We start from the raw sequence: 461373 nt of genomic DNA on the forward strand, positions 1-461373 counted from the left end.
ACTGGTTCGGCCTTAAAATAAAGTCCTCTAAAATAATCTGAAAAGTTATTTTGGCTGCTAAGAACGGCATCTCCTTCTCGATTTATTATTTTATTTTGCCAGTATGTACGATCCAATAAAACTCTTATTCCAGGTGAAAGCCTTTCAGAAATTTCTAGCTCGCCATCTTCATTTTCTTCTTTAAGAACATGACCATCCTCACTTATTTCAACTTCATTGCTTATTATTTCAAATTGGTCTGTAGTACGGTTAAACTTAACGAAGCTTAATTCTTCACCTTCTAGTGGTGAAACGGACTCGCTACCACTAGCAGTCATATCAGAATAGTAAGCTTGACTTTCATCAAAATCTGCTGCAGGGTCAAAATCTCTAATAAAATATTCATTTTCAAAGATTCTCAATCTGATATTGTCTCTGCCTATAACTGAATCAATCTCATAAGTTACGTTACCATCATCATCTACATCTGTAACAAGGCTGTAATAAGGTAATCTAAGAACTACAGAATCTATTTGCTGAAAATCATCACCTCCAAAATCTGGATCAAATGAACTGGTAGTTAACTGAGTGACAAAGCTAGCTGTGGTTCTGCCATAAACGTCATCATATATTCCTAACGTATTAATTCCAGAGCCATTATTGGTTTGTACTGGTCCAACCACATCTGTATACGCAATAACTTCAGAAAATTCAGGGTAATTTTCTTTTAGTGATAGAATATCAAAGTTTGTAGCATTGTCACTATTAATGATATCCGATTCTATATTTGAAAAGTCTTTGTCACAAGCTATAAAACTTGATATAAGTAAGCCAAGAGCGATAAACTGTAGGGCAATTTTTTTATTTCTCATAAATAGTATTAACTGTTAAGTACAGCATTATTATAAAAATCAGTATAAGGATCAGCAAATTCTTCAATAGAAAAGTAGTCTAATACTGGTTTATTTAAATCATTTAAATAAGTGTCTAGTTCGTCTGGTAAATGTTCTGAACCTCTTATGATAGCATCTGAATTATCTATAGCAACTTTCATTAAATTCACATAATCTGGCTTTTCTAAGGGTTTTGTCATCTCTTCATCTAAACCATCAAAACTTATTTTTTTAAGCATGTCTTTATCTAACGTGCCATCGAAACTTTGATTGTATACAGAGGTAACAATTTTACTTTCAGTGAACAAAGGTTCGGTTTTGTAGTATTCTTTTAAGTATAAAGGTAATAAAGAAGCTAGCCAGCCATTGACATGAATAATGTCGGGTGCCCAGTTGAGTTTTTTCACGGTTTCAATAACACCTTTAGCAAAGAATATAGCGCGCTCATCATTGTCTGGGAAAAGTGCCCCGTTTTCATCGGTTAAGGTTGCTTTTCTTTTGAAATATTCTTCATTATCAATGAAATAAACCTGAATGCGTTCTTTAGGAATAGAAGCTACCTTAATAATCAAAGGCATGTCTAAGTCATTAATCACAAGGTTAATACCAGAAAGTCTAATTACTTCGTGTAGCTGATGTCTTCTTTCATTAATATTTCCAAAGCGAGGCATAAATATTCGAATCTGCCCTCCTTGTTTGTTCACCATTCTTGGAGCTTCAAATGACATTGAAGAGATCTCTGTTTCTGGTAAATATGGAACAACTTCCGAGGACACATACAATATTCGTTTATCTTTCATAAAATCTGCTGCTTTTTGAAAATTAATAGTAAAAACATGCAAAATTACAAAAATTTGTGCAGTTTGCCAGTAAAATATTATGTTTGCACGCGTTAATTTTTTGTTATTACATTGAAACAATTTCAAAATAAAACAGAATTATCACGTCATTTAAACACTCTAAAAGGCGTAAATAAGTCTGTAGGATTTGTCCCAACCATGGGTGCTCTGCACCAAGGGCATTTGTCTTTGGTAAATAGAGGATTAGACGAAAATGATATCGTTGTGGTGAGCATTTTTGTTAATCCAACCCAGTTTGATAATCAAGAAGACTTGGTAAAATATCCGAGAACTCTCAAAACCGATGTCGATTTACTTAAAACTGTAAGTGAAGATAGGATTGTGGTTTATGCGCCAACTGTAGAAGATATTTACGGAGATCATGTAGAGTCACAGTCTTTCAAGTTTGATGGCCTTGAGAATGAAATGGAGGGTGCTTATAGAGACGGTCACTTTGACGGTGTTGGTACAGTGGTTAAACGACTGTTTGAAATTGTAGAGCCTCAGAAAGCTTATTTTGGAGAGAAAGATTTTCAGCAGTTACAAATTATTAGAAAACTTGTTGAGTTACACAAGTTACCTGTAAATATCGTTGGCTGTAACATCAGTAGAGCCTCTGACGGATTAGCCATGAGTTCTAGAAATAAAAGACTGACTAAAGCACATAGAAATGTTGCTCCTCTTATCTTTAAAATCCTAAAAACTGCCAAAGCAAAGTTTGGCACAAAAAGTGCTAAAAAAGTTGCGGAATGGGTTGAAAAGCAATTTCAAAAAGAACCACTTTTAGAGTTGGAATATTTTACAATTGCAGATGTAACAACCTTAAAACCAGTAAAAAGAAAATCAAAAAACAAAACATATAGAGCATTTATTGCGGTATATGCAGGCGATATAAGACTTATAGATAATATCGCTTTAAATTAATTATCTTTGCCTCATGCAAATTCAAGTAGTAAAATCAAAGATTCATCGTGTAAAGTGTACAGGAGCAGACCTTAACTATATAGGCAGTATTACTATTGATGAAGATCTTATGGACGCTGCAAATATCATTCAGGGTGAAAAAGTTCAGATTGTAAATAATAACAATGGTGAACGTTTAGAAACCTATTGTATACCTGGTCCACGAAACAGTGGTGAAATAACCTTAAATGGTGCGGCAGCTAGAAAAGTAGCAGTGGGTGATGTTTTAATTCTTATCACTTATGCTTTTATGGATATTGAAGAAGCTAAAACTTTTAAGCCTTCTTTAGTTTTTCCAGACGAATCAAACAACCTTCTAAAATAAAATATTGAGTCGGGCGAAATCAATCCTAAAAATAGCATTGCCTTTAATTTTAGGTATTGCTTTGGTCTGGTATTCTTTATCAAAAATTACGTTATCTACATTAATTCAGTATTTTAAATTAGCTGATTATAAATGGATAGGTATCGGAATTGTGTTTGGTATACTTAGTCATCTTTCAAGAGCTTATAGGTGGCTATACATGGCAGAGCCTTTAGGTTATAAACCCAAGTTGCCTAATAGTATTATGGCTGTGTATTCGGCATACCTTATCAATTTCACTATTCCCAGAGCAGGTGAGATCGCTAGAGCTACAATTTTAAGTAATTATGAAAATATACCTTTTCAAAAAGGTTTTGGTACTATTGTGGCCGAACGTGTAGCTGATGCCATAATGCTAATGCTTATAGTTGCTTTAGCCTTCTTTTTAGAGTTCGAATTCATATATAATTTTTTTATAGACAAATTCAATATACCGACTCTGATTATCGGAGGTATTATACTCTTAGCTTTGGGTTTTGGTCTATTATTATTTATAAAAAAGAGTGAATCTGCAATAGCAATAAAGATTAAAGACTTTGTGTCAGGTTTGGTTGAGGGTGCCATGAGTATTTTTAAAATGAAAAGAAAATGGGCTTTTATTTTTCATACACTGTTCATTTGGATTATGTATGTTTTAATGTTCTATGTAACTACTTTTGCACTGCCAGAACTTCAGAATATTTCTATACAAGCTGTTTTAATCGGGTTCATTTTAGCAAGTTTCAGTATCGCAGCAACTAATGGAGGTATAGGTTCTTTTCCCGAAGCAGTTGTTATTGCCTTTGCAATATTTGGTATTGCAGAAGAACCTAGTAGAGCTTATGGTTGGATAATGTGGTCGTCCCAAACACTAACAATAATTATTATTGGTGGTCTATCATTAATTTTTCTTCCTATCTATAACAGAAAGAAAGCGACGTTATAGAAATATTTTTTAACTTGCTTTAATTAATCAGTTGACCATCAATATGAAGAATTTATACACGCTTTTTATCTTTTGTTTTGTTGCTTTGGGGCTTGAAGCTCAGACAATTTATAAAACAATAAATTCTAATAAGCTTGGCGGTGATCGTGAGCTTAAAATTCAACTTCCAAGAAACTACAATCCAGAAAGTGAACGAAAGTATCCTTTAATTGTGGTTTTAGATGGTGACTATTTATTTGAGCCAGTAGGTGGAAACATAGATTACCAAGCTTATTGGGGTGATATTCCTGATTGTATAGTTGTTGGTGTCAATCAAAATGATACTAGGAATGAAGATTTTTATTACAGTGATGATAATTATTTTCCTAAAGATACAGGCGCAAATTTTTATGAATTTATTGCTGCAGAGTTAATACCGTATGTTGAAGACAACTATCAAGCTTCAAGTTTCCGTGTGATATTTGGGCACGATCTTAGCGCAAATTTTATAAATTATTACCTCTTTAAAGATAATCCTTTATTTAGAGCATATGTAGCGCTTAGTCCAGATTTTGCTCCCGAAATGGTAAGTAGGTTGCAACAAAGATTATCAATTTTAAAAGAAGAAACGTTTTACTATATGGCAACTGCAGATGCTGATGTAAAGGATTTAAGATCCTCTATAGTTGAAGCAGACTCTCTTTTTAAAGGTGTTGAAAACAAAAACTTACATTATAAGTTTGAGGAGTTTCAAGATGGTAATCATTATTCTTTAGTTGGGAGAGGTATTCCTAAATCTTTAAATGAAATTTTTGAACTTTATAAACCTATAGATCGTAAAGAATATGATGAAGAAATTCTTACTTATGAAGGCTCACCTTACGATTACTTAATTACTAAATATGAGAAGATTGAGCGTTTTTATGGTTTTGAGAAAGAGTTGATAGAAAATGATATAAGAGCTATTTCAACAGCCTGTTTAAAGAAAGATGATTTAGATGCATTGGAAAATTTATCAAAATTAATCAATAAAGAATTTCCCGATTCAATGTTAAGCGCATACTATTCAGGTATGTACTATGAAAAAATTGGAAATTCAAAAAAGGCTTTGTTAAGATATAAAGCAGGTCTACTTTTACAGCCTTCACAATACATAGACAAAGAATTAATGCTTGAAAAAGTTTACGATTTGCAAGAAGGAATGAACGACTAAATGCATTTCGTCGAAAAAAATATATAATTTAACGATATTTTAGTATGTTTGGAATCCCAAACCAAACCTACTAGTTATGAGAAAAACTATTATTATAGTTGTTGCTTGTCTCGTTTACTGTACATCTTTTTCCCAAACGATTTACAAAGAGTTTTCTTCAGAAAGGTTAAGTGCAACTAGAAAGTTAAAGATAAAACTTCCAAAGAATTACGATCCAGAGTCTGATTTAAAGTATCCTTTAATAGTAGTTTTTGATGCTGATTACTTATTTGAACCAGTAGCAGGTCAAGTCGATTTTCAAACTTATTTTGATGATATGCCAGGTTCAATTGTCGTTGGTATAATTCAGGGAGAAGAACGTACCTACGATTCTTACTACGACGAAACAACAGGTTTGCCAACAGATTCAGGTTATAGATTTCATCAGTTTGTTTTAAATGAGCTGATTCCTTATATGGATAGAAATTATAACACTAGTAAATTTAGAGTTGCTGTTGGGCATGATGTTATGGGAAATTTTATTAATTCTTATTTGCTTAAAGAAGTGCCAGATTTTCAGGCATACGTATGTATAAGTCCAGATTTTTTGGGTTCTATAAATAGTTATATCTCCCAATATTTAGAATCTACTAAAAAAGAGATTTTTTATTATATGGCAACATCAGATAAGGATATACCTTTTTTGAGGAAAAATATTCTTAATACTCACAATAAAATTGAAAGTATAGAAAATCCTAACGTGATGTATTATTTTGATGATTTTGAGAGTGAGAACCATTATACGTTGGTTAATGGAGCTATTGCAAAGTCATTTGATAAAATTTTCGAATTATACAATCCGCTTAGAGAAAAAGAGTTAGAGGAAAAAGTATTACCGTACGAAGGGACTTTAGATAATTACTTGGTTGATAGGTACGATAGAATTGAAGAACTCTTCGGAATTACAAAAGACATAAGTGAGAAAGAGTTGGAGAAAGTGGCGCAAGTTGCAGAACAACGTGAAGATTATGAGTCTTTAGAAAAGCTAGGGAAATTAGCAAATAAACTTTTTCCAGAAACTTTATTAGGCACGTATTATCAAGCTAAATCTTTTGAAAAGTTGGGTAAAACTAAAAAAGCAAAAAAGCTTTACGAGTCAGCTTTAATTTTAGAAGATGCCACTAATATAAATAAGGAATATATTTCTGCTAAACTTAAGGAGTTAGTTACGGTAGCAGAGGTAGAAACTGAAGATATTCAAGAAGAATTAGGAGAGGTTGAGAATGGCGAGAATTAAAAGAAAACTGTCAACAGATTACTTTTTTGAGGCAATTTTCAAGAAAGTAAAGCACTATTTGATGTCTAATGATATCTCGTTTAGAAAAGTTGCCTTAAGAGTTGTACTTCTGGTAAGTTGGCTTAAGGACGTCAGCTAAAATTATCTTAATTTAGCCATATAAAAAACTTAAAGGTTTCTATAGATATCTAAATTATGGCTAAGGTAAAAACAACTTTTTTTTGTCAAAACTGTGGTGCTCAATATGCTAAATGGCAAGGACAGTGTACATCTTGTAAAGAATGGAATACCATTGCAGAAGAGGTTATTCAAAAGCCAGAAAAAAGTAGTTGGAAAACACAAAGTTCAACTTCAAAGCGTGTTTCAAAGCCTTTAAAAATTAATGAAATTGACACATCTCAAGAAGCGCGTCTTAATATGCAAGACGAAGAGCTCAATCGTGTGTTAGGGGGTGGTATGGTTAATGGATCACTAACTCTATTAGGTGGTGAACCAGGTATAGGGAAGAGTACCTTGTTACTTCAAATAGCTTTAAAGTTACCTTATAAAACACTATATGTTTCAGGTGAAGAAAGCCAAAAGCAAATAAAGATGCGTGCTCAACGTATCAATCCAAATGGTGAAAACTGCTATATTCTTACAGAGACCAAAACCCAAAATATCTTCAAGCAAATTGAAAGTGTAGAGCCAGATATCGTTATAATAGATTCTATTCAAACTTTACATAGCGATTATATTGAATCTTCTGCAGGAAGTATATCACAAATTAAAGAGTGTACAACTGAGCTTATAAAGTTTGCAAAAGAAACTTCTACACCTGTTCTTCTAATTGGTCACATTACTAAAGATGGTCACATAGCTGGTCCAAAAATTCTAGAACATATGGTAGATACGGTACTTCAGTTTGAAGGAGATCGGAACCATGTTTTCAGAATTCTAAGAGCAAATAAAAATCGTTTTGGATCTACTAATGAGTTAGGTATCTATGAAATGCAAGGATCCGGATTAAGAGAAGTCTCTAATCCTTCTGAAATTTTAATATCAGAAAAGGATGGTGAACTCTCAGGAAATGCTATTGCAGCTACTATTGAAGGTATGCGTCCACTAATGATTGAAGTACAGGCTTTAGTAAGTACAGCGGTTTACGGCACTCCTCAGCGTTCTGCGACTGGTTTTAATGCAAAGCGATTAAATATGTTATTGGCCGTTTTAGAGAAAAGAGCAGGATTTCGTTTAGGTGCTAAAGATGTCTTTTTAAATATAACAGGTGGAATAACTGTCGATGATCCAGCTATTGATTTAGCGGTAGTTGCGGCTATTTTATCTTCAAATGAAGATGTTGATTTACCAAGAGACTATTGTTTTGCTGCTGAAGTTGGTTTATCTGGTGAAATAAGACCAGTGCAACGTGTTGAACAAAGGATATTAGAGGCAGAAAAGCTAGGCTTCTCTACTATATTTGTTTCTAAGTATAATAAAATCAGTTTGTTAAAGTCGAATATAAAGATTCAATTAATATCAAGAATAGAAGATTTAACAAGTTTTATTATATGATTTTAAGATTATTTTACGATTTATTTTCTTACAATTATCACTCTTTGTCGGATTAAATTATCACTTTATCGATAAAAAATGATGTTTTTATTAGATTATTAGATTATTTATTCATATAATTGCTTCGTTATTAAAAAACAGTTTTAATTTTTGTTGATTTAAAGGACGGTTCTGCCCCTCAAAGTTTTGTCCTTGACGCTATTATCTTAACCTATGAAAACTTCAAAAACGCTTTTAGTTCGTTTCTTGCTTTTATTTTGTGCTTTGTCTTTTTTAGACTTAAATGCTCAATATTGTACACCAGCTAATATTAATAGCTTTAATACCAATTATATATCTAAAGTTTCTTTAGGAAGTATTAATCAAGGTAGTGGAGGACCCACAGGGTCTTATACCTATCAGTCTGGTGTTGCGCCTACAGATATAACTGCTGGTCAAACTCTTACGGGAAGTGTAAGGGTTAGAATAGATGGTTGGAATACAAATGCTAACACAGTTGTGGTTTGGTTAAATTTTAACAAAGACGATGATGATGATTTTGAGGATAGTGGCGAACGTTTTTTATTTACTTTCCAAGATAATAATAACAGTGGTGGTAAGAAAAATGTAACCGTTCCTATAAGTATTCCGATACCCTCAACTGTTCAAAACGGGTTATCAAGAATGCGTATTGGTATGAGGACTGGTACTAGTACATCATTTACCTCATGTGATTATGATTGGCAGGCTGGCGAAGTAGAAGATTATGATGTGAATTTTGTTGGTGGTTCAGGAGTTGGCTCACCTACTGATCCAGTACCTGTATTTTGTGACCCAATAAACATCAATAACTATAACACCCTTTACATTTCAAATGTTTCAATAGCTGGAATAGATAACAGCAGCTCAGGAACTACAGGTGGATTTACGTATTATTCTGGTGTTACTGCTGGTAATGTTCCTGTAGGAGAAACTTTAACAGGAAATATAACTGTAAGGTTAAACGGCTGGAATACCAATCAAAATACAGTAGCTATTTGGTTGAATTTTAATGAGAATTCTGATGATGATTTTGATGATACAGGGGAACAATTTTTATTTACATTTCAAGATAACAATAATGTCAGTGGAATAAAAACAGTAACTGTTCCTGTTAGTATTCCAATACCAGGTACAGCTGACGAAGCCTTATCGAAAATACGTATTGGAGTTAGAGATACAACTGAAACCGATTTTTCGGCCTGTGATTATAACTACAATACTGGTGAAGTAGAGGATTATCTTATCAATATTGGTGAGGGAATTCCTGATAGCACAGACTTGGATAGTGATAATGATGGAATCCTAGATGTAGATGAAGGAGCTGCATGTAATGAGATTACGCAAAGTCTGTCTTATGAGTTTTATGATATTAATGTTTCGCCAAGTGTAGATAATATTCCAACAACGGGAGCTACATCAACAGGAAGTGTATCTGAGATAGATGTAGATGCACTTTGGTCTACAATTACACCTGGTGATCATGAAAATTTTGCAATCAGATATAGTGGTTTTATTACTATTAATACAGAAGAAACATATACTTTTTATACCAGTTCTGATGATGGTTCAAAGTTATTTATAAATGGTAATCTGGTTGTTGATAATGATGGAAATCATTCTATGCAAGAGATATCAGGAAATATTGCGTTATCTCCAGGTGTATACCCAATAGAAATATTATTTTATGAAAGAACAGGAGATGAAGGCTTAACAGCTTCATACTCAACTTCAACTATTTCTAAAACATTAATTCCTTTTACTATGTTGTCGGAAATCAACTGTATGGATATAGATAATGATGGAATTCCAAACTACTTAGATTTAGATTCGGACAACGATGGTATTTACGATATCGATGAAGCTGGTAATGGAAGTTTAGATACTAACAATGATGGAATGATTGATAATAACGATGCTTCATATAATGATAATAATAATAACGGAGTAGACGATACAGCAGAAGCTACTTCACCTATTGATACTTCTGGGGATGGTATATTTGACTTTTTAAATATAGATAGTGATGGTGACGGCTGTAATGATGTAATAGAAGCTGGTCATTTAGATAGTAATTCAGACGGACAGGTAGATGGTACAGGAGTTGATGCTAATGGTCTAGTTGCTGGTGCTTCAACATCTTATACAGGTACAAATGCCAACGTCACTACAGCAGTAGAAGTTACTGTAAATGCTACAGGTTTAGGGGATCAATTAGTTGCAATTGGTGCAGGTACAAGTTTTACTATAACAAGTGCAATAGCAAAAAGTACAACGACATTTACCACAGATGGTGAACCAGATTATTCAAGTAACTATACAGATGTAAGTGCAGGTTTGAGTTACCAATGGCAATTAAATGGCACAAACCTAGTAAATGGTGGTGTTTATACTGGTGTTACATCTGCTAGTTTAAATATTTCGGATGTTACTGGATTGGATGGTAGTGCTTATACTTTAGTAGTAACACATGTTGATAATTCATGTATTCAAATTGAAAACAGCGCTACCCTATATTTAGATTCCGATACGGATGGTGATGGCGTTGGAGATTCTACAGATTTAGATATTGATAATGATGGCATATTAAATGTAGATGAAGGTGCTGGGTGTAATCAAGTTACCCAAAGTCTATCATATGAGTTTTACGATATGAATGTTATGCCAAGTGTAGACAATATTCCAACTTCAGGTGCCACAGCAACAGGTAGTATATCTGAATTCGACGTCGACGCACTTTGGCAGATGATAACACCTGGAGACGATAATACTTTTGCCATTAGATATACTGGATTTATTAAAATAAATACAACAGAGACGTATACGTTTTACACTACTTCTGATGATGGTTCAAAATTGTTTATTAATGGAGAAGAAGTAGTTGACAATGATGGAGAACATTCATCACAAGAAAGGTTTGGAACTATTGATTTAACTCCGGGTTATCATTCAATCACTATACTGTTTTATGAGAATGGTGGTTATGAATCTTTAAGTGTGTCATATTCTAGCTCAACTATTTCTAAAACATTACTTCCTTTTTCTATATTGACGGAATACAATTGTACAGATACAGATAATGATGGCGTAGCAGATATTTATGATTTAGACAACGATAATGATGGTATTCCGAATGTGGTTGAATTAGGTTTGATTGATGATAATTTAGACGGAACCGTATATGGTGATTCTACAAACCCTTGGGTCGATGCCAATGGAAATGGAGTACATGACGCCTACGAAAGTGTTGTGCCTATTGATACAGATGGAGATGGTGTGCCAGATTATTTAGATTTAGATAGTGACAACGACGGTATTTTTGATAGTGTTGAGTATGATGGGTATGGTGACATAGATATTACCGGAAATGGTGTTGGTGATGGTCAAGACTATGAAGACGGATTAAGTGGTACAGCAGGTAATAATCAAGATGGTGATGGAATTTTACCTTTATTAGATGATTATGATGGCCATGGAACATTAAGTTATACACTTCCTGTTGACACAGATGGTGATGGTATACCAGATTACTTGGATTTATTTAGTAATGATTCAACAAATGATATTGCTAATGGAAGTGATATTGGTAACACAATTTACGCACATCTAGATACTAATAACGATGGAGTGATTACTGGATCTGCAGACACAGATGGTGATGGTATAGTAGACGAATTTGATACAGATAATTCTGTTTTTGGATCGCCTAGAGATTTAGTTAATGGCTCTTACAGTATACTTTTTGATGGGAGGAATGATTATATAGAAGAACCTTCAAATGTTATCGAAGGGTTATCTAAGGTAACAATGATGGCTTGGGTTAAAATAGATGCTGATTTTGACTCAACTGGAGCAATTATGGGACAGGAAAATTCATGGGTAAGAATTAGTTCAGGCGGGAGAGTTAGATTTTATGATAGCAATAGTACATTTATACAAGCTCCAAGTTCTACAAACTTAGAATATAATAAATGGGCACACATAGCTGTGGTTTATAATGGTACAGCTTCTGAAGAAACATCGAAAATATATATTAATGGAGAAGAAGTAGCCTCGGGAGATACAGCATCAGGAAGTATTCCTTTTTCATCTGACCCAAAATTTAGAATAGGAAGAAAGCCATTTGATTCAGGCTCTGAACTTTATTTCAAAGGAGAAATAGATGAGGTAAGAGTATTCAATACCAATTTATCTGAAGAGGAAATACAAAGGATTGTATATCAGGAATTAGATGAGAATGAAAATTTCAACCAAGGAAAAATAATACCTAAAGAGATTTCTGAGAATAATATTGGAAATAACTTGATTAGATATTACAAGATGGATTCATTTAAAAATGATATTCTTGATAATAAAGTAACATCATCAATAGACGAAACCGCAGGTGCTACGATTTATAATGTAAAAAATCTACGTTTTCAAACAGCACCTTTACCATATAGATCTATCCAAGATGGTAATTGGACTTCAGAGAGTACTTGGGAACATGGTGATGTATGGGATATCAATGATATTAACAACAATAAATATTGGAATATCGTCGAAATAGATAATGAAGTTTCTTTATCAGAGTCATATTCTAGTACAGGATTATTAATTGATTCCAACGGTACCTTGAATGTTGAAGATGGTAACGTAATAAATAATTCTTGGTACATAAAATTAGATGGTACCATAGACTTAAAAGGAGACTCACAGTTAGTTCAAGGAAGTAAAAGTGATTTGGTTACCTCGGCAACGGGTAAATTAAAGCGCAGACAAGAAGGTTCTTCAAGTTTTTACTGGTATAACTATTGGGCTTCACCTGTAGGTTCTGTAGGTGCTACAAGTCTTACGGATAACAATTCATCTGTAAACAACTCTAATAATTCAACGTTCAGTTTAAACATGTTGAAAAAGAACGATGGCTCTAGTTTTGAATTTACCAATTCATACAATCAAGCAGGAAAAATAAGTAGATACTGGTTATATAACTACATGAACGGAGTTACCTACTATGACTGGCAGTCTATAGATGAAAACGATCCAATTAGTGCAGGAATAGGGTATTCTCAAAAAGGTACAGGAGTTTCTGGATCAGAACAACAATATCTTTTTGAAGGAAAACCTAATAACGGAACTATACTTGTCAATGTTAGTGATGTTGGCGGAAGTGGTTCTGTGCCAGCAGTATCACAAACGCAATACCTTTTAGGAAACCCATATCCTTCAGCATTAGATTTACATGAGTTTATTGATGATAATGTAGGTATAATTGAAGGAACTGTTTACTTATGGCAACAGTGGAGTGGAAGTTCTCATGCACTGAATGATGCCAATGGTGGTTACGCTCAAGTTAATAAACTTGGTTCGGTAAGAGCATATCAATTTGTTGGTATCGAAGGAGCAAATAATGGTAGCCAAGATGGTACAAAAACACCTTCAAAATATATACCAGTAGGGCAAGGCTTTATGGTAGAAATTATTTCAGATGGTAACATTATCTTCCAAAATAGCCAAAGAGTATTTATTAAAGAAAGTGATGCTGATGGATCATATAATAACGGTTCTGTATTTTTTAGAGGAGCTAATTCTGGCTATGCAAAATCATTGGATTCTGAGGAAACAGAAGATAATATCATGAGAAAAATCCGTTTAGAGTTCAATTCTGTAAATGGTCCAGCAGCCAAAAGAGAGTTGTTATTAGGATTCAGTAATACAACTTCAGACGATTTTGATTATGGATACGATGCAAAAAACACTAATGGTTACACGGATGATCTATTTTCAACCTTAAATGGTGAGCCAATGACTATGCAAGCCTTTGGTGAAATAACAAATGATAAGGTTGTACCGTTGATTTTAAAATCATCTGGAAATTACAACTACACAATCAAACTCACAGAGATAGAAAACGTAGATGATAGTCAAGACATTTTTATAAAAGATAACTTAACAAATGAATATTATGATCTAAGGAGTGAGCAACCTTTTGAGTTTGCTACAGAAACCGGTGAGTTTGCAAATCGTTTTGAGATTGTTTTTCAAGATGATTCAAGCACCTTGTCTCAAATAGATCAAGACATAGAATCTATCAACTTTTATTATGCAAATGCAAGACAAAGACTTGTGATTCTGAATCCTAATTACGAAAAGATAAAAGGAGTTAATGTTGTTGATATGCTAGGCAAAACTGTCAATTCAATTTCATACGAGTTTAATAGCTCTTACAATGAGTTTAGTTTATCAAACTTAAGTACAGGAGTATATATAGTGCAAGTAGTTACAGAAGGTAACGGTTCTGTAAGTAAGAAGATTATAGTAGAATAATCTAGTTAGTTTAGTTAAGTACAAGGTCGTTTCCAAAACTATGGGAACGGCCTTTTGTTTTTACAGCAGTTGCGATATAGAATTTCACCAAAAATTCTGTAATTTCGCACCTCGAAAAGAAACCATGAATAATGAGTACAAAGTTTCCTGAATATAAAGGACTTAACTTACCAAAAGTTGCAGAAGAGATAAGCAACTATTGGGAGGCTGAAAATATCTTTGAAAAAAGTGTAACTACACGTGAAGGCAAAGAACCTTTTGTGTTTTTTGAAGGACCACCTTCTGCAAACGGTTTACCTGGTGTACACCACGTCTTGGCACGTGCCATAAAAGACATCTTTCCTCGTTACAAAACCATGAAAGGTTTCCAAGTAAAGCGTAAAGCAGGTTGGGATACACACGGTTTACCAGTAGAGCTTGGTGTTGAAAAAGAATTAGGTATTACCAAAGAAGATATTGGTGCAAAAATTACGGTTGAAGAGTATAACGAGGCTTGTAAAAAAGCCGTAATGCGTTATACTGATATCTGGAACGACCTTACCAAAAAAATGGGGTATTGGGTAGATATGGACGATCCGTACATTACCTATAAATCCAAATACATGGAGAGCGTTTGGTGGTTGCTAAAGCAGATCTATGACAAGAATTTGCTTTACAAAGGCTATACCATCCAGCCATATTCGCCAAAAGCAGGTACAGGTTTAAGTTCGCACGAGCTAAATCAACCAGGAACTTACCAAGATGTTACAGACACAACGATTGTAGCGCAGTTTAAAGCCATAGCAGAAACGTTACCAGATTTCCTTCAAGATGAAGGAGATATTCATTTCTTAGCTTGGACAACCACACCTTGGACCTTACCAAGTAACACAGCATTAACGGTCGGACCAAAGATTGATTATGTTTTAGTTGAAACGTATAACCAATATACATTCAAACCAATGAATGTGGTATTGGCAAAAAGCCTTGTTGGTAAACAGTTTGATGGAAAATACAAGCAAGTAGAAACTAAGCCAGAACTTATTGAATTCAAGGAAGGCGATAAAAAGATTCCGTTCTATGTCGTTAAAGAATTCAAAGGAAAAGATTTAGTTGGTATCAAGTACGAACAACTGCTAGATTATGCGTTGCCAAACGATAATCCTGAAAATGCTTTTAGAGTTATTTCTGGAGATTTCGTTACTACTGAGGATGGTACAGGTATCGTACACACAGCGCCAACCTTTGGTGCAGATGATGCCTTGGTGGCAAAACAAGCGACACCAGAAATTCCGCCAATGTTGGTAAAGGATGATAATGGTAATTTAGTACCACTTGTAGACTTACAAGGTCGCTTTAGACCAGAAATGGGCGAGTTTGCAGGTAAGTACGTAAAGAACGAATATTACAATGAAGGCGAAGCACCAGAGAAATCTGTAGATGTAGAACTTGCCATTAAATTGAAGATAGAAAACAAAGCCTTTAAGGTTGAAAAATATAAGCACAGCTACCCAAATTGTTGGCGAACAGATAAACCAATTCTATACTATCCGTTAGATTCTTGGTTCATCAAAGTCACTGATGTAAAAGGTAGAATGCACGAGTTAAATACCACAATTAACTGGAAACCTAAATCAACAGGTGAAGGTCGTTTTGGTAATTGGTTGGCTAATGCTAACGATTGGAACTTATCTCGTTCACGTTTTTGGGGAATTCCATTACCAATTTGGAGAACGGAAGATGGTAAAGAACAGTTATGCATAGGTTCTGTTGAAGAGTTAAAAAGTGAAATAGCAAAAGCTGTTGAAGCGGGAGTAATGTCTGAAGATATTTTTGCAGACTTTGAAGTCGGTAATATGTCTGAAGCCAATTACGAAAAAATAGATCTTCATAAAAATGTAGTAGACAAAATCGTTTTAGTATCGCCTTCAGGAAAACCGATGAAGCGCGAAAGCGATTTAATAGATGTTTGGTTCGATTCTGGTTCTATGCCTTATGCACAATGGCATTACCCTTTTGAGAATAAGAATCTCATAGATAATAAAGAAGCTTATCCAGCAGATTTTATTGCAGAAGGTGTGGATCAAACACGTGGTTGGTTCTATACATTGCATGCTATCGGAACAATGGTTTTTGATTCTGTGGCATACAAAAATGTAGTGTCTAACGGATTGGTTTTAGATAAGAATGGTCAGAAAATGTCTAAGCGTTTAGGTAATGCTGTAGATCCATTTGAAACTTTGGCCAATCACGGAGCCGATGCAACGCGTTGGTACATGATAAGCAATGCCAACCCTTGGGACAACTTAAAGTTTGATATTGAAGGTGTAGAGGAAGTAAAACGTAAGTTCTTCGGAACGCTTTACAATACCTATTCATTCTTCAGTTTATATACCAATTTAGATGGTTTTAAATACGAAGAAGCAGATATTCCTCTAAATGAACGACCAGAATTAGACCGCTGGATTTTATCTGAATTAAATACTTTGATTCAAAAAGTAGACGAATATTATGCCGATTATGAGCCTACAAAGGCAGCAAGAGCAATTTCGGACTTTACACAAGATTATCTAAGTAACTGGTATGTGCGTTTAAGTAGAAGACGTTTCTGGAAAGGTGATTACCAAGCGGATAAAATTTCGGCATACCAAACGCTTTATACGTGTATGGAAACCATCGCTAAGCTTGGCGCACCAATTGCACCATTCTTTATGGATCGTTTATATTTAGATCTTAATGCAGTAACACAAAAAGAAGGTTTTGAAAGTGTACATTTAGCTGAATTTCCTAAAGTAGATGAGAGTGCGATTGATAAAGTGCTTGAACGAAAAATGGAGAATGCACAGACAATATCTTCATTAGTTTTATCGTTGAGAGCTAAAGAGAAAATCAAAGTTCGTCAACCACTTGAAAAAATCATGATTCCTATTGATAATCAACAACAAAAGGAAGAAATAAAAGCTGTAGAAGATTTAATAAAGCATGAAGTTAATATCAAAAATATTGAGCTTTTAGAAGATGCTTCAGACATTTTAGTTAAGCAAATAAAACCGAATTTTAAGGTGTTAGGACCTCGATTTGGAAAGGATATGAAATTGATTGCTAACGCGATAAATGCTTTTTCTGCTGATGATATCAAAAAAATTGAACAAAATGGCAGTTTAGATGTTGAAGTTAATGGAAAAAACATTAATTTGGGACTTGATGATGTTGAGATTATGTCTCAAGATATTGAAGGATGGCTAGTTGCAAATGAAGGTGCCCTAACCGTAGCTTTAGATGTTACAATTAGTGATGAATTGCGTAAAGAAGGTATTGCACGTGAGCTCGTAAACCGCATACAGAATTTACGTAAAGATTCAGGTTTTGAAGTTACAGACAGAATTGATGTAAAACTTCAAAAAGATGCCCAAATCGAAGCGGCTATTTCTTCAAATGAGACCTACATTAAATCTGAGACATTGACTGAGGAATTAGAAATTATTGAAAACCTAGACAATGGTATAGAGATTGCTTTTGATGATGTAAATACCAAATTGTTTATTCAAAAACATTAAAATTATGGCAACAGACACAAAAAATAGATATTCAGATAAGGATTTAGAAGAATTCAGAGTTTTAATTCAAGAAAAAATTGATAAAGCTGAGCACGATTTAGAATTGATAAAAAGTGCTTATATGAATGATCACAACAATGGTACAGATGATACGTCACCAACATTCAAAGCTTTTGAAGAAGGAAGTGAAACAATGAGTAAAGAAGCAAATTCTGCTTTAGCAATCCGTCAAGAAAAGTTTATTCGTGACTTAAAGAATGCTATCATTCGTATCGAGAATAAAACTTATGGTGTTTGTCGTGTAACGGGTAAATTAATCAATAAAGAACGATTAAAATTAGTACCACACGCAACCCTTAGTATTGAAGCTAAGAATATGCAGAAGTAACAAATTCCTGCGAAAGCAGGAATCTTATGATAAGCATTGAAAAACATATATACAGACCTCGCAAGTTTCAAGACCTTATGAGGTCTTTTTGTTTTATACTATTTTTTGTGCTTTCTTTTTGGGCTAATTCCCAAAGCGTTCTAGTAAAAGAAATAGATGCGGATAACCTTTCAACTATTATGGTCGATGGTAACCAGATTTTTAATATTTCAGTATGTACATCATCAGTCGATAGGATAAAAATGAAGTCTAGAGTAGATGGTGAATATCAAAATCAATTTCAGATAATTTCTAAACTTCAAAATGATAGTCTTTTTGTGGATTTAGAACAGTTTTCTTTCACTGATATTGCCGATGACAAACGTAATGCCCATAAGATGGTAGCAGTGACTTTAGAGCTTGAAATTCCAGAATATTTAAACCTAAATATTTTTAGTGATGTGGGTTCAGTAAACTTAAATGGTGATTTTAATTCCATTTTTATTGAATTATCCCAAGGCTATTGTAATGTTAGAGGAAGCACAAAAGAAGCTGTAATAAATACTATTGATGGTAATATTAATGTTAAAACAAATAACTCCCTTATTGAAGCGTCTTCCAATCATGGTGAAGTAAGTATAGATAAATTTAATAATGGTACCTCTATTTGGAAATTACAAAGTATAAATGGTAACATAGCTGTTGCAAAGCTAGAATAATCGTTTACTTTTGTTCAAAAGTCACAGATGTCTCTAAAAAAAGCGTCGTTAATCATTCTTCTTATTCTACTGATAGATCAAATCAGTAAAATTTACATTAAAACACATTTTGTAATCGGTGAAGATGTCACTGTATTTTCATGGTTTAAAATTGCTTTTGTAGAGAATGATGGTATGGCTTGGGGAACTAAACTGAGCGATTTTTTTACTTTCATTTCCGATAAATCAGCAAAACTTATCCTTACTCTTTTTAGAATCTTTGCTGTAACAGGAATTGGGTTTTGGTTAGTAGATGTTGTAAAAAAGAAAAGATCTAAAACTTTAATTTTTGCTATCGCTATTATTTTTGCTGGTGCTTTGGGAAATATTTTAGACTCGGTTTTTTATGGTGTCTTATTTAGTGATAGCCATATGCAAGTAGCTACATTTCTACCAGAAGAAGGCGGTTACGCAGGTGTGTTTTATGGTGATGTTGTAGATATGTTACATTTCCCTATTTGGAGTGGACAATTACCAGAATGGTTGCCTTTTGTTGGTGGAAAAACATTCTCCTTTTTTGATCCTGTTTTTAACATAGCTGATGTTGCCATTAGCACAGGTATTGGGATATTGATTGTTTTTAACAGAAAGGCCTTTAAAGAAGAAGAGACTAAAACTGAAATACCTGATTTGGAGTCACACAATAATCTAGTTTAATATCATTTTCTGAAGTTTCAAAAATATCCTCTTCTACTTCAAAAAATGATAACCCAATTTTAATAGTTTCAGGTTTGCAATTTGCTAAAAATCGATCGTAAAAGCCTTTGCCATAACCAATACGATGCCCTTCTTTATCAAAAGTTAAAAGTGGAATAAAGACAACTTCTAACTGAGAAGATTTTATTTCTATACCATCAACTGGTTCTGGGATATTGTAGTCACTTTTTATAATTTTTGTTCCATCTGTAAGCAAATAATGCGTCATAGAGTAATCTCTAAAATTACTCTTAGAAATTACAATGTTCTTATCCTTTCCAGCTAAAATATTTAAGATATATTCTGTGTTTATCTCCTTTTGTTCTTCAATAGTTAGAAACAAATGATAAAAGGAATAGTTCCAAATATCTAGTTTTAGCAATTGGTTTGCAATGGCTAAACTAAAATCTTCAATTTGATCATTTGAAAGCTCTTGTCTTAGAGCTTTGTATTTTTGGCGTAGGTCTGGTTTTTTCAAGGTTTTAATTTGGTTGAAATATGAAAAATAGCATCACCTTGATAGATAATTGGTGATTCGTTTACATTAAAAATATAACCATTATTAGGCGCTTTTACAAAATGATTAAAGCTGCCATAAGGGTCGGTAATATGACCTAAAACGTCTCCTTTCTTCACTTCAGAATTGATGCTTACCACAGCCTTAAACATTCCAGAATGACTAGCACGAATCCATTTGCTTCCCTGAATTTTTATACAGTTTTTCTTTGGCTTAGAGACGGTGAATTTTCTGTTTAAAATGCCTAAGTGATGAAGGATTCTCTTTATACCATTAACTCCGGTATTGGTAATATTATTATCTATGTTAAAAGATTTTCCACCTTCAAAAAGTAAAATAGGAATACCCATTTTGGAAGAAGCACTTCGGAACGATTTTTTAATATTTTTTGAATAGTAAATAAATGGAGCTCCAAAGATCTGAGCTAACTCGTCGAGTTTAGGATCGTTTTTAACGATACGAATTTGTGGAGCGTTAAAACGACCAGCACCACCTGTGTGGAAATCCAAAATCAAATCTGCATGAGGCACGATTTCGGTAATTAATTTATGAGCCACTCTGCTGGCAAGAGATCCTATTTTGCTACCAGGAAAAACACGGTTGAGATCACGACCATCAGGAAATTCCCTATCCATATGTATAAAGCCAAACACATTAATCACGGGAATACATATTATAGTGCCTTTTTTTGGCTTATTAATGCCTTTGGCAATGATTTGGCGTACAATTTCTACACCATTAACTTCATCACCATGAATACCTGCTGTAATTAAAACTGTTGGTCCTGGTTTTTTTGAGCGTTCGATAATTACAGGGACATCAATAGTATTTTGCGTGTGCAGTTTAGCAACATTAAAGCTTACTTTAGCACTTTGTCCAAGCGCTACTTTTTTACCTAGAATATGTAATATATCCTTATCGCTCATCTATTTTCTATTGCGTTCTATATATGTAATAATAGCTTTGGCAATATTCTTTTTTGTTGCTCCTTCTATGCCTTCTAGGCCAGGTGTAGAGTTAACCTCCATAATTAAAGGGCCTCTTGCCGATTGTAGCATATCTACACCACAAACAGGTAGTTTTAATGCACGAGCAGCCTTAGTAGCTAACTTTAATTCCTCGTCACTAAGCTTTATTAAGTTAGCGCTTCCTCCACGATGAAGGTTGGATCTAAACTCGCCTTCCTTACCTTGACGCTTCATAGCACCAACGACTTGTCCGTCCACTATTAAAGCTCTTAAATCAGCACCTTTGGCTTCTTTAATAAACTCTTGTACCAAAGCTCTTGCTTGTAAACCGTTAAAGGCTTCCAAAACCGATTCGGCAGCATTTTTGGTTTCTGCTAAAACCACACCCAAACCTTGTGTGCCTTCGAGCAGTTTTATAATTACTGGTGGTCCGCCAACATGTTGTAATACTTCCTCAACATCCCTTGAATAATTAGTGAAAACAGTTTTTGGCATCCCAATTCCAGCTTTAGATAAACGCTGGAAACTTCTTAATTTATCTCTTGAACGTAATATAGCATCAGACGATGCGGTTGTAAAAACATTCATCATTTCAAACTGTCTAACAACAGCACAACCAAAGAATGTTACGGACGCTCCAATTCTAGGAATTATGGCATCCACATAATCTAAATACCGGTCTTTATAATAGATGGTAGGTTTTTCTTGTTCTATGATGATATCGCACTTCAAAGGGTCGATAATTTCAACCTCATGACCTCTGTTTTCAGCTTCTTCAATCAAACGAGCTGTAGAATACAAGTGAGGATTACGCGATAAAATGACTATGTTCATTGGTTTATTGATTAAATGATTGATTTTCTAAATCAACGTCAACTAAGAATTTATGTCTCAAAAACTGACGGCCGATTAGTACAGGAAACTTCATGTCTTCCCTAGTGCTTAAAGTTAAGTTAATCTTATATTTTTTACCAAAGAATATCACAGATGTTTTGATTTTGTATCGATTTTCTCTGTGACCGTTACTACTTTTAACATCAGTATAGGAATACTCATCAAAAACAACTTCGTCACTTTTAAAATTTGGATGCCCTTTACTTTCAAAGATACAGTAAAGCTTTTGGCCTTCTTCTCTGATTTTTGAACAGTGTATGGCTGAGGTGTAAGCTCCAGTATCAATTTTAACGTCTATTGTATTAAGATTTAAATCAGGAAAGTCGACTTTGTCAACACGTCCCAGAACCTTTTTAGTCATAATTTCATTTTTAAAAAAGTGGCGCAAGATAGTGATAAAGTTCATTCAAAATACAGGTATTGAAATCTTATTATTACCTTTGATATAATGCCAGAAACAACCCTAGATATACAAATAAAAACGCTGCCACATCAGCCTGGAGTTTACCAATATTTTGATATTAACAATAAGCTTATTTACGTTGGTAAAGCCAAAGATATTAAAAAGCGGGTAGGTAGTTATTTTACTAAACAACACGATTATGGAAAAACTCGAGTTTTAGTAAAAAATATAGCATCGATTAAACATATTGTTGTTGAAACCGAAAATGACGCTTTACTGTTAGAAAATAACCTTATAAAAAAATATCAGCCTAAGTATAATGTGATGCTTAAGGATGATAAATCGTATCCTTGGATTTGTGTAAAAAAAGAACGTTTTCCTAGGATTTTTCCAACCCGAAGAGTTATAAAAGATGGGTCTGAATATTTTGGTCCATATACCAGTATGAAAACTGTGAAAACACTCTTGGGTTTAATAAAAGGGGTATATCAATTGCGTACTTGTAATTATGATTTATCTGAAGCTAAAATTGAAGCCGGTAAATACAAAGTGTGTTTAGAGTATCATTTGGGCAATTGTAAAGGGCCTTGTGAAGGTTATGAATCGGAGGAAGAGTACCAAGCTAATATCATTGCTATTCGAGAGATATTAAAGGGGAATTTTAAGGATTCATTACAGCAATTTAGGACTCAAATGAGGCAGTATGCGGAAGCGATGCAATTTGAAAATGCACAGAAAATAAAAGAAAAACTAGAGGTTTTAGAAAATTATCAGGCTAAGTCTACCATTGTAAATCCTAAGATTAGCAACGTTGATGTGTTTTCAATCGTTAGTGACGAAACTTATGCTTACATCAACTTTTTACAGTTGAGTTATGGCTCTATTATAAGGTCTCACACTTTAGAATTAAAAAAGAAACTTCAAGAATCTGACCAAGAACTTTTAGAATTGGCGATTACAGAAATAAGACAACGATTCAACTCAAATTCAAGAGAGATTTATGTGCCTTTTAAAGTCGACCTTGGTGAAAATATTAAAGTTACAATTCCAAAATTAGGCGATAAAAAAAGCATTTTAGATTTGTCTGAGCGTAATGCTAAGTATTACCGAATGGATAAGTTGAAGCAGATAAAAATTGTAGATCCAGATCGTCATACCAATAGAATTATGGCACAGATGAAAGCGGATTTGCGTTTGTCTGAAGAACCAAGACATATTGAATGTTTCGATAACTCCAACATACAAGGTACTAACCCTGTTGCAGCTTGTGTAGTTTTCAAAAACGGAAAGCCAAGTAAAAAAGACTATCGTCATTTTAATATAAAAACGGTTGAAGGTCCAGATGATTTTGCTTCTATGGAAGAAGTGGTTCATAGGCGCTATAAGCGATTATTGGAAGAAGATGAACCGTTGCCACAACTCATAATTATTGATGGAGGAAAAGGCCAATTATCATCCGCTTTAAAGAGTTTGGATGTTTTAGGGTTAAGAGGAAAAATAGCTATTATCGGAATTGCAAAACGTTTAGAAGAATTATTCTATCCAAATGATCCAATTCCCTTATATTTAGATAAAAAAAGCGAAACTCTAAAAATCATACAGCAATTACGTAACGAAGCTCACCGTTTTGGTATAGAACACCATAGAAATAGACGAAGTAAGGGTGCTTTAAAAACAGAGTTGGAAAATATTTCAGGTGTAGGTGAACAAACCATTGTAGATTTAATGAAACAGTTTAAAACTGTAAAGCGAATCGCTAATGCCAAATTAGATGAACTGGAAGCTGTTGTAGGAGTATCAAGAGCCAATAAAATTTATAACTATTATCATAAAGAGTAGGTGAAACAATCCCAAATATATCATCAAAGAATAGCTAAAAGATTTTTATTGCTAGTTGCAGTAATGTTTTCTGGTTTGCTATCATTCACATTGCTGGCTCAAGACAAAAATGAACCTAAAGTTGGTTTGGTTCTCAGTGGTGGCGGAGCCAAAGGTTTTGCACATATAGGTGCTTTAAAAGTTATTGATAGTTTAGGTATAAAAATAGATTATGTAGCAGGTACGAGTATGGGTGCCATTATTGGATCATTATATGCCACAGGATATACAGGTAAGCAATTAGAAGAAATGTTTGAACAACAGGATTTTGATGAGCTTATAAACGATAAGTTTCCAAGATCTTCTAAACCATTTTATGAAAGAGAGAATGTTGAAAAATATGCGGTAAGTCTGCCTTTTGATGGGTTTAAAATTAATTTACCTTCAGGTTTGTCTAGAGGTCAAAATGTCTATAACTTACTATATCAATTAATGCTTCCGGTTAATGATGTTAGAGATTTTGACGAACTACCTATACCTTTCTTTTGTATTGCAACAGATATAGAAACAGGAGAGTCTGTAGTTATGGACAAAGGTAGATTACCAGAAGCTGTTGCGGCAAGTGGTGCGTTGCCATCTTTGTTTCAACCAGTAGTTATAGGTGATAGAATTTTAATCGATGGTGGAGTTACAAATAACTTTCCTGTTGAAGAGCTTAGAGCTAAAGGGATGGATGTTATTATTGGAGTAGATGTTCAAGATGGTTTAAAGGACAGAGAATCTTTAAATTCCGCACCAGATATTTTGCTGCAAATTAATAATTTCAGGACCATAAACGCTATGAAAAACAAAGCGCCTTTAACCGATATTTATATCAAGCCAGATATTGAAAATTTTTCGGTTATTTCATTCAGTGAAGGTCATGATATTATTGCAAGTGGTGAAGCGGCGGCAAGAGTAAATATCTCTCAATTATTGAAAATAAAAGACAAACAAATTGATAAAAATTATACAAGATCACAATTAAAACAACCTGATAGTTTAATAATAAATAATATAAATGTAACAGGTAATGATCGTTATACTAGATCTTATATTTTAGGTAAACTAAGGCTTAAAGGTGGTGAGAAACTTTGTCAAGATGATTTTAAAGAGAACATTAACAACCTAATAGCTACTAATAATTTTGACACTTTTAGATACCGATTAGTTCCAATTGATAATAGTGAAGAGTATAGTCTTACTGGTACAATTACAGAGAGTAAAGCTTCTACTTTTTTAAGATTTGGTTTGCATTATGATGGTTTGTATAAAAGCGCCTTGATAGCTAATCTTACTAAAAAAAGATTATTATTTAATAACGATGTTGCATCCTTAGATGTAGTTTTAGGTGACAATTCACGTTATAATTTCGATTACTTTATAGATAAAGGGTTTTACATCAGTATAGGGTTAAAATCGCGTTATAATAAATTTGAACGTAATATTAATCCTTTCGTGGCTATATCAGACACCCTTTTGGCTGGGCTTAATAAGATCAGTATAGAGTATCAGGATTTTACAAATCAATTGTACTTACAGACAATTTTCAGGAAAGATTTTGCACTTAGGGCAGGTGTAGAACACAAGCGTTTAAAGATAACTTCAGAGACACTGTTGTCAGAAGATCAAAATGATGATATTGTTTTTGAAAACACGGATTACTTTAGTCTTTTTGGAAATTTAAAGTTTGACAGCTATAGCGATTCTAATTTTGCTAAAAGAGGATTCTATTTTAATGGTGATTTCCATTTGTATCTGAATGCTTCAGGTTTTAATCAAGATTTTGAAGAATTCTCTATAGCTAAAGCAGATATTGGTTATGCGTTTAGTGTAAGTGATAAAATGGCTGTAAGGTTAGAATCTAGAGGAGGTTTTACTGTTGGTGATAAATCTACAACTTCACTTAATTTTGCATTAGGAGGTTATGGCAAAAATTTCATCAATAATATCTATTCGTTTTACGGTTATGACTATGTAGATGTTATAGCGAATAGTTTTGTAAAAACCAATCTTACTTTAGATTATGAACTTTTCAAAAAACACCACATTATTCTTGCTGCTAATATTGCTAATGTAGAAGACGAACTTTTTGAAACAGGCAATTGGTTCTCTTCACCAGATTATACAGGTTATGCTTTGGGCTATTCTTTGGAAACGTTTTTAGGGCCAATAGAAGGAAAGTACACCTATTCTCCAGAGACCGGTAATAGTTATTGGTTCTTTAATCTAGGATTTTGGTTTTGATATGAAATGAAGTGTCATACTGAACTTGTTTCTCTAATTCATAAAGAAAATGCCCTTACCTTCAAAAAGGTAATTATTTAGAAAATTATCAAATATACTAGACAACAAAACCTCTTTACTGTTAACAGTATTTGTTATACCATTATCCAAAGGTTTACAGCCTCTTAAATTTTGTGTGTAATCATAATAGGTGTTTTCTACAATGCTAATGTTTGAAAACAACTTGGTGTTTAAAGCTTCGGAATTAAATTCAAGGCTAGGATATTTTAAATCATAAATTAGCAAGGGATTAGTGTCAACTTCGATTTTATAATTCTGTTCGTATACATCTGAAGAGAAAGTCATGTAACTGCTTAACTTTACTGTAGAAAAAGCATATTTCTTATTGGTGTGTTCTTGACTATTTAAGTGAAGAGTAGAAATGAAAATAATGATGAGTAGACTTAAATTTTTCATAAATAAAAGATTACTTTTTTAAATTTAAGAAAAATCTTTTAAGAGTTTTAATTCTTTAATTACAATCTCAAAATAATTAATCAGTGCTTTTTTGATGCTATATTATCTAAACTGATGATTATAAAATTATAAGATAGATTATTCCTTTTTAAGTCAAGTATAAGTTTATCTAAATTTTTTGACAACTTTCCTAATTTATAAGAATATGTGTAAACGATCAAATCTTTACTAAAGTCTAATTCAACTTTATCCCCATCTAAGTTATAATAAGAAAAATCTGAAAGAGGACTACTTTGATAAACGCCAGATGAGGAGCTACCAATACTTTTATTAATTACACTAGAGATTGATCCAAAGCAGCTATTTTTATCCTTTAAATCTGAACCGTTAGCTACAAGTCTATCATTATCAAAAATACCATAATAGTAAACAACTCTTCTTTTCATAACATCGAATATTAAATCGTTGTAGTCTTGCTCTTTTACAACTAATATTTTTTCTAAATCAAGTGAGGTTGTTTTATTAATGAAATCTTTATAATCATTTAAACTAGTAAATTCTATTTCTTTATTTATACCATTTACTCCTTTATAAATTGGCTTGCATGAATAGGAGTAGATAATAATAAGAACAACTAAAATATTTGAACATCTCATCATTTTTCAGAACTAACAGATAAATAATTTTCATATTACAAAATTTTTCGATATTTGTAACACTATGAAACCATTCTGGCCAAACTTAAAACTTCATTTACACTTCCTTATCAAAAGGAATCCAGAATAATTGTGCTGTTAGCTGAGATAAATTAAGAATCTCATCTACCATATTAAATTTCAATTTTTGTACCTTTAAAACGTTTAGTCTTTTGCTTCAAGTAAACGAATAAACAATTCAACAATTAAACAATTTTGCAATGCCATTTTATCATAAATTAGGGGAGATTCCACCAAAACGTCATACACAGTTTAAAAAGTCTAATGGTGACTTTTACTATGAGCAATTGTTTGGTACTATTGGTTTCGATGGTATGTCTACCAATAGTTATCATGAACAACGACCAACACAAGTAAAAGAAATAAGGAAGCAGTACAGTGTAGCGCCAAAGGTTGCAAAGGCAAATAATATGCAATCTTACCGTTTTCACGGATTTAAAGTAAAACCAGAAAATGATTATTTAGACAGTCGTAAAATTGTATTGACTAATAGTGATTGTAATATCATCTTGGCAGCACCAAAACAATCCACGAAAGATTATTTTTATAAAAACACAGATGCCGATGAGCTAATCTTCATCCATAAAGGCTCAGGAAAATTAAGAACGCATTTAGGGAATTTAGATTTTAAATATGGTGATTATCTTTTGGTGCCAAGAGGTATAATCTACAAGTTAGATTTTGATACTGAAGACAACAGATTGTTTATTGTAGAATCTTATCGTCCAATATACACACCAAAACGTTATCGTAATTGGTTCGGACAATTATTAGAGCATTCGCCGTTTTGTGAACGTGATTTAAGACAGCCTCAAGAATTGGAAACTTATAATGAATCTGGTGAGTTTCTCATCAAAATAAAAAAACAAGACGAAATTTTCGATATGGTTTATGCCTCGCATCCTTTTGATGTTGTAGGGTATGATGGTTATAACTATCCATACGCCTTTTCAATTCACGATTTCGAACCCATAACTGGTCGTGTGCATCAACCACCTCCAGTGCACCAAACTTTTGAGACCGATGCTTTTGTAGTCTGTAGTTTTGTGCCACGTTTGTATGATTATCATCCATTAGCAGTGCCAGCGCCTTATAATCATAGTAATATAGATAGTGATGAGGTGTTGTATTATGTAGATGGTGATTTTATGAGTAGAAATGATATTGCTGCAGGACATATCTCGTTACATCCTGCAGGTATTCCTCATGGACCGCATCCAGGAGCCATGGAACGCAGTATCGGAAAAGTAAAAACAGATGAGTTGGCTGTAATGGTAGATACATTTAAGCCTCTTAAAGTTACAGAAGAAGCTTTAGAAATAGCAGACGAAGATTACTTCAAATCTTGGTTAGAATAATTATAGAAATATTTAATGAACCAAAAAAAATTACCAGCAGATTCTGGGGCAATGACCTTAGGGATAATATCACTATCAATAGTATTGATAGGGTTTTGTTGTGGCTTGTTAGCTGTAGCTGCTTTAGTATTAAGTATTATAGGACTTGTAAAAGCTAATAAAAGTATAGCGCTGTATAGAGAAAATGAAGAATTGTATTTAGAGCAGAGCTATAAGAATGTTAATACAGGAAGAATTTTAAATATCATAGCTATCCCAATTAGTGGTATAGTATCCTTGATTATGATTGGGTATTATTTTCTTTATGGTGCAGCTGTATTATCATTTTTAACCCTTTTTGGTTCTATGGCTTCAGAAATGGAGAGGCAATCAACCTATCCTGATTATGAGTATTATGAAGAAACAACCGACTCTACAGATACTTGGGGAGACGATGATTATATTATAGAAGAAGAAATAGACTCTATTAACCTAGATTCAATTCAAGAATAAAAACTAAAATATTATGGCAAAAGAAATAGAAAGTGTAAACTACGGTTTGGAAAAAATATTTGACGGAGCTCAAGATTTTCTTCCTCTTTTAGGAACCGATTATGTAGAATTTTATGTGGGTAATGCAAAACAAGCTGCACATTTCTACAAAACGGCATTTGGTTTCCAATCCTATGCTTATAAAGGATTAGAAACTGGTTCAAAGGAAACAGTAAGTTATGTGCTAAAGCAAGATAAAATAAGATTAGTGCTTACCACACCTTTAAACTCTAAACATCCTATAAACAATCATATTGTTAAACACGGAGACGGAGTTAAAGTTGTGGCACTTTGGGTAGAAGATGCCAGAAGTGCTTACGAAGAAACGACCAAGCGTGGTGCAAAATCTTTTATGGAACCTATGGTTGAAGAAGATGAATACGGAGAAGTGGTCAGAGCTGGAATTTATACCTATGGTGAGACGGTTCATATGTTTGTAGAGCGTAAAAACTACAACGGAGTATTTATGCCTAAGTTTGAAAAATGGGAATCAGATTATAATCCAGAACCAGTAGGTCTAAAATATATAGACCACATGGTTGGTAATGTTGGTTGGGGTGAAATGAATACTTGGGTAAAATGGTATGAAGATGTTATGGGATTTGTGAATTTCTTATCCTTTGATGATAAGCAAATACATACCGAATACTCAGCTTTAATGAGTAAAGTAATGAGTAACGGAAATGGTCGTATCAAATTTCCGATTAATGAACCTGCAGAAGGAAAAAAACGTTCACAGATTGAAGAGTATTTAGATTTTTATGAAGGAGCAGGTGTGCAACACATAGCTGTGGCAACTGATGATATTATAAAAACCGTTTCGGACTTACGAAGTAGAGGTGTTGAGTTTTTATCCATTCCACCAGAAGAATATTATAGAGCTGTTCCTGGACGTTTAGAAGAATTTAGTCATGAACTTCGTGAAGATATAGAGACCCTAAAAAGTCTGGGTATTATGATAGATGCGGATGAAGAAGGGTATTTGCTTCAGATTTTTACGAAGCCAGTTGAAGATAGACCAACGTTGTTCTTCGAAATTATTCAGCGAATGGGAGCTCGTGGTTTTGGTGCAGGTAACTTTAAAGCGTTGTTTGAGTCTATTGAAAGAGAGCAAGAAAAAAGAGGAACATTATAAAAAAATAGCGCGTTTAACTCCTTAACTGTTAAACGCGCTGACAAAAAACCAACTCTATTCTCACATATAATTTATATGTTTTGATTAGCTCTACTATAACATCGTTAAAGTTTAAAAATGTGAGCATTAACAGAAATAATTATAAATTAATCTAAGGTTTTTGGATTGTAATTCAAGCTTTTAATACATTTGGAACAGTAATTGTATTTGTGATATTGGTAACACAGCAAATGTGTGCAATTGATTAAATTTACAAACTAGAAATTATGAAACATTTATTTACAATTATATTATTATTTGTAGGGTTTCACGCTCCAAGTTCACAAAAAGAATCTGCTTTCCAAGAAGGGGAATGGTTTAAGTTCGAAATGAGCTATAGTGGCTTTTTAAAAGCCGGAAATGCGACCTTAACTTTAAAGGATACAACTTTAGATGGTAAGCAAGTTTATCATGTTGTTGGTAAAGGTTGGACCACAGGTGCTATAAAGTGGTTTTTCAAAGTAAAAGATAGGTACGAAAGTTACTTCGATAAAGAAACTGGTGTGCCTTATAAGTTTATCAGAAAGATAGATGAAGGAGGTCATACTAAAGATATAGAAATAGATTTCGACCATAAAGCGCGAAAAGCTACAGTTAATAATAAGAAAAAGAAACAGGTTGAAACTTTCGCTACTGAGAAAGATGTTCAAGACATGGTATCCATGTACTATTACCTTAGGAATAGTATTGATATAGATAACCTGAAGCATGGTGATGAAATTCAAACTAACATGTTTTTCGATGAGGAAAACTTTGGTTTTAAACTAAAGTATTTAGGTAGGGAAACAATAAAGACAGAATTTGGTAAAGTAAAAACTCTAAAATTTAGACCATACGTAATGGCAGGTAGGGTTTTTAAGGAAGAAGAAAGTTTAACTTTATGGGTAAGTGCTGATAAAAATAAAATACCTTTGAAGATTAAAGCGGATTTAGCTGTAGGTTCTTTAAGAGCAGATTTAGTAGCTTTTAAAGGCTTAAAACATTCTTTCAACATAGAATTTGATTAATATAATATATGCACGATTTACATAAATTTGATGATATTGTAAAAGAGCTTCAAAAAAAGTACACTGCAATAGATCAAGATACTGATGACCACTTATACGGCTTGCTTTATAGCAAGCCGATTACATATTGGGATTATATACAAACTGATGCGCTTTTAAGTCTTCAGAACCAGCGCACTACACTTCCTGATGAAATGGTTTTTATAGCCTATCATCAAATCAATGAGCTTATTTTTAAGATGATACTTTGGGAAATTCATCAAGTAGCAGAAAGAGAAAATTTAGATGCTACTTTTTTCGAAAGTAAAATAATGCGTATCAGTCGCTATTTTGATATGCTCACAACCTCTTTCAACATTATGAGAGAAGGTATGGAAGTGGAGCAATATATGAAGTTTAGATACACTTTAACACCTGCAAGTGGATTCCAAAGTGCACAATACAGACTTATAGAATTTGCTTCTACAGAACTTATTAATCTAATTGATTACAGATTTAGAGCAAATATAGACCGAAACACTCCTTATACTCATGCCTTTGAGCACTTGTATTGGCAAGCGGCAGGAAAAGATCATAAAACTGGGAAAAAATCAACACTTTTAGTTAATTTTGAAAAACGATACAAAGACGAGTTTTTAAGATTTATGGAAACTTATAATACCAAAAATCTTTGGACACGTTTTAAAGAGTTGCCGCCAGAAGATCAAAAAGATGAAGATTTGGTGAAAGCGATGCGTCATTACGATTATACAGTCAATGTAACGTGGGTAATGGCTCATTATAATACAGCTGTTCATTATATAGAAAGTGGTCTTGGTGATGGAGAGGCAACAGGAGGTAGTGATTGGAAAAAGTATATGCATCCAAAATATCAGAAGCGTATATTCTTTCCAGAATTATGGAGTAAAGAAGAATTAGACAACTGGGGAAATAACTTATAATTAATGCATTTAAAAAAATATGTGGCAATAGTTTTTATTGCTGTGAGCATTTGGGCATGTAAAGATGATAATTCTGCTGAAAAAGTAGAAGAAAAGGAACTTGCCGAAATCGTTGAAGAGGAGAAAATATTAGAATTTGGTTTTAATCTTAAGGATTATGAGGTTAAACGAGACACCATTAGAAAAGGAGATACTTTTGGTGAAATTATGGGTCGTCATAATATAGGGTACCCTCAAATTTTTCAAATTGCAGAAAGGACTAAGGACTCTTTTGATGTTACTAAGGTTATACCAGGAAAACCTTTTACACTTTTATACTCTAAGGAATCTGTAAACGATAGTTTACCAAGCCCTGAAACATTTATCTATCAACCTAATCAAGAGCAATACGTAGTTATCAATCTTAAAGATTCTATTCATGCGTATACAAGCAGAAAACCAATAACTTATATTGAAAAAACAGCAACTGGAGTTATTGAAAATAACATATCACAAACTTTAGAAGAAAAAGGTCTAAGTCAAAGATTAGCCTATAAAATGGCAGATGATATCTATGCCTGGACCATAGATTTTAGAAGGCTTCAAAAAGGTGATCGTTTCAAAGTTATTTATACAGACAAATACATAGATGATACTATTTATGCAGGTGTTCATAATGTGAAAGCTGCTTATTTTGAGCATAATGGAGACTCTTTATATGCGTTTCAGTTTGAAACAGATTCTATTAAAGGAATTAGAGACTACTTTAATGAAGATGCTAAGAACTTAAGACGAGCGTTTTTGAAAGCACCAGTACAGTTTAGTAGAATTTCATCGCGTTACAACCTAAAACGCCGTATAGCTTATTATGGCTATAAAATTCGTCCGCATAAAGGAACTGATTTCGCAGCTCCTGTAGGAACACCAATCATGGCTACAGCAAATGGAACTGTGACAGAGTCTACAAGAAGAGGAGGTAATGGTAAATATGTAAAAATTAGACATAATGCAACTTACTCTACCCAATACCTCCATATGAAAGCCCAAAACGTGAAAAAAGGTCAGTTTGTAAAACAAGGTGATATAATAGGTTGGGTTGGAATGACAGGTAATACTGGTGGTCCGCATGTGTGTTATCGCTTTTGGAAAAATGGAAAACAGGTAGATCCTTTTAAACAGAAATTGCCAGAGGCAGAGCCTATTTCAGATAGTTTAAAAATTAAATATTTAGACTATATAGCACCGATAAAACAACGATTGGACAACATCTTTTTCTTAGAAGCAGAACCAAAAGAAAAAGAAAACTCAATTTCAGAAAACCCAATATCATAAATCAAAAATGGCATTAAAATCAACCAACCCAACTACTACAAACGCATGGAGTAAACTTCAAGCACATTTTGAAGATATAAAGACCGAGCATTTGAGAGATTTATTTAGCTCAAATGAAAAAAGAGCTGATGAGTTAACAATAAAATGGGATGATTTTTATGCAGATTTTTCAAAAAATAGAATTACCAAAGAAACTTTAAACCTTCTTGTAGAGCTAGCTAACGAAGTAGATTTAAAAGATGCGATTTCAAAATATTTCGAAGGTGAAATTATAAACGCCACAGAAGGAAGAGCAGTTTTGCATACAGCGTTAAGAGCTCCAAAAAAGGCTAAAGTTTTGGTAGGTGGCGAAGATGTTATTCCTGAAGTACATGCTGTAAAGAAAAAAATTGAAGACTTTACTAATGCTGTAGTTAATGGAATACACAAAGGGTATACTGGTAAAAACATTACAGATATTGTAAATATTGGTATTGGAGGTTCAGATCTTGGACCAGCAATGGTTGTAGATTCACTACAGTTTTACAAAAATCATCTCAATACGCATTTTGTAAGTAATGTAGATGGTGATCATCACAAAGAAATTATAAAGAATTTAAATCCTGAAACTACATTGTTTGTAATTGTTTCAAAGACATTTACAACTCAAGAAACACTTTCTAATGCCAATTCAATAAGAGCATGGTTTTTAGAATCTCAACCAGAAGAAGCGGTTTCTAATCATTTTGTGGCTGTTTCCACAAATGTTGATAGCGTAAAAGCATTCGGAATTGCTGAAGAGAATATCTTCCCTATGAAAGACTGGGTTGGTGGACGTTTTTCACTTTGGAGTGCTGTAGGCTTATCCATAAGTCTTGCCTTAGGTTATCAGAATTTTGAAAGTTTATTAGAAGGTGCTTATAAAATGGATGAGCATTTTAAAACTGCAGACTTTAATGCCAATATCCCTGTAACTTCTGCATTGTTAACAGTTTGGTACAATAACTTTTTTAAAGTAGAAAGCGAAGCAGTTATTCCGTATACACAATATTTAAATCAGTTTGCTACTTACCTTCAGCAAGGTATTATGGAAAGCAATGGTAAGAGTGTAGATAGGTCAGGGAATAAGGTAGACTATCAAACTGGAACTATTATTTGGGGCGAACCAGGAACAAACTCTCAACACGCTTTCTTTCAATTAATCCATCAAGGAACCAAGTTAATTCCAGCGGATTTTATAGGCTTTATAGAATCTTTATATGGAAATAAAGATCATCATGATAAGTTAATGTCTAACTACTTTGCACAGACAGAAGCTCTCATGAATGGTAAAACAGAAACTGAAGTTTTACAAGAGTTAAATTCTCAGAATCTTTCTCAAGAAGAAATAGACGTACTCCTACCTTTCAAAATATTCGATGGTAACAAACCAACAACTTCTTTATTGATTAAAAAGTTATCTCCAGAAAGTTTAGGTAAACTTATTGCTATGTACGAGCACAAAATATTTGTACAGGGTATTATCTGGAACATATACAGTTACGATCAATTTGGTGTGGAATTAGGTAAGCAATTAGCAAAATCTATACTTAAAGAACTTCAAAATGATGCTATTTCTTCACATCATGATGCTTCTACTCAAAATTTAGTCGACTTTTATAAGAAGAATTGTTAAAATTTGTTAAAAAGTTTTAATAAATTTTAATTGTGCGTGCATAATATTGGCGATTCTATAATTAACTTCGCGTCGACTAATTGTTAACATTAAGTTAATGTTACAGCTAGGTTAATGCGTAATTTTGCGCTGATGAAAAACCAATTAACTTAAATTTTATAATGAAAAAATTTAATCAATTTTTATGTATTGCTGTTTTGACATTGTTCTCAACAGTTATGTATGCACAAACCACTATCACAGGTAAAGTGATAGATGGTGATTTTAATTCACCTTTACCTGGTGCCAATGTAATAATTAAAGGTACTACAACTGGCGCTACTACTGATTTTGATGGTAATTTCACAATTACTACAGATTCAGGTTCTGGTGAGGTTGTGATTTCGTATGTAGGTTACATATCTCAAACATTTACTTTTGATGGTAATACCGATTTAGGAAGTATTACATTAATGTCTAGTGAAGTTGGTCTTGATGAAATTATGATTGTTGCTTCTGTTGCTGTTGATAGAAAGACTCCTGTAGCGGTTTCTACGATTAGAGCAGAAGAGATTTCTTTAAAATTAAGTACTCAAGAATTTCCTGAAATTTTAAAATCAACACCAGGTGTTTATGCTACTAGAGCAGGTGGTGGTTATGGTGATGGTAGAATCAACTTAAGAGGTTTTGATTCAGAAAATGTTGCTGTAATGATTAACGGTGTACCTGTTAATGACATGGAAAATGGTGCTGTATATTGGAGTAACTGGGCTGGGTTAGGTGATGTAACATCTCAAATGCAAGTTCAGAGAGGTCTTGGGGCTTCTAAAGTAGCGGTATCTTCTGTTGGTGGTACTATAAATATTATTACAAAAACTACTGATGCTGTAAAAGGAGGAAGTATAATGTCTAGCATAGGTAATAATGGTTATTTAAAGTATGGAATGACTTATTCCACAGGTCTTTCTGACAAAGGATTTGCAGCTACGGTTAGTGCTTCAAAAATTGGAGGTGATGGCTATGTAGACGGAACAGAATTCTCAGGATATAATTATTTTATTAGCTTGTCTCAGCAAATAAATGATGCTCATAGATTATCGTTCACTGCATTTGGAGCACAGCAAGAACATGGTCAGCGTTACAATCGCTCAACAATCGCAGAACTTCAGGCTACTGATTCTGGTCCAAGAAGAGCTAATAAGGATTGGGGATATAAAAACGGGGAAGTTTACCACCAATCATTTAACTTTTACCATAAGCCACAAATGTCTATAAATCATTTATGGAATATAAATGACAAATCAGCTCTTTCTACTGCATTATATGCATCTTTTGGTTCAGGTGGTGGTAGAAGAGATGAAGGTACTAAGATTGGTTCTAGCGAATATAGAATTGGTTCAGCAGGTTTACAGCCAATTGATTTTGATAGAATCGTTGAAGAGAATAGAGCAAATGGTGTAAATGGTTCTACAGATATTATTTCATCTTCTAGAAACTCTCATGAGTGGTATGGAATCTTATCTTCTTATAAAAATAGAGTTAATGATGCATTAACTATTTCTGGTGGTTTTGATGGTCGTTATTACATTGGTTCTCACTGGTACCAAGTGGATGATTTATTAGGAGGTCAGTTCTTCTTAGATAATGAAACAGACACATTTGCTTTTGGAAAACCGTTAAAGGTTGGAGATAAATACAATAAAGACTACGATGGTATTGTTGTAAGATATGGACTGTTCGGTCAAGCAGAATATCAAGTTACAGATGCTTTCAATATCTTTGTAGCGGCCGATGTTTCTAACAGTAGTTACAAGCAAAAAGAATATATGAATAATACTATAACAGGTAGCAGATCATCAGATGCTGTTAACTTTGTAGGATATGGTTTCAAAGGTGGTGGAAACTATAATTTAGATTCAAATAACAATGTATTTCTTAATGTAGGTTATTTCTCTAGACCTCCATTTTTAGATTCTGTATTTTTAGATGAAGATGGTATTGATGCTAACGAAGATGCAGTTAATGAAAAGGTATTTAGTGCGGAATTAGGATATGGTTTCCGTGGTGAGAAATTAAGTGCTAATGTTAATATTTACTATACTAACTGGTTAGATAAGTCTTACTCAGGATCAATAGGAACAGGTGATGATATCTTCTTTTACAACGTTTTAGGTATAGATGCATTACACCAAGGTATAGAATTAGATTTTAGATATAAAGCAACTGATGAGTTAACTGTTACTGGTATGGCTTCATTAGGTGACTGGAAATGGAAAAGTAATGTTTCTGCAATTGTAAGAGATCAAGCAGGAGAGCAAGTTGGTGATCCTATTGAGGTTTATGCTGATGGAATTAAAGTAGGTGATGCTGCGCAAACCACGTTTGCTTTAGGAGCTGATTATCAATTAGCACCAAAGTCTAATATTTATTTTGATTATAACTTTGCAGGAGACAATTACGCTTCTTATGATGTGACTAACAGAAGTAGTAGTAATACAAATGATGTTTGGCAACTTCCTGATTTTGGCTTATTCGATTTAGGTATGAGACATACATTCCAAATGGGATCATTTGAAGCTACTTTAACAGGTAAAATAAACAACGTTTTTAATACTGAATATGTTTCAGATGCTAACGATATAGATGGTACTGCTTCAACAGCGCAGGTTTATTTCGGTCCAGGAAGAACTTACAGTGTAGGTCTTAGAGTTAACTTTTAAAAAAAAACAATTAAAATGAAAAGAATAATTTATTGCTTAGCAATTTTTGGAACAATCTTCGTAGGTTGTAATCCAATGGAAGACATCTATGATGGCTTAGATACTAGTGCTGATCCAATTATTGGTACTGATAGTTATACATTAACTAGTGATGATTACGATGCCTTAAGCTTAGGTTTTGGAAGTTTTGATTCTGAACAACAAGCTAAGGATTCTATACCTCAATTATTAGAGGAGATGTATCCATTTTGGGGTGAAGGATCTCAGGTATTAGTAGGTTATGAACTATACATAGGTTCTGCAGAAGGTGTGAGTGATTATACAAACGCTGACATATATGAGTTTACAAATTCTGATTATGCAACAGCAGGAAGTGATGCTTTTGGGTTCTATCCAGATGTAGATGCGACTGATGAAATACCAGCAATTCTTGATGCACAAGTTGCAAGTCCAGTAGAGGGACAAATAGTTTTGGCTAAATATGATCAATATACTGAAGAACCAGAAGTTGGGTTAGCAGATTTGGTATCTTATAACTTTGCAGGAAGTTTTGAGGGTTGGACTGTCGCTGAAGAATTTGGTGGTGATGATGTTTGGACTTCTCAATCAGGTTACGTTCAGGGTAATAGTTACTTTGGTGGTCAAGTTGCAAATACAGAGTGGTTGGTGTCTCCAACAATTGACTTGACAGGGGAAAGCGATCTTAAATTTCAAATTACTCAAGAGTTAGATTATGCTGGTGATGCATCTTTATTAAAGATATATGTGTCTACAGATTATTCAGGTGATGTTTTAACTGCTACTTGGGATGAAATTATCCTAGCAAATCCTGCAACTGGTGATATGGCGTCTTCAGAAGATTATGATTTTTCTGCTTATGATGGGGAAGTTATCAATGTTGCTTTCAGATACGAATCATCAGATTCTGATGCTGCTAGATGGAGAATTGAAAGTTTGAAAATTAAGACATTAGGTGCTACAGGTGAAACTAACTCTAAAGGTGAGTACTTTATGTATTCAGGTGGTGCTTGGGAAGCAGTTGAAGGTGTTTATTACTTAAGCTCTATGGATTTTGACTCAATGGGTGAAGGATCAGGTCAACCAGGACAATATGATAATTTTGGTAGCTCAATACCACCAGACAATTATTTACCAACATTCTTAGAGTTAACATTCCCTTATGCTCAAGAAGAAGATGAATTATTAGTAATTTATGATTATTATTCAAGTTCAAGCGGAGCTCAAATAAGAGGTAATTCTTATACATATATGAATGGTGTATGGTCAGGTCATGAGAGTGTAATTTCTACGACTTTACAATTTGGATTTGAGGATGGTGTTTGGGTACCAGACAATACTATTAGATATACTATGGGTCCTGATGATTATGCAGCTATAGTTGCTGCATTAAGCTCTATTTATCCTGAAGCTACAACTAGTATGGATAATTATGGTAACATGGACAGAAGATCTGGGAATCCAGCAGAATGGACAAATCCTATGGTTCTTGATGCTATTAATATTGTATTAGATGAATTAGATCCTTCTGCTGAGGAAGAGCAAAAATATATTGTTACTATAGATATATATAATGGTAGTAATGGTACTGAAGATTTTGCTGTTATAAAAATGGGAGGTGAATGGGTTTATCAAGAATAAACTTTCACAAATACTAATAAAAAAGCCTATCAATTTTGATAGGCTTTTTTTTATTTATAGAAATTAAATTTCTTCCATTCTAAGCTTTCCATAATATGCTTAATATCCTTCTTAAGGTATTCAGAAGCAGGAAAAATAGAGTCATAATTAGGCTTGGCGTAAAAGTATAAAGAGCCACTTAAAAAGTGTTTTAAACTATCTGTAACGTAAAACTGAGATTGCGATGCGGCATCACCACCAACTTCGTAAAGCATGCCGTAAACCTTTTTCTTTTCGTTTTCAAAAACACTGCTCGATATTTCATCGGCTTTCATTGTATGTTTTTGGGTGAGGTTTTGCGCATCACGTAATAAGCTGTCTAGATTATTCTCGTTAACTTCTTTATATGTAAGATAAATGGTAGCTTTTAGGTTAGGATATTTAACATCCACACCTTTGGCATTGCTTGTTGATTTAACGGCTTTAATCGGATCTGATAATGTATTCTTTTCAAACGAAAATGGTAAAGGAATATTGGTCTTTTTATAACTAGCCTTTGGATATTCTAGCCTTAGATATCCTTTTGGCCTAGGTAGAGGGTCGTCACCACAACCCATTAAAAAAAGACTTAATATTGGTATTACAATTCGTTTCATTACTTAGTTATTAAGTATAGTTAGTTTTATCTGCTTAATCCGTTTTTTCTCCAAAGCTTCAATAGTAAAAACGTAATTTTTGAAATTTATTTTACTCCCGACTCTTGGGAAACCTCCTGAAATCTCTAAAACAAAACCGGCTAAAGTTTCGGCTTCGCCTTTAACGGTTTCAAAATCATTTTCACCTTCAATGCTCAATATCTTATATAGATCTTTTAAAGCGGTCTTACCTTCAAAGCTATAATTGTTATCGTCTAATTTTGTAAAGATAAGATCTTCATCGTCATATTCATCACTAATATCACCTACGATTTCTTCAATAATATCTTCTAAAGATACGAGGCCTGAGGTGCCACCATATTCGTCTACAACAACAGCTAAATGCACTTTTTTGGTTTGGAATTCTACCATTAAATCATCAAGCTTTTTATTTTCAGGAACAAAGAAAGGTTCTCTAAGAATCGATGTCCAATCGAAAGTTTTCTTATTAAGATGAGGTAATAAATCTTTAACGTAAAGTACGCCTTTTACGTTATCTATATTTTCTTCAAAAACAGGAATCCTTGAATAACCATTTTCTACAATTTCTTTAATGATGGTTTCAAATGGAGTAGCAATATTTAAAGCGAACAGATCCATTCGTGGTCGCATGACTTGCTTGGTGTCCGTGTTACCGAAAGAAACAATACCTTGTAACAGTTTCTGTTCTTCTTGAGTAGTGTCTTGATCGTTTGTAAGCTCTAGCGCTTGGGATAGCTGGTCTACACTAAGATTGGAGCGTTGTTTCCCAAAGGTATTCTGAATTTTTATAGTTACAAATCGCATCGGTAAACTAATAGGTGAAAAAATGACATCTAAGACCCTTAGAGGTCTTGCCATAAATGAAGAGAACTTTACGCTATTTCTACTCGCATAAATTTTAGGAACAATTTCACCAAATAATAAAATCAGAAAGGTGGCAGAAACAACCTCTAATAAAAACCGAATTATAGTATGTGTCACATTTTTAAATAGTGTTTCACCGATAAATGCAAACAACAATACAATAGCAATATTTATAAAATTATTAGCGACTAGTATAGTTGCTAACAGTTTTTTGGGACGCTCCAGTAGATTAGCGATAATCTGCATGTTTACAGATTTGTTTTCTAGACCTTCATCAATATTAGATTTGGTTAAAGAAAACAAGGCCACTTCAGCTCCAGAAATTAGGGCCGAACAAATAAGCAGAATAATAAGTAATACAATGCTCGTTATAAACGAGGTATTAGTGACTAATAAATTTGAAATTAAAACCGTGGGTTCTGGATCCAAGATAAATCAGGTTAAATTAATTAGAATGGCAAATCGTCATCTTCGTTGTCTGGCATATTAATAGCAGCAGAAGGCTGTTGAGGTTGAGCCATACTTTGCGAAGGGTTAGACTGCGGATTATTTTGCTGTTCGTTTTTGTTACTCAAAAAAGTAAAGTCTGTACATTGTATTTCTGTAGAATAACGCTCCATACCTTTGTCGTCTGTCCATTTTCTCGTTTTTATTCTACCTTCAATATAGACTTTATCGCCTTTGGTTAAGTATTTTTCACAAATTTCAGCAGCTTTATTTCTTACAACAATATTGTGCCACTCTGTGTTAGATACACGTTCGTTGGTTTGTTTGTTTGTATAGGTTTCATTTGTTGCCAATGGAAAACGACCAACACAATTCTTATCATCAAAATAATGCATTTTTACTTCATCACCCAAATGCCCAATTAGCATCACTTTATTCAATGTTCCCGACATAGTTATATTTTTTGTAAAATTAGTGTTTTTGAAAGTACTCCATTAAAAGTAATAAAAAAAATATGATTTCTTTAAGACTCAAAACTTGAACGCTTCAATGAATTCACTAATGAGAACAGGTGTTGGGTATTTCGTTATGTCTTTTATAGGAATAGCATTATCAGGTAGGTTTGCCATTTCAAGAATCCAAAATTTAGTGTGCAGATGTTGATGAGACAATTTATGAACCTTATCCATATCATTATATAGTGAGTAATCCACAACACTACTTTTTAACTGAACAGATTTTAAGTCTAAAAGATGAAATTCTTCAGCAGCTAAACTTTTTTTAGATTCTATAAGAGGAAATTGATAAAGATTTTGCCAAATACCTTTATTCGTTCGTTTTTCGAATAAGACATTTTTATCATTATCCAAACACACCAAAAAATTGAAATATTTAGTGGTAACTTTAGTTTTTTTCAATTTCACAGGAAGCTGGTCCACCATGTTTTTTTGAAGTGCAATACAGCTATCACTCAAAGGACATGTATCACAATCAGGATTCTTAGGTTTACACTGTAATGCGCCAAACTCCATAATAGCTTGGTTGTAGATAGCGGGTTCGTCCTTGTTAATTAATGAAACGGCTAGTTTTTTAAATTCCTTAATACCATTAGTAGAGTTTATAGGAGTTTCAATACCAAAATATCGAGAAAGTACACGGTACACATTGCCATCTACAACAGCAGCAGGTTCATTATAAGCAATTGAAGCAATAGCACTAGCGGTATAATCACCTACACCTTTTAATTTCAAAAGATCCTTATAGTTGTCTGGAAATTCACCTTTCAAATTAAAAGCAATATGTTTAGAAGCAGTATGAAGGTTTCTGGCTCTAGAATAATAACCCAAGCCTTGCCATAGTTTTAAGACGGCTTCTTCTGTAGCATTTGCTAGGTCAAAAACGGTTGGATATTGTTTAACAAATGCTTCATAATAAGGTAATCCTTGCTTTACTTGCGTTTGTTGTAAAATTATTTCTGATAGCCAAATATGATATGGATTCTGCGTTTCTCTCCACGGTAAATCACGCTTATTATTTGAATACCAGAAGGTTAAAATCTTGTTAAAATTCATGTAGCTTTTTAATGGTGCGACAAAATTAAAAGTTTATCATGTTAAATTTTAATTAATTAGGGTTGAAATATTGAAATTAAATTACCTATATTTGCAACCCTTAAGAATTTTATAGTAACCCCTAAAACTAGTAACAATGACAAAAGCCGATTTGGTAGCAAAAATATCTGACAAGTTAGGTATTGAAAAAGGAGATGTTCAAGCAACAGTAGAAACTTTCATGGAAGAAGTAAAATCTTCTTTAGAAGGTGGAGACAATGTTTATTTAAGAGGTTTTGGAAGCTTTATTATTAAAACTAGAGCTGAAAAAACTGGTCGTAACATCTCAAAAAATACTACCATCAAGATTCCAGCTCACAACATCCCAGCTTTTAAACCAGCTAAAGTATTTTTAGAAGGTGTAAAAACTAATGTTGAAGTGAACTAAAACATTAAAACAAAATATTAATTAAAAGCATTATTTATTATGCCAAGTGGTAAAAAAAGAAAAAGACACAAGGTAGCGACGCATAAGCGTAAAAAACGTAGACGCGCTAATCGTCACAAAAAGAAATAAGCTGAAAAAAAGTAGTTTAAGGACTACTTTTTTCAGTTTTAAACGTTCTTTGATATAGAAATTTAGAAAACATTTAATAGAGTGTTTCTAAGTTTGCTGGAAATCCCGATTACTCTCGGGAAACCTGTGTCAAAATAATTTAGTAATATCCATCTAACTCAATGAAGAGCTAGATATAAATTAACATTATGAACAAAGAATTAATCGTAAGATCGAGTTCAGATATTGTTGATTTTGCCTTATTAAAAGATGGAAAACTTATTGAATTACATAAAGATGAAGAAGATAACAATTTTGAGGTAGGTGATATTTTTATCGCTAAAATTCGCAAAGTTGTTTCTGGTCTTAATGCTGCATTTGTTAATGTAGGATACGAAAAAGATGGTTTTTTACACTATCATGATCTTGGACCACAATTACCTTCACTTTTAAAATTCATTAAGCGTGTAAGCACAGGAAAATTAAGAGATTATACGCTCAAGAACTTTCCTATGGAAAAGGATCTAGATAAGCACGGCAGTATAGCTAATGCTATCAAATCCAACCAGTCAATACTAGTACAAGTAGTAAAAGAACCTATTTCCACTAAAGGGCCTCGCATTAGTTCAGAATTGTCTATTGCAGGTAGGTACATTGTCTTGGTGCCTTTTTCTAACAGAATTTCTATTTCTCAGAAAATTGAATCGCAGGAAGAAAAAGACCGTTTAAAAAGACTTGTAAAGAGTATAACACCAAAAGGATTTGGAGTTATTATTCGTACTGTGGCCGAAGGGAAAAAAGTTGCTGAGCTAGATTCTGATTTACAAAATTTGCTGGATAGATGGACAGCAATGTGTAAAAAGTTGTACAAAGCGCACCATCCTACAAAAGTTTTGGGTGAAATGAACAAAGCCTCTTCTATTCTAAGAGATATTTTTAATGATTCATTTTCTGCCATTGTTGTAGATGACGAAGAATTGTACATCCAAGTAAAAGATTACGTGCAACAAATTGCACCGAAAAAAGAGTCTATAGTTAAGTACTATAAAAATGGAGTCCCTATTTTTGAAAAATTTGGTATCGAACGCCAAATTAAAACGTCATTCGGACGAACCGTTTCTATGGCAAAAGGAGCTTACCTTGTTATAGAACACACCGAAGCACTCCATGTTATAGATGTTAACAGTGGTAACCGCTCTAATAAAGAGAAAAACCAAGAAGACACTGCTTTAGAAGTAAATTTAATTTCTGCTACAGAAATTGCTCGCCAATTACGTTTACGTGATATGGGAGGCATTATTGTAGTCGATTTTATTGATATGGGCAAAGCAGAAAACAGAAGAAAACTTTACAATCATCTTCGTGACGAAATGAAAGATGATAAAGCAAAGCATAAGATATTGCCGCCGAGTAAGTTTGGTTTAGTGCAAATAACCAGACAGCGCGTTAGGCCAGAACGCAATATTAAAACAAAAGAAGAAAATCCTAATTTGGTAGGTGAAGAAATTGAAGCTCCAATTAAAGTAGTAGAGCGCATCAAACAAGACCTCGAAAGGATTTTTAAAAGAGACTATAAAAAGGTAACCTTAAATGCACATCCTTTTATAGCAGCCTTTTTAACTAAAGGTGTTCCATCAATCCGTTCAAAATGGTTTTTTGAACACAAAAAATGGGTAAAAGTTTTACCTAGAGATGCTTACACATATCTTGAATATCATTTTTATGACAAAGATGGTAACAAAATCAAATAATATCTATTAGAAAAGCCCAACTGAAATTTCAGTTGGGCTTTTTTTATTTGTAAGTTTTAAAAGTGTTAATCTCTAGACATAAAGATTCTTAGAATATACCAGAATAGTAACATAAGTGCAGCAAATAGACCTAAAGCAGCTGGCACATATTGGTCTTCAGAGTACTTATTAACTAGGTTAGAGGTTTGATATAATATACTTCCTCCTGCCAATAAACACATTGCTACAGAAAACCATAAACCAAGATTAAAACCGAATAATGTTCCAGCAATAATAAGCCCTATTGCTATAAAGAAACCAATGGTTAATCCAGTTTTTAAGAATGAAAAGTCTTTTTTAGTTAGTAATACAGCAGCAGAGAGTCCTGTAAATAAAGCTAAAGTCACTATGGCTGCTTGGTTCAATATTTCTGGTCCAGAATCCATATAAAATGCAGCTATTGCAATCATAGGAACGAAAATTAAAGCTTCAAAAAATATGTAAATACCATAGGCTAAATATTGCATATTTCTATCTGTGGTTTTTAGAGCCATGCCTTCAGCATAATTTGTAGCTAACATAAAACCTCCTAATAATAATAGCCATTTGTAGCCTTCGGTCATAGAGAACATAAACTCTACAACAGTATCACTTTGTAATAATAAATATTCGAAAAGAATAAAGACTAAGACTCCACCAGCAACATGTGCATAGGTTTTTCTATAAAAGGCAGCACGATCTACTTCAGATAGGCTACTTACCATAACACGTTCTGGTAATTGATTTGGCATTTGATTTTCCATAAATGATTGGTTTTGTTTATTGCAATGTAAGTATTTATTTACTAGACTAATAAAAAAAGCCCTGATTTCTCAGAGCTTTTGATTTTTTGTTTAAAATATGTTCTTTTTAATCTCTTCCGCCAAACACTTGAAGTGCCCAGTATAATAAAGAAGCTAAAGCACCAATTGCTGCTACCAGATAAGTTCTTGCTGCCCATTTTAAAGCATCTTCAGAACCTTTGTATTCTTCTGGTGTTACAATGTTTTTTGCTTTAAGCCAAGCTAAAGCTCTGTTACTAGCGTCATATTCTACAGGAAGTGTTATAAAGCTAAATAGTGTTGCAAATGCCATAAAGACTAAACCTGCAACGGCAATCCAGTAACCCAATCCAACTCCTGCAGCAGCTCCAAGAATTAGTCCACCAATCACTAGCCATTGAGACATACCTGAAGTCACGCTTACTATAGGTACCAACGCTGATCGCATGCCTAAAGCGCTATAAGCTTGTGCATGTTGTACAGCATGGCCACATTCATGAGCAGCAACAGCTGCAGCTGCAGCGTTACGCTGATTGTAAACAGCTTCACTTAAATTTACTGTTTTGTTTTTTGGGTTGTAATGATCTGTAAGTTGACCAGGTGTTGAAATCACTTCAACATCATAAATACCATTATCTGCTAACATTTTTTCAGCAATCTCACGACCACTCATACCGTTGCGCAATTGCACTTTGGAATATTTAGCAAACTTTCGTTTTAATTGATTACTTACTAACCAACTTACCAGTGCTATCGCACCAATCAATATATAATATCCTAACATAATTTCTAATTTTAACTATTGTAAATTTACTAAATGAATAGCAAAGAGTAAGCCAAATTTGAGTTAAGAAATTTTGTCAGTCTGGTTATTACATAGCATCAACAGACCAGTTGAAAGCTTCAGCAATTTCTTCATAAACAATTTTTCCTTTAACGACATTAAGACCTTTTTCAAGAGTAGAATCTTTTTTACATGCTTTTTCCCAACCTTCATTAGCCAATCGGATGACGTAAGGTAAAGTAACATTGGTTAATGCTAATGTAGACGTATAAGGTACTGCTCCAGGCATATTAGCTACACAATAATGTACAACATCATCAATGATATATGTTGGATCTTCATGCGTTGTTGGTTTTGTAGTTTCTACACAGCCTCCTTGGTCTACTGCAACGTCAACAATAACGGTTCCAGGTCGCATTTCCTTTAACATGTCTCTGGTAATTAAATTAGGAGCTTTGGCACCTTTGAGAAGTACACCACCAACAATTAAATCGTGATCTTTTATGCGTTTTCTAATATTATATTCACTTGAAAATTCAGTAACAACATGGTTAGGCATAACATCATTGACATAACGTAATTGTTTCATGTTTATATCCATGATGGTTACATGCGCACCAAGACCAGCTGCCATTTTAGCGGCTTGAATACCAACAACACCTGCTCCTAAAACCAAAACACGTCCAGGAGGTACACCAGGAACTCCGCCTAATAAAACACCACGACCTTTAATTGGTTTTTCAAGGTATTTAGCACCTTGCTGAATAGCCATACGTCCTGCAACTTCAGACATCGGAGTTAATAATGGTAATGAGCCATCTTTGTCCTCAACGGTTTCGTAAGCAATACATACCGCCTTGCTTTTTAGCATAGCCTTGGTTAAGGTTTCGCTAGAAGCAAAGTGAAAATAAGTAAATACGACATGATGCGGTTTAATTAGTGGGTACTCTTCAGCAATAGGCTCTTTTACTTTTACAATCATCTCTGAAGACGCATAAACTTCTTCAATTGTATCTAAGACAATAGCACCAACATCAATGTAATCTAAATCAAAAAAGCCGCTTCCAAAGCCGGCTTCTTTTTGCACATAAACGGTATGACCGTTTTTTATAAGTTCGTAAACTCCGGCTGGTGTCATACCAACGCGGTTTTCGTTGTTTTTAATTTCTTTTGGAACTCCGATTTTCATATCAAGTAGATTTTGAGATTAACAGCTATGTGAAGTACTATTAAAAAATTAAGCTATGCAAATTTCGATATGAAGCTGAAGTCATTTTTTCGGAATTATTATTATGGAAAGCTTTTTTTGAAAAAAACTCAATAAAATGCTCATTTTTAGAAAAATACGTTATTAGACTAATGTCTTATTGCTTCGATGAAGTGAATAGTTATAAATAGCATTTTGGTTCTCGATACAAAATCGCTTATGGCGATTTCACTCGAACTGACGTGAACCGAAAATATCCAGTACGTCACATCGAGTGTTTTGTGAAGCATGAACAAAATGTATCGAGATGCTAAACAGTATTAAGACCTAGTATGCTAAGAAATCTTATATTTAAAAATGAAATTATCGTATGTCTACATTCTTAAGTGCTCTGATAACAGCTATTATATTGGTATTACTTCTAATCTAGAACAAAGAATAGTGGAACATCGTCTAGTTAGATATGTAGAGAGTTACACATATTCTAGAAGGCCTATTGAGCTGGTTTTTTATTCTGAATTTACGGATATCAATCTTGCTATTCAAACAGAAAAGCAAATTAAAAAATGGTCGAGAGCTAAAAAAGAAGCTTTAATTAGTAATGAGTTTGAAAAACTACAAAATCTAGCTAAAAAGAAGTTTAAATAAGTTCTCGATACAAAATCGCTTATGGCGATTTCACTCGAACTGACGTAAACCGAAAACATTTAGCACGTCACATCGTATGTTTTGAGAGGTACGAGCATAATGTATCGAGATGTAATATGTTCTATAGCATCTAAGATTTAAGCTCAAATTGTAATAAGTCAGTTTTTAAAAATTAATAAAACACTTACTCTATTGCCAAAGACACCAAAATAACGGTATCTTCAAAAAACTCAACTAATAACTGATCTTCTTGCTGTTCATTAAAACTTGGTGCTCTTCCAATGTTGTAGAGGATAATGTCTCTCTTGTTTTGTAGTATTGAATTTGGCTCTCCTAAAATTTCTAGAACTTCGAATTTTGATTTTCCTAATAACACATGAGATTCAATAAGATCATCAATCATTTTGTGTCTTGAAGTTGGATTAGCTTTCCAGTCTTCTGCTGAGAAACGCTTTTCAAATTGAAAGATGAGGGATATACTAATAATAAAGGCTAAAAAGAAAATTAAACCAATGGTGTTTTTTCTATTTAGCCTTAATTTCATTAGAAGTAATTTTCTATCCTACTATATTTACAATCTTACCAGGTACCACAATGACCTTTTTAGGAGTACGACCTTGTAATTGTTCTTGTGTTTTATCGTGAGCTAAAACTGTTTTTTCAATCTCGTCTTTACTCATATCTAATGGTAATTCTAGCGTAAAACGCATTTTGCCATTAAAAGAAATAGGGTAATCTTTAGAACTTTCTACCAAATGCTTTTCTTCAAATTTAGGGAATGAAGCTGTAGAAATAGATGCTGTATGTCCTAGTTGTTCCCATAATTCTTCAGCGATATGTGGAGCATAAGGTGAAATTAAAACTAATAACGGTTCTAAGATTTCTTTGCTTGTACACTTTTGTGCTGTAAGCTCGTTAACCGCAATCATAAATGTCGATACAGACGTATTGAACGAGAAATTCTCGATGTCTTCCTCCACCTTTTTAATGGTTTTATGGAGGGTTTTAAGAGAAGCCCCATCTAACTTCCCCGAAGGGGGAGAACTCTCACTCGTGACGTAAAATGTTCCATTTTCTCCTTGGTGGAATAATCTCCACAGCTTCTTTAAAAACCCGTGAACACCAGTAATACCAGCTGTGTTCCAAGGTTTGTATTGCTCTAATGGACCAAGGAACATTTCGTAAAGACGTAAACTGTCTGCTCCGTATTCTTTACAAATGTTATCTGGATTAACAACGTTGAACCAACGTTTTGACATTTTTTCAACCTCTCTTCCTACTATATATTTACCGTCTTCTAATATGAATTCAGCATCTTTAAATTGTGGTTGCCAAGCTCTTAATCTATCTAAATCAACTTCATCAGATGAATTAACAATATTAACATCAATTCTTATTGGTGCAATTTGTACTTCTGAGATCTCAACATCTGAATCTATTGATAGATCTCTTTTAAGATACTTAATAAGTTCTTTTAAAAGTGGATTATTATCATTTTTATGAACCCTTTTGTAGCTAGACCCTTCTCTTAAACTTTCTATAATGCTTAATGATACATAAACGTTAGACCCTACCTCTAATTGTAAAGTACCATTGTGGTTTGTACCAGAATAGTGTAATCTGTAGGCAATTGCACTAGTCCCAAGTATCATTCCTTGGTTAATCAGTTTTTTTGCAAATTCATCAACAGGTACTAAACCTTTATCGAACATAAATTTTTGCCAAAAACGTGAGTAGAGTAGGTGACCAGTAGCATGTTCACTTCCACCAATATACAAGTCTACTTGTTGCCAATAATTCACCGCTTCTTGAGAAAAAATAGCTTCATCATTATGCGGATCCATATAGCGGTTAAAGTATTGCGAACTTCCTGCCCAACCTGGCATAGTGTTTAACTCTAGTGGAAAAACCGTTTTGCTATCAATCTTATCATTATCTACAACGGCATTAGTTGCGGTATCCCAAGCCCATGTTGTAGCATTTCCTAATGGTGGTTCTCCAGTTTCGGTTGGTAGATATTTTTCAACTTCAGGAAGGGTTAATGGCAAATGCTTGGCATCAATCATTTGTGGCATGCCATCTTTGTAATATACAGGGAATGGTTCGCCCCAATAACGCTGACGACTAAATACAGCATCGCGCAATCTATAGTTGGTTTTGCCTTCACCTTGCCCAATTTGTTCCAATTCAAAAATGGCGCGCTTGGTGGCTTTTTTATAGTTCATGCCATTAAGGAAATCACTATTGGCAATTTTTACGTTGTCTTTTGATGCGTACGCTTCTTCAGCAATATCTACACCTTCAAAAATATTTGGAATAGCAATATCAAAATGCTTGGCAAAATCATAGTCGCGTTGGTCTCCACAAGGTACAGCCATTACAGCACCAGTACCATAGCTTGCCAATACATAGTCTCCAATCCAAATTGGAATTGGTTCTTTAGTAAATGGGTGCTCAGCATAAGCTCCTGTAAACACACCAGAAATGGTTTTTACATCTGCCATACGGTCGCGCTCACTACGTTTTGCTGTAGCTTCAACATACGCGTTAACAGCTTCTTTTTGTTCTGGGGTTGTAATTTTTGATACCAAATCGTGCTCCGGTGCTAAAGTCATAAAACTAACTCCAAAAATGGTATCAGGACGTGTGGTGAATACTTCGATAGTTTCATCATGATTATTCACATTGAAAGTCACTGACGCACCAACCGATTTTCCAATCCAGTTACGTTGGCTTTCTTTTAGTGAATCTGTCCAATCTATAGTTTCTAACCCTTGAAGTAAACGTTCCGCATAAGCAGTAATACGCATACTCCATTGTGTCATTTTCTTTCTTATTACAGGATGACCTCCACGCTCAGAAACACCATTTACAATTTCATCATTGGCTAAAACGGTTCCTAAAGCAGGACACCAATTCACTTCGGTTTCTGCCAAATAAGTCAATCTGTATTTTAAAAGGATATCTTGTTTTTCAACTTCTGAAAAGTCTTGCCATTCTGCAGCAGAGAAGTTTGGTGTGTCTTCATCGCAAGCAGCATTTACATTGGTATTACCTTCAGTTTCAAAAATCTTGATAAGATCAGCAATATCATCTGCTTTATTAGACTCATTATTATACCAAGAGTTGAACAGTTGAATGAAAATCCACTGTGTCCACTTGTAATATTTAGGATCTGAGGTACGGACTTCGCGAGACCAATCGAATGAAAATCCGATTTGGTCTAACTGACGACGGTAGGTTGTTATATTTTCTTCAGTGGTAATGCGTGGGTGCTGACCCGTTTGTATCGCATACTGTTCTGCAGGCAAACCAAAAGAGTCATAGCCTTGAGGATGCAATACGTTAAACCCTTTATGACGCTTGTAACGTGCATAAATATCGCTGGCAATGTAACCTAACGGATGCCCAACATGCAAACCAGCTCCACTTGGGTAAGGAAACATATCTAGTACGTAGTACTTTGGTTTGTCCGAGTTGTTTTCGGCTTTAAATGTTTGGTTTTTTGCCCAGTGATCTTGCCACTTTTTTTCTATGTCGTTGAAATTGTATTTCATCAGTTTTAGTTCCTTGTAATAAAGGCACAAATTTAGTGGTATTACAACAGAATTAAAAACTAAACGTTGTAATGTTCAACTAAAGAAATTTCTTTATTATTTTTACATCTTAAATCCGAATTAATCCATGGCATCATCTTTTGATAAGTACCAAAAGCGAAAATTAATATCTTCATATGTATCTGTAGTTATCAGTATTGCATTGGTCTTGTTTCTTTTGGGATGTTTGGGCTTGTTGGTTATCAATTCTAAAAAAGTAGCTGATCATTTTAGAGAGCAAGTGGTAATGACGATTTACCTGAATGATACGGCCAAGGATGTTGAAGTCAATCAGTTAAAGAAAAGCTTGGCTATGGCTGAGTATACCAAAGAAGCTGAATATGTTTCTAAGGAAGCAGCCGCCGAACTTATGAAAGCTGAAACAGGTGAGGATTTTATGGATTTTGTAGGCTATAATCCGTTGAAGAATTCCATTGATGTGTACTTAAAGGCCGATTACGTAACGACTGAAAAACTTACTGAAATTACCGAGAGTCTTTCTAACAAAAGCTTTATTGAAGAAATACGATACGATAACGATTTGGTAGAATTGATGAATGATAACGTGAAAAAAATCACAGTTTGGGTTCTTATTATAAGTGCTGTATTTACGTTGATTGCAGTATTGCTGATTAACAGTTCTATACGTTTAGCCGTATATTCTAAACGATTTATCATTAAAACCATGCAAATGGTTGGTGCAACAAAGAGTTTTATCCGCAGACCATTTGTTTGGAAAAGTGTTCAATTAGGAATTATTGGTGCTATTGTTGCTTTAATTGGTATGGGAATAGTATTGTATTATTTGGATATAACATTCCCAGAATTAGAATTGCTCAGAAACATGGTGTTAATCGTGGTGCTCTTTGTTGGGATATTCCTTTTAGGAATCGTCATCACTTGGATTAGTACCTTTATCGCGACGCAACGTTTCTTGAATTTGAAAACGGATCAGTTGTATTATTAAATTTAGATTCTCTTAACGCAGAACTTTTAAATAAAACTGTTACTTTGCAATAACAAACTAAACTAGTATGGGCGAACAAAAACGTAAAGAAGCTACAAAGTCTGATTTTATCTTCGGGAAAAAGAACTACAAATTTATGCTGATAGGTTTAGCGATTATTATACTTGGTTTTATTTTAATGTCTGGTGGTGGTAGTGACGATCCTAATGTTTGGAATCCTGATGTTTTTAGTTGGAGACGTATTCGATTGGCACCAACACTTGTGCTTATTGGTTTTGGTATTGAAGTTTATGCTATTCTTTTAAATCCGAATAAAAAATAATAAGTTACCTTTTCGTTTTAGTTGCAAAATCTTTGGCAATTTCGGATAAATATTGCTTTGTGTTTGTTAAGGCATCTTCAAGATTTCTTGCTCTATCGATAACTGATGCACTGTAATCGATTCCCATATTAAGAAGCTCTTTAGGGCTTAAATCTACGCTACCACAAAATGTTGCCACTTTAATCCCTTTTGGTTTTACAGATTTTAAAATACCATCTATTGCTTTTCCTGAAAGTGTTTGGCTATCTAGTTTGCCTTCGCCAGTAATAATCCAATCTGCGTTGTCTATTTTTGTGTTAAAATTAGCTATTTGCTTTACTAATTCTATTCCAGGTGATAGTGTTCCGTTTAAAAAAGTAACGCAACCTGCACCCATTCCGCCAGCTGCTCCTGCTCCAGCAATGTCTTGAACATTTGTATTGAAATGAGCATCTAAAACTTTTGAAAAACTTTGAAGACCTTGATCTAAATATTCAATATCACTTTTTGAAGCACCTTTTTGTTTTGCGTAGACATGTGCCGCACCATTTGTACCGAAAAGCGGATTAGTGACATCGCATGCTATTTGTATGCTAACTGATTTTAATTGTGAATCTACATGCGTATCATCAATAGATTTAATATTAATTAGCTCGCTACCAATTGGCTTCACTTGGTTAGTAGTTTCATCTAAAAAACGGTAACCTAAAGCGGTTGCCATACCAATTCCGCAATCGTTTGTAGCACTTCCGCCAATTCCTAAAATGATATGTTTTGCGCCTTTATTAATCGCATCGAGAATTAATTGTCCGGTACCAAAGGTTGTGGTATTCATACAATTTTGCTCTTCTTGTTTTAAAAGCTTTAAACCTGATGCTTCAGCCATTTCTATAAAAGCTGTTTTAGACTCTTCGGCATATAGATAGGTTGCCTTTATCTTATTAAATAACGGATTATTAACTTCAACTTGTATTGTGTATCCGTTAAGGTAATAATTAACAACTTCAATAGTACCATCACCTCCATCTGCTAATGGTACGTTAATGACTTCTGCATTGACGGTTTGCTTTAAAATTGGTGCTACGATGTTACAAAACTCTAAGCCTGTTAATGAGCCTTTATACTTGTCTGGTGCTAATACAATTTTCATTTTTTAGCTTAAAATGTTAGGTAAAAATGAACTTATTATAAGTATAAAAACAAAGAATGAAATTAGTATAATACTTTCCTTTTTAAATAGGTCTTTAAAGCTAACTTTATAGTCCATCTCTATTTGTTTTGCAGGTACTTTATGGGTTAATTTACTCACTAAAATGGCAACTAAAATTGCTATTATAAATCCTGTAAGATTGTACCAAATCCAAAAAATATCTGGCACATTATTATATCCTAAATCTGCTAATACTAAATGAATAGAATCTTGACCCGAATAAAACTGACCTTGTGTAAAAAAGTAGACTAACTCTGGTAAATATTTAAAAATAAGGTTTACTGCTACCGATGTTATAATAGCAGCATTCATACCAATATGATTAACTTTTTTTAAGAATATTGCAATAACAAAAGCGGCTAATATTGGCCCATAAAACAAGGATGTAATAGCATTAATAAGCTCGATAACTGTGCTTTGGCTATTACCAAAAAGATATGCTGCAAGTATACAAACTACACCCCAAAAAACAACAAGTCCTTTAGACAACACCATATAGCGTTTTTCGGACAGCTTGTTTTTTCCGCTATTAAAAAAATCTTCGATAGTTACAGCACTTAACGAATTAATGGTAGAACTTAACGAAGACATTGCTGCGGATAAGATACCAACCATTAAAATACCGATTAGTCCGTTTGGCAAATATTTGGTAATAAATACAGGCATCATTAAATCTGGTTTTATACCAGAAGCTGCATATTCTGCAGGATAATGCACACGCGTTGTTTCTTGTATGCTTTGGTAAAACTCTGGAATATTACTAACTAAATAGCCAATAATTAATCCCATAATACAGTATACCAATACTACAGGAAATCTTAGCAAACCGTTAGCCATTAAAAGTTTTCTAATTGTACCTTCATCTTTTGCAGATAACAAACGTTGTGCTTGGGTTTGGTCTGTACCGTAGTACGATAAATACAAAAACAAACCACCTAAAAGCATTGGCCAAAAACCATATTCTTCACCTTGGAAAATTCCTAAATTAGACAGGTCTATCACCTGTAATCTTTCGGTATTAAAACCTGTAAATGTTCCGGTATTTTTCATTAAGGAATAACCAACAATAAGGCAAATTATTAATCCTGAAAACAGAATTATCATTTGTATTGCGTCGCCCCAAACAACAGCTTTCATACCACCTTGATACGAATAGATAAGTGTTACAATACTTATAATAATTAATGTCCAATGGAAACTTATACCTACTACAGCTTGTATAATTAACGCCATAGTAAATACCATTACACCTGTTCCTAAAGCTCTACTAATTTGAAAAACAACACTAATTAATTTTCGAGTAGATTTAGAAAATCGACACTCTAAATACTCATAAATACTAACAATACCAGATTTGTATAAAGGTGGAATTATGAAAAACATTATGCCAATCATTGCTAAAGGAACACCAAACTCAAAAGTTAACCATTTTAAACCACCGTCTGCTTTTAAGCCTACAAAGGCAGGTGCTGATATAAAGCTTATAGCAGATAATTGGGTCGCCATAGTTGATAAGCTAAGTGGGAACCAACCTAAACTCTTTCCTCCAAGAAAATAATCTTTAGAATCTTTATTTTCTTTAAAGAAATAACCCATAGCTATAAACCCTATGAGATAAACAATTATAATTGTATAATCTAACCAATTCATTAAGGCAATTTATTTAGCGTTCTTAATCTTTTAATAAATCTAGCAACAAAGCTGCACTCCAAGAAAAATTGTTGCCACCATAACCAGCATTTTCTGTAATAGATTTTCTTGCATCAAAATACTCATAAAAACCATAGCGTTTTATAAGCGTAATAGAATCTTCTTTTACGGTCTCTGCTAAATTTTTGTATTTGTAGTTGTTTAAGCCTTTGTAGAGAAGCCAATTTAAGTTGATCCAGATTGGTCCTCTCCAATATTTTTTAGGATTAAATCTATCGCTATCAGGATCAAAAGAAGAGCAAAGGAATTTATCGTTTCCTTTAAATTTGTTGGTTAAGTTTTTCATTAATCTTTCAGCTCTAGCATTATCTGGTATTTGAGCAAAAAGTGGTGTGAATGAAGATGATGATAAAAATTCAATTTGTTTTTCGTTTCTTAAATCGTAATGTACATAACCACCTAATTTTTCATTATAAAGTTTCTCATTAAATCTAGTTATTGCTTTTTCTTGCCATGCTTTTAAAATGTCGATTTTTTCTTTAGAATCTCCTATAATTTCATATAATTCTATTAAAGCTGCATTAGATTTAATAAGTATTGCGTTAAATAAAGGATCTTGGACTAGAAAAGGTGATAACTCAGTAATCTTAGCATCATCGTAATTATATTCTTTGGCAATCTCTATAAGGTTTAGGTAGTAATCATATTCTCTGTTTGTTGGTCTCTGTGCAGCATCTACATGAGTGGTATCCATTCTTTCAAATGTGTAATTAGGAGGGGTAAAAGTATCCCAAATATCATCCCAAATAGGTGAGTTGTCGGTACCCGATTCCCAGTTATGATAAATATAAACTAAGCCTTCTTTGTTTGGGTCTCTGTGAGTATAAAAATGCGCATGGTTATGAAAAACTTTGTCAATATTGTGTTTTATAAAGCTTATCATATCTGCTTTATCCTCAACGATGTCGTAGATCTCCTTTAATACAAACCCTAAAACAGGAGGTTGCGTCATACCAGTTGTCTTATGGGTTTTTGAAGCTAGTGGATGTAAACTGGATTGATGAAAGTCTGCTCCAGGGAAATAGGTGTCGCTATCGTTATGAAAAACAATGTGAGGTAGAAATCCATTTTCCCATTGTGCACTTAATAGCGCTTCTATTTCTCGTTTTGCTTTATTTACATCATAGTGCGCGTAGCCTATAGCTATAAAACCAGAATCCCAGTTCCATTGAAAAGGATATAAACCTTCGCAAGGAATGGTAAATCCTTTATCTTCATTAAAGTTTGCATTAAGCACTTTTTTTGCTTGTTCTTTTAAATCTTTTTGTGTCATAATTATGGTAGAAGTGAAAATTGTATATAAAGAAAGCATTGACACTAATGAGAGGTCAATGCTTTCAGAATCAATCAATCAATCTTAAAAATTAAATGTAGTGGTTAAGAAAAATCTTCGTGGTAAAATAGGGCGCCCATAAAAGAAATCTCCATCGGCAGATTGCCCTGCAATACCTGCTCTAGGATTTCCTTCGGTAAGCCCAATGCTATCAAATAAGTTAAATACAGAGAAACCAACTCTTAAGCTATTATTCCCTTTTGTTTCAAAAGTATAGCCAGCACCTAATCTTGCTATAGTTATAGCATCTAATTCTACATTGTTAGTATCGTCAGTAAACTTTGCTCCTGTATGGTTAAGAGAAAACAGTGCATCAAGTTTTTGGTTATCATAATTTAATCCAAAGGATCCTAAAAAGTTTGGTTGTCTTCCGATTTCATTTCCTTCGTTAATCGTTGTAATGCCACCATTTACTAAATCTTCTGTTTGGTTGGTAGTAATTTCATGATTTTGATAAGTTAGCGTTGCAGATGCAGAGAGTGCATTTGTAAATCTGTAGTTTGCTGTAGCTTCTAAACCTAAAGTTTTTGTAGATTGTTCGCTACGACCTTGATCTACTAACTCGCCGTTTACTATTGCTTGATCTATACGAATACGATCACTTAGACCTACATAGTATGCCGCAACAGAACCAGAGAATTTAGACGTACCAAACTTAGCACCTAACTCACCTTGTATAATAGTTTCTGCATCATAATTAGTATTTCTAATTCCTGGTGTTGGTGCAAAACCACGTTGCTGAGGAAAAAAGAAGCCTCTAGAAAAGTTGGCATATAAGTTTGTGGATTCTGTTAATTCATATAGACCTGCTAAGGATAAAGCCCAGTCCGTTGCTTCAATTTCACCAGTTGTATAAGTACCATCTGTAAATCTTACATTTTGCAAGTCACTAGTTAATTCGGTATCTGTATACACTTGGCTCTCTACCAAATTACCTTTTCTAAATGTCCCTTTAGTTGATTCGATTCTTAGACCTACATCAAAGCGCCATTTATCAAATACCATTTCATCTGTAATATAAAATGCTGTTCTGCTTTGCTCTAAAAAGTTATTGGCTGTCATACCAATTCTATTGTATAAACCGCCTTGAGAATAAATTACATTAGCACCTCCTGCATCAGTATAACTTAAGTTTACTAAACGAGGGTTGTTATTGAATTCCGAAAGTACTCTGTATTGGTAGTTAACATCTTCAGCTTCAGTACGTGCTAAAAATGTACCTACAGTATAGGTATGTATACCATTGTCTGAGTTTAAAATAAGATTTGCCTCACCAGAATAATCTGTCATTGGTCTTAATCTGTCGATATGTAAGTTTTCAATTACCATATCATTACCATTTATTTGAGCACCAGAACCACCTTGGTAATTAGCTATGTAATTAGTGTTTTCTGGAGCAACCGCTTCTACATAGTCTGATAATGCAATTGGGTTTCCATAATTTCCGTTTCCACCAACATAAAGTGCAAAATTGTGCTTATAGTTAGCATATTTTACCTTTGATTTGAATTTTAAATTGTCATCTAAATTGTAATTAAAGTCAGCCAATAAGTAACCACCTTTAGTATAAACTCCATCACCAATAGGACTTTCGTAAACGCCACCTGGTGTTAAAAATGAAGTATTAGCAAGCTCACCAGATAATAATGATTCTACATCATCACCATCGTTCCCAGCAAGTCTATCTCTAGAGCCACCTTGTAATGGTAAAGGCATAAAGAATTGTGCTCTATCATTTATAAATTGACCGTGAATTGTAAGTGAACCATTTTCAAATTTTTGTTTAATATTTGCTCTTAATTGAAACCCACGAGTGTCTAAGCCAGTATCAATAGGACCTTCATCTTTTCTTAAAAAACCAGTAATTGCGTAATAAGTGTTTGAGTCTTCACTACCGAGTTGTCCTCCTGAATAAAACTCTGTTTTCAATCTACCGTCGGTACCATATTCTAAGTTTAGGACATTTTCATCATTAGTGTCACCAGTTTTACTTGTGTAGTTAATTATACCTGCAACAGAACCAGCGCCATATAAAACAGCAGCGCCACCTCTTACAAATTCTACACCTTTAAACCCAATATCTGGTCTTGCATATACATCGTGAGCAGAAGAATTAAGACCAAACGTGCTCATTAATGGCATGCCATCGTACTGTAAAGGGTTAAATACATACTGACCGCCAGAAGGTAATCCTCTTACAAAAAGGTTTGTAGCAGTTTCTCCACCACCACCTTCGGCTGTGATACCAGGTATGCTTCTTAATACATCAGCTTGACTGTTAGCAGAGAGCTTAGTTATATCCTTCTGCTTAAGGGAGCTAATAGACATAGGCGTGTCTTTTTGTGATCTAAAGGTAGATGATGCTGTTAGTACCACTGTGTCTAAAGTGTTGCCACCTTCTTTAAGAACCACATTAATAGTAACGATTTCATCATTACAATTAATTTTTTCTTCAAAAGTTTCAAAACCGATGTACGAAACAATAAGTGTTTGTTCTCCGGTTAAACTAGTGTTGAAACTAAAATTTCCATCAAAATCAGTTACAGCTCCCGATGTACTGCCTTTAATGATAACGTTAGCACCAATAATTGGCATATTGGATGCATCTGTAATTTTACCTTTGATTTCTGTTTGCGAAAAAACGGCAAATGCACAGAAAAAAAGTGCATAAGTGAGTAGTGATTTTTTCATTGATTATATATTTTTGTTTTTATTTCGGTAAAAATATTGTTAAATCTTTAATATTAAGATGAAAAAAATATAGAATATTCACTCAAACGTTTGCGGAAACGATTGCATAAATTTTTAATTTTGAAAAAAAGAATTATAACTTTAAAGGAGATAGCAAAAAAATTAAACCTGTCTATTTCTACGGTTTCTAGAGCACTAAATAACCATCCAGATATAAGTGAGGAGACAAAAAAAAAGGTCAATGATTTAGCTACGTCTCTTAATTATATTCCCAATATTTTTGCTAAAGGCTTCAGATCTCATAAGAGTAATATTATAGGCGTTATTGTGCCCAACATAACACATTACTTTACTACTACACTTATAAGAGGTATTATTGAGGAGGCCTCACTGCAAGGGTATAGGGTTATTGTATCTGAGTCTAATAATGATGTAAACAAGCAAACAGAAATGCTTAACACAATGCTGCAATTTGGGGTAGATGGTGTACTAATGTCTATTTCAAAGATGACAAGAGACGTAGACGATATACTTAAAGTACTAAACACAATACCTTTAATTCTTTTTGATAAAGCTTCTAATAAAATTCCTTGCACTCAAGTGGTTATTAATGAAGAAGAAGCCGCATATAATGTGGTTGAACATTTAATAAATACAGGCAAGAAAAGAATAGCTATAATTAAAGAATCTGAATATTCTTATAATTCAGAGAAGAGATATGAAGGATATTTACGAGCTCTAAAAGAAAATAGCATTGAAATTGACGATAAGATTATTTTAAGTGTAGATGACATATCTATGCGTCAAGGTAAAAGAATGACAAATGTATTATTGACTTTAAAAGAAAAGCCAGATGCAATTTTTGCAATAACAGATACGGCAGCAATTGGTGTTATAAAAACCTTAAAAAAAATAAATATAAAAATCCCTGAAGATATTGCAGTAGTGGGTTTTAGTAACTCTCTAAACTCATTAATAATAGAGCCTAAACTAACTACAGTAGACCAGCCAGGACAGAAAATAGGGTCAACAGCAGTAAAATATTTGATAGAGGAAATTAATAATCCTAACGAAATTCAGGTAAACAAAACTATAGAGATTAAAACCAACTTAATTATTAGAGATTCGAGCTTTAAAATATAACATTCATTTTAGTTACTTTTGTTCACTTTCAATAACTATAAGTTATTTTATCTCATGGAAACTATAGATGCAATTGTTTTAGGAATTATACAAGGCCTAACTGAGTTTTTACCTGTGTCATCAAGTGGTCATTTAGAATTGGGAAAAGCAATTCTTGGTGATAATTCCCTTCCAAAAGAAAGTCTTTTATTTACCGTTGTGCTACACTTTGCAACTGCATTAAGTACTATTGTAATTTTTAGAAAAGATATTCTCGAAATCATAAAAGATGTTCTAAAATTCCAATGGAACGAAAATCTTCAATTTGTAGTTAAGATTATTGTTTCTATGATACCTGCAGCAATTGTGGGTGTATTTTTTGAAGAACAACTAGAACAGCTATTTGGAGGTAATATTGTGTTGGTCGGTTTTATGCTTATCATCACTGCCATTCTACTATTTTTAGCTGATAAAGCTAAGGACACCAATAAAAAAGTATCATATAAAAATGCTTTTGTTATTGGTATTGCTCAAGCGATTGCTATGTTACCAGGTATTTCGAGATCTGGTGCTACAATCTCAACTTCAGTGTTATTGGGTAATGATAAATCGAAAGCTGCTAGGTTCTCATTTTTAATGGTTGTTCCACTAATCTTCGGTAAAATTGCTAAAGATATTTTAGGAGGTGAGCTAACCTATGATAGTGCTAATTTTTCAACCTTGGGTATTGGTTTTATTGCCGCTTTTGTATCTGGTTTGTTTGCTTGTACTTGGATGATAAAACTCGTAAAACAAAGCAAATTATCTTACTTTGCTATCTATTGTATTTTGGTAGGAATTACTGCTGTAATTTGGTCATTTCTATAAATGAAAACACTCGAAGATTATAAAGAAGGCCAAGTTTTGCTTATAGACAAACCATTGCATTGGACATCTTTTCAGGCAGTTAATAAACTACGTTGGGAAATCCGTCAAGCTTTCAACATTAAAAAAATAAAAGTGGGTCATGCAGGTACTTTAGATCCTTTAGCAACAGGTCTTTTAGTAATTTGTACTGGTAAAATGACCAAACAAATCAATACGTTTCAAGGTCAGGAAAAAGAATACACAGGAACATTTGTTTTAGGTAGTACCACACCATCGTATGATTTAGAAACTGAAATCGATAATACCTATCCTACAGGTCATATTACCGAGACGCTTATTCACGATACTACAAAGCAATTTATAGGTAAGATAGAACAATTTCCACCAGTGTTTTCAGCCATAAAAAAAGATGGTAAACGCCTTTACGAATTTGCTAGAGCAGGAGAGGAGGTTGAGATAAAGTCTAGACAAGTTGAAATCACTGAGTTTGAAATTACCCAAATAAGTAATCTTGAACTTCAATTTAGAGTGGTTTGTAGTAAAGGAACTTACATTCGTTCTTTAGCTCACGATTTTGGAAAAGCGTTAAATTCTGGTGCACATTTATCAGAATTGAGACGAACCAGAATAGGTGATTTTACAGTTGAAAATGCCCTAACACCAGAAGAATTTATAAAGAATCTTCCCGAAAAACTGTGATTTAACAACGGTTTAAGAGGGTCTTTTAATCTATTTCCTTATTATAGACGTATATAGTAATAGACTCTAAACGAATTGAATTGAATTTTATTGACCAACATAAAGCCGCAATTATCACATTTCTACTTACAGGAATTGTGGTATTAGCTCTGTTTAGTTTTCAATTAAAACAAAAAAGCAAACTCATAGCAGAAAGTTATTACGAGTTAGAATCTGCGGAACCAGAAGAACAAGAAATTAAGGAGGAAGAACTTGAAAAACTTGATGAATTATTAGGTGAAACTTCAGATAAAGCTTTTAATCAAGATCAAGAGTACAAGGAAATGATGCGTAATTTTAAAACCGTTAGCTCAAACGATTTTGAACGTACTACCACAGCCCTTGAAGAAGAAAAGCTTAATGAAGAAGAGATTCTCCAAGAGGAAACAAGCATAAATAAGTCTTACATTAATAGCAATGCTTATGCACTCAAATCTGAAGAAACAGAGTCTTATAAAAAGTTACAGGAAGAATTAAATAAACGTAAAGAAAATAAGAAAATAGCAGACGAACATGCTAAATCCCAAAGTACGCTAACCTATTCTTTAAAAGGTAGAGCATTAGAATATTACAAAACGCCACGTTATCTATGTGAATTTGGTGGAAGAATTGTTGTAAACATTAAGGTTAATGGTTCAGGCAATGTTTACGATACCAGTATTAACGGGTCTTCTAGTTCCAAAAATCAATGTCTTATTGATTATGCCATAGAATATGCAGAATCTGTTCAATTTGATGCTTCTACAAATAATAGCCAAATAGGAACAATTACGTTTTTATTTAAAGGAAAGAATTAATCCAAAAGCTTAATTAAATCTTCAATCGTTGATTGCCCCTTATCTTTATTGTACCAACGTTGCAGATCTTCTTTAAACTCTGGAGTTAATTTGCCGTGCTCGGCTTTATAGTCTGTAACCATTTTAGTAGCTACGGTTGGTCTTGGACCAAAAGTGTTAATAACCTCATTGGTTGTATTATCAATCATTATCAATTTAGGAATTGACTTTCCACCATTGGTCAAAAACTGATTCATTAGCGCGTCATTGTCATCTCGGAGTACAATTTTATAATCGATATTATCATTAAGTTCTGCAACTTTATTAATAACAGGCGTTATATGTGCTGCATCTCCACACCAACTTTCAGAAATAACCAACCAAGTTACTTTTTTATTGAAGTTTTTAATCTTGCTTTTCGCTACTTCAGAAACTTTAATGGTTTTATCCCAGCGTTTCATGCGTCGGTCATTTAGTAAAGTATATTCCGCTAAAGCTTCAGTTTTTTCGTTTCCTGTGGTTGATTTTTGTTCAACTAAATCGTTAACAAGGTTGCGGTATGCTGTGTAAGACATGCTGTTTTTCAAGCTATCTGAAATGATATTATTTATCATGTTTAATTCTAATGTTTCCATATAGCAAAAATAGGATTCTAATACGTTTTATTGTGAAACAGTTGTTACATTAGTAGTGCAAAATTAAAATCCTTACAGTATGGAAAAACATAGATGTGGTTGGTGCGTTGGAGATCCGCTTTATGAAGCGTATCATGATGAAGAATGGGGAGTTCCGGTATATGATGATGATACCTTATTTGAATTTTTAATTCTTGAAACTTTTCAAGCAGGTTTAAGTTGGATTACCGTACTTAGGAAGCGTGAAAATTTCAGAAAAGCTTTTGATAAATTTGACTATAAAAAAATAGCTAATTACAAGGAGGATAAAATAGAAGCTTTGTTACAAGATGAAGGTATTATCAGAAATAAATTAAAAGTAAATGCTACTGTAACTAATGCGAAAGCCTTTATGGAAATTCAAGACGAATTTGGATCTTTTTCAAAATATATTTGGGGTTTTGTAGATGGAAAACCTATAAAAAATAGCATTACTGATTATAAAGAAGCTCCAGGTAATACTCCTTTAAGCGACGCTATAAGTAAAGATTTGAAAAAACGAGGTTTTAAGTTTGTGGGTACTACTGTAATCTATGCGCATATGCAAGCTACAGGTATGGTAAATGACCATGAAGTTTCGTGCTTCAGGTATGATGAGGTTTAAAGATATTCAACAAATTCCGTCCTAGAAATATTTCTAGCTCCCAGGCTTTCTAAATGGTTGGTATGCAACTGGCAGTCTATCAATCTATAATTAGAGTTTTGAACAAAAGTTATAAAACCAACTTTACTAGCATTACTTACTTTAGTAAACATACTTTCTCCACAAAACACATTGTTGCCTAGGTCTATACCATAAAGTCCGCCAACCAATTGGTCGTTTTGCCAAACTTCGATAGATTTTGCATAGCCTAGTTGGTGTAGTCTTAAGTAAGCATCAATCATATCTTGTGTTATCCATGTATCATCTTGCCCTACACGTTTGGTTTTAGAGCAACGTTCTATAACACTTTTAAAATCCTTATTTATTGTGACTTCAAAATGGTTCTTTTTCAAGAGTTGTTTCATGGTTTTTGATACATGAAGCTCTTCTGGAAACAAAACAAATCTTGGATCTGGTGACCACCAAAGAATAGGTTCGTCATCCGAGAACCATGGGAAAATACCTTTCTTATATGCGCTTAGCAGCCGTTTGGTAGACAAGTTGCCACCAATGGCTAATAAGCCTTCAAAAGTGGCCTGAGAAACATCAGGGAAATCTGTATTTTCATTAAGAATAATCATAATTACCAACAATTATAACATTTTTTACAGTTAAATAAACTAATGTGTTTTGTTTGTATGAGATTTTTGTAGATATTTGACTAGACCTTTGTGTGATAAATTTTTTTGTTCATCATTGCTTTTTTTTTAAGTTTATTACTAGAGGTCAAACCTAAAACCACAATATTAAGTCCTGATTTAACTATCGGGACTTTTTTGTTATAAAGCAAAAAAAGACCTGTTTAAAAAAACAGGCCTTTTTTAATGTTGTGATATCTTAATTAAAAAGGTAAATCATCATGATCGTCCTCATTAACATCATTTACAGGTTCAAAAGCTTCTGTTGGTGGTACAGGAGGCATATCTCCGTTACCTGCTTCAGCTTGTAATGCTTCTATTCTCCAACCTTGGATAGAGTTAAAATATTTTGTTTCTCCTTGTGGGTTTACCCATTCTCTACCTCTAAGGTTAATATTTATTTTTACTGGTTGACCAACTTGGTAGCTGTTAAGTAAATCTGTTTTATCTTGAACAAACTCAACCATAATGTGCTGCGGATATTGTTCTTCTGTAGTTACAACCACTTCTCTTTTTCTAAAACCATTGTTTCCAAAGGTTTGAGTCTCACCAATCACCTTAATTCGTCCTTGTACTTCCATTTTCGCTTAATCTATTTTATTTTAAATAATCTAATTTTTTGAGGCTACGAAAGTAATAACTTCCAAGCACTTTCTACGTCTCCAAAGCTTAAATAATTTTTTGCTAATTTATGCTTTTCTCTATGCGAAGCATTTTTAATATTAGGATAACGCTCGCTTATTTCATTAATAAATTTATCTACATCTTCTTGATTTGGTAATTTTTCTACATTACCAAGCATACCTAAATTATTTCCTGTTAAAATCATACTGTTTTTAACATCTTCGGGCATGTTATCTACACCAATTCCTAAAGTTTGTATAGGTTTAGGAATTTCGAAAAAGCCTTTTTTAGCTCTACTGTAGTAACTACCACCAGCTCTAGCCACTAAATCTAAAGCTTCTTGATTTACCGTTTCATCATCATTCATGATGTCTTTAGACAGGTGTAGTTTTACAACTTCACAAATCACCAAATTACCAGCACCACCTTCGTTGCCTAGTTTTATAATATCATTGACTTTACATTCTAATTGAATAGGCGATTCCAAAACTCTAAAAGGCTTCACTTCATCTGACTCTAGCATAGTTAAACCAGCTTTGTCAAATTCATTAACACCTTCACCGTACTCAGTACTAGATAATGAGGCTTGCTGAACAAGGTCATAATTCACTACATTAATAACGACTTCCTTTGTAGCTTCTACATTATTAAGGGTATGCTTTGTGGTATTATTCCTAACACGTCTTGCTGGAGAAAATATGAGAATTGGCGGATTAGCACTAAAAACATTAAAGAAACTAAAAGGTGATAAATTGGGATTACCTTCTGTATCTATAGTGCTTGCAAATGCTATTGGTCTTGGTGCAACAGCGCTTAATAAATAGCTGTGCAACTTACCTGTAGTAAGGTCTTTAGGATGTAATGAAATCATTTAGTCAACGGATATTTAACAAAAATAATAATATTCAATTGGTATTAAAAGTATTTTGCAGTCAGTTAAGAACAATAATATCAACATATTTACATTATATTTAAAAAATGTAATTGCACTTACCGATGACCTTGAGTTTTAATAGAAATGTAGTCCGTTGGATTATTATTATTTCTTCATTTATCATTATTTCCCTTATTCTTTGGAATACCTATATCTTCTTTCAAAACTTTAAAGCTGAAGAGCGTAGCAAAATGAGAAATTGGTCTTTTGCTCAGAAAGAGATAAGCATTACAAAAAACCTAAATGATGACTTTGGAGAGTTACCACTTGAAATTATTACAAGTAATACCACTACTCCTATGATAAAAGTTAATGACGATGGAAGCATTGACTATAATAATATAGATGAAGAAAAGGCCAAAGATTCATTGTATTTAGTTGGATTAATAGAGAAATTTAAAAAAGAAAATAGGCCTATTGAAATCAAATATAAAAATAAGGTACTCTCAATGCTTTATTATGGCAATTCACCTTTACTCAATAAGCTAAAATACTACCCATTAGCATTACTTTTAATAATTATTCTGTTTGCAGCTGTAGTGTATTTCTTTTACCGTAGTGCTAAAACGGCTGACCAAAATAAACTTTGGACAGGTATGGCTAAAGAAACAGCACATCAAATAGGAACACCTTTGTCTTCGCTTGTGGGTTGGACAGAAATCTTAAAAACAGAGCAGGTAAATCCAGATTATATTCAAGAAATTGAAAAGGATATCGATAGGTTAAAAACCATAACCGAACGTTTTAGCAAAATAGGTTCTGCACCAACTCTTGAAAAAATGGATATTGTAGAAGCTACAATAGATTCGTATGATTATTTAAAATCAAGATCTTCAAAACTTATAAATTTTGAAATAATTATTCCTGAGCATCAAATTTTTGTTGATTTGAACGAACAGCTTTACAGCTGGACCATTGAAAACTTAGTTAAAAATGCTATCGATGCTATGAAAGGAAAAGGAGATTTAAAAGTAGAACTTTTTCAAGTCGAAAAACAGGTTTTTATAAAAATTACAGATACGGGAAAAGGCATACACAAAAATCAATTTACCAAAATATTTGAACCCGGATTTACTACAAAGAAGCGTGGTTGGGGACTTGGACTCTCGTTAGCTAAACGGATAATTGAAGATTACCATAACGGAAAAATTAAAGTTTTAGAGTCCGAAATTGGTAAAGGCACAACAATTCAAATTACTTTAAAAGTTTTGTCTTAAATTTGTAACATGCTATCGACCAATGATTTTACTTTAAAAGAAGCACGTTTGAGTAACAATTGTCCTGAATGTTACTCTAACGATAGTATGGAAATTGTCTTTAAGCAAAAGCAAAAAGAAAATGTTTTCTACAAGTTTGTATCACCAGAAATCTTTAGTGAAATAACATGCTATAATTGTAATACCAAGATTTTTCCTGTGATGTGGACAGACGATATTGAAAATGTTGTTAGTTATCACAAAAGAGGCATACAGCCACAATCAAAATCTATAAAATTAAAACCCTTTGCCTGGGCTTTTATCATCTTTGATATTCTTTTGGTAACAGGTATTGTTTTATACGTTTCAGGTGTGTTTTCTAAGTAGAAAAACGGATTATATAAAGTTGCTCGAAATTTTTTGAGCTATAGCCTCAAACTCGTCTTTTTCTAATTTTTCTTTATATGTAAAACGCGCATTTTCCATAGTATGAAGTGGAATTAAATGTACGTGAACATGAGGTACTTCTAAACCAATTACAGACATACCAACGCGTTCACATGGAATTGACTTTTCAACGGCAAGTGCTACTCGTCTTGAAAAATTCATTAATCCCATGTAAGTGTCTTCATCAAGATCAAAAATTTTATCCACTTCCTTTTTGGGAATACAAAGTGTATGACCTTTGGAGTTAGGGTTAATATCTAAAAAGGCAAAAAAGTCTTCTGTTTCTGCAATTTTATATGAAGGAATTTCGCCATTTATGATTTTAGTGAAGATTGTAGCCATTGGTATTATTAATTATATTATAAAGATAAAAAAAGATTCCTGTTTCAACTGAAATGACATCAGTATAAAACAGGAATCTCTATTCGTTTTTCTTTTTTCTACTGAAGTTATCTTGATATTTCTAAAATATCAAACTTAATGGTGCCATTAGGTACTTTAATTTCCGCAATATCACCAACGGATTTACCTAACAAACCTTTGCCTATAGGTGAGTTTACAGAGATTTTACCATTTGCTAAATCTGCTTCACTTTCAGCCACCAAAGTGTAGGTCATTTCCATACCGTTCGTCTGGTTTTTTATTTTCACTTTAGATAATGCCAATACTTTTGAAGTGTCTAACTGAGACTCATCAATAACACGAGCATTTGCTAAAGTTTCTTCCATTTTAGAAATTTTCATCTCTAGCATGCCTTGAGCTTCTTTAGCAGCATCATATTCTGCATTTTCACTTAAATCACCTTTATCTCTCGCCTCTGCAATAGCTTGTGAAGCTTTAGGACGTTCAACATCTTTAAGATGGTTTAGTTCTTCTCTTAATTTTTTTAATCCTTCAGCAGTGTAGTAAGATACTTTACTCATAATTCATACGTTTAATAGTTGTAATCTCTAGCGCTATTTCAAAAAAGATCCCGAAATAAATTCGGGATTAAATAAAAAATCCCGTGCTAACGAGATTAGAACACAAATATACAAATATTTACTGTATAGTTGAAATAATTGTAACTTGCGAACTAAAAATTTTTAATGAAAAGATTAGCCCTAATACTCTGTCTTACTGTAGTTATTAGCTGTAGTAAAAGTGATAATACTAACAACTGTAACTTCTTATTTAATACTAATGTGGATTTAACGGTTAATACCAATTTGCCACAATTTAATCAGTTAAATTTTACAGGAAGTAGTGTTTATGTTGCTGGTTATGGAAATGGAGGCATTTGGTTACATCGTTTAAATTCTAGTACGTTATACGCTTGGGATGCATCAGATCCTAACCATGAGCCTGTTTCTTGCTCAACTCTGGGCTCTCTTGATGGTGAGGTAGTAACTTGTGGCTGTGTAGACGAAAACAGGTATAGTTTATCTACTGGTTACGAGTATGCAGAAGAAATAACACAACCCTGTACACTTAAGCCATACAGGGTTGAGGATATAGGGAACAATACATTTTTAGTTACTGGTAACTAAAATTTTAATGTAGCTCCTAATAAAAAGTTAGTTGTAGCTTGTGGGTAAAAACCAGCACCTTCAATTGTGGTTACAGCATTTGGGTCTGACCACGTATCATCATAAGTGTAGTAATAGCCATTTGAGATATATTTTTCATTGAAAATATTATTCACTAAACCTGTGAATACAATAGAATCAAAAACGGGTTGAGACTCACCGTCGCTTTGGAATGACAAAGTATAACTAATATTAAAATCATTTATAAAATAACTATCTAACTTGGATCTTTCAGCTTCAGTGTTACCCATATATTGGTCTCCAACATATTTGCTTAATAAAGCCATTTGTAAATCTTTTACAGGTTGAAACACTATAGCATTGGCAGCGATTAATTCTGGTGAGAATGAAATATCTGTTTTTCCCAAATTTTGTAGTTCACCATCATATGAAATTACTGTTTCCTTGTTTTTATTAGAGCTTAAGGTCATATTAGGTTGCAATGTTAACATTGGAGTCACAGGTATGATAGCTTCTAACTCTAAACCTAATCTATAACTTTTTCCGCTATTGATTCGTATTGGGTTACCAACATCATCAAGTCTACCAGAAAGTACTAACTGCTCATTATATAGCATGTAATAAGCATTGGCATTAAATGAGAAGTTTCCTTTTTTATGTCTCCAGCCTAATTCAAAGTCATTAAGCTGTTCTGGTTTAATATCATTATTCTCTTCAAACTCTGTTCTGTTAGGTTCTCTATTAGCTCTAGCATAAGAAAAATAGAAGCTGTTTGAGTTGTTTAAATCGTAAGTGACACCTGCTTTTGGATTAAAAAATGTGAAATTCTTATCCACTTCAAAATCTACCAAATCAGATGTATTACCAAATGTTTTATAAGTGACGTTGCGTAACTGTAAATCACCGTATAGACTGAATTTTTCACTAAGTCTGTAATTTGCTTTTGCAAAACTAGATATATCGTTTTTTAAACTATTACCATCATAATAACGATCTCTAATTTCGGTCTGACTTGCATATCGTGCCCAAATGATTTCACCAAAATGGTCACCATCATAATGACTTAATGATCCACCAAAAAGGAGATTTAAATTGTCATTTTTATAGTTAGCATTGGCATTGATTACATAATAGTCATTGTCTAACCAACGTCTACGGATTAAGTCTGTAGTATTTACGGTTCCATCACCAATAGTAATATCATTTAAACCATAATCTGAAAAATCTTCGTCTTCTCTGTATTGTTCAAAAAAGCCACGTCCGTAGGTGTAATTTAAACTAACCGTTGTAGACCAATTATTGTTATAGCGTTGGTTCCAGTGTAATTGATAATGATCTTGGCTGTAATCATCAACTTCGTTATCGTAAAATTGAAGTTCATTATTTTCATCAAAATAGGCGCCAGCCGTATTGAATTGTCTGTTTTCGTCAATATTTGGGTTTGCGCCAAGTGATTCAATTTCTGCAGGATCAAAGCCATTCCAAGATTGATAAGTCACCTCATTGCCTCCAAAAATCACAGCTTTGATTAAAGTGTTATCATTAACATAAGAGCCTTGTAAAAAATAGGATTTTAAGTCAGACGATGCTCTGTCTATATAACCATCGGAAACAATGTTGGAAAGACGACCAGCAATTTCAAAGTGATCATTCATTAATCCTGTACTATACTTCAAGGTATGTTTCCTAGTGTTGTAGCTACCAAATGAATTTGAAATTTCACCAGAAGCTTCTTTTGAAGCGGCATCGGTAAGTACATTTATACTGGCGCCAAAAGCCCCAGAACCATTGGTAGAAGTCCCGACTCCTCTTTGTAACTGTAAACTTTCTACAGAAGAAGCAAAATCACCAAGGTTGACCCAGAAAGTTCCTAAGGACTCAGCATCATTATACGGAATACCGTTAATGGTAACGTTTGTAGATTGAGAACTTATACCACGAACTCTAATACCTGTATACCCTACACCTGCACCAGCATCTGTAGTGGTAACAACAGAAGGTAAATAATTAAGTAAAATAGGAATATCTTGTCCTAGATTACGCTTTTCAATGTCTTTTTTAGTGACATTGGAATGCGTGATGGGAGATTTAGCATCTACTCGAACTGCTTTTACTAAAACTTCGTCTAGCTTTTCGGTTTTTGTAGAGTCTTGTTGTTTTTCTTGTCCATAAGTAGAACAAATTCCAAATAAAATGATGAAAAAAGTTAATCTCTGTCGTTTTGTTTTAGAGAGATTGTTGAATAAGTTTTTCATTACGACTATAATTTTATAATCGAATAAAAAGAGGTAATTATTCTTGGTTAATAATTAATTATCAGCGTGCTAATACAATTTTGAAATTATTGATTTTCTTATGAATCTTGCGCGCATAACTTAGGTATAGTCATAGATTCAGAAGTAAAACCAATTGATAACCTAATTGCACTCGCTAAAATATCCATCGGATATTTTGTCGCTCGTCCCTAAACAGCATTATCTGTTCTAGGTTCAATGGGTATGATCTCAGCCACTTATTGGCACCCCTTTTTTGAGAACGCTGCAAAGATAAGAACAATTAATGACTAGCAGTATGTATAAGAGGAAACTTTTTTAATCAATATCAGGCGGTTTTCTATTTGCCTTTTTCTCAGCATTTTTACGCTTGTTGACTAATCTTTTTTTCTTAACAGCTTTTGGTATTTTAGTAGGAATTCGTTCTTTTTCCTCCTTTAAACCATCTTCAATCAACTCTAAAAAGCGTTGTGTTACAAGCGCTTTATTCCTAAATTGACTTCTACTTTCGTCACAGGCTAGTATGAGAATATCTTCTTTATTGAGTCTGTTGGATAAGGCTTCTTTTAACTTTTGTTTTTTTGCATCATCAAGAGCTTGAGAGTTATTAAGATCAAAATAGAGTTCTGCTTTTGAAGCTACTTTATTTACATTTTGGCCACCACTGCCAGAGCTTCTTACATACTTATAACTCAATTCTGATTTTAAAGCCTCAATATCCACTAGTCTTTAATTTGATGTGGCCCTTTTAGTAAGTCGTTAACGGTTTTTACAGGGTTGAAAGTAATGATTGGTACTTCAACAAAAACAGTGTTCCAATACGCCATACTTCCGTTCCAAAGACCAGGTAGTTCAAGTGCTTTTAGCTCTTTTCCTGCTTTTGTTTTATTAGTAATAAAAGCTGCTTTAGGATCTACATAATCTTCTAAATTAAATTTATCTCCTTTATAATTCTTAACACCTAAGACTAAATCTACAGGATTAAAGTGAGTCGAATTTTTTAGAATATTTTTCTGTGATTTGTCTTTTAAATTGATTTGAGCAGACTCAACAATTTGTAATGACTCATTCCAGTTTTGATCTTTTACCCAAAATGGACCACCTCCAGGTTCACCTTCATTTTTTACCATACCACAAACTCTTATAGGGCGGTTTAATTTTTCTTGTAGGTATTCAATTTTATATTTATTAGAGTACTTTTCGAATTCGTGAGAAATCTTAACACTTAGTTCTCTGGTTAAAAATTCAGCAATTTCTATTAGTTCGTCTTCAGATATATCATCATTCTCTAATTGTCTAAGATGCTTGAATGTTTTTTCTTGAAGCTCTAAAAGAATACCAGCTAGGACTTTTTTATATTTTGCTACTTCGTCTTTGTACTTGTAGACAACAACGTTATCAATATTTTTAACGAAAATGATATCAGCATCTAATTGGTTGAGGTTTTTAATCAAAGCACCATGACCAGAAGGTCTGAATAGTATGCTGCCATCTTCGTTTCTAAAAGGTTTATCTTTTGGAGTTACCGCAATTGTATCTGTAGACTCTTGCTGATAAGAAAACGAGATTTCAAACTGTACACCAGTTTTGCTTTCAACTTTTTCTTCTATGCGCTTAAATTCCTCTTCAAATGTATCTTTATGCTGTTCGGAAATTGTAAAGTGTAATTTCGCGGTATTGTTTTTAGATCCATATAATGCACTTTCAAATAAATGTTCTTCAAAGGCTGTTGAAATCACATCGTTCTTATATTCGTGAAAAGGTAATAATCCTTTTGGCTGGTCACCAAAATTCAATTGCTCTGGATCTAACATGGTATTGATAAAGTGCCAAGCTTTTTCACTAGTTGTAAGCTCGTTATACTTTATATATTTTGAAGATAATTGCGCAATGACTTGCTTGTAAAAAGGAAATTTTTCTAAACCGACTAAAAACAAAGACATGTCTTTTAGCTTATGTTTGTTTATGTATGAGTTTATCGATTCCTCTTTAGGATCGTATTCTTCAATAAATTGAAAAAGAAATTTGAACATTCTAGTGGCAGCGCCAGAAGCGGGAACAAATTTTAATAACGATATATCTTCTTTTTTATCCTCAAAATAGGATATAGATTGATTGATTAGTGTTTCGTTGAGTTTTGTAATGCCATTACCAATGGTTGCGGCTTCAGAAATATTAGTAAAAGGAATACCTGTTTTAAAGGTGTTAATTTGAGACTTAACATCTTTAATGGTTAAACCTTTTTTTTCAATTTGTTTTTTGTCTTTTTCTGTAAAACTCATGTATTTTTTTCTAATAATTTATCAATATGTTTAACTGCCAATTCTAGCCGTTCTTTCTTACTTCCTTTTAATAAAACATAAGGTCTTTTATATTTTATTAGAGCATCTTCAAAGGCTTTGAACATACGTTCTCTTTCATTGGGTTTGTCACGCAAATCGTCTGGTTCCCAAGGCGTGTCAATATAGGTTAAAAAATAGAGATCGTAGGTGTTTTTTAGAGCATGTGCTTCTAAAATCGGGTCACAGGTTCCTGAATAATATGCTTCGCTATAGACTTTAGTTTCAAGGATGTCTGTATCGCAAATTAAAACAGAATCTGTTTTTTTGGCTAACTCATTTTCTAATTTTATTTGTCCGATTGCTATAGGAAGAAGATCTTTTGGTTCGCAGGTTTTGCGTTCATTGTTCCACTTGTTTTGAAGATATTCTCTAGCGTATTCTGGTACCCAAACCGAGTTGTAATGTCTTGCTAATTGTCTAGAAAGTGTAGTTTTTCCTGTGGATTCAGGGCCAAATAAAACGACTTTTATGCAGTTTGCAGGTTGTTGTTTAAGCTTTTCTTCCATGCTATGTAACCAAATATTGCTATCACAGTAAATCCTAAGTACTGGAAGCTAGTAAATGTAAATCCTTTATAGAAATATAAAGGTAAAGAGATAATATCACCTATAATCCAAAAGGTCCAGTTTTCTAATTTTCGACGTGCCATAAGCCACATACCAACAAAGAAAATAGCAGTAGTAATAGTGTCTACATAAGCTACCCAACCGTTCCATTTATCAAAGGTTTTGTACACTAAAAATACAAAAGCAATTGTAGCTAAAAATATCCCAGCAGATAATTTTTTTTCTTTTGAAGTAGTTTTAGAAATAGGAGTAACGTGGGTTTCATCAACTTTACGAGTCCAAACATACCAACCATAAACGCTCATAGCAAAATAATAGGCGTTTATCATCATGTCACCTAGAAGTTCCCATTTGAGCAACAGATAAACAAAAATTAATGTACTAATCATTCCTGTTGGAAATACAAGAATTTTATTTTGTTTGGAATACCAAACGGATAGAAATCCGAATATTACCGCAACGATTTCTAAAATAATATCAATTGTTGCATATTCTGAATATTGCGAAAAAAAGAAATCAAAAATGTGGTTCATAATCGCTTCGGTTTGTTTTTACTATTTTCATAGTAAGTAAACTGATATCTGCATTTTCAAAAGAAGCTTTAATAGCGTCGTTAAGAAATGGCATCACTTCGTCAAACTCACCATAGACTTGTGTACTTAATGGATTTTCCAAAATTGTAAATTTTGAAGCGCGTAATGTTTTAATAAAATCTATGATATGTGCTTCGTAATCGTCTTGTAATGGTGATAAGGTTAAGTCTACTGATATTTGCATAATTTAGGATATTAAATGTTCGAAAAAATGGTCATCTTCTTCAAAGGCGGTTCCAATGACCACAAGGTCTGCACCTGCTAAAAAAGCATTTTCTATTTGAGTTTTGTTTCTGATACCTCCACCTACAATTAATGGGATATTTATAGTGTTTTTTACTGAAGAAATTACTTCTAAAGGGATTTCATATTGCGCTCCACTTCCAGCTTCTAAATAGATTAATTTATTACCGAGCAACTCGCCAGCTTTAGCTGTATGTTTTATTTTTTCAGTATCTGTTCTGTCTATTGGTAATGTTTTTGTAATGCGTTGTACTGCGGTTTCTTTTCCAGATTCAATTAAGATATAACCTGTAGAAATCACTTCTAAATTGGTGTTTTCTAACAAAGGTACTGCTTGCACTTGCTTTTCAATTAAGTAGTCGGCATTTCTTCCTGATAAAAGTGATAAAAATAAGATGGCATCAGCATCCTTAGAAATCTGAGTTATATCGCCAGGAAATAAAACTACAGGCAATTCTGTGAGCATTTTTACTACTTCAACCAATTCCTGTGTTTTATTTTTGTTTACTGTACTTCCTCCTACAAAAATATGTGTAATAATAGATGTGTTGACCTTTTTTATAAATTGAAGAGCATTTTTAAGTTCAAATTTATCAGGATCAATAAGTACAGCTAATAATTTATGTCCATCAGCTTTAGCTTGTAATATATGGTTATAAATGTTCATTATTCTGTAACGTATGCACAAGTAAAACCTTCAAATTCTAGAAAAGCAGTATTGTATCTGTGTTTTTTATTGTTGTAGTCTATCCAAGCAACCGTATTACCATCATTCAGCATAAAAGGAATCACTAAAAAATGTTCTTTAAATAACATACCTGGAGTTGCAAAAAGCTTATACAAAGATTCCTTAATTCCCCAAATTACAGTGAGTTTATTAATGTAGTCGTCAGCAGATTTAGCTAGATAATTAAACTCATAGTCCACAAATTTATGCGCGATAACTGCAATTTTATCGCGCTGCATTTCAATATCTATACCGACTTCCTTATCACTAACAATAACACCAGAGAACGTAAAACTGTGTGTTATAGAAATATGGTTACCATCTTTAAGATGTGGTTTTCCATTATCGTCATAAAACAAATCTTGGTCTGTATAACCAAACTCACGAAGCAAATGCCTGACACTTAAAAAACCACGTTGGTGCAATTCACTTTTCATGCCTAAAACACGATCCAAGCTTTGAGGTTTTAAATCTAAAGGTTCAAATAGCTCATCATAAGATTCTTCAATCTTCCAGATTTTAACAGTAGTTTGTGAATTTACACTAATGGATTTATAGAGTGGCATTTAATATTCTAAAAGCTATTGATTATCTTTGCATCGCCTAAGGCAGATTTAGCATTTGTTTGTGGACGAATTTAACCAATTCAAGGCTAAACCCAAAGGCAAACAATTTAAAAAAGAAAGAAAAGAAATGAGTACAAAAACAGTTGCTTACGTACCAAATAAGGTAAAAGACATGTCGCTTGCGGCTTGGGGAAGAAAAGAAATTGAATTAGCCGAAGCAGAAATGCCAGGTTTAATGAGCTTACGTGAAGAATATAAAGACGAACAACCTTTAAAAGGTGCACGTATTGCTGGTTGTTTACACATGACCATTCAAACTGCAGTTTTAATTGAAACATTACAAGCTTTAGGTGCAGAAGTAACTTGGAGTAGTTGTAATATTTTCTCAACGCAAGATCAAGCTGCTGCTGCAATTGCTGCTGCTGGAACAGCTGTTTATGCTTGGAAAGATATGACAGAAGAAGAGTTTGACTGGTGTATCGAGCAAACTTTATTTTTTGGAGAAGATCGTAAACCATTAAACATGATTCTTGATGATGGTGGAGATTTAACTAATATGGTTTTAGATAAATACCCAGAATTAGCTTCTGGTATTAAAGGTTTATCTGAAGAAACTACAACTGGTGTACACCGTTTATACGAGCGTGTTAAAAACGGAACATTGCCAATGCCTGCTATTAACGTAAACGACTCGGTAACAAAATCTAAATTTGATAATAAATACGGTTGTCGCGAAAGTGCTGTAGATGCTATACGTCGTGCAACAGACGTGATGTTAGCTGGAAAGCGTGTTGTAGTTTGTGGTTACGGAGATGTTGGTAAAGGTACCGCTGCTTCTTTTAAAGGTGCAGGAAGTATCGTAACAGTAACTGAAATAGACCCAATTTGTGCGTTACAAGCTGCAATGGACGGTTTTGAAGTTAAAAAATTAGAAACTGTTGTTGGTAATGCAGATATCGTAATTACTACAACTGGAAACAAAGACATTGTACGTGCAGAGCACTTTAAAGCAATGAAAGATAAAACCATAGTATGTAACATTGGTCATTTTGATAACGAAATACAAATGGCTTGGTTAAATGAAAACTACGGTAATACTAAGAATACTATAAAACCACAAGTAGACAAATATACTATTGATAGTAATGACATTATAGTTTTAGCAGAAGGACGTTTAGTAAACTTAGGTTGTGCTACTGGTCACCCAAGTTTTGTAATGAGTAACTCTTTTACAAACCAAACGTTAGCCCAAATAGAACTTTGGAATCATTCTGATAAGTATGAAAACGAAGTATATATGCTTCCTAAACATTTAGATGAAAAAGTAGCTGCATTACACTTAGAAAAAATTGGTGTAGAGCTTACAGAGCTTAAACCAGATCAAGCTAAATATATCGGTGTAGAAGTTGAAGGCCCTTTTAAACCTGAGCATTACAGATATTAATATCATTTTGTCATGCTGAACTTGTTTCAGCATCTCATATAAAACTAAATCCCAAACAGAAATGTTTGGGATTTTTTATTCGTCACTTCGAGTGATTTCTTAGGCACGAGCAAATTGTATCGAAAAGTTAAAAACCAGTAACCAATAATCTCCTGGCTCCTTTAATTCCACACTTTTGATATTTATGATAAGCTTGCGCAGCTCGTTCAGCTATTTGAGCATCTGATTCCTTTAAAATCCATCCATCAATAGAAGCTTTAAGTGTATAAGCCTCTGGTGCCATCAACCCTGTCGTCCACACCAAAGGATTCACTTTAGTTTTTTTAAAATAGGTTTTATAATAAGATTTGCTAGCACATGCTAATACTATAGCGTCACGTTTAGCTTTGTTGATAGGTGAAAAATTACCTTCAACATTAAAATCCATCAGTCCATCATGACCAACATAAGCCAATAGTTCTGAGCCTCCACCAAAATTAAGTTTGCTTGAGTTATAGGTTATTGAAAAGCTGTTTCTGCCAGCAGTTGCTTCAATATAATCTATTGTGGTTTGCTTAATGTGTTTTCCATCATAAGCATCTGCTAATAAGTAAGTATTGGATGATTTATGTTTGAATAACAACCGTTCTAATATTTTTTGATTATCGCTTTTTATAGATTTAACATAGGTCCAATCTTTAGAGTTTTTAAAATAAGTTTTAACTCCGTAAAGCGCTCCCCAATACAAATTGTTTTTTGGGTCTTGACCATTTCCTAACTTACTTGGAACAGGAACAATACCTTGGTTTTCATTATCGCATAGAGCAACATATACATGAATAGTTTTTGTATTTTTTTCTCTTTTAGAAAAACCAACGATTAGAAAAGAAAATAAAAATAATAGTATCGTTTTTTTCATAAAAGCAAAACGAAATACTTTAAGATTTAGTATATTTCAATCTATGCAACACCAATCCAAACTACCCAATGTAGGCACTACCATTTTTACGGTAATGAGCGCCTTGGCTAAAGAAAACAATGCTATTAATTTGTCACAAGGGTTTCCAAATTATCCTAGTTCAGAAAAGTTAAATAGTTTAGTGTTTGAAGCTATGAAAAATGGCTACAATCAGTATGCTCCTATGGCTGGAAATTTAGATTTACGATTAGCTATAACCAATAAATACAATCTACTTTATAAGTCAACCTATCATCCAGACACGGAAATTACGGTTACTGCGGGCGCAACACAAGCGATTTATACTATTATTTCAGCATTTGTAAAGCAAAATGATGAAGTCATCATTTTTAAGCCAGCTTATGATTGTTACCAACCAGCTATTGAAGTCAATGGAGGGAAAACTATTTCGATACAACTTTCAGCTCCTAATTATAGTGTAAATTGGGACGAAGTCGCTTCAAAAATATCATTAAAAACCAAGATGATCATCATCAACACTCCACACAATCCAAGTGGAACGGTTTGGTCTAAAGCCGATATGTTACAACTTCAAAAATTAACTAAAGACACTAATATTATTGTATTGAGTGATGAAGTTTATGAACATATCATTTTTGATGGTGAATCGCACAATAGTATATGTATGTTTTCAGATTTAAAATCCCGAAGTTTTATTACAGCTTCATTTGGTAAAACATTTCATAATACAGGCTGGAAGATAGGCTACTGCTGCGCTCCAGAAGATTTAATGAACGAGTTTAGAAAAGTGCATCAGTTCAATGTGTTTTCTGTAAACCATCCCATGCAAAAAGGTATTGCCGATTACATGAAAGATGCTGAGACATATTTAGGTTTGAATGATTTTTTTCAACAAAAACGCGATTTGTTTCTTAGTCTAATCTCAGAATCTCGATTTAAATTTACACCTTCAAAAGGTACTTATTTTCAGGTGCTAGATTATTCTGAAATTACGGACGAACATGATGTGGATTTTGCTAAGCGTTTAACCAAAGAATTCAAAATCGCTTCAATTCCGATGTCGGTATTTAATGAGCAAGGAAAAGACGATAAGGTGTTACGCTTTTGTTTTGCTAAAACTGATGAAACTTTAGTCAAAGCTTCCGAAATTTTATGCAAAATTTAAGTTACTTTTTGTACATTCCTGTGTCTGACTAAATGAATACAAAACTACAATTATGAAATTTCACATTATAATCCTATTGCTAGGATTTTCACTTACATCATTCGCACAAAAAATAGAAAAAGATGGTAAAACCTATGAAGTTAAAAAGGAAAAGGTTTTTGTTGATGGAAAAGAAGTTACCGGAACTTTAAAACCAGAAGAGAAGACGGCTATTTTAAAAGAAGCATCTGAAAAATTAAAAGAGGAGGCGAAGGTAAGAGAAGCAGAAAAGCTAGAAAGAGCTAATAAAAAAGCAGAAAAAGCATTAAAGAAGGCCGAACAAGCAAGAAAAAAAGCTGAAAAGAAATTGAAGAAACAAGCGAAACTTCAAAAAGCTTTAGACAAATCTCAGTCCGATTTAAAGAAGTCTCAATCAAAATACGAGAAGTTAAAAGGTAAGGGTAAGTTGTCACCAAAAGATGAAGAAAAGTGGCTTGAAAAAATTGAAAAGCTAAAAGAAAAAGTAGAAAAGGCAAAAAAGAAAGTGAAAAAGGGCTAGTCTATGAGTGATATCTTAACGGTTGCATTGATACAAACAGACTTGGTTTGGGAAAACCCACAAGCTAATAGAAAACATATAGAGCAAATGGTCAGTTCAGTAACGGCTGACCTTTTTGTTTTGCCAGAAATGTTTACTTCTGGTTTTACTATGAACGCTTCTCATGTGGCTGAATCTATGAGTGGTGAAAGTATTCATTGGCTAAAATCTATGGCTAAAGAAAAACAAGCGGCATTTATTGGTAGCTTGGTCATTGAGGAAAATAACAATTTTTATAATCGATTGGTCTGTGTGGAGCCTTCAGGTGAAATATTACATTATGACAAGCGGCATACTTTTACCTTAGCTGGCGAACATAAAGTTTATACAGCAGGAAATGAAAAAGTAATTTTCAATTACAAAGGTTGGAAAATTTGTCCTTTAGTTTGTTATGATTTGCGTTTTCCTGTTTGGGCTAGAAATGCTGAAGACTATGATGTGCTTATCTATGTAGCTAATTGGCCAATGATTCGTGTTGCTGCTTGGGATGCTTTGTTAAAAGCTAGAGCCATCGAAAATATGGCGTTTTGTATTGGTGTAAACAGAGTTGGTTTAGATGGAAATGATTATGAATATTCAGGACATTCATCAGCTTTTGATGTTCTTGGTAATAGACTAGATACAATACCAGAGCGTAAAGAAACTGTTGAGGTTCTTACTTTAGAAAAAAGTCATATCAGTAAGTATAGAGAAAAGCTTGGTTTTTTGAAGGACAAAGATAATTTTGACTTATTCTTTTAATAACTCAAACTCTATAATAAAATCAAAATTAGAGCGTACTTCTTCTATCGGAGGTGAATAACTCACACGTTCTGGCTGTATTCCCAATAAATAATTTCCTGTGTCGTATTTACCATTCCCATTGGTGTCATGTATAACACGTAACTTATAAAGTTTTGGAGGTAAGTTGGTGAAATCTACAACAGGAGACTCGGCAGTATATTTTTCGTAGAATACTTCACCTTTATCATTAGTTAACTGAACGATTAATGGAAAGGTAGCATTTCTAAGATTAACTCTAATATTGCCATATTCTGATTTCATTTTAGTCTTAAAACTAAAATTTAAAGTGTCTTTGTTTACTCCGTCGTAGAAGTCCTTAAAAGTCTCAGGTAGCATGGTAACTTTATATTGTTGCCCTTCTTGTTTTTCTACAGGAAACTTATATCTGTTAGATATGGAATCATACAGTACTTTATAAGGTACATTTAATGAATCTTTGTCTATAATACTAATCTTTGTTGTGTCGATACTAGAAAGTGGAGTAGTCGCTGATAGTGTAAAATCTTGGTCATAGTTTACATTCCCAGAAGTAATTGATTTAATTTCTAAGGAATCTGCTTCAAGAGCTCTAAAACGATGATTAAAAGTATCTACTTGTGTTTTATTAGTGACTAAGAATAGTGTGGAATCTAATTCAAATTTTGGTTTGTACCAATAGTATAAAGTGTCGGTTTTATCATCTTTTACAATACGAGTGGCATAACCTTCAGGTTTTTGGCCTAAAACTTTAATCCGTATAGATTCGTAATCACCCTCGTAAGGAAAGATAATCTTAGTTTCTCCTGCTTGCTTTGGTTTTACAGCTTTATAGTTTACTTCTTCTTTAAAAAGAGTCAGTTTATATAATGAATCATTTGGTACATCGATATAGTCTTCTTTAAAACCAATCTTGTCATCCTTTTGGTCAAATTTATAATTGCTGTTTTTGTCTTTTAAAGCTACAAGTTTGTATTTCCCAGCTTTGATATTCTCAATGCTAAACGTAGTTAAACTATCTAGTGTATTAGTAATATATCTTGGTTTTTCTTTATAAACTATAGAATCTTTGTAGGTAGAATCTACTTCGTATAACATTACAGAAACAAAAGGATCTGCTTGTTCCTGCAAAGCATCAACTACATAACCTTGCACTGATAACGAATCTATAGTGTTGCCTGTAGAAAATACATAGCGATAGTAAGGATATGGATTTTCCTCATTATTGTCAACTATACTTTCACCAAAATTAAAGGCATATGTTGTGTTGTCTATAAGTGTATCTTCTATTTTTATGGTAATGTACTTGCTAGCCGTACTCATTGGAGTAATTATGGGAGCCGTATCCATAGGAGGCGAGATAATAAGTTGCTTTTGAGCATCCTTTATCTTTACATATTCGTCAAAATAAATTCGTATTTCGTTGCCTTTAAAATTAGTTGAGAAATTTTCTGGTACAGCTCTGACAATAACAGGTGGATCAGTATCTTTTTCTCCGCCAGTAGGAGTACCACGATTAGCACAACTAGCAATAGTTATTGCTATAGTTACTAGGCTAAGTAATCGTACTAAAGATAAACGCATTGACTTTATATTATTTTGCACAAAGAAACGATATTAAAATTTAGAAACGAAAAAATCAATCTGCAATTGCCATGGTTGCGAGACTTAACGAAATATTATCAATTTTTAACAAAACGGAAGCGCAAGCTTCTACGGTTGCACCAGTGGTAATAATATCATCAACCAGAAGAATATGTTTTCCTTTGAGTGATTCTTTTTCTGAAATATCAAATATGGCATCGTCATTATTCCATCTCGATAATCTCCCTTTAAAAACTTGTGTTTTGGTAGATTTTGTTTTTATCAAAACAGAATCATTGTATGCGGCATCAAGAGCTTCTGATAGTGCTTTACCAAATTTAGCAACTTGATTATAACCACGTTTTCGCAATCTGCTTTTATACAGCGGAACAGGTACAACAACATCAATGTGTTTATAAGCATCAAGAGTTTTTAATTCAGCCCCTAACCATTCACCAAGAAATGGACTAATTTGCTCATGGCCTCTGTACTTTAGATTATGAAGTAATTGCTGAACTATACCTTTTTTAGAGAAGTGTAGTAATGCCGTTGCGTGTTGTAGTTTAACACGTCCATAAAGGATTTTCTTTACGTCGTCAGAATTATCAAAATGAAAATTTGTTGTAGGCAACTGATGTCTGCAGCCAGTGCAGATTACAGCTTCATTATCATTCAATATTTCACTACAAGCTTCGCATACTGTAGGAAAAAACAATTTTAACAAATTTATTATCATTTAATCGATTAAAATTAAGGAATACTGTCAATACATCTAATTTCGCATCAAATTAAGAAATTAATTATGATAGTTAGTCCCCACATATTTAACTATAGGATAATTATCGGTTCCTTATTAGTCGTCTTAACAGGTCTTGGGCTTTATAGTTTTTCGAATTATAAATCTATAAAATCTTATGAGGATTTTTTAAAGCAAGAAAAAGTTCTGATAGAAACAGAATTATCAGAAATGCTAGAAAGTTATGATGAATTAAGTGAGGATCACGGATTAATGACTGCGCAATTAAATGATGCCAGATTAGAGGCTAAAAATGCACTTGATTCACTTAAACTTCTAAAAAGTGATTTATCAATAATTTCAAAATTCAAAGATCATTTCTTGGTGCTAAAAGATAAAAGTAAAGTTCTTTTAGGTACCATAGATTCTTTAAATACAGCAAATCTTAAGCTAGAGCAAGAAAAGTCATTAGCGCTAAGTACCATTAAGAAAAACTCTAAAACTATTAGTAAACTCGAAGAGACCAATGCATCGTTAAACAAAACCATTGATGCTGCTTCTATTTTAAAAGCTAATAGTGTTGCTGTTAAGGCATACAGACTCAAGTCGGGCAAAAAAAGAACCACTGAAAAAGCACGTCGTACTAATGCAATGAATGTGTGTATAAATTTATCGGAAAACCCATTGACTCCAAAAGGTAAGAAAGATTTATACGTTCAAATTGTAGGTCCTGAAGGAAATGTAGTGTCAGATCAAGGTGAGATGTTTTTTGGGGATTATTCTTTGTTGTACAGCAAAAAAGAAATTGTGAATTACGAAAATAAAGATTTACAGGTTTGTACTGATGTAGTTGCAGATGACGATGATGAACCGTTCAAAAAAGGACACTATTTTATAAGTATCTTTCACGATGATTTAAGATTAGGAGCTACCAGTATAGAATTAAAATAAAACAAAGCATATTTTTTTAAATAAAACCGCTCTATTAATTTGAGCGGTTTTTTATTTTTGTGGCATGGCAAACAACGACGATCAATTTAAAAAAGTAATCTCTCACGCAAAAGAGTATGGTTACGTGTTCCAAAGTAGCGAAATTTACGATGGACTAAGCGCAGTTTACGACTACGCACAAAACGGTGTAGAATTAAAGAAAAACATACGCGACTATTGGTGGCGCGCAATGGTGCAAATGCACGATAATATTGTAGGATTAGATGCTGCAATTTTTATGCATCCAACCACTTGGAAAGCGTCTGGACACGTAGATGCCTTTAATGATCCGTTAATTGATAACAAAGACTCAAAAAAGCGCTATCGTGCAGATGTTTTAGTTGAAGATTATTGCGCAAAAATTGAAGCTAAAATTGATAAAGAAGTTAAAAAAGCCGAAAAACGTTTTGGTGAAGCTTTTAATAAAGAAGAGTTTTTAAGCACAAACGGTCGTGTTTTAGGCTATCAAGAAAAAATTGATACCATCCTAAAACGTCTTGGTAAATCTTTAGAAAATGAAGATTTAGCAGATGTAAAAGCCTTAATTGAAGAATTAGAAATTGCAGACCCTTTAACAGGAAGTAAAAACTGGACAGACGTTAAGCAGTTCAACTTAATGTTTGGCACCAAATTAGGGGCAAGTGCTGAAAGCGCAATGGATTTATACTTACGTCCAGAAACAGCACAAGGTATTTTTGTAAACTTCCTTAATGTGCAAAAAACAGGACGTATGAAAATACCTTTTGGTATTGCACAAACAGGAAAAGCCTTTAGAAACGAAATTGTTGCAAGACAATTTATCTTTAGAATGCGCGAGTTTGAACAAATGGAAATGCAATACTTTATCAAACCAGGTACACAAAAAGAATGGTTTGATTACTGGAAAGAAACACGTCTTAAATGGCATAAATCGCTAGGTTTAGGCGAAGATAACTACCGTTTCCATGATCACGAAAAATTAGCACATTACGCAGATGCAGCTACAGATATCGAGTTTAAATTCCCATTCGGATTTAAAGAATTAGAAGGAATTCACTCACGTACAGATTTCGATTTAAAACAACACGAAGAGTATTCTGGAAAAAAACTTCAGTATTTCGATCACGAAGAAAATACGAGCTATACACCTTATGTTTTAGAAACCTCAATTGGTTTAGATCGTATGTTTTTAGCAGTATTCTCTAATAGTTTACAAGATGAAACTTTAGAAGACGGAAGCGAAAGAACTGTTTTAAAATTACCAGCAGTTTTAGCACCAACAAAAGCAGCTATTTTACCATTAGTTAGAAAAGATGAAGGTCTAACTAAAATGGCAAAAGATATTGTAGATGATTTAAAATGGGATTTTAACGTTACTTATGATGAAAAAGATGCAGTTGGTAGACGTTACCGTCGTCAAGATGCAGCTGGTACACCATTTTGTATCACAGTAGATGGCGAAAGTCTAGAAGATAACACCGTAACGATACGTCATAGAGATACTATGGAACAAAAGCGTGTTAAAATTGAAGAATTACGTGACATCATTAAAAAAGAAGTTGATGTAAAAGAATGGTTAATGAAGATGTAAAATTCCTGTAAAAGCAGCAATTTATAAATAAAAAAACGCCCAAAACGAATAGTTTTGGGCGTTTTATGTTTAATCATCTTATCTATTAGTTTTCGCCACCTTCTTCCAGTAGCATTCCGATACCTTTAACTAATATTTGTTTGTTTTGTAAAACTTCAGGATTTAAAATTTCTGTAGCATTTTCGTCTTGTTGTCCTGTATTAACTTTTAGCTTTTTAAATTGATAGCCATCAGTAGTTGTTTCATCTAAAACAAGCACATAATTATTTTTGTCTTCACTTACAATAGCTTCGTTTGGCAAGCCAACACCTTTTTTACTGTCTGTAATAATGTTAGCTTCTACAAACATACCAACAATAAAATTAGCTAAGTCTTTATCTACATGTCCGTGAACTTTAACACGTCTTGTAGTTTCATCGATGGTAGTACCTACTAAATGTACGTCTGCTTCAAAAGTTTTTTCTGAAGCTTCAGGAATTTTAAACTGTATTTTTTGACCTTTTTTGATGTGCATGATGTCTTTTTCAAATACAGATAATTCCAAATGAATATGATCAATATCTACAATTTCTAATATCACATCGTTTGGCGCAACATAAGCACCATTACTTATATTTACTTTAGTGACGTTTCCGTTAATTGGTGCGTAAAGACTAATGGTTGAGGTGATATTTCCTTGTTCTACAGCAGCTGGACTAATATTCATCATTTGTAGTTTTTTCTTTAGTCCGTTGTAAGTAGCTAAACTACTTTTGTAAGTACTTTGCGCTTTTAGGAAGTTTTTTTCTGAAGTTATTTCTTCATCAAACAACGTTTTTTGTCTGTTAAATTCAGCTTTTAAGTAATTAAGTTGCTCTGCGATTTCTAGATAGTTTTGCTGAATTTCAACATACTCAGGATTTTTTAAGCTTACTAAAAGTTGTCCTTTTTTAACTTCATCACCAACTAAAAGCGGTGTGTTTGTAATATATCCACCAATAAATGTCGTGATACTCGATTTGTTTTTTGGTGGTACGTCTATCATTCCGGTAACGGCAATTCCTGTTGAAAAATCAAGTGTTTTCAAAGTATCTAAAACCATTTGCTCACTTTCAAATTGAGCTTTAGTTACTGTTATTACATTGCTTTTGGTTGGTGTGTTTTCAACCATTTCTGTGTTGTTTTCTTTGTTTCCGCAGGCTAAAAATAAAAGCGAAAAAAGAAGTATATATATGTTTTTCATTTTAATTGATATTTAGAGTAAGGTGGTTAATTTGTATTACGGTTTGATTGTAAGCGTTTAAATTTTCTAGGTACGATAATTCAATTTCGCTAGCGGTTTCAAGGCTTTGTATGTATTGAAAAAAGTCAATTTCACCTTCTTTAAACGTACGAGTTGCTGTTTTTATAATTTGATTTTTAAGGTCTTCACCTTCATTATTATAGTAATTTACAGCTTCTTCGTATTGCGCTAAAGTCGCAAAAAGTGCATTGTACTTAGTGTTTAACTTGGTTTTGTAATCTTGTTGTTGCTCTGTAATAATGTCTTTAGCAATTTTTGAAGCTTTTATTTTTGAAGCATTGCCAGAAAACAACAACGGAATTTTCAACCCTAATTGATACCCTTTTATATTGGTGTTTAATTGGTCGTTTGTACCTTGAAAATACTCTACACTAATATCTGGTAACAAGTTTTGTTTTTCTTGTTGATAGATGGCGTTTTGATAGTTTTTAGCTTGTTCAAAGTATTGAAAACCAACATTATTTTGTGTTGAAATCGTTTCAATTTGTAATTGTTCAAGCGGTTGGTCAACAATCTCTAAACTATCAACTTGTACAACACTTTTGAGTTGTTCTTTAGAAAACGCAACTTCTTTAAGTGCCTGTTTGTACAAGGTTTCTAACTGTTTTTGTTTGGATTTGGCGGTAATCATTTCTAAATAATTGGTTTCGCCAACTTCAAAACGACGTTCAGATTTATTTGCAAAATCTTGATACAGACTATCTAAATATTTATAGGTTTTCGCCTTGTTTTTAGCATAACTCAATTGATAATAGTTGGCGTAAACCGCTTGCTGTAATTGCTCAAACTTGAGATTGTAATGTGTTTCTTCTAGACTAGCTTTCGCTTTATTGGTTTTCTTTTCCGCAAAATATACCGTCGGAAACTTAAAATCTTGAGCAATACCAAACACTTTTAGCGGTTGATTGTTTATAGCTAAATTATTTTCATCATAACTGTAATAAATTGACGTTTTATCAAAACTAAAAGCGCTTCCTATTAAAGCATTGCTTTCGTCTACCTTAAGATTTGAAGCTTTTAAACTAGCGTTATTTTCTATAGCTAACGCTAAGGTTTCTTCAATGGTTAATGGATTTTGAGCGTTAGCATTCATCATAAAAAAGAAACCGAGAATGGTAACGATTGCAGTTTTATTCATTTTAATTTCTTTTTTAGTTTCAAACCACGCGTATAAAACAGGTAACACAATTAGGGTTAATACGGTTGCAGTGACTAAACCGCCAACGACTACGGTTGCTAAAGGACGCTGAACTTCGGCACCAGCATTGGTGGAAACCGCCATAGGTAAAAATCCTAAAGCTGCTGCTGCTGCGGTTAGTAAAACAGGTCGCAAACGCTCTGAGGTACCACGTTTTATGCGTTCTTCTATATCATCCATACCGTGTTCTTTTAGTTCTTTAAAATGTTCTATAAGTACGATACCATTAAGTACGGCAATTCCAAAAAGCGCAATAAAACCAACACCTGCAGAGATGCTAAACGGTAAATCGCGTAACCATAAAAGCAATACGCCACCAACAGCAGATAATGGAATAGCAGAGTATACTAATAAGGCTTCTTTTGCTGAGCCAAATGCAAAATACAGCAGTAAGAAAATTAAGGCTAAAGCAATTGGAACCGCAATCATTAAACGTGCTTTGGCACTTTGTAAGTTTTCAAATTGTCCACCATAAGTTACGTTGTAGCCAACAGGTAATTTTAGTTGTTGGTCTAGAATAGCTCTTACGTCATCTACTACCGATTGTAAATCGCGGTTACGCACGTTAATACCAACAACAATACGACGCTTGGTGTCGTCTCTTGAAATTTTTGCAGGTCCAGTGGTGTATGTGATTTCTGCTAATTCGCTAAGCGGAATTTTTGTACCACTTGGTGTATCGACATATAAATTTTGAAGACTGGCTAGGTTTTTTCTGTTGTTTTGGTCTAAACGCATCACTAAATCAAAGCGCTTTTCGCCTTCAAACACTTGCCCAACAGTTCCGCCAGCAAATCCCATTGAAATCACTTGATTAACATCAGAAATATTCAATCCGTAACGCGCAATTTTACTTCGGTTAAAAGACACGCTCATTTGAGGTAAGCCTTCTACTTTTTCAATAATAATATCTGAAGCGCCTTCAACATTTTTAATTAATTCTTTCACTTCGTCTGCTTTATTGGCTAAAATGGATAAGTCTTCACCAAAAATTTTAATAGCAACATCGGCTCTAACACCAGTAATTAGCTCGTTAAAACGCATTTCGATAGGTTGTGTAAATTCCACTTCCATACCAGGAATGATACTTAATGCGTCTTTAAATTTATCGGCTAATTCGTCTTTACTTTCTGCGCTTACCCATTCGTCTTTTGGTTTTAGTTTTATGATGACATCACTTTCTTCCATAGACATTGGATCTGTTGGGACTTCGGCAGCACCAATACGACTTACTACTTGATCAACTTCTGGAAAATTTTCTAAAAGAATGTTTTCGATTTTGGTTGTGATTTCAATGGTTTTTCCAAGTGATGTTCCTGTTTTTAAAACAGGTTGAATTACGAAGTCGCCTTCATCTAAAGTTGGTACAAATTCACCACCCATTTTACTAAATAAAAAGATGCTGATAGCTAGTAAAATTCCGGCTAAACTCACCACAATTTTTTTGTGTTGTAAGGCCCAATGTATTGATGGTTTGTACCAAGAGTTAAGCGCTTTCATTAACCTAACGGAAATATTTCTTTCGCTTGGCTTTTTCGGTTTCAAAAATAAAGATGATACTACAGGAACGTAAGTCAAACACAGTAACATAGCACCAATTAATGCAAAACTAAACGTCAATGCCATAGGCTTAAACATTTTGCCTTCTACACCGCTTAATGATAAAATTGGAATGAATACAATTAAGATGATTAATTGGCCAAAAATGGCAGAATTCATCATTTTTGATGCGCTTTTTAACGTAATTTGATCAATTTCTGACTGTTTTGCTTCTTTTGTGAGTAATTTTAGTTTTTCACTTTCGGTAATAATTCTAAAAGCAATAAACTCGACAATAATTACAGCACCATCAATAATAATCCCAAAATCTATTGCACCAAGACTCATTAAATTGGCATCTACACCAAAAATGTTCATTAGTGAAATGGCGAATAACAGACTCAACGGAATAACAGACGCAACGACCAAACCTGAGCGTAAATTACCAAGTAATAAAACCACAACAAAAATGACGATTAAAGATCCTAAAATTAGGTTTTCAGACACGGTAAAGGTCGTTTTGCCAATCAGTTCGCTACGTTCTAAAAATCCGTTGATGTAAACACCTTCTGGTAGGCTTTTTTGTATGTCTTTTACGCGTTCTTTTACGGCGTCGATAATGGCTTTAGAGTTACCATCTTTAAGCATCATAATTTGCCCAAGTACTTTTTCGCCTTCACCGTTACCAGTAATGGCACCAAAACGTGTAGCGCTTCCAAAACCTACCTTAGCAACGTCTTTAATATAAATTGGCGCGCCTTCATTTTTCACTACGATTTGCTCTATATCTTCAAGGTTTTTAACCAAACCTTCACCACGAATAAAATAGGCTTCGTTGGTTTTTTCGATATATCCACCACCAGCAACACTATTGTTTTTTTCTAATGCGTCGTAAATTTCGGACACCGAAATATTCATAGCATTTAGCTTATTTGGGTTAATGGCAACTTCGTATTGCTTTAAATATCCGCCCCAAGTATTGACTTCAACAACACCAGGAATACCTGATAGTTGACGCCTTACTATCCAATCTTGAATGGTACGCAGTTCGGTTGTGGTGTATTGGTCTTCGTAACCAGGTTTAACATCAAGAATGTATTGGTAAATTTCACCCAAACCAGTGGTGATTGGTCCCATTTCTGGCGAGCCAAAACCATCTGGGATAACTTCTGAAGCTGACTTGATTTTTTCGGCAATTAATTGTCTTGGTAGGTATGTGCCCATTTTGTCTTCAAAAACAATCGTTACCACAGAAAGACCAAATTTTGAAACTGATCTTATCTCTTCTACGCCTGGTAAATTTGCCATTTCTAGCTCGACAGGATAGGTAATAAATTGCTCAACATCTTGGGTTGATAAGTTGCGTGATGTGGTAATCACTTGGACTTGATTATTGGTAATATCTGGTACAGCGCCAATAGGAATTTGGGTCAAAGAGAAAATTCCGAAACCAATAATAAATGCTGTAAAAAGGAAAATAATAAGCTTATTATTTAAGCTTGATTTTATGATTTTTTCTAACATAATTCATGATAATAAAATTGAAACTAGCCTGTTTATTACTTTAAACAGGTTGGATTTTAAAATGAATTATGCGTGTTTTGGTGGTTGAAAAATAGAAGGTTTTTCAAATGAAGTAAAAGATTCTTTGTAAACGAAATTGAAAGGAATTTCTATGAATTCTTCGTTACTTATTATGATAGAAATAGTTGGATTAATAAAAGATAAATTAATATGTGTACACATATGATGACCGTCTTTGAAAGGTAAATCCTCATGTTCTTTATGGTCGCTTTTATGGTCGTCTTTAGCATCTCCATAATGTTCAGCTATGAACTGAAAAAATGAATCACCATACATTTCTTTATGAAACTGAGCATGGTCAATTAAGGCATTAATCTTAGAAAAGTCTTCTAAGTTAATGTTGAAACTTTGAATAAGTATCAAAATCGAATATGTTAATGCCAAAATTTTACTCATACCAAAGCAAATTTACAAAACTTTGTGTATTCGTTGGTGACTTAAGTTACTTTGTGTAGCTAATATAGAACAGTTATAATTTAGGGTTTATTTTTTTAATATCTTGTTCGCTAAATATTTAGCGTCTTTTTTAATGCCTCCTAAAGTTGCAGAACCACGTGTATGTAACCATGGTAAACCTATAAAATAGAGTCCTTTTGTGCTGCTAATACCACGATGATGTTTAGGGTAGCCGTTTTGCGTTAATTCAATAGTTTCTATCCATTCAAAATTAGGTTTATAGCCTGTTGCCCAAACTATATTTTTTACATCTTCTAATTCTTTTATGGTTGTTTTTACTGTATTATTTTCGGCATTTATAGTGTATCCTACTGGGATAACATTATCACGTTTAATAATAGATTTTACATCTATACCTATAATGGGTTGTTTAGATTTGCTAATCTTTTTTCCAACCCAAGAGTCTTTACTAAAGCTTAAAAATCCTATTATGGTAAACCACCACCAAAGCGTTTTTCCTAATATTTCTTGAGGTAAAGTTTTGATGTCTGTATTTCCTGAGAAGTATGTTTTTCTATTAGTTTTTTCTGAAATTTCATCTAGAATTTGAAATCCGCTATCACCTCCACCAACAACCAAGGTTGCACCATCTTTTAGTTGCTTTGGATTTTTGTAATAGTTACTGTGTATTTGAAAAATATCTTCAGAAAGATTATTATGAAACTTTGGCGTGTAAGGAATATGAAACGGTCCCGTAGCTACAATAACTTCTTTACAGTTTAAATCGCCTTTATTAGTTTTTACAACAAAATGGTTGTCTTCTTTTTCAATGCGTTCTGCAAGCGTGTTTAATTGCACAGGAAAGTTAAATTTCTCTACATAAGCTTTAAAATAATTGGCGACTTCGTATTTATCTGGATAATGTCCTTTAGGTGCTGGAAAAGGCATGCCTTCAAGATGGTTAAATTCTGTTGGTGTAAAGAGTTTTAATGAATTCCATCGATTAAGCCAAGAGGCACCAATTTCATCCTCTTTATCAATTATTAAAAAATCTTTTTGATTTTTCTTTAAATGATAAGCCATAGATAACCCAGCTTGTGCAGCACCAATAATTATAAAATCTTTCATTAAAACGTATTGAGGTTTTGCTGGGAGTATACAGTTTTTAATGATTTTACACAAATAGAATTAGAAGTAAGCTTTCAATTGAATCGTCCCTGTGTGAATCGTTCTTGAAGTTTCTGTTTTTCTTCCGAAATAATTAAGGTTTAAATCTAGAAATTTGGTAAGCTTTTTTTGTGCCAATAAACTCCAAGTAAAGTTTTTTCCTTGTTGAAGACCTCCGAGTATTTGATAAGTTACATGTTTATTTTTCTTGGAGTAGATTCGTTTCATCAAAAAATACAAAAAACAATCTCTTATTTTTTTACTATTTCTGATTTTTTGTTGAATTAAATAAAAGAAATAAAACATATTACTAGTAAATAAAACATAGTTTTTTTAACTATATAAAAATGTTCAACTTCTTTGATTGTAATTTTATTACCATTAGTTTCATCTTTATCTATCAAAAAATATGTTTCGAATTTATAAGTAATTGAAAAACTCTATTAAAACCCTTAAGTCGCATGTTAGCATTTGTCTTTTTCAGGAACAGAAAATACGTATTCACCATATATATATATTCATTATCAGGTCTTGTTTTGTGTTTTTCAAACTTTTACTCTTCAAATACAATAAAGATTGTTTTTTTATGATTATGATCTTGAGAAATAATTTTAAGAGGTAATATTAAAACACATAATATTCTTAATAAATTGAATTTATTCATTACATTTTTTAAAAAATATTAATACAAACTTGAATTTGAAAAACCAATCTTAAATTTAACAATATTACTCTTCTCCAATTTCAAAAAGCCTCACTTCTTTAAGCCTTACTTTTTGTTTACCAATATTTTCTATAAGAATAATTTTTTTAGCCTTTTGTAGAATTGTTATGGTGTTATTTATTCCTATTTTATTATTTATCGCTTCCCTATTTAAGATTATTGACTTATTTTTTTTTAAAAAACTTTTATTGATAACTATATTGAGTACAGGTTTTTCTTTTTCCAATTCATCAAAATCATCAAATCTTGAGTAGACCAGTATAAATGATTTTTTTAATTTATTATGATCTAAATTGTTTTTGTTTTTTTTCAAAAAAGTGAATTTATACCAACAACTTTTCATTGTATTTTTATTATTACAGTTATATTTCTTTAGTAAAGGATCGGTCTCATCAAAAAATACAAAAACAACCTCTTGGTTCTTTATTAGTTCTATTTTTTGTGAGAATGAAACAAAAGAGGTAAGACATATTGCTACTAATAAAATATTCTTTTTCATTGTATTCTTTTTTAATTATTACATTCGTCAGAAAATTGCTCAATACCAGTATCAATATAACTTGAAAAATTTTCATAGTACGGACTGGTAGGGTTTTCTATATCACCATATGTTAATATAAAGGCAGAACTATTTTGCAAACCTGCTAAGCTTAGATACTTAAAGAAATCATCCCAATTCCATGGTGTATCAAGAACATATTCGCCGCTGGGATAGGTTGTTGGATTGTCTTCATTGATAAATAGCTGTGATTCAGCACCAGTTTGATGATTTTCAGGTATCAAATCATTCTTAATGTCTGCTAATATTTCACCCATAGTTGGTATCATAAAATTAAACATAAACTCATGCTGACCTTGAAGGGGAGCGCACTCAAGAAAGTACTCATTTAGTATTTCACCAAGGTCTGAATCATTCCATTCTTCAAAAGGTGTGCCTTGATTACATCCGTATTGTTTCACCATTAAATAAGCATGGATAGATTCATGAAGGATAGTTTTTGCAACTGCAATTGCTGAAGCATTTTCCATATAGCTTTTTTGTATAAGTATGTCAATATTGGCATTTGTAATCTGCCCATTCAGTGGATCATGTAGGATATTGGGTGAGCATAATCCATTTGAGGTAAGGGTGTCAGATATCTTAAAAGTTACATTTAATTGTTCATTTTCGCCAAAAGTATCTGTAAATAAATCTTTGAATTTAGGTGATAATGTTAATTTGGTATAGATGCATAAGAATTTTTGATTTTCAACAACTTGAGTTGTGTCAATTGATTCGCAGGGATTTACTTCACTTAAATCAACATTAAAGGGAGAAAGGAAACTATACTGTGAATTAAGACTATTTAAGGAAGCCTCACAATCATTATCTCTAGGCATAACTTCTATACAATTCCCTTCAGTATCTATAATACCTACATAGGTCTGTCCGTTTATAATTCTCTCGCAGGGCTCGTTTGGCTCAGGGTTAGTATTTACTGCTGAGTTACCACCACCTCCACCACCGCCAGATGGTCCTGGGTCTATGCTTGCATCTTCTTCTTCCGTACAAGTAGTGGTACAAGACTCATAAGTATATGCCCATTGGTCTATACTTATAGTTGAGTCACAAGCTTGACCTGGCGCATGATCGCCACTTGCAGAGCAATTAACTGATATAGTTTCACAAGTTCTTCTGCAACCGCTCTTAGATAAGATTGTAGATACGGTACCAGAGTCCAAATCCGTAATTATTGCCTTAGACTCTTCGCCCACATAAGAACCACTGTAAATATCCAAGAATTCCTGCTGGTTAATGTCGTATTGTACAAGATATTCATCATAGCTCTCTGTATCAACATTATAGTGCAAAACAATATTCTCTATATAATATTGTGGGTTTGTCCTTAAAAGTTTAAAGGTATAAGTATGTGTTTGCGCATAGGTCATGTATAGAATTTCATCAGTGCGTATGGTTACACTATCTATATCTAAACTTTTCTGAAGTACTTCACCTTTTGTATTAAGCTTAATCCTAAGCTTGTTTATTTTATCATCAACCTTTGTAAAATGAGGTATCACTTCAAACGGTAGTCTTCGACTAATAACATCTTGAATCTCTGTGGAAGATTCAGTACTTTCTGAGTTGTCTTCTTTTTGACAAGATTGATTGATGAAGAGTAATCCTATATACAAGAATCGCTAGAAGAAATCTGTTTTTCATTTCAGTATAACGTTTATGATTTAATTTTTCATTTTAACGTTATTAATTGTAAGGGCAAATAATAGGATGCTTAAAACTACAATTTATTTTTTAATATGAATGAATAATCTTAAAAATAAGCTTTCAATTGAATCGTTCCTGTGTGTATAGTTCTTGAAGTTTCGGTTTTTCTTCCGAAATAATTAAGGTTTAAATCTAGAAATTTGGTAAGCTTTTTTTGTGCCAATAAACTCCAAGTAAAGTTTTTTCCAGGTTGAAGACCCTCAAGCATTTGGTAAGCTACAGGCGTGTTAGAGTCACCATCAAATTCATTTTGAAAGAAATTGAATTCACCTGTCAAACCAATTTTTTGCGCATTATTGTAGGTAAATGACAGACCGTAATTATTTTGGCTAAGAGCTTCTGAGTTTCCGTTGGTGTTTTCTTTTGTAGTGTATTGATAAAACACATTGAATTGGGCATTTTCATTAAAAATATAAGATAGTTTAGGCTGAAATTGTGTTTCGTCAATTTTGTAATTTCTACTTGTATAATTTTCACTGATACTTTCATCCGTGCCTAAACTTCCAAGAAGATTTATAAGCCAACTTGTAGCAAATTTATGATTAAAATTTAGTTGGTGACTGTTCAGCTGATTTTCTTGAAACCCGATAGATAATAAGTTTCGGCTTGTGTTACTCAAAAAGGTATAAGAGGTTGTGTAATTTTGCTTTCCTCTATTGAAAAACAACACATTTCTAATACTATTGTTAAGTCCGAGTTGATTTTCTTCATCCTCTTTAAAAGGATTTAGGTTAAAATTATTGCCTTCTCTCCGTACTTTTCTATCGATTAAAAATGAGGTTTGATTGTAAAAATGAGAGAAAAATTTGTTCCACTTATTTTCAGAATTACTCAATTGTTGAAAATTGAGTGTTAGAGTTTGACTCAATCTGTTTTGATGTGTACGAATAAAAACTTGGTTAGGAAGCAACACACGAATATAATTGCCTTGGTCTTGAAATTGTGCGATTTCAAACTCGTCCAATTCTTGAATACCATTGTTGTTATAATCTATCCATGTGTAAGCTCCTTGTCCGGCTTCAACTTCAACATAAGTAAAATCTTGTTGTGGCAATGTACCCGAATTGGTTTCAAAATTGGTATTCCAAATAACGATATTTTTAAATAACTTTTGGTTGAAACTTAAACGGCTATTAAGACTCTGCTCACTTTCAATGGTTTCGTCCTCGGATTTTAAATCTCGGTAATTAACAAAAAGTTGAAGGTTGGTGCTTTTATTCTGAATCAATATAGACTTTAAATAATAGGTGTTAGAGCTGTTTACTCTAGTTATACTATTGTTTCTAAGACTATCATTAAAACGTTTAATATACCCAACTTCTGCATAAACTTTGGTGCTATCTCCAATACCAACAAAGGCTTCGTATGCTCTGAATTTTTGACTCAACGGTGTTAGGGAATCCGTAGCCATAACAACTTGTTCGTTGTCTTCAGTAGAAAATTTAGTGCCAACCCATTTATTTTTTTTGCCGTAAACTAATCTGTTATAGGATCTTAAAAATGTAGAACGGTTAATAGTGCTTTCATTATTTAAAAAACTAGAATTTGTGAAAAATCTAAAATTCCCTAAACGTAAATTCGCGTTGATATTATGGCGATTACCATTAAAATTATCAGCATAACTTAAATGCTCAAAATTGTATTGAGCGATTCCTTTTTTGGAATGTGATAACTGTAAACCTGAAGTAAATAATAATTGGTTACCATAATTTAAATAACTCGAATTATTTTCGGAATCATCTAAGTTCCAATCTCGGTTAAATTCTGGTCTGTACAAACGCTGAATTGTCCTGAAATTTTCCTGTATAAAATCTGTGTCTATGATGGCATCTAAATTCCATAGACTGTCAGTTTTTATAAGATTTTGTTTCAATTTGAATTTTCCAGCAAAACCATCATTGTCATCATCATCTAAACTTGAAAATAAGTTTAAATCATTTTTACTTCCTGCCAATTCAAAAAAGACATCAGTTCGTTCTGAAGGTTTGTAATTACCATTTAAAACAGCAATCTGTAAACGCTCAGGAGCGATAAGTCTAGAAATAGGTTCGTAATTCCCTTGAGGTACTCCACCAATCGGAGCTATATATTCATAAATATTGCTTACTGCATTATCGTTGCTAAGAATGTAGTTGCCTTGATTAGCGCCAACCAAAGTAAACCTTACACTGTATAATTCGTCTTCAGGATTATTGGAAAACACAAAGATTTCCTCACCGCCAACAAGCTCTTTTCGGTATAAGATTCTATTTTCAGAATAGCTTTCAAGCGAAGCGGAAGGAGCAACCATTAAATCTGTATTGTCGCCAGCATCAGCTAAAATTTGAGTTTGCTCAGTAGATAAATTTTGTTGAAGCGGTTGATTTTTAGCATCACTTTCAGAATATACAGATACATTTAGGTTAAGCTTTTCGCTATTGTAACTTCCACCTCCAAAAACAGTAAATCTGGAATAATTACGTTCACTAAACTGATAATCTACGGTGATTCGCATTTCGGAAGTAATCGGAAATGTGGAGTTAAAAATAATTTCACCAGCATTATAATCAATAATGTAATCGTTATTTTCGCCGCGTTCTAGAGGCACTCCATTTACATAAACGGTTTCACTTCCTGAAACTACAAGTACATAGAGTTCGTTGTTTTCACCTCTAAGTTTGTATGGCCCTTGGTTACCTTCTTGAGCCGTAAATTGCGTAGTGGTGAATTGTCCTCTAACCAAGGCGCCAGAAGCAAAAACAGAAGTCTTATCGCTAATGTTGGCACTTACCAAAAGCCCTTGTACACGTTTAGAAAAGTTAGCAAAATAGCTGTTGGTGTTTACTAAATCAATATCACCAGCTCTAATATTCCAATCATCACTAAAAAGTTCAATAAAAACTTGGTCAAACTCGTCTAAACGTTGCGAATAGCCACTTTCCTGCAACGGAATATTTGCATCTTGAATAGAAGCACGCAATGAGACTTTATCACTTAACTTCCCTGAAATCTGAAGATCTAATTCACTGTTTAAAACCGAATTTTGATTGTTACCAATAGTCACTCCTCGAGAGATACTTCCAGAAGTAGTAAGGCCATCAAAAGGCGTGAACAAATTCTGCTTGTTACTGTTTTCTAATCTGTATAGTTTTTTTAGGCTGTTTGAAGAGCGTTCTACTATAACATCATCATCCAATTGCTTGTATACTTTTGTTAAAAACTCGGGATAACGTAAGTATTCAACTTGTATAGTATCAAATTCTACAGGCTGCTTAAATTTTAAGATTGACTTTGCAAAGTCAATATTGTAAAGCGAGGTATCTATAATTTTATTCTGCTTTGTTTTCAGTGCAAATCGTGTGGGATTTATACTAACAGAATCAATAATTATGGAGTCTTTTACAGCGATGCGCTTTACCTTAAAATTAGGATCCTTCTTCTGAGCAAAAGCACCAAAAGAAATGATAAAAAATAATAAGGAAAAAGCGGTTTTCATCTAAAGATATAACTTCTTAAAACAGTAAATATTTTATCGTTAAAATAGACGTAAAATAATAGTGTAAAAGTACTCTATTATTTATTTTAGCAGAATACCGAAAAATTTTATAAAAATTAGCAATTAGAAAGCGATATGAAGATAGCATCTTACAACGTTAATGGGATAAGAGCGGCAATAAATAAAGGTTTTATAGATTGGATGAAAGCCACAAATGCAGATGTGGTTTGCCTTCAGGAAATTAAAGCTATGGAAGATCAACTCGATTTAGACTTGTTTACAGAGGCAGGTTACGAATATAATTATTGGTTTAGCGCGCAGAAAAAAGGTTACAGTGGAGTGGCCATTTTGTGTAAAAGTAAACCGAATCATGTAGAGTTTGGGACAGGTATAGAGTCTATGGATTTTGAAGGTAGAAATATCAGAGTAGACTTTGATGAGGTTTCGGTTATGAGTATGTATTTACCATCCGGAACTAATGATGCCAGGTTATCACATAAGTTTGAATATATGAATTTGATTCAGGAATACCTTAATGAACTTCAAAAAGAAAAGCACAACCTTGTGGTTTGTGGAGATTATAATATCTGTCATGAAGAAATTGATATCCACAATCCTAAAATGAAAGGAGTGTCAGGATTTTTACCAGAAGAAAGAGAGTGGCTCGGAGAATTTATAGACAGTGGATTTATAGATAGTTACCGATATCTTCATCCTGAAAAACAAGAATTTTCTTGGTGGAGTTACCGAGCCAATGCCAGAGCAAATAATAAAGGTTGGAGGTTAGATTATGCTATGGTGAGTGAACCTTTACAAGAAAAAATTAAACGTAGCGTTATACTAACAGAGGCGGTTCATAGTGATCATTGCCCTATTTTATTAGAATTAGACATTTAATATAACTTAACCTAAAAATAAAATGATTAAAAAACTTTCAGTCTTAGCAGTGTCCATGGCACTTTTTTCTTCATGTGTGTCCAAAAAAATATACACAGATCTCGAGGATAAATATGCTAATCTTAAAAAGGAAAACCGAAGCTTAACAGATGAAGTTGAAACATTATCTGCAGATAATACTAAGCTTAACAATGATTTGGATAAACTCCAAGCGGCTTATGATGAAGCTGTAGCTGAGCGCGATAGACTTCAGAGCGAATACACTGCGACAAAATCAAATTTAGATAATTTAAAAGCATCGTATGAAGCCTTAGAAAAAAACAGTTCAGCTGAAATCGCTAAAAACTCAAAGAAAAACAGAGAGCTTTTAGCGCAACTTGAAGCTAAAGAACAAGCCTTGGCGGCAGAAAACGAACGTTTAGAAAAGTTAAAGAAAGAATTAGAGAGTCGTTCGCAACGTGTTGCCGAATTAGAAAATGTTATCGCAGCCAAAGATGCTAATATGAGAGCACTTAAGGATGCTATCTCTAAAGCTTTAACCAATTTTGAAGGTAAAGGGCTTACGGTAGAACAGCGTAATGGAAAAGTTTATGTGTCTATGGAAAACAAATTGCTTTTTGAATCTGGTAGCTGGTATGTTGGTGCTCAAGGAAAACAAGCTGTAAAACAATTGGGAAGTGTGCTTGCTGAAAACCCAGATATTGCAATTTTAATAGAAGGACACACGGATAATGTGCCATATAAAGGAAATGCACAATTAAGTGGAAACTGGGATTTATCAACTAAGCGTGCAACGGCTATTGTGAACATTCTAAGAGAAAATAACTCTATTAATCCTGAGAACTTAACAGCAGCAGGTCGTGGTGAATACGCTCCGATTGCATCAAACGATACATCGGAAGGTAGAGCAAAAAACCGTAGAATAGAGGTGATACTAACACCAAAATTAGACGAGATTTCTAAGTTATTGAATGATATTTAATAAAAATAAATGTGGTTTTTAGAAGTCCGGAATTTATAATTAATGGAATTAAAGTTCCAGAATTTCAATTAGAAAAAGGTAGTTTAATTAGGATTTATGTTCCTAACTTTGATTATTTGGGAAAACCATTGGATTTCGATTTGACATTATATTTAATTGAAAGATTTCAGAAGCAAATAAAGGATTTGACTTGGGCTAAGAATTATCACCCAAACGAAATAATTGAATTTTTATCACCTTTAAGTGTTAAAGGATACTTAGTTGGAAAAAAGAAAATCAAATTAAAAGTAGCAAGACGTATTGCTGAAGAATTGATGATTAATTTAACAGATAAGTATAATCAATTAGACTTTGAGAAGAGAAAAGCTTTAATTATTAAAGCTGCATTTGAAAATAGTGATTTTATACTCTTGGATTATTATGCTTGTAGTGCTCTTGCAATAGATTATTTGGAAGGTGTTGTTAATTCAGAAATAGAAAAGAATAAGTCTGCTATTGCATTTGATGTACTTCAATATGCTCATGAAAAGGAGCCGTTTCGAAACATAAAGCCCATAAAATTAGTTTTCGATTAAATAATTAGGTTATAAAATAACATACGGTTGTCATTACGCCTCAGGCAGAAATCTAATTCTTTAAAAAAGCTTAACATAGATTTAGACCTTTGATTTTAAAATTAAATCAAAGGTCTTTTTACTTTTGCTTTTTGAAAGTGTTTTGTCTCACTGAGCGCAGTCGAAGTGTAGATACAAATACTTAATGAGATCCTGAAACGAGTTCAGGATGACAAAACTTGACTAGACATGAAATACACAACACTACCAAACACAGATATAAAAGTGAGTAAAATTTGCCTCGGTACAATGACTTGGGGCAATCAAAACACGCAAGAAGAGGGTTTTGCTCAAATGGATTTGGCTTTAGATAAAGGCATTAATTTTTTTGATACCGCTGAACTTTATCCTGTACCAGCAGAGGCGAGAACTTATGCAGAAACCGAAAGAATTATAGGAAATTGGTTTGCTAAAACAGGTAATAGAGACAAAGTTGTTTTGGCTTCCAAGATTACTGGCCCAGGTGATTATACAGCACATATTAGAACAACAGGTTTTAGTAAAGAAGCGCTCAATGAAGCGGTTGATAATAGTCTTAAGCGCTTACAGACGGATTATATTGACTTGTACCAATTACACTGGCCAGAACGCCCAACCAATACTTTTGGGATTAGAGATTACAAACATAATCCAAATGATGCATGGGAAGATAATTTTAATGAGGTCTTAAATACTTTAGATGACATCATTAAATCTGGAAAAGTAAAACACATAGGATTATCAAATGAAAAAGCTTGGGGAACCATGCGTTACCTTGAAGAATCTAAACATGGTGATTTACCGAAAATGATTACCATTCAAAATGCATACTCTTTATTGAATAGAACATTTGAAGGTGATTTAGCTGAAATTTCTCACAGAGAGAAGATAGGTCTTTTAGCCTATTCTCCAATGGCTTTTGGTGTGTTATCAGGAAAGTATGTTAAAGGTTTAGACGATGAAAACTCACGTTTAAATTTGTTTCCAAGATTTGCAAGATACAGCAGCGCACAATGTGCAGAAGCAACAAAGCGATATTTGCAAATAGCAGAAGACAATGGAATGACGCTAGCACAAATGTCTCTTGCTTTTGTAAATCAAAGACCATTTGTAACTAGTAATATTATTGGCGCCACTAATATTGCGCAACTTGAAGAGAATATAGATAGTATTAACGTTGAGTTGTCAGAAGATATTCTAAAAGCTATTGATGAAGTACATGCTGTAATTCCAAATCCAACAACATAGAAGTAGGAATTGAATCAAAATAAAGCCCTTCAAATTTCTGAAGGGCTTTATTTATATTTTAATTTGTCTATTGATTTGCTGTTGCAAAGAAATAAATGTTTCAGTTCTTGAAACACCCTTTATACTTTGAATTTCAGAATTTAAAACATGCATTAAATGTTCGTTGTCTTTTGAAAGAATTTTAATAAAAATACTCCAATGACCAGTGGTATAATGACATTCTATAACCTCAGGAATTTTCTGTAACTGTTTTACAGCTTCAGGATTGCTAACCGCTTTATCTAGATAGATACCAACAAAAGCCATTGTGGTGTAACCTAATACTTTTGGATTAATGATAAACTTAGAACCAGCAAGTAAACCAGATTTTTCAAGTTTCTTAAGCCTTTGATGTATGGCAGCACCAGAAATACCAACATTTCTTGCTATTTCAAGTACTGGAGTTCTGGCATCTTCCATCAATGCTCTAAGAATCTTTTTATCGATACCGTCTATGTAAATACCTTTATCATTAACTTTCATATGAAGCTTTGGTTTAAAAAATGAAAGTTAAAAATAGTAATTTACTTTAAAATTATAGGCTTAGAATATGTGTAATGTAAAAATCTATAGGTTCAATGGGTTATAGCCCAAATAAGGAACTTCAGTTTCTTTAAACATTACTCCGTGATTTTTCAATTCTTCCAAAATAGGTTCGTAAACCTCTTTTGAAATAGGTATTTGTACACCAGGAGTTTTTATAGTTCCGTTTAAAATGGCTAAGGTTGCTATCGCTACTGGTAAACCAACAGTTTTAGACATCGCTGTATAGGTTTGATCTTCACCAAGGGTAACCATGGTAGAATCGATTTGATATTTATTTCCGTCTAGTTCGTATCCAAACTTGTGATACATCACAATCATATCTTTATCCTCTTCACTAAGCGTCCAGCTATCCATTAATATTTTTTGAAGGATTTGAGCCGGAGTTGCCTTTTCTAATTCAACCATTTTTTTAGGATTAAAAAGGTCTAATTCTAAAAATTTATCCCAAACAATATCATCTTGGTCAATTTTTAAGGCATGTCTAAATTTAAGCTCAACAGAATCTGTTGGGCTGTATGGTAAAAAGGCATTAACAAAATCACGATAACTCATATTAGCGCTATCGTCTATTGTGTAACTATCGTCCGTCATCCCAAGTTGAACAAAAACATTCCAGGCTCTGCTAAACCCAACGCGTCTCATGGTACCTCTGTAAAGCGTTTTTACATGTTCTAAACCGTATACATCCTGATATTTTAATGAATCTCTATTGGCATAAGCTTCAAATCTCCCATAACCATCAACATCTAAGAATTCAGTTCGTCTAAATAATCTGTGATAAGGAATATATTTAAATTGATCTTCTTGAAGAAATTTGGCAGCGCCACCTTGTCCAGCAACCACTACATTTCTAGGATTCCATGTGAATTTATAATTCCAGAGGTTATTGTCACTTTCAGGTGCAACAAGTCCACCAGTAAATGATTCAAACAATATCATTTTTCCGCCTTCATCTCTTATGTTATCAATAACTTTCATGGCACTCATATGATCGATACCTGGATCTACTCCGATTTCATTCATAAATACCAAATTGTTCGCTTTAGCTTCAGTATCGAGTTCTTGCATTTCGTTACTCACGTAGGAAGCAGTAACCATATGCTTTTTGTATGTAATACAATCTTTTGCTGCCTCAATATGAAAACGAGCAGGAAGCATGGAAACTACAATATCAGCATTTTTTATGGCCTTAGATCTGCTTTCAGAATCGAAAACATCTAAGTGTATAACATCGGTTTTAGGGTGGTCGCCAATAAGTTTTTTAGCTTGTTCTACATTGAGATCTCCAATCGTAATATGAAGTTTTTCTGTATTCGATTTTTCTAATAGATATTTTATGAGGTATGATGTGGATTTTCCAGCACCAATGACTAAAATTTTTCGCATTATAATTATTTTTGCAATGCACGAATGTAATAAATACAAAAGGGAAATTAAACCCAAAAACTATTTTTACTTATGAACAAGAAGTTATTGATTACAGGGTCTATTTTTGGTATATTAGGCATTATTCTTGGAGCTTTTGCGGCTCATGGCTTACAGAAATTAGTAGATGCAGAGGCTATAAAAACTTTTGAAACAGGAGTACGCTACCAAATATATCATGCTTTTTTTCTTTTGATTTTGGGCGCTACTAACTTTCTTAATTCAAAATCTAAAAAGATAGTTTTTTGGCTTACAATTTTAGGTGTCATTTTCTTTTCTGGATCCATCTACGGACTGGCAACTAACGAACTCTCAAGTTTTGATTTTAAGACAATTGCTATGATTACTCCTATAGGAGGATTGCTTTTAATTTTAGCTTGGGTGGTGATGTTAATCGGGATTATGAGAAATAAGGTCGATTAATGTAGTACTTAACGTCGGTTTTAAAATAAAGTTTTACTTTTATAGTCTAAAAACAACACAAAAATTATGGTAAACCATACTCAATCAACGAAAACGATTTCGTTAAACCAATATGGCATCCAAAATGCCAAAGTCAATTATCAATTATCATCAGACCAATTACATGCCGAAACAATTTCTAAAGGATTAGGTAAAGAAGCCTCATCTGGAGCTTTAGCTGTTAATACAGGCGAGTTTACAGGTCGCTCTCCTATGGACAGGTTTATTGTAAAGGACGATATAACTAAAGATAAAGTTTGGTGGGGAAACATAAACATTCCTTTTGATAGTGATAAATTTCAAAAACTATATGATAAAGTTGTAGACTACCTTTCTGGAAAAGAAATATTTGTAAGAGATAGTTATGCTTGTGCTGATGAAAACTATAAATTGAATATTCGAGTTATAAACGAATATCCATGGAGCAACATGTTTGCCTATAATATGTTTTTACGTCCTACAGAAGAAGAATTAAAGGATTTTTCACCTGAATGGACAGTGGTAAATGCACCAGGTTTTATGGCAGATCCTGAGGTAGATGGTACACGTCAACACAATTTTGCCATTTTAGATTTTACACGTAAAATTGCTTTAATAGGCGGAACGGGTTATACAGGTGAGATAAAAAAGGGAATTTTCTCTGCACTTAACTTTATTTTACCAGTATTCAAAGAAACTTTACCAATGCACTGTAGTGCTAATGTGGGTAAAGATGGTGATACAGCTATTTTCTTTGGACTTTCAGGAACAGGAAAAACTACCTTATCAACTGATGCTAATAGAAGTTTAATAGGTGATGACGAGCATGGTTGGACTAAAGAAAACACCGTTTTTAACTTTGAAGGTGGTTGTTATGCTAAAGTCATAAATCTATCGGAAGAGCAAGAACCAGAAATTTTTGGTGCGATTAAAAAAGGGGCTATTCTCGAAAATGTAATAATGAATGATAAAGGCGAAGTTGATTTTGCTGATACTTCAATCACACAAAATACACGTGTGAGTTACCCAATTTATCATATTGAAAATATTAAACAACCGTCTATTGGTAAAAATCCAAAGAACATATTCTTCTTAACAGCAGATGCTTTTGGTGTTTTGCCTCCTATTTCTAAATTAACTCCTGCGCAAGCAGCATACCATTTTATTTCTGGTTATACAGCTAAGGTTGCCGGAACTGAGGCTGGTGTTGTAGAACCACAGCCGTCTTTCTCTGCGTGTTTTGGCGCACCATTTATGCCATTACATCCTACGGAATATGCAGAAATGCTAAGTAAAAAAATGTTAGAAGCAGGTGTAAATGTTTGGCTTGTTAACACAGGTTGGACAGGTGGTCCTTATGGAGTAGGAACACGTATGAAGTTAAAATACACACGTGCTATGATTAATGCAGCACTTAATGGTGATCTTGGCTTATACGATTACGATCATTACCATATTCATTCAGTATTTGGTGTAGCACAACCGAGAACATGTCCAGGTGTACCAACAGAAGTGTTGAGTCCTAGAACAACTTGGAATGATGATGAAGCTTACTATAAAATGGCATTTAAGCTGTCTAACGCATTTAGAGAAAACTTTAAAAAGTTTGAATCTTATGCTTCTGAAGAAGTAAGAAGAGGAGGGCCTCAGCGTTACAATTTTTAAGGTTTAATATAAATATATTAAAACAAAAAAGCGAGTCTAGGTTTAGACTCGCTTTTTTTATCTAGAAATTTGAATGCATGTAATTTTTTGAATCATGAAATCTATTTTATAAAATTAGCTACAAAAAGATGACTTTTTAAGTTTAACATTTAAGATGTGTTATTTTAAAATGTTGTGACTATATTTGGATTATCCTCCTAAGAATGATTAGTAACAATTAAACTAATCATTTATATGAAACATAAAATTTTACTTGTTGTACTTGGTCTAGTTTTGTTGACTTTGTATTTAGGTTGCCAGAAAGATGACGGTTCAGAAAGTACTGAATCTTCCACAGACATTCAAGATGTTATTAGTCGAAGACTACCGTTTGAAGTGATACCTCATTTTACAAAGGTTGATGATAAAATAAACAAGCTTAGGATTAAGCTTAATACAAAAGGTGAAGTACTTCAGAAAAGTTTAGATATAGATAGTGTAACCATACGCACTGATGAAATTCTATACATGACCTATGCGCAAACGCATACTTATACCTTTAAACTTTTAAGGACAAACCCACAATATTATATAGAGAATATTGTTTTGCACTATAATGTTGATACAGAGAGCTATGATGAATATCTTGTACAATACGACATTAACCAGCAGGAATTCTTGGATATTTACAGTGGTTCTTATGTGGGCGAAGAGTCTAAGGCAATAATTACGGATTTAGACTCTGGTACCGTATCTACAATCTTATCTAAGAGCGGTTGCAGAAGAACTTGTGAAACTATATCAGTTAATTGCTCTGCAAGTGGCAATCATGCGCCAGGTCAAGCTTGTAACACAGGTGTAAGTATAGACCAATGGGCATATACTTATGAGTCTTGTACCACTACTTGTACGGAAGAAGAAGATGCAAGCATAGACCCAGGACCATCTGGCGGTGGTGGAGGTGGTGGTAACTCAGCAGTAAATACTAACCCTGAGCCAAACGAGCCTTGCGAGAGAATTATAAACGGACAGACCTATGTAGGTATTATAGATACTGAAGGAAATTGTATTACCGTTGATGATGAAGATGAAAATGAAGGGCAATTGATTACCTCGGTAGATCAGAAAAACTGTGAGGAGCTCAACAAGCTTATTGAAATACCAAATTACCCCATTACACCGCCATCAATTTCACCAAGACAAGCCATTATTAATTTAAAAAATGAAATTAGTAATACTATAGATCCTAACAATAATTTAGAGCAAGGATATAACCTTTTACATAATGCCAATCTACAAGGTTATGCAAATCCTGTTAGCAATCCTTCTAGTAGAAGCATACGTTATAAGTTTATAATAAATAATTATGGTGGGCTGCACTTACACCCAAATGATGGTGACGGACACCCCTTCTTTTCACCCGAGGACATTTTAAACCTTTGGAAGTTTTATGACACTTATGATACTGGCAATATTACAGACCCTTCGTTGTTTGTGCACGTATTAGTATCTACTAAAGGGGTATATGCTATTAAGATAGACAATCCCTTACTCTTGTCTCAATTGGGATCAATTTATAATGATTATCTTGATGCTAATGAGGATGGTACAGATGAGGTCAAAGAGTTTGGTCGTCCTCTTAAAAATGCTTACAGAGATTTTAAAGACTTTGCTTCTGGACATCCTACCGGTTCAGATAGTGATTACCAACATGCTTTTTTAAAGTTTATGAACAACTTTAACAATGGTGGTGGTATAGGTATATCTCTATATAAAGCTAGTGAAGATTTAACTAATTGGACAAAGCTAACATTAAACGATTCTGATATAATTGAACCAAATCCATGTAATTAAAATAACAATAATTATGAAATATATACTTTTAACACTAATAATATTCAGCTTTTTATCCTGTAAAGCACAGAGCCCTATAATTCCATTAGGAGATTACGGAACGGAGATTACCGAAGGCTCATACCAAAAAGATGTAGACAACCTATTGAACCCATTTGAAGGCACTTGGAAATATGAGAACGGTAACACATCTCTTACCATTTCCTTAAGAAAAATAACAATGTATTATAATGGTAGAGACTACAGAGACGACTTAATTGGAGATTACAGGTATGTTGAGGATGGGGTAGAGCTTGCAAATTATTTACCTGAATTTAACAATACTAATGATGCTAAGCATACAGTTAAAGGTAATGCGTTGATTCAAAAAAATTGGTTCCCAAGATGCCCAGAGTGTGATGATGGAGAACCTCGATTTGTGTTAAGTTTTTTAGATCCAGAACGCAAATATCTTTCAAGTGAAATAGCTGTTAGGCAATATACCGAGGATGGTGTAGAGAAATTAAAAGTATGGTTATATGATGCAGGTTCAGCAGTATTACCATACGAGGGTGCACCAGAGAGTATAAGAGTTCCTTATGGAGAATATGTGCTGGTAAAGCAATAGTATTATAGGATTGGGTTTAGTTGAAACCATAATATATGAAACAAATTTTATTATTAATCTTGTTTTGTTCAGGAATAATATCTTGCAAAGCGCAAATTATTGAAGAGCCAATTTATAGTTCAGAAAATTATGGTGAAGATGGTTATTATTTTAAAGATACTAATAATGATTTTAATCGATTTGAAGGTACTTGGGTATATACCAATGGTACAACAAGCTTAGAAATACAGTTTGTAAAAAAAACCAATATTCACATACAGGATTTAGGAGATAACTTTTATACAGATGCCCTAGTGGGCGAATACAAGTACATTCAATTTGGCTCAACCGTTGTAAATACTTTAATGAATTTAAGTGCAAACCATAGCAATCCTTATGAATATAATATTATTGGGGACTATATTAGTAAATATGGTGATCCATTATGTGGTGATCTATGTAATCCAAATGATATTGTAATTACAGGAGGATGGGGTGATCCTGAACGTGATATAGAAGGATCTAGTCCTGAATTTTATATGCGTCATTATGAAGAAGATGGTGTAGAGAAAATATACATAAGATTTAAGGACGTAGGAAACATTACTATAAATAACGGCGAGCCACAAGAGCATACTACATATAGGTTGCCTTTGGGTGTATATACGTTAACCAAACAATAATGAGATATTTACTAAATATTGTTTTGATATTAACAGTGTCTTATTGTAAGGCTCAATCCGTAATAAAACCTTTACAAAGTAGTGAAACATGTCCGCCTGAAGATACTAACTGTTATGAAAAAGACTTAAATAACGAATTTGAGAAATTTATAGGCACATGGAAGTTTCAAAATAATAATACAGAAATTACTTTTAAACTTAAAAAAGAAGAACATTATCAAACATCACCTAATTCTAACTATCAAGATCTATTAGTTGGTGAATATCAATATATCGAAAACGGTATAGAAGAGGTAAATACTTTAGCAGATTTTGATAGTAGTACTATTTCAGGTTTTCAGCATAATCTAAGCGGTGGTGTTTTTACATATAATTTACCTACATATTGCGATGACAACAGTACTTCATCCGAGATAAAAATCACTTTAAGTATAGAAGATCCTAATGACCAATATACTTCAGGAAAGGTTATTTTGCGACATATAAATGATGATGGCATAGAAAAATTAGAAACGTGTATTTATGATTATACTAATGATGGCGATGATCCCAATGCACGTATTTCTATACCTGATGGAAATTATGTTTTTGTGAAACAATAATTATGAAATATATACTTTTAATACTAATAATATTCAGCTTTTTATCCTGTAAAGCTCAGAGCCCTATAATTCCATTAGGAGATTACCGAAGGTTCATACCAAAAAGATGTAGACAACCTATTGAACCCATTTGAAGGCACTTGGAAATATGAGAACGGTAACGCATCTCTTACCATTTCCTTAAGAAAAATAACAATGTATTATAATGGTAGAGACTACAGGGACAACTTAATTGGAGATTACAGGTATGTTGAGGATGGGGTAGAGCTTGCAAATTATTTACCTGAATTTAACAATACTAATGATGCTAAGCATACAGTTAAAGGTAATGCGTTGATTCAAAAAAATTGGTTCCCAAGATGCCCAGAGTGTGATGATGGAGAACCTCGATTTGTGTTAAGTTTTTTAGATCCAGAACGTAAATATCTTTCAAGCGAAATAGCTGTTAGGCAATATACCGAGGATGGTGTAGAGAAATTAAAAGTACGGTTATATGATTCAGGTTCAGCAGTATTACCATACGAGGGTGCACCAGAAAGTATAAGAGTTCCTTATGGAGAATATGTGCTGGTAAAGCAATAGTATTATAGGATTGGGTTTAGTTAAAACCATAATATATGAAACAAATTTTATTATTAATCTTGTTTTGTACAGGAATAATATCTTGCAAAGCGCAAACGATAATTGTACCATTAGGTAGCGAGCAGGATTATGAATTCACATCTGACTATTATAAGAAAGATGTTAATAACGAATTAGAAAAGTTTACCGGTACTTGGAAATACACTAATGGTTCAACGGAGGTTGTTTTTAAACTTAAAAAAGAAGAACAATATCAAACAACTAATAATTATTACATAGATTTATTAGTCGGTGAATATCAATATATAGAAAACGGTATAGAAGAGGTAAATACTTTAGCAGATTTTGATAGTAGTACTATTTCAGGTTTTCAGCATAATCTAAGTGGTGGTGTTTTTACCTATAATTTACCAACATATTGCGATGACAACAGTACTTCATCCGAGATAAAAATCACTTTAAGTATAGAAGATCCTAACGACCAATATACTTCAGGAAAGGTTATTTTACGATATATAAATAATGATGGCATAGAAAAATTAGAAACCTGCATCTATGATTACACCAGTGATGGAGATGATCCCAATGCACGTATTTCTATACCTGATGGAAATTATGTTTTTGTAAAACAATCATGAATTATATAATTTGAAAAATTACAGTATTAGGTGTTTTATCTTGTATGAAATGAATAAAAAAAGCGAGTCTAAATTTAGACTCGCTTTTTTATTCTATAAGTTTTCTTCCTATTTACCTTTGTTTACAGAATCAATATATTTCTGTAGTGCCATGGTCATAGAAGGTGTTTCAGGTGTTGGTGCAGCAATATCTACACGTAGTCCTTTTTCTTTTACAGCCTTAACAGTTGTGTTTCCAAATACAGCGATTCTTGTATTGTTTTGCTTAAAATCTGGGAAATTGTGAAATAATGATTCAATTCCAGAAGGGCTAAAGAATACTAAGATGTCGTAATACACATCAGCCAAATCCGATAAGTCACTGATTACAGTTTTGTAAAAAGTAGCTTGTTTCCAGTTTACACCTAAGTTATCCAATGTTTCAGGAATAACAGGTTTTACCTTGTCTGTTGTTGGTAATAAGAAGGTTTCATCCTTATACTTTTTGATTAAAGGAGACAATTCCTCAAAAGTACGTTTACCAACATAAATTTTGCGTTTTCTGTAAACAACATATTTTTGTAGGTAGTAAGCAACAGCTTCAGACTGGCAGAAATATTTCATAGAATCAGGAACTTTAAAGCGCATTTCGTCCGCAACTCTAAAGAAGTGATCTACAGAATTTCTACTTGTAAGAATGATTGCTGAAAATTTACTAAGGTCAACTTTTTGTTGTCTAATGTCCTTAGCAGAAACTCCTTCAACATGAATGAAGGGTCTAAAGTCTACTTTTACTTTTTGCTTTTCTTGCAAATCAAAGTACGGAGAGTTCTCTATTTTAGGCTCTGGTTGTGATACTAAAATTGTTTTCACTTTCATATGTAAACCTTTTGTTGTTTAAGTGTTATACTCCCTAATTACCTTATATAAAAGTACATAAGGCCCAATTTCGAGAGCGCAAAGATACAACAAAAAATAGAAAAAATTGGGATTTATTAATTTTTGATAGTTTTTAAATGAAGTTAAAAATCCAATGAGGTTTATTATAAAAACAATAACCAAAGTTGAGATTATGATAATTTTTGATGAGATGTCAGTGTACAGTAAAAATAAATTTGAGGCTAAAAACACTAAACCAGAGTAATTTACAAATGTTGTTTTCTCAAATAAATAGTCATCGATGAGGTTGTCAATTTCAAAAAGACTTCCTATTAATCGTTCTACAAGTGTTTTTATAATGACTACTGCAGCAACGGCAATGATTATTTTTAAGAATGATGCTAATTCAAATTCAAAAGGAGTAACAAACGTTGAATAGGCGAAGCATACAAAAATACTCAGTGATAAGGTTAGGTTTATAAATAGCAGACTGTCAAACAGGTCAACAAACTTCTGATCTTTAGAATATATTTTAAGGTATTTAGAATTTCCTACAACGTATAAGAAGTCGTTAAATCTTAAAGTATTTATAAACTTAGCGGCTACAATTGCAAACAATCCTATTATTGTGGCAATGGTAAACCATTCATATGTAATGAAATTTCGCATTGTGCTAAATTAATAGAAAAAAGCTTATCACAATATGCCAAAAACTTTACTTTTGCTTAATTGTTTACCCTACTAACTTATAGTTTTTAACAGCTAGCTGATGTCGGATGCTATTGTAATTATACCAACTTATAATGAGATTGAAAATATAGAATCAATCCTAAAGGCGGTATTTTCACAATCAAAAGACTTTGATGTTTTGGTGGTAGATGATAATTCGCCAGATAAAACTGGTGATAAGGTTCTAGAATTACAAAGTGACTATAAGGATCGGTTATTCTTGCTAAAGCGTAAAGAAAAAAGTGGATTAGGTTCGGCCTATATTTCAGGTTTTAAATGGTCTTTAGAAAGATCTTATAATTACATTTTTGAAATGGATGCTGATTTTTCACATAATCCAGATGATTTAGAACGCTTGTACAGTGCTTGTGCAACCGAAAACGCAGATGTTGCAGTAGGTTCTAGATATGTTAAAGGCATTACGGTAGTGAATTGGCCGTTGTCTAGAATTTTACTATCCTACGGAGCTTCAAGATATGTTAGGTCCATTACAGGAATGAAAGTGAAAGATTCTACAGCCGGTTTTATTTGTTATAAAAGAGCTGTTTTAGAGAAAATTAACCTTGATAGAATAAAATTTGTAGGTTATGCGTTTCAGATAGAAATGAAATTTAAAGCTTACAAAAAAGGTTTTAAAATTGTGGAAATACCTGTTATCTTTAAGGATAGAACCAAAGGAAAATCAAAAATGAGCGGAAGTATCATATATGAAGCTATTTTTGGTGTAATTAGTTTAAAATTAAAAAGTTTGTTTGCGAAATCATAAGATTATGAAGCAAAATACCCTCATAAAAAATGCTAAAATCGTCAACGAAGGAAAGATTGTTGAAGGTGATATTCTTATTGAAGACGATATTATAAAAGAAATAGATACATCTATTAGTGTAAAGTCTGCAGATGTAAAAGTTATTGATGTTGAAGGTAACTATGTTTTACCAGGCATGATTGATGACCAAGTACATTTTAGAGAACCTGGCTTAACACATAAAGCAACTATAGAGACAGAATCTAAAGCAGCTATTGCTGGTGGTATAACGTCTTTTATAGAAATGCCAAATACCAATCCACAAACGACAACTATTGAAAAGTTAGAAGAAAAGTTTGCTATTGCTGCTGATACTGCATATGCAAACTACTCTTTTATGTTTGGTGGTACCAATGATAACTTGGATGAAATCTTAAAAGTAGATAAGAAATCTGTAGCTGGTTTAAAGTTGTTTTTGGGCTCGTCGACAGGAAATATGTTGGTGGACAACCCAGAAGTATTAGAAAAAATATTTTCTAGTACTGATATGGTAATCTCTGTGCATTGCGAAGATGAAGCTACAATAAGAGAGAATTTAGCAAAATATAAGGCGCAATATGGTGATGATATTCCTATGGAAATGCATCCTATAATACGCAATGAAGAAGCGTGTTATATATCATCTTCAAAGGCTATAGAATTGGCTAAGAAAACAGGAGCAAGATTACACGTTTTCCATTTATCTACAGGAAAGGAAACAAGTCTATTTTCTAATAAGGTACCGTTAAAAGATAAAAAGATTACTGCAGAGGTTTGTATTCACCATCTTTGGTTTTCTGATGAGGATTATGCCAAAAAAGGAAGTCATATTAAGTGGAATCCAGCTGTAAAAACGGCCAAGGATAGAGAACAATTATGGAAAGCTTTATTGGATAATAGAATAGATGTTATAGCAACAGATCATGCGCCACATACATTAGAGGAAAAAAATAATCCTTATACAAGTGCTCCTTCTGGTGGACCTTTGGTTCAACATGCTTTAGTAGCGCTTTTAGAAGCGCATCATCAAGGTAAAATTCCTATTGAGAAAATTGTCGAAAAAGCGTGTCATAATCCAGCAATACTCTTTGATGTAGAAAAGCGAGGTTATATTAAGGAAGGCTATTATGCAGATTTGGTTATTGCAGATATCAATAGTCCATGGACAGTAAATAAAAGTAACATTTTATACAAATGTGGATGGTCTCCTTTTGAAGGAAATACTTTTAAAAGCAGGATAACCCACACTTTTGTCAATGGGAAGTTGGTATATGAAAACTTCAAAGTTTTAGGTGTTAAGGCTGGTCAAAGATTAACTTTTAATAGGTAATATGCTCAGAAAAATATTTGTCATAACAATTTCTTTGCTAATCTTGGGTTGTGATGGTTTGCAAAAACCAGAAAAACCAAAAGACTTAATTTCAAAGGATAAAATGTCCGATATTTTGTACGATATGTATATTATCAATGCAGCTAAAGGTGTTAATCGGAAGCTTTTAGAGAAGGAAGGTGTTGTTCCAGAAACTTATATTCTTACAAGGCATAATATTGATAGTACACAATTTGCTAATAGCAATAATTACTATTCTTATGATACCGATGTTTACAAATCTATTGTAGAGAAGGTTAAAACCAAATTGGAAGCAGATAAGAAAAAGTATGAAGAGATTCGTGATAGGGAAAATGAAGAGGCAAAGGAGCGTAGAGACTCTATCACAGAAGTAAACAGCAAGATTAAAAGTAAAGTATTAAAGCCCATTAAAGAAGATACTTTGATTCTTAAGAAAAGTCTTCAGAAAACAATTGAGAGACCTGAGAGATAGTTTTATCTATGCCTTTAAAATTATAGTTTAAGGCTTTCTTTACTTTAGTATTGTCGTATTTAGTTACGCTTATAGCAGATTTAGCAGTTTGTTTAGCTAATTGTCTTCGTTTTCCAAAAAGTTTAAAACTTAACCAATCTAACCTCCATGCCATATTAAGCAACCATGGTTTAGCTTCTTTTGTAGGAGGTTTTACATTCAGGGCTTTTGCTGTTTTAGAAAGAAACTCTTTAAAACTTAGATTTTCTGAAATCAGAATGAACTTCTCATTCTTTATATCACTTTCCATCAATTGGTGCATAATATCAACGACATCAAATACATCAACATATCCAGTAGTTCCGTGAGTGTAATAGGCTATGCCATTATATACTTTCTTGAATAAACTTCCGCTTCCACCAGTATTCCAAAAACCAGCACCTAAAATAATTCCAGGATTTACAATTACAGCGTCAAGACCTTCTTGTGTACCACGCCATACTTCTAATTCGGCACCATATTTTGTAATAGCATAAACACTATTGTCATCTTCTGGGTTCCAAGCCGTCTTTTCGTCAATTAATTTATCAGAATTATTGTGATGACCAACTGCAGCAATAGAGCTAACATAGCAGAGTTTTTCAACATTATTGCTAATAGCTAAGTTTACTATATTGGCAGTACCATTAATATTTATTCTTCTTAAGGTTTTATACCTATCAGGTTCAAAGGATACAAAAGCAGCACAGTGGTAAACTTTAGAAATACCATCAAAAGCATCTTGAAGTTGAGGAATGTTATTTAAATCGGCCTCAATCCATTCAATCGACTCAAATAGGCTTTCAGCATTATCAGAATAGTATGAAAAGACATGCTTTGTGCGATTCAAAGTTTCTTTTCTTCTATAAATTGCTCGTACAGTATTACCTTCATTTACGAGTTTAAAAAGTAAATGAGAGCCAACCAATCCTGTTCCTCCTGTAACTAAAATCATACTGCGAATTTACGCTTTTTTAAAATTGTCTTTTGTCTTTTAATGTGGAAACATATCTTTGCTGGAAATTAAATTGAAACGACATAAAAATGGCTAATAAATTTGTTGAAGAATTACGTTGGAGAGGAATGGTACACAATATCATGCCAGGTACAGAAGAGCAATTAGATAAGGAAATGACAACCGCTTATATTGGTTTCGATCCGACTTCAGATTCGTTGCATATAGGTAGTTTGGTACCGATTATTTTATTGGTTCATTTAGAAAAAGCAGGTCACAAACCTATAGCTTTAGTAGGTGGAGCAACAGGTATGATTGGGGATCCTTCAGGTAAAAGTGACGAGCGTAATTTGTTGGATGAAACTACGTTAAATCATAATGTTGCAGGTATTAAAAATGTGCTGTCTCGCTTTTTAGATTTTAATTCTACTAAAGAAAACGCACCTGTTTTAGTGAATAACTATGACTGGATGAAGAATTTTAGTTTTATAGATTTTGCTCGTGATGTTGGTAAGCGAATTACGGTGAACTACATGATGGCTAAAGATTCTGTAAAAAAGCGTTTGAGTGGTGATGAAGGTAGTGTAGGGATGAGTTTTACTGAGTTTACTTACCAGTTAATTCAAGGTTACGATTTCTATCATTTGCACAAAAATATGGGTTGCAAACTACAAATGGGAGGTAGCGATCAATGGGGAAATATTACAACTGGAACTGAGCTTGTAAGACGTATGAATGTTGGTGATGATACCGCAAAAGCTTACGCTATGACTTGTCCGTTAATTACAAAAGCAGATGGTTCTAAATTTGGTAAAAGTGAAGGTGGAAATGTTTGGTTAGATGCTGAGAAGACAAGTGTTTACAAATTCTACCAATTTTGGTTAAATAGTACTGACGAAGATGCTGAAAAGTATATCAAAATTTTCACATTCTTAGATAAAGAAACTATTGAAAATTTGATTGCTGAGCATAATGAAAACCCTGGACGTAGAACATTGCAAAAGCGTTTGGCAGAAGAAGTAACAACATTTGTTCATAATAGAGGTGAATACGAAAATGCTGTAAAAGCATCTCAAATTTTGTTTAGTAAAGATTTTAAAAACGACATTAAACAATTAAACGAGAATTTGTTTCTAGATGTTTTTGAAGGTGTAAAACAAGCTGAAATTTCTAAAGCAGAGTTCGATGAAGGTATTGATATGATTGGAGCTTTAGCGGCTAAAACAAATTTCTTGAGTTCTAATGGTGAAGCCAGACGTGCTTTAAAAGAAAACGCTATTTCCGTTAATAAAGAAAAAGTAAAAGAAGATTATAAATTAACTTCAGAAGACTTAATAAACGACCGATACATTATTTTAAGTAGAGGAAAGAAAACAGATTTTATTCTTAAGGTGGTATAAAAAGTAGTGCCCGAAAGAAATTTCGGGCACTTCTAACCAATCAATCAACTAATGAAAAATCTTTCTTTTCCTTAGCGATTATTTAGTCGTAATAAAGTTGATAACCTTACAAAGCCATTAAATTACATCCTCTAATGTCAGAGTTGTCAAAACGACCGATGATTTCAAAAGCCTCATTTTTATAGACTTTACCTAAGTCTTGAGTGGCAATAAAAGCGCAAGAATTGAGATTGGCGAGGTCTATAATATTGATACCTCCAGTTTGATTGGGCTGTTGTATAGAGAGTGCATCTTCAGTATCTCTGGTTAATATTTTCATCCATGGCGGACATTCAAAAACACCATTGCCTTTAGAATAAGCTTGACTTAATAATTCCGTCATGCCATACTCGCTATGAATGCTGTCAATGCTAAAACCAGATTTCAAGATTTCGTGTAGTTCTTGTCTTATAATTTCTTTTCGTCTGCCTTTCATACCTCCTGTTTCCATAACTATAGTGTGGTTTAGATTTAACTGAAATTCTTCAACTAAATCTAGTAAAGCAAAGGATACACCTATAAGTAAAGTTTTTTGTTTTTTGTTTTCTAAACGGTTTAATGTTGTTGCTAATTCACCAAGATTATTTAAATAAAAACCACTTTCAGGATGTTTAGATTTTTTAATGAGATCGTCCACCATGTAAATCAATGAAGAACCATCACGCTCTAAATAAGAAGGTAATAATGCTAAAACCACATAGTCTTCAATATTACCGTAAAAATGATGAAACCCTTTTCTGAAACTTTCTTCATATAAATTAATATCGTTAACAAAGTGTTTGCTCGTTATACTTCCTGTTGTTCCAGAACTGGCAAATGTTTTTTCAATTCCACTTTTAGAACTTAAAACCTCGTGAGATTTAAAAAATTGAATCGGTAAGAAAGGTATGTCTTTAATTGAAGTTATGTCTGATGGATTCTTGTAAAGCAAGTCGCAAAATGAGCGATAGACCGAATTGTTTTCAAACTGAAATATGAATGTTTTAAGAGCTAATTCTTCAAACTCTTGGGATGTTTTTATATTAAAAATTTCAGTATTGCTAATCATGCTGCAAAAGTATAGAAAATAAAAAAGCGTTGCTCGAAAATTTCAAGCAACGCTTTTTATAAGTTAAGAATTATGCTTATTTAATTACTAATTTCTTAGTTACAGAAGCATTATTCTGAGTGATTTTTACAATGTAAATACCAGACTTTAAGCTAGATAGATTTAAAGTGTTGTTTGTTAAAGTTTGGTTTTTAACACGCTTACCTAATATATCATAAACTTCTACCAACATATCACCAGTATTGTTAGAAGTAATATTTACAGAACCAGTATTAGTTGGGTTTGGATAAAGACTAAAAGCGTTAGAGTTAACATTATCAAGACTAAGAGGATCTATAATATCACTAGCATATCTTGGGAAAATCTGATAATCAGCATTAAACTGACCACCTAAACCAGTTATGTTTACAGGATTTGTAGGTATTGTTTCGCCTATCAGATCTTCATCACCAAAAGCAACTCTACAAATAGTTACGTCTGTTCCGTCAGCAACATTGTAGTTTGTGTTATCTGCAAAAACACCAGAATCTTGAAAAGTTACGTTATTTAGAGTAATTAATCTACTTTCATACGTCTCTCCATTTGTAATTAGTTCAGCTGCACTAATAGATATTGGAGTTAAACTGTTACCAGTAGAAGAAGCACTTGCAACATTTACGCTAGGTACAAATTGAAGTGTTCCAGCATACTCAGTTAGTTGACCTTGTAATCCTGTGATACCATCACCGATATTAAAAGAAGTACTCAATGTACCAGCAGTATCATCAATTAAGATTCCTGCATCTACATCTTGGATATACTTTTGATTTCTTGTGCCTTCAGTTACAATATAAGAAATTATAGCTTCACCAGTCAATTCATAAAATTCACCAAGAGTACCTGCTCTAAGAGCAGTAATGTTAGCAACTTGCGTAATCGTTGTAACATCAAAGCTTACAGATGCTGTCGCAGGATTGGTTAAGGATGCTCCACCGTTATCAACTAATTCTAATTCTACAGTGTGAGAACCATCTACAAGGCTAGATAGACTTATAGGTGCGCTATCAAACTTATCTATAGAAGCACCACCATCAACAGAATAAACAATATATCCATCACCAGAGCCACCACTAGCAACATTAAAGTTTTGAACACTAATTTCTATATCTACATCACTTGAAGGTATCGTGCTACCATCTGCTGGTGAAGTTACTGCAATACTCGGCTCTACTGCTGCAACTATTTGTAAATTATCAATGTAGAACAATGATGCACTAACCCAATTAGAAGAAAGATCATAAAAACGGATACCAAATTCAAAATCTTCATCACTAGCAGGTGTGTACTCGAAAGATAGAGTTTGCCATTGATTTAATAGGGTTTCATCAGAATAAACAGCAGGACTAAAGCCATTACCATTAAAAATTCTAGCTCTAGCTTCATTATTTGTTGCATAAACATCTAAACTCATAGTATAAGTTACACCTCCTGTTAGTGATACGGTTTGTCTCATGTCTGTATCACCTTGAGTTTGTGTTAGCACATTTACGCTAGCTGAACTTGTACCTTCAGAAATAAAAGTAGCATTAGTGTTTTCGGTTAGATCCGCTGTGCTGAAATCAATAGTTGTCCATAAATCAGGTACACCAGCTGTCCAAGACTCAAAACCACCATTAGCAGCAAGGTTTTGACCAAAAGAGACTAAGCTAATTAAAGTAAAAAATAAAAAGTAAATTTTTTTCATAATCGATTTTTAAAAAATTAGACTGTAAATATACTAACAAATACTGACTATGGAGAAATGAAAATGTTAATAAGTTTCTTCTTTACAATTAGTTAACATCTTTGTTTGTAGACTATAGTAATTTACAGTATCTTAGAAATTAATGTTAGCGAATTGTTATCAATTGCAATCACTATACCAATGAACTATTTAAATTTTATCTTTACGCAACCTTAAAATTACCTTAACAGTGAAAAAAAAGGATATCAAAATTCTGCTGGTTGACGATGAGCCAGATATTTTAGAAATCGTTGGCTATAACTTATCTGCGGAAGGTTATCAAGTTATAACTGGTGAAAATGGCATAGAAGCTGTTGAAAAAGCCAAAAAGCATAAACCACATCTTATTATTTTAGATGTTATGATGCCAGAAATGGATGGTATTGAAGCTTGTGAACGCATAAGAGAGCAGTCCGAATTAAGTGACACTATCATTACTTTCTTAACGGCAAGAGGTGAAGACTATTCTCAAGTCGCTGGTTTTGATGCTGGTGCAGACGATTATATTGCAAAACCTATTAAGCCAAAAGTTTTAGTAAGTAAAGTAAAAGCATTGCTTAGAAGACTTAAGGATACCGAAAGCGCAACAGATGCTGTTGTGAAAATAGGTGATTTAATTATTTATAAGGAGGAATATAAGATTACTAATAATGGTGAAGAGATTACTTTGCCTAGAAAAGAGTTTGAATTATTATCTTTGTTGGCAACCAAGCCTGGTAAAGTGTTTAAGCGCGAAGAAATCTTAGATAAAGTCTGGGGAAATGAAGTTGTTGTCGGAGGAAGAACAATCGATGTGCATATCCGAAAACTTAGAGAAAAGATAGGTGATAAATCCTTTAAAACCGTAAAAGGCGTTGGTTACAAGTTTGTAGACTAATGCGTAATAGAAATCTAAAAAAGACTTATAAGTTTGCCATAAGAACATCGTTTTACATTACGATGTTTTCAACACTCCTTGTGGGTGTTTTTTTATATCAATATCACGATTTAAGCTGGCACATTATATTTTACGCTTTAATTTGTTATCCGTTATCCTTTCTGATTATTCAATATAGGGTAGAAAGGTTTATTTATAGGCGTGTAAAAAAAATATACGATGATTTAACGTTGTTAGAATCTACTAGCTTAAGGAGGCAGCCTATTACAACAGATATGGGTACCTTAACTAAGGAGATTGATAAGTATGCAAAAGATAAAAAGCTAGAAATAGAAACCCTAAAAGTTAGAGAGGAGTATAGAAAGGAATTTATGGGTAATGTATCTCATGAGCTTAAAACACCTCTGTTTACGGTACAAGGTTATATCCTTACACTTTTAGATGGTGCTATGGAAGATGAAAAGCTTAGAAAAAAATACTTATCCAGAGCCAGTAAAGGTGTAGAACGTCTTATATATATCATTAGAGATTTAGATATGATTACCAAACTCGAAGTTGGTGATCTCAGCCTGAAAAAAGAAAGTTTTGATATCGTTGAAGTTGTGAGTGGTGTTTTTGATTTGTTTGAAATGAAAGCATCCAAGAAAAAAATCACTTTGACATTTGATATGGATTATAACCAGCCTATTATGGTCTTTGGTGATAAAGAACGCATACAGCAGGTTTTAATAAATCTTGTGGTGAATTCCATAAAATACGGTAGAGAAAAAGGTACAACTGAAGTAAGTATAGAGAATCTTATAAAGAATAAAGCCATTATCAGAGTTACGGATAACGGTGAAGGTATAGCAAAAGAAAATTTACCACGTTTATTTGAGCGTTTTTACCGTGTTGATAAAAGCGGTTCTCGCAAAGAAGGCGGCTCTGGTCTTGGACTTTCAATAGTGAAACACATTATTGAAGCTCATGAAGAAAAAATCTATGTAGAAAGCGAACTAGGCGTTGGTAGTGAGTTCTCCTTTACTTTGGAAAAGGCAGAATAACTTACTGTAATTTACTTGATATTCTTCATTTTTAAATCCTGAAAAATCTTTCGAAGTTTCTAGTATTTCAATTTTGAAATCATCTTGCTTACAACAAGGAATAACGTTTTCCTTATGCAGTTTTTTAGCTAAATATTCTTGCTCAAATTGTCCGGGTGTAGGGATGAAAAAAGCTTTCTTTTCTAGTTTTGCTAAATCCATAATTGTTGTGTAACCAGAGCGGCTTAAAATCATCTTACTTTCATTTAATGCAATTTCAAGTTCCTTACTGGTCATAAAATTGTAGATAGTAATATGATTTTTAACTTCTATTTTCTGCTCAGCTTCTATCTGCCCTTTTACAAAAAGGACCTTACCTCTATAATTTTCAAGCTCCTTTAATAACTTAATTTCTAAAAACGTACGTTGTGGTTCTGGGCCAGATAACAATGCAAAAACATCGTATTTAGGCTCTAAATCCAACTTTTTGAATCGTGTTAAAGGTCCAAGATATTTTATAAAAGAAGTAGAACCTTCAATATGTCCCAAATCTCCACTTAAATTATTGGTGCCAATATGATCTGGAACCCAACATTCATCGAATTTTGAAATTATTTTTTGATGCAGTTTACTGCTCAACCATGTTGTGCTACCACTTAAAACGCGTAATTGATGTGTAATGAATACAGAAGGAACGGACTTGTGTCTTACACCAAATCGATTATCTGAAATAATCCCAGAAATGTTTTCATCTTCTATAATAGATTCAATAGCACTTTTCTCCTTTTTTATGGTTTTCAAAAGATGAGGTGAATCTTTTATAAGTTTTAACTTAAAACTATTTGCCTTTTTTGAATAGGTAATGTTGTAAGAAGGTAATTCAATAGCCTTTAAATCTGGGAATTCTTTCTTTAGTAATTCAAGTGCTAAACCATCACTAGCAATTATTGGCTCAAAACCATGAGCGATTAGTGCGTTTATAATTGGAATGCATCTTGTAGAATGTCCCAAACCCCAATTCAAAGGCGCTACCAATATCCTTTTTTTCTGCTGAACTCGTTCCAGTGTATTTTTATTCAAGAGTTAAATAAGAAAACAAAGATAAACCTAAAATGTTTCCTTAATTTTACCGAATTATTAATAATACCATTCAAACAGAATACAACAGTGGGAAGCAAAAACAAACTAAAGCGTTTTAAAGAAAACGAAACTTTTGACAATGTGTTTCAGCCAAAACGAGACGAATTGATTAGTGGAAACTATAGTTTAAAAGGCAAATGGAGACAAGAGGTTTTTAAAAATGAAAACCCTTTAGTTCTAGAATTAGGTTGTGGAAAAGGTGAATATACGGTTGGTTTGGCAAAACGTTATCCCGAAAAAAACTTTATAGGTATTGATATCAAAGGAGCACGCTTTTGGAGAGGAGCTAAAACGGCCGTTGAAGAAAATATTGCCAATGCCGCTTTTGTAAGAACACAAATAGAACTTATAGAATATGTGTTTGATGAAAATGAAGTTGATGAAATTTGGATTACTTTCCCAGATCCTCAAATAAAATATAAGCGTACCAAACATAGAATGACAAACACGCAGTTTTTAGAGCGTTATAAAAAAGTACTAAAACCAGACGGTTTGATGCACTTAAAAACCGATAGCGAGTTTATGCATGGTTATACTTTAGGTTTGCTTCATGGTTTAGGTCATGAGGTTTTATATGCTAATCACAATGTCTACAAATTGGAAGGCAGTCCAGAGGAGGTTACCGAAATTCAAACCTTCTACGAAAACCAATATTTAGAAAAAGACAAAGCAATTACGTATATTAGATTCAAAATCAACTAAGCTTTGAGTATTACGGTCGTTTTCTTTTTAGGGCTATTCGTAGCACTAATCGGTGTCATTCCGCCAGGTTTGCTAAATATGACAGCTGCGAGAATAAGCCTAAAAGAAGGTGCTGGTAGAGGTATAATGTTCTCTACAGGCGTTTCAATAATTGTATTTATTCAAACATATATTGCTGCGATTTTTGCTAGGTATTTATCAAATAGACCAGATATTGTTGAAATATTACAGCGTGTAGCATTTGTAATTTTCGTCCTAATAACCATTTATTTTTTAGTCTTAGCATCTAAACAGGGAGAGAAAAAAATTGATAAGGAAGTAAGGAGTAAGCACGGTAGGTTGCTTCACGGCATGTTGTTATCAGCACTTAATGTTTTTCCTATTCCTTACCAAGCATACATGACAATAACCTTATCGTCTTTTGGTTGGATGAATTTTGAAAAAACAAGTATAGTAACCTATGTTACTGGTGCATCAATGGGAACTTTTGTAATGCTATACTTTTATATTTTCTTTTTCGATAAGATAAAAGACAAGAAAATCACTTCGCAAAAAAGTATGAATTACAGTATCGGTATCATAACCGGAATTGTTGCTTTGGTCACTCTAATTAATATTTTAAAGGAGCTTTAATGAAACCAGAAACACTTGGTTTTTTTGAAAAAGTATATGAAGTTGCTAAGCTCATACCTTATGGTAGGGTGACGAGTTATGGTGCTATTGCCAAATATTTAGGAGCAGCCAAAAGTGCTAGAATTGTTGGTTATGCTATGAACGGTTCTACAGGAAAAGATGTGCCTGCGCATCGTGTGGTAAATAGAAAAGGACTGTTAACTGGCAAACATCATTTTGGAGGTACTAACCTTATGCAACAATTATTAGAAAATGAAGATGTAAAAGTTATGGACAATCAAATTCAAAATTTTGAAGCTTTGTTTTGGGATCCTTCAAAGGAACTATAAATTGTCATTCTTAACTGTCGCACTGAGCTAGGTGAAGAATTGTTTCAGAATCTTGATGATTTATTTCTTTACTTTTTTTAAAATTCAAGGCAAGAATTACAAGCTATTTATTCCATCAATCAAAGCATAAATAACTTCTAACGACTTGCTTTATTCTTCTTTGATTAATGTATATCTTTGCATTTAGATTAAATCTAGATAAAAACGTGAAGCTTAACAAGAAAGATATACTCGAGGCCTTAAAAACTATAACTGCTCCAGGTGAAGGAGAAAATATGGTAGACAGTGGTGCTGTAACTAATGTAGTAACTTTTGGAGATGAAGTTATTGTAGATATAACCATAAAAAACCCAAGTCTTCAGGCTAAGAAGAAAACTGAAGTTGAAATCTTGCAAACGATTCATAAAGAAGTTTATGAAAAAGCTAAGATAAAAGTCAATGTGAAGGTTGAGGCACCAGCCAAGCCTAAAACAAACGAGATAAAGGGAGCTCCAATTCCTGGTATCCAAAATATAATTGCGGTAGCCTCTGGTAAAGGTGGTGTTGGTAAGTCTACTGTAACAGCAAATTTAGCAGTGACCTTAGCCAAGATGGGTTTTAAAATAGGTGTTTTAGATGCTGATATTTATGGGCCTTCAATTCCTATTATGTTCGATGTGGCTAATGAAAGACCATTATCTGTAAATATCGACGGTAAATCTAAAATGAAACCTATTGAAAGTTACGGAGTAAAAATCTTATCCATTGGATTTTTTACAAAACCAGATCAAGCGGTAATATGGAGAGGTCCTATGGCTTCAAAAGCATTAAATCAAATGATTTTTGATGCTGCTTGGGAAGAGTTAGATTTTCTTCTACTCGATTTACCTCCAGGAACAGGTGATATTCATTTAAGCATTATGCAAGCTTTACCAATAACAGGTTCTGTAGTAGTTAGTACTCCACAGAATGTTGCTTTAGCAGATGCTAAGAAAGGTGTAGCGATGTTTCAACAAGATAGTATCAATGTGCCAGTTTTAGGTATTATAGAAAATATGGCTTATTTTACTCCTGCTGAATTGCCTGAGAACAAATATTATATTTTCGGTAAAGAAGGGGCTAAGCATTTAGCTGAAGATTTAAATGTGCCTTTCTTAGGTGAAATTCCACTAGTTCAAAGTATAAGAGAAGCTGGTGATATAGGTAGACCAGCGGCAATGCAAACAGCTACACCAATTGAAGAAGCTTTTGAAGAAATAACCAAAAATGTGGTTCAGGAAGTTGTTGATAGAAATGAAAACCTACCTGCAACAGAAGCAATAAAAATTACAACAATGGCAGGTTGTTCTGCTGTAAATAAAAAATAGATGAGCTCAGAAGAACTTAAAAATAATGTAGAAAAAGCATTGGATGAAATTCGTCCTTTTTTACAGAGCGATGGTGGTGATATTAACTTATTATCTATTGATGATGGTAAATTAGTTAAGGTGCAACTTACAGGAGCATGTACCTCTTGCTCAGTAAACCAGATGACTTTAAAGTCTGGTGTTGAAATGACGATTAAAAAATACGCTCCTCAAATAGAACAGGTTATTAATGTTGAATAAGAAATGTGACATTTGTCACATTCTCTATACCAAAGCATTAGTAGATTTGTCTCAAAGTCTATATAAATGATTACAACAGATATACTTATAATTGGTGCTGGACCAACAGGACTCTTTACTGTTTTTGAAGCCGGCCTTTTAAAATTAAAATGTCATCTTATCGATGCACTTCCTCAACCAGGCGGACAATGTTCCGAGATATATCCTAAAAAACCTATTTATGATATTCCTGCTTACCCAGAAATCTTAGCTGGTGATCTTACTGAAAAGCTGCTAGAACAAGGTAAACAGTTTGAGCCAGGTTTTACCTTGGGTGAACGTGCTGAAACTATTGAAAAACAAGAAGACGGTTCGTTTATTGTTACCACAAACAAAGGGACAAAACATAAAGCTCCTGTAGTAGCTATTGCGGGTGGTTTGGGAAGTTTTGAGCCTCGTAAACCAATTATTGATAATATCGCAGACTACGAAGATAAGGGAGTTGAATACATGATTAAGAACCCTGAAATGTATCGTGATAAACGTGTGGTTGTAGCAGGTGGAGGAGACTCAGCTTTAGACTGGAGCATATTTCTAAGCGATGTGGCTTCTGAAGTGACATTAATTCATAGAAGAAATGAATTTAGAGGTCACTTAGATTCTGTTGAAAAAGTACAGGAGCTAAAATCTGCTGGAAAAATCAATTTAATAACTCCTGCTGAAGTTGTCGGCTTAGAAGGTGATGGTAAAATTGAAAGCGTTACTGTAAAGCAAGAAACTAAAGTTTTTCAGAAAGAGTGTGATCATTTTATTCCGCTTTTTGGATTATCTCCTAAGTTAGGACCAATTGCAAATTGGGGACTTGAGATTGAGAAAAATGCGATTAAAGTGAATAATGCATTAGACTACCAAACTAATATTCCAGGTATTTTTGCCATAGGTGATGTTAATACTTATCCAGGAAAATTAAAACTAATATTATGTGGTTTCCACGAAGCGACTCTAATGTGTCAGGCGGCTTATCAAATCATTAATCCAGGGAAACGTTATGTTTTAAAATATACAACTGTAAGTGGAGTAGATGGTTTTGATGGAACCCGTAAAGAAGCGCCAAAAGCGGTTGTTAAAGCTATTGATTAACTCTTAATTATTGCACTGCATTTAAACATGGATCAGGATATTAATATTACAATTATAGATCGTGACGGTGAGAAGCACGAAATTCAAGCACCAACCGATATGGCAATGAATCTTATGGAAGTTGTAAGATCTTACGAGCTAGCTCCAGAAGGTACAATAGGTGTTTGTGGTGGTATGGCTATGTGTGCATCGTGTCAATGCTATGTGCTTAGTGATACCGAGTTACCTGAAATGCAAGATGATGAAGAGGCTATGCTTTCTGAAGCATTTTATGTAAAGGAAAACTCTAGACTAGGTTGTCAAATTCCAATTACACCAGAGTTAGAAGGTTTAGAAGTGGAGTTGGCACCTGAGAGTTAATTTTTCTGTTTTCTAAAGTATTAGTCAAGTTTTTCGAAAGCATAAGGTATTATGCGCTCTACAAATTTTGAATAAGCTAATTCTGAAGGATGTAAGCCATCCGATGCTACCAGTTCTGGTTGTTCTAAACCAAGTCTTGTAATGTCTGTAATATAAACATAAGTTATACCTTCAGTATTACAATAGTTTTCAGCATAAGTATTGTACTGGTCTATCTCAGTAGATATCGTCTCATAAGATGAGCTCTGTTGTCCAAAAGGGGTATAGGCATAATCAGGAATTGACACAACAATAAGTTTGTCTTTATCTCCATTTACAGCATTAATTGCCATTTGAACTAGTTGTGGAAATTCGGATTCATATAGTGAAAAATCCTTATGTTGATATTGATTATTTACACCAATAAGTAGTGTTACTAAATCATAATTATGTTTGAGGTTCTCTGTGTTTATAGCATCAATAAGGTTAGTAGTTGTCCAACCTGTTTGTGCTATAACGTTTAAATCAAAAGTATCAGAATCAAGAGAATTTATCAAAGTATCTTTTAATTGTTCAGGAAATCTACATGTGCTACAAACACTTTCTCCAATAGTGTAGCTATCACCTAAACTTAAAATGGATATACTATCATTAGTCTCAGTAATTGGGTCATTATTATTAGGATTATTATAACTGTATTGATAATCATCATTTCTGGAACAAGAAAATAGAATAGCGATGTAGCTAGTAATAAGTAGTATTAGATTTTTCATAGTATAAAATATACGAAAATATAACGGTTTAGGTTTGGTGGTTTATGGAAATAAAAAAGCCTCATTTTAAATGAGGCTTTTCGTGTATAAAGGTTTAATTTTTTATTTAAAAGCATTTAGACCTGTAATATCTAGCCCTGTAATTAACAAATGAATGTCATGTGTACCTTCATAAGTAATTACACTTTCTAAGTTCATAGAATGGCGCATAATGCTATATTCACCAGTGATTCCCATACCTCCAAGCATTTGTCTAGCTTCACGAGCAATATTTATTGCCATGTCCACATTATTACGTTTAGCCATAGAAATTTGTGCAGAGGTTGCTTTACCGTTATTACGTAAAACACCAAGTCTCCAAGTTAATAATTGTGCTTTGGTGATTTCTGTAATCATTTCGGCTAATTTCTTCTGTTGTAATTGAAACTGTCCAATTGGCTTACCAAACTGAATACGCTCTTTACTGTATCTTAAAGCAGTATCGTAGCAGTCCATTGCAGCACCAATGGCTCCCCAAGCAATACCGTAACGAGCAGAGTCTAAACACCCAAGTGGAGCTCCTAATCCAGATTTGTTAGGTAATAGATTTTCTTTCGGAACTTTAACGTTGTCAAAAATTAATTCTCCAGTAGCAGAAGCTCTAAGCGACCATTTGTTGTGCGTTTCTGGTGTAGAGAAACCTTCCATGCCGCGTTCTACTATCAGTCCATGAATACGACCTTCTTCATTCTTTGCCCACACAACTGCAACTTGTGCAAAAGGTGCATTTGAAATCCACATTTTAGCACCATTTAAAAGATAGTGGTCTCCCATATCTTTAAAATTTGTAACCATTCCACCAGGATTACTTCCGTGATCTGGTTCAGTAAGACCAAAACAACCCATCCATTCACCAGAGGCTAATTTAGGTAAGTATTTTTGACGTTGCTCTTCATTACCATATTTCCAGATAGGATACATTACTAAAGACGATTGTACAGATGCTGTACTACGTACTCCAGAATCTCCACGTTCTATTTCTTGCATGATAAGACCATAAGAAATTTGGTCTAAACCTGCTCCTCCATACTCTTCAGGAATATATGGCCCGAAAGCGCCAATTTCAGCCAAACCACCAATAATAGATTTTGGAAATTCTGCTTTTTGAGCTGCTTCTTCAATAATTGGGGAAACGTCTCGTTTTACCCATTCTCTGGCTGCATCACGCACCAATTTGTGTTCTTCTGAAAGTAATTCGTCTAAGTTATAATAATCAGGAGCTTCGAATAAATCTGGTTTCATTATTGATTGTTGTTTTCAGTTTTTTATGGACAACAAAAGTAACGAAAACGTTTTCAGGGTGCAAAGACTAGTTTACATTTTCAAATAAAAATCTTTGGTGAGATTAATGTAATCTTCAGTATAGTTATGACGGTCAGTTTCAATAATTAATTCTGAGATTTCAACCTCATTTTCCATATAACTAAACTCAATTAAGCTGCGTTTTACGTCAGCATCAGGATTTCCTTTAACATGAAGCATACGTTGGGCGTGAAGTCCAATAGTAGAAGCTAATTCAATAAACTCGCTTTCTTCTTTTTTAGGAATAATGATTGAAAAAATCCCATCTTCAGCAAGTAAATGTGCAACGGCATATATTATGTGCTTAAACGGCATAGCGTCATTAAAACGCGCTAAATCCCTTGATTTTTTTTCGGTTTTATAATCTTCAGAATAGAAGGGTGGATTACAAATAATTAAATCGAAAGCGTCTTCAACCTCTTCAACAAATTCTAAAAGTGAAGCGTGGTGGCAAAACAAACGGTCGTTCCAAGGGGAGTTTTCGAAATTCTCAGCACATTGCTCATAGGCATCATCATCTATTTCAATGGCTTCAATTTGTTCAGCATGACTTTTTTGAGCTATCATAAGACTCAAGATACCTGTACCAGCACCTATATCTAAAACACTAAAGGGATTATGTTTTACAGAAGTCCACGCACCTAATAAAACTCCATCTGTGCCAATTTTCATGGCGCAACGATCTTGTTTTACTGTAAACTGTTTGAATTTAAAGGGCTTACTCATTTTTGTTGTTATACTGAATTTATTTCAGCATCTAGAAAGAATAGTTTTACAAAGATTCGAAAACAAGTTCAGAACTATAGCTAGTTTTCTAAGTATAAATCAATCAACCCAGCAGGAGTATCAACCTCAATGGTTTTGTTTGCTCGGTCAACTTTTACAATAAATTCATCGTTCATTGGTATTAAAATTTCTGTACCATCTCTATCAACCTCAAAAAGGGCTTGAGCAGTAGAATCGTTTACAGCATTAATTATACCAACCTTGCCAAAGGTTTTATCTTTTATGGTAAAACCTATGACTTCGTGAAAGTAAAATTTATTGCCTTCAAGCTTTGGTAAAAACTCTAATGGAAGATAAAGTTCGGTTTTTATGAGCGCATCAGCATCAGCTTCATCATCTACATCTTCAAATTTTAGACGCAACAAATCTGATTTGTGTAATTGAGAATGTTCTATAAAAAAAGGCACTAGGTTTCCTCTTAAATCTAAGAATATAGCATCTAAATTCTCATATAGTTCTGGTTCATCAGTGTCTAGTTTTGCCAAAAGTTCTCCTTTAAAGCTGTACTTTTTTACAATTCTACCCAAATAAAAGCATTCTTCTTTCTTCATAAAATTTGATATAAAAAAACCCTGACTGTAAATGTCAGGGTTTAAAAGTATAAAATTAAATTTTTTACTCTTCTTCGTTAGATGCTGTTGTTTCCTCAGTTGCAACTTCTTCAGCTACTTCTTCTTCAACAACTGGAGCAGCTGCAGCTATACGAGCTTCATTTACTGCTTTTTCAGCTTCTAATGCTTTTGCTTTAGCATCTGCGTCTGCTTTAGACAAACCATCTGCTTTTGCTTGAATTTTAGCTGCTTTTTCCTCTAACCAAGCGTTGAATTTTTCTTCAGCTTGCTCTTCAGTTAAAGCGCCTTTTCTAACACCACCAGCTAAGTGATTTTTTAGCATAGCACCTTTATAAGATAAAATTGCTTTTGCAGTGTCAGTTGGTTGAGCACCATTTTGTAACCACTTTACAGCACCATCGATATCTAAATCTATAGTTGCAGGGTTAGTGTTTGGGTTGTAAGCACCTAATTTTTCTAGGTATTTACCATCTCTTTTAGCGCGAGAATCCGCTGCTACGATCCAGTAATAAGGTTTTCCTTTTTTACCGTGTCTTTGTAATCTGATTTTTACAGGCATAATAATTAATTAGTGAGGTACACGACCTCTGTTATTAATGAGGGCGCAAAGATAATACATTTTTTTAATTTACAGTGCTTTATTTCACTTTAACTAAAAGAATTCCTTTTTAACCGAAACACTTATAAAGATAGTGTAAGTATTAAAAATTATTATACTTTTGGGACTCTTGTTTCGTTATATTTGAAACATTGATAAATTTTCCCTGTTATAAGATGAAAAAATTACTACTCTTATCCCTAGTTTTTTTAACACTATTTAGTTGTGGCGACGAAGTACAATTTAATACACCAGCTTTTCAAGGAGACCGCGAATATGAGCTTTGGAGAGCAAATAGCTTTTCTGCAAGTATTGGAGCTGATGGTTATTTAACTATTACTGGAACTAATAATTATGAAACTGTAAACTTAGTAGTGCCATCAGTTATAGAGGCAGATTTTGTTGTTGGAGATGTTGAAGCAACTTATGCTGAATATATTGATGCTTTTGGAACTAGATATTCTACCTCTAATGATCCGGACGAGGATGTTTCCATTTATCCAGAACTTGGTGAAATAACAATAGATGAGATAGATTATGCAAATGCAACTTTTACAGGTACATTTAGATTTTTAGGTTTTGATGCTTCTGGTATGAATTCAATAGGATTCAATAATGGTATTTTTTATAAAGTGCCATTAGCTTTTGGTTCTATACCTACGAACCCAATCGTGTGTGCTGATACAGAATTGGACGCTGAAACTGCCTTGGTAGCGTATCAAGCAACTTATAGTCAGTCTTTAGAGTTTATTGATGATGAAGTTTTTGCTATAGCGTGTAATGCCTACAGGGAAGCTTTGATATTACAGCAAAATTATTGTGGAGATTTGGATGGATCAATACAAGAAGAAATAGATAGCTTAGGAGATTGTCAGATAACATGCGAAATGGCGACGTCTAACAGAGCAGAGGCAGAATCACAATATGTAACTGCTACAATTGGAAATTACATTGAAAAGTGCGCTCAATATCATTTTTATCTACAAGCTCAAATTGAAATTTGTGGAGATGATGATGGTAGTATTCAAGCAGAAATAGATACATTAGATTGTAATGATTCCGATAGTGATGGTATTCCTGATGTGTTTGAGGATTTTAATGGAGATGGAGATTTAACTAATGATGATATTGATGGAGATGGTGTCCCAAATTACTTGGATGATGATGATGATGGAGATGGTGTGCCAACATTAGATGAAGCTGTTGATGAAAATGGAAATCCTATTGATACAGATGGTGATGGTGATGTAGATTATTTAGATAACGATGACGATGGTGATGGGATTTTAACCATCTATGAAATTGGAGAAGGCGATACTGATGGAGATGGTGTTCCAAATTATTTAGATAATGATGATGATGGTGATGGAATACTTACTATAGATGAAAATGCAGATCCAAACGGAGATGGAAATCCTGATGATGCTCTTGATACAGATGGCGATGGAGTGCCAGATTATCTTCAAGCGTAAATCACTAAAAAATATTTACATATTAAAAAGCGTTACTTAATTTTAAGTAATGCTTTTTTTGTTGATATGTGTTTATAACTTCATTTCAGAAAAGTACAAATTCTGTGTAATTTTATATGCTATTTTATTTTGTTGTTGAGAACTGTCAGACTGAGCTTGTCGAAGTCTTGATTTAGCATTTCAACATATAAATAGACCCTGAAAAGAGTTCAGGGTGATAATCTTCGAAAAAGAAATTAAAAGGGGCTTTTATGTACTTAATCTTCGATACAGAAACTACCGGTTTACCAAAGCGATGGGATGCACCAATTACGGATACCGATAACTGGCCAAGAGCTATTCAGATTGCTTGGCAGTTGCATGATGAGATGGGTAATTGTGTAGATCATCAAGATTATCTTATTCAACCTGATGGCTTCAATATCCCTTATGATGCAGAAAAAATTCATGGGATTTCTACCGAACTAGCCCAAGAACAGGGTGTACCGCTTTTAGAGGTTTTAGAAAAGTTTAATGTTGCACTTTCCAAAACAAAGTTTGTTGTTGGGCAAAATGTAGGGTTCGATTTAAATATCATGGGAGCTGAATTTGTAAGAGAAGACATCGCAAATCAACTTCAAGAGTTACCAGTTTTAGATACTTGTACCGAGCATACCGCAGAACTGTGTAAAATACCTGGTGGTAGAGGTGGGAAATTCAAATTACCGACATTAACGGAATTACACGAGTTTTTATTTAATGAGCCTTTTGCTGAAGCCCATAACGCAACAGCCGATGTGGAGGCAACAACACGTTGTTTTTTAGAATTAGTAAGACGACAAGAATATACTAAGGAACAACTCGATGTTCAGCCAGACTACTTTCAGGAATTTTCAAAAGAAAATCCAGCTGAAATTCAACTTATAGGTCTAAAGCATGTTAATCTAAAGCGAGAAAGTGCAAAGATTAACGAAAGACTTCAAAAAGAACAAATCTCTTCGGTTCCGACCAAAACAAATAAAGAAGCTGCAGCAAAACTTTCAGATGCCGATTTTGTGCATTTGCATAACCATTCGCAGTTTTCTATCCTTCAATCTACTATCAGCATTAAGGATTTAGTTGCTGCTGCCGCCAAAGAAGATATGCCTGCAGTTGCTCTTACGGATCATGGTAATATGATGGGAGCTTTTCATTTTGTAAGTGCAGTTTCAGCTCATAATAGAACTGTAAAGGCTCAGCATGATGAAGCTGAAGAAAAGGGAGAAGAGAAAAAAGGGAAAATTATAAAACCAATTGTTGGATGTGAATTCTTTGTTTGTGAAGATCATTTAGACAAAACCCGAAAAGACAATGGTTATCAAATTGTACTTTTAGCAAAGAATAAAAAAGGCTATCATAATTTAGCTAAACTGTCTTCTGCTGCTTTTACTGATGGGTTTTATTATGTTCCTAGAATAGATAAAAAATTAATAGAACAATATAAAGAAGATCTTATTTGTTTAACTGGGAACCTTTATGGAGAAGTTCCGAGCAAGGTTTTAAATGTTGGTGAAAATCAAGCTGAAGAAGCCTTAATATGGTGGAAAGATACGTTTGGTGACGATTTGTATATCGAATTGATGCGCCATAACCAAGAAGATGAAAATAGGGTAAATGAAGTTTTAATTCAGTTTGCGCATAAACACAATGTAAAATTAATTGCTACAAACAACACCTATTATGTTGAGCAAGAAAATGCCAACGCACACGATATTTTACTTTGTGTAAAAGATGGCGAAAAACAAGCTACACCAATAGGTAGAGGTAGAGGTTACCGTTATGGTTTGCCAAATAAGGAATATTACTTTAAGTCTACTGAAGAAATGAAAGCGCTCTTCAGAGACATTCCTGAAGCAATAGTCAATATTCAAGATGTTGTAGATAAAATTGAACCTTTTGAATTAGCTAGGGATGTATTACTTCCAAAATTTGATATTCCAGATGAATTCAAACATCCTGATGACGAAAAAGATGGTGGTAAACGAGGTGAAAATGCATTTTTAAAACACCTTACCTATAAAGGTGCAGAAAAGCGCTATGGTGAAATCACACCAGAAATAAAAGAGCGCTTAGACTTTGAGCTTAGTGTGATTGAAAACACAGGTTATCCAGGTTACTTCTTAATTGTAGAAGATTTCATTCGTGAAGCACGAAAAATGGATGTGTCGGTTGGTCCTGGTCGTGGTTCGGCAGCAGGTTCGGTAGTAGCATACTGTTTATGGATTACCAATATAGACCCAATAAAGTACGATTTACTTTTTGAGCGTTTCTTAAATCCAGATCGTGTGAGTATGCCTGATATCGATATCGATTTTGATGATGAAGGTCGAGGTAGAGTTATGCAATACGTAATTGATAAATATGGCGCTAATCAAGTAGCACAGATTATTACTTACGGCACTATGGCGGCCAAATCTTCAATTAGAGATACGGCTAGGGTATTGGATTTGCCTTTAAATGAAGCTGATCATATTGCCAAGTTAATTCCAAATATGTCTAAGCTTGGAAAAATATTCGGGCTTAGCGAAAAAGAATTAGGTAGTAAGTTTAGAGCGGAAGAATTAGAGAAAGTTAATCAACTTCTCAATATATCAGATGGGCAAGATCTACAGGCTGAAACGGTTAATCAGGCTAGGGTTTTAGAAGGTTCGGTTCGTAATACGGGAATTCATGCTTGTGGAGTAATCATTACACCAGGTGATATTACTAACTATGTGCCAGTTTCCGTGGCTAAGGATTCAGATTTATATGTTACTCAGTTTGATAACTCGGTTGTAGAAAGTGCTGGTCTTCTAAAAATGGATTTCCTTGGATTAAAAACATTAACGTTAATCAAGGATACGGTAAAAATTGTAAAAGCAAAGCATGGTATTGAACTCGACCCTGAAAACTTCCCATTAGATGATGAAGAAACCTATGCACTTTTCCAACGTGGAGAAACAGTAGGGATTTTTCAATATGAATCTCCTGGAATGCAAAAGCATATGAAACATCTTAAGCCAACGGTTTTTGATGATTTAATTGCCATGAACGCATTATATCGTCCAGGTCCTATGGAATATATTCCAAGTTTCATTAGTCGTAAACATGGAGATGAAGAAATAGTTTACGATTTACCTGAAACTGAAGAATATTTAGCAGAAACTTATGGCATTACGGTTTACCAAGAGCAAGTAATGTTATTATCTCAGAAATTGGCAGATTTCACTAAAGGTGAAGCCGATGTCTTGAGAAAAGCTATGGGTAAAAAACAGAAAGCGGTTCTAGATAAAATGAAGCCTAAATTCATTGAGCAAGCTGCTGCAAAAGGTATGGATAAGGCAAAACTTGAAAAAATCTGGAAAGATTGGGAAGCTTTTGCGAGTTACGCCTTCAATAAATCGCATTCCACTTGTTATGCATGGATTGCTTATCAAACGGCTTATTTAAAAGCACATTATCCTGCAGAATATATGGCTGCTGTGCTTTCTAATAACATGAACGATATTAAGTCCGTAACCTTTTTTATGGAAGAGTGTAAGCGTATGCGACTTCCTGTTTTAGGACCTAGTGTCAACGAAAGTTATTACAAGTTTTCTGTAAACCAAGACAATGCTGTTCGTTTTGGAATGGGAGCAATAAAAGGTGTTGGCCATGGTGCAGTGAAAACCATTGTAGAAGGTAGAAGAGAAGGTGGTAATTACAAATCTATTTTCGATTTAGCTAAGCGAATAGATTTAAGAGCGGCCAATAAAAAAGCATTTGAAGGTTTAGCAAATGCTGGAGGTTTTGATTGTTTTGAAGGCACCCATCGCGCACAATATTTTGCAGATGATGGTGATGGTATTACCTTTTTAGAAAAAGCAGTGAAATATGGAGCTAAGCATCAAGAAAATGAAAATTCAGCTCAGGTGAGTTTGTTTGGTGAAGCTAGCGATGTGCAAATTGCCGAGCCTCAAGTGCCACCTTGTGAAGATTGGGGAACAATGGAGAAATTATCACGTGAAAAAGAAGTGGTTGGAATTTATATTTCTGGTCATCCGCTTGATGATTTCAAAATAGAGATGAAAACCTTTTGTAATGGCACTATTTCAGCTTTTAAAGATTTAAATGCTGTTGTAAACAGAGAAATTACTTTTGGAGGTGTAGTAACCGATGTACAGCATCGTGTAAGCAAACAAGGAAAAGGTTGGGCTTTATTTACCATAGAAGATTATTCAGATAGTTTTGAATTCAGAATTTTTGGTGAAGACTATTTAAAATTTAGACACTTTTTTGTGGTCAATTCCTTTGTTTATGTTAGAGCATTTGTAAGAGAAGGTTGGGTGAATAGAGATACAGGTAAAAAAGGGGAACCAAGAATTCAGTTTAATAACTTCCAATTGTTGCACGACGTTATGGAAACCTATGCAAAGAAACTTTCTATACAATTAGATATCAATGATTTTGATGAGCAGAAAGTTATAGAGCTTCAGGAATTATTAAGGATTCATCCAGGCACAAATAACTTAAACTTTATAGTTTACGACACTAAGGAAAAAATAAAAGTAACTATGCCTAGTAGAGTTCAAAAAGTAAAAATTTCTCAGGAGCTATTACATGGTTTAACTAGTTATGATGTGCGCTATAAGCTAAACTAATATAAATCAAAACAATAAAGTTATAGTCAAATCAAATATAACCAGTGTAAGGTTTGGTAAATTTTTTGACTAATTTTGTGTATTAAAAAGAAGTAAAACTAATTTAAGATAAATATTATGGCATTAGAAATAACAGATGCAAATTTTGAAGAAACTGTATTAAAGAGTGATAAGCCTGTAATGGTAGATTTTTGGGCTGCATGGTGTGGACCTTGCCGTATGGTAGGACCAATCATTGACGAGATCAGTACAGAGTACGAAGGTAAAGCAGTAGTTGGTAAGGTAGATGTAGATGCAAATCAAGAATTTGCTGCAAAATATGGAGTTAGAAACATCCCAACAGTATTGGTTTTTCAAAATGGAGAAGTAGTAGGTCGTCAAGTAGGTGTAGCACCAAAAAACGCTTACGCAGATGCAATTGATGCATTATTGTAAAAAAAATCTTCTAAAAGAAATAATAAAAGGTTTGTCTATACGGCAAACCTTTTTTAGTTTAGATTCTATTAGTTTTTTTTGCGTTACACGCTTTCAGCCTGTCGCGCTTTCCACTATATCTTTATTGTTTTTTTAAAAACAATAAAGGATGCCGTTGCAATCGCTAACGCACCAGCCAATAGTCGTTTCAAAAACTAAAATTTATACAAACCAGTAGTAGTTTCTTCCTTTTTGGAAGGTCAGGATAGGCTTATGGACTTACAATTAGAACTTAATAAAACAGGTGGATTTAAAAACCTAGAGCTTTTAGCAAAACAAGTTGTTGAAGGTTTTATTGCTGGGATGCATAAAAGTCCTTTTCACGGTTTTTCGGCAGAATTTGCTGAGCATAAAATTTATAATCAAGGTGAAAGTACCAAACATATAGATTGGAAGTTGTTTGCAAAAACAGATCGTTTGTATACCAAACGTTATGATGAAGAAACAAATCTAAGATGTCATCTCATTGTAGACAATAGTACCTCAATGCACTATCCTAAATCTGCGGGTACAACAATAGATAATCTTAACAAAGTAGCGTTTTCAGCATTAGCTTCAGCCTCTCTAATGCATATTCTAAAAAAGCAACGTGATGCTGTAGGTTTAAGTATTTATAGTGATAATTATGATTTTTATGCACCAGAAAAAGGAAGTGAGAGACATCATCAAATGTTGTTGAGTAAATTAAATGAAGCAGTAGTTTCTAAACCAGAAACTAAGACCACAGAAACTTATAAATATTTGCATCAGATTGCTGAAAAAATTCATAGACGTTCATTAATTTTTGTTTTTACCGATATGTTTCAAACTGCAGAAGATGATGAAAAATTATTTGAAGCGTTAAGACATTTAAAGCATAATAAACATGAAGTGGTATTATTTCATGTTTTTGATAAAGAAAAAGAGCTAACCTTTAATTTTGACAATAGGCCTAAGCGTTTTATAGATATTGAAACAGGTGATTTCATTAATTTATATCCAGATAATATAAAAGATAACTATGAAAAATCTGTAAATGAGTATTTTAAAAACTTGAAGTTAAAATGTGGGCAATACAAAATTAAGTATGTTGAGGCAGATATCAAGGCTGGTTTTAATAGTATATTGACGACTTACATGCTAGAGCGACAAAAATTTGTTTAGATATTTAGCTATTTTTTTTGATTTTTGTTTGTGGAATTAAAAATGCAGTGTATATTTGCCCTCGCAATTACGCAACGGTCTGGTAGTTCAGTTGGTTAGAATGTCGCCCTGTCACGGCGAAGGTCGCGGGTTCGAGTCCCGTCCAGACCGCAAAAATTGCTAAAGCTTCAAGAAATTGAGGCTTTTTTTTGCGATTAAAAGATGTTGTGTTGTGCTCATCCTTAAAAGAGGATGAGACGTAGTAGAAACCTAAGTATTTAGGGATTTACCAATGAAAGGCTTTCCTTTTTTCTTTATAGAAAATAGGGATGCTTTTTGTTTTGTGATGTTTGTAAAGTTTTGAAAATCTAAAAGATACGTAACTTTACGTATATTATTCTATTGTTTGTTGTTGTACTTTTAAAATGTTATTAATTAAAAAAAATTACAATGCCAAATGTTATAGCTGTAGGAAATGTAAAGTCTGATGGGACTATTTATAACGCCACGCCTGGTATATCGATTAGTACTATGGGTGTTTATTCGGAAAATATGTATAAGGTTGAACTTCCATGTGGTTTAGTTCTTCATGATGATTATATTATTCAATTGACTCAAGAACTGGTTGATGATGGAGATCAAGATCATTATTTTACTTCAATAGGTTATTTGTTTAGAACAAAAAAAGGTTTTCAAGTTGGTATAATAAAAGGTGATAATGGACAATTTATAAAAGGATCTTGGAGTTTTACTATTCTTGATTTGTAGGATAGCTTTAGGGTATTGTTTTATCTTTTAAAGTGATAGTATAAAAGCTGTTGTAAGTGGCTTTTCTTAAATGGTTTGGTAAGGTAATTGTCCATTCCTGTACTAACAGATTGATTAATGGCGTCTGTTGTTACATTGGCTGAGATACCAAAAATTATAACATCTTTATTATTTTTTCTTATTTCTCTTGTAGCTTCCCAGCCATCCATTTCAGGCATGTGAATATCCATAAAAATAAGGTGATAGTCATTTTTCCTTGACATATCTAAAGCTACTTTGCCATTATGGGCAACATCTGCTAAGATGCCTAAATCACTCAAGAATTTCTTTAGAACAATAATGTTTACTTTATTGTCATCAACAATGAGGGTATTTAGTTTTGAGTAGTCTATTATATTATCATTATCACTAGGTTTTATGGATGTTTGATTTTGTGCAAGAGGAAAAACTACATGGAATTGAAATTCTGAACCAGAGTTAAGTTTGCTATCCACAGAAATATCACCATCCATTAAATTGATAAAAATTTTACTTATGGCAAGCCCTAATCCGCTACCTTCATATTGTTTTTTTATACTGTTTTCGATTTGAGTAAAACGTTCAAAGATTGAATCTAGTTTGTCTTTTGGGATACCAATACCGGTATCTTTAATGCTTATAGTAACTTTGAGACTATTGTTTTCTTCTAACGACTCAGAGTAGGTTACGGTTACTCCACCCGAATCTGTAAATTTCAATGCGTTTTTTAAAATGTTATTTGTGACTTGGAGAAATTTACTCTCGTCACCTACAACATTTAAGTTTTTTGTGTTTTTAAAATTAGAATTAAGAAAAAGACCTTTTTGTGAAAAAATATGTTGGTTAACATTAATTAGCTCTTTTATTTTTAATGAAGGATTAAAGATGTCTTTAGATAATTCAATTTTTCCAGATTCAATCTTTTCAAAATCAAGAATGTCGTTAACAATAGTGAGTAGGTTATTGGATGACATCTCCATTAAATGAAGGTATTCTAAGTTAGTCTTGTTGAGCTTGCTAGTTTTTTTAAAGTTCAATAAATCCTACTATGGCATGAAGTGGAGTTCTAATCTCATGACTCATATTGGATAAGAAATCGGTTTTGGCTTGAGATGCTTTTTCGGCTCGTACTCTTTCAGAATTTAAAGTTTCGTTCGCTTTTTTTAAAGCTAAGTTGGTAAGTCTAGCTAACCTTGTGCTTTTTTTAGCTCTTAGGTAAAAGTAGGTTAATAAAGAAGTGAATAATGAAAGAATAATGCCGATAATCAGTGCAATGTTATTAACCCTTCTACTTTTAGCTAAAATCAATTTATTTGATGGAAAAACTTTTATAATCCACTCACGGTTACCGACATCGGTTAAAGTCAATTTGTTTTTATATTCAATATTCCTGGAGCTTTTTAATTTTATGTCAGTATTAGTTTTGAAAAATAAGCTTCCTTTGTTATCATATAATTCAACTGAATATTGATCTTCAAGATAATCTACAAGGTGATTAAAACTGTCTTCAAAGTTCATTCCTGCTGTAATGGTTCCCTGAAAATTATGATTGTAGTAAACAGGAACATCCACTAAAAATGAGCGACCACTTTGTGTGAGCTTTAGCCAAGAGGTCATATTTATTTTATTTAGCTTGGTATTAGTAATCCAATCGTCGCGTCGGTAGTCTAATTTTGAAATATCTAGATTTAAAGCGGCTTCATTACCTTTTTTAGGGACGATTTTTTTAATAATCATTGAGCTGTCAATCCACTCAATAAACTTAAATGATGAATTTTGGTCTATGATTAAATAAGCGTCATTTTCCCATCTAGAAAAATAATCTCCATTTGATTTTTCAAGTCTATCTCTAAGGTTTTTAAGTCTGTCAATATCAGACTTTATAATGTTTTTGAATTCTTTAGATAATAGTCTTCCTGTATCTGTTAATTGTTGCTCAATTACAGAGTAATGTTCCTTAACAGATGAGAGGTACAAAATGTATACTACTGTAGTTAGTACAATGAATGTAGATAGTGGTACAATTAACTCTAAATATCTTCTTTTAATCATAAAATTAACTATATATAAAAATAAGAATTTTTGCTTGAATACATGAATTTTATAAACAAGATATTAACAGTGTTTTTGCGTTTTGACGACAAATATAGTTATTTAATCGATATTTTCTTTGCTTGCAGTAAAATATGTTATATGTTTGTAGTCCTTTTTAAGCCCCTCAAATTCTCTTATTAAGGAATTTTTTAATCCATTTTTCTAAAAATTACTAGACTTTCGTCTAGAAGATTCCCTTGTTTTTATTTTAGTACGTTTTAGGTTTTACCTAAATAGTTAATTATCCATTCCCTTCCCTCAAATTCAACACTTTGTGTTGTGCTGAACATGTAACTATATATTAAATCCTAAATTAATACTTATGAAAACCCTAAAAATTACTTTAAGCTTAATCGCTGTTTTATTACTTACTGTTTCTGGAGTTCAATCTGAAGATACGCTTGTAGTTTCAGATGAAAATGAAATAAAGCAACCTACAAAAATAGATTTGTTAGCCCATGAGGGAAAGAAAGAAATTAAACTACCAGGACAAGGTTAGAATTAAAAAAATAAAAATAAAAATCAAGGCTCATATCTATAGATATGAGCCTTGATTTTTTAATAAAATTTATTCTAAATTTGATAGATCTTTTAAATACACTCTTCTTGAAGAATTTATTGTTTGTTTTTTTTGTTTTTCTTTTCGCTAATCTGAATGGGCAATCTATTAAAGGATTATATGATTCTGTAAGCTATTATAGAGATTTGTTTTCTAACAAATCTTTATCTTCTGATAGAAGACTCGATTATGCCAAGAGAGCTAACGATTTAGCAATAAAAATTAAAGATGACTCTATCTCTCTTGCAACTAGTAGGGATCTTGCTTATTCGTATTTGATTAATGGTGATTTTGAAACTTTTAAAAATGTTAGTTTAGTTAATCTAGAACTGGCGAACAAATTAGAAGATTCATCTGCGATTGCGTTTACGAATAAAAACTTAGGATGGTATTATTATCAAATAGAAGATGACAATATAAGTGCTTATCCTCATTTTTTAAAAGCATTACAGTATTTTGATGATTTAAAAATTATAAAAGAAAAAGCTGAGATCCTTTATAGTATTGCTGTTATTCAAGATAATGAAAAAGATTATTTAGGGAGTGAACAAAATGCAGTAGAAGCGTTGAGGATCTTCAATAGAATTTATGAAAATGAAAATACTCTTGATAAATATTTGGTATTAAATCTTTTAGGTAGTGTGTCAAATCAATTAGAGAATTTTGACAAATCAATTGAATATCATAAAGAAGCATTAAAAATATCAAAGGAATTAAAAGATGATTATAGTCGCTATTTAGGGTCTATGAATAATTTAGCCTTACCTTATAGAGGAAAAGGAGATTATTCTACAGCCCTAAAAATATATGACGAATTACTAAATGAGCCAAGGTTAAAAAAGAACGATATAGTCTTATATTCTTTAATTGTTGATAACAATGCATTTACAAAGTTTCTTCAAGGTAATTATGATTTTGAAAGTTTAGAAAAAGATTTTAAGAAAGCTTTAAATATATCAGATAGTATTCAGGACCCTTATATTAAGTTAGCCTCAAGCATAGACCTTGCAAAATTTTATAAGGAAAATAATAAAATTGATTCTTCATTAAAATATGCAAAGACAAGTTATAAAATATCAAAGGAAATACCTATTAATGATTTGTATCTAGAGTCTATGCTTCTTCTAGCCGATTTGACATCAGGTGAAGAAAGTAATACGTATTTAGAAGAGCATATAAAACTTAGTGATAGTCTTCTCAAAAAAGAACGCAATGTTAGAAATAAATTTGCGAGAATAGAATTTGAAACCGATCAGCTTGAAGCTGAGAACGAGCAAATATCTAAAGAGAATCTTTATCTGCTGATTTTATCCATAGGATTGCTTTTAACGGCTATTCTCGTTTATATTGTTATATCTCAAAGAGCTAAAAATAGAAAGCTTAAACTAATACAGGTTCAGCAAAAAGCCAATGAAGATATTTATAATCTTATGCTAGGTCAGCAAGATAAAGTAGATGAGGCAAGAGCAAAAGAAAAGATAAGAGTTTCTAAAGAACTGCATGATGGTGTACTAGGTCGTCTTTTTGGTACTAGACTTAGTTTAGATAGTATCAATTTTAAGGACGGTAAAGAAGCTATGATGACAAGAGCTAACTATATAAGCCAATTAAAAACTATTGAAGACGATATTCGTAAAATATCACATGAGCTTAATACAGATTTTGTTTCGGGTTCTGGGTTTATGGATATTGTTACAGAACTTGTAGAAAATCAAGCCCAAGCTTATAGTTTAGAACAAGAATTCAATTATTGCGACGATATAAATTGGGATGTTGTACCAAATAAAACTAAAATCAACATTTATAGGATTATACAAGAATCCATGCAAAATATCTATAAACATGCCAATGCTAAATCTATTAAAATTAGTATATCATTAGAAAATGATGTAATTTGCTTGGATATCATTGATGACGGAGAAGGATTTGATGCCTCAAAAAATAAAAAAGGTATAGGTCTCAAAAATATGACCTCTCGAGCAGAGGATATTAACGGAAATATCACCTTTAATTCTCAATCAGGAAATGGTACAATTGTTAATGTTAAGATTCCCTACACAAACCAATCAACATGAAACATATTAACATTTTAATGGTAGACGACCACCCAATAATCATAGAAGGCTACCAAAATGTTTTAATGGCAACAAAAGAAGACGACCAAACCCTACTTATAGATACGGCAAATAACTGCGACACAGCTGCAATAATGATAAACAGAGCTTCAAAAAATACGCACTATGATGTATGTTTTTTTGATATAAGCTTGCCTGCATCTGAAGACGGAAGGTATACTTCTGGTGAGGATTTGGCTTTATTGGCCAAAAAAACAATGCCAAACGCAAAGATTATTATTTTAACGATGTTTAATGAGTCTTTCAGAATTCATAACATTATTAAAGAAATAGATCCAGATGGCTTTTTGATTAAAAGCGATTTGACGTCTATGGAATTAGCAGATGCTTTTCAGCATATACTGAAATCACCTCCATATTATAGTAGTACGGTGAATAATTATGTAAAGAAGACATTTACAAGTGAAATCTACGTCGATGACATCAATAGAAAAATACTCCATTTATTATCTCAAGGGATAAAAACTAAAAGTCTTAATGAGTATATTCCGTTGTCTACAAGCGCGTTAGAAAAAAGAAAAAAACAGCTTAAATTATTGTTTTCTGTTTCGGACGGAAAGGACGAAACTTTACTTCAAGAAGCTAGAGAAAAGGGGTATTTATAAAATATTATGTTAAATCTTACATTTTTGTAGTGGTAAAAATGAGCTTGAAACCTTTGCTATTGCTAAGAATTACGGTTTTTCCACATCAATTTTGCGGTTTTACCGCAACAGATTCTTAATTCAGAAATATATATTTACCACAGTCAACAAGAATTAATTAATCCCTTTTTTAAGTAATTGTTGAGTTAATAGCAAGAAAACGAAACCTAGTTATGGAGATAACTAGGTTTTGTATTTTATAGGTTTTTGTTAATACCAATGACCATTATAGTTTGATAATTTTACAACAAAAAAGCCAAAGTAAATTACAGCTACAATAAATTTTAAAAATGTTGAAGCTATAAATCCTAAAAACGAACCAAAGGCTGCTTTTAATGCCTTATTCATATCATTTCGGTGGATCATCTCTCCAATCAAAGCACCAAAAAAAGGCCCAACAATAATCCCAAAAGGTATTGGTGTTAATAATCCTACAATAAGTCCGAGGGTAGTTCCAATCATTCCTGCTCTACTACCTCCAAATCGTTTAGTGCCAATTGCTGGAATTATGTAATCTAGTATGTAAATAAAAATAGCGAATAGAAGTGTACCAATTAAAAATGTTTGACTAAGTTCTATACCATCTGCAAAATGTAAAATCAATAATCCAACCCAACTCGTCAGAGGTCCTGGTAAAATTGGTAAAAAACTACCAACAATACCTAATATCATAAAGGCTAAGGAGAGTATAACTAAAAAAATATCCATTCGTAAAATTTAATTCACCTATAAGACGTCATACTAGATTTAAAGTTACATTTTCAACTAAAAAATTAGTTTAAACTAATTTTTTAGTTATATTTACAGTGTTCGTAATTTTAATTTTTTTGAAACATGAAACAGTTAACCAAGGCAGAGGAAGAGATAATGCAAGCTTTATGGGAATTAAAAAGAGCCAATGTTAAAGCGATAATTAATATGCTTCCTGAGCCGAAACCCGCTTATAATACTGTGTCTACAATTGTTAGGATTTTAGAAAGTAAAGGGTTTGTAGATTATGAGAAGAAAGGTAAAGGACATGTTTATTTTCCTGTAGTTGCAAAGGAATCCTACAGTAATCAATCTATTAATAAGTTGGTTGATAATTATTTTCAAGGTTCTTTTAAGAGTATGGTCTCTTTCTTCGTTCAGAAAAATGATGTTGATGTTAAAGACATTGAAAACCTACTAGAGGAAATCAATAAAAACAAATAGTTATGCTTTACACAATTTTACAAATAATAGCATTTCAAGCTCTGTTTTTATTGGTTTATGATTTGTTTTTAAAACGAGAAACTTTTTTTAACTGCAACAGGATTTATTTGTTAATTACAGCGTTATTGTCTTTTACTTTACCGTTTCTAAAGTTTCCTGAATTAAAGAAAATAACCAGTGAAGATGTTGTGATTCATTTACCAGAAGTCTTCATCGGTACAAAAACTCCATCAGTTAACGACGTTAAAATCGCCGAGTATACAGGAATAGCTTTAGAACAGCCACAAACACCAATTTGGTCATACGTATTTTGGATTGGTGTAGGCTTAGCAACTTTGTTGTTTGTTTTTAAAATCTCAAAATTATATTGGTTAAAACATAAAAACCCAAAACGATGGAATGGCAATGTGCTTATCGTTAGGCTAATAAAAAGCTCTGCTGCTTTTTCATTTTTTAATACTGTCTTTCTTGGTGAAAAAATCCCAGAAAATGAAAGGCAAACTATTTATGAGCACGAGTTAGTGCATATAAAACAACTACATACTTTGGATTTAATGGTTTTTGAACTTATGCGAATTGTATTTTGGTTCAATCCATTAATTTATATCTATCAAAGTAGAGTAAAGGAATTGCATGAATACATTGCAGATGCTAAAGCTGTAAAACAACATGGTAAAGCTAATTATTACCAAAGTTTGCTTAATCAAATATTCGATGTCAATAATGTGTCGTTTACTAATACATTTTTTAAAAAATCATTAATCAAAAAACGAATAGCGATGTTACAGAAATCAAAATCAAAACAGGTGAATCTCTTTAAGTATGCCTTTTTAATTCCATTGGTATTTGGGATGTTAATTTATTCTTCAATAGAAGTGAGTGCACAGCAAAAGATTGTGTTAACTAGTGATGTGGAAGAACAAGAATTGACGGATGAAGAATTAATAGCATATTATTATGAGCAAATATCAAAGCTTTTAAGTGATGATAAACTGTCAATATTTGATAAGGAAATCTCAAGCAAATATGATTACACGCAAGAGAAGTACATTCCAACTAAAGACGAATATCTAAAATATGTTGCTTTTAGAAGACAAATGGGTGAGCATTTCAAAAGGATGTCTGAAAATCATGGTAATACCACTGAAAGACAAAAAAAAATGTTTAATGAAATGATTTCGTTCAATCAATCTTATGATGAATATTTAGCTTACTTAAAAAGTGATGAAGCAAAAAAATACAGAGATAATGCAGATTATAACAGAACATTACGTGTGATTTCAAAAGATATAGATAATCTAACTGAAGCAGAGCACACAGATGCCTACGAAAAAACTAAAGATGTTTTAAAGGGAAGTTTGTACCGAAAACTGATAATTAGTGATGACAATGAATCTGAAGAAATAACAAAAAATAATTACAATGCATTAGTGCGGTTTTTTTCAGTGGAAGAAATAAAGATTTTATTGTCTAAAGTTGAGGTCGTTGAAATTGAGGAAGTCGATAAAAATATAGAAGTTCCTTTTTCAGTCATTGAAGAAGTTCCAACAACAAAAAAATGTAAAGATCTATTAAGTAGTGCTGAAAGAAAAGAGTGTATGACAAGTTTTGTAAACAAGCATGTTAATACTAATTTCAACCTTAATGTTACAGAAGGTATGGCACCTGGTAAGAAAAGAATCTTTGTACAGTTTAAAATTGATACAATAGGTTATGTTAAAGATGTTAAAGCTAGAGGACCAAGTAAAATTTTAGAAGAAGAAGCTATAAGAGTTGTAAATACTTTGCCTCAATTTGTTCCAGGAAAACAAAAGGGTAAGGTGGTCACAGTGCCTTATTCGTTACCTATTGTTTTTCAGGTGGCTGATAAAAGTTCAATTTCTTTAGAAGAGCGATTGAAAGAGTTAATTACACAAAGAGATAGGGTTTTGCAAAATTCTAGCGAAAAAAATCCAGTAGTTATACAGTTAAATGAACAGATAAACTCTTTAAAGAAAGAAATGCAGAAGAATGAAAACCCTAACGAGAATTAGTATAGTCTATGAAGTTTAGTACCTGTGTTTTTTCAGTATTATTTTGTTTTTTAAGTTTTCATGCCCAAAATAGTCATATAGATCAGGCAGACGATTTATATTCTAGTGGAAATTATACCAAAGCTATTGAGGCTTATAAAAATTTAGAAAATAAAGACCAGATTTATGATAAAATAGCAAAAGCTTATATGGCTTTAGGTAATTATGGTGAAGCTTTAAAATTTTATAAAAAAAGTACTGAAGCAAATCCAGAGAGTAAGCTTATACAGTATGAGTTAGCTAAACTACTTTCTAAAGTAAAAAAATACAATGAAGCTAAAGATTTATTTAATGCATTGATTTTAAAGGATAGTCTCAACCCAAATTATCATTATGAATTAGGCATAGTTTTAGAAAAGGAGAAAAATCCCGTTGCTCTAGAAAAATTTAAAACAACATTTAATTTAGATCCAACACATCAAAAAGCCATATTTAAAATAGCTAAACACTATATTTTTAAGCGCAAATTTGAGTTGGCTCATCAAATAATAGATATTGGTTTAGATAGTTATTCTGAAAATATAGAATTAATAAGTCTCAAAGCGCAAGCTTACTATTATCAAGAATATTATACGCATTCTGTAGTCTGGTTTAAAAAACTAATAGACTTAGGGGAGGAGTCAGAATTCATTCATGAAAAATTGAGTATTAGTTATGCTGAAAATTATGAGTATGAAAACGCTATTTATCATAGAAAGCAGGTTTTAAGATTTAACCCTAATGATGCCAATACACTTTTTGTTATAGGTTCTTATTATGAAAAGTTAAGTGATTTTGATAAAGCTGCAGAATACATGGAGAAATCACTCTCGTTACAAGACCAGCCTCTGGATAATGAGTATGCTATGTTAGCCAGAGTTTATAATAGTCAAAAAAAATATAAATTGGCTATCGAAGCGTTTCAGAAAGCACTGAAAGAAAATCCATCAAATTTAGCAACTGAATTCTTTCTTATTAGAACAAAAGAAGAGTATTATGCAGACCTTGATACTAAAATAAATCTGTACGAAAACTATATAAAAAAATATAAAGACGTTGGTACCCCTTATGCGGATTTTGCTAAAGTGAGGCTCAAAGATCTCAAAGAAGAAAAATTCCTAAAAACAGAAGAGTAAAAGGTCGCTCATGTTTTAAATAAAATATTGTACTTTTCGGTATCATAACACAATAAATGAATCGAATCGTTTTCCTTTTTGTTTTTCTATTGGTCATTTCCTGTGACTATTTTGAAAAGAAAAAAGTCTATCCTGAAGATTTGCTTGAGGAAGAACTTCGAACATTTAATTGGAACGAAGTAGATACTTATCCAACCTTTTCAAGTTGTGATTCTGTAACAGGAAAAGAACAAAGCAAGCAATGCTTTCAAAATACTATAACAAACAGTGTTAATTCTTTTTTAGAAGGACAGAATATTATAGTTTCAGAAGATGTAAATGATACTATTAGGCTGAAAATTATTATAAATAATAAAGGGGGTTTACAGTTAGAATCTATAGAAAGAAATCCTGAAACAGTGGAGCAAATTCCTGAAATAGATAGTTTGCTTAGACAAAGTTTAAAAAGTGTTCCTGAAATTTATCCAGCGATAAAACGTGGGCAACAAGTTACTACAGCTTTTGAATTACCCGTAATTGTTAAGATAAACTAGTTGGCTATAAATTGAACTTGTAACCAAGCATTATGTCTGATGAGAAATCACCTTGATTATTCAAAAATACAGCAAATAATTCCCCGTAAATAATAGAGATATAACTGTTGTTTCCAACTTTAATATCTGAGCCAATCCCAAAAATTAATGGAGCTTCAAAAGAAGTGTTTTTATTATTAACTTCTCTGTCGTTTTCGTTCGTGTAAGTTAAACTTGAAAAATTAAGCGTAGCCAATTTAACTTGTCCAAAAATAGAAAACGCAGACTTATTGATTATGCGGTAGCGATAACCAAGAGCAAGTTCATTGGTGCTGTAATTAAAATCATCAGCATCAAAAGTATGTCTAGCTTGCAGAAAACCAGAATGTCTAGGTAATGCACTACCTTCAAAAATTTCGAGCTCTCCAGCTATCAAGGGAACGATAGTATTATCAGGATTTTTAATAAAAGGATGATTGGTAAAACCACCAAAAATGCCTAATCTAAAACCTAATTTAGGATCAGCAACAGTTGAAACATACGACTGGTTTTGAGAGCTATTATAGTCACTGATATAACGTTTCAAACCGTATAATGTAAACCTTAAATTTTCTGTAGATTTTCCATCGGTAAGATTGCTCAGTGTGGTTTTGTATTCAGCTAGGTAATTACCTTTAGAAGCCTCTGTGTTTTTTAATTCTGTTATAGTACCATCTTCGGTTCTAACAAAATAGCGATAAGTTTTATTGTCTACAGTCCAAAGTAAATCTAAAGTTCCTTCTATTTCTGTGGTTAAAGTGAGCTCTTCGTTTTCTATTGAATACTGTTCTTGACTATAATTTGCTTGAAAGACTAAGCAAAGAAGAATGAATACTAAAGTTTTTTTCATTTTACAGGGCTTTTTAAGTAAAACTATGAAAAATAGCTGATTTTACATTATTTCTTCGATATTCTACCTTTCCAACGGTATGATTTAAAGAATGATAATATGGCTATAGCTACATTAAAAAAAGGATAAACTATACTAGAAAATAGGTATGAAAACAAAAGGTGTTCTTGTTTAAAAAATCGTATAGTTTTAAAAAGCAACAGAAAATCAATACTGAATTTTATAACAAATAAAGCCATAGCAGTTTTTAAAGCCATATAGTCCATAAAGTCAGCAGGAATAAAGATTAAGCAAGTGTAGTTGCTCAACAATACAATTAGCCCAACTGCTTTAGCAAAAGTGTTATTGTATTTACTGGTTTTTGAAGCCCATCTTAAACGTTGATGAATTAAATCAGCAATCGTCTTAACAGGAAGTGTTTTTACTATGGCATTTTCACATTTAAGATAGTTTACTTTTTTAGCATCATATGTTACCATTTTTTCCAAAATGAAAATATCATCACCACTTGAAATATTAGTGTTACCCTTAAAACCTTCAACAGTATTAAAAACAGATTTCTTATAGGCCAAGTTGGCTCCGTTACCCATAAAAGGTTTGTTGATACCAAAACCGCCTATAGTTGCCCCTTGTAAGCTCAGAAAGTCTAAAGTTTGAAATCGGTTGAAGTATGAATTTCTATTTAAATATGTTACTGGTGCAACAATACAATTAGGGTTATTGGTTTGAATAAATTCATCAAAACTATCTAACCAATATTTGGGCAAAACACAATCGGTATCTGTAGTAAGAATCCACTCATATTGTGCGGTTTTTATAGCAGCCGTTATAGCGTCTTTTTTTGGTGAGTTCGATGTTCTCTTATTCTGAATAACTTTTATATTAACATGATTGTTGGGGAAAGTTTTCTTTTTAATGAAATTTTTTATGACCTCAACCGAATTATCTTCAGAATCATCATCTACTAAAATCACTTCAAATAAAGATCTCGGATAATTCAATTCTAAAATAGAATGTAATAATTGTGATAAATTTTCGGCTTCATTTCTAAAAGGTATAACTATCGAAAACTTTGTTTTTGAGGGTAAGTCTTTTAGTTTGAAATCTTCAACTTTATCAAAACCATAAGTTAACGTTCCTATCAATATTAGGTAGCTAATTATAATTGTTATAGCGATTATTGTAATCATGAAGTTTCTGGTTGAGGTAGTTTAAAATTAAGCACAAAATAGCTACCAAATAGACTTGGTAGAACAAAATTTAGGAGCCACATTATGGTTGATACAGATAATACAATAAGCTCATTGACTTCGGCATAACTGAATAAAAATACAGCAACACTTCCTTTTATAACAACATCAAAAATTGAGATTGAAGGGACAACTGATGCTAGTAAATACATGCTTGTAATTATAATCATTGCTTCAATGTAGCTCATGCTGGCTCCAAATAAGGTAAGCAAATAGCAAAACTGAAAAGAGAAAATGAGATATCGAAGTACAGAAAAACTAAGGTTTAAAAGATGAATCTTTGAAGGTGTGTTTTTAATAAACTTCGTGATTTTGTATAGCGAATAACCTTTTATATTAAAGCGTTTATGCTTCATTATGAATATGGTTAAAATAACCAATATCAAAAGAATAATACCGAGTTTCAACGCTATGTCATAACCAACTTCAATTTTATAAATTTTCACAAAATAAATAAGTCCAACAATTCCAAAAACAGATGTGGTAGCCATTTGAGCCATGTTGCCAAGAAGATTCATCAGTACTATACGTTTTCTAAAAGGTTTGGTATAATACATTGCTTTTGCTCCATAATCGCCTAATCGGTTTGGGGTAATAAATGACGCAGTTAAGCCACCAAGAGATTGTTCTAATGCCGATTTAAAAGAGATTTTCTTAATAGGAATCACTAAGTATTGCCATTTCAAAATTTCAAAAAACCAATTAAAACTGGTTAAAATGAGTAAAAAAATGATGTTTTTGACTGAAAAAGAGTCGTTTTCTTTTAAAAATGTTATAAAATCATTGAAATGAAGATTTTCATTTTTAATTAATTTGTAATAAATAAAATAAAATGCGCCAACAACTATACTTAACTTAATAAGTACAAAGAAGAATTGTTTAGTTTTGTAAGACATAGCGTAACGCATAGTACAAATAAAACCAAAAACTCAGAGATGCAGCAAAATTTAAAACAATACCTTTTTCTTTTAATGGTTGTGGTTATGGTTAACCTTGGTAATGCCCAATTTAAAGCTACAAGTAAATGGAAAGCACTTTTTGCTGTTGGTCTCAATAGCCCTTCTTCAAGTGGTTTTGTAGAAAATGCAGCAGCGCAAACTGTAAATTTTCCTACTGTGAATTTAGGTATTCAGCACATGTTTAAGAGTCTTTATGGAGTAAAGTTAGATTATGGTTTTAACCGATTTAAAAATGAAAGTGATTCTCCTGAATTTAAAGTAAACTATTCGCGTATTAATGCTCAGTTTGTTTTTGATCCTACTGCGTATATAAATTTCTTGCCGACTAGAATGAGTACTGTTTTACATGCTGGTCCTGGAATTAGTTTTGTAAAACCATTGGGTAATTTAGGAGATAACAAACAAACCTATATGAATCTTTTGGGTGGTTTAGAGTTGCATTATGCCATTAATGATAAAGTGGCAATTTATACTGATTTGGCTTATATCTATGGTTTAACTTCCTTGGATGATTACAATCCTGAGATAAGCGGACTTGGAGCTTTTAATGGTAGTGTGATTAACCTAACGTTTGGTATTGCTGTGTCACTTAGTGGTTGCCAATTTTGTGATTGATAGAATGAGTAAAGAAAAAATTATATTAGGTATTGATCCTGGAACAACAATTATGGGTTTTGGGTTAATAAAAGTCGTGGGCAAACAGATGCAGTTTATGCAATTAAATGAGTTGCATCTCAAAAAATACGACGATCACTACCTAAAACTGAAACTCATTTTTGAGCGTACAATAGAACTTATTGATACCTATCACCCTGATGAAATTGCCATTGAGGCACCATTCTTTGGAAAGAACGTTCAAAGTATGCTTAAGTTAGGAAGAGCTCAGGGAGTTGCAATGGCAGCAGGTTTATCTCGTGAAGTTCCTATAACCGAATATTCCCCAAAAAAAATAAAAATGGCCATTACAGGCAATGGTAATGCTAGTAAGGAGCAAGTCGCTAAGATGTTACAAAGTACATTGAAATTAAAAGAATTGCCAAAAAATCTCGATTCTACAGATGGTTTAGCGGCAGCGGTTTGTCATTTTTATAACCAAGGTCGAGTAGAAGTTGGTAAAAGTTATACAGGCTGGGCTGCTTTTGTGAAACAAAATGAGGATAGGGTAAAAAAATAGTTTAATAGTTATTTTCATTCCGTACTTAATGCGGAATCTATTTTATCATGCGGAATCTATTTTATGTGTTTATTTTTTTAGTTATGATTGGGTGTAAAGACAATCATAAAAACACTATACATCCTATTGAAGAAAATAAAGTTTTAAATGAAAAAATTAATACAGACGAATGTGAAGGTGTTGATTTAAAACTAGAAGCCACTTATCATAGGTCTGAATTAATGGAATTGTTTGCTAGAGAAGATTTTTTAAACCCAATTAACAAATTGCCTTTAGAAGAAAAAATAGATTCTTTGTTGAAGAATAAGGATGAAGTTTTTCATTTAAAATTAAATAATGAAGGTCTAAAAGAATTACCAAAAGAGATATTTCAGTTTAAAAACTTAGTTCTTCTTGATATTTCAGGTAATGACTTTACTGACAAAGAGAAATTAATAGAAGATTTAAGTAAATTACCTAATCTAAAAGTTTTGAAATTTATATGGTCTAAGCTTACCAAGCTTCCAGAAAATATAGAACTATTATCAAATTTAGAGGTGTTGTCATTAGCGAGTAATAATATTAAGCTTATAGATGAAGATTTAGGGAAATTGACTAAGTTGAAATTATTAAGTTTAAGTAATAATAGAACTCTAAAGGAATTACCAGAATCAATTAAAAATTTAAAATGTCTTCAGCTCTTAGACGTTTCAGGAACCGGTTTAAAAAGGTTAAGAGAAGAAATATCTGAAAATACTGAATTGGTAATTATCAACGCTAATGCTTCTAAATTGGAAACCTTACCTAAAAACATAGGAAACTTAAAAAAATTGGTTACTCTTAATGTAGCGTCCAATAGACTAAGAGAATTGCCAGAATCGATAGGTGAATTACAAAACTTACAAGACTTAAGCTTAGCTTCTAATGATTTAGAGAGTCTACCTGATGGGATTTCAAGACTAAAAAAAGTACAATTTATCTCCTTAGAGTTTAATAGGTTTAAGATATTCCCAAAGGAAGTTCTCGGTTTAGATAGTTGCTATAATTTATGGATGCACAATAACTCTTTTCCATCCATACCAGAAGAGGTTGGAAAGATGAAATCATTAACTCATCTGTTGGTAGATCACGAAATTATAACTGATGACAATATAGAAGCCATTAAAGCTATAAATCCAGAATTAAGAGTAATCAGAGAAGATACACGTAAGTACGTTAAAGGTTCAAAACGTAAAAACTAAATGGCAGGCATCTACATCCATATTCCATTTTGCAAGCAAGCTTGTCATTATTGCGATTTTCATTTTTCTACATCTTTAAAAAAGAAAGATGATTTGGTTAAAGCTTTGGTTAAGGAAATTGAATTGCGCAAAGCCGAATTCAATAACACCAAAGTTCAAACTATTTATTTTGGTGGTGGCACTCCGTCATTATTGACGAATGAAGAGTTACAGCTATTGATAGACTCAGTTTATAAAAATTATGAGGTTATTGAACATCCTGAAATTACGCTAGAAGCCAATCCAGATGATTTGTCAAAAGACCGAATAGTTGAGTTATCCCAAAGTCCTATAAATCGGTTGTCTATTGGTGTGCAATCTTTTTTTGAAGCCGATTTAAAGCTTATGAATCGCGCTCATAATGCCGAAGAAGCAAAAGCTTGTATTGAAGAAGCAATAAAGTATTTTGATAACATTACGTTAGATTTAATTTATGGTATTCCAGGAGCATCAAATCAGCAATGGATTGAAAATATAGAATTAGCTCTGGGTTATGGTGTACCTCATGTTTCTAGTTATGCACTAACGGTTGAACCAAAAACAGCTTTAGCATCGTTCATTAAAAAAGGTGTTATTGACGATGTTGATGATGAGCAAGCCCATGAGCAGTTTCATATTTTAAAAGACAAATTAGAAGCTTCAGGTTTTGTTCATTATGAGCTGTCTAACTTTGGTAAAGAAGGTTTCTTTAGTAAAAATAATTCCGCCTATTGGCAAGGAAAATCATATATAGGTATAGGACCTTCAGCGCATTCTTTTAACGGTAAACAACGTGGTTGGAATGTCAGTAATAATTCAAAATATATTAAGTCTATTCAACAAGACCAATTACCAATAGAAAAAGAAACATTGTCATTGACAGATCGTTACAATGAGTACGTTATGACAGGTTTAAGAACCATTTGGGGAGTGTCTCTAGATAAGGTGGAAAGCGATTTTGGTTTGAGCTACAAAGAATACCTAAAAGAGCAGTCTAAAACTTTTATAAATCAACATTTATTGTATATTGATGATGAGCATATACGTGTCACTAAAAAAGGTCAGTTTTTAAGTGATGGTATAGCATCAGAACTTTTTAAAATAAACTTACATTGATAGCAACCATACAATACAATTCAAGAAAATTAAAAATAGATTTAACAAAGCCGTTAGATATTTCAGTGCCTTTAAGAGGTGATGAAACTAATGTTAATGCTTGGTATATAGAGCCACCAAAAATTGAACCTCAAGTTATGGATGGCGAGCCAATTAGTGTAGCTGATGGTGCTGTAGTCAATTTTAATACTATTACCTTCAACCCTCATGCACATGGCACACATACGGAAACTGTAGGTCATATTACGGAAAAAGTATATTCTATAAATAAGTACTTAAAACAGTTTTTCTTCCTAGCTGAGGTAGTCACAGTAGCACCTGAGAAATTGGATGAAGATTATGTCATTTCAAAAAAGCAATTAAAATTTGCACTTGGGAATAAAAAGCGTGAGGCTATAGTTATTAGAACATTGCCTAATATGAGTGAGAAAAAATCTAAGCAATACTCTAATACTAATCCGACTTATCTTTTAGAGGATGCAGCCAATTATTTGAAAGCTAAAGGTGTAAAGCACTTATTAATAGATTTGCCGAGTGTAGATAAAGAGAAAGATGGTGGAGAGCTTTTGTCTCATAATGCCTTTTGGAATACCAAAGGAAAATTACGTTTAGATGCTACGATTACCGAGTTCATTTATGTACCAAATAAGGTGAAAGATGGAAAGTATATGCTGAATCTTCAGATTGCATCTTTTGAAAACGATGCTTCGCCTAGTAAGCCTATATTGTATAAAATTATAGAATAACATGAAAACAACATTAAAGCTCGAGGAACTAGGAATGTTTATTTTGGGTATTTTCCTATTTAATCAGTTAAGCTATGCTTGGTGGTGGTTTTTGGCATTAATACTTCTTCCTGACATTGGGATGTTAGGTTATTTAGTAAGTACAAAAATAGGAGCTTTAACCTATAATATTTTTCATCATAAAGGTTTGGCAATAGCAACTTATTTCGTTGGCATATATTTTGAAATAGAACTTTTGCAGCTTGTGGGTGTTGTATTATTCTCACATGCATCATTAGATAGAATTTTTGGCTACGGATTAAAGTATAAAGACAATTTTAAAAGTACACATCTCGGCCAGATAGGAAATAACTAATTATGGAAACATTTTTTATAATTATTATCAGCATATTGGTAACCTTAGGTTTGGTTACCGTTTTTAGACAATGGAAAATAAAAAAGAAGACTAATGAGCAATCCATTATTCTTTTAGATAAAATTAAACGCGTTTGTAAGTTTATAACCGTTGAAGGTGATTTTGCTGAGATTTACCATTATGAAGACGTTAAGGAGAAATTTCTGAAGTTAATTTCAAGCAGAAAAAAAGCATTGGTGGTAATTAATGCTAAGGCTCATGTGGGTTTCGATTTAAGTAAAATTCAGTTACATTCAAATTCAAAAACTAAAACCGTAACCTTATCTCATTTTCCTCAACCAGAAGTCTTATCCATAGAAAGCAATATTAATTACTATGATAAGAGAGATGGTATGTTTAATAGGTTTGAAGCTTCTGATTTAACCGATTTGCATACTAAGGCTAAAGAACATATTATGGATAAGATTCCTGAAAGTGGCTTGTACAATATAGCAAAACAAGAAGCCTTAGAAGCTATTCACCTCATTGAAAATCTTGTTGAAACTATAGGTTGGACATTAGATTATTCTGCTTTAAAAATTGAAGAAAGTGATAAGAAACTTTTAAAATGAATATAGAAGACTACAGAAATTATTGCATGTCTAAAAAACAAGTAACAGAGCATTTTCCTTTTGATAATGATACGTTGGTTTTTAAAGTTTGTAATAAAATGTTTGCTCTAGCATCTTTAAAACGTTGGGAGGAAGGTGAGGCTTTTATAAATTTAAAGTGTGATCCTGACTATGCGCAAGAATTGCGTGCAGCGTATGAAAGTATAAAACCAGGTTATCACATGCACAAACAACAATGGAATAGTGTTTATGTTCTTACAGGCGAATTATCTCAAAAACTTATAAAAGAGTTAATAGATCATTCCTATGAGATGGTCGTCAAAGGTTTACCAAAAAAGTTGAGGGAAACACTTAATTAATATTATTTTTGCGCCATAATTTTTCAATATGTTATCAGAAAAAGAATTACAACAGCGAAGTAACTCCAAGTGTGAGTTATGTGGCAACGAAGAAAATTTAGCCGTTTATAATGTTCCAGAAACAAATGATTTGGCAATCTATGCCTGTTCAACTTGTGTTGAACAAATGGACGATTCAGATAAAATAGATTCTAATCATTGGAGATGTTTAAATGATAGTATGTGGAGTGAGCACAATGCTGTTAAAATAATGGCGTGGAGAATGCTCAATAGAATTGAAGCCGATTGGACCCAAGATCTTTTAGGTATGATGTACATTGAAGATGATGTCTTAGAATTAGCTAAAGCAGCAGGTGATGGTGTTTCAGATGAAAACAAAATTGTTCATAGAGATGTTAATGGTGTTGTTCTAGAACATGGAGATTCCGTGGTTTTAATCAAAGATCTTAAAGTAAAAGGCTCTAGTATGGTAGCAAAACAAGGAACAGCCGTAAGAAATATTAGATTAGATCATGAAAATGCTGAGTACATAGAAGGAAAAGTAGATGGTCAGCAAATTGTAATCATAACTCAATACGTTAAGAAGATCTAATCCTTATCTTTTTTATTAAAGAAATCAAAGCTTAGCGGAATCATAAATACCATGAATAAATATTGTCCAGATATTAATCCATAAAGGGTTATTCCTGCCAAAATTACCATGAGTATTATTTTGTATTTATACTTCATATTGTAAAAGTAAAATTCTTATTTCTAATCCGTAAATTTTCTTACAAAACCTTTTGTAAATAGGGTGTTGTTTGTCGAAAAAATCGACCCTAAAAGCCTAATAATCTAGTCATTTTGCCATTTATCGATTTTTGTGTTAATGCTCTAGAAATAAGTCAGATATTGAGCTTGTCCCTGTTACTAAGAACACCAATTTATACTGATTAATAGCCCAAATTAGTATTAATGAATTAACGATATTTATTATGGATTTAGAAATTACAAGCTACAACAATCGGTACCAAATTAAAGGTAACTTAAACAAGTTGAATTTAAAAACCTTTAATGCGCACTTTGCTAATATTTTCGAAAAGCTAGACAATGTACTTTTAGATATAGAGCGTGTAGAAAGTATAGACAGAGAAGGTGTAATGGCATTAGCAAGATTACATAATGAATCTATTATTAAGTCAAAGAAGCTTTCAATAATTGGATTAGGCTGTAAAGAACTTTACCAGCATTTTAAATCTGAAGAACCTGTACAAGAAGTAGAAGAGAGAATGCTTCCTACAGGTCCTATAGTAGCCGCATAAAATTTTCCTTTATACATATTTAAGTGTACTTTAAATGTCTATGGTGACAGATAGATATTATTGTACACTTTCTTTTTTGCAATATTAACAAGACATATCAGCTACAATTTTCCAGACTCCGTTTATCTTTTTAAAGATGATGATAAAGACACCATCAGCATTACCAACCTCTCTTTTAAGATGGTATTCTCCCATTACCCAATAATTATCTCCTTCAATTTTAGAAACGTCATTAATTACAAAATTTAAAGAGCCACTCTCAGCTTTTGTAGGATAGCCTTTTTTGTAGTTGGCTAAGGTGTTTTTCCATCCGTAGGTCAAGCCACGACTACCGTAAAATTTCAAAGAATCGTTTTTCCAATAGCCATCCATAAAACCTTCTAAGTCATAATTGTTCCATGCTACTTCTTGATTATGCATTACCTCTAAAATCGCAGCTTTGTCAGTTTTAAAAGTGTTTTCTGACTTTTGTTGATTTTCACAGTTGATTAAAAGAATAAAACATAGAAAATAGAAGAAAGGCTTCATGATAATTAGCTTTAGAATTTTTCTAAAGTTAATAACATATTTTAAAGAATACCTTTTTGCTTCTTCAAAAACGCATCGGCTTGGTGCTGCATCAGCTCTCTCGCTTTTTTACGTTTGTAGTTCATTACGTCTTCCTCGTCAGCTATTTCGGTGTAGACTTTATTATTTATGTCATTATCAGTTTGCACTAACAATTTACGTTCGGCAACTTGTTGATCTACCCACGATTTTATAACAGTTTCCTGATCTTCCAATTTAAAATCGTATTCACCTTTTGGTGATAATAATTTTGCAATGATTGGCGACGTTTCAATAGCTAAAAACAAAAGAAAAATAAAAAACGAAGGTAACCATGGTAAAGTCCCTAGAGCGGTAACACGAGCCATTAAACCATCAAAATTATCAATGATTGGTTGAGATTCTGTAACGTTGGCATTGTAGTCGGATTGTAAAGCTATAATTTCATTCTCAATAGCTTCAATTTTAGCGTTGTTATCTGTTTTTAGTTGTTGTAATTCGGCTAAAGCAGCATCATGTTTTTCACGTTTTTCTTTGTAGACAGGACCTTTGCCAAGTTTCATACTTCCCGAAGTACCTTCGGCTTCAGTGATATAAGTGTCATATAAGGCATTTACTTCTTGTTCTTTTAAATCCACTTGAGATTTTAAACCTAAAATTTCACTTTCTAATTCTGAAATTTTAGGTTTATACTGTTGCGCAATTTGATTTTGATTAGCTAAGGTTAGATTATTTTTTTGTTCTAATAACACCTGATTAATTTCCTTTTCAAAAATTTTTAATTCTAAAGGTTTCGAGATAACGACAGCAATAATTACTGCTAATAAAATTCGTGGAGTGGCTTGTAAAAGTTCGTCTATAAAATTGTTTCGTTTTTTTATGGTGGAAACAATATAGCGATCCAAATTAAAAATCAATAAGCCCCAAACGAACCCGAAAAATATTGATGTGTATAGGTTGTCAAAAACGGTGTAAAGTGCATAGCTAGCAGCAATAGTTGCCATAAGAGCTGTAAAGAAAACTGTGGCACCAATGCCTGCGTATTTGTTTTGTTCTCCGTTAGAGCAACCGTCTAAAATATCGGTATCAGCTCCAGAACATAGGATAAAGAATTGTTTTAACATAACTATTCGTTTTTTGATTGATTGACTATTAGAACGTAAAATAGTAACAAATGTTACATAACTAGCCTATAAATGTGGTGTTTGAGACCAATATGATTTTTGTCATATCAAAAATTGACTGTTAGGGGTAACTTTGAATGTAACCAAAATTTATTAGGTCATGAGAACAACAGTAGTAATTGGCGGAAACTTTGCAGGTATGACAGCTGCATTGGAGTTGAAAAGAAAAGATCCTAAAAATCAAAGAGTTATTCTTATAGATAAATCTCCTTTATTTTTATTTATACCATCATTAATTTGGGTGCCTTTTGGAAGACGTGATATCAAAGATATTTCTTTCAGAAAAAATAATATCCTCAAAAAGAAAGGTGTTGAATTTGTGCATGCTGAAGCTTTGAAAGTTCTACCAGAGGAAAATAAGATTGAAACTACTAAAGGTGATTACGAATATGATGATTTGGTCATAGCCACAGGACCAAAAGTAAAATATGATGTAGCTAAAGGCGTGAAAGATTATGCGTACTATATTGGAACGCCAGATGGTGCTATGAAAACTAGAAAAGCGTTGAAAGCGTTTAAGGAAAACCCTGGACCAATTGTAATAGGAGCTACACAGAATGCAGGTTGTATGGGAGCAGCTTATGAATTTTTATTTAATGTAGAAAAATGGTTGAGAGAACAAAAAATTCGTAAAAAAGTAGATTTATACTGGATTACTCCTGAAGTCTATTTAGGCCACTTCGGAATAGATGGTATGCCATTAGGCGAAACTATGCTTAAGTCTTTCATGAAAATGTTTAATATTAAGTACAGAACAGAAGTAGGTGTAGAAGAAGTAACCGCTAATAGTGTGAAGTTAACGACAGGTGAGGTCATTGAAAGTAGTTTTACAATGTTAATGCCTCCTTTTGTAGGTGTAGATTTTGTTGTGAAGTCAGAAGGTCTACAGGCGAATGCTTCAGGATATATACCAGTTGATGATACTTACCAACATGTAACACATAAAAATATTTGGGCTGCAGGTATTGCGGTAGATGTAAAACTACCTTTTAAACCAGGTAAAGTACCTTTCTCTGGACCAAAAACAGGATATCCATCAGATGAAACTGGTAAAGTGGTTGCTGAGAATATTTTAAGAGTTCAAAAAGGTAAAAAACTTAAAGAAAAGCCTTGGGGAAAAATACCTGGTTTATGTGTCATGGATGCAGGAAAAAAAGAAGTGATTATTGTGAGTAATCACTTGTTTAAGCCTCGAACATTCGCGATAATGATTCCTAATGTTTTATATGATTTTAATAAAGTACTATTTGAAAAGTATTTTCTTTGGAAAACAAGAAATGGATTGTCATTTCTGCCTTAAAGCAATAAAGCCTGTCTGAGAAATAGAAAATCTGTCATTCTGAATTTATTTCAGAATCTTTTAAAATAGATTTTCTGTCTGTTTTAGAATCTGAAACGAGTTCAGATTGACAAAACAGCAATTTCTTAGACAGGCTTTGTTATTTCCCTATTCAGTTATTGTTATTTGTAAAGGAGATAGCTTATTGTCTTTGTCATCCTTAATATCAAATATTACAACGACGTCATCAACTTTAATACTTTTAAGATTGGCTATTGTTGTTTTTGATAAAGTGTTCCCTTTCGTGTAATCGGTTTTAATACCTGGTATCTTTACTTTGAATTCTGATATTTTACCAGATTTTAGAGTCAACTCTAATTTTTTAAATTCTGCAATAGTCATTTCTAGCTTTGGAGACTTTGGTGTTTTTCCGTTTACAATTGGTAGTTGGTCTTTATAAGTCTCTTTTTCAATCCAAAACTTAGCAGTGCCTTTGTTGTTTTTAATGTTGGTACTAACACTAATTTTTGGGTTAGCTTTAGTGATTTTTAAAATATCATCATAAGACACTTCTTTGTCATTAAAGTAATAAGTGATATCATCATTTTTTAAGCTTTTTACAAAGTTGTATGCAGATTCAGATTTAGGAGGTGGAGGAGGAAGATTATCCATTTCAACTTTATTTCCAAAGCGATCATAATATGTTGTTTCTCCATTTTTAGAGCTATAATAAATCTTTTCACCGTTTACGACTGTATAACCTGAAGTGCCCTCTTTTGTTGTTTCAAAATCAGCAAGTTTTTTAGGGGCTGATGGAGTAGTAGGAGGTGGAGGTGGAACTTTATCAATGTCTACTTTATTACCATAACTATCGTAATAGGTGGTTTTTCCATTTTCTTGGTAATAGTAATAAGTATTACCATTCACTTCCATTGGTCCACCTTTTGTTTTATTAGGTTTTGGTGGCGGAGGTGGAGGAGGGATTTCACCATCACCTTTTTTAACTTTTGGAGCAGGTGGTGGAGGTGGTGGAGGTGGGGAATTAGGCCAAGGCTCAGCATTGTTTCGCTGTTTTTCAGACATTATATTCCTGTATAAGTTGTCGTATTTATCATATTCCTTTTTCTTGATTATAGGATATGGGCTTTTGTTATTTGTAGATTCAGCCTTTTTCATAGCCATATTAATCTTTTTAGCCCAAGCATTGTATTCTGCTACTTGTTTTTTTGTTGCTTCTTGTTGACTTAAAATATCTTCAACTTTTTGCCATTCACTATCTTCAGCAGGAACAGGAGGCGCAGGTAAAATATTGTGTTTCTTTAATTCTTCTTTTGTAAATGAATTATAGATTTTATCTGCTTTAGCTTTCAAAATTTTTAATTCGGAATTGTCAGAACGAGATCCTTTTAAATATTTAGAAATAGCATTAGAATAATTCTTAGTGATTTGTTTGTATTTGTTTACCTGAGAATCTTGATAAGTTTCCTTAAATCCTTTTTTAGTGTATAATTGATATTGGTTAGGTTGCGGAAACTTTTTACTACGTGCATTTTTATGAACTATAGATCCAGTAAAATGAACAAAGTCGTCAACGCTATAATTATTTAAAGCTGAATTGGGCACATGTTTACCATCTATCCATATAGCATATTCTTCAGCGTTCTTAAAAGCTTCAAATTGCGAACTACTCGGTTTTCTTGCTTTCACTTTAGACAAGTTCATTTCAGGAACCATGCGATTTGGGTATTTCTCTACCGAAGCACGCTGAGTATCATTCATTATATCTTCATAAATGATAACAGCACGATTATATGTGTCTCCTATAATAACATTGGTTGCTTTGTACTTTACAATAAAGTCACGATACTCCTGCATTAAAGCTTCCGAAGCACTATCAATATAAACCATGTTCAGTTTATCGGCTTTCTCTAATTCTTGTTTAATTGAATCTAAAAGATCTTGGTCTTTTTCAACATACTCACGTTCAGCAAAGCTGTAAAATAGCAAAGCTGTAATTGGCAGAAGCAGTAAAGTGCTTAACCAGATTCGGGTTTTTGAGGTTTGTGTTTTCATAACTGTAAATCGTTTTTTGAATGATGAATAATTGATGGCACTAGAGAGTTGATGACTACCAGTGCTTGATGAAAATTGTAATAATATATTTTGATAAACCTTAGTGTTTGCACCTTGTTGCAGTACAGCGTCGTCGGCTAAAAACTCATGATTAAGCTTAATATGATGTTTTAAAACATACACCAAAGGATTAAACCAAAAGATAATTTGAAGAAACTCAACCAAAAGAATATCTACACTGTGCAATTGCTTAGCATGGGCTTCTTCATGAAGGATGACTTCATTGGGAATTTGATCTTCTTCAAAGCGTTTTTGGTTTACAAAAATGTATTTAAAGAAGGAATGTGGAATGCGATATTCGGATAATAACACATATATTAAACTCTGTTTTTTGTGTTTTGGATGATCTGAAATTCGCTTATAAAGACGAATTAAATTCACTAAAAAGCGAATAGAAAGCAATATAACACCTAAAGTATAAACAGCCCATAAGATAGTTTCTAAGGTGAATTCTGGAATCTTTTCTGCAGGTAGCTCTACAAATTCTGCTTCAAAAGGTATATACATGTCTGAAACATCATAATCCATAGCCACAGGTTCAACATACTCTGTAATGGTAAGTGCAGGAATGGCTAATGATAATGCAAATGCTCCAAGCAGATAAAACCGTTTGAAATGATGCATGGTTTGGCGTTCTAAAAGCAGCGCGTAAAGGAGCCAAAAAACCACTAAACATGCAGAGAATTTAAAGATATAGGTTTCCATAGCTTATTTCTTTTCAATTTCTTTATCTATGATGGCTTTCAGAGCTTCTAATTCTGATTTAGTTAAGTCCGTTTTTCTAGTGAAGAACGACGCAAATTGAGATGCACTATCATTAAAAAATGTTTTAATAATGCCATTCACATGTTTAGAAAAATAATCTTCCTTCTTTACCAAAGGATAGTATTCTCTAGACTTTCCAAATGTTTTATAATTCACAAAGCCTTTTCCTATCATGCGTTTTAGTAAGGTTGCAATTGTTGTAGTTGCTGGTTTAGGTTCTGGATAAGCATCTAATAAATCTTTCATAAATGCTTTTTCAAGTTTCCAGAGGTGTTGCATTAACTGTTCTTCGGTTTTGGAAAGTTCCATTGTTCTACAAAATTAGAATTAACTCTACAAATGTAGAATAAAAAATTGAATTCCAAAATTATTGATAATCAAAATTTTACAAATCACTATCTTTGCAGTGTTTTTTAGAGGTGATATTTTAAATGAAAAAAGTATTTTTGTTTTTACTCTTTTGTGCTGCAATGGTTTGTAAAATACAGTCGCAAACTATTGAAGATTTAATGAACGAGGTTAGTACTGCAAATCTTCAAACCAATGTTTCTATTTTGTCTGGTGAGCAGTCAGCAACCATCAATGGAAGTACACAGACTATCGTTTCTCGAGTGCAGAGTAATAATGATTTGGCGGCAGAATTTATTAAGGAACAGCTTGAAGAGTTACCAAATTTATCCGTAGAATTTCAAGATTTTAATACACAAGGAAAAAATATTATTGCCACACAATTAGGACAAACCAATCCGGATGATATTTATTTGGTTTGTGCGCATTACGATTCAGTAACTACATATTGTGCAGATGATAATGCCACAGGTGTATCGGCTGTAATTGAAATTGCCAGAATTTTATCGTCTCAATGTTTAGACAAAACCATTGTTTATGCCCTTTGGGATGAAGAAGAAATAGGGTTGCTAGGTGCAAATTATTATGCTCAGCAAGCAGCAGATGAAACTAATGGAAATACAAGAGATAATATTCTTGGAGTTCTTAACATGGATATGATTGGTTACGATGGTGATGCTCCAGGAACAGCAGGAGATAATGATTTTGATATTGACGTTAGAAATATTGCCAATTCCATAGCTATTAAAGATGATTTATTGAACATTTTAAATACATACACGTTTGATTTAAATCCGATCGTTGTAAATCCAGGGACCACAGCAAGCGACCATTCTCGTTTTTGGAATCAGAATTACTCAGCCGTTTTGGTTGGTGAATCTTGGGAAACTAATGATGAAACACCAAATTACCATACGTCTAATGATAGGGTAGTAGATATTGATTTTCAGTATATGGCCGAGTTGACCAAATTGGTTTTGGTGTATATGACGACTAAGGCGCAATTGGTGACCATAGATAATACGATTTCAGTAACAGAGAACTCGCTAATGTCTAATGATACATCAGCATCTTACCAGTGGTATAATTGTGATACTAACACACCGATATCAGGTGAAACAAATCAAACCTTTGTGCCAACATCTAGTGGCAATTATGCTGTTGAAGTTACAAACGGATCTTGTACAGAGCTTAGTCCTTGTGTAGCATTTTCTTTATTGTCTTTCGAAGAGTTTTCAGATGAAGATATACAAATTCATCCTAATCCTATACGTTCTATTTTAAACATTGAGAATAATAGTCATTCTGAATTAGAAATTTCAATTTTTGATATCAATGGGAAAACAATTTTTAAATCCCATTCTGGAAATTCTACAATTCAAATTGATATAAAAAATAATGCTTCAGGTATTTACTTTTTAAAGCTCACATCTGAAGCAAAATCTTCTATTTATAAATTTGTAAAAGAATAACAATTCTTACCAATTTGAATTGTCATACTGAACTTGTTTCAGTATCTAATAATTAATATTTCGACAGGCTCCGTAAAACATTGGTAATTAAAACTTATCCTTTCAATTCTGTAAAATACTTATAAAACCAAGGAATAGTTTCAATACCTTTTAAGTAATTCCAAACACCAAAATGTTCGTTTGGTGAATGTATAGCATCACTATCTAAGCCAAAGCCCATAAGGATGGTTTTGCTTTGTAACTCTTGCTCAAAAAGCGAAACGATAGGAATACTTCCACCACTGCGTTGCGGTATTGGCGTCTTTTCAAAAGTCTGCTCATATGCTTTAGAAGCTGCTTGGTAACCGACACTATCAATAGGAGTTACATAACCTTGGCCACCATGATGAGGTTTCACTTTCACTTTTACTGCTTCTGGAGCGATTCTTTCAAAATGCGTTTTAAATAGTTGTGTAATCTCTTCCCAATCTTGGTTTGGCACTAAACGCATCGAGATTTTAGCATAGGCTTTACTCGCAATAACGGTTTTGGCTCCTTCACCAGTGTAACCTCCCCAAATACCATTAACATCTAGAGTTGGTCTAATGGAATTACGTTCGTTAGTAGTGTAGCCTTCTTCACCGTAAACGGCATCAATATCTAAGGCTTTTTTATAATTGTCTAATGAAAAAGGAGCTTTAGCCATTTCAGCACGTTCTTCGTCTGAAAGATTTTCAACTTTGTCATAAAAACCTGGAATTGTGATATGGTTGTTTTCATCATGTAATGAAGCAATCATTTTAGTCAACACATTTATTGGATTTGCCACAGCTCCACCATAAAGTCCAGAATGTAAATCTCTATTTGGTCCTGTAACTTCAACTTCAACATAGCTAAGACCACGAAGTCCGGTTGTAATGGAAGGCACATCTTTAGCAATCATGCCAGTATCGGAAATTAAAATAACATCATTTGCTAATTTTTCACGATTAGCAGCAACGAATTTTCCAAGGTTAGCACTACCAACTTCTTCTTCACCTTCTATCATAAACTTTACATTACAAGGTAGCTCATTATTGGAAGTCATGTATTCTAAAGCCTTAACGTGCATATACATTTGGCCTTTGTCATCACATGCACCTCTTGCAAAAATAGCACCATCAGGATGGAGTTCTGTTTTTTGAATCACAGGATCAAAAGGAGGTGAGTGCCATAAATCTAAAGGATCTGGTGGTTGTACATCATAATGACCGTAAACTAAAACAGTTGGTAGATTGTTATCAATTATCTTTTCTCCATAAACGATAGGGTAACCATCGGTTTGGCAGATTTCAACCTTATCGCATCCCGCTTTTTCTAAACTAACTTTAATAGCATCAGCAGTGTTTAAAACATCTTTTTTATAAGCCGAATCTGCACTTATAGAAGGGATTTTTAGTAATTCTATTAGTTCGTCGATAAAGCGTTGCTTGTGCTCTTCAACGTAGGATTGTATGTTTTGCATATTGTTTTTTGGTTTTAAACAAAAATAAGAAAAACAAAATCGAATATTTTCTTATTCAAAACCTATTTGTATATTCAAACTATTGTTTATATTTGCAGTCCAAAATTGCAGGCGTGGTGGAATTGGTAGACACGCTAGACTTAGGATTAAACCAAATAAAAAGTGTTAAATTGCACTTTATGCGGGTGTGGTGGAATTGGTAGACACGTCAGACTTAGGATCTGATGCCGCAAGGTGTGGGGGTTCGAGTCCCTTCACCCGCACAAAAGCCGAAGAGAAATCTTCGGCTTTTCTTATTTAAAAATTGGCACTAAAAATTATACAGGTACAACATAGGTACAACATTTTGTCTTTTTTAGGGTGTAAATTTCAAATAGTATCATTTGTGATTTTTCGATATTGATTGCTATGAAATAGTCCTTTGTTAAAAAAAGTCTAGCGATTTTTATCATTTTACTTAAGGAATTATAGTTTCCAAGTCGCTTAATTTTTGCCACAGAAAAGTATAAATATAGTACAAGTTCTTGCTCTCAAGCTTCTATTTTCATCAGAGAAAAAGTATTGCAATTAAGCGCGTTGGATAGAAGTTTTTTTATCATACAATATAACCGCAAGTTAAACTCGTAAAATACTTCCATCAAAAGACTACGGCATAAAGCCGACGCTTCTTCCTTTACTCATTTATTCCGTTTCCTTTTGAGCCAAGATTTTAGCTTCCGTTTGTGTTTCTGCTCAAATATTGTTTAATCTAAAATTTGAGTATTATGACAACAAAAGCGAGTACCAAGAGAAAGCGCAGTCGAACAAGAGTTGCTGCCAAAGTCGAAGTGAACGGAAAACCAACTACAGCACTTCAAATTGAGAACTTACCCATTGGTAAAATCAAGCCTGACCCTAAACAACCAAGAAAAACCTTTGATGAGAAACAGTTACAACAACTTTCTGATAGTATCAAAGAGTTCGGTGTCTTACAACCGATAACCGTTAGAAAATCTGGAAAGAATTTTACTATTGTAATGGGTGAACGTAGGTATCGTGCTAGTAAATTAGCCGGAAAGAAAACAATTCCCTGTATCGTAAGGACTTATGAGAACAATGACGTCCTTGAAGTACAAATTATCGAGAACTTACAACGACAGGATGTTGAACCCACCGAAGAAGCCGAGGCGATTTCTTATCTGAGCGATAAGTATTCACCTTTAGAAATTGCGAAGCGCTTAGGAAGAACGGATAACTTTATTAGACAACGATTGAAGTTGGCTGGACTGATTGACGGCTTCAAACATTTTGTGCGCAATGGCGAAATGACGATTTCATTGGGTGTTGGTGTGGCTCTCTTTACACCAGAAGAACAACAGATGATGCTGGAAACGATGGGTGATAATTTTAAGGCACATCAAATCAACAGAATGATTAACGACCAGACCTACGATTTGGAAAAAGCACCTTTTGATGTTGCGGATAAAAAGTTAGTCTCAAAAGCTGGTTCCTGTGTAGAATGTCCATTCAATGCAGCCAATCAAGGAAATCTTTTCGGCGAAGGTAAAATGGTTTGTACCAAATCGGCTTGTTTTGAGACGAAAAAAACCAAGTCGTTCCTGAACCTGATTGAAAAATCCAAGAAAGAAAACATACTGTTAATTCCAGAAATACGACAGTATTGGGCAAATGAAGAAAAGAATCAGCTTATTATTTCCCAGTTTGAAAATAATGGGTTGAATGTCTATTTGCTGGATGATGTTGAAATCATTGAAAGCCCAATCAAGCCAACAATGGATGCCATTAAGGCTGAATATCAGCATTATGATTATTCTGAAGCTGAACTGAAAGCAGAGCTAGAAGAAGCAATACAGAGTTACAAGGAAGACCTAAAAAAGTTTAATTCAGCCAAGGACAATGGCTTCGTGAATGGCGCCGTATTCCATCCCGAGACCTACCAGCATAAAGAGATTTTCGTAAAAGTGGTTGAGAAATCAGAGAATGATTCTACTGAATATTCTGAACCATTGACCAGTAGAAAGATGGTAGATTGTACGCCCAAGGAACAAATCATCAAAATCAACGAAAGGGAAATCCGGAAGAAGCAGATAGAAAACAATAAGCAATTTGAAGAAATTGTCGAAATGATAAGAGAGACCAAATATGTCGATAAAAAGAATGCGCTTTCGACTGATGAGATGGTCGCATTTTCAATATCACTTTTTGAGAATAATGTAGATTATACTGGTCAGCAGAAATACTTTTCAGGACTTCTGAATTATACATCAAAAATGACACGGGTCGAAATGGTAGAACATTTCAGAAAGAATTTCAAAAAAGAAATTTTTTATAGGCTGATACGCTATATCTTGACCAAACAGGTTCATTTTGGCGAAAGTAACCACGTCAATAATTTAACGAATATTTCATTCTACAATGCGATGCAAGGATATTACAAATCCAAGATTTCTAGTATCGAGAAAGAATATGAGGAAAAGAGAAACAAGCGTGAAGCACGTTTGAAAGAGCGGATTGCAGTTCTCGAAAAGAAAATTCAGGAACTCAACGATTAGCTTTTGTTGTTTGAAGAAGGGTCGGCATTCGTGTCGGCCCTTTTTCTTTTAATTCAAAATACGGTCGGTGCAGGGAAAAATAATCAATCAATATCGGTGCAAAGGTAAACTCGTAAAATACACCTATCAAAAGACTACGGCATAAAGCCTACTCACCATCCATCGCTTATTTATTCCGTTTCCTTTTGAGCTGAGATTTTAGCTTCCGTTTGGGCAATGCTCAAATATTGTTTAATCAAAACCTTTAGTATTATGGAACAAGTATTTAGTGAATCAAAGATTTCGGTGAAAGAAGCCGAAGAACATTATCAATCAAGTAAAGAAAATTACACGATTGAAAGTGCCGAAAGCCATTTGGCTTACTACAGAGAAAAATACCCAAAGTACTTCGCGGTATTATCACAAAATGTCTAATTAAAATTTAATAGTTATGTATTTACAAAATTTACAACAGGATGAAATCTTCGTATCATCAGAAATGAAATCCTTGAAAAGTCTTACCCAAATGGAATCCCGTCGTGGATTGGAAAATGCCATTATATCAAATGGTAAGATTGTCAATGTGGTATCCAACAGCTACGGACACATTCCGAACCAATTGTTCTTCAAAAAAGCTGAAGAAATGCTTATCGATGCGCAGTTGAATTATCACAAACGCACCATCAACAAAAATGACAGGTCATTTATTACCGACTTCATCATAGACGATAAAAGCCAGTTTACGGTCAAGAACCATCAGGATTTGATTCTGCCAATGCTTCGGTTTAAGAACTCGTATGACGGTAGTGAAAAGACCTCTGGTCATTTTGGGTTTTATCGCAAAATCTGTTCCAATGGCTTACACGTTTCTCAGGCTGAAATCGATTTTTCCATTAAGCATAGTAAGAATAATACGAACCTCATAATGCCTAGGCTGAACAACCTGTTCGACAAATTTTTAGACAATGAGTTCTATACCATCACTAAGAAATTTGATAAGATGAAGGAATTTAAAATCATCGATACACGAGAATTCGTAAAAGCAGTGCTGGACAGAACAAAACTGTTTCGGTATGAATGTAGCGATAAGAACAGTGACCCCTCAAAAAAATCCCGTGAGGTCATTGAGATTTTGAATTATGAGGCTTTGTTGCTCAATGAAGAACCGAATTTGTGGTTGGGCTACAATGCCTTTAATGCAGTTTTACACAATACATTGAAGAAGAGCTTTGGCCAACAGGAACGGTTGGATAAAAAGCTATTTGATGAAGTCTATGCTATGGCATAAAGTTAATATAGGTTTGTCCAGTACCTCAAACTGGATTTTTTCTGCCTTACCATTTTGCAACACAGTTGCACCAAAATATTTTTATCTTTGCATTGTGAAAGTTGTAGCAATCATATTATCGTTTTATTTCTTGGCACTCAATGTAGTGCCTTGTAGCGATGCGGCAAATAGTGCCGATGACACCCAAGTTGTTACGGTAATAGATATTGATGGCGACCACGACCAAAACTGTGAGTTATGCTCGCCTTTTTGCCAATGCCATTGTTGTCACGTTCACACGATAAATTTTGGGCTTGTTGCATTTCAACCGCTACAGCCTGCTATTCCTCAAGAATTCTTTGTCCATTTTGATGACCTTGGCAAAGATATTCCCCATTCCCTTTTTCAGCCCCCTCGGGCATAATTCAGTTTTGATAGGATAACTATATCCTGTTTTGACGTGTCCATCTATTGGATTCGTCAATATTGTGCATTGCATTTTATTCAAAGTACAAAACAAGAATTTCAACTGAATTAACATCCTTATCTATGATTAACAAAATCATTGATTTTTCAATCAATAACAAATTCATTATTGGCCTATTAACCTTGACTCTTATAGGAGTTGGTATTTGGTCAATGGCAACCGTAAACCTTGGTTCGGTACCAGATATTACCAATAATCAGGTTCAAGTAATTACCCAATCGCCCAATCTGGGAACGGAAGATATTGAACAGTTCGTAACCTATCCCGTAGAACTATCTATGGGTAATTTACCAGGCGTTACAGAAATAAGATCTATCTCACGCTTTGGCCTTTCCGTAGTTACTATCGTTTTTGAAGACGATATGGGAACCTATCTTCCTCGACAGCTGGTACAGGAAAAACTAAACGAACTGGGCGAATCTATCCCTGAAAAATTTGGAAGTCCATCTATGGGTCCCATCTCTACTGGTTTAGGTCAAATCTATGAATACACTATAAAGCCAGAGGAGGGTTTTGAAAACAAGTATTCGCCTATGGAACTGCGCACCGTGCAAGATTGGGTTATCAAACGACAACTCACATTACTGGAAGGCGTGGTAGAGGTCAACTCTTATGGAGGCAGTATTAAACAGTACGAGGTCACTGTCAACCCAGATAAGTTGAATAGTTTGGGTATTAGTATTTCACAAGTGTATGAGGCTCTCGCTCGGAACAATGTGAATACAGGCGGTGCTTACATAGAAAAAAATAAAATGTCAAATTTCATAAGAGGTGAAGGTCTTATTCGCTCTTTGGAAGACATTAAAGATATTTCGATTATTAACGAGGGCAACATTCCCGTAACTATTGGAGATGTTGCAACACGCGTCCATTTTGGGAATCAGGTACGTTATGGTGCTTTTACGCAAGACGGTAAGGAAGCCGTGGGAGGAATAATAATGATGCTAAAAGGTTCAAACCCTAATGCGGTTATTCAAAATGTTAAGAATCGTATGGCAGAAATTGAAAAATCCCTGCCAGAAGGTCTCACTATCGCCCCTATCATTGATCGTAGTGAGCTAATTGCCAGAACGACCGATACCGTTAAAACCAATTTACTGGAAGGCGCCCTAATCGTGATATTTGCCCTTGTTTTATTGTTGGGTAGTTTAAGAGGTGGCATCATAACGGCCACGACCATACCGTTGTCCTTGCTTTTTGCCTTTATATTAATGAAGCAATTTAATGTATGGGCAAACTTAATGAGCTTGGGAGCTATAGACTTTGGGATTATTATAGATGGTGCCGTGATTATTATAGAAGGAACGGTGTATGAGATCCAAAAACGGATTAGGTCTGGAAAGCTAAAATTCAATCAAGGCGTAATGGATAAAGTAGCCTATGATGCCGGAACCACGATGATGGGTTCCGCATTTTTTGGACAGATTATAATTCTTATTGTATTCACGCCTATACTTTTTCTTACGGGGGTAGAAGGTAAAATGTTTAAGCCGATGGCGTACACTTTCGGTTTTGCCATGATAGGTGCTATTTTCTTATGCCTTACCTATGTCCCTATGATGTCTGCCCTATTTATGAAACCCATTCAGAATAAAAAGAACTGGTTTGGAAGGTTTGAACGCTGGCTGGAAAGGATAAGTGATAAGATAATTGGTGGAATACAAAGGGTATATATGCCTTTACTGAAAGGGGCATTAAAACTGAAGCTCATTGTTGTAGGTGCTGCTGCTGTTCTACTTGTATTAGCCGGTTTCCTTTTTTCCAGAATGGGAGGAGAATTTGTGCCTCAACTGGATGAAGGGGATATTGCAATGCAGGCTTTAATCAGACCAGGAAGTTCATTAACAGAGTCTATTGAAGTTTCCAAAAAAATAGAAAATATCCTTCTAGAAAATTTTCCTGAAATTAAAACAGCAACAGCAAGAATTGGAGTAGCGGACATCCCAACAGATCCAATGCCGATGGATATAGCAGATATGTACCTGATTCTTGAAAAAGATAAGGATAATTGGACAACCGCTGAAACTAAAGAAGGACTTATAGCGCAAATCAAGGAAAAACTCAATAAAGAACTTACTGGGGTAAACCTTGTGTTTACGCAACCTGTAGAATTAAGGTTCAACGAATTATTAGAGGGGGTTAGAGAAGATATTGCGGTTAAACTATATGGAGAGGACCTGGGGGTGTTGTCGGAAAAGGTACAGGAAATGGCCAGTATTATCCAAACCGTGCCTGGTGCAGGAGACGTAAACGCGGAGCGAACATCAGGCCTTCCGCAAATGACCGTTAAATTTAACCGTGATAAAATTGCGCAATATGGACTGGATATCCAAAAAGCCAATGATTACATAAGTACAGCTTTTGCAGGAGGAACAGCCGGAGTCATTTTTGAAGGAGAAAAACGATTTGATCTGGTAGTAAGATTTGATGAAGATCATAGAAAGAATATTGATGATTTGCGTGGTATGTATATCGATCTTCCAGACGGAACTCAGGTGCCTATAAAAGAAATAGCAGATATTGAGTATGTTCCGGGGCCTATGCAAATTTCAAGAGATGATACCTACAGAAGAACCTATGTGGGTGTAAACGCCCGGGGAAGAGATGTAGAGTCTGTGGTGAACGACATTCAGCAAAAATTAGATGAGGAATTAGAATTGCCACCAGGTTATTATATTACTTATGGAGGGGAGTTCGAAAACCTTCAGAGTGCCAAAGACCGATTAGTGATTGTGGTACCGATAGCCTTATTCCTGATTTTCGTGCTTCTATATTTTGCCTTAAAATCTTTTTCCCAATCTATCATGATCTATATGGCGATACCATTGGCTGCTATCGGAGGTGTTTTTGCCCTTTGGTTAAGAGGTATGCCATTTAGCATTTCCGCAGGTGTAGGCTTCATTGTTCTGTTTGGTGTTGCAGTTTTAAACGGACTGGTACTAATAAATAGATTCAATTCTTTAAAAGAAGAAGGAGTAACCAGTATAAGAGATAGAATTTTTACAGGAACCAAAGAACGAATACGACCTATTATGTTAACAGCAACAACAGATATTTTCGGTTTTTTACCAATGGCATTTTCCACATCTGCCGGTGCAGAAGTTCAACAACCACTTGCTACAGTTGTTATAGGTGGTATGCTTACGGCTACCTTGCTTACGCTGGTGGTTCTTCCTGTCCTTTATACATTTGTAGAGAAGAGACGGGAGAAAAAGGAACAGAACAAGCTTGGTTCTTCCAATTCACGATCTTTAGCTACGATTTTGATAATTGGCTTTGTTTTAGGCGGAACCTTTTCTGTAAATGCACAATCTGATGCAATGTCATCTGAATATTCACAACAGGATTCTTTACAAACTATTAGTTTGCAAGAGGCTAAAGAAATGGCAATCCAAAACTTTCCGCAATTAAAAGCTGCTCAACTTGAAATTGAAAGTGAGGAAGTATTGCGTAAAACCGCCTATGATTTTGGAAATACCCAAATCTTTACAGGAAAAGAAGAAGTAGGAAATGGCTCTGATGGGGTCTATACTCAAATTGGCGTCCAACAGCAAGGCATTGATATTTTTGGAATTGCCCCCCGGTTAAAATTGCAGAAAGAAAGGGTTGCCCTTGCTGAAAGTGCCTTAGAGTTATCTACTATTGAAATTGAACGTGAAGTAAGCAGGGCCTGGGCCTCGGTTTATACAACTAAAAGGACATTCCAGGTTTATAGAAAAATGGATTCAATTTTTTTTGAAGATATTGAAAGGGCTGCAAGAATCAGGTATGAAACAGAGGCCACCTCCAAATTGGAATATCTTGCTACCTCCAACCAGGCGAACGAGGTTAAAATACAGCTGGAACAATCGTACCGAGATTACCTGAAATCAATACAGCGTTTAAACCTATGGTTCGTTAGTGACACAATCTATGATGTACCAGATTTGCCTGTTGAAACTTTAGACGAACCTTTAAACTTTCTGGTAGAGTCGCTTGAAAATCATCCGTTGCTACAGGTTTCGGAACAAAGGATAGATGTTGCCAAAGCGGTTACCAGAGAACGAAAATCTGAATTTTTGCCCAAATTTCAGGGTCAGTACGGTAGGCAGGAAATAGCCGGGCAATCGGGTTTCTTCCAATATCAAATAGGAATTCAAATTCCGCTGTTTTTTGGGCCGGAATTAGGCCGTACACAGGAAGCACAAGTAAATAGACAGATTGCAGAGCAAAACTTTTATCAGGATAAAATCGAACTGGAAACCGCCTATAAAAATATGCGTGAAGACTATATCAAATGGAGAAACTCATGGAATTATTATAGGGATGAAGCACTTCCTTTAGCACAGGAACAACAGGAAGGGTCAGTATTAGCATTTAAAGAGGGAGCTATAGATTATATAACTTTCCTTCAAAATATAAGAGATGCCATTAGAATCGAGGTAAATGCCTGGAGTGCTTTTAACGATTATCTCGACAGCCGTTACCAACTGGAATATTACCTTAAGAATTCAAATTAAAAATTAAAATAAGAAAATCGATATGAATACAAGATCAATAAATATTCTAATGCTTGCCTTAACGCTCAGCATATTCTTTGGATGTAAAGAAAATCCTGCGGCAGGGGAAGATGCTTCCAGTGAAACTGCAACTACTAATACCGAAGAAGGTGAAAATCACGGTGAGGAAGGAGATGAAGAAGAAGGAGGGATGCGTTCGGTACATCTTTCAGAAATGAAATTCAATAGTCTGGGGATTAAAGTAGATACCTTGCCTAAAAAAGCTTTGTCCGGTATTGTGGAAGCCAATGGCCAGTTAGAAGTGCCGCCACAATATGAAGCTACCGTTACGGCAATTTTAGGCGGTAATATAACTTCTATAAAGGTTATTGAGGGGGATAATAAGGTAAATAAAGGTCAGGTGTTGGCTTATCTTTCTCACCCAAATTTAACCAGAATGCAGTCTGATTATATTAATGCATATAGTAGGATGCAATTTTTGGAAAAGGAATTTGAAAGACAGAAACGTTTATATGAAGCAGAGGTAGGATCTGGAAAATCTTTTCAACAAACCCAATCAGATTACCAGTCTGTACAAGGTGAAGTGCGGGGGTATGAATCACAGTTACGGCAGTTAAACCTAAATGCTTCCCAGGTTAGAGACGGTGAATTATATGAATATATTCCGGTAGTAAGCCCAATTGGAGGTTATATAGAAAAAGTAAAGGTGCAAATTGGCCAATATGTAAACACAAACCAGTATGTTTATGGTAGTTGATAATGAACATGTGCATGCCGATCTAATGGTTTTTGAAAAAGATATTTATAAGGTGAAAGAAGGCCAAAAGATTGCGTTTACACTGGAATCGGTTCCAGGCAGTAATTTAACCGGGGAAATTTATTCAGTGGGGAAACAATTTGAACAAAACCCCAAAGCGGTACATGTGCATGCAGAAATCGATAATAAAGAAGATTTTCTAATTCCGGGGGGATGTATATAAACGGAAAAATCAGGACCGGTGAAGAAGCTGTTCCTGCCTTACCGGAAGAAGCAATAATTGAAGAAGAAGGAAATCCCTACATCTTTACGGCCCAAAAACACCAGGAAGATGGTGAAACCGAATGGGAATTGAAACCAGTGCAGGTTAGAACGGGAATAAATGAAGATGGTTGGGTTGAAATTAAACTGCTGGAGCCTCTGCCTGAAGGTACGTTGGTTGCCTATAATAATGCCTATTATCTGGTTTCTGAAATGCAGAAAAGCCAGACTTCCCATGGTCATTAAATTAAAAAAATTAGATGGATGGACTCTCTGTTAAATGTTTGTCTTAATTAAAATTCCAGAGGGTTCATCCTTAATACTAAAATTAATATTACAGCAATGAAAGAAATAAAAGCATTTATAAAACCGAAACGAGTTCAAAAAGTGATAGAATCCCTTAGTGAAAGTGGATTCAAAAGTATGACGCTTTCCCAGGGGGAAGGTACCGGGGCTTTTAAAGCAAAAGGCGCATCACCTTCTTTAGATTTCCGTGTAACAGACAGTCCGGTTGTAAAGTTAGAACTGGTATGTCAAAACGAAGAAGCACAATCAGCAATAGATATTATCCTTGAGAATGCAAAAACAACTGAACCCGGTGACGGAATAATTTATCTTTCCGATATTGAAGATGCCTTCCAGATAAAAACCGGGGAATCCATAAAGCGTTACGACCCCTAAATACTTTTATAGCAAATGGAAAAAATAGTAAAAAAGTTGGAAAGCAAAGGCATCCGCCCTACGGCAATGCGCTTGATGACCTATAGACGGCTGGCACAACTGAATGTGGCCGTTAGCTTAGGCGACCTTGGAAAGGATTTCGAAAGCTCGGAAAGGAGTACGCTTTTCCGTACTATGAAGACATTTGAAGAAAAAGGAATCGTGCATCAAATTGAGGATGGCACCGGCATCATTAAATATGCCCTGTGCGAAGACAATTGTGAATGTGAGGTGGGAAACGACCTTCACTTACATTTTCATTGCAATAGTTGCGGGGAAACCGTGTGCCTTACAGAGCACAAAATCCCTCAGATAAACCTGCCCGAAGGCTATGTGGCAGAGGATATCAATCTGGTAGTAAAGGGAATATGTGAGAAATGTAGTGGCGTTTAATTTTATGAGATGACCAAAGCCGAAGAAACACTTAGAAACAACGGGATTAGACCTACCAAAATGAGATTATTTATTTATAAATATCTCAAAAGAAAGTTTTATGCTGTAACATTAAGGGAAATAGAAACGGCTTTCGTTAAAAAAAGTAAACATACACGAGATAGAACAACAATTTATCGGAGTATAAAATTATTTCAAAAGAAAGGGATTATACATCAAATTGATGACGGTACGGCTACCGCAAAATATGCATATTCTGATAAGAATTCGCTGGATCTACACTTACACCTTCACTGTATGAATTGCAGCAAAACCTTCTGTTTGCCCAATAAAGTTCCACAGGAAAATTTACCTGACAAATACGAAATAACCGAAGTAAATTTAGTTTTGAAGGGGGCATGTGTAAAATGCCAAAAAGCAAAGAAGCTAAAATATAACATAGACCAATCTGCTCATAAAAACTTAAAACAATGATACGAATCAAAAATGTCGAAAAAAGCAATTTGATATCCGCTTCAATAAGCGGTAAGATTACTAAAGAGGATATAGAGAAAATCCATCCTTTGATACATAATATTGTCAAAAATGGAAATAAGGTGAATTTCTTTTTTGAACTAGTTAACTTTAAGGGCTACGATCTCAAAGGCTTATGGGAAGATTTAAAAGTTGATACCGCCCATATTTCAGATTATGGAAAGATGGCCTTTGTGGGTGAAAAAGAATGGCAGGAATGGGCTGCTAAAGCCACTGATTTTTTTACAAGCTCGGAAGTTAAATATTTCGACTTTACCGAAAAGGAAGAAGCTAAAAGATGGATATTAAACCAATAGGGATATGAAAAAGCTACAACTAAAAATTCCGGTATTGCTACCTCAGGTGCCAAATGAAAAAGACACTTGTGTGCAAAGGCTCATTGCTGAATTAGAGGCCAAAGAGGGTCTTGAAAAAGTACATATAGTAGATGATCAGGAAGATACGGTGCCGCAACTGTGCTTTCATTATGATCCGGACATTATCTCTATTGACCGAATTCAATCTTTGGCGGAAAATGCCGGGGCAGAAATTACAGAAAAATATGGTCATCTTCTTTTAGAGGTTGAGGGGATTAGACATACAAGGCACGCTCGTTCCATCGAGAAAAGCCTTTTGGCAATCAATGGAGTTTTGGAAGTTTCCGTTTCAGGCTCTGGAATGGTACGACTTGAATTTGATAAAAAGCAAACGAATTTTGATGAAATAAGTAAACAAATTGAAAAAGAATACCTTCAGATTCAGCGGAGTTCTTCAAACGAAAATGATTACACCAAAGCATCCAAAAAACAGGAGCGTTCAAAGAAGGAAGATACTAAAGAACAAACTTCCACAGAGGGGCACGAGCACAAAGAGGGCGAGACCCACGAGGAAGGAGAAGGGCACGCCCACGGTGGGATTTTCGGTAAAAATACGGAGCTTATTTTTTCTATTATCTGCGGCGCCCTTCTCGGGATAGGTTTCGGACTTTCCTATGTTGCATCCATCCCAGATTGGGTCAGTCTTACTTTATACATAGGTGCTTACTTTTTTGGGGGTTACTTTACGGCAAAAGAGGCCATACAGACCGTTGCCAAAGGTGGTTTTGAAATCGATTTTTTAATGTTGGTGGCCGCCATAGGTGCCGCTGTTCTGGGAGAATGGGCCGAAGGTGCACTCTTGCTGTTCCTGTTCAGCCTTGGCCACGCCCTGGAACACTATGCAATGAACAAGGCCCGAAAGTCCATAGCGGCCCTTGCCGATCTCGCACCAAAAACAGCTTTGCTCAAAAAAGATGGCAAAACCGAAGAGGTGGGTATCGAAAAATTGGGTATAGGCGATATTATCGTGGTCAAGCCGAACAGTAAAATATCTGCCGATGGCGTTGTGGTCAACGGAAAAAGCAGTGTCAACCAAGCTCCGATTACCGGGGAAAGTGTACCGGTAGATAAAGTTCCCGTAGAAGATGTTGACAAGGATTATTCGGCGCAAGATGATATCAAGGATGAAAACCGCGTTTTTGCCGGAACGATCAATGGGAACAATACTTTGGAAATTAAAGTGATCAAAGCAGCCAAAGATTCAACGCTTTCCCGATTGGTGAAACTGGTTAACGAGGCCCAGACCCAAAAATCACCTACCCAGTTGCTCACCGATAAATTTGAAAAATATTTTGTGCCGTCCGTCCTTATTTTGGTCGGGATTCTTTTGTTCGCTTTTTTAGTTATTGACGAACCCTTTAGCGCGAGCTTTTACCGGGCAATGGCGGTACTGGTAGCTGCAAGTCCCTGTGCGTTGGCAATCTCGACCCCAAGTGCTGTATTGAGTGGAGTGGCCAGAGCTGCCCGTGGCGGGGTATTAATTAAAGGAGGGCGCCCTCTGGAGGACCTGGGGGTTATTACCGCCCTAGCCTTTGATAAAACCGGAACTCTAACGGAAGGAAAGCCAAAACTTACCCAAGTGGTGCCACTTGGAAATATATCTGAAAACGAACTTCTCAAAATAGCAGTAGCTGTGGAAAGTTTGAGTGATCACCCCCTGGCCAAAGCTGTAGTTCGTGATGGAAAAGAGCGTCTGGAAGGCGAGGATCCCCAAATGCCTCTAATTTGGAGGCAGTTCTGGGTAAAGGGATTAAAGCATCGTTTGGCAATGATAAAATCTATATAGGTAACCTCGACCTGTACGAAGGGCTTGATGAGAGTACACCTTCCGAAAAAATAGCTACGAAAGTGCGTGGTCTTGAAGGTGGTGGAAATACAACAATGCTTATACGAAAAAATGAAGAATATATAGGCATCATTGCATTAATGGATACCCCTCGTGAAGCCGCCAAGGGAACCCTCAAAAAATTAAAAGAAATCGGCATTAAACGAATGATCATGCTTACCGGAGATAACCAGAAGGTAGCAGACGCTGTAGCAGAAGAAATAGGATTGACCGATGCCTGGGGGAGCCTATTGCCGGAAGAAAAAGTGGATGCTATAAAAGAATTAAAAGAAAAGGAATCCAAGGTGGCAATGGTGGGCGATGGCGTTAATGATGCCCCTGCCATGGCAAACAGCACTGTAGGCATAGCTATGGGTGCTGCGGGAAGTGATGTAGCCTTGGAAACGGCGGATATTGCGCTAATGGCCGATAAGTTGGAAACCCTGCCCTTTGCCATAGGCTTAAGCAGGAAGGCAAAGGCGATTATCAGGCAAAACCTTTGGGTTAGCCTTGGTATTGTGGCCCTGCTTATACCTTCAACCATATTCGGCTTGGCAAATATTGGAGTGGCTGTAGTAATCCATGAAGGTTCGACGCTTCTGGTGGTTTTTAATGCGTTAAGGCTTTTGGCTTATAAAAAAGATTAGATCCGGACTTAGACTGTTTTTCGAAAGAATATAAAATGACAAAAACGGAAAAAAAATTATCGTCAAAAGGGATACGTCCCACTGAAATGAGGTTGAAAATTCACAAATACCTCAATAGGAAGACCTATGCAGTAAGTTTAAACGAAATGCAAAAAGTCTTTATCGCTAAAAGCGAAAAAAACAAAACGGCAAACAGAACTACCTTTTATCGAAACCTAAAAACTTTTGAAGATAAAGGGCTAATTCATCAGATTAATGATGGGACAGGAGTGGCAAAATTTGCAATTTCCGATAAAAAGGCCAAAGGTAAATACGGTACAGATTTACATATGCATTTTCATTGTACCGTTTGCGGAAAAACTATTTGCTTGCCGGATAGAATATCGAAACAAAACTTGCCGGACGATTATGAAATAAACGATTTGAACCTGGTATTAAAAGGGGTATGTAAAAATTGTAGTAAAAAATAATAGGTGGGAGTACCTTAAAACTGAACCCTTGCGCCCCTGGTCAGCTTAAGGTTTCCCCCACCTTATTTAATTAAAAAATTTACGAATATGGAAAAATATGATGTAACAATTATAGGCTCTGGCCCTGGCGGGTATGTAAGCGCTATACGTTGCGCCCAATTAGGATTAAAAGTAGCCATTATTGAAAGGTACAGCACGCTTGGCGGCACCTGCCTTAACGTGGGCTGTATCCCGTCAAAAGCCTGGCTTGAAGCCTCTGAGCATTATTACAAACTCAAACATCAATTCGAAAATTTTGGGATTGATGTAAAAGAAGCCAATGTCGATATCAAAAAAATGAACCAAAGGGTTCAGGATGTGGTACAGGAAATCATCAATGGCGTTGGGTATCTGATGAAAAAGAACAAGGTTTCCGTATATGAAGGCCACGGCACCATCAAGGACAAAAACACGATTGAGATTAAGGGCGAAGATAAAACGGAAACCATAGAAACCGATAAAATTATCATTGCCACAGGGTCCAAACCCGCTTCACTGCCCAATATTGAAATCGATAAAAAGCGGATCATCTCTTCTACCGAGGCCCTTGCGCTACAGGAAATTCCCGACCATTTATTGGTCGTTGGTGGAGGCGTTATCGGGGTTGAGATAGGTTCTGTTTTCGCCCGCCTGGGCTCTAAGGTGTCTATTGTGGAATATTTTGATAGCCTCATCGCCACTATGGATGGCGCACTGGGACATCAATTGCATCGTTCCCTAAGAAAACAGGGAATTGAGTTTTATTTGGAACATAAAGTGACCAATGCAACAGCAACGGACAACAAAGTTGAATTGAAAGCGGAAAACCTGTCCGATAAAAAAGAAATGAATTTAGAAGGCGACTATTGCCTTATGGCCATTGGCCGGAAACCGTACACCGCCAATTTAGGCCTTGAAAACATTGGCGTGGAAACCAATGAGAAAGGACAGGTAACGGTAAATGAGAACCTTGAAACCAATGTCAAGGGTGTATATGCCATTGGGGATGTAATCCGAGGGGCAATGCTTGCCCATAAAGCCAGTGAAGAGGGCGTTTTTGTAGCCGAAAGGATAGCAGATCAAAAGCCACATATCAATTATTCGCTTATTCCTAATATTGTTTATACCCAGCCCGAAGTGGCCGGGGTAGGCTTAACCGAAGAAGAATTGAAAGAAGCAGGAAGAAGTATTAAAACAGGCTCTTTTCCTTTTAAGGCCAACGCAAGGGCGAAAATAAGTATGGACACCGACGGCTTCATAAAAGTAATCGCAGATAAAGAAACTGATGAGATATTGGGAGTGCATATGATAGGGCCACGCATTGCAGACAGCTATACCGAAGCGGTGGTAGCGATGGAATTCAGGGCATCTGCCGAAGATGTTGCAAGGATGTCCCACGGGCACCCAACTTTTTCAGAAACCTTTAAAGAGGCCTGTCTGGCAGCCACCGAAGACAGAGCGTTGCATATTTAACGGCCTTAATTTAATTGTAAAATCGGATTAGGCAGTTTTTAATCATTTCATAAGACTTAAATCAGTTTGTATTAAGTTTAAGTTTATGGTCTAAAAAATAAAATAAATATTTTAAAAATGTAAAGAGCATGAGAACTATTCCGAAAGACAAAAACATCGATAGTAGTTTGACGCTACTTCGTGACGGCTATGAATTTATTCAGAAAAAGCGTCAAAAGCTTTGGTCCGATATTTTTAGAACCCGTTTGATGTTAAAGGAAACGATCTGCATGAGTGGAAAAGAAGCCGCGGAGGTTTTCTATGACACTGAAAAGTTTCAGCGAAAAGACGCTGCTCCTAAAAGAGTGCAAAAAACATTATTCCTCCAGAAGGGTGTCCAGACACTGAATAATTCAGCATACAGGCAAAGAAATGAAATGTCTATGTCTTTGATGAAACCGGATAGCCTGCGGGGGTTCCTAAAAATTCAAAAGAGCTACTGGGAAACATACATTGGTAAATGGGAGAAAGATGAAGAGCAAAAGTGCCTTTGCCGGAGTGGTTTCAGGCAGAAGAAGTAAACCTGCTGCTAAAAGGATTTTGTAACAATTGTATCCGGATAAAGGACAACTATTATAACGAATATTAAAAATAAAAAAAGAGATAATGGAGAAAACAACATTTAAGATAACCAAAATGGATTGCCCTTCGGAAGAGCAGATGATCCGGATGAAGTTGGAATCTTATGCTCAAGTGAAATATTTGGATTTTGATATTCCCAACAGGAAATTGGAAGTATATCATGTGGATGGCATTGAAGATATACAAACATCAATAGCCGGTTTAAACCTTGGGGATTCTTTAGAGGGAACCACAGAAGCCGAACCACCCGTAATGGAAGACCAATCCAAACAAAAAAGAATCCTTTGGTGGGTCTTGGGCATCAACTTTGGTTTTTTCGTTATCGAAATGACCACCGGTTGGATTTCTTCTTCGATGGGTCTTGTGGCAGACTCATTAGATATGCTGGCAGATTCCATCGTATATGCATTAAGCCTATTTGCGGTAGGCGGTGCCATTTCAAGAAAAAAGAAGGTTGCGAAATACAGCGGATACTTTCAGATGGCATTGGCAACACTTGGGTTTGCAGAGGTCTTGAGAAGGTTTTTTAGCAATACCGAAACACCCTTGTTTCAATGGATGATTATCGTTTCAATTTTCGCATTGGCAGGTAATTTGATATCGCTCTGGCTCATCAACAAGGCAAAGAGTCAAGAGGCTCATATGCAGGCAAGTGCCATTTTTACATCCAATGATATTATTGTTAATGGTGGTGTTATAGTAGCTGGGGTGCTGGTTTATTTTCTGAATAGTAAATGGCCCGATTTAGTGATTGGCGGCATCGTTTTCACTTTTGTAATGCGCGGTGCATTAAGAATATTGAAATTATCGAAGTAGTTTTTAAAATGATATCAAACTTGATTAGAACATATGAAAAAGAAAAAAATAAACTTACGTGACTTAGAACCAAAAAAACAACAAGGCGAGCACAGTCACGACGATGGCCATAACCATAGCAGCCCTGAAGAAATTTCAAATTTTAGAACCTATCTACCGGCTATTTTCAGCTTTGTGATGTTGATAGCCGGAATCGCTATTGATTACTTTGATGCGTTTCCTTTCTTCAAAGGATGGATTCGCGTAGTATGGTACACGGTAGCCTATATCCCTGTAGGTTTTCCGGTGATAAGAGAAGGCTGGAAAAGTATTAAAAATGGTGATTTTTTTACGGAATTCTTCTTCTTAATGTCCATAGCCACTTTAGGTGCATTTGCCATTGGCGAATATCCCGAAGGTGTTGCCGTAATGCTGTTTTATGCTGTGGGCGAACTCTTCCAAAATGCGGCCGTTAACCGTGCGAAAGGAAATATAAAAGCCTTACTCGATGTAAGACCCAATGAAGCTTTGGTTTATCGTGATGGCGACTTTGTTTCAGTAAATCCCGAGACTGTTGAAATTGGCGAAAAGATACAGGTACGTGTAGGCGAAAAAGTTCCGCTTGATGGTATTCTGCTTTCTGAAAAGGGTTCTTTTAATACTGCTGCCTTGACAGGCGAAAGCAAACCTGATACGATTGCTAAAGGCAATACTGTTTTTGCCGGAAGCATTAATCTTGATGGCGTAATCGAAATCGAGACGACCAAGGAATTCAAGGATAGTTCCATTGCACGAATTCTGGATATGGTGCAGAATGCAACCGCCAAAAAATCAAAGACCGAACTGTTCATTAGAAAATTTGCAAGGATTTATACGCCTATCGTTGTATTCCTTGCCATCGGACTGACGTTTCTACCTTACTTTTTTGTAGATGATTATGTGTTTAGGGATTGGCTCTATCGAGCATTGATATTCCTCGTGATTTCGTGTCCTTGTGCGTTGGTCATCTCTATTCCTCTCGGCTATTTTGGCGGTTTGGGTGCGGCATCGCGCAATGGTATTCTTTTTAAAGGTGCATCCTTTTTAGATGCAATGACCCAAGTAAACACGGTCGTAATGGACAAAACAGGAACCGTTACCAAAGGGGTTTTTAAAATCAAAGAAATCAATTCCATCACATTTGAGGAAGCCGAATTTATGAAATACCTGATGGCAATGGAAGAGCAATCTACCCATCCTATTGCAAAAGCGATTCTCGAATACAAAGCAGACGGTTCGGATTACGAGGCGACCGATGTTTCAGAAGTTGCAGGAAAAGGTTTAAAAGGAACGGTCAATGGTAAAACGGTATTGGTAGGTAATAAAGCTTTGATGACCTCAAATGGCATAGAAGTCCCCTCGGAAACAGATGGTATTGTAGAATCCATCGTAATGGTATCCATTGATGGAAATTTTGCAGGTTATGTAACCATTGCAGATGAACTAAAGGATGATGCGCACCAGGCCATTAAACAAATTCGAGATTCCGGAATTTCAAAAATTATAATGCTATCAGGCGACAAGGACTCTATTACACAGCAAGTTGCAAAAGAGTTAAATATTGATTGGGCGAAAGGTGGATTGTTGCCTGAAGATAAACTCAATGAAGTTGAAGAGCTCAAAAAACAACCCGAAACCAAAGTAGCATTTATTGGCGATGGTATTAACGATGCACCCGTTTTGGCAGCAAGTGGTGTAGGTATTGCGATGGGTGGTTTAGGAAGCGATGTCGCCATCGAAACAGCCGATGTTATCATCCAGACAGACCAACCGAGCAAGATTGCACGAGCGATTAAAATTGGTCGTTCAACGCGACGAATTGTCTGGCAAAATATTGGACTTGCCTTTGGTGTAAAGGTTATTGTACTCATTCTCGGGGCAGGTGGATTAGCGACAATGTGGGAAGCTGTTTTTGCTGATGTGGGCGTTGCTTTCCTTGCTATTCTCAATGCTGTTCGATTGCAGAAGATGAAATGGGATTAAAAATGATATAATTATTTACGGGACAGCAATTAAACAAAAACATTTAGTGTACGTAAACCACTCAGCATATTGCCGCTTCATTCTTAGAAAAGCCCCTACAAAATTCTATAGAGGCTGCTGGACATTCCAATTTTGTTAGTTGCCCTCGCTCAACGAGAAGCTTCCGTCACCATTAAAAGAGCTGAGGCTGATTGTAACCGACCATATGCCAGACGCACCTGCATCAGTCACCCCAGAAAAGGAATCCGGTTCTGAAGCACCATCAAGAGACCTGTTCAATACAGTATTTCCGTCAGCATCCAAAACCAGCATATTAAAAGTGCCTTCGGCTGAGGCGGTTATATCCGAATTATAGTCCGCTGTGGTCAAATTGTTCATCCAGAGGAACGTCCTTGTGGCGCTTCCACCGTTACCTGTGAAGTCACCGTCCACATCACCATTAAAATCGTCACCATCATCAAACAATACAGTTCCGTCGACACTCACCTGAGCCATCGTGTCACTATCATCATCGTCACTACAGCCTACAAAGACCGTGGTAGCGACAATGGTTAAAAGCATAAAATAGAATTTCGTAATTCTCATAATTCATTAAGATTTGGTTATCATATATAAAACAAACATAACGGGAAAAACCCTATCCTTAGTATTTAATTTTTAATCTATAATTTGAATATCCATTCTTGTAAACTGTTTAAAACCCACTCAGCACATTCCCCTACATTCCACGCTCGCCTGCTGAAAAAAGTAGACGACCACTTCATTTCGTGAAATGAGCTTCACCACACAAATCTTGAACACAATTCCCAATTTCAGCTTCTCATTCCGTTAACCCTTCCCGATGGCTCTGGGAAGGAACATTTATCTTGAGTGTAATCGAAGGGCTATATTCCCGTGCCAAAATCGTGAATTAAGTTCGCTTGAAACCCGTCTTATTTTTCACAAAGTCTATTTGTTTTTTAATTCAGTTATATTGTGAGAAATTTTAGCTTAAATGGAAAAACTAACGGAAAATAAAACCATTGAATTACTGATGCCTCATTTGGTTCAACAAGGCTATGAGATAGAGAGTTATTGCTTGGGCCAAACGAGAGGATATGATATTGTAGCTGTTAAGAATGACAAAAAATTATTAATTGAGGTAAAAGGTGCAAAAGCACATAAGGATTCGCCAACAAAGCGACGAGATTATTTCAACTCTGGACAGATTAAAACTCATTTTGGTAAAGCAATTATTAAATGCTTGGAAACCAAAGTTGCGTTCCCAAATGCAAAAATTGCCATTGCGCATCCCGAAGACGAACAAATAAGAAAAGCAATAGCCAGTATTATTCCAGAGCTCAATAAGATAGGTATACAACATTATTGGGTTAATGCTAAGGGAACGGTAACCCTTGAAAAATAGTTGATTTTGAATACAACAATGAATTCCAAATTATCTTCTTTATTGCATTTCTTGAATGAGAACAGATATTATAATAAAAGGGTTCAGTCAAATTCTTATAACCGGTTTTTAGCGCCGTTCGATTCACTCGAAGATAAATTGTATTCAATTCTTCATCACGTAGCGAATACACAAAGCCAACCTAAAATTGACTTACTTGCACCTTTTTTTCAGAAAGTATATTCGAATAAATTACAGCTTCATAGTTTTAAGACATTCATCGATTTTCTAACAGATAAAGAAAATGGTGCCTATAATTATGAATCTATTTACTATGGTATGTTGAGACAAAAAGGATGGGGCAACAAAACATCTGCCTTATTTACCAAAACCATTTATCATTTACATAATGGTAAGTATGGATTTCAAAATTCAATATGGGACGATGCGCCGAAAATCATTGACAAAGAAGAAAAAATCTTCTTACCTGTCGATGCTGTAATTGAAGCAATTTTCCATCGTATTGACCCAACAATTAAATGGAATTTCCATAAAATTAATAAACTGCTACAGCATAATTATTCTTCTGAAGAAATGGAAGTTTGGGACGACCTTTGGTTCTGGGGATTTATAAATCAACGCGGTTCTGGTCTAACAAGAGAATTTGTTTGGAACGAATCCAAATATTGGGCATTACTTGAGACTGAAAAGAATAGTGTTGTGATTGAAGAGATAAAATTGAAATCGTTGCAATTCCTTTCCATATTGAACCCAAAACAGTAATATATGTATTTGCTATTATCATATTCTAAGTTTGTCTGAATTTAGATAGGTTTAATTTCCAATTATTACCACTTAATCTATATAGTGGCAAAAATTTGTTTTCAAATATTCGCCACTTTTTTGTATTTTTGGCAAAGTTTTGATTTTTAACTATGCCAAAGATTATTGAAAATAAACTGATACAAGCTTTCAAAGACCGTAGTTCTTTTGATAGGGATGCGCTATATAACTTCTATCTGGATTTTGAACCGGACCTAAAGGAAAGCACCTTTAGTTGGCGAATCTATGACCTAAAGAAAAAAGATATCATCAAAACCATTGGTCGTGGACTTTATGTTATTTCCTATAAACCTAAATATAAACCTCTTCTATCAGATAGTGTGTTCAAGATAGCCCGTAAAACCAATGAGCGTTTTGAAGACATAAAATATGCCATTTGGGAAACCCAATGGCTCAATGAGTTTTCTCAGCACCAGACGTCAAATCAAATGATTGTTGTTGAAGTAGAAAAAGAATTTGTAGACTCACTCTATTACTACCTAAATGATAATCTAAGAATGGATTTTTTCCTAAATCCAGATGAAAAGGAAATTCAATTCTATATTTCAGAAAGTAACGTGCCAGTTATCATTAAACGTTTGGTGACAAGGGCACCCATTCAAAAAATAAAAAATAAAAAAACGGTAGTGCCCATTGCAACTCTTGAAAAGATTATGGTGGACCTGTTTGCAGATGAAAATCTGCTACATTTTTACCAAGGTTCTGAAATGGTAAACATCTACGAGAAAATAATTGATAGATATAGCATCAATTTTACAAAGTTGTTCAGCTATGCCAAGCGACGCAAAAAAGAACAGGAAATAAAGCAGTTTATAGGCAACAACATTCCAAATTTTTTAGAAGATATTCATTATGATTAACAACAAAAGTTTTGAAAAGGAATGGCTGAATGGCTTCCGTGCAAAAAAGGAACATAAGGGAATCGATGTAACCATTCTGGAAAAAATGGTTCACGCACTATCATTACTCGAACATTTAAAAGTTTCAGGACTCGATTTTGTTTTCAAAGGGGGAACATCACTTGTGCTTTTGCTAAAAGAAGGGAACCGATTTTCTATTGATATCGATATTATTTCGAGCGTTGAGCGTGATAAATTAGAAGAAATTTTGGATGCAGTTGTAGCCAATTCACATTTCAAAAAGCACGTGCTTAATGAGCATAGAAGCTATAAGGAAGGTGTTCCAAAGGCACATTACACCTTTGAGTTCGAGTCGGTATATAATCCAAACGTTCCTGGAACCATTCTATTGGATATCCTTTTTGACAGTCCGCACTATCCAGAACTTATAGAATCGCCCATTGAAACACCTTGGCTTTCCATTGATGGAACTGCTACAACAATTACTACGCCTTCGGTAAACGCTATTTGTGGCGATAAGCTAACAGCTTTTGCACCAGATACCATAGGCATACCATTCTACAAAGGCGACCAGTTATTTGCAATGGAAATCTGCAAGCAATTGTTCGACTTGGGAAAACTTTTTGAAAATATTACTGATGTAGCAATGGTAAAGAAAAGTTTTTCAGCTTTCGCGAAAGCAGAACTATCCTATCGAAGTACGGACAAGGATTTTAGTAAAAGGAAACTCAATGAAAAGGATGTGCTATGGGATTCCATAAATACCTGTGCTATTATGGCAAGACGAGAACGTAACCCAACCGCTGAAAAGAAAAAGAAATTTGCAGATTTAAGCTCTGGCATACGAAGCTTTGGTAGCGCATTTTTAATGACAGGACATTTTAGGATTGAAGAAGCATTGGCAGCTTCGGCCAAAGTAGCCTATTTGAATGCTATTATTCTACAAAAAGAGGATGTTGAAATAGAATATTATGAGAATCAGGATACAAAGGAATTGGTTATTAAAAATCTGGATTGGGCCTTTTTGAACAGATTAAAACGCCAACCCGATAAATCTATATTTTATTATTGGTACAAGGTGGTAGAACTATTGTAAATTAATGTGAATGGAATTAAAGTATATTATAGAAATCTGTGTCGCTATCGACATCGCAATTTTGGGTATAGCATATCCTATTATCGTGGATAAAATATCCAATATAGGCCACAAGTTTTCATCAAACTATCTGGCTAATGCTTTTGAAAATGAATTTCCGCAGACAAAACTTTTTGGGATATTTCCCGGAAGGTCAAGAAGAATAACAGTATTTGAATGGGTTTTGTTCTTTACAATCGGCTCTTTTATATTCTTAATATTAGACCGTGAACCTTTTTTTTGGAAGGATAGTTGGATGATGCAAAACTCAGCAAAACTTCTAACGCTATTCTTAACAGTATTATTGGTTGTTATTTTTATTATTTGGTTAGATAAGGTTTCGCTGTACAATGGCAAGTCCACACGTTTGCTTACCTATATAATTTCCGAATACCGAAAGCTAAAAAAAGATCAAGATGATAAATACCATTTTAAGATTATCAATGAACTTGCAATATTTGCCATTAGGACACAAGATAAAGGTTTAGAAGAAACATTAGTTAATTTCTACACGGAAGAATTCAATAATTACCGTGCTAACTTCATTAGACCAAGAGAGGAAGAAAAACCAGATGGATTTGAAAACTTTAAAGTTGAGTTTAATCACGAGTTTCATTATGGTATTAGGGAAATTATAAGAGAAGTTGCCAAGGGTAGAAATGAAGACTTGCAAAGTCTCGAATATTTTGTTGTAAGTGGCGTATGGTTAATGGGACAAGGTATTTTTGAAACACCCATCTCAAATGACACCTATAAAGAACTTTGGCGCAATGTTGTACTCATATCAAACAATCCCAAATTTGTAGGTAACTATTGGGGTACGGCACATCAATATTTTAATTTTGGATTGCAACGAGTCTATGGCACAGATTACAATTTTGAGACTAAAAAATATGATAACCAGTCGTTAATAGATAAAAGAGACAACGAAAGAAAACGTTTTTTTGAGTTTCACTTGGCATTAGGAGGCTTATTGATATATCAGAAAAACTATGAAGCCCTTAAAACGCTGTTTACATATACACAACACCAGCCACCAAAATATGTTCTGCTGCCTAATAATATGACCGAGATTTTTACGTGGTTCAGTAGCTTTAAAGACGAGTTTGGGAGAGGTTATTATCCTATTGATTTATCATACCCTTTCCCAGGATTGGATAATTTAGGGAACAGAAGGCGTGTTACATTCTACATCTGTCAGTATTTGACATTGCTTTTTTTAAGACAGTTTAAACTGCCAGAACACAATACCTACGATAACTTCACAAGACAACCTACATTACCTCAAGCCGAAGTGTTAGAGTTATTACGCTGGCAAGAATCCATAAATTATTTCAGGTTCTGTTTGAAAAAAGTAATGAAAGATAAAAATCTCTTAAATACAATTTAATATGAAGAAGAAAGAGATGAAAAAGCTAAAGGCGAAATCATCAGAATTTATTGATGTTCTCGAAACATCCATTGAAAAAGCTATTGAAGAAGCCAGATTAAATGCAGATATTGACTATGATAAAGAATGGGGTTTTCTTGTAAATTCTAAAGATGCTATTGTCAAAGCACTGGCAAGATTTGATTGTATCCAAAATTCTGCTGAGAATTTTGATGGGCAACCTACTATTTCCTTCGGTGTAAATGGTATAATGAACTTATTTCAAAAATCTGCATTTACCACTGGAGACATTCCACATCTTAATGCAGACACTATTCTATCGCAGCAGATAGTGTATCAAAACATTAATTATTACATTCCCAACGCATTTTTATCTACTAAGAAAAAACGCTATCTTCTACGTAAAGAGGATTTAATAAAGGGGGTAGAAAAATTGGGTTTTGATGCGGATAGAGATGTTATGGTGGCAATGAATCTAAATATCTACGGGATAGATAACTTTAATAAAATTGAAAATAATATTATTAGGATTCCATCTACTGGACTCAAAAATGTACTGTTCGTTTTACCAAAAGCTGATTTGCCTATTCTAAAACATAATGACCTTGATGTTGATGAACAAAAAGAACACCAACTTGGGATATTAGATGAAGATAGAAAAATCTACGGCTCTTTAATCGATTTAACACAAGATGCTAATTCTAAACACAGAGACAAATGGAAAAATTCGAATATTGATTTTGCTACCGATTTAAAAGTGCAGCTTTCCATCGCTTTTATTACCGAGGTTGTTTGGAAAGCCAACGCCAATGTGGTTCAAATTAATATTGAAAACTCATTAAGGGAACAGGGAATCGTAAACGAACTATCAGATATAGAAGAACTGATACCAAAAAAAGAAGATAAAAATTAAGATTAGAAATCCATACCAATGAATGCAACTGGAAATGCAGGATTTAGTGTTGTTACCCACTCAGCACATTCCCCTACATTCCGTTGCTCTTCATTCCGGAAAAAGAGCTTCGCTACAAATATCTTGGACACAATCCCCAATTTCAGCTATCCATTTCGTTAACCCTTCCCGATGTTCTGGGAAGGAACACTACATTCCTGAGCCAAAATTGTGAATAGAGTCCGCTTCTCATCGGAAAGCCATCATTTCGGTTTTCTTAACAGAATTTACGGTAAGCCCTTCTTGGGTGCTTCCTCGAAAATTCTTAAAAACCGAACGGATGCCTTACACATTTTAAGGGGTTTATAATGGATAAAGCCTGTGTTGTTTTTCGGGTCGTCGAAAAACAGGCACGGCATAACCAATTCTAACTTAACCACAGCTACTTATTTCGCTTAACTGCCGGTACGCTCAAACGCAACTGCGTTTAAAAGAATTGCTAATGCCCTTATGGAACTTGTCAAGACTACACAAGTTTTAGTGAAAAATAAGGTATCTACTTCCTTGAAAATCCAAGGATTTTGCTACGTCGCAAACACACCTGATTTATTCCCTAAAAGTCTTGACAAAACCCACTCTATCCATTGTGCGGTGCACGAAAGAAAAGAACAAACACCCCTTAAAATTTAATCTGTTTTAAATCAATAGGGGAAATATAAATCACTTAAATTTTTTATTATGAGTACTATTAAAAATCACGTACAGTTAATTGGAAACGTTGGACAGGAACCAACCATTACAAACCTTGAAAGCGGTAAGAAAGTAGCCCGTTTTTCACTAGCCACAAATGAGTATTACAAAGACAGCAAAGGCGAGAAGCAAACTGATACCAATTGGCATACAATCGTTGCCTGGGGCAAAACTGCTGAAATAGTAGAAAAATATGTTTCTAAAGGAAAAGAAGTTGGAATATCGGGAAAACTAAAAACCCGAAGTTACACAACTGATGATAATGAACAACGCTATGTTACGGAAGTCATAGCCGATGAAATCCTTTTACTTGGTAGTAAAGGCGATAAGTAAACCTAGAATTAAAGAGGGCGTAACCGTCTAAAGATGCGCCCTCTTTTCATTATTAAAAATTAATACTTAAAACAATGAAAGCACAAGTTAACGAAATAAAGATTAGTTACAAAGGAGGTTTAAAATCTTCTAATTGGCAGAAAATAGGTAATTCACAAGATGCCGCTGAACTGCTTTTTGAAGATTGGGATAAAGATACTATTGGCATACAGGAAACTTTTAAGGTTGTTTTGTTGAATAACAGTAATAAGGTAAAAGGCGTATATCAATTGTCGCAAGGTGGAATTACAGGTACCTTAATAGACCTACGGATTTTGTTTGCGGTCATTTTAAAATCTTTATCTGTAGCCATTATTTTAACACACAATCATCCTAGTGGCAAATTAATGCCGAGTGAAGCGGATAAAACGCTTACAAACAAGATTAAAAATGCATCAAGATTGTTTGATATTACCATTCTTGACCATTTAATAATTGCACCAGATGGCAATTACTATAGTTTTTCTGATAACGGTATTTTATAAAAAAGAGCTATGGTACATCTCAATTTTACAGACTTGAGCGAAGAGGCTCAGAACCGACTTTTAGAAATTTCTAAAAAAGATGTGGAACGACAATTTGGGGATAGTATTCGCAAATACGTAAAGGAAAATTATGGATGTTTTGAAACTATGATTGAGCAAGAAGCAATGCGTAATCTATATACCTATAAATTTGTATTCAATATATAATTGAGTCGATTTTAAAACCCAACACCTCTGCATTTTTAGAGGTGTTTTTTTATACAATTCAAATCAGGTTCAATAAAAAAAATGTATCTTTACCTTGCTGAAATTCAGCATACAAATTAAAGTAAGGTTATCCAATTTTTGACTTTCGCCGATACCCTTACACATCGAAATTAAACATACTGGAAAATCATTTTCCTGAAAAATGGCAATCGGCTTTTTAGCCGGATTGTATGGATTTTTGTCCCGCTCGCGGGACGAAAGGGAATAGCAAGAGGGTAACACGCTTCGCGATGTTTCGGATTCCTTTTCGTTTTTAATTAACTGATAATCAGCTAATTAAATTTATTACAATTTCTTGACAATCAACGATTTGCGACAAACGGGCTGAGAACGCCCATTTTTAGGGAAGATTTTGCGACAAATCGGCGAAATATGGACTCATTTACTGGAATTAGATTTAAAAAGGAAACCGCAAAACGATTCCAAACTTTCTCACGTACTTACTTCAAATCGCACACCGAGGCAATGTCCACGATGCTCGATTTTTTCTTCTACAATGAAATTTCCCCAAAGGAAAAATTAGGACCAACTGGTCGTACTATTGAAGCTAAATTACTCAAAAGAATCAATGCGGTCATTGCCATAATGCGAGACGTAGAAAAGACACAAACCAAACCTACGGTGGCTATGATTCAATCGCTGTTTGAAACGGAAGAACCAACAAAAAAACCGCTGATTGTCGAAAAGAAATATGCTGAAGAAAAGAAGGAAGTGCGCTTTCGTGAAAAACAAAATCCAAGTAATCAACTCTAATTTTGTAAGCTATGTATATTACAATAACCCCTCAAAAACTGGGTAACAATTATTCACAAAGTTCGGCCGATTTTGTCGGGTATTTAGAGAAGGAAAATGAAGGTTTGGAACAACAGGATATAGAACATTTTTTCAATCAATATGGCGATGAGATTTCCGCTGAAGAAGTCGTAAAAGAAATTGATGGAAACACCGCAAAGTTGAAAAAGAAAGAACCCAAGTTTTATTCGATTACTGTCAGTCCTTCAAAATATGAATTGCGAAAACTTCAGAACAACAGCCAAGATTTAAAAACCTACACTCGTGAGCTTATGAAAGATTATGTTGCTAGCTTCTATCGGGAAATTAATGGACGAGCTATCACCATTGATGATATAAAATACTTCGCCAAAATTGAACACCAGCGCATCTTTAAGGGAACGGACAAACAGATAAGAGAAAACCAACCTTTTGCTACAAAAATATTGCAACTCAAAACGGAAATTCGAAATATTCAGGAAGGACGAGCTGAAGGGAATATCAAAAAAATAAAGAAGGAAATTGCCAGATTGGAACGCCAGGTACCACATCAGCAAAATGGAAAACGGATAGTCCAGGGAATGCAAAAAGACGGAAACCAAAGTCATATCCATATTATCGTGAGCAGAAAAGACGCTTCTAACTCGGTTAGCCTTTCCCCAGGCAGTAAGCACAAAGCTTCAGAAGTTGAAATGCACGGTAAGAATGTAAAGCGTGGTTTTGACAGGGATAAATTCTTCGAAAAAGCAGAAAAAACATTTGACAAAACATTTGGCTATAAACGCAACTTTGCCGAGACCTACAAAGCACGAAAGGATTTTGTGAAAAATCCCCAGCTCTACTTTGCTGCCTTGATGAAATTACCCGCCAACGAAAAAGCATTGGCTTTCAAAATGATGACGAAAACGGGTCTGCCAATTGTTCCTAGTATTCCAGTTAGTCAAGCACAAATTGCGCTTCGAGTTTTCAAACGGTTAAGACGTGGCGCTGAAGTGGCCATAAAATCAAGTTCAATAGGAATATAGTGGATATGCAAATAGACAATCTTATAACAATACTTTCAATTATTGGTTTGGCCAGTACTGTTTTATATGTGCTATTTCGAGTAAACAAGTATGCGTTTATTTTGAATATCGTACTGCTTTCATTTCTCGTATTCTATCTTTCTGAAGCAAATGGATTGGTTTCGATAGTATTGTATTTGTTGTGTCCTCTAATGCTAATTAACATAGGATTGTATGTTTTTCTGCATAAAACTGAAGACACACATAATGGAAATACAAAACACCAAGTCAGTTTTTCTACGAATAAAGGAAACTTCAAACTAGATAATATTAAACGTGGCGCATCCGTCATCGGATCCGCCGGAAGCGGAAAAACTGAAAGTGTGGTTTATGGATTTCTAAAACATTTCCAGAAAGAGGGTTTTTGCGGAATTATTCACGACTACAAAGACTTTGAGCTGACCGAAATGGCATATCCATTGTTTAAGGATAGTGATATTCCGTTTAAGGTCTTTTCCTTCGATAAAATTATCCATAGGGTAAATCCTATTGCACCTCATTATTTAGAGAACGAGGAAAGCGTAAATGAGGTGTCGAGGGTGTTGATTGAAAATCTTTTGGAACAGCGAGAATCTGGAACAACTGGTACAACAAAATTTTTTAACGATGCCGCTGAAGGTTTGATAGGTGGTTTAATTTGGAAACTTAAGACGGATTACCCCAAATACTGCACACTACCACATTTAATAGCTATTTATCAGTTATTGGATACGGATAGCCTTATTCAGTTTTTGGAAACCAACACGACATCGCGAGCAATGGCTGATGCCTTTATTAGTGGAAAAGATTCGGATAGACAGACTGCTGGTGTCAAAAGCACCCTGGCCAATGCGCTGAAACGAATTAGCACACAACGCATTTTTATGACATTATCCGCTGATGAAGTGCCATTGGATATTAATAATGAGAAAAACCCTGCCATCATTTCGGTAGTCAATAACCCTAAATATGAGACGTCTTATTCACCTGTAATTGCGACCATAATTCACACTATTACCAAACAAATGAGCATACGCAATTCGCGACCTTCATTTTTATTGATGGAAGAAGCACCAACCATAAGGTTGCTAAATATGCACCGTATTCCTGCAACGTTAAGAAGCTATGACATTGCTACCATCTATGTGATGCAAGACAAAATTCAAAATGATATGATGTATGGAGACAAGGCAAGCAAAGCAATTTTAAGCAATTTGTCCTATCAGTTTTTCGGTAAGGTCAACGACCCAGATACTGCAAAATATTATGAACGCTTTTTTGAAATTATTAAAAATCCAACGAAAAGTATTAGTCGTGGGTATAATCTCGATTTTGACACGCGCGTAACGACAGGCGAAAAGGAAATCCCAAAAATAAGGGCGGATGTATTCTTCAGATTGAAACAGGGTGAGTTTATTACCTATGCCGATGGTAAGGACAAGAAAATTCAATTTAAATTAGCTCAAATTCAACGAGAACTACCAAACGTATCGAAGCAGTTTTCCAAATCAGATTTAGAAGCTAATTTTGAGAAAATATATAGCGATGTGAAATCGATATTTAAGTAGCTAAAAATCGTTGTCTTAAATCACAATTATTACTCTGATAGGATAATGTTATATTTATGTACAGTAAAATATTTTTAACTAATACATATACATCAATGCTATAAATGAAAATAGAAGACACTGAAGAAATACATAAACTAAAAGAAATTGTTGAAGAATTATGTGAAAAATATCGCTTAACAATTGAAATCGCTGAAGATAATTATTTCAAGATATTTACTGACCAATCCTCTGGAATAACACTTTTTCTTCAATTAGATGAAAACCAGAATTTATCATTTTACTTCCTTCAAAGAACGTACGATGTCTTTTACACAGGTGACAGATCCGATGCGCACGTTATTTTAAGTCTAATGTTTACATCCTTTTTAAGGTTTTATAAAACAGGGATTTCTTGCGAGCAATTTGACATTGCGCACCCTGTTGTGCCTGATGAGATTTGGGGAAGGTATTTGGTGCCAGTTCAAGTCCCAATTTTACACGGAATATCGACTGCTAAACAACTTATTGAAGTTATCACGGAAATTATAGAAATGGTTGCATTTTGGCGAGAAAGCTTATGGTATTTTTCAGGTTGTCCTTGTGATAAATGTTTAAAAGCTGAAAATATTGATAATTCAAATTACAAGTATTCCCTTGAAGACGTAGAAGCTTTATTCTCAGATTTACATAGTATATCCAGCCGTAACAATTATGGAGACCGAGAACGACCTGAATGGGTGTATTTCTATGACATAGAAGTTGAAGTGACGATGATAAAATCAAGTAGTCTCGCAAAATTTCTCAGTGCAACATTAGACTTGTGTGCAGATAAAACTGAACAGTTGAAAGGACAGAATGGTACATTTGTGCTAAGCGATAACATAAAAAACTTTGTTCACGATGACACAAGATTTGAGCTGGACGAATATTTCAATATTATCAATAAAGATGGAAAACTAAAAGGATACCCGGTTATTCCTATGGAAAATATGGTTGTTACTGTAATGGAAGATTATATTATTGCATTAGGTAGAATATGTGGATTTGAAGAATATAAAAAAGAAAAAGAGCTTATTAGACAGCGTCATAATAGAGAATCAGAACTATTATTTCCAATATCACAGTTTAAATGGAAAGAAAAGGTCTGTCCGGAGCAATTCGAATTATTAGTTAAAGCACTATTGGAGCGTGAGCCAAGCGTGAAAAGTGTAAGAAGACCTGCACCTGTTAATCAAGGGGATAAGGGTAGAGATTTAATTATTGAGTGGAATGTAATAAATGAATATATGTCAGATATCACACCGCCAAAAAAGTTGATTAAAGTTGTAGGTCAATGCAAATCGGGAAAATCTACAATTGGAAAAGGAAAAGTTATGGATATTAGAGATACCGTAGAGACTCACGATTCACAAGGGTTTTTCTTAGCGGTTAATACACAAATATCTGCACCATTAACCGAAAAACTTGAATCGTTGCAGTCTAAAGGAATTTGGACTTTTTGGTGGAATAGGGATGATATTGAAATGAGACTGTCTAAAAATCAAGATTTAATCCCAATGTTTCCAAACGTACTAACATCTAAAGACCACATCAAATTTGTAGATAGAGAAGATTAGTGATATAGTAATTCTATACGATTTCTTAAAATCAGAACACTAGATTGTTTTCGTCCAGAGTTTATATTCAATTAATCGTCAAAAAGGTAGTGTAATAGGTGGTGTAATAGGTGGTGTAAGTATAGTTGTAAAATAGATTAATTGCTGACTTTTCTATCTATACTTAATATTTTTTACTTTTTAGTCCGATTGATTTCTTTACAATTAAGGCATAAATGTGGCTATTCAGTATCTTTTGTACACTGAAAGTTAGTTCGGTAAATTTTAAGAAATTAAACTTTTAAAAAGGCCCTTTATCCCTCGGTCCATTGTGTGTTACTTTCCATTGCCCATCTTTTTTAACCAATTTAAAAACGCCAGGCTTAGGGTCATAGACTGTGGAATATTTTATCCAAGCAACTTCACCTTCCATAGCTTCATCAACAATCTTAAAGTTAGATTCTGAATTTTTATCCTGAACAAATAGTTCTTGAATACTGGAAAGATTGGTAAAGCCTTCTGCAGTAGTGTGTTTTTTAAGCGTTACTTTATCACCGTGATAAAAGCTTTCGGCGACAACTTTAGCAGTTTCAGAAGGTGACATATTACTACTTCCAGTACAGGATATAAAGAGAAGCACAAGTGAGCAAATGACTAAATTTTTCATAATACTATTAATTTGGGTTATTGATAAATCTATGTGATACTTTCAGTTCAATATTTCGTTCGCCGTCTTTCTCGTTCAATTCTAAAATTACCCTACGTTCACTGGATAATGAAAATTTTGATATTACATAAACCAATCGCACCTTTTTACCTTCTACAACTTTTGATGGCAATTGGTACTTGTAAATAGGTTTTTGATACAAACGTTGCAAAGATTTCTTTTTACCTTTCTGTCGAGTCTCGACAAAAAGATTTAGAAAATTTAAATCGTAATCCAACGTAGAATTGTTTTCAACCTGGATAACGAAGTAGAGCTCTTCTTTATCAAAAACAATATTCTCAACACTTAATGTAATGCCTTCATTTCGCTTCTTGATTCGACCAATACGCTGGTTTCTGTTAAGAAGATATGAGCAGAATTTTTGATAATAATAAGTGCTGTTATCTATACGTTTTTCAGAAGTTACAACCTTAGTCGAATCTGTTACAGTAGGCTTTTCATTCCCGATACTGTTAGATAGCGGAATGAAATAATTGAGCTTTGACAGCTGTTTTTTATACCTTACAATATACGAAAAAATTGAACCATTTCTATTGATTACCAATAGATTACTTTCCTTACCAGGCTTTGCCTGAAGTAGTCCAAAATATTGTTCTTTCTCACGATTGTAAGTAAAAACAAAATTATCTGAACCAGTTATGCCTTGTCTGATAGGTTCTGGAAAAAACAAGGCTACATTTTTGGTGTCGTTAGCGTAAATGGTGTCAAGTGGCTGTTGAGCTATCATATGGTTTATACAAAAAACCATTATGGCGATAAGGTAAGTTTTCATAATAGTATCTTTTAATTATTGCCGATTGTCGGCCTTTAGTATTAATCTGTAATTATTAAGCACGGTTACTTTAACTCTTCGATTAGAGCGTCGGAACACTTGGGTAATTCCGCCCACTTGCGGAACACTTGGGATATTGATATCACCGATGACATCATCGAGTACCTCTCTCGTTGCTTCAGCCCTAAAGTTATTCTCGACATAAATGCCTTCACTTCCGTCTTGCAAATCAAATGCTTTGAGTCTTGTGGGATGGTGATTTATATTTTCAATCTCAATCAAGGCACGATTAGGTTGAAAACTGATAAACCCAAAGACAGGGGTATTCTTTGGTATCAATTTACCATTGATAGTAGCTGCTTTTGTTAGGCGCATTCGTAATCTACTGTTTGCCTGTACGAGCTGTTCGCCATCCACAACTACATAGATGGTTTCATCGGTATTGCCTATAATCAAAGCATCATTGGGTTTAGGCGAAGCGGCAAAAAATAACTGATGTTCAAGCCCTAATACTTTAGCTTGAATTTTTTGTTCTCTTATTATTTCGGCTGAATCGATTTGTTGTACGTTCTTTTGAGCAACTTTCTTTCGCCCTAAGTTTCGATACTTCTTTTCTGAATATTGAATCTTACCTGCTTCATAAATACTATCCACAATACGTTTTTTTTCGCGTTCTGGTAAATCTGGGTCATAAAAGCCCAAGGAATCAATCAATTTTTCATCGTAGATGCTTGGTGCATTGGTTTCGCGGACTTCTTTTAAATCGTTAATGGCATCGAGCTTGGAATCATATTCTTTTTGATTTTCTTCCAAGTCCGGAACCAAGGTCTGTTCAAGATTTTCAGTTTCATTTTCATCATCACCCATAATCATTACAGAATAGGAAATAAGAAATAAGAAAATCACGGCCAATACAGCTGCAAAGACAATTTTGTTTTTTTCTACTTTCATAATCTTGGTTTTTTAAGTGGCAATTATCGGCTTAATTTTCATCGCTCAGTTTTTTTAAGGTGTTCTCAAAATAGTTGGTAATCAACAAGCCGTGAGGGTTGTTTGGAAAGTTTCTATCAACTGGAATTAAGTTTCCACTAGAAACCAATTCGTAGGTATCTATTATAGAACCTCTATTGATTTTGAATATGGTTACCGTTCTAAAGCGGTATGTACCATTTTGTTCTTCGACTTGGGAATCAATACTCAACACTTTTTGAACAAGCGAGTATTGCAGCAATCGGTTATAGACACCATCCGCTTTTTTCTGTCGATAGAGATTGTCCACAGAGCTATTGCCTAACCAAAGTGCCTTTTCCAGATTACGCTCGTAATTACTGGCATCGATATTATAGAAATAGTTGTGGAACAGGTCTAAATGGGCTAAAGCCTCTACCCTGAAATTTTCTTTTTGGGTAACAAGCTTGAGAGGAATGATACTTCCGTCTGTATTGATGGCAAAAGCACTATTGAGTGCGTCCTTTTTAGTTTTAAACGCCATCCATAAGGAAAAGGTGCTCGATAGCATCGCAAAAATGACAACTGCCAAGATGATAAACCTATTCAATTTTAAGACCTTGTATATGTTCTTGTATGGTGTTTTCATATTTTTATTTTTTTATCTGCCTTAGGCAGTAAATAATCTGAGGGTAAAAGTTGTGGCACGTCTGTATAGTTTGAATTTTAGAAAAACAATAAAAATTACCGACCCGAGTTGTACCACAGGTGCAAAAAAGCCTTGGCCAACATCTGTCCCAAATAGATTTGTCCAGAAGTTCGTATTGATTTCAGTATAGAGTGCATTTACAAAAACGTTGACTAAAAAGAACGCAGGCACCAACATATAAACGGCTGCGTACAATTTGAAAAATGTATAGGCAAGCGAGCGGAATTTCTCAAAAACCGCCAAACTAATGACGAGTGGAAAAAACGCTTGCATTATACCCAATAGAAAGTAGCGCTCTGCTAGGAATAAGGGATAGATGAACAAGTCCAATATCCATAGAATAAGACTGATGATAAATGCAAATATTTTGAATCCATATAGGGGTGTGACTAAAGCCTCATACAACAGTGTCATAGCATTTTTTGCTGCATCCATAAGATTTATATCTTCTTCTATGGGGATGTCTTGCATCTGTAAAGGCAATAAAGCAGGTGCAGTTCCACGATATTGAGACTCTATCGAAACTAGAATACCATCAAAGAACCCAAGCACTTGGGTTGAAAATATAACCAGAAGAACCACGGCGAAGTTCTTTGCTAGTTCCCCCGGGCTTAATCCCCAAGTATAACCATCCTTATCGGCAACACCTTCGTTATACTTTTTGAGAATATTGACCAGAAAAAACAGGACGGCAAGTGTCTTCATCCCGGCAATGGTATATTGCGAGAAGCTACTATTTTGTATCGTTTGAAAAACGGTATCGATATATTCTAGTCCAATTGACATTGCTTTTTCTAATAAGTAGTATCACGGTTATTCACTTTATCCTGCATTTTTCTGAATGAAATAATGTCCTTATAGCGTTTCGTTTTGGTAGTAATGTTGGACACCATTTCTTTGGATTCTCGTTCTTTCTGTTTCAAGACTTCGGCGCGTTCGGCATCAGACATTTTTAGATTATCGCTGGATAAAACTTCATCAATAAAATCCACTGTATCCAATGAATTTTGTACGATGGCATCAAATGATTCCGCAACCCGAGTGACTTCTTCTGGTTTGATGTAAGGCGAGTTCAGAATATCCTGTAAATCGTTTTGCATTACATTGATAAGGCGTTGGTTGTTCTGTGCAATTTCCTCGACTGCTCTTAACTGTTGGACGACGCTGGATACTTTCTCAATAGCCTCTTTAGCATCTTTCAGGAATTTTACAGACTTAATCATTTCAGCCGTCTGCTTACCTGATTCTATAAGCTGTTTTACTAGGCTGACAAAGTTGGTGTTGTCATAAACTGGCATTCCTTGAGCGGAAGCACTGCTAGGCAATAAAAGGCTAACCGTTAAGAATAGCCCGAATAGGATTGTTTTGATTTTTGTGTTCATAATATTATGTTTTAGATGTGAATTCTTTAATTGCCAATTCCATATCATTGGTCTTTTCATAAATGGCCATTATGGCCTCATTTTCCTGTCCATCGGTTAGGTAAGCTGCATACACTTCTTTAGGAACTTCAAGCCTAAAAATGTTGCTTTCCTTTCCTATTTTGATGAACATTTCGGTATACTTTCGTGGTCCGGAAAGATTATTTTTAATAGACTTTAATTGGTTTAAATCGTGACTCGAAAGGTTGAGCCGTTTCACCAATTCGTCATAACCTTTTTCATTATTCAAGCTATAAATGACTTGTGTGTTCTCTAGAATACTAGCTGATGTTGAATTGTTGGGTAGCTGATTGATGGATTGTAGAATAATCCCGATGGCACCATTCTGTTTACGAATGGCTTGATAGTAGAATTCTACACTTTCCAGCACGTTATCAAACTTCAATTGTTTGGCAAACTCATCGAAAAGGATGATGCCTTTTTCAGCTCTATTTTTCCAAATGGTTCTTTGAATGGCAGACTTTATCAGCTTCAACATTACGGACAAGATTTCTTTATTGTCCTTCACTTCATCCAGTTCAAAAACTATTAATCGTTTGTCTTCAATTTTATAGGTCTGATCTTCGCTAACTTCGAAAAGAAAGCTATATAGACCATCGCCGACATATTCTGACATTACGTGCAAGAAGCTTGTAATATTGAAGTAGTCGGGATGGATTTTTAAGGTATTCAGAAGGCCTTTCTGATTCCTTTCTATAAAGTTGTAGAAACCATCTAAAGAATGATTTTCTGAAGTGTTGTTATAATAATGGCGTAATATCTTTTTAACGGAAACCGATTGTGCTTTGGTAACTTTTAAGTCTGAAGCAAATAGTTCAAACAAGAAAACAGACAAGTCTTCCAAACGTTCTGGTGTCAGGTCATTTGCATCACTTATATAAAAAGGATTGATGCCTAAGTTTTTTCCACTTTCGTAGCGAAGCACTGTATATTTCTCAGGATATAGTTTGGCAAATTTGGTGTAGGATCCACCGAGGTCAATTATGACTAGGCGGACACCACTTTCAAAATATTGGCGTAGAATGTTATTTGCCAAAAAAGATTTGCCTTCACCAGTAGGGGCAAAAATGGCAAAGTTTCTTGCCTTAATACGCTTCTTACGCTCGTCCCAAACATCTTTTAGAACAGGAACATTGTGTTCCCTATCATTAAAGATGATTCCGGTTTCATCAGTCTTGTAATTGGTGTTGTTGATGAATAGGCATAAAGCGTGTTTTAAATCGGTAACATATAAATCGTTATTAGAGAAATTAGAAGAAAAACAGCAGTAACTGTTTAGTATATAATTTTTGCGTTCTTCACCTCTAGGATAATATGGAATGATATCCAATTCCTTAAACTCAGTTTTTATTTTAGAACCAATTCTGTCTAGCTCTCGGTCTTCCCGAGCCCAATAGATGATGTTTAAATGACCACGAATAATACGAGCATTGTCATCGGCATTGATTTGGTCCAGAATGTGTTGAATTTTGCCTAGAACTACTTTGTTCTGTGAACCGAAGTTGGAACTTTTGTTTAGTTCCTCAATTTTCTTATCTAGCAGCTTGCGCCACTTCTGTTTGTCATCCAAATATAGGATTTGATTGACGATATGATTTTCATTAAGCGTAAGCCCTAAGCCATCAATAAACCCCTGATGAAATACAAAATCGTCAGAAGTGAATCTCTCATTGGTTTTGCTACTCTGCACACTTTCGCCAAAGCACAGTTCGCTATTAATGGCTAGGGCATCAAAATGGTTTTCGCCAATATTGACGCTTTTTTTATCTAATATGATATCGGTGTCAAACCCGTCATTAAAACCATTGAAATAACCATTTGTGAGTCGTTGAATGTCGCCCGCTTTAAGCGGAACAAAAGTCATTTTTCGGCTATTGTTTATGAAGGAAACAGAATCACTAACAGACCCAATGAAACTCTTGACGTTGTCATCTAACTGTTGGACAATTCCTTTGGAAACTTTGCGGAAAGGGTTGACATATTTTGAATTATTTAGAGCCTTGTTCTTAGTGAGTGTAAAGAACAAAAAACAACGATGTTCCATATAATCACGTCCTTTGAAATGGTCGTGTGTTGCTTTTTCTAAAAACGTTGTATTGGGAAGTTTTTCTGAAGAATAAGTTTGCTTTAGGTAGATATCCTGTTTATGGACTACTGTGCCGACAGGTAAGGATTTCAAAGCCTGAAACCAGGCACTGTGAATGTCTTCAAAGTCTTTTTCAGACAGGGAATAAATTTCAGGTAGATTCCCTTCGTAGCATAAGACCACATTACCATTGTTGGCAAATATGATATTGTCTTGAATATCCGTAATAGGTTGATATGCCGAAAGGTTAATCTTGTTCATAGTCTAAGCCTGAGTTTCTTTTGTTACTTATGATTCTTGGGAAGGCTTTAGCCATCTGAAAAAGTTGTGGGTTATGGGCTATTCTTGTCAAAGCAACATATAAAGCAGCGTTAAAAACCATAACACCAATAATCACTAAGAAGCTGAACGAAAAAATAATGATTAACAAAGACGCGAGTATTGAAACCATCATTAAGGCAAATAGGGAAATAGGCAGTCCAAAAATGACCGCCCGTTTCCTGATGTTTTTATAGACTTCGAAGCGTTTCATCTATACTACGATTCCGATTAGGTAAGTGAAGATGCCGACAACTGCACCAGCAATCAATACAAACACAAGTACCCTTGTTATCCCTTTTTTGAGGTCTGCCTTTTCCCCAAAGAAATGCCCTGCGTTAAATAGGAAACCTACTAGGAAAATGACACCAAGTAAAATCGGGAAGATGGCTCTGATGGTATCACCTACATCGTTGACCGAATCTTCAATTCCACCAATTTGAGCAAAAAGCGAAGTGGATAAGAGCGAAAGAACTGATGCTAAAAAGTGTGATTTTTTCATAATAAAATTGTTTAGATTTTCGCGTTGTTTTTGTTGTTAGAAATTTACATATATTTGTTTATAAATAACTGAAAATAAAATATTTGTGAATAAAATATTATTTAAAACCAATTGAATTTATTTGCCATTATTTGGCATCAAATTCTATGGGTTTTTGAAAGAAATTTGTTGATAATCTGAAAATTGAAAATGAAAAAAGTACTCAAAAACGTCAGTTTTGCCTTTTTGCTTTTAAAAATGTGTATCGTTTTTGGACAAGAAAAGAGTTCTCAAAAACGAATTGTAATTGACGTTGGTCACGGTGGAAAAGATGCTGGCGCCATAGGTGTAAATGGCATCAAAGAAAAGGATGTTGTAATGGATATTGCAACCGCCATTTTGAGGCTAAATAATGAATTGGAAAAGCCTTTGGATATTTATCTGACCAGGTACAGTGATACCCTCATTTCGTTATCGGATAGAACGGAGCTGGCCAAAGCTCTAAAAGCAGATTTGTTTGTGTCGCTGCATTGCAATCATTCAGATAATCCAGATGCAAGAGGGATAGAAGTTTATGCTTCACAAAAGGGAACAAATAATTCCAAAGAATCTATTTATACAGGTTATCAAATTGAAAAAGCACTTTGCAAAGCCATAGGATATAAAAGTAGAGGAGTGAAGTTTGCAAATTTTCAGGTACTACGTGAAACTATTGACTATTGTACTTCGGTTCTTTTGGAACTGGGTTTTTTGAGTAATAGGGATGAAAGCAGTTATATTTCTGCTTCTAAGAATATCAAATTAATTGCCTTAGCCATTTTATTATCTATTAAAAACTAATACTATTATGAAAGATATATTTTTAGAGTTGACAAAAAGTTTAAAAGCTATTGTACTACAATTTATTGCAGAAGTAGTTTTGTTATATAAGTCATTTAGAAACTAGACTACTGCCATTTGTTTCTAGCAGTTCTATTAATCAAATAATTGCTATATTAAATATTATATATTTAAGTGTTTGCTTAAATAATAAAATAATGTAACTTTGCTTTATGGACAATAATTCTTGCATAAGACAACAAGCCGATTTAGAACAAATTAATCGTTGCAAAGACACGGTTTCGGAATTAAACGAATCGTTCGACTATTTGGCGAATGGACTTTCATTAGTTGGGAATAGCGTAAGACTTAAAATACTATACCTACTCTTTGAAGAAGATAGGTTTTGCGTTTGTGATTTAAGTGATATTCTTGGAATGAATATTTCGGCCATTTCCCAGCATTTGAGAAAAATGAAAGACCGAAATCTATTAGAAACCGATAGAGAAGCCCAAACGATTTATTACTCATTGACCGCTGAATATGAAAAACTACTCAATCCGTTTTTCGCAATACTTGATAAGAACAAAGTTTTAGAAGCAATATGAAAAGTGAAAATAAATTAATTGGAGCAGGCTTGCTAACTGCAATTACAGCTTCCTTATGCTGTATTACGCCTGTTTTGGCTCTTATCGCAGGAACAAGTGGGATTGCTTCAACATTCTCTTGGATAGAACCTTTTAGACCTTACCTAATCGGGCTTACAATTTTAGTTCTTTGTTTTGCCTGGTATCAAATGCTAAAGCCTAAAAAGGAAATCGATTGTGAATGTGAGACAGACGAAAAACCAAAATTCACACAGTCCAAAACTTTTTTAGGAATTATAACTGTATTTGCAATAGTAATGTTGGCATTTCCATACTATTCAGGAATTTTTTACCCAGACACGGCAAAACACATTATCGTAGTAGATAAATCGGATATTAAAACAACTGAATTTAAAATTAGTGGAATGACCTGTTCGGGTTGTGAGGAACACGTAAACCACGAAGTAAATAAACTCAGCGGAATCGTGAGCTCAAAAGCATCATACGAAAGTGGAAATGCAATCATTGAATTTGATAAAACCAAGACCAATGAAGCGGAAATTGAGAAAGCAATTAATTCTACAGGTTATAACGTGACCGACAAAAAAGAAAAATAATGGAAACTATATTGACATCTGAAATAACTTGCCCAAACTGCGGACATAAAAAAGTAGAAGAAATGCCAACGGAATCCTGTCAATTCTTTTATGAATGTGAGAGTTGCAAAACGGTTCTAAAACCAAATGAAGGAGATTGTTGTGTTTATTGTTCTTACGGAACTGTGCCTTGTCCGCCGATTCAAGAAAACAAAAGTTGTTGCTGAAAAGACAATACTCTAAAAAATGATATATTAGGAAAATGCAAACGGAAGAAGAAATCCTAAAAATAAAAAAAGTAAAAAACACCGCAGTACGAACGGTTGTTCTGCGCCATCTTTTAAGCCTAGAAAAAGCTCAATCATTAAAGGATATTGAAAATGCGCTGCCCTATACGGATAGAAGTTCTATTTTCAGAACACTAAAAACATTTGAGGAAAACAAAGTTATCCACAGCATTGAAGATGGCTCTGGAATGACCAAATATGCAGTTTGTGCGGAAGGCTGTAACTGCGACCCAAAAGACCTGCATTATCACTTTTATTGTACAAATTGCGATAGAACCTTTTGTCTTTTTGATGTCCCTATTCCCAATATTGAACTACCTGCTAATTTCAAATTACAACAAGCCAATATGGTTGTAAAAGGCTTGTGCGACAACTGTAACAGATAATCTTTGCAATCGGGTTGCACTAGTAGTTAATTACATTTGTATTATTTTTTCCACTAATAATAGCAACTGAGGATAGATATGCAAAAGACCCTATTTGAGATTCAAAAAATGGATTGTCCATCGGAAGAGAATCTAATCCGAATGAAACTGGATGGTATTTCAGAGATTAAATATTTAGATTTCGACATCCCCAATAGAATGCTAGCTGTTTTTCATAATGGGAAAAATGACCAAATTGAAAAGTCTATTATTGAATTGAATTTAGGTGGAAAGAAGATTTCGACACAACATACCGACCAAACTGATTTTGATGAAAGCACAAACCAAAAAAAGCTGCTTTGGTCAGTCCTTGCCATTAACTTTCTTTTCTTTTTAATAGAAATGACGACGGGACTGATTTCAAAATCAATGGGATTAGTTGCGGACAGTCTGGATATGCTTGCGGACAGTTTCGTTTATGGAATTAGCTTGTTTGCGGTTGGTGGAACTTTGATAAAAAAGAAACGAATTGCGAAACTTGCAGGATATTTTCAAATAGCACTTGCAATAGTTGGATTTGCAGAAGTCTTAAGACGGTTTTTTGGTACAGAAAAACTTCCTGATTTTTCCACTATGATTATCGTTTCGATTTTCGCACTTGCGGCAAATGGAATTTGTCTTTACATTTTACAAAAATCAAAAAGCAAAGATGAGGCACATATGAAGGCAAGTATGATTTTCACATCTAACGATGTAATTATCAACTTGGGAGTTATAACCGCAGGAGTTTTAGTCAATTGGTTAAATTCCAATAGACCTGATTTGATTATCGGAACAATCGTATTCATCTTGGTAATTCAAGGTGCATTTCGGATTTTAAAACTAGGTAAGTAGCCTTATTCTACTTTCATTTATCCTCAAAATTTCATCGAAAGCAATCAAATTAAACAATTACTTAGAAACTATTTGGCTTTATGTAATTATACTATTTATCGTTATCATTTATTATTCCCGGCTTAAAATAGAGATTGGTTTAATATTTTTAACTTTGCATTTGATTTTTATAAAGAAGTGATAAAAGGACCTATTTATTTTGATTTTGCATCATCCACACCAGTGAATGAACAAGTTTATGAGGCGATGGCACCATACTTTCTCAGTTATTTTGGGAATGCATCCAGTAGCACTCATATGCAAGGTGAACTAGCTTCCAAAGCAGTTGTAAATGCAAAAAGTCAGATATCCAAACTTGTAAATTGTAAAGAGGACGAGGTCTTTTTTACAAGTGGTTCAACTGAGTCCATCAAATTGGCTATAAGTCAAGTATTTTATAATAGTCTGGGTACGGGAAACCATATAGTCACTTCTAAAGCAGAGCATAAAGCAGTTCTGGATACGTGTAAGGATTTAGAAAAAATTGGTGCTCAGGTAACCTATCTTGATGTCGATGAGAATGGAAAAATCGATATGCAGGCATTGGAACAAAGCATTGGTAAGAACACGGTACTTGTAGTTTTAATGCACGTGAATAATGAAACCGGTGTTGTTACAGATATTAGAGATATTGGGACTTTATGTAAAAAGAAGAATATTCTATTTTTTACAGATGCAACACAGTCCTACGGGAAACTTCCGCTAAACTTCCAAGAGGAACATATAGATATATTATGTTTCAACGCTCATAAAATTTATGGGCCAAAAGGTATTGGTGGTTTATTAATCAAATCAACAGCTAAGACTAAATCGGGCATAATGGTTAAGCAACTTATCGAATCCGTAAATCTAGGGACTCAAAATGTTCCAGGAATTGTAGGGTTAGGAAAGTCAAGTGAGCTAGCGATGTCTGAGATGAAGACTAATTATGAAAGAATTCAAAAGTTGAATACTCGTTTTCAGCAAGAATTACATCAGTTAGAATTAGGTAAAGTTAATGCGGTTTCGGCAACTAAAAGCCCTTATATTCTTAATGTTCAACTCTTACATCAGGATGCCGAGTCATTTATCCTTAAGAACAAGAACTTAATTTCGGTGTCAATGGGTTCTGCTTGTAACTCTAGAATAATAGAAGAATCGCACGTGCTAAAAAGTATGGGACTGAGTAAAGAAATAGCCGATAGAAGCATTCGCATTAGTTTTGGTGCTACTACAACTCAAGCTCAGTTGGACACATTGATATATACAATTAAAAACGGGAATAATTAGTCTCAAAGGAATTCACAATAGAAGCTGCTAATTTCTTGATTTTTGAATTTCCTGTTCTTGGACTAAGTCTTACCCACGAAATAACATCAAAAGTGGGATTGAGCTTACCGCGTAACAATATCAGTTCTTTTTGTACAAGATATTCTACAGCCTCTCTATATGATTTTTCTACTGAGGTAAATTCCCTTGGTTTTGGCAGAGGAAAGGATAAGAGTAAAATATCGTCAACATCATTGACTTCATAACCTCGGGTTTCAATAAACCGTTTTCGTAAGGTTCCCTTTCTGTTAAAATGGGCACCTGCCCTTCCAATTGTGCCGGTATAACTATTGGTCATCCCTACATAAACAAATTTATGTTTTTTAGAAAGCCAGATGTAAATATAAGCTTGGTCGGCGCCATTAAAGGCGCCTAGGATACTAGTCTCAAGCATACTTTTCGTCACTGTAATTTGGTGGCAAATCGTTCTCTAGTTTCCTGCACATATTCGCCAAAAATTCAGATACAATCCTTCTTGACTCTCTTAAAATGACTTTAAGGTCGTCGTACTCATATTTTTCAATATTCTTATAGGCATACAGCTCGGAATCGGCAAATTGAAGCATCATTAAATCGAAAAGAATCTGTAAATCTCTATTTTCGGCATTGTCTTCATAGATTAACCTTGCAAAGCGGTGAATTTTATTAATCCTAACACAATTGCCCAAATCGGTATCATAATAAGGTTCCCAAAGTAGGTTGTCTTCAACGGATGATACCCTGAATATTTTTGTAAGGTTAGGGTTCTTTTCACCTTTTACTGCCTCTTCTTTTTCATCATCGGTGTAGTCATCATCCACATCGTCCACTTCTTCACCTTTATCCTCTTTCATCATCTTGATTATCCACTTGATTTTTGAGGTCATATCATCAGTAATAGCTTTTAATCGTTCTAAAGCTACTTCCTCGTCAGGTAGGTCATCACCTGGCAAAATTTCAATCTGTTCAAATTCTTCTAAGAGTTTGTTAGCAATTTCATTAGGTGCTTTATTTATAATGTCGCGGCTTATCTTACCCGCATTTTTCCAAGCTGCCTTGCTTTTACTTTTAGCTTCCTTGGTAAAATCACTGATATTTCTAAATGCTTCTTCAGAGAGGGTTAACGATGATTTTTTCACATCAATATTAAAGAAATCGTCTGCCTCGTCATTAATAAGTATTCGTCCCCTAAAAGCATAAAAATCTTGGTCATAAGGGATAATACCTTGAAGGTTAGAAGCCCAAGATATAAGCCTCTTGTTTCTATAAACATAAAAGCCATAGTTGCCCGCCTCAATTAAATATCTCTCACGTACTTCCTTATCTCTTGATTCGCCAATATTCTTAATTCTATAGATAGGTGGGTAGGGAAGCTGGGTTATCTCAATGGTAACATTAATTTGTAGTTCATCATCAAGTGTAAGCTCTTTTGGTTTCTCTATCCATCGTACTTCTGTCCCGTCCCATTCATTTTCGTTCAAGTTTCCATTTTCGTCGGCTTCTGAGACAAACAATGGGTCAATGGCGTTTATTTCCTTATCACCAATGGTTATGTGTACACCATTTTCTGATAGGAAATAGAAATAGATTACACCAACTTTTGTTTTAAGTTCCTTAATGGTATTTCTAACACTTGGATGGTTGTTGAGTCGGATAGCAGAAATTATAATGATGGTACCTTTGCCTTCTTTTAGGTAGGTTTCAATGAGCTCAGATTCATTCTCTTCAATTTCAGTTTTTTCTGCAAAATATTCTTTGGCTTCCATCACTTTTGGAAGAGAGACTTCGTATTTGTTGAATCCTGTACCATCTGAAGAAATAACCTTTAGTACATCCCCTTGTGAAAATGAGGCCGATTTTAAGCCCAAACCAAATTTGGATAGCGATTTATCATCATAATGGTCATCTGTTGAGCCAAGTTTGAGTGCTTCTTTGATGGCATTTTCATCCATACCATCACCATCGTCTATGATAATGTATTCCTTGACATTGTTTCTCTTATTATCAGAAAAGTCTTCACGTTCTTTCTTGATTAAGAGATTTATATTATTTGCATTTGCTCTTACCGAGTTATCTATAATATCGCAAATAGCGGCAGACGTTGTGTAGCCAATTCTACTTAACCCGAACAAAAGCCTTCCGGCATCTATTGATAAATCGATTTTATCACTCATATATTAATATTTTAAATGAAACAGCTGGCGCAACCTAGGCCTTCCGCTTCTATAATTTCATCTTTCCAACTGTTAGTGGTTCTTTTATTCAGCTGTCTTTTCATTCTTGTGAAATGTTCTTTCTTTATGGCTTTAACACGCTCTGGTTTAGATAATTCTTCTAAAGTTTCGCTGTCCATCCAATTGTACCCGTCTTTTTCATATACCATAGCTTTTTGAAATAAAGATGGATGGTTTTCCAGTAACCAAACCCACTCAATTTTTTGCTGATAGAAACAAAAAAAACAACCCGACCTACTACGTGAGTACGTTCCGGTTTCCATTTTACCATCAATTTCTACTTGGTATTTCTTTTTTAGATAGTAAGCGGGTATTCCAACACCACTCTCATCAAGTATCTTAAAAATATCATCCAATACTAAATTTTCATCGTTTTCTACCAAAGGGAAATCATCTAAAAAAGCAACAGGGTAATCAGTATTTTCTTTTAAATATTGAAATACCACACGATTGAATAATTTAATATCACTGTTTAAGAGAAAATCTAATTTTTGCCCTTGCCTAAAACTTGGCGAAATAGGCAGTTTGACCTTATTGAGAATATCTTCTTTTAAATGACTAGGGCTATGACTTTCGTAAAGACTTGTAATTTTGGGAATATTATTATTGGCTAGAACTTCTTTTATAACGTCTTCACTCCAAATGTTTTTTCTAAACGGAAAAATAGACTGTACATTGGTTTTTTTGGATATATAGCCCTCTCTATTTTCGTCCCCACGTATTCCTACATAAGATATTGTAGGCTCATCACCAATGTATTTCTCAAAGGGTTCTAGCTTCAGCTTCTTGGTACACCACCTTGCTGTTGATGAGGGCAGATAACCACCATACTCGGCCAAAAAATGGTCAAAAGTGGTTTTGTAAGGGGTCTCTTTTTCTGGTTCGACTGCGAAAATTGTTTTAATGTCTTTTCCCAACCTACTGTTTAGTGCTTCTATAAGCTCATAAGTTTCTTTTAACTCTTTACCTGTATCACAAGAATAATACTCTACATCCAAATCGGGGTATAGGTTTTTGAGATAAAGTGCTAATGCAGCACTATCTTTTCCTCCAGAAATTCCCAGTACGTGTTTAACTTTCATCGTGCAAAGTTTTTAAATATCTAATTACAGCAGCTGCACTCAATTTGTCATTTTTGGATAATACTTTGGCCAAATCCTTTTGTAATTCTGAAACTTTCTTTTCTTCAGAAGAGTTTAGAACAATATTTTGTTTTATGGTTTTACCTGAGACATCTGTTAGTTGAAACTGTACTATTTCATTATTTACGTTTTCATTTGCTAAAGAGTGTAACTCCAATAAATTGTCTAAATTTGAGAATATCTTTCTTGTATTATCCATCAAAAGTGCCTCATCCTCATCATTCATTTTCTCAATAGACTTTCCAAGAATCACATCAGCAATGGATTTTAGCCAAGAATCACGTTCGTCTAATTTGGACATTATGCGGTTAAGAAAGACTTTTTCATTTTGAATCAACAAATGTGGTTTCAACGACCTGTAACGCGCTTGAATTTTACTCTTGTAAGCTATAAAATCTTTACTTTTCAGGTTCAGAGCGTCACATATATTTTCTTCATACCTATTGAGCAAACCTTCATAGGCAACCCTTATTTCACTGATAGCACTATTTAGGCGCTCAATGAAATCATTCAGGATTTCACTATCATTTTCTTCGAGGTTAATATTTTTATATCCTAATCCTTTAGGTATTTCTGCTAGTAGCGCATTTTCTGGATCCTTAGCAGATGCTATAGCATCCCTTAAGCCTTTAGCTGGTGGACTTAATCGATTAGTTTTTTTTACGTATTCCGGTAGGGCATTGTAAAAAGCTATGAAACTACTGAAAATAGAAATCAGCGAACTTTCTGGTTTTTTACTAGATGTATCTACACCTGTAATCTCTTTGTATTTATTGAAAAGATTCAGTCTTACACCTTCAATTTTGTATGATTTTAATTGATAATCTGAAGGCTTCTTATGCACGAGGTCAAGCACTTCGCTAGTTAGGTAAGGCACATACCCAGAACCTTTATGAAATAAAGCATAGTCTTGATTTTTTACAATAAGGAATATGGGAACCCAAAAATCGATGAACCCTTTTTTAAGTTTAAATGGTGGTTTGGTTAACGATTCGTATAATTCAGATAAGTTCTTTTTAATATGTTTTGAATCCTCCAAGAAATTGCTGCAATAATTCCAGAGCGGACTAAAAGTAGAATCTGTAGGTTCATTGAGGGAATATGCATTGTTTTGTTCCCGATGTATTCCTGTTGCTTTTAACAATCCTAAATAAATCGATTTTTGAGGTGGGAACTTGCTATCTTCATAATTTAAGTTTTCTTCCTCAGCATACTGCAGTAAATCTTTGAGCAAATTTTTACGAGCAGTTAAGATAGGTGTGCTTAAATACTCTTTGTTGACCATCTCATTTAAAAAACGAGGCGTCTCAGAATATTCATCTTTTACTATCAGAGAGAGATTTCGGTTTAAGGAAACCTTAGAATCAATCTTAAGCTTTTTACCATGGTAGAACCAATCCGCATTAACATTGTCATAGATGCCGTGTTCTAGAAGTTTTTGTAGTTTTTGTACTTCGTGGGCCTTCTCTTCTGTTAGAATTTTTTTTACAACATTGTCCTCGGCATACTTTTGCAATACAAAATCTATCTTTTCGATTTCATAGATGCAGGACTTTACAAATTCAAAATCTTTGAGAAGTACATATAGTTGTGCAGGTTGTCGGGCATCGTTAGTTTTTAAATCCTTAAGTTTTACATCCTTATTGAGAATTATATGTATGTAGCCGTCAATTTCCCCTTGAGGCGTAGTATTCTCAATGTAATCAGATATATTTACCTTAAAGAACCTTGGCGTACCAATTTCAAAATATGCTTCCTTAGCAAAATGGTATTTTTCTTTAAAATAGTGTTTGGTTTTTGAAGCAATATTTATAGCGGTGTCTATATGTGAACCTGCATCAATCAATTCTTGCTCTATGTCAACGTCCGTTCCGTCAATGAAGAAAAACTTATTGCGATAATTATAGAATTTAATTATTTTTTGACTTATGAGTTTTTCAATATATGTTTCGGAATCAGGAATGTTTAAGGCATACTTTGCATAATTTTCTAAGAAAGTTTTATCTAGCCTACCAAAAGATTTTGCGAATAAGTTTACCAGACCGATGGTCTTTATGATTTTTGCTAAATGCTCATATCCTTTATTATTAATCGCTTCTGCCTTATCCAATGCTTTTACAATGGTATTCCATTGAGGCTTGTGTGGGTTTGAATATCTATCTTCTAATTCACTGGTTAAATGAATCGTTAAATAATCAAACACATCGGCTACATTAAAAAATGTATGGTTGTCTTTATCTATTTTGTCAAAGAAAACTTTACTATTAGCTAAAAAAGAGAATAAGGACCTTTCATTCTGACCATACTTTTGCAAAGCTTGAGCCAAGATATTTGCCGATAGAATATCAAAAGGATAAAGTTTATTGGCTAAATCGTAATTCAGAGTTTCCGAATTGCTGACGAGCTTGCTTTCGTTTATTTTATTGAATAAATCATCAAAACCAATATCCTTTGGTTTTTTAATTTTCAAATCCTCTATTCTTTCTGACGCTAAATAAAGTAGTTGCTCAATGGGTTCATCAAACGAAATGTCAATTAACCTCCCTTTTACCTTATCCCATTCATTCTTTTGGTTTTGAGATAGGTCAATGGCGTAAGAACCAAAATTTTGATGTAGCGTTGTAATTAAAATAATATTCCTGTTGGAATCATTTACTAGCTCAGCTAACTGTTGTATAAAGTATAATTCGCTATCCGGATTGTGTTTGGCTGCATATTCAAGAAATTTACCAAACTCATCGATTAAGATGACCAGTATTTCACCCTTATCTTTAAGCGATGCAGCACGCCTGCCTATCGTATCAATAAGACTAGTATTGGCTGTATCTTCCTTAACTTTAAAGGATTTCTTTAGTACTGTTGTTAACGGTGCGGCTTCCCCAATAATTTTTAAGAATGAAAATTTTTGAAATCCTTTAAACTGGCCATTAAGATTAGCAAAATAAGGTTTTCTATCATTAAGGTTTTTTTCAAAAGCCCATAGGAAACTGGACTTTCCTGTGCCATAAGAGCCAATTATATTAAATGAATGATGTCCCTGTTGAAAACCAGAAACTATTCTTTCAAAAACATTTTTTGCGTTGGGTGTAACTACGTAATTGATGTCGTTTACGGCATCGCGCTCAATATTTGTGGATGTTGTAAACTTATGCATTATAGTAGCGTTCTAATGTATCCCATTTGTTAGGGATATTTTTAATTTGTAATTCTTTTCTTCCGGCATCCTTCTTATAAACAACATCTTTAAAAGTTTCCGATATTTCCTGGATTTTGAGTTCCGTACCTTCGGTAGAGCAAGCAAATGCATCACCTATCTTATTTTGTATATCATCAAAACTTATAGACGTAAGCTCCGGGAATTTATCTAAGATTAGGAAATAAAATATTTCTATAGGTATCTCTGGTCTTTCACTTACCTTTAATTGAAAAACTGAACCTTCCTCGGTATCGGTAATTTTAGTAATAAGATTGAGGTCGATGAAGATGGACGACAAATCGTCTTCCATATCCTTGATGTTCTTATCGGCTAGGTAATATGTTTTTATAAATACCTTGATGTCATTTTTCAGCGAGTTTTCAGCTATCGAAGTTTCATTGTTATTAGCTGTCCTTATCAAATACCTTAGCAGTTGCTGGATTGTAAATTGTGAATTAACCCTAACTTTTCGGAATTCTTTAAAAACTAAAGGGTAAATAGATGCTAGGTTGGTGTCTAACAATTTGTAGTGCAACAACCACAGCGTACCTTCGTATTCTAAAAAAGGGTCGTAACCTGTATTGCTATCAAAGATTTTATTGGCGAATACAGTAGTTTGGTCGTTTTGGTCATTTATATTGAAAGCCTTTAGCCAGAAATTAATAGACATCACCATATTCTTTCCCACACCTAAAGCTGTTACCGCATCTGGATTTTTGAAAGACTGTCCCATAGAAAGATAATCGTAGCCTTTCTTCAACCAAAAATGGCGACAGTGAAATGTTTCGTGTCCTGTAAACGTTAGTTTATTCATTTATTTTCGATTCGCCGTTTTTATTTTTTAAATAATTCAATTTGTCTTTACATTCAACTAAAATACTCTCTGGATTTTCTTCCTCTAAAAGGGTGAATACTACCTTATCGGTTAAGTATTTTTTTTCCAAATCAGAAACGGCAACATTGTAGAATGATGCGAAGTCTGACAGAAGTTCTCTTTTGGGAAGCCTCTCATTTCTCTCGTATTTGCCAAGTGTAGACTGGTCTATATCTAGTGCCGCAGCAACTTTTCTTATAGGCAAGTTTTGCAATTCCCTTAGTGTTCTGAGATATTCACCCAATGTTTCCATCGTTGTTGAATTTTATTTTAGAGACAAATTTTGTCCTTACAAAAATAGGATTATTTAAGCCATTAACAACTTTTGGGATGGGATATAATGACTTTATTTTTGAGCTATGGTTATAGGGTAGGAAATCACTTGGTTTTAGTCGCCAATTCCCTGCATCATAGCTTCCATACCGCCAAAGTTTAATATAAAGGTTGAGTAGTAATGGTCAAATAAATCCTTTAGGTATTGGCCTAAATCAACGTGTTCCAATTCATTTTTACCCTCTACTTTTTGCCTTATCTCATACCCTCTGTTTTTACTGATAGTGTAGAGAAACAAGGTGTGAAAATATACCGAGGTGTAATATTTTCGGTTAGCAAGTTCTAATTGTTCTTGGTTGATGTTCTTTTCTTTTGATTTGAAGTTTTTCAGTACAGTGCTGTCCATATTGATAAATATACGGTTGAGTAAATCACCTTCAGCATCTGGAATCATAACGGTGGAATAATCTACATCGAGGCTTGTAGCTTCTTCAACCGCTTCCCAAGTTACGTCCGTATCAGAATCATCATCTGTCTTCTTATACATAAAAACAAGTTTTGGCAGTCCCAACAAATCATTATCGCTTTCCTTTTTCGGTATCTCGCTTTTTGGCTTGTTATTATCGGCTATTTTCACCCAGAACAATTCCTCTATGTCGCCATTTGGTGATGACAGACTTGCTTTTATTTGAATGCCATCACCAACTTTCAATTCATTTTTTGGGTTTAGAGAAATTCGTATTTTTCCTTTGTTCGGACTACTTTTTACAACGTTGAAAACTTCATCTATTTCTTTTGGCTCACCAGGCTTAGTTCCGCCATCAGAGTTATTAGGTTTTATATTAAGTACGCTAATCTTTAAATCCCCGGGCTCTTCTATTCTATCAAAATAATCATTGGCTACATCTGTGGAAAAACGAATCGATTTTTCGCCATTGAGCGGTATTGTAGCAACTTCCTTTTTGTCATTATTGTTAGTGTCGATTCTAAAAAATGAAGGAAATCTTTTGGGCTCAAAAGGTGTTGGCTCTTTTTCATTTGAAGTACGATTCTTTCGTCCCTCAGTTTTCTTTTCTTTTTTAATATCCAGCTTGAATGTTTGGTTCAGCAATTTTGCCAACTCAGAATCAATGGGTAGATTTTTCGTGAAGGTTTTGAGTAATTCGCTAGTATTTGAAGACGTATCAATATCTACAGCTTGTTTTCTGCGCTTTTCTATTTCTGCCAACCTTCCATCTTTTGCACTTAGTTTTTTGGCCAGGTAACTTCTTAGAAATTGAGTTTCATCACCATCCTTGAGCCTATCTCTAGAAGCCATAAATAGTTCTTTCCTAAAGTTATATTTCATTTCGGTACAATCCACGTGAATCAATAAATGGCTTTTTAACAGATTTAGCTTTAAAGAACGCGTGATAAATTCAGAGGTGTAATGCCCGTGGGTTTGTCCATTGAGTGAGAACATCACCGCCATTGAATTTTTAAAGTATCTATCTTGTATGATTTTTTTGGTTTTCTTGAGGTCATAATCCTTTACCTTGGTTTTGAAAACGTAGCAGGATACTTTCATTTTTCCAAAGACATCATCAGAGAAATTCTCGGAAAAGCTTTCGTCTAAATATTCGGATTCTTCAGCTGCCAAACGTCTCTTTAAACCGAACAAATCATTTTCTAAAACCTTATTATTTGGATAACGTTCAGCGGTATCGACCGTTAAAATTGGTAAGGCGGGTTGAAATAAAAACTCATTGATACTTTGGTTCAAATCTTGGGCAAAACCAGAATAGCCTTTGGGAAACTGATACGAATACAGTTTTAAAATGGTTCCTGTTTCAAATTGACGATTGTTAAGACCAAGGTCTAGTTTTGAAGCTGTAAACGAAGGGATTTTCTCTTCAATAAGCAAGTACTCATACCAGGTTTCTTTTGCTTGGTCCGATTCTTTTTTAGGATGCTCACGCACCAAGGTAAAACCAAAATTACCATCATTTGTGTACCGCTTAGAAGCAATGAGTTGATATCTTTTCTTTCCGCAGAAAACAATGGCGCCACTTCCACCCATATTGTATTTACCCTGTACGAAATGAATGTCGTTCTTATTACCACGAAGTAGCGAGAGAAAGGTGTCCTCAAACTTTTCGGGGTGCTGCCCTTCGCCATTATCATAAACTACGACTGATGTTGGATATTGGTTTTTTTGGTTTCTTGGCCCTTTTCCGTTGGCGATAATTTGAATATTCTCGGCTTGCTCTTTCCGAAATGAAGATAAATCCCAATTATTTTCTGGATAAAATTTTTGAATGGCTTCATCCATCGATTTCGGCGCAGTATCTGATTTTGGGTCAATTCCTGAAAGAATGCACTCTTTGGTTAGTAGAGCATCAATGGCATTGGTGACTTTTTCTATTAAAGCTGCTATGGGACTCGATTGTTGATTTTTTACTACACCATAATTACTGAAATTCCCACCCAATGGTTTCCAGTTTGAATCATCAAATATGGTAGGGTTAAGGTCAATTATGTTTAACAAATCCTCTTCGTCTTTAGCGTTATACAGTTTAAAAAAGAGCTCTTGATTGTCAATTATTGATGAAGTTTGATTAAATAGGTTAGCCATAAATGTAATAGAAATAATATAACCCCTAATATAGTAAAATCGAATACCCACAAAAACAGTTTTTAGTTATTTTTAAAGTAGTCTAATTGAGGATTAGGTCCTGTTTTTGATATAAATTCACTTCCGCTTATCCCCAGCCTTTGTGTCAAAAGCAATTAAATTGAACAATTCCCGCATTCGGCTACGAACGCGATTGCCATAACGCTCTTCCAACTCTTCAGCATTTAAGTTTGTAGTAGCGTGTGTTTTAATTTTGTGTTTGGTATCTAAGTACAGTTCATAACGCGAGAGTAGCACTTCACCCATTACATTCAAATCTTTGCCATAAAACCTGCCAACTGGTTCAACACCCAAATCATCAAAGCAATAGAATTTGGTGTTGCCATATTCTTCAACCGTTTTAAAGCCCAAATGGTTAAAGCTAAATGTCACGTTTCTACAGGGAATCATTTCATAAGGCCGTTGCATTGGGACAATATGTCGTAGCAATTTCATCAAACTGGTCTTACCGCACCCAACAGGACCAGAAAGTAAAATCCCTTTGTCGATGTCGATGCCGTATGCTTCACAATTGCTCTTGTCCTTGATGAAGTAGGAACAGAGTTTTAGTAGTATGTCTTTATCCTCGTCATAGATTCTGAATTTTTTGCCAAACAATAGCTTGCCCTTGGCATTCAGATAAATCAAGATTTTTGGGAAGTCGTAGATTACGCTTTTTCCATCGAACTTTCCCAGCGAATATTCCACACCACCTTCGGTAATTTTAGAGGGGTTGTCCATAATCTTTGTTTTTAGTGGTTCGCAAGTTGTCCTGTTTTTGGGACGCTTCTTTTTTGTTTGAAATATTTTTGTCGTCGAATATTTCGGTTCTATCCATCCATTTGATAGCAACTGCACGCCAATCTCTAATTTCTTTTCCGTCACTCGTTTGCCATTCCCTTTCGTAGTAATGCTCAAAGAATTTTTTTCCTTCATCAGCATCAAAACCTTTATCTTCAAAAAATAAAATAACGGACTGCCTGTCCTTTGGTTGTTTTATATTATTTTCTTGTTTGAAATTGTTTGTATTAGATACCAATGCTTGTCCACCTGTGGGACGGTGCTGGTACGCTACCTGTCCATTTTTGGGAAGGTGGTGTCCCTCAAGCGGTACACTTCTGGGATGGTACTGCTCTGCAAGCTGTTCCAATATAGGATTGTAGTGTTCCGTAACTGGTTCATCACTTGTCCCGATAATGGACATCCTAATTTTACTGCCTTTATAGGGATTATTGGAAGGATAATAAGAAAGATATTGCCAAGTATCTAAATCCACAATGCATCTATGGTAAGTAGATTTTGAACCGATTTTTGCACAGCGCATTAGTTCCCTACGGTTCACGAAGAATTCATCCATAAAGCGGCAACTGTTCCATTCTTGGAACAATGCCATATACAGACTGATATGGGTAGGGTTTAGGCGGTCATCAAAATAGAACTTTTCAAAAGCCGCATTAAGTAGCTTTATGTAGTTCATTATTTAGAATTTGAACCGTGCTGTACACGATTAGCAGTCATTATATTTTGTATTTCCTCGGCATCGTAGTAGATAATACCACCAACTTTAGTGTAAGGTAAAGTACCATTGATACGAAGGTTTTGTAATGTGCCAGGACTTACCTGTAGTAAATCCATAACCTCGGAAGATTTGAGGTACCTTTTGAGTTTCCCGGTAGCTTGTTTTGTTAGCAATTTTTTAATGTCATCGAGCAATTCCATTTTAAATTCTCGAAGATCTTCAGTGGTTATAATAGACGTCGGCATAATAGAACGGTTTTAATGGAAAGAGGCTATCTCATCGCTGTCAACTAATTTGATAACCTCTGACCTGATTTGACTTTCGTTCTACAAAAATGGACTGTTTTGTTCGATTTTAACCCCAAGGAACACCCAAGTTGGGTGATTTTATTATCTCATTATCAATGACTTAATTTGGCTTAAATTAGTGTTTGTTATTAAAATCATCGGTGCTAAATAATGTTAATAAAAATTAAATTAATTTTTTCCCAAGTTATACCCAACTTGGGTGAAAATTTAACATTTATGGAATCCACAATAACTATCCGTCAGTTTCTTCCATACGTCTTAATAATGTTGTTTTTAATCTATCGATAAACTTGGTTTGGTCAATCTTTCGTTCTCTTATTTCAAGAAAGGTTCTATACACGTTTCCAAGGTTAAGGTCGAAAATCTCTTCACAAGCTGATGCCATTTCTTTAATTCCAGCTGTTCCACTCTTTATAGCACCAGATGCTTGTAACGCATAGATTAATTCTATCAAATCCGTTTTAGAAGCAGTCCATCCAAGACGCTCACCATTGGATAGTGTATTAAGATTATTAGTTCTGTCTAAGCAAATATCCCTTAAATTACTTAACTCTTGCACATAATGATTTATTAGTAGATCGTACGCAACAATTTTAGCTACAGCATTGTCGTGGCTTGTAGAAAACTCTGCGTCAGTATAGAAATGGGAAGTATCTGACACTAAGTTGATTTTATCGTTCCCTCGAAGAAAATAGAACTCGTCTAAAACTGTAGATTCCTCTCTGTAGTATTTTATAAAGTCTAGATTGCGTCTGTTACTTTCTTGAAGTTTTTTTATTTCAGAGTCTATAAACTCTTGTTGAGATTTAATAGTCCCAGCAGGCCTGTGAGTCATAAAACTATGAAGTTTTGCATAAAATTTAAGACGACTATATACATAAGGTTTCTGCTTTTTAAAAAATGTTATTTCTTCTTGAGGGTTCTTGAAGTCATTTTCCCTTACACATATTCGTAATTTTTGAAGATACATCCTAGAAATGGAAATTCCTTTCTCAATATTACTGAAGTCATTAAGGTTGGACTCTTCGATTATTTGGATTTCTTCCTTATAGTCATTTAAAATTTTATTAATTAATTTATGCAAAATATTTGGGGCTTTAAGGTTTGTGGTTTAATTCTCCATCATTAAAGTATGGTTAAGATCTTCTACGTTTTTATTTGGGGGCTTAAGAAAGACTAGAATCCCAATAGCACCCAGAACAATGCTTCCAGCAATAATAAACGGATAAAAAAAGCCGCCAGCGACTAGCCAAGTTCCCAATACTGGACCTAATATTTGGCCAATGCTATTTGTTGAACTTTGTATAGATATATTCCTACCGGTATTCTCCTTTGATATCAAAGAAACAGCAGATAGTAGGTTAGGGGTAATCATAGCTCCACCAGCTGCAAAAATGACAATGAGGCCATATACTACCAATTCATTATTAAAAAATGGGAAAATTATTAAGGCTGTTCCTGATATTAATAGGCCTACTGCAATCTGTTTTTTTGTTGACAAAAATATTTCGCCATAACTGGCGAAAATGGGTTGTAATACTGCCATTACCAGGCCGCACAACATAAACCCTATACCTACTTGACTACTGTTAAAGGCTAATTCATCTTTACCATAAATAGAAAATACCGTTTCAAATAGTGTCACTACAAACTGCATTATAAAAGAGAGTAGTAACAGCACCATAAAATATTTGCTAAGAGTAAAACCAAATGTCAGTTTTTGAGTAGTAAACTTGCTAACCCTAGTTGTGTTTTTAAGTCGTTTTAATACTATAATAAAAACAATAAACCCTAATACGGCTGCAAATAGAAACGGGACTGAAAAACGATCTAAGTGTAACTGCCCAATTTCGTAATCTAAGTGAAGGTTGGTTTGCGAGAGGAATCCACCCAAAACAGGCCCAAAGATAACACCAGAACTTACCGCTACACCAGACCAAGCCATTATCTTGGTTCTGCGTTTTTTCGAGGTAATATCACTCAAATAGGCGTTGCTTACTGGAATTACAGAAGAAGTAAAAATACCACCAAAAATACGTGCTATATAGAGCATTGTAAGCGAAGTGGCCAAACCAGTAAATAATTGCATTATAACAAAACCTATAAGACCAATTATGATAATAGGCTTACGCCCATATCTGTCTGAAAGTTTTCCCCAAACAACTACAAATATGAGCTGAAATAATGGATATATACTTGTTAAGAGGCCAATATGAAAATTAATCAAGTCAGTATCTAGATTGGCTTTGAGAGCCAATCTCTCCGTGTAGTATGGTAGGGTAGGTAATAAAATACCATACCCTAACATTACCACGAATAAACTCAAGAGGACTAAAAAAATCCTATTGAGTTTCTCTTTCTTCTCCATTATTTTTTACCGATTTTTCGTTTTAACAATTGAGCATTTATAGCAACAATGATTGTACTAAGACTCATAAAAACCGCTCCTACAGCTGGTCCCAAAACGAACCCTGAAGAATACAATACTCCGGCAGCTAATGGAATGGCTACTACGTTATATCCCGTTGCCCAAATCAGATTCTGAATCATTTTATTATAGGTAGCTTTTCCAAAGAGAATTAGATTAGCGATATCTTTTGGGTTACTGTTTACCAAAATAATGTCTGCAGTTTCGGCCGCTACATCAGTACCAGAGCCGACCGCTATACCGACATCAGCCCTTGCCAAAGCGGGTGCATCATTTACACCATCTCCAGTCATTGCGACAAATTCATCCTTTGCTTGAAGTTCTTCTACAATTTCCACTTTTTGATGTGGTAATACTTCGGCATAGTATCCATCTAAGCCAAGCTTTTCACTAACGGCTTTAGCTGTTTTTTCATTATCACCAGTGGCCATTAAGACTTTAATATTATTCTTTTTGAATACTTTAATGGCATCTGCAGATTCTGGCCTTATTTCATCGGCAAGCGCAATATAACCTGCTAATTCACCATCAATCAAAACAAAAACAACAGTCTCCGCAGCATCACTATAGGCATCTTTTGGAATGTCTATTTTTTCATCTCTTAAATATCCTGGACTCACCACTTTTACCTGTTTGCCCTCCACATTGGCCTCTACACCTTTACCAGTAATGGCATTGAAATTTTCTGGCTTTGGAATGGTGATGTTGTCTTCTTTGACTTTTTTGATAATACCTACTGCAATAGGATGTTCCGAGCTCTGTTCCAAGGCACTTGAAAGCCTTAAGATTTCTTCTGTTGAATATTCTTGATTAACCGATTCAATTCTTGTGACACCAAAATCACCTTTTGTAAGTGTTCCAGTCTTATCAAATAACAGGGCTGATATTTTTCGGGATTCTTCAAAAGCTGTTCGATTCCTAATCAATAATCCATTTTGCGCAGATACTGCTGTAGATATAGCAACTACTAATGGAATGGCAAGTCCTAATGCGTGTGGGCAAGCAATAACCATAACAGTAACCATCCTTTCTAAGGCATATACAAAAGGAAAACCCAATATGAGCCAAACGGCTAGTGTTCCAAAACCAATGACCAAAGCAATATAGGTTAGCCATTTTGCAGCCCTATCAGAAAGGTTTTGCATTTTAGATTTTGTTTTCTGAGCCTCTTCAACCATAGTAATTACTTTGTTGAGATAGCTGTCTTTACCTGTATGTTCTACCTTGACCTTTAAGGTGCTATTACCATTTACTGAACCCCCAATTACTTTATCATTCACTTCTTTTTTTACTGGTTTGGATTCGCCAGTAAGCATCGACTCATTCAAATAACTGGAACCATCTACTATGATGCCATCTGCAGGAACTTTTTCACCAGGCTTTACTAAAATCACATCGTCTTTTAGCAAATCTTCTAAAGGAATATCTTCTATGGTATCGCCCTTTACTCTATGGGCTTCAGCGGGCATCATACTTACTAAAAGTTGTAAAGCTTTTGATGCTCCTAATACACTTTTCATTTCTATCCAATGGCCTAAAAGCATAATTGCGATTAGTGTTGAAAGTTCCCAGAAAAAATCTTCACCACGTAAACCGAAAACAGTTGCAGTACTGTAAAAATAGGCAACGCTAATAGCCATAGAAATTAGGGTCATCATCCCTGGTGAACCCTTCTTTATTTCTGACCAAAACCCCTTTAAAAATGGCCAGCCACCATAAAAATACACTACGGTTGAAAGTGCAAATAGGATATATGGGTTTCCAGGTAAGAGAAATTCATATCCAAAAAATTCCTGAATCATAGGGGATAAGAATAGAATTGGAATGGTAAGTATTAAAGTTAACCAAAACCGTTTTCGAAAATCGGCAATCATCATTTTGTGATGGTCGTGACCCATTTGTCCGTGACCAGGATTGTGACCAGAATGACCACCGCTTCCGTGGTTCATTTTAGAGTGGTCTTCTTTTTTGTGCTTCATCTTTGAATGATCCATTTTAGAATGGTCCATTTCTTTGTGATTGTGATGTTCGTGGTTTTCCATTATTGTATTGTTTAAGTGTTATCGTAATTTTTTTCTCATTGCATCAGATATGTTTTCGGCATAGACACCATAGGCATCCACCAAGATGCCCTTAATGCCATCTTTAGATGAAATGGCGTACAGTACACTATTATCGTCGGTACTGCTCATCCCTTCAAAGCGATGGGTTTCATCAACGTCAAAATCTTCTGGCTGTATTTCAATTTTTAGTGAAGCACACTCCAGACATTCAGGTTTAAGGTTAAAATCATATGTATAACCATTCGCCTGTAAATCGTTTATTGCTTCTGAAAGTGTATCGTAATTCTTCATTGAGTTTTTTTATAAGTCATTGTAAAATAGCTATCGTCTTCTTCTATAAATTTCTGAAAGGTCAACAAGCCATTAGCGTTTAATTTTTCCTTGACGATATAGTTCAATTGCTTAATGCGAATTCCCAAAGCATAGGCTTTTATATTTATCTTCGAGCTAATACTGTTCTTGTGGTCGTTTAATTTTCGGTCGTAAATCTTTATGAAGCTTTTTGAGCCAAAAAAGTTCAGTAAGCCAGAATCAAAACTCATTTCAAGTTCAATATCCTTTAAATTATCTAAATCATATAGCTCAGTAAAGTTTGTAGTTGAGCTATTGATTTCGGTTTCTTTAGAGTTTGGTTTTGCAAACGGGAATGCCATTACCAAAATATTGGCCTCGTCGGGCTTACAGCGATAGGTGGTAGTGTATTTTTCTGTTGACTTTTTCTCTTTATCAAATAACTCTGTTATGACTTCAATTTGATAATACCCATCATCCTCTATAATTTTACCTGCCTTAAATGTTTGCTTATTAAGGAATACACCATCTTCGTCAAAATTTTCACGAGCTACAGTCCTGTCTGAAATCTGCCCAATGAGCATTTCGGTTTGTCCATACACATAGAGGTTAAATAGGATAAGAAACAGTATGAAGCTTTGTTTTATCATATGTGATGCATTAATTTCTTTACTTCTTTTGCCATTACATCACTCAGGTCAATTGCATTTGAAGGATGTGGAATGGTATTGCAGGTCACTATTTTTTCTGTGCCTGAATCCAATAAGTCTTGATAGGCATTGCCTGAAAAAACAGCGTGTATGCCTATGCAAATTGGTGGTTTCATACCAGCTTTTTTCAAATGTTCTACGGTTTCAATCATTGTACGTGCGGTGGAAATAATATCATCAACTAAGATTGGTGTGGCATCTTTATATTTATCTACATCTGGAACTGAAACTTCCACGTCACGGTCGCCGTGACGTATTTTCTGTAATACCGTAAAAGGTGCGCCTGCATTTTTAGCAACTTCGGAAACCCATTGTTCGCTTTCTGAATCTGGACCTATAAGTACCGGATTCTCGATATTTTCTTTAATCCAATCTGAAATAGCATCGGCTGCGTGGATAACTTTGTTTGGGATGTGGTAGACTTCGCTCAAAGAACTAATCCTGTGCAAGTGAGGGTCAACTGTGGTAAGGCTATCTGCAAAACCGGAAATCAACTTTCCGAAGAACGTAGAAGTAACACCCTCGCCTTGATTGAAAATTTTATCTTGCCGCATATAAGCCAAATACGGTGCTACCAAACAGGTGCACATTGCTCCCATTGATTTGGCCGTGTGGCTTAAAAAATACAAGGGTAACAATTTTTCATCAGGGTTGTGCAAGGTGCATATCAGCACCACACATTTATCTTTAACATCAGAAAGTATACGTGTATAGGATTCTCCATCAGGGAATTTTCGTAGAGTGGCCTCGCCCACTTCGGCACCCATTTTTGTGGCCATCAATTCTGTGAGGTCTTCATTTCCAGGAAGACTAAATAATATTGTTTTCATATATAGTGTCTTATTTAATGGTTATTATATCGTTATGGTTACTTCTATAATCTAATGCATAGTTTAGTTCGCCCTGTGATTCAGCATACAGGGTGTACAGTAATTGGTTTTTTTCAATTTTTTCATTTAAATGAACATTTAATAGAATTCCAGCAGACTTGGATTGAGGTGCGCCTGATAGTTTTGCAAGCTTCGCTATTTTCCGGTTGTCAATATTCTTCAAAATACCTGTAGTTTCTGCTTTGATTTCTATTTTATAAGGCGCTAAAACGGGTTGTGTAAAACGTCCTTGGGCGTTACAAATGGCAAGGAATTTTTCATATGCTTTTCCAGATTTGAGAATTTTATGTGCGGTTTCCAATCCCATTCCTTTTCCTACTTTTCCAGAAAGTTCTAATAGTTCAGCGGCTAAAAGCAATGCTCTCTCTGTTAAGTCTTTGGGTGCGTCTGGCTCATTTTGCAAAACTCTTAGTATATCTATGGCTTCTAGAGTTGGACCGATACCTCTACCAACAGGCTGCGTGCCATCCGTAACTACAACTTTTACATTCAATCCAACGGCAGTTCCTACGGCCTCCATATGGTCTTTTAATTTTTGAGCCATTTCCATACTTCTTACCTTGGCTGTTTTTCCTACTGGGATATCAATAACAACGTGAGTTGAACCTGCAGCAGCTTTTTTTGAAAGTACGGAAGCAATGAGCTGTCCTTCACTATCGATATCTAGTGCTTTTTCTACCTTTATAAGAAGGTCATCCGCTGGACTTAATTGAGCGGTACCACCCCAAACAAAACAACCACCTTCCTGATTCACCACGCCCTCAATCTCGTCTGCAGAAAGTTTTACGTTGGTTAGGACTTCCATTGTGTCGGCTGTACCGGCTGGTGAAGTAATGGCTCGGGAAGACGTTTTTGGCATTGTAAGTCCATATGCGGCTACAATAGCCACTACCAAGGGTGTGGTTCGGTTTCCAGGCAATCCACCAATACAATGCTTATCGACTACAATATCCTTGTTCCAATTTAATTGTTTTCCTGAAGCTATCATCGCTTGGGTAAGGTCTGATATTTCATTTATGTCCATTCTGTCACCTGCACAAGCTGTTATAAATGCAGAAAGGTGGATATTGGAATAGTCGCCTTCTACGATGTCTGTTATGATGTCGTTGTAGGCTTTATAATCCAATTTTTGATTATAGATTTTAGCCCTAACGTAGCTTAGCGATTCAATAGGCTCTAAATGAGAAACATAAAGCGTTTGATTTTCGGAAGCTTTCAGTTTTTTTGCAGCAGCATCAGATAAACCTATTTCATTGTGACTTAGAATATCTGAATTTATAACATTAAGACTTGCAACTATTGTCGTGGTTGTAGTTGATACCCTAATTCTGGTCAAGGCTTCGAACCCTTCTGAAATACATACGTGGCAATCTTCACGCATATAGACCACGTTCTCATTTTGGGTATAGATACCAAGATGTTTGTATTTTAAAATATTTGATGGTTGTTCCATAGCTTATTTTATTTCTTTAATGGTATATAGTTGTGGAATCTCAGCATCCCAAGCGTAAGTGTCTTTGATTCCTTTTTGTAGGGCTTCTGCACTTTCTTTCTCACCGTGAACAATAAAAATTTGTTCTGGTTTGTTTTCTATCTCGTCCATCCAATCCAAAAGTTCTTTATGGTCTGCGTGTGCAGACAGTCCCTCAATTTCTGCAACTTGCATATGAAATGGCACCCATTTTCCATAAACTTTGAGTTCCTTGTCACCTTCCAACAGTTTTCTACCACGGGTTCCTTCAGCTTGATATCCAACAAAAAGCAAGGTGTTATTTGGGTTTTGGGCTTGGGTTTCGAGATAGTTGAGCATTCTGCCACCCGTGAGCATTCCACTACCTGCAATTACGATTTTTGGATTGTTGTCCGTTCTTAGTTCCATTGTTTCGCGATAGCTACTAACGACAGTGAAGTGTGAACACATTTCTTCACATTCATATTCTTCTAATTTGTGCCAATCTCTTGTGCGGTGGAATAATTCTAGTACATTAGCACCCATAGGGCTGTCCATTATCATTTGCACTTTAGGGATTTTGTCTTTCTTGAGTAATCTCCAAAAAATCAGCATCATCAATTGGGCTCGTTCTACCGAAAAGCTAGGTATAAATAAACTGCCACCTCTATTGATGGTATCGTTGACCAATTTTTCTATCTGTGGAATTGCTTCCACTTCGTCTGGATGAAACCTACCTCCGTAGGTTGACTCTATTAATAATACATCTGCCTTTTTTGGCTTTAAAGGTGGATACAATAGTAAGTCGTTAGTTCTTCCTATGTCTCCCGAAAACACAAAACGTTTTCCGTTTATATCCAATTCAATGTAGGTTGCACCAAGAATGTGTCCGTTGTATTGAAATCGAACCTTCACATTTTTGAGAATGGGTAGCCATTGCGATGGCGGCACCCCTTTGAAGTAAGGAACGGTTTTTTCTACATCCTTTAAATCGTACAATGGTTTAGCCGGGTTGTGTTTAGAATAGCCTTCTTTGTTAGCGCGTTCGGCTTCTTGTTCTTGTATTTTGGCACTATCGTTCAATATAATTTTTGCAATATCCAAAGTGGGATTAGTACCATAGATGGGGCCTTTAAAGCCTTGCTTTACCAATCTTGGCAAATAGCCTGTGTGGTCCATATGGCCGTGAGTGAGTAAAACCGCATCAATATCAACAACATTAACTGGCGGGTACTCCCAGTTTTTTGCGCGTAGTTCTTTCAATCCCTGAAAAAGGCCGCAGTCTATCAGTATTTTTCTAACACCAGTATCTACCAGATATTTTGAACCTGTTACGGTACCAGCTGCTCCTAAAAAGTGTATATGCATTATAATATTGTTTATTTATTCTTTAATTTCATTTTGTTCTACATAGTTCTTCAGAGTCTTGTAAAATCTTTTTGTGCCTGGATTTTTCAATTCCTACTTGATTTAATAAATCTGGATTATTGTGTACTTCCTTACAGAGCACGGTTCCAGTTTCGAGTAGCAATGTTTTCTCCCGTTTTGTAATTGTTGTTAACGCTGTGAGTGGATGTAGACCAGATTGGTCAATTCTATCTTTAAGACCATTTCCCTTAGGGTAATCCCAACTAGTCATTATTAATCCAGTACATTTACCATATTGTATAGCATCTGTAGTAAAGCGGGTATTCGTGTAAACGCCACCTTGATGAATTTTTGTTTGGTGACCTTTTTGACGTTCCCATTGCTTTTCTACATCTAAAAATCTCGAATTGATGTATAATGGAATCTTTACATTGCAAAAGCGTCCTTGGTCACTATGGTATTTGCATTCAATCATATAATGCTTATTGTCTTTTTGCGCAATGACATCTACTTCGTGCTTAACACAATTGCCTTGCACTATAACTCCAACTTTCGTTTCAAACCCTTCCTGTTCCATTATCTTACCTATTAATTTTTCAAAAGGGAAACCAGAAGGTCCTAATTCCATAATAGCTTTTTTGAGTTTGTATTTTGAAGCACTTACTCGCGATTTTCGTTTAAGCATCCTAAAGGCCATTTGGTAGATTTTCTTGGTTGATATACCCTCGTATATAGTAGCTTCAATATGTTCAACTATCTCTTGGATAAGTACTTCACTTGCGTGCGCGCGCCGTAATGAGTTGATGAGTTTTTCACTTTTGAAGGGCTCTATCTCTCCAGAATGTTTTATTATGTTTATGGAATCGTTCATTATCTATATATGTATAGTCATTACAGGTAAGGTGGAATGGTTAGTAACACCTTCGGCGATACTCTTAGAAAATAGACTTAAAAATCCTGTTTTGCCGTGTGTCACCATCGCTATTAAATCTATGGGATGTTGTTTTATGAACGTATTAATGCCTGTTTCCACAGAAGGTTCATTATATACAGCCATTGAGTAGTTCTTCAACTCTGGAAAATTTTGCAATGTTTTTTCAATGGGGTCTAAACCAAGATTAATATTATTGAAATCTGTCTCGGTATTAATACGTAATAAGTGGATGCGAGCATCACATTTATTCGCAATGGATATTACCTGCTTAAAAGCATCGGTAATGTCCTCATCGAAATTTGAAACAAATGCAATATTCTTGAATGGAAAGTTGACTTCTTCATCTTTTACAACAATTACGGGTGCATTAGCTTTTCGTACAATTTGCTCAACATTACTTCCTGTTATTTCCCTAATGACACCTTTGGTTCCACTACTTCCAGTAATGATAAAGTCGTGTTGATAATGACCTGAATGGTCTAAAATATCACCTTGACCTGCATCAAATTGTAAAAACGTTCGGCATTTTAGTCCGTTGCGTTCTGCTATTTTTTCTAATTCCCGTAATGCCGCTTTGGTCTTACCTATTTGCTTTAATGTTTCAGGATATCGCTTTTCCTTTTCTTTGTCCAGCTTTACCCAATCCACAGGGGTTTGCATAAGATGTAAAAAGTGAATTTCGGAATTGTATAGCTTTGCCATTTCTATACCTAGTAGTTCAGCTTTGTTGCAGTTCTTTGAAAAATCGGTTGGTACTAATATGTTTCTCATTTTGGATGATTTATAGGTTCGTATAATTTTAGTTCAGTATAATTTCATTTCCAGAAGGTACTTTGTCTTCAAAACAGTCTAAATTGTATATGGTCGTGTCTGCGATATTTTTTAATGCGGTTTCGGTTAAAAATGCTTGATGACTTGTGATAAGAACATTGTTGAAAGTCATCAATCTTGCAATGACTTCATCTTGCAAAATTGTATCAGAGTGGTCTTCAAAAAATAGTCCTTCTTCCTCTTCATACACATCCATCCCGAAATACCCAATTTTGCCAGATTTTAATCCTTCTATAACGGCCTTGGTGTCAACTAAACCACCTCGACTCGTGTTAATGAGCATAACACCTTTTTTCATTAAGCCTATGTGTTCCGTGTCAATTAGGTGTTGCGTTGATGGGGTCAATGGGACGTGCAGGCTGATTATATCTGCTTGTTTACAGATAGTAGTACAGTTGGTGTAAATGACGTCATAAGAGTCTATCAGGTTTTTATCCTCAGCGACATCTTGGGCCAATATCTTACAGCCCAAACCGTGAAGTATTTTTACGAGAACTGCACCTATTTTTCCTGTCCCTATAACACCTACTGTTTTACCGTTTAGGTCAAACCCTGTAAGTCCGTTCAGTGAAAAATTTTGTTCCCGAACTCTGTTGTGTGCTCTGATTATTTTTCGGTTAAGTGCTAAGATGAGTGCTAGAGTATGTTCTGCAATAGCATATGGTGAGTAGGCTGGTACACGAGCTATTTTTAGTCCTAGTTTGTCAGCTTTTTTAAGGTCAACGTGATTGAATCCTGCTGAACGTAATGCGATATACTCAATTCCTTGTTGATACAGCTCATCTAAGACATCAGCAGAGGCATCATCGTTAGAGAATAGTGCAATGGCTTTAGAGCCTCTCGCTAATCTTGCTGTTTCTTTCGTAAGCCTATATTCCAAAAAATATAACTCGTGCTTTCCGTCGTTTGCCTTGATAAGTGAAGGCTTATCGAATTTATGTGTACTAAATATTGTTGTTCTCATAATTTAAGATTTTATGAACCAAAAAGTTCTAAAAGGTCCTGCAGTTCTTCATCTATATGGTGCTGTTTTACGACACTTTGAAATGAGGTTGTGCAAATCATATTGTTGTAGAGCCCAACCATTACGTTTTTAGAGCCTCTTAAAAGCACATCTACAGAAGCAGCACCAAGCCTGATTCCCAACATTCTGTCAAAAGCAGACGGGTTGCCGCCACGTTGCACGTGTCCTAACCTTGTAATTCGCAAATCGGCCTTTGGGTTGACTTCTTTAATTTTAGATGCCACTACGTCTGTACCTACTTCATCACCTTCGGATACTATTATTAAGAATGCATCCTCACTATCATAGTTTTTTACTTTTTCTAATAAAAATGTCAAGTCTTGTGTGCTTTCAGGAATTAGAATTCCATTGGCACCGACAACCAAGCCAGAATGGATACCTATATATCCTGAATCCCTTCCCATAACTTCTACAATGAAGACGCGGTCGTGGGATTCGGCTGTATCACGTATTTTATCAATGTTTTCAATGGCAGTATTTACTGCTGAATCAAAACCAAGGGTATAATCTGTTCCTGAAATATCATTGTCTATAGTGCCAGGAATACCTATAAACGGGATGTCGCATATTTTTGAAAAAACAAGTAAACCTTTAAAAGTACCGTCACCACCAATAGCTATTAGCGCGTCAATATGGTTGGCCTGTAGTGTCCGTAATGCTTTTTTTCGACCTTCTAGAGTCATAAAACGTTCACTTCGTGCTGTTTTTAGAATAGTGCCGCCTCTGTGTGTTATTTTTTGTAATTCGTGTGATTTTAATGTAACTAAATCACCGTCTATTAGTCCTTCATATCCTTTTCGAAACCCACTTAATTTGATATTATTTATTTCAGCAGATTTTGCGATGGCGTACAACGCAGCATTCATCCCGGGACTGTCGCCACCAGAAGTAAATACGCCAATATGTTTAATTTTATCAGTATTCATTAATTTATCATTCTAAATTTGGTTTATTATCTGTTTTGATATTGGCTAATGACAGTCTTTTTCCATACAAGGTGTTGAATACCATACAAGCCGTAAGGTCGCCCGTAACATTTACTGCTGTTCTAAACATTCCTAAGAGACGTTCCACACCGATGATAATGATGATACCCTCAGCAGGTATACCAACACTTCCTAAAACAGAAGCGAGAATCACCACACCACCACCTGGTATGGCTGGGGTGCCAATGGACGCTGCTACAATGGTTACAATGACAACAATGATGTTAAGCAAACTCATTTCTAAGCCATAGGCTTGAGCTATAAAAAGGGTTGTTATGGTTTGATAGAGTGCTGTGCCATCCATATTAACGGTTGCACCAATAGGAATAATAAAATTACTGACGGTCTTATCTACATTTAATTCTTCCTCTGCTGTTTGAAGCGACAACGGCATTACGGCTGCAGAACTAGTGGTAGAAAAGGCCAATAGTTGGACATCTCTAATCTTTTTAAGGAATTGAAGCGGGTTAGACTTTCCAAGAAAGGCTACTAAACAAACGTAGAAAATCACAAGTAGTAACAGACCAAGCAGGACCACTCCCGCATAGTAAGTTAAACCCGATAATGAACTTAAGCCAACACTAGAGGTAAGCTGCGCCATAAGCCCAAATACGGCAATAGGTACTAGAAGCATTGACCATTTTACTACCGTCATACAGACTTCCTGTATGGCGCTTAAAAGAAGCTTTACTGGGCGCAGTAAAGAATCCTCAAGCGATAGCACAGCTACACCAATAATGATTGTGAAAATCACGATACTTAACATCTCACCGCTTACCATTGATGCCAATGGATTTTCAGGAAGCAAATTTGATATGGCATCGGGTATGTTTTCAAGTCCGAAAGACAGTTCAGAACCCTCTGAATTCACCACGGATATATCGTTGTGCTCTGATAGCGATTGTTGATGTAAAAAGCGTCCTGGTTTAAAGAGTTGAGATATAATCGTGCCTATACTTACTGAGACTATAGTGGTACCGAGAAAATAAAGCAGCACGCCACCACCAAGTTTTTTGAGGCTATCTTTATCATTGCTTGCGATACCTGTTATGATGGATGCTACAATTAATGGAATCATTATCATCTGTACTAGTTTAAGAAATAGCACTCCTGGAAGTGCAAGCCAATTACCTACCACATCAGCAGTTTCTTTGGATACCCAGCCATTTTGTGGGCTTAAGAGCAACCCAAAACCAACACCAAGTAACAGGGCGATAATGACTTTGAGCCATAGTCGGTTTTCTACTAGCTTTACTAAATAATCGTTAAGCGATTTAAGCGATTTTATCTCTGTGTCAAACATTCTTTTTTGTTATGCGATGTCAATTTTATCCTCCAGATATACCTGTTGAACCGATTGTAAAATATTTACACCCTCACCAAAAGGTTTTTGAAATGCTTTCCTACCCATTATCAGCCCAGAACCACCAGCTCTTTTATTGATTACGGCTGTGGTAATTGCCTCGACCAAATCAGACTCTCCTTTAGAGCCACCTCCGGAACTAATTAATCCTATTCTGCCCATATAGCAATTGGCGACTTGTAATCGACAAAGGTCAATGGGATGTTCTGTGGTAAGGGTTTTATACATTTCATCATCATATTTTCCAAATCCTATCTCTTTGAAACCAAAATTATTGGTAGGTAATTTTTGTTTGATGATGTCTGCTTGAATAGTAACACCCAAATGGTTTGCCTGCCCAGTTACATCGGCAGCTGCGTGATAATCTTCCTTGTTGGTTTTAAATGCCTCGTTCCGTGTATAGCACCATAAGATGGTGGCCATTCCCAGATTGTGTGCTTCTTCAAAAGCTTCAGCTATTTCTTTTAGCTGTCTGTTGCTTTCTGCTGAACCAAAATAAATCGTAGCTCCTACGGCAATTGCTCCCATATCCCAGGCATTTTTTACCTTACCAAATAATGTTTGGTCATATTTATTTGGATAGGTAAGTAGCTCGTTATGGTTAATCTTGACGATAAAAGGGATTTTATGGGCATATTTTCGGGCGTTTAATCCTAAAACCCCAAAGGTGGAAGCCACACCATTGCAACCAGCTTCCATAGCAAGTTTTATGATGTTCTCTGGGTCAAAATAATCTGGGTTTTTATAGAATGAAAAGGCCGCGCTATGCTCAATACCTTGGTCAACAGGAAGGATACTTAAATAACCAGTTCCTGCCAGATTTCCGTGATTGTATAATTGGGAAAGGCTACGAAGTACCTGTGAATTTCTGTTGCTATTGCCAAACACCTTGTCTATACTATTTGTGCTTGGTGTTTGTAACTCATCTTTTGTTATTTTTTCACAAACGTGTTCTAAATAGAAGTCTGCTTTTTCTCCTAAAAGTTCTACTATATTCTTGTCTGTTTTCATCTTGATAGTATTTAATGGATTCCTAAACTTTCATTTGTTTTGGCTATGGATTTTGTACCATCTGTTTCAATTCCAGTTAATGCCCTAATAGCATCAATTGTTTCCGGGATTACAATAGCTTGGTTATCGACTACATAGGCATAAAAAAGTTCATCTCCCTGTACTTTGAGCATATCTTCCCACAGCGCAACTTCATACATATCGCCCCAAGGTCTTCCCATATCCAGAAACATTTCTTTAATGGTGTTGTTAGAAACCAAGCCTTGGTCATATCGAATTAGTTTAATACGACTTGAAGTTTTGAAAGCATTTAGCACTTCTTCCTTTGTCGCCTGCTTTTTCAATTTCACATTCCAGTAGTGCATATGGCTCAATGTTTCGGGTACTTTTACCGCTGCGGTGATGACATCCAGTTCTGGGTCAACACTTTTAGCATCTGGACCTTGATGGCTTGGGATATCTTTTTCGGGAACCATCGTATTCATAATACCACCTAAATGACTTTCCCAAGGGTCTGTAGCTCTTCTTAAAAGTGTACCTCTGGCATAATCCAATAAATCGGCTCTTTTTAAAGCGGTCAAGGTTCTTAAAATAGACGTAGTATTACAAGAAACTACTCTTGTCGCATTCAAGTTTAGAGCGGATTTGTAATTATTTTCTGCACTAAAGGAATGCCCTGTGGTTTCGTGTTTTTCGCCACCGTGTAGAATAAATTTGATGTTTTGCTCCTTGTAGATAACGACATTCTGAGCGGCAATTTTTTTGGGTGTACAGTCCACTACAAGGTCTGATTTCTTTAAAAGTTCCTGCATATCGCCTTTTACCGAAATCCCTTCAGATTTCATTTTATCAGCAGCATCTTTAGTTGCTGCATAAATATCATACTCCTTTCTTACGGCATTTTGAATGCGCCAGTCGCTAATGATATCGCAAACTCCCGAAAGCTTCATATCGTTTTGTAAGTTGATGGCATCTGCCACCCTTTTTCCAATGACTCCGTATCCTATAACTGCTACATTTTTCATATAAATTGTTTTTAATTAATTATGTTTTTTTGTTTTTGTCACTTGTATTCTTCATTCCCATCGGCATATTACCTTCATCGTCTGTATGTGAAATCATAAAAAGGCGTTCCGCCACAAGTATTAGAACAATCCCAATTGCCGCGACAATAAGAACCAAAGGATCGTTCAGATATTTTATATAAATAAAGGCCGAGAGTACTGCAACATCCAGTATAATGGCAATCACGGGGATAATTGGTTTAAAATCCACTTCTTTTCTAAGATTGCGGAACAGCCCCCAATGGATAGCGATATCCATAATAAGGTAAAAAATAGCCCCAATGGATGCTATCCTTGTCAAATCGAAAAGCACGGTCAGTAAAATGGCGAGGGAAGACGTGAATACTAGTGCTGGATTTTTTAAGCTACCAAGTTTGGTTAAAGAAGGCACCTGTTTCATATTGCTGAGCATTGCCAACAAGCGTGAAGAGGAAAAGATACTGGCAATGACCCCAGAAACCGTGGCAATAATGGCAATGCCAATGGTAATCCAGGAACCCCATTCCCCAAAAACAGGTTTTGCGGCGGCTGCAAGGGCATAATCTTTAGCTTCGATTATTTCAGGAATGCTTAAACCTCCCGCAACAGCTAATGCCAGGGCTACATATATCAGTGTGCAGATAAGTATGGAAAACACGATAGACCTACCAAGATTTTTATGCGGGTTTTTAATATCGCCCCCTTGGTTCGTGATAGTGGTAAAGCCTTTATAAGCAAGGATAGATAACGCCAAAGCGGCCACAAATCCGAAGCCTTGTGGTAATGTCTCAGTATTTTTGGGAATATAGTTTCCCGTAATATCGGCAAAACCTGAAATTGCAAGGCCGGCAGTAGCTAAAATTGCTATTCCCACTACCTTTATAATAGCGGTAAATGTCGCGGTGGCACCAATAACCTTATTGCCCAGGATGTTCACTATATAAGCAACAACAATTAGCCCAACACCCAGGGTAGAGGCATAACCTGCATAGGACTCGGGAAATAGTCTCAACGTATATGCTCCAAAAGTGCCCGCCACCAGACTTTCGGAAACTACCATTGATACGTACATCAGCAAAGAATAAAACCCTGTTGTTGTTCCAGGTCCATAGGATTTGTTAAGGAATTTAACCACACCTCCAGACGATGGAAAAGCATTTGAAAACTTGACATAGGAATATGAGCTAAAACCCACCACAACAGCACCTGCAATAAATGCAATGGGAAATAGATCACCCACCAACTCTGCTATTTGCCCCATAAGGACAAATATGCCAGCACCAATCATTACGCCTGTACCAAGAGATATGGAACCTATTAGGGAAAGCTTATTATTTTTATCTGTGGTGTTTTTCATTTCAAAATTATTTTGTTCTGTTTTTAACCGAAGATTTCGGTTTAAAGTTTCTAATAATCAGGCGGTTGCTCTTTTCATAAGTGAAATAACTTACCGCCCAATTAAAACCAACCATCAATCTATTTCTAAATCCACTTATGGACATCAAGTGAACAACGGACCACAGCAACCAGGCGAAATAGCCTGCAAATTTAAATTTGCCCAAATCGGCAACTGCCTTGCGTTTACCTACGGTTGCTAAGGAACCTTTATCTTTATATTTGAAAGGTTTTATGGATTTGTTATTTATGATATTTAATATCGAATCGCCCAGGTATTTACCTTGTTGAATAGCGGTCTGTGCTACTTGTGGATGTCCTTTTGGGGTTTCTTTGGAAATGAGTGCTGCGATATCACCTATGGCAAAAATATTTTCGTAGCCTTCTACTTTTAAATTGGCATTGGTTTTAATACGGTTGCCTCTGACTACATGTTTTCCATCAATACCATTTGGGAATTGTCCTTTTACGCCAGCCGTCCAGATAAGATTTTTAGCCAAAATGGTCTTACCACTTTTGGTAGTGACTTCGTTGCCGTCATAATTGCTTACAGCTTCATTTAATAATACCTTTACATTCAAATCCTCTAAATATTTGAGGGTTTTCGATGATGCCTTGTCTGACATTGTGCCTAACAACTCATCAATGGCTTCTATTAGATAAATATTCATAATGGAAGAAGGGTACTCTGGGTAATCTTTGGGAAGGATGTATTTGCAAAACTCTGCCAAAGCTCCTGCCATTTCTACGCCTGCTGGACCACCACCTACTATTACAAAATTTGTCAGCGTGTCGCGTTCTTTATCATCACAAGTAATAGCTGCCTGTTCCAAATTTTGCAACATCATATGACGGATGTTGAGGGAATCGCGAATATCCTTCATCCCCAAACTATTTTCGGCCACAGAATCCATCCCGAAGAAATTGGTGGTCGTGCCAGTAGCCAACACTAAATAGTCATAAGAAACACTTCCCTTATTGGTCAATATAGTATTTGAATCAGGTTGAATTTCCTCAACTTCAGCCAAACGAAAGAAAACATTTTTATAGCCATTGATTTGTTTTCTGAATGGAAATACAATACTGTCAGGCTCCAGGGCACTCGTTGCCACTTGATATAATAAAGGCTGAAACTGATGGAAGTTATTTTTATCGAGTAAAACCACTTGAACTTCTTTGTGTTTCAGTTTCTCAACCAATGCCAAACCTGCAAATCCTCCACCAACGATAACCACACGAGGTAATTTAGTATCGGGAAGACATATCTCATCTGTTATCTTACAGGTGGATTCCAACGTAATGCTATGTGTTTGCTTTTCTTTCATTTTTTATTTCTATCTCTTGCAATCAGTACTGAACATTTGGCATTTGTGGTTAAATATTGTGATACTGAGCCCAATACTAAGCGAGAAAAAGCACCGTGACCCTGAGAGCCTACTACAATTAAATCTGCACCCCAATTTTCTGCTTTTTCATTAATAGTACTTTTGGGCAGTCCGCTAACAACACTTGTGGTTATGGTAAGTGCCTTGTTTTCGGCCTTGATTTTATCGAAAGCTTCTGAAACGATTTTGTTTCCCAATTTTTGAGCGTTACTTCTAATTTCTTCTATGTAATTTCCTATCTTGCCGCCCATAGTATGCAATCCCAGACCGGTTGTTTTAGGAAGTTCATAAACATTTATAATATGAATTTCACTATTTGAGGATAGGGTCATTTTTATAAGTTCGTGAATGGCTACTTTACTGAAATCTGAACCATCTATGGCCAATAATATTTTCATAATTTGAATGTTTTAGTTGGTTGACATTTCTTTCGATTTTATAAGTTTTCTCCAATACAAGTGTTCATATAATCCAGACCAATACATACCAAAGGTGAAAGCGAACAGTAACTCTTCAATTGGGATTCCCAAAACAAGAATATGGGTCAGGTTGTCTAGATTCCAGTACAGCTCCACATATTGCGGATAAAACGGAAGGATGCTTCCGAAATAAATGAAGTACAGTATGGTAAACAAGATTCCTCCAACCCATATCTTTCCTTTTAAATCTGGGCGACAGTACAATGTTGCCAAACCACCAAAAAACATTGCAATGATGCCACAATAGATGTGGTTAAGCGTGGTGAAAAGACTAAATATGACGAATACAATGGCTGGAACAAAAAGTATATAAATATGTAGCTTATGTCTTTGGTGGCTCCGTTCGGTATGAGGCATATCTATATAGCCTTTTTTGAATATCAGATTATACAATACCGTCCCTATTCCGCCAATGGCAAAAGAGAAGATAAGGCTCTCAATATCAAAACCTGTTCTTTCCGCTAAATGGAATAAGGAAGGCGGCATCCAATATTCTGGTACAAATAATGGTTCTGTTAAACCAAAGGGCATCGTAATAAGGCTCATTTTGAGCATTTCTTTTCTATACCCCTTTTTTGACAAATAGATTATTGCCCAAAGAGCAAGAATTATAAGAGACCATATGAACCAGACATATTGCATAGACCTATTGCTTTCTATTTTCTAAATAATTAACAGCTTCTTTAACCGATAGTGGATAAGTAGCGTTACCTGTCCGAACATAAAAGGTGGTATTTTCGGTATCGCTAACGTACACAGGTTTTTCAGAAGGTTCAATATCAACTAAACACACATCTTTTTCATTTAAACTATAGAAGGAAATGTGATTACTGAAACAAGCTTCGTGGCCTAATTGTGTAGAAATGATTCTGAAAACCTCACGCTCATAACCATCCCTATTTTTGTGTTTGAGTGTATTAAAATCCTTTTCCAGACCCAAAACGTTTCCGTCGTCATCAACACCAATAATTAGTTTGCCGCCTTTTGCGTTCATAAAACCTACAATGGTCTTGGCAATGACCTTTTCTAAATCGCGATTGGTTGTTTTTCGATAATAGTCATACCGTATAGAAGATTTAAATTCGACACGCTCATTTTCGCCATCTGCAATAATTTCAGATAGGTCTCGTTGTAATAATTTATGTTGCTTATCTATTTTAATATTTTTGCTCTTAATTTTAATCCAAAATAAACTGCTAATTAATCCTAAAACAGCACCAAAAAGTGTAAGTAAACTACTCATTACTCTCATATTGAAACTAAAAGATTCGTTGAGTCGTTCACTGAATATTTCTTGAAATTTAGAAAGTGAAAAGGGTATGTCATTAAATTCAAACCAGTACATAACCATGGTGAAAGGGTGCAGGAAAAAGTAAAATATTCCTGCACCAATGATAATTTGGATTAATATTGTTTTAATATGACTTAATATATTGTTCATGAAACTTACTTTATATACCCATGTTCTAAGTTCAAGATTGAGTTTCTGTCATCAAACTGATTATTGAATATTTTATTGAAAGAGAAGGATAATCCTACTTGAAATCTATGTTGGCTTTTGCCTAACAAAGGAGTTAACTCACCTCTGTTTTCGTGATATCTGTATTGAACCAATAAATCAAAATTGTTGCCTATTCTGTAAAACATATTTGAAATAAGAACATACTGATTGGCTCCACCATTGATTTCAGGTAATGACTTGTAACCACCACCTAATGATATCTGATAATTAGGTCGTTCAAGTTTCCTGTTTAAATAACGAACCATTCCAAAAAATGATTGGCTTTTGCTCCTTGTATAATCATCATAACTCGTTATATCTGAAATACCATCAATCCCAAAATTTGTTATGTTCATTAATTTAAAATCAACGAAATGAACAGGATCAGGGTGAATATTTAACGCTACATAGCTGGCTAGATTACTTAAATAAGTGTTAGAACCCGGTGAATTCGGGTTTTCAATGTCAAAGTTTACCGAACTTACCCCAATTTCTTTTATAATTTCCCTTTTCCAAACCTGACTTTCAGGTACTCTGTAAACTATTGAACCTCCAATTCCATTTAAAGAGAAGTCATTCGGGTTGCTGAAAGATTGATAATTTTCGCCATGTAAGGTTACATATAACCGATCCTTAAATATATGGGTGTACTCCAGAACATTTGCATATTGGTTGTCTTCTGTGTTAATGCCACTTGAGAATGGATTTAAAATATAATTAAACTGCATTACATCATCATCACGAAAAGTAGTAAACGAACCCAATGTTGTTTGGGTAGTTGTACGCCCTATTGTGATTATATTCCTTTTATTTTCAACTCTCGCCATTATTTGATTGTAGAAAACCTGACCCAGTCCGGTATTGGCATCAGGAAAAGAAAATCCCAAAACCATTTGACCTCTCCATCCCTTATATAGTTTCTGTCTAGCACCAATCATAAAATAACTATCCGAAAAATCGGAAATCGTTCTCTCTCCTTCATTCAACACTGGAATGTTTAAGGATGGAGTGCCTTTGTTTGAAAAATAATTGCCTGTTGTAATGGTTTTAAAACCGATTTCTATTTCGGGTAATAAATCTTCACCTCTTCCTTGACCATATCCTTGCATAAATATTAACCCAAGGAATACTATTGTTAATTGATATTTTTTCATTTCTTCTTTATTTATTGGTTATTATTCGTCTAAAGCAATTTTGGGTAGCTTGTCATCGCCCATTAGCATACTCTTCATATTTGAATTCATATTCATCCCTGTATTTTTATACATTGGGTTTCCAGAATACTTAGAAATAATCAATTCATCTTCAGGTAAATCTTCATAAACCAGAGCTAACAAATTTCCACCTGGGTACAGACCATTATTAGTTACTTTTCGTGTGTCATGGTCATGAAATGTCCATATACCTCTATTGTTTCCTTCGATAATAATATCGTAAGTCTTTCCTGGTGTAAGGGGTACTGTGTTTCTTTTCCAAGGTTGTGGTATAGGAATACCATCATCAGCTACCATCCAAAAATCATGACCATGTAAGTGTAAATTATGTATTTCAGCACCAGCATTTATGAGTCGAACACGGATGTTTTCACCAGATTTAATGAAAAGGTATGGTGTATCAGGATAAGATTTTCCATTTACTGTAAACCAATCAGCCTGTGGAATTCCTGCAGGTGCACGTCTGTTTAAAGCGTATGGTGGTTCCCACCCATTTTTAATAGATTCATTTAATTGGTCATGATTATTAAAGACTGCCCAACGTTCATGGTCAAATCTTCCCTTACTCATTAAATAAGAACGTTCATCCATGCGCTCCAACATTCTATTCATTTCTTGCCTGATAAAGTTTACATCGTGGGCAGAATAAATTAATGTATATTCTCTCTCATAAGGGAATTGCTTTTTAATTGTATCATTAGGGTCTTCAACAATAAGGCTGCCGAACATACCTGCCTGCATATGCAGTACGGTACCCCAGTGACAGTGATAAAAATGTGTTCCTATAGGTTTTGCTTCAAATTCGTAAATAAATTCGTTTTCTGGCATTACGGCAAGCTGGCTAACCATAGGGACTCCGTCCATACGCCAAGGGACATGCATGCCATGCCAGTGTATTGTATGGTTAATTTTTGACTTGTTTTTAAACTTTACTCTTACTTTATCACCATAATTCACTCTTATTTCTGGCCCAGGCACCATATCGTTAAATGCCAATGTGTGAAATGAGAAACCTGGTGCCGGTTCTTGTATTTTGATATCAACATAAAGTTCAAACTCTTTCCATTCGCCATCTTGTTTAAAGGGTAAGGGTTGTGGAAATTTGGTCTTTAATAATTCTTTGCTCTCCTTAGCGAGCAGGTTACCCGGGAAAAATATCATCCCTGCTGTGCTTAATGCACCTGTTGCAATGAAATCTCTTCTGTCCATAATTTATTATTATTTACTCTAATTTATTATTATTTACTCTTTATCTGCGCGTTATAAAATGCCCCAATACAGGCACCAACTAGCCAACCCAGTATGAAGGTCTGTATGATTCCCAGACCCGCTTCCCATAAGGGAACATCCATTCTGATGATGCTTGTGGTGTCTAAGCCGTGAAGTAGGCTATTAAAAAAGTCGATTGTGGCTTCCCTACCTGCAGTTGACATTACTATCATACAGCCCAAATAGATTAACGCTCCTGTAAGACCAAAGGCAAACCCGAGTTTTTTTACGTTTAATCGATACATAATTTTATGATTTTGAATTAGTTTTTATTAATTAAATTGCTTTTAATGGCAAGGCTCCATACCTTCTTTATCCTTCATTTTCTGACACATTGAATCTGCTATATTATCGTGCTCCAATACGTGATCGCAAAAGGTATCGCTTAAATGTTCATCAGCAGCTATTATGGGCATAAAATGATGGTTAGTAAGCACCATAAGGTCTGGATATTTAGTAATCATAGTACTTAATTTCCTTGCCAAAATAGTATCCTTGGCAGCGGCTTTTACCAACTCGTCCACCATCATGCCAGTTGCGTGGTCATTAGTCATCATCTTATCAATATATGTTTTGCTTAGGTCGTGATCTTCTGTCATCATGGCTAAAATCTTTTCCTGTTGTGATGGGTCTTTAAGCATTTCGCTTATAGAGTTTTCTTGTTTTTGTGAGCAAGCAGTAATCGTTAGAGCTATCACTATGACTCCTATAGTTCTTTTGACTGTTGTTTTCATTTTATTTTTAGATTTAGAAGTTATTATTCGGATTTTAAAATCTTTTTAGATTCTTCATATTCCTCCTTTGTAATGAAGCCTTCAGCAAATCTTTTCTTAAGAATGTCTAAAGGATCTTCTTTTTTTGATTTTTGATATGGGATATCTGCTGGGATGAAAAATATCCAAGCCAATAAAATAATCCATATAATCCACCATATTAGGTGCATACCTCCAAAGTGTCCGTCGTATAAATGCATAATGTTTAGTTTTAAATTGTTATTGATTTATTTTTGAAATTGTATATCCGTTGAGTTTATCAAGTTGCTTTTGTATGTCTTCAACCGAGAGCGTTTCGTTCATAGTGATAATTGTAGCACCTTTTGGTGCCAAAAAAATCTCTGCTTTTTCGATATTAGGATGATTCTCCAAGGTTTTCTTGACCCTTGCAACACATCCGCCACAGCTAATTCCGTTTATTTGAAATTTTTGTTTCATAACATTTGCTATTAATGATGTTGATGTCCTTTTCTTTTCTCTGTTGAACCATCATCAGACTGCTTTTCATTATGTTCGTGGTTATTATGGTTTCCATTGTTGTGTCTGTGTCCTCCGTGGCCGTGAGACCCGTGAGGCATAAACAGGTGAATGGCGAATATAAATAATATGAAGATGAAAAGGGAAGAGCCTCCTCCTATACCAAAAGAAGGTGCTAAAAAGATGAATAAAAGCGGTAAGCCACAGCCTATAATCATCCATATCCAGTGATTGTTTTTCATAATCTTTAGTTTTAATGTTATTTCGTGTTTTTATTTTTTTCGAGTGAATCCATTTCACTATTTGATTTTTCTTAAGTTCCATTTATTGTCATCGCTTTTTACAGCTATCAAATTATCTGAAATAAGTTTAGAGGTGATGACAGGCGGATTTTTGCTTTTGGTGTATTTTGGCGAAATATGTAGAGCTAATTGGGTTAAGTGGTCCAAGACGTTTCCGTTTTCATCAATGACCACTTCAAAATAATGGTAGTTAACAACATCTTTTTTAAAAATATCATTATAGCCTATGGTCTCTTTATGTACTATTAATGCCAAGGCCTTGTTACCTTGAAAGTTTGTGGCATTAAGGAATTGTGGCGCTATAATAGTTTTTCCAGATTTATCGATATATCCGTAATATCGCACACCATCTTTAACTTCAACGATTAAGCATTTGCTGTTACTGAATATTGGGTAGGTAGTATTATCTGTCTCTGTTGGTACCAGGTCATTTCTAAAATCTATAACTATTTTACCGTTTTGGTCAATAAATGCCCATTGGTTAGCCTTTTTAATGGCAGCAACACCTTCTTGAAAGGGTGAGATATAATCTATATTTTCTACAGTTTGGCTCATTCCTAATAGTGGAAGGAACATTAATATGATGAGAATTTTTTTCATTTTAGTTTGCTTTTATTTGTTAAAATAATTGAATGACTTAAGTATCTATCTGCATAATTTTCGTTGATATTTATATAATTTTATCATAAAAATTTCGCTTCCAATTTTCTGTGTTTTTATAATCTGTCATACTCATTCCAACCACATCCTTAAATTGTCTAGATAAGTGATTTACACTGCTGTAATCCAATAAGTACCCTATATCAGAGAAGGAATGCTGTTTAAGCTGTATGAGTTCCTTGACTTTTTCAATTTTTAATTTTATAAAGTACTTTTCAATGGTGGTCTTTTCCTTCGATGAGAATAGTTTGCTCAATGCCTTGTAATCTCGGTGAAGGGTTGATGATAAATGTTCTGAGGTCTTAACTTTTAACGTTAGTGGTAGCTCATCAAGTTGTTCAATTAGAATAATTTTTATTCTTTCAACAAGCATATCTTCTTCACTTTTTACAATCTCAAAACCATTTGCGTGCAGCACTTGGGCAACCTCTTGGTTAATTTGCGCATCGCTTATCCCGGGTGCTTCTACTAAAAGCTTTCCTAGTTCTAAGGAAAGGACCGTTATTCCTAGTTCTTGTAGTTCTTGCTTAATTACTTTTAAGCAACGACTACACACCATATTTTTAACCCAAAATTCTTTTGGTTGTGTCATATCTAATAGGGTATTGTTATTGGGCTTTTGCTCAATAGCCAATCCTGTAATTGAATGTTTACAGGGTAATTTGCAAATAAAACTGTAGGGAATAGGGTACAACAGTTTACAGCCAAAGACTAAGCGCTGGCTATAACCAATTGTGCAGTAAAAGGGCTTTTACTGCTATGTAGAAAATCAAATTAAGTAAATCTCGTATAGAGTATGGATGTCCTTGGACAACAAGGGCGGCCTGTAGGCCTGGAAAGGAACTATATTTTTATCTAGCCCTTCAAAAAGGTTAATGTAGGTGTAAATAAATGTTTTTACAAATACTAATTGGTCAGCTTCTAAAACCGTAGTTGATTTTTTGAAGGCGTCATTAGCTTCTTTTAGTATAGTCTGATTGTCGCAACAATCCTTTTCTTGCAATGATGTACATTTTTTAAAAGGATTATCTTCCTTTTGAACCTTATCCTTACAAGCTTCAGCTTTACTGAAGAATGCCATATCCACTAATTTATCACAGCAAAAATGCATATTCACCGTAAAGGAAGAAGTTGACAGTAATATAAATGCTGCCAAAAAGAAGGATAATATTTTTGTAAAAAACGTTTTCAAATTGTAAAGTTAAGAAATTTTGTTTAACATATGAATAAAATGGGTTTGCACTATTAATATGCTTATTATTAATTAATTATGAGTGTTAAACAGATTTCCATTCATACAAATATAAATCTAAAGATTAAACAGAATAATGATTTTTGTCAGTTTCTAAATTTTATTTTAAAACTCATATGCTAAACCAAAGCTTATACCAAATGGATGTCCTGGACGTAATCCTGCCGGAACTCTTGATACTGCATATTTTGAATTAAAAAGGTTCATAATATTAGACGATAATGTAATGTTTTTATCAATGAAATAGAGGGCAGATAAGTCAACGATAAAATTAGAATCTACTTTGAAATTTTCTGGGATAGGTCCAGAACCTGCCTGTGTTCTAAAAGCACTTGTGTATCTTGAATTTAAGTTTACCTCAAATCTCTGATGCTGTAGCCCTAATCTAGCATTTAGTTGGTTTTTTGCGATATAGGGTATTTCGTCTCCTTTGGTAACTAGACCATAGATATCCTCATTACTTTCAAAACTTGTCAGGAATTCGGTATCCGTAAAAGTGTAGGAAATCGAGATAGGAAGTTTGTATTTCTTTGAGGTATTTTGTAGAAGATTATAATTCAATGAAAGTTCAATGCCACTTACGCGGACTTCACCAGCGTTAAACTGGTCCAAACTTCCTGTACCGCCAGTAGCTGCCAAATCACTGCCCAAAAGGTTTTGATAATCATTATAAAACCCAACAATTTCCCCTGATAATCCTTTAAAGCCAAATCGAGAACCCAACTCATAATTAATACTTTCTTCTGCATTTTGTCCCGGTGTATTACTTGGTGGTGAAAACCCTTTATGTATCCCACCGAAGACCGATACATAGTTATTGAATCTGTAATTTACGCCTATGCCAGGAATCCATACATCTACACTGTTCTTGCGAATAGCTAAATCCTGTCCAGTTCTGTTTGGATCGTTGGTGCCATAATCCATTCGTGTTAATGTAATATTTTCATAGCGCAAGCCAGGTGTTAAGGTTAAGTTCTCATACTTTACGGTGTACAATAGGTGTGCCGCCAATGCTTTTGCACTGCTTATACGGTTGGCATTGGTGCCTTTTTCGGCTACGGTAGTTCGTATTAATTCTTGATTTTGAAACGCATACCTGTCCACCCACTGAAAGCGGTCCTCATCGTCTTCGTGGTAACGTATTCCTGCTTCCAAAGTTTGTAGCCAATCCGAATCCCATCGTAATTTAGCAATGGATTGAACACCATTTGAGGTGTATGTTCTGTTATTTGCCTTTATGCCCATAACATCGTTTTGGGTGTTTTCATTTCCTAAGATGGTTTGGAATTCTAATGGATAATCCTGTGGTGCGGACAGGATCTTACCAATGCTCACTCTTTCGTCTAAATTTACGTCGTCCAATTTGTACCAATTGCGCTTGAATTTATTCAGGTAGCCAGTAGTACTTATATTTATCGAAGGGGATACTTGTATAAAATGGGTAAGTTGGTATTGTTGATGTTCGGCGTTCATTACATCTTTTGACGATGCCCTGTATCTTCTATAAGGGTTTTCTTCAAAATCTTCATCGGTCAATCCCAAGTAAGTTTCGTTCGCTTCTTCTTCAGAATATTGGATTTTAAATGTTAGTGACTGATACGTTTTTGCATCTAAATTTGAGTTGACCCTAAATTTGGCCAAATAATCAGATTTATCAAATCCTGTATTGCCACCGCCATCGAGATTTTTAAAACCATCAGAATTATAATTAAAATAATCCGTTACAAATCCAAAATTTTTAAAACTGTCGCCAATAACTAATTGCGTGTTTCTTGAGCCATAATTTCCTGAAGCAATAGAAGCTCTTCCAGAAAACCTATTTGGAATTTGGGAAGATATCATATTAATGGCACCACCTGTGGTATTTGGTCCATATTGAATTTGGCTACTTCCCTTTAAAACCTCTATGGCCTGCATACGACCAATGGTAGGGAAATAATAGGCAGCCGGTGCACTATACGGTGCGGGTGCAATTAAAATTCCATCTTCCATCAAGTTTATTTTTGCGCTGCGTTCAGGCGATGTACCTCGTAAACTTATATTTGGTCGTAGTCCAAAACCATCCTCTTCATAAATATTAATCCCTGGAACGGTTTGTAAAACCCTATTGATATTTGTGTATGAAAACTTTTTTAAATCTTCTTCAGAGATATAGCTCGCTGAGCCCGTTTTGTTTTTAACCTCAAATTTACTGCCCAGTATCGTATTGGCCGTCACAATTACTTCATTTAAGCGTTCTGTCTTTTGTTGGATGGTGTCCTTTTTTTGAGGGTCTGTCTGAGCCAACATTGTGGCTGATTGCAAAACAAATAATAGAAAAATTAGAGTTCTCATTTGCAGTAAATTATTTAGAATGATTTTAAATAGAGGGCAAATGTAGCACACTGTTTTTAAAACACCAATGTTATTTAGAATTAATCTAAATATTTTTTATTTAACTTAATTCATTACAATCAAAATGTAAGATTGTGAAATTGGAAACACTAAATATTTCGTATTCAAATCTCGTCTTTGTTCTAAAAATTTTGTTAAACAAAATTAAAATGTTAAAATTTTTGTAGCTTTGCAGAACAAATGAAGAAGGTATTTTATAAAATAGTATCCTTTTGTATGGCACTTTTAGTGTTCCTATCCACGTTGTCTTTCACAATTGAAAGCCATTATTGTGGGGATGCTCTAGTGGATACCTCCGTGTTTGGTTCTGTGAAAACCTGTGGTATGGAAGCTAAGCAGAAACCGGCTTCTTCAGAATGTAGTTTGACTAAAAAAGATTGCTGTAGTAATGAGCAATTAGTTGTAGATGGTCAAGATAATTTAAAGCTTTCCTTCGATAAGTTAAATAAAGAGCAACAGATATTAGTTGCTACATTCATTTACTCATATATAAATCTGTTTACAGAACAGGAAACAGATAATACTTCTTTTAGAGATTATTCTCCGCCCCCATTGGTCAGGGATGTTCAAGTTTTAGACCAGACTTTCCTTATTTGATTTTTAAGTAATTAGTACTGTAGTCCAACATTAAATTGTATGGACTAAACTGCTTGTTTTTGTTTTTGATAACAAAATTTTAATTACTTAAAACTCTTTTTTATGCTAAATAAAAGCATCAAATTTTTAATAGAAAATAAGTTAGTAGCGGTTTTGCTACTAGCGCTTTTCATTGGTTGGGGTATTGTTAATGCGCCTTTTGAATGGGAAACCGGCTTCTTGCCAAGAGACCCAGTAGCGGTAGATGCTATTCCAGATATAGGAGAAAACCAACAAATAGTATTTACTAAATGGGATGGTCGCTCTCCTCAAGATATTGAAGATCAAATTACCTACCCGCTTACAACTTCCCTTCTTGGAATTCCAGGAGTAAAAACGATACGTAGCAATTCTATGTTCGGATTTTCAAGTATCTATATCATTTTCGAAGAAGAGATAGAATTCTACTGGAGCCGTAGTCGTATTCTCGAAAAGCTGAATTCGCTTCCTGCAGGTTTACTTCCTGATGGTGTAAATCCTGCTTTAGGTCCTGATGCAACGGGGCTTGGTCAAATCTATTGGTATACCCTTGAAGGACGTGACGAAGATGGTAATGTGACTGGTGGATGGGACCTTCAGGAATTGAGAAGCATTCAGGATTTTTATGTTAAATATGCTTTGTCATCAGCGAGTGGTGTTTCAGAGGTATCTTCTATTGGAGGGTATGTATTGGAGTATCAAGTTGATGTGAACCCAGAACTGATGAAACAATACAATATTGGTCTGAATCAAGTCGTCAAAGCGGTCAAACAGAGTAATAGAGATATTGGTGCCCAAACATTGGAGATAAATCAGGCGGAATATCTGATTCGGGGTTTGGGTTATATCGAATCCTTAGCAGATCTAGAAAATGCAGTAGTCACCTCCGAAGATTATACCTCAATCCGTATTAAGGATATAGCTAGAGTAACCCACGGACCTGCAACCAGAAGAGGGCTTTTGGATAAAGAAGGAGCAGAAGTTGTTGGAGGTGTAGTAGTAGCACGTTATGGCGCCAACCCAATGGAAGTCATCAATAATGTAAAAGAAAAAATAAATGAATTAAGTGCTGGGTTACCTACCAAAACATTAAGTGATGGGCGAACCTCTCAGGTAACTATAGTTCCTTTTTATGATAGAACTGAGTTGATACAAGAAACATTAGGAACACTTAATGAAGCACTAACGCTAGAAATCCTCATTACCGTTTTTGTAATTATCATAATGGTGTTTAACCTAAGGGCTTCGGCCTTAATCTCAGGGTTATTACCAGTTGCTGTTTTGATGGTTTTTATATCGATGAAGATGTTTGGTGTAGATGCCAATATTGTAGCCTTATCTGGTATTGCAATTGCCATAGGAACGATGGTAGATGTGGGAGTTATTCTATCGGAAAATGTAATTAGGCATATAGATGAAAATGATGAAGGCTTGTCTATGAATGAAGTAGTGTATAAAGCCACGGCAGAAGTTTCTGGAGCCATCCTAACTGCTGTGATGACGACTATTATCAGTTTCATTCCTGTATTTACAATGATAGGGGCAGAAGGAAAGTTATTCCGTCCATTGGCGTTTACCAAAACTATGGCCTTGGCGGCATCATTAATTGTTGCACTATTCCTGATTCCTCCCTTTGCCGCATTTATTTTCAAGAAGCGGAACCTAAAAACTATGTTTAGCTATGTGCTTAATAGTGTACTGGCTATTTTAGGCTTGATTGCCATTGTGTATGGCCATCTTCTCGGATTAATTCTTATAGCATTTGCGGTAACAGGAGTACTTCTATTAAAAGGAAAAATTTCTTCTGAAAAAGGAAATATTATCAACATCTTTATTTCTGCCTTTGCCATTGTTTTTCTTCTAGCTGAATATTGGAGACCACTGGGCGTTGATAAAAGTATCTTTTGGAATCTCATATTTGTAGGGCTTATTTGCTTTGGGTTATTAGGAGTATTCACCTTATTCAGAAAGCAGTATGTTCGGATACTAAACTGGGCACTTCGTAATAAACTCTTGTTTCTCTCTATACCAACTGCAATCGTTGTTTTCGGGGTTATGATAATGCGTAATACCGGCAAGGAGTTTATGCCATCACTTAACGAGGGATCCTTTCTTTTAATGCCGACCTCAATGCCTCACGCAGGGGTAGAAGAAAACAAGCGAGTTTTACAACAGTTGGATATGGCTGTTGCTAGTATTCCTGAGATTGAAACCGTAGTAGGTAAATCCGGACGTACAGAATCTGCTTTGGATCCTGCACCACTGTCTATGTATGAAAATGTTATTCTTTATAAGCCAGAATATATTTTAGATGAAGATAGAGAGCGACAAAAATTTAAAGTTAATGATGATGGCCTGTTTATGCTCAAAGATGGTTCTCTGGTCATTAACCCTAACGATGATATTAATGACCATTCTAAACATCAAAGCCAAATAAAAAAGGAATTTTATCAGGTTAATTCTAAATTGTTGATTCCAGATGAAGATGGAGAATATTTTAGAAATTGGAGACCAGATATTGAATCACCAGATGATATCTGGAAGGAAATCGTAAAGGTTACAAAACTTCCAGGAGTTACATCAGCACCAAAACTACAGCCCATTGAAACTCGCCTGGTAATGCTTCAAACCGGAATGAGAGCGCCAATGGGAATCAAAGTAAAAGGTCAAGACCTTAAAGAGATTGAAGCGTTTGGAATACAGCTTGAAGATATACTTAAACAGGCAGATGGTGTTAAAGATGAAGCAGTATTTGCTGATAGAATCGTGGGTAAACCATATTTATTGATTGATATAGACAGGGAAAGACTCGCCCGCTATGGAATATCTATAGAACAGGTACAGCAAGTACTGCAGGTATCTGTTGGAGGTATGGTACTTTCTCAAACGGTTGAAGGAAGAGAGCGATACGGAGTTCGGGTGCGTTACCCAAGAGAACTTAGGGCAAATCCAAATGATTTGAAGAATATCTATGTTCCGGTCGAAAAAGGAAAACCTGTTCCTCTTAGCGAATTAGTTACTATCAGGTATGAAAAAGGGCCACAGGTTATCAAAAGTGAAGATACCTTTTTGGTAGGCTACGTGCTTTTCGACAAGTTAGATGGTTATGCCGAAGTTGATGTTGTTGAAAATGCACAAGCCTTAATTCAAGAAAAAATTGATAGTGGCGAACTCATCGTTCCTAAAGGTATTAACTACCTGTTCACAGGTACTTATGAGAATCAGTTGCGGGCTGAAAAGACGTTGGGCGTTGTAGTGCCTTTAGCCTTGGTCATCATATTCCTGATTTTGTATTTCCAATTCCGCTCTGTAGCAACATCACTGATGGTATTTACTGGAATCGCCGTGGCTTTTGCAGGAGGATTTCTGATGATTTGGTTTTATGGACAGGACTGGTTCTTGAACTTTAGCTTCTTTGGTGAGAATCTACGTGACCTTTTCCAAATGCATACCATTAACCTGAGTGTTGCCGTATGGGTCGGGTTTATAGCCTTGTTTGGTATTGCAACTGACGATGGTGTGGTAATGGCTACCTATTTGACCCAAACTTTTGATAGAAACAAGCCAAAAACACTAGAATCCGTTAGGGCCTCAGTGGTAGAAGCTGGGCAAAAACGTATTCGTCCTTGTTTGATGACTACGGCTACTACAATTCTGGCATTGTTACCAGTACTTACTTCCACTGGTCGTGGTAGTGATATTATGATACCGATGGCTATACCAAGTTTTGGCGGAATGTTAATAGCATTAATTACACTGTTTGTAGTACCTGTACTGTACAGTTGGAAGGAAGAATTTCTAGTAAAAAGAATTAAAGAATAAGTAGATGAAAAAAGTAATCTTTTTAATATTAGGATTGTTAGTTGTAGGTGTTACCAAAGCACAGCAATTAGAGACTTATATTCTAGAAGCCGAAAAGAACAATCCAGAAATTCAGGCTTTTGAGCTCAAGTACAACATTGCTTCTGAAAAGGTGAATGAGGTAAACTTTCTTCCAAACACCGAAGTGAGTGCCGGCTACTTTGTAAGCGAACCTGAAACCAGAACTGGAGCACAAGAGGTACGATTATCGGTAAAACAAATGTTACCCTGGTTTGGTACCATAACAGCAAGAGAAAACTACGCAGGCTCTCTTGCCGATGCACAATATGAAGATTTAGTTATAGCTAAACGAAGGCTGGCATTATCAGTTTCCCAATCCTATTACAAGTTATACGCAATAAGGGCAAAACAACGCGTTTTAGATGAGAATATTGAGCTTTTGGAAACCTATGAACGGTTGGCTTTAACATCTGTAGAAGTAGGTAATGCATCTGCGGTAGATGTGCTTCGTTTGCAAATAAGGCAAAACGAGTTGGAACAACGCAAAGAAGTACTGGAACAGGATTATCTGGCGGAACAATCACTCTTCAATAATCTGTTGAACAGAGATGAGACTATTGCTGTGGAGGTCTTTGATACCCTTTCATTACCAGAGCAAGACCCAATTTTGGAAAGAGGTAAATTGGAATTACATCCGGAGCTCATCAAATATGATAAGCTATATGAATCCGTCGATAAATCCGAGATTTTAAATCAAAAAGAATCAGCACCGAACCTCGGTTTTGGATTGGACTATGTAACCGTTGCCGAAAGGCCCAATATGGATTTCAGTGATAATGGTAAGGATATAGTAATGCCAATGGTATCCTTATCCATACCCATCTTTAATAATAAATATAAATCAAGAACCCGGCAGAATAAATTAAAGCAACAGGAAATCACTGCACAGAAAGATGAGCGCAGAAATAGGTTGGAAACCTTACTTGAACAGGCAGTAAATAACCGTGTTTCATCTAGGATTAGTTTCAATACACAAACAAAGAATATAAAGAAAGCTAATGATGGTGAAGAAATTTTAATCAAAAGTTATGAAACCGGAACTATCGATTTTAACGATGTGCTGGATATACAAGAGTTGCAATTGAAGTTTCAAATCAATCAGATTGAATCTATCAAAAACTATTATATCCAATCCACAATAATCAATTATTTAAGCAATTAATTATGAAGATATTAAAAACATTCACATTATTATTAATTACCACTTCAGTTTTCGCTCAGGTAGGAACAAACGGGCAAGATAGAAAAGAAGAAGGACGAATTATAAAGGAATATAACCTTACCATTGAAGAAAATAAAATGACACTTGGTGGTGTTACTGCCAATGCAATGACCTTAAACGGTGGTATTCCTGGTCCTGTTTTAGAATTTAATGAGGGAGACCTTGCCATTATTAACGTCACCAACAAAATGGACGAAGAAACCTCTGTGCATTGGCACGGATTGATACTTCCCAATTTTTACGATGGCGTACCCTATTTAACCACACCGCCTATTGAACCAGGAACAACTTTCCAATATAGAATCCCAATCAACCAATCGGGTACATATTGGTATCATTCCCATACAATGCTACAAGAGCAGAAAGGTGTTTACGGGTCTATCATCATTCACCCAAAAGAGAAAAACTTGGAATATGATAAAGATTTGGTCGTGGTATTATCAGATTGGACGAATGAAAAGCCAATGAACGTTCTGCGAAACCTTAAAAGAGGTAACGAGTGGTATCAAGTTAAAAAAGGAACTGCGGTACCATTGAGCAGGGTTATTTCAGAAGGTGCTCTTGGTGCCCAGCTTAAATTTTGGAGAGACCGTATGGAGGGCGCTGATATTGCCGATATTTATTACCCCGCATTCTTGTCCAACGGTAAAAAATTGGCGGAGTATCCAGAATTTAAAGCAGGCGAAAAAGTGCGTCTTCGCTTTATTAACGCATCGGCCTCAACTTATTATTGGCTGGATTTTGGGGAAGGAAACCCAATGGTGGTATCTAGTGACGGCATTGATGTACAGCCCGTATCTAAAAGCCGGTTTCTATTTGGTATAGCTGAAACATATGATGTTATTGTAACAATTCCCAAAGGCACATTAGAAATTACCGCAACAGCCCAAGATGGCTCTGGTCATACCTCTGTACAATTAGGTAGTGGCACCCTTTATCCAGCCAAAAGAATAGACAGACCTGATAAAGTAGAGATGATGAAACAAATGGGAAAAATGGATATGAAAATGGGAGCCCCTGCAATGGTAGGTAACAAAAAGAAGAATACACCTGAAGTTTTAATGCAGAAGTATGGAATGAAGATGGATATGAAAGATGGCCAGATGAAAACTGGAATGCACGATAAAATGTCAATGAACGATGGTAAAATGGGTAATCAAAAAGATATGAAAGCAAATGACCATATGGGTCACGATATGCAAATGATGCAGAAGGATACGGCCTCTTTTGATTATAGCGCACGGAAAACCTACTTCAACTACGACTTTTTAAAGGCAAAGAAAAATACCACATTCAAAGCTGATTTGCCTGTAAACGATATTCTGTTGAACCTTACCGGAAATATGCAACGTTACGTATGGAGTATGAACGGTGTACCACTTTCAGAGACCGATAAAATAAAAATCAAAAGTGGAGAAGTAACCCGAATAACACTCAACAACTTAACGATGATGCACCACCCAATGCATTTGCACGGTCATTATTTTAGGGTCATCAATGAAAATGGGGAACGTTCACCATTAAAGCATACCGTCAATGTACCGCCAATGCAGAAAGTGGTTATAGAGTTCTACAATGAAGAGTACGGTGATTGGTTCTTTCATTGTCACGTCCTATATCATATGATGGGTGGTATGGCAAGGGTGTTTAGTTATGATACCCCAAGGGATAAAAGAATGGAAGATTTTCCCGTTCAAAAACTCATCGATGAAACAGACCATTATTATTCTTGGGGATTGGTTCGTGCAGGCTCAAACTTTAACGAACTCTTTTTAACATCCAGCAACATCCGCAATGAATTTGGATTGAGAGCAGAATTCGATTATGACAAAAACCTTGAGGCGGAAGTAAATTACAATAGGTACCTAAATGACTGGGTACGTCTCTATGTAGGTGTAAACACCGAAACGGAAATACCTGATTCCTTTGATGAGTTAAATACTGTTGGTCTTATTGGGGTAAAATACTTTACGCCCTACAGGTTCAATGTAGATGTGAGTATGGACCATCAACTACGCCCAAGGGTACGCCTGGATAGGGAGCTATTGATTTTTCCTAGGATTTTTCTGGAAGGCGAATACGAATACAGAGCAGACTTTGGATGGGTCAATGATTTAGGAGATAGCTCTTATGAGAGCGAAACACAATGGTTGGTAGGTCTTTCGTACATCCTCTCTAGAAATTTTTCAATACAAGGAAACTATAACAATCGATACGGCTGGGGTGGCGGTCTATTAGCACGATTTTAAAAATGGCAGAGTATAAAAAAAATAGTCTCAGTTTAACAGGTGCGGTATCGTTAGGTACAGGTGTGATGATAGGTGCCGGAATATTTGCATTATTGGGTCAGGTAGCCGAATTATCTGGGCAATGGTTCCCATATGCATTTTTGATAGGAGCCATTATTTCAGGATTCAGTGCCTACACGTATGTTAAGATGTCCAATGCCTACCCTTCAGCGGGAGGAATTGCTATGTATTTAAAAAAGATATATGGTAAAAGTGCATTGACTGCCTCAGGAGCTTTATTAATGGCTCTTTCAATGATAATCAATGAAAGTTTGGTAGCCCGAACCTTTGGTTCGTACACATTGCAGTTATTTGATGTAGGGGAAAATAGTGTATGGGTGCCCATTTTAGGGGTAATACTATTGGTAATTGCTTTTCTAATTAATATCTCTGGTAATAATATCATAGGAAAGTCTTCTTTGGTAATGGCAATCCTTAAAATTGGTGGTATAGCCATATTTGCCATTGGTGGACTTTGGGCAGCAGGATTCTCGTTTTCAGAAATTGTTCCTTCAGAAAACCTAACTGAATATCCGTTAACCAACTACTTAGGTGCTCTGGCATTATCAATTTTAGCTTATAAAGGTTTTACCACAATTACCAATAGTGGTGGTGAAATTATCAATCCTAATAAAAATGTAGGTCGAGCTATCATTATTTCATTGCTTATTTGTACGGTCGTATATATGTTGGTGGCCTTTGCAGTCTCATCTAACCTTTCTATTGATGAAATAATAAAAGCTAAAGACTATTCCTTGGCGGAAGCATCTAGACCTGCTTTTGGAAAGTATGGACTCTGGTTTACAGTCGGTATCGCTATCGTGTCAACAATTTCAGGGGTTATTGCCAGTATTTTTGCTGTTTCGAGAATGACGGCAATGTTGACCGAAAAAGAACTGATACCTCATAAGCATTTCGGGATGCCAGGTCGGTTACAAAAGCATATGCTGGTGTATACGGTTGTCTTAGCATTAGCACTTACCATTTTATTTGACCTAACAAGAATTGCCTCATTGGGAGCAATATTTTACTTAATAATGGATATCGGAATTCATTGGGGCGTACTAAGAAACTTAAGGCAAGATGTAGATGCTAAACCGGCAATATTGATAACTGCAATTTTTCTCGATGTAGTCGTTCTCGGAGCTTTTTTATGGATAAAAGCGAGTAGTGACATTTTAGTTGTGGTTGTTGCAGCAATATTGATGGTGTTAATCTATTTCGGCGAGAAATTGTTTTTAAAAACTAATACTACCTAATGATAGCAAAAAAAATGAAGTAATAATTAATTCAAAAATAAATAGAAATATGAGCTACTACTTTAATAAGACAATCAATGGAACCTTTGAAGGGATTATTGATAAAGTTACACAAAAATTAAAAGAAGAAGGTTTTGGAATACTCACAGAAATTGACGTATCAGAAACCCTGAAGAATAAATTAGACGTGAACTTTAAGAAGTATAAGATTTTGGGAGCGTGCAATCCACCCTATGCCCATAAAGCGTTACAAGCTGAGGATAAGATTGGAACGATGCTACCCTGTAATGTTATAGTTCAGGAAATTGAAGCAGGAGTTTTTGAAGTTGCTGCAGTAAATCCTATGGCATCTATGCAGGCTGTAGAGAATGAAGATTTAGAGAAAATTGCGGACGAGATTTCGGCAATGTTGGAAAACGTCATTGAAAAGCTATAGAACACTAAAAATAAATACAAACATAAATCAAAAACAAAATGAGCAAATTAAAATTAGTAATAGGAGTAGTTGCAATAGCATTTGTAACCCTAACAGCAGCGTCTTGTAAAGATGCCAAAACAGAGAAAAATAATTCTACTGACCATCATTCAGAAATGAATGCTAATGGTGACCATTCAAAAATGAATCACGACAATAGTGATGGTCACCACGATGGAGAGAAAAAGGAAATGGCAATGAGTGGAGATGGCAATCCACAAGCAGTCTTAAATGACTACTTCAACTTAAAAGATGCCTTGGTAGGAGATGATAATGCCAAAGCCAAAGAGCTGGGAGCAATCCTTGCAACATCCTTAGGCAAGCTTGATATTTCAAAATATACGGGTGCCCAGCAATCAGATTTAAGGGACATTGTTGAGGATGCGGTAGAACACGCAGAGCATATATCAGAAAGTGATATCGCACACCAGCGAGAGCATTTCAAAATATTGAGTAAGGATATGACCGATATGGTGGCAATCACAGGAACTGAGAACACACTATATCAACAATTCTGTCCAATGTACGATGGGGGTAGCGCTTGGTTGAGTATGAGTGAGGATATCAAAAATCCATACTACGGAAGCAAAATGTTAACCTGCGGAAAAGTTCAAAAAGAAATCAATTAAATGAAGGCTGTAAAAATCATAGCAATAGTATTGTTGGTTGCCTTTGTGGTCATACAGTTTATTCCTGTAGACCGCAATCAAAGCGACAGTGTCCCAAAAACCGACTTTATGTTGGTGAATGATGTCCCAAGTGATATCAAGGACAAGTTGCGGGTCTCTTGTTATGATTGCCATAGTAACAATACACAATACCCTTGGTACAACAAGGTGCAACCTGTGGCTTGGTTTCTTGAAGGACATATAAAAGAAGGAAAATCAGAGCTAAATTTTAACGAGTGGGATGCTCTATCAAACCGTAGAAAAGCCAGTAAGCTAAGGTCCATCATTAAACAAATTGAAAGTGGTGAGATGCCTTTAGCTTCTTACACCTTAATTCACAAGGATGCCATTTTTTCAGAAGAAGAAACTAAGCAGGTTGTTAAGTATATGGAAAATTTAAAAGATAGTTTATAAATAAAAAAAACAGATAAGATGAAAAATTTAAAAATGAATATAGCAGTGATGCTATTGTTAGCAGTTTCTTTTACCAACGCACAGGAAAAAGAAAAAATGGGTCACAAACATCATCACGATAAAATGATGAATATGAAGAGTGATTTAAAGTCCGAAGCGATTTTAAGTGATTATTTCAATCTAAAAGACGCATTGGTAGCGGATGATTCAAAGAAAGCAGCTGCGACAGGTACTAAATTGGCGGCTTCACTAAAAGCATTTGATACGTCAAATTATACCGAAGAGGAGCAAAAAGAATTGACTGATATTATTGACGATGCTATGGAGCACGCAGAGCATATTGCAAAAAGCGATATTGGTCATCAAAGAGAGCATTTTAAAACATTAAGTAAGGATATAACGGATATGGTGGCTATCACAGGTTCAAAGAATATGCTTTACCAGCAGTTTTGCCCAATGTATGATAAAGGCAGTGCTTGGTTGAGTGCAAATGAAGAAGTTAGAAACCCATACTATGGAAGCCGAATGCTAAAATGTGGTAAAGTACAAAAGACTATTCAATAGAAACTCTATAGGGACCATTCTATCATACTGGTTTGTTAGTTAACAGTAGATAGGAAGGTATTATTAGACTTCGGAATAGCAAAAGTCCTGTCGTGGGAAGGAAAATGTTGATGGTTAGTGTTAGTTCCTTCCCGTGTCAGGCACAAGATTTTTGAAAAAGAAAGGTTGATTTGGTTAATAGCAGCCTGCATAAGGGAGAGGGAATAAATCCCCCTAGATTACTAGTATCTCTCTTCCTATGTCAGGCAAAATAAAAAGTGAAAAAGAGAACTCATAGAAAAGTACTGGATTATGGAAGTAATGCCTGTTTTTTTGATTGATGGATAGAGTTTGACTCTCATAATCACGTGTTAACCGTGTGGATTTAAGTACAACATAAGGTTTTAAAACTATGAAAGATTGTTGCAAAGACGGATGCCATCAAAAAGCAGAAAAATCTATTATTAAAAAATGGTTCAACTATTTAATCTATGTAATACTGTTAATAATAAATGGTGGTGCATTAGTACTTCAATTATTTGATTAAAGGATTAATAAAAGTGAATAAGGAAGATATGGCAAAAACACCTGAAAGTACTAGTTTTTATGAGCAGCTCTTTAAAAAAGTATTGTTCACCACAAGCGTAGTTGTTGTTTTGTCATTAAGCTATGTATTATGGGTTAATGAAAACCCCGACAGCTTGTTTCTACCAGTGTTGGTAGTTGGGTTGGCCTTTGTCAAAACGATTTTTATTGTTAGGCTCACTTTTCTACAGTTAAGTAAAATAATAGGAGAAAGCCATCAGCTTACACACGTTCTAACATTATTTGCAGTGTTAATTGTTTTGATAATCCTATCATTTTCAGCAGATTATTTAGCATTGTACGTATTGAATTCAGAAAATTTTAAGTCAGCAACATCAATTAATGGTTCATTCCTTCTAGAATTTTTTGAATTTACATATTTCAGTCTAATCACTTTTTCATCCGTTGGCTTTGGTGATATAGTGCCTTTAACTATTTCTGGTAAACTCTTGGTAATTATGGAAGTTTTCTTGAGCTTTTTTGTTTTGGTTTTTGGTATTGCCAATATTAATAGAATACACGTTGACAAATAACCCGTTTAATAACTATAATTATGAAAGTACTTAAATTAATTACACTAATGACTGTTCTCATTACAACAGTCAATTTTACAAATGCACAGAATAGTGAGGATACAATAGATAAGCAAGATGTTATCGAAGTAATGAAATCATACAAAGATGCATTACAGAATCTTACAACTGAAGGCACATTCGAGTTGTTTGCTAAAGATTCTGAGGTATATGAATCTGGAGGTGTAGAAGGGAGCTATACTCACTATATAGAACATCATTTGGGACCAGAATTAGGGCACTTTAAAAGTTTTGTATTCTCAGATTACGAAATTGATGTGCAAGTAGATGCGCCATATGCCTTTACTACAGAAACCTACATCTATACCATTGTTTTAATCCCAGACGATAAGGGTAATTCCCGTACCATAAAGAAAAAAGGAGTTGCAACATCAATTTTAAAGAAGGTGGAAGGAAAATGGAAAATTATTAAAACACATTCATCATCAAGAAATAAAAAATAGCGGCTAATGATAGGTAGAAAAACGGCACTAAAAATTAGAAAGACTCATAGATACTTAGGTCTTTTCATTGGCATCCAATTCCTAATGTGGACTATCAGTGGTTTATATTTTAGTTGGACCGATATAGATGATATACACGGTGACCAGTTTAAGAATTTACAGTATCAGCCAAAGGCATTTCAAAACCTTTTAAGTCCTGCTCAATTAGACGTGCCAAAAGGCATACGCACAATAGAACTAAGAGATATAAATAAAATACCCTATTACTGGATAAATGAACAACAGCTTTTCAATGCCTTAAATGGAGAACTAAAATCAGAAATAAGCAAAGACGAGGCAGTTTATGTAGCAAAACAGTATATGAAGAAAGAATTAGAAATTATTAATGTGGAGTGTATCACAGAAGTAGGCAAACAGCACGAGTATCGAGAAAGGCTATTGCCGGCTTATGTGATATCCTATGCAGATAATGAAGCTTTAAAAGCCTATGTGTCAGTAAATGATGGGAAATTCCAAACTGTTAGGCATCGCCGTTGGCGTTGGTTCGATTTTCTATGGATGACACATACAATGGATTATGAAGGTCGAGATAATTTTAACACCACCGTTTTAAGGGCATTCTCATTATTGGGATTAATAACAGTATTGAGTGGGTTTTTACTATGGTATACATCATCACCTACAATCAGAAAGATAATAAAAAAGAAAAATAAATAATATTATGAATAAAAACATCATATACATAGGTGTTGCATTAATTGTTGGCCTACTAGGTGGCTATCTAATATTTGGTGGAGGTTCTGCTGATACTGCAACAAACAAGGTTAAAGACGACCACAATCATTCAGAGGAAATTGCATCAGGTCAAATGTGGACCTGCTCAATGCACCCACAGATAATGCAACCCGAACCGGGTGATTGCCCTATATGTGGTATGGATTTAATACCTGCGGAAACAGGTGCCGATGGATTATTGGCAGACCAGTTTAAAATGACTGAAAACGCAATGGCATTAGCTAATATTCAAACAACAGTAGTAGGGTCAGGAGCCATTGAAGCAGGTACACTTAAACTATCGGGAAAAATAAGGGAAAATGAAGAGTCCAATGCTGTTCAAGTAACTTATTTTGCAGGTAGGATTGAAAAGCTTTATGTGAACTCTACAGGAGAAAGAGTTGGTAAAGGGCAGCGTTTGGCCACTATTTATTCGCCAGAATTGGTGTCCGCCCAGCAAGAACTCTTAACAGCTGCTTCCCTAAAGGAATCTCAACCTGAACTATATTCGGCTGTCCGAAACAAACTCAAATTATGGAAACTTTCAGAAAAGCAAATTAATGCTATTGAGCAGGCAGGAAAAGTGCAGGAATACTTTCCTGTATATGCCACTGTTTCAGGAACTGTTACCCATAAAATGGTGGAAGAAGGTGATTATGTAAAACTGGGTCAACCGCTTTACAAAATAGCAAATTTAAATACTGTTTGGGCAGAGTTCGATGCGTATGAAAACCAAATAGCTTCACTAAAAGAAGGTCAAAGTATAAAAATTGTCACTAACGCATATCCAAATCAAGAGTTTGATGCTAAAATTTCATTTATAGACCCAATTCTTAATTCAGCTACAAGAACCATAGTTGTTCGTGCTGTATTAAATAATAGAAAAGACAAATTTAAACCAGGGATGTTTGTAGAAGGAAAGGTTGAAGGAGCTGAAATGCAGATGAACGAAGCCATCAATGTACCAGCAAGTGCAGTAATGTGGACAGGAGAACGTTCTGTGGTTTACGTTAAGACTAACCCTAATGAGCCAGTTTTTGAAATGCGTGAGGTATTACTTGGTAATGCTAGTGGAGACACCTATACCATTATCGAAGGATTGCAAAATGGTGATGAAATCGTAACAAACGGAACGTTTACGGTTGACGCTGCTGCTCAATTGCAAGGAAAGAAATCTATGATGAATACTGAAGGGGGCAAAACAATGACAGGACACGAAGGGCACTTGGGGATGCAAAATGATGGTTCGGGAGATAAAATGAACAACACAAATCATTCAGAGATGAATAAAAGAATAAAAGTTGCCGGCAAATTTCAAAATCAATTAAAAAGCGTTTTAGAAGGCTATATTCTTCTGAAGGATGCCCTTGTTAATGACAATGCCACAGAAGCACAGACTGCAGCAAAAAAAATAGGTCAGAATCTAGCAAAGGTAGATATGAAATTATTGACTAATGAGGAAGCACATAACCATTGGATGACGATTCAAAAAGAACTGAAAAACTCTGCAAATGCCATTGAAAACAATTCAGATATAGCAGTACAGAGAGACCATTTTAAGCATCTTTCTGCTCATATAACAAGTGGTATAAAGCTTTTTGGAGTTAACCAAAAAGTATACCGTGATTTTTGCCCTATGGCAGATAACAATAAAGGTGCCTTTTGGTTAAGTCTCGAAGAAGAAATTCGTAATCCGTATTACGGAGAAGCAATGCTAAAATGTGGTGAAGTAAGGGAGACTTTAGAATAGGTCAGCCTTAAATAAGAGTTCCATAAAGAAATATATGCAATGGTAAGAAGAGCGATGATGAGTGAGAGTAGAAGAAATAGGAGAAAAGCTGAAAGAAATAAGCGCCGAACTAAGAACAATATCACTAAAAAAGATAGAATTATTGGAATATTGGCCCTAATCATCATATTTATTATAGCCGCTATTGCAGCGTATTTCTATTCACTTTCAAAAGCTGGGATAAAGTTGTTTTAAAAAAAATGAGTTATAAAGTTCACATAAAAAATATGGTATGTCCGCGATGTATCTCTGCGGTATCTAATATTTTGCAAGAACTGAAGATACCATATAGCTCAATAAAATTGGGAGAAGTTGAATTAACAAAATCTTTAAGCGTGGAAAATAAAAACAAGTTTTCCAAAGCACTTCAAGATATTGGATTCAGTTTAATCAACGACCGTAGAAGTCAGCTTATAGAACAGATGAAAACCTTGGTGGTAGACAAAATTTATTACTCATCAGAAGATTTGAACATTAAATGGACAGACTTTATTAGTGAAAAATTGCGCCTGGACTATAAATATTTAAGCTCACTTTTTTCATCAGTAGAGAGTATCACTTTTGAACAATATATCATTAACCAAAAAATTGAGCGTGTTAAAGAACTCATCGTTTATGACGAGTTAACCTTAAGCGAAATAGCTTTTAAGTTAAACTATAGTAGCGTTGCTTACTTAAGTAATCAGTTTAAAAAAGTTACGGGAATGACACCTACACAGTTTAAAAATAATAGAGATAAGAACAGAAAATCGCTTGATGAATTTTAGGATATTGAGAGTTCAATGCCACTTTTATGTGGTAAAATCGATTAGTGTTTTAAATGAGTTAAAGTATTACCTATTGTAGCAAATACTTGTTTTGTATAAATCTTAATTTTAATGAATTAAATTAATTAAAATAACCAAAAATATAAACTATGGAAAACAACGAAAAAAAGCCAAATAATTATTTAAAATTTTTCGCAATGATTGGCACCTCAATGGTTGCGATGTTCTTTTTGATGTACACACACTCGTATCAGATTATTGACCATTTCTGGTACAGTGAGACCCGTTTTTTTATGACCCTGATCATGGGTGGGTCGATGGTCATTATTATGCTACTGTATATGTTGCAAATGTACAAAGACCGAAATAAGAACATTTCAATATTTGCCTTGGGTATTCTGTTGATTGTAGGTGGTATATGGCTGGTCAGAAGTCAGGTCACGGTTTCCGGTGTTGACTATATGGAAGGAATGATACCCCATCACTCTATAGCTATTTTAACTAGCGAACGTTCTAAAATAAAAGATGTCAGGGTAAGGAAAATTGCCGATGAAATCATCAAGGCGCAACGTAGGGAAATAATGGAAATGCAATGGTTAATCAATGACATTAAGGAAAATGGAATAGTGGAAACAGAAGAGGAGAGAAAGAATCGCCCAATTCCCAAATTTGAAGGTTCGCTTACCGAGGAAACAAAAAATCTAAACGACTAAGAGAAAATAAAGGCAGCATCAATTATTTGGAGAAAAGTTTTCCAATAAAATCACTTGCTATCACTAGGTGATTTCTTTGGAAAGCTTTTTTTAAGAATGGCTAGAAATTTAATAGTAAATCATCAGTTTAGAAAATTTCTTGAAATGGAATAGTATGCTGGTTTTGCTGAACATTCTACAACTTTTTCAGTGAATAACGTAACAATATTGCCATATTCTATTCCGAAATTTGTGTTATAAAATAAGGAGTAGTTATGGAATCAATTAACATATTCGAAACCAAAGAAAAGAACAGTAAACAAGGAATAACAAAATCCTTTCCGGTAACGGGTATGACCTGTGCTGCTTGTGCAAGCAGTGTGGAGTCAATTCTTTCCCATACGGACGGTGTCAACAAGGCCACCGTAAATTTTGCTAGCAATTCCGTATTGGTTGATTATGATGAGAGCATTTCAGAAGAAAAATTACAAAACGCTTTGCGTCAAGTGGGTTATGATATCATTATTGATACCGAAGACCCCTCGCAAGTACAACAAGAACTTCAGCAACAACATTACCAAGATATAAAAAACCGTACCATTTGGTCCGCAATTTTGACGCTGCCCATTTTTATCCTTGGGATGTTCTTTATGGAATGGGAGCCGGGAAAATGGATTTCGTTGGTACTTACGATTCCGGTACTGTTCTGGTTTGGACGTAGTTTTTTTGGCAATGCCTTTAAACAGGCAAAGTACGGAAAGGCCAATATGGATACCTTGGTGGCCCTGAGTACAGGTATCGCCTTTCTGTTCAGTGTTTTTAATACGCTCTTTCCTGAATTTTGGTTGAGCCGTGGTATTGACCCCCACGTGTATTACGAAGCTGCCACGGTCATCATTACGTTCATTTCCCTTGGAAAATTATTGGAAGAAAGAGCAAAATCGAATACCTCTTCCGCTATTAAAAAATTAATGGGATTACAGCCTAAAACGCTAAAGATTATTGAGAATGGTGAAGAAAAGGAAATTCCAATATCACAAGTTCAAGTAGGGCAAACCATTTTGGTACGCCCAGGCGAGAAAATTCCCGTAGATGGTCAAGTGTCAAAAGGAAGTTCATATGTAGATGAAAGTATGATTACAGGGGAACCTGTCCCAGTGCAAAAATCTACAGAAGAGAAAGTTTTTGCAGGAACCGTCAACCAAAAGGGGAGTTTTCAATTCACTGCCGAAAAAGTGGGTGGTGAAACTTTGTTGTCTCAAATCATCAAAATGGTACAGGAAGCTCAGGGAAGTAAGGCACCTGTACAAAAATTGGTCGATAAAATAGCGGGAATATTTGTTCCCATCGTATTGGGTATATCCATCATCACATTTATTGTTTGGATGTTTGTCGGTGGCGACAACGCATTTTCCCAAGCCTTACTAACCTCGGTAGCGGTATTGGTCATTGCTTGCCCTTGCGCTTTGGGATTGGCGACACCAACAGCGATTATGGTGGGCATAGGAAAAGGCGCAGAAAACAATATCCTAATAAAGGATGCTGAAAGTTTAGAGCTCGGTCATAAGGTCAATGCTGTAATTCTCGATAAAACGGGCACTATTACCCAAGGAAAACCTTTGGTAACAGATATTCATTGGGCTGAGGACACTAAAGGAGTGGAAAAATGCGAACAAATTCTATTAGCGATTGAAGCTCAGTCGGAACATCCACTAGCCGAAGCCGTAGTCAACCATTTTAAGGAACAAGGTGTTCAGCCCGCTGAAATTGCCTCTTTCGAAAGTATCACCGGAATGGGTGTCAAGGCAGAATTGGAAAATAGCAGACCGTACTTTGTAGGCAACCACAAGCTAATGGTCGAAAATGCTATTCAAATCGATACTGCTTTAATAGAAGTATCTGAAAATCTTGAAGACCAGGCAAAAACCGTCATATTCTTTAGCAATGATAAACGAGTGTTGGCAATACTCGCCATTGCGGACAAAATAAAGGAAACATCCAAAAAAGCCATAACTACATTGCAGGAAAAAGGAATTGAGGTCTATATGCTTACCGGCGATAACAACAACACTGCGTCAGCGGTGGCCCAACAAGTTGGGATAACCAACTACCAAGGAGAGGTATTGCCCTCGGATAAAGCCGCTTTTGTGGAAAAATTACAAGCCGATGGAAAAGTGGTGGCTATGGTGGGCGATGGTATCAACGATTCACACGCCTTGGCACAGGCCGATGTCAGCATTGCAATGGGAAAAGGTTCCGACATCGCGATGGACGTTGCAAAAATGACCTTGATAACTTCAGATTTACAGTCAATTTCCAAAGCATTGAAACTATCAAAGAAAACCGTTATGGGTATTCGCCAAAATCTGTTTTGGGCATTTATATACAACATCATTGGCATCCCGATAGCTGCAGGTGTGCTATATCCCATCAATGGCTTTTTGTTGGACCCAATGATAGCAGGAGCTGCAATGGCATTCAGTAGTGTATCGGTCGTAGCCAATAGTCTGCGCTTAAAACAAGTAAAACTTTAACAATCATAAATTCAGAAACTATGAAAACTTTAAAATTTAAAACAAATATCAATTGTGGTGGGTGCGTATCAAAAGTAACCCCTTTTTTAAACAAGCAGGAAGGTGTAGAAAGTTGGGAAGTAGATACCGCCAATCCTGACAAAATATTGACAATAGAAAGTGATGGTGCTTCAGAAGAAGCTATTAAGACTACTTTGCAAAAAGTAGGGTTTAAGGCAGAGTCTGTAGCATAACATACTCAATTTGATATGGGTTACGCTATCCTCTTAGGTGTCATTCTTCTTTTGGTTGTTCACTTTTACAGAAAAGCACAACGGCAAAAGGTACAGCCTTTTCCAGAGTATTGGCATAGTTTGTTGCTGGATAACGTACTTTACTATCGAAATCTTTCAAAAGAAAGGCAAGAGGTATTTCAGCAGCGAATGATGCAATTTTTGAGTGAAGTTTATATTGATGGTGTACAGTTGGAATTGCAAGAACTTGACAAAATTCTAATCGCTGCAAGTGCGGTAATACCCGTATTTGGGTTCAAAGAATGGCATTACACCAATTTAAGCGGAATCCTACTGTATCCAGACAATTTCAATGAGGATATGCAATTTGGGTCTAAGGAAAAATCCCGTTATATAGGTGGAATTGTTGGTAACGGACGTTTTGAAAGACAAATGATTCTTTCTAAAAAAGCCCTTTACCACGGTTTCAAAAACAAAAGCGATAAAAACAACACGGGCATTCACGAATTTGTACATCTTATTGATAAGCTCGATGACCATACGGACGGGATTCCAGAACGGCTATTACAGCATCAATATACCATCCCGTGGTTGAATTTGATTCATAGAGAAATGGAAGCCATAAATGGTAACCAATCCGACATCCGTAAATATGGAGGAACTAACCAAGCCGAATTCTTTGCAGTAGCTTCTGAATACTTTTTTGAACGTCCAGATTTACTTAAGAGAAAGCACCCAGAACTCTACAAAATGTTGGTGGAGTGTTTCAATCAAAAATTATCTTAATTAAATCAAATATATCCCACGTTAAAAGTAGCTGTTATTGCTTTAGATTAATTAAAAATTAACTACACTGTCTAGAGCATCATCAGCTTCCTTATGGATAAAATTTGCTTGATAATTCAAAGTTGTTTTTAAATCACTATGTCTATAAAGTTTTTGCAGCATTAATGGATGAATGGTATCACCTGCAATATTGCCAAAAGTATGTCTAGCAATGTGCATTGTTATCTTCTTATCTATTTTTGCTTTTTTGCCAATTGATTTTAAGTTATCATTGAATTTTTTTGTCGCCGTTTTTCTTTTATTATAGATATCCTTAGCGTCATTGAGATTAGCCTTTTTTAATTCGGGAAAAACAAAATCAGTGTCAAATCTCTTATCATTTCTATAGTAATTCAAAATACTTTGGACCTTATCTGGAATTTTTAAGGACAATAATTTTGAATTTTTATTCATTCTATAATGTAACCGGTCATCATATATGTCCGACCATTTTGTCCAAAGCACATCTGTAACGCGCATTCCTGCAAAATTGAAGCTAAATAGCCAAACGTTTCTTGTATGAATTTCATTGTAGGTTAGATTATCTAAAGCTTCAATAGCTCTTACCTCAATAATATTCAACCCTATTTTTGTCGTCTCAGGAAACTTGATTTTAATTTTGTCACCACCGAAAGGATATAGTTCCCTACTGACTATTTTTAGCTTTATAGCTCTGTTGAATAATAAGCGGATTAGGACAAGTATATTCATTATTGAAGTCTCAGCAAGGTGGTGCTTAACTTTGAGGTATATCATCAATTTTTTAAGAAATCGTTCATCAATTTCTTGAAATGAAAGTTGTTTAGATTTGTGATATTTTACAATATAACTAATCAATGCGCTGTCCGTAGATAGACGGTTTAACTTTTCTGCAACTTTCAGTTCGTCCAGATGTTCTTGTGCCAGCTCAAAGAAAGTTGAGGAATTCCCTGACGCATATATTTCTTTTTTAATTTGGTTTGCTGAGGCATCTTTATACTCAGACTGTAAATCGATAAGAGCCTTATTGGCATCAGAAAGTTGTTGTGATAGCAACTTGTTTAGGTTATCAGCATTTGGATTTGTTTTTTTTACTCGAAGATTTTTTTCGTCCCATTCCTCTAAATCGATATAATGACCAACATACTGATAGGTAGAGCGACGGTTTTTTGTGATTCGAATAGCTAATGGATATTGACCTTTAACGTTCGGTTTTTTACGAAGAACTATTTTTGCATTTGATGACATAATTGACCTTTTTTGAGTACGAAAGTCAAATCAGGTACAACATAGGTACAACATTTTGTTTTTTGCACAATTTCTGTTGTAGTCTTTCTATAAAGATACATATTTATTGGTCTTTTTAGGTACAACATAGGTACAACAAATGTTGATGTTAACTGATATTAATTGACTTTAAAGAAAATGACAAAACACATAAGTAATTGATAATGAGTGTTTTTGTGTTTCTTTGGTGCAATATACGCTAGACTTAGGATCTAGTGCCGCGAGGTGTGAGAGTTCGAGTCTCTCCGCCTGTACTTTCAAAGAAAGCTAACTCTAACGAGTTGGCTTTTTTGTTTTATAAAACTTATGATAGCTTTCTGCAGTTATAATTTTCTTTCCAAATGAACGTTATTTACATTTTTACCTTAAAAGTATTCTATATTAACTGGTATAAACTATTGTGTCTTATATGTTGTTAAAATAGCATATATATGCGATAAAGGCGTCTACTTTTAACTTTGTTTTTCTGCTGAAATTTGCACCGAAGATATGTATGATATCTGTTTTTAAAATATTAAAAAACAAAGCACTATGAAAAATATAACAGTTTATCCAACAATTTGGCAAACACTACCTTATTCATTTTATATGGAGGAAAAGACAAACGGTTTTGGTAGAAAAACTACTAAAGATATTGTTTTAAGAAATAAAGAGGTTTTAGAAAAAGGTGTGTCTGAAATGAGTTTGAATACTATTAAATTATCGGTTATTGATATTAATGGTAACGAACATGTAGTTTCTGATTTTAAGAATCAGTTGTTACTTTTAAAAGGGCTTCATACAGGTGTTTTTATTAAATCGAATAGTGGTTTAGGGCTTAGTGAAGGTGAATATAGACAAGTTAGGTTTTACTTAGATACATCGAATAATAGTTATAAAACTTTAGAAAGAACTACGGAAGACTTATATAATGTTAACTGTTTAGACTTTGAAATTGAAGAAGGATTGAAAATCCAAAAAAATGAATCTTGCGAAGTTGTTTTAAGATTTGATCTTAATCCATATTCTTTCTTGAGTAACTTTAATCCTTTAAAAATGTTTCTTAATAAGTACAGAATTTACCCTAATAAATTAGCTAGAAGTTTTGAAAGTTAATTGAAATATGATTGATTAATAGTGAAAGGTGTTCATTTTGAGCACCTTTTTTTGTGTTCTATATTAACTCTTTATCTTTTAATATAATTTTAACAGAGATAAAATGGCATAGATATAAGGTAAGTCACTATTAAATAAATACCTGTATTGTTTAGAACTTTGCAAACATAAAAGCACATTGTAAATAATTGCTATGAAAGAGAAAAATTCTAACAAAAAAGCTTTGTTAGCTTTAGCTGTTGGCGGCTTTGGTATTGGATTAACCGAATTTGTAATAATGGGTATTCTACCAAATGTCGCCGAAGCTTTACAAATTACCATCCCAGAAGCTGGACATTTCATTTCTGCATATGCCTTGGGAGTTGTTGTAGGAGCACCACTTTTAACTAGTATAAGCCATAAACTGTCATCAAATAAGATGTTATTGTTTTTAATGCTGTGGTTTACGGTGTTCAATACACTTTCTGCTTTTTCTACTGGGTATGGAATGATGTTGGTTATGCGATTTTTATCAGCTTTACCTCATGGCGCATTTTTTGGAATAGGTGCTGTTGTAGCAGGAAAATTGGCTAAAGAAGGCAAATCTGCACAAGCTATTGCAGTGATGTTTACAGGTCTTACTGTAGCAAATATTATAGGTGTACCCATTGGAACGTATATAGGAAATCAATACCATTGGAGTGCTTCGTTTATTATGGTTGGAATTGTTGGTATTTTAGCTATGATAAGTATCTTTTACTGGATGCCACATTTTAAACATGAAAATGATTCTTCAAGTGAAGAAGAGGCAAAAGGATTAAAAAACCCAGAAATGTGGGCTTTGATATTATTAACCACAATTGGTACAGGAGGATTTTTTGCATGGTATAGTTATATAGCTCCACTATTAACTAATGTATCTCATCTCTCAGAAGACATGGTAAGTTACGCCATGATTCTTGCAGGTTTAGGTATGTTTGTTGGAAATTTTGTTGGAGCTAAAATGACTGAGACTTTCTCACCATTACGTTCCGTTGCTATAAGTATGTTTGCTATTGTTTTAGTATTAATCTGTAACGCTTTAGTAGCTTCTAATGCTGTAATGGCACTGATTTTTACTTTTATTGTAGGTATGATAGCTTTTACAATTTCCACACCAATACAAATGGCTATTATCAATTCAGCTAAAGGTTCCGAAATGTTGGGATCTTCTATGAATCAGAGTGCTTTTAATATGGGAAATGCATTAGGTGCTTACCTTGCAGGATTGCCAATTGCTTATGGTTTTAGTGCAGCTTCATCAAGTTTTGTTGGTGCTGGTTTGGCGCTCGCAGGAGGAATAATAGCGGTAACTATTTTAATCTACAGAAAACAAAAAGTAAAAGCAAAGAATAAATCTTCGGTGAGTTATTGTTCAAGTTGATTTGATAGAATTCATATTAGTCTTGAGATCCATTATAGAATTTAATACCAAGCGTAGCTTTATTTTCATGATCAAAAAGTGTGGCATTATCCCAATGTGATCCTTGTGCCCACTGTGTAGTACAGTTTGTGGAGACCCAAGCAGGTTCCCAATAAACTAAACCCAGTCCACCAGAATTTTCAACTATTTGCTTGAGTTGATTAAGGTAGTCTAATTGTCCTTGTTGTGTAGCTGGATAACCAGATGTTAGAGCATCTGAGCCTAAAATATTATTAGCACTATCTGCATTATCTAAAGTGAAAGGATAGGCAGTTTCAACAATCATTAATTTCTTATTATAAGTGTCTACTAAAGTTGAAAGCGGTGTTTGAACTTCATCTAAATCATAATCTGACCAAATAGGGTAGTAGGATAAACCTATCCAATCAAAATCCGTTATGCCGTTGGCAGTAGCTTGTTCAAACCACCAGAGTCCATTTTCTGGTTGAGCTATATGAAGCATAACTTCTAAAGTTTCATTTCTTACTTCAGAAACATCTCTAACGGCTTTAATACCTTTATTAATTAATGCTGAGTTTCTTGCCCAATCAATAGGCCATTCAAGTTCTCCATCTTGAAGAATCATTGGATTGATTTCGTTTCCGATTTGAACAATATTCGGTAACAAATTTTCGTCTGAGAGTTCTAAAAGCGTATTGTATGTATAATTGTAAAGTAAATCTCCTAATATTTCAACGTCATCAATATAAGTTAGCCATTCTGCAGGAATTTGTTGTTGTTGAAGGTCCGCCCAAGTATCAGAATAATGAAAGTCTAATAAAACCTGAATGCCCTCATTTTTTGCACGTAGAATAGATTGTTTTACATCTTGTAAGTTTGAGTAATTCGTCCAGTTAGGGTTATGCCATAATCTTAATCTAACTAGGTTCGCCCCCTCATTTTTAAAAATAGTATAAGGATCTTGAATTTCCCCGTTTAAGTTTTTATAAATAGCACCACAATCTTCCATCTCATTAACATAAGAAAGGTCTGCACCATAATAAAAGTTGATAGTGTTTTCAGGATTAATAGAAATACTATCTGACTTATCACTACATGAATACGTGATAATTAATATTAGTAGTAAAATGCATTTAATCTTCATGGAGTTAAGATAAAAATAAAAGAGCTTCTTATTTTAAGAAGCTCTTTTTGCTCAATTAACGCTTAATTTTTTTAGAGCTTGACTAACTTGGTTGTATTTATTTGTTTATTACTGTTTTCAGCTTTTACGATATACATTCCTGTAGTAATATTTGAGATATCAAAAGAATCTGTTCTGTCAAAAGAACCTTTGTAGGACTTTATAAGTTTTCCTGACAAATCATAGATTTCAACATTTGAAACATTTGTGCTTATATTAAAGCTTGTATTAGCAGGGTTTGGATAAATTGAGAAGCCTAACAAAGTTTCTTCATCAATACTTAAAGCATCTGGTTGTGCATTTCCAAAAATTCTAAACTCACCAGCTGGAATATTAATCGTTGCTGTTGTGTTTGTTACGTTAATAGATGTTGAATTTGTTTCATCCATTAAATCATACCATGTTCCTGTATAAGGAAAATCTGGGACGATATTTTGAGCTGTTAAATCGAAGTTAGCTAGGATGACAACATTTTTTAGTTCTGTTGAAGGTAAAGCATCATTCCAAACAAATATTCGAGGAGTTAAATCTCCTGAATCTATGGAGTAATCTCCTTCAAAAACATCTTCATGAATCTTTAAGTTATTTAATCTAGCCCAATCACTAAAGACTTGGCTTCTGTTTGGATCACTTGTCCAGTTATTAACCCATTGCGGTTGTGGTTTAGTAGATAATTTACAATCGCCATCATTATTTCCATCGTAATCACTATTCACCACTCCGTTGTCACAAGTCCAAATAGAAATATCCATACCTAATTCAGCAAAGTGCCATAACATTTTTGGGCCAGGAATCATAATTGAAGTTGCACCAATGGTAGACATTCTCGTTAAAGCAGTATTCAAGTTGGTAATATCATAGCTACCATTGCTGGCACCAAATGTTACCATTTCGTACATTACACGGTCTTTATCATGACTTTCAGGATACCCCAAAGCTCTTTTCATAGTAAATCCGTGTTCATTACTGCCCATACCACTAATATTACCAGTACTTCCATTACCTAAGTTTTTGTAATCGTTCCACATTTCTTTCCACATCATAACACCTTTAGGTATAGTCTCGTTAATACGATAGTTAGCCCATTGTTGTTCTTCTGAATCAGACCCTAAGTGCTCAAAAATAGCATAGTGATAAGGATCTAAAGACCAAGAATAGTCAACATACTCTCTTAATACATCTACACGGTCTTGTTGGTAACCATTTGTACAGGTTTCGTTTCCTGAAGTACAATTTTGAGTAAAACCTTTTGTTAAATCCCAACGGAATCCATCGATATGAAATTCTTCAACCCAATGTTTAATAACACGTTTTGTGTAGTCTTTTGTTCTTGGATTAGAGTGGTCGAAGTCGTTACCTACACTATAAGTATGTGTAGCTGTTACATTAAAATAAGGGTTTTCAGAACTTGGTCCTCCCCAACCATCACCATCAGGATCATCCATCCACATACGCACCATCGGGTTACGCCCAAAAGCATGGTTTAAGGCTAAGTCTAAAATTACAGCAATACCATTTTGATGACAAACGTCTATTAATTCTCTTAGCTTGTCTTCTGTACCATAGAATTTGTCTAATGCCATATGGAAAGATGTATTGTATCCCCAACTTTCGTTACCTTCAAATTCCATCACAGGCATTAACTCAATAGCGTTAATGTTTAAACTTTTAAAGTAGTCAATTTTATCAATTACATCTTGATAGTTCCTATCAGCATCAAAATCTCTAACTAAAAGTTCATAGATTATAAGGTCTTCTTTCTTTGGTTTTTGAAAGTTTGTAACCTGCCAGTTATAAGGAGTTTGTCCAGTCTGTAAAACTGTTACCTCTCTTTCTTGACCAGCTGGATAAGTTGGTAAGTTAGGATAAGTTGTAGCAGGAATATATGGATCATCATAAGGTGATAAAACTAAAGTTGAATAAGGGTCAGCTGTCTTAACAAGTGCTGGTGAGTTAGCAAGAGGTGTTTTATCTACTACCCAATATTGATAGGTTTCTATTTGACCAGGAGTTAGTCCTGTAAGTTCAATCCAAAACTTATTGTTTCGGGTTGGATCCTTTTTCATTGCATAGCTTGTATCAGGCTGATAATTGTTAAAGCTTCCTGCTAAATAAACAAAGTCTTTGCCAGTAGCATAGAGTACTAATACAGCAGTATTGTCATCTATGTAAGTAATGCCATCTTCATAAGTTACAGGCATCACATCAAAGATGTTTCCAGGATCAACAAGAACACTAAATGAATGCGTTATTATTGTGCCATTCAATTCAGCTACCAACTCATAATTTTTATTAGATGTAACTGCAACATCTGTAAAAGAATAATTACTTGTAGATGCATTAGTATTTATTATAGCTCCATTAGCATAAAGCGTATAGCTTGCATTTCCCCCTATGTTTGTAGCATTTATGCTAAAGTTGCTTCCAGATGTTAAAATTGTAGTTTCGTTTGTTGGAGAAGATAGACTCACTTGAAAAGTTCCGACATCATAGATAAAATCGTTACAACCAGTTGCTTTTAATTCTTGACTACCATCTTCGTTTCTAAAAACCATTCCCATTTGAATAACATTAGCAGCTTGTGCAGTTGATAATCCATAATAAGTTTGAGGGGTAAGTGTGATACTATAAATACCACCACCTTGGTTGGTCATTTCCCCAACTCCATCATCCTGTCCCCAGTTTCCAACAACACTAATACCAAAGGCATTAGAACCATCTCCTACACCAGAATGCATATATACTTTTGATGGGCTATTAAATCCGTTACAGTTTGTAGCATTACTATTAATGTCTAATGTAATTGTTATGGATTCATCTACCTCAAATGGATTAGGTGATATTGTTACTTGACCATATCCCAATAATGAAAATATAGTGAGTAATAATAATGTATAAATCTTTCTCATAAAGCTTTATTTAAAAAAAGGGCTGACAATAATCAGCCCTTTTTGGGTTAATATTCAATTTGTTTTTTATTGAATTTGGTTTAGTTCATATGTTCCGGTGTTAACATCCATTTTCACTCTATACAGACCAGCAGTAACAGCAATATTAGTACCGCCAGCGTCTAAAGTGCCATCAGCACCATTATCACCAAAATCTGTTGACCAATCATTATTGGGTCTAAACTTTATCTCACCATCAACTAAAGTTGCTATGTCTCCATAGTAAACTCCGGGCTGAATTTGTGTAAGAGCAAAATCTGGTCCTGCACCACCCCAATCATTGTAGCCTGAACCAACAATACCCCAAACATCAGTAGATTGAATAGTATAAGTGTTATTGTTGAAGTCTAAAGTTACAGCATAGTAACCAGCAGTAACAGCAATATTAGTACCGCCAGCGTCTAAGGTGCCGTCGGATCCATTATCGCCAAAATCTGTTAACCATTCGTTGTTTTGTCTGAACTTAATTTCTCCGTCTAATAATTGAACATTCACTTTGAAAGTGTTTGTTGTGTAATCATAATAAAATTTAGCATCAGGTGTAGCGCCCCAATCATTATAACCAGAGCCAACTATACCCCAAGAAAATGGCTCAATTGTATATGTGTTTTCATTAAAGTCTAATGTTATTTTGTAATTTCCGGCAGTAACAAGTATATTATCACCTCCATTATCTAGAGTGCCATCAGCTCCAACATCACCATAATTATTTGTCCAATCATTATTTTCTCTAAATTTAATCTCACCATCAAGTAAGCTGACATATGAAACCAATATATTAGGAACTTCTGTTGTGTAAAATGGTGCATCTGCAAAAGCTCCCCAATTATTGTACGCTCCACCCACAATTCCCCATGTTGATATTTCTATAGTAGAAGCATAAGGAGTAACATTTATAGTTATAGGATCTGAATATCTTTCAATAACACCAGAAGTTGTTTCTAGAGAAGAAAAAATTCTTACTTCAAGTGATCCAGGTGTTTCTTCTATCAAACCTAGACTAATAGCTTTATTGTTCAACCCAGAATGAGTTACGTCTAGCATTAATTCTTGTGTTTCACCTAGAGATTCAAACTCAGCAAATTCAGTATCGGCTAATGCAACTTGTACATTATAGTTTACAATTGTTGTAGAACTAGGAGAAAAATCAGGATCTTCCCATTCTATACTCATAGCAACATCTTCAGGTGTATCTACTGATAAACTAATGTCACTTGAATCATTAGGATTGTTTATTATTGGGTTAGAATCAGGAAATGATGTAACAGATAATCTAAATAAATCAGAGTATTCACCTCCTGTAACTCTGAAATAAACATTAGAGTCTTCATAGGCATAAAGTCCAGCTTGTAATAGATATGTATTTAAATCTTCTACAGTAAATGAATAAGAGTTAGCAGTTGTACTGCCAATATTTATAGGTGATGTAAATGCCTCGTCAGTAGACATATCTATTACATAGTTTTCACTACTAGAAACATTATCACTCCAAACAATAGTCAAAGCATTGTTTTGTCCATTTGTTTCGTCTAGTATAAGACTTGACCCATCTGTAGGAGAAATAATTTCAAAACTCTCTTCAGTTGGCAAAAATTCAAATTCTTCTGTATCCTCACAACTTACCAATGTAATAAGTAATAAGGGTAAAAATTTTATTATATTTTTCATTGGTATATTAGTTAAGTGTTAAAGAGTAAGTATATTCTCTAGGGTTACTTAAGTCTAAAACTATTGTGTAGTTTCCAGACACAGGAATACCTATGTTATCTCCACTATATTCCATAGTTCCATCTGCGCCTGTATCACCTAGATTTACACCCCAATCATCATTAGCTCTAAATTTAATTCCGTTATCAGGTGCTTCTTGAGCAGTTAAATCTAAGGTTATTGATAAAGTTCTTGTTGCAGGGTCATAGATTAAATCTGTATCGCTATCCCAACCAGTAGGTGTAGCATTACCAATAATTCCCCAGTTCATAATTTCTGTTGAGTAGGTTAACTCATCTGTATTTGCTTTTACAAGATAATATCCTGCTGTTGATTCGGTACAATTTACTTCATCAGTCTCAACTAAAACTCCATTAAAATTTCCATCATCTCCCCAATCAGTATTTCCCCATTCAAAAACTACACCTGTTTCGTCAGGAGCTAAAAATTTATATTCTCCATCTAGCCATACATAACCCTCGTAGTCTGTTTCACCAAAAGCAGATGAGGCTAATAAAGGTGCTGTTGGAGGATCCCAACCTTGGTGGTTACCTGGAACTGATAGTTTAGGTAAATCTGTTGTAAAAGGTGTTATAGAAACAGTGATAGCATCAGAATATTGAGGCAAAACAGCCTCGTCACCTATAGCAGATTTAACTCTAATATCCAATTGTCCTTCAACAAAAGGAAATAGACCAGCAAGTATTGCATAGTTGTTTAAATTAGAAATATTGACAGTTAATGCGTTTTCAATAGTATTACCAACAACAATTGCATTTTCGAAATTTGTGCCACTTTGAGCAACTTCAACTGTATAATTAGCTTGTGTTGGGACACTATAAATTGCATCCTCCCAGCTAATTGTCATAGCTGTATTTGTTTGTACTTCAAAAGGATTAAGCACAAATGAATCTCCAGTAGATGGTGTTAATATACCACCTATACTATCCTCACTTACTTGAAATTGATCATCTTCACTACAGGAGAATGAAAGAAGCGTAAGTGCTAATAAGCTTAGTTTAAATATAGTTTTCATTTTCATAGTTTTTAATATCCTGGGTTTTGAGTCAAATTAGGGTTTGCACCTCTTGCTTGCTCAGGTATAGGGAATAGATTATAATAATCTGGAATAGAAGTTCCTTCTAGGGTATTTCCTTTCCATGGCCAAATATAATTACCACCAGTAAATCGGTTAAACCTTATTAAGTCTGTTCTTCTGTGTCCTTCTAAATTAAGTTCTCTAGCTCTTTCGTCTAAAATAAAATCTAAGGTTAAACTTCCCGAAGAAATTGTGCTAGCTCCTGATCTAATTCTAACGTTGTTTACATAATCTAGAGCTAAACCCATATCTGATCCAGCAGCTCCCCTTAAGGCAAGCTCCGCATACATAAGATATGCATCAGCTAGTCTGTACATAGGAAAATCTGTGCTAGAAAACGCAGTAGCTGTTGATGAACCTTCAAAATTAGTATTTCTAAATTTTATTGATGGATAGCCATTTGTCCATTCTCTATAGTCGGTCATTTCAAAAGTATGTCCATCTGTCCAAAATAATGATGCTCTTTCATCATTACTATTTGCTAGATCAGAAGCGCTATTACCAAATAAGCCATACCATGCTGGTGAAGCTTTATGTCCCTGCCAACCTTCTAATGCTCCAAATTGAGCAATAGGCATTGTATCCGAGCTTAAGCTACCATTAACAATGTATGTGGTGTTTCCATAACTTCTACTGTTATCAGCATCAGCAATAAGAGGATAGATGATTTCAGTAGAGTTAAAGTTATCTGCAGAAAAGTTTTCTACAAAACTATCAGTTAATTGGTAACCACCTTCAGTTATTACTTTATTTATATATGTGAAAGCATCGTCATATCTCTGTTCGCCTGTGTACACCTCTGCATTGATATATAATTTTGCCAAAAGCATATCTACTACGTACTTATTTGCTCTACCGTATCCATTACTCTCAGGCATAAGAGGTTCAATTTCTAGTAACTCACCTTCAACATAGTTGAAAAGTTCTATTCTTCCAACCTCAGGAAGAGGTTGGCTTTCGCCAAGGTTGTTCTCAGTAGCTAATACACCTTTTCCAAAAGTGTCGATCAAATAGTAATAAGCTAGAGAACGTAAAAAACGGGCTTCATTTCTTGCTAAATCTGAATCTTCTACAGATATAGAGTTTAATACAGATATCAAGTTATTACACTGAGGTATAGTATAGTATATACGGTTGTATAAATATCTGAAGAATTTGTTATTCCCATCCCAGCTTGATGTGGTTGTCAATTGATCCAATCCATCATCTCCCCAGCGGTTTTTCATACCATCGGCAGTAAAATCTTGTAAATTTATAATACCTCTCAAAAAAGGTGATTCACCTGGATCGTCATCAACATCAGAGCTACCAGGTCCGGAAGGGCCAGATAAAGCAAAAGAAGCATAGAGTCTAGATACAATACCTTCAATTGCATTTGGGTCCTCAGATAATAATTCTTCTAATGAGAGCTCAACTTTAGGCTCTGTATTTAGATCGTCTGTACAAGAGTAGAATGCTGTAGCAGCAACTACTAAAATAACAAATAGTTTTATTAAATTTTTCATAGTCTTTTTTTTAAAAATCAAAGTTAAACCCTAGAGTTACAACTGTTGGTCTAGGATAGAAGCTTCCATCAATTCCTCCAAAATTTTCTGGATCTTGTCCAGAATAATCGGTAATTATAAATGGATTAGTTACACTTCCATAAAAGCGTACAACACCATCTTTTATAATGTTATCAAAACTGTAGCCTAATACAATATTATCACATCTTAAGAAAGTAGCATCTTCTAAGTAATAGTCAGAATAAATAGTATTTCCTAAAGCCTCGTATATAGAACTTGTTGAAGCTCCATCATAAAAATTCAAAACGTTTGTTAGACTATTATTGTTGTTAGGAATAGCACTTTCCAAAGTACCGTAATTAAGCTTATTAAGGTTAAATACATTTCCTCCAAACTGACCTCTAAAACTAGTTGTTAAGTCCCAGTTTTTGTAAGTGAAATTTAATCCAAATCCATAAGTCCAGTTTGGTGCTATTGGCTGATAATAACGGTCATCATCATTTATTATGTTGTCACCGTTTCTGTCAGCAAAAGCTCCAGCAATAGGCTGCCCATCGGCATCATATAATTGTTTAAATACGTAAGCACTACCTGCTTGTTGCCCAACTGAGTGTCTTTGTAAAAATGTTCCTGTTCCTGTAACTGTTCCACCAGTAGGAATACTAGCAAGACCTTCTAAATCTGTAACTTTAGTATGATTATATGATAGGTTAGATGATATATCAAACGTAAAGTTTTCAGTACTGATTGGACTAATATTTAAGTTTAGTTCAAAACCTTTGCTTTCTGTTTCACCTACGTTATCAATAAAACTACTAGAAAAAGCTTGCCCAGGAGGAACAGGTACATCTGCAAGTAGATCTGTTGTTTCTCTATAATAAACGTCAAAAGAACCAGATATTAAGTTGTTCTTTAAGATATCAAAATCTAAACCTATGTTATAGGTTGTTGTTTTCTCCCATGTTAAATCAGGGTTAAATGGTAATGCTGAGTATAATGAAGAATTTGGTAGATATTGACTATTACTATCACCAGCTTGGAATAATGGAATTGAAGGATAATAACCAGCAACACCAGTAATGTCTTGTTGTCCTGTCTGACCCCAACCTAACCTTAATTTTAAATCATTAAAGAAAGATATATTATTTAAAAATGTTTCTTTTTTGATTTTCCAAGCTAATGCTGCTGATGGGAAATAGCCCCAACGATCATCTTCTTGGAATAAAGAAGAACCATCTGCTCTAAATGATAGCGTTAATAAATACTTGTTAGCTAGATCAATATTAGCACGGCCAAAGAAAGACTGTAAGTTTAAAACGTTATAATATCTATTATTAGGGTTGTTTACATTGACTACTAATTCTCTTAGACCTGTAACAGTATTGTATTGATATCTTTCTTGGTTTCCATCATTCTTAAAATTCTGATAAGAGTATCCAGCTTGTACATCATATTTGTTAATGAACTTATCATCAAAGCTTTTATTATATTGAAGGTAAGCATCAAATGTAGCATTAGTAATATGTTGGTTTTCTATGTAATTTACACCAGGATTGAAAACAAAATCATTTCCTTCATCAATTACACTATAAGTAGCAATTGCATTATTTGAAAAACGTTCTTTAATCTTAGCTCTAGAAGCATCTAAACCAAGGTTTACTACTGCTTTAAGTTCAGGTAAGAATGGCATTTTGTAATCGAATTGAGTATTTCCTAAAAATCTAAAAACTCGCTCAGGTCGCTCACGCTGTAATAACTGTGCTACAGGATTCCATCTTCCATCTATTAAATTACCATTCATGTTCATATAATAGCCACCAAATACACTTGAACTATCGTACACTGGTTTAGTTGGATCAAAAGCTATTGCATTTCCTATTGCACCACCAGAATCAGCTGCATTTTTGTCTGCATAGGTTGCTTTAGCATTGATATCAATTTTTAAATTATCATCTAAAAATTGAGGTGTCAGTTTAAAAGCTGCAGTATATCTTTCATAGTCATCAGTTTTTACAACACCTTCACTATTAGTATATCCAACAGATGCTCTAAAAGGGATTCCTCCTAAAATATTAGCCCTAGCACTAAAGTTAGTGTTAGTTGAAATTGCAGTTCTATAGATATGATCTCTCCAATCTGTATCATATATTGCTCTTCCATTTACAACTTGAGATACATTTTCAGGAGTACTAACTGAGCCAACAGGAACACCCAAATAATCTATATAATTAGGGTGATACTCTTGTATAAACCTAACGTATTCTTCACTATTCATCATGTCCAAACCTTCTCCTGCAGAACTCACAGAGATGTTGCTTGAAAAATTGAATCTTACTTCATCACCGTAAGTACCTTTTTTTGTAGTAATTATGATTACACCATTAGAAGCACGAGACCCATAAATAGCAGTAGCAGAAGCATCTTTCAATATAGAGAAGCTTTCAACATCATTAGGGTTTACTAATGTAAGTGGGTTACTTACACCAGCAGGATTATTGTTGGCAATTGGCACTCCATCAATTACTATTAATGGATTACTGTTTGCACTTAAAGAAGAACCTCCTCTAATTCTAATATTAGGAGCTGCGTCAGGCGAACCACCATCTGTGGTTATTCTTACACCTGCTGCTTTACCATTTAACAACTGATCAGTTGATACTATAGCTCCCTTGTTAAAGTCTTTTGAAGATACGACATCAACAGATCCTGTTGCATCTTCTTTTTTAACAGAACCATATCCAATTAATACAACCTCGTCTAGTTGAGCTGCATCTTCAGATAGTTCTACATTTATCGTAGATTGACCGTTAAACACAATTTCTTGTGTCGTATAGCCCAAATACGAAATAACTATTGTCTCACCGTCACTGACTTCTAAAGAAAAATTACCATCAAAATCCGTTGAGGTTCCTCTGGCAGTTCCTTTAACAATGACATTAACGCCTGGCAAAGGCATAGCGTTTGCTTTATCTGTAACTGTACCAGTAACGGTCGTCTGAGCAAACAGCGTTGCCGGTACCATAATTAGACAGAATAATAAAGCATTTAAGAATGTTTTCATACAATGTTTTAGTTAAAATTGCTTAGTTTAATTGTGTTATATTTTCACTTCTCGGGTTAAATCTATGTAAAATTAGTGTGATACGAGCGTTAAAAAATATGACAGAAGTCACGAAAACGTTTTCGTGTTAAAAACTTTTCTTAAAATATTGACATTTAGCATAAAATAGCGAAAAAATAGGATATTGTCAATTATACTGCACTAAAATTATGAAGTTGAAAATATGAGAAAATCATTTTTGCCGTATCTTCGTTACTTAAATACACTACAATTTTTCGTAAATGAAAAGAAAAATAACCCTAAAACAAATAGCTAAAGAATTAGATGTTTCTATCTCTACAGTATCCAAAGCGTTGCGAAATAGTGAGGAAATCAGTTTAGATACAAAGCAAAAAGTTCAAGCTTTTGCAAAGCTCTACAATTATAGGCCTAACAACATTGCGTTAAGTCTCAAAAACAGAAAGACCAATACCATAGGCATTATCATCCCTGAAATAGTGCATCACTTTTTTTCTAAGGTGATTAGAGGTGTGGAGTTAGTGGCTAATAGTAGAGGTTATAATGTAATTATTGGTTTGTCTAACGAGTCGTTTTCTAAAGAGGTTATTAATATGGAAATGCTGGCAAATGGTAGTATAGATGGATTTATTCTTTCCATGTCCAAAGAAACATTACAGCAACAAGATTACCACCATTTTAATGAAACCATGAGTCAAGGTATGCCAATTGTAATGTTTGATAGGGTGGTTTCGGATATAAAATGTGATAAAGTTATTGTAGATGATTTTAATGGTGCTAAAAATGCTGTTGAAAAATTAATAGAAAACAATTGCAAGTCTATTGCGCTGATAACAACTAGAGATTACGTAAGTGTCGGTAAATTAAGGACTCAAGGTTATTTGGAAGCGCTGCAAGAACATAAAATAACACCTGAAGCCGAGTTGATTTTAAAGATGGATGATACCATGGATTATGAAGTGCATCTTGAAAAGTTGGAATCTGAAATAGAGCAATTATTCAAATCAAATGAAAAAATAGATGGTGTTTTTGCGGTGAATGAACTCTACGCTTTATCAGCTATGAAAGTTGCCAGAAAAATGGGGCTTAATGTACCTAATGATGTTCAGGTGATTGGCTTTACAGATGGTGTGCTTTCTAAACATTCTACACCTAGTTTAACTACAGTTAGCCAACATGCACAGCAGATGGGAGAAAAAGCAGCTCATCTTCTTATTGATAAAATTGAAAATGATTTTAATGAAGAGGAAGAGCAGTTTCAAACCGTGGTGATTGCTACTGATTTAATTGAACGAGAATCTACTAAATAACAATTTAACATTGCCAATTTAAAATAATACGTATCTTTGAACCGATAATTCAAAACTTATATTTTCACTTCTCTTATAAGTTTTGATAAGCATAGCTTGTCAGAATAGTATAAATTAATAACATACTATTATGAAAAAGCGCATTCTCGGTTTCTGGGAAATTTGGAACATGAGTTTCGGGTTTCTTGGAATTCAAATGGGTTTTGCTCTGCAAAATGCAAATGCAAGTAGAATTTTACAGATTTTTGGTGCCGATGTCCATGAGTTGTCATGGTTTTGGCTAATAGCTCCCATTATGGGGTTAATTGTACAGCCAATAATTGGTCACTATAGTGATAATACTTGGACTAAGTTTGGTCGCAGAAAACCATTTTTTCTTTTAGGTGCTGTTTTAGCATCTATCGGGATGATTCTTATTCCTCAAGCAGACTTTATGATTGCAATACTACCAGCTTTATGGGTTGGTGCAGGTATGCTAATGATAATGGATGCATCATTTAACATTGCTATGGAGCCTTTTAGAGCTTTAGTGGCAGATAATCTTTCAGATGAGCAAACCACAAAAGGTTTTAGTATTCAAACAGCGCTAATAGGTATTGGAGCTGTAATTGGGTCTTGGTTACCTTGGATGCTTACCAATTGGTTTGGTTTTGAAAAGACTTCGTCAGAGGGAACAGTTCCAGAAAGTTTATTGTGGTCATTTATTATAGGTGCAGTTGTACTTATAGGTTCTATTTTAGTAACAATTTTTACAACTAAAGAGTATTCGCCTGAGGAATTGGCTGAATTTGAAAAAAGTGAAAATTTGGAAGGAGAGTCTGTAAAAATTGAGGGTGAGCAGCCTAAAGCAAAGCTTACAGATATTTTTGAAGACTTCAGAAAAATGCCTAAAACCATGCGTCAATTGAGCTGGGTTCAGTTTTTTTCTTGGTTTGCACTTTTTGGTATGTGGGTTTTTGCCGTTCCGGCTATTGCTCAACATGTTTATGGGCTTCCTGCTAGCGATTCTAGTAGTGAGCAATATCAAGAAGCTGGTAACTGGGTAGGTATCTTATTTGGAATATATAATGGTATTTCTGCCATAGTAGCTTTCTTGTTGCCAAGTATCGCTAAAAAGATTACAAGAAAAAAAACTCATGCTTTCTGCTTATTTGTAGGCGGAATAGGTTTGTTAATGATTTATTTCACATCTACTGAGTATGGATTAATTCTTCCTATGATATTGATAGGTGTAGCTTGGGCTAGTATTCTTTCTATGCCTTATGCAATGTTGGCAGGTTCAATACCTCCTAAAAAGATGGGTGTGTATATAGGTATATTTAACTTCTTTATTGTAATACCTCAAATAATTAATGGAATAATTGGTGGTCCTTTAGTTAAGTACGCCTATAATGACCAGGCAATATTTGCAATAGTTGTTAGTGGAGTAGGTTTTATAGTGGCGGCATTACTGTCCTTAAGAATAGATGATAAACTAGAGATTAATTCAATATAATTAAATGAATAAAAAAGGATTCATATTCGATCTAGATGGTGTCATTGTAGACACTGCAAAATACCATTTCCTAGCTTGGAAAAAACTCGCTAACGATTTAGGTATAGATTTCACAGAAGAAGAAAACGAACAACTAAAAGGAGTTAGCCGAGTAAAATCGCTCGAAAAGATTTTAGCTTGGGGAAATAAAACCCTTTCAGAAAAAGATTTTAATCAGCAAATGGCTAAGAAAAATGAAGATTACTTAAGCCATATTGCTAAAATGGATGAATCCGAAATTCTTCCAGATGTACCAAAAGTACTCAATTTCTTAAGTGAAAATAATCAACCTATATCTCTAGGTTCAGCGAGTAAAAACGCCAGAACTATTTTAGAACGAGTCCATCTTAAGGAACAGTTTGATGCTATTGTAGACGGCAACGATGTTACAAAAGCAAAGCCAGATCCAGAAGTGTTTTTGATAGCAGCAAAACTATTAGAGATAGATCCTAAAAACTGCATCGTTTTTGAAGATTCAGTGGCTGGTGTAGAAGCGGCTAATGTAGCCAATATGATTTCTATTGGTATCGGAAGTGAAGACGTATTGGGACATGCCGATTATGTATTCAAGGATTTTACTGAGATCTCAGAAGAATTCATAGAAAAATTGATAAACGAATAAAAAATAAGCCTTTGTTCTTGGCTCAAAATAAGAAATAAATGAACTTAGATTATATCGTACCTAACGCTTGGTCAATCATCGAAGAAGGATTTGACCCAAATAAAGTTAAAGCTTCAGAAAGTATCTTTAGCTTAGGAAATGGTGCAATGGGACAGCGTGCCAATTTTGAAGAAAGATATTCAGGTCCAACATTTCAAGGGAGTTATATTGCTGGTGTTTATTATCCAGACAAAACCAGAGTTGGTTGGTGGAAAAATGGCTATCCAGAGTATTTTGCTAAGGTGTTAAATGCGCCAAGCTGGATAGGCATTAACGTTATGATTAATAACGAAACCTTAGACCTTCATACATGTAAAAGGGTTGAAAACTTTAAGCGTGAACTTAATATGAAAGAAGGTTGGCTATCTAGAAGTTTTACAGCAACACTCCCAAATGATGTAGAAGTTGAAGTTAATGTGAAGCGTTTTTTAAGTCTTACAGAAGATGAAGTTGGTGCAATAAATTATGAGGTAAAACCACTAAATGCACATGTTAAGGTAACATTTCAACCGTATTTAGATAGTGGCATTACAAATGAAGATACCAACTGGGACGATCAGTTTTGGGATACTCAAGATGTGGTTCAAGAAGGTGAAAAAGCATTCATCAAAGCCAAAACAATGAAAACAGAATTCCATACCTGTACGTTTATGGAATCTCGAATTTTTCTTAATGGAACTTCAGTTGATGCAAATGCAACAGTTGATAAATCTTCAAACAAAATAGCTTTTACGTATACACAAGAAGCGAAGCAAGGCGAGACCGTTGCTATCCATAAATTTGGTGGTTACACAGTTGATAGAAATCACGATAAAGACCAATTAATCAATGCAGCAAGTTCAGTTTTAGACACAGCTGTCAAAGCTGGATTTTCAAACTTGTTAGAATCTCAAAAAGAAGCTTGGGCTAAAATTTGGGATATGGCAGATATCACTATAGATGGTGATTTAAAAGCACAGCAAGGTATTCGATTCAATATCTATCATTTAAACCAAACTTATTTAGGAACAGACCCACAATTAAACATAGGTCCAAAAGGATTTACAGGCGAAAAATATGGTGGTAGTACCTATTGGGATACTGAAGCGTATTGTATTCCATTCTATATGGCAACCAAAGATCAAAGCGTTGCAAGAATGTTATTAACCTACAGATATAAGCACTTGGAAAAAGCCATTGAAAATGCCGAAAAATTAGGCTTCAAAAATGGTGCAGCTTTATATCCAATGGTAACAATGAATGGTGAAGAATGCCATAACGAGTGGGAAATCACTTTTGAAGAAATCCACAGAAATGGTGCTATAGCGTTTGCTATTTACAACTATTTCCGTTATACAGGCGACTTTAGTTATGTTCCAGAAATGGGACTTGAAGTATTGATTGGTATCGCAAGATTCTGGCACCAACGTGCTACATTCTCAACATACAGAAATAAGTATGTAATCCTTGGTGTAACGGGTCCAAACGAGTACGAAAACAACATCAATAATAACTGGTACACCAACTACATTGCGCAGTGGTGTATTAAGTATGCTGCAGAATGTATAGATAAGGTTGAAGCGGATTATAATACAGATTATACACGTATTATGAATAAGGCTAAATTATCTAAAGCTGAGGTTTCGGAGTGGTTAGAAGTAGCAAATAATATGTACTTTCCACATTCTGAAGAACACAATGTTTACTTGCAGCAAGATGGTTTCTTGGATAAGGAATTAATCACTGTGGCAGATTTAGACAAATCACAACGACCAATTAACCAAAAGTGGTCTTGGGATAGAATCTTACGTTCGCCATATATCAAACAAGCAGATACATTACAAGGGTTCTATTTCTTTGAAGACCATTTTACAACTGAAGAATTAGAACGTCATTTCGATTTTTATGAACCATTTACGGTTCACGAAAGTTCGTTGTCACCTTGTGTACACAGTATCCAAGCAGCGAAGTTAGACCGAATGGAACAAGCGTACACGTTCTATTTAAGAACATCGCGTTTAGACTTAGACGACTACAACCACGAAGTACACGAAGGACTTCATATTACCTCAATGGCTGGTACCTGGATGAGTATTGTAGAAGGTTTTGGTGGTATGCGTATTAAGGATAATATGCTAACCTTTGAACCTCGCATTCCTGAGCAATGGGAAGGTTATTCATTCAAAGTGAATTTTAGACATCAAATCTTAAGAGTTATCGTTAATCAAGGTAAAACACACTTTGAAGTTGATGGAGACCAAGATTTACAAATAATAGTTAATGGTGAAAACGTAACCATTTCACCAAACAACTTAGTGACAGTTTAAGTTCCTGAGTTTTACAAGAACATTAAATCCATTAATTATGAAGAAACTATCATTAGTTATAACATTTTTTTCAATCGTTTTAATGTGGTCTTGTAAAGAAAAGGCAGATTCTACCACGACTGAAACTGAAGACAAAGCAATAGTTGAAGCGAATGACATTGATAAGATTGAACCGCCATTTTGGTGGACAGGCTTCAAAAACAAATCGCTTCAACTTTTGGTTAAACATCCAAATATTGGAAATACAAAAGTCGAAATTTCAAAATCTGGAATCACACTTAAAGAAGTTCATAAAGCCGATAGTCCAAACTATCTATTTTTAGATTTAGAAATCGCTGAAGGTGTAAAGCCAGGTAAATTCAATATTGTTTTTAAAGAGGAAGGTGGCACCGAATTAACGCAAACCTACGAGTTAAAAGCCAGAGAAAAATCTGCTGAAGATTATGTAGGTTTCAATAGTTCTGATGCTATTTATCTTATTACACCAGATCGTTTTGCAAATGCCAATCCAGATAACGATGAGGTTGAAGGTTTACTGCAACAAGGGATTGATAGAACAGATGGTTATAAGCGTCACGGTGGCGACATTCAGGGCATTACAGAGCATTTAGATTATATTGATGAGATGGGCTTTACTGCTGTTTGGCCTTGTCCAGTTTTAATCAACGATATGCCAAGTGGTTCATATCACGGTTATGCAATGACCGATTTTTATAAAGTAGACCCTCGTTTCGGAACTTTAAATGAGTACAAGGAATTAGCCAACCAACTTCATAATAGAGATATGAAACTTATTATGGACCAAGTGGCTAACCACTGTGGATTAGAACATTGGTGGATGAAGGATTTACCATTTAAAGATTGGATAAATTACCAAGAGCATTACGAGGAAAATAAAGATAATTGGAACAGAGAGACAACTTTAATGTCTAATCATAGACGTACTACAAATCAAGATCCTTATGCTTCCGAAGCAGATTACGAAGGCATGTCACAAGGTTGGTTTGTGCCAAGTATGCCAGATTTAAATCAGAAAAACCCATTTATGGCCAAGTACATAATTCAGAATAGTATTTGGTGGGTAGAAGTTTTAGGTTTGGACGGCATTAGACAAGATACTTATCCATATCCAGACAAGGGTTTCATGAGCGATTGGGCAGGCGCCATTATGACCGAATATCCAAACTTCAGTATCGTTGGTGAAGAGTGGAGTTTAAATCCGTTGCTAATTGCGTATTGGCAAGAAGGACATGTCAACAAAGATGGCTATGATTCTAATTTAACATCGTCAATGGATTTTGCAATGCAAGCAAAATTAGTTGAGGCTTTAAATGAAGATGAAAGTTGGAACAATGGTTTGGTAAAGATATATGAAGGTTTATCAAATGATTTTGCTTATACAGCACCTGATAAAATTATGGCTTTTCCAGATAATCATGATATGAGTCGAATTTTTACACAGCTCAAAGGTGATGCTACAAATACCAAAATGGCATTAAGCTACCTGTTGATGTTGCCTAGAATTCCTCAAATTTATTACGGAACAGAAATCTTAATGGACGATTTTGATAAGCCTGGAGACCATGGATTAATCCGTACAGATTTCCCAGGAGGTTGGCAAGGCGATACTGTAAATGCATTTACAGGTGAAGGTTTGACATCAGACCAAAAAGAAATGCAATCCTTTTTAAAGACCGTTTTAAATTACAGAAAAACTAGTGAAGCTATTCACAAAGGCAAGACAAAGCATTTTGCACCTTTTCAAGGGACTTACTTTTTATACCGTACCAATGGAGACGAGACAGTGGTTCATATTATGAATAAAAATGATGAGCCTATTGAAATTGATTTAAAGTATCACGAAGAAATGGGATTGAAAGGCAAAACCTTAAAAAACATCATCACAGGAGAGACTTTATCTTGGGAAGATAGTATAAAGCTTAACAAGAAAGGAAGTTACATCTATACAACTAAAATTAAATAATCAGTCATTATTGTCCCCTTGAGGGGACTTTAGGGGTGTTTAAACTGAGATATGAAAAGAATATTCACATTAGGTTTTATTTGTTTGTTAGTGTTTTCCTGTAAAAATGAAAATACAAAACAAGAAACTTCAGAATCAGAAACTATTGAGAAGTCAATAATTGAATTCAAAACAGTTGAAGATGCCAAACTAGCAGCAGGGAAATTGTTGCGAGTAGAAGATTTTCCATCAGAATACATTAAACCAAGATCAGTTGATGTTTGGTTGCCAGAAGACTATTCCAAAGATAAAAAATACAACGTTTTGTATATGCACGATGGACAAATGTTGTTTGATAGTACCACGACTTGGAATAAGCAAGAATGGAAGGTAGATGAATGGGCAACACAGTTAAAAGAAGATGACAGAGTTGAGGATTTTATAGTAGTTGGTATTTACAACATTGCTGACATTCGTTGGCAGGATTTATTTCCAGAAAAAGCTTTTGAAAATTTACCGATAGATAGGAAAGAGGAGTTGATTATAAGAGCAAAAAAGAATTTTATCAATGTATTGGATTTAAATGGGGATGATTATTTAAAATTTCTTGTTGAAGAATTAAAACCTGTAATAGATAGCACGTATTCAGTGTATACAGACCAAGAACACACTTTTGTAATGGGTTCTAGTATGGGAGGTTTAATGTCTATGTATGCCATTAGTGAATATCCAGAAGTGTTTGGTGGTGCAGCCTGTATATCCACGCATTGGGTTGGTGCAATGCCAATGGACAATAATCCGTATCCAGATGCGATTTTTAAGTATATGGAAGCCAATTTACCACAAGCAGGACAGCACAAATTGTATTTTGATTACGGTAACAAAACTTTGGATGAACATTATCCACAATACGCACCAAGAGTTGATGAAATTTTAAAAATGAAAGGATATAGTGATTTTGATTCTTTGAACAAATTTTTTGATTATGCGGATCATTCAGAAAATTCTTGGAATCTAAGAGTTTACGTTCCTATTCTTTTTTTAATGGAAAAAGAAAGCAATGATTCTATTAAAATTTAAGAAAGTGTGAATCTCATATGTTTAATATAACTATGAGTTTTTTAATTGAAGTCATAAATCCAACACGGTAAGGTATTAAATAACATGAAACACATAATTTTATATATATCAATTTTATTAGTCACTGTTTCAATTACTGCACAAAACACAGGTAGAATCTTTCAAAGTGCTTCATTTGATGGAGGTCAGTTAAACATAAATGTCAACGATGGTTACTACAGCATCATACCATATTCTTCTGAAATTATAGAAACTACATTTGTTCCTTCAGAAGAAAATATTGATTTAAAGTCACATGTGGTTATTTCTAATCCTGAAAAAATACATGTTGAATTTAACGAACGTACAAACGATGTTTTACTAAAAACAAGCGGATTATATGTTACGGTTACAAAATCCCCTTTCCAAATCTCATATTACTACAAAGACAAATTCATCACTTCAGAAAAACGCGGTTACTACAAAAGTAAGCACGAGCCAATGGATATGGTAAAAGGCAACATTGTTGCCGATTCCACCGAAAAAATAGAATTCAATCTTGCTAAAGATGAAGTATTATACGGAGGTGGAGCAAGAGCTTTGGGTATGAATCGCAGAGGATATCGTTTGCCGTTATTCAATAGAGCGCATTATGGTTACGAAACGCATAGCGAATTAATGAATTTCACAATGCCAATTGTATTGTCGTCTAATCAATATATGATTCACTTCGATAATGCACCAATAGGATACTTGGATTTAGATAGCAAAGGCGATAACACCTTAACTTACGAAACCGTTTCAGGACGTAAAACTTATCAAATTATCGTAGGAGAATCGTGGTACGATATGCTGAATAATTATACAAACCTCACAGGAAAGCAACCCATGTTACCACGTTGGGCTTTGGGTAATTTTTCAAGCCGATTTGGGTATCACTCACAAGAAGAAGTTGAAAACACGATTTCAAAATTCAAAGAAGAAAAAATTCCTGTAGATGCTATTATTTTAGACTTGTACTGGTTCGGAAAAGATATACAAGGTACCATGGGAAATTTGGAAGTCTTTAGAGATTCATTTCCAGATTTTGAAGGCATGGTAAAGCGTCTCAATGATAAAGGTGTAAAAACCATAACAATTACAGAGCCTTTTGTGTTGACTACGTCAAAAAAATGGGATGAAGCAGTTGCCAAAAACGTATTAGCGAAAGATTCTGTAGGCAATAATGCTAGGTATGATTTTTACTTTGGAAACACAGGACTTATCGATATCTATAAGCCAGAAGGGGAACAATGGTTTTGGAACATTTATAAAGATTTAGCCAACAAAGGTGTGGCTGGTGTTTGGGGAGATTTAGGTGAGCCAGAAGTGCATCCAGATTGGGTACAACATCATACAGGTTCGGCTTCCGAAGTGCATAATATTTACGGTCACGATTGGGCACGTTTAATCCACGAAGGTTACCAACGCGATTTTCCAAATACAAGACCATTTATTTTAATGCGCGCTGGTTATTCTGGTAGCCAACGCTATGGAATGGTACCATGGTCTGGTGATGTTAACCGAACTTGGGGAGGATTGCAAAGTCAGCCAGAAATTGCGCTTCAAATGGGAATGCAAGGATTGGCCTATATGCATAGTGATTTAGGTGGTTTTGCAGGTGCAAATTTAGATGACGAATTGTATGTGCGTTGGTTGCAGTATGGAGTTTTCAATCCCATTTTTAGACCACACGCACAAGAAGATGTGCCAAGTGAACCTGTTTTTAGAAGTGAAAAAGCCAAGGCTTTGGCCAAAGAAGCTATTGAATTACGTTACAAATTGTTGTCATACAATTATAACTTAATGTATGAGAATCATACAACAGGCAAGCCTTTAATGCGACCACTTTTATTTGAAGAACCAAACAATCCTGAGTTATTCAATTATACAAAAACCTATTTATGGGGAAAAGATATTCTAGTCTCACCAGTTTTAGAAGCAGGTAAAAAAGAGCAAGAAGTCTACTTTCCAAAGGACAATATTTGGTTTGACTTTTACACAGGAGAAAGAATTGAAGGAGGTCAAAAAAGTAAAGTTTCTTTAAAAGAGAAGTCTATCCCTACTTATGTGCGAGCAGGTGCATTCATACCTACCACTGAGCCTTTAAATACATCAAAGAATACATCTGATTGGATTTTAGTGAATTATTACCACGATAAAAGTGTTCTTGAAAATAAGAGCACATTTTACTTTGATGATGGCAAAACAAGAAATGCTTTTGATGAAGAAGAATATGAAATTATGGAGTTTTCTAGTCAGTTCAAAGGGGATTGGTTACACATTGATTTTAAAACAGATTTTGGGGAAAATTATAAAACACAAACAACCAGAATTATTATACTGGTTCATAATATAAATAGCAATCCGAAAAGGGTGAGAGTTAATGGTAAAAGAAGAGGATTTTATTTTAATGATAAAAACAAAACACTAACCATAACTTTGAATAGACGTGACTCTAAACTTGAGGTTACAGAGGATAGAAAAATCAAAATAAAACTTGGTAAATAAAATGCGACCAAAATATATAATTGCTTTAATTTTACTTGTATCGCTTGTTTTTAGTTGCAAAAACGAACCAAAACAAACTTTAAAAACTGAAGAAACTAAATCAGTAATGAAAAAGAAAGAAGTAGTATATCAAGTGTTTACACGTTTATTCGGAAATACCAATACCAACAACAAACCTTGGGGAACTTTAGAAGAAAATGGAGTTGGTAAATTCAACGACTTTACAGAGAAAGCTCTTTCTGAAATCAAGGATTTAGGAGTGACACATATTTGGTACACAGGTGTGCCACATCATGATGTTATTACAGATTACACAAAATATGGCATTTCAAATGATGATCCTGATGTAGTTAAAGGTCGTGCAGGTTCGCCTTATGCAGTTAAGGATTATTATAACGTAAATCCTGATTTGGCAGAAAATGTAGAGAACAGATTACAAGAGTTTGAAGCCTTAATTGAGCGTTCGCACAATGCAGGTTTAAAAGTCATAATTGATATTGTACCAAATCATGTGGCGCGTAATTATCAAAGTCTAACCAATCCTGAAGGTACAACAGATTTTGGTGCAGAAGATGATAAAACCTTGACTTACGCAGTTAATAATAACTTTTATTACAATCCAGGTGAAACTTTTGAAGTGCCTAGTTGGGAGAATGGTTACCAACCTTTAGGAGGAGAAAATCATCCAGAAGCCGATGGTAAGTTTGAAGAAGTTCCAGCAAAATGGACAGGTAATGGCTCAAGAGCATCAAAGCCAAATATGAATGATTGGTACGAAACCGTTAAGGTTAACTACGGAATCAATCCAGAAGGTAAAAAGGATTTTGATGAGTTACCAGAAGGTTTCGATAACGAAGATTACAAAGCACATTATAACTTCTGGAAAGACAAAACAGTACCAAGTTCTTGGGTAAAGTTCAAAGATATAGCCTTGTATTGGACAGCCAAAGGCGTGGATGGTTTCCGATTTGATATGGCAGAAATGGTACCTGTGGAATTTTGGAGTTATATGAATTCGCACATCAAGATGCAGAATCCTGATGCATTTCTATTAGCTGAGGTTTATCAACCACATTTGTACAGAGATTACATCAAAAAAGGAAAAATGGATTATCTGTACGATAAGGTGCAATTGTACGATACCTTAAAACACATAATGCAAGGTCACGGCAGTACGTATAACATTCCTCCAATTCAAGAAGATTTAAAAGATATTGAGCACCACATGCTTCACTTTTTAGAAAATCACGATGAGCAGCGTATTGCGAGTCCAGATTTTGCTGGTAATGCCGAAAAAGGAAAGCCAGCAATGGTCATTTCAGCAACTATAAGCACATCGCCAACAATGGTATATTTTGGTCAGGAATTTGGTGAAAAAGCTGAGGAAGATTTAGGTTTTGGCGACCCAACAAGAACCTCAATTTTCGATTATGGAAGCGTGCCAAGCGTTGTGCGTTGGGTAAACAACAAACAGTTTGATGGTGGCCAATCTACCGAAGAAGAAAAAAACTTGAGAGACTTTTACAAGCGCTTATTAAACTTCACGATTACCAGTGATGCTTTAATGGGAGACTATCAAGATTTACAACATTACAACCAACAACATACAGAATGGTATAATGATAAAGTATTGAGTTTTGCACGTTGGAGTGAAGATGAAAAACTAATCATAATTTCAAACTTTAATACCGAAAACAATTATGGTTTTGAATTGCAATTACCAGAAGATTTGGTCTCAAAATTAGAGTTGAAAGATGGGAATTATGAAGTTGAAGACCAGTTGTACAAGAATTATACTTCAACTTTAAAAGTTGAAGACGGTAAAGCCCAAGTTCGTATTGATATAAAACCTTTAGAATCATTCATACTTAAAATAAAGTAATCATGAAAAAACTAATATTTACCTTTTTTGCAATTGCTCTGTTTGCAAGTTGCAAAGAAGAAAAAAAGGAAACTAAAATAGTAGAAGACGAGTCAAAAACCAGTGTTGAAATTGAACCGATTTCAGATGAGATTTTGGAAACAGCAGTAATCTATGAAGCAAATATTCGTCAATATTCTCCGGAAGGTACTTTTGATCAATTCACCAAGGATATTCCAACTTTAAAAGAATTGGGAGTAAAAGTCATTTGGTTAATGCCAGTCTTTCCTATTTCTGAAACTAAACGAAAAGCTACAGGTGGAGAAAATAGCAAATTCGCTTCTGATTTTCCAGAAGAAGAACAAGCTAAATACTTAGGTAGTTACTATGCGGTAACCGATTTCACAAAGATCAATCCTGAGTTTGGAACTAAAGAAGACTTTAGAGAATTGGTAAACACTGCTCATGAAAACGGAATCTATGTCATTTTAGATTGGGTACCAAACCATACAGGTTGGGATCATGAGTGGCTAAAAAATCATCCAGATTATTACACACAAAACGAAGATGGCGAAGTTGTTCATCCAGAAGGTACAGATTGGACAGATGTTGCAGATTTAAACTACGACAATCAAGATATGCGCAAGGAAATGATTGAGGATATGTTGTATTGGGTAAAAGATGAGGGTGTAGACGGCTTTAGATGCGATGTTGCTGGTTCTGTGCCTGTCGATTTTTGGGAAACGGCTATTTCTAAGTTAAGAAGTGAAAAAGCTATTTTTATGTTAGCCGAAGCTTGGGAGCCAGAATTGCTAAAAGGCGAATTGTTTGATATGGCTTATGCTTGGAATGGTCACCATTTAATGAATGGAATGGCAAAAGATGAAAAATCACCTGAAGATTTTTATGAGTATATGACTAAAGTTTCTACGGATTATGAAGCGGATGATATTCTTATGAATTTTGTTACTAATCATGATGAAAATTCGTGGAGCGGAACCATAAAAGAGCGTATGGGAGATAAAAAAGACATATTTACTACATTAGAATATATGATGCCAGGAATGCCATTAATATATAGTGGACAGGAGTATGATATGGAACATCGCCTTAAGTTTTTTGAAAAGGATTCTATTCCAAAAGAAAAAGGTAAATATTTTGACTTACTGAAAAAACTCGGAGAGCTTAAAAGCACTAATGTAGCTTTGAACGGCGGGAAGGATGCGGCTTCATATAAACCGATGCCATACTCAGATAGTATCTTAATGTTTGAAAGAAGTAAAGGAGAAGAATCATTGATTTTTGTTGGAAATATCACAGATAGTGGTAACAGAGTTGTAATTCCGAAGGGACAATATAAAAATTACTTAACTGGCGAGATTGAAACAATTACAACAGATGCCCAGCCTATTGAAGCTTGGGAATATAAAATCTTAATTAAACAATAATGTACAAATATTTTTTAGTAACCATTATAGCTTTTTCAATGCTTAGCTGTAGAGAAAATAAAACTGTATTCGAAGAAAAACCAAAACAAGAAACTCCTTTTGTTTGGGAAGGGGCAAATCTCTATTTTCTGTTAACCGACAGATTCAACAACGGAGACACATCCAACGATGTTAATTTTGATAGAACCAAAGAAACAGGAAAACTTAGAGGTTTTGAAGGTGGAGATATCAAAGGCATTACCCAAAAAGTAAAAGAAGGCTACTTCACCGATTTAGGCATCAATGCTATTTGGATGACTCCAATTGTTGAACAAATTCATGGAGGAACAGATGAAGGTACAGGTGTAACGTATGGTTTTCATGGGTATTGGGCAAAGGACTGGACAAGTATAGATCCAAATTATGGTACTAAAGAAGATTTGCATGAATTAGTAAAAGAAGCGCATTCGAGAGGCATTCGTATTGTGTTGGATGCAGTGATTAATCACACAGGTCCTGTTACAGAAAAGGATCCTGTTTGGCCAGAAGATTTGGTACGTACAGATGTACAATGTTCTTATGATAATTATGAACACACTGTAAGTTGTACTTTGGTTAAAAACTTACCAGATATCAGAACTGAAAGCAATGAAAATGTAGAGTTACCTCCGCAACTGGTTGAAAAATGGAAAGCAGAAGGGCGTTATGAGCAAGAAGTAAAAGAGTTAGACGAGTTCTTTGAAAGAACGGGTCATCCAAGAGCACCACGTTTTTATATCATGAAGTGGCTTACAGATTACATCACCGAATTTGGTGTTGATGGTTACAGATGTGATACGGTAAAGCATACCGAGGCCTATGTTTGGGAAGAATTCAAAAAAGAGTGTGATTATGCTTTTGCGGAATTCAAAAAGAACAATCCAGAAAAAGTTATGGATGATAATGATTTTTATCTGGTAGGTGAAGTTTACAATTATGGCATCAGTGGAGGAAAACTATTTGATTATGGTGACAAAAAAGTAAACTATTATGATGATATGTTCAATGCACAAATCAATTTCGAATTCAAATGGAATGCTAGAGAGAATGGTTACGAAGACCTATTTAAACGTTATTCAGGTATTTTAAATAAAGAGTTGAAAGGTTTTGGTGTGCTAAATTATTTAAGCTCTCATGATGATGGTGGTCCATTTGATCCTAAAAGGGAAAAACCATTTGAGACAGCAAATAAACTATTATTGTCACCAGGAACATCGCAAGTATATTATGGTGATGAATCTGCAAGACCTTTAGTAGTTGAAGGCACGCAAGGAGATGCAACTTTACGTTCGTTCATGAATTGGGAAGCTGTAAAATCAGATAATAAAACAAAAGAAGTCTTAGAACACTGGCAAAAATTGGGTAAATTTAGAGAGCACCATCCATCCATTGGAGCTGGTACTCACCAGATGATAACTCAAGAACCTTATGTCTTTTACAGAAGTTATCAGAAAGGTGACTTTAATGATTTGGTTGTTATAGGTTTAGATTTAGATAAAGGCGAGAAAACTATTGATGTATCCAAAATCTTTGAGGAAGGCACTTTGTTGAGAGATGCTTATTCAGGTGAAACAGCAACGGTGGAAAATGGAAAAATTACTATAAACTCAAATTTTAGTATTGTACTAATCGAAAAAAAATAACTATGAAATTTAAATATATTTTACCTCTATTTATTGTAGCGCTTTATGCTTGTTCAACAGAAAAGGAGCAGGTTTTAGAGGTTAAATCACCTAATTCTGGAATAGCAGTTAACTTCAATGTCAATGCAAAAGGAAAACCGTTTTACACTGTTATGTTCAACAACAAAACAGTTGTAGATACATCGTATTTAGGTTTCGATTTTAAGGATGTTGAAGATTTTAGTGAAAACTTCAAAATTAATAATGCAACAACATCATCTTTTAACGAAACTTGGCAAATGCCTTGGGGAGAACAATTGGATGTGGTAAACAATTACAACGAGTTAAAAGTAGAACTTCAAGAGAATAATGAAGCTGCACGCTTAATGAACATTGTGTTTAAAGTGTATGATGATGGTATTGGTTTTAGATATGAGTTCCCTGAGCAAGACAATTTTAAAGGTGAAGTTTATATTAATGACGAGCATACAGAATTCAATCTAACCGAAGATTACAAAACATTTTGGATTCCTGGAGATTGGGATATCTATGAACATTTATATAAAACAACAAAACTATCAGAGTTAGATGCATTGCAATACGCTAACCACAATGATTTAGCGCAAACGTATATACCTGAAAATGCGGTTAACACACCTGTGACAATGGTTGGTGCAGATGGCACGCATTTAAGTTTTCATGAAGCCGCTTTATTAGATTATTCAGGAATGACTTTGAAGGTTGATACTAAAAATTTTGATTTAAGAAGTAACCTAGTTGGTTCTAGAAACACAGACTACAAAGTTAAAAAAACAGTGCCTTTTCATACTCCTTGGAGAACCATTCAAATTACTGATAATGCACCAGAATTAATAGAGTCAAAACTTATTGTGAATTTGAATGAACCAAACAAGTTAGGAGATGTGTCGTGGTTTACACCAATGAAATATACAGGTGTTTGGTGGGAAATGCATTTGGGTAAATCTTCTTGGGATTATGGTATGACGCAAGATATGAGCACTTGGACTGAAGGAGGGAAATCTAACGGAACACATGGTGCAAATACTGAAAATGTAAAACGGTTTATTGATTTTTCAGCTAAAAACAATATGAAAGGTGTTTTAGTTGAAGGTTGGAATACAGGATGGGAACACTGGATCGGTTTTGAGGATAGAGAAGGAGTATTCGATTTTGTAACACCATATCCAGATTACGATATTGAGGAGGTAACAAGCTATGCTAAAGAAAAAGGTGTTGAAATTATAATGCACCACGAAACTTCTGCAGCAACCGAAACGTACACAAAACAACAAGATACGGCTTATGCTCTAATGCAGAAATACGGTATGCACTCTGTGAAATCGGGTTACGTTGGTAAGATTCTTCCAAAGGGTGAATACCATCATGGACAATATATGGTAAATCACTATAACAATGCAGCTATAAAAGCAGCAGATTATGAAGTTGCAGTTAATGCTCATGAGCCAATTAAAGCAACAGGTTTACGTAGAACTTATCCAAATATTATTTCGCGTGAAGGTTTAAGAGGTCAAGAATTTAATGCGTGGGCTAGTGATGGTGGTAATCCGCCAGAGCATTTACCGATTGTAGCTTTTACAAGAATGTTATCTGGTCCTATAGATTTTACACCTGGTATTTTCAATATTAAGTTTGATGAATATAAACCAGATAATCAAGTAAACACTACTATTGCTCAGCAATTGGCATTGTATGTGGTAATTTATAGTCCAATACAAATGGCAGCGGATTTAGTAGAGCATTATGAAGCTAATCCAGAGCCACTTCAATTTATAAAAGCTGTTGGTGTAGATTGGCAACAAACCAAAGTGTTAAATGGAGAAGTTGGTGATTATGTAACCATAGCAAGACAAGAGCGTGAAACAGGTGATTGGTTTGTTGGTGGTATTACAGATGAAAATGCGAGAACTTTAGATTTAACTTTCGACTTTTTAGATGAAAATCAAAAATACGAAGCTATTATTTACAAAGATGGTGAAAACGCTCACTGGGATAACAATCCTCTTGATATTACTATTGAAAAAATAGATATTTCTAAAGATTCTAAGTTAAGTGTAAAACTAGCAGAAGGCGGTGGTTTTGCAATTAGTATAAAGAAAGTATAGTTTTTTTTGCTCATATGTAACAAATATTAGTGTAAGTTCGTCTACTAATACACGACTACAATTAAAATTTTGTAACTTAGGAATAAAACTACTTTCTTTCATTGGATATTAATAAGCACATAGAGTCGCCTTTAAGCGTAAAGGTTAGTTTTAATAAATTATTAAAAAGCTACGAAGCACTTCTTCATTCAGATAATGATTTAGTAGTTTCTAATGCTGAGCGTGTTTTGAAGATTGCAAAAGACTACCCTGTTCTAAGGGAAGGCTTTAGCGACTTTTCATTCATTGAGAAATATAAGAAAGAGATTTCCGGTATTCTTCAAGATTCGTTTAGCCCGATTTTAACGCACAATGAGATTAAAACGGCGTCAATACCTCTTCAGGACATTATATTTAATAAATCAGAGCGTTTTAAGAAAATTCTAAATGATGCGGGAGATAACTTTAAATTAGAAATTAAAAACCTTCCTGAAGATCATAATTACATTATTGCATGTTCTATTATTTTGAGATATTGCTATGGATATGATCTTAATTTTAAAAGACCATTTTTTTACGAAATACCAGATAAAAAGGGAGTAATGCGTTATTATAAAATCTTGTATAATGCAGATTTTATAGAGATTACGCCAAATAAGAATGCGCCAAAAATAACAGCAGCAGATTACGATCAGCTTATAGATAATTTTGATGATTTAGAATTGTGGAAAACAAAATTTCCACCAAATAGTTACGATTTTAAAGGTTTTGTAATTTCTAATATTGTAGATGTCACAGACGATCAATCCATATCTAATATAAAATCTTCTCTACTAGGTAAAGGGAAGCGCAAGGATGAAGCCTTTATGAAAGATTTTCATGAAATCTTTCGTTCACTTCTTGGTTTGAAAGATATTCATGTAGGCTTTTCTATATATAACAAGGATGATGATTCATTTGTTAGAGTTTATGGTGCAGGTATGACAAGTTATCTTCTTAACGAACTTGAAGCATCTTATTGTACAGACGCCTTATGTAATTGGTCTTATAATAGATTACTTCATGAGAAAAAATACTTCACAATATCTAATGTGAAGGAAATGTATGAAAGCTCCAATTGTGATTTGCCACATATTAAAGTACTGTATGAACAGGGTATTCAGAGTGCTATTTTTGCGCCAATAGCTAACGATAAAGGTTTAATGGGAATATTAGAAATTGTCTCAGAAAGACCAAAAGCCTTAAATAGTGTAAATGCTAACAAACTTGTAGACGTAATGCCTTTTATTGTGTCAGCTGTTGAGCGTTCTAAATCTGAGGAAGAAAATTTAATCGAAGCTGTAATACAAAAAGAGTGTACATCTATTCACTCTAGTGTACATTGGAAGTTTGTGCAAGAAGCTAGAAATTATATAAGAGCTGAATATAGTAAAGATGAATCTCCAACTTTTAGAAAAATTGCTTTTAATAATGTTTATCCATTATTTGGACAAATAGATGTAAAAGGTTCCTCGGATGCAAGAAATGAGGCTACTAAGAAAGACTTGATGATGCAGCTTAATCTTGCAGGAAAGATATTAGATAAGAGTCTTAAAGAAAAACACTTGCCAATCTATGAGAAAATAAAATTTCAAATAGAGGCTTTCAATAATGAGTTGAAAGATAGTTTTAAAGTAGATAGTGAGCATGCCATTACGGTATTCTTAAAAGAAGACATTAAGCCTGTTTTTCAGCTTGTAGCTCAAACACAAGAATTTCTTAAAGAAGAAATAGAAGATTATTTTAGTAAGATAGATCCAGATCTTAACGTTATTTACTTCTATCGTAAGCATTATGACGATACCGTTAAGCTCATTAATACCAATATGTCTTCATTGCTTGATGAAAAGCAAATTGAAGCACAAGAAATGTACCCTCACTTTTTTGAACGTTTTAAGACAGATGGTGTAGAGCATAACATGTACATCGGTGAATCTATAACGAAGCTAGATAGTTTTAACATGATTTATTTGTACAACCTAAGGCTGTGGCAGCTTCAGGTGATGTGCGAGATGGAAAATGAATACTATCAAAACCAGCATGAATATCCGATAGCATTAGATGTAGCATCTATGGTACTAGTATTTAATCAGCCTTTATCGATTAGATTTAGAATGGATGAAAAGCGTTTTGATGTGGACGGAACTTACAATGCTAGATACGAAGTAGTGAAAAAACGTGTAGACAAAGCATTTATAAAAGGAACTGAAGAACGCGCTACACAAAAAGGAAAGCTAACCATTGTCTATTCACAAAAAGAGGACGAAGAAGAATATGTGGGTTATATTAAATTTCTGCAGTCTAAACATGTTCTAGATACCGATTTAGAATATTTAGAACTTGAAGATCTTCAAGGTGTAACAGGTCTTAAAGCTTTAAGAATAAGCATACTTTATCATAACGATAAAGATGATAAGAATTTCTACACTTATAATGACTTAATGGAAACGATTAAGGGATAGATCTTTAAGGCTTTATCAATTTCTTAAGCGTTTAAAACCTCATTGTCATCAACATTTATAATCATCGAAGTTTTTTGATTTTCAGGAATCATATCATCAATATCTACACCAGGATTGTTTTTTACAGCAATTCCAAATGCTATAAGAGAGACAATAATACCAACCATAAAAACCGTATAAGTTATGCGTAGTAATCTATATTTTCGCTCTAGTACTTTTCCTAAAAAGTATAAATCCTTGGTTAGTGCCTTATAAATATAATCTTTATCCTTTACCATTTCGCTGATAGCCCATTCATATTCTTCAAGATTCATTTTGTGGAAATTCCCGAAGAAACTGAGGTTTACTTCTTGGTTAGCAACATCTTCTTTGGTAAACTCACCACTGGTTACATTTGGACGTGTAGCAATGATCGAAAGTATCATTGAAACTACACAAAACAAAGTAAAAATGACAACAGGCCAAGTTAGATAAGGGTTTGTGTCTAATTTAGAGATTAAGTTAGCTAATACTACAGAGATTATAATAGCATTTACAGATAAAAGAATATTGGCTTTAGTATCAGCTATATCACTCAGCTTTATATGGTTTCTCAAAGCCGTTCTGTAGAATGTCTGTACACCTCGTTCAGGACTTTGATTTTTATATTGTGTTTTGTATTTGGCTTTAAGTTTTTCTACATCAAGTTTCTTTTTACGCTTTTTCTTCTTGCCCATTAATTTGGCAAGGTTTTTTTCTTTTCTACTTTGCCAGTTTTTTAAAGCGTAGTCGGTATAAAACTGGTGTTTAGTTAGTACTTTTATATTCTCATTTCTCCATTCTGCAGGAGTATATACTTTTCGGTCTTGTAGTTCTAGTTCTTTGCGCAAGAATTCGGTAGCATCATCAAAATATTTTTTACCAAAGTGAGAGGCATCAGCATCTCTAATAACTTTTTCTAATTCATTTTTTGGCTCATTATCAAATTTAGTAGCCATAATACAGTCAGAAACCTTCTTAATAATTTCCTCATCAACTCCTTTTTCTTTCAGATATTCTGAAGCAATCTTTACACTATCCTCTTCATGACTGTCGTGTCCCTTTACATAACCTACATCATGTAACAAAGCTGTAAGTTCTAAAACAAGAATATCTTCCTCACTAAATTCAGAATTTTCAATAATTTCATTTACACTATTAAAAACACGTTCTGTATGTGTATAGTTGTGATAAATGTATGTATCTGGGAGATTTTGCTTTAAGTAATCAAAAACAAAATCATTAGTTTCTTCCGTAAGGGATTTAGCCATGGTTTTTTATGGTTTTATAACAATGTGAATTTACAAAATTTACAAGACTTAACGTTTTATTTTGTCTTTCACATATAGCGATGTTGTATTTTTATAAATAATTTAAGGGTATATGTCAAAAGTATAGTCTTGTTTTATTTCAAATGATTACAAAAGCGATTTTTATTGATGCAAATAAATATTGAGGATACATTTAATAAAGAACTGCCTGCTGATTCAGTTTTAGAGAATAAAAGGAGGCAAGTCTCTAATACTGCTTTTTCGTTTGTAGTACCAAAAGTTCCATCAAAACCTAAACTGATTCATGCTTCAGAAGCTATGGTTAAAGCTTTGGGTTTACAAAAAAAAGATATAAACACGCGTCAGTTTCTAGATGTTTTCTCAGGTTCTAAAGTTTACCCTAACACTAACCCTTATGCTATGGCTTATGCAGGTCATCAGTTTGGAAATTGGGCAGGACAACTTGGTGATGGCAGAGCCATAAATTTATTTGAAGTAGTGCATGACTCAAAGCGATGGGCTGTGCAACTCAAAGGGTCTGGTGAAACACCGTATTCTCGCCAAGGAGATGGCTTAGCAGTTTTAAGATCATCCATCCGAGAATATCTTTGTAGCGAAGCGATGCATCATTTAGGTGTGCCAACTACCAGAGCGCTGAGTCTTATGTTATCTGGTGATGAGGTTTTGAGAGACATGCTTTATAATGGAAATGCAGAGTATGAAAAAGGCGCAATAGTTTGTAGAGTGGCACCAAGCTTTATTCGTTTTGGAAATTTTGAACTTTTCACAGCCAGAAATGAGATTGAAAATCTTAAAAATCTTACAGATTATACCATAAAATATTTTTATCCAGAACTAGGAAAACCTTCTAAAGAAACCTATATCAAATTTTTTAAGGCTGTTACCGATAGAACATTAGAGATGATTATCCATTGGCAACGTGTAGGGTTTGTTCATGGAGTTATGAATACAGATAATATGTCTATTTTAGGGTTGACTATAGATTATGGTCCATATGGTTGGCTAGAGGATTTTGATTTTGGTTGGACACCAAATACTACCGATAGTCAAAATAAACGTTACTATTATGGAAATCAGCCAAATATTGCATTATGGAATTTGTTACAATTGGCCAATGCTCTCTATCCTTTAGTTGAAGAACCAAAACCTTTTGAAGATATTTTAAACACTTATCAAAAAGAATTTGAAGCACAATTTCTTGATATGATGCGAGCAAAATTAGGTTTGAAAAATAGCAATGATGAAGATGCTAAACTCATTCAAAATTTAGAAGAGTGTTTACTGCTGTCCGAAACGGATATGACTATATTTTACAGAGAATTGTCAAATTTCAAAAAAGATAAAGCCAATGAAGGTGTTGCTGTCGTTAAAAAAGCATTCTATTTCCCAGATGATATATCTAATGAAAAAAAGAGTCAGTGGAATGAATGGTTTCAAGACTATAACAATAGGTTGAAATCAGAGAACTTGTCGGACGAAGAAAGACAATCACACATGAATTCTGTTAACCCTAAGTATGTCTTAAGAAACTATATGGCGCAATTAGCAATAGATAAAGCTAACGAAGCAGATTACACTTTAGTAGATGAACTATTTGAAATGCTGAAAAAGCCTTATGACGAACAACCAAAGTATGAAAACTGGTATGCAAAGCGACCAGATTGGGCAAGACATAAAGTCGGTTGCTCTATGTTGTCCTGTAGTTCCTAATATACTTTTATCAAAAATAATGTACGAATTGCGTAAATTAGAGAGTTCGTATTTATTGCTTCAATACCATAAAGCAGCAAGAAACACTAATTATTAGCATTAAGATATTTATTAGTAGAGTTAAAGTTTAGTTTTCAATCTAAATATTTTTACAATCTTAAAATCACCTATGAAAAACTTATACAAATCAACCAGGTTAATAGTAATCATATTTTTATTTCAAGCTTGTGCTACTTACAATGCGCAGTACAAAAATGAAGAGGACAAAACTAATATTGTTCCAGATAAGGAAGTGGAAAGAACCTTCTATCTTATTGGAGACGCAGGCTTATCACCACAAGGCGGAATGTCTAATGCCTTAACGGCTTTTAAAGATTATACTTCGGATAAAGAGACAAAAGGTGACTATGCACTTTTTTTAGGAGACAATATTTATCCTGCAGGATTACCAGCAAAAGATGAAAAAGGAAGAAAAGATGCTGAGAATGGTTTGGATGGGCAAATACGAGCACTCAAGGATTTTGAAGGTGAGGTTCTGTTTATCCCTGGAAACCACGATTGGTATGCTGATGGTGTAAAAGGTTTAAAGCGAGAAGAAAAATATATTGAAGATGCTTTAGGTGATAATACTTTTCAGCCAGAAAATGGATGTCCCTTGGAAGATTTTGATGTTGGTGAGAACATTAAATTGATAATTATAGATACACAATGGTATCTTGAAAATTGGAATGATCATCCAAGTATAAATGATAAGTGTGAAATAAAAACAAGAGATAGATTCTTTTTGGAATTAGAGGGTGAGCTTAAGAAAGCACAAAATAAAACGGTAATCTTAGCTATGCATCATCCAATGTATACCAACGGAACTCACGGTGGTCAATATGCTTTAGAAAAACACTTGTTTCCAGGACAGAAAAAAATTCCAGTGCCAATTCTTGCGTCGTTAGCAACGCAGATTAGAACTCAAGGAGGTGTATCTATTCAAGATCGTTATAATGAGAGTTATAACAACTTAATGAATCGTATAGAAACCATGGCTTTAGACGAAGATAAACTGGTTTTTGTTTCAGGTCACGAACATACATTGCAGTACAATGTCAATGAAAAAATTAAACAAATTGTTTCGGGTTCTGGTGCTAAAGAATCTGCAGTAGAGCTGGGTGATCATGGTGTTTTTTCTTATGGAAAACAAGGTTTTGCAGAGCTTAAAATATTTAAAGATGGTAGTGCTTGGGTAACTTATTTTGGAGAGGAAAACGGTAAAGCAAAACAGTTATTTACCACAGAAGTTTTTAAACCTACAGAAGAGTATGATGTGTCTGATTTACCAGATACATTTCCTCAAGAAATAGAAGTCTCTGTTTACACAGCAGAACAAACTGATAAGTCAGATTTTTTCAAATCTATTTGGGGAAATCATTATCGCGATGTTTACAGTAAAAAAATTACAGCAAAGGTTGCTACTTTAGATACACTTTACGGAGGTCTTGAGGTCGTAAGAGCTGGTGGTGGACACCAAACACGCTCATTGCGTCTTAAGACCAAAGATGGTAGAGAGTTAAACATGAGAGCGCTCAAAAAGAGTGCGACACAATATTTACAAACGGTTTTATTTAAGGATACTTATATACAAGATGAATTTGAAAAAACTGCTGTTGAGGAATTAATTTTAGATTTTTACACAGCAGCTCATCCTTATGCATTTCTAACTGTTCCAGACTTATCAGATGCAGCGCAGGTTTATCATACAAATCCAAGATTGTTTTTTATTCCAAAGCATAAACATTTAGGGAAGTTCAACAAGGAATATGGAGGTGAGCTATATATGATAGAAGAGCGACCAGAAGAAAACTACAGTCACGAAAGAAACTTTGGTTATGCAGATGACATTGAAAGTACGCACGATATCATAGAAAAAGTAAGAGATGATGAAAAATATAAAATAGACCAAAATGCGTTTGTACGAGCTCGATTGTTTGATATGCTAATTGGTGATTGGGATCGCCACCAAGATCAATGGAGGTGGGCACAGTTCGATCAAGAAAATGGAGATAAGGTCTTCAAACCTATTCCAAGGGATAGAGATCAAGTGTTTTCAAATTTCGATGGTACTTTACTAGATGTTATGAGACTTATTTCTGGGGCATCAAATCAGCTTCAAGTTTATGATAGCGAGTTAAAAGATATTGAATGGATGAATGCAGCAGGAATTCGTTTAGATCGAGTACTTGTTCAGCAATCTACAAGAGAACAATGGATGGAACAAGCCAAGTTTTTACAAGAGAACGTTACAGATGATGTCATCGATAAAGCGTTTACTAAAGTTCCTGAAACAGTTCAAGATTCTACACTGAGAGTAATTAAGAAAAATTTAAAAGGTAGACGACAAAATCTTACAGACATTGCTGAGCGCTATTATAATCACCTTAATGAATTAGTTATTCTCACTGGTACGGATAAAGATGATTATATAGAAGTTAACCGAATTAGGGATAACGAAACAAGCGTAAAGATTTGGAGAATAAAAGGTGGTGAAAAAGCAGATGTACTTGTAGATAAAACGTTTAATAGAGACATTACTAAAGAAATATGGATCTACGGTCTAGATGACAAAGATATCTTCGAAGTTAAAGGCGAAGGAAAAAAACCTATTTTCACAAGACTTATTGGTGGTTTAGAAAATGACACTTATATCATTAAAAATGGTAGAAGGGTTAAGATTTATGATCATGAAAGCAAGAAAAATACCATTGAAGAAAATAATGGTGCAACTGTAAGATTTACGGATGTTTATAAGCTTAATTTATTCGACTTTAAAAAGAATATTAAGAAAGATTTTGTAACAACACCAGCTGTTGGTTTCAATCCAGATGACGGAGTGTCATTAGGTATATCTTATGTAAGAACAAAAAAAGGTTTTCAAAGAAATCCTTTCTCACAGCAACACAGATTTAAAGGAGGATACTTTTTTGCAACAAGTGGTTTTTCTTTAGAGTATGATGGGGAATTTGCTAATATCATGAACGATTGGAATCTGCATATTGGAGGTAGGTTTACATCAGAAAACTTTGTAAATAACTTCTTTGGGTTTGGTAACGAAACTGTTAATCTAGATGATGATTTAGATTTTGATTACAACCGTGTAAAAACAAGTATTTACATGGCAAAAGCAGGAATCCTCAAAAGAGGTAGTTTTGGTAGTGACTATGGTTTTAGAGCCATTTTTGAGGCGATTGAAGTAGATAATACCGCAGGTAGATTTATCACGGATTTTGTGCCAGCTACAGATGAAGAGTTTTATGAAAGAAGGGTTTTTGGTGCGCTTGAAGCAGAATATAATTACGAGAGTTATGATAAGAAGTTAAACCCTTCAAGAGGTATGAACTTTTTGCTTAATCTAGGTGCTAAAACAGAATTAAACGAAACAGATAATACTTATGGCTATCTAAATTCTAACTTAGGGTTCTATAATTCACTTTCAAGAAATAGAAAGCTAGTTCTAAAAACAGACTTAAGAACACAGTTAAGGTTTGGTAATGGTTTTCAATTTTATCAAGCGGCAAATATTGGTGGACTCAATAGTTTAAGAGGATTTAGAAGAGATCGTTTTACAGGTAGAAATTCATTAGTAGGAAGTACCGATTTACGTTATAGTTTTAACCAGTTTAAGACAGGAACGTTACCATTACAAATAGGTGTTTTTGGTGGATTTGATGTTGGTAGAGTTTGGCTTACAGGAGATTTTTCAGATAAATGGCACAACGATTATGGTGGTGGTTTTTGGGTTACAGCCGCAGAGAGTGTTTCAGGAACATTTAATTTATTTCATAGCGTTGAAGGACTTAGACTCACCTTTGGTTTTGGTTTAAACTTCTAAACAAAAATGACATCCTTTTTCAACAAGTATTTTAACTACATATACAAGTTAGAGAGTAGAATTGCTTTTTACCCAACATTAATTAGTTTGGTAGGTGTATTCTTTGCTTTCGCAATGTTTTATTTTGAAAATAAAGGAGTCTCTGAGTATTTGGTAGAGCATGCTCCTATTTTAGTAGTTAATGACACTGATACAGCCAGGAATTTACTCACCACTTTCATAGCAGGTCTCATCTCCATCATGGTGTTTAGTTTTTCTATGGTTATGGTTCTTCTAAATCAAGCCTCGAGTAACTTTTCACCCAGAGTTTTGCCAGGTTTAATATCCAACAGAAAGCATCAGGTAATATTAGGAATTTACAATGCATCTTTACTGTATTGTATTTTTACCCTTGTTGCCATAGAACCTAATGGTAATAAATATCAATTACCAGGCTTTTCGGTGCTTTTGGCTATTGTGATTATGACGCTATGTCTTGGTGCATTTATCTATTTTATACACTCTATTTCGCAAGAGATTCAGGTAAATAATATCATGGATAGAATCTACAGAAAAGCAAAATTAAGACTCAATAAAGAAATTGATACCGAAAAAGATTGTAATACAGATTTTCCTGATACTAGCGAATGGACCTCTGTTAAATCAACTGATTCTGGATATTTTCAAGATATAGGACTTGAAACTTTAGCTGAAATAGCAACAACCGAAAATATCAAATTCAAAGTCATTCCTGTTAAAGGCGATTATATTCTAAAGGATTTACCTCTAATTTCTTCGGATAAAGATTTGAGTGATGATCAGATAGAGAAAATTAGAGAAACGTTTCGTTACGACAAAAGTGAATTAGTAGAAGATAATTATGTTTTAGCATTTAAGCAGATTACTGAGATTGCTATTAAGGCTATGTCTCCAGGTATTAATGATCCTGGTACAGCAGTGAATGCTATAGATTATCTCACTGAATTGTTTTCAATCCGACTTAGAAAAAATGACAAGAGTTTCTATTTTGATGCTGATAATAAACCTTTGATTTATGTCAATACGGTTGATTTTAACGAGCTGCTGTACTATGTAATGTCTGCATTTAGAACCTATTGTAAACATGATGCAGTTATTGTTATAAAACTGTTTAAAATGTTGTCGTTCTTAGCTAAAACAGAAGATGTATTTTCTGAAGATTATATTGAAGCTATTAAAAATGAAGGTAAAAATCTTTACGAGGATGCCAAGGTAAATAACAACAATGAAGCCGATTTAAAAGTTATTGAATCCTATTACAAAACCATAAAGTCATAACACTACAAAATAATATTGGCTTAACTTTTTTCTGAATTCTTACTGCTAATTTTGTTCAATGTCTGAAAAGAAATATTACCATAGAGATTTAAGTTGGCTTTCGTTTAACGAAAGAGTATTGCAAGAAGCTGAAGATAAGACTAACAGTCTTAATGATCGCTTAAAGTTTTTAGCGATATTTTCCTCTAATCTTGATGAATTCTATCGTGTAAGAGTATCTAAACTTCGACAGTTTAGAAGACTTCAAAAAGACTCACCACTTCGTTTAAAGGAAAAGCCCAAAAAAATAATTAAGGCTATTCAGAAAAGGGTTGATAAGCTTCAGGAAAGATTCGGTTTTATCTATAAAGAAAAACTACTTAAAGAACTAAATATTGAAGGTGTTAATCTTATTGAGGCATCAGATTTTAATGATATTCAGCAAGAATTTTCATCAGAGTTTTTTGAAGCTTCAGTAAAAAAGCCGTTGAAGATTTATGAGCTAAATTCAGATTTAGATTTGTCCTTTATTAAAGATAAAGAATTATTCTTTTTTGCTAATGTCTCTCAACCTTTATTAATTTCTATTCCTACTAAAAAATGTGGTCGTTTTATAACATTTCCAGGAATAGGAGAGAAAAAGCATATTACTTTTTTAGATGAAATTATTAGAGATAATATTTCAAAAGTTCTACCAGAATTAAGTGGAGAAGACTTATTTAGTGTTAAGATTACTAGAGATGGTGAGTTGTACTATGAAGAGGAAGATGGGGAATTAATAGAACTGATAAAACAAAGTTTAAAACATAGGGATTATGGTATACCAACACGGGTTTTATACGATTCTAGTATTGGAAAGGAAGACGTTAAAATTCTTCGAAAATGCTTAAGCCTTAAGAAAACGGATTTAATGCCAGGTGGACGCTTTCATAATTTTAGTGACTTTTTTCATTTTCCTGAAATTGAAAGTAGAATTAGTGAATCTAACAATGGGCAATTGGATCATCACAGTTTAGAATTGGTTGATAGTATTATTGATCATATTAGTGAGAAAAATGAATTATTATCCTTCCCATATCAGAAATATGACTCAATTTTAAACTTGATTAATGAGGCTTCTGAGCGAAAGGATGTAAACCATATCTATATTACATTATACCGAATTTCCAAAGATTCTTCGGTTGCTATTGGTTTAATGAATTGCTTGGCGAAAGGAAAAAAAGTAACTGTTTTTGTTGAAGCCAAAGCACGATTTGATGAAGAAAATAATATAGAATGGGGAGAAAAATTAGATAAGGCAGGAGCTCGTGTACTTTATAGTATGCCAGATATTAAAGTGCATTCTAAAATTTTACTAATAGAAACCAAAACAAAAAATATTGGCTATATAGGGACAGGGAATTTTAATGAAAACAGTGCCAAAATGTATGCAGATTTTGGATTGTTAACTTCAGATAAAGCTATTGCTACAGACCTAAAAGAAGTCTTTAAATTTCTTTTAGACACTTCCTATGAACCATCTATTTCTAAAATTTGGATGTCACCATTCACTACACGAAAAGAACTTAATAACCGTATTGATAACGAAATAGACATTGCAAAAAATGGAGGTAATGGTTACTTGTTCTTCAAAATGAATAGTTTGGAAGATAAAGATATTATTGATCGTCTTTATAAAGCATCTCAATTTGGTGTTAAAATAAAACTATTGGTTAGAGGTATTTGTTGTTTGGTTCCAAGATTAAAAGGTATTAGTGAAAATATTGAAGTTATCAGCATTGTAGGTAAGTATTTAGAACACGCCAGAGTTTATGTTTTTGGAAATAACGGAAAAAATGAGATGTTCATTGGTTCTGCTGATTGTATGGAGCGTAATTTAGACCGAAGAGTAGAGGTTATTGTTCCAATTCAAGATGATGATATTAAAAAAACCATTGAAACCTGTATAGATTTACAATGGCATGATAATACCAAAGGGCGAATCATTGATGCAAAGCAGAAGAACATTTACCAAACAACAGGTAAATCCAAGATAAATTCTCAGCTAGACTTCAAGGAATATCTACAATCTAAAAATTACCAAATAGAAAACGCTTAGTCAATTGAGAAGGTGTAAATGTTTCCACCTTCATCACCATTACGCTCATCAGTGATTATGACTTTATTATTAGAGTCAAAACAAATACCTTCTTTTTGAGAGTCATGATCAAATTCTAATTCTTTAAGGTCTCCTTCAAAAAAGTCATCATCTTTAAAGTTGTCTATTTTCCAGAGTTTATCATGATTTAGTAAAACAATAATTTTTCCATCATCGCTTATGTCAGCTGAGGTTATTTTATTGTTTTTACCTTTTAAATCGTGTTTGGTATGAACTTTAGCTTCTTGTTTACCAGCTTCATTTTTCACTTTTAAGACAACAAACTTATTTTTCTCTTTACTAATTATATAGAAATGATTATTCAACAGAAAAAAGGATTCAAAATCTTTAGAATCTTGTTTTTTAGGTAGAGTGAACTCAATAATTTCAGCATTAGTACTTTTTTTGTTTAAGTCCTCATACTTTACTTTGTAAATAGTGAATTTTTCACGTTTTTCACTATTGTTGCCAAAATCACCGATATAAATATTGCCTTTATCATCGGCAGTTAAATCTTCCCAATCTTCATTTTCAGCATTTTCAATTTTTATGGATCTGGCAATAGAACCATCCATTTCTAGAGCAATAAGGTCATTGTCGTTTCCTCTGTCTTGAATCACCCAAAGTAAATTTTCTTTCAAGTCTTTTTCTGCAGCCGAGACTTCTTCCAAGCTATTGTTTATTGAACCTTCTATTTTTAATTGTCCTAAAGATTTGCATGAAGTAGCTATAAGTAATACTAATATTAGTCTATTGAAGAATATCATTGTAATTTTATGTTTTTTATTTCAAGGTAATAGTGGTAACGCTTAACTCAAAGAAAATACTCACAAAATCTTCTTAAAAATTAAGTTTGAATAATACATACAACATTATAATCATTGGTGGAGGTGCAGCTGGTTTTTTTGCGGCAATAAATGTTGCTGAACAAAATCCAGATTTATCTGTAGCCATTTTAGAAAAAGGCAAAACAGGACTTCAAAAAGTAAAGATCTCAGGTGGTGGACGTTGCAATGTTACCCATGCCGAATTTATACCTTCGGAATTAGTAAAAAATTACCCAAGAGGAGAAAAAGAGTTGTTAGGACCCTTTCATACATTTATGACAGGTGACACCATTGCGTGGTTTGAAGAGCGAGGTGTTGAACTTAAAATAGAAGATGACGGAAGGATGTTTCCGATATCAAATTCTTCTCAAACCATAATTGATTGTTTTCTGTACGAAGCAAAAAAGCACAATGTTGACATATTATACAACTACAATGTAAAGTCAATATCTAATAATGATGGTGTTTTTAGTATAGAAACTTCCGAAGGTAATTTAAAGAGTGATAAAGTTATTATTGCAACAGGAAGTAATCCTAAGATGTGGCAAGTTTTAAAAACTTTAGGGCATAAAATTATAGAGCCTGTACCATCACTATTTACGTTTGATATTAAGGATAGTAGAATTAAAGATATACCAGGTGTTGTAGCTAAAGATGTTGAGGTTAAGGTTGTAAATACCAACTTGTACTCCGAAGGACCTTTGTTAATTACACATGTAGGAATGAGCGCACCAGCTATATTAAAACTTTCCGCATTCGGTGCTGTTGAGTTGGCAGAATTGGATTATAATTTTAAAATTGAAGTAAACTTTATTCGGCTAGATTTTGAAAGCTGTCTAGAGCAGTTGAAAATTTTGAAGCAAGAATTGGCTAAGAAAACGGTTTTTAATTCAGCACAATTTGAATTGCCAAAACGACTTTGGAAACAGTTGGTTATTGCTTCTCATATAAATGATAACGAACGATGGTCAGATATCAATAAGGATCAATTAGAAGCGTTAGCTTCTCAACTTACCCAAGCTGTTTTTGAAGTTACAGGAAAAAGTACATTCAAAGAAGAGTTTGTAACTGCAGGTGGTGTAGATCTTAAAGACATAAATTTTAAAACCTACGAAAGCAAGTTGGTTCCTCATCTGTATTTTGCAGGCGAAGTCATCAATGTTGATGCTATAACAGGAGGTTTTAATTTTCAAAATGCATGGACAGGAGCTTACATTGTTTCAAAAGCTATACAATTAAAATAAAGATCGCTGGCATTGGAATGATTTAGTACAATTGCCTTAAAATCTTCAAAATTATAAGGTTTAGTAATGATTTGATTTATACCAGCTTCTTGTGCTTTCATCAATATTTCAGAAGAATTTAAAGCGGTAAGAGCCAGAATCGGTATTTTAGGATTAAACATTCTAATGTGTTTACTAGCTTCATAACCATCCATATCTGGCATATTAATATCCATTAGAATTAAATCGTAAGCCTTGTTTTTAATCATAGAAATAGCTTCTCTTCCGTTTGTAACTATTTCAGCATGATAACCTTCAATTTTTTCTAGGTTCTTTTTGGTGATAAGTAAGTTTACTTTATTGTCATCTACAACTAAAACATGCATTTCTTTTTTATATGCTGAAAGCGTTTTGATGTTGTCTTCTGCAGTGGGCGCAATATCAAAGTCTATTTCAAAAAAGAATGTTGTGCCAACATTAGGTTGGGATGTAAAATCAATATCAGAGTTATGACTTTTAAGTAGCGTTTTTACAATGTATAGCCCTAAACCAGAACCACTACTGTTTTTCTCTAAGAATGTTCTGTTTTCAAAAGCATTAAATACAACGGATCTGTGTTCTTCTTTAATGCCAATTCCGGTATCTTTAATTTCAAATCTTAATCTTAATGTATCAGAAGTACGCTTTTTCTCTTTTACATTGATGCAAACATGACCTTCTTTTGTATATCTAATAGCGTTGTAAGCCAAATTGATTAAGATTTGGCTAAAAGCCACCTTGTCTATTAGAAGTTGTTCGGAATCATCAAAAGTTTCAATATTGGTTTTTAGTTCAATGCCTTTGTCTTTTGCAGCGACCTTAACAGTGCCAATTACGTTTTGTACAATGTTATTGATGTTATTTGGCTTTTGCCTTAGTTCCTTCTTGTCAAACTTTAGTTTATTAGCTTGAAGAATATTGTCAATCAATACCGATAAATAACTACTTGATGAAATTAAAGAGTCGAGGTAAGATTGTCGTTTTTCTTCATCTTTTTCTTGATTAACAAGTGTCGCCAAACCAGTAATGCCATAGATTGGTGTGCGTAATTCATGACTAAGTATTGAGAAGAACTCTAAACGGTTCTTGTCAATATCAATGAGTTTTTTGTTACTTTCTTTAAGCTCTCGGTTGATTTTAGTAACATTCTTTCGGGCTTTAAAGTAGAAGAAAAACACAACTAAAGTTCCTAATAGGACTATACCTATTAATGTAGTAATCCATATTAGTATTTTAGAAGTCTTAGCGTCTTGTTTTTGAAGTTCATTTGCAAGATTTAGTTGCTGTTCGGTATTTATGATTTTGTAAATTAACTCACCATTTTTGGCATTTCTATTTTCAAAATCAATAAGTGCTCTGTATTTGTAAGTGTCAGATTTTAATAGGTATTTATTGGCAGAATCTAAATTCTTATTTATCTGGTTGTAGTATAGGTATTTATAATAGTTAAATGTACCTAATTTACGATAAGCATCATCATGATCTTCATTGTCAAAAGCCACTTTTAAGTCATTTTCGTCAATAGCAAAAAGTTCCTTGTAACCATACGTTTTGTTGTTTGGAAGTTTAATCTTTGCTATGGCATTATGGTAGGTATAGGATAACCTGAATCGGTTTTTTAAACTACTTATATCTTCATAAGTACCTGAAATTGTAATCTTGCTAAAATCGGTTGAATCTAGTTGTTCTAAAGCAAACTTCGAAGTTTCATAAAGCTTTTGGTTTTCATAAGCATAGTAATACCGTTTAACTTCACTATCTAAATTTTTAAAATAGAGTTCACTATTAATAGATTTAGATTGTCTTTGTGCTATTGGATATATACTATCAAACCGCGTATAGTTTTTATCTAATAGATAAGTGCTTACCAATCCGGAAAACGCAATGTCTTTACCTTTGTTGCTTCCTAAAGAATCATAAATGTGCAACGCCTTTAGGTAATAGGTCTCAGCATTTTTATAGTTAGACATTTTGGTTAAAATCTTGCCTAAGGCAAAATAAGAATCGGCAAGTTGAGCATTTAAATTATTCTTCTTAGAATAAGTAATGGTCTCATTTAATAAGGTCGTAGCTTCATAAAGGCTGTCGTTTCTTACCAAAGATTCTACCTTTGGCTGATTTAAGAAATAAACAGAATCAACTTCTTTGTTTGTAGAATAGCTTTGTGCAACTACAGATTTAAGGGCAAAGAAGGATATTATTACAAGAGCTATGTTAGTTTTGGGGCAACGCATAACAATATTGTATATGTGGGCAAATCTAAACTTTTTTATGATATCAAAATCAAATACTTATATATTTAACTATATTAATTATTCTCAGTCTTATAACTCATGGAAGAAAATACTTATCACTATGTCGCTCTAATTAGAGGGATTAATGTAGGTGGTCATAAGAAAGTTCCGATGGCGGAACTCAGAGAGCTACTCACAAAATCAGGTTTGGAAAATGTAAAAACGTATATACAGAGTGGGAACGTTATATTTCAATCCAAAATACAGAGTAAAGCTGAACTCGAATGTTTAATAAAGGATAATATTCTGAATCATTTTGGGTTTGATGTTTCGGTTTTGGTTAAAACAAGAGAAGAATTAAAAACGATTTTTAATGATTGCCCTTTTTCTAAAGAGAAGAAAATCAATAGCTATTTTGCGATGCTAAGCGAAATACCAGAGAAAAGTTTAGTTGAAGAAGCGTCACAAAAAGTTTATGAAAATGAAGAATATAGTATTCTGAAAAATTGCATTTACTTCTATTCAGAAAAAGGTTATGGCAATGCAAAATTCAGTCTCAATTTTTTTGAACGAAAACTAAAAATAAATGCAACTGCCAGAAACTATAAAACCATGGTAAAGTTGCTATCTTTGTCGACAGAACCTTAGACAATGAGAGTGGAAGATTTTATTCTAAAGAACTATAATTCAGGTATAGAAAGTGGCTTAGTAAAATGGGAGTCTCCTAGCAACATAGCCTTAGTAAAATACTGGGGAAAAAAGGAAAATCAAATTCCAGAAAATCCTTCTATAAGTTTTACATTATCTAACTGTAAGACTATCACGGAACTTACCTTTACTAAAAAACAGAATAAGGAATTTAGCTTTGATGTTTATTTTGAAGGTGATAAAAACGAAGCTTTTAAGCCAAAAATTCAAACGTTTTTTGACCGTATTGAAGCATATATGCCCTTTTTAAGAGATTATCATTTTAAGATAGAGACCTCTAACACCTTTCCGCATAGTTCAGGTATTGCTTCTTCTGCTTCCGGTATGAGTGCTTTGTCTCTATGCTTAATGAGTATAGAGCGTTTACTTAGCGAAGAAAAAGTTTCAGATGAAGTGTTCAATCAAAAAGCCTCTTTTTTAGCACGTCTAGGATCGGGTTCTGCTTGTCGTAGTATTGAAGGAGAACTAGTGATTTGGGGAGAAAATGAAAGCTTTCCTGACGGTTCAGATTTGTATGGTGTAAAATATACCGATGACATTCATCCAAATTTCAAAAATTATCAAGACACTATCTTGTTAGTAGATAAAGGTGAAAAGCAGGTGAGTAGCACTGTTGGTCATAAGCTCATGTATGGTCATCCGTTTGCAAAACAACGTTTTACTCAAGCTCATGATAACTTAGGGAAACTGAAAACTATATTAGCTTCTGGTAATTTAGATGAGTTTATCAAGATTGTAGAAAGTGAAGCATTAACGCTGCATGCTATGATGATGACCAGTATGCCGTATTTCATTTTAATGAAGCCAAACACACTTCAGATTATAAATAAAATTTGGGCTTACAGAGAAAAAACAAATTCAAAAATTTGCTTCACACTAGATGCGGGAGCAAATGTTCATGTGTTGTATCCTGAGGTCGAAAAAGAAAATATATTAGAGTTTATTAATAATGAATTGGTTAGCTATTGTGAAAATGGCCATTATATTTGTGATCAAATAGGTTTCGGGGCGAACCAAATAGAAATTTAATACGTATATTTGTTAAAGAAATTGCTTTAAATACATGAAAGGACCACTATTTTATTCTAAAATTCTTCTTTTTGGAGAATACGGAATCATTAAAGATTCTAAAGGTTTATCTATTCCTTACAATTTTTATAACGGTGCTTTAAAGGTTGATGAAAATCCATCAACTGAAGCTATAAAATCTAATGATAGCTTAAAGCGATTTGTAACTTACCTTAAAGATTTAGACAAGGATTTAGTAACGTTTAACTTCTCTGAATTAGAGAAAGATGTGGAGTCTGGTATGTACTTCGATTCTTCTATACCACAAGGTTATGGTGTTGGTAGTAGTGGAGCTTTGGTTGCAGCGATTTACGATAAATACGCAACGGATAAAATTACAGTTTTAGAGAATTTAACACGCGAAAAACTACTAAGACTTAAAGAGATTTTTTCGGCTATGGAATCTTTTTTTCATGGAAAATCTTCTGGTTTAGACCCATTAAATAGTTATCTAAGCCTTCCTATCTTAATAAATTCAAAAGATAATATTGAAGCTACAGGAATTCCTTCCCAAAAAACGGATGGAAAAGGAGCTGTATTTTTACTAGATAGTGGTAGCGTCGGAGAAACAGCACCTATGGTGAGCATTTTCATGGAAAATATGAAGAATGAAGGTTTCCGAAGCATGTTAAAAGACCAATTTATAAAACATACGGATGCTTGTGTAGATGATTTCCTAAAAGGTGATATAAAATCACTTTTCAAAAACACAAAGCAATTGTCTAAGATTGTTTTGAATAATTTTAAACCTATGATTCCTGCACAATTTCACGAATTGTGGAAGAATGGGCTTGAAACTAATGATTACTACTTAAAACTTTGTGGCTCTGGTGGAGGAGGTTATATTTTAGGTTTCACAGAAAACTTTGATAAAGCTAAAGAAGCTCTCAAAGCTCACAAATTGGAAGTAGTTTACAACTTCTAGATTCTTAATTTTTACACTGAGCTTGTCGAAGTGTCCCTAAAAACTAAAAGGCATGCTATCTAGACGGCAGAAACATATTCTTATCAAATTTTTCAGCCTTTTTTCTGTTGTTAGAGGATATAATATATTGGTTGTTGTTATAGCGCAATATTTAGCATCTGTTTACATTTTTGCTCATGATAAACCTCTAAAATCTGTATTGTTAGATGTTAATCTTTTAATGTTGGTTCTGGCATCATCAGCTACAATTGCAGCAGGTTATATCATCAATAACTTTTACGATTCAGAAAAAGATTTAATCAATAGACCAAGAAAAACGATGCTAGATAGGTTGGTGAGTCAAAACACCAAGTTATCCTTCTATTTTGTGCTCAACTTTTTAGCAGTGGTTTTTGCAAGTTATGTCTCTTTTAAAGCTGTTGTCTTCTTTTCGTGTTATATTTTCGGAATTTGGTTTTATTCGCATCGCTTAAAAAAGCAACCCATAATAGGTAATATTGTTTCAGCAATACTGGCTGTAACACCATTTTTTGCTATTTTTATTTACTACCAAAATTTCGAACTTGTTGTTTTTGCGCACGCTATATTTTTATTTCTATTGGTGTCTATGCGCGAATTAATAAAGGATTTAGAGAATATTAAAGGCGATTTAGCATTAAATTATAGAACGGTACCTGTGGTTTTAGGAGAAAAAACTTCGAAGGTTATGTTGTCTATTATTGCAAGCTTAACTATTATCGCAGCTATAGTGTTAATCCTTTTTTTTAAGGTAGGTTACATGGTCTATTTTTTCTATTTGTCAATCGGTTTTCTAATTGTATTCTTAATGTTGCTATGGAGAGCCAACAGTAAAACCTATTATTTGTTACTTCATAATTTGCTTAAGTTTATAATTGTTTTAGGGGTATTTTCTATCATTTTAATTGATGTTTCCGTAGTTTTAAATAGAATTTAAACGCTAAAAAATTAGGTGTAAAATAGGATCATTAAGATTTAAGTAGAAGATGTTAACTAATGTTATACCTTTGCAAAAAAAATAATTATGAGCAGACATCAAGGTAGCAAGGGAAAAGGGAAATTTTCAGGAAGAGGAAATGCTAACAGCAAAACAAAAAGTTATGCTAGAGGTAATGCTCCATTCAAGAAAAAGGGAAATCCTAAAAAAGCATCTACAACTTCCGATGAAATCCGTTTGAACAAATATATTGCCAATTCAGGTATTTGTTCGCGAAGAGAAGCTGATGAGAATATAGTTATTGGTTTAGTTACGGTTAACGGCAAGGTAGTTACTGAAATGGGTTATAAAGTGAAGTTAAATGATGAGGTAAAGTTTGATGGCAGACGTATAAACCCTGAGCCGAAAGTTTATGTGTTATTGAATAAACCTAAAGGTTTTGCCACTACTACAGCAGAAGGAAAAGGAAGAACAGTGATGGATTTGATAGCTAATGCTACAAATGCCAATGTAAAACCGATAGGACGTTTGGGTAGAAATTCTCTTGGTTTATTATTGTTTACCAATGATGATAAAATAGTTCAGAAATTCACCAATTCTAAGACAGGAGTAGCACGTTTGTTTCATGTTGAATTAGATAAAAACTTGAAGTTTGAAGACCTTAAGAAAATTCAAGAGGGATTTAAAGTTGGGGAAGATTTAATTACAGTTGAAGAAATCAGTTACATAGAAGGTGAATCTAAAAACCAAGTTGGTATTAAGATTAAAAATACAGGAAATACAATTTTAAGAACAATCTTCGATACATTTAAATACGATATTGTAAAAATAGATTGTGTGGCTATAGGTCACCTAACTAAAAAAGACATTCCTAGAGGTCACTGGAAACATCTTACAGAGCAAGAGCTAAACACTCTGAAAATGCTATAAATTTTTAACCTTTAACATCAAAGGTGTAGGTAGAAATTAGTTCATCAGCGATGTAAAGATGAACATCATAAAATCCAGAATATTTAAATTGAAACTCTATTTTAAGTAGTTTGTCTTTAATAGAGATGGAGTTCGGTTTTACTTTTAATTGACTTGAACCGTTGTCTATTAAAAAACGAACATTCTCAGTTTTAATGTTGTCTTTCAGTTTGTATTCAAAAGTTATATTTTCAAACTTTCTTATATCCTGATGCATTTGCTTCGGTAATATATGAAGCTCCAAGTTTTTGTAAGCATTTCCATAAATTATTGGAGCAGCTTTAAAGTTTTCAAAAGTTGGAATTTTACTTTCATCTATCAACCAGTATTTGTTTTCAAGAGGGAAATGATTAACAGCAAATAGTTCAGGGTTGGCTAGAAAAAAACCATCATTATAATAAAATGTAAAACGATTAGTTTCAGGATCTGGAATACCACTAGCCCAAGTTGGATCGCACAAATACCATTTGTTATTTAGCCATACAGCATTCCAAGAATGGTTTGGTAAGGTTAACTTCTCAATGTCTGTTGTGCTCACTCTGCCATAACCTTGTACAATGTTACATTTTATGTCGGCTAATCGTGAAAGTTCAGAAACTAAATAGGCATAACCTGTACAAATGGTTTTCTGCTGTTTTAGTAATTTTTTGAAGAGCTTTTTTCTAAACTCATCGTTCCAATTTTTTAATTTGAGGCTGTCATCTTTAAAGCGTTCACGTTTATGCTTATTTCTAAGGTAAAGATTGTAATCATTGGAAATGTTATTACAAACCCACTTATAAATAGCTCTAAAACGTTCTACATCTGTATCAAGGTTTGAAGTTAATTTACGTGAAAGTTCGGTTAGATTTTGTAGTCCTTCATCTTTATATGCTTGAGCTATACTATCAGCCTTTTTAAAATCTATATGCGCAAAATCTGATATCTGCGCATAAGATTGATAGGTGAAACATAGAAGTAAAAGGTAAAGTAAGCGTTTCAACAAGAATAAAATTAATTTTTACGCTTCGATTTATATGGCTTTCCAGTATCTAAAGCTCCAATCATTTCTATTAAATCTTCAGATAATTCAAGCGTAATAAATGTAGTATCTTCCTTTATTTCTACTTCTTGATCTACATAGCCCAAGTAACTAAAGATTAAAACATCTCCTGTTTTTAATTTCTTTGGAAACGTAAATTCACCAGCTTTATTAGTAACCGTACCATTTCTAGTACCTTTCTGAATTACATTGACACTTTCAAGGGGTGTTTTGCTATCAGTTACAACGCCTTTTATAGTGCGTTCACTAGAGGCAACTTCGTTAGTGGTTTGTCCGTACACTGAGCTAAAAGTCAATGAGGTTAGCATCATAAATAACACAAAACTTAGTGCTTTAAAGCTTTGTCTTTGAGTTAATGTTAGTTGTGTTTTCATAATAAATCTATTTTTATTTACATCGAAATTAGATGCTATGTCTACAATTTAAAAATAGTTTTGAGTAATAACAACTGTTAAGTCAGTAAAATAGCGTTTTGGGTTAGTAAACGTTATTCAAATAAATCAGAAGAAAGGTAGCGATCACCACGATCACATATTATACTTACTATTACACCACTATCTAATTCGCTTGCAAGTTTTAAGGCTGCTGCTGTTGCGCCTCCGCTACTCATACCTGCTAAAATACCTTCTTCCTTAGCTAGTCTTTTTGTCATAGCAATAGCTTCATCTGTGCTTACTTCTATAGTTTTATCAACTTTTTTAGCATCAAATATTTCAGGTAAATAGGCTTTTGGCCACTTTCTAATTCCTGGAATTTTAGAATCATCAGTAGGTTGTACACCTACAATTTTGATAGCTTTATTTTGCTCTTTTAAAAAGGTTGAAGTTCCCATAATGGTTCCTGTGGTTCCCATAGCAGAGACAAAGTGAGTAATTTGTCCTTCGGTATCACGCCAAATTTCTGGTCCAGTAGTTTTGTAATGAGCTTTCCAGTTATCGTTATTTGAAAATTGATTAAATGAAAAATAACCTTCATTTTCAACTTTATCAATAGCATAATCGCGAGCTCCTTCAATACCATCAGGATGTAAAGTTACTTTAGCACCATAAGCTCGCATAGTTTGAACCCGCTCTTTGGTTGCTGTTTCAGGCATTACAAGTTCAATATCCAAGCCGTAAATAGCTGCTATCATGGCTAGAGCTATACCAGTATTTCCACTTGTTGCTTCAATTAATTTTGAAGATTTATCTATCTTTTTAGAATCCAGAGCGCTTTTTATCATGTTATGAGCAGCTCTATCTTTTACACTTCCGCCTGGATTGTTACCTTCAAGTTTAAAATAAAGGCTGACGTTTGGGTTAGTATTCAGAGCTATAGATTTTACCAAAGGTGTATTGCCTATTCTATCTATTAAGGTTTTGTTCATGGGATTTACTTCTTTTAGTGTATACTTCTACCTTATGATTGTGTGTTACAATTGAGTTTTTTGGAACTGAAGCCGTAAGCCAAGTGTTGCCTCCTATAATGCTGTTTTCTCCAACAACAGTTTCTCCGCCTAGAATGGTTGCGTTAGCATAGATAGTAACATTATTTTCTATGGTAGGATGGCGTTTTATATTTTGGTCTTGCTTTTTTACAGTTAAAGCGCCTAAGGTAACACCTTGATAGACCTTTACATTATTATGAATTTCGGTAGTTTCACCAATGACGACTCCTGTGCCGTGATCTATGAAAAAGGACTCGCCGATTGTAGCTCCAGGATGAATATCTATTCCTGTAACATGATGTGCATATTCGGTCATTAACCTTGGGATTAATGGTAATCCAAGTTTATGAAATACTCTAGCCATTCGGTAAGTTGCAATAGCAAAAAAACCAGGATAAGCTAAATATATTTCTTCAACAGAACGAGACGCAGGATCGTTATTAAAAATAGCTTCAGCATCTTTCTTTAAGCTACAATACAAATCAGGAATACTTTCCATAAAATCATCCCAACGTTTACATGGTTTGCCTTTTATTTCTGGACAAGCAATGTCTCTGATAGATAAAAAAACAGTTTCTAAATTTTGAAAGGCTTCTTCAGTATTGGTTTCACTGTCAAAGAAGGCTTTAAAAAGTAATTTGGTAAAACGTTGCGACTCTTCCTTTAGAGTCATAGAAACCTTAATAGCTTCCTTTTGTTCTTTAATGATGTTTAGTAAGTGTGCGTTCATTTAGCGAATCGGTCTATTTAGATTGTTTGGATAAACACAATCAATTACTAAATTAGTGAAAGTATATTTTAAAGAGAAGTGCTTAACACTAATTTATTAAATCAAGACTTTTATGATAAGGCATTAGAAATATCAATAACATTGGCTATGATTATTAATATTATTACAATAGTTATTGATAGATTTATTATAAAGCCAAAAATCTTTTGAAAGGTATTAGGCTCTTTTAAGCTTTTTAGAGAACTTATAAGTCCTGTAACTGCAATAACAAAAGATGAAATTATTAAAATGCCAACTATTATAGAAAGTGTACCTTGATTAAGGTTTAAGGCAGTAATTATTATTGAAAATAATAGTAGTACTAATCCAATAACAGCAAGCTTAAAACTTCTTTTAGTATTCAAATTCATATCATAAATAAATGAGATGAAATTTAGCTAAAAACAGTCAGAATAACATTAATTACAGAATTTTAGTTTCAAATTATATTTTTAATACACTGAAAATCAGACACTAATTTTTTTTAAAAAATAAATTAAAAAAGTTTTGCGTATTAAAAAATAGTATACATTTGTCACGAAATTTAGAACTACTAACACAACGGATTCTAAATTTAGCTGAACACATTGAAAACTGTTTTTACGTTCGGGTTTTTGAAAATTAGGAAGTCATATTCAAAAACTGCTTATAAGATAAGTAACCGAAATTTAAAGCTAACTTCCGCTACTTCAATTGCTGATAGTCAGCATAACTACGGTTTTGTACCTACTACACAAAATCAAATTCAAATTTGATATAACATAAACTTTACTTGAACTAAGTTTATATTTTATTAATTTACACTTGAATTTTTTAAAAAATTATAATGAACACAAAATATATTGATCTTATAGATCAATCCTTTTATTTTCCTCAGGACGAATTCAACCTAAAGGAAAACACACTTCAATTTCATGATATTGATTTAATGGAATTGGTAGAACAATACGGAGCACCTTTAAAGTTTACCTATTTGCCTCAAATATCAAATAATATTCAACGTGCAAAATCTTGGTTTGCTGATGCTTTTAAAAAGCATGATTATAAAGGTAAGTATAACTACTGCTATTGTACTAAGAGTTCTCACTTTAAGCATGTTTTAGATGAAGCTTTGAGTAATGATATTCATATAGAAACTTCTTCGGCTTTTGATCTAGATATTGTGAAAAAGTTAAAAGCAGAAGGTAAAATAACCGATAAAACATTTGTATTAAGCAATGGCTTTAAGCGTGAGCAATACATTACTAATATTGCAGAACTGATAAACTCTGGTCATGAAAACTGTATTCCTATTATAGATAATTATGAGGAGTTGGATTTGTTGTCACAAGACATTGATGGAAAGTTTAAAGTAGGTATTAGAATTGCATCCGAAGAAGAACCAAAATTTGAGTTTTATACTTCTAGATTAGGAATAGGTTACAAAAACATTGTACCTTTTTACAAAAATCAGATTCAGGAGAATGATCAGGTGGAGCTAAAAATGTTACATTTTTTCATAAATACTGGTATCAGAGACAATGCTTATTATTGGAATGAATTAACAAAGTGTCTTAAAGTTTACACTGCGCTTAAGAAAATTTGTCCATCGTTGGATAGCTTGAATATTGGTGGTGGTTTTCCAATAAAAAATTCATTGGCTTTCGATTTTGATTACGCTTATATGGTAGATGAAATCGTAAATCAAATAAAAACAGTTTGTGACCTAGAAGGTGTTGCAACTCCAAACATTTTTACTGAATTTGGAAGTTTTACTGTTGGTGAAAGTGGAGGTGCTATCTACAAAGTGTTGTATCAAAAACAACAAAATGATAGAGAAAAATGGAACATGATCAATTCATCTTTTATTACAACTTTACCAGATACTTGGGCCATAAACAAACGTTTTATAATGTTGCCAATTAATAGGTGGAGCGATGGTTATGAGCGTGTTTTATTAGGTGGTTTAACTTGTGATAGTGATGATTATTACAATAGCGAGCAACATGTTAATGCTATCTATTTGCCAAAATACAATAAGGATAAACCATTATATATAGGGTTTTTCAATACAGGAGCTTACCAAGAAACCATTGGTGGTTTTGGAGGTTTACAACACTGTTTAATTCCATCTCCAAAACATATTTTGATTCAACGAGATGAAGAAGGAAAGCTAACAACAAAGATTTTTAAAGAACAACAAAAGAGTGAAGACTTACTTAATATTTTAGGTTACAATGAAAACTAAAACTTATGCTGGTATACCAGAGCAATATGCAAAATTAGATCAATCAAAGATTGTTTTGATTCCTGTACCTTACGATGGTACAAGTACTTGGCAAAAAGGTGCCGATAAGGGACCAGATGCTTTTTTAGATGCTTCTGCAAATATGGAGCTCTATGATATTGAAACCAATTCTGAAGTATATCAGCAAGGTGTATTTTTAGCAGATGCGATTACAGAAAATTCATCACCAGAAGCTATGGTAGATGCTGTACATCAAGCAACTAAAAAGTATATTAAAAAGAATAAATTCGTAACCATTTTTGGTGGAGAGCACTCTATTTCTATTGGTACAATTAGAGCTTTCAATGAAATGTTTGAAGACATAACAGTACTTCATATCGATGCTCATGCTGATTTACGCGAAAGTTACGAAGGTTCTAAATGTAACCATGCATGTGCTGTTTATGAAGCAAGTCAGACTACTAACTTAATTCAAGTTGGTATACGTTCTATGGACATCATTGAAAAAACAGTGATGGATGAAGACAAGACTTATTTTGCTCATGAAATGGCGCAAGATGACAACTGGATGGATTCAGCAATAGATCAAATGACAGATAATGTTTTTATCACTTTCGATTTAGACGCTTTAGATCCTTCAATAATGCCAAGCACTGGTACTCCGGAACCTGGAGGTTTATTTTGGTACGAAACCTTAGAGTTTTTAAAGCAAGTTTTTGAAGAAAAAAATGTGGTAGGATTCGACATTGTTGAGTTATGTCCTAATACTGTTGATAAGTCTTCAGATTTTTTAGCCGCAAAGTTGTACTATAAGATGTTGAGTTATAAATTTGAAGGAGAAGACATAGATGATGATTTTGAAAGTAATTTCAATGATTCATCAAATGGAGCAAATAAATTTTCTAAATTTAATGACGAAGATGACTACTAAAGGAAACATATCCCAATTTATAGAAAAGTACTATTTACACTTTAATGCTGCAGCTTTAGTTGATGCCGCAAAAGGTTATGAAGATCAGTTAAATTCTGGTGCTAAAATGTTAGTGTCCTTAGCAGGTGCTATGAGTACTGCAGAATTAGGTAAGATTTTTGCTGAGATGATTCGCCAAGATAAGGTTCAGATAGTATCTTGTACAGGAGCTAACTTAGAAGAAGACATTATGAATTTGGTGGCGCACAGTCACTATAAGCGCGTGCCAAACTATCGTGATCTAACTCCTCAAGATGAATGGGATTTGTTAGAAAAAGGGTTAAACCGAGTAACAGACACTTGTATTCCAGAGGAGGAAGCTTTTAGACGTATACAAGAGCATATTGTAAAAATCTGGAAAGATGCTGAAGCTAAAGGAGAACGTTACCTTCCGCATGAGTATATGTACAAGTTATTGCTATCTGGTGTTTTAGAAGAGTACTACGAGATAGACCTTAAAGACTCTTGGATGTATGCAGCAGCAGAAAAAAACTTACCAATTGTTTGCCCAGGGTGGGAAGACAGTACTATGGGTAATATTTTTGCAAGCTATGTGCTAAAAGGTGAGTTAAAAGCGAGTACTATGAAATCTGGAATAGAATATATGACGTTCTTAGCAGATTGGTATACTGAAAATTCAGAAAATGGAATTGGATTTTTTCAAATAGGCGGTGGAATTGCAGGTGACTTTCCAATCTGTGTAGTGCCAATGCTTTACCAAGATATGGAGCGTACAGATACACCATTTTGGAGCTACTTCTGTCAGATAAGTGATAGTACTACAAGTTACGGGTCGTATTCAGGAGCTGTACCAAACGAAAAAATTACTTGGGGAAAATTAGACATAAATACACCAAAATATATCATAGAAAGTGATGCTACTATCGTTGCACCGCTTATTTTTGCCTATCTATTAGACATGTAAATATGAACAAAAAAGACCAACACCTAAAACGCGTAATCGTAGACTTTAAAAAGCTTACACCAGAGATTTTGGCACTTTTGGTAGAAAAATATCCTGATGGATATGATGATGACCAAATAATTTCATTCAGAAATGCTAAAAACGAAACTGTTGAAGCTGTTGAGGTAACTACAGAAGATACTAAATACTTGGTTAAAGTAAGTACTAAACTTGCCGTAACTATGGAAAATTATGACGAGGATGATTATGAAGATTTTGATGATGATGATCCAGATGCAGTACAAGATCCAGATATCCAACCAGACGACGATATCGAAGATATAGACTAAAAATTTAGTGTAAAATATTTCGTAATTTTTTGTAATTTACTAATAACTAAATTCTTATTAGAATAAATTATGGAAACTTCATTTCACATGTCATTACCGTGTCTTAATGTAGAAGAAACCAAAGACTTTTACATTAATAACATTGGTGCGTTCTTGGGAAGAACAAATGAAAATTGGGTAGATATAAATTTATTTGGACATCAGTTAACATTTATTCAGGCAGAAAAATTCAACTTTAATAGTCCAAATTATGTTTTTGAAGGTAAAATTTTACCGTCATTTCACTTTGGTGTTATTGTAGATGTTGATAATTGGGGTAAAATCTATACTAAGCTTACAAAGCAAAAGTTAGAGGTTGTTACGCAAACCACATTTTTAAAAGATAAAACAGGAGAACACTTGTCATTCTTTATAAATGACCCTAATGATTATATGTTAGAGTTTAAAAGCTTTAAGGATCCTAAGGATATGTTTAAAATATAATGTTTACAGTTGTTGCCTACCAAATAGCAAACACTATTAGTATTAAAACAAGCAAACAACAGTTGTCGTGGCAGCTGTTGTTTCAAGATAGTGATGAGCTGTTTTATTCAAGCGCTAAGGATAAATACGTTTATTTATTTCAGTACGGAATGGTTAGTTTTTTTAACTATTCAAAACAAGAAATAGAGGAAGCTTTACAGCAAATAAAGCCTTACTGCGACACTTATTTTTCAGACAAAATTTCGGAAGAAGTTACAGTTGAAATCAAACAACATACCCTTCAAGTGAATTTTGAAAGTGTGGTATTGCCAGATTTTAATAGTGAAATGATACGCTTGGTAATGCTTAATGCATCACAATCCGTAGCATTAAACCAGTATTCTGAAATTACCGAAGAGTTACTCATAGAAACCAATAAGCATACAAAATATCTTGAAAACAAAGGAAAACTAGATATTTCTGGTAATAAGCTAAAGCGCTTTATTGGAAAGATTTTAAATATAAAGAATAAAATTTCTGAAAACCTATACATCTTTGATTCACCAGATATTACTTGGGAAGATGAGTTGTTAAATAAGCTTAATTTAGAACTAAAGCAAACGTTCGATTTAAAAGACCGTTATCACGTTATTCATGATAGAATTGAAATTATAAAGGAAAACCTAGAGCTTTTCAAGGATATTATGGATCACAGAGAAAGTAGCCGATTAGAGTGGATTATTATCATTCTAATTTTAGTTGAGGTTGTAGACTTGTTCATCTTAAAATTGATATAATTCAAGCAAATTCTTCGCAAATAGCCATCCACAGTAATTTATAGTCAGAGCATTATAATCTAAAAGCATTGGGCTTGACGTGGTAAAATCCCATTAAAAGAATTTTCAATACTTAAAATTCATTTGTATGCATTGCGCATAGATGAATTTCAGTCAATATTAATTTTAAATAAATTGAACATGAAAGCAAAACAAATAGTATTGGTTTTAGCACTTTTCACTGCTGTTTTAAGTGTTAATGCCAATTCAGAAATAAAGAAAAAAGGTCAAGGTAAACAAGTAGTAACTATAGTTGCAACGTTTGATGGTTATGATGAGGATAACGGGTATTCCTTTTTGGTAGAAGATGAAGAGGAAGGCGATGAAGAAGTTATGTATTTTACGGAAATTACTGATGCAGCCTTACAGTCAGTTAATCTAAAATTAGATGAGTTTGTAGGTAAGCGTTTTGAGATTACTTATGAAATTACTGAGTACGAAGAAGAAGATGAAAATGGTTACATTGAAGTTTTTGAAACTTACATCATCACAAAAGTAAAAAAGGTGTAATTGAAATAAAGAAGCTGCTAGGAAACTGGCAGCTTTCTTTTTAGAATAACCTCCCAAGCAAAAGCACTAAACACAATACTGTATTCTAATGCAATGATCCAGAGATTTTCTTTATAAATAGGATCTGAATAGGCGCAGTAGCTTAATACAATAACCAAAGACCAAACCAAAGGAAATCTATAGTGAGTAAATAAACTAAGACCAACAAGAGTTACAACATACCAAGGGTGAACCGTTGTGCTTAAAAACAAGTAGCAAGCCAAAGCTAAAAGCATAGATGTTATTAGTTTTTGTAGAGTATTGTTTTGTCTCAAAAATGTTAGTCCAAGAATTATTAATAGTACTACTACAGGTATAATTTTACCAATAATAGCTATTTCATTATAACCACTAATAAAATAACCTATTGCTCTGGCGATATAATATATACTAGCATTAAATTCAAAATCGTTAAACCAAAGTCCGACGGTTTTAGAGTAGTTGACAATAAACTCCATTGAAAAAAACGGAAGAAAAGACAAGAGTGTTATTATTCCAATGATGGCATAAAATAAAATTAGCGTTGTCATTCCTTCAAACTCAGGAGTCTTTTTTGTTTTATCAGAATTAAACCATCTAAAAAATAATGGTAAAAACATCAGAGGAATAAGTTTTGTTGAGATAGAACAGGCAAAAACAACAGCTGACCATTGCCATTTTCCAGAATGTAATAGGTACAGACCCCAAATTAGAAAGCACAACATCACACCTTCAAAGTGAAGGTTACCAGTGAGCTCAATAACGATAAACGGATTTAAAAAATACCAAAGTATACGTTCTGAGGGTAGTTTTAAAGCTTCTAATAATTTTTTGCCAAAGTAAAGTATACCAAAATCTGCAGCAATAATAATCAGTCGCATAACAATGACAGAACCTAAAATACTTTTACTCGAAAATAAAGCAGCTAAAGCAAAAAACAATTGATTTAATGGAGGATAATTGGTGAAATGCGAAGCGCTTAAAGCACCCATTCCGGTATATAATTCTTGAGCTAACGGAATTTTGGTGCCAGCCTGATTCATAATTTGATCTGGTGTATACAAATAAGGATTAAAACCTTCCAGAAGCATTTGTCCATCCCAAATAAAACGATAAAAATCTTGTGATAAGTTTGGTGTAGCCAATAAAAAAATAAGTCTAAATAGAAGGCCAAGACCAACTAAAAACTTAAAGTTTAAACCTGATTTTTCAACCAGTTGATATGCAAAAACAAACAGTGCAATGTAGAGCAAAATCAATTTAGTAAAGTCGGTTCTAGCCAAATCAAAGGCAAAAGAACTGTACAAGGCAATACTTGATATGATAACAAGGAAGAATGTTTTATTGTATCTAACAAGATTGGTTAACCCTAGCATAATCCAAATATAGAATTATTTAAAGCTATTATAGTCGGAAAAATTATTAATACCTTTAAGCATACAATTTTGAAATTATGAGTTATTCAATTTTCCATAGTTTTACCATAAAAGCAGAGAAGTCAGAAGTCTTTAAAGCTGTTTCTGATCCTAATCATCTTATCAATTGGTGGCCTTTAAAATGTTCGGGAAATCCAAAAGTAGGAGAGTTGTATAATTTCAATTTTACCGATAAATATGATTGGTATGCAAAAGTTGAACGTTGTAAAGATAATGAAAGCATTCATTTTAAAATGACCGAGTCTGATGACGATTGGAATCCTACAACATTTGGTTTTGATTTGGCTACTGTAAACAATGGAACAAAGCTAGATTTTCCCACATTAATTGGCCAGAATGTAATGCACATTTTAAACATTCATCATTTTGTTGGGCATTATTGCTCAACGGATTGAAAAACTATTTAGAAAAAGGCATAATTGTTCCTTTTGAGGAACGCGAGTAACTAAACTTTAGAGCTTAGAGACTTAAAGAAAACATAGCCAAAACCAATACAAAGCATTAGGTGAAATGGAAATAACCCAAAATCGCCACCTTGGTCTCCAACGATGAACGCACTATAAAGTCCGAATCCGAAATAAATCATCAATAGGCCTTCAAGAAGTACATGAGGTGATAATTTCTTTTTTAAGTATTTGTTACCTTTCCAAGAATCTCTTATGGTACTGATATTAAACTTCGGTGTACGCACAAATTCACTGCGCTTACCAATATGTCCTTCAATAACCGCTATAGAATTGTGAAGCGAAAAGCCCATGGCTATTGAAAAGAACGTAAAGAACATACCAATATATCCAAAGAACTTTTTGAAGCCACTACCGTAAATATTTCGGTACATAAACCAGTAGCAAACAAAGAATATAATGGTACTCATTACAAAGAAACTCATCACATAAAAATAATCACGTAAGTGAGCATATTCATTTTTTATGTATAGCATTGGAATGCTCAAAACAGCAACTATGAAAATATTCAAAAACATGGTGCTATTCAATAAATGAAGTAAGCCGTGAACTTTTGTTTTGGTCGAAATATTATCAGACTTTAAAACGCGCCAAAGCATTTTTCTAAAGTTTTCTGCACCACCTTTATTCCATCGGAATTGTTGTGAACGTGCAGCACTGATTACCACAGGAAGTTCAGCAGGAGTTTCTACATCTTCAAGATATTTAAATTCCCAGTTTTTAAGCTGAGCTCTATAACTTAAATCTAAATCTTCAGTCAACGTGTCTCCTTCCCAGTTTCCTGCATCAATAATACAGTCTTTTCGCCACACACCAGCTGTACCATTAAAGTTAATGAAATGACCTTTACAGTTTCTTCCTACTTGCTCTAAAGTAAAATGTGCATCTAAAGCAAAAGCCTGGATTTTGGTTAGTAAAGAATAGTTTCGGTTTATATGTCCCCAACGAGTTTGAACAACTCCAATTTTTTCATTCTTGAAATATGGGATTGTACGTTTTAACCAGTTTGGATTCGGTAAGAAGTCTGCATCAAAAATGGCAATAAATTCACCTTTAGCAATTTTTAGACCTTCTTTTAAAGCACCAGCTTTAAAACCAGTTCTGTCAGTTCTGGTAATGTGCTTTATATCTATTCCTGTAGCAGCTAATTTTTCGATATGAGCTCTGGTGGTTTCTACAGTTTCATCCGTAGAATCATCAAGTACTTGTATTTCAAGTTTATCTTTCGGATAATCTAAAAGTGAAATGTTTTCCAATAAACGATCCATTACATACATCTCGTTAAAAACGGGAAGTTGAATAGTAACGTATGGTATTTCATCTGGATTAGAAAGGTTGAATTTTTCACATTCTTCTCTTCTTTTTTTAGATGAAAGATAGTTGTAAAGTAAATTTAATTGAGCCAAAGCGTACATAAAGATTAGTACTATGGCAATGGTATAGACAACTATTATAAAATATTGTAGGTAAATCACTTAAAACTATATTTAAAAATCCACGTAAGAATTTTTACGCCTGCAAAGATAGCACCTTTTACGGTTCCTGAAACTTTTGAGACACCAATTCTATTTCTATAATTAACAGGAATTTCTTTATAACGTAATTTTTGTTTTAAAACTTTCAGTTGCATTTCTACCGTCCAACCATAGGTTTTATCTTCCATTTTTAAACCTAAAAGTTTATCGTATTTAATGGCTCTAAATGGTCCTAAATCTGTGAAAGTAGAACTAAAAAATAGTCGCATTAAGTTTGTTGCTAGCCAATTACCGAATATTTGTGGTGTGGTCATAGAGCCTTGCTCTCGTAATTCTTTTACGCGAGATCCAAGGACAAAATCAATATTTTTATTAATAATTGGTGCGACCAATTTAGTTAGTTCTTCAGGATAATCACTGTAGTCTCCATCTAAAAAAACTACAATGTCTGGTTGGGTTTCTTGTTCTGCAATATAAGTCATACCTTTTAAACAAGCATAACCATATCCTTTTTGTTTTTCAACTAAAACCGTAGCTCCCGCTTTTTTGGCATTTATTTCCGTATTATCGGTAGAATTATTACTAACTACAATGATTTCATTAACGATTGAAGGAATATCGTTAATCACTAAGGGAATGGATTCCTCCTCATTGTAAGCAGGAATGATAACTTTTATGTTAGGCATTTAGTTAGTTTGAAAACGCAAAATAAATGTCTTATTTCTGATTTACCAAATCCATTAAGTCAACATCGTTTCCAAGAAGGATTTCGTTAGGGTTTATGCGACCTTTCATGCTGTCGTTTTCTAATTTTAAAACGCCTCTTGGGCAAACAGCACTGCAAATACCACATCCAACACAGCTTGATCGTACAATGTTTTCGCCTTTTTGAGCATAGGCACGAACATCAATTCCCATTTCGCAATAGGTTGAGCAATTTCCGCAAGAAATACATTGCCCACCATTAGTTGTAATTCTAAACTTTGAAAATAAGCGTTGCTGAAATCCTAAAATTGCCGCCATAGGACAACCAAATCTGCACCAAACACGACTGCCAAAAATAGGGTAGAAGCCAGTGCCAATAACACCAGAAAAGATAGAACCGATTAAAAATCCGTAGCTTTTTCTTAAGCTTTCTGATTTAAATAAAAACAACGAATTGTCTTTGCTGAAATAATGTAAAGCAAATAAGGACATGATAATCACAAAATAACCAATAGCGCCGTATTTGGCGTCTTTAGCTAATTCCTTACGCTTAAAGAGAAATATTCCAACAAAAATCAAGGTCAAAAAAGAAGCAACAAAAATTAAAAACGACGATTTTGTAAGCCAATATTTGCTGGTATCATTGCCCAAATAACTATGTATTACAGCTGTAGTCATTAACACAACGAATACTAAAACCGAGTGAATTACCCAACGCTCAACTTTCCAAGCAAATTGAGATTTATCGCTTAATTGCCTAAAAGAATCTCCAGCAGTTTCGGCTAAAGCGCCACAACCACAAACCCAAGAACAGTACCAGCGTTTACCATATTTGTAGGTTAAAATAGGCGTGATAATAAATATTGAAACGATACCAAAAATTAGCATGGCTAAACCGATATTTCCAGCACTGATAAAAGCTTTAATGCGATAACTTTCGAAGTTATAATAATTAAGAGGCCAAATATTTTTTAAATCGTAGTACGGTAAATCGCTGTTCATTACGTACATGAATTCTGGAATTAAAAACGCAAAAGCCAATTGAAAAAACATGACCGATATAGTCCTAATTTGTTCATAGCGATTGTGTCTATATTTTAAAATGAATTTGTAGCCAAAAACTAAAATCGCGACCGTGTAAAGCGTACCGTAAACAAACCATTGGCTGGCGTTTCTTCCGCTTAAAATTTGACTTAAAGGATCAAATAGCGCAACTAAACCAGTGTTTTCTTCACCTTTTTGAGCTAAACCTAAATATTCAGGATAAAAATAAAGTACAATGTAAAATAAGGTTAAAACAACACCAATTAGCCAACCAATTAATCCTCTAGCGGATAAAGATTTAAACCAAACACCATCATTTTTTATGCCTTTAGATTTATCTAAATACAAACTATTAGAAAACCAAATAGCGCCAATAAACATTAGGCTTAAAGCGATAGTTAGAGTAATTGTTTTATTAGGAAATTCAACATTAAAAAGAGCCAACGTCAAAATAAACAAACCAAGTATACCAACTGCTGAAGCTATTTTTTGAGTTTTTGTTAATCCATAAGAATTAGCCAAAGACATGCTGTAATTTAATTTTAAGCTCATGTTAGTTAGTTTGTAAGATGTTATTATAGCTTGCTTTTATCTCGTTTTCAAATCGCTTGTAGAATTCTGGATCAAAATTGGCTGCTTCCAAATGATTAATCACATAGTCTAGATCACGTTTTTCGGTGAGCCATTTATCAAAAACGTCGTGACGTAGTCTAATACCAAAGGTATTGATGCCTAAAAATTGATTTGTGTCTCTGTGATAAGCTATAGTCATACATTTGGTGTCGTCTTGATGTTTCCAATGAAAATGAGCTTCGTATTCTGGTTTGTCTTTTTTGCCATGAACCCAACCGTAAGTTTGATATTCGATATCTAAAAATTTTGCGCTGTTAAACCAATGTCCTGGTTTGTATTCCGTTTTATTGCCACAAATGGTTTGCGCTAAAGTTTCGCCCATCATGCGACCTGTATACCAAACCGCTTCAATTGGTCTGCGATTACCGATCGCTTCACGCTGTTCGGCACAATCACCAATTGCATACACATCTTTAATGTTGGTTTCTAAAAAATGATTTACCAAAACACCTTTATTGGTTTCAATTTTACTTTCTTTTAAAAATGAAATATTAGGCGAAACACCTGCAGTTAAGCCTACAAAATCACAAGGAATTTCTTCACCAGTATCTTCAATTACAACAGATTTTACTTTTCCGTTGTCATCAGAAATGATTTCTTTCAAATTAGTTGAAAGTCTTAAATCGATATGATGATTTTTAATGTGTCTATTTATCATTTGGCTTTCGCCTTCTGGTAAAACGCTATTCCAAAAACTACTTTCTCGTACCAAAAATGTTACCGGAATATTTCTAGAATTAAACATTTCTGCCAATTCAATACCAATCAATCCGCCACCAACAATGACGGCGCGTTTACAGACTTTGTTGTTCGGTGCATAGATTTCAAGGTTTTCTAAATCTTGTTTGCTGTATAAGCCTTGCACGCCTTTTAGGTCTTCACCTGGCCAACCAAATTTGTTAGGTTTACTACCTGTTGCGATCACTAATTTGTCATAACTCATTTGGTCGCCTTCTGCAAAATGAAGCGTTTTATTATCAGTATCAATACTGTTGACGTAACCTTTTTTTAAGTCGATATTATTTTTCTTCCAAAACCAATTTTCGTAAGGTTGCGTGTGCTCAAACTTCATGTGTCCCATGTAGACATACATTAGCGCAGTGCGCGAAAAAAAATAATCACTTTCAGCAGAAATGATTGTGATTTTTTTATCCGATAATTTTCTAATATGTCGTGCTAAGGTAACTCCCGAAATCCCGTTACCAATAATAACAACGTGCTCCATATTTTGGTTTTAGTTAGGCTTTAAGTCGAAGGTTTTGTTAAAACCTTAATCCTTTTTTCAAGTTTGTTTAAATTTATAGATAAAATAAGACTTATGCGATTTGTTCTTAGGATTTCTATATTGCTTTTGTGTTGTAGTTGTAGTATGACCTCACCCAAAAGTGAGAAAATAAACGGTGTAAGTTTTGTGGCAGCAAGGGAAGTTGTGGATAGCTCACATGTAGAACCAGTAGTCAAAGTGAATGCGAATTATGCTGCTATTATGCCGTTTGGGTTTATTAAAAATCTTGAACACCCAGAAATTATTCACAACACAGACAGACAATGGTTTGGTGAAACCAGAGCAGGAGCAGAGCAATACATTTCTGAATTACGAAAAGCAGACATTAAGGTAATGATTAAACCTCAGATTTGGGTTTGGGGAGGCGAATTTACTGGTGAGATTATGATGACAACCGAAGAAGATTGGAAAGCTTTAGAGGATGCTTACTCAAGCTTCATTTTAGAATATGCAGATATGGCAGAAAAGGTGAATGCTGAAATTTTCTGTATTGGAACCGAATTAGAGTTATTTGTGAAATTTAGACCAGAGTATTGGTCTCAACTCATTGAAAAAATTAAGACAGTCTATAAAGGAAAACTAACCTATGCTGCCAATTGGAATGAGTTTGCTAAAACACCGTTTTGGGACCAACTAGATTATATAGGTATTGACGCTTATTTTCCACTTAGCGATAAAAAAACACCAAGCTATGAAGATTGTTTAGAAGGCTGGAAGTCTCATAAACCCATTATTGAAAAACTTTCTAAGCAACAAGACCGACCAATTTTGTTTACAGAATATGGTTATAGAAGTGTAGATTATTCTGGTAGACAACCTTGGGTGTCAGATCATACCATGAGAGATGTAAATCTTGAAGCACAAGTAAATACCACAAAAGCCTTATTTGATACTTTTTGGCACGAGGATTGGTTTGCAGGTGGTTTTGTCTGGAAATGGTTTATTATGCACGACGAAGTTGGTGGACATGACAATCCTATGTTTACACCGCAGAATAAACCTGTAGAAGAAGTTCTGAGAGAATATTATAAGAATTAGTATTTTTGTGTATTAACTACACAAAAATGGCACTCATACAAAATATAAAAATTGCAGTAGATGCAGTGGTTTTTGGTTACGAATCCAAAAAATCCTTATCCGTTTTATTGATTAAAAGAGGAGTAGAACCCTTTAAAGATACTTGGGCTTTACCAGGAGGATTGGTTTTAGAAGAGGAGTCTTTGGAAGCAGCAGTTAAAAGAGAGCTCAAGGAAGAAACAGGTGTCACCATTGATTATTTGGAACAGCTGTACACTTTTGGTGAGCCTAAACGAGACCCTAGAAATCGAGTAGTAGCCGTAAGCTATTTTGCTTTGGTAAAACCACATCATTTTAAAATTGAGGCTAGTACAGATGCTGTTGAAGCACAATGGTTCACCTTAGATAAATTACCAAAATTAGCATTCGACCACAAGAAAATTTTAGAGATGGCTAAAGAGCGTCTAAAAGCTAAGCTAACCTATCAACCTATTGGGTTTGATTTGTTAAACAAAGAATTTCCGTTTTCAGATCTTGAACATTTATATACTTCCATTTTAGAAAAAGACATTGATAGACGTAACTTCAGAAAGAAAATCTTAAGCTTCGATATTCTAGAAGAAACAGATAAAATAAGCCAAAAGGGAAGTGGTAGACCAGCTAAACTTTTCAAATTTAATCAAAAGAAATACAACGCACTTTTAAAAGAAGGTTTCCATTTCGAAATTAAGTTTGTGTAAAAAAAACACAAATAATTTTGTAACTGAATAAATTTAATCTAAATTTGTGTAAAAATAACACAAAATGTATTTAAATTTAGATACTCAATTTCAGCCTTTTCAACCAGAAAATAATATTCAATTTGAGGTTTTTACCTTTTCTGGAGGTGAGCCTCATATTAAGATTTTAACTGACGTTTCTAATCAAGCAGAAGTTACCATCACAACAAGAATTCAATCCTTTAATGATTTTGGATTGTTACTCTTATGTGTAGATGCATTAAGACGGTATGGTGTTGAAAAACTAAATGTATTCATACCTTATTTTCCGGCAGCAAGGCAAGATCGAGTTATGGTAAAAGGAGAACCGTTATCGGTAAAAGTTTATGCTGATTTATTAAACCAATTGAATTTAAATAAAATTACAATTTATGATCCACATTCTGAAGTTACGCCAGCCGTTCTAAATAACTGTGAGGTAATTACTAACCATTCCTTTATCCAGAAAGTCGTGTCTAATTTGGACAAGGATATTTTGTTAATCTCACCAGATGGAGGAGCGTTAAAAAAGATTTATAAAGTATCTGAATTTTTAGGAGGAATATCAGTAATAGAATGTTCAAAAAAGCGAAATGTCAAAAACGGACAATTGGAAGGTTTTAGAGTTTATGAAGATGATCTACAAGGCAAAGATTGTTTAATTGTAGATGATATATGTGATGGAGGTGGCACTTTTATCGGCTTGGCTAAAGAACTGAAAAAGCATAATGCTGGCAATTTGTATTTAGCTGTAAGTCATGGTATTTTTAGTAAAGGTCTTGAGGAACTTAATCAATATTTCACAAAGATTTTTACTGCCGATAGTTTTAAAACAATAGATGAAGGTGTAGAACAAATAAGATTAAAGGAATTGATAAAATGAAAATTAGTCTTATCAAAGGAGATATCACTAAAATAAAAGTAGATGCAGTAGTCAATGCGGCTAACTCTTCCTTGTTAGGTGGTGGTGGAGTGGATGGAGCTATTCATCGTGCTGGAGGAACAATGATATTAGAAGAATGTCGAGATATTAGAAATCGTCAAGGTAAATGTAAAACAGGTGAAGCTGTAATTACTACTGCTGGAAATTTACAAGCTAAAAAAGTAATTCATACTGTAGGTCCTGTATACAATGGAGGCAATCGTCTTGAAAAGGAAAAACAGCTTTTGGCAGATTGTTATATTAATAGTTTAAAACTTGCAGAAACTAATGAATTAAAGACAATAGCTTTTCCAAACATAAGTACAGGGATTTATAGGTTTCCAAAATCAGTTGCAGCAGACATTGCGATTAAGTCGGTCTTAAATTATAAAAGAGAAACAATTGAAGAAGTGATTTTTGTGTGTTTTGATGATGAAAACTATCAGCTTTATAAAGAAAAATTAAAATGAAACTTAAAATAAAATTATATAACAAACAAATAGAAAAGTGGCCACAACAAGGTCATCATATCATGGCGCAATATGATAATCAGAAGATTATTGTATACCAATCATACAGACCAGAAATAGGTGATTTTGCGGTGCAAAACCAATATTTTGGCGGGGCTTTTAGCCAGGATAGAATGACTTGGATTAAACCAAATTTTCTTTGGATGGTGTACCGTAACGGCTGGGCAACAAAAGTTGGGCAAGAAGTCGTTTTAGCTATTCACTTAAAACGAGAAGCCTTTGAGCGCTATCTCAAGCAAGCGGTTTATTCGAGTTATCAATCTGATTTGTATGTGTCTAGAGAAGAATGGCAAAAAAAGGTAAAGAGTTCATCGATTCGCTTACAATGGGATCCAGATCACAATCCCTATGGAGCCAAACTAGAACGTCGAGCGATCCAAATTGGCATAAGAGGAAAGGAAGCTGTAAACTATGCAAAAGATGATATTTTAGAAATAGAAGACATCACACCTTTTGTAAAAGAGCAATACCAATTTGTTTTAAATAAGCAATTGGATCAATTAATGATTCCAGAGGAGTATCCTCTTGTATTTAATGATGAAGTGTTGAATAAAAATTTAAGATTACAATGAAAACAAAAATACACTCAGCATTATTTGGTTTAGCGGTAGGGGATGCTTTAGGTGTTCTTGTTAAATTTATAATTTTTGATTAAGATGAATAAAATACAATTAGATGCACAAATATTTATAATTGAAGACTTTCTAACGTTAAAAGAATGTTCAGATTATATAGAAAAATCTGAGTTACAAAGTTTCGAAGAGGCTAAAGTAAATATGGGAGGTACTCAAGTAATGCTAAAAGGAGTTCGTAATAATGACAGACTATTGTTTTTTGATGAAAACTTAGCAGAAACCTTATGGTCAAAAATAGAACCATTTGTACCGAGTAAAATAGGCTCTAGTGAAGCTATTGGTCTTAATGAAATGTTTAGAATTTATAGATATAATGCAGGCCAACGTTTCAAAATGCATAGAGATGGTAGCTATGAGCGTAATGAAACCGAATTTAGTATTTTGTCATTTTTAATTTATTTGAATGATGATTATGAAGGTGGTGAAACAGAATTCAGAAAAATAATCACCATAAAACCAAAAACAGGAATGGCATTAGTGTTTCATCATCCTTTGCGACACGAAGGAAAAGAAATAATATCAGGAACAAAGTATGTGTTAAGAACAGATATTATGTATAAGTTAGAGAAATGATTATGGAAATAAAATTAGTTTACATAGATAATTTCTTAGGAGAAGCTTGGGAAAAGGCATTTTCAGGAATAGACAATGTTTATATAATAAATGAAGATATTACAAAGGTAAAATCTGATGCTATTGTAAGTCCAGCTAATTCATTTGGCTTTATGGATGGTAGCTTAGATTATGTGCTATCCGAACATTTTGGTTGGCATATACAAGAGAAGCTACAAGAGAAAATTAAAAATTCTGATCTTGGCGAATTGCTGGTTGGTACATCTATGGTGCTAGAAACTGGAAATTCTGAAATTCCATATTTAATATCTGCACCAACTATGAGAGTTCCTATGAACTTTAATATTGCGACATCAATCAATGCGTATTTGGCTATGAAAGCAATTTTAATCGCGTGCAAAAACCACGATGATATTAATTCTGTTAGTATTCCAGGACTATGTACAGGTTGTGGCAGAATGCCTTATCATATTGCTGCAGAACAAATGTTTTTGGCATATGAAGAAGTTGTTTTAGGTAAAAAAAGAGATTTCAAAGAGTTTGGGGACGCACAAAGATTTCAAATAAAATTAAATGAGAATAGTTTAATATGGCATCATTAAATACATCAACATTTGCTATAGGCGACATACACGGAGGCTTAAAAGCCTTACAACAATTGTTAGAGCGTTTAGACTATTCCGATAAGGATTCATTTATTTTTTTAGGAGATTATGTCGATGGTTGGAGCGAATCTGCTCAGGTTATTCAGTATTTAATTGAGTTTTCTAATTCCTATGATTGTATTTTTATTAAAGGTAATCATGATGCTTGGGCAGAACAATGGTTAAGAACTGGAGATGTAAATCAGGTTTGGTATTTGCATGGCGGAAAAGAAACCATGGAAAGCTATAAGAACTTTACTGAAGACGAAAAATTAGAACATCTCAATTTTTTCGAAACCATGAAAATGTTTCATATCGATGAAGAAAACAGACTCTTTCTTCATGCTGGTTTTACCTCTATGCATGGCGTTTTAAAAGAAGTTAATCAAGAGACTTTTTATTATGATCGTACACTTTGGGAAATGGCTTTAACCATGGATAAACGTATTCATAAAGATTCCGTCTTATATCCAAATAGATTAAAGCATTACAACGAAATTTATATAGGTCATACACCAACAATAAACTTTAAAGAAAATCAACCTATGAATGCCATAAACGTTTGGAATGTAGATACAGGTGCAGCATTTACAGGGAAATTGTCAGCTATAAATATTGATACAAAGGAAGTCTTTCAGAGTGATGAGGTAATGACTTTTTATCCTGAGGAAACAGGTAGAAACAACATATCTTATAAAAACCGAATAATCAATTTTAAACGACGATTATAGAAATGAAGTACACAAGAGAAAATACAATTCAAAGGTATAACTCAGGTGAGAATTTAAAGTTTTTGTTTTTCTGGGGACACCAACCTAGTAAAGATGGCTCAATTATAAGTAGTTGTTTTAGTCAATGGTGGGAATCCGACTTCAATGTTTCTGATATAACATATAAAACAGCAGAACATTATATGATGGCTGAGAAAGCGAGATTATTTGAGGACGAAAAAACATTAAAAGAGATTCTACTATCAAATAATCCACATGAAGCTAAAATGTTAGGAAGAAAAGTAGCCAATTTTGATAATGAACTTTGGGAAAAGTTTAAGTATGAGTTCGTAAAGCAAGGTAATTATCATAAGTTTTCTCAAAATAAAAAATTAAAAGAGTATCTACTTACAACTTCAAATAGAGTTTTAGTAGAGGCAAGTCCAGTCGATCGTATTTGGGGAATAGGATTGGCTAAAAATGATGAGAAAGCACAGAATCCAAATCTTTGGAGAGGAGATAACTTATTGGGGTTTGCTTTAATGGAGGTACGAGATTTGTTAATTTCTTAAATAATGGTTTATACAGCTTTCAGTCCCTTACCGTCAAAAGAAAAAGAAAATTCATATTACTTTTTAGCGGGAAGTATTGACTTTAAAGAGTCAAATCCTTGGAGAGAAAGTTTGTGCAAAAACTCAAATGAATTCATTCATTTTTTTGATCCAACAAGACCAGATCATAATCTTTTAAAAGATAAAGAAATGAAGCAGCATATCAATTGGGAGTTAGATGCTTTAGAACTGGCGGATAAAATTTTATTAAATTTTTTATCAGAAGCAAAATCACCAATCTCTTTGGTTGAACTAGGGTTATACTCAAAATCAGGTAAACTTGTAGTAATTTGTCCGTACGATTTTTATCAATATAGGTATGTAGAAACTCTTTGCGAGAAGTATGATATACCTCTATTTCAAAAGCTCGAGCAAGTTAAATTTTAATTTTGTGTATTTTTTACACAAAATAATTGTTTTCTAGTATAATTCATTTTATATTTGTGTAATAATTACGCAAATTAATATATTATGAACCCATTATTATTCACAGACGGTTATAAAGTAGACCATCGCAGACAATATCCAGAGCAAACAACTTTAGTGTATTCTAATTGGACACCTCGCAAAAGTAGAATAGAAGGAATAGAAGAGGTCGTATTTTTTGGGTTGCAATACTTCATCAAAAAATATATGATTGAAGCGTTTACTAAAGATTTTTTCAGTCAACCAAAAGATATAGTTTGTCAGAAATATCAAAGACGTATCAATAATTATTTAGACGAAAATAAAGTAGGTATAAAACATATCGAGGACCTACACGACTTAGGATATTTACCTATGGTTGTAAAAGCATTGCCAGAAGGTGTTTCTGTACCAATTCGAGTACCAATGCTTACCATGTACAATACAAAACCAGAGTTTTTTTGGCTAACTAATTATTTTGAAACTTTATTATCTACAACACTTTGGTTGCCATGTAACTCGGCTACTATCGCAAAACAGTATCGTAAAATTTTAGATACCTATGCAGAAGAAACGTCAACAATACCAGAATTTGTAGATTGGCAAGGTCATGACTTTTCAATGCGAGGTATGGGAGGTTTGGAAGCTGCTATCATATCTTCAGCAGGACATTTATTGAGTTTTACGGGAACGGACACAATTCCATCAATTGATTTTTTTGAAGACTATTACAATGCGAATTCCGATACAGAATTAATTGGTGGATCTGTTGCAGCAACAGAACATTCTGTTATGTGTATGGGAACCAATGAAGGTGAGGAAGAAACCTTCAAGCGTTTAATTACAGATATTTATCCTAACGGTATTGTGTCGATAGTTTCAGATACTTGGGATTTATGGAAAGTCTTGACAGAGTATCTTCCAAATCTAAAGAATGAAGTCCTAAGTCGAGAAGGAAAAGTCGTCATCAGACCAGACTCTGGAGATCCAGCTGATATCATTTGTGGTAATCCAAACGGAAAAACAGAAGCTGAACAGAAAGGAGTTATTCAACTACTTTGGGAAATTTTTGGTGGTAAAACCAACCAGAAAGGGTACAAAGAATTAGATAGTCATATTGGAGCTATTTACGGAGATAGTATCACTCTAGAAAGAGCCAAGGATATTTGTGAACGTCTAAAACAAAAGGGTTTTGCGTCTACTAACGTGGTGTTGGGTATTGGTTCATTTACGTATCAATATAACACCAGAGATACGTTTGGTTTTGCCATGAAAGCAACTTACGGTGAAGTTAATGGAGTTGGAAGAGAAATTTACAAAGATCCTATAACAGATGACGGTACCAAAAAATCTGCTAAAGGCTTAATTAAAATTGAAAAAACTGAAGGTCGCTACATCATGAAAGATCAAGTATCTTGGGAAGAAGAACAGCAAGGTGAACTTAAGGAAGTCTTTAAAGGTGGTAAGCTGTTGATAAATGATACGTTACAAGACATTAGAAATCGAGTAAAGTTGTAATTAACAATCCTAGTGCGTTAGGTGTTGTTCTTTTTATGAAAAGCAGGATACAATTCCTGACTCACAAAATCCTTTGGAAAATTTTCATCACCTTCAAAACCTAGTTCAATATCTCTACCACTATATGGAATATAATCGGTTTTAAAGATGTAATCCCAAAGGCTTAAAGTAATTCCGTAGTTTACACCATACCTAGCATGTTTAGGAAGTTCTTTGGCATGATGCCAAATATGCATTTTAGGATTGTTAAAAATATATTTTAGTATACCATAATCCCAACCTAAGTTAGCATGGTTTAAGTGACCAATTGTAATATTAAAAAAATGAACGATAGCCACATCTTGAGCATCAAAACCGCCAATGATAGCGATTGGAATATAAAGTAAAGATTTATACATCACAGGTTCCATCCAATGGTAACGTAGGTGGGCAGCAAATCCCATTTGTTTTACACTATGATGCACTTTGTGGAAATTCCAAAGCCAATCTACGCGGTGTAACAAGCGATGTGTATTCCATTGTACAAAATCAGCCACTAAAAAGAAGATAAATAAGCCCAGCCATTTCGGTAGATTGTCAACATCAAAGAGTTCAAAATCTTTAACAGATAAGCCTATTGTGGCCAGAATATCATTAAAAAATTCGGATACAGTATTAGAAAGCGCGATGAAAACAATTAAGTTCAGCAAAAAGAAATTGAAGAACATATAGAAAGTGTCTAACCAAAAGTCTTTTCTAAAAATAGGTTGGTTTTTTCGCCAAGGGAAAATCAATTCCAGTATCCAAACTAGTAATGAAATTGCAATTAAACCATAGAAATAATTATCCCAATGATTAATATCTATGAGTTCAAATTTTAGATAGTTCCAATATCCAGAATACGAATTTTTAATAATGTCTAAATACTTTTCCAAAATGTCAACATTTAATTGTCGAATAAAAGTTGGTTTCTAACAACAACCTCCACCATCATAATGAAAGGTAGATTCACTAATAAAAATATCATCTCTACCCAAACCAGCAAGTGCACCAGCAGTTTTGTCGCAAACAGCTAAAGGCTGATTTTTTAATAATACATGTCCTGCTTTATCATCAAAATAATCATCTTCTCCGTAATAAATGGCTGCTTTTCCTGTAAAAATACAAGGTCCGTCAGCAGGCATAGGATCTTTTATGGCTGCTACTTCAATAGATTCTATGTAGATTAATTCATCTGTTGGGTAATGCTTCGGATCTAAAATTCGGTAGGGTTTACGTGCTCTAATTTCAATAGTTCCAAATCCAGCATCTGTTAGAGTTTTTACATAGTCAGCAATTGGTAAACTGCCACTTAAGCAAAGTGCTCTTAAGCGTTCGTCGTTTCGTAAGTCATCGTTCATAGGCTGCTCGCAAGTAGGATCACTCATAACTAAACGTCCATGAGGTTTTAACACACGATACATTTCTGCAATGGCTTTCTTTAAATCGTCAGCTTTAAAGATATTGAACAAACAATTTTGAGCTGCGACATCAATGCTATTATCTTCAACCGGAAGATGCATTGCATCACCTTTTTTAAGATCAACAAATTCTGATTTAAACCAATCATTTTGCTCTTCTGCAATTTTGAAATTTTTACGAGAAGCCTCTAACATTTCATCTACAACATCCACACCAATAACTCCTCCTTTTTGTCTGCTGAAATAAGCAAACTGAAGTAGCTCCATGCCACCACCAACACCAACATAAAGTGTTTTTGGATTGTTGGTTAAATCACGGGCATGCACCGTTGAGCCACAACCGTAGTTCATCTCTTGCATAATCCTTGGAATCTTCAAACCAGGTAACTCCCAAATAGGATTTGTTGTACAACATAGCCCAACATCTGGTGTTAATGCTGCTTCTTTATATATGTCTTTTGTGGTTTCTAGGTAACTCATATTTTAGTCTGCGGTAAAAAGTCATCAGAAAACAGTAAAAGTAAGACTGGAAACTGCTTACTAAGGACTGTTAACTTATTTATTAAAGTGTTTTAATTAATTCCTTAAATAACGTAATCATATCAGGTTCTGCTTTGTTTGCCATCGCAATGATGTCCGAAATATTCACAGGTTCTAAGTTGTCAGGGTCACATTCGTCTGTTAATACCGAAACGGCAGCAGCTTTTAGGTTGAGATGATTAGCTACAATAATTTCTGGTACAGTACTCATTCCAACGGCATCTGCTCCAATAATTTTTAGCATTCTGTATTCGGCACGTGTTTCAAGTTGAGGCCCAACAACCGAAGCATACACACCTTTGTGTAATGTAATGTTGTGTTCTGAAGCTATATTTTCAAATTTTGAAATAATTTCTGCATCATAAGGAGCACTCATATCTGCAAAACGCTCTCCTAATTCAGAAACTCCCTTAAACGCCAAAGGTGAACCTCCTTGTAGATTAATATGATCATCAATAAGCATTAATTCGCCTTTTTTGAAATCTAGATTAACAGCACCAGCAGCATTAGAAACTAAGAGTGTTTTAATACCTAGTTTTTCCATTATTCTCACAGGAAAAGTGACATCCTGAAACGTGTAACCTTCATAAATATGAAAACGGCCTTGCATTACTACGACTTTTTTTCCGCTAAGGGTGCCATAAATAAGCTTGCCTTTGTGAAACTCTACGGTTGCCGTTGGGAAATTAGGTATGTGGTTATAGCTCGCCTCAGCTTCTATTTCTATCTCATTGATGAGTTGTCCTAAGCCAGTTCCTAAAATAATACCGACTTCGGGTTTATCAAACCCCTTATGTTTTAAATATTCTGTACTCTCTTCTATAAATTTAATCATTGAGTTGTTGAATTTTTTCTTGTAGTTTTTTGTTGTTTTTATAAAAGTCTGAAGCTATTAAGTCTTCGTAAGTATCAATATCGTTCAAAACGTCTAAAATACCAACTGAAATATTAAGATTGTGTAACTCTTGTAACGTTGTCTTTAAAAGTGAAGGTTGGCTCCATGGCTTGTTAAGGAAAATGTCTTCAATCAAACTAGACATACCCACCAAATAATACCCACCATCTTCAGCCGGACCGAAAACAACCTCATTATTATCTAAAGTTTCTATGCCTATTTTAATATGATCTGCATTGATTTCTGGTAAATCTGAACCAATCAAAACGATTTTTTTATATCCAGCTTCAAAACCATTTTTAAAAGCATTGAGCATGCGTTCGCCTAAATCTTCACCTTTTTGAGTTGTTTTAAAATCATTTTTCCATTTGTTATCTATAACAGTATCTGAAAAATAGATGTGTTTATCATAACCTAGAGTTTCTGTAGCATTTTTGGTAATCTTTACTAGTTCTTTATAAACTTCAAAGGCACCATGATCTCCAATGGTTTTGGCTAATCGGGTTTTTACTTTACCTAATTTTATATTCTTTACAAAAACGATTACGAGTGCTTCTGTCATCATATTCCTTTTTTGAGCCTAAGCAACTGTTCCTTGGCAACTGCTACCTGCACCAGCCGTACAACCATAACAGTGCTGGGAAATCACAATATCTCTGCCTTCTAAAATCTCTTCGTTGTATTCCGAAATGTGCTTAATTTTACTATTTACAGGAAGTTCTAACATTTGATTAAAATCGCAATCGTATAAATAGCCATTCCAACTTACGGAAAGTGTGTTGGTACACATCACATTGGCAACAGCAACTGGGTTATAAGCCTCTACTAACTGATACATATAGTCTTCGTAATTTTCAGAAGCAATTAAATAATCTAAAAATCGACTAATAGGAAGGTTAGTAATGGCAAATAAGTTTTGAAAATGAATACCAAAATCTTCTAGCAATGCTTTTTTGAAATCCTTTTCCATAGAAGCTTGGTTACTTGGTAAAAATGCACCAGATGGATTGTAAACTAAATCTAATTTTAATGAACTTTCTGGCATGCCATAACCAACAGCATTGAGTTCTTGTAAAGCTTGAATGGATTTATCAAAAACACCATCACCACGTTGTTTGTCAGTTTTTCCGCGTGTCCAATGTGGCATAGAGCTTACTACATGGACATTATGTTTTTTGAAGAACTCAGGTAAATCAAGATATTTTTTGTTGGCTCTAATGATGGTAAGATTAGAACGAACAATAAAATCCTTAATGCCTGCTTTAGCAGCTTCCTCAACAAACCATCTAAAATTAGGGTTCATTTCAGGAGCTCCGCCTGTTAAGTCTAAAGTATGTGCTCCAGTATTTTTTATAACATCCAAACATTGTAGCATGGTCTCTTTTGTCATTATTTCTGTTCTGTCAGGACCAGCATCGACATGGCAATGATCGCATACTTGATTACACATGTATCCAACATTAATTTGAAGGATTTCAAGTTTTTTGGTTTTTAACGGAAATTGATTGGTCTCAGCAATTTTATCTTTGAACTTAGGAAGTTCACCATTTTGAAATATTCCGTTAGAAAGAATTTCTAGCTGTCTGTTACTTTTTGCTAAATCGCTATTGCGTTTATGTAAAGATTTGGTAATCATTAATAATGTTTTGCTCTCTTGCGTTACAATTCAGATTAATATGGATGGTTTCCGTTAGGATAAATCAAAAGGAAATTTTATCCATCTAATTTATTCACTTTATTCATCATCTGCACACCATGAACCAAAGATGCTCCACCTCGTATTGCTCCGGCAACATGAAGGGCTTCCATCATTTCTTCTTTAGTAATACCTCTTTGTAGTCCATCTCCAGTATAAGCGTCAATACAATAGGGACATTGAATAGTATGTGCAACTGCAAGAGCGATTAATGATTTTTCTCTTTCAGAAAGTGCACCTTCTTTAAAAACAGAATTATAATAATCAAAAAATTTGCTGCCGAGCTCTTCGTTCCAATCAGAGATTTTTCCAAATTTTCTTAAATCTGCAGGATCATAATATGTTTTAGACATAATAGTATTTTATTTTTGTACGAAAAATCAATATAAGGCTTTTGTCGAGATTAAATCAAAATGATTACAATGAAATTTTAAGAACACTAAAAATTTAAAGCAGGTATTAATGAAACCAAAACAATTTTAGTGTAATAAAATAAATATATCAAATTTGCACACTTATATGGAGATTACATTGTAATAAAAGAAACAATAAACTATCTTTGCAAACGCTTATAAATTCGATATTTATAGCAATAAAAATAAAATTAAATATGTCAGAAACACAAGAATTGACCTTTGATGTCCTAATTGAAATACCTAAAGGAAGTCGTAATAAATATGAGTATGATTTTACTCTAAATAAAATCAGATTTGATCGTATGTTGTTTTCTTCAATGATGTACCCTGGGGATTACGGATTCATACCAGAAACATTAGCTTTAGATAGTGACCCTTTAGATGTTTTGGTTTTAGGTCATCAACCAACTTATCCTATGGTAGTTATGGAAGTAAGACCTATTGGTGTTTTCCATATGACAGATGAAAAAGGACCAGATGAAAAGATTATTTGTGTACCGGTTTCAGACCCAATTTGGAGTAATAATAAAGATATAAGTGATTTAAATCCTCATAGATTGAAGGAGATAGAACATTTCTTTCAGGTATATAAAGATTTAGAGAAAAAGAAAGTTGATACAGGTGGATGGGGAGATGCTGCTGAAGCAAGAAAAATCTACCATGAGTGTGTGCAACGTTATGATGAAAGTGATCATAAAAAGAAGCGTACATTTACGATTTAGATATCTAAATTTTTTAGCTTAAAAATTAACACAAAAGCAATATCAAGCAATTGATATTGCTTTTTTCGTAAAATATAATTGGTTTTACTACATTTACCCAACTAAAAACTTATCAAATAAATAATCTATTATGGAATCAAACATAATTTATGTACCAATGGTATTAGCGATTGTAGGACTAGTGTTTATGTTCGTTAAAATGTCTTGGGTAAAAAAACAACCTGCAGGTGATGAGAAAATGCAAGGTATTTCTAAATCTATTAAAGAAGGAGCGTTAGCATTTCTGGCTGCTGAATACCGACTACTTCTAATATTTGTTATAATGGCAGCTGTAGCTTTAGGAATAGTGTCGTATTTGGTGCCGACCACACACTGGATAATCATCGTGGCTTTTGTCTTTGGAGCAGTTTTTTCTGGTTTGGCAGGAAATATAGGTATGCGAATAGCAACTGATGCCAATGCCAGAACCGCAGAGGCGGCTAAAACAAGTTTGCCTCACGCTTTAAAAGTGTCTTTTGGTGGTGGTACTGTTATGGGACTTGGTGTAGCAGGATTAGCAGTTTTGGGTATTAGCTTATTCTTTTTTGTTTTTCTTAAAATGTTTGTAACTGGGGAAAGTTCTTTTTATGAAGAAATGACTATTGCTCTTGAAGCCTTAGCAGGTTTTTCATTAGGTGCTGAATGTATAGCATTATTTGCCAGAGTTGGAGGTGGAATCTACACAAAAGCGGCTGATGTAGGCGCTGATTTGGTAGGTAAGGTAGAAGCTGGTATACCAGAAGATGATCCACGTAACCCAGCAACTATTGCTGATAATGTTGGAGATAATGTTGGTGATGTTGCAGGTATGGGAGCAGATTTATTCGGGTCTTATGTAGCTACAGTATTAGCAGCTATGGTACTTGGTAACTATGTTATAAGAGACATGTCTACAGGTGCACCTTTTACTGATGCATTTAATAATATGGGGCCAATTCTTTTGCCACTAGTAATAGCTGGTGTAGGAGTTTTAGCTTCGATTTTAGGAACGTTCTTAGTGCGTATTTCTAGTAATGATGCTAAGGAATCAGTAGTTCAGAGAGCTTTGGATACTGGTAACTGGGTTTCAATAGGAATCACTTGGGTAGCTTCATGGTTTCTAATTCGTTGGATGTTACCAATGACTATGGAAATGAACTTTTTCGGTGAGGGATTAAAAACAATTCCTTCTAGACATGTATTTTATGCTGCCACCATAGGCTTGGCTGTTGGTGCTTTAATTTCTATGGTTACGGCTTACTACACAAGTTTAGGTAAAACACCTGTTTTAAAAATCGTTAAGAATTCATCTACAGGTGCTGCTACAAATATTATATCTGGTTTGGCTGTTGGTATGAAATCGACATTCTTATCTGTAATTCTTTTTGCAGTAGCAATTTGGAGTGCTTATGTTTTAGCAGGATTCTATGGTGTAGCTTTAGCGGCTTCAGCAATGATGGCAACAACAGCAATGCAGTTGGCTATTGATGCATTTGGTCCTATTGCAGATAATGCTGGTGGTGTGGCTGAAATGAGTGAATTAGAACCACATGTTCGTGAACGTACAGATATTTTAGATTCAGTTGGTAACACAACTGCGGCAGTAGGTAAAGGTTTTGCAATTGCTTCTGCAGCATTAACAGCATTAGCTTTATTTGCGGCTTATGTTACATTTACAGGTATTGATGGTATAAACATATTCAAAGCTCCTGTGTTAGCAGCACTATTTATTGGTGGTATGATTCCTGTAATCTTTTCAGCTTTAGCTATGGAATCTGTTGGTAAAGCAGCAGGACAAATGGTTGAAGAAGTAAGAAGACAGTTTAGAGAAATACCAGGAATTATGGAAGGTACAGGTATTCCAGAATATGGTAAATGTGTTGATATTTCAACAAAGGCAGCTTTAAAAGAAATGATTATACCAGGTCTTATCACTATAGTAACTCCTGTAGTAATGGGAATTGGAACAGCAATCGTGAACGATAATTTTTTACTTGGTGCAGAAGTACTAGGTGGATATATGGCAGGAGTTTGTGTGAGTGGTGTAATGTGGGCAATCTTCCAAAATAATGCTGGTGGTGCATGGGATAATGCTAAAAAATCATTTGAAGCAGGTGTGGAAATTAATGGAAAAACGTATTACAAGCATAAAGATGATAATCCTTCACCTCCTCATCAAGCAGCCGTAACAGGTGATACTGTTGGTGATCCATTTAAGGATACTTCAGGACCTTCTATGAATATTTTAATTAAGTTAACATGTTTAGTAGGTTTAGTTATTGCTCCTATTTTAGGAAATCATGATGCTGAAGAAGGTTTGGCTATGACAGATGCTAAAATTACTAAAGAAGTTACTGTAGAGATTAATGATAACAGTGAAGCAGAAAGTGCTGTTGGTATTATTAAAAGTTCGACTACCAAAAATGGTGTTACAACTATTGAAGAAAGAAAAGTTGAAGGTACACTTGATGAAGTGAAATCTCAAATAGATGCTTTAAATGAAGAGAATGGTCATGCAGAAGTAAAGGTTAAAAAAGTAATTGAGAAAGTTGAAAAGACAAAATAGTTTGCAACTATAATTATTAGTATTTAAAAGCCTCATATGATTTATGAGGCTTTTTTATTTTTAAGGGTAGGGTTTTCAGTGTATTGACTGTTTTATTAAAAAGAGCAAAAGTTCTTAGATGAACAAAAAATCAAAACAATCAATTATTATGAAAAACTTAAAAAAGCTTCCAAATCTTATCTTAACCCTACTAATCCTATTAAGTGCTTTAACATCCTGTGAAAAAGATGATGGTAATTCTACAATTAATGATCCACAAGAAAATATTCCAGATACATTTTCAGAATATTTTGGTTCAGAAATATCTAGAAACTTTTTAGGAACAGTTATCGATAAAAATCATAATCCTATTGAAGGAGCAACAATAACTATTGGTGGCGAAACGGCCATGACTGATAGTAATGGTGTTTTTATCATAAATGATGCTACTGTTAATCAGCGTTTCGGATATGTTAAAGCTGAAAAAGCTGGATATATTCATGGTTCTAGAAGTATAGTACCTTCAAACGGAACCAACAAAGTTACTATTATGCTTCTTGAAGAAACTGTAGTTGGAACCGTTATTAGCGGATCTAGTGAAACGGTGACTTCAGCAGATGGTAGTTCAGTAAGTTTTGATGGCAACTTTATAAAAGAAGATGGTACTGCTTATTCAGGTTCTGTAGATGTTATTATGCACCATTTAGATCCAGCAGATGAAGATATGCCAATGCAAATGCCAGGTATGCTATATGCCGAAAACGAGGGTGGAGCGGAACGTATGTTACAAACTTTAGGAATGTTGGCTGTAGAACTTAGAGGTTCTGGTGGTGAAGATTTAAATTTAGCAGAAGGCTCAACTTCTGAAATTAAAATTCCTGTAGATGCTAGTTTAATGAGCATAGCTCCTGCAACTATTCCACTTTGGTATTTTGATGAAGCTAATGGCTATTGGAAAGAAGAAGGACAAGCAACACTTGAAGGTAACATGTATGTTGGTACAGTATCTCATTTTAGTTTTTGGAACTGTGATATTCCTGCAGAAGCTATTACACTGTGTCTTACAGCTACAGATGAGGATAATACGGCGTTAGCAAACATGGCTGTATCTATTACTAGTACAACTTTTGGTACTACATATGGCTACACCAATGAGAATGGCGAAGTTTGTGGTTATGTGCCAAGTAATGAAAGTTTAGTGCTTAATGTTTACAGTTACGACTTGTGTGGTGACGCACCTTTGTATACAGAAACGGTTGGACCTTTTACAATGGATTCAAGTATTACGATTATTGTACCTGACAATCCAGATGTTATTCAGGAAACGGTAGTTGGTACATTTAACACGTGTAGTGGTGATGCTGTTACAGATGGTTATGTTCAAATAGGTTATGGAACTCAAGTTTTTACTGATGCCGTAACAAATGGGAATTTTGAAATCAATTTGTTAAGATGTTCAGATAATGTTACGTTCTCTGTAGAAGCTAGTGATTTTGTCAACTTACAGAGCACAGATAGTATCAGTTATACATTCTCTTCGCCAATTACTAATATTGGAACTATTACAGCATGTAACACAATTACAGAGTTTATACAATATACTATTGATGATGGTGATTCAGTACTTTTTACAGATAATATTAGTACCAGTTTCTATATTAATGGAGATATGATTCCTAGATTGAGTATTTCATCGTATTCTAATAACCAGCAATTCGGCTTTTATTTTCAATTTAGGCTAAATGATAACCCACCTTACACAGGTGAATATACTGTAACAGGCTTTAATGATGCTATAGGTTTTGGTTCTGAAAGTCAGGAGTTGCCTTTTTTTGGTGATGACCCTAATAATGATGTTACAAGTTACATCACTAATTTTGGGGATGTGGGAGAATATATTGATGTTAATTTTAGTGGCAATTTTATGGGTTTAGATGGTAATTTACATTCAGTAGTAGGTGTAATTCATACGTTAAGAAATGAATAAACCAGGTTCTTAAGAATAAAAAAGCCTTCTCTACTTTGACAAGCTCAGTAACCAGAGAAGGCTTTTTTTATTCTATAAAGTATAAGTCAACCTAAACGTAACAAACCGAGGTTGTACAAAGGTTTCTGAACTGTAAACTGAAATATTATTTGCTCCATTACTTATATTTGAATCTATATCCAACAAGTTTGCGGCAATTAAAGAATATTCCCATTTCGCATCTTTATCTTTTCTGTATCTTAAAGAAGCATTCCAAGTTCTAAAGGCGTCTTTTTGTCCTTGACCGTTATTTTGTTCGGTATAAGAAAAATCGGTTAAGAAGGATACCGAATTCCAGATGTAAGCATCAAACTCTACAGAAGGAGCATTAGTCGTAAATTTAGTTGTATTAGAACCTTGATCGTTTTGTGAAATACTATATCTGTATCTAAATGTTACGTTTGGTGCTTCTCTAAAATTAGTTCTAATTTCTGGAGTGTATGTTTGTGAAAAACTCTCATTTACGGATCTTGTATCTTGTACAAACTGATTGATCTTACTGTATCCGAAATTAGCTCTTAAGCTAGCTCTAACTTTACCAAATGTACGTTGTACTCTACCAAAAACTGAAGCGCTTTCATCGGCAAAAGCTGAGTTAAAAAATGTTCCTGTTCTAATAACATTTTCAAAATTTGTCAATGAACGAATTTGGTCTATATTTTTACTATAGTTAGCACCAGCAAATACATTGGTGTAGTTAAAAAGGTTAAAACTTTGGTAGAATAAACTTACATTATGTGATAATGCATTCTGTAATTCAGGATTACCATATTGAAAACTGTTGTAATTATTCATTACTAAACCTTCAGCAATATTAGTAACATCCGTAAAAGATGTATTCATTCTATAATTAAGCGTTAAACTTTCGCTCTTTTTAAATTGAATGCGAGTTTCAAAATCTGGTAATACCATAAAGAAATTATCATCAAATAATGTCTCGCCATCTTGAGTGTTTTTGTTGCTATAAGCGTGAAGTGATACACCAGGTGTAAAAGTGAATTTTCCAGATTTAAGCCTGTAATGCACTCCAAGGTAGATGTCACTAAAATTGTATTCTACATCATTTGTAGTAGATAATAAGTTACCATTAGTATCTAGTAATGTTGGGTTAGGCTCAAATTGTGTACCATCATCTAAGAATTGAAAAATGTTAGAGTTAAACTTCTGATTGCTCAAAATTGTTCCTAAAGTAAAGTTGATGTTACTCTTAGAGTTCAATATATTATAGTAGTCTAATTTTGCATCTAATTGATTAGATTTTACACGTCTATCTTGATTTAAATCATAAGACATTTGATCTAAATTAAAGCCTAATACTTCAGCTGTAGGATCAAATGCATCTTGGTCAGTATCATCATTATTAGTTGGGTCATTTACTAATAGTGCATTATAAAACGGATCTTCATCTTTAATTAAATGTTGTGCTTCAAAAGCAAAGATGTTGTTTTCATTTAAGGTGTAATAGTAGTTCAAGTTCTGGTTGATACTAAAAGGGGTAGCTGCATCAAGTTGATTTGTATTACCTACTATTGATGAAAAAAGGTTCTGACGTTCTTCATCATCAGAAAAACGAGCTAAAACATCATAATCTAATTGATTGTTAACATTAGGTTTGTATGCTGCACTAAGTTTTGCTAAGAATTGATTTGTGGCTTCTCTACCTATTTGGGTAGTTTCTTCATCTGGAGCCACATCTCCGGCACCTTCTTCTAGTTCTAAGTAGTCGATATAGCTTTCCTCGCGTGTACGCATTCTAGAGCTGTTGTAGATTAAAAATCCACTTAAATCCAAGGCTTTGTTAGGTGAATAACTAAAATTAGCAGCAGCAAGTTTTGTAACTACTTCTTGAGCGCTAGCTATGTTTGTCAATCCTCCAAGTCCATTATCACCAAGGTTAATGTTAGTACCACTTGTTCTACTTGGCATTCTAAAGCCACCTCCAAAGTTCCTTAAATCTCTGTTGGTTAAAGCTACTTCACCGATATTATTCATATCGCCTATAACATTAACGCTATACTTTGGACTGTAATAAAAGAGTTTTGGTTGTACCAAATACAATTCATCATTAGGTGATGGAGCTGTTCCGGCACCAACTGTAACGTCTCCAAACCAAAAGTTTTCTTTTCCTTCTTTTAATTTGATGTTTATAGCAACATTATCTTGATTATTTTGTACTCCGCTTAATTGCCCGACTTCGGCATAGTTTCTTAAAACCTGAACTTTATCAACAGCATTGGAAGGGATATTTTTGGTAGCCAATTTAGTGTCACCGTCAAAGAAATCTTTACCGTTAACCATAAGCTTGCTAACTTCCTTACCTTCAACTTCTATTTTTCCATCTGATGTAATTTCAACTCCTGGTAATTTTTTTAGGACATCTTCGAGTTTACGTTCACTTCCATTTTTAAAAGAATCAGCATTGTAAACCAAAGTATCTCCCTTAACCGTTACTGGCATTTCGTAAGTCAATTCAACTGCGTCTAGAGAATTGTCTGGCATTAACGTGAAATCCTTTATGATATCTGCTTCTTGAGTAGTAACAGCTTCATCAAAAGTTTTTAATCCTATGTAGCTGACTTGTACTTTGTATTTGCCATTTTTACCTAAAGAAAGAACGTATTTACCTTTGTCGTTAGTTATGGCATAAGATTCTAGAGCATTAGTTTCTTGGTTTATAGCAATAACATTGGCAAGTTCTAAAGGTGTGCCAATACTATCTTTTACAATACCTTCCATTTTTATTTGTGCAAAGGCACTACCTGATACTACTACAAAAAGTAGCATTAATATTTTTTTCATTTCTTACGGTTTAGCTTTAGGTTAAGAATACTCAATAGTCTATGGTTTAATTAGTTTCGGCGTCCGCCTCTACCACGACCGCCATACATCTCGCGCATTTCTTCCATTTTTTTTGTGATGATTTTTGTGTATTCCTCTTGAGTTACTTCTTCACCTTTCTTAGGTTTTTCAATCTCTTCTTTTTCTTCAGGATTAATAACAATTTTAGTACAAAGAATAGTTGTTCTATCTGCGTTGATTTCTAAAATTAATCCAGGTAAACCCCAATAATCATCTGGTCCTTGATTAACTGGGATTTGAGGTGTGTACCAAGCCACAACTTCTATTGTTTTTGGGACTTCTATATCTTCTATAGGATTATTGGTTTGTGTCGAATCTTTTGTTTTCTCACTTTCCTTTTTGTCATCATCAGATCGTCTTCTTCGCATGCTTCTCCAATCGAACTGATCTACAGGCTTTGTAGCTGTAGCTTTAAAACAAGTATATTGACCTATTTGTTTGGTTTCGGTGCCCATCTTCCATTCAAGACTTTTTAATTCATCTTTAATTAGAAACTGTTTTCCAAAGAATTCCTGATCTTGAAGTAATTCTTTTGTCTTTACGTTTTTATATTTTGGACCAGCTGTAAAGCTTCCGCCAAAACCTCTAAATCCTCGGTTGCCAGGTGCTTCAAGTTTTTCTTCCTCTTTATAAATAGACTCTTCTCTGTTGAAGTTGAGTACAAATTGTTTTTCAAGAAAACTTCGCATACGCTCTTGCATTTGCTTTTTTTGTTCTGCCGACATGTCTCGTCCTCCCCATTGATCTAAATCCATTGTGGTTTTAGACATATAATGAGCTTTACCTTGAAAATCTTGAGCAAATGTGTTTGCGCTGATACAAATTGAAAATAAAAGTAATGCGCGTTTTAGAACTGATGTCTTCATCTTTAGAGTATTAAATTATTCTTACAAATTTAAGTAATGATTGAATAGTGATTTTTGTTTGTGATAATATTAACACTATCGCAATCTGGATTAATGGATGTAAGACTCTAAAGGAGCAAGAAAGTTAAAATGTCTTTGGTTAAACTTATGTTAATGGTTTATCCACCAATTCTAATTTCAAAGGTTTCACCATTGTTTCTTCCGTTTCTTGGTGCGTAACGTTCCATCATTTCTTTAGCCTTTTTTTCCATGATTTCTTCGTAGTCTTCTCGGTTAACTTTTTTTCCTTTGGTTGGTTCTACAATTTCAATTTTGTCTTTTGGATTCAAGACAATCTTGCTACAAATTATTGTGAGATCTCCATCATGTACTTCTAAAATAAGACCTGGTAAACCTTGGTAATCATCTGGTCCATTGCTAACAGGAATTTGAGGAGTGTACCAAGCCGTTACAGTTCTCTCTTCCATTTCAGGTTCTTTATTTTCTTCTTCATTGTCGTCGGTAGAAGCATTGTTAGAAAAGGTTCTTGGTTTTTCTACCATTTTGGTATAGGTTGCTTTGTAGCATTGATATTCTCCAATGTACTTAGTATCTGATTCTAATTGCCATTCAATAGGTTCTAGCTCATCTTGGATAAGAAAGACTTTACCAAAAGTATCTCTTACTTCTGCGTAGCGATTTTCTTTGGTGTTTTTATAAAGAACATCGTCGCCACCACCATTGCCAATAACCATGACTTCAACATCACCCATACCACCAACTTGTGGTTTGCCTAGTCCTTCCTCTTGTTTATAGGTAGAGGTTTCTTTGTTAAAAGTAAGATTAAAGGTTTTTTGAAGTTGTTTTTTCATCATGGCTACCATGCGCTCATGCATGTCAGAGTCCATTTGGGTGCTATCGAACTTAATATCAACCTTACGTTGTGTTTTGTAGGTTGCTATGCCTTGAAAATCTTGAGCATTAACGGTAGAAAATACTACCGTTAACGCAATGACTAAAACTCTAATAATTGTGTTCATTTTTTGATTGATTTTTAACTTTTATAATATTTGATGGCTGCATTACGTACTTTTCCTATTAGGTTTAAGAAAAAATCCTTGTCGTCTGTATTTCCTTTAATCTCATATGTAGCGTGAGATTTTAAACCTTCATCAGTGTTTCTTCCGTTACAAACTATCTTAAAAGTGATTTCTTCATTAGGAGCAGAATGATCTAGTATTTCCTTAATGTCTTTTTTTGTAACTGTAGTTTTTAGTTCTTCTAAGGAATCAACAGAGACTTCAATACTAACGCTTTTTAATTCTGCTTTTTCATAGATGTGTGCTTTTCGTTCTTCTGATGTTTTTTCAACATTAATAGTTTGCGCTATACTTGTTGAAGCTACTATTAACGCTATGCCTGTCAATACTTTTTTAAACATAACTGTCGTTTTTAATGATTAATACATCACAAATATCACAACCTAATATCTGTTTTTGAGTTAACTAACGTTAACGAGTGTTAACCAATTAGTATTTGTAAGTTGTAACTTTATACTTTTGAAGTATGAACAATAATACATACCGTTGGATATTATATACCATTGTTACCGTAATAGTAGCAACCATTGGAATTCAGGTATATTGGAACTACAAAAACTATCTAGCCAATAAACAGCAGCTCATAAATGAAGTACAAATAAGTTTAGATAAAGCTGTTGATGATTATTATACGGCTTTGGCAGAAAGAACTACTGTTGGCGTTTTTATTGAAGAGGATCAGCAAAAAGATGTATTTGGAGAAGGTAGTCAATTACAAAAAATTTTAAAAAATATCGATGATTCCGATAATCCACTTGGTAATTTAGATTCTCTTGATGTTGAATCAATTAAAGGTATTTCAATTTTTAAAGGTTATAAGGCAGATTCCATGTCTAAAAGATATGATGAGCTACATAAAACCTTTAACAAGGATACTTTTAAAAAGCGAATGGATAGCATAAAGCTAAACGGAGGAAAGATTGAATTTTCAAATTTTGAAATTCTAACGTCTAAGGTTATGATATCTATAAGTAATGATAGTTTAGATATTGAAGAAGTAGATAGTTTATTCAATAATGAACTTGCTAGAAAAAACATTGATATAAAGAGTAAGCTTGTTTTTCATCAAGAGAATATAAAAAATGGATTAAAAAAAGAAGCTGACTCTGTTGTAAAAGTTTTAGAGTCAAAGAATAAATACAACTTAAGTACAACTTCAAAATCTACTTTTTTACCTAAAGAGAGTAAACTCAAAGTTGAATTCACCAACGAAACATCAACAGTTTTAAAACGCAGTCTTGGTGGTATCCTTATATCAACCTTACTTATTGCGGCAGTAATAAGTAGCCTGTTTTACTTGCTTAAAATCATAAAACACCAAAAGCAGCTTGCCGAAGTAAAAAATGATTTAATTAGTAATATCACACATGAGTTTAAAACACCTATTGCAACCATTGGTGTAGCTCTGGAAAGTATTAATAACTTTAATGCTATAGAGGATAAAGAGAAGACAAAAAAATATATAAATATGTCTTCAGACCAGCTTTCAAAACTCAATATTATGGTTGAAAAGCTATTAGAAACAGCAACTTTAGATAGCGAAAACCTTGAGTTAAATAAAGAGCAAATTGATGTTGTAGATATATTAAAAAATTTGGTAGATCGTTATAAAATTCAATTTGCAGAAAAGCAGTTTAATACAAGTTTTAAAGTTGAAAGTTTAGAAGCTACAGTTGATATTTTTCATTTTGAAAATGCTTTAAATAATATTTTAGACAATGCTGTAAAATATGGAGGAAATCTAATTTCAGTAGATTTTTTTCCTAAGAAAAATACTTTTGAAATTGTGATTTCAGATAATGGTAGTAACCTCTCAAAAGCAAATAAGGAACGCATTTTTGAAAAATTTTACCGTGTACCAAAAGGAAACACACACGATGTTAAAGGGTTTGGTATTGGCTTGTATTACACTAAAACAATCATTGAAAAGCACAGCGGCTCTATAACTGTAGATGTTACTAAAGATTTAACCATTTTTAAAATCACTTTGCCAAATGGATAATCAGAAGATAAAAATACTGTTGGCAGAAGATGAAGCTGCACTTGGTCAAATTATAAAGGAAAGTCTAGAAACTAGAGATTTTGAGGTGATTCTATGCGAAAATGGTGAGAAAGCTTTCGAAAAATACAAGTCTGATGAACCAGAAATTTTAGTGCTTGATGTTATGATGCCTAAAAAAGACGGTTTTACTTTGGCAAAAGAAATAAGAACTATAAATGATACTATTCCTATAATATTTTTAACTGCAAAATCGCAAACGGCAGATGTGGTAGAAGGGTTTTCTATTGGCGGAAATGATTACCTTAAGAAACCGTTTAGTATGGAAGAGTTGATTGTTAGAATTCATAATCTTATAAGTAGAACAAAAGTTCAGAAAGCATCTAAAGTATTGGAACTTGGTGAATTTATTTTTGACTTTCCAAAACAACAATTGCAATATAAAAATGAAGAGGTTATACAGTTAACTCACAGGGAAGCACATTTGCTTTTTCATTTGATAAAAAACAAAAATCAGGTTTTAGACCGTTCTTTAATATTGAATAAACTTTGGGGAACCGATGATTTTTTCTCTGCTAGAAGTATGGATGTCTTTATTACCAAATTGAGGAAAAAGCTTCAAAAAGATGAAAGCATACAAATTATAAATGTCCGTGGGTTTGGCTATAAGCTTACGGATTAATTCTCAACGTTAAATCAAAAAAAGATTCTGAAACAAGTTCAGAATAACATCATCATTGGTTCAATTTTTGTAATTTCAACCGCAGTATGCAAAGATTGATTTTTATTTTTCTATTCGTGGGATGTTTTGGGTATTCGCAACACAAAGTGAATGCTGTGCAGCGGGATTCAACCTCGTTGAAAGCAAAAGATCTGTTTGGTATTGATGCTTTTGGAACAGCATATTTCACTTCAGAAGATAATAGTTTTTATAAAAAGTCTAAAGACACCACCTTGGTTTATAGTAATTTTCAGTTGGGTGAAATTACTTCGGCTAATACCTTCAATCCGTTAAAAATAAATCTGTTTTACAAGGATTTTAATACGGTAGTTATATTAGATAACCGATTAGCAGAAATTTTTAAAATAGACTTCAATACACTTCAGCCTTATAAAAATGTGAGTTTTGTGTCTACAGGTTATGATAATACACTTTGGATTTTTAACCAAGATCTACAACAGTTAGAACTTTATGACTATAAAACCAAAAAGATTAAACAGAAAACGGTTCCTGTTCAGTCGGAAGTATTAGACTTAAAAAGCGATTACAACCAATGTTATATGCTTACCAAAAATTACTTGTATGTGTATAGTTATTTTGGAAGTCTTATTGCAAAGTACAAAAACGAGGGTTACGAAAAATTAGCTTTTGGTGATGCTTATTTGATTTTGAAAAAGGAGAGTGAACTGTATACGCTACCAAAGGATGGACAAAAAATAGAACCGATTAAACATCCTAATTTGTTAATAAATCAGTTTTTGGTAACCAATGAAACCTTGTATCTTTACCACGACGAAACCCTACGTCGATATCAACTAAAATCACAATAAATTATGCATGTTGCTGTAGCTGGAAATATAGGAGCTGGAAAAACTACGCTCACAAAATTACTCGCCAAACATTACAAATGGGAAGCACAATTAGAAGACGTAGTGGACAATCCATATTTAGATGATTTTTATAATCAGATGGAACGCTGGAGCTTTAACTTGCAAGTGTATTTCCTAAACAGTAGGTTTAGACAAGTCAACCAAATACATGATAGTGGTAAGGACATCATTCAAGATAGAACTATCTATGAAGATGCTCATATTTTTGCTCCTAACTTGCATGCTATGGGATTGATGACCAATCGCGATTTTGAAAATTATGCATCACTTTTTGAGTTGATGGAGTCTTTTGTAAAAGGTCCAGATCTATTGATTTATTTGCGTAGTTCAATTCCTAATTTGGTGTCTCAGATTCACAAACGCGGTCGCGATTATGAAAATACGATTAGTATTGATTATTTAAGCCGATTGAATGAGCGTTACGAAGCATGGATACATGGCTATAACAAAGGAAACTTATTGATTATTGATGTAGATAACCTTGATTTTGTTGCCAACCCTGAAGATTTAGGAGGTATTATCAATAAGATTGATGCACAGATAAATGGGTTATTCTAAGCAATAAACCCATGTTCTCTAGCATGCTCAATAGCTTGCGCGCTACTTTCTACCATTAAAACCATTGTAGTTTTATAATTATCTACAAGACTTTTTACTCGCAACATTTTTTTCTTGTGTTTAACACTTCGAAGATATATGGCTAAAATCCTGTCTGGATATTCTTCAGCAATTTCCATATAAATATCAGGATCATGTTCGCCACTATCACCAATTAAAATAAAAGGTAGGTTAGGGTAGGTTTTTAAAAGATGTAATATTTCTTTTTGCTTTTGCGGTTTTTCATCTTGACTTTTTCGTTTCAAGAGATTGCTTAAACTTCGTAAAAGAATTGGGCCTTTTGGGAAATTATTCTGCCTCAGGAAAAGGTCTAGATAGCGGTATAAATTCCAAGGACTATGACTTACATAAAATATAGGATTAGCATTTTCACCAGAAACTCCTCTGTGTAGTTTATGGTAAAAATCAGCAGCACCTTCTAAAGGAATTCTATTTTTAGCATGCCTAAAGATGGAGTTATAGATAACTCTCCATTTCAAAATAGAAACAACTCCAGTATGTAGTATGGTATCATCAATATCACTAGCCACACCAAATTGTGCTTTGCTTGATGGTATTAAAAGTTCACCAGGAAACCTATTTTGATTTTGTATGGTACGTTTTATATTAACGTCATTATAGGATAATTCAAAACTAAGCCAGCCTTCATCATTGGTTAAACTTTTGAGGTTTTCTATGTTTTCTTCAGCTATAAAATAGCCGCTATCATCGGTTTTTACTTTAATAATTTTATTGTTAGGAAGTTTTACGTCTAGTCCAACGTGCTTTATTTCGTCAGTTTCAAAACGCTTCCAAGTATTTACAATAAGGTGCCAAATATGCTGTTCCTCTAAGTCTATAGATTCATCTTCTAAAGCCCTTCCTCTGGCATAAAAGTGAGAATCAGTGCCATAGCTCTGAAAGGTGATAATCTGTAAAGGGTCTTTTTTAAACCAGCTCAAGTTTTGGGTTGTATTAGAGGTTATGAAGATACTAAAACTAAAGAAAACGTTAAATATTTCTTTAAATAGATAGTGTTAATATTAATTAGAATGCTTGTAGAGATTTGTTTTGCTATTTTAGTGGCTCTCTAACTTTAAATAATCTAAACGCTTTATGCAAAAAAAGGTATTACTTTTTGCTATTGGGCTTATTTGCAATTTTGTAATGGCCCAAGATGCAGAAAATTTAACTCCGACACCCAATTACAGAGCAGCCGCTAAATACTCGCCTAAAAACTTGGGTAAATTGGTTCATTCGACTTCAGTAAGACCACATTGGTTGAAAAACGGAAACCGTTTTTGGTATCAGTACAAAACCACTGAAGGCTCTAACTACTACATTGTTGATGCGGATAAGAAAACTAAAAAAGAGCTTTTCGACAATGAAAAAATGGCACAGTGGTTAACTGAAATTACTAAAGATCCATATGACGCAAAACACTTGCCTCGTTTCGATTTTGAATTTGTGAAAAATGAAACAGCAATTCGTTTTTATGTCACATCAACAGAAAAAGTAGAGGAACAGGAAGAAGAAGATGATGATGATGAAAAGGTTGATACAGATTCAACAACAACTAAAGGAAAAAAGAAAAAGAAGCCTAAGATGGTTAACAAAGTTTACCATTTTGAATACCGTTTAGGTGGAAATTCCCTTACAGTTATAGACAATAAGAAGAAAGAAAAAGAAGATTGGAAAAAATGGGCAAATATAGCTCCAGATAGCTCTGTGGTTTTATTTTCTAAAAATTACAATCTCTATTGGATGGATAAGGAAAACTTTCTTAAAGCCGTAAAAAATGAAAAAGATACTACCATAGTTGAAAACCAATGGACAACAGATGGTGAACTTTATTACTCTTATGGAGGAGGTAGTGGACGTAACGAAACAAATGAGTCCATGAAAAAGAATAAAGACAAGCGCAAACGCGTTTTTGGAATTTGGTCTCATGATTCTAAGAAGTTTGTGTTTCAAAGAACAGACTCTAGACATATAGGTGATCTTTGGGTTATAAATACAACCGAAAGTAAGCGTCCTACATTAGAAACCTATAAATATCATATGCCTGGTGAAGATGAGTATTACAAAACCGAGCTTCATGTGTTTGATATTCCTTCAAAAAGCAGTATTCAAGTTAAGTTAGATACAGTTAATCAACAAAGTGTTCAGGTGTATAGAGCTCCTGTGAAAAAGTCGAGTTATGACGACGATTTTATGCCAACATTATTACTGTCTAAAAAGGGGAAAATATACTATAATACCATCAGCAGAGACCGAAAGAAACTAGATATCTGCGTAGCTGATATAAATACGGGAGAAACCAAAGTATTGATTGAAGAACGATTTAATACTTATATAGAAACACGACCATTGGTGTTATTCAACAATGAAACGGAAATGTTACATTGGGCAGAGCGTTCAGGTTGGGCGCATTACTACTTGTATGATACGGATGGAAATTTAAAAAATCAAGTTACAAAAGGTTCTTATCACGTTGAAGAAGCTGTTGGAGTAGATGAAAATTCTCGAAGTTTATTCTTCACTGCACATGGTATTCCTAAAGATCAAGATCCTTACTATGAGCATCTGTACAAAATTAGTTTGAACGGAACAGGATTAACAGCTTTAAATGCGGGTGACTACAATACAAATACAAGCCTGTCGGACTCTAACGCTTTTTTTGTAAGTAATTATTCAAGAGTGAATACAGTGCCAATGTCAGAGCTAAGAAGTAGTTCAGGCAAAGTCATTATGGAATTGGAAGAGGCTGATTTATCTCAATTAATGGCCACAGGTTACAAATTTCCGGAACCATTTAAGATGAAAGCAGATGATGGTATTACAGATATTTATGGAGTAATGTACAAACCTTTCGATTTTGATGAAACTAAAAAATATCCATTGCTAGAATATGTATATCCAGGTCCTCAGACTGAAGCTGTAAATAAATCTTTTTCAATTCGTATGGATCGATTAGATAGAATGGCTCAAGTTGGTTTTATTGTTGTTACTATGGGAAATCGTGGTGGACATCCAGACCGTTCAAAATGGTATCACAATTACGGTTATGGTAATTTAAGAGATTACGGTTTAGCAGACAAAAGACATGTAGCAGAACAATTAGCTGATAAATTCAATTTTATAGATATTGATAAAGTTGGAATTTACGGTCATTCAGGTGGAGGGTTTATGTCAACAGCGGCTCTTTTGGTATATCCAGATTTTTATAAAGCAGCTGTGTCTTCAGCAGGAAATCATGACAATACAATTTATAATAGTTGGTGGAGCGAAACGCATCATGGAGTACAAGAAGAAAAAGATGATGATGGTAACGTGAAGTACAAATACATGATTGATAATAACCAATCTTTAGCTGAAAATCTTAAAGGTAAACTGATGCTTATTACAGGCGATGTAGATAATAATGTACATCCAGGTGGCACCATACGTATGGCCAATGCATTAATAAATGCTAACAAGCGATTCGATTTTATGATTATGCCAGGTCAAAGACATGGTTTTGGAAGTATGACAGAATACTCTTTTTGGTTAAGAGCAGACCATTTTAGCAAACATCTTTTAGGGGTGGAAGCTTCGAATGTAGATATCACTGAAATGAACAGAGATGTTCCTAAAACTAAAAAGTAACGATAAATAAAGAAGCCATGCATTACGCATGGCTTCTTTGTTTAATATTCTATGTTGTCATTAGATTTCAAAAGCAGCTTTTACTTTATCCACATAATCTAATTTTTCCCAAGTGAACAATTCAACATCTATAGAAATAGGCTCTCCGTTAAGTTGTTCAAAGGTTTTGGTAACTACTTCATTTTTTCTACCCATATGGCCATAAGCTGCAGTTTCACTATACATTGGTTGGCGTAATTTTAAACGCTCTTCAATAGCAGCAGGTCTCATATCAAAAATTTCAGAAACTTTTTTGGCAATTTCCCCATCAGTAAGATTGAATGGACAAGTACCATAAGTGTCTATAAATATTCCCATAGGTTCAACAACTCCAATAGCGTAAGATACTTGTACTAGTACTTCTTCACAAAGTCCAGCAGCAACAAGGTTTTTGGCAATATGTCTTGTAGCATAAGCTGCGCTTCTGTCTACTTTACTCGGGTCTTTACCAGAAAATGCACCACCTCCGTGAGCACCTTTTCCACCGTAAGTATCCACTATAATTTTTCGTCCTGTAAGACCAGTATCTCCATGAGGTCCACCAATCACAAATTTTCCTGTTGGGTTAATGTGATAGGTGATATCATCATTAAACAAAGCTTGAATATGTTCAGGCAGTTTAGCAATAACTCTAGGAATTAAAATAGTGATGATATCTTCTCTGATTTTTGCTAACATAGCATCGTCATTATCAAACTCATCATGTTGTGTAGATACTACTATAGCATCAATACGTTGAGGAACGTTATCGTCACTATATTCAATAGTTACTTGACTTTTAGAATCAGGTCTTAGATAAGTGATGTCTTTATTTTCACGACGTAAAATTGCCAATTCTTTTAAGATGCTATGTGATAAATCTAAAGCTAAAGGCATAAAGTTATCTGTTTCGCTAGTTGCGTAACCAAACATCATACCTTGGTCACCGGCACCTTGTTCTTCTTTTGTAGCTCTGTCAACTCCTCGGCTTATTTCCTCAGATTGTTCATGTATTGCAGAAAGTACACCACAAGAGTTTCCATCAAACATGTATTCTCCTTTGGTGTAACCTATTTTGTTAATAGTATCTCTAGCAATTTTTTGTACATCAAGGTAAGTTGAAGATTTCACCTCACCAGCCAGTACAACTTGTCCTGTAGTTACTAAGGTTTCACAAGCAACTTTAGATTCTGGATCAAAAGCTAAAAAGTTGTCTATTAATGCGTCACTAATTTGATCGGCAACTTTATCTGGATGTCCTTCAGAAACACTTTCTGAAGTAAATAAATATGGCATAAATCCTTATTTTTTATTTATAATTTTATTTCAGGAAAAACTTTAGATTGCTCGGTCGCTAGAGAAGTACATAACTTACTGCTTTAGCATTTTTTTACGAGGTTGCAATCAGGTCAAATTTTTCCTCTAATTTTTCGATTGACAAAAATACGGATTAAAATTAAAACCCAAAACAGATTAGTTTATATCTTGTAAAATAATTAAAATCGGTTTGTACTAAAAAGTTGTTTTATTTAAATTACTCATCATTAGATTAATAGAATGCTATCTAAAAAAACTAAATATGGGATTAAAGCTCTGGTATATCTCGCAAAAAAAGGAGATAAACTACCTGTGCAAACTTCAACAATTTCGGAATCTGAAAACATTTCCAAGAAATTCTTAGAGAGTATTTTGTTAACACTAAAAAAAAATGGAATACTCGGTGCAAAAAAAGGCAAGGGAGGTGGTTATTATTTGCTTAAGAGACCAGAAGAAATACAAATGACTACAATAATGCGTTTACTCGAAGGACCAATAGCTATGGTGCCTTGCGTAAGTCTTAATTATTATGAAAGATGTGATGATTGTCCAGATGAAGATACTTGTGCGGTGCACGAAGTAATGCTAAAGGTAAGAGACAGTACTTTAAAAATTTTTAGAAATACATCTTTGGCAGATCTTTCAGACTATTGAAATCCCATTTTTTTCTTAAATACATCAAATAATTATAAAATAATACATAGGTTTGCATATTAACCTACTAAATCGATAGGGTAATAAGATTATTCATTTTGTCGTCAAAATAATATGATTAGATTAGACATAGATGCTTGGAACAAAAAGTTGAAAGACAGAACACCTCATGAAATTGCAGAGTGGGCTTTGAGGCTTTCAGATAATAAAATTGTAACCACTAGTTTTGGAGTTTATTCTTCGGTATTATTGAGCACGATGTCTCAGTTAGACAAAGATATCAGAGTAGTTTGGTGTGACACATTGTATAATCAACCAAGTACATACGAGCACGCTTCAAATCTTATTGAGACTTATAATCTTAATATAAATAAGTATCAGCCTCTAATAAGTAAAGAAACAATAGATAAAACTATCGGTTTACCTAGTGTAGAAAATGATAATCACGATAAATTTTCTGAAGTTGTAAAGCTAGAGCCTTTTAGACGTGCCTTAAAAGAACAAGATCCTGAAGTTTGGTTTACAAATATTAGAGTAAGACAAACCGAGTATCGTGATAAAAAGGATATTCTAAGTTACAGTAAAGATGGTATATTAAAAGTCAGTCCATTTTATTATTGGAGTGATAAGGATTTAGACGCCTATCTTGAGGCTAATCAACTACCAAAAAATAGTGATTACTTCGATCCTGTAAAAGCTTTGTTGAGTAGAGAGTGTGGCATTCATTTCCAATAAAATTTCATACTACAAATCCGTAACCATTTCTTAGATTTTATTTAACAAAAGAATTCGCTATTAGTTAGATATTTGCATCAAATTCTAAAGCCCCTTAAAAATGAAGCTTATAAAAAAGAATAAGTCTGAATTTAGATTCGCTGTTCAGGTTTTGTTACTAACGGCAATATCACTGATTGCTACTTTTTTTGTATAACTACTACAATTAGTAATTGTAATTATTGACTATTTTTGCTTTTCCAAAAGGTGAAAATGCGAAAAACTTTAACTACAGTTGTATTACTAATTTGTACCATTATTGGTGCGCAAGAAAAAAAGAATGCTTCGCAGTTAGACTTTAGTTATTTTGGTGGCAACATTGCACTTCACAATAACGATATTCTGCATCTTATAAAAGGACATCCTGAAGGCTTTATCTTCAGTTGGAATAAAAAAACTTTTGGAAACGACGCTTGGGAACAACGTTACAACTATCCAGACTATGGTTTTTCATTCATTTATCAAGATTTAAAAAATGAACTTTTAGGTGAAAATTATGGGCTTTATGCGCATTACAACTTCTATTTTTTTAAGCGAAATGTAATGTTACGAATGGCTCAAGGTTTAGCTTTAAACACCAATCCTTACGATAAGATTGAAAACCCAAAAAATATTGCATTTGGTTCTCATATATTAAGTGCTACCTATTTAATGCTCAATTATAAAAAAGAGAATATAATTGATCGTTTTGGGCTTCAAGCTGGATTAACTTTAACGCATTACTCCAATGCCAATGTAAAAGCGCCAAATACAAGTATAAATACGTTGGCTTTTAATATTGGGCTCAACTACAATTTAGATGAGCAGATAGAATACATTGACGATTTAGAAGATGGAAAATTTACTGAACCGATTAAATATAATATAGCGTTTCGTTCAGGGATTAATCAAAGTGATATTATTGGTAGCGGACAATATCCATTTTACATTGTTTCAGCTTATGCAGATAAGCGTTTAAGTCATGTTAGTGCAGTTCAATTGGGTGTAGATGTATTCTTTTCTAATTTTTTAAAGGAGTTGATATACTATCAATCCGTATCTTTTCCAGAGGAGGATGTTAGTGGAGATGAAGATTACAAGCGTGTAGGCTTATTTGCAGGTCATGAATTGTTTATCAATAAAATGTCTTTGGAAACACAATTAGGCTACTATGTCTATTATCCGTTTGATTTTGAAGGTAGAGTTTATATGAGGATTGGACTAAAACGTTATTTCGGAAAAAAACTTTTTGGGGCAGTAACCTTAAAATCACACGGAGCAAAAGCCGAAGCAGTTGAATTTGGAATAGGAGTAAGATTATAATTTTGTTATTTCTGAGAAGTCAGGAATCTATTAAAAAAAATGAAGAACTTTTTATACGTATTACTATTTCTAGTATTTGCTTGTAATAGCGAAGATGCTAACGATTGTTTTCAAACATCTGGAAGTATCATTCAGCAAACTTTTGAAGTCTCCAGTTTTGAACAAATATTAGTTAATAGAGATATTGAACTTATTATAAAAGAAGCTCCAGAATATTCAGTTATTGTTGAAACAGGCGAAAATTTAATAAATGATGTAGCGGTTGAAGTTGTAGACAATCAACTTGTTCTTACAGACCACAATTCGTGTAATTACGTTAGAGGTTATGGTATTACAAAGGTGTATGTTGAAGCTCCTAATCTTACAGATATAAGAACATCATCTCAGTATGAAATTTCATCAGACGGTGTTTTAAATTATCCTGTTATCAGACTCTTTTCAGAAGATTACAGTGGTCCAAGTGAATTTACAGTTGGTGACTTTAGATTAGAGATAGCCTCACAACATTTAAGTATCACTTCAAACAATCTTTCCTTTTTTTACATATTGGGAACCGTTGAAAATCTATTTGTTGGTTTTTATTCAGGTGCTGGACGTTTTGAAGGGGAAAATCTCATAGCCCAAAACGTTAATGTATATCATAGAGGAAGCAATGATATTGTGGTAAACCCTCAACAAACATTAGAAGGTCAGCTAAGAGGTACAGGGAATTTAATTTCAGTAAACCAGCCTCCAATTGTTGAAGTAGAACGTATTTACACTGGGCAGTTGATTTTTGAGTAGCTTATTATGTTATTTTTATTTGAGAATATATAATTAGTTTCTTTTTTGACCTATTCAATTAAAGTTATCTTTTTATTTTCTACTGTTATAATAATTGATTCTTCTACACAACTAAAAATATTATTCCATTTTATATTTAACCTTTTGATATTACTTATGTTTTCTAAGATTATTATTTCTAAATCATCAGTATTAAAATCGTTTAATTTTTCATTATAGCCACGGCCATATTTTAAAGGATTATAATTTATAAAAAGTCCAGTAATAATATCACCAGAGTCAACGGTAAAGTTTTTGTCTTTCAGTTTATTATTTGTGTTCTCAACTAATTTCTTTTCATTGATTAATGATCTTAAGGAGTATTCATTTTTTGAATGGATGGAATAAACAAACTTAAAGCAGAAGTTGTTAATTTCATTATTATTCAACTTCTTTTCACAAGAGATGAAAATGAGAAGAATTAGTAATGTGATTTTTCTTATCATTTTTTAGTGCTGTTTCCTTCCTTTTGGGAAGGTTAGGATGGGCTCTTTAACTTGTCAATTCTCTAAACAAACTCTCTAAACTAGCATTTTTCTGATTAAGCTGAAGGATTTTCAATTTATTATCATGAGCAAAATCAAAGACATGAGAGCGCATATCTTCTTTGGTAGCAAATGTAATTTCATAAGTGAAATCGTGCACATTTTTTACAGAGGATACTTTTGGTAATCTTAATAAAAAAGCATCTTCAACCCTGTAATCAAACTCAACGATGATTACTTGTTCTTGTCCGTCTCTAAGGTCTTTTAAATACTTGTCAGCAACAACTTCACCTTTGTTTATAATAATTACACGGTCGCACATAGCTTCAACTTCTTGCATAATGTGTGTGGAAAGAAAAACGGTTTTTTCCTTACCAACATTTCTAATAAGGTTTCTAATATCTACTAATTGATTAGGGTCTAAACCTGTTGTTGGTTCGTCAAGAATTAAAACTTCAGGATTGTGCAATAAGGCGTTAGCTAATCCAACACGCTGCCTGTAACCCTTAGAGAGTTGTCCTATCTTTTTATGCGATTCAGGTGTTAGTCCAGTAAGTTCTATAACTTCATCTATTCTAGATTTTGAAACACCATACACATTAGCATTAAAGCTAAGGTATTCTTTAACGTAAAGATCAGTATACAGCGGATTATGTTCAGGTAAGTACCCAACACTTTTTTGAACATTCTTTTTGTCAGATGCGACATCAAAACTATTAACCTTAGCAGAACCTTCCGAAGCTTCTATGTAAGTGGTTAAGATTTTCATCATTGTAGATTTTCCGGCTCCGTTCGGACCTAAAAAACCAACAATTTCTGCATCATTAACTTTAAAAGAAACATCATTTAAAGCCTTTTGGTCTTTATATAATTTTGTAATGTTCTGTACTTCAATAGACATGCGACAAAGAATTTATTCAAAAATAGTTATTTCAGAATATTGTTTTGTAAATATTATAGATTCTTTAAAATTTTCAATTTTATTTCAAAAAACTAAGGCAACAATTTTGATTTTTTAAAATAATAATTACATTAGCCATATAATTGATTTTAATGAACATAACTAAAACATATTTTAACTGGTTTTATTTCTTTTTTAGTGAAAGAAACGAGGCTTAGTATGTTTTATTTAAAATATAATTTATAAAAAGTCTCGATTTAGTTCGGGACTTTTTTTTTAGTAAAACTTTATTTTTAGAAACATAAATAAATTTTGATAAAACCAATAGCCATACAGGGAATAAAAGGATCATTTCATCATGAAGTCGTTCAGAAATACTTCAATCTAGACGCAGAAGTGGTGGAGTGTATGTCTTTTGATAGTGCAGTAGATAGTTTGTTGCAAGGACATTCAGATACCATTGTTATGGCGCTGGAAAATTCAATTGCAGGATCAATCATCCCAAATTACGCGCTTATAGATAATTATAACCTTAATATTATAGGTGAATATTATTTAGATATTCAGCATAATTTAATGGCTTTAAAGGAGCAAGTTATCAGCGAAATTTCAGAAGTACACTCACATCCAATGGCATTACTGCAATGCAAAGTATTCTTTAAAGATTATCCGCATATTAAGTTGGTTGAGGCAAAAGATACTGCAGATGTGGCCAAGCAAATTGCAGAGCAGAACCTAAAAGGTATTGCAGCTATAGCGAGTAAAGGTGCTGCACGATTGTATAATTTAGAGGTTTTGGCTGAGAGCATTCAAACCATAAAGCATAATGAAACACGTTTTGTGGTTGTTAAAAGTGAAAATGCAGAAATCGATGAAACTAGAGTCAATAAAGTTTCTCTAAAGTTTGAATTAGATCACAAACGAGGTAGTTTGGCTACTATTCTAAATGTAATGAGCGATTGTAAATTAAACCTAACCAAAATACAATCCTTACCAAAAATTGAAACTCCTTGGAAATACGCTTTTTTTGTTGATGCTACATTTGAAGATTACAAGGATTTTGATAAAGCACATTCTATAATGAAAATTATGGCAGAAAATTTTAAAGTGTTGGGACAATATAAAAATGCAAGATTATGATTGAAGTTGCCAACCGTTTAAAACAAGTTGAAGAATACTACTTTTCAAAAAAACTGCGAGAAGTTGCGTTTCTAAAATCACAAGGAAAACCAATTATAAATTTAGGAATAGGTAGTCCAGATTTAGAACCTCCTTTCAAAGCAACCATGTTGCTTAAAGATAGTTTGGATGATGAAGGTGCTAATAAATACCAATCCTATCAAGGTTTGCCAGAACTTAGAGAAGCTATTACGGGTTTTTATAAGTCTAGGTACAATGTCAATATTAGTGCGCAGACCGAAGTGTTACCGTTAATGGGAAGTAAGGAAGGTATTATGCATATTTCTATGGCCTTTTTAAATAAAGGAGATAAAGTTTTAGTGCCAAATCCAGGGTATCCAACCTATTCGTCGGTCACTAAACTTTTAGAGGCTAAACCAATCTATTACGATTTAAAAGAAGAAAATGAATGGCTGCCAGATTTTGTGGCTTTGGAGCGAATGGATTTAACCAAGGTTAAAGTCATGTGGGTTAATTATCCGCACATGCCAACTGGAGCAAATGCACCAAATAAATTTTATGATGAGGTTATTGCTTTCGGAAAGCGTCATAATATTCTCATAGTCAATGATAATCCTTACAGTTTTGTGTTAAACGACAAACCGATTAGTATAATGCGCTACAGAAACGCTAAGGATATTTGTTTAGAGCTGAATTCGTTGAGTAAAACATTTAATATGGCAGGTTGGAGAGTAGGAATGTTGGTTGGAAATTATGATCTATTAAGTGCTGTCCTACGTGTAAAAAGCAATATGGATTCTGGAATGTTTTATGGTATTCAAAAAGGAGCAATAGAGGCTTTAAAGAGTTCCGATATGTGGTATTCAAGTTTAAATAGTGTCTACCAGCAAAGAAGAGAGTTAATATGGAAATTAGCAGAAAAACTTAATTGTACTTATGATAAACATGCTTCAGGAATGTTTGTTTGGGCGAAGTTACCTCCACATATAAAATCTGAGGAATTTGCTGATTTAGTTTTAAAAGAGCATTCCATTTTTATTGCACCAGGAACTGTATTTGGTAGTAATGGTGAAGGTTATGTGAGGTTTTCGTTGTGTGCGGAAGAAAGTGTAATTAAAGAAGCAATAGCAAGAGTTTAGATTTATGAATAATGTTTTTGTTATAGGCGTTGGGTTAATAGGTGGCAGTTTTGCATTGGATATAAAAGAGCTATATCCACAATGTAATATTCATGGTGTTGACAAAAATGAAAATCACCTTCAAGAAGCGAAACAGCTTGGAGTTATTGATGAAATTTCAAATTTTGAAGATTTAAAAAATGCTGAAGTTGTCGTAGTGGCCATTCCTGTAGATGCAACTTTACAAGTTTTACCAAAAGTTCTAGATCATATTTCAGATGATACTATTGTTTTTGATGTTGGTTCAACTAAAAAGGATATTTGCGAAATTATAAAGTCCCATCCAAGACGTAGAAATTTTTTAGCAGCACATCCAATTGCAGGTACCGAGTTTTCTGGGCCTAAAGCAGCAATTAAAAAGCTGTATAAAAATAAAACCAACATCATTTGTGAAGTTGAAGAAACGGCTTTTAAGCTGCAGGAAAAAGCTTTGAAATTGTTTTCAGACTTAGGAATGCGAATTCGTTACATGAATCCTGAAGCGCATGACAAACACATTGCTTATGTATCGCATTTGTCGCACATCAGTTCTTTTATGTTGGGTAAAACCGTAATCGAAAAAGAGAAAAACGAACGCGATATTTTTGATATGGCAGGTAGTGGTTTTGCAAGTACGGTACGCTTGGCTAAAAGTTCACCAGCCATGTGGACACCAATTTTTAAACAAAATAAAGCGAATGTCATTGAGACTTTAGATGAATACATTGAGAACTTAAAACACTTCAAAAAACTGATGGAAGATGATGATTTTGAAGCGGTTTTTAATGAGATGGAAACAACAAATCATATAAAAGATATCTTAAACGGAATAGAATAAAAAACTATAAAAAGATTAATAGACGTTATGGAAAATAAAAAGGAAATGAGAACATGGTTAGATGATATGAAATTAAATCATCCGTTAGTAATTGCAGGACCATGTAGTGCAGAAACAGAAGAACAAGTGTTAAAGATAGCTCACGAGCTAAAAGATACTGATGTCAATTACTACAGAGCTGGTATTTGGAAACCAAGAACCAGACCAGGAAACTTTGAAGGAGTAGGAGCTTTAGGACTAAAATGGCTTAAGAAAGTAAAAGAAGAAACAGGTTTAAAAACGGCTACTGAAGTAGCTAATAGAAACCATGTGGAATTAGCTTTAGAAAATGATATCGATTTGTTGTGGATTGGCGCACGTTCTACGGTAAGCCCTTTCATTATGCAAGAATTGGCAGATGCTTTAGAAGGAACTGATAAAATTGTCTTGGTGAAAAACCCGGTTAATCCAGATTTGGCTTTGTGGTTAGGTGGTATTGAGCGTTTACATACTGCCGGAATTAAAAATCTAGGTGCTATCCACAGAGGATTTTCAACTTATGAAAAATCAAAATATAGAAATATACCAGAATGGCAATTAGCAATTGAGTTTCAGGATAAATTTCCCGATTTACCATTAATCAATGATCCATCTCATATTACAGGAAAACGTGATATGATTTTTGATGTATCTCAGACGGCTCTAGATCTAAATTTTGATGGTTTAATGATAGAAACACATTACGATCCTGATAACGCTTGGAGTGATGCCGCTCAGCAGGTAACTCCAAAAACGTTAGTGCAAATTATGAAGGATCTTAGAATTAGAAAAGAGTCAGACCCTGAAGCAGCGTACAATTCAGAATTGGATAATCTCAGAGCACAAATTGATGTAGTAGATAATCAAATTATCGATTTGTTAGGCAAGCGTATGAAGGTTGCGGATGGTATAGGTCAACTTAAAAAGCAGAAAAACGTTGCTGTTTTACAAAGTAAACGTTGGAATGAAATTCTTGGTAAAATGGTACTTGAAGGTGAAGAAAGAGGTTTGAGTGAGGAGTTTATTTTAAGAATGTTTAAAGCGATTCACCAAGAATCAATTAATCATCAGGAGAAGGTTATTAATAGCTAATGAGCTTTTGGGGCTTTATTGATCATCAATATTAGTTTTCGCATTAAAATAAATTTTAATAGCGATAACGTATTTATTCAAAAAATGCCAACTTGATAGTGTCAAAAAATAAATAAAAAAATACGATGAAGAAAGAAGCACCAACTGAATACGAAATTCACAAATTATTAAAAGAAAGATGGAGTCCAAGATCGTTTTCCGATATGCCAATATCAGATAATGATGTGCATACTTTGTTGGAAGCAGGAAGATGGGCGCCAAGTTCAAATAATATTCAACCTTGGGTTATTATCTGGGGAAAAAAAGGAAGTGAAACCTACGATAGACTTTTTGAAAGTTTAGATGAATTCAACCAATCGTGGGCAGGTAATGCACCATTGCTTATGATTGCTGCCTATAATACTAAAATGCCAAATGGAAAAGACAATTTCCACGCACTACACGATGTAGGACTTTTTGCAATGAATATGAGTATACAAGCACAAAGCATGGGAATTGCGGTACATCAAATGGCAGGTGTGAAACATCAAGATGCAAAGAAAGAATTCAAACTTCCAGAGTATTATCATGTGGCAACAGCAATCGCTATTGGCCATTATAGTGAGGATATTGAAAACTTAGAAGGCGATTTGTTGAAAATGGAAAAAAATCCTGAGCGTAGCAGAAAACTTCAAAATGAATTTGCTTTTAATGGTGATTTTGTGGATAGAGCAGAAATAGACTAATTACTAGAATTATATAAGTTAAATAAAAGGTTCGCAACAGCGAGCCTTTTTTATTAGGTTACTTTACTTGCTGAAAAGGTGTGTTCACGCATTCCTAGTTTTTATGTTGAATATTTCATGATAGGTTTGAGCTATTAACAAAAACCAACATGTCATGAAAAAAATTACATTTTTAATTATTGCTTCAGTCTTTGCTATTACTGCATTTGCACAAATTTCTGTTTCGGGAGTAGTTGCTAATGATTCCATACCTTTGGAATCCGCTAATGTCATTGTTAAGAATTCTACTAATGGAATAGCTACAAATCAGAAAGGCGAATTCAAACTTAAAGTCAAAAAAAGGGACACACTCGTTATTTCTTATTTAGGTTACGAAACTAAAGAGGTAATTGTTTCTGATGAAAAGAAGATGAATGTAATGCTAGAGGAAGGTGGGTTACTAGATGAGGTAGTGGTTAATGCTTTTGATTCACATACATGTAAATTGAGATGTGGAGTTTGTGTTGTTTATGAAACAAGATTTGTTACAGGCTTAAATATGAATAGATTGTATCCCAACCCATCTTCAAATGGAATTTTTAATCTCAAACTCTCTGAAGGCTACGACGAGGTAAAAATAACAGTAGCAAATATGTCTGGTCAAATAGTTAAAAGTTTAGGTTATAAAAAATTCGGAAATGAGAAGCAGATAGATTTATCTCAATTTTCAACAGGAATTTATATTATAAATATTATTGCAGATGGAAAAGCTCTAGAATCAATAAAAGCCGTAAGAAATTAGAAAATAAAAGGCTCGCAACTGCGAGCCTTTTATTTTGTTATATAAACTTAAGAAAAGTTAGTCTTTCAAAGACGCCATATCAATTACAAATCGATATTTTACATCATTGCTGGTTACGCGATCATAAGCATTATTGATGTCTTGCATATTTATAAGTTCAATATCACTGGTGATATTGTGTTCTCCACAAAAATCTAACATTTCTTGAGTTTCTTTAATGCCACCAATAAGAGAACCTGCAACATGTTTGCGACCCATTATTAGTCCACCTCCGTGGAAACCTTCCATTGGTTCAACAGCTCCGACTAATACCATTGTTGAATCAATTTTCAAAAGGTTAATGTAAGGATCCATTTTATGGCCAACAGGAATAGTATTCAAAATAAAATCGAAACTACCTTGATGCTTTTTCATGTCTTCTTCATCTTTGGAAACTAATACTTCATGAGCTCCTAAGGCTTTAGCATCTTTTCCTTTTTCAGGTGAAGTCGTTATCATTACCACATGAGCTCCAAGTGCATTAGCAAATTTTACTCCCATATGTCCTAAACCGCCAAGACCAATTACTCCAACTTTATCACCTTTTTTTACTTTCCAGTGACTTAATGGAGACCAAGTTGTTATACCAGCACATAATAGAGGTGCAGCACCAGCAGGATCTAAATTTTCAGGAACTTTCAATACAAAGTCTTTATTGACCACAACCATTGTAGAGTAGCCACCATAAGTGCGTGTGCCATCAATGTGTTTGTTTACACTATTGTATGTGAATGTGGCTCCGTTCTCACAAAACTGCTCCAAATCTTTTTGGCAAGAAGGACAGGTTTGGCAAGAATCTACCAAACAACCCACACCAACTAAATCACCAGTTTTAAAATTGCTAACGTTATCGCCAACTTCTACAACTTTACCAATAATCTCATGACCAGGTACAACAGGATATGAAGATCCGCCCCAATCATTTCTTACAGTGTGAATATCACTATGGCAAACTCCACAGTGCGTTATGTCTATTTTAATATCGTCTTTTCCAACAGCTCTACGCTCAATGTCTAAAGGTTTTAAATCTTCAGTAGAAGCTGAAGCTCCGTAAGCTTTTATTGTTGTCATTAATTATGCGTTTTTTAGGGTTACTTTAAGTTCGATTTCTGTATCTAGTAATTTTGAAATAGGACAAACATCCTTAGCTTTATGGGCTATTTGTTGAAACTGCTCAGCGTCTATTTCAGGTACGTCACCTTCAAGATTTAAAGTGATTTTTGTTACCGCTCCATCTTCAAAAGTTACAGTAGCATCAACATCAAGTGTTGTTGCGGTGAAATTGTCTTCATTTAATAAAAAACTCAGTTGCATAGCAAAGCAGCCTGCATGTGCTGCACCTATAAGTTCTTCAGGGTTGGTGCCTTTTTCACCATCTTCAAATCTGGTGTGAAACGAATATTGAGTGTTTTCTAATACTTTACTTCCTGTAGTGAGGTTTCCGTTGCCGTCTTTCCCACTGCCATTCCATACAGCACTAGCTTTTCTTGTAAATTTCATAATGTTGTGTTTTTAAAATTAAACGTTTGCTTTTTCTGAAGCTTTAGGGTAATCAGTGTATCCTTTTTCTCCAGTTGTGTAGAATGTGTCTTGATCCCATTCTGCTAATTCTAAGTTATGCTCAAAACGTTCTACCAAATCGGGATTTGATATGTAAGGTTTGCCATAGGCAACCAAATCTGCATAACCATCTTCAATAACTTTATTACCTTTTTCTTGATCGAAATTAGAATTAATCATTAATGTACCATTGTATAACGGTCTAAAATGCTTGGCAATTTCTGTAACAGCATACGGAATATCAGAAACATCTGTAAAAGGCTCCGATAAGTGAACGTATGCTAAATTGTAATCATTAAGTTTTTTAATGATGTATTCAAATGTAGGTATGGTGTCTTCATCCATTGTCATACCAAAAACACCGTTGAGTGACGGGTTGAATCTCGCTCCAATTTTTTCTTCAGGAATAACTTCTTTTATCGCATCTAAAACTTCAAAAAAGAATCGTGCTCTATTTTCTTTACTTCCGCCATATTCATCTGTTCTTTTGTTTGAAGTTCCGTTAAAAAACTGGTGAAATAAATACCCATTTGAAGAATGAATTTCAACACCATCAAATCCAGCCTTTACAGCATTTGCAGCTGCGTTTTGAAAATCTTTTACCGTAGTTTTAATGTCTTCAATTGTCATTTCCTTTGGTACTACAGTATCCTTAAAACCTTCAGGTGTGTAAGATTTTGACTCTGGATTTATGGCAGAAGCAGATAATGGCAGTTCTCCATTGTGAAAATCTGGATGCGACATTCTACCGACATGCCATAGCTGTATAAAGATTTTTCCACCTTTATCATGAACACGTTTAGTGACTTTCTTCCAGCCTTCTACTTGAGCTTTTGTATGAATTCCAGGAGTATTAATATAACCTACTGCACGTTCAGAAACTTGCGAACCTTCAGTAATAATTAATCCTGCAGATGCACGTTGTTCGTAATATAGTCCATGCAGTTCATCTGTTGGAGCTTTATCTTTGTTATCGGCACGACTACGTGTCATTGGTGCCATAACAACTCTATTATCTAGTTTAATGTTTTTGTTGTAAGGGGTTAATAATGGTTGCTTGCTCATAGTTTTTTGTGTTGTAATTATACTTTTAAAAGCAGTTAGCTTTTATTGTTTTCTTTGAATAGAATCAAAGTTACGTTTTGAATATTTCAATCTTATTGACTTATGTCAATTAAGACATAATTAACTTTTTAAATTTCGCCTTACTCGACTTAAGCTTTCCGCAGAAACTCCAAGGTAGTTGGCAATATCGTAATTGGGTACTCTATCTTCTATATTCGGATAAGTATTGCAAAATTCTATGTAGCGTTGTTGGGCATTTTTCTCTAAAGAAGATAATATGCGCTTACGTTGAGAGATGAAGGCGTTAGTGACTAAAATTCGAAAATAGCGTTCAAAAATAGGAGCTTCTTCATATATCTTTTTTAGGCAATCATAATTTATAGAAAGTAGTTGTGAATTTTCAATCGCTTCAATATGCAATCTTGAAGGAACATTGTTATAGAACGCATCGAAATCACCAATCCACCAGTTTTCTACAGCGAATTGAATGATATGGCGATTGCCTTTGTCATCTAAATAATAAGCTTTTAGGCAGCCTTTTATTACAAAATATTCATACTTTACAAAGGTGCCAGGACGTAGGAGGAATTTCTTTTTGTCAACAGAAATTTCGTTAAGATGAGACGTGAAAACTTGTAAATCTTTTTCTGTAGGATTGATGTAGTTTTTAATATGTTCTGATATAATTTTACGCATATCGCAAAGATGAGTAATTGAGTTTTGTAATACTAACTCAAATAAATAAAAAAGGCTCTAATTTAAGAGACTTTTCATTTAATTGACGTGTCGTTTAAAGGTGTAGCGTGTTACAAAAATACCTTGACCATCATCTTTTCCAGCATCACTTTCAGAAGAGCTGGCTACAAAAACAAGTTCCCAGCCTTCACTGCCCATTGCTGTTAATTTAGAAGCAACAAGAGCATCATTGGCAACAATGTTTTGAAAACGAATACCTCCTAGATTGTAAAAGTTTAAGAGTTTGGTTTCTTCAAAATCTTTAACTCTGATGTCTTTTCTCTTTGATTTATTTCTTTCATGATCTTCTTCAGTTTGTTCTGATGTGAATTCAGAATAATCGCGTTCTGCATTTGAAGAAATAAGACGAGACCTTCCTAGACCATTAGGTACAATAGACTCTACACTGGTAATGACTTTGTATTCTATCTGATTTTGTTCATTATTTTCCTGTTTATTGATAAAGGAAAATGAGATAAGTCCTACAGCAATAACTGCAATGAATAATAAATTTTTTTTCATGACCGTTGATTTAATTGATTATGAGTTTAAAATAGTGATTTTTTACCATAAAATCACTTCCTTTGCTATTGTTTAATTGTTAATAATGACTGGGATAGTATATAAATCTACAGGTAGCTGGTACACAGTAAAAACCTTTAATGGCAAATTTTATGAATGCCGAATTAAAGGGCGTTTTAGGTTAGAAGGTATTAAAAGTACAAATCCCATAGCTGTTGGCGATAAAGTAGAGTTTAAGCTCGAAACAAAAAACAATACTGAAACAGGTGTTATCAATAGAATTGGTGAACGTAAAAATTACATCGTAAGAAAGTCGGTTAACCTTTCAAAACAAACCCACATAATTGCAGCCAATATAGATCAGGTTTTTTTATTGGTTACTGTCAATAATCCACCAACATTTACCAGTTTTATAGATCGCTTTTTGGTTACGGCAGAAGCCTATTCAATACAGACGATATTACTTTTCAATAAGATAGATACTTATGACGAGGAAACTTTGCTCGAAGTAAAATATCTAGCAAGTGTTTACAGACAGATAGGTTATGAGTGCATTGGTATTTCTGCAAAAACAGGAAAAAATATTGACAAAGTCAAAGCCTTAATGGAAGGAAAAGTAAGTATGTTTTCTGGACATTCTGGCGTGGGAAAATCAACTCTAGTAAATGCCATAGAACCTTCCTTAGATTTAAAGACTAAAGAAATTTCTGAACAGCACATGCAAGGGCAACACACCACAACATTTGCTGAAATGTTTGACCTAAGTTTTGATGCTAAAATTATTGATACACCAGGTATTAAAGGGTTTGGTGTTGTAGATATGGAAAAGGAAGAAGTCGGTGATTACTTTCCTGAGTTTTTTGCTTTAAAGCAAGACTGTAAATTCAATAATTGTATTCATCTTAATGAGCCAAAATGCGCTGTTAAAGAAGCTTTAGAAAATGATGAGGTTTCGTATTCGAGATATCGTAGTTACCTTCAAATTTTAGAAGGTGAAGATGAACATTACAGAACGGATAATTGGGATAAGGAATAGGAAATGAAAATAGTAATACAGCGTGTATCTGAAGCTTCAGTAACAATCAACAAAAAGAAAATAGCCAATATTAAAGAGGGTCTTTTGGTTTTGCTTGGTATTGTAAATGAAGATACCAAAGAAGACATCGATTGGTTGTGTAAAAAGCTATTAAACCTTCGTGTTTTTCCTGATGACAATGATGTTATGAATAAGTCCATTTTGGATGCCGATGGAGAGATCATTGTGGTAAGCCAGTTCACACTTCACGCCAGTACTAAAAAAGGTAACAGGCCAAGTTATATTAAAGCTGCTAAACCAGATATAGCAGTTCCTTTGTATAAGGAATTTGTGAACACGCTTCAAGCAGAATTTGGTCAACAAGTTCAAACTGGTGAGTTTGGCGCAGACATGAAAGTGGCACTAATCAATGATGGTCCAGTGACTATAATTATAGATTCAAAAAATAGAGAATAATTTTATTATGAATATTAAAAACGCACAACAAGAGGTAGATAAGTGGATAAAAGAACATGGTGTCCGTTATTTTAATGAGCTTACCAATATGGCTCAGCTAACCGAAGAAGTTGGTGAAGTAGCTCGTATTATAGCAAGACGTTATGGTGAGCAAAGTGAAAAAGAAAGTGATAAGGATAAAGACCTTGGAGAAGAATTGGCAGATGTTGTATTCGTTGTCTTATGTTTAGCGAACCAAACAGGAATAGATTTGCAAGCGTCTTTTGATAAGAAAATGGATAAAAAGACCAAACGCGATCACGATAGACACCATAATAATGAGAAATTAAAGTAGTTTTGTAGCTTTAATTTCTTAGAATTTATCCTATGGATATTACAATCCGAAAATCCAAACTTGTAAATAAGCAAACTGTAAAAATGACAGGCTCAAAAAGTGAATCTAACAGATTGTTATTATTACAATCGCTATATCCACAGATTATAATTGAGAACCTTTCGAATTCGGATGACTCTGTTCTGATGAAAAAGGCTTTAGATTCCAAAGATTCATTGATTGATATTCATCATGCAGGTACTGCGATGCGATTTTTAACCGCTTATTTTTCTACACAAGCAGGAAGGGAAATTGAAATTACAGGCTCTAAACGCATGAAAGAGCGTCCGATAAAAATTTTGGTCGATGCTTTAAAGTCTTTAGGAGCAGATATTACTTATCTTCAAAATGATGGTTTTCCACCTTTAAAGATTAAAGGGAAGCAGTTAACTAAACATAAAGTCGAATTGACTGCTAGCGTTAGTAGTCAATATATATCAGCTTTATTACTTATTGCTTCCAAATTAGAAAACGGTTTAGAAATAACTCTAAACGGAAAAATTACTTCTGTACCGTATATAAAGATGACCTTAAGCTTATTGGATGAACTCGGCATTGAAAATAGTTTTATAGGTAACCAAATTACTGTAAAACCTAGTACCAAAGATGTAAACACTAAAACGGTAGTTGTAGAGTCTGATTGGTCCTCGGCTTCCTACTTTTATAGTATTGTCGCCTTAAGAGAGGTTGGAGCAGAAATTTCTATTTCATCGTATAAGCAAGAGAGCTTGCAAGGTGATTCAGTATTGTCGGATATCTATGAGGCTTTTGGTGTAAAAACCTATTATGAGAATAATTCTATAAGGTTGGTTAAAGAGCATGTTTCAAATTCAAAATTAGAATTTAACCTTGCTGATGCTCCAGATATAGCACAAACAATAGCAGTATCAGCCTTTGGTTTGGGATTGGAGTGTTTTATGACAGGACTTCATACTTTGAAAATAAAAGAAACAGATCGTTTAGTAGCGCTTAAAACAGAATTAGAGAAATTGGGAGCTACAGTGAATATAACAAATGATTCTTTGTACCTTCAGACTTCAATTTCTATAAAAGAAAATATTAAAATTGAAACCTATAACGACCATAGAATGGCAATGGCATTTGCTCCACTGGGTTTGGTCACAGATTTAATAATTAATGATGCTGATGTCGTTAGTAAATCTTACCCTCAGTTTTGGGAAGATTTAAAAACTATTGGGTTCAATTTAAAATAAAACACCCATTTACTTGACAACCCCTATTTTGAGATTGTATATTTGCAAATTCAAAAAAACAACAATACCGTATGAAATTATCAAATTTTAATTTTGAACTTCCAGATGAATTGTTAGCTGAGCATCCTGCTGAACACAGAGATGAAGCAAGGTTAATGGTGCTTAACAGAGAAAAACAAACTATAGAACATAAGCTTTTTAAAGATATTATAGATTATTTTGATGAAGGTGATGTGATGATTCTGAATAATACTAAAGTTTTTCCTGCAAGATTATATGGAAATAAAGAAAAAACAGGTGCGCGTATTGAGGTGTTTTTGTTACGTGAGTTAAATCAAGAACAACGTCTTTGGGATGTTTTGGTAGATCCAGCGCGTAAAATAAGAATTGGTAACAAACTGTATTTTGGTGATGATGAAACTCTAGTTGCTGAGGTTATTGATAACACAACGTCTAGAGGAAGAACGTTACGTTTCTTGTATGATGGATCTTATATTGATTTTAGAAGAAAGTTAACCGAACTTGGTGAAACTCCACTTCCAAAATATATTAAAAGAGATGTTGAGCCAGAAGATGAAGAAAGATATCAAACTATTTTTGCTAAAAATGAAGGTGCAGTTGCAGCTCCAACAGCAGGTCTTCACTTCTCAAAGCATTTATTAAAACGTTTAGAAATTAAAGGTGTAGAAACTGCAGAAGTTACACTTCATGTTGGTTTAGGAACTTTTAATCCTGTTGAAGTAGAGGATTTGTCTAAGCACAAAATGGATAGCGAGGAAATTATAATTTCTCAACAAGCAGCAGATACTGTAAATAAAGGTATTGAGAACAAAAGACGTGTTTGTGCAATAGGTACAACGTCTATGCGTACTATTGAGAGTTCTGTATCTTCAAACGGAAGATTGAATCCTTATGATGGTTGGACAAATAAATTCATTTTTCCGCCATACGATTTTAGTATCGCAAACTGTATGGTTACTAATTTCCATACACCAAAATCAACGTTGTTGATGATGGTATCAGCTTTTGCAGGGCACGACTTCATGAAGAAAGCTTACGAAGAGGCTGTAAAAGAAAAGTATAAATTTTACTCTTATGGAGACGCAATGCTTATCCTTTAAGAGTAAAATATAAAACTTAAATAAAAGCCTCAATTGTGAGGCTTTTTCTTTTTAAATAAGAAACCATTTCATTTAATTACTTTTGCATAAGATGGAAGTAAAAAAGAAAGACATACGAGCATTAACTAAAGAGCAATTGCGAGAATTCTTTGTGAAACAAGGAGATAAGGCTTTTCGTGGTAATCAGGTTTACGAGTGGTTGTGGCAGAAATCGGCTCATAGTTTTGAAGATATGACCAATATATCTTTAAATACTCGCCAAATGCTAGAAGACAATTTTGTAATCAACCATATTAAGGTCGATCAGATGCAGAAAAGTTCTGATGGTACCATAAAAAATGCTGTAAGGTTGCACGATGATCTTATTGTGGAGTCTGTTCTAATTCCTACAGCAACCCGAACAACGGCTTGTGTATCTTCTCAAGTAGGTTGTAGTTTAGATTGTAAGTTTTGTGCAACAGCGCGATTAAAACGTATGCGTAACCTCAATCCAGATGAAATATATGATCAAGTAGTTGCGATAGATAATGAAAGCCGATTGTATCATGATAGACCACTGAGCAATATTGTTTTTATGGGTATGGGTGAACCTTTGATGAATTACAATAATGTTCTAAAGGCTATTGATAAAATAACTTCGCCTGAAGGTTTAGGAATGTCTCCAAAACGTATAGTCGTATCGACTTCAGGTGTACCAAAGATGATTAAGAAAATGGCAGATGATAAGGTGAAGTTTAAGTTGGCCGTATCATTACATTCTGCTATAGATGAGGTAAGAACATCAATAATGCCGTTTAATGCAACATTTCCATTAAGTGATTTAAGAGAGGCATTACAGTATTGGTATGCTGCAACCAAAAACCGAATTACCTATGAATATGTTGTTTGGAAAGGTATAAATGACAAACAAAAAGATGTTGATGCTTTGGTTGAGTTTTGCAGGTTTGCACCGAGTAAAGTAAACCTTATTGAATACAACCCAATTGATGACGGAGAGTTTCAGCAAGCTAATCCAAAAGCTTTAGATATGTACGTTAATACACTAGAGGCTAATAATATCACTGTAACTGTAAGACGAAGTAGAGGAAAGGATATTGATGCTGCTTGTGGTCAGTTGGCTAATAAAGGATAAATAAAAAAAGCGGCAATACTGCCGCTTTTTTTATTTTTAAATTCTATCAGGCTAATTCTTCACAAACTTCACAGTTTTAGAATTTCCATTAATATTTACTTTAGCTAAGTAAATACCATCTGTTAATTCAGATAGATTAATAGCTTCTCTTGAATTACTTAATTTTTTTGAAATCACATTTTTACCTGTAATAGAGTAAATTTCAATACTAGTAAGTGTAGAGGTTGACGATTCTATGTTAAGAATCTTTGTATCGTTGTCGTAATAATGATTGAAAGAACTTTTGCTAAATTCACTAATAGAAAGATTAGGGTCTGCTTCTGTAGTGAAACTCCAAACGGGACTAGCTGTGCCAGTACCACCACAGTTAACACCTTCTACATACCAGTAGTAAGTTGTGCTATACGCCCAAGTGTAAATAATGCCGTTTCCATTTCCAGCACCAGTTATAGTGCCTATGTCATCTCCTGTAGGTGTAACACCTAAACTCAAATTATAAGAGCTTGGAGCATCACCTGTGATTGGATCTGTCCAAGAAAAAGGAGTAACGAGTAAGTTTGCAGGATCAGTTGTATCAATAGCAACATCAACTGCACCATCTATAGGTTCTACCACATTATTTATGGCGTCTGGTGCTGAAAGTGTACATGAAGAAGTAGTGAAACTCCAAACAGGACTTGTTGTTGATCCAAAACAATTAATAGATTCCACAAACCAATAGTAAGTAGTATTTGGTTGCCATGTGTAAATTATACCATTACCGTTTGTTGCACCAGTTATAGTGCCTATATCGTCCCCTGTAGGCGTGGTGCCTAAACTTAAATTAGTACTTTCTACACTGCCTCCAACTGTGCCATCTGTCCAAGAGAAAGGGGTTATTAGAAGGTTGTCTGGGTCAGAATCGTCAATCATGATGTCAGTAGCACCATCTGAAGGTGTAGGTAGTGTTGCTACGCTAGGGGCAGAAGTTTCAGGACATGTACATGTAGTACATTGTATAGTGGTTAATGTGTTAGGACCGTTATTTGTTCCACATAAAGCATCTAAATGCCAAAAGACCGTTATGCCAGTCAGACCAGGTCCAGCTGTAAAAGAAACACTATTACTTCCAGAAGTTATAATAGAAGAATCTGCTGTGTTAGTTACTGTAATAAACATGCCTGTTCCAGCTACGGTATAATCAGAACCTGCTAACACATTATCTATTAAAGAAAATTCAGCATTAGGCCAGTTATTTGAGGCAATTGTTTCTGCTGCACCAGAATTGGCTAGAGTTATAGTGCTGCTTGGCCACTGCCCTCCAGTGTTAGTAGTACATTGAGCCCAAGAGTTCAAGGTAACAGCTAAACAAAAAGTAAGTAAAAAAGTAATTTTTTTCATATGTTTCTTGATTTTTAGTTATGAACTTTAAAACTACAAAGAAAACTTCTAAATAAATGTTAAAGGCTTATAATTACTTTTTTTATCACTAAAGACCAGGCATAATTTGTAGTTTTGCAGGATAAGTGTTCTCTTTAATTCTTAAATGAAAATAACCGAACAGATTAAACAACCTATTGCCTATGAAATGGAACTTTTTGAGCAAAAGTTTCAGCTTTCTATGGCGAGTAGAGTAGCCTTATTAAATAGGATAACCCATTATATCGTTAACCGAAAGGGAAAACAAATGCGTCCTATGTTTGTTTTTTTGGTGGCTAAAATGCTAAATAACGGTGAGGTTAGTGAACGCACCTATAGAGGAGCTTCGGTTATTGAACTAATTCATACAGCAACATTAGTGCACGACGATGTTGTAGATGATAGCAACAGACGTCGAGGATTTTTCTCTATAAATGCTCTTTGGAAAAATAAAATCGCTGTACTTATTGGTGACTACCTACTCTCTAAAGGTTTGTTACTTTCCATAGATAATAACGATTTTGATTTACTCAAAATCATCTCGGTTGCTGTTAGGGAGATGAGTGAAGGAGAATTACTTCAAATTGAAAAGGCTAGAAATTTAGATATTACAGAAGCTGTTTATTATGAGATCATAAGACAAAAAACAGCTACTTTAATTGCAGCTTGTTGTAGTCTTGGTGCTGCATCTGTAAAGCCAAATGGTGCGGAAGTGGAAGCTATGAGAAAGTTTGGAGAGCTAATTGGTATGGCTTTTCAAATTAAAGACGATTTATTCGATTATGGGGAAGAAGCTATCGGAAAGCCGACAGGTATAGACATTAAAGAGCAAAAAATGACACTGCCTCTAATCTATGTGCTCAATAATGCTTCAAAAAAAGAAAAGTCTTGGCTCATTAATTCTGTTAAAAATCATAATAAGGATAAAAAGCGTGTTAAAGAAGTTATAGCCTTCGTTAAAGCGAACGGCGGACTAGATTATGCTATTTCAAAAATGAAAGCTTTTCAAGAAGAGGCCTTAAATATTTTAGATACTTACTCAGATTCTACCTATAAATCTTCATTAAAACTTATGGTAGATTATGTCATCGATAGAAAAAAATAAACTTTAAAATATTGTAATTCAGTTTTTTAAAATTTATTTTAATTATTTTTTGTTTTCCAGACAACCATTAGCACAACTATTGCGTCTTTATAAGTAGAAGAGCAATCGAAACCTAGGTAATGAAAGTTATCCAACTTCATAAAAACGAATCTAAACTGATACAGAAAGCTGCGAAACAAAATCGTGAAGCACAGCATATCTTGTATGAGCTGCATGCACCAAAGATGTTAAGTGTTTGTCGCTACTATATTAAGGATGTGCATCAGGCAGAGGAAGTAATGCTTAATGGTTTTTTTAAGGTGTTCAAAAACCTCAAAAATTTTAGAAATGAAGGCAGTTTTGAAGGGTGGATTAGACGAATTATGGTAAGAGAAGCAATTTCGTATTTAAGACAAAAAAAGCAAATAGAATTTGCAGCCAAAGATGAATATTTAGAGCATGATTACTCAAATAACATTAAGTCTAATATAGAAGTTGCTGAAATACAACAGCTCATTGATAGTTTGCCCGAAGGTTATAAAGTTGTATTTGTGATGTATGCCATTGAAGGTTATAAACACCATGAAATAGCAGAGATATTAAATATTTCTGAAGGTACATCTAAATCGCAACTGTTTAAAGCAAGACAAATGCTACAGAAAAAGATAAAAGAATTAAATAACAATAGTTATGGCTCCAATTAAGTTCGAAGAACAATTAAAAGACAAGCTCGAAAAGCGTACGATGTCTCCATCAGAAGATAGTTGGTCAAAACTATCGCAACGTTTAGATGATGACGAACAGAAATCTAAAAACACCATATTTTGGTGGTTGAGTATTGCGGCTGGAATTATAATTATGATTGCAGTAACCGTTCAATTTTTTAATCAACCTGATATTGAAAATAGTTTACCACAAATTGTAGACGAAGAAGAAATAAAGCAAGAGTTAGATGATGAATCTAAAGCAATTTTTGAAGAAGAGTCTGTAGAGTTGGCTAATGAAGATGTTGTAAAAGGAGAACAAGAGCATTCTGAAAATATTAAGCAACCAGAAATTATAGATTATAAAAAAGTTGTTAATCAAAAAGAACAAAAGCAGTTAGTAAGCGATGATAAAGGTCAACAGAATAAATCAAAAGTTGGTAATCTTGAAAAACAGAATAGCATAAATCTAACACTAGATAAAGAAGCTATTGACAATGCAGTTGCAGAAACCTTAAAGGGTATTAAAGATACTAACAGTACAGTTACGGATAGAGAAGTAGATTCACTATTAAAGTTAGCTAGCAAAGAAATTTTCAAAGAACAATTACTGAAAGAAACTTCGAAGACTGTTGATGCAGAATCACTGCTTATGAGTGTAGAGGATGAAATGGGACAGTCGTTTAGAACAAAAGTTTTTGAAGCTTTAAAGGATAGCTATGAAACGGTAAGAACAGCGGTTGCGGAACGTAATAATTAAGAAGAGTTTTCAAAACTTATTGTACAGCAAATATTGAGTAAGAGCGTTTAGAATTTTACAATCACAAATCAAATTAACATCAATACATCAAAAAACGAACAGTTATGAATACAATTACACGAATGGCAATAGGCCTATTGGTATCAATGCTTGCGCTAAACAGTTTGCAAGCGCAAGAAAAGGAAGTAGACTCGGTCAACATCGAAAAAAATGCCAACCTTATTAAGATTCAAAAATTAGAATCGCTAAAATTAAAAATTGAAGAAGAGGAAAGAGAATTGCTTAAAGCTGAAATAGAAGCAATCAATAGTCGATTGGATGCAGGAAAAATAACAGCTGCTGAAGCCGAAGATTTAAAGAAAGAAGCTGCAAAAAAAAGAGCTTTAAATATAGAAAATAGATTGACAATTGTTGATAGTAAAATTGCGCTTTTACAACGTAATGAATCTGGCTACGACAATAACGATGATGACGATTCCTATGTTTTTAGTATAGGAGGAAATAATGAGTATGGAGAGGAATTTATTTTTCTAGGCAAGAAGAAAAATAAGAAAAAACCAAGAAAATATGATAGAAGAACGACTAGCGACATTGTTTTTGCATTAGGTTTTAATAATACCCTTATAGATGGAGAAAGTATAGATGATTCACCATATAAACTTGCAGGTTCTGGATTTATGGAATTAGGTTATGCTTGGAAAACAAGAATTTTTGATAACACTAATTTCTGGAGATTAAAATATGGTTTTTCTTTTCAATGGAACAAACTTAATATCAAAGACAATAATTACCTAGTAAACACAGATGGTGATGTGTCACTTCAAGAATTTCCAACAAATTTAGACAAAGCAAAATTTAGAACTACTAATTTGGTTTTTCCTGTTCACCTAGAATTTGGTCCTTCTAAAAAGATAGAAAAGGAAGATTACTTCAGATATTCTACTCACAATAAATTAAAAATAGGTATTGGTGGTTATGCAGGTTTTAATATTGGTAGCATGCAGAAACTAAAGTACAAAGAAGATGGAAATAGAGTAAAGGATAAACAAAGAGATGGTTTTGAAGTTAGTGAATTTGTTTACGGACTCAGTAGTTATGTATCTCTAGGAGATGTAGCGCTATATGTGAAATACGATCTTAATCCGTTGTTTAAAGATCAGTTAGTAGACCAGAATAACATTTCTGTCGGAGTAAGATTCGATATGGACTAAACCAATCAGTTTTTCATCAATCAATTTTTGAGTGTCAAAAGCCTTAATCTAGAGAATGGATTAGGGCTTTTATTTTTCGCTGTTGCTAAAAGCATCCTCAAACTCAATATCATCATCAATAACTCCTTTAAAAGCCTTTATCCAAGCATTACCAAAAATATTTACCACAGCAGTTAGCGTATTAGATTTTACATTATTCAAATTTCCTTCAATAGGAATTTTTGTAGCTAATGTATTAGTCTTATGATTTTTTAATATGAATTTAAAAAAGCCTACAAAACCTTCCCATAAAACTCCAAGAAAACCATCATCTTTACTTATAAGTTTAGAATCTATAACCATAGGTTTCATATAACCTTTAAGATGGCCATCGGCAATGGCAACTTCACTAAAAAGCTCAAATGTTCCACTTTTAAAATCAATACCAGTATAGTGTCTTGTAAAAGGATTAAGAGCAGTAACGTTAGCTTTTTGTAAAGCAAACTCAACATTCATATCAGGTATTTCTTTGATAAGGTTAATGTTGCCGTCTAATTTTACGTTTCCATTTCCTATAGAAACTGCTGTTGCAGAAATAGGAGACGGTAAAGTACGTTCCATAGAGGTTACATTTCTTAAATTATCAGCGTAGAGTTCAAGCTTATCAAAATGTAAATCTATATTTGGATTTGCCTGCAATTCCACAAAGGCAATTTTACCATTATGGACTTCAAAGTGGTTAATTTCAATCGGTACTAAATCTGTCAAAGCTTTTGTCCAATCATCAACATCAGGCATTTCTCCTTCGGTTTGTTGGTCTTCAAAAACATAAATAACCTCTGGGCTATCCATTACAATTTCACTAACAATTTTTCCTTTAAGTAGAGATTTCCATTCAATAGAAATATCGCTTTTCGGAAATTTTAAAAAAGGAACTTCTGTCTTGGCATTGATTTTATTGAGATACATACCTTTAATAACATAAGCACCTCTTATGAGTGAAATGTCAATATCATCAACAGCTCCATGGTAACCTGGTAATTCGGCTAATACCTTATTAACTTCATATTTAACGTAATATGGTAAGTAAATTCTAAGACCTAACAAAATAATAATTATGATGATTGGTAGTGTATAGCGCTTCTTTTTGTAAGGCTTTCTTATAGATTTTGTTTTGGTAGGTTTTGAGCTCATACACTCAAAGTTAATAAAGGGCTTAAATTAAATTTTGACAATTGTAATTAGTTTAACATTTGTGATATATAGTTTCAAAAAACTAATAGTTGTATTAAATTTACCAACTTGCAAAAACGTACATTTTGATTTCACAAAACACCATATCTCAAGTCTTTGAAACTTCTCGTGTAGAGGAGGTCATTGGTGATTTTGTACAGTTAAAGAAATCTGGGAGCAATTTTAAAGGCTTAAGTCCATTTAGTGATGAGCGTACTCCTAGTTTTATGGTGTCTCCAGTGAAACAGATTTGGAAAGATTTCTCAACAGGAAAAGGCGGTAATGCTGTGACATTTTTAATGGAGCACGAGCATTTTACGTACCCTGAAGCTATAAAATATTTGGCCAAGAAATATAATATTGAAATCGACGAAATTGAAAGAACTGACGAGCAGAAAGAACAAGCCAATACAAGAGAAAGCCTGTATTTGGTAAGTGAATATGCTAATGAGTATTTTCAAAAAGTACTACATAAAACCGATAAGGGAAAAGCAATAGGTCTAAGCTATTTTAAAGAGCGTGGATTTAAGGAAGAGATTATTAATAAGTTTCAGCTAGGTTATTCCTTAGATGAATGGCAAGCCTTTACAGATGATGCCTTAGGTAAAGGCTATCAGTTGGAGTTTTTAGAGCAAACTGGGCTTACTATTGTTAAAGATGAAAGGCGTTTCGATAGGTTTAAAGGTCGTGTGATGTTTCCAATTCACAGTATGAGTGGACGTATACTTGGTTTCGGTGGACGTATTCTAACAAATGATAAAAAAGCAGCCAAATATCTTAACTCTCCCGAGAGTGAAATTTATCATAAAAGTAAAGTGCTTTATGGCTTGTACTTTGCTAAGCAAGCCATCTCAAAAGAAGATAATTGTTATTTAGTAGAAGGTTATACAGATGTTATTCAATTTTATCAAACAGGAATAAAAAACGTGGTGTCTTCTTCTGGAACAGCGTTGACGCCTGAGCAAATACGGTTGATAAATAGATTGACCAATAATATTACAGTTTTATTTGATGGTGATGCGGCGGGAATTAGAGCGTCTATACGAGGTATTGACTTAATATTGGAACAAGGTATGAATGTAAGGGTTTGTACGTTCCCAGATGGTGAAGATCCAGACAGCTTCTCGAGATCTAATACGTTTGAAGAACTTACCGAATACCTAAATGAAAACGCTAAGGATTTCATTCAATTTAAAGCGTCTTTATTGGTAAAAGAGGCTAGTAATGATCCTATAAAGAAGGCAGAAACCATTCGTGAAATTGTTAACAGTATCGCTAAGATTCCAGATCAGATAAAGCGCGAAGTTTATATTCAAGAATGTGCTCGAATTATGGATATAAGCGAGAATGTACTTTTTAGCACATTAGCACAGATCAACAAAAAGGATGTTAATGATGCTAATAAAAAATACCAGCAAGAACAAAAAGCTTTTGAGGTTGTAAAGAATAAAAATCAGTCAAAGCCGAGGGTTGATGTGCAGTTTGAGTTAGAGCAAAAAATTATTGAAATATTAATGCTGTATGGTGATAAAACCGAACAGTTTGAAGATTTAATTCTAAAAGAAGATGAAGCTTCTGGTGAATTGATTTTAGAGCCAACCATACATGAAGCTAAAGTTTTTGAAAAAATATACTTAGATCTTCAAGAAGATGAGATGCAGTTTACCAATGAAAAGTTTAAGGAATTGTATTATTCTATCATTGATAAACTAAATCAGGATGAAAATTTTTCGACAAAAGATTTTATCAATCAACTCGACCAAGAATCTGCCAGTACAGTTACAGGTATCTTGATGGAAGATGAAAAGTATACGTTGCACGATTGGCATCGAAACAATATCATTCCAAAAGAAAAAGAACATTCTATATCTCAATTGGTCAGTCAAACTATTTTGAGTTTGCGCTGTTTTCTTATTGACCAAAAGGTAGCTGAATATAAGAACGAAACTTTAAACCAAAATATAGATACTCGTACTATCATTGAAGATGTAAAAGATTATCTTGGTTTAAAAATGTTATTATCTCGTAAACTAGGAAAAGTTGTTGGAGGCTAAGTAAGGTTGTGATGCTTGGCTTGATGAATTAAATCTATAAGATTGGTAACGTTAAGTTTTTTGAAAAGCCTAGCTTTATAAGTACTTACCGTTTTTTCATTGATATCTAGTTCTTCAGCTATTTCTTTGTTTTTTCTACCTATTGAAAGCAATTTTAAGACTTCAACTTCTCTAGTAGATAGTTTTTTAAACATACGGCTTCGGCTTCTACGAGTATCTTCATAACGCAGATGTTTGTCCATCTTTTCACTTAGGGAAATTTCACCAGAGTGAACTTTTCTAACCGCTTCTTCTATCATGTCTACACTTGCCTCTTTGTTTAAATAGCCAGATGCGCCAGCTTTTAATGTACTTATGGCATAAATTTCTTCTGGTTGATGACTAAACATTAAAACGTTAATAGATTTGTTTTCTTTTTTAATAGCTCTAAGGGCTGTAATACCGTTTAGTTCGGGTAAATCTATTTCAGAAATTATTACATCAACTTTTTGTTTTCGTATAAAGTCAAAAATTTCAATACCACTGCCGAGACTTCCTACGACTTTAAGATCTGGTTTCGAGTTAAGATAAAGTTCCAAGCCAGCTCTTACAATAGGATGACTGTCAACAATCAAGATTTGTATCATGACAATTATTTGGTTAGGGTTAAAAAAATACGATAGCAAAAGCTACGTCAAGGATATAGCGGAGATTTGTTGCTTAAAGTTAGTTAAAATTTAATTGATTTTCTAAAAATATTCGATAAAATACAATTTTTACCTTAAAATATTAGGAATTTCACAAACAGGTATCGGAATCATTTTATGTTGGTTGGCTGTATTGTAACTTGTGAATATTTCAAAAACTCTTCGTTTTCTGCCTTCAAAATCATCTGCGGTTTTGCCTTCGTCTTTCATTTTCATAGCCCATTCCAGCTCCGGATACGAAGCTCCTATTTGATCTTCATCACTACGTGCATCACCAAAAAGGCCATCACTTGGTGCCGCCTCCATTATAGATTCTGGTACTTCAAGATATTTACCAAGTTCATAAACTTCAGACTTCATTAAATCAGCAATAGGACTTAGGTCAACACCACCATCTCCATATTTGGTGTAGAAACCAACACCAAAATCTTCAACTTTATTTCCTGTGCCAGCAACAAGTCTTCCTAATAAACCTGCGTGGTAATAAAGTGTAGTCATTCTTAATCTGGCTCTGGTATTGGCTAGTGCCATATCAACAGTTTCTTGTTTTCCTTCGAGGCTTACTTCGGTTTTAAACTCTTCAAAAACAGGAGTTAAATCTACTCTTGTTTCTTGTACGTTGGTAAAACGTTTTTGTAATTGGGCTATATGCTCGTGAGCTCTTGAAACATGACTCTCAGCTTGGTGTATAGGCATTTCTAAACACAAAACATCTAAACCGGTTTTGGCACAAAGTGTTGAAGTTACGGCAGAATCTATTCCACCTGAAATACCAACTACAAAACCATTTACTTTGGCTTTGGTAGCATAATCTTTTAACCAATCCACTATGTGATTTACAACCTTTTCTGTTTGCATAATTTTTGAAGTTTTAATGTAAAGAAGTGTACCTTTGCACAACAAAAGTAAGAGAATAGTGTTAGGATTAAAAATGTTTTACCAAATGCCATTAAGAATTTACGTAATATTAATTCTGGGAGTATGCCTGATGTCTTGTGAAGAAGCATCTAAGGTAGAAAAAGAAATAGATAAAGTTGATGTCGATTTTGTAGTTGAACGTTTTGATAAAGCATTTTTCGAAGCAAAATCAACTGATTTGCCTAGGCTAAAAAGTGCTTATCCTTTTCTTTTTTCAAAGCATGTGCCTGATTCTCTTTGGATAGATAGAATGAATGATACGCTTCAAAGAGAACTTCTTGAAGAGGTAACTTCAAAATATACAGATTTTAAAAGCGTAAAGGCTGATCTTAAAGATTTGTTTCAGCATTTAAAGTATTATGACAAATCGTTTAGTTCACCTAGAGTGATTACACTGACGAATGATGTGGATTATAGAAATAAAACAATTGTCACTGACACTCTAGTTTTAATGGCGTTGGATAATTTTTTAGGGTCAGAGCATAAGTTTTATAAAAATATACCAAAGTATTTGGCAGCAAATATGAATGAGGCTCAAATAGTGCCAGAAGTAGCAGAAGGATATGCTAAAAAGTATGTGTTTCAGAATGAGAGAAAGACCTTGCTAGATGAGATGATTTACTTCGGAAAGCTTCTATATTTTAAAGATGTAATGATTCCATTTGTTACAGATGCAGAAAAAATAGGATATTCAGAAGAACAATTACAATGGGCAGAAGCCAATGAAAGTCCTATTTGGAGCTATTTTATAGAAAAGGAGTTGTTGTATAGTACAGATGCTAAGTTGTCTAGCAGATTTATTGCAGATGCACCATTTTCTAAGTTTTATCTTGAATTAGATAATCAATCTCCTGGAAGGTTGGGGCAATATATAGGTTGGCAAATAGTGAAAGCTTATGCTGAGAATACAGGTGAAAAGCCAATGTCTATCTTAGAGGAAGAGCCCGAAGAAATTTTTAGAAAATCAAAATTTAAACCAAAGAAGTAATGTCAAAAATCATAAAATCAAAAATAGAGCTTAACGTAGAACTTGACGAAAACCGTGTGCCTGAAAAATTAAAGTGGACAGCACAAGATGGTGGTGTGGTTAATGAAGAAGCTAAAGCTATAATGCTATCGGTTTGGGATAGTAATGCTCAAGAAACTTTAAAGATTGACTTATGGACTAAAGATATGCCTGTAGATGAAATGAAAAAGTTTTTTCATCAGACTTTAGTAACCATGAGTGATACTTTTCATAGAGCAACCCAAGACGAAAAGATGACCGCAACTATGAAAGATTTCTGTGATTATTTTGCTGAAAAATTAGAGCTTAAGAAATAGCTTTTCTAGATTAAGGAAGGCTTGATTCCTTTTCTCTGTCTTCAGCTTTAAAGTAAGGGGTAGAATCGAAGCAGTCTGTTTCTACATTCATATAATCACGATTCTTTAATTTCATTTTTACAAAAGCATCTACATCATATACTTCATAAACATAGAGTTCGTTGTGTTTTCCTGCAATTGTTTTCTTGTCTAAGTTTATAAAAGAGATCATTTTGTTAACCATTTTTTGATCTCCAAACCTTCTTATGCTTCCAGAACCTGAAGCATTATTGGTCTTATAAACTATCCAATAAGCTTGGACAACTCTTTTTCCAGGATTAGCTGAAACTGTATTGTTATTTGCAAAGAAAAGCGCATCATTCTCTTGTTGTGTATCTGCTTTTAATACACTGTTTTTCTCAACTTCAGTTATTTTGTTTGTAGTTGGAGTGTGTCTTTTTGTGATCTTAATTGAGTTTTCTTCAACAGTTGCTTTAGTTTCTTTTACGGAAGCAATCTCAGATTTTAGTTCGTTTACGTTGCTTGAATTTTCTCTTCGTTCAGAATTATTTTTGTTTACAATAACAATTCTGTCTTCTAGTGGAGTCGTCATTGGGTTTTCTGGCCTTTCACTAGCTTTTGGCATAGCATTGCCAAATAAAGAAGTGTTTCTTACTGGGTTTGGTATATTCATAGCAGGCCTTGTGTCTATAATCTCATTTCTAAGTAATGTGATTACTATGAGTCTGTCTGGTAATGCTGCTTCAACAACAAATCTGCCTACAGGAATATCTTGTAAAGGAATCGTTACTTTGGTGTTTTTTACAATTTGAGATTTTTCAAAATCACTATTGAAAATTTCTACTTTATAAATTGGACGTTCACTTTCTAGGATAAGGCTGTCACCTGCATCATTCAAGTGGTGCTTCAGTTCTTTAGCTCTAAAATTAATGTTTTGTAAAAGTGTGGATTTTTGACCATAGGCTAAAGTAGCCAAAAGTATAAGGGTAAGGGAATACAATGTTCTTTTCATAAGTAGGTTTTGTCTTGGGGGAACAAATAAGAACTTATCATTGGGTTCTAAGTTCTAAAACAAATGTAATAGACAAGACCAATGTAATGCTAAAATATAGATATTTTACATATTTTTTAGATTAGGTGTATGATTATTCGTTTTTCTGTAGCAGAAAATTTAAAAACAAGGTAACCTTTTGGTAATACAGTTTGCTAAATTTAGAGATTTAGGCTGGCTATATTTGTAGTGCTATTAGTCATTAATTAAAAACATTAGTTAGGCTTTCATATGGAGAAAGGAAACTAGTGTTTTTCTATTTTAAACCAGCTATGGTTGCTGTTTCTTTTTTGCTAGTTGTATAATAAGGGTTTGGATTAAAGGCTTCAGAGTTTGAAGTGTATACATAATCAGAATTAACAGACTGAAATTCCATAAATTTTTCGGTGTCATAAATTTCCCAAACAGTCAGTTCGTTAGATTTTGTAGTAGAACTTTTAAACTCTATTTTATTTTTTAAAACCATACGTTCCATAGACTTTTCGTCTACTAACCTCATGGTTTTACTTGTGCTACTACCATTGTTTATTTTAATTACAGTGTAGTAAAACTTTTGATTTTTTTTGCTTGGATTTTTTGCTCTACCTCTTGTTAATAAAAATTCTATACTTGTTTTTGGTGAGCTTTTTATAACCTTCAAACCTTCATCTAGCATCATTCCCATACCTTCTACGATTTCTTTTTTAGAAGATGAGGTGTTAGTAATATCATCATATTTTATAATATCCATTACAACGATTTTATCGGTTAATTTAGCTTCAATAGAAAATTCGCCGATAGGAATTTCTCTCAGTGAGATTGCAGTGTTTTTATTTTCAACTTTAATAGATGTCTCAAAATCTTCGTTGAAGATATCAACTTGAACAATATTTTTATCTGAAGATAAAATCAAACTATCCTTGGTTGAATTTAAGTGGTGTTCTAAATCTTGCGCTTTAGGATTGTAGTTTTTTAATAGTGTAACTTGACTATTTGAAAGTGTAGTCGAAAGTAGGATTAGTAGTGTGCATATTCTTTTCATAATATTCACGTTTTAGATTTGAGGATAATGAATTAATCGTAAAAATCAGCGCTTATTATTGCTAATTACATAGCTAAGGTAGAGTTGATTAGTAAATTCGCAATAAGAAGGCGATATTCCGTAGTTTTTTTAGGTAATTAGCACTCGTAAACGATGTAAAGCAAAAAAATAGGATTTAATTAGGTTTTGTTTCACACTTGTTTATCATAGATTTAGTTAATTTTAAGCATGAGAAAAATCCTTTTTGGCGTTATTATAACATTAGTAGTTCTTTTTACTTTTAAATATTGTGGAGATAAAAAGAACAACGAAATAATTTTAAAAGAAAACTCAGCTTTAATTCAAGAACAGCTAAAAAATGTAAGCAAGTTGGTTGTTACTGAAGGTCACTTTAGCGAGGTGTTTAGTTACAAGAATTCAAAAGCAATTTTTGGAGATTTAATTGAAGTTGAAAAGAAAGCTTTGGTTGTTGTTAACGCAGATGTAACAGTGTCCTATGATTTAAGCAAATTGGAATATGATATTGATGAAGAGAATAAAATATTACTTATAACACATATTCCAGATCAGGAAATTAAAATCAATCCAGACTTTGAATATTATGATATCCAAGCAGATTTTTTAAATCAATTCGAAGCCAAAGACTATAACGATATTAAAGAGACAGTGAAAAAGCAATTGATGAAAAAAATCGAGAATTCAGATTTAAAATCAAATGCTAAAAATCGCTTGTTAAGTGAAATCTCTAAATTTTATATTTTAACTAATTCACTTGGTTGGACGTTACAATACAACGAAAATATTATAGAATCCTCTAATGAAATTGGTGATTTAAAACTATAGTTTTTTCTTAAGGTTTACCCAGCCACCACCATTAGTAGCTTCAATATTGTGTAAATTTAGGAATTTAGCAGCCTTTGCCGAACGGACACCACTTGCACAGCATACAATAATGGGTTTATTGAGTTTCTTTACTTCTTCTACGCGATTGTTTAACTCGTTCAATGGAATATGTTTAGCATTATCAATATGGCCACTGTCCCATTCCTGTTGGCTTCTAACGTCTAATATCAATGCTCCATTTGCTAAATAGTCTTCAACTTCTCTCTTTTTTGTGCCGAAAATAAAATCTAAAAATCCCATACTTAAAATTTAATTAAATTTACGAATAATAAAAGACTATATAAAGTATTGAAGGGAATAACTCGTAAGGAAGAAATTGTTAAAACAGCTGCAAAACTGTTTAAAGAAAAGGGCTACAGTGCAGTAACAATGCGAGATTTGGCTACGGCAATGGGAATAAAAGCGGCAAGTCTTTACAATCATATTAGCTCTAAGCAAGAAATTTTAAAGGAAATCATTATTTCTTTGGCAGAAGATTTTACCGAAGGCATAAAAAATATAGAGAAATCAAACCTTACTAGCATTAAAAAAATTGAAGCGGTAGTGAATCTTCATGTAGATATTACTTCCAAGAATACTGATGAAATGGCTTCCTTAAATAATGATTGGGTGCATTTGGAAGAAAAGTTAGAATATTACCTTTTACTCCGTTCTAATTATGAAGATGAGTTCAGGAATATTATCAAAAAGGGAATAGAAAATGATGAAATTGTTAATGAAAATATTGATGTTATTCTCTTTTCAATTCTATCAACTTTAAGGTTATTGTATCTGTGGATTTCTAAGAAAGAGGACTTAAAACCTAAGGAGCTGTCCGAACAATTAAGTAAAATCCTTGTTAAAGGAATTAACAAAGAAATTAATTAATTTTTGTAAATTTGTAAAGTAAACTAACGATTGTTAGTTTTTTTATTGCTCTAAATCGAAAACGTTTTCGAGTAGTACAAATTGTAATAATAGATTAAGATAAATTCTTCCTAGTTTATGCTTATCGCAGTCGAAGTAGGAAGATGTCTGCAGTACAGAAACGCTTATGGCAGAATTTTATAAATTAAAGGTTAAGGATATTTACAAAGAGACAAACGATACGTCAGTTGTGTCTTTTGATGTGCCTTTAGAATTTCAAAAAGCATTTATATTTTCTCAAGGGCAACATTTAACATTAAAGACTATAATAGATTCTGAAGATGTACGTCGTTCTTATTCACTATGCTCAAGTCCGTTTGATAACGAATGGAAAGTTGCTGTAAAAGAAATACCAGGAGGAAAGTTTTCAACTTTCGTAAACTCAACATTAAAAATTGGTGATGAGTTGGAGGTAATGCCTCCAAGTGGAACTTTTGGTGTAAAATGTAATGCTGAGAACGCTAAGAACTATCTGTTTTTTGCAGCAGGAAGTGGTATTACACCAATCCTATCTATGATAAAAGCACACTTAGCAACAGAACCGAATTCTACTTGCAAATTATTCTATGTGAATAAAACAGCTAAATCCATTATCTTTAAGGAAGAGTTAGAACAGCTAAGAAACACGTATTTTGGAAGGTTGGAAATTTATTATTTTTTAACCAAAGAAAAACGAGACATTGAGCTATTTAATGGACGTTTTGATGATGATAAGATGAAAGTGCTCACCAAAACATTTATTGATATTCCAGATACTAGTGAAGTGTTTTTGTGCGGTCCAGAAGATATGGTGAATTACGTAAGTAATTATCTAGCGGAAGCAGGTTTGCCAAAAGAATTAATTCATTTTGAATTATTTGTAAAAGGCTTAACCGAAGAAGATAAAAAACGTGTAGAACGATTGTCTGAACAAAAAATTGATGGAGTCGAAGTTATCATTATAGATGGAGGAAAGGAATTTCGTTTCACAATGCAACAAGACGATGATAATATTTTAGATGGTGCTTTAACAGCTGGTGCAGATTTGCCATTTGCGTGCAAAGGTGGTGTTTGCAGTACGTGTAAATGTCAGGTTATGGAAGGTGAAGTTGAAATGAAAATCAACTACGCACTAGAGGAAGATGAGGTTGCACAAAACTATGTGTTAAGTTGCCAAGCTGTGCCAACGACTAAAAAAGTAGTGGTCGACTTTGATGTATAAACTTCCTGCGAATGCAGGAATCTTATAATATTGAAAAAGAAAAATTATGTTTCACTAGCTAAAAGTGAACAGCTAATAGCAAAAAGCTAAAAAGATGAGTGAAGAACAAATAAAAAATCTAGAAGCAGAATTTGAAGCGCGTATTGCACGTGATGAGAAAATCGAACCTAAAGACTGGATGCCAGAAAAATATCGTCAAACACATATTAGGCAAATCAGTCAGCATGCGCATTCCGAAATCGTTGGGATGTTACCAGAAGGGAACTGGATTACTCGTGCGCCTTCATTACGTCGCAAAGTAGCCTTATTGGCTAAAGTACAAGATGAGGCTGGTCACGGATTATATCTGTACAGTGCCTGTGAAACACTAGGAATTTCTCGCGACGAATTATACGAGCAATTACATTCTGGTAAAGCAAAATATTCTTCCATTTTCAATTACCCAACAGTAACTTGGGCAGATATGGGAGCTATTGGTTGGTTGGTAGATGGCGCAGCTATTATCAATCAAGTACCGCTTTGTAACACCTCTTTCGGACCTTACGCAAGAGCAATGGTACGTGTATGCAAAGAAGAAAGTTTTCATCAGCGTCAAGGCTATGAAATCATGTTGAAGTTATGTGAAGGTACGCTAGAACAGAAGGAGCTGGCTCAAGATGCGCTTAACCGTTGGTGGTGGCCAAGTTTAATGATGTTTGGTCCAACAGATGCAGAATCTACACATACAGAACAAAGCATGAAGTGGAAGCTGAAACGTAAAACGAATGACGAATTACGTCAACAGTTTATAGACCAAACTGTGCCACAGGCTGAAATTTTAGGATTAACAATTCCAGATCCAGATTTAAAATGGAATGAGGAGCGTCAAAGCTATGACTTCGGTGAAATTAATTGGGATGAGTTTTGGCAAGTTGTCAAAGGTCACGGTCCAATGAACAAAGAACGAATGAAAGCCAGAGTAGGAGCATGGGAGCGTGGGGAATGGGTTCGTGATGCAGCGATGACTCACGCACAGAAAAAGCAAAATAGGAAAGAAAAACAAGCAATATAATTCACCTGCAAGGTTTTGGTAACCTTGTAGGTATTAATTAAAGATATTATGGCAACAAAAAACTGGCCACTTTGGGAGGTCTTCGTAAGAAGTAAAAACGGATTAGAACACCGTCATTTTGGAAGCCTTCATGCGGCAGATGCTGAAATGGCTTTAGAAAACGCACGAGATGTGTATACAAGACGTAACGAAGGTGTAAGCATTTGGGTTGTAGAAAGTAAACATATTACAGCATCAAACCCAGAGCATAACGGCGAATTATTTGAGCCTGCACAAGATAAAGTATACCGTCACCCAACATTTTATGATTTACCAGACGAGGTAAAGCATATGTAAAATAACAAAGTTTGTCATCCTGAATTGTCACACTGAGTAGAGTCGAAGTGTTGTTTCAGGATCTCTTTATTAGGGTTAAATGTCACCTTGAGCGCAGTCGAAAGGTCTCAATTTGAATGAAAATGAAAAACAAAAACCTATACAACTACATCCTTGGCATCGCAGATAATAGCCTCATTCTGGGTCAGCGATTAGGAGAACTTTGCGGTCACGGACCAAGTTTAGAAACCGATATCGCTTGCACCAATATGTCATTAGATTTATTAGGACAAGTGCGTAGTTATTATCAATATGCGGCAAAAATTGCAGGTGATGGTAGAACAGAAGATGATATCGCAATGCTGCGTAAAGAACGCGAATACTTCAATGTGTTATTGGTAGAACAACCAAATACCGATTTTGGATATACAATGGCAAGGCAGTTCTTATTCGATGTGTATCATTTTTTAATGTTAACCGAATTAGAAAAAAGTACCGATTTAAATCTGTCTGCAATTGCAAAAAAATCTATCAAGGAAGTAAGTTATCATAAGCGTTTCTCATCCGATTGGATAAAGCGATTAGGAGATGGAACAGAAGAAAGCCATAGTCGTATTCAAACCTCAATAAATGATTTATGGACCTATACAGATGAATTATTCCATCAAACTGAAGCTGATAAAACTATGGTAGCAGAAGGCGTTGGAGTAAATGTTACTAAATTGAAAGACGCTTATTACGAAGAGGTAAATGCAGTTTTAGAAGAAGCAACTTTAAGCGTACCAGAAAGTAAATATTTTCAAAAAGGAGGAAAACAAGGCATTCATACTGAACACATGGGATATTTATTAGCAGAATTACAATACATGCAACGTACCTATCCAAATATGGAATGGTAAAAAGCCCATCTCAGTCTTCCCAAAGGGAAGAAGAAAAATATGAGTAAGGAAAATCAAATATTACAATCGAGTGATAACTCTTCCCCTTTGGGGAAGGTGGATGGGGCTTTGGTCTCAATTCTAGAGTCTATTTCAGACCCAGAAATCCCAGTATTATCCATTATGGATATGGGAGTGGTACGTTCTGCAGTTATCGAAAACAACCTTGTGAAAATCGAAATCACACCAACATACAGCGGCTGTCCTGCAATGGATGTTATCGGAGACGATATCAAACGTGCTATGCAAAAAGCAGGTTATACGGTCGAAGTAGATTTGATTTTACATCCAGCCTGGACAACCGATTGGATTACACCAAGAGGCAGAAAAGCACTCGAAGATTACGGTATCGCAGCACCATTAGATGCTGAGTCGGACAAATCAGTGTTGCTAGAAGGAAAAAAGTTAGTGAAGTGTCCGCAATGCGGAAGCACAAATACAAAAATGATAAGTCAATTTGGTTCAACAGCTTGCAAAGCACAATTTCAGTGCAACGACTGTCAAGAACCATTTGATTATTTTAAATGTTTGAAATGAAGGGATTACGAACAACAATATATAAAGTTGCAAGTTTAAAAGATGCTAAAGAATGGTACTCCAAAGCATTTAAAACACAACCGTATTTTGATGAGCCCTTCTATGTGGGCTTTAATATTGGTGGTTACGAATTAGGATTGTTGCCAGACGAATCTCAAAAAGGTGACAATGTTCTATCATATTGGGGCGTAGAAAATATTCAAGAAGCTTATCAAGAGTTAATTAGCTTAGGAGCTGCTGAACACGAAGCTCCTAATAATGTAGGAGAGGATATTATGGTAGCAACCGTTAAAGATCCTTGGGAGAATATCATAGGAATTATTTATAATCCACATTTCAAATTACCTTAAAATATGAGTTCGATTCAATCGAAAATAGAGAATAACATTGCTTGGCTTCATTTAAATAGACCAGAAGTCTTTAATAGCTTCAACCGCGAAATGGCATTAAAACTTCAATCAGTTTTAGATGACTGCGAAAGCAATCCAGAAGTAAGAGCTATTGTTTTAACTGGAAACGGAAAAGCTTTTTGTGCAGGTCAAGACCTCAAGGAAGTTACTAGTCCGGAACTAAATCCTGGGTTTAAGAAAATTCTAGAAGAGCATTACAATCCAATAATCATCAGAATTAGAAACATTAAGAAACCAGTTATTGGTGCTGTAAATGGTGTAGCGGCAGGAGCAGGAGCTAACATTGCGTTGGCATGTGATATCGTTGTGGCACACGAAAAAGTAAGCTTCATTCAAGCCTTTAGTTTAATTGGTTTGATACCTGATAGCGCAGGAACGTTCTTTTTACCACGATTGATAGGCTTTCAAAAAGCATCAGCTTTAGCGATGTTAGGCGATAAAGTGTCTGCCGATGAAGCCGAAAAAATGGGAATGATTTACAAAGTTTTATCCTTAGAAAGTTTTGAAGAGGAAGTAAATAAGCTAGCCTTAAAACTCGCTAATATGCCAACATTAGCTTTAGGAAAAATTAAGGAAGCTTTCAATCAATCGTTAACCAATGATTTAGAAAGTCAACTAGCATTAGAGTCAAAATTACAAATAGAAGCAGCTCAAACCGAAGATTACGAAGAAGGAGTTTCAGCCTTTGTAGAAAAACGTAAACCAACTTTTAAAGGAAAATAAATTTTTGTCATTCCTGCGTAGGCAGGAATCTTTTTTTGAATGAACAAAGAACTTCTCATACAAACCCACGAAAGAATAAAACCATTTATTCACAAAACACCTATGTTAACATCACAATTATTAGATGAAATAGCAGGTTGTAATGTGTTTTTTAAATGTGAAAACTTTCAGAAAATGGGAGCATTTAAAATGAGAGGTGCAGCAAACGCGATTTTATCCCTTTCCGATGAAGAAAGACAAAAAGGCGTCGTTACACATTCTTCAGGTAATTTTGCTCAAGCTGTTTCATTAGCAGCTAAAAAAATTGGTGTTAAGGCATATATCGTTATGCCAGAAAACGCACCACAAGCTAAAAAGAATGGTGTAAAAACCTATGGTGGTGAAATTATAGAATGTGAGTCAACACCTGAAGCTAGAGAATTCACAGCTATTAAAATTCAGGAAGAAACTAAAGCGTCATTTCTACATCCATCTAATCAAGATAAGGTTATTTTTGGTAATGCAACAGCAGCAATGGAGTTGTTAGAAGAACAGCCTAATCTTGATGTAATTATAGCACCGGTTGGAGGCGGTGGATTGTTGGCAGGTACAGCTTTGGCTGTTAATCAGTTTGCTCCGAATTGTAAAATTATGGGTGCTGAACCTATGGAAGTTGATGATGCTTATCGCTCTTTAAAATCAGGTAAGATTGAAAAAAATGAAAGTACAAATACCATTGCAGATGGTTTAAAAACGTATTTAGGCGATCGTAATTTTCCAATCATAAAAACTTTGGTTGATAAAATTATCAGAGTAGAAGAACAAGAAATTAAAGAGGCAATGCAACTTATTTGGGAACGAATGAAAATAGTTGTAGAGCCATCAAGCGCAGTAGCTTTTGCTGCTGTTTTAAAGAATAAAGAAGAATTTAAGAACAAAAACGTCGGAATCATAATTTCTGGCGGAAATGTAGATTTGACAAATCTTCCCTTTGGATGATTTGTCATCCTGAACTTGTTTCAGGATCTCAATATAAAAACAAATATGAACGTAGGAATAATCGGTTCAGGAACAATGGGAAGTGGCATCGCTCAAGTAGCGGCTACTGCAGGTTGTTCCGTAAAATTATACGATACTAATCAAGCAGCTTTAGATAAAGCTAAAGCAAGTCTTGAAAAAATATTAAGTAGACTCATTGAAAAAGATCGAATAGATACTGAAGAAAAGAAAAGAATTCAATCAAATATCACTTATGTCGATAGCTTAAAAGCGTTAGCAGATTCAAATCTAACGATTGAAGCTATTGTTGAAAATTTGGATATTAAGAAGAAGGTTTTTTCAGAGTTGGAAAGCTATGTTTCGGAAGATTGTATTATCGCTTCTAACACATCTAGTTTATCCATAGCTTCAATAGCATCATCTTTACAAAAACCAGAACGTTGCATCGGAATTCACTTTTTCAATCCAGCACCATTAATGAAATTGGTTGAGGTGATTCCAGCAGTGCAAACCTCAAAAGAAGTTTTAGATAAGTCTGTTGAAACCATAAAGAGTTGGAAGAAAACAGTAGCTGTTGCCAAAGATACGCCAGGATTTATAGTAAACCGTGTGGCACGACCATTTTATGGTGAAGCCTTACGCATTTATGAAGAAGGTATTGCTGATTTTGCTACTATCGATTATAGTTTAAAATCGCTTGGTGGTTTTAGAATGGGACCATTCGAGCTAATGGATTTTATTGGTAATGATGTGAATTATACGGTAACAGAAACGGTATTTACAGCCTTTTATTTTGACCCAAGATACAAACCAAGTTTTACACAAAAACGCTTAAGTGAAGCAGGGTATTTAGGAAGAAAGTCAGGAAAGGGCTATTATGTTTATGATTCTAATGGAAAAATCATAAATAATTGTCATCCTGAACTTGATTTAGGATCTCATCAAGAATTAGCACAAACTATTTTCGATCGTGTCTTAGTCATGCTTATCAACGAAGCTGCAGATGCATTGTTTTTAAATGTTGCTTCTGCTGAAGACATAGACAATGCTATGACGAAAGGAGTTAATTATCCAAAAGGCTTATTGGCTTGGGCAGATGAAAAAGGAATAGATTGGTGTGTTGCAAAAATAGATGAATTATACAACGAGTATCATGAAGAACGTTACCGTTGTAGTCCGTTGTTGCGTAGGATGAATCAAGAAAGAAAGAAATTTTTTTAATGAAAAAAATACTAGACATCAATTTAGATGATAAATTTAAATCTAGTCTTGGGCTTATTATTACTGGAGGGATAGATGCTCAATATTATGGGAAGATAGAATCTGGAAACTATCTTGAGTTTAATACTGGAAGTAGAAAAATCATAAGAAAGATTAAAGGTGTGGACTATTTTCGTCCACCACATTATTTAGATTTAAAAGATGTAAAGACTAGGTTTCTAGGTTTACTGATTGAATGGGAAAATGAAGAAGAACTAAATATGATTATTGAATCAGATATTCTGAGACAAAAAGCTGTAATTTATAAAGGTAATTAGGTTGAAAGGAGAAGATATACCATATAAAATGTTAAGTCAAGACGCTTTTAGTACTTGGCTAGGCATCGAAATTTTAGAATGTGAAATCGGTCGTTGCCGTGTTGCAATGACTGTTAGAAAAGAGATGTTGAATAGTATGGGAAAAGCACACGGAGGCATCAGTTATGCATTAGCAGATACCGCTTTTGGTTTTGCAGCAAATACTCATGGGAAATTTGCAGTTTCCATAGAAACAAGTATTAACCATATTGAAGCTTTAGAAGAAGGCGATTATTTAGTTGCTGAATCAGTGATAGAAAATGTAAAAAACAGATTAGGATTTAATATTGTAGAAGTCAAAAGAGGAGATGAATTAGTAGCCTTATTTAAAGGTGTCGTATATCGTACTCAAAAAGATTGGTCAGAATAATTTTTAAGCTATAAACTAACCAAAATCAAAAAATTATGAAATGGCAAGGCAGAAGAAAAAGTGGTAACCTCGAGGATAGAAGAGGAATGGGAACCAAAGGCAAAGTAGCAGCTGGAGGTGGACTAATTGCAGTTGTTGTAATTCTTTTACAACTCTTTGGCGGTGAAACAGGTCAACAGTTAGCACCAATTATTGAGCAAGTAGGTAGTGGTCAGGTTGCTCAGCAAACTGAGCAAAGAGAATTAACCGATGATGAAAAAGTTATGGTGAATTTCATGGCTACTGTTTTAGCTGATACTGAAGATGTTTGGAATCGCTTATTTATAGAAAATAACTTAGGAGATTACAAAGAGCCTAAAATGGTTTTGTTTACGGATGCCGTAAGTACGGGCTGTGGCAATGCGTCTTCTGCATCTGGCCCATTTTATTGTCCTGCCGATCAAAAAGTATATATGGATTTAGCCTTTTTTGACGAATTAAAAACACGTTTTGGTGCTAAAGGAGGTGATTTTGCTATTGCTTATGTCACTGCTCATGAAATAGGTCATCACATTCAAACATTATTAGGAACTTCTGCTAATGTTCGTCAGTTACAACAACGTGTTAGTCAAACAGAAGCCAATAGATTGTCGGTTGCTCAAGAGTTACAAGCAGATTTTTACGCAGGTGTTTGGGCGAACCACAACAGAAAATATTTACAAGAAGGAGATATAGAAGAAGCTATGAGTGCTGCCAATGCTGTTGGAGATGACGCTATACAGAGACGTATGCGAGGTTCTGTGTCACCAGATAGTTTTACACATGGTACATCAGAGCAACGCATGCAATGGTTTATGAAAGGTTACAGAACAGGAGATATGCGCCAAGGCGATACATTCTCTGCAATTTTGAATTAAAAATAGTTATGAAAGAAGCATATATAATAGACGGAATTAGAACACCAATAGGAAATTACAAAGGCACATTGTCAGCTGTACGTACAGATGATTTGGGTGCTTTAGTTATAAAAGAAATTGTAAAAAGAAATCCAAATATCCCAAAAGAAGCCTATGACGATGTTATTTTGGGTTGTGCTAACCAAGCAGGTGAAGATAACCGTAATGTCGCTAGAATGGCATCGCTTTTGGCAGGCTTACCGTTTTCGGTACCTGGTGAGACCGTAAATAGATTGTGTAGCTCAGGTTTATCGGCTATAATTCATGCCAATAGAGCAATAAAAGCTGGTGATGGAGATCTCTTTATATCTGGTGGTGTGGAAAATATGACTCGCGGACCTTATGTTATTGCAAAACCATCGAGTGCGTTTGGTACCGATGCTAAAATGTACGACAGTAGTTTTGGATGGAGATTTGTAAATCCAAAAATGCACGAAATGTACGGTACGGACGGCATGGGAGTCACTGCTGAAAATCTTGTTGAGAAATATAATATTTCTCGAGAAGATCAAGATGAATTCGCCTATTGGAGCCAGATGAAAGCGTCTAAAGCACAAGAAAACGGTCGTTTGGATAAGGAAATTATTCCTGTTGAAATACCACAGCGTAAAAAAGACCCAATCATTTTTTCAAAAGATGAATTTGTAAAACCAACAACAACAAAAGAAATATTAGGAAAACTTCGACCAGCTTTCAAAAAAGAAGGTGGTAGCGTAACAGCAGGAAATTCATCAGGATTAAACGATGGAGCTGCGGCAACAATTATCGCTTCAGAAGATGCTGTTAAAAAATATAATCTAAAACCATTAGCACGAATAGTAAGTTCTGCAGTGGTTGGTGTAGAACCAAGAATTATGGGTGTAGGCCCTGTAGAAGCGTCCAACAAAGCTTTGGCTAAAGCAGGTCTAATAATGGATGATATCGATATTATTGAATTGAATGAGGCTTTTGCAGCTCAAGCTTTAGCATGTACCAGAGCTTGGGGATTAGATGATAATGATCCTAGAATTAACCCTAATGGAGGCTCAATTGCTATTGGTCATCCACTAGGAGTTACAGGAGCAAGGATTGCCTATTCAGCAGCTTTAGAATTAAAAGAACAGAATAAAAAATATGCATTAGTAACAATGTGTGTTGGTGTCGGACAAGGTTATGCTGCAGTAATTGAACGTGTAAATAATTAAAGATTTGTCATTCCGCACCTGATGCGGAATCTATCATAAAGTTTCAAGTATGAACAAAATACAACACTACGTCCAAGGACAATGGACCACAGGAAAGGAAGAAGGCGCACCGATTTACGACGCCATTACAGGTGAGCATTTTACCAATTGGGCTGTTGAAGGATTAGATATTCCTGAAATTCTTAATTATGGACGTGCAAAAGGAGGAGAAGTTCTACGTAAAATGACCTTTCAAGAGCGTGGTAATATGCTCAAGAAATTAGCGCTTTACCTTACCAAGCGTAAAGAACAATTTTACGATTTAAGTTATAGAACAGGTGCAACTAGAGTTGATAGTTGGATTGATATTGAGGGTGGTTTCGGTAATTTGTTTGCTAACGCTTCATTACGAAAATTGTTTCCAAATCAACCCTTTCATGTTGAAGGCGATCCAATAGATTTATCTCGTGGTGGACGCTTTATGGCGCATCATATCATGGTACCTAAAAAAGGTGTTGCGGTTCATATTAACGCATTTAATTTCCCAGTTTGGGGCATGTTAGAAAAATGTGCGGTTAATTGGATGGCAGGTGTGCCAGCAGTGGTTTTGCCAGCTCCATCGTCGTCATATTTAGCTGAAGCTGTAGCAAGAGAAATTATCAACTCTGGTATATTACCTGAAGGTGCACTTCAAATTATAAACGGAACCGTAAAAACTGTTTTAGACACTGTTGAATCTCAAGATGTTGTAACATTTACAGGCTCAGCAGCAACAGGTAGATTGTTAAAAGCTCATCCAAGATTGATTGAAGAATCTGTACCTTTCACTATGGAAGCTGATTCGTTAAATGCTTCAATTTTGGGTGAAGATGCTGTTCCAGGAACACCAGAGTTTGATTTGTTCATCAAAGAAGTTAGAAATGAAATGACCGTAAAAGCAGGTCAAAAATGTACGGCGATTAGAAGAATTATTGTTCCTGAAAATCTAGTTGAAGACGTTCAGATAGCTTTGGGTAAAGCTTTAGATAAAGTGACTATTGGAGATCCAAGACTCAAAGAGGTCAGAATGGGATCTTTAGTCAGTAAACAACAAGTTGAAGCCGTAAAAAGTTCCATTTCTGATATCAGTAAAGAAGCTGAAATAGTTTATGGAAATTTAGAACATATTGAAGCTATTGGTGCAGATGCCAACAAAGGTGCATTTATAAGTCCTGTAGTTTTTAGAACTGATAATCCATTCCAAAGTAGTGTTGTACACGAACGTGAAGCTTTTGGGCCAGTTAGTACTATTATGCCTTACAAATCAATAGATGAAGCTGTGCAATTGGCTAAAATGGGTAAAGGCTCGCTGGTGTCTTCCATCGCAACATTTGATGATAAAATAGCAACCGATTATGTTGTAAATGCAGCATCTCATCATGGTCGTATTATGGTCATTAATCGTGAAATGGCAAAGCAAAGCACAGGTCACGGTTCGCCTTTACCATATTTGGTTCATGGAGGACCAGGACGCGCTGGAGGTGGTGAAGAAATGGGTGGCATGCGTGGTATAAAACATTATTTACAGCGCACAGCGATTCAAGGTTCTCCAACTACAATTTCAGAAATCACTGGTATATATCAGCAAAATGCGAAATACAAAGAGGCAGAACAGCATCCATTTAAATATCATTGGGAAGATATTCAACCAGGAATGTCAATGAAAACCCATAACAGAACAATTACAGATACCGATATCATTAATTTCTCAAACATTACTTGGGATCATTTTTATGCACATACAGATATTACATCTTTAGATGGAAGTATCTTTGAAAAGCGAACTGCTCATGGGTATTTCATTATATCAGCTGCCGCAGGCTTGTTTGTGTATCCAAATAAAGGTCCTGTGTCTGCCAATTACGGCTTAGAAGAATGTCGTTTTTTACGTCCTCTGTATCATAACGACACTATTTATGTACGTTTAACGTGTAAGCAAAAAGTAGATAGAGATGTCGCATCAGCAGAACATCCTAGCGGAATTGTAAAATGGTATGCCGAAATTTTTGATGCTACAAATGATGAAAAAGTAGCATTTGCAACGGTATTAACAATGGTTCAGAAGAAACAAGAAACTTTTGTTGAAATGACAGAAGAAAAGATTGAAGAACTATTGCTAAAGCTTAAGCCAGATCTAAAACCAAAATGGGGAATCATGACTCCTCAGCATATGATTGAGCATCTAGAATATACATATAAAATCGCTTCAGGTGAAATTCAGGATTTTGAAGTTGCCACATCAGAAAAGATTTTAGATAAAGTTCATGCGAGTTTATACAATTATCAAAAGTTTCCTCAAAATAGTCAGTTTCCACAATTAGAGAAAGATAAATTAGATGATTTAAAACATCCTGATTTAGAAACAGCAATCGAAAAATTTAAGGAACAACGTGAGAAATATTTAGAGTTTTTTAAAGAAAATCCAGATGCTAAATTGAAGAATTTAGTCTTTGGTGAATTGAATCGTTATGAATCATACTTACTCGAAAGAAAACATTTAAACCATCATTTTGAACAATTTGGTTTGTTGTAATTGTTTTTATAGATACTTCATAAAAGCGCTGCCTTTAGGTAGCGTTTTTTGTTTTGTAAGGAGTCTTTAGTTTTTAAAATATACGATATTCATCGTATGTTTTTGCGTAGGATTTACAGCTAGTTTTGGCCATCAAATCTTACTAAATGAAAAATCTAATTATTGTTGTTACATTCTTAGTGGTGTCATTTTGCAGTGCTCAAGGGAAGCATTTTTGGAAAACACAAAATGATAATACACAGATTCAAATATTGGTAAATGACAGCGAAACCAAAGCGGCTGTATTTACAGGAGATTACTTAACGACTTACAATCTGGAGACAGGAAAACCGCTTACATACCATAGTTTTATTTATGATGATGTAATTAAGTATGATAATGGTGAACACATTACATCTTTTGCAGAAGACCTTTCAATAGTCATCATTTCAAATAAAGAGAATTCATTTTGGTCTTTAAATACCGCTAAAAATAAGTTTGAATTACCTGCTCAATACGATAAAAAGTATGCATTCTCAGGTGTTGATTATGAGGGAAATCCAATTCAATATAAAAAAAATGATAAAAGTCTTTATGTCAATCATCCCTCAGATGATGTAGAAATTGCATCTAAAGTTTCAGATTATAAAGACCTTATTGTAAAACCAAGTGGGTTATTCAGTATTTATACTAAAGAGAATGACAGAAACATCTACATTTTTAATCATAAAACACAAAAAACTTCAAAATTTCCTGAAAAGGATTTTGTGTTAGATGTTGCTTCAAATAGAAACATGAATAACGGAAATTATGTTTACGCAACTCAAGGTGACACTTATGCCATTTATGATATTGAAGCCGAAACAATGGAGAAAAGTAAAAAGGCTTTAACCAATTCTAAAGTGCTAGGAAAATTTAAGAATTGTATCAATAACAACTCAGATAACTCAAATGTTTTTAAAACCAAAAACTACTATTTCGTAGTGGAGGTAGATGATGTTTTAAATAATACCAAGCCTTCAGAAATAGCACAAATACCTTACAAGCTTGTGCAGTACAAAATTAATAATTGTGAGAAGATTAATGAGATTAGATTCAGTTTGCCGCTAGAGGATTTTCAAAATAAACATAAAAAGGTTCAAGATCTTATAATAGCCAAAGAGGCAAAAGAACAAGCTGAAATAGCCAAGGAGCAAGAACAAATAGATGCTAAAGCACCTGTCTTTAAATTTCCTGAGTTAGATAAATACGATTGGAAGCTAGGTCAAAACGGTAAATACTTGGCAATAAATAGTGAAGAAGGAGAGCAAATTGCAATTTGGAATCTTGAAACTATGGAACAAGTCTATAATTTTATTAAACCAGCGAGTAAAGATGGTATATATAACTGGCATTTCGATTTTGAAGAAGATAGAGACAATGCGCTTATTATTGGTATGCAAAGACTATCAGGTACGGGAGATTATGCCATAGTTGATAAGAATAAGCATTTAGACGGTAATACCAATATACCGAAGGATAGAGGTTATGTGTCTTATGTAAATGATCGCGAAGTTGGTATGGTAATTTCGAGATATGAAAAGGATAAAAAAGGACATTTAGATTTTGATAAACCATTGTGGGCGCAATATCAATTTATGAATGTAGATACTAAAGAATGGCATTCAAAAAGATTTCCAGAAGCAAAAGGTTTAGACCTCATTCCAGGGCAAAAAATCTTGTTAGTGCAATATGATAAAAAATATGAATTGTATAAATATAAAGATGTTACGTTCAATAATCTTCAGAAAATAGATGAAGTAAAATCTAGCTATCAACAAGTGAAATTCGATTTAAAAAAGCAAGACATCATATATTTTGTTAAACTGACAAAAAGTGGAATTCCAGACAAAGTTTTGGCATACAACATCAACACTAAACAAAGTCATAATTTAGCACCTGATATTGCAAGAAGTCTTAATTACGAAAATAATGTTAGTCATTATGCTCCTGAAATTGTAGACGTAGTTTCTAATGGATTTAAAGCAAAGAAATTAGTAGTTACCAATTTACAAAACAATACCAAAAGCGAAGTGTTTCTTACAGCACAATCAGCTTCTGAAAAGGAAGACCTAGAAGCACAAATAAAAACTTATCACGAGAATGATTTAGAAAGCCAAATAGAATTGGCTGATAAAGGGTTGAAAGACCAAGAGCGTCGCAAAAACATAAACTTCTTTTTTAGCAATTTTGATTTTGTAGGAACAGGAAAACCGTATAGTCTAGACAAGCTTCGCGGAAGAGATTTAAATAGTATTCCTATTGCAAACGAAATTTTAGGACAAACTTGGGGACAAAAAGCAGCTATTGGTAAGATTAAAGATTGCGGATTTACATGGATGCTGTTCTATGTTATCAACGACCCTAATAATACTGATATTCGTGTTGCCAAGGTTAGTAAAGGTGGAGGGCAGCTTATGGGTAAAAAACACTTGTTAAGTGTGCCTATGGTTAATGGGCAAATTGCAGCAAAAACTAATTTTACATTCTTTAAAACAGCTAACGGAGTTCGGTTCGACTATACCAAAACCGACTTAAGAACTGGTAAATCATCTTCTGGTCAAATCGACTGTGGTTGTGATGCCAACTGGTAATCTCAATGTCTTTTAAAACAAATCTATTATGAAACATATTGTTTTAACTTTTGTGTTGCTTTTGTCTTTATGTACCAAGGCTCAAAATGCACAGCAAGCTCAAGAAAAATTTTCTCAAGGTTATGAAACCAAAAATGTGGCACTTATGGATGTTGCTGCTGATGAGTATATTAAATACAATTCAGATAATAGTTTTGGTTACATATTCAAAGCCTTTGCAGCAATAGCAAAAAACGATTTAACTACAGCAAAACGCTATGCTAAAACTGCGAATCAGATGTTTCCAATGGAGTCTAGCAATTATACTTTGGCGAGTTATATCGCTTTTTTAGAAGGAAAAACAAGTGAGGCTAGTAAATTTATGCATTATGCGTTTCAACTCTCTCCAGATGTAAAAGGTGCAGCATCTACAAAAGAAGAATTAGATATATTAACGGAATTAACTGGTAAAGACTTCTCGGCTTTAAAAACTATTGCAGAAAATGCTGAAAAGGCAACAGCGGGTGCCATTCAGAATTATAATGATTACAATGTTTGTGTTAATCAATGGTACGAAGGTAAAGCTTGTGATCCCTCTCAATATTTAAAGGTTTGGGCAAATTATTCACCTGTAAATCCTTTATTGAAAGATTTTGCAAATGCAACACAAGCTATTGCATATTATTTTGCAGGTCAGTTTGATTTAGCCAAGCCGAGACTAGAAACGGCTATAAATTCGCAATACCTTAATCCATATACAAAAGCTTTATGTTTTGAGCGTTTAACTTGGTATGATAGATACGATCTTAATAAAACATTTCTGTATGCTAATAAAGGCCTAGCGGAAATAGAAAAGTTAGATTTTCCCACTTTAACAAAAGCAGATTTATTGTTCCGTAAAGCTCAAATCGTTGGAGATATGGGTAAACGTGACGACATGCTTCAACTTGCAGAACAGCTTTTAACGTTAGCAACCGAGCTTGGTAACGATTATCACATTATAAATGCCAACAACCTCATAGGCGCTTATTATGTAATGCTGCCAGAATCAAAATCAATTAGTTTAGCCAATAAACATTTGGGTGAAGCTTATGTTTTAGCAAGCAAGAGAAATTTTGAAGATCAAAAAATGAAAGCTGCTGGTAATTATGCTGTTGTGCAGTTTAAAATTGGAAATAAATCAAAAGCCATAGAACTAAATAATGAAGTATACGATTATCATTTAAAAACGAAGAATTGGGCTTCTGCACAAAATGCAGCCAATAACATTGGTTTTATGTTTTATATGAAAAATGATTATAAAAATGCAGCTGATCAATTTCAGAAAGCAGTAGATATAACAGAACAATTCTTACCTAAATTTAATACTCAAGAGCAACTCTATGCTAGAAATTTACATGCAAATGCCTATTCTGGGTTAATAATGTCGCTTCAAAAATTAGGCAATACAAATGAGCTATTCAAAGTTCAGGATATGAACCGAAGCAGAATTCTCCGTCAGAAATTAGATAAGAGTTTGCCACAAATAACATTAGAGCAAGCACAGGCAAAGCTTAGGCCACATGAGGCAATTATATACTATTCTAATGGTGAGCCAGGTCAAATGATAGCAACTTTAATAACAAGTAATTCTGCTGATGTGATAGAACATTTTCCAGTTACTGCATGGCTAAACATGAAAAAACAGTATATCAATAATATACAGGAGAAACCAAATAGTATTAATGGTTATGTTACTAAATTAAATGAAGAAATAATTAATGGTCAAATCTATAGACATTCAGATCCTAAAACTGCATTTAAGGCTAAAGATTATAGAGATTTTGTTGCGTTGTCACGAGAGGTAATGGAGTTGTCAGATGCTCAGTATTTAGATCTTCAGCAAAAAATATTAAAACATTGGTATTATTTTTTAATACAACCTTTAGAAGCTAAACTAGCAGGAAAAACTACGCTTATTATAAGTGCGGAAGGAGAATTGAATGCAATGCCTTTTGAAGCATTTTTAGATGGAAACGGAAAATATCTTTTAGAACGATTTAATGTTAAATATATACCCTCGGCAAGTGTTTGGGCAAGTCTGTCTAACCGAAATTATAGTGAGGACAGAAAACCGCTTTTAGCAATGGGAGGAGCTACGTATAAAGAACCTCAAAGTAGTGCTTCCAATAGCAGATCAACTCAAAGCTACTTTGAGTTGCAGGACCAATTAACCACAAAAATCAATAATAAACAGTCTAATTTAAGTAAAGAATTGGCTGCTTTGGGCTTTGGTGGAGCTAACTATCTACCAGGAACTTTGAGAGAGGTTCAGAATCTTAAAAAAATAATTCCAGAAGCTACTGTTTTGATTGATGGTCAGATGAAAGAAAGCGATATCAAAAGATTGAATAAATCAGGCGAGTTGAATCAATATAAATATGTACACATTGCAACTCACGGATTTGCAAGTAATAGTATTCCTGAACTTTCTGGTGTAATGATGACGCAGCCTGCTAATGGAGATGGGTCTGAGGATACATTTTTGTTAGCTCACGAGATAGCGCAACTAGATTTAAAGGCAGATTTAGCTGTGCTTTCTGCTTGTGAAACTGCATTAGGAAAAAATTATAATGGAGAAGGGGTTAATGGTCTAAATTCAGCATTACTTGTAGCAGGTGCTAATAGTACCTTATTGAGTTTGTGGCCTGTTAATGATGCAGGAACTATGATATTAATGACCGAAATGTATAACAATCTTTATGTAAAAAAAATGAGTGTGGAAGATGCTGTGAATACAGCTAAACGCACAATGCTCAATGGTGTGTATGGCGAGCAATTTCAAACACCAAAAATCTGGGCACCATTTGTGTTGAGTGGAAAATAAACGAATCAATTTAATCTAAGCTTTCGATGGTTTTTCTAAGTTATCATTTAATAGATGATAAGTTTTATTGTAATTTTGAAAACAACATATTAAAATTCAAAAATGAGCCAACCTTACGTAAAATTAGAAATAGAAAACCAAGTAGGATACATCGAGTTTTTCCATCCTGCGCATAACTCATTACCTGGAAATATTCTAGCAGAATTAGCACAGACTATAACCGATGCTGGCAATAATGACGACATTAAAGTTATCGTCCTAAAAAGTGGAGGCGATAGAACCTTTTGTGCAGGCGCAAGTTTTAACGAACTAATCAATATCAATGACGAAGCCACAGGGAAAGTATTCTTTTCCGGATTTGCCAACGTGATTAATGCGATGCGCAAATGTCCAAAATTTATCATTGGTCGCGTGCAAGGAAAAACTGTTGGTGGTGGAGTAGGAGTGGCATCGGCAACCGATTATTGTATGGCAACCAAGTTTGCATCCATAAAGTTAAGCGAGCTAAACGTTGGTATCGGTCCGTTTGTGGTTGGTCCAGCTGTAGAGCGCAAGTTAGGATTAAGCGGAATGTCACAAATCGCCATTGATGCCAATACATTTTATCCTGCAGAATGGGCAAAACAAAAAGGCTTATTTACACAAGTGTTTGATACTACAGAAGCATTAGATGAAGCCGTTAAAACCTTTGCCGAAAATCTTTGCAATTACAATCCAGAAGCAATGAAAGAAATGAAGAAAATCTTCTGGCAAGGTACCGAAGATTGGGACACGCTTCTAGCCGAAAGAGCAGCCATTAGTGGACGCTTGGTATTAAGTGATTTTACAAAAGAAACATTAAAACGATTTAAGTAAAGAGAAGCCCATCCTAACCTTCCCAAAGTGAAGGAACTAGTAAATGTAGAAAATGAAAAAGTATACAAGAGTAAGAACACAGGAGTGTTTTTTCCCTTTGGGGAAATTAAAAGGGGCTGCATTATGATTTACGCATTCCAAGGATACACACCAGTCGTACACGAAAGTAGTTTCGTGCATCCATTGGCAGCAGTCACAGGCAATGTCATCATTGGCAAAAACTGTTACATCGGTCCAGGTGCTGCCATTCGTGGAGATTGGGGACAAATTATTTTAGAGGATGGTGTTAACGTACAAGAAAATTGTACGGTTCATATGTTTCCAGGTAAATCCATTGTCTTAAAAGAAAGTGCGCACATTGGTCATGGTGCTATTATTCATGGCGCCAATTTGGGTCGTAATTGTCTTATTGGAATGAATACCGTAATTATGGATGATGCCGAAATTGGAGACGAATGTATCATTGGCGCCATGTCGTTTATTAAAGCTGAAACCAAAATTCCGTACCGAAGTTTAGTCGTTGGTAATCCAGCAAAAGTCATCAAGCAGGTAAGCGATGAAATGATTGCTTGGAAAACAAAAGGTACACAACTATATCAGCAATTACCAGCCGATTGTCATGAATCTTTAAAAGCAGTAGAGCCACTTCGTGAGGTTCCTCAAAATATGAAAGTTCAAGATAACATATATAAAACGCTTCGAGAAACGTTTAAAAAGTAGGTTTGTCATTTCGACAGAGCGAAGAATGAGAGACGAAAAATCTCATCATCCTAGTAGGTTGTATTAAATTAAAAGATTGCTACAGCTTTTGTCTGCGTAATATCTAAAATCACAACACCCGACTCAAATCAATAGCATTAGTTTCCTTGCTGGTAGACATTGCAATTAAACTCTGAACATTGCCTAAATAGGGTAGTAAGGTTAATTTTGAAATGATAAAGGTTTCATATGCCTCAATATCTTCAACAACTAATTTCAATAAATAATCAAAGTTTCCACTTACCCTGTGACATTCTATAACCTCAGGGAAACTATTGATTTCCTTTACAAATTTTTCAAGATAACTTCGGGTATGCCCTTGCAATGTAATGCCGATAAAAACAGTTAGTTTTAGTCCGATTTTTTTGTTATTTAATACAGCCACATAGTTCTCAATATAGCCTTCTTTTTCCAACTTCTTAATGCGTTCAAATATTGGTGAGGTTGTCATACCAAGCTCTTCAGCAATACTCTTTGTTGTACGGTTACTGTTTTTTTGAAGAATAGTTAATAGTTGGATATCTATTTTATCGAGTGTATGTGCCATGAGAAAAATTATTTGGTTCACACCGCAAATTCAAGGTTTTAAAGTTGTATTTTTTGAGATATGTTGAATTTAAAGAATTATTTGCTTTTTAATGTGATAATAAGAGATTTTAACAATTGTTGATTGCGTTATATATTATCTTTAATTCTTAAATCAATTATTTTTATAGATTAATGACTTTTGAACTAAAAATGCCCAAAATGGGCGAAAGTATAACAGAAGGAACCATTATCAATTGGTTAATTGCTGAAGGAGATACCTTTGAAGAAGGCGATATTATACTTGAAGTTGCTACAGATAAAGTAGATAACGAAGTGCCTGCACCAGCAGCAGGAACTTTGGTTGAAACCAAGTTTCAGGCTAAAGATGTTGTTAAAGTTGGTGAAATTATTGCGATATTAGAAGTTGAGGCATCGAGTTCGAAGTCGCAGCCAAAAAAAGAAGCTGTCAAGTCGAGTGCAGTCGATACGTCTCAAAAGAAAACTAAAAAGAATCGGACAATCGCATCAAGTACAGTTGAGAAACCTAGTTCAAATTCATTTTCGGTTAATAATACAAACACGTTCTTTTCACCATTAATCATTTCCATAGCCAAAGAACATCACATCAGTTTTGAGGAATTAGCAAGAATTCCAGCAACCGGAAAAGAAGGACGATTAAGAAAAAGTGATGTATTCAACTATATTGAAGACGGTAGACCTTACAAGTTTGCACAACCTGTGATACAAGATCCAACAGCATATCGTATTCCGCAATTAGAGTTTGATAAAGGCAAAGGTAAAATCATAGAAATGGATCGTATGCGTCAAATGATTGCCGATCATATGGTGTATTCTAAGCATACGTCGCCTCACGTTACCGCTTATGTAGAAGCAGACTTAACCAATATGGTAGACTGGCGAAACGAAAATAAGGTTGCTTTTCAAGAAAAATATGGTGAAAAATTAACCTTTACACCGTTGTTTGTTGAGGCTGTAGCTAAAGCCGTTAAAGATTTTCCAAATATCAATGCCTCGGTAGATGGTAATAATATCATTGTAAAAGAGGATGTTAATATTGGCATGGCAACCGCTTTACCAAGTGGAAATTTAATTGTCCCAGTGGTGAGAAATGCGGATACTAAAGATTTAAAAACACTGGCTGCAAACGTTAATGAATTGGCAAATAAAGCTAGAGAAAACAAGTTGGCAGGTGATGATATTAAGGGAAGTACGTTTACGATTTCTAATGTTGGAACATTTGGTAGCGTTATGGGTACACCAATTATTAACCAACCAGAAGTTGCCATTTTAGCTTTGGGAATAATTAAAAAGCGTGCCGAAGTTATAGAAACCGAAAAAGGAGATGAAATCGCTATTAGAAGTATGATGTATCTCTCATTATCCTTCGATCATCGTGTTGTAGATGGTTTCCTCGGAGGAAGCTTCGTACGAAGAGTCGCTGATTATTTTGAACAATTTGATACCAATAGAAAAATATAATTAACTGTCATCCTTAACTTGTTTCAGGATCTCATCAATTTAAATTTATGTCTTACAACATATCCATCCAAAAAGTAGAAAAATCAAAAGTAGAAAACATCGATTTCAACAACATACCATTAGGAACTGTATTCACCGATCACATATTTATTTGTGATTATGAAAATGGCGAGTGGACCAACCCAAGAATTCAACCTATGGGATTAATACCAACGCATCCAGCAGCTATGGCTTTACATTACGGACAGGCCATTTTTGAAGGTATGAAAGCAACGGTTGATGCTGAAGGTAATCCGATGCTTTTTAGGGCAGATGAAAATGCAAAACGTATGAACTTTAGTGCAGACCGTATGGGAATGCCAAATATATCTAGTGATTTATTTGTTGAAGGTTTGAAACAATTGGTTGACTTAGAGCGCAACTGGATTCCACCAATGGATGGTAGTGCTTTGTATTTAAGACCGTTTATGTATGCGGATGAGCCTTTTATTGGTATGCGTGCGGCAACCCACTATAAATTCATAATCATGGCATCACCTGCTGGGCCATTTTTTAGTAAGCGCATAAAACTTTGGGCCGAAAAGAAATTTATAAGAGCAGCTCAAGGTGGAACAGGTGAAGCCAAAGCAGCGGGAAATTATGCTGCAGCAATACGTCCAACTGAATTGGCTAAGGCGAAAGGTTACGATCAGGTATTGTGGTTAGATGCAGTAGAACATAAGTATATTCAAGAAGTAGGAACGATGAATATCTTCTTTAAAATTGAAGACAAATTCATTACACCAGAATTGGATGGTTGTGTATTGGATGGTATCACAAGGAAAAGTGTGATTAGTCTTTTAAAAGATCAAGGATTCGAAGTTGAAGAACGAAAAATTACCATTGATGAAATAAAAGATGCTTCTGAAAATGGCACTTTAAAAGAAGCTTTCGGGACTGGAACTGCTGTGGGTATTGCTTACATAGAAAGTATTGGTTTTGGTGACGAAGAAATTTTTGTTTCAAAAGATAGTCCTGTTGGTCTTGAAATCAATCAAAGATTGAATGGTATTAAAACAGGAAAGATTGAAGATAAATTTGGTTGGATTACCAAAGTCCAAAAAGAATTAGCATAAGATGAATAAAGACATATTAAAAAAAGGATTTTCAAATTTATGCACAGCCAAAGCAATGGCAGAATTGTATGAAGAAAACTTTAAACAAGTTTCAAAATATGTTCATGCCACATCAAGAGGTCATGAAGCTATTCAGACCGCTATAGGTATGCAATTATTGCCACAAGATTATGCATTTCCATATTACAGAGACGATGCAATGTTATTGGCTTTTGGATTGCAGCCTTATGATTTAATGTTGCAGTTGTTGGCAAAAAAAGATGATCCTTTTTCTGGTGGAAGAACGTACTATTCGCATCCGAGTTTAAAGGATGATGATAAGCCTAAAATTCCACACCAATCCTCGGCAACAGGTATGCAAGCCATTCCTGCAACAGGAGTTGCGATGGGAATGCAATATTTGGAAAAACAGGGACTTCAAAATTCAAATGTTGTTCAAAATGATAGTGAAGAATCGCAATTAAACCCAATCACGGTTTGCAGTTTAGGAGATGCATCAGTCACCGAAGGTGAAATTGCGGAAGCCTTTCAAATGGCAGCTTTAAAACAAATGCCAATTCTCTATTTAGTACAAGATAACGGTTGGGATATTTCGGCTAATGAAGCTGAAACCAGAGCGCAAAGTGCTTTTGAGTATGCGCAAGGTTTTCATGGATTAGAAGCCATTTCTATAGACGGAGCTAATTTTATTGAAAGCTACGAAGCTTTAGAAAAAGTTATAAAAACTATCAGAGAAGAGCGTCGTCCATTTTTGGTTCATGCCAAAGTTCCGTTGTTAAATCACCATACTTCTGGTGTGCGAATGGAATGGTATCGAGATGATTTGGAAGAAGCAAAATCACGTGACCCTTATCCAGTTATTAAACAACAATTGTTGGATAATGGGTTTTCAGAAAAGGAAATTTCAGAAATAGAAAAAGAGGTTAAAGAAAAGGTACTATCTGATTTTGAAAAAGCACAAAAAGCAGAAGGCCCAAAACCTGAAGATTTATTTACGAACGATTTTGCACCAACTCCAATTACCGAGGAAAAAGGAGAGCGTTCTCCAGAAGGTGCTGAAAAAGTGGTGATGGTAGATTGCGCTTTATTTGCTGTTGAAGAATTAATGAAAGAACATCCAGAATGTTTGCTTTACGGACAAGATGTAGGTGGACGATTAGGTGGTGTGTTTAGAGAAGCAGCGACTTTAGCGCAGAAATTTGGTGATGACAGAGTTTTCAATACACCAATTCAAGAAGCTTTTATTGTAGGTTCAACCGTTGGGATGAGTGCAGTAGGACTTAAGCCAATTGTTGAGGTTCAGTTTGCCGATTATATTTGGCCAGGACTCAATCAATTATTTACCGAAGTAAGCCGTAGTTGTTATTTAAGTAACGGAAAATGGCCTGTAAGTATGATTTTGCGTGTGCCAATTGGTGCTTATGGTAGTGGTGGACCTTATCATTCGTCTTCAGTAGAAAGTGTAGTGACCAATATTCGCGGTATAAAAATTGCCTATCCGAGTAATGGTGCAGATTTAAAAGGCTTAATGAAAGCAGCGTATCACGATCCAAATCCAGTAGTAATTTTAGAACACAAAGGCTTGTATTGGTCTAAGGTTCCGGGAACGCAAGGCGCAACTTCTGTAGAACCTGCCGAAGATTACGTATTACCTTTTGGAAAAGCTTGGGTTTTACAAGAAATTTGGAAGCAAGACGATGTAGAAACCTGCACTATTGTAACTTACGGAATGGGTGTGCATTGGGCAATGAATGTTTCTGAAGAACTTGATTTAAAGGATCAAATAGAAGTTATAGATTTAAGGACATTGTATCCTTTAGATGAAGAAACCATAATGAAGTCGGTTAAGAAAACAGGCAAATGTCTTGTAGTAACTGAAGAGCCAAGTGATAATAGTTTTGCGAGAGCCTTATCTGGAAAAATTCAGGAAGAATGCTTTAAATATTTGGATGCACCAGTAATGACAATTGGCAGTGAAAATATGCCTGCCATTCCATTGAATTCTACATTAGAGCAAACCATGATTCCTTCTACTGAAAAGGTGAAAGCAAAGATTGAAGCCTTATTAGATTATTAAATAAAAAAGCGACTCAATTGAGTCGCTTTTCTTTTATAAATCGTATTCCGAAAGTGGTTTTGTAAATTCTTCAGGATTAGCGGCTAAATAATAACGAGGATCATTAATATCTTCAACTATAACCTCTTTAAACTTAGGGCTTGCTTTATACATTAAAGCTTTACAATCTTCACTAAGATGTTTCAATTTTAAACTCTTTCCAGCAGCTTCATATTTATTTACCAAATTGAAAATAGCTTCCATAGCAGAATGATCACTTACTCGAGATTCTACAAAATCTATTTCAACATTGTCTGGATCATTTTTTACATCAAACTTAGAGTTAAAACTCTGAATGGATCCGAAGAATAGAGGTCCCCATATTTCATAAGTTTTGGTGCCATCTGGTTGTATACGTTTACGTGCTCTAATCATCGTAGCGCTTTTCCATGCAAAAACTAAAGCAGAGACAATAACACCAATAAATACAGCAATTGCTAAATCGAAAATAACCGTTACAGCAGAGACAATTATTAGTACAACGGCATCAGAAATAGGTATTTTTCTTATAATTCTAAAGCTAGACCAAGCAAACGTATCAATAACCATCATAAACATAACACCAACTAAAGCCGCAATAGGAACTTGTTCTATGTACTGTGCTGTAAATAAAATAAATGTAAGTAGTGTTAGAGCCATCATTACACCAGATAATTTTCCTCTACCACCAGCATTGATATTAATTACGGTTTGCCCTATCATACCACAGCCACCAGTACCTCCAAAAAGACCGCTAGTAATGTTTCCAACACCTTGAGCAACACATTCTCTATTACCATTTCCACGGGTTTCAGTAAGTTCGTCAACCAAGTTCATAGTCATTAGAGATTCTATTAAACCTACTGAAGCTGCTAAAAATGCATAAGGCAAGATGAATTTTAATGTGTCAAAATTTATTGGAAGATTTTGCCAAAGTTCAACGTTTGGAGTAGGGAATTCGCCTTTAAGACCTTCACCACCACCTTCAATGATATAAGAGCTAACTGTGCTTACTTCTAATCCGCCAAAGACAACGACTCCAGTAGTGATTAAAATAGCAGTAAGTGCAGCTGGAATTTTAGTTGTTAGTTTTGGAAGTAGCCAAATAACAGCCATTGTTAAACCTACAAGTCCAAGCATAGTATAGAGTTCTGTGCCTTCCATAGGTATATTGATGTACTTCTTTAATCCATCAGCTCCAACTTGTAGTTCCTTATGTGAAAACATGCGTACTTGGGCTAGAAAAATAACAATCGCTAAACCATTAACAAAGCCCATCATTACAGGATGTGGAATTAATCTCACAAAGCGACCAAGCTTTAATACACCTGCACCAACTTGAATAATTCCCATTAATATTACTGCAGCTAATAAATAGAAATAACCCATATTATCTATTGGAGCATCAAAAAGTAACCCTTTGTCGTGACCCTTAGCAATTAAGTCTACAAAAATAACAGCAACCGCACCTGCTGCACCAGAAATTAGTCCTGGTCTACCTCCAAAAATAGCAGTTATTAGACCTAGAATAAAAGCTCCGGACAGTGCTACTAAAGGATCAATTTGAGCTACAAACGCAAAAGCAACAACCTCAGGAATCATAGCAAGGGAAACTGTTATACCTGCAAGGATATCGTTTTTAGGATTTTGAGTGAAATTTTTAAATATAGTCTTTCCAGATACCATGATATTACTATTTACATTTAAAAGGGGGCAAAGATAGGCTATTTTAACAAATCGAAAATTAAACTAAGATTAACAAAAAAAGCACTATTGGATAATAGTGCTTTTTAAAAATTATGTCTAATATTTTATTTAGATGGAGGAAATTGCTCTAAAGTTTTCGCAACAAATTCCTTGATTCTAGCTTCTTTCTTTTCAACATCAGATGTTACAAGGTAGCCAGTTCCTGAACCTTGCCAGATTAATTCTTTTTGGCCTGCATCAATAAAATCTATGAAAAGCATTCCTTCTGTAGATGTTGAAACATTATTTCCGCCCCAACCAGGACCCCAGCCCCAACCCCAACGATTGAAACCTCCCCAGCCCCAAGCTCCATAGCCCCAAGCGTTATTATAAACATCAACACGTTGGTTAGATTTAGTGAAAATACTCACTAGCATATCTGGGTTTTCTGATTTAGTCATGCCTTTTGCCATTAGTTCGGCTTCAATAGCTCTAAGGATTCGTCTTTTGTCTAAATCGCTTATTTCAGCTTTGTCAATTCCAGGTTTAAAAAACGCAAAGGTTTTGTACTGGTCAAAATTTGCTTCTCTATCATAATCGGCTGCAACTCTAACTGAGCTACATGAAGATAGGAGTAGAGCAAATAAAAGAATCGGTGATAATTTGAGTAGTTTTTTCATATTGCTTTTTTTTTACTTGTTATTCTAAAAGTTTGCCATCAACGAAATTAGGAATAGTAACTTTTAAATTTGGTTCTTGTTCCATGGCGCGTTTTATTGCAAAAACAGCACCTTCATTTCTTGCCCAGCTGCGACGTGAAATTCCATTGTTGACATCCCAGAAAAGCATTGATTTTAAGCGTTTTTCAGCTTCAATAGTACCATCAAGAACCATGCCGAATCCACCGTTTATAACTTCTCCCCAACCAACACCACCACCGTTGTGGATACTTACCCAAGTCGCTCCTCTGAAACTATCTCCAATAACGTTCTGAATGGCCATATCTGATGTAAAACGTGAACCGTCATAAATATTACTGGTTTCGCGATAAGGTGAATCTGTACCAGAGACATCATGATGATCACGACCTAAAACCACGTAACCAATTTCGCCTTTTGAAATAGCATCATTAAAAGCTTTAGCAATTTTCATGCGGCCTTCTGCATCAGCATATAATATTCTGGCTTGTGAGCCAACGACTAATTTGTTTTCTTGCGCACCCTTTATCCATTGAATGTTATCAGCCATTTGCTGTTGGATTTCTACAGGTGAGTTTTTCATAATCTCTTCTAAAATTTCACAAGCTATCTCATCGGTTTTTGCTAAATCTTCTGGTTTACCTGAAGCACAAACCCAACGGAATGGCCCAAAACCATAATCAAAACACATAGGACCCATAATGTCTTGCACATAACTTGGGTATTTAAATTCGCGACCAATGGTTGGATTTTCAGACATCACATCAGCACCAGCACGAGAAGCTTCTAATAAGAAAGCATTTCCGTAATCAAAGAAATAGGTGCTTTTCTCTGTATGTTTATTAATGGCTGCAGCATGTCTGCGTAAACTTTCCTGTACTTTGGTTTTGAACAATTCAGGATTGTTTGCCATCATTTCATTGGCATCTTCAAAAGATAAACCTGCAGGATAATAGCCTCCAGCCCATGGATTATGCAATGAAGTTTGATCACTTCCTAAATCGATATGGATATTAGCTTCATCAAATTTTTCCCATACATCAACCACATTGCCTAAATAAGCAATAGAAATCGTCTCTTTATTGTTTTGAGCTACTTTTACACGATCAACTAATTGATCTAAATCGCTTATTTTTTCATCAATCCAGCCTTGATCTAGACGAATTTGTGTGATTTTCGGATTCACTTCAGCACAAATAGTTATACAACCCGCAATGTTTCCTGCTTTTGGTTGTGCGCCAGACATTCCCCCTAAACCAGAGGTTACAAAGATGTGACCTTTGGGTGATTTATTTATTTTTCTAAAACCATTTAAGACTGTAATTGTAGTGCCGTGAACAATACCTTGTGGCCCAATATACATGTAACTTCCAGCAGTCATTTGACCGTACTGTGTAACTCCAAGCGCATTAAATTTTTCCCAGTCATCAGGTTTAGAGTAATTAGGAATCATCATACCGTTAGTGACAACAACTCGAGGTGCATTTTTATGTGAAGGAAATAAACCCATTGGATGGCCTGAATACATGACGAGCGTTTGTTCATCAGTCATACTTGCTAGATATTGCATAGTAAGAAGGTACTGAGCCCAGTTTGAAAATACAGCTCCATTTCCACCATAAGTAATTAATTCATGTGGATGTTGTGCTACGGCATAATCAAGATTATTCTGAATCATCAACATTATGGCAGCCGCTTGTTTTGATTGTGCTGGGTATTCATCTATTGGTCGCGCATACATTTTGTAATCTGGACGAAAACGGTACATGTATATGCGTCCATACTTCTCAAGTTCATCTTTAAATTCAGGAAGTAATGTAGTGTGATGTAGAGGTTCAAAGTAACGCAATGCATTTTGAAGCGCTAGTTTTTTTTCTTCATCATTTAAAATATCTTTTCTTTTTGGAGCATGGTTTAAACTATCGTCATAAGGTTTTGGTAGAGGTAGTTCTTTAGGGATTCCTTCAAGAATTTGTGCTTTAAATGATGTGCTTGTTATTTGCATTACTGTTTTTTTAATTTGTTTTTATTAAAACCATAAGGGCAATGTCTGCAACTGCTCTCACAGCAGTAGCCACGTTTAAGATGGTATTGCTCAGTGAAGCAACGGTAACCTTCTGGTGTTAAGTAGTAGTCACCTTCTTCTATTGGGACGTATTTTTTCATATAAAACAAAGATAATGTAATTTGGATTGATTTTTGAAGTTTACAGACCTGTGATATTAGTTTCAAAATACATCGTGCCAAAAGGCTATTTAGGAATAACTCTTTTTCCTTTTATATTTTTTAGGTATAAAAACTTAAAACATAATCGTGTTCTTGTAAATCATGAAAAAATTCACTTAAGACAGCAATTAGAGTTGCTGGTACTGCCTTTTTATATCTTGTATGTTATTGAGTTTTTGGTTCGTTTTATCCAAAATAAAAAATGGCATTTAGCTTATAGAAATATTTCTTTTGAACAGGAAGCGTATAGAAATGAAAAAGATTTCAATTATTTGAAAAAGCGATCTTTTTTGGGTTTTATAAAATATTATTGAAATGCTACAACGCTCTTTAAAGTTTATCACATTTTTTGTTTTATAGTTATTTTTGCATAAAAAAAAATAAACGTTTGTTTAATTTAAAAGTACATAACGAATCTATAGATTTTAAAGGTTTTAATGTAGAAATTTCAGTAAAGCGAGAGGATTTAATTCATCCATTTATTTCTGGAAATAAATACAGAAAACTAAAATTTAATATAGAGAAGGCAATGGAGTTGAAGCATGATACTTTATTGACTTTTGGAGGTGCTTTTTCAAACCATATTGCTGCTGTAGCTTCAGTAGGAAAGGTGTATAACTTTAAGACAATTGGAATCATTAGAGGAGAAGAATTAAAAAACATTTCAAACCTTAACGCTACATTGAAGTTCGCTAAAGATTGTGGGATGCATTTTGAATTTGTTTCGAGAGAGGATTACCGAAAAAAAACGAGTCAAGATTTTATTGAAGCTTTGAGAGATAAATTTGGTGAGTTTTATCTTATTCCAGAAGGAGGTACTAATGATTTGGCTGTGAAAGGTTGTGAAGAAATCCTAAAAGAGGAGGATTGTAAATTTGATTATATCTGCTGTGCCGTTGGTACTGGCGGAACAATTTCAGGATTAATAAATGCCTCAAGTAAGTCGCAAAAAGTTTTAGGTTTTCCTGCGCTAAAAGGTGATTTTTTACATAAAGATATTCGTAAATTTGCGCACCAAGATAACTGGGAGTTAATAAACGATTATCATTTTGGTGGTTATGGTAAAATAAAGCCAGAATTAATAACGTTTATCAATACATTCAAAGGGAATTATAATATTCCTTTAGATCCCATTTACACAGGGAAAATGATGTTTGGGATTTTTGATTTAATCAAAAAGCAATTTTTCCCTGAAAATTCAAAAATATTAGTTATTCATACAGGAGGTTTGCAAGGAATAGCAGGTATGAATAAAGTTTTAAGCCAAAAGAATCTACCATTAATTGAAATATAAAGATGAAATTTAAATACTTACTAATACTATTACTTGGGTTATCAATTTTTAGTTGTGGACCAAAAAAAGGTATTGTAACCAAAAAAAAGAATCAAAGTCCAAGAAAAGAAGTTGTTATTGATGAACCAAAAACCGTAGAGACTAAAAAAGAAGTTGAGCCTGAAACTACGGTTGTAAAAAGTACAGAAAATAAAAGTGTTGTAGAGGTGTATATCGACTTATATGCTGAAATAGCAAAAAATAAAATGCGAACACATCACATCCCAGCAAGTATTACCTTGGCTCAAGGTATTTTAGAGTCAGGATCGGGAAGAGGAAGATTGGCTGTACAGGCTAATAATCATTTCGGAATAAAATGCCACGGTTGGCAGGGTGCAAAAATCTATCATGATGATGACCGATCTCAAGAGTGTTTTAGAAAATACCAGAGAGCAGAATCATCTTTTGAGGATCATTCTGAATTTTTAACAGGTAGAAAACGTTACGCAGACTTGTTCAAACTAAAACCTGATGATTATAAAGGTTGGGCTAGAGGATTAAGAGCTGCTGGTTATGCTACGGATAGAAAGTATCCTCAAAAATTAATCAGCCTTATTGAGCGTTACGAACTTTTTAAATACGATCAAGAAGTTATAGGTAATGTGAAAATTACAGACTTAAATGTTAAGCCTAATAAAAAGGTTGTGCATACAGTAACTAAAGGTGATACTTTATACTCTATATCACGTTACTATAATACTACAGTAGAAGCCATAAAGGCTAAAAATAAATTGAAATCAGACAACCTGTCCATTGGTCAGGAACTTATAATTCAAAATTAATTTCATGTTATATCAAAGGAGTAGTGCTTTATTTCAAGAAGCAAAAACAGTTATTCCAGGTGGTGTAAATTCGCCAGTTAGAGCATTTAATGCTGTTGGTGGTACACCAATATTCGCAAAATATGCAAAAGGAGCCTATGTGTATGGAGAAGATGGAAATCGATTTATCGATTATATCAATTCTTGGGGACCTATGTTATTGGGGCACGCTTATCCTCCAGTTGTAGAAGCTGTAATAGAAAAGGCTAAAGAAGGAACTTCGTTTGGTATGCCAACAGAACTTGAAACTGAAATAGCAAAACTAGCTGTTTCTATGGTGCCAAATATTGATAAAATAAGATTTGTCAATTCTGGTACAGAGGCATGTATGAGTGCTATAAGACTGGCTAGAGGTTTTACAAAAAAGGACAAAATTGTAAAGTTTGCTGGTTGTTATCACGGTCATAGTGACTCTTTCTTGATTGCTGCTGGTAGTGGTGCAGTAACGTTTGGAACACCAAATAGTCCAGGTGTTACTCAAGGTACTGCAAAAGATACACTTTTAGCAAGGTATAATGATTTAGAAAATGTAAAACAACTTGTTGAAGCTAATGAAGGTGAAATAGCAGCGATAATCATAGAGCCTATAGCAGGTAATATGGGCTGTATTCCACCAGTTGAAGGTTTCTTAGAAGGTCTTAGGGATTTGTGTGACAGTAATGATATTCTTTTGATTTTTGATGAAGTCATGACAGGTTTTAGATTGGCTAAAGGTGGAGCTCAAGAATTAACAGGTGTAGATGCGGATATTGTGTGTTTTGGAAAAGTTGTAGGAGGCGGATTGCCAGTCGGTGCATTTGCTTCTAGAGACGAAATAATGAATCATCTAGCTCCTCTTGGGCCAGTTTATCAAGCAGGAACTTTAAGTGGTAATCCTTTAGCTATGGCAGCAGGTTTAGCGATGTTAAAAGCTATAAATAATGATAAAGGTTTAATGAATAGGTTAGAAGAAAAGACAAAATATCTTCATAATGGTATTGCGCAAGCCTTGAATAAGAATAATGTTGTACATACTATTAATAGAAAAGGATCTATGATTTCTGTTCATTTTAGTGAAGAGAAGGTTGTTGATTTTGAATCAGCGGCTAAGGGCAATAATAATACGTTTAAGAAATTTTTCCATGGTATGTTGAATAGAGGTATCTATATAGCTCCAAGTGCTTTTGAAACTTGGTTTATAACGGATGCTTTAACATATCAAGATTTAAACGAAACTATTGCTGCTGTGGAAGAAGTAGCCAAAGAATTATAAAATAAAAAAAGCCTCGCGTTTGCGAGGCTTTTTTTATGATTCAATTTTATCTAAGAACTAATCTTGAGATAGAGTCTTGTATCTTGTGTATTGCTCATCGGTTAAAATAGCTTTCAATTCTGTATCTAACCTTTTTTCATTTTTTTCTATCTCAGCAGGTAATGTGTTTTCATTTCTTGAAAAACCTAGCTTAGCAGAATAGTATGTTTTTAAAACTTCATAGACATTATCTCTTTGAGTATTATCAAACTTTAAAGCTCTTCTAAGAGTTTCTGTTTTTTCAGAAGCTTGCGCATTTACTTCTACTTTATCTTGTAACTTAGTGTTTTGTGCAGTAAGGGTTTGGTTGCCAATAAACATAGCAAACACAAATAAGCAAAGTGTAATTACCTTTTTCATTATGGATTATTTAGTTATTTGCTACTAATGTAACAATTTTATTTAATTAAAATAAAAAAGATTCGCCTAAGCGAATCTTTTTTATGAAAAACTGTTTTATTTACTACGTTTTTTGTGTTTTCCTTTTTTGCCGTGATGTCTAGACTTCATTTTTTCAAATTTTGCGTACTGCTTATCTGTTAAAATGCTTTTCATTTCGCGCTTCATTGCAATTTGCTCATCAAGTCTCTGGTTTTGCATTTTTATAAAGTCTTCTTTAGACGGTTTTGTCTTTTCTTCACCTTGTTTAGCCTTGTAAGCCTCTCTTTTTTGTTTATGAGTCTTTGCTTGCTCTAAAAGAAGTTTATGAACTTTTTTCTGTTGTGCATCTGTTAGGTCTAAATCTAATGTTAATCGTTTAGATTTTAAATCAGCAATTTCGGTAGGAGTCATGTCTTTGAATTTTTCATGTCTCTCACTACGGTTTTCGCGCTTTTCATTTCTTTCCTGTGCCATTCCATTTAAAGTAAATAGAGCTAGGGCAACAACTAATAATTTTTTCATTTCTATTGTAATTTTAAGTTTTATACCCTTTAGACTTTTAGTGAGGAATAGCGTTTAAATTAAGTTTTGTTTTTAACACGAAATTTAACATTTTAAGACGATTTTAGTAGGTTTAGCGTGGTTCTATAAAGGTTTTTAGAGTCTATTTTGCTTTTAATCCAGGCATAGAAACTTATAATAAAAATATCTTCATCCTTGAGAGATGTCCATTTAAAGGTAGTTTCAATCTTTTCTTTAAACTGAGTTTGAGATGCAACTTCGGGTTTTAAATAATAGTGTTCTGCTATATTGATGAAATTTAGGAGTCGAAACTGATCAATCTTTTTTAAATATTTGGTGTATTTACGCTTAAAGCTCTTCAATCTTGAGAAGAATAGATCGTCTTCGTTTAATTCGATATGTAGTAATATTTCTGCTAGGTTTTTTTTAATAACCCAGTCAATTCCGACTTTTTCAATGTACCATTTATCTGTGTGATAGAATTTAGATAGAATACTTTTTGCCTTCGAAAAGTCTTCTTTTTGAAAATAGAACATTAGCAAGGATAAATGAAGATCTAGTTGTGATTCTAAATCAACATGCTTCTTTTTTATTGCAGATTCTACTAAGGCTATGGCTTCATTTTGCTGGTCGCTAAAATTGAGATTTAATGCTTCTACTAGGGTTTTCTTAAGAATGAAGCTCTTGTGGTACATTCCTTTTTTTGAGAGCATAAGCTCTTCCATTTCTTTGATGTAAATTAAGGAAAGATTAAACTTTTTGTTTCTGAAAAGGGTATTTGCTATGATATAAACGATATGAATCTGGTAATACAACTGTTTGTCTGTATTCTTTTTGTTCTTCAAAATTTGATAGCTTTTAAGAACAAAGTCTTCAATCTGAAAGTATTTTGTAGTGACCAATGCAGAAATATTGGCTATGGCAATAATTTGGTATAATGATTTAAATGAAAGAGATTCATTCAACTCAATGTTGTGCTCATCAAAAGTACTTTGGAGTATATGCTCAATATTTATGATTTTTCCTTGATAGGTTATTTCGTTTAGTATGGTTTTTAATTTCGCATAAACAATGTTCAATCGATCTTCTAATAGGTGTTTTTCCTGATTTTCCTTTTGTTTTAGAATTAAACTTTCTAGATCAATCTTTGGATAATTTGGTGCGTACTGAATTTTAGTGTGGTAAATTTCATTAAGCATCGGGAATAATAGATGTTCATCTGCAAGTCGTTCTGCTTTATCCAGGATTTTGTAAGCGATGTTGTAATTTTTTTGAAGTAAATAAGTACGTGAAGCCAAAATGTATTTAATAATGAGCATTTCGGTGGAATTTTCATCTTCAAGATTTTTGTTTGCTGTAAAATCTATCAATGATTGAAAAAGCCGCTTTCTTAAGGCGTGATATGCGTTGCTCTTACCGTTTTTATATAAATGGTGACAAATAGCCTCAGGATTACTTTCTCCTCTTGCAATTAGCTGAAAGAGTTTTATGTTTTTGGAGTCTTTGCGTTTGTTTTTCTTCTCTAAATACGCAATGAATTTTTGTTGTTCTTCAGGGCTAAATGTATTAATTATTGAATGTAATGCTATCATTTAATCGTCATATTTAAAATGATTAGTTCAATAAAAATAAAGGTTTTTATTAATATTTGTAAAAATATATCGTCAGTAATTTTAAAAATTAAGTTTTTATAATACGCTGTTTGATTGCAGATTTGTACTGTAATCATTAAAACAAAGTATTATGATATCTCATTTCAATTTCACAAAAAAAGAGCTCTTATCAGCAGGTATTTTTTTTGCTATTCTTGGTTGTATAGCTATTAATTCTCAGAATATATCTAGCTATCTAATCGATGCATATAATCATAAAGTAGAGTACTTGGCTAATAATACTGTTGCCAGTACAAATATTTTGAGATACTAAAAATGAAGCAGAAGAGCTTGAATATGGCTTTCTTTATTACTGTAGGAATATCTATAGTCGTTTTTGTGTATCTGGTCTTTTTGGGATATGATGAGATAAAAACCTTAAAAGATGTGGTAAAGATTATAGCTTCTATTTTCTTTCCAATACCAATTCTCTTTTTTATAAGGTTTGTAGTAATTGAACATTTTCTACCCGTAAACTCAGATGAATACAAAGTAAAGAATCAAAAGCCTGCAATAATTTTATTAGTTATTTCTGTTGTACTTGTTTTGTTATCAATGCAACTAATGGAGTTTCTGACTCAGAAGAAGCTTGAAGATGCTTTAATACTAGCGCATCTTATAAATTCAACATCAATAAGCTCTTACGTGTTTAATTTCTTATTGTATAATAACTTAAAAGCCAATGGTATATTAAGTGGATTACTTATGGCTTTAGCAATTCATATTTTCTTTTTATCCGCTTAAAACTAAATGTACAATCATCAAATTTTAATATTATGGAAACCATTAAATCATTAAAAAAACAAACTAATTCAGGAAAACGGGAGTTGCTGTTTACATTTCAAACAATTATAGTTACAGGACTTCTAGCATTTACAGCTATTGCTTTTTTCTTCTATAACAATTTAAGCGTTGTTAAAGGTATTAAGGTTGTTTTTGCCCCATTTTTATCAGTAGTCCCTTTGCTATTTGTTCTTTCTATTTTAAGAGATTTAAGAAAAGGGTTTATAGAAGGTAATTATACCAAGCAAGATATTATAAAATTCGGATTAATAACCTTGGGAATAACAGCATCTTTTACAGGAATAACACTATTACTCTCTAAGATTGATGCGTTGGAAATTCTTCTTGCAGGTATTATTGCTATTCTAAGCATTGTATTTTTTCTTCGAAGCAAAATCAAAGACATTTTAGGTATGTCTATTGTCACAGGTATTGCCGAAGGTATTATTGTATATATGATTTTTTTGTTTTGATGATTGGTTAGTTAGTAACCCCAAAACCTCGCAGAATGGTTTAGAGCTGCGAGGTTTTAAATTCGAAAAAGAAATGAAAATAGATTGTATAAAAAGTATAATATTAATCCTATTAGGATTTTTAACTATCCCATTATTAGAAATTCTTCCAGTTGCAGGCGGAGGCGCTTCTTTAATAATTGTAATTACAATTCCTTTTCTTCTTCTAGTAAGTTTAATAATGACAATGGTTTATTCATTATATTACAATAAGAAGAAAAATGAAAAGACAAAAAGGAGAGCTTTTGTAATTATGGCTTTAACTCTAATAGCTCTAAATCTGCTATTATTTCCTCATAGATAAATTTAAAGGGTATGAAATCAAAACTATTAAACGATATATCAGAACTTTTAGAGAACAAAATAATTTCTCAAGAAGTAGCCTCAAATATCACAGCGTATTATAAATCGAAGGAAGATGACCAGCCTAATAGATTATTTACCGTTTTCGGAGTCTTGGGTGCTACATTAGTTGGGTTGGGTATTATTCTAATTCTAGCGCATAATTGGGATAATCTATCAAGATTAATAAAAACCGTTTTTGCATTTATACCACTTGTTATTGCACAACTAGTATCAGGTTACTCTATTTATAAAGAGAAAAGTCAGGTATGGAAGGAATCTTCAGGTACGTTTCTCTTTTTCGCCATTGGAGCATCTATTGCACTGGTGAGTCAGATTTATAATATTCCTGGTGATTTAGGTGGCTTTTTGTTTACATGGATAGTACTGGCATTACCCTTAATTTATCTGTTCAATTCTAAAGCAGTGTCAATTCTGGTCGTTATATTTGCAAGTTATTATGCTTGCGAGTTAGGATACGATTTTGGGTATGAGAATAAGACTCCTTGGTTGTATTTAGTCTTTGTTATAGCAACACTTCCGTTTTACTTAAAGTTGCTAAAAACATCACCTATTACTAATTCAACCTCCATCTTTAATTGGCTTTATGCTATAAGCTTTACTGTTGTTTTAAGTGCTTTTATAAGTAGTAATTGGTCTGTTGGCTTTTTAATGTATGCTATGCTGTTTGGTGTTTTTTATAATCTAGGTAAATTACCTATTTACAAAAATCAACAGTTAAGGCGCAATAGCTTTACTGTTATTGGGTCTTTAGGCGCTGTTGTTTTGTTAATCATTCTATCTTTCAATATTGTTTGGGATGAGATTTTAGTATTGGCTTCTATAGCCATTCACACTCAAGAAATGATAATTGCTACTGTTTTATTTGTATTGGCATTTATGATTTTACTATATACCAAAAAGAAAGAAAAAGCAGAAAGCTTTAATCTGTTTCAATATGTCTTTTTAATTGTTGCGATTATATTCTTTATAGGCATAGCAAATGCCATTGCAGCTACTGTTTTAACCAATATTTTGCTTTTGGTTTTAGGGCTTTCAGCTATTAAAATAGGTGCAGATACATTTAGGTTTAGTGTGCTTAATTACGGTTTGTTGATTGTAACCGCAGTTGTAGTCTGTCGCTTTTTTGATATAGATATAGGTTTTGAAGTTAAGGGGCTTCTTTTCGTAGCTGTCGGATTTGGATTTTTCTTAACCAATTATATTATGCTAAAAAAGAAGAAAGAATTAAATCGTTAGAAATCTAAAAATTTAAACACATGAAAACTATACACATATTTATATTATTCTTAGTCGTGGTATTGGTGCAGTTATTTGTGCCTTCAAAAATGATTTTTGACAGAGAAAATGTTTTAGAAGCAGGAGTTACCTATAAGTTTAAAACACAACCCGTTGATCCAAATGATCCATTTAGAGGGAAGTACATTACCTTAAACTATGAAATGGATTCAGCTAAAACTAACGATATAACATGGGAACAAGGAGAAACAATTTTAGTTTATCTTGAAAAAGATAGTTTAGGCTTTGCTAGAGTTCATAGTGTGAGCAAGGAGCAAAAGTCTTCTGACAGAGATTATGTAAAAGCAAAAGTCCGTTGGAATTATGGGAATTCAGATACTGTTAATTTCGAATTACCTTTTAATCGTTTTTATATGGAGGAATCTAAGGCTAAACCAGCTGAAGATATTTACAGAAAATACAACAGACAAGGCAACAATAAAAGTGAGACTTATGCTTTAGTTGCTGTTAAAACTGGGAAAGCTGTCTTAAAAGATGTCTTTATAAACGATAAGCCAATTGTGTATTATATAGAAAGAGATAATGAATAAGAGTTGATGTTTTTTTAGAATACTAATATAGCTTTTTTAAAGTCTGACTTAGATAATAAAAAAGGCTTCAAATTTCTTTGAAGCCTTTTTTATCTATTCTAAAAACTAAACTATTTAGGATCTAGAATTAAATTAATTCTTTCTATCGCGTCAGCAATATGAATTCTACTCATAGCATCTCCACCACGAGCCGAACGCAATTGACTGCGTAAAGTCTTTAATTCTGCTCTTACAACAGCTCTAATATCAGATTGACTTGTGTTAACAGCAGTAGCTTTCATATAAGGACTAGGTGATCTTCCACTTTGGTTTTCAGCAGTCATTAAATATTCTAATCTGTCAATATGCGCACGTTGAAGATTACGTCTGTAAGTATCTATTTTCTTACCTGTACGTAATTCACTCCAAATACCTTTGCGTAAATCGCTCATCATGTCAGTTAATGAATAAGCATCGCTGTCATAAGTATAAGCTTCAGTAAGACGTTGCATTTTTCCTAAGCTAAGAATATTATTTAAAGTTCTAGCTTGTAAAGCACGTACACGCTCAACTGAACCAGAATACTCAATTCTGTCAAAAATATTTTTGTCAATTAACCAATCTGGTGTATCAAATAAATTGTCTTGTAGAAATTGCATAGCCTCTTTTTGGTGCGCTTTTGGAACTGGAGTA

425 protein-coding genes, 2 tRNA genes and 3 pseudogenes (2 of these 430 running past the window's edge) are annotated in these 461373 nt (G+C 34.2%); 254 read left to right on the plus strand and 176 right to left on the minus strand.

The annotated features are described in order from the left end of the window. Positions 1-851 carry the 5' portion of a BamH family beta-barrel-assembly machinery protein gene (gene bamH / locus AC2H4K_RS08980; protein WP_281139238.1) on the minus strand. 874 nt of this gene lie to the left of the window's left edge, so the window shows 851 of its 1725 coding nt (coding positions 1-851); the start codon lies at positions 849-851; the stop codon falls past the left edge of the window. Between the two features lie 8 nt (positions 852-859). Continuing rightward, positions 860-1672: a glycogen/starch synthase gene (locus AC2H4K_RS08985; protein ID WP_281139237.1), complete on the minus strand. Its 813-nt coding sequence runs from the start codon at positions 1670-1672 to the stop codon at positions 860-862. A gap of 111 nt (positions 1673-1783) precedes the next feature. On the opposite strand from AC2H4K_RS08985, the gene panC reads away from it, so the two are divergent. The 11 genes from panC to AC2H4K_RS09040 all read left to right on the plus strand — a co-directional run bounded on the left by panC (position 1784) and on the right by AC2H4K_RS09040 (position 19630). After that, positions 1784-2635, plus strand: a complete 852-nt coding sequence (panC, locus tag AC2H4K_RS08990; protein ID WP_281139236.1) for a pantoate--beta-alanine ligase — start codon at positions 1784-1786, stop codon at positions 2633-2635. 13 nt (positions 2636-2648) lie between these two features. Then, entirely contained in the window at positions 2649-2999 is a 351-nt protein-coding gene (gene panD / locus AC2H4K_RS08995; RefSeq protein ID WP_281139235.1) for an aspartate 1-decarboxylase, read from the plus strand. Between the two features lie 37 nt (positions 3000-3036). After that, positions 3037-3963, plus strand: a complete 927-nt coding sequence (locus tag AC2H4K_RS09000; RefSeq protein WP_281139234.1) for a lysylphosphatidylglycerol synthase transmembrane domain-containing protein — start codon at positions 3037-3039, stop codon at positions 3961-3963. 43 nt (positions 3964-4006) lie between these two features. Beyond that, the gene (locus AC2H4K_RS09005) at positions 4007-5155 is read left to right on the plus strand and encodes an alpha/beta hydrolase (RefSeq protein ID WP_281139233.1); all 1149 of its coding nucleotides are present in this window, start codon (positions 4007-4009) and stop codon (positions 5153-5155) included. Positions 5156-5231: 76 nt separating this feature from the next. Next, positions 5232-6431, plus strand: coding sequence for an alpha/beta hydrolase (locus tag AC2H4K_RS09010; RefSeq protein ID WP_281139232.1), 1200 nt, complete (start codon positions 5232-5234; stop codon positions 6429-6431). A 195-nt stretch (positions 6432-6626) separates the two neighbouring features. After that, positions 6627-7985, plus strand: a complete 1359-nt coding sequence (radA, locus tag AC2H4K_RS09015) for a DNA repair protein RadA (protein WP_281139231.1) — start codon at positions 6627-6629, stop codon at positions 7983-7985. A gap of 213 nt (positions 7986-8198) precedes the next feature. Next, positions 8199-14312 carry a DUF8693 domain-containing protein gene (locus tag AC2H4K_RS09020; protein WP_281139230.1) on the plus strand — a complete coding sequence of 2038 codons (6114 nt, stop codon included), beginning with the start codon at positions 8199-8201 and terminating at the stop codon, positions 14310-14312. 131 nt (positions 14313-14443) lie between these two features. Further along, positions 14444-17848, plus strand: coding sequence for an isoleucine--tRNA ligase (gene ileS, locus AC2H4K_RS09025; protein WP_493742339.1), 3405 nt, complete (start codon positions 14444-14446; stop codon positions 17846-17848). Positions 17849-17852: 4 nt separating this feature from the next. Further along, positions 17853-18236, plus strand: a complete 384-nt coding sequence (locus tag AC2H4K_RS09030; RefSeq protein ID WP_493742340.1) for a TraR/DksA family transcriptional regulator — start codon at positions 17853-17855, stop codon at positions 18234-18236. Positions 18237-18313: 77 nt separating this feature from the next. Beyond that, entirely contained in the window at positions 18314-18934 is a 621-nt protein-coding gene (locus AC2H4K_RS09035; protein ID WP_493742341.1) for a DUF4097 family beta strand repeat-containing protein, read from the plus strand. Between the two features lie 27 nt (positions 18935-18961). Beyond that, on the plus strand, positions 18962-19630 hold the full coding sequence (locus AC2H4K_RS09040; protein WP_493742342.1) for a lipoprotein signal peptidase: 669 nt from the start codon (positions 18962-18964) through the stop codon (positions 19628-19630). Here the strand turns inward: AC2H4K_RS09040 and AC2H4K_RS09045 are convergent. The 4 genes from AC2H4K_RS09045 to AC2H4K_RS09060 are packed head-to-tail and all read right to left on the minus strand — an operon-like array spanning position 19584 to position 22409. Then, entirely contained in the window at positions 19584-20147 is a 564-nt protein-coding gene (locus AC2H4K_RS09045; RefSeq protein ID WP_493742343.1) for a 5-formyltetrahydrofolate cyclo-ligase, read from the minus strand. The two genes, AC2H4K_RS09040 and AC2H4K_RS09045, sit on opposite strands and share 47 nt — an antisense overlap. After that, a complete protein-coding gene (locus AC2H4K_RS09050) occupies positions 20144-21112 on the minus strand; it encodes a succinylglutamate desuccinylase/aspartoacylase family protein (RefSeq protein WP_493742344.1) in 969 nt (322 codons plus the stop codon). Before AC2H4K_RS09050 ends, AC2H4K_RS09045 begins: the two co-directional genes overlap by 4 nt. Further along, positions 21113-21988, minus strand: a complete 876-nt coding sequence (rimK, locus tag AC2H4K_RS09055; protein ID WP_493742345.1) for a 30S ribosomal protein S6--L-glutamate ligase — start codon at positions 21986-21988, stop codon at positions 21113-21115. Between the two features lie 4 nt (positions 21989-21992). Continuing rightward, positions 21993-22409, minus strand: coding sequence for an ATP-dependent zinc protease family protein (locus tag AC2H4K_RS09060; protein WP_281139218.1), 417 nt, complete (start codon positions 22407-22409; stop codon positions 21993-21995). Between the two features lie 87 nt (positions 22410-22496). Here AC2H4K_RS09060 and uvrC point away from each other — a divergent pair, with 87 nt between their 5' ends. Next, positions 22497-24290 carry an excinuclease ABC subunit UvrC gene (gene uvrC / locus AC2H4K_RS09065; protein WP_493742346.1) on the plus strand — a complete coding sequence of 598 codons (1794 nt, stop codon included), beginning with the start codon at positions 22497-22499 and terminating at the stop codon, positions 24288-24290. A gap of 48 nt (positions 24291-24338) precedes the next feature. Then, the gene (locus AC2H4K_RS09070; protein ID WP_493742347.1) at positions 24339-26555 is read left to right on the plus strand and encodes a patatin-like phospholipase family protein; all 2217 of its coding nucleotides are present in this window, start codon (positions 24339-24341) and stop codon (positions 26553-26555) included. Between the two features lie 33 nt (positions 26556-26588). Here the strand turns inward: AC2H4K_RS09070 and AC2H4K_RS09075 are convergent, their stop codons facing one another. Both AC2H4K_RS09075 and AC2H4K_RS09080 read right to left on the minus strand, forming a co-directional pair. After that, positions 26589-27011: a hypothetical protein gene (locus tag AC2H4K_RS09075; RefSeq protein ID WP_281139216.1), complete on the minus strand. Its 423-nt coding sequence runs from the start codon at positions 27009-27011 to the stop codon at positions 26589-26591. Between the two features lie 80 nt (positions 27012-27091). After that, positions 27092-27670 carry a hypothetical protein gene (locus AC2H4K_RS09080; RefSeq protein ID WP_281139215.1) on the minus strand — a complete coding sequence of 193 codons (579 nt, stop codon included), beginning with the start codon at positions 27668-27670 and terminating at the stop codon, positions 27092-27094. Positions 27671-27927: 257 nt separating this feature from the next. Here AC2H4K_RS09080 and AC2H4K_RS09085 point away from each other — a divergent pair, with 257 nt between their 5' ends. The 9 genes from AC2H4K_RS09085 to AC2H4K_RS09125 all read left to right on the plus strand — a co-directional run bounded on the left by AC2H4K_RS09085 (position 27928) and on the right by AC2H4K_RS09125 (position 40061). Then, entirely contained in the window at positions 27928-29085 is a 1158-nt protein-coding gene (locus tag AC2H4K_RS09085) for a homogentisate 1,2-dioxygenase (protein ID WP_281139214.1), read from the plus strand. A gap of 15 nt (positions 29086-29100) precedes the next feature. Next, positions 29101-29577, plus strand: a complete 477-nt coding sequence (locus AC2H4K_RS09090) for a CCC motif membrane protein (protein ID WP_281139213.1) — start codon at positions 29101-29103, stop codon at positions 29575-29577. A gap of 13 nt (positions 29578-29590) precedes the next feature. Further along, the gene (gene hppD / locus AC2H4K_RS09095; protein ID WP_281139212.1) at positions 29591-30751 is read left to right on the plus strand and encodes a 4-hydroxyphenylpyruvate dioxygenase; all 1161 of its coding nucleotides are present in this window, start codon (positions 29591-29593) and stop codon (positions 30749-30751) included. A 266-nt stretch (positions 30752-31017) separates the two neighbouring features. After that, entirely contained in the window at positions 31018-31797 is a 780-nt protein-coding gene (locus tag AC2H4K_RS09100) for a DUF3108 domain-containing protein (RefSeq protein ID WP_281139211.1), read from the plus strand. An 8-nt stretch (positions 31798-31805) separates the two neighbouring features. Beyond that, a complete protein-coding gene (locus AC2H4K_RS09105; protein WP_281139210.1) occupies positions 31806-32738 on the plus strand; it encodes a tryptophan 2,3-dioxygenase family protein in 933 nt (310 codons plus the stop codon). Positions 32739-32741: 3 nt separating this feature from the next. Further along, the gene (locus AC2H4K_RS09110; protein ID WP_281139209.1) at positions 32742-34049 is read left to right on the plus strand and encodes a peptidoglycan DD-metalloendopeptidase family protein; all 1308 of its coding nucleotides are present in this window, start codon (positions 32742-32744) and stop codon (positions 34047-34049) included. Positions 34050-34056: 7 nt separating this feature from the next. Then, positions 34057-35703 carry a glucose-6-phosphate isomerase gene (gene pgi / locus AC2H4K_RS09115; RefSeq protein ID WP_281139208.1) on the plus strand — a complete coding sequence of 549 codons (1647 nt, stop codon included), beginning with the start codon at positions 34057-34059 and terminating at the stop codon, positions 35701-35703. Between the two features lie 161 nt (positions 35704-35864). Next, positions 35865-38402, plus strand: coding sequence for a TonB-dependent receptor (locus AC2H4K_RS09120; protein WP_281139207.1), 2538 nt, complete (start codon positions 35865-35867; stop codon positions 38400-38402). A gap of 15 nt (positions 38403-38417) precedes the next feature. Continuing rightward, on the plus strand, positions 38418-40061 hold the full coding sequence (locus AC2H4K_RS09125; RefSeq protein ID WP_281139206.1) for a choice-of-anchor J domain-containing protein: 1644 nt from the start codon (positions 38418-38420) through the stop codon (positions 40059-40061). Positions 40062-40111: 50 nt separating this feature from the next. Here AC2H4K_RS09125 and gldD read toward each other — a convergent pair whose 3' ends face one another. From gldD to mutY, 4 genes are all read right to left on the minus strand, one after another. Further along, complete coding sequence (gene gldD / locus AC2H4K_RS09130) at positions 40112-40696, minus strand: gliding motility lipoprotein GldD (RefSeq protein WP_281139205.1); 585 nt, start codon at positions 40694-40696, stop codon at positions 40112-40114. A gap of 3 nt (positions 40697-40699) precedes the next feature. Further along, complete coding sequence (locus tag AC2H4K_RS09135; RefSeq protein ID WP_281139204.1) at positions 40700-42010, minus strand: gliding motility-associated protein GldE; 1311 nt, start codon at positions 42008-42010, stop codon at positions 40700-40702. 20 nt (positions 42011-42030) lie between these two features. Next, positions 42031-42480, minus strand: coding sequence for a single-stranded DNA-binding protein (locus tag AC2H4K_RS09140; protein ID WP_281139203.1), 450 nt, complete (start codon positions 42478-42480; stop codon positions 42031-42033). Between the two features lie 78 nt (positions 42481-42558). After that, positions 42559-43599: an A/G-specific adenine glycosylase gene (gene mutY, locus AC2H4K_RS09145; protein WP_281139202.1), complete on the minus strand. Its 1041-nt coding sequence runs from the start codon at positions 43597-43599 to the stop codon at positions 42559-42561. A 136-nt stretch (positions 43600-43735) separates the two neighbouring features. Here mutY and AC2H4K_RS09150 point away from each other — a divergent pair, with 136 nt between their 5' ends. Next, positions 43736-44026 (plus strand): HU family DNA-binding protein, encoded by a 291-nt coding sequence (locus AC2H4K_RS09150; RefSeq protein WP_155088089.1) that lies wholly within the window; start codon positions 43736-43738, stop codon positions 44024-44026. A 317-nt stretch (positions 44027-44343) separates the two neighbouring features. Continuing rightward, positions 44344-45885: an Rne/Rng family ribonuclease gene (locus tag AC2H4K_RS09155; protein ID WP_281139201.1), complete on the plus strand. Its 1542-nt coding sequence runs from the start codon at positions 44344-44346 to the stop codon at positions 45883-45885. A 65-nt stretch (positions 45886-45950) separates the two neighbouring features. Here AC2H4K_RS09155 and AC2H4K_RS09160 read toward each other — a convergent pair whose 3' ends face one another. The 3 genes from AC2H4K_RS09160 to ald all read right to left on the minus strand — a co-directional run bounded on the left by AC2H4K_RS09160 (position 45951) and on the right by ald (position 48658). Next, on the minus strand, positions 45951-46667 hold the full coding sequence (locus AC2H4K_RS09160; RefSeq protein ID WP_281139200.1) for a Bax inhibitor-1/YccA family protein: 717 nt from the start codon (positions 46665-46667) through the stop codon (positions 45951-45953). Between the two features lie 106 nt (positions 46668-46773). Beyond that, positions 46774-47469: a zinc metallopeptidase gene (locus AC2H4K_RS09165; RefSeq protein WP_281139199.1), complete on the minus strand. Its 696-nt coding sequence runs from the start codon at positions 47467-47469 to the stop codon at positions 46774-46776. Positions 47470-47557: 88 nt separating this feature from the next. Beyond that, complete coding sequence (gene ald / locus AC2H4K_RS09170; protein WP_281139198.1) at positions 47558-48658, minus strand: alanine dehydrogenase; 1101 nt, start codon at positions 48656-48658, stop codon at positions 47558-47560. A 375-nt stretch (positions 48659-49033) separates the two neighbouring features. On the opposite strand from ald, the gene AC2H4K_RS09175 reads away from it, so the two are divergent. Next, the gene (locus AC2H4K_RS09175) at positions 49034-49324 is read left to right on the plus strand and encodes a GIY-YIG nuclease family protein (RefSeq protein WP_281139197.1); all 291 of its coding nucleotides are present in this window, start codon (positions 49034-49036) and stop codon (positions 49322-49324) included. Positions 49325-49508: 184 nt separating this feature from the next. Here the strand turns inward: AC2H4K_RS09175 and AC2H4K_RS09180 are convergent, their stop codons facing one another. Both AC2H4K_RS09180 and AC2H4K_RS09185 read right to left on the minus strand, forming a co-directional pair. Then, positions 49509-49868, minus strand: a complete 360-nt coding sequence (locus AC2H4K_RS09180) for a hypothetical protein (RefSeq protein WP_281139196.1) — start codon at positions 49866-49868, stop codon at positions 49509-49511. A gap of 13 nt (positions 49869-49881) precedes the next feature. After that, positions 49882-52881, minus strand: a complete 3000-nt coding sequence (locus tag AC2H4K_RS09185; protein WP_281139195.1) for a leucine--tRNA ligase — start codon at positions 52879-52881, stop codon at positions 49882-49884. 127 nt (positions 52882-53008) lie between these two features. Here AC2H4K_RS09185 and AC2H4K_RS09190 point away from each other — a divergent pair, with 127 nt between their 5' ends. Beyond that, positions 53009-53887, plus strand: a complete 879-nt coding sequence (locus tag AC2H4K_RS09190) for a cell division protein FtsX (protein ID WP_281139194.1) — start codon at positions 53009-53011, stop codon at positions 53885-53887. A gap of 67 nt (positions 53888-53954) precedes the next feature. After that, entirely contained in the window at positions 53955-54209 is a 255-nt protein-coding gene (locus AC2H4K_RS09195; RefSeq protein WP_281139193.1) for a DUF3098 domain-containing protein, read from the plus strand. Between the two features lie 4 nt (positions 54210-54213). Here AC2H4K_RS09195 and AC2H4K_RS09200 read toward each other — a convergent pair whose 3' ends face one another. The 4 genes from AC2H4K_RS09200 to AC2H4K_RS09215 form a co-directional block, all read right to left on the minus strand. Continuing rightward, positions 54214-55338, minus strand: a complete 1125-nt coding sequence (locus AC2H4K_RS09200) for a glycerate kinase (RefSeq protein ID WP_493742348.1) — start codon at positions 55336-55338, stop codon at positions 54214-54216. Between the two features lie 3 nt (positions 55339-55341). Beyond that, on the minus strand, positions 55342-57048 hold the full coding sequence (locus AC2H4K_RS09205) for a sodium:solute symporter family transporter (protein WP_493742349.1): 1707 nt from the start codon (positions 57046-57048) through the stop codon (positions 55342-55344). Positions 57049-57070: 22 nt separating this feature from the next. Beyond that, positions 57071-58381, minus strand: coding sequence for an MGH1-like glycoside hydrolase domain-containing protein (locus AC2H4K_RS09210; RefSeq protein ID WP_281139190.1), 1311 nt, complete (start codon positions 58379-58381; stop codon positions 57071-57073). An 84-nt stretch (positions 58382-58465) separates the two neighbouring features. Then, positions 58466-61132, minus strand: coding sequence for a TonB-dependent receptor (locus AC2H4K_RS09215; protein WP_281139189.1), 2667 nt, complete (start codon positions 61130-61132; stop codon positions 58466-58468). A gap of 120 nt (positions 61133-61252) precedes the next feature. On the opposite strand from AC2H4K_RS09215, the gene AC2H4K_RS09220 reads away from it, so the two are divergent. From AC2H4K_RS09220 to AC2H4K_RS09235, 4 genes are all read left to right on the plus strand, one after another. Continuing rightward, positions 61253-62275, plus strand: coding sequence for a LacI family DNA-binding transcriptional regulator (locus AC2H4K_RS09220; RefSeq protein ID WP_281139188.1), 1023 nt, complete (start codon positions 61253-61255; stop codon positions 62273-62275). A 54-nt stretch (positions 62276-62329) separates the two neighbouring features. Then, a complete protein-coding gene (gene uppP, locus AC2H4K_RS09225) occupies positions 62330-63121 on the plus strand; it encodes an undecaprenyl-diphosphatase UppP (RefSeq protein WP_281139187.1) in 792 nt (263 codons plus the stop codon). Then, on the plus strand, positions 63122-63820 hold the full coding sequence (gene truB, locus AC2H4K_RS09230; protein ID WP_281139186.1) for a tRNA pseudouridine(55) synthase TruB: 699 nt from the start codon (positions 63122-63124) through the stop codon (positions 63818-63820). A gap of 80 nt (positions 63821-63900) precedes the next feature. After that, positions 63901-64656: a hypothetical protein gene (locus tag AC2H4K_RS09235; protein WP_281139185.1), complete on the plus strand. Its 756-nt coding sequence runs from the start codon at positions 63901-63903 to the stop codon at positions 64654-64656. Here AC2H4K_RS09235 and AC2H4K_RS09240 read toward each other — a convergent pair. Beyond that, positions 64653-65270 (minus strand): thioredoxin family protein, encoded by a 618-nt coding sequence (locus tag AC2H4K_RS09240; RefSeq protein WP_281139184.1) that lies wholly within the window; start codon positions 65268-65270, stop codon positions 64653-64655. The genes AC2H4K_RS09235 and AC2H4K_RS09240 overlap by 4 nt on opposite strands. A 79-nt stretch (positions 65271-65349) precedes the next feature. On the opposite strand from AC2H4K_RS09240, the gene AC2H4K_RS09245 reads away from it, so the two are divergent. After that, positions 65350-65913: a DNA-3-methyladenine glycosylase I gene (locus AC2H4K_RS09245; RefSeq protein WP_281139183.1), complete on the plus strand. Its 564-nt coding sequence runs from the start codon at positions 65350-65352 to the stop codon at positions 65911-65913. Here AC2H4K_RS09245 and aat read toward each other — a convergent pair. From aat to AC2H4K_RS09260, 3 genes are all read right to left on the minus strand, one after another. After that, complete coding sequence (aat, locus tag AC2H4K_RS09250; protein ID WP_281139182.1) at positions 65910-66533, minus strand: leucyl/phenylalanyl-tRNA--protein transferase; 624 nt, start codon at positions 66531-66533, stop codon at positions 65910-65912. The genes AC2H4K_RS09245 and aat overlap by 4 nt on opposite strands. A gap of 260 nt (positions 66534-66793) precedes the next feature. Then, complete coding sequence (locus AC2H4K_RS09255) at positions 66794-67171, minus strand: DUF3127 domain-containing protein (RefSeq protein WP_281139181.1); 378 nt, start codon at positions 67169-67171, stop codon at positions 66794-66796. A 44-nt stretch (positions 67172-67215) separates the two neighbouring features. Beyond that, on the minus strand, positions 67216-68085 hold the full coding sequence (locus AC2H4K_RS09260) for a flavin reductase family protein (protein ID WP_281139180.1): 870 nt from the start codon (positions 68083-68085) through the stop codon (positions 67216-67218). 125 nt (positions 68086-68210) lie between these two features. On the opposite strand from AC2H4K_RS09260, the gene AC2H4K_RS09265 reads away from it, so the two are divergent. Beyond that, the gene (locus tag AC2H4K_RS09265; RefSeq protein WP_281139179.1) at positions 68211-69365 is read left to right on the plus strand and encodes a sensor histidine kinase; all 1155 of its coding nucleotides are present in this window, start codon (positions 68211-68213) and stop codon (positions 69363-69365) included. A gap of 9 nt (positions 69366-69374) precedes the next feature. Next, positions 69375-69731 (plus strand): hypothetical protein, encoded by a 357-nt coding sequence (locus tag AC2H4K_RS09270; protein WP_281139178.1) that lies wholly within the window; start codon positions 69375-69377, stop codon positions 69729-69731. A 9-nt stretch (positions 69732-69740) separates the two neighbouring features. Here the strand turns inward: AC2H4K_RS09270 and AC2H4K_RS09275 are convergent, their stop codons facing one another. Then, a complete protein-coding gene (locus AC2H4K_RS09275) occupies positions 69741-70133 on the minus strand; it encodes an HIT family protein (RefSeq protein WP_281139177.1) in 393 nt (130 codons plus the stop codon). A 107-nt stretch (positions 70134-70240) separates the two neighbouring features. Then, entirely contained in the window at positions 70241-70714 is a 474-nt protein-coding gene (greA, locus tag AC2H4K_RS09280) for a transcription elongation factor GreA (RefSeq protein WP_281139176.1), read from the minus strand. Positions 70715-70879: 165 nt separating this feature from the next. Here greA and AC2H4K_RS09285 point away from each other — a divergent pair, with 165 nt between their 5' ends. Next, complete coding sequence (locus tag AC2H4K_RS09285) at positions 70880-71320, plus strand: Rieske (2Fe-2S) protein (RefSeq protein WP_281139175.1); 441 nt, start codon at positions 70880-70882, stop codon at positions 71318-71320. On the opposite strand, the gene AC2H4K_RS09290 is transcribed toward AC2H4K_RS09285, so the two are convergent. From AC2H4K_RS09290 to AC2H4K_RS09325, 8 genes are all read right to left on the minus strand, one after another. Continuing rightward, entirely contained in the window at positions 71317-73575 is a 2259-nt protein-coding gene (locus AC2H4K_RS09290; protein WP_281139174.1) for a TonB-dependent receptor, read from the minus strand. The genes AC2H4K_RS09285 and AC2H4K_RS09290 overlap by 4 nt on opposite strands. 336 nt (positions 73576-73911) lie before the next feature. Further along, the gene (arfB, locus tag AC2H4K_RS09295; RefSeq protein ID WP_281139173.1) at positions 73912-74316 is read right to left on the minus strand and encodes an alternative ribosome rescue aminoacyl-tRNA hydrolase ArfB; all 405 of its coding nucleotides are present in this window, start codon (positions 74314-74316) and stop codon (positions 73912-73914) included. Further along, entirely contained in the window at positions 74316-75875 is a 1560-nt protein-coding gene (locus AC2H4K_RS09300) for a DUF4301 family protein (protein ID WP_281139172.1), read from the minus strand. The genes arfB and AC2H4K_RS09300 overlap by 1 nt, the downstream gene beginning before the upstream one ends. Then, entirely contained in the window at positions 75872-76441 is a 570-nt protein-coding gene (locus AC2H4K_RS09305; protein WP_281139171.1) for an AAA family ATPase, read from the minus strand. The genes AC2H4K_RS09300 and AC2H4K_RS09305 overlap by 4 nt, the downstream gene beginning before the upstream one ends. Next, a complete protein-coding gene (gene pnuC / locus AC2H4K_RS09310; protein ID WP_281139170.1) occupies positions 76402-77034 on the minus strand; it encodes a nicotinamide riboside transporter PnuC in 633 nt (210 codons plus the stop codon). Before pnuC ends, AC2H4K_RS09305 begins: the two co-directional genes overlap by 40 nt. Continuing rightward, on the minus strand, positions 77018-77278 hold the full coding sequence (locus AC2H4K_RS09315; protein ID WP_281139169.1) for a thiamine-binding protein: 261 nt from the start codon (positions 77276-77278) through the stop codon (positions 77018-77020). Before AC2H4K_RS09315 ends, pnuC begins: the two co-directional genes overlap by 17 nt. A 3-nt stretch (positions 77279-77281) precedes the next feature. Then, positions 77282-78004, minus strand: coding sequence for a phosphoglycerol geranylgeranyltransferase (locus tag AC2H4K_RS09320; RefSeq protein ID WP_348634884.1), 723 nt, complete (start codon positions 78002-78004; stop codon positions 77282-77284). Further along, positions 78004-78630, minus strand: a complete 627-nt coding sequence (locus AC2H4K_RS09325) for a 4'-phosphopantetheinyl transferase family protein (protein ID WP_281139168.1) — start codon at positions 78628-78630, stop codon at positions 78004-78006. The genes AC2H4K_RS09320 and AC2H4K_RS09325 overlap by 1 nt, the downstream gene beginning before the upstream one ends. A 127-nt stretch (positions 78631-78757) precedes the next feature. Between AC2H4K_RS09325 and ahcY the strand changes: the two genes are divergently transcribed. After that, a complete protein-coding gene (gene ahcY, locus AC2H4K_RS09330; RefSeq protein ID WP_493742350.1) occupies positions 78758-80074 on the plus strand; it encodes an adenosylhomocysteinase in 1317 nt (438 codons plus the stop codon). A 127-nt stretch (positions 80075-80201) separates the two neighbouring features. Here the strand turns inward: ahcY and AC2H4K_RS09335 are convergent, their stop codons facing one another. Further along, entirely contained in the window at positions 80202-80972 is a 771-nt protein-coding gene (locus tag AC2H4K_RS09335) for a hypothetical protein (RefSeq protein ID WP_281139166.1), read from the minus strand. A 43-nt stretch (positions 80973-81015) separates the two neighbouring features. On the opposite strand from AC2H4K_RS09335, the gene AC2H4K_RS09340 reads away from it, so the two are divergent. Genes AC2H4K_RS09340 through AC2H4K_RS09350 form a run of 3 tightly spaced genes read left to right on the plus strand, consistent with a single transcriptional unit; the run spans position 81016 to position 83476 of the window. Then, positions 81016-82158 carry a methionine aminotransferase gene (locus tag AC2H4K_RS09340; protein WP_281139165.1) on the plus strand — a complete coding sequence of 381 codons (1143 nt, stop codon included), beginning with the start codon at positions 81016-81018 and terminating at the stop codon, positions 82156-82158. Between the two features lie 52 nt (positions 82159-82210). Beyond that, positions 82211-82696 carry a hypothetical protein gene (locus tag AC2H4K_RS09345; RefSeq protein ID WP_281139164.1) on the plus strand — a complete coding sequence of 162 codons (486 nt, stop codon included), beginning with the start codon at positions 82211-82213 and terminating at the stop codon, positions 82694-82696. A gap of 3 nt (positions 82697-82699) precedes the next feature. Beyond that, positions 82700-83476 carry an amidohydrolase gene (locus AC2H4K_RS09350; protein ID WP_281139163.1) on the plus strand — a complete coding sequence of 259 codons (777 nt, stop codon included), beginning with the start codon at positions 82700-82702 and terminating at the stop codon, positions 83474-83476. Here the strand turns inward: AC2H4K_RS09350 and AC2H4K_RS09355 are convergent. Continuing rightward, positions 83465-85078, minus strand: coding sequence for an Ig-like domain-containing protein (locus AC2H4K_RS09355; protein ID WP_281139162.1), 1614 nt, complete (start codon positions 85076-85078; stop codon positions 83465-83467). The genes AC2H4K_RS09350 and AC2H4K_RS09355 overlap by 12 nt on opposite strands. Positions 85079-85133: 55 nt before the next feature. Next, positions 85134-85814: a ComF family protein gene (locus AC2H4K_RS09360; protein ID WP_281139161.1), complete on the minus strand. Its 681-nt coding sequence runs from the start codon at positions 85812-85814 to the stop codon at positions 85134-85136. Between the two features lie 66 nt (positions 85815-85880). On the opposite strand from AC2H4K_RS09360, the gene AC2H4K_RS09365 reads away from it, so the two are divergent. Together AC2H4K_RS09365 and AC2H4K_RS09370 are read left to right on the plus strand one after the other, a co-directional pair. Continuing rightward, positions 85881-86765, plus strand: coding sequence for a DUF8428 domain-containing protein (locus AC2H4K_RS09365; protein WP_493742351.1), 885 nt, complete (start codon positions 85881-85883; stop codon positions 86763-86765). Between the two features lie 64 nt (positions 86766-86829). Next, the gene (locus tag AC2H4K_RS09370) at positions 86830-88374 is read left to right on the plus strand and encodes a glycine--tRNA ligase (protein ID WP_493742352.1); all 1545 of its coding nucleotides are present in this window, start codon (positions 86830-86832) and stop codon (positions 88372-88374) included. An 85-nt stretch (positions 88375-88459) separates the two neighbouring features. On the opposite strand, the gene AC2H4K_RS09375 is transcribed toward AC2H4K_RS09370, so the two are convergent. The 8 genes and pseudogenes from AC2H4K_RS09375 to AC2H4K_RS09410 form a co-directional block, all read right to left on the minus strand. Further along, a complete protein-coding gene (locus AC2H4K_RS09375; protein ID WP_281139158.1) occupies positions 88460-89596 on the minus strand; it encodes an efflux RND transporter periplasmic adaptor subunit in 1137 nt (378 codons plus the stop codon). A 1-nt stretch (position 89597) separates the two neighbouring features. Continuing rightward, entirely contained in the window at positions 89598-93917 is a 4320-nt protein-coding gene (locus AC2H4K_RS09380; protein WP_493742353.1) for a CusA/CzcA family heavy metal efflux RND transporter, read from the minus strand. Between the two features lie 66 nt (positions 93918-93983). Then, a complete protein-coding gene (locus AC2H4K_RS09385) occupies positions 93984-94373 on the minus strand; it encodes a hypothetical protein (RefSeq protein ID WP_493742354.1) in 390 nt (129 codons plus the stop codon). An 87-nt stretch (positions 94374-94460) separates the two neighbouring features. Continuing rightward, positions 94461-95501, minus strand: coding sequence for a flavin-containing monooxygenase (locus AC2H4K_RS09390; RefSeq protein WP_493742355.1), 1041 nt, complete (start codon positions 95499-95501; stop codon positions 94461-94463). 60 nt (positions 95502-95561) lie between these two features. Beyond that, positions 95562-95744: pseudogene (locus AC2H4K_RS09395) on the minus strand (hypothetical protein); the annotation flags it as partial. Positions 95745-96268: 524 nt separating this feature from the next. Beyond that, entirely contained in the window at positions 96269-96763 is a 495-nt protein-coding gene (locus AC2H4K_RS09400) for a hypothetical protein (RefSeq protein ID WP_493742356.1), read from the minus strand. An 11-nt stretch (positions 96764-96774) separates the two neighbouring features. After that, positions 96775-98439 (minus strand): hypothetical protein, encoded by a 1665-nt coding sequence (locus AC2H4K_RS09405; protein WP_493742357.1) that lies wholly within the window; start codon positions 98437-98439, stop codon positions 96775-96777. Positions 98440-98576: 137 nt separating this feature from the next. Then, complete coding sequence (locus AC2H4K_RS09410; RefSeq protein WP_493742358.1) at positions 98577-102005, minus strand: DUF8818 domain-containing protein; 3429 nt, start codon at positions 102003-102005, stop codon at positions 98577-98579. A 135-nt stretch (positions 102006-102140) separates the two neighbouring features. Here AC2H4K_RS09410 and AC2H4K_RS09415 point away from each other — a divergent pair, with 135 nt between their 5' ends. The 4 genes from AC2H4K_RS09415 to AC2H4K_RS09430 all read left to right on the plus strand — a co-directional run bounded on the left by AC2H4K_RS09415 (position 102141) and on the right by AC2H4K_RS09430 (position 105725). Next, complete coding sequence (locus AC2H4K_RS09415; RefSeq protein ID WP_493742359.1) at positions 102141-102902, plus strand: exodeoxyribonuclease III; 762 nt, start codon at positions 102141-102143, stop codon at positions 102900-102902. 22 nt (positions 102903-102924) lie between these two features. Continuing rightward, complete coding sequence (locus tag AC2H4K_RS09420; protein ID WP_281139150.1) at positions 102925-103884, plus strand: OmpA family protein; 960 nt, start codon at positions 102925-102927, stop codon at positions 103882-103884. 11 nt (positions 103885-103895) lie between these two features. Beyond that, the gene (locus tag AC2H4K_RS09425; RefSeq protein WP_281139149.1) at positions 103896-104459 is read left to right on the plus strand and encodes a hypothetical protein; all 564 of its coding nucleotides are present in this window, start codon (positions 103896-103898) and stop codon (positions 104457-104459) included. A 228-nt stretch (positions 104460-104687) separates the two neighbouring features. Continuing rightward, positions 104688-105725: an aldo/keto reductase gene (locus tag AC2H4K_RS09430; protein WP_281139148.1), complete on the plus strand. Its 1038-nt coding sequence runs from the start codon at positions 104688-104690 to the stop codon at positions 105723-105725. 51 nt (positions 105726-105776) lie between these two features. On the opposite strand, the gene AC2H4K_RS09435 is transcribed toward AC2H4K_RS09430, so the two are convergent. Both AC2H4K_RS09435 and AC2H4K_RS09440 read right to left on the minus strand, forming a co-directional pair. Further along, positions 105777-106247 (minus strand): Lrp/AsnC ligand binding domain-containing protein, encoded by a 471-nt coding sequence (locus AC2H4K_RS09435; RefSeq protein ID WP_281139147.1) that lies wholly within the window; start codon positions 106245-106247, stop codon positions 105777-105779. An 84-nt stretch (positions 106248-106331) separates the two neighbouring features. Further along, complete coding sequence (locus AC2H4K_RS09440; protein WP_281139146.1) at positions 106332-107696, minus strand: saccharopine dehydrogenase family protein; 1365 nt, start codon at positions 107694-107696, stop codon at positions 106332-106334. A 72-nt stretch (positions 107697-107768) separates the two neighbouring features. On the opposite strand from AC2H4K_RS09440, the gene AC2H4K_RS09445 reads away from it, so the two are divergent. The 8 genes from AC2H4K_RS09445 (at position 107769) to AC2H4K_RS09480 (ending at position 114765) form a co-directional block, all read left to right on the plus strand. Next, the gene (locus tag AC2H4K_RS09445; RefSeq protein ID WP_281139145.1) at positions 107769-108158 is read left to right on the plus strand and encodes a DUF423 domain-containing protein; all 390 of its coding nucleotides are present in this window, start codon (positions 107769-107771) and stop codon (positions 108156-108158) included. Positions 108159-108224: 66 nt separating this feature from the next. Then, positions 108225-109841, plus strand: coding sequence for a phosphoenolpyruvate carboxykinase (ATP) (gene pckA / locus AC2H4K_RS09450; RefSeq protein ID WP_281139144.1), 1617 nt, complete (start codon positions 108225-108227; stop codon positions 109839-109841). 234 nt (positions 109842-110075) lie between these two features. Continuing rightward, positions 110076-111674, plus strand: a complete 1599-nt coding sequence (locus tag AC2H4K_RS09455; protein ID WP_281139143.1) for a hypothetical protein — start codon at positions 110076-110078, stop codon at positions 111672-111674. A gap of 13 nt (positions 111675-111687) precedes the next feature. Next, a complete protein-coding gene (locus AC2H4K_RS09460) occupies positions 111688-112281 on the plus strand; it encodes a DUF6705 family protein (protein WP_281139142.1) in 594 nt (197 codons plus the stop codon). Between the two features lie 35 nt (positions 112282-112316). Beyond that, on the plus strand, positions 112317-112943 hold the full coding sequence (locus tag AC2H4K_RS09465; RefSeq protein ID WP_281139141.1) for a DUF6705 family protein: 627 nt from the start codon (positions 112317-112319) through the stop codon (positions 112941-112943). After that, complete coding sequence (locus tag AC2H4K_RS09470; protein ID WP_281139140.1) at positions 112943-113545, plus strand: DUF6705 family protein; 603 nt, start codon at positions 112943-112945, stop codon at positions 113543-113545. The genes AC2H4K_RS09465 and AC2H4K_RS09470 overlap by 1 nt, the downstream gene beginning before the upstream one ends. Positions 113546-113626: 81 nt before the next feature. After that, positions 113627-114127, plus strand: coding sequence for a DUF6705 family protein (locus AC2H4K_RS09475; RefSeq protein WP_348634888.1), 501 nt, complete (start codon positions 113627-113629; stop codon positions 114125-114127). Between the two features lie 35 nt (positions 114128-114162). Next, on the plus strand, positions 114163-114765 hold the full coding sequence (locus tag AC2H4K_RS09480) for a DUF6705 family protein (RefSeq protein WP_281139138.1): 603 nt from the start codon (positions 114163-114165) through the stop codon (positions 114763-114765). 108 nt (positions 114766-114873) lie between these two features. Here the strand turns inward: AC2H4K_RS09480 and AC2H4K_RS09485 are convergent, their stop codons facing one another. Both AC2H4K_RS09485 and AC2H4K_RS09490 read right to left on the minus strand, forming a co-directional pair. After that, a complete protein-coding gene (locus tag AC2H4K_RS09485; protein ID WP_281139137.1) occupies positions 114874-115623 on the minus strand; it encodes a uroporphyrinogen-III synthase in 750 nt (249 codons plus the stop codon). An 18-nt stretch (positions 115624-115641) separates the two neighbouring features. Next, positions 115642-116292 (minus strand): DUF4271 domain-containing protein, encoded by a 651-nt coding sequence (locus AC2H4K_RS09490; RefSeq protein ID WP_281139136.1) that lies wholly within the window; start codon positions 116290-116292, stop codon positions 115642-115644. Positions 116293-116392: 100 nt separating this feature from the next. Between AC2H4K_RS09490 and AC2H4K_RS09495 the strand changes: the two genes are divergently transcribed. From AC2H4K_RS09495 to AC2H4K_RS09505, 3 genes are read left to right on the plus strand one after another with little or no spacing between them, the layout of a single operon-like run. Next, a complete protein-coding gene (locus AC2H4K_RS09495) occupies positions 116393-117118 on the plus strand; it encodes a polyprenol monophosphomannose synthase (RefSeq protein WP_281139135.1) in 726 nt (241 codons plus the stop codon). A gap of 4 nt (positions 117119-117122) precedes the next feature. Next, the gene (locus AC2H4K_RS09500) at positions 117123-118466 is read left to right on the plus strand and encodes a dihydroorotase (RefSeq protein WP_281139134.1); all 1344 of its coding nucleotides are present in this window, start codon (positions 117123-117125) and stop codon (positions 118464-118466) included. Between the two features lies 1 nt (position 118467). Continuing rightward, positions 118468-118959, plus strand: coding sequence for a DUF4296 domain-containing protein (locus AC2H4K_RS09505; RefSeq protein WP_281139133.1), 492 nt, complete (start codon positions 118468-118470; stop codon positions 118957-118959). On the opposite strand, the gene AC2H4K_RS09510 is transcribed toward AC2H4K_RS09505, so the two are convergent. Next, positions 118916-119932 carry an NAD-dependent epimerase/dehydratase family protein gene (locus tag AC2H4K_RS09510; protein ID WP_281139132.1) on the minus strand — a complete coding sequence of 339 codons (1017 nt, stop codon included), beginning with the start codon at positions 119930-119932 and terminating at the stop codon, positions 118916-118918. The two genes, AC2H4K_RS09505 and AC2H4K_RS09510, sit on opposite strands and share 44 nt — an antisense overlap. 89 nt (positions 119933-120021) lie before the next feature. On the opposite strand from AC2H4K_RS09510, the gene tyrS reads away from it, so the two are divergent. Beyond that, positions 120022-121332: a tyrosine--tRNA ligase gene (gene tyrS / locus AC2H4K_RS09515; protein WP_281139131.1), complete on the plus strand. Its 1311-nt coding sequence runs from the start codon at positions 120022-120024 to the stop codon at positions 121330-121332. Positions 121333-121438: 106 nt separating this feature from the next. Here the strand turns inward: tyrS and AC2H4K_RS09520 are convergent, their stop codons facing one another. Beyond that, positions 121439-122419, minus strand: a complete 981-nt coding sequence (locus AC2H4K_RS09520) for a LuxE/PaaK family acyltransferase (protein ID WP_281139130.1) — start codon at positions 122417-122419, stop codon at positions 121439-121441. Positions 122420-122495: 76 nt separating this feature from the next. Continuing rightward, positions 122496-124142 (minus strand): T9SS type A sorting domain-containing protein, encoded by a 1647-nt coding sequence (locus AC2H4K_RS09525; RefSeq protein ID WP_281139129.1) that lies wholly within the window; start codon positions 124140-124142, stop codon positions 122496-122498. A 229-nt stretch (positions 124143-124371) separates the two neighbouring features. Here AC2H4K_RS09525 and AC2H4K_RS09530 point away from each other — a divergent pair, with 229 nt between their 5' ends. Together AC2H4K_RS09530 and AC2H4K_RS09535 are read left to right on the plus strand one after the other, a co-directional pair. Further along, complete coding sequence (locus AC2H4K_RS09530; RefSeq protein ID WP_281139128.1) at positions 124372-125058, plus strand: response regulator transcription factor; 687 nt, start codon at positions 124372-124374, stop codon at positions 125056-125058. Continuing rightward, on the plus strand, positions 125058-126101 hold the full coding sequence (locus AC2H4K_RS09535; RefSeq protein ID WP_281139127.1) for a sensor histidine kinase: 1044 nt from the start codon (positions 125058-125060) through the stop codon (positions 126099-126101). Before AC2H4K_RS09530 ends, AC2H4K_RS09535 begins: the two co-directional genes overlap by 1 nt. Here AC2H4K_RS09535 and AC2H4K_RS09540 read toward each other — a convergent pair. Further along, the gene (locus AC2H4K_RS09540; RefSeq protein WP_281139126.1) at positions 126054-127160 is read right to left on the minus strand and encodes a glycosyltransferase; all 1107 of its coding nucleotides are present in this window, start codon (positions 127158-127160) and stop codon (positions 126054-126056) included. The genes AC2H4K_RS09535 and AC2H4K_RS09540 overlap by 48 nt on opposite strands. Positions 127161-127247: 87 nt before the next feature. Between AC2H4K_RS09540 and trmB the strand changes: the two genes are divergently transcribed. The 7 genes from trmB (at position 127248) to AC2H4K_RS09575 (ending at position 131949) form a co-directional block, all read left to right on the plus strand. Then, a complete protein-coding gene (trmB, locus tag AC2H4K_RS09545) occupies positions 127248-127922 on the plus strand; it encodes a tRNA (guanosine(46)-N7)-methyltransferase TrmB (RefSeq protein ID WP_281139125.1) in 675 nt (224 codons plus the stop codon). Between the two features lie 3 nt (positions 127923-127925). Next, the gene (locus tag AC2H4K_RS09550) at positions 127926-128555 is read left to right on the plus strand and encodes a LysE family transporter (RefSeq protein WP_281139124.1); all 630 of its coding nucleotides are present in this window, start codon (positions 127926-127928) and stop codon (positions 128553-128555) included. Continuing rightward, positions 128555-128884 carry an MGMT family protein gene (locus AC2H4K_RS09555; protein WP_281139123.1) on the plus strand — a complete coding sequence of 110 codons (330 nt, stop codon included), beginning with the start codon at positions 128555-128557 and terminating at the stop codon, positions 128882-128884. Before AC2H4K_RS09550 ends, AC2H4K_RS09555 begins: the two co-directional genes overlap by 1 nt. Positions 128885-129090: 206 nt before the next feature. Beyond that, on the plus strand, positions 129091-130230 hold the full coding sequence (locus AC2H4K_RS09560) for an Mrp/NBP35 family ATP-binding protein (protein WP_281139122.1): 1140 nt from the start codon (positions 129091-129093) through the stop codon (positions 130228-130230). Beyond that, a complete protein-coding gene (locus tag AC2H4K_RS09565) occupies positions 130231-130470 on the plus strand; it encodes a NifU family protein (RefSeq protein WP_281139121.1) in 240 nt (79 codons plus the stop codon). 66 nt (positions 130471-130536) lie between these two features. Then, entirely contained in the window at positions 130537-131589 is a 1053-nt protein-coding gene (locus tag AC2H4K_RS09570) for an NAD(P)/FAD-dependent oxidoreductase (RefSeq protein WP_281139120.1), read from the plus strand. Between the two features lie 27 nt (positions 131590-131616). After that, positions 131617-131949, plus strand: a complete 333-nt coding sequence (locus AC2H4K_RS09575; protein ID WP_281139119.1) for a 2Fe-2S iron-sulfur cluster-binding family protein — start codon at positions 131617-131619, stop codon at positions 131947-131949. A 20-nt stretch (positions 131950-131969) separates the two neighbouring features. Here AC2H4K_RS09575 and AC2H4K_RS09580 read toward each other — a convergent pair whose 3' ends face one another. The 5 genes from AC2H4K_RS09580 to AC2H4K_RS09600 form a co-directional block, all read right to left on the minus strand. Continuing rightward, a complete protein-coding gene (locus AC2H4K_RS09580) occupies positions 131970-132701 on the minus strand; it encodes an SGNH/GDSL hydrolase family protein (RefSeq protein WP_281139118.1) in 732 nt (243 codons plus the stop codon). A 102-nt stretch (positions 132702-132803) separates the two neighbouring features. Next, a complete protein-coding gene (locus tag AC2H4K_RS09585; RefSeq protein WP_281139117.1) occupies positions 132804-133982 on the minus strand; it encodes an acyl-CoA dehydrogenase family protein in 1179 nt (392 codons plus the stop codon). A 72-nt stretch (positions 133983-134054) separates the two neighbouring features. Further along, entirely contained in the window at positions 134055-134768 is a 714-nt protein-coding gene (locus tag AC2H4K_RS09590) for a tRNA1(Val) (adenine(37)-N6)-methyltransferase (RefSeq protein WP_493742360.1), read from the minus strand. An 80-nt stretch (positions 134769-134848) separates the two neighbouring features. Then, positions 134849-135379 (minus strand): ribosome maturation factor RimM, encoded by a 531-nt coding sequence (gene rimM, locus AC2H4K_RS09595; RefSeq protein ID WP_281139115.1) that lies wholly within the window; start codon positions 135377-135379, stop codon positions 134849-134851. 64 nt (positions 135380-135443) lie between these two features. After that, positions 135444-135959 (minus strand): 30S ribosomal protein S16, encoded by a 516-nt coding sequence (locus AC2H4K_RS09600; protein ID WP_281139114.1) that lies wholly within the window; start codon positions 135957-135959, stop codon positions 135444-135446. Positions 135960-136174: 215 nt separating this feature from the next. Between AC2H4K_RS09600 and AC2H4K_RS09605 the strand changes: the two genes are divergently transcribed. From AC2H4K_RS09605 to AC2H4K_RS09630, 6 genes are all read left to right on the plus strand, one after another. Then, positions 136175-137470 carry a DUF6252 domain-containing protein gene (locus AC2H4K_RS09605; protein ID WP_281139113.1) on the plus strand — a complete coding sequence of 432 codons (1296 nt, stop codon included), beginning with the start codon at positions 136175-136177 and terminating at the stop codon, positions 137468-137470. Positions 137471-137721: 251 nt separating this feature from the next. After that, entirely contained in the window at positions 137722-142107 is a 4386-nt protein-coding gene (gene dnaE / locus AC2H4K_RS09610; RefSeq protein ID WP_493742361.1) for a DNA polymerase III subunit alpha, read from the plus strand. A gap of 117 nt (positions 142108-142224) precedes the next feature. Next, the gene (gene trxA, locus AC2H4K_RS09615; protein WP_281139111.1) at positions 142225-142542 is read left to right on the plus strand and encodes a thioredoxin; all 318 of its coding nucleotides are present in this window, start codon (positions 142225-142227) and stop codon (positions 142540-142542) included. Positions 142543-142794: 252 nt separating this feature from the next. Beyond that, on the plus strand, positions 142795-143724 hold the full coding sequence (locus tag AC2H4K_RS09620) for a DUF58 domain-containing protein (RefSeq protein WP_281139110.1): 930 nt from the start codon (positions 142795-142797) through the stop codon (positions 143722-143724). A gap of 76 nt (positions 143725-143800) precedes the next feature. Beyond that, positions 143801-143874: transfer RNA gene (locus AC2H4K_RS09625), tRNA-Asp, on the plus strand. Positions 143875-144153: 279 nt separating this feature from the next. Further along, positions 144154-144471: a hypothetical protein gene (locus AC2H4K_RS09630; protein ID WP_281139090.1), complete on the plus strand. Its 318-nt coding sequence runs from the start codon at positions 144154-144156 to the stop codon at positions 144469-144471. Positions 144472-144491: 20 nt separating this feature from the next. Here AC2H4K_RS09630 and AC2H4K_RS09635 read toward each other — a convergent pair whose 3' ends face one another. Further along, positions 144492-145469 carry an ATP-binding protein gene (locus AC2H4K_RS09635; protein ID WP_281139089.1) on the minus strand — a complete coding sequence of 326 codons (978 nt, stop codon included), beginning with the start codon at positions 145467-145469 and terminating at the stop codon, positions 144492-144494. Positions 145470-145515: 46 nt separating this feature from the next. Next, complete coding sequence (locus AC2H4K_RS09640) at positions 145516-146541, minus strand: histidine kinase dimerization/phospho-acceptor domain-containing protein (protein WP_281139088.1); 1026 nt, start codon at positions 146539-146541, stop codon at positions 145516-145518. Positions 146542-146905: 364 nt separating this feature from the next. Here AC2H4K_RS09640 and AC2H4K_RS09645 point away from each other — a divergent pair, with 364 nt between their 5' ends. The 3 genes from AC2H4K_RS09645 to AC2H4K_RS09655 all read left to right on the plus strand — a co-directional run bounded on the left by AC2H4K_RS09645 (position 146906) and on the right by AC2H4K_RS09655 (position 149882). After that, positions 146906-147082 carry a hypothetical protein gene (locus AC2H4K_RS09645; protein ID WP_281139087.1) on the plus strand — a complete coding sequence of 59 codons (177 nt, stop codon included), beginning with the start codon at positions 146906-146908 and terminating at the stop codon, positions 147080-147082. 107 nt (positions 147083-147189) lie between these two features. Further along, on the plus strand, positions 147190-149217 hold the full coding sequence (locus tag AC2H4K_RS09650) for a tetratricopeptide repeat-containing sensor histidine kinase (RefSeq protein ID WP_281139086.1): 2028 nt from the start codon (positions 147190-147192) through the stop codon (positions 149215-149217). Next, positions 149214-149882, plus strand: a complete 669-nt coding sequence (locus AC2H4K_RS09655; protein WP_281139085.1) for a response regulator — start codon at positions 149214-149216, stop codon at positions 149880-149882. The genes AC2H4K_RS09650 and AC2H4K_RS09655 overlap by 4 nt, the downstream gene beginning before the upstream one ends. A gap of 249 nt (positions 149883-150131) precedes the next feature. On the opposite strand, the gene AC2H4K_RS09660 is transcribed toward AC2H4K_RS09655, so the two are convergent. Continuing rightward, positions 150132-150629 carry a DUF456 domain-containing protein gene (locus tag AC2H4K_RS09660; protein ID WP_281139084.1) on the minus strand — a complete coding sequence of 166 codons (498 nt, stop codon included), beginning with the start codon at positions 150627-150629 and terminating at the stop codon, positions 150132-150134. Positions 150630-150755: 126 nt separating this feature from the next. On the opposite strand from AC2H4K_RS09660, the gene AC2H4K_RS09665 reads away from it, so the two are divergent. From AC2H4K_RS09665 to AC2H4K_RS09680, 4 genes are read left to right on the plus strand one after another with little or no spacing between them, the layout of a single operon-like run. Next, on the plus strand, positions 150756-151115 hold the full coding sequence (locus AC2H4K_RS09665) for a BlaI/MecI/CopY family transcriptional regulator (protein WP_281139083.1): 360 nt from the start codon (positions 150756-150758) through the stop codon (positions 151113-151115). A gap of 2 nt (positions 151116-151117) precedes the next feature. Further along, entirely contained in the window at positions 151118-153148 is a 2031-nt protein-coding gene (locus AC2H4K_RS09670; RefSeq protein ID WP_281139082.1) for a M56 family metallopeptidase, read from the plus strand. Between the two features lie 8 nt (positions 153149-153156). Further along, positions 153157-154302: a tetratricopeptide repeat protein gene (locus tag AC2H4K_RS09675; protein WP_281139081.1), complete on the plus strand. Its 1146-nt coding sequence runs from the start codon at positions 153157-153159 to the stop codon at positions 154300-154302. A gap of 56 nt (positions 154303-154358) precedes the next feature. Beyond that, positions 154359-154835: a hypothetical protein gene (locus tag AC2H4K_RS09680; RefSeq protein WP_281139080.1), complete on the plus strand. Its 477-nt coding sequence runs from the start codon at positions 154359-154361 to the stop codon at positions 154833-154835. A 4-nt stretch (positions 154836-154839) separates the two neighbouring features. On the opposite strand, the gene AC2H4K_RS09685 is transcribed toward AC2H4K_RS09680, so the two are convergent. From AC2H4K_RS09685 to AC2H4K_RS09695, 3 genes are read right to left on the minus strand one after another with little or no spacing between them, the layout of a single operon-like run. Next, on the minus strand, positions 154840-155703 hold the full coding sequence (locus tag AC2H4K_RS09685; RefSeq protein ID WP_281139079.1) for a hypothetical protein: 864 nt from the start codon (positions 155701-155703) through the stop codon (positions 154840-154842). A gap of 47 nt (positions 155704-155750) precedes the next feature. Continuing rightward, complete coding sequence (locus AC2H4K_RS09690) at positions 155751-156893, minus strand: glycosyltransferase (RefSeq protein ID WP_281139078.1); 1143 nt, start codon at positions 156891-156893, stop codon at positions 155751-155753. Beyond that, positions 156890-157861 (minus strand): hypothetical protein, encoded by a 972-nt coding sequence (locus tag AC2H4K_RS09695; protein ID WP_493742362.1) that lies wholly within the window; start codon positions 157859-157861, stop codon positions 156890-156892. The genes AC2H4K_RS09690 and AC2H4K_RS09695 overlap by 4 nt, the downstream gene beginning before the upstream one ends. 27 nt (positions 157862-157888) lie before the next feature. On the opposite strand from AC2H4K_RS09695, the gene AC2H4K_RS09700 reads away from it, so the two are divergent. From AC2H4K_RS09700 to AC2H4K_RS09745, 10 genes are all read left to right on the plus strand, one after another. Continuing rightward, complete coding sequence (locus AC2H4K_RS09700) at positions 157889-158527, plus strand: cell envelope biogenesis protein OmpA (protein ID WP_281139076.1); 639 nt, start codon at positions 157889-157891, stop codon at positions 158525-158527. A 4-nt stretch (positions 158528-158531) separates the two neighbouring features. Beyond that, positions 158532-159086, plus strand: a complete 555-nt coding sequence (gene ruvC / locus AC2H4K_RS09705) for a crossover junction endodeoxyribonuclease RuvC (RefSeq protein WP_281139075.1) — start codon at positions 158532-158534, stop codon at positions 159084-159086. Between the two features lie 83 nt (positions 159087-159169). Next, the gene (locus AC2H4K_RS09710; RefSeq protein ID WP_281139074.1) at positions 159170-160306 is read left to right on the plus strand and encodes a leucine-rich repeat domain-containing protein; all 1137 of its coding nucleotides are present in this window, start codon (positions 159170-159172) and stop codon (positions 160304-160306) included. Further along, positions 160307-161440 (plus strand): radical SAM family heme chaperone HemW, encoded by a 1134-nt coding sequence (gene hemW / locus AC2H4K_RS09715; protein ID WP_281139073.1) that lies wholly within the window; start codon positions 160307-160309, stop codon positions 161438-161440. Next, the gene (locus tag AC2H4K_RS09720; protein WP_281139072.1) at positions 161437-162186 is read left to right on the plus strand and encodes a cyclase family protein; all 750 of its coding nucleotides are present in this window, start codon (positions 161437-161439) and stop codon (positions 162184-162186) included. The genes hemW and AC2H4K_RS09720 overlap by 4 nt, the downstream gene beginning before the upstream one ends. A 1-nt stretch (position 162187) precedes the next feature. Continuing rightward, positions 162188-162541 (plus strand): DUF4260 domain-containing protein, encoded by a 354-nt coding sequence (locus AC2H4K_RS09725; RefSeq protein WP_281139071.1) that lies wholly within the window; start codon positions 162188-162190, stop codon positions 162539-162541. Between the two features lie 2 nt (positions 162542-162543). Then, positions 162544-163152, plus strand: a complete 609-nt coding sequence (locus AC2H4K_RS09730) for a DUF4230 domain-containing protein (RefSeq protein WP_281139070.1) — start codon at positions 162544-162546, stop codon at positions 163150-163152. Then, positions 163149-163511 (plus strand): MmcQ/YjbR family DNA-binding protein, encoded by a 363-nt coding sequence (locus tag AC2H4K_RS09735; protein WP_281139069.1) that lies wholly within the window; start codon positions 163149-163151, stop codon positions 163509-163511. Before AC2H4K_RS09730 ends, AC2H4K_RS09735 begins: the two co-directional genes overlap by 4 nt. Before the next feature lie 28 nt (positions 163512-163539). After that, the gene (locus AC2H4K_RS09740) at positions 163540-164103 is read left to right on the plus strand and encodes a PhnA domain-containing protein (protein WP_281139068.1); all 564 of its coding nucleotides are present in this window, start codon (positions 163540-163542) and stop codon (positions 164101-164103) included. Between the two features lie 382 nt (positions 164104-164485). Further along, a complete protein-coding gene (locus AC2H4K_RS09745) occupies positions 164486-164812 on the plus strand; it encodes a hypothetical protein (RefSeq protein ID WP_281139067.1) in 327 nt (108 codons plus the stop codon). Positions 164813-164896: 84 nt separating this feature from the next. On the opposite strand, the gene AC2H4K_RS09750 is transcribed toward AC2H4K_RS09745, so the two are convergent. Together AC2H4K_RS09750 and AC2H4K_RS09755 are read right to left on the minus strand one after the other, a co-directional pair. Next, a complete protein-coding gene (locus tag AC2H4K_RS09750; protein WP_281139066.1) occupies positions 164897-165340 on the minus strand; it encodes a YybH family protein in 444 nt (147 codons plus the stop codon). 41 nt (positions 165341-165381) lie between these two features. Continuing rightward, positions 165382-166482, minus strand: a complete 1101-nt coding sequence (locus AC2H4K_RS09755) for a DUF4407 domain-containing protein (protein ID WP_281139065.1) — start codon at positions 166480-166482, stop codon at positions 165382-165384. 160 nt (positions 166483-166642) lie between these two features. On the opposite strand from AC2H4K_RS09755, the gene AC2H4K_RS09760 reads away from it, so the two are divergent. Next, on the plus strand, positions 166643-167842 hold the full coding sequence (locus AC2H4K_RS09760; RefSeq protein ID WP_281139064.1) for an NAD(P)/FAD-dependent oxidoreductase: 1200 nt from the start codon (positions 166643-166645) through the stop codon (positions 167840-167842). Between the two features lie 147 nt (positions 167843-167989). Here AC2H4K_RS09760 and AC2H4K_RS09765 read toward each other — a convergent pair whose 3' ends face one another. Then, positions 167990-170659, minus strand: coding sequence for a M56 family metallopeptidase (locus tag AC2H4K_RS09765; protein WP_281139063.1), 2670 nt, complete (start codon positions 170657-170659; stop codon positions 167990-167992). Between the two features lie 3 nt (positions 170660-170662). Next, positions 170663-171028, minus strand: a complete 366-nt coding sequence (locus AC2H4K_RS09770) for a BlaI/MecI/CopY family transcriptional regulator (RefSeq protein WP_281139062.1) — start codon at positions 171026-171028, stop codon at positions 170663-170665. 122 nt (positions 171029-171150) lie between these two features. Here AC2H4K_RS09770 and AC2H4K_RS09775 point away from each other — a divergent pair, with 122 nt between their 5' ends. Further along, positions 171151-172539 carry a M28 family peptidase gene (locus AC2H4K_RS09775; protein ID WP_281139061.1) on the plus strand — a complete coding sequence of 463 codons (1389 nt, stop codon included), beginning with the start codon at positions 171151-171153 and terminating at the stop codon, positions 172537-172539. 94 nt (positions 172540-172633) lie between these two features. On the opposite strand, the gene AC2H4K_RS09780 is transcribed toward AC2H4K_RS09775, so the two are convergent. Then, entirely contained in the window at positions 172634-174022 is a 1389-nt protein-coding gene (locus AC2H4K_RS09780; RefSeq protein ID WP_281139060.1) for a dipeptidase, read from the minus strand. 181 nt (positions 174023-174203) lie between these two features. Between AC2H4K_RS09780 and AC2H4K_RS09785 the strand changes: the two genes are divergently transcribed. The 17 genes and pseudogenes from AC2H4K_RS09785 to AC2H4K_RS09865 all read left to right on the plus strand — a co-directional run bounded on the left by AC2H4K_RS09785 (position 174204) and on the right by AC2H4K_RS09865 (position 193698). Next, positions 174204-174285 (plus strand) — tRNA-Leu (locus tag AC2H4K_RS09785). Between the two features lie 501 nt (positions 174286-174786). Further along, positions 174787-176574 (plus strand): ParB/RepB/Spo0J family partition protein, encoded by a 1788-nt coding sequence (locus AC2H4K_RS09790; RefSeq protein WP_281139059.1) that lies wholly within the window; start codon positions 174787-174789, stop codon positions 176572-176574. A 252-nt stretch (positions 176575-176826) separates the two neighbouring features. After that, the gene (locus tag AC2H4K_RS09795; RefSeq protein WP_281139058.1) at positions 176827-176988 is read left to right on the plus strand and encodes a hypothetical protein; all 162 of its coding nucleotides are present in this window, start codon (positions 176827-176829) and stop codon (positions 176986-176988) included. 16 nt (positions 176989-177004) lie between these two features. After that, positions 177005-177841 carry a DUF932 domain-containing protein gene (locus AC2H4K_RS09800; RefSeq protein ID WP_281139057.1) on the plus strand — a complete coding sequence of 279 codons (837 nt, stop codon included), beginning with the start codon at positions 177005-177007 and terminating at the stop codon, positions 177839-177841. Then, positions 177819-178244 (plus strand): DUF6660 family protein, encoded by a 426-nt coding sequence (locus AC2H4K_RS09805; RefSeq protein WP_292966651.1) that lies wholly within the window; start codon positions 177819-177821, stop codon positions 178242-178244. The genes AC2H4K_RS09800 and AC2H4K_RS09805 overlap by 23 nt, the downstream gene beginning before the upstream one ends. A gap of 125 nt (positions 178245-178369) precedes the next feature. Beyond that, positions 178370-182806 (plus strand): CusA/CzcA family heavy metal efflux RND transporter, encoded by a 4437-nt coding sequence (locus AC2H4K_RS09810; RefSeq protein ID WP_493742363.1) that lies wholly within the window; start codon positions 178370-178372, stop codon positions 182804-182806. Between the two features lie 49 nt (positions 182807-182855). Beyond that, positions 182856-184070: pseudogene (locus tag AC2H4K_RS09815) on the plus strand (efflux RND transporter periplasmic adaptor subunit). Between the two features lie 96 nt (positions 184071-184166). Then, a complete protein-coding gene (locus AC2H4K_RS09820) occupies positions 184167-184505 on the plus strand; it encodes a P-II family nitrogen regulator (RefSeq protein WP_008613762.1) in 339 nt (112 codons plus the stop codon). Positions 184506-184520: 15 nt separating this feature from the next. Further along, positions 184521-184937, plus strand: a complete 417-nt coding sequence (locus tag AC2H4K_RS09825; protein WP_027885450.1) for a Fur family transcriptional regulator — start codon at positions 184521-184523, stop codon at positions 184935-184937. 60 nt (positions 184938-184997) lie between these two features. Further along, the gene (locus AC2H4K_RS09830; RefSeq protein WP_493742364.1) at positions 184998-185411 is read left to right on the plus strand and encodes a Fur family transcriptional regulator; all 414 of its coding nucleotides are present in this window, start codon (positions 184998-185000) and stop codon (positions 185409-185411) included. Further along, positions 185408-185767, plus strand: a complete 360-nt coding sequence (locus AC2H4K_RS09835; protein WP_027885449.1) for a SpoIIAA family protein — start codon at positions 185408-185410, stop codon at positions 185765-185767. The genes AC2H4K_RS09830 and AC2H4K_RS09835 overlap by 4 nt, the downstream gene beginning before the upstream one ends. Positions 185768-185771: 4 nt before the next feature. Continuing rightward, positions 185772-188299: pseudogene (locus AC2H4K_RS09840) on the plus strand (heavy metal translocating P-type ATPase). 35 nt (positions 188300-188334) lie between these two features. Further along, on the plus strand, positions 188335-188769 hold the full coding sequence (locus AC2H4K_RS09845) for a Fur family transcriptional regulator (RefSeq protein ID WP_008613740.1): 435 nt from the start codon (positions 188335-188337) through the stop codon (positions 188767-188769). An 87-nt stretch (positions 188770-188856) separates the two neighbouring features. After that, positions 188857-190260, plus strand: coding sequence for a dihydrolipoyl dehydrogenase (gene lpdA, locus AC2H4K_RS09850; RefSeq protein ID WP_493742365.1), 1404 nt, complete (start codon positions 188857-188859; stop codon positions 190258-190260). Between the two features lie 128 nt (positions 190261-190388). Beyond that, the gene (locus AC2H4K_RS09855; RefSeq protein WP_027885443.1) at positions 190389-190820 is read left to right on the plus strand and encodes a cytochrome P450 family protein; all 432 of its coding nucleotides are present in this window, start codon (positions 190389-190391) and stop codon (positions 190818-190820) included. Between the two features lie 85 nt (positions 190821-190905). Further along, positions 190906-191697: a cation diffusion facilitator family transporter gene (locus tag AC2H4K_RS09860; protein WP_177229164.1), complete on the plus strand. Its 792-nt coding sequence runs from the start codon at positions 190906-190908 to the stop codon at positions 191695-191697. Positions 191698-191730: 33 nt separating this feature from the next. After that, positions 191731-193698, plus strand: a complete 1968-nt coding sequence (locus AC2H4K_RS09865; RefSeq protein WP_493742366.1) for a heavy metal translocating P-type ATPase — start codon at positions 191731-191733, stop codon at positions 193696-193698. A 135-nt stretch (positions 193699-193833) separates the two neighbouring features. Here AC2H4K_RS09865 and AC2H4K_RS09870 read toward each other — a convergent pair whose 3' ends face one another. Further along, positions 193834-194283, minus strand: a complete 450-nt coding sequence (locus AC2H4K_RS09870; protein WP_009778869.1) for a hypothetical protein — start codon at positions 194281-194283, stop codon at positions 193834-193836. Positions 194284-194692: 409 nt separating this feature from the next. Between AC2H4K_RS09870 and AC2H4K_RS09875 the strand changes: the two genes are divergently transcribed. The 13 genes from AC2H4K_RS09875 to AC2H4K_RS09935 all read left to right on the plus strand — a co-directional run bounded on the left by AC2H4K_RS09875 (position 194693) and on the right by AC2H4K_RS09935 (position 207056). Further along, the gene (locus tag AC2H4K_RS09875) at positions 194693-195103 is read left to right on the plus strand and encodes a protein NO VEIN domain-containing protein (RefSeq protein ID WP_114492872.1); all 411 of its coding nucleotides are present in this window, start codon (positions 194693-194695) and stop codon (positions 195101-195103) included. A 138-nt stretch (positions 195104-195241) separates the two neighbouring features. Beyond that, positions 195242-195865, plus strand: coding sequence for a hypothetical protein (locus AC2H4K_RS09880; protein WP_493742367.1), 624 nt, complete (start codon positions 195242-195244; stop codon positions 195863-195865). 152 nt (positions 195866-196017) lie between these two features. Beyond that, complete coding sequence (locus AC2H4K_RS09885) at positions 196018-196785, plus strand: DUF6577 family protein (protein ID WP_281139051.1); 768 nt, start codon at positions 196018-196020, stop codon at positions 196783-196785. Then, positions 196778-197881 (plus strand): nucleotidyl transferase AbiEii/AbiGii toxin family protein, encoded by a 1104-nt coding sequence (locus tag AC2H4K_RS09890; RefSeq protein WP_281139050.1) that lies wholly within the window; start codon positions 196778-196780, stop codon positions 197879-197881. Before AC2H4K_RS09885 ends, AC2H4K_RS09890 begins: the two co-directional genes overlap by 8 nt. Before the next feature lie 10 nt (positions 197882-197891). After that, positions 197892-199310, plus strand: a complete 1419-nt coding sequence (locus AC2H4K_RS09895; protein WP_281139049.1) for a hypothetical protein — start codon at positions 197892-197894, stop codon at positions 199308-199310. Between the two features lies 1 nt (position 199311). Beyond that, the gene (locus AC2H4K_RS09900) at positions 199312-200223 is read left to right on the plus strand and encodes a hypothetical protein (RefSeq protein ID WP_281139048.1); all 912 of its coding nucleotides are present in this window, start codon (positions 199312-199314) and stop codon (positions 200221-200223) included. 717 nt (positions 200224-200940) lie between these two features. Further along, entirely contained in the window at positions 200941-201285 is a 345-nt protein-coding gene (locus tag AC2H4K_RS09905) for a single-stranded DNA-binding protein (protein ID WP_281139047.1), read from the plus strand. A gap of 74 nt (positions 201286-201359) precedes the next feature. Beyond that, positions 201360-201809, plus strand: coding sequence for a JAB domain-containing protein (locus AC2H4K_RS09910; protein WP_281139046.1), 450 nt, complete (start codon positions 201360-201362; stop codon positions 201807-201809). A gap of 9 nt (positions 201810-201818) precedes the next feature. After that, the gene (locus tag AC2H4K_RS09915; protein ID WP_281139045.1) at positions 201819-202016 is read left to right on the plus strand and encodes a hypothetical protein; all 198 of its coding nucleotides are present in this window, start codon (positions 201819-201821) and stop codon (positions 202014-202016) included. Between the two features lie 432 nt (positions 202017-202448). After that, on the plus strand, positions 202449-202829 hold the full coding sequence (locus tag AC2H4K_RS09920) for a BfmA/BtgA family mobilization protein (protein WP_246906060.1): 381 nt from the start codon (positions 202449-202451) through the stop codon (positions 202827-202829). Between the two features lie 11 nt (positions 202830-202840). Next, a complete protein-coding gene (gene mobB / locus AC2H4K_RS09925; RefSeq protein WP_281139044.1) occupies positions 202841-203872 on the plus strand; it encodes a MobB family relaxase in 1032 nt (343 codons plus the stop codon). 5 nt (positions 203873-203877) lie between these two features. After that, entirely contained in the window at positions 203878-205458 is a 1581-nt protein-coding gene (locus AC2H4K_RS09930) for a type IV secretory system conjugative DNA transfer family protein (protein ID WP_281139043.1), read from the plus strand. Positions 205459-205562: 104 nt separating this feature from the next. After that, positions 205563-207056: a restriction endonuclease gene (locus AC2H4K_RS09935; RefSeq protein ID WP_281139042.1), complete on the plus strand. Its 1494-nt coding sequence runs from the start codon at positions 205563-205565 to the stop codon at positions 207054-207056. A 280-nt stretch (positions 207057-207336) separates the two neighbouring features. On the opposite strand, the gene AC2H4K_RS09940 is transcribed toward AC2H4K_RS09935, so the two are convergent. Genes AC2H4K_RS09940 through AC2H4K_RS09980 form a run of 9 tightly spaced genes read right to left on the minus strand, consistent with a single transcriptional unit; the run spans position 207337 to position 214539 of the window. Further along, positions 207337-207702: a hypothetical protein gene (locus AC2H4K_RS09940; protein ID WP_281139041.1), complete on the minus strand. Its 366-nt coding sequence runs from the start codon at positions 207700-207702 to the stop codon at positions 207337-207339. Between the two features lie 7 nt (positions 207703-207709). Next, positions 207710-208510 carry a DUF4138 domain-containing protein gene (locus AC2H4K_RS09945; RefSeq protein WP_281139334.1) on the minus strand — a complete coding sequence of 267 codons (801 nt, stop codon included), beginning with the start codon at positions 208508-208510 and terminating at the stop codon, positions 207710-207712. A 39-nt stretch (positions 208511-208549) separates the two neighbouring features. Further along, entirely contained in the window at positions 208550-209485 is a 936-nt protein-coding gene (traM, locus tag AC2H4K_RS09950) for a conjugative transposon protein TraM (protein ID WP_281139040.1), read from the minus strand. Positions 209486-209516: 31 nt separating this feature from the next. Continuing rightward, positions 209517-210131 (minus strand): conjugal transfer protein TraK, encoded by a 615-nt coding sequence (locus tag AC2H4K_RS09955; RefSeq protein ID WP_281139039.1) that lies wholly within the window; start codon positions 210129-210131, stop codon positions 209517-209519. 21 nt (positions 210132-210152) lie between these two features. After that, positions 210153-210977: a hypothetical protein gene (locus tag AC2H4K_RS09960; protein WP_281139038.1), complete on the minus strand. Its 825-nt coding sequence runs from the start codon at positions 210975-210977 to the stop codon at positions 210153-210155. Between the two features lie 8 nt (positions 210978-210985). After that, the gene (locus AC2H4K_RS09965) at positions 210986-211573 is read right to left on the minus strand and encodes a conjugal transfer protein (protein WP_281139037.1); all 588 of its coding nucleotides are present in this window, start codon (positions 211571-211573) and stop codon (positions 210986-210988) included. A gap of 4 nt (positions 211574-211577) precedes the next feature. Further along, positions 211578-213980: a TraG family conjugative transposon ATPase gene (locus tag AC2H4K_RS09970; protein ID WP_281139036.1), complete on the minus strand. Its 2403-nt coding sequence runs from the start codon at positions 213978-213980 to the stop codon at positions 211578-211580. Then, positions 213967-214251, minus strand: a complete 285-nt coding sequence (locus AC2H4K_RS09975; protein WP_281139035.1) for a hypothetical protein — start codon at positions 214249-214251, stop codon at positions 213967-213969. Before AC2H4K_RS09975 ends, AC2H4K_RS09970 begins: the two co-directional genes overlap by 14 nt. Beyond that, a complete protein-coding gene (locus AC2H4K_RS09980) occupies positions 214252-214539 on the minus strand; it encodes a hypothetical protein (RefSeq protein WP_281139034.1) in 288 nt (95 codons plus the stop codon). Between the two features lie 189 nt (positions 214540-214728). Between AC2H4K_RS09980 and AC2H4K_RS09985 the strand changes: the two genes are divergently transcribed. The 7 genes from AC2H4K_RS09985 to AC2H4K_RS10015 all read left to right on the plus strand — a co-directional run bounded on the left by AC2H4K_RS09985 (position 214729) and on the right by AC2H4K_RS10015 (position 219374). After that, positions 214729-215358, plus strand: a complete 630-nt coding sequence (locus AC2H4K_RS09985) for an N-acetylmuramoyl-L-alanine amidase family protein (RefSeq protein WP_281139033.1) — start codon at positions 214729-214731, stop codon at positions 215356-215358. Positions 215359-215570: 212 nt separating this feature from the next. Then, positions 215571-215945 carry an ArsR/SmtB family transcription factor gene (locus AC2H4K_RS09990; protein WP_281139032.1) on the plus strand — a complete coding sequence of 125 codons (375 nt, stop codon included), beginning with the start codon at positions 215571-215573 and terminating at the stop codon, positions 215943-215945. Then, positions 215942-216541: a mercuric transport protein MerTP gene (gene merTP / locus AC2H4K_RS09995; RefSeq protein WP_281139031.1), complete on the plus strand. Its 600-nt coding sequence runs from the start codon at positions 215942-215944 to the stop codon at positions 216539-216541. Before AC2H4K_RS09990 ends, merTP begins: the two co-directional genes overlap by 4 nt. Continuing rightward, positions 216541-216747 carry a GDCCVxC domain-containing (seleno)protein gene (locus AC2H4K_RS10000; RefSeq protein WP_073240407.1) on the plus strand — a complete coding sequence of 69 codons (207 nt, stop codon included), beginning with the start codon at positions 216541-216543 and terminating at the stop codon, positions 216745-216747. Before merTP ends, AC2H4K_RS10000 begins: the two co-directional genes overlap by 1 nt. Positions 216748-216782: 35 nt before the next feature. Continuing rightward, positions 216783-217193, plus strand: a complete 411-nt coding sequence (locus AC2H4K_RS10005; RefSeq protein ID WP_281139030.1) for a Fur family transcriptional regulator — start codon at positions 216783-216785, stop codon at positions 217191-217193. Between the two features lie 78 nt (positions 217194-217271). Next, positions 217272-218066 carry a cation efflux transmembrane domain-containing protein gene (locus AC2H4K_RS10010; protein ID WP_281139029.1) on the plus strand — a complete coding sequence of 265 codons (795 nt, stop codon included), beginning with the start codon at positions 217272-217274 and terminating at the stop codon, positions 218064-218066. 177 nt (positions 218067-218243) lie between these two features. Continuing rightward, a complete protein-coding gene (locus tag AC2H4K_RS10015; protein WP_281139028.1) occupies positions 218244-219374 on the plus strand; it encodes a cysteine desulfurase family protein in 1131 nt (376 codons plus the stop codon). Here the strand turns inward: AC2H4K_RS10015 and AC2H4K_RS10020 are convergent. From AC2H4K_RS10020 to AC2H4K_RS10220, 41 genes are all read right to left on the minus strand, one after another. Beyond that, positions 219355-219807, minus strand: coding sequence for a hypothetical protein (locus tag AC2H4K_RS10020; protein ID WP_281139027.1), 453 nt, complete (start codon positions 219805-219807; stop codon positions 219355-219357). The genes AC2H4K_RS10015 and AC2H4K_RS10020 overlap by 20 nt on opposite strands. After that, the gene (locus AC2H4K_RS10025) at positions 219800-221566 is read right to left on the minus strand and encodes an ATP-binding protein (protein WP_281139026.1); all 1767 of its coding nucleotides are present in this window, start codon (positions 221564-221566) and stop codon (positions 219800-219802) included. The genes AC2H4K_RS10020 and AC2H4K_RS10025 overlap by 8 nt, the downstream gene beginning before the upstream one ends. An 11-nt stretch (positions 221567-221577) precedes the next feature. Then, on the minus strand, positions 221578-222708 hold the full coding sequence (locus AC2H4K_RS10030; protein WP_281139025.1) for a phosphoadenosine phosphosulfate reductase family protein: 1131 nt from the start codon (positions 222706-222708) through the stop codon (positions 221578-221580). After that, entirely contained in the window at positions 222698-225922 is a 3225-nt protein-coding gene (locus AC2H4K_RS10035; protein ID WP_281139024.1) for a P-loop NTPase family protein, read from the minus strand. The genes AC2H4K_RS10030 and AC2H4K_RS10035 overlap by 11 nt, the downstream gene beginning before the upstream one ends. Continuing rightward, positions 225915-226778 (minus strand): DUF4007 family protein, encoded by an 864-nt coding sequence (locus AC2H4K_RS10040; protein ID WP_281139023.1) that lies wholly within the window; start codon positions 226776-226778, stop codon positions 225915-225917. Before AC2H4K_RS10040 ends, AC2H4K_RS10035 begins: the two co-directional genes overlap by 8 nt. Continuing rightward, the gene (locus AC2H4K_RS10045; RefSeq protein WP_281139022.1) at positions 226771-227091 is read right to left on the minus strand and encodes a helix-turn-helix domain-containing protein; all 321 of its coding nucleotides are present in this window, start codon (positions 227089-227091) and stop codon (positions 226771-226773) included. The genes AC2H4K_RS10040 and AC2H4K_RS10045 overlap by 8 nt, the downstream gene beginning before the upstream one ends. A 135-nt stretch (positions 227092-227226) precedes the next feature. After that, on the minus strand, positions 227227-229725 hold the full coding sequence (locus AC2H4K_RS10050) for a hypothetical protein (RefSeq protein WP_493742368.1): 2499 nt from the start codon (positions 229723-229725) through the stop codon (positions 227227-227229). Positions 229726-229842: 117 nt separating this feature from the next. After that, positions 229843-230505: a P-loop NTPase family protein gene (locus AC2H4K_RS10055; RefSeq protein WP_281139019.1), complete on the minus strand. Its 663-nt coding sequence runs from the start codon at positions 230503-230505 to the stop codon at positions 229843-229845. Next, positions 230489-231241 carry a hypothetical protein gene (locus AC2H4K_RS10060; RefSeq protein ID WP_493742369.1) on the minus strand — a complete coding sequence of 251 codons (753 nt, stop codon included), beginning with the start codon at positions 231239-231241 and terminating at the stop codon, positions 230489-230491. The genes AC2H4K_RS10055 and AC2H4K_RS10060 overlap by 17 nt, the downstream gene beginning before the upstream one ends. Beyond that, complete coding sequence (locus tag AC2H4K_RS10065; protein ID WP_281139017.1) at positions 231241-231528, minus strand: helix-turn-helix domain-containing protein; 288 nt, start codon at positions 231526-231528, stop codon at positions 231241-231243. Before AC2H4K_RS10065 ends, AC2H4K_RS10060 begins: the two co-directional genes overlap by 1 nt. A 295-nt stretch (positions 231529-231823) precedes the next feature. Continuing rightward, positions 231824-232675 carry an RteC domain-containing protein gene (locus tag AC2H4K_RS10070; RefSeq protein ID WP_281139016.1) on the minus strand — a complete coding sequence of 284 codons (852 nt, stop codon included), beginning with the start codon at positions 232673-232675 and terminating at the stop codon, positions 231824-231826. Positions 232676-232702: 27 nt separating this feature from the next. Then, the gene (locus AC2H4K_RS10075) at positions 232703-233959 is read right to left on the minus strand and encodes an MFS transporter (RefSeq protein ID WP_281139015.1); all 1257 of its coding nucleotides are present in this window, start codon (positions 233957-233959) and stop codon (positions 232703-232705) included. Then, on the minus strand, positions 233959-236061 hold the full coding sequence (locus AC2H4K_RS10080) for a copper-translocating P-type ATPase (RefSeq protein ID WP_281139014.1): 2103 nt from the start codon (positions 236059-236061) through the stop codon (positions 233959-233961). The genes AC2H4K_RS10075 and AC2H4K_RS10080 overlap by 1 nt, the downstream gene beginning before the upstream one ends. 18 nt (positions 236062-236079) lie before the next feature. Continuing rightward, complete coding sequence (locus AC2H4K_RS10085) at positions 236080-236373, minus strand: phosphoribosylpyrophosphate synthetase (RefSeq protein WP_281139013.1); 294 nt, start codon at positions 236371-236373, stop codon at positions 236080-236082. Then, positions 236370-237023, minus strand: coding sequence for a hypothetical protein (locus AC2H4K_RS10090; protein ID WP_281139012.1), 654 nt, complete (start codon positions 237021-237023; stop codon positions 236370-236372). Before AC2H4K_RS10090 ends, AC2H4K_RS10085 begins: the two co-directional genes overlap by 4 nt. Then, complete coding sequence (locus tag AC2H4K_RS10095) at positions 237020-237913, minus strand: ribose-phosphate pyrophosphokinase (RefSeq protein ID WP_281139011.1); 894 nt, start codon at positions 237911-237913, stop codon at positions 237020-237022. The genes AC2H4K_RS10090 and AC2H4K_RS10095 overlap by 4 nt, the downstream gene beginning before the upstream one ends. A 10-nt stretch (positions 237914-237923) precedes the next feature. Beyond that, complete coding sequence (locus AC2H4K_RS10100; RefSeq protein WP_272852109.1) at positions 237924-239426, minus strand: thymidine phosphorylase family protein; 1503 nt, start codon at positions 239424-239426, stop codon at positions 237924-237926. Between the two features lie 3 nt (positions 239427-239429). Next, positions 239430-240791 carry an MBL fold metallo-hydrolase RNA specificity domain-containing protein gene (locus AC2H4K_RS10105; RefSeq protein ID WP_375334180.1) on the minus strand — a complete coding sequence of 454 codons (1362 nt, stop codon included), beginning with the start codon at positions 240789-240791 and terminating at the stop codon, positions 239430-239432. 28 nt (positions 240792-240819) lie between these two features. Further along, complete coding sequence (locus AC2H4K_RS10110) at positions 240820-241662, minus strand: ATP cone domain-containing protein (RefSeq protein ID WP_281139010.1); 843 nt, start codon at positions 241660-241662, stop codon at positions 240820-240822. A gap of 3 nt (positions 241663-241665) precedes the next feature. Beyond that, positions 241666-242496, minus strand: coding sequence for a universal stress protein (locus tag AC2H4K_RS10115; protein ID WP_272852111.1), 831 nt, complete (start codon positions 242494-242496; stop codon positions 241666-241668). 28 nt (positions 242497-242524) lie between these two features. Next, positions 242525-243520 carry a 2-hydroxyacid dehydrogenase gene (locus AC2H4K_RS10120; RefSeq protein ID WP_272852112.1) on the minus strand — a complete coding sequence of 332 codons (996 nt, stop codon included), beginning with the start codon at positions 243518-243520 and terminating at the stop codon, positions 242525-242527. A gap of 11 nt (positions 243521-243531) precedes the next feature. Then, positions 243532-244506: an ATP-dependent 6-phosphofructokinase gene (locus AC2H4K_RS10125; RefSeq protein WP_272852113.1), complete on the minus strand. Its 975-nt coding sequence runs from the start codon at positions 244504-244506 to the stop codon at positions 243532-243534. A 7-nt stretch (positions 244507-244513) separates the two neighbouring features. Further along, on the minus strand, positions 244514-245869 hold the full coding sequence (locus AC2H4K_RS10130) for a dicarboxylate/amino acid:cation symporter (protein ID WP_272852114.1): 1356 nt from the start codon (positions 245867-245869) through the stop codon (positions 244514-244516). 9 nt (positions 245870-245878) lie between these two features. Then, positions 245879-246940 (minus strand): class I fructose-bisphosphate aldolase, encoded by a 1062-nt coding sequence (locus tag AC2H4K_RS10135; protein ID WP_493742370.1) that lies wholly within the window; start codon positions 246938-246940, stop codon positions 245879-245881. 11 nt (positions 246941-246951) lie between these two features. After that, the gene (locus AC2H4K_RS10140) at positions 246952-247965 is read right to left on the minus strand and encodes a type II glyceraldehyde-3-phosphate dehydrogenase (protein ID WP_127844254.1); all 1014 of its coding nucleotides are present in this window, start codon (positions 247963-247965) and stop codon (positions 246952-246954) included. 19 nt (positions 247966-247984) lie between these two features. Further along, positions 247985-249340, minus strand: coding sequence for an APC family permease (locus AC2H4K_RS10145; RefSeq protein ID WP_493742371.1), 1356 nt, complete (start codon positions 249338-249340; stop codon positions 247985-247987). A 7-nt stretch (positions 249341-249347) separates the two neighbouring features. Continuing rightward, the gene (locus tag AC2H4K_RS10150) at positions 249348-250703 is read right to left on the minus strand and encodes an NAD(P)/FAD-dependent oxidoreductase (protein ID WP_127844252.1); all 1356 of its coding nucleotides are present in this window, start codon (positions 250701-250703) and stop codon (positions 249348-249350) included. After that, on the minus strand, positions 250700-251161 hold the full coding sequence (locus AC2H4K_RS10155) for a universal stress protein (RefSeq protein ID WP_127844251.1): 462 nt from the start codon (positions 251159-251161) through the stop codon (positions 250700-250702). Before AC2H4K_RS10155 ends, AC2H4K_RS10150 begins: the two co-directional genes overlap by 4 nt. 12 nt (positions 251162-251173) lie before the next feature. Further along, positions 251174-251884 carry a lycopene cyclase domain-containing protein gene (locus AC2H4K_RS10160; RefSeq protein WP_072316395.1) on the minus strand — a complete coding sequence of 237 codons (711 nt, stop codon included), beginning with the start codon at positions 251882-251884 and terminating at the stop codon, positions 251174-251176. Between the two features lie 4 nt (positions 251885-251888). Beyond that, positions 251889-252683, minus strand: coding sequence for an AlbA family DNA-binding domain-containing protein (locus AC2H4K_RS10165; RefSeq protein WP_493742372.1), 795 nt, complete (start codon positions 252681-252683; stop codon positions 251889-251891). 5 nt (positions 252684-252688) lie between these two features. Then, on the minus strand, positions 252689-253897 hold the full coding sequence (locus AC2H4K_RS10170) for a hypothetical protein (protein ID WP_493742373.1): 1209 nt from the start codon (positions 253895-253897) through the stop codon (positions 252689-252691). 21 nt (positions 253898-253918) lie between these two features. Further along, positions 253919-255166, minus strand: coding sequence for a multicopper oxidase family protein (locus AC2H4K_RS10175; protein WP_493742374.1), 1248 nt, complete (start codon positions 255164-255166; stop codon positions 253919-253921). 29 nt (positions 255167-255195) lie between these two features. Next, positions 255196-255471: a DUF5676 family membrane protein gene (locus AC2H4K_RS10180; RefSeq protein WP_493742375.1), complete on the minus strand. Its 276-nt coding sequence runs from the start codon at positions 255469-255471 to the stop codon at positions 255196-255198. A gap of 42 nt (positions 255472-255513) precedes the next feature. Further along, entirely contained in the window at positions 255514-255960 is a 447-nt protein-coding gene (locus AC2H4K_RS10185) for a hypothetical protein (protein WP_493742376.1), read from the minus strand. Between the two features lie 23 nt (positions 255961-255983). Beyond that, positions 255984-256199, minus strand: a complete 216-nt coding sequence (locus AC2H4K_RS10190; protein ID WP_493742377.1) for an SHOCT domain-containing protein — start codon at positions 256197-256199, stop codon at positions 255984-255986. Positions 256200-256218: 19 nt separating this feature from the next. After that, positions 256219-256437, minus strand: a complete 219-nt coding sequence (locus AC2H4K_RS10195; RefSeq protein ID WP_493742378.1) for a heavy-metal-associated domain-containing protein — start codon at positions 256435-256437, stop codon at positions 256219-256221. 11 nt (positions 256438-256448) lie between these two features. Then, entirely contained in the window at positions 256449-256718 is a 270-nt protein-coding gene (locus AC2H4K_RS10200; RefSeq protein ID WP_493742379.1) for a hypothetical protein, read from the minus strand. 57 nt (positions 256719-256775) lie between these two features. Continuing rightward, entirely contained in the window at positions 256776-257378 is a 603-nt protein-coding gene (locus AC2H4K_RS10205) for a WG repeat-containing protein (RefSeq protein WP_493742380.1), read from the minus strand. Positions 257379-257448: 70 nt separating this feature from the next. After that, positions 257449-258030: a helix-turn-helix domain-containing protein gene (locus tag AC2H4K_RS10210; protein ID WP_493742381.1), complete on the minus strand. Its 582-nt coding sequence runs from the start codon at positions 258028-258030 to the stop codon at positions 257449-257451. A gap of 177 nt (positions 258031-258207) precedes the next feature. Continuing rightward, positions 258208-258630: an HYC_CC_PP family protein gene (locus AC2H4K_RS10215; RefSeq protein ID WP_493742382.1), complete on the minus strand. Its 423-nt coding sequence runs from the start codon at positions 258628-258630 to the stop codon at positions 258208-258210. A 165-nt stretch (positions 258631-258795) separates the two neighbouring features. Continuing rightward, positions 258796-261024, minus strand: a complete 2229-nt coding sequence (locus AC2H4K_RS10220; RefSeq protein WP_491154279.1) for a TonB-dependent receptor family protein — start codon at positions 261022-261024, stop codon at positions 258796-258798. A gap of 240 nt (positions 261025-261264) precedes the next feature. Here AC2H4K_RS10220 and AC2H4K_RS10225 point away from each other — a divergent pair, with 240 nt between their 5' ends. The 19 genes from AC2H4K_RS10225 (at position 261265) to AC2H4K_RS10315 (ending at position 281646) form a co-directional block, all read left to right on the plus strand. Continuing rightward, positions 261265-261681 carry an HYC_CC_PP family protein gene (locus AC2H4K_RS10225; RefSeq protein WP_445920585.1) on the plus strand — a complete coding sequence of 139 codons (417 nt, stop codon included), beginning with the start codon at positions 261265-261267 and terminating at the stop codon, positions 261679-261681. A 102-nt stretch (positions 261682-261783) separates the two neighbouring features. Then, on the plus strand, positions 261784-265521 hold the full coding sequence (locus AC2H4K_RS10230) for an efflux RND transporter permease subunit (protein ID WP_493742383.1): 3738 nt from the start codon (positions 261784-261786) through the stop codon (positions 265519-265521). A 4-nt stretch (positions 265522-265525) separates the two neighbouring features. Further along, the gene (locus AC2H4K_RS10235; protein ID WP_087524312.1) at positions 265526-266743 is read left to right on the plus strand and encodes a TolC family protein; all 1218 of its coding nucleotides are present in this window, start codon (positions 265526-265528) and stop codon (positions 266741-266743) included. A gap of 2 nt (positions 266744-266745) precedes the next feature. Next, positions 266746-269052 carry a multicopper oxidase domain-containing protein gene (locus AC2H4K_RS10240; protein ID WP_087524313.1) on the plus strand — a complete coding sequence of 769 codons (2307 nt, stop codon included), beginning with the start codon at positions 266746-266748 and terminating at the stop codon, positions 269050-269052. A 2-nt stretch (positions 269053-269054) separates the two neighbouring features. Continuing rightward, on the plus strand, positions 269055-270350 hold the full coding sequence (locus AC2H4K_RS10245; RefSeq protein ID WP_009778910.1) for an APC family permease: 1296 nt from the start codon (positions 269055-269057) through the stop codon (positions 270348-270350). 49 nt (positions 270351-270399) lie between these two features. Continuing rightward, a complete protein-coding gene (locus AC2H4K_RS10250) occupies positions 270400-270786 on the plus strand; it encodes a DUF302 domain-containing protein (RefSeq protein WP_087524314.1) in 387 nt (128 codons plus the stop codon). 38 nt (positions 270787-270824) lie between these two features. Next, the gene (locus AC2H4K_RS10255) at positions 270825-271454 is read left to right on the plus strand and encodes a DUF3347 domain-containing protein (RefSeq protein WP_087524315.1); all 630 of its coding nucleotides are present in this window, start codon (positions 270825-270827) and stop codon (positions 271452-271454) included. Continuing rightward, the gene (locus tag AC2H4K_RS10260) at positions 271455-271907 is read left to right on the plus strand and encodes a heme-binding domain-containing protein (protein ID WP_009778913.1); all 453 of its coding nucleotides are present in this window, start codon (positions 271455-271457) and stop codon (positions 271905-271907) included. It begins immediately after the preceding gene. Between the two features lie 18 nt (positions 271908-271925). Beyond that, entirely contained in the window at positions 271926-272471 is a 546-nt protein-coding gene (locus tag AC2H4K_RS10265; protein WP_087524316.1) for a DUF3347 domain-containing protein, read from the plus strand. A gap of 391 nt (positions 272472-272862) precedes the next feature. Beyond that, complete coding sequence (locus tag AC2H4K_RS10270) at positions 272863-272997, plus strand: hypothetical protein (RefSeq protein ID WP_009778915.1); 135 nt, start codon at positions 272863-272865, stop codon at positions 272995-272997. Between the two features lie 13 nt (positions 272998-273010). Continuing rightward, on the plus strand, positions 273011-273568 hold the full coding sequence (locus tag AC2H4K_RS10275; protein ID WP_232454931.1) for a potassium channel family protein: 558 nt from the start codon (positions 273011-273013) through the stop codon (positions 273566-273568). A gap of 20 nt (positions 273569-273588) precedes the next feature. Further along, positions 273589-274071 (plus strand): DUF4440 domain-containing protein, encoded by a 483-nt coding sequence (locus tag AC2H4K_RS10280; protein WP_009778917.1) that lies wholly within the window; start codon positions 273589-273591, stop codon positions 274069-274071. A 6-nt stretch (positions 274072-274077) separates the two neighbouring features. Beyond that, entirely contained in the window at positions 274078-274788 is a 711-nt protein-coding gene (locus AC2H4K_RS10285) for a PepSY domain-containing protein (RefSeq protein WP_493742384.1), read from the plus strand. Between the two features lie 4 nt (positions 274789-274792). Next, positions 274793-276595 (plus strand): efflux RND transporter periplasmic adaptor subunit, encoded by a 1803-nt coding sequence (locus tag AC2H4K_RS10290; RefSeq protein WP_281138996.1) that lies wholly within the window; start codon positions 274793-274795, stop codon positions 276593-276595. A 239-nt stretch (positions 276596-276834) separates the two neighbouring features. After that, on the plus strand, positions 276835-277401 hold the full coding sequence (locus tag AC2H4K_RS10295; RefSeq protein WP_281138995.1) for a helix-turn-helix domain-containing protein: 567 nt from the start codon (positions 276835-276837) through the stop codon (positions 277399-277401). Between the two features lie 149 nt (positions 277402-277550). After that, complete coding sequence (locus AC2H4K_RS10300; RefSeq protein WP_281138994.1) at positions 277551-278114, plus strand: DUF305 domain-containing protein; 564 nt, start codon at positions 277551-277553, stop codon at positions 278112-278114. Between the two features lie 254 nt (positions 278115-278368). Continuing rightward, on the plus strand, positions 278369-280627 hold the full coding sequence (locus AC2H4K_RS10305) for a heavy metal translocating P-type ATPase (protein ID WP_281138993.1): 2259 nt from the start codon (positions 278369-278371) through the stop codon (positions 280625-280627). Between the two features lie 20 nt (positions 280628-280647). Further along, positions 280648-280860 (plus strand): heavy-metal-associated domain-containing protein, encoded by a 213-nt coding sequence (locus AC2H4K_RS10310; RefSeq protein ID WP_087524343.1) that lies wholly within the window; start codon positions 280648-280650, stop codon positions 280858-280860. Positions 280861-280875: 15 nt separating this feature from the next. Beyond that, positions 280876-281646 (plus strand): M90 family metallopeptidase, encoded by a 771-nt coding sequence (locus tag AC2H4K_RS10315; protein ID WP_087524344.1) that lies wholly within the window; start codon positions 280876-280878, stop codon positions 281644-281646. Between the two features lie 51 nt (positions 281647-281697). On the opposite strand, the gene AC2H4K_RS10320 is transcribed toward AC2H4K_RS10315, so the two are convergent. Further along, positions 281698-282912 carry a site-specific integrase gene (locus tag AC2H4K_RS10320; RefSeq protein ID WP_087524345.1) on the minus strand — a complete coding sequence of 405 codons (1215 nt, stop codon included), beginning with the start codon at positions 282910-282912 and terminating at the stop codon, positions 281698-281700. A gap of 570 nt (positions 282913-283482) precedes the next feature. On the opposite strand from AC2H4K_RS10320, the gene AC2H4K_RS10325 reads away from it, so the two are divergent. Beyond that, positions 283483-284046: a hypothetical protein gene (locus AC2H4K_RS10325; protein WP_281138992.1), complete on the plus strand. Its 564-nt coding sequence runs from the start codon at positions 283483-283485 to the stop codon at positions 284044-284046. Between the two features lie 193 nt (positions 284047-284239). After that, positions 284240-285448: an MFS transporter gene (locus tag AC2H4K_RS10330; protein ID WP_281138991.1), complete on the plus strand. Its 1209-nt coding sequence runs from the start codon at positions 284240-284242 to the stop codon at positions 285446-285448. A 16-nt stretch (positions 285449-285464) separates the two neighbouring features. Here the strand turns inward: AC2H4K_RS10330 and AC2H4K_RS10335 are convergent, their stop codons facing one another. The 6 genes from AC2H4K_RS10335 to AC2H4K_RS10360 form a co-directional block, all read right to left on the minus strand. Continuing rightward, positions 285465-286592: a glycoside hydrolase family 53 protein gene (locus AC2H4K_RS10335; RefSeq protein WP_281138990.1), complete on the minus strand. Its 1128-nt coding sequence runs from the start codon at positions 286590-286592 to the stop codon at positions 285465-285467. A gap of 71 nt (positions 286593-286663) precedes the next feature. Beyond that, entirely contained in the window at positions 286664-289540 is a 2877-nt protein-coding gene (locus tag AC2H4K_RS10340; protein ID WP_281138989.1) for an alpha-amylase family glycosyl hydrolase, read from the minus strand. Positions 289541-289606: 66 nt separating this feature from the next. Beyond that, complete coding sequence (locus tag AC2H4K_RS10345) at positions 289607-291247, minus strand: SusE domain-containing protein (protein ID WP_493742385.1); 1641 nt, start codon at positions 291245-291247, stop codon at positions 289607-289609. Positions 291248-291254: 7 nt separating this feature from the next. Further along, positions 291255-292322, minus strand: coding sequence for a SusE domain-containing protein (locus AC2H4K_RS10350; protein ID WP_281138987.1), 1068 nt, complete (start codon positions 292320-292322; stop codon positions 291255-291257). An 11-nt stretch (positions 292323-292333) separates the two neighbouring features. Next, on the minus strand, positions 292334-293890 hold the full coding sequence (locus tag AC2H4K_RS10355; RefSeq protein ID WP_281138986.1) for a RagB/SusD family nutrient uptake outer membrane protein: 1557 nt from the start codon (positions 293888-293890) through the stop codon (positions 292334-292336). Between the two features lie 10 nt (positions 293891-293900). After that, positions 293901-296951 (minus strand): SusC/RagA family TonB-linked outer membrane protein, encoded by a 3051-nt coding sequence (locus AC2H4K_RS10360; protein ID WP_281138985.1) that lies wholly within the window; start codon positions 296949-296951, stop codon positions 293901-293903. A 281-nt stretch (positions 296952-297232) separates the two neighbouring features. Between AC2H4K_RS10360 and AC2H4K_RS10365 the strand changes: the two genes are divergently transcribed. The 12 genes from AC2H4K_RS10365 to AC2H4K_RS10420 all read left to right on the plus strand — a co-directional run bounded on the left by AC2H4K_RS10365 (position 297233) and on the right by AC2H4K_RS10420 (position 317925). Further along, on the plus strand, positions 297233-298279 hold the full coding sequence (locus AC2H4K_RS10365) for a LacI family DNA-binding transcriptional regulator (protein WP_281138984.1): 1047 nt from the start codon (positions 297233-297235) through the stop codon (positions 298277-298279). A gap of 130 nt (positions 298280-298409) precedes the next feature. Then, positions 298410-299774: an MFS transporter gene (locus AC2H4K_RS10370; protein ID WP_281138983.1), complete on the plus strand. Its 1365-nt coding sequence runs from the start codon at positions 298410-298412 to the stop codon at positions 299772-299774. A gap of 4 nt (positions 299775-299778) precedes the next feature. Next, complete coding sequence (gene pgmB / locus AC2H4K_RS10375; protein WP_281138982.1) at positions 299779-300435, plus strand: beta-phosphoglucomutase; 657 nt, start codon at positions 299779-299781, stop codon at positions 300433-300435. Between the two features lie 38 nt (positions 300436-300473). Beyond that, a complete protein-coding gene (locus AC2H4K_RS10380) occupies positions 300474-302780 on the plus strand; it encodes a glycoside hydrolase family 65 protein (protein WP_281138981.1) in 2307 nt (768 codons plus the stop codon). A 37-nt stretch (positions 302781-302817) separates the two neighbouring features. Then, positions 302818-304764 carry a glycoside hydrolase family 13 protein gene (locus AC2H4K_RS10385; protein ID WP_493742386.1) on the plus strand — a complete coding sequence of 649 codons (1947 nt, stop codon included), beginning with the start codon at positions 302818-302820 and terminating at the stop codon, positions 304762-304764. A gap of 51 nt (positions 304765-304815) precedes the next feature. Beyond that, positions 304816-305823, plus strand: coding sequence for an alpha/beta hydrolase (locus AC2H4K_RS10390; RefSeq protein WP_281138979.1), 1008 nt, complete (start codon positions 304816-304818; stop codon positions 305821-305823). Positions 305824-305907: 84 nt separating this feature from the next. Further along, positions 305908-308352, plus strand: a complete 2445-nt coding sequence (locus AC2H4K_RS10395) for a TIM-barrel domain-containing protein (protein ID WP_281138978.1) — start codon at positions 305908-305910, stop codon at positions 308350-308352. Between the two features lies 1 nt (position 308353). After that, on the plus strand, positions 308354-310234 hold the full coding sequence (locus tag AC2H4K_RS10400) for an alpha-amylase family glycosyl hydrolase (RefSeq protein WP_281138977.1): 1881 nt from the start codon (positions 308354-308356) through the stop codon (positions 310232-310234). A 2-nt stretch (positions 310235-310236) separates the two neighbouring features. Then, the gene (locus AC2H4K_RS10405) at positions 310237-311661 is read left to right on the plus strand and encodes an alpha-amylase family glycosyl hydrolase (RefSeq protein WP_281138976.1); all 1425 of its coding nucleotides are present in this window, start codon (positions 310237-310239) and stop codon (positions 311659-311661) included. After that, on the plus strand, positions 311661-313322 hold the full coding sequence (locus AC2H4K_RS10410; protein ID WP_493742387.1) for an alpha-amylase family glycosyl hydrolase: 1662 nt from the start codon (positions 311661-311663) through the stop codon (positions 313320-313322). The genes AC2H4K_RS10405 and AC2H4K_RS10410 overlap by 1 nt, the downstream gene beginning before the upstream one ends. Before the next feature lie 2 nt (positions 313323-313324). After that, positions 313325-315445 carry a glycoside hydrolase family 97 protein gene (locus AC2H4K_RS10415; RefSeq protein WP_493742388.1) on the plus strand — a complete coding sequence of 707 codons (2121 nt, stop codon included), beginning with the start codon at positions 313325-313327 and terminating at the stop codon, positions 315443-315445. Between the two features lie 101 nt (positions 315446-315546). Further along, the gene (locus AC2H4K_RS10420; protein ID WP_281138973.1) at positions 315547-317925 is read left to right on the plus strand and encodes a GAF domain-containing protein; all 2379 of its coding nucleotides are present in this window, start codon (positions 315547-315549) and stop codon (positions 317923-317925) included. Between the two features lie 23 nt (positions 317926-317948). Here the strand turns inward: AC2H4K_RS10420 and AC2H4K_RS10425 are convergent, their stop codons facing one another. Next, on the minus strand, positions 317949-319214 hold the full coding sequence (locus AC2H4K_RS10425) for a Pycsar system effector family protein (protein WP_281138972.1): 1266 nt from the start codon (positions 319212-319214) through the stop codon (positions 317949-317951). 168 nt (positions 319215-319382) lie between these two features. On the opposite strand from AC2H4K_RS10425, the gene AC2H4K_RS10430 reads away from it, so the two are divergent. From AC2H4K_RS10430 to ppk1, 4 genes are all read left to right on the plus strand, one after another. After that, on the plus strand, positions 319383-320945 hold the full coding sequence (locus tag AC2H4K_RS10430; RefSeq protein WP_281138971.1) for a protein adenylyltransferase SelO: 1563 nt from the start codon (positions 319383-319385) through the stop codon (positions 320943-320945). 169 nt (positions 320946-321114) lie between these two features. Then, positions 321115-324822, plus strand: a complete 3708-nt coding sequence (locus AC2H4K_RS10435; RefSeq protein ID WP_281138970.1) for a metallophosphoesterase — start codon at positions 321115-321117, stop codon at positions 324820-324822. Positions 324823-324828: 6 nt separating this feature from the next. After that, on the plus strand, positions 324829-326118 hold the full coding sequence (locus tag AC2H4K_RS10440) for a DUF2254 domain-containing protein (protein ID WP_281138969.1): 1290 nt from the start codon (positions 324829-324831) through the stop codon (positions 326116-326118). A 58-nt stretch (positions 326119-326176) separates the two neighbouring features. After that, positions 326177-328195: a polyphosphate kinase 1 gene (ppk1, locus tag AC2H4K_RS10445; RefSeq protein ID WP_493742389.1), complete on the plus strand. Its 2019-nt coding sequence runs from the start codon at positions 326177-326179 to the stop codon at positions 328193-328195. Here the strand turns inward: ppk1 and AC2H4K_RS10450 are convergent. Continuing rightward, entirely contained in the window at positions 328192-329001 is an 810-nt protein-coding gene (locus AC2H4K_RS10450) for an SdiA-regulated domain-containing protein (RefSeq protein WP_493742390.1), read from the minus strand. The two genes, ppk1 and AC2H4K_RS10450, sit on opposite strands and share 4 nt — an antisense overlap. Before the next feature lie 86 nt (positions 329002-329087). On the opposite strand from AC2H4K_RS10450, the gene AC2H4K_RS10455 reads away from it, so the two are divergent. Beyond that, positions 329088-330305: a BaiN/RdsA family NAD(P)/FAD-dependent oxidoreductase gene (locus AC2H4K_RS10455; protein WP_493742391.1), complete on the plus strand. Its 1218-nt coding sequence runs from the start codon at positions 329088-329090 to the stop codon at positions 330303-330305. Here the strand turns inward: AC2H4K_RS10455 and AC2H4K_RS10460 are convergent. Further along, on the minus strand, positions 330272-332557 hold the full coding sequence (locus AC2H4K_RS10460; protein ID WP_281138965.1) for a response regulator: 2286 nt from the start codon (positions 332555-332557) through the stop codon (positions 330272-330274). The two genes, AC2H4K_RS10455 and AC2H4K_RS10460, sit on opposite strands and share 34 nt — an antisense overlap. Positions 332558-332656: 99 nt before the next feature. Between AC2H4K_RS10460 and AC2H4K_RS10465 the strand changes: the two genes are divergently transcribed. The 5 genes from AC2H4K_RS10465 (at position 332657) to AC2H4K_RS10485 (ending at position 337143) form a co-directional block, all read left to right on the plus strand. Beyond that, positions 332657-333205, plus strand: a complete 549-nt coding sequence (locus tag AC2H4K_RS10465) for a DUF1697 domain-containing protein (protein WP_281138964.1) — start codon at positions 332657-332659, stop codon at positions 333203-333205. Positions 333206-333208: 3 nt separating this feature from the next. Then, entirely contained in the window at positions 333209-334294 is a 1086-nt protein-coding gene (locus tag AC2H4K_RS10470; protein WP_281138963.1) for a diphosphomevalonate decarboxylase, read from the plus strand. A gap of 34 nt (positions 334295-334328) precedes the next feature. Beyond that, positions 334329-335258: a mevalonate kinase family protein gene (locus AC2H4K_RS10475; protein WP_281138962.1), complete on the plus strand. Its 930-nt coding sequence runs from the start codon at positions 334329-334331 to the stop codon at positions 335256-335258. 52 nt (positions 335259-335310) lie between these two features. After that, on the plus strand, positions 335311-336213 hold the full coding sequence (locus AC2H4K_RS10480) for a geranylgeranylglycerol-phosphate geranylgeranyltransferase (RefSeq protein ID WP_281138961.1): 903 nt from the start codon (positions 335311-335313) through the stop codon (positions 336211-336213). A gap of 87 nt (positions 336214-336300) precedes the next feature. Next, positions 336301-337143 (plus strand): pseudouridine synthase, encoded by an 843-nt coding sequence (locus AC2H4K_RS10485; protein ID WP_493742392.1) that lies wholly within the window; start codon positions 336301-336303, stop codon positions 337141-337143. A gap of 4 nt (positions 337144-337147) precedes the next feature. Here the strand turns inward: AC2H4K_RS10485 and AC2H4K_RS10490 are convergent, their stop codons facing one another. The 5 genes from AC2H4K_RS10490 to AC2H4K_RS10510 all read right to left on the minus strand — a co-directional run bounded on the left by AC2H4K_RS10490 (position 337148) and on the right by AC2H4K_RS10510 (position 340790). Then, positions 337148-338164, minus strand: coding sequence for a transglutaminase domain-containing protein (locus AC2H4K_RS10490; RefSeq protein WP_281138959.1), 1017 nt, complete (start codon positions 338162-338164; stop codon positions 337148-337150). Positions 338165-338175: 11 nt separating this feature from the next. Beyond that, positions 338176-338598 (minus strand): carboxypeptidase-like regulatory domain-containing protein, encoded by a 423-nt coding sequence (locus tag AC2H4K_RS10495; protein ID WP_281138958.1) that lies wholly within the window; start codon positions 338596-338598, stop codon positions 338176-338178. A gap of 113 nt (positions 338599-338711) precedes the next feature. Beyond that, complete coding sequence (gene cysM / locus AC2H4K_RS10500; RefSeq protein ID WP_281138957.1) at positions 338712-339590, minus strand: cysteine synthase CysM; 879 nt, start codon at positions 339588-339590, stop codon at positions 338712-338714. Next, positions 339568-340380 carry a serine O-acetyltransferase EpsC gene (epsC, locus tag AC2H4K_RS10505; protein ID WP_281138956.1) on the minus strand — a complete coding sequence of 271 codons (813 nt, stop codon included), beginning with the start codon at positions 340378-340380 and terminating at the stop codon, positions 339568-339570. Before epsC ends, cysM begins: the two co-directional genes overlap by 23 nt. Positions 340381-340490: 110 nt before the next feature. Beyond that, the gene (locus tag AC2H4K_RS10510) at positions 340491-340790 is read right to left on the minus strand and encodes a hypothetical protein (RefSeq protein WP_281138955.1); all 300 of its coding nucleotides are present in this window, start codon (positions 340788-340790) and stop codon (positions 340491-340493) included. A 455-nt stretch (positions 340791-341245) separates the two neighbouring features. Between AC2H4K_RS10510 and AC2H4K_RS10515 the strand changes: the two genes are divergently transcribed. The 7 genes from AC2H4K_RS10515 to AC2H4K_RS10545 all read left to right on the plus strand — a co-directional run bounded on the left by AC2H4K_RS10515 (position 341246) and on the right by AC2H4K_RS10545 (position 346678). Beyond that, on the plus strand, positions 341246-342646 hold the full coding sequence (locus AC2H4K_RS10515; protein WP_281138954.1) for an arginine decarboxylase: 1401 nt from the start codon (positions 341246-341248) through the stop codon (positions 342644-342646). Continuing rightward, complete coding sequence (speB, locus tag AC2H4K_RS10520; protein ID WP_281138953.1) at positions 342636-343577, plus strand: agmatinase; 942 nt, start codon at positions 342636-342638, stop codon at positions 343575-343577. The genes AC2H4K_RS10515 and speB overlap by 11 nt, the downstream gene beginning before the upstream one ends. Further along, positions 343567-344541, plus strand: a complete 975-nt coding sequence (locus AC2H4K_RS10525) for a deoxyhypusine synthase family protein (protein ID WP_281138952.1) — start codon at positions 343567-343569, stop codon at positions 344539-344541. Before speB ends, AC2H4K_RS10525 begins: the two co-directional genes overlap by 11 nt. A 2-nt stretch (positions 344542-344543) precedes the next feature. After that, entirely contained in the window at positions 344544-344870 is a 327-nt protein-coding gene (locus AC2H4K_RS10530; protein WP_281138951.1) for a hypothetical protein, read from the plus strand. Positions 344871-344939: 69 nt separating this feature from the next. Further along, complete coding sequence (locus AC2H4K_RS10535; RefSeq protein ID WP_281138950.1) at positions 344940-345353, plus strand: VOC family protein; 414 nt, start codon at positions 344940-344942, stop codon at positions 345351-345353. Beyond that, on the plus strand, positions 345353-346129 hold the full coding sequence (locus tag AC2H4K_RS10540; protein ID WP_281138949.1) for an RMD1 family protein: 777 nt from the start codon (positions 345353-345355) through the stop codon (positions 346127-346129). Before AC2H4K_RS10535 ends, AC2H4K_RS10540 begins: the two co-directional genes overlap by 1 nt. 180 nt (positions 346130-346309) lie before the next feature. Next, positions 346310-346678, plus strand: a complete 369-nt coding sequence (locus tag AC2H4K_RS10545) for a hypothetical protein (RefSeq protein ID WP_281138948.1) — start codon at positions 346310-346312, stop codon at positions 346676-346678. Between the two features lie 17 nt (positions 346679-346695). Here AC2H4K_RS10545 and AC2H4K_RS10550 read toward each other — a convergent pair whose 3' ends face one another. Then, positions 346696-348072, minus strand: coding sequence for an MptA/MptB family glycosyltransferase (locus AC2H4K_RS10550; protein WP_281138947.1), 1377 nt, complete (start codon positions 348070-348072; stop codon positions 346696-346698). Positions 348073-348149: 77 nt separating this feature from the next. Here AC2H4K_RS10550 and AC2H4K_RS10555 point away from each other — a divergent pair, with 77 nt between their 5' ends. Next, entirely contained in the window at positions 348150-348527 is a 378-nt protein-coding gene (locus AC2H4K_RS10555) for an SRPBCC family protein (RefSeq protein WP_281138946.1), read from the plus strand. A gap of 50 nt (positions 348528-348577) precedes the next feature. Here the strand turns inward: AC2H4K_RS10555 and AC2H4K_RS10560 are convergent, their stop codons facing one another. From AC2H4K_RS10560 to AC2H4K_RS10575, 4 genes are read right to left on the minus strand one after another with little or no spacing between them, the layout of a single operon-like run. Next, positions 348578-350011, minus strand: a complete 1434-nt coding sequence (locus tag AC2H4K_RS10560) for a cellulose synthase family protein (RefSeq protein ID WP_493743068.1) — start codon at positions 350009-350011, stop codon at positions 348578-348580. Between the two features lie 56 nt (positions 350012-350067). Beyond that, positions 350068-350757, minus strand: a complete 690-nt coding sequence (locus tag AC2H4K_RS10565) for a glycosyltransferase family 2 protein (protein ID WP_281138945.1) — start codon at positions 350755-350757, stop codon at positions 350068-350070. 31 nt (positions 350758-350788) lie between these two features. After that, a complete protein-coding gene (locus tag AC2H4K_RS10570; RefSeq protein ID WP_281138944.1) occupies positions 350789-352372 on the minus strand; it encodes a 4Fe-4S binding protein in 1584 nt (527 codons plus the stop codon). 1 nt (position 352373) lies between these two features. Next, entirely contained in the window at positions 352374-353678 is a 1305-nt protein-coding gene (locus tag AC2H4K_RS10575) for an NAD(P)/FAD-dependent oxidoreductase (RefSeq protein WP_281138943.1), read from the minus strand. Positions 353679-353822: 144 nt separating this feature from the next. On the opposite strand from AC2H4K_RS10575, the gene AC2H4K_RS10580 reads away from it, so the two are divergent. The 11 genes from AC2H4K_RS10580 to AC2H4K_RS10630 all read left to right on the plus strand — a co-directional run bounded on the left by AC2H4K_RS10580 (position 353823) and on the right by AC2H4K_RS10630 (position 362061). After that, complete coding sequence (locus tag AC2H4K_RS10580; protein WP_281138942.1) at positions 353823-354776, plus strand: glycoside hydrolase family 113; 954 nt, start codon at positions 353823-353825, stop codon at positions 354774-354776. A gap of 26 nt (positions 354777-354802) precedes the next feature. Then, positions 354803-355495 (plus strand): NUDIX hydrolase, encoded by a 693-nt coding sequence (locus AC2H4K_RS10585; protein WP_281138941.1) that lies wholly within the window; start codon positions 354803-354805, stop codon positions 355493-355495. A gap of 64 nt (positions 355496-355559) precedes the next feature. After that, entirely contained in the window at positions 355560-356396 is an 837-nt protein-coding gene (gene prs, locus AC2H4K_RS10590; RefSeq protein ID WP_281138940.1) for a ribose-phosphate diphosphokinase, read from the plus strand. Then, complete coding sequence (locus tag AC2H4K_RS10595) at positions 356393-356905, plus strand: O-acetyl-ADP-ribose deacetylase (protein WP_281138939.1); 513 nt, start codon at positions 356393-356395, stop codon at positions 356903-356905. The genes prs and AC2H4K_RS10595 overlap by 4 nt, the downstream gene beginning before the upstream one ends. Then, positions 356902-357537 (plus strand): DUF4291 domain-containing protein, encoded by a 636-nt coding sequence (locus AC2H4K_RS10600; protein ID WP_281138938.1) that lies wholly within the window; start codon positions 356902-356904, stop codon positions 357535-357537. The genes AC2H4K_RS10595 and AC2H4K_RS10600 overlap by 4 nt, the downstream gene beginning before the upstream one ends. 84 nt (positions 357538-357621) lie before the next feature. Then, a complete protein-coding gene (locus tag AC2H4K_RS10605; protein ID WP_281138937.1) occupies positions 357622-358173 on the plus strand; it encodes a prolyl hydroxylase family protein in 552 nt (183 codons plus the stop codon). Positions 358174-358175: 2 nt separating this feature from the next. Beyond that, on the plus strand, positions 358176-358775 hold the full coding sequence (locus AC2H4K_RS10610) for a macro domain-containing protein (protein ID WP_281138936.1): 600 nt from the start codon (positions 358176-358178) through the stop codon (positions 358773-358775). After that, complete coding sequence (locus tag AC2H4K_RS10615) at positions 358763-359548, plus strand: metallophosphoesterase family protein (protein ID WP_281138935.1); 786 nt, start codon at positions 358763-358765, stop codon at positions 359546-359548. Before AC2H4K_RS10610 ends, AC2H4K_RS10615 begins: the two co-directional genes overlap by 13 nt. 2 nt (positions 359549-359550) lie before the next feature. Continuing rightward, the gene (gene ybiA, locus AC2H4K_RS10620; protein WP_281138934.1) at positions 359551-360099 is read left to right on the plus strand and encodes a riboflavin biosynthesis intermediates N-glycosidase; all 549 of its coding nucleotides are present in this window, start codon (positions 359551-359553) and stop codon (positions 360097-360099) included. A 3-nt stretch (positions 360100-360102) separates the two neighbouring features. Further along, positions 360103-360525 carry a nucleoside 2-deoxyribosyltransferase domain-containing protein gene (locus AC2H4K_RS10625; RefSeq protein ID WP_281138933.1) on the plus strand — a complete coding sequence of 141 codons (423 nt, stop codon included), beginning with the start codon at positions 360103-360105 and terminating at the stop codon, positions 360523-360525. Between the two features lie 84 nt (positions 360526-360609). Beyond that, positions 360610-362061: a nicotinate phosphoribosyltransferase gene (locus AC2H4K_RS10630; protein ID WP_281138932.1), complete on the plus strand. Its 1452-nt coding sequence runs from the start codon at positions 360610-360612 to the stop codon at positions 362059-362061. A gap of 17 nt (positions 362062-362078) precedes the next feature. Here AC2H4K_RS10630 and AC2H4K_RS10635 read toward each other — a convergent pair whose 3' ends face one another. From AC2H4K_RS10635 to AC2H4K_RS10660, 6 genes are all read right to left on the minus strand, one after another. After that, complete coding sequence (locus AC2H4K_RS10635) at positions 362079-362975, minus strand: sterol desaturase family protein (RefSeq protein WP_281138931.1); 897 nt, start codon at positions 362973-362975, stop codon at positions 362079-362081. A gap of 36 nt (positions 362976-363011) precedes the next feature. Continuing rightward, a complete protein-coding gene (gene arsM / locus AC2H4K_RS10640) occupies positions 363012-363980 on the minus strand; it encodes an arsenosugar biosynthesis arsenite methyltransferase ArsM (protein WP_281138930.1) in 969 nt (322 codons plus the stop codon). Between the two features lie 82 nt (positions 363981-364062). Beyond that, entirely contained in the window at positions 364063-364875 is an 813-nt protein-coding gene (locus AC2H4K_RS10645) for a purine-nucleoside phosphorylase (RefSeq protein ID WP_281138929.1), read from the minus strand. Next, positions 364868-365500 (minus strand): TIGR04282 family arsenosugar biosynthesis glycosyltransferase, encoded by a 633-nt coding sequence (locus tag AC2H4K_RS10650; protein ID WP_493742393.1) that lies wholly within the window; start codon positions 365498-365500, stop codon positions 364868-364870. Before AC2H4K_RS10650 ends, AC2H4K_RS10645 begins: the two co-directional genes overlap by 8 nt. A gap of 15 nt (positions 365501-365515) precedes the next feature. Beyond that, positions 365516-366571: an arsenosugar biosynthesis radical SAM (seleno)protein ArsS gene (gene arsS / locus AC2H4K_RS10655; protein ID WP_281138927.1), complete on the minus strand. Its 1056-nt coding sequence runs from the start codon at positions 366569-366571 to the stop codon at positions 365516-365518. A 77-nt stretch (positions 366572-366648) separates the two neighbouring features. Beyond that, positions 366649-366984 carry an arsenosugar biosynthesis-associated peroxidase-like protein gene (locus tag AC2H4K_RS10660; protein WP_281138926.1) on the minus strand — a complete coding sequence of 112 codons (336 nt, stop codon included), beginning with the start codon at positions 366982-366984 and terminating at the stop codon, positions 366649-366651. A 257-nt stretch (positions 366985-367241) separates the two neighbouring features. On the opposite strand from AC2H4K_RS10660, the gene AC2H4K_RS10665 reads away from it, so the two are divergent. The 3 genes from AC2H4K_RS10665 to AC2H4K_RS10675 all read left to right on the plus strand — a co-directional run bounded on the left by AC2H4K_RS10665 (position 367242) and on the right by AC2H4K_RS10675 (position 372319). Beyond that, complete coding sequence (locus AC2H4K_RS10665; protein ID WP_281138925.1) at positions 367242-367769, plus strand: inorganic diphosphatase; 528 nt, start codon at positions 367242-367244, stop codon at positions 367767-367769. A 130-nt stretch (positions 367770-367899) separates the two neighbouring features. Then, a complete protein-coding gene (locus AC2H4K_RS10670; protein WP_281138924.1) occupies positions 367900-370353 on the plus strand; it encodes a sodium-translocating pyrophosphatase in 2454 nt (817 codons plus the stop codon). Between the two features lie 148 nt (positions 370354-370501). Then, a complete protein-coding gene (locus AC2H4K_RS10675; protein WP_281138923.1) occupies positions 370502-372319 on the plus strand; it encodes a peptidase associated/transthyretin-like domain-containing protein in 1818 nt (605 codons plus the stop codon). Positions 372320-372391: 72 nt separating this feature from the next. On the opposite strand, the gene AC2H4K_RS10680 is transcribed toward AC2H4K_RS10675, so the two are convergent. The 4 genes from AC2H4K_RS10680 to AC2H4K_RS10695 form a co-directional block, all read right to left on the minus strand. Further along, complete coding sequence (locus AC2H4K_RS10680; RefSeq protein ID WP_281138922.1) at positions 372392-375157, minus strand: TonB-dependent receptor; 2766 nt, start codon at positions 375155-375157, stop codon at positions 372392-372394. Between the two features lie 50 nt (positions 375158-375207). Beyond that, positions 375208-376083: a GLPGLI family protein gene (locus AC2H4K_RS10685; RefSeq protein WP_281138921.1), complete on the minus strand. Its 876-nt coding sequence runs from the start codon at positions 376081-376083 to the stop codon at positions 375208-375210. Positions 376084-376241: 158 nt separating this feature from the next. Continuing rightward, positions 376242-377102, minus strand: coding sequence for a GLPGLI family protein (locus AC2H4K_RS10690; protein WP_281138920.1), 861 nt, complete (start codon positions 377100-377102; stop codon positions 376242-376244). A gap of 14 nt (positions 377103-377116) precedes the next feature. Continuing rightward, complete coding sequence (locus tag AC2H4K_RS10695) at positions 377117-377503, minus strand: hypothetical protein (RefSeq protein WP_281138919.1); 387 nt, start codon at positions 377501-377503, stop codon at positions 377117-377119. Positions 377504-377628: 125 nt separating this feature from the next. On the opposite strand from AC2H4K_RS10695, the gene AC2H4K_RS10700 reads away from it, so the two are divergent. The 4 genes from AC2H4K_RS10700 (at position 377629) to AC2H4K_RS10715 (ending at position 381330) form a co-directional block, all read left to right on the plus strand. Further along, on the plus strand, positions 377629-379164 hold the full coding sequence (locus tag AC2H4K_RS10700) for a sensor histidine kinase (RefSeq protein WP_281138918.1): 1536 nt from the start codon (positions 377629-377631) through the stop codon (positions 379162-379164). After that, on the plus strand, positions 379157-379843 hold the full coding sequence (locus AC2H4K_RS10705; RefSeq protein ID WP_281138917.1) for a response regulator transcription factor: 687 nt from the start codon (positions 379157-379159) through the stop codon (positions 379841-379843). Before AC2H4K_RS10700 ends, AC2H4K_RS10705 begins: the two co-directional genes overlap by 8 nt. A gap of 176 nt (positions 379844-380019) precedes the next feature. Further along, complete coding sequence (locus AC2H4K_RS10710; protein ID WP_281138916.1) at positions 380020-380712, plus strand: hypothetical protein; 693 nt, start codon at positions 380020-380022, stop codon at positions 380710-380712. Between the two features lie 3 nt (positions 380713-380715). Next, positions 380716-381330, plus strand: coding sequence for a deoxynucleoside kinase (locus AC2H4K_RS10715; protein WP_281138915.1), 615 nt, complete (start codon positions 380716-380718; stop codon positions 381328-381330). Here the strand turns inward: AC2H4K_RS10715 and AC2H4K_RS10720 are convergent. Then, entirely contained in the window at positions 381327-382331 is a 1005-nt protein-coding gene (locus AC2H4K_RS10720; RefSeq protein WP_281138914.1) for an App1 family protein phosphatidate phosphatase, read from the minus strand. The genes AC2H4K_RS10715 and AC2H4K_RS10720 overlap by 4 nt on opposite strands. Positions 382332-382485: 154 nt before the next feature. On the opposite strand from AC2H4K_RS10720, the gene AC2H4K_RS10725 reads away from it, so the two are divergent. Continuing rightward, entirely contained in the window at positions 382486-385017 is a 2532-nt protein-coding gene (locus AC2H4K_RS10725; RefSeq protein ID WP_281138913.1) for a S9 family peptidase, read from the plus strand. A gap of 60 nt (positions 385018-385077) precedes the next feature. On the opposite strand, the gene metK is transcribed toward AC2H4K_RS10725, so the two are convergent. Beyond that, entirely contained in the window at positions 385078-386331 is a 1254-nt protein-coding gene (metK, locus tag AC2H4K_RS10730; protein WP_281138912.1) for a methionine adenosyltransferase, read from the minus strand. Between the two features lie 261 nt (positions 386332-386592). Between metK and AC2H4K_RS10735 the strand changes: the two genes are divergently transcribed. From AC2H4K_RS10735 to AC2H4K_RS10750, 4 genes are all read left to right on the plus strand, one after another. Then, positions 386593-387006 (plus strand): RrF2 family transcriptional regulator, encoded by a 414-nt coding sequence (locus AC2H4K_RS10735; RefSeq protein WP_281138911.1) that lies wholly within the window; start codon positions 386593-386595, stop codon positions 387004-387006. 114 nt (positions 387007-387120) lie between these two features. Then, on the plus strand, positions 387121-387741 hold the full coding sequence (locus AC2H4K_RS10740; RefSeq protein ID WP_281138910.1) for a phosphoadenosine phosphosulfate reductase domain-containing protein: 621 nt from the start codon (positions 387121-387123) through the stop codon (positions 387739-387741). Positions 387742-387993: 252 nt separating this feature from the next. Further along, on the plus strand, positions 387994-389082 hold the full coding sequence (locus AC2H4K_RS10745) for an acyloxyacyl hydrolase (protein WP_281138909.1): 1089 nt from the start codon (positions 387994-387996) through the stop codon (positions 389080-389082). Between the two features lie 39 nt (positions 389083-389121). After that, positions 389122-389865, plus strand: coding sequence for a head GIN domain-containing protein (locus tag AC2H4K_RS10750; RefSeq protein ID WP_281138908.1), 744 nt, complete (start codon positions 389122-389124; stop codon positions 389863-389865). Positions 389866-389915: 50 nt separating this feature from the next. Here AC2H4K_RS10750 and AC2H4K_RS10755 read toward each other — a convergent pair whose 3' ends face one another. Both AC2H4K_RS10755 and gldA read right to left on the minus strand, forming a co-directional pair. Next, complete coding sequence (locus AC2H4K_RS10755; protein ID WP_281138907.1) at positions 389916-390350, minus strand: hypothetical protein; 435 nt, start codon at positions 390348-390350, stop codon at positions 389916-389918. Positions 390351-390396: 46 nt separating this feature from the next. After that, positions 390397-391290, minus strand: a complete 894-nt coding sequence (gldA, locus tag AC2H4K_RS10760; RefSeq protein WP_281138906.1) for a gliding motility-associated ABC transporter ATP-binding subunit GldA — start codon at positions 391288-391290, stop codon at positions 390397-390399. Positions 391291-391602: 312 nt separating this feature from the next. On the opposite strand from gldA, the gene AC2H4K_RS10765 reads away from it, so the two are divergent. The 6 genes from AC2H4K_RS10765 to AC2H4K_RS10790 all read left to right on the plus strand — a co-directional run bounded on the left by AC2H4K_RS10765 (position 391603) and on the right by AC2H4K_RS10790 (position 397041). After that, a complete protein-coding gene (locus tag AC2H4K_RS10765; RefSeq protein WP_281138905.1) occupies positions 391603-392430 on the plus strand; it encodes a prephenate dehydratase in 828 nt (275 codons plus the stop codon). Then, on the plus strand, positions 392427-393569 hold the full coding sequence (locus AC2H4K_RS10770; protein ID WP_281138904.1) for a pyridoxal phosphate-dependent aminotransferase: 1143 nt from the start codon (positions 392427-392429) through the stop codon (positions 393567-393569). The genes AC2H4K_RS10765 and AC2H4K_RS10770 overlap by 4 nt, the downstream gene beginning before the upstream one ends. 4 nt (positions 393570-393573) lie before the next feature. Further along, positions 393574-394425: a prephenate dehydrogenase gene (locus AC2H4K_RS10775; protein ID WP_281138903.1), complete on the plus strand. Its 852-nt coding sequence runs from the start codon at positions 393574-393576 to the stop codon at positions 394423-394425. 27 nt (positions 394426-394452) lie between these two features. Beyond that, entirely contained in the window at positions 394453-395535 is a 1083-nt protein-coding gene (locus AC2H4K_RS10780) for a bifunctional 3-deoxy-7-phosphoheptulonate synthase/chorismate mutase type II (protein WP_281138902.1), read from the plus strand. Positions 395536-395660: 125 nt separating this feature from the next. Further along, positions 395661-396260 carry a nitroreductase family protein gene (locus AC2H4K_RS10785; RefSeq protein WP_493742394.1) on the plus strand — a complete coding sequence of 200 codons (600 nt, stop codon included), beginning with the start codon at positions 395661-395663 and terminating at the stop codon, positions 396258-396260. A 154-nt stretch (positions 396261-396414) separates the two neighbouring features. Beyond that, complete coding sequence (locus AC2H4K_RS10790) at positions 396415-397041, plus strand: T9SS type A sorting domain-containing protein (RefSeq protein ID WP_493742395.1); 627 nt, start codon at positions 396415-396417, stop codon at positions 397039-397041. A 57-nt stretch (positions 397042-397098) separates the two neighbouring features. Here AC2H4K_RS10790 and AC2H4K_RS10795 read toward each other — a convergent pair whose 3' ends face one another. The 5 genes from AC2H4K_RS10795 to AC2H4K_RS10815 all read right to left on the minus strand — a co-directional run bounded on the left by AC2H4K_RS10795 (position 397099) and on the right by AC2H4K_RS10815 (position 400962). Then, entirely contained in the window at positions 397099-398151 is a 1053-nt protein-coding gene (locus AC2H4K_RS10795) for an NAD(P)-dependent alcohol dehydrogenase (RefSeq protein WP_281138899.1), read from the minus strand. A 3-nt stretch (positions 398152-398154) separates the two neighbouring features. After that, entirely contained in the window at positions 398155-398580 is a 426-nt protein-coding gene (locus AC2H4K_RS10800) for an OsmC family protein (RefSeq protein WP_281138898.1), read from the minus strand. Positions 398581-398598: 18 nt separating this feature from the next. After that, complete coding sequence (locus tag AC2H4K_RS10805) at positions 398599-399705, minus strand: alkene reductase (protein ID WP_281138897.1); 1107 nt, start codon at positions 399703-399705, stop codon at positions 398599-398601. 120 nt (positions 399706-399825) lie between these two features. Beyond that, positions 399826-400401, minus strand: coding sequence for a Crp/Fnr family transcriptional regulator (locus AC2H4K_RS10810; protein WP_281138896.1), 576 nt, complete (start codon positions 400399-400401; stop codon positions 399826-399828). Positions 400402-400479: 78 nt separating this feature from the next. Then, positions 400480-400962 (minus strand): hypothetical protein, encoded by a 483-nt coding sequence (locus AC2H4K_RS10815; RefSeq protein WP_281138895.1) that lies wholly within the window; start codon positions 400960-400962, stop codon positions 400480-400482. An 85-nt stretch (positions 400963-401047) separates the two neighbouring features. Between AC2H4K_RS10815 and rsgA the strand changes: the two genes are divergently transcribed. The 6 genes from rsgA (at position 401048) to rlmN (ending at position 406294) form a co-directional block, all read left to right on the plus strand. Next, positions 401048-401998 (plus strand): ribosome small subunit-dependent GTPase A, encoded by a 951-nt coding sequence (rsgA, locus tag AC2H4K_RS10820; RefSeq protein WP_281138894.1) that lies wholly within the window; start codon positions 401048-401050, stop codon positions 401996-401998. 3 nt (positions 401999-402001) lie between these two features. Next, positions 402002-402454: a D-aminoacyl-tRNA deacylase gene (gene dtd, locus AC2H4K_RS10825; protein WP_281138893.1), complete on the plus strand. Its 453-nt coding sequence runs from the start codon at positions 402002-402004 to the stop codon at positions 402452-402454. 7 nt (positions 402455-402461) lie between these two features. After that, entirely contained in the window at positions 402462-402788 is a 327-nt protein-coding gene (locus AC2H4K_RS10830) for a nucleotide pyrophosphohydrolase (RefSeq protein ID WP_281138892.1), read from the plus strand. Between the two features lie 32 nt (positions 402789-402820). Continuing rightward, a complete protein-coding gene (locus AC2H4K_RS10835; protein ID WP_281138891.1) occupies positions 402821-404041 on the plus strand; it encodes a 3-phosphoshikimate 1-carboxyvinyltransferase in 1221 nt (406 codons plus the stop codon). 71 nt (positions 404042-404112) lie between these two features. Further along, positions 404113-405162 carry a tRNA preQ1(34) S-adenosylmethionine ribosyltransferase-isomerase QueA gene (queA, locus tag AC2H4K_RS10840; protein ID WP_281138890.1) on the plus strand — a complete coding sequence of 350 codons (1050 nt, stop codon included), beginning with the start codon at positions 404113-404115 and terminating at the stop codon, positions 405160-405162. Positions 405163-405253: 91 nt separating this feature from the next. Beyond that, positions 405254-406294 carry a dual-specificity RNA methyltransferase RlmN gene (gene rlmN / locus AC2H4K_RS10845; protein WP_281138889.1) on the plus strand — a complete coding sequence of 347 codons (1041 nt, stop codon included), beginning with the start codon at positions 405254-405256 and terminating at the stop codon, positions 406292-406294. A 51-nt stretch (positions 406295-406345) separates the two neighbouring features. Here rlmN and AC2H4K_RS10850 read toward each other — a convergent pair whose 3' ends face one another. Next, complete coding sequence (locus tag AC2H4K_RS10850) at positions 406346-407674, minus strand: T9SS type A sorting domain-containing protein (protein ID WP_281138888.1); 1329 nt, start codon at positions 407672-407674, stop codon at positions 406346-406348. Positions 407675-407819: 145 nt separating this feature from the next. Between AC2H4K_RS10850 and AC2H4K_RS10855 the strand changes: the two genes are divergently transcribed. The 4 genes from AC2H4K_RS10855 to AC2H4K_RS10870 all read left to right on the plus strand — a co-directional run bounded on the left by AC2H4K_RS10855 (position 407820) and on the right by AC2H4K_RS10870 (position 411451). Continuing rightward, a complete protein-coding gene (locus AC2H4K_RS10855; protein ID WP_281138887.1) occupies positions 407820-408797 on the plus strand; it encodes a polyprenyl synthetase family protein in 978 nt (325 codons plus the stop codon). Between the two features lie 119 nt (positions 408798-408916). Then, positions 408917-409480 carry an RNA polymerase sigma factor gene (locus AC2H4K_RS10860; protein ID WP_281138886.1) on the plus strand — a complete coding sequence of 188 codons (564 nt, stop codon included), beginning with the start codon at positions 408917-408919 and terminating at the stop codon, positions 409478-409480. Then, positions 409467-410240, plus strand: coding sequence for a hypothetical protein (locus AC2H4K_RS10865; RefSeq protein ID WP_281138885.1), 774 nt, complete (start codon positions 409467-409469; stop codon positions 410238-410240). The genes AC2H4K_RS10860 and AC2H4K_RS10865 overlap by 14 nt, the downstream gene beginning before the upstream one ends. Positions 410241-410344: 104 nt before the next feature. Beyond that, positions 410345-411451, plus strand: a complete 1107-nt coding sequence (locus AC2H4K_RS10870) for a hypothetical protein (protein WP_281138884.1) — start codon at positions 410345-410347, stop codon at positions 411449-411451. A 69-nt stretch (positions 411452-411520) separates the two neighbouring features. On the opposite strand, the gene AC2H4K_RS10875 is transcribed toward AC2H4K_RS10870, so the two are convergent. After that, entirely contained in the window at positions 411521-412624 is a 1104-nt protein-coding gene (locus AC2H4K_RS10875) for a DUF748 domain-containing protein (RefSeq protein WP_281138883.1), read from the minus strand. A gap of 125 nt (positions 412625-412749) precedes the next feature. On the opposite strand from AC2H4K_RS10875, the gene dnaG reads away from it, so the two are divergent. Further along, entirely contained in the window at positions 412750-414717 is a 1968-nt protein-coding gene (gene dnaG / locus AC2H4K_RS10880; RefSeq protein WP_493742396.1) for a DNA primase, read from the plus strand. Here the strand turns inward: dnaG and AC2H4K_RS10885 are convergent. Both AC2H4K_RS10885 and nadE read right to left on the minus strand, forming a co-directional pair. Then, positions 414714-415343, minus strand: coding sequence for a response regulator (locus tag AC2H4K_RS10885; RefSeq protein ID WP_493742397.1), 630 nt, complete (start codon positions 415341-415343; stop codon positions 414714-414716). The genes dnaG and AC2H4K_RS10885 overlap by 4 nt on opposite strands. A gap of 129 nt (positions 415344-415472) precedes the next feature. Beyond that, on the minus strand, positions 415473-416261 hold the full coding sequence (gene nadE / locus AC2H4K_RS10890; RefSeq protein ID WP_493742398.1) for an NAD(+) synthase: 789 nt from the start codon (positions 416259-416261) through the stop codon (positions 415473-415475). 85 nt (positions 416262-416346) lie between these two features. Here nadE and gldB point away from each other — a divergent pair, with 85 nt between their 5' ends. Both gldB and gldC read left to right on the plus strand, forming a co-directional pair. Then, the gene (gene gldB, locus AC2H4K_RS10895) at positions 416347-417309 is read left to right on the plus strand and encodes a gliding motility lipoprotein GldB (protein WP_493742399.1); all 963 of its coding nucleotides are present in this window, start codon (positions 416347-416349) and stop codon (positions 417307-417309) included. Continuing rightward, entirely contained in the window at positions 417309-417644 is a 336-nt protein-coding gene (gene gldC, locus AC2H4K_RS10900) for a gliding motility protein GldC (protein WP_281138878.1), read from the plus strand. The genes gldB and gldC overlap by 1 nt, the downstream gene beginning before the upstream one ends. Positions 417645-417654: 10 nt before the next feature. Here the strand turns inward: gldC and AC2H4K_RS10905 are convergent, their stop codons facing one another. After that, the gene (locus AC2H4K_RS10905; RefSeq protein WP_281138877.1) at positions 417655-418656 is read right to left on the minus strand and encodes a hypothetical protein; all 1002 of its coding nucleotides are present in this window, start codon (positions 418654-418656) and stop codon (positions 417655-417657) included. Between the two features lie 295 nt (positions 418657-418951). Continuing rightward, positions 418952-419716 (minus strand): hypothetical protein, encoded by a 765-nt coding sequence (locus tag AC2H4K_RS10910; RefSeq protein ID WP_281138876.1) that lies wholly within the window; start codon positions 419714-419716, stop codon positions 418952-418954. A gap of 228 nt (positions 419717-419944) precedes the next feature. Here AC2H4K_RS10910 and AC2H4K_RS10915 point away from each other — a divergent pair, with 228 nt between their 5' ends. Further along, the gene (locus AC2H4K_RS10915) at positions 419945-420559 is read left to right on the plus strand and encodes a DUF4230 domain-containing protein (RefSeq protein WP_281138875.1); all 615 of its coding nucleotides are present in this window, start codon (positions 419945-419947) and stop codon (positions 420557-420559) included. Here the strand turns inward: AC2H4K_RS10915 and AC2H4K_RS10920 are convergent. Then, the gene (locus AC2H4K_RS10920; protein ID WP_281138874.1) at positions 420554-420859 is read right to left on the minus strand and encodes a rhodanese-like domain-containing protein; all 306 of its coding nucleotides are present in this window, start codon (positions 420857-420859) and stop codon (positions 420554-420556) included. The genes AC2H4K_RS10915 and AC2H4K_RS10920 overlap by 6 nt on opposite strands. Before the next feature lie 48 nt (positions 420860-420907). On the opposite strand from AC2H4K_RS10920, the gene AC2H4K_RS10925 reads away from it, so the two are divergent. The 19 genes from AC2H4K_RS10925 to AC2H4K_RS11015 all read left to right on the plus strand — a co-directional run bounded on the left by AC2H4K_RS10925 (position 420908) and on the right by AC2H4K_RS11015 (position 441327). Then, a complete protein-coding gene (locus tag AC2H4K_RS10925; RefSeq protein ID WP_281138873.1) occupies positions 420908-421486 on the plus strand; it encodes a TetR/AcrR family transcriptional regulator in 579 nt (192 codons plus the stop codon). Positions 421487-421652: 166 nt separating this feature from the next. Continuing rightward, entirely contained in the window at positions 421653-422726 is a 1074-nt protein-coding gene (locus AC2H4K_RS10930) for a 2Fe-2S iron-sulfur cluster-binding protein (protein ID WP_281138872.1), read from the plus strand. Positions 422727-422820: 94 nt separating this feature from the next. Then, positions 422821-423777, plus strand: coding sequence for a 1,2-phenylacetyl-CoA epoxidase subunit PaaA (paaA, locus tag AC2H4K_RS10935; RefSeq protein WP_281138871.1), 957 nt, complete (start codon positions 422821-422823; stop codon positions 423775-423777). A 48-nt stretch (positions 423778-423825) separates the two neighbouring features. Then, complete coding sequence (gene paaB, locus AC2H4K_RS10940) at positions 423826-424113, plus strand: 1,2-phenylacetyl-CoA epoxidase subunit PaaB (protein WP_188606830.1); 288 nt, start codon at positions 423826-423828, stop codon at positions 424111-424113. 122 nt (positions 424114-424235) lie between these two features. Further along, a complete protein-coding gene (paaC, locus tag AC2H4K_RS10945) occupies positions 424236-424991 on the plus strand; it encodes a 1,2-phenylacetyl-CoA epoxidase subunit PaaC (RefSeq protein ID WP_281138870.1) in 756 nt (251 codons plus the stop codon). An 87-nt stretch (positions 424992-425078) separates the two neighbouring features. Then, on the plus strand, positions 425079-425567 hold the full coding sequence (gene paaD / locus AC2H4K_RS10950) for a 1,2-phenylacetyl-CoA epoxidase subunit PaaD (RefSeq protein WP_281138869.1): 489 nt from the start codon (positions 425079-425081) through the stop codon (positions 425565-425567). Then, the gene (locus AC2H4K_RS10955) at positions 425564-425917 is read left to right on the plus strand and encodes a VOC family protein (protein WP_281138868.1); all 354 of its coding nucleotides are present in this window, start codon (positions 425564-425566) and stop codon (positions 425915-425917) included. Before paaD ends, AC2H4K_RS10955 begins: the two co-directional genes overlap by 4 nt. Positions 425918-425920: 3 nt before the next feature. Beyond that, entirely contained in the window at positions 425921-426700 is a 780-nt protein-coding gene (locus AC2H4K_RS10960; protein ID WP_281138867.1) for an enoyl-CoA hydratase-related protein, read from the plus strand. 39 nt (positions 426701-426739) lie between these two features. Continuing rightward, positions 426740-427678 carry a pyridoxal-phosphate dependent enzyme gene (locus AC2H4K_RS10965; protein WP_281138866.1) on the plus strand — a complete coding sequence of 313 codons (939 nt, stop codon included), beginning with the start codon at positions 426740-426742 and terminating at the stop codon, positions 427676-427678. A gap of 45 nt (positions 427679-427723) precedes the next feature. Beyond that, positions 427724-428899 carry a 3-hydroxyacyl-CoA dehydrogenase NAD-binding domain-containing protein gene (locus AC2H4K_RS10970; protein ID WP_281138865.1) on the plus strand — a complete coding sequence of 392 codons (1176 nt, stop codon included), beginning with the start codon at positions 427724-427726 and terminating at the stop codon, positions 428897-428899. Next, complete coding sequence (locus AC2H4K_RS10975) at positions 428899-429216, plus strand: hypothetical protein (protein ID WP_281138864.1); 318 nt, start codon at positions 428899-428901, stop codon at positions 429214-429216. Before AC2H4K_RS10970 ends, AC2H4K_RS10975 begins: the two co-directional genes overlap by 1 nt. 1 nt (position 429217) lies before the next feature. Continuing rightward, a complete protein-coding gene (locus AC2H4K_RS10980) occupies positions 429218-429625 on the plus strand; it encodes a PaaI family thioesterase (protein WP_281138863.1) in 408 nt (135 codons plus the stop codon). 35 nt (positions 429626-429660) lie between these two features. Then, positions 429661-430521 (plus strand): KPN_02809 family neutral zinc metallopeptidase, encoded by an 861-nt coding sequence (ypfJ, locus tag AC2H4K_RS10985; protein WP_281138862.1) that lies wholly within the window; start codon positions 429661-429663, stop codon positions 430519-430521. A gap of 8 nt (positions 430522-430529) precedes the next feature. Further along, positions 430530-431744 carry a 3-oxoadipyl-CoA thiolase gene (pcaF, locus tag AC2H4K_RS10990; protein WP_281138861.1) on the plus strand — a complete coding sequence of 405 codons (1215 nt, stop codon included), beginning with the start codon at positions 430530-430532 and terminating at the stop codon, positions 431742-431744. Positions 431745-431793: 49 nt separating this feature from the next. Beyond that, positions 431794-434295 (plus strand): phenylacetic acid degradation bifunctional protein PaaZ, encoded by a 2502-nt coding sequence (paaZ, locus tag AC2H4K_RS10995; RefSeq protein WP_281138860.1) that lies wholly within the window; start codon positions 431794-431796, stop codon positions 434293-434295. 146 nt (positions 434296-434441) lie between these two features. Further along, a complete protein-coding gene (locus tag AC2H4K_RS11000) occupies positions 434442-436907 on the plus strand; it encodes a hypothetical protein (RefSeq protein WP_281138859.1) in 2466 nt (821 codons plus the stop codon). Between the two features lie 28 nt (positions 436908-436935). Further along, positions 436936-439752: a CHAT domain-containing protein gene (locus AC2H4K_RS11005; RefSeq protein ID WP_281138858.1), complete on the plus strand. Its 2817-nt coding sequence runs from the start codon at positions 436936-436938 to the stop codon at positions 439750-439752. A 102-nt stretch (positions 439753-439854) separates the two neighbouring features. Further along, positions 439855-440607 (plus strand): enoyl-CoA hydratase/isomerase family protein, encoded by a 753-nt coding sequence (locus tag AC2H4K_RS11010; RefSeq protein ID WP_281138857.1) that lies wholly within the window; start codon positions 439855-439857, stop codon positions 440605-440607. 123 nt (positions 440608-440730) lie between these two features. Then, positions 440731-441327, plus strand: a complete 597-nt coding sequence (locus tag AC2H4K_RS11015; RefSeq protein WP_281139332.1) for an acyltransferase — start codon at positions 440731-440733, stop codon at positions 441325-441327. 109 nt (positions 441328-441436) lie between these two features. Here AC2H4K_RS11015 and AC2H4K_RS11020 read toward each other — a convergent pair whose 3' ends face one another. Continuing rightward, positions 441437-441913 carry an Lrp/AsnC family transcriptional regulator gene (locus AC2H4K_RS11020; RefSeq protein ID WP_092446684.1) on the minus strand — a complete coding sequence of 159 codons (477 nt, stop codon included), beginning with the start codon at positions 441911-441913 and terminating at the stop codon, positions 441437-441439. A 200-nt stretch (positions 441914-442113) separates the two neighbouring features. On the opposite strand from AC2H4K_RS11020, the gene AC2H4K_RS11025 reads away from it, so the two are divergent. Genes AC2H4K_RS11025 through AC2H4K_RS11035 form a run of 3 tightly spaced genes read left to right on the plus strand, consistent with a single transcriptional unit; the run spans position 442114 to position 446586 of the window. After that, positions 442114-443394, plus strand: coding sequence for a dihydrolipoamide acetyltransferase family protein (locus tag AC2H4K_RS11025; RefSeq protein ID WP_493742400.1), 1281 nt, complete (start codon positions 442114-442116; stop codon positions 443392-443394). A gap of 47 nt (positions 443395-443441) precedes the next feature. Further along, complete coding sequence (locus tag AC2H4K_RS11030) at positions 443442-444509, plus strand: branched-chain amino acid aminotransferase (protein WP_281138851.1); 1068 nt, start codon at positions 443442-443444, stop codon at positions 444507-444509. 1 nt (position 444510) lies between these two features. Further along, complete coding sequence (locus tag AC2H4K_RS11035) at positions 444511-446586, plus strand: alpha-ketoacid dehydrogenase subunit alpha/beta (protein ID WP_281138849.1); 2076 nt, start codon at positions 444511-444513, stop codon at positions 446584-446586. A gap of 33 nt (positions 446587-446619) precedes the next feature. On the opposite strand, the gene AC2H4K_RS11040 is transcribed toward AC2H4K_RS11035, so the two are convergent. The 4 genes from AC2H4K_RS11040 to AC2H4K_RS11055 form a co-directional block, all read right to left on the minus strand. Then, positions 446620-448290, minus strand: coding sequence for a SulP family inorganic anion transporter (locus AC2H4K_RS11040; protein WP_493742401.1), 1671 nt, complete (start codon positions 448288-448290; stop codon positions 446620-446622). Between the two features lie 125 nt (positions 448291-448415). After that, positions 448416-448970 carry a DUF4136 domain-containing protein gene (locus AC2H4K_RS11045; protein ID WP_281138847.1) on the minus strand — a complete coding sequence of 185 codons (555 nt, stop codon included), beginning with the start codon at positions 448968-448970 and terminating at the stop codon, positions 448416-448418. 19 nt (positions 448971-448989) lie between these two features. After that, complete coding sequence (gene hutU, locus AC2H4K_RS11050) at positions 448990-450993, minus strand: urocanate hydratase (protein ID WP_281138846.1); 2004 nt, start codon at positions 450991-450993, stop codon at positions 448990-448992. After that, complete coding sequence (locus tag AC2H4K_RS11055; protein WP_281138845.1) at positions 450993-451154, minus strand: C1orf53 family protein; 162 nt, start codon at positions 451152-451154, stop codon at positions 450993-450995. Before AC2H4K_RS11055 ends, hutU begins: the two co-directional genes overlap by 1 nt. A gap of 50 nt (positions 451155-451204) precedes the next feature. Between AC2H4K_RS11055 and AC2H4K_RS11060 the strand changes: the two genes are divergently transcribed. From AC2H4K_RS11060 to hemL, 4 genes are all read left to right on the plus strand, one after another. Next, positions 451205-451528, plus strand: coding sequence for a hypothetical protein (locus AC2H4K_RS11060; protein ID WP_281138843.1), 324 nt, complete (start codon positions 451205-451207; stop codon positions 451526-451528). Between the two features lie 74 nt (positions 451529-451602). Beyond that, positions 451603-452508, plus strand: a complete 906-nt coding sequence (locus AC2H4K_RS11065; RefSeq protein WP_281138841.1) for a 1-aminocyclopropane-1-carboxylate deaminase/D-cysteine desulfhydrase — start codon at positions 451603-451605, stop codon at positions 452506-452508. 2 nt (positions 452509-452510) lie between these two features. Beyond that, positions 452511-453329, plus strand: coding sequence for a glucosaminidase domain-containing protein (locus AC2H4K_RS11070; protein ID WP_281138839.1), 819 nt, complete (start codon positions 452511-452513; stop codon positions 453327-453329). Positions 453330-453333: 4 nt separating this feature from the next. Further along, positions 453334-454620, plus strand: a complete 1287-nt coding sequence (gene hemL, locus AC2H4K_RS11075) for a glutamate-1-semialdehyde 2,1-aminomutase (RefSeq protein ID WP_281138838.1) — start codon at positions 453334-453336, stop codon at positions 454618-454620. Between the two features lie 57 nt (positions 454621-454677). Here hemL and AC2H4K_RS11080 read toward each other — a convergent pair whose 3' ends face one another. The 3 genes from AC2H4K_RS11080 to AC2H4K_RS11090 form a co-directional block, all read right to left on the minus strand. Further along, positions 454678-455019 carry a hypothetical protein gene (locus AC2H4K_RS11080; protein WP_281138837.1) on the minus strand — a complete coding sequence of 114 codons (342 nt, stop codon included), beginning with the start codon at positions 455017-455019 and terminating at the stop codon, positions 454678-454680. Positions 455020-455115: 96 nt separating this feature from the next. After that, entirely contained in the window at positions 455116-455562 is a 447-nt protein-coding gene (locus AC2H4K_RS11085; RefSeq protein ID WP_281138836.1) for a DUF4890 domain-containing protein, read from the minus strand. Positions 455563-455654: 92 nt separating this feature from the next. Further along, on the minus strand, positions 455655-457154 hold the full coding sequence (locus AC2H4K_RS11090) for a hypothetical protein (protein WP_281138835.1): 1500 nt from the start codon (positions 457152-457154) through the stop codon (positions 455655-455657). A gap of 151 nt (positions 457155-457305) precedes the next feature. On the opposite strand from AC2H4K_RS11090, the gene AC2H4K_RS11095 reads away from it, so the two are divergent. The 6 genes from AC2H4K_RS11095 (at position 457306) to AC2H4K_RS11120 (ending at position 460701) form a co-directional block, all read left to right on the plus strand. Then, positions 457306-457488 (plus strand): hypothetical protein, encoded by a 183-nt coding sequence (locus tag AC2H4K_RS11095; RefSeq protein ID WP_281138834.1) that lies wholly within the window; start codon positions 457306-457308, stop codon positions 457486-457488. Positions 457489-457490: 2 nt separating this feature from the next. Then, positions 457491-457958, plus strand: a complete 468-nt coding sequence (locus AC2H4K_RS11100) for a hypothetical protein (protein WP_281138832.1) — start codon at positions 457491-457493, stop codon at positions 457956-457958. Positions 457959-457990: 32 nt separating this feature from the next. Continuing rightward, on the plus strand, positions 457991-458470 hold the full coding sequence (locus AC2H4K_RS11105; RefSeq protein ID WP_281138831.1) for a hypothetical protein: 480 nt from the start codon (positions 457991-457993) through the stop codon (positions 458468-458470). A gap of 73 nt (positions 458471-458543) precedes the next feature. Beyond that, positions 458544-458813 carry a hypothetical protein gene (locus AC2H4K_RS11110; protein WP_281138830.1) on the plus strand — a complete coding sequence of 90 codons (270 nt, stop codon included), beginning with the start codon at positions 458544-458546 and terminating at the stop codon, positions 458811-458813. Positions 458814-458824: 11 nt separating this feature from the next. After that, positions 458825-460111, plus strand: a complete 1287-nt coding sequence (locus AC2H4K_RS11115; protein WP_281138829.1) for a DUF2157 domain-containing protein — start codon at positions 458825-458827, stop codon at positions 460109-460111. 20 nt (positions 460112-460131) lie between these two features. Further along, the gene (locus AC2H4K_RS11120; protein ID WP_281138828.1) at positions 460132-460701 is read left to right on the plus strand and encodes a GDYXXLXY domain-containing protein; all 570 of its coding nucleotides are present in this window, start codon (positions 460132-460134) and stop codon (positions 460699-460701) included. A gap of 110 nt (positions 460702-460811) precedes the next feature. Here the strand turns inward: AC2H4K_RS11120 and AC2H4K_RS11125 are convergent, their stop codons facing one another. Further along, positions 460812-461373: the 3' end of a zinc-dependent metalloprotease gene (locus AC2H4K_RS11125; protein ID WP_493743069.1), read on the minus strand. Its footprint extends 1922 nt past the window's final position; 562 of the gene's 2484 nt are visible here — the last part of the coding sequence; its start codon lies off the right edge, out of view; it ends in the stop codon at positions 460812-460814.

The sequence above is a fragment of the Winogradskyella sp. 266wxhm genome (assembly GCF_058964685.1).

Excerpts from the sequence above, each read along its gene's own strand:
- AC2H4K_RS10450 (WP_493742390.1), bottom strand. The coding sequence starts at position 329,001 with ATGATATTCTTCAATAGACTAATATTAGTATTACTTATAGCTACTTCA.
- AC2H4K_RS09420 (WP_281139150.1), top strand. The coding sequence starts at position 102,925 with ATGATTAAAAAACTTTCAGTCTTAGCAGTGTCCATGGCACTTTTTTCT.
- AC2H4K_RS10850 (WP_281138888.1), bottom strand. The coding sequence starts at position 407,674 with ATGAAAAAAATTACTTTTTTACTTACTTTTTGTTTAGCTGTTACCTTG.
- AC2H4K_RS11055 (WP_281138845.1), bottom strand. The coding sequence starts at position 451,154 with ATGAAAAAATACGTCCCAATAGAAGAAGGTGACTACTACTTAACACCA.
- AC2H4K_RS10090 (WP_281139012.1), bottom strand. The coding sequence starts at position 237,023 with ATGATAAAACAAAGCTTCATACTGTTTCTTATCCTATTTAACCTCTAT.
- AC2H4K_RS10195 (WP_493742378.1), bottom strand. The coding sequence starts at position 256,437 with ATGAAACAAAAATTTCAAATAAACGGAATTAGCTGTGGCGGATGTGTT.
- AC2H4K_RS09635 (WP_281139089.1), bottom strand. The coding sequence starts at position 145,469 with ATGGAGATGTCATCCAATAACCTACTCACTATTGTTAACGACATTCTT.
- AC2H4K_RS10125 (WP_272852113.1), bottom strand. The coding sequence starts at position 244,506 with ATGAATACTGATAAAATTAAACATATTGGCGTATTTACTTCTGGTGGC.
- AC2H4K_RS10545 (WP_281138948.1), top strand. The coding sequence starts at position 346,310 with ATGAAAGCAAAACAAATAGTATTGGTTTTAGCACTTTTCACTGCTGTT.
- AC2H4K_RS10320 (WP_087524345.1), bottom strand. The coding sequence starts at position 282,912 with ATGTCATCAAATGCAAAAATAGTTCTTCGTAAAAAACCGAACGTTAAA.
- AC2H4K_RS10715 (WP_281138915.1), top strand. The coding sequence starts at position 380,716 with ATGCATGTTGCTGTAGCTGGAAATATAGGAGCTGGAAAAACTACGCTC.
- AC2H4K_RS09265 (WP_281139179.1), top strand. The coding sequence starts at position 68,211 with ATGACCTTGAGTTTTAATAGAAATGTAGTCCGTTGGATTATTATTATT.
- AC2H4K_RS10460 (WP_281138965.1), bottom strand. The coding sequence starts at position 332,557 with ATGCGTTGCCCCAAAACTAACATAGCTCTTGTAATAATATCCTTCTTT.
- AC2H4K_RS09505 (WP_281139133.1), top strand. The coding sequence starts at position 118,468 with ATGCTCAGAAAAATATTTGTCATAACAATTTCTTTGCTAATCTTGGGT.
- AC2H4K_RS10280 (WP_009778917.1), top strand. The coding sequence starts at position 273,589 with ATGAAAGTACTTAAATTAATTACACTAATGACTGTTCTCATTACAACA.
- AC2H4K_RS11120 (WP_281138828.1), top strand. The coding sequence starts at position 460,132 with ATGAAAACTATACACATATTTATATTATTCTTAGTCGTGGTATTGGTG.
- AC2H4K_RS09110 (WP_281139209.1), top strand. The coding sequence starts at position 32,742 with ATGCATTTAAAAAAATATGTGGCAATAGTTTTTATTGCTGTGAGCATT.
- AC2H4K_RS11010 (WP_281138857.1), top strand. The coding sequence starts at position 439,855 with ATGAGCCAACCTTACGTAAAATTAGAAATAGAAAACCAAGTAGGATAC.
- metK (WP_281138912.1), bottom strand. The coding sequence starts at position 386,331 with ATGCCATATTTATTTACTTCAGAAAGTGTTTCTGAAGGACATCCAGAT.
- AC2H4K_RS09600 (WP_281139114.1), bottom strand. The coding sequence starts at position 135,959 with ATGCCTGTAAAAATCAGATTACAAAGACACGGTAAAAAAGGAAAACCT.
- AC2H4K_RS10930 (WP_281138872.1), top strand. The coding sequence starts at position 421,653 with ATGGCAGAATTTTATAAATTAAAGGTTAAGGATATTTACAAAGAGACA.
- AC2H4K_RS10110 (WP_281139010.1), bottom strand. The coding sequence starts at position 241,662 with ATGAACGATTCCATAAACATAATAAAACATTCTGGAGAGATAGAGCCC.
- AC2H4K_RS09780 (WP_281139060.1), bottom strand. The coding sequence starts at position 174,022 with ATGCAAAACATACAATCCTACGTTGAAGAGCACAAGCAACGCTTTATC.
- AC2H4K_RS11040 (WP_493742401.1), bottom strand. The coding sequence starts at position 448,290 with ATGGTATCTGGAAAGACTATATTTAAAAATTTCACTCAAAATCCTAAA.
- AC2H4K_RS09390 (WP_493742355.1), bottom strand. The coding sequence starts at position 95,501 with ATGAAAGATTTTATAATTATTGGTGCTGCACAAGCTGGGTTATCTATG.
- AC2H4K_RS11095 (WP_281138834.1), top strand. The coding sequence starts at position 457,306 with ATGATATCTCATTTCAATTTCACAAAAAAAGAGCTCTTATCAGCAGGT.
- AC2H4K_RS11030 (WP_281138851.1), top strand. The coding sequence starts at position 443,442 with ATGTCTTACAACATATCCATCCAAAAAGTAGAAAAATCAAAAGTAGAA.
- AC2H4K_RS09660 (WP_281139084.1), bottom strand. The coding sequence starts at position 150,629 with ATGGATATTTTTTTAGTTATACTCTCCTTAGCCTTTATGATATTAGGT.
- gldC (WP_281138878.1), top strand. The coding sequence starts at position 417,309 with ATGTCAAAAATCATAAAATCAAAAATAGAGCTTAACGTAGAACTTGAC.
- AC2H4K_RS10080 (WP_281139014.1), bottom strand. The coding sequence starts at position 236,061 with ATGGAAAACCACGAACATCACAATCACAAAGAAATGGACCATTCTAAA.
- AC2H4K_RS09120 (WP_281139207.1), top strand. The coding sequence starts at position 35,865 with ATGAAAAAATTTAATCAATTTTTATGTATTGCTGTTTTGACATTGTTC.
- AC2H4K_RS09930 (WP_281139043.1), top strand. The coding sequence starts at position 203,878 with ATGCAAATAGACAATCTTATAACAATACTTTCAATTATTGGTTTGGCC.
- AC2H4K_RS10775 (WP_281138903.1), top strand. The coding sequence starts at position 393,574 with ATGAATAATGTTTTTGTTATAGGCGTTGGGTTAATAGGTGGCAGTTTT.
- AC2H4K_RS09835 (WP_027885449.1), top strand. The coding sequence starts at position 185,408 with ATGATACGAATCAAAAATGTCGAAAAAAGCAATTTGATATCCGCTTCA.
- AC2H4K_RS10865 (WP_281138885.1), top strand. The coding sequence starts at position 409,467 with ATGGCTCCAATTAAGTTCGAAGAACAATTAAAAGACAAGCTCGAAAAG.
- queA (WP_281138890.1), top strand. The coding sequence starts at position 404,113 with ATGAAATTATCAAATTTTAATTTTGAACTTCCAGATGAATTGTTAGCT.
- AC2H4K_RS09740 (WP_281139068.1), top strand. The coding sequence starts at position 163,540 with ATGTTATCAGAAAAAGAATTACAACAGCGAAGTAACTCCAAGTGTGAG.
- AC2H4K_RS10140 (WP_127844254.1), bottom strand. The coding sequence starts at position 247,965 with ATGAAAAATGTAGCAGTTATAGGATACGGAGTCATTGGAAAAAGGGTG.
- AC2H4K_RS10810 (WP_281138896.1), bottom strand. The coding sequence starts at position 400,401 with ATGCGTAAAATTATATCAGAACATATTAAAAACTACATCAATCCTACA.
- AC2H4K_RS11025 (WP_493742400.1), top strand. The coding sequence starts at position 442,114 with ATGGGCGAAAGTATAACAGAAGGAACCATTATCAATTGGTTAATTGCT.
- AC2H4K_RS10755 (WP_281138907.1), bottom strand. The coding sequence starts at position 390,350 with ATGATAAGAAAAATCACATTACTAATTCTTCTCATTTTCATCTCTTGT.
- AC2H4K_RS09565 (WP_281139121.1), top strand. The coding sequence starts at position 130,231 with ATGAGCTCAGAAGAACTTAAAAATAATGTAGAAAAAGCATTGGATGAA.
- mutY (WP_281139202.1), bottom strand. The coding sequence starts at position 43,599 with ATGAATTTTAACAAGATTTTAACCTTCTGGTATTCAAATAATAAGCGT.
- AC2H4K_RS10230 (WP_493742383.1), top strand. The coding sequence starts at position 261,784 with ATGCTAAATAAAAGCATCAAATTTTTAATAGAAAATAAGTTAGTAGCG.
- AC2H4K_RS10060 (WP_493742369.1), bottom strand. The coding sequence starts at position 231,241 with ATGAACTACATAAAGCTACTTAATGCGGCTTTTGAAAAGTTCTATTTT.
- prs (WP_281138940.1), top strand. The coding sequence starts at position 355,560 with ATGTATTTAAATTTAGATACTCAATTTCAGCCTTTTCAACCAGAAAAT.
- ppk1 (WP_493742389.1), top strand. The coding sequence starts at position 326,177 with ATGTCTGAAAAGAAATATTACCATAGAGATTTAAGTTGGCTTTCGTTT.
- AC2H4K_RS10670 (WP_281138924.1), top strand. The coding sequence starts at position 367,900 with ATGGAATCAAACATAATTTATGTACCAATGGTATTAGCGATTGTAGGA.
- AC2H4K_RS10750 (WP_281138908.1), top strand. The coding sequence starts at position 389,122 with ATGAAGAACTTTTTATACGTATTACTATTTCTAGTATTTGCTTGTAAT.
- ypfJ (WP_281138862.1), top strand. The coding sequence starts at position 429,661 with ATGAAATGGCAAGGCAGAAGAAAAAGTGGTAACCTCGAGGATAGAAGA.
- AC2H4K_RS09460 (WP_281139142.1), top strand. The coding sequence starts at position 111,688 with ATGAAATATATACTTTTAACACTAATAATATTCAGCTTTTTATCCTGT.
- AC2H4K_RS10805 (WP_281138897.1), bottom strand. The coding sequence starts at position 399,705 with ATGAGCAAGCAACCATTATTAACCCCTTACAACAAAAACATTAAACTA.
- AC2H4K_RS09685 (WP_281139079.1), bottom strand. The coding sequence starts at position 155,703 with ATGAAAAAAACTTTAGTATTCATTCTTCTTTGCTTAGTCTTTCAAGCA.
- AC2H4K_RS10910 (WP_281138876.1), bottom strand. The coding sequence starts at position 419,716 with ATGAAAAGAATATGCACACTACTAATCCTACTTTCGACTACACTTTCA.
- AC2H4K_RS09795 (WP_281139058.1), top strand. The coding sequence starts at position 176,827 with ATGGAACAAGTATTTAGTGAATCAAAGATTTCGGTGAAAGAAGCCGAA.
- AC2H4K_RS10105 (WP_375334180.1), bottom strand. The coding sequence starts at position 240,791 with ATGCATATACACTTTTTAGGAGCAGCTGGTACCGTAACAGGTTCAAAA.
- AC2H4K_RS09810 (WP_493742363.1), top strand. The coding sequence starts at position 178,370 with ATGATTAACAAAATCATTGATTTTTCAATCAATAACAAATTCATTATT.
- AC2H4K_RS09915 (WP_281139045.1), top strand. The coding sequence starts at position 201,819 with ATGGTACATCTCAATTTTACAGACTTGAGCGAAGAGGCTCAGAACCGA.
- AC2H4K_RS09455 (WP_281139143.1), top strand. The coding sequence starts at position 110,076 with ATGAAACATAAAATTTTACTTGTTGTACTTGGTCTAGTTTTGTTGACT.
- paaA (WP_281138871.1), top strand. The coding sequence starts at position 422,821 with ATGAGTGAAGAACAAATAAAAAATCTAGAAGCAGAATTTGAAGCGCGT.
- AC2H4K_RS10665 (WP_281138925.1), top strand. The coding sequence starts at position 367,242 with ATGTCAGAAACACAAGAATTGACCTTTGATGTCCTAATTGAAATACCT.
- AC2H4K_RS09790 (WP_281139059.1), top strand. The coding sequence starts at position 174,787 with ATGACAACAAAAGCGAGTACCAAGAGAAAGCGCAGTCGAACAAGAGTT.
- AC2H4K_RS09125 (WP_281139206.1), top strand. The coding sequence starts at position 38,418 with ATGAAAAGAATAATTTATTGCTTAGCAATTTTTGGAACAATCTTCGTA.
- AC2H4K_RS09085 (WP_281139214.1), top strand. The coding sequence starts at position 27,928 with ATGCCATTTTATCATAAATTAGGGGAGATTCCACCAAAACGTCATACA.
- AC2H4K_RS09875 (WP_114492872.1), top strand. The coding sequence starts at position 194,693 with ATGGAAAAACTAACGGAAAATAAAACCATTGAATTACTGATGCCTCAT.
- AC2H4K_RS10915 (WP_281138875.1), top strand. The coding sequence starts at position 419,945 with ATGAGAAAAATCCTTTTTGGCGTTATTATAACATTAGTAGTTCTTTTT.
- AC2H4K_RS10315 (WP_087524344.1), top strand. The coding sequence starts at position 280,876 with ATGGGTTACGCTATCCTCTTAGGTGTCATTCTTCTTTTGGTTGTTCAC.
- AC2H4K_RS10970 (WP_281138865.1), top strand. The coding sequence starts at position 427,724 with ATGAACGTAGGAATAATCGGTTCAGGAACAATGGGAAGTGGCATCGCT.
- AC2H4K_RS09090 (WP_281139213.1), top strand. The coding sequence starts at position 29,101 with ATGAACCAAAAAAAATTACCAGCAGATTCTGGGGCAATGACCTTAGGG.
- AC2H4K_RS10470 (WP_281138963.1), top strand. The coding sequence starts at position 333,209 with ATGAGAGTGGAAGATTTTATTCTAAAGAACTATAATTCAGGTATAGAA.
- AC2H4K_RS10185 (WP_493742376.1), bottom strand. The coding sequence starts at position 255,960 with ATGAAAACAACAGTCAAAAGAACTATAGGAGTCATAGTGATAGCTCTA.
- AC2H4K_RS10465 (WP_281138964.1), top strand. The coding sequence starts at position 332,657 with ATGGAAGAAAATACTTATCACTATGTCGCTCTAATTAGAGGGATTAAT.
- AC2H4K_RS10660 (WP_281138926.1), bottom strand. The coding sequence starts at position 366,984 with ATGTCTAAAACATATTATGATCCTGCAGATTTAAGAAAATTTGGAAAA.
- AC2H4K_RS09290 (WP_281139174.1), bottom strand. The coding sequence starts at position 73,575 with ATGAAAAACTTATTCAACAATCTCTCTAAAACAAAACGACAGAGATTA.
- AC2H4K_RS09755 (WP_281139065.1), bottom strand. The coding sequence starts at position 166,482 with ATGTTAAAACAATTCTTTATCCTATGTTCTGGAGCTGATACCGATATT.
- AC2H4K_RS10400 (WP_281138977.1), top strand. The coding sequence starts at position 308,354 with ATGCGACCAAAATATATAATTGCTTTAATTTTACTTGTATCGCTTGTT.
- AC2H4K_RS09535 (WP_281139127.1), top strand. The coding sequence starts at position 125,058 with ATGCGTAATAGAAATCTAAAAAAGACTTATAAGTTTGCCATAAGAACA.
- AC2H4K_RS09945 (WP_281139334.1), bottom strand. The coding sequence starts at position 208,510 with ATGGTTTTTTGTATAAACCATATGATAGCTCAACAGCCACTTGACACC.
- epsC (WP_281138956.1), bottom strand. The coding sequence starts at position 340,380 with ATGAACGCACACTTACTAAACATCATTAAAGAACAAAAGGAAGCTATT.
- AC2H4K_RS09605 (WP_281139113.1), top strand. The coding sequence starts at position 136,175 with ATGAAAAAATTACTACTCTTATCCCTAGTTTTTTTAACACTATTTAGT.
- AC2H4K_RS09520 (WP_281139130.1), bottom strand. The coding sequence starts at position 122,419 with ATGATTAGCAATACTGAAATTTTTAATATAAAAACATCCCAAGAGTTT.
- AC2H4K_RS09275 (WP_281139177.1), bottom strand. The coding sequence starts at position 70,133 with ATGGCTACAATCTTCACTAAAATCATAAATGGCGAAATTCCTTCATAT.
- AC2H4K_RS10680 (WP_281138922.1), bottom strand. The coding sequence starts at position 375,157 with ATGAAAAAAATATTAATGCTACTTTTTGTAGTAGTATCAGGTAGTGCC.
- hppD (WP_281139212.1), top strand. The coding sequence starts at position 29,591 with ATGGCAAAAGAAATAGAAAGTGTAAACTACGGTTTGGAAAAAATATTT.
- AC2H4K_RS09675 (WP_281139081.1), top strand. The coding sequence starts at position 153,157 with ATGAAGTTTAGTACCTGTGTTTTTTCAGTATTATTTTGTTTTTTAAGT.
- AC2H4K_RS10220 (WP_491154279.1), bottom strand. The coding sequence starts at position 261,024 with ATGAGAACTCTAATTTTTCTATTATTTGTTTTGCAATCAGCCACAATG.
- AC2H4K_RS10570 (WP_281138944.1), bottom strand. The coding sequence starts at position 352,372 with ATGAGCTTAAAATTAAATTACAGCATGTCTTTGGCTAATTCTTATGGA.
- AC2H4K_RS10055 (WP_281139019.1), bottom strand. The coding sequence starts at position 230,505 with ATGGACAACCCCTCTAAAATTACCGAAGGTGGTGTGGAATATTCGCTG.
- AC2H4K_RS10955 (WP_281138868.1), top strand. The coding sequence starts at position 425,564 with ATGAAGGGATTACGAACAACAATATATAAAGTTGCAAGTTTAAAAGAT.
- AC2H4K_RS10920 (WP_281138874.1), bottom strand. The coding sequence starts at position 420,859 with ATGGGATTTTTAGATTTTATTTTCGGCACAAAAAAGAGAGAAGTTGAA.
- AC2H4K_RS10425 (WP_281138972.1), bottom strand. The coding sequence starts at position 319,214 with ATGGCTAAATCCCTTACGGAAGAAACTAATGATTTTGTTTTTGATTAC.
- AC2H4K_RS09960 (WP_281139038.1), bottom strand. The coding sequence starts at position 210,977 with ATGTCAATTGGACTAGAATATATCGATACCGTTTTTCAAACGATACAA.
- AC2H4K_RS10965 (WP_281138866.1), top strand. The coding sequence starts at position 426,740 with ATGAACAAAGAACTTCTCATACAAACCCACGAAAGAATAAAACCATTT.
- pnuC (WP_281139170.1), bottom strand. The coding sequence starts at position 77,034 with ATGAACCACATTTTTGATTTCTTTTTTTCGCAATATTCAGAATATGCA.
- AC2H4K_RS09440 (WP_281139146.1), bottom strand. The coding sequence starts at position 107,696 with ATGCGAAAAATTTTAGTCATTGGTGCTGGAAAATCCACATCATACCTC.
- AC2H4K_RS10145 (WP_493742371.1), bottom strand. The coding sequence starts at position 249,340 with ATGAAAAACACCACAGATAAAAATAATAAGCTTTCCCTAATAGGTTCC.
- AC2H4K_RS10235 (WP_087524312.1), top strand. The coding sequence starts at position 265,526 with ATGAAAAAAGTAATCTTTTTAATATTAGGATTGTTAGTTGTAGGTGTT.
- AC2H4K_RS11070 (WP_281138839.1), top strand. The coding sequence starts at position 452,511 with ATGAAATTTAAATACTTACTAATACTATTACTTGGGTTATCAATTTTT.
- AC2H4K_RS10155 (WP_127844251.1), bottom strand. The coding sequence starts at position 251,161 with ATGAAAATATTATTGGCCATAGATGGTTCAGATTTCAGTAAAGTAGCC.
- AC2H4K_RS10675 (WP_281138923.1), top strand. The coding sequence starts at position 370,502 with ATGAAAAACTTAAAAAAGCTTCCAAATCTTATCTTAACCCTACTAATC.
- AC2H4K_RS10480 (WP_281138961.1), top strand. The coding sequence starts at position 335,311 with ATGCTATCTAGACGGCAGAAACATATTCTTATCAAATTTTTCAGCCTT.
- AC2H4K_RS10600 (WP_281138938.1), top strand. The coding sequence starts at position 356,902 with ATGAAACTTAAAATAAAATTATATAACAAACAAATAGAAAAGTGGCCA.
- AC2H4K_RS10485 (WP_493742392.1), top strand. The coding sequence starts at position 336,301 with ATGAGCAGACATCAAGGTAGCAAGGGAAAAGGGAAATTTTCAGGAAGA.
- AC2H4K_RS09735 (WP_281139069.1), top strand. The coding sequence starts at position 163,149 with ATGAATATAGAAGACTACAGAAATTATTGCATGTCTAAAAAACAAGTA.
- AC2H4K_RS09165 (WP_281139199.1), bottom strand. The coding sequence starts at position 47,469 with ATGTTAGGATATTATATATTGATTGGTGCGATAGCACTGGTAAGTTGG.
- AC2H4K_RS10300 (WP_281138994.1), top strand. The coding sequence starts at position 277,551 with ATGGAAAACAACGAAAAAAAGCCAAATAATTATTTAAAATTTTTCGCA.
- tyrS (WP_281139131.1), top strand. The coding sequence starts at position 120,022 with ATGGCTAATAAATTTGTTGAAGAATTACGTTGGAGAGGAATGGTACAC.
- AC2H4K_RS09585 (WP_281139117.1), bottom strand. The coding sequence starts at position 133,982 with ATGAAACCAGATTTATTCGAAGCTCCTGATTATTATAACTTAGACGAA.
- AC2H4K_RS09965 (WP_281139037.1), bottom strand. The coding sequence starts at position 211,573 with ATGAACACAAAAATCAAAACAATCCTATTCGGGCTATTCTTAACGGTT.
- rsgA (WP_281138894.1), top strand. The coding sequence starts at position 401,048 with ATGACTGGGATAGTATATAAATCTACAGGTAGCTGGTACACAGTAAAA.
- AC2H4K_RS09305 (WP_281139171.1), bottom strand. The coding sequence starts at position 76,441 with ATGGAAGAAAAGCTTAAACAACAACCTGCAAACTGCATAAAAGTCGTT.
- AC2H4K_RS10630 (WP_281138932.1), top strand. The coding sequence starts at position 360,610 with ATGAACCCATTATTATTCACAGACGGTTATAAAGTAGACCATCGCAGA.
- AC2H4K_RS10785 (WP_493742394.1), top strand. The coding sequence starts at position 395,661 with ATGAAGAAAGAAGCACCAACTGAATACGAAATTCACAAATTATTAAAA.
- traM (WP_281139040.1), bottom strand. The coding sequence starts at position 209,485 with ATGAAAGTAGAAAAAAACAAAATTGTCTTTGCAGCTGTATTGGCCGTG.
- ruvC (WP_281139075.1), top strand. The coding sequence starts at position 158,532 with ATGAGTAAAGAAAAAATTATATTAGGTATTGATCCTGGAACAACAATT.
- AC2H4K_RS10160 (WP_072316395.1), bottom strand. The coding sequence starts at position 251,884 with ATGCAATATGTCTGGTTCATATGGTCTCTTATAATTCTTGCTCTTTGG.
- AC2H4K_RS10885 (WP_493742397.1), bottom strand. The coding sequence starts at position 415,343 with ATGATACAAATCTTGATTGTTGACAGTCATCCTATTGTAAGAGCTGGC.
- AC2H4K_RS10610 (WP_281138936.1), top strand. The coding sequence starts at position 358,176 with ATGGAAATAAAATTAGTTTACATAGATAATTTCTTAGGAGAAGCTTGG.
- AC2H4K_RS10135 (WP_493742370.1), bottom strand. The coding sequence starts at position 246,940 with ATGAAAACAGACAAGAATATAGTAGAACTTTTAGGAGAAAAAGCAGAC.
- AC2H4K_RS09360 (WP_281139161.1), bottom strand. The coding sequence starts at position 85,814 with ATGATAATAAATTTGTTAAAATTGTTTTTTCCTACAGTATGCGAAGCT.
- AC2H4K_RS10725 (WP_281138913.1), top strand. The coding sequence starts at position 382,486 with ATGCAAAAAAAGGTATTACTTTTTGCTATTGGGCTTATTTGCAATTTT.
- pcaF (WP_281138861.1), top strand. The coding sequence starts at position 430,530 with ATGAAAGAAGCATATATAATAGACGGAATTAGAACACCAATAGGAAAT.
- AC2H4K_RS10410 (WP_493742387.1), top strand. The coding sequence starts at position 311,661 with ATGTACAAATATTTTTTAGTAACCATTATAGCTTTTTCAATGCTTAGC.
- AC2H4K_RS10905 (WP_281138877.1), bottom strand. The coding sequence starts at position 418,656 with ATGAAAAGAACATTGTATTCCCTTACCCTTATACTTTTGGCTACTTTA.
- hemW (WP_281139073.1), top strand. The coding sequence starts at position 160,307 with ATGGCAGGCATCTACATCCATATTCCATTTTGCAAGCAAGCTTGTCAT.
- AC2H4K_RS09760 (WP_281139064.1), top strand. The coding sequence starts at position 166,643 with ATGAGAACAACAGTAGTAATTGGCGGAAACTTTGCAGGTATGACAGCT.
- AC2H4K_RS10735 (WP_281138911.1), top strand. The coding sequence starts at position 386,593 with ATGCTATCTAAAAAAACTAAATATGGGATTAAAGCTCTGGTATATCTC.
- AC2H4K_RS09020 (WP_281139230.1), top strand. The coding sequence starts at position 8,199 with ATGAAAACTTCAAAAACGCTTTTAGTTCGTTTCTTGCTTTTATTTTGT.
- AC2H4K_RS10385 (WP_493742386.1), top strand. The coding sequence starts at position 302,818 with ATGAAGAAACTATCATTAGTTATAACATTTTTTTCAATCGTTTTAATG.
- AC2H4K_RS11015 (WP_281139332.1), top strand. The coding sequence starts at position 440,731 with ATGATTTACGCATTCCAAGGATACACACCAGTCGTACACGAAAGTAGT.
- AC2H4K_RS10745 (WP_281138909.1), top strand. The coding sequence starts at position 387,994 with ATGCGAAAAACTTTAACTACAGTTGTATTACTAATTTGTACCATTATT.
- AC2H4K_RS10335 (WP_281138990.1), bottom strand. The coding sequence starts at position 286,592 with ATGAAGATTAAATGCATTTTACTACTAATATTAATTATCACGTATTCA.
- AC2H4K_RS10010 (WP_281139029.1), top strand. The coding sequence starts at position 217,272 with ATGCAAAAGACCCTATTTGAGATTCAAAAAATGGATTGTCCATCGGAA.
- AC2H4K_RS10870 (WP_281138884.1), top strand. The coding sequence starts at position 410,345 with ATGAATACAATTACACGAATGGCAATAGGCCTATTGGTATCAATGCTT.
- AC2H4K_RS10790 (WP_493742395.1), top strand. The coding sequence starts at position 396,415 with ATGAAAAAAATTACATTTTTAATTATTGCTTCAGTCTTTGCTATTACT.
- AC2H4K_RS09480 (WP_281139138.1), top strand. The coding sequence starts at position 114,163 with ATGAAACAAATTTTATTATTAATCTTGTTTTGTACAGGAATAATATCT.
- AC2H4K_RS09195 (WP_281139193.1), top strand. The coding sequence starts at position 53,955 with ATGGGCGAACAAAAACGTAAAGAAGCTACAAAGTCTGATTTTATCTTC.
- arsM (WP_281138930.1), bottom strand. The coding sequence starts at position 363,980 with ATGAGTTACCTAGAAACCACAAAAGACATATATAAAGAAGCAGCATTA.
- AC2H4K_RS10355 (WP_281138986.1), bottom strand. The coding sequence starts at position 293,890 with ATGAAAAATTTAATAAAACTATTTGTTATTTTAGTAGTTGCTGCTACA.
- AC2H4K_RS09805 (WP_292966651.1), top strand. The coding sequence starts at position 177,819 with ATGAAGTCTATGCTATGGCATAAAGTTAATATAGGTTTGTCCAGTACC.
- AC2H4K_RS10580 (WP_281138942.1), top strand. The coding sequence starts at position 353,823 with ATGACCTCACCCAAAAGTGAGAAAATAAACGGTGTAAGTTTTGTGGCA.
- AC2H4K_RS10555 (WP_281138946.1), top strand. The coding sequence starts at position 348,150 with ATGAGTTATTCAATTTTCCATAGTTTTACCATAAAAGCAGAGAAGTCA.
- AC2H4K_RS10285 (WP_493742384.1), top strand. The coding sequence starts at position 274,078 with ATGATAGGTAGAAAAACGGCACTAAAAATTAGAAAGACTCATAGATAC.
- AC2H4K_RS09105 (WP_281139210.1), top strand. The coding sequence starts at position 31,806 with ATGCACGATTTACATAAATTTGATGATATTGTAAAAGAGCTTCAAAAA.
- AC2H4K_RS09745 (WP_281139067.1), top strand. The coding sequence starts at position 164,486 with ATGGATTTAGAAATTACAAGCTACAACAATCGGTACCAAATTAAAGGT.
- AC2H4K_RS09845 (WP_008613740.1), top strand. The coding sequence starts at position 188,335 with ATGACAAAAACGGAAAAAAAATTATCGTCAAAAGGGATACGTCCCACT.
- AC2H4K_RS09730 (WP_281139070.1), top strand. The coding sequence starts at position 162,544 with ATGGAAACATTTTTTATAATTATTATCAGCATATTGGTAACCTTAGGT.
- AC2H4K_RS09920 (WP_246906060.1), top strand. The coding sequence starts at position 202,449 with ATGGACTCATTTACTGGAATTAGATTTAAAAAGGAAACCGCAAAACGA.
- AC2H4K_RS10595 (WP_281138939.1), top strand. The coding sequence starts at position 356,393 with ATGAAAATTAGTCTTATCAAAGGAGATATCACTAAAATAAAAGTAGAT.
- AC2H4K_RS10395 (WP_281138978.1), top strand. The coding sequence starts at position 305,908 with ATGAAACACATAATTTTATATATATCAATTTTATTAGTCACTGTTTCA.
- AC2H4K_RS09365 (WP_493742351.1), top strand. The coding sequence starts at position 85,881 with ATGATAGTTAGTCCCCACATATTTAACTATAGGATAATTATCGGTTCC.
- gldB (WP_493742399.1), top strand. The coding sequence starts at position 416,347 with ATGCCATTAAGAATTTACGTAATATTAATTCTGGGAGTATGCCTGATG.
- AC2H4K_RS10380 (WP_281138981.1), top strand. The coding sequence starts at position 300,474 with ATGAACTTAGATTATATCGTACCTAACGCTTGGTCAATCATCGAAGAA.
- AC2H4K_RS10290 (WP_281138996.1), top strand. The coding sequence starts at position 274,793 with ATGAATAAAAACATCATATACATAGGTGTTGCATTAATTGTTGGCCTA.
- truB (WP_281139186.1), top strand. The coding sequence starts at position 63,122 with ATGAAAACACTCGAAGATTATAAAGAAGGCCAAGTTTTGCTTATAGAC.
- AC2H4K_RS10020 (WP_281139027.1), bottom strand. The coding sequence starts at position 219,807 with ATGCTTGAGACTAGTATCCTAGGCGCCTTTAATGGCGCCGACCAAGCT.
- AC2H4K_RS10565 (WP_281138945.1), bottom strand. The coding sequence starts at position 350,757 with ATGCCTAACATAAAAGTTATCATTCCTGCTTACAATGAGGAGGAATCC.
- AC2H4K_RS09570 (WP_281139120.1), top strand. The coding sequence starts at position 130,537 with ATGATTACAACAGATATACTTATAATTGGTGCTGGACCAACAGGACTC.
- AC2H4K_RS10475 (WP_281138962.1), top strand. The coding sequence starts at position 334,329 with ATGAAAGGACCACTATTTTATTCTAAAATTCTTCTTTTTGGAGAATAC.
- rimK (WP_493742345.1), bottom strand. The coding sequence starts at position 21,988 with ATGAACATAGTCATTTTATCGCGTAATCCTCACTTGTATTCTACAGCT.
- AC2H4K_RS10240 (WP_087524313.1), top strand. The coding sequence starts at position 266,746 with ATGAAGATATTAAAAACATTCACATTATTATTAATTACCACTTCAGTT.
- paaC (WP_281138870.1), top strand. The coding sequence starts at position 424,236 with ATGAAAAACAAAAACCTATACAACTACATCCTTGGCATCGCAGATAAT.
- AC2H4K_RS10530 (WP_281138951.1), top strand. The coding sequence starts at position 344,544 with ATGAACAAAAAAGACCAACACCTAAAACGCGTAATCGTAGACTTTAAA.
- AC2H4K_RS10800 (WP_281138898.1), bottom strand. The coding sequence starts at position 398,580 with ATGAAATTTACAAGAAAAGCTAGTGCTGTATGGAATGGCAGTGGGAAA.
- AC2H4K_RS11085 (WP_281138836.1), bottom strand. The coding sequence starts at position 455,562 with ATGAAAAAATTATTAGTTGTTGCCCTAGCTCTATTTACTTTAAATGGA.
- AC2H4K_RS10695 (WP_281138919.1), bottom strand. The coding sequence starts at position 377,503 with ATGTTTAAAAAAGTATTGACAGGCATAGCGTTAATAGTAGCTTCAACA.
- AC2H4K_RS09385 (WP_493742354.1), bottom strand. The coding sequence starts at position 94,373 with ATGAGTAAAATTTTGGCATTAACATATTCGATTTTGATACTTATTCAA.
- AC2H4K_RS09645 (WP_281139087.1), top strand. The coding sequence starts at position 146,906 with ATGAAAACCCTAAAAATTACTTTAAGCTTAATCGCTGTTTTATTACTT.
- AC2H4K_RS08985 (WP_281139237.1), bottom strand. The coding sequence starts at position 1,672 with ATGAAAGATAAACGAATATTGTATGTGTCCTCGGAAGTTGTTCCATAT.
- merTP (WP_281139031.1), top strand. The coding sequence starts at position 215,942 with ATGAAAAGTGAAAATAAATTAATTGGAGCAGGCTTGCTAACTGCAATT.
- AC2H4K_RS09905 (WP_281139047.1), top strand. The coding sequence starts at position 200,941 with ATGAGTACTATTAAAAATCACGTACAGTTAATTGGAAACGTTGGACAG.
- AC2H4K_RS10975 (WP_281138864.1), top strand. The coding sequence starts at position 428,899 with ATGAAAAAAATACTAGACATCAATTTAGATGATAAATTTAAATCTAGT.
- paaZ (WP_281138860.1), top strand. The coding sequence starts at position 431,794 with ATGAACAAAATACAACACTACGTCCAAGGACAATGGACCACAGGAAAG.
- AC2H4K_RS10875 (WP_281138883.1), bottom strand. The coding sequence starts at position 412,624 with ATGAGCTCAAAACCTACCAAAACAAAATCTATAAGAAAGCCTTACAAA.
- AC2H4K_RS09910 (WP_281139046.1), top strand. The coding sequence starts at position 201,360 with ATGAAAGCACAAGTTAACGAAATAAAGATTAGTTACAAAGGAGGTTTA.
- AC2H4K_RS10770 (WP_281138904.1), top strand. The coding sequence starts at position 392,427 with ATGATTGAAGTTGCCAACCGTTTAAAACAAGTTGAAGAATACTACTTT.
- ileS (WP_493742339.1), top strand. The coding sequence starts at position 14,444 with ATGAGTACAAAGTTTCCTGAATATAAAGGACTTAACTTACCAAAAGTT.
- AC2H4K_RS10835 (WP_281138891.1), top strand. The coding sequence starts at position 402,821 with ATGGATATTACAATCCGAAAATCCAAACTTGTAAATAAGCAAACTGTA.
- AC2H4K_RS11100 (WP_281138832.1), top strand. The coding sequence starts at position 457,491 with ATGAAGCAGAAGAGCTTGAATATGGCTTTCTTTATTACTGTAGGAATA.
- AC2H4K_RS09210 (WP_281139190.1), bottom strand. The coding sequence starts at position 58,381 with ATGACACAAAAAGATTTAAAAGAACAAGCAAAAAAAGTGCTTAATGCA.
- AC2H4K_RS10035 (WP_281139024.1), bottom strand. The coding sequence starts at position 225,922 with ATGCATAAGTTTACAACATCCACAAATATTGAGCGCGATGCCGTAAAC.
- AC2H4K_RS09955 (WP_281139039.1), bottom strand. The coding sequence starts at position 210,131 with ATGAAAACACCATACAAGAACATATACAAGGTCTTAAAATTGAATAGG.
- AC2H4K_RS10550 (WP_281138947.1), bottom strand. The coding sequence starts at position 348,072 with ATGCTAGGGTTAACCAATCTTGTTAGATACAATAAAACATTCTTCCTT.
- AC2H4K_RS10495 (WP_281138958.1), bottom strand. The coding sequence starts at position 338,598 with ATGAAAACACAACTAACATTAACTCAAAGACAAAGCTTTAAAGCACTA.
- pckA (WP_281139144.1), top strand. The coding sequence starts at position 108,225 with ATGGTAAACCATACTCAATCAACGAAAACGATTTCGTTAAACCAATAT.
- AC2H4K_RS09575 (WP_281139119.1), top strand. The coding sequence starts at position 131,617 with ATGGATCAGGATATTAATATTACAATTATAGATCGTGACGGTGAGAAG.
- AC2H4K_RS10440 (WP_281138969.1), top strand. The coding sequence starts at position 324,829 with ATGACATCCTTTTTCAACAAGTATTTTAACTACATATACAAGTTAGAG.
- AC2H4K_RS10740 (WP_281138910.1), top strand. The coding sequence starts at position 387,121 with ATGATTAGATTAGACATAGATGCTTGGAACAAAAAGTTGAAAGACAGA.
- AC2H4K_RS10515 (WP_281138954.1), top strand. The coding sequence starts at position 341,246 with ATGAACACAAAATATATTGATCTTATAGATCAATCCTTTTATTTTCCT.
- AC2H4K_RS09465 (WP_281139141.1), top strand. The coding sequence starts at position 112,317 with ATGAAACAAATTTTATTATTAATCTTGTTTTGTTCAGGAATAATATCT.
- AC2H4K_RS10700 (WP_281138918.1), top strand. The coding sequence starts at position 377,629 with ATGAACAATAATACATACCGTTGGATATTATATACCATTGTTACCGTA.
- AC2H4K_RS10430 (WP_281138971.1), top strand. The coding sequence starts at position 319,383 with ATGCAAATAAATATTGAGGATACATTTAATAAAGAACTGCCTGCTGAT.
- AC2H4K_RS10370 (WP_281138983.1), top strand. The coding sequence starts at position 298,410 with ATGAAAAAGCGCATTCTCGGTTTCTGGGAAATTTGGAACATGAGTTTC.
- AC2H4K_RS09300 (WP_281139172.1), bottom strand. The coding sequence starts at position 75,875 with ATGAGTTTTACAGAAAAAGACAAAAAACAAATTGAAAAAAAAGGTTTA.
- gldD (WP_281139205.1), bottom strand. The coding sequence starts at position 40,696 with ATGAAACGAATTGTAATACCAATATTAAGTCTTTTTTTAATGGGTTGT.
- AC2H4K_RS10270 (WP_009778915.1), top strand. The coding sequence starts at position 272,863 with ATGAAAGATTGTTGCAAAGACGGATGCCATCAAAAAGCAGAAAAATCT.
- AC2H4K_RS10615 (WP_281138935.1), top strand. The coding sequence starts at position 358,763 with ATGGCATCATTAAATACATCAACATTTGCTATAGGCGACATACACGGA.
- AC2H4K_RS09430 (WP_281139148.1), top strand. The coding sequence starts at position 104,688 with ATGAAATACACAACACTACCAAACACAGATATAAAAGTGAGTAAAATT.
- AC2H4K_RS11110 (WP_281138830.1), top strand. The coding sequence starts at position 458,544 with ATGAAAATAGATTGTATAAAAAGTATAATATTAATCCTATTAGGATTT.
- AC2H4K_RS09500 (WP_281139134.1), top strand. The coding sequence starts at position 117,123 with ATGAAGCAAAATACCCTCATAAAAAATGCTAAAATCGTCAACGAAGGA.
- speB (WP_281138953.1), top strand. The coding sequence starts at position 342,636 with ATGAAAACTAAAACTTATGCTGGTATACCAGAGCAATATGCAAAATTA.
- AC2H4K_RS09695 (WP_493742362.1), bottom strand. The coding sequence starts at position 157,861 with ATGCGTTACGCTATGTCTTACAAAACTAAACAATTCTTCTTTGTACTT.
- AC2H4K_RS09340 (WP_281139165.1), top strand. The coding sequence starts at position 81,016 with ATGCAACACCAATCCAAACTACCCAATGTAGGCACTACCATTTTTACG.
- AC2H4K_RS10305 (WP_281138993.1), top strand. The coding sequence starts at position 278,369 with ATGGAATCAATTAACATATTCGAAACCAAAGAAAAGAACAGTAAACAA.
- rlmN (WP_281138889.1), top strand. The coding sequence starts at position 405,254 with ATGGAAGTAAAAAAGAAAGACATACGAGCATTAACTAAAGAGCAATTG.
- ahcY (WP_493742350.1), top strand. The coding sequence starts at position 78,758 with ATGAGTACAAAAACAGTTGCTTACGTACCAAATAAGGTAAAAGACATG.
- AC2H4K_RS09855 (WP_027885443.1), top strand. The coding sequence starts at position 190,389 with ATGAGAACTATTCCGAAAGACAAAAACATCGATAGTAGTTTGACGCTA.
- AC2H4K_RS11045 (WP_281138847.1), bottom strand. The coding sequence starts at position 448,970 with ATGAAAAAACTACTCAAATTATCACCGATTCTTTTATTTGCTCTACTC.
- AC2H4K_RS09205 (WP_493742349.1), bottom strand. The coding sequence starts at position 57,048 with ATGAATTGGTTAGATTATACAATTATAATTGTTTATCTCATAGGGTTT.
- AC2H4K_RS10540 (WP_281138949.1), top strand. The coding sequence starts at position 345,353 with ATGTTTACAGTTGTTGCCTACCAAATAGCAAACACTATTAGTATTAAA.
- AC2H4K_RS09175 (WP_281139197.1), top strand. The coding sequence starts at position 49,034 with ATGAAATTATCGTATGTCTACATTCTTAAGTGCTCTGATAACAGCTAT.
- ald (WP_281139198.1), bottom strand. The coding sequence starts at position 48,658 with ATGAAAATCGGAGTTCCAAAAGAAATTAAAAACAACGAAAACCGCGTT.
- AC2H4K_RS09770 (WP_281139062.1), bottom strand. The coding sequence starts at position 171,028 with ATGGAACTTTCCAAAACCGAAGAACAGTTAATGCAACACCTCTGGAAA.
- AC2H4K_RS09820 (WP_008613762.1), top strand. The coding sequence starts at position 184,167 with ATGAAAGAAATAAAAGCATTTATAAAACCGAAACGAGTTCAAAAAGTG.
- AC2H4K_RS09100 (WP_281139211.1), top strand. The coding sequence starts at position 31,018 with ATGAAACATTTATTTACAATTATATTATTATTTGTAGGGTTTCACGCT.
- AC2H4K_RS09670 (WP_281139082.1), top strand. The coding sequence starts at position 151,118 with ATGCTTTACACAATTTTACAAATAATAGCATTTCAAGCTCTGTTTTTA.
- AC2H4K_RS10190 (WP_493742377.1), bottom strand. The coding sequence starts at position 256,199 with ATGCATTTATACGACGGACACTTTGGAGGTATGCACCTAATATGGTGG.
- AC2H4K_RS09415 (WP_493742359.1), top strand. The coding sequence starts at position 102,141 with ATGAAGATAGCATCTTACAACGTTAATGGGATAAGAGCGGCAATAAAT.
- AC2H4K_RS10330 (WP_281138991.1), top strand. The coding sequence starts at position 284,240 with ATGAAAGAGAAAAATTCTAACAAAAAAGCTTTGTTAGCTTTAGCTGTT.
- AC2H4K_RS10525 (WP_281138952.1), top strand. The coding sequence starts at position 343,567 with ATGACTACTAAAGGAAACATATCCCAATTTATAGAAAAGTACTATTTA.
- AC2H4K_RS09665 (WP_281139083.1), top strand. The coding sequence starts at position 150,756 with ATGAAACAGTTAACCAAGGCAGAGGAAGAGATAATGCAAGCTTTATGG.
- AC2H4K_RS09060 (WP_281139218.1), bottom strand. The coding sequence starts at position 22,409 with ATGACTAAAAAGGTTCTGGGACGTGTTGACAAAGTCGACTTTCCTGAT.
- AC2H4K_RS10535 (WP_281138950.1), top strand. The coding sequence starts at position 344,940 with ATGGAAACTTCATTTCACATGTCATTACCGTGTCTTAATGTAGAAGAA.
- AC2H4K_RS09245 (WP_281139183.1), top strand. The coding sequence starts at position 65,350 with ATGGAAAAACATAGATGTGGTTGGTGCGTTGGAGATCCGCTTTATGAA.
- AC2H4K_RS10085 (WP_281139013.1), bottom strand. The coding sequence starts at position 236,373 with ATGAAGAATTACGATACACTTTCAGAAGCAATAAACGATTTACAGGCG.
- cysM (WP_281138957.1), bottom strand. The coding sequence starts at position 339,590 with ATGAACAAAACCTTAATAGATAGAATAGGCAATACACCTTTGGTAAAA.
- AC2H4K_RS10625 (WP_281138933.1), top strand. The coding sequence starts at position 360,103 with ATGGTTTATACAGCTTTCAGTCCCTTACCGTCAAAAGAAAAAGAAAAT.
- AC2H4K_RS10040 (WP_281139023.1), bottom strand. The coding sequence starts at position 226,778 with ATGAATAAACTAACGTTTACAGGACACGAAACATTTCACTGTCGCCAT.
- AC2H4K_RS10645 (WP_281138929.1), bottom strand. The coding sequence starts at position 364,875 with ATGATTAAATTTATAGAAGAGAGTACAGAATATTTAAAACATAAGGGG.
- AC2H4K_RS11020 (WP_092446684.1), bottom strand. The coding sequence starts at position 441,913 with ATGGCACATACACTCGATAAAATAGATATCCAACTATTAACTATTCTT.
- AC2H4K_RS09050 (WP_493742344.1), bottom strand. The coding sequence starts at position 21,112 with ATGAGCGATAAGGATATATTACATATTCTAGGTAAAAAAGTAGCGCTT.
- AC2H4K_RS10815 (WP_281138895.1), bottom strand. The coding sequence starts at position 400,962 with ATGAAAAAAAATTTATTATTCATTGCAGTTATTGCTGTAGGACTTATC.
- AC2H4K_RS09975 (WP_281139035.1), bottom strand. The coding sequence starts at position 214,251 with ATGAAACGCTTCGAAGTCTATAAAAACATCAGGAAACGGGCGGTCATT.
- AC2H4K_RS09590 (WP_493742360.1), bottom strand. The coding sequence starts at position 134,768 with ATGAGTAAGCCCTTTAAATTCAAACAGTTTACAGTAAAACAAGATCGT.
- greA (WP_281139176.1), bottom strand. The coding sequence starts at position 70,714 with ATGAGTAAAGTATCTTACTACACTGCTGAAGGATTAAAAAAATTAAGA.
- AC2H4K_RS09510 (WP_281139132.1), bottom strand. The coding sequence starts at position 119,932 with ATGATTTTAGTTACAGGAGGAACAGGATTGGTTGGCTCTCATTTACTT.
- AC2H4K_RS10345 (WP_493742385.1), bottom strand. The coding sequence starts at position 291,247 with ATGAAAAATATAATAAAATTTTTACCCTTATTACTTATTACATTGGTA.
- AC2H4K_RS10830 (WP_281138892.1), top strand. The coding sequence starts at position 402,462 with ATGAATATTAAAAACGCACAACAAGAGGTAGATAAGTGGATAAAAGAA.
- AC2H4K_RS09325 (WP_281139168.1), bottom strand. The coding sequence starts at position 78,630 with ATGCCACTCTATAAATCCATTAGTGTAAATTCACAAACTACTGTTAAA.
- AC2H4K_RS10705 (WP_281138917.1), top strand. The coding sequence starts at position 379,157 with ATGGATAATCAGAAGATAAAAATACTGTTGGCAGAAGATGAAGCTGCA.
- uvrC (WP_493742346.1), top strand. The coding sequence starts at position 22,497 with ATGCCAGAAACAACCCTAGATATACAAATAAAAACGCTGCCACATCAG.
- rimM (WP_281139115.1), bottom strand. The coding sequence starts at position 135,379 with ATGAAGAAAGAAGAATGCTTTTATTTGGGTAGAATTGTAAAAAAGTAC.
- AC2H4K_RS09485 (WP_281139137.1), bottom strand. The coding sequence starts at position 115,623 with ATGAAAGTGAAAACAATTTTAGTATCACAACCAGAGCCTAAAATAGAG.
- AC2H4K_RS09240 (WP_281139184.1), bottom strand. The coding sequence starts at position 65,270 with ATGGAAACATTAGAATTAAACATGATAAATAATATCATTTCAGATAGC.
- AC2H4K_RS10585 (WP_281138941.1), top strand. The coding sequence starts at position 354,803 with ATGGCACTCATACAAAATATAAAAATTGCAGTAGATGCAGTGGTTTTT.
- AC2H4K_RS09865 (WP_493742366.1), top strand. The coding sequence starts at position 191,731 with ATGAAAAAGAAAAAAATAAACTTACGTGACTTAGAACCAAAAAAACAA.
- paaB (WP_188606830.1), top strand. The coding sequence starts at position 423,826 with ATGGCAACAAAAAACTGGCCACTTTGGGAGGTCTTCGTAAGAAGTAAA.
- nadE (WP_493742398.1), bottom strand. The coding sequence starts at position 416,261 with ATGCAAACAGAAAAGGTTGTAAATCACATAGTGGATTGGTTAAAAGAT.
- AC2H4K_RS10390 (WP_281138979.1), top strand. The coding sequence starts at position 304,816 with ATGAAAAGAATATTCACATTAGGTTTTATTTGTTTGTTAGTGTTTTCC.
- lpdA (WP_493742365.1), top strand. The coding sequence starts at position 188,857 with ATGGAAAAATATGATGTAACAATTATAGGCTCTGGCCCTGGCGGGTAT.
- AC2H4K_RS09495 (WP_281139135.1), top strand. The coding sequence starts at position 116,393 with ATGTCGGATGCTATTGTAATTATACCAACTTATAATGAGATTGAAAAT.
- AC2H4K_RS10510 (WP_281138955.1), bottom strand. The coding sequence starts at position 340,790 with ATGAATTTGAATACTAAAAGAAGTTTTAAGCTTGCTGTTATTGGATTA.
- AC2H4K_RS09160 (WP_281139200.1), bottom strand. The coding sequence starts at position 46,667 with ATGGAAAATCAAATGCCAAATCAATTACCAGAACGTGTTATGGTAAGT.
- AC2H4K_RS10005 (WP_281139030.1), top strand. The coding sequence starts at position 216,783 with ATGCAAACGGAAGAAGAAATCCTAAAAATAAAAAAAGTAAAAAACACC.
- trxA (WP_281139111.1), top strand. The coding sequence starts at position 142,225 with ATGGCATTAGAAATAACAGATGCAAATTTTGAAGAAACTGTATTAAAG.
- AC2H4K_RS09400 (WP_493742356.1), bottom strand. The coding sequence starts at position 96,763 with ATGAAAAAGAATATTTTATTAGTAGCAATATGTCTTACCTCTTTTGTT.
- AC2H4K_RS10250 (WP_087524314.1), top strand. The coding sequence starts at position 270,400 with ATGAGCTACTACTTTAATAAGACAATCAATGGAACCTTTGAAGGGATT.
- AC2H4K_RS09345 (WP_281139164.1), top strand. The coding sequence starts at position 82,211 with ATGAAATTTCACATTATAATCCTATTGCTAGGATTTTCACTTACATCA.
- AC2H4K_RS10165 (WP_493742372.1), bottom strand. The coding sequence starts at position 252,683 with ATGAACAATATATTAAGTCATATTAAAACAATATTAATCCAAATTATC.
- AC2H4K_RS09080 (WP_281139215.1), bottom strand. The coding sequence starts at position 27,670 with ATGATGAGATGTTCAAATATTTTAGTTGTTCTTATTATTATCTACTCC.
- AC2H4K_RS09940 (WP_281139041.1), bottom strand. The coding sequence starts at position 207,702 with ATGAAAAATTTAGTCATTTGCTCACTTGTGCTTCTCTTTATATCCTGT.
- AC2H4K_RS10120 (WP_272852112.1), bottom strand. The coding sequence starts at position 243,520 with ATGAGAACAACAATATTTAGTACACATAAATTCGATAAGCCTTCACTT.
- AC2H4K_RS09775 (WP_281139061.1), top strand. The coding sequence starts at position 171,151 with ATGAAAAAAGTATTTTTGTTTTTACTCTTTTGTGCTGCAATGGTTTGT.
- AC2H4K_RS09680 (WP_281139080.1), top strand. The coding sequence starts at position 154,359 with ATGAATCGAATCGTTTTCCTTTTTGTTTTTCTATTGGTCATTTCCTGT.
- AC2H4K_RS10245 (WP_009778910.1), top strand. The coding sequence starts at position 269,055 with ATGGCAGAGTATAAAAAAAATAGTCTCAGTTTAACAGGTGCGGTATCG.
- AC2H4K_RS10150 (WP_127844252.1), bottom strand. The coding sequence starts at position 250,703 with ATGAAAGAAAAGCAAACACATAGCATTACGTTGGAATCCACCTGTAAG.
- gldA (WP_281138906.1), bottom strand. The coding sequence starts at position 391,290 with ATGTCTATTGAAGTACAGAACATTACAAAATTATATAAAGACCAAAAG.
- AC2H4K_RS09155 (WP_281139201.1), top strand. The coding sequence starts at position 44,344 with ATGAACAAAGAATTAATCGTAAGATCGAGTTCAGATATTGTTGATTTT.
- AC2H4K_RS09885 (WP_281139051.1), top strand. The coding sequence starts at position 196,018 with ATGCCAAAGATTATTGAAAATAAACTGATACAAGCTTTCAAAGACCGT.
- AC2H4K_RS09750 (WP_281139066.1), bottom strand. The coding sequence starts at position 165,340 with ATGAAGCCTTTCTTCTATTTTCTATGTTTTATTCTTTTAATCAACTGT.
- AC2H4K_RS09010 (WP_281139232.1), top strand. The coding sequence starts at position 5,232 with ATGAGAAAAACTATTATTATAGTTGTTGCTTGTCTCGTTTACTGTACA.
- pgi (WP_281139208.1), top strand. The coding sequence starts at position 34,057 with ATGGCATTAAAATCAACCAACCCAACTACTACAAACGCATGGAGTAAA.
- AC2H4K_RS11000 (WP_281138859.1), top strand. The coding sequence starts at position 434,442 with ATGAAAAATCTAATTATTGTTGTTACATTCTTAGTGGTGTCATTTTGC.
- AC2H4K_RS09580 (WP_281139118.1), bottom strand. The coding sequence starts at position 132,701 with ATGAAAAATCTAATACTACTTATTACTAGCTACATCGCTATTCTATTT.
- arsS (WP_281138927.1), bottom strand. The coding sequence starts at position 366,571 with ATGATTACCAAATCTTTACATAAACGCAATAGCGATTTAGCAAAAAGT.
- AC2H4K_RS10340 (WP_281138989.1), bottom strand. The coding sequence starts at position 289,540 with ATGAGAAAGATTTATACATTATTATTACTCACTATATTTTCATTATTG.
- AC2H4K_RS09375 (WP_281139158.1), bottom strand. The coding sequence starts at position 89,596 with ATGAAAAACATATATATACTTCTTTTTTCGCTTTTATTTTTAGCCTGC.
- AC2H4K_RS09710 (WP_281139074.1), top strand. The coding sequence starts at position 159,170 with ATGATTGGGTGTAAAGACAATCATAAAAACACTATACATCCTATTGAA.
- AC2H4K_RS10175 (WP_493742374.1), bottom strand. The coding sequence starts at position 255,166 with ATGGACAGAAGAGATTTCATTGCAACAGGTGCATTAAGCACAGCAGGG.
- AC2H4K_RS10115 (WP_272852111.1), bottom strand. The coding sequence starts at position 242,496 with ATGAGAAACATATTAGTACCAACCGATTTTTCAAAGAACTGCAACAAA.
- AC2H4K_RS10045 (WP_281139022.1), bottom strand. The coding sequence starts at position 227,091 with ATGGAAACATTGGGTGAATATCTCAGAACACTAAGGGAATTGCAAAAC.
- AC2H4K_RS11005 (WP_281138858.1), top strand. The coding sequence starts at position 436,936 with ATGAAACATATTGTTTTAACTTTTGTGTTGCTTTTGTCTTTATGTACC.
- AC2H4K_RS10130 (WP_272852114.1), bottom strand. The coding sequence starts at position 245,869 with ATGTTTGACACAGAGATAAAATCGCTTAAATCGCTTAACGATTATTTA.
- AC2H4K_RS10205 (WP_493742380.1), bottom strand. The coding sequence starts at position 257,378 with ATGAAAAAAATTCTCATCATATTAATGTTCCTTCCACTATTAGGAATG.
- AC2H4K_RS09075 (WP_281139216.1), bottom strand. The coding sequence starts at position 27,011 with ATGAAAAATTTAAGTCTACTCATCATTATTTTCATTTCTACTCTTCAC.
- AC2H4K_RS10795 (WP_281138899.1), bottom strand. The coding sequence starts at position 398,151 with ATGACAACAATAAAAGCTTACGGAGCTTCAGCTTCTACTGAAGATTTA.
- AC2H4K_RS09640 (WP_281139088.1), bottom strand. The coding sequence starts at position 146,541 with ATGATTAAAAGAAGATATTTAGAGTTAATTGTACCACTATCTACATTC.
- AC2H4K_RS10180 (WP_493742375.1), bottom strand. The coding sequence starts at position 255,471 with ATGTATCGATTAAACGTAAAAAAACTCGGGTTTGCCTTTGGTCTTACA.
- AC2H4K_RS09825 (WP_027885450.1), top strand. The coding sequence starts at position 184,521 with ATGGAAAAAATAGTAAAAAAGTTGGAAAGCAAAGGCATCCGCCCTACG.
- AC2H4K_RS10065 (WP_281139017.1), bottom strand. The coding sequence starts at position 231,528 with ATGCCGACGTCTATTATAACCACTGAAGATCTTCGAGAATTTAAAATG.
- AC2H4K_RS09935 (WP_281139042.1), top strand. The coding sequence starts at position 205,563 with ATGAAAATAGAAGACACTGAAGAAATACATAAACTAAAAGAAATTGTT.
- AC2H4K_RS10210 (WP_493742381.1), bottom strand. The coding sequence starts at position 258,030 with ATGACACAACCAAAAGAATTTTGGGTTAAAAATATGGTGTGTAGTCGT.
- AC2H4K_RS10560 (WP_493743068.1), bottom strand. The coding sequence starts at position 350,011 with ATGTACGCTTTGGCTCAATTAAATTTACTTTACAACTATCTTTCATCT.
- AC2H4K_RS09700 (WP_281139076.1), top strand. The coding sequence starts at position 157,889 with ATGCAGCAAAATTTAAAACAATACCTTTTTCTTTTAATGGTTGTGGTT.
- AC2H4K_RS09765 (WP_281139063.1), bottom strand. The coding sequence starts at position 170,659 with ATGGAAACCTATATCTTTAAATTCTCTGCATGTTTAGTGGTTTTTTGG.
- AC2H4K_RS10360 (WP_281138985.1), bottom strand. The coding sequence starts at position 296,951 with ATGAAAACATTCTTAAATGCTTTATTATTCTGTCTAATTATGGTACCG.
- AC2H4K_RS10690 (WP_281138920.1), bottom strand. The coding sequence starts at position 377,102 with ATGAACACAATTATTAGAGTTTTAGTCATTGCGTTAACGGTAGTATTT.
- AC2H4K_RS09555 (WP_281139123.1), top strand. The coding sequence starts at position 128,555 with ATGAAACCAGAAACACTTGGTTTTTTTGAAAAAGTATATGAAGTTGCT.
- AC2H4K_RS09335 (WP_281139166.1), bottom strand. The coding sequence starts at position 80,972 with ATGAAAAAAACGATACTATTATTTTTATTTTCTTTTCTAATCGTTGGT.
- AC2H4K_RS09260 (WP_281139180.1), bottom strand. The coding sequence starts at position 68,085 with ATGATTTCATTACATCCTAAAGACCTTACTACAGGTAAGTTGCACAGC.
- AC2H4K_RS11090 (WP_281138835.1), bottom strand. The coding sequence starts at position 457,154 with ATGATAGCATTACATTCAATAATTAATACATTTAGCCCTGAAGAACAA.
- AC2H4K_RS09655 (WP_281139085.1), top strand. The coding sequence starts at position 149,214 with ATGAAACATATTAACATTTTAATGGTAGACGACCACCCAATAATCATA.
- AC2H4K_RS09315 (WP_281139169.1), bottom strand. The coding sequence starts at position 77,278 with ATGCAAATATCAGTAGACTTAACCTTATCACCATTACAAGACGATTAC.
- AC2H4K_RS09690 (WP_281139078.1), bottom strand. The coding sequence starts at position 156,893 with ATGATTACAATAATCGCTATAACAATTATAATTAGCTACCTAATATTG.
- AC2H4K_RS09215 (WP_281139189.1), bottom strand. The coding sequence starts at position 61,132 with ATGAAAAAATCACTACTCACTTATGCACTTTTTTTCTGTGCATTTGCC.
- AC2H4K_RS09200 (WP_493742348.1), bottom strand. The coding sequence starts at position 55,338 with ATGAAAATTGTATTAGCACCAGACAAGTATAAAGGCTCATTAACAGGC.
- AC2H4K_RS09190 (WP_281139194.1), top strand. The coding sequence starts at position 53,009 with ATGGCATCATCTTTTGATAAGTACCAAAAGCGAAAATTAATATCTTCA.
- AC2H4K_RS09990 (WP_281139032.1), top strand. The coding sequence starts at position 215,571 with ATGGACAATAATTCTTGCATAAGACAACAAGCCGATTTAGAACAAATT.
- AC2H4K_RS10200 (WP_493742379.1), bottom strand. The coding sequence starts at position 256,718 with ATGAAAAACAATCACTGGATATGGATGATTATAGGCTGTGGCTTACCG.
- AC2H4K_RS11080 (WP_281138837.1), bottom strand. The coding sequence starts at position 455,019 with ATGAAAAAGGTAATTACACTTTGCTTATTTGTGTTTGCTATGTTTATT.
- AC2H4K_RS10325 (WP_281138992.1), top strand. The coding sequence starts at position 283,483 with ATGAAAAATATAACAGTTTATCCAACAATTTGGCAAACACTACCTTAT.
- AC2H4K_RS09900 (WP_281139048.1), top strand. The coding sequence starts at position 199,312 with ATGAAGAAGAAAGAGATGAAAAAGCTAAAGGCGAAATCATCAGAATTT.
- AC2H4K_RS09180 (WP_281139196.1), bottom strand. The coding sequence starts at position 49,868 with ATGAAATTAAGGCTAAATAGAAAAAACACCATTGGTTTAATTTTCTTT.
- AC2H4K_RS10050 (WP_493742368.1), bottom strand. The coding sequence starts at position 229,725 with ATGGCTAACCTATTTAATCAAACTTCATCAATAATTGACAATCAAGAG.
- AC2H4K_RS10575 (WP_281138943.1), bottom strand. The coding sequence starts at position 353,678 with ATGGAGCACGTTGTTATTATTGGTAACGGGATTTCGGGAGTTACCTTA.
- AC2H4K_RS10265 (WP_087524316.1), top strand. The coding sequence starts at position 271,926 with ATGAAAAATTTAAAAATGAATATAGCAGTGATGCTATTGTTAGCAGTT.
- AC2H4K_RS09895 (WP_281139049.1), top strand. The coding sequence starts at position 197,892 with ATGGAATTAAAGTATATTATAGAAATCTGTGTCGCTATCGACATCGCA.
- AC2H4K_RS10255 (WP_087524315.1), top strand. The coding sequence starts at position 270,825 with ATGAGCAAATTAAAATTAGTAATAGGAGTAGTTGCAATAGCATTTGTA.
- hemL (WP_281138838.1), top strand. The coding sequence starts at position 453,334 with ATGTTATATCAAAGGAGTAGTGCTTTATTTCAAGAAGCAAAAACAGTT.
- AC2H4K_RS09980 (WP_281139034.1), bottom strand. The coding sequence starts at position 214,539 with ATGAAAAAATCACACTTTTTAGCATCAGTTCTTTCGCTCTTATCCACT.
- AC2H4K_RS09870 (WP_009778869.1), bottom strand. The coding sequence starts at position 194,283 with ATGAGAATTACGAAATTCTATTTTATGCTTTTAACCATTGTCGCTACC.
- AC2H4K_RS10365 (WP_281138984.1), top strand. The coding sequence starts at position 297,233 with ATGAAAAGAAAAATAACCCTAAAACAAATAGCTAAAGAATTAGATGTT.
- AC2H4K_RS10650 (WP_493742393.1), bottom strand. The coding sequence starts at position 365,500 with ATGATGACAGAAGCACTCGTAATCGTTTTTGTAAAGAATATAAAATTA.
- AC2H4K_RS10435 (WP_281138970.1), top strand. The coding sequence starts at position 321,115 with ATGAAAAACTTATACAAATCAACCAGGTTAATAGTAATCATATTTTTA.
- AC2H4K_RS10075 (WP_281139015.1), bottom strand. The coding sequence starts at position 233,959 with ATGGAGAAGAAAGAGAAACTCAATAGGATTTTTTTAGTCCTCTTGAGT.
- AC2H4K_RS09185 (WP_281139195.1), bottom strand. The coding sequence starts at position 52,881 with ATGAAATACAATTTCAACGACATAGAAAAAAAGTGGCAAGATCACTGG.
- AC2H4K_RS09890 (WP_281139050.1), top strand. The coding sequence starts at position 196,778 with ATGATTAACAACAAAAGTTTTGAAAAGGAATGGCTGAATGGCTTCCGT.
- AC2H4K_RS11115 (WP_281138829.1), top strand. The coding sequence starts at position 458,825 with ATGAAATCAAAACTATTAAACGATATATCAGAACTTTTAGAGAACAAA.
- dnaE (WP_493742361.1), top strand. The coding sequence starts at position 137,722 with ATGTACTTAATCTTCGATACAGAAACTACCGGTTTACCAAAGCGATGG.
- AC2H4K_RS09355 (WP_281139162.1), bottom strand. The coding sequence starts at position 85,078 with ATGCGTTTATCTTTAGTACGATTACTTAGCCTAGTAACTATAGCAATA.
- AC2H4K_RS09525 (WP_281139129.1), bottom strand. The coding sequence starts at position 124,142 with ATGAAAAAAATTTACTTTTTATTTTTTACTTTAATTAGCTTAGTCTCT.
- AC2H4K_RS09320 (WP_348634884.1), bottom strand. The coding sequence starts at position 78,004 with ATGAACATTTATAACCATATATTACAAGCTAAAGCTGATGGACATAAA.
- AC2H4K_RS09630 (WP_281139090.1), top strand. The coding sequence starts at position 144,154 with ATGCCAAATGTTATAGCTGTAGGAAATGTAAAGTCTGATGGGACTATT.
- AC2H4K_RS11105 (WP_281138831.1), top strand. The coding sequence starts at position 457,991 with ATGGAAACCATTAAATCATTAAAAAAACAAACTAATTCAGGAAAACGG.
- AC2H4K_RS10260 (WP_009778913.1), top strand. The coding sequence starts at position 271,455 with ATGAAGGCTGTAAAAATCATAGCAATAGTATTGTTGGTTGCCTTTGTG.
- AC2H4K_RS09410 (WP_493742358.1), bottom strand. The coding sequence starts at position 102,005 with ATGAAAACCGCTTTTTCCTTATTATTTTTTATCATTTCTTTTGGTGCT.
- AC2H4K_RS09285 (WP_281139175.1), top strand. The coding sequence starts at position 70,880 with ATGAAAAGATTAGCCCTAATACTCTGTCTTACTGTAGTTATTAGCTGT.
- AC2H4K_RS09030 (WP_493742340.1), top strand. The coding sequence starts at position 17,853 with ATGGCAACAGACACAAAAAATAGATATTCAGATAAGGATTTAGAAGAA.
- AC2H4K_RS09445 (WP_281139145.1), top strand. The coding sequence starts at position 107,769 with ATGAACAAGAAGTTATTGATTACAGGGTCTATTTTTGGTATATTAGGC.
- AC2H4K_RS10295 (WP_281138995.1), top strand. The coding sequence starts at position 276,835 with ATGAGTTATAAAGTTCACATAAAAAATATGGTATGTCCGCGATGTATC.
- AC2H4K_RS09860 (WP_177229164.1), top strand. The coding sequence starts at position 190,906 with ATGGAGAAAACAACATTTAAGATAACCAAAATGGATTGCCCTTCGGAA.
- AC2H4K_RS09470 (WP_281139140.1), top strand. The coding sequence starts at position 112,943 with ATGAGATATTTACTAAATATTGTTTTGATATTAACAGTGTCTTATTGT.
- AC2H4K_RS09350 (WP_281139163.1), top strand. The coding sequence starts at position 82,700 with ATGAGTGATATCTTAACGGTTGCATTGATACAAACAGACTTGGTTTGG.
- uppP (WP_281139187.1), top strand. The coding sequence starts at position 62,330 with ATGGAAACTATAGATGCAATTGTTTTAGGAATTATACAAGGCCTAACT.
- AC2H4K_RS09970 (WP_281139036.1), bottom strand. The coding sequence starts at position 213,980 with ATGAACAAGATTAACCTTTCGGCATATCAACCTATTACGGATATTCAA.
- AC2H4K_RS09370 (WP_493742352.1), top strand. The coding sequence starts at position 86,830 with ATGGCAAACAACGACGATCAATTTAAAAAAGTAATCTCTCACGCAAAA.
- radA (WP_281139231.1), top strand. The coding sequence starts at position 6,627 with ATGGCTAAGGTAAAAACAACTTTTTTTTGTCAAAACTGTGGTGCTCAA.
- dtd (WP_281138893.1), top strand. The coding sequence starts at position 402,002 with ATGAAAATAGTAATACAGCGTGTATCTGAAGCTTCAGTAACAATCAAC.
- AC2H4K_RS10350 (WP_281138987.1), bottom strand. The coding sequence starts at position 292,322 with ATGAAAACTATATTTAAACTAAGCTTATTAGCACTTACGCTTCTTTCA.
- hutU (WP_281138846.1), bottom strand. The coding sequence starts at position 450,993 with ATGCAAATAACAAGCACATCATTTAAAGCACAAATTCTTGAAGGAATC.
- panD (WP_281139235.1), top strand. The coding sequence starts at position 2,649 with ATGCAAATTCAAGTAGTAAAATCAAAGATTCATCGTGTAAAGTGTACA.
- AC2H4K_RS10605 (WP_281138937.1), top strand. The coding sequence starts at position 357,622 with ATGAATAAAATACAATTAGATGCACAAATATTTATAATTGAAGACTTT.
- AC2H4K_RS11035 (WP_281138849.1), top strand. The coding sequence starts at position 444,511 with ATGAATAAAGACATATTAAAAAAAGGATTTTCAAATTTATGCACAGCC.
- AC2H4K_RS10960 (WP_281138867.1), top strand. The coding sequence starts at position 425,921 with ATGAGTTCGATTCAATCGAAAATAGAGAATAACATTGCTTGGCTTCAT.
- AC2H4K_RS10100 (WP_272852109.1), bottom strand. The coding sequence starts at position 239,426 with ATGGAACAACCATCAAATATTTTAAAATACAAACATCTTGGTATCTAT.
- AC2H4K_RS09725 (WP_281139071.1), top strand. The coding sequence starts at position 162,188 with ATGAAAACAACATTAAAGCTCGAGGAACTAGGAATGTTTATTTTGGGT.
- AC2H4K_RS09985 (WP_281139033.1), top strand. The coding sequence starts at position 214,729 with ATGAAAAAAGTACTCAAAAACGTCAGTTTTGCCTTTTTGCTTTTAAAA.
- pgmB (WP_281138982.1), top strand. The coding sequence starts at position 299,779 with ATGAATAAAAAAGGATTCATATTCGATCTAGATGGTGTCATTGTAGAC.
- AC2H4K_RS10095 (WP_281139011.1), bottom strand. The coding sequence starts at position 237,913 with ATGAAAACAATATTATTTAGTCTTCCTGGAAATGAAGACCTCACAGAA.
- AC2H4K_RS09435 (WP_281139147.1), bottom strand. The coding sequence starts at position 106,247 with ATGAAAGTTAATGATAAAGGTATTTACATAGACGGTATCGATAAAAAG.
- AC2H4K_RS09035 (WP_493742341.1), top strand. The coding sequence starts at position 18,314 with ATGAGGTCTTTTTGTTTTATACTATTTTTTGTGCTTTCTTTTTGGGCT.
- AC2H4K_RS09830 (WP_493742364.1), top strand. The coding sequence starts at position 184,998 with ATGAGATTATTTATTTATAAATATCTCAAAAGAAAGTTTTATGCTGTA.
- AC2H4K_RS10170 (WP_493742373.1), bottom strand. The coding sequence starts at position 253,897 with ATGAAAAAATATCAATTAACAATAGTATTCCTTGGGTTAATATTTATG.
- AC2H4K_RS09620 (WP_281139110.1), top strand. The coding sequence starts at position 142,795 with ATGGACTTACAATTAGAACTTAATAAAACAGGTGGATTTAAAAACCTA.
- AC2H4K_RS10310 (WP_087524343.1), top strand. The coding sequence starts at position 280,648 with ATGAAAACTTTAAAATTTAAAACAAATATCAATTGTGGTGGGTGCGTA.
- aat (WP_281139182.1), bottom strand. The coding sequence starts at position 66,533 with ATGATTATTCTTAATGAAAATACAGATTTCCCTGATGTTTCTCAGGCC.
- AC2H4K_RS09150 (WP_155088089.1), top strand. The coding sequence starts at position 43,736 with ATGACAAAAGCCGATTTGGTAGCAAAAATATCTGACAAGTTAGGTATT.
- mobB (WP_281139044.1), top strand. The coding sequence starts at position 202,841 with ATGTATATTACAATAACCCCTCAAAAACTGGGTAACAATTATTCACAA.
- AC2H4K_RS09005 (WP_281139233.1), top strand. The coding sequence starts at position 4,007 with ATGAAGAATTTATACACGCTTTTTATCTTTTGTTTTGTTGCTTTGGGG.
- AC2H4K_RS10405 (WP_281138976.1), top strand. The coding sequence starts at position 310,237 with ATGAAAAAACTAATATTTACCTTTTTTGCAATTGCTCTGTTTGCAAGT.
- AC2H4K_RS09800 (WP_281139057.1), top strand. The coding sequence starts at position 177,005 with ATGTATTTACAAAATTTACAACAGGATGAAATCTTCGTATCATCAGAA.
- AC2H4K_RS10025 (WP_281139026.1), bottom strand. The coding sequence starts at position 221,566 with ATGAGTGATAAAATCGATTTATCAATAGATGCCGGAAGGCTTTTGTTC.
- AC2H4K_RS10860 (WP_281138886.1), top strand. The coding sequence starts at position 408,917 with ATGAAAGTTATCCAACTTCATAAAAACGAATCTAAACTGATACAGAAA.
- AC2H4K_RS09255 (WP_281139181.1), bottom strand. The coding sequence starts at position 67,171 with ATGGAAGTACAAGGACGAATTAAGGTGATTGGTGAGACTCAAACCTTT.
- AC2H4K_RS10415 (WP_493742388.1), top strand. The coding sequence starts at position 313,325 with ATGAAATTTAAATATATTTTACCTCTATTTATTGTAGCGCTTTATGCT.
- AC2H4K_RS10225 (WP_445920585.1), top strand. The coding sequence starts at position 261,265 with ATGAAGAAGGTATTTTATAAAATAGTATCCTTTTGTATGGCACTTTTA.
- AC2H4K_RS09270 (WP_281139178.1), top strand. The coding sequence starts at position 69,375 with ATGCTATCGACCAATGATTTTACTTTAAAAGAAGCACGTTTGAGTAAC.
- AC2H4K_RS09490 (WP_281139136.1), bottom strand. The coding sequence starts at position 116,292 with ATGCGAAATTTCATTACATATGAATGGTTTACCATTGCCACAATAATA.
- AC2H4K_RS10030 (WP_281139025.1), bottom strand. The coding sequence starts at position 222,708 with ATGAAAGTTAAACACGTACTGGGAATTTCTGGAGGAAAAGATAGTGCT.
- AC2H4K_RS09140 (WP_281139203.1), bottom strand. The coding sequence starts at position 42,480 with ATGTCGGGAACATTGAATAAAGTGATGCTAATTGGGCATTTGGGTGAT.
- AC2H4K_RS09380 (WP_493742353.1), bottom strand. The coding sequence starts at position 93,917 with ATGTTAGAAAAAATCATAAAATCAAGCTTAAATAATAAGCTTATTATT.
- AC2H4K_RS09040 (WP_493742342.1), top strand. The coding sequence starts at position 18,962 with ATGTCTCTAAAAAAAGCGTCGTTAATCATTCTTCTTATTCTACTGATA.
- AC2H4K_RS10685 (WP_281138921.1), bottom strand. The coding sequence starts at position 376,083 with ATGAAGACATCAGTTCTAAAACGCGCATTACTTTTATTTTCAATTTGT.
- AC2H4K_RS10780 (WP_281138902.1), top strand. The coding sequence starts at position 394,453 with ATGGAAAATAAAAAGGAAATGAGAACATGGTTAGATGATATGAAATTA.
- AC2H4K_RS10000 (WP_073240407.1), top strand. The coding sequence starts at position 216,541 with ATGGAAACTATATTGACATCTGAAATAACTTGCCCAAACTGCGGACAT.
- ybiA (WP_281138934.1), top strand. The coding sequence starts at position 359,551 with ATGAAGTACACAAGAGAAAATACAATTCAAAGGTATAACTCAGGTGAG.
- AC2H4K_RS10855 (WP_281138887.1), top strand. The coding sequence starts at position 407,820 with ATGAAAATAACCGAACAGATTAAACAACCTATTGCCTATGAAATGGAA.